A 461,373-nucleotide genomic window follows, 5' to 3' on the forward strand; every position below is an offset into this window, starting at 1 on the left:
CCGGGTGGGGTATAGCAATTCACCCTGCCGGGCCGCGCATTGCTCGCGCCGAACCGCAGCTCCGCCCGCCACACCTCGCCGCCACCGTCGTCGCGCACCCGGACCTGCGCGTTCGCCGGAGTCCGTCCGGCGTCTTCGACATGGAGGTCCACCGGGACCGGCGCACCACCGCGCTGCACGCTGTCGGGCGCGGGACTCACCAGCGCCGTCCGGTCGCGCACGAAGAACTGCCGGTGCGTGCCGGACACATAGCCGACGTCCTCGTTCGCCGCCGTCGCGCGATCATCGGTGATGCCCGCGAAGTCCAACAGCTGGTAACCGGGCCGCGCACCGTCGATGCCGTAGGTGGCGCCCATGTTGTTCACCTCCACCGAGCGGGCGAAGGCGCCGCGACGAAACTCGCTCTGCTGGTTGTGGCCTGCGGCGAACATTCGGACGTCGTACCGGGCGAGCTCGTCCATGGTCGGCTGGATCGCTTCTCCCGCACCGTATTTGGTGAACAGTGACCGGTGGGCGAAGACGAATACCTGTTTACCGACGGCATGGCGTTGCAAATCCTCACGCAGCCAGCGAAGTTGGGGTGCCAGCCCGGAGGTGTCGTAGTTGTTCTCCAACACCACGATATGACGGCCGTTGCGGTCGAAGCTGTACCACTCCGGCCCCATGTTGCGCCGGTAGACCTCCATGCTCGCGGCGTAACCGGTCGCGGTCCCGGTGCTGCCCGCGTCGTGATTGCCCATCACCGGATAGAACGGGCGGCCGAAGCGTCCTTTGGTCAAGCCGCTGCGCAGGATGTCGTAGCTGCCTTGGCGGCGTTCGGGAGCGGTGTAGTCGGTGACGGTGAGGTCGCCGGTCGCGATGGCGACGGTGGCCTCCCGGTTGCGTGCCATCGCCTCGACCTGCCCGGTCCACTGGGCCCGCGTGGCAGCGGCGGAGGCGTCGCTGCGGTTGTCGGTTTCGCTGTCGGACAACATCATCCACGTCTCGCGTGGATCGGCCGCGTGCTTGTCGGGAACCAGGGCGAAGTCGATACCGTCCTGCCGGGGTGTGCCCTCGTCGAGCGCGCGGAAGTAGCGGGGGACCGAATCCTCGCGCAGTGCCGGGGTGTAGCCGTCCGGCGAGACGACCTGGACCAGATCGGTTTCCCGGCGCTTCGGATCTATGCGCAGCCGGTAGTCACCGTCCTTGCCGGTCTTCGCCCAGACGGAGCCGTCGGTGACCGACACATCCGGCAAGCCCGGCTCGCCGCTGTCGCGAACACCATTGCCGTTCTGATCGTTGAAGACCGTGCCGCGCGCCTCGGTCGAGGCGTCTGCCGCCCCGTATGCCGGTCCCGTCGCGGTGATCATTGTGAGGATGATGAACAGACATAGCAGGCATTTCCGCACGGAAATAACGCTAGGGGACCGGTGACGGCGATGCGGCCGTGTCTCGCTACAGTTCGCCCGCTGTACCGCCGATGTTCCCTTCGCGCTGTAGGCAGCGAACAGCCGCCGAGTACGTGCGAGGCAGACTGTTCGGTAATGAAACTGCCTGAACTTCCCGATCTGCCGGTCCGCGGCGCGCTCGACCACATCGTCGCGACGTTGGCCGAGCGCGAGACCGCGGTGCTGGTCGCGCCGCCGGGGACCGGGAAAACGACCTTGGTGCCGTTGGCGTTGGCCGCGGGGACCGGCGGGCGGGTGCTGGTGGCGGAGCCGCGACGGTTGGCGGCTCGGGCCGCGGCGGGGCGGATGGCTGCGTTGCTGGGGGAGTCGGTCGGCGAGACCGTCGGGTACTCGGTCCGCGGGGATCGGCGAGTCGGGAAACAGACCCGCATCGAGGTCGTCACGTCGGGGTTACTGGTGCGACGGTTGCAGGGCGATCCCGAGTTGGCGGGCGTGGACGTTGTTGTCCTCGACGAATGTCATGAACGGCATCTCGACGCGGACCTTCTGCTGGCGTTGCTGCTCGACGCGCGGGCCGGGTTACGGCCGGATCTGCGGGTGCTGGCGACCTCGGCGACCGTTGCGGCGGACCGGCTTTCGGTGCTGCTGGGCGGAGCACCGGTGCTGGAGGTTCAGGGTCGGGCTTATCCGGTTGATCTGACGTATGTTCCGCCGCTACCCCGGGAACGGGTGGAAGCGCAGGTCGCGCGCGCCACCCGGGCTGCGCTCACCGGCACCGAGGGTGACGTGCTCGTCTTCCTGCCCGGTGCCGCCGAAATACGCCGGACGACAGCACTTCTCAGCGACGTGAACGGGGTGGACGTGGTTCCGTTGCACGGCAGGCTTTCCGCCGCCGGGCAGGACACGGCGTTGCGGCCCGGGTCGCGGCGTCGCGTGGTGTTGTCCACGGCCGTAGCGGAGTCCAGTTTGACGGTCCCCGGTGTGCGTGCGGTGGTGGATTCGGGACTGGCTCGGGTGCCACGCATCGATCGCGGACGTGGGCTGTCCGGCCTTGCGACAGTTCGAGTTTCGGCGGCGGTGGCCGAGCAGCGGGCCGGTCGAGCCGGGCGTGAAGCGCCGGGGCGAGTATGGCGATGCTGGCCGGAACACGAACACAGCACGCTGCCCGCCTATCCCGAGCCGGAGATTCGAACGGCGGATCTGACGCGGCTGGCATTGGAGCTGGCCTGCTGGGGCACGGCCGACGGCCACGGCCTCGCCTGGTGGGATGCCCCGCCGCCCGGCGGGTTGGCGGCGGGCCGAGAGGTGTTGCGCGCGTTGGGAGCCGTGGACGACGACGGCGCGGTGACCGACCGTGGGCGGCGCATCGCCCGGATCGGGTTGCATCCCCGGTTGGCGCGGGCGCTGCTCGACGGAGCGCCCGTGGTCGGTGCGCGGGCCGCCGCGGAAGTGGTCACCGTACTCGACGACGACACGCTCATCGCCGGAGTCGATCTGGCCGCCGGTCTGCGGGTGCTGCGCCGCGAGCGACCGGCGCGCTGGCAGCGTGAGGTCGAACGACTGGCCCGCTTGGTCGATGCGTCGGACGGCGCGGACGACCCGGCTTTCCTGGTGGCACTGGCTCATCCGGAGCGCCTGGCGCGCCGCCGCAGTGCGGGATCGGCGAGCTATCTCATGGTCGGCGGTACCGCGGTGACACTGCCGCACGGTTCGGGACTGGGTGATGCGGAGTGGCTGGCGGTCGGTGTCGCGACTCGCGATCCGGGTCGTTCCGACGGCTGGATCCGGTCGGCCGCGGTCGCCGATGAACAACTGGCCCGCCGTGCCGCGTCGAACCTGCTGACGACCGCCGAGGAAGTCGATTGGATAGATGGTGAGGTGGTCGCCCGGCGAATCGAACGACTGGGCGCGATCATGTTGTCGGAGAAACGGATCCGTGATCCCGACCGCGAGTTGCTCAGCGCTGCGGTGCATCGCGGACTGAGCTCGACCGGCCTTGGCCTGCTGCGCTGGGATGCCGACGCCATCGCCCTACGACAACGCCTCGAATTCCTGCACCGCACCCTCGGCACCCCGTGGCCCGCGGTGGACGACGAGTCGCTCCTCACCGCCGCCGACACCTGGCTCGGCCCCGAACTCGCCACCGCCCGCAGCCGCGCCGACCTCGCCCGCATCGACGCAGGCCAAGCCCTGCGCCGCCTACTGCCCTGGCCGGACGCCACCCGCATAGACGAACTGGCACCCGAACGCCTCGCCGTCCCCTCCGGCAGCCGCCCTCGCCTCGACTACTCCACCGACCCGCCGGTCCTCGCGGTCAAGGTGCAGGAAGTCTTCGGCTGGACCGAAGCCCCCCGCCTGGCCGACGGCCGCGTCCCAATCGTGCTACACCTGCTCTCCCCCGCCCAACGCCCAGTCGCCGTCACCGCCGACCTGGCCTCGTTCTGGCACACCGGTTGGCCCCAGGTCCGCGCCGACCTCCGCGGCCGCTACCCCAAACACGCCTGGCCCGAAGACCCCACCACCGTCCCCGCCCACCGCGGCACCGCCCGCAACGCGACCGGCCGACCACGGGGTTGAGCACTCGCCGCGAGCGAGCTCTGTGCTGGCGATGCGGGCCGCCCTCGGAGGTGCTCCCGCGGTCGAATCCTTCGGACTTCGGGCACCACTGAGTCTCGCCGCAGCACAGTAGCTTCCCGCCCAGAGTTGGCTTATCCGCCATCCGACTCGATCAGGTCACGCAGGGTCGCCAGGTCGCGAGACAGGTTGCGCCGCAACATGTATGCGAGCAGGGGCCCGAACGCGCGCTGCATACCGTGTGGCGTGACGCGCAGTTCGAGACGGACCAGGCACAGGTCAGGTGCCAACGGACGCACTGAACGTGCCCCTTCAGCGTCTGCGCCGGACGTGGTGCGCCAGGTCATTCGAACACCGGGATCGACGGTGCGGACCTCACCGTCGTTGTGCCAGGTTCGGCCGGCGAGCCGGAGTTCCTCGGCGGTTCGCGTGCCGGGCGTGGCGATGCCCGGCGGGTCCGCGGTCATCGCGACAACTCCGGTGCGCCAGGCAGTGTCGTTGGTGTAGTCGGCGAGCAACGACCAGACGGTCGAGGCCGGCCGGTCGATCACCGTCTCCGCGCTCAGGTCGAAGGTTTTCATCGCCGCACCGCCAGCGCCGTCAGCATGGCCGGGGTATCGATGTAAGCGTCGTAACCGGCGATCAGTCCGTCGCGCACGTGCCAGACATGGACCTCCGGCAGGTCGAACGCGATGCCATCCGGAATGGTCATGCCGGTGGTGCGGCCGACCTGCACCACGGCGTCACCCGCGGCGAACAGCTGCTCGGAGATCACCGTGCTGTCGATGTGCGCGAGCAGGGTGGTGAAGAACCGCACCGCGCCGGCGTGTCCGTGATGGTGGCCGCCCCATGGCAGTTCATCGGCCTGATTGATGTCGATGTCGGGGGCGAACAAGCGTGGGATCACGCCGAAATCGCGGGTGTCGAAGGCTCGATACACCTGCGCTATGAGGTCGAGGCTGGAAGGCGGCATGGTTGAGGTTCCTTGGTCGCGTCGGCTCGAGTGGCACAGGGGGTGACCGCTCGAATCCACTGTCGCGCCCGGCCGTTTCAATACCGCTACAAAGGAGCACCTGTGGTCAGCGCGTGCCAGCGGACTGTACGAGAGACACCATCTCCGCCCAGGTCATCCGCCTGCCCGCTTCCTCGGCGACACGGCGTTGCTCCTCGTTCAGGGACCGTTCCATCCGGTCGATGAGATCGGGATGAGCGAAGTGCAGATAGCGGCGCGGATCCGCGCCGACCCGTGCGGAGTGATGGAGGGCGGCCGCGCGAAGCTGAACCGCCGACTGAGGCGACGCCAACACCAGCAACGCGTAGGCGCCGGCATGAACGGCACCCAGCGCGTCGGCGATATTCGACTGTGCCGCAAAGACCTTCAGCGCTCGGTCGATGGCGGCGACGGCCGCACGCGCCGCGGCGGTGTCGTCCACCGACGTCAGAATCGACCAGGCCAGTGCGACGTCGGCCATGCCTTGACACCATAGGTGGCCGCATTCCGCACTGAGTTGCCGAGCAGCACGTAAGTAGCCGACACCCTCGATACGATTGCCCGCCAACAACATTGCGATGCCCTGCCCGAACTGAGCGCAGCCGCGGATCCAGTCCGGTGTCGGCAGCCGATCGACTTCGGCGACGAGCCGATCGGCCGCCACCCGCGTCGCCGCCGCGTCACCGAGCGCGCTCACCGCGATAGCCCGATACATCAACCCGTGTAACCACAGCTCCCGCTCGGCATCGGCCTTGCCGAGCAGCTCGAGCGCGGCGTCGGCCCGAGCAACCGCTTCGTGCGGGTCGCCCGCGTGAAAGGACACGATGGACAGTGCGAGCAGCCCACGCACCCGATCCAGGCCTGCGGCGTCCCCGGCCGCGGCGAGCGATTTCAGGATGAAATTGCGTCCCTCTACCAGAACGCCGAGGCTGCTCCACGCGAAGTGCAATGCCGCCGCGGTCCGGAGCGCCGCCACCGGGCAATGCTCGAGGTCGTGTTCGAGTGCGGACTTGATATTGGGCAATTCGGCGGCGAGGGCCCGGTAGGCCGTGCCCGCGTGGTGCCCGGTCAACAACGCGGACTGTTCGGCCACGAATCCGCGCACCCAGCTCGCGTGCGCGGCCCGCGTCGCCTTCGGGTCGGGATCGGTGACCCGGCAGTACCGGCGCATGGTTTCCAGCAGCCGGTAGCGCGGCCCGTCGGGGCCGATATCCGCGGTGATGACCGAGCGGTCGAGCAACGACGCCAGCGTGGCGAGCACCCCGGTATCGGTTTCGATCGGGCGGACGGCTTCGGCGGCCTGCCAGGTGCAGCCGCCCTCGAACGGCCACAGCCGCAACAACATCGCCCGATCGGTCTCCGCGAGATGCTCGACGCTCCAGCCGATCGCGGCTTGCAGGCTGGCATGGCGCGACAGCGATCCGCGCGGAGTCGGTCCGAGCACATCCATGCGGTCGTGGATGTGTGCGGCGATCCCGCGCAGGCCCAGCGTCCGTTCCCGGGCGGCCGCGAGTTCGATCGCCAGCGGCAACCCGTCGACCGTTGTGCAGATCTCCCGCGCGGCCGTCAGATCCGAGTCCTCGGGTTGCCATCCCGGCCGGGCGGCGCGCACCCGATCGAGCAATAACCGGACCGCGGCACCGTCTGTCCCGTCCGCCGCGCGGACCGGCAGCGGCTCCAGCACCAGCACCTGTTCGCCGTCGATGCCGAGGGGTTGTCTGCTGGTCGCCAGGATGCGCAGTTCTGGACAGCTGTTCAGCAACAGGATGGTCAGTTCCGCGACGGGTCCGATGAGGTGTTCGCAGTTGTCGAGCACCAGCAGCCCCGGTCGCAAGGTCAGCGCGCGGCGCACCAGCATGGCCGGGTCTCCGGTGACATGGACCAGACCGAGTGCGGTGGCGACCGCGACAACGACGCCGTCCGGATCGTGCACATCACCCAGCCGCACCAGCCACCGGTCCGTCGTATTCCCTTCCGTGGCACAGTATTCGACGGCCAACCGGGTTTTGCCGATCCCCGCCGATCCGACCAGGCTGACCAGCCGTCCCGTCGACACCAGTGCACGGATCTGTGCCAACTCCGCGCGGCGCCCGACGAACGAGGACAGTGGGCGCGGGATGACCTGCCGCTCCGGCGAGACCGCCACACCTGCCGGAACAGGCGGTGGCGCAGGCGATTCGACCAGCAAGAGCTGTGGGTCGTGATCGAGCATGCGCTGCTCCAGCTTGCGCAAGGCCGGGCCGGGTTCGACGCCGAGCTCGTCGACCAGTAGCTCTCGTACCCGGCGGAGCTCGGCCAGCGCCTGCGCCTGCCGACCGCTGCGGTACAGGCCCAGCGCGAGCAATTCCCACCGCCGTTCCCGAAACGGTGTCGCGGTGACCGCCTCGATCAGATCGGCCACCGCCGCGGCCGTGTGCCCGCCGGCCAGGCGCGCCGCCTGCAGCTCTTCGACCGCGACGTCGCGCAGCTCGACCAGCCGTGCGCGTTCGGCCGAAAGCAATGGGGCGTCATCCAATTCGAGCCACGGCAGGCCTCGCCACAACGCCAGCGCCGCATCGAAGCAGCGCGCTGCGGCCTCGGTCTCCGCCGCTGTGAGCAGCCTTACCCCCTGCGCGACCAGATCCGCGAATCGATTGCTGTCGGTCCACTCCGGCGGCACCGCGAGCTGATAGCCGAACTCACTGCGCCGCAGGCACTCCCGTGCGTCAGGACCGATCGCCGTGCGCAGCCGCGACGCGATCACCCGCATCGTCGCGACGGCCTGCTGCGGTTGCTCCGCCGCCCACACCAGCTCGGCCACTGCCGCATCGGGCACCGGACGCCCCACCGTCGTAGCGAGCGCCGCCAGGAATCGCCGCGGCACCCGGCCACCCAGGTCGACGACGCGGCCGTCCACCTCGACCACCAGCGGCCCGAGCACCCGGACAAACAGCACGTCCCGAGCGTAACCGGCGAGGCTCAGACACGGGCTTTCTCAGAGTTGGCCATCGGCTTCCAGGAGGCGTTTGGGGTGCATGCCGTCGACCTGGCCGATGAATGGTGGATGGATGCTGTAGCCGAGCATGCGGCGGATGTCCTCCGACACGGCGCGCACGGTGTCGCGGGTGATCGACAGTGTGAAGGCCTCTTGGGGGCGCAACCACGGTTCGCAGTATTGGGCGGTGACCGCCAAGCGCGGAAGCTGGGTGCCGTTGGCGCCGCCGCCGTGCCACAGGGTGCCGAGAAAGAACACGCATGAGCCGGCCCGCATCACCACGGGTTCGCGCTCCGACTCCTCGGGCATGCGATGGCCCCAGCGGTGACTGCCCGCAATGACGTCAGTGGCGCCGTTGTCGGCCGTGAAATCATCGATCGCCCAGATCGTCGCCGCGCCCAGCGCGGCACGCGGGCGAGGCAGCGGGTAGAAGCCGTCGTCGGTGTGCAGCATCTGTGCCCGCTCGCCGGGGAGGATGTTGATCACCTGCAGCATCGACAACAGGTAGTTCGGCAGCAGCAGCCGATCGAGCAACGCCAGGATTCGGGGATGGTCCGCGATCCGATCGCAGGTGCGGGTCTTGTTCAACACGCTGTACACCCGCTGGGTGGTCGGTCCCTCGAACCTGTTCCGGCCGCGCCGATCCAGCAGCGGCGCTACCGCTTCGCGGATTTCGTCGAGCTCGGGCGGGGTGAGCAGATCGGGCAGAATCACGTAGCCGTCGCGCTCGACCGCGGCCAGATCCGCATCGACGGTCGACGTGTCGATGTGTAAGCCGCTGCTCGCGGTCCGGCGATAGGTTCCCGCCAAGTCGCCTCCCAAGTCTGCCAACGACGACACTTCGCTGTTCATAGCGGCTCCTCGGGAACATGACTGAATTCGTTGATGATTCGACTGTGGCACGCGCACCGCTTCGTCGCCTACCACTTCGCAGACCCGCTGGCTCCGGACCTGCTAGATCGCATCAGATCCCCGCACAAATCTGGCTCTTGACCGCCGCGGCCCCCGGAATCGTCTGAGTAACAGGAGCGGACACGCGGCTCAGGACCGCTGTCGGGCGTTCGTGTCGGACCTCGGTGCAAGACTCTGGACGTGCGATGGGCGGTGGCGGAGACGGGTGACGGGGGCGCTCGGCTGTGTCCGCTCGATCAGGACGGGCGGCCTGCGGGGCCGGTGGTGCGGGAGGCGTCGCTGGTCGAGGCGGTGCGGGCGCGGCCGGAGGTCGAGCGGTGGGTGTGGCGGTCGACGGCGGAGATTTATCGGTCGTTGCTGGCAGCTGGGGTGCGGGTCGAGCGGTGTTATGACGTGCAGGCGGCGGAGGCGCTGCTGATCGGGCATGAGGAGGGGCAGTCGGGTCAGGCGCGGTCGCTGGCTGCCGCCTGGGCGCGGCTGCACCGGCTGCCGGTTCCGGCGGATGCGCCTGCGCGGGCGGCGGAGACGCAGCCGTCGTTGTTCGAGTCGGGTCCGGTGCCGCTGCCGCCGGGCACGGACGAGTTCACGGCGCTGCTCGAGGTGTATCAGGGGCAGCTCGCCCGGACGGCGAAGACTGAACATCCGGAGCGGATGCGGCTGCTCGTCGCCGCCGAGTCGGCGGGCATGCTGGTGGCCGCGGAGATGTCGCGAGCCGGGATCCCGTGGCGCGCCGACGTGCACCGCGAACTGCTCGACAAGTTGCTGGGGGAGCGCTTTCCCGGCGGGCTGGAACCGCGCCGGATGGCGGAGCTGGCCGACGAGGTGTCGCGGGCCTTCGGGACGGGCGTGCGGGTCCGGCCGGATCTGCCCAACGACATCATCAAAGCCTTCGCCCGCGCCGGAATCTTCTTGTCCTCCACTCGGAAATGGGAGCTCCAGCAGATCGATCACCCGGCGGTGGCGCCGCTGCTGGCCTACAAGTCGCTCTATCGGCTGCACACCGCCAACGGCTGGTCCTGGCTCGAACAGTGGGTGCACGACGGCCGCTTCCGCCCCGAATACCAGCCCGGCGGCACGGTTTCCGGCCGCTGGACCACCAATGGTGGTGGCGCGCTACAGATCCCGAAGGTGATCCGGCAGGCGATCCGCGCCGACCCGGGCTGGACGCTGGTGGTCGCGGACGCCGACCAGATGGAGCCGCGCGTCCTCGCCGCGATCTCGCGCGACCCGGGACTAATGGAGGTCGCCGGTCGCGGCGACGACCTCTACGCCGGCCTGGCGGCCCGGGCCTTCGGCGGCGACCGCGCCCTCGCCAAAATCGCTCTGCTGGGCGCCATTTACGGCCAGACCTCCGGTGACGCGCTCACTCACATGGCCGAACTCCGGCGGCGCTACCCGGCGGCGGTGGCCTATGTCGACGAGGCGGCGCGCGCCGGTGAGGAGGGGCGGCTGGTGCGCACGTGGCTGGGTCGTACCTGCCCGCCGGTGTCCGCCGCCGACCAAGCCGACCTACCGCAGGAGGAGGTCAGGGGCTACGGCAGCACCGCCGCAGCGCGCGCTCGTGGCCGCTTCACTCGCAATTTCGTGGTGCAGGGCAGCGCCGCCGACTGGGCACTGCTGGTGCTGGCGGGCCCGCGGCAGGCCATGACCCAGGCCGGGCGCCGGGCGGAACTGGTCTTCTTCCAGCACGACGAGGTCATCGTGCATTGCCCGGTGGAAGAGTCTGCGACGGTCGCCGCAGCCATCGCCACCGCGGCCGAGAACGCGGGCCGAATCGTCTTCGGGCCGACGCCGGTACGGTTCCCGTTCACGACGGCGGTCGTGGAATGCTACTGGGACGCGAAGTGAAGATATTGCTAACTTGGCCACCGTGGAACTCTTCGCACTTTCTTGGGCGGCGTTGCGCACGGCCGTCGCCGAACTCTCGGATCAGGACTTCGAGCGGCCGTCCGGCTGTACCGGTTGGCTTGTGCGAGACCTGGTGTGCCACTTGATCATCGACGCGCAAGACGTCTTGATCACCCTCGTGACGCCCACGACGGCCGAGCCGACCAGGGACGCGGTGACGTATTGGAAGGTCGTCGAACCACCCACCGGTGACGACCCGCTCGACGCGCTGATCGTCCGGCTGGCCGCCGCATACGAGGACCCCAACCTGCTGAAGTTCCACCTGGACGATGTCGGCTCCGCCGCAGGCCGCGCCGCCGAACTCGCCGATCCCGCCCTCCGCGTCAGCACCCAGGACCAGGTGATCACCGCGGGCGACTATCTCGGCGCGTACGTCATGGAGTGGACGCTGCATCACCTCGACCTGATCGCGCATCTCCCCGACGCCGCCGAACCACCCACCGACAGCCTGGCGCGCGCCCGCGAAATGCTCGAAAAGATTGCCGGCGCACCGTTTCCCGCGTCATGGTCCGACAAGGACGCCCTGCTGATCGGCACCGGACGCCGGACCCCGACCGAAACCGAGCAAGCCGACCTCGGCGCACTGTCCGCGAAACTTCCACTCGCCCTTGGCTGATCGGACTTTCGGTGCGTCGGAGCCGGGCCGCCGGGAAATTCACGTCAGCAGGTGACGCCCTGCGCGTCCGGCGATGCCCGTCGGCATATATCGGTTGTGGCATGCGTGCGAAGTGCCGCAGAATGGGCGGCCAATGCCAGGACCTGCGGAAATCCGGGATCAGTGCGACGCGTACGCCGGAACGAGAATTGGGTGGTTCGTGTTCGATGTGATCATTGCCGGGTGCGGGCCGACCGGTGCGATGCTGGCCGCCGAACTGCGGCTGCACCAGGTACGGGTACTCGTGGTGGAGAAGGAAACCGAGCCCACGTCGTTCGTCCGAATAGTCAGCCTGCACATGCGCAGTCTCGAACTGATGGCGATGCGCGGACTGCTGGATCGGCTACTCGAACGCGGCAGACAGCGCTCGGTCGGCGGAATCTTCGCCGCCATCAATAAACCCGCGCCCGAGGGCCTGGATTCCACGTACGCCTATCTGCTCGGCATCCCGCAGCCGGTCCTCGAACACCAACTCGAAGAACATGCGACCGCACTGGGTGCGCAGGTTCGGCGCGGTGGTGCGGTGGTCGCTTTCGAGCAGGACGACGCGGGCGTGACCGTCGAACTGGCCGACGGCGAGCGCCTCCGGTCGCGTTACCTGGTCGGCTGCGACGGCGCCCGCAGCACGGTGCGCAAACTGCTCGGCGTCTGCTTCCCCGGCGAGCCCGCCCGGAGCGAGACGCTGATGGGTGAGCTGGAAACAGGCGTGCCGCCGGAGGAAATCGCCGCTACGGTGGCCGAAATCCACAAAACCGATAGGCGATTGCTGCTCAGGCCCTTCGGCGAAGGGGTCTATAGCGTGGTCGTCCCCGCCGCGGGGGTAAGCGATCGGACGGAACCGCCCACCCTCGATGATGTCAAACAACAGTTGCGTGCCATCGCCGGAACGGATTTCGGCGTCCATTCCCCGCGCTGGCTGTCCCGCTTCGGCGATGCCACCCGCCTGGCCGAACGTTATCGGGTCGGCCGGGTGCTGCTGGCCGGCGATGCGGCGCACATCCACCCGCCCATCGGCGGCCAGGGGCTCAATCTCGGTCTGCAGGACGCGGTCAATCTCGGCTGGAAACTGGCCGCGCAGATCCGCGGCTGGGCACCGGAAGCGCTGCTGGACACCTATCAGGATGAACGTCATCCGGTCGCCGCAGACGTGCTGGACAACACCCGCGCCCAGACGCAACTGCTGTCCACCGAACCGGGCCCGCAGGCCGTGCGCAGGCTGCTCACCGAACTGATGGACTTCGATGAGGTGCACCGCTACCTGATCGAGAAGATCACCGCGATCGGCCTCCGCTACGACTTCGGCGCGGGCCCCGACCTGCTCGGCCGACGGCTGCGCGATATCGACCTGAAACAGGGCCGCCTCTACGATCGGCTGCGTCGGGGCCGTGGCCTGGTGCTCGACCGCACCGAGCGGCTGACCGTCAACGGCTGGTCGGACCGCGTCGATCTGATCGCGGATCCCGCTGCGGCACTGGATGTTCCAGCCATCCTGCTCCGGCCCGACGGCCACGTCGCCTGGATCGGCGAGCACCAGCCGGACCTGGACGAGCACCTCGCCCGCTGGTTCGGCAAGACCGCCAACTGATTTCACGGGCCGACCATCCGCTGCGACAAGTTGCCGCACTACATTTGCGCAGCGCACCGGTTGCCGGAATCGGCTCTTGCCCTCCGCAACGCCGGTTTACAGTAGATCGACGGTCCAGTACGAGATGTCGGGTGCGTCAGGTAACGCCGGTGGATTCTCGTCGGAATTCGATGGAGGTCTAGCATGGGCGTCGCCGTCAGGGCTGAAGGTTGTACGAAATCATTCGGTGCACAGCGCATTTGGCAGGATGTTTCACTGACGCTGCCGTATGGCGAGGTGAGCGCGCTACTGGGCCCGTCGGGCACCGGTAAGTCCGTTTTTCTGAAATCACTGATCGGCCTGCTGCGCCCGGAACGCGGCGCGATCTTTGTCGGCGACACCGATATCATGCGCTGCACCACCAAGGAGCTCTACGAGATTCGTAAACTCTTCGGCGTGCTGTTCCAGGACGGCGCGCTGTTCGGCTCCATGACCCTCTTCGACAATGTCGCGTTCCCCCTTCGTGAGCACACGAAGAAGTCGGAGTCGCAGATCAAGAACATCGTCATGGAGAAACTCGAGCTGACCGGTCTGCTGGGTGATGAGAACAAGCTGCCCGGCGAGATCTCCGGCGGTATGCGTAAGCGCGCGGGCCTGGCCCGTGCCCTGGTGCTGGACCCGCAGATCATCCTGGTCGACGAGCCGGACTCCGGCCTGGACCCGGTGCGCACCTCGTACCTGAGCCAATTGTTGATCGACATCAACGCGCAGATCGACGCGACGATTCTGATCGTCACGCACAACATCAATCTGGCGCGCACCGTGCCGGACAACATCGGCATGCTGTTCCGCCGCCAGCTGGTCATGTTCGGCCCGCGCGAGGTGTTGCTGACCTCCGACGAGCCGGTGGTCAAGCAGTTCCTCAACGGCCGCATGCAGGGCCCGATCGGCATGTCCGAGGAGAAGGACGAGGCCCAGATGGCGCGCGAGCAAGCGATATTCGACGCCGGGCACCACGACGGCGGCGCGCAGGAGGTCGAGGGCATCATTCCGCAGATGCAGGCGCAACCGGGCATGCCGGTGCGTCAGGCGGTGCTGCGCCGCAAGGAGCGGGTCCGCGAGATCATGCACACCCTGCCGCACGCCGCCCAAGCGGCGATCCGCGAATCGCTCGACCGCAACGACAACTGACCGAGGTCAGCGGCCCGAAAGTCCTTGCCAGATCTGCCGGGACGCCGCCAGCGGGTCTGCCGCCACCATGGGCGGGGTGTCCCAAATTCGCGTCAGTGCCCCGTCAGTAGTGAAGACGGGCCAGCCGGGATCGCCGTTGGTGGCGAACGAGATCCACGAGGACCGCAGCTGCTCGGACAGTCGCAGTAGGCTCTCCGACGGCCGAGCGCCGCCGAGTACGAACGAGGCGAGTGGACTGTCGGTATTGCCGAAGGTTACCGGAATGTCCGCGACATGACAGGCACCGAGCGCGCCGCCCAAAGCCGGGCTGGCCCAAGCGAAGTCGTAGACGTAACTGCGCCCGCCCGCGGCCGTGTGCGCTTCCGCGAGCCAGATCGCGGGCATCCGGAACATGGCGTCGGAATACATGACCACGTAGAGCTCGGCGTCCGTCGAGCCCGGGTACGCCGCGCGATAGGCGGCCGGTGCCGAGGCGGGCAAGCCGAGATGCGCTGCGGTGGTGGACAAGTCGACCGTACGCAGCGGTGTCGGGCGGCGCGCCTTCGGTAGTCCGTGGCTGCGCATGCCGTGGGCGGTTATGCGCGCGAAGGTCGGCAGCGCCTTGAGCATCGCCGACGCGCTGGGTTTGATCAGCCCGCGACTCAACGCGAACAGGGTGAACTCGTCGCGGGTCGAGCCGGTGATCAGGTCGATGTCGCGGGCGACACCGGAGCCGAGCGCGAGCCAGGGTTTGTCCACCACGGTGACGCCGTCGATCACCGGAGTGAACGCGGTGATCGCTTCCGGCGTGGTCCACGCGCCCGGGTCGGCCTCCATCGCGGCGAGCGGCTCGTCCTGCACGGACAGCAGGGCCAGCGGCGGCTGCGTCGCCAGCTCGGCCGGCGCGACCCCGAGGGCGGCGGCGGTGAGCTCGGCGATCCGCTGCGCCTCGTGCTCGGGCAGCAGGCGGGCCGCCGGGCTCTGCACGATGGCGCGCCGGAACAGTCCGCGGGCGGCCGGCGCGGAAAGCAGTGCGGCGATGGACAGTCCGCCGCCGGATTCGCCGAAGAGGGTCACCTTGTCCGGGTCGCCACCGAAGGCGGCGATGTTGTCGTGCACCCAGCGCAGTGCGGCGGTCTGGTCGAGGAAGCCACGATTGGCGGGATGGCCCGGCACGAAGCCGAAGCCTTCGAAGCCGACTCGATAGTTGAACGTCACCAGGACGACGCCGCCGCGGGCCAGCGTCGCGCCGTCGTGCGCCGGGTCGCTGGACGAGCCCGCCTTCCAGCCGCCGCCGTGAATCCACACCAGCACCGGCAGCCGGTCGCCGGTGCCGCCCGGTGTCCAGACGTTCACGCTGAGGCAGTCGAGTCCGTCGGCGGGCCGCCACAGCGGCGGGGTGCCGGGTGTCAGCGGCAACTGCGGCGGCGCGACGCTGTAGTGCAGGGCCGGGCGGATACCGGCCCAGCTTTCGGGCGGGACGGGGGCTTGCATGCGCAGCGGCCCCTCCGGCGCGGCGGCGTACGGGATGCCCTTGAAGACGGAGAGTTCGCCGTCCCGGCGCCCTTCGACGGCACCCGCGGTGGTGGTGACGACAACTCCCACGGAACTCACTCCTGCTCTGCCGGAACGTCATCGGGGTCCGGAATCACGGCGGTGACCTCGATCTCGACCTTGGCGTCCTTTTCGACCAGGCGACTCACTTCCACCGCGGTCATCGCCGCCTGGAAGCTGCCGATGATCTCCCGGAAGGCCACCCCGATCTCGCGATACGCTTGCACGTACGCGTCGACATCGGTGACGTACCAGGTCATTCGCACGATGTGCGCGGGCTGCGCGCCCGCCTCGGCGAGCACCGCCACGACATTGCGCAGCGCTTGGCGCGCCTGGTCGGCGATATCGGGAGACTGGATCACGCCGTCGGCGTCCCAGCCGATCATGCCGGCCACGAACACCAGTTCCCCGCGTGCGGCAACGCCGTTGGCGTACCCGCGCGGACGCGGCCACCCCGGCGGCTGCAATACCCTCATTCGTCGGCTCCCGAATCACTCTGCACCGCAGCAGGTTCCCGCAGCCGAAAGCGCTGTAGCTTGCCGGTCGGTGTGCGCGGCAGGGCATCGACGAACGCGATGGCCCTCGGATACTTGTACGGCGCCACCGCCTGTTTCACGAAATCCTGCAACTCCGCCACCATCCCGTCGTTTGCCTCGACCTCCGCGCGCAACACCACATACGCCTTGACGATCTGACCGCGATCTTCGTCGGGCACGCCGACCACCGCACAATCGACCACCGCGGCATGCCCCGCCAGCGCGTCCTCCACCTCCGGTGCGGCGATGTTGTAGCCGGACGACACGATCATGTCGTCGGAGCGTGCCTGATAGTGGAAGTAGCCGTCGACGTCGACCGAGTAGGCGTCACCGGTGTAGTTCCAGCCGTCGCGCACGTACACGGTCTGCCGGTCGTCGGCGAGGTAACGACAGCCAGTCGGACCGCGCACCGCGAGCAGACCGATCTCGCCGGGGCCCAACGGGTTTCCCGCTTCGTCCACGACGCGCGCCTGATAGCCGGGCACCGGCAGACCGGTCGCGCCGGGCCGGGCATGCGCCTCGTCGGCGGCGATGAAGATGTGCAACATCTCGGTGGCGCCGATGCCGTCGATCAGCTCGAGGCCGGTGGCGGCGCGCCAGCGGGCCCGGGTGCTCGGCGGCAGCGGTTCGCCCGCCGAGACACATTTGCGCAGCGAAGTGCCGCGCAGGTCGTAGCGGGCGAGGATGCGATAGGAGGTCGGCGCGGTGAACAGCACGGTCGCGCCGAACTCGGTGATCGCGTCGAGCAGCAGTGGGGGAGTCGCCTGTGGCAGCAGCACCGCCGAGGCGCCCACCGACATCGGAAACAGCAGCAGCCCGCCCAGGCCGAAGGTGAAGGCCAGTGGCGGGCTGCCGATGAACACGTCGTCGGGCGCCGGGCGCAGGATGTGCTGCGGGAAGCAGTGGCAGATCGCCATGACGTCGCGGTGGAAGTGCATGGTGGCCTTGGGAATTCCGGTGGTGCCGGAGGTGAAGGCGATGAGGCAGACGTCGTCGGCGGCGGTGGCCACCGTGTCGAACCGGCCGTCGTGGCGCGTCATCAGCGCCTCGAGCCCCTCGTCGGAGGTGCTGTGGAAGTAGCGGATCCGGTCGAGCGCCGGGCACGTTGCCGCGACCGCCTCGACCCGGGCGGACAGCGCGACATCGCAGAGCGCGTGCGTGATTCGCGCCTTCTCGACGATCTGGGTGAGCTCCTTGACCCGTAGCAGCGGCATAGCCGTCACGGCGATGCCACCCGCCTTCATGACGGCGAACCAGCAGGCCGCGAGCATGGGCGTGTTCGGGGCATTCAGTAGCACGCGGTTGCCCGGCACCAGGCCCATATCGTGCACCAGCACCGCCGCGATGCGGTTGGCTCGGTCGTTCAGATCGGCGTAGGTCCACCGCGGTCCACCCGGCGCCTGCACGCACAGGCGGTCGCCGTTGCCGTCGGTCAGGTGGCGTTCGAGTAGTTCACTCGCGCAATTGAGTTGGGCCGGGAACTGGAGTTCGGGCAGGTCGAACCGGAGGTCCGGCCACTGGTCGAGCGGGGGCAGGTTGTCACGGGCGAAGGTATCGAGGTGCGCGCTTGTCATGGTCGAACCTTGTGGGAGAGAAGGAAAATCGTGGGTCAGGTGTTCGCGGTGTCCCGCAGGAGTTCACGGGCGATGATCAGCTGCTGCACCTCGGTGGCGCCCTCGTAGATGCGCAGCGCCCGGATGTCGCGGTAAAGCCGCTCGACCGGCCGGTCGCGGACCACCCCGAGGGCGCCCCACATCTGGACGGCGGCGTCGATAACCCGTTGGGCGCCTTCGGTCGCGGCCATCTTCGCCATGGCGGCCTCGCGGGTTACGGGCCGTCCTTGATCGCGCTGCCAGGCCGCGCGGTAGGTGAGCAGGGCGGTCGCGTCGATCGTGGTGGCCATCTGGGCGAGTTCGGCCCGGGTCAGCTGGAAGTCGGCCAGTACGCCGCCGAACATCTGCCGGGAGGTCACGCGGGCGAGTGCCTCGGCCATGGCGTGCCTGGCGAAGCCGACGGCGGCGGCTGCCACGGAGGTCCGGAAGATGTCGAGAGTGCGCATCGCGAGGCCGAATCCCGCGCCCGGTTCGCCCAACAGTCTCGTCGCGGGTATTCGGCAGCCGTCGAAGCGGAGCCGCGCGAGTGGATGCGGGGCGATCACGTCGATCCGTTCGGCGATGTGCAGGCCCGGGTTGTCCGCGTCGACGAGGAACGCCGAGATGCCCCGTGCGCCTTCGTCTTCCCCCGTCCGGGCGAAGACCACGTAGAAGTCCGCGATACCGCCGTTGGAGATCCACGTCTTCTCCCCGTCGATGACGAACTCGTCGCCGTCGGCGCGTGCGGCGCACGACAGCGCGGCGGCGTCGGAGCCCGCGTCGGTCTCCGAGAGCGCGAACGCCGCGATCGCCGTACCGGCGGCCACCCGGGGCAGGTAGTGGCGCTTCTGCTCCTCGGTGCCGGCGAGGCTGATCGCGCCGGAGCCGAGTCCCTGCATGGCGAACGCGAAGTCGGCGAGTGCGTCGTGCTCGGCCAGGATCTCGCGAGCCAGACATACTGCGCGCGTGTCGATCCGGTCGTGACTTCCGCCGAACGCGGTACCGGCGACGGTGTGTCGCAGCCAGCCTGCATCGCCGAGAGCGCGAACCAGCTGACGGCAGCGGTCGTCGAGATCGGCGCCACCGTCCTCGGCCAGCTGATCGGCGGCCCAAGCACGCAGTGTGGCGGCGAGTTTCCGGTGCTCGTCCTCGAAAAAGGGCCAGTCCCAGTGTTCTTCGGGCATCGCTAGTTCCCTTCGAACTTCGGGCGTTGCTTGGCCCGGAACGCGTGGTAGGCGCGCGCGAAATCCTCGGTGAGCATGCACAGGGCCTGCGCCTGCGCCTCGGCTTCGATGGCCTGATCCACCGTCATCGACCACTCCTGGTGCAGCATGGTTTTGGTGATGCCCTGGGCGAAGGTCGGTCCCTCGGCCAGGCGGCGCGCGAGCTGCCCGGCGGCGTCGAGCACCTCGTCCGGTTCCGCGAGCTGGTTGAAGAACCCCCACGCGTACGCCTCGTCGCCGGTCATCGCGCGGCCGGTGTAGAGCAGCTCGGAGGCGCGGCCCTGCCCGATGATCCGCGGCAGCATCGCGCACGCCCCCATATCGCACCCGGCGAGCCCGACCCGGGTGAACAGGAACGCCGTGGTGCTGCGGGCGGTGCCGACGCGCAGATCGGACGCCATCGCCAGGATCGCGCCCGCACCCGCGCAGACACCGTCGACGGCGGCCACGATCGGTTGCGGGCAGGCCCGCATCGCTTTGACCAGGTCGCCGGTCATCCTGGTGAACCTCAGCAGCTCCGGTGCGGGCAGCGCGATCAGCGGGCCGATGATGTCGTGCACATCGCCACCGGAGCAGAAGTTCGCCCCGGCGCCGTGCAGCACGATCACCGTGACATCGTCGGCATAGGCCAAGCGGCGGAACAGATCTCGCAGTTCGGCGTAGGAGTCGAAGGTCAGCGGGTTCTTGCGCTCCGGGCGATCCAGCACGATCGTGCCGACACCCTCGTGCACCTGCCAGCGGAAGTGGGTGCTCGCGTAGTCGGCGAGTGTCGTGCGGTTGGCCGCGCGCAGGGCGGGGTCGAGATTCTGGGTCATCAGCGGTCCCGGTGGTTCGATAGTGGGGCGTGGTTGTCGGCGTGGTCGGCCGTCGCGGCGAGGTGCACGCGCAGCCTGCCGAGCAGGTCGAACAGTGCCTGCTCGTCGCCGCGGCCGAACCCGGCGAACATCTCGGTGAGCCAGCGTTCGTGTTCGGCGGCCATCTCGTCGAAGCGGGCGCGGCCGAGGTCGGTGAGCCGCACCAGCGTCGCGCGCTTGTCGATCGGGTCCGGAATCCGGTCGACCCAGCCCTCGGCGACCAGCTGATCGGTCAGGCCGGTGACATTGCCGCCGGTCACCATCAGATAGCGGGACAGCGCGCTCATCCGCAGGCCGTCGTGGTGCCGGTCGAGCTGGGCCAGGTAGTCGAAACGGGGGAGGGTGGTGGCGAACCGCGTCCGCAGCCGGGTACGGATCTCCTGCTCGATCTCGTTGGTGGTGGCCAGCAGTCGCAGCCATAGCCGCACATCGAGGTGGTCGCCGGATATGGTGCGGGCCTCCATACCGATGCGTTCGTCGCCGAGCTCCGGGTGGGTGGTCACCTCACATCACCTCCCCGCCGCTGACCGAAATCGACTGTCCGGTCAGCGAAGCCGCGCCATCCGAGCACAGCCACGCGACGGTGTCGGCGACCTCGGCCGGCTCGACCAGCCTGCCCTGCGGGTTGTGCCGGGTGAAGGCGGCGCGCGCCGCTTCGGCACTGCGGCCGGTGGTTTCGATCACGTGGGTCACGCTCTCCTGCAACAGGTCGGTGTCGGTGAAGCCGGGGCAGACCGCGTTCACCGTGATCGACGTGCCCGCGAGTTCCAGTGCCAGTGCGCGGGTCAGCCCGATCACGCCGTGCTTGGCCGCCGCGTACGCGGTGACGTACGGGTAGCCGCGCAGGCCCGCGGTGCTGGCGATGTTGACCACCCGGCCCCGCCCGGTCGCGCGCATGTCGGCCACCGCGTTCCTGGTGCAGAGGAAGGTGCCGGTGAGGTTGACGGCGAGCATGCGCTGCCACAGTTCGTCGCTGGTGCGCGCCAACGGTGCGCTGGCCGCCTGACCGGCATTGTTGATCAGGATGTCGACCGCGCCGTGCAGTTCGCGGGCTTGGTCGAACGCGGCGGTGACGGCGGCCGCGTCGGTGACGTCGCACGCGACGGCGAGCGCTTGCGCCGACTTCGGCAGCCCGGCAACGGTTTCGGTGGCGCGCGCCAGATCACGCGCCACCAGGGTGAGGCGGGCGCCGTCGTGCGCGAGCCTGCGCGCGATGGCGGCGCCGATGCCGCGGGAGCCGCCGGTGACGAACGCGTGCCGATCGGCGAGACCGGGCTCGAGCATGCCGGTCATCCTTTCCCGGCCGCCGCGGCGGCCTGCTGGCGCTGGATGTTCGCCTCGAATTGCCGTTTGGCGGCGCCGTACTGCTTGGGCCAGGCGAGCTCGGTGTAGCCGATCCTGGCCGCCTCGGTGAGCGTCCAGGCCGGGTTGGCCAGGTGCGGCCGGGCGATGGCGCACAGGTCGGCGCGGCCGGCGGCCACGATGCTGTTCACGTGGTCGGCCTCGGAGATCGCGCCGACGGCGATGGTGGGGATGCCCGCCTCCTGGCGCACCCGGTCGGCGAACGGTGTCTGCCACATCCGCCCGAAGGTCGGTTGCTCTTGCTTGGTCACCTGGCCGGAGGAACAGTCGATCAGGTCGGCACCCGCCTGTTTGAAGCACCGCGCGATCTCGACGGCGTCGGCCGGAGTGATGCCGCCCTCGGCCCAGTCGTGCGCCGAAATACGCACCGACATCGGCAGTTCCGCCGGCCAGGCGTCGCGCACGGCCTCGAATACTTCCAGCGGATAACGCAGCCGGTTCGCCAGCGACCCGCCGTAGGCATCGGTGCGCTGGTTGGTCAGCGGGGAGATGAAGCTCGACAGCAGATAGCCGTGCGCGCAATGCAATTCGAGCCAGTCGAAGCCCGCCGCGGCGCCGCGGCGGGTGGCGTCGACGAATTGTGCTGTCACCTCGTCCATGTCGGCTCGGGTCATCGCCCGTGACCACTGGCTGATGCCGGGCAGGTATTGCTGCGGCGAGGCCGAGATCAACGGCCAGTTCGGCTCGTCGTCATCGGGGGTGAGCGGTTGGTCGATGCCGTCCCACATGCGGCGGGTGGAACCCTTGGCGCCCGAATGACCGATCTGCAGGCCGATTTTCGCGTCGGAGTTGTCGTGTACCCAGTCGACGATGCGCTGCCAGGCCCGCTGCTGCTCGTCGGTGTACAGGCCTGGGCAGCCGGGCGTGATCCGGCCGGTCGGGCTCACGCAGGTCATCTCGACGAAGACCAGGCCGGCACCGCCTTGCGCGCGGGCGCCGAGGTGCACCAGGTGGAAGTCGCTGGGGACGCCGTCGACGGCGGAGTACTGGGCCATCGGCGAGACGATCACCCGATTCTTCAGCGTCACCGACCGCGCCGTGTACGGCGTGAACATCGGTGGGACGGAAGGCTCTTCGGCGGTGCGCGAGATCCCGGCCCGTGCGTCGAACCAGCGTTCGTAATTCTCCAGCCAGCCCTTGTCACGCAGCCGCAGATTCTCGTGACTGATGCGCTGGCTGCGGGTGAGCATCGAGTACATGAACTGCTCGGGTTCGAGTTGGTCGCAGTAGCGTTCGCCGCACACCTCGAACCACTCCATGGCGTTCCAGGCCGCGTTCTGTAGCCGTAACGCGTCGATCGAGCGGATCTGCTGGTAGTGCTCGAGGACTGCGGGCAGGTCCGCCGGGGTGTCGCCGTGCTCGCCGAGCTGGCGGACCAGTTCGATGGCATCCTCGAGTGCCAGTTTGGTGCCGGAGCCGATGGCGAAGTGGGCGGTGTGTACGGCGTCGCCCATCAGCACCACATGGCTGTTGCCGGTTCGCAGCCACCACTTCTCGCATTTGACCCGCTGGAAGTTCTGCCACCCCGAGCCCGGCAGGTGGCGCGAGTTCGTCATCAGCTTCTCGCCCTGCAGGTTGTCGGCGAACAGCCGCTCGCAGAACGCCACCGACTCGTCCGGGCGGGCCCGGTCCAGGCCGTGCGCTCGCCACACGCGCTCCGGTGCCTCGACGATGAAGGTGCTGGTGTTCTCGTCGAACTTGTAGATGTGCGCCTGGATCCAGCCGTGTTCGGTCTGGACGAAGTCGAAAGTGAAAGCGTCGTACAGCTTCTCGGTGCCCAGCCAGATGTAGCGGTTCGGACGCGTCACGAGGTCGGGTACGAAGATGTCCCGGTGCTCGCCGCGGATCTTCGAGGAGATGCCGTCGGCGGCGACGATCAGGTCGGCGTCGGGGAATTCACTGGCGGAGTTGACCTCTCGGTCGAATTCGAGTTTTACCCCGACCTCCTCGCACCGTGCCTGCAGGATGTTCAGCAGCTTCTTGCGGCCGATGCCGACGAAGCCGTGCCCGCCCGAGCGCAGCACGCGGCCCTTGAACCGTAATTCGATGTCGTCCCAGTGGTTGAACGCCGATTGGATCCGGTCCGCGGTGGCCCGATCCCACACCCGCATGTTCTCCATCGTGGCGTCGGAGAAGACCACACCCCAGCCGAAAGTGTCGTAGGGACGGTTGCGTTCGACCACGGTGACCTCGTGATCGGCGTTGAGCTGCTTCATCAGCAACCCGAAGTACAGGCCGGCGGGTCCGCCGCCGATGCACACGACCTTCATGCGCTCTCCTCAGAAGTCGCGGTAGCCAGTACTTTACAACTAAAGCTTTAGGCATAAAGCTTTTTCACCGGATCTGGGAGCGCCCAGCCGGGACCAGTCGTCTCCGGCGGCGTCATTCGTTGCGCAGGTCGTCCTCCGTGGCGCCTAGGCGCCAGTAGCCGCGAAAGGTCACATCCGCCTTGGGGATCCGTCGTTCGGTGACCAGGTGGCGGCGCAGGGCGCGGACGACGCCGGATTCGCCGGCGATCCACGCGTAGGGCCGCCGGTCCGGAAGCGCGGCGGCGCGGACCGCGTGCACGATGCGGCCACGGTCGCGGTCCTCGTGCACCAGCCAGGTGATCTCGGCGTCCGCCTCGGTGGTCAGTTCGCGGCGATCGGCCTGGTGCGGTACCTCGATCCAGACCTTGGCGACGGTGCCGGCGGGCAGCGATTCCAGGATGCTCGCCGTCGCGGGCAATGCCGTCTCGTCCGCGGCGAGCAGGACCCAGCCGGCCTCGCCGGGCGGGCGGAAGGCGACGCTGCGGTTGTCACTGTCGCATGGTCCGAGGATGGTGACCCGATCGCCCGGCTGGGCCCGCGCCGCCCAGCGTGCGGCCGGTCCACCGTCGGCGTGCGGGACGAAGTCGATGTCCAATTCAGCAGTCTCCGGCCGATGTTCCCGCGCGGTGTAGGCGCGCATCACCGCGCGAACGGCCGGGTCGGCGGCCCGCCATTCGGCGAACCAGTTGTCCCCGGCGTCGACCGGCACCCAGGGCTTGTGCTGGCCGGGGTGGGGCAGGAACAGTGACAGGCTCTGATCCCGGCCGCCGCTGGCGAACCCGGCAAGCGGCGCACCGCCGAATACGATGCGCAGCTGGGACGGGCTGAGCAGTTCGGTCCGCAGGACCGGCACGTTCTCGAAGAAGCGAAAAGGCTGGGCGCGCATGGGGATCCCTGTCAGGTAACTTTGCCGGAGCGACGAACGGCGGCGGCCAGATCCTCGAGCAACGGTGCGATACCGGCGTGAGAGAACCGGAAGATCGGTTGCCAGCCGACGACCTGATCGGCGCGCACTGCGGGCAGACCGCGCCAGACCGGGTTGGCGGCAAGAGCTTCCGGGGACAACGTGCCGGAACGGCGGTCGAGCAGGATCAGGTCGGCCCGGTACTTGTCGGTGTGCTCCCAGCTGAGCTCCTCGAAGAAGCCGTCCGGGGTGACGTTGTCCGGGGTGACCATGTCGACGCCCAGCTCCGCGAAATAGCGCAGGTCGGTGGACATTCGCGGGTCGGAGACGTAAAAGATCCCCTGCGCGGCGGAGGCCGCCATCACGCGCAGGCCGGGTCGCTGCGCGACGGCCTCGCGAATCGCCTGGGAAGCGGCGTCGAATCGGGATCTGGCCTGGGTTGCCTTGGGCGCGTTCAGGTCCGCGCCGAGGGTGCGCGCGAGCTCGGCGTAGCGCGCGATGATCTCCGGCAGTGTCCGGTGTGCGATGCGTACCGTCGCGACATTCGCATTGATCGCCAGGATCTTTTCCTTGCTCTCGTCCGGGATGTACCAGAGCCGGTCGGGCACATACATATCGGTGACGAGCAGGTCCGGTTCGAGCGCCGCGTACTTCTCGACGTTGAACTCGCCCCAGTTGTTGCCGAGCACGGTCAGCTTGCCGAGATCGAGATCGCCCGCCAAGGGCGCCGGTTCCCCTGCTGTCGTGCGTGTTTCACCGAAGACCCCGACGATGCGGTCCTGTAGGCCATAGTCCGCCAGTAGCGCGGCGGAGCCGGCGAACGCGACGATGCGGGACGGGACCTCCTTGGTGTGGATGGTGTTGTTGCGATCGTCGGTGAACGACCAGCCGCCCGGTCCGGTGTACTGCTCGTCGGCGGACCGGCCGGTGCACGCGGTGACCGCGGCGCCGAGCCCGACTGCGCAGGCGGTCGTGAGCAGGCGGCGGCGGGAGATATGGATTGTGTCCATGGCGGCCATTAGAACGACCCATCGTTGATTAGGCAAGCCTTACCTGAATGGGTTTGATCACGGGCGGAGTGCTGGGATGTGCCGATGTCCGGCCAATGCTGTTGCCGCGTAAGACGACCGGGGCACGTCATCCGGGCCTGGTGGACGGCACAGCTGTGGTGCAGACCTCAGCGCCAGCTCGGCAGCCACAGGTGCTGCTGCCAACTCGACAAGGTGATCGGCAGGCCGGTGAGGATCGGGTAGTTCCAGGCGAAGTTCGCGACCACCAACCCCAGATACAGGCAGACCAGCAGCAGGCCGGTGTCGCGGCGTTCGTGGTCATCGGTCACGCGGCCGAGGATCTGCCCGAGCGCCAGAGCCACCAGCATGATCAGGAAGGGGGCCATGGCGGCGGCGTAGAAGTAGTACATCTGCCGGTCGAGCACGGCGAACCAGGGCAGCCAAGCCGCCGCGTAACCGGTGAGGACCGAGAGGTAGCGCCAGTCGCGGCGGGTAACGGACTGCCATAGTGCCCACCCCAGTGCGGGCACCGCCAGCCACCAGATCGCGGGCGTGCCGATCAGCATGATTGCTCGCACGCACTGCGATTGCCCGCATCCGGTGGTCAGTTCGGGCTCGGGGAAGTGGTAGAGCATCGGCCGCAAGCCCATCGGCCACGTCCACGGCTTCGACTCCCACGGATGGTGGTACCCGGCGGAGTTGGTGAGGTGGGTGTGCACGTCGAGCACTGCGGCATGGTGGAACCACAAGGAGCGCAACGCCTCTGGGACGAAGGCGAAGAACCCGCCGTCCGCGACGGCATGTCGGTTCACCCCGGTCTCGCCGGCGAACCATCCCGCGTAGGACGCGAGATACACCCCCAGCGCGACTATGACCAGCGCGAACGCCGCGGGTGCCGCGTCTCGCACCACCGTGCCGAGAAACGGGCGCCGCACCCCGTAGTGCCGTCGCGCGGCGGCATCGAAACCCAGACACAGGATTACGAAGAAGACCAGGAAATACGCGCCGGACCACTTTGTGCCACAGGCCAACCCGAGCAGCACGCCCGCGCCGAACCGCCACCAGCGCACGCCGAGGCGAGGCCCGAACGCGGACAACGCAATCCGGCCCTCGGCATGCGCCAGCCGCGCTCGGACCTCGTCGCGATCGACGATCAAACAGCCGAACGCCCCGGTGACCAGCACCGCCAGGAAGATATCGAGCATGCCGATCCGCGACGAGACGAACGTGACGCCGTCGGCGATCATCAGGATTCCGGCGATGGCGCCGATCAGGGTCGAGCGCGTCAGCCGCCGGACGATCCGAATCACCAACAGCACCAGCAGAGTTCCGGCCACCGCCGCCGAGAACCGCCACCCCAGCGGTGTGTAACCGAACAGCGCCTCGCCGCCGGCGATCAGCAGTTTCCCTACCGGCGGGGGGACAACGACCACATACCCGGGGTTATCTTCGACGCCCATCCCGCTGTGCAGCATCTCCCCGGCCCGCAACGCGGAGTACTTCTCGTCGAAGACCGGCACCCCGGCGTCGGTCGTCGAGCCGAGCCCGGCGAAACGTGTCACCGCTGCGAGCAGCGTCAGCACCGCGGTGACCCACCAACCGCGTTCGGTATCAGCCGAATTGATGGCGACCTTCGGCGCCGACGGACCGACTATCGGACGAGCCGACCACCGCTCGCGCACCGAACCGACCACCACACGACCCTACGCAGTGGTGTTTTCAATAGACCAAATTCGCGCCGAAATCAGGGACAAGCCCGATCACGACCAGCTGACTCCACCGGTCCAAACGGCCGTTGTGCAGCTCCCAGAACCTGCGGCACAACGCGAAATACTCCAGGACAACCAGGCGCTCACCGCGCTCCAGCAGGTCTTTGGCCAAGCTCATGTTCGGACCGAAGGTGTCCATCTGTGGCGAACCGGGACTGTTACCTGCAGCGAGCAGGTGACCCTTGGCGTCGTCGACGCGCCCCTCGCGCAAGGCGATTCGGCCGAGCACCATGTTGGCGTCATGGATGGCGTTGCCGTAATTCCAGCTGTCGCGGAACCCGGGCGCCATCGCCAGCAGCTCCTGCGCGTACTCGCGGGCCGCCTCGATGTCCCCGGCGGTGAAACTGTCTTTGGCCAGATCCGGTAGTAGGTAGAACCGGTCGGACGTGGTTCCGGGCGCCTCCGCGGTCGCGACGCCGGGCAGTGACGGCAAGGTCGCGACGGCTCCGACCACCGCTGCCGCGGCCAGCGCCGTCACCACGAGCCCGGCGACCGCCCGCGGCCGTAGGGATCGGACGGCGTTGTGTTGCTTCGGCTGGACGTCGGACGCGGAATGAGTGGACGGTTGCTCTGTCATCTCGGCCTTACCTGATCAAAGACGGGTGCGCACCGCTCAGTCGGATCGCGGAGCTCCGCTAGAGCATCGCGCGACCTCCACCTGCGCCCATAAGTTTTCGATCATCCGCCGATCACCTGCCTGCGGTGCGAGCCCGGCCCGGATCGCATGATCCCGAGCCGGGCCCGCAACCCGCGTGGGTCAGTTGGCCATGGTGGCGAACATACCCGGCTCGTAGGAGCCACCCTTCTGGTGCACGATCACCGCGAGCCGGTTGGCCGCGTTGATCATGGCCACCAGCGCGACCAGCGCGACGGTCTGGTCGTCGTCGTAGTGCTTGCGCACCTGCGCCCAGGTCTCGTCGGACACACCCTGATGGGCGTCGGCGAGACGGGTGCCCTCCTCGACCAGGGCGAGTGCGGCCTGCTCGGCCTCGGTGAACACGGTGGACTCGCGCCAGGCGGCCACCAGATGCAGCCGGACCGAGGTTTCCCCGGCCGCCGCGGCGTCCTTGGTATGGGCGTCGATGCACCAGCCGCACCCGTTGATCTGGCTCGCGCGCAGCGACACCAGTTCCTGGGTGGACTTCGGCAGCGGCGACTGCTGGATCGTCAGACCGACGTTGGCGAACCGCTTGGCGATCTTGCCGCCGATTTCGGTGCTGAACAGGTCGATACGGGGTTCCATGACTGGGTCCTCACTGGTGGTGTTGAACTGAACGACCATGAGATGCCGAGGGGCCGGTCCGTGTGACAGGCGCGGTGCCGTGACGAGTGACACAAGCGCCAGGTGTCACAAAACCGTCGGGCCCGGTGTCTGGTGCGTGACACAGTCGAGAGTGCAGAGGAGTCATCCATGGCAGGCACGTCGCAGCACCCGCCCGAAGATCGCGGCGAGGTGGGCACCGAGGGCGATCGCCCGGACGCCACCGCCACCTTCGTCGCCCATCGCAATCTGCTGTTCACCGTCGCCTACGAGATGCTCGGTTCGGCCGCCGACGCCGAAGACGTGCTGCAGGAGACCTGGTTGCGGTGGGCCGGGGTCGATCTCGACACGGTGCGGGATCAGCGCGCCTACCTGGTGCGGATCGCCACCCGCCAGGCGCTCGTCCGGCTGCGCACCCTCGTCCGGCGCAAGGAGTCCTACGTCGGGCAATGGCTGCCCGAACCGCTGCTGACCGCGCCCGACGTGGCCGAGGACGTCGAGTTGGCCGAGAGCGTATCGATGGCGATGATGCTGGTGCTGGAGACGCTCGCGCCGACCGAGCGGGCCGTGTTCGTGCTGCGCGAAGTGTTCGATCTGCCGTACGAGGAGATCGCCGAAGCCGTCGACAAGACCCCGGCCGCGGTGCGCCAGATCATCCACCGGGCCCGCGCCCACGTCAGCGCGCGCCGACCACGCGGAGTGGTTTCCCAGGCCGAGACCAAAGGCGCGCTCGATGCGTTCCACCGGGCTGTCGAAACCGGCGATATGCAGGGTCTGCTCGATATTCTCGCGCCGGATGTCGTCTTCTTGGGCGACGGTGGCGGCATCAAGCAGGCCGCGCTGCGACCGGTCATCGGGGCCGCCCGGGTCGCCCGCTTCCTGTCCATCGGCCTGCCGCGGGTACGCGCCACGATGACGATCGAGCCGGTGCAGGTCAACGGTTCCCCGGCGCTGCTGCTCCGGCTCGACGGCGCGGTCGACAGCGTCATCGCGGTGCGCATCGACGACGGGCTCGTCACCGGGCTCTACTCCGTGCGCAACCCGGAGAAGTTCTCGCACATGGAGCGGGAGACGGCGTTGCGCCGCTGAGTCGGATGCCGGTGCGGTGTAAGGGTTTCGTCAACGGCGGTGGTCGAGGTTCGGCGCTCGGGGCATAGTCAGCCGTCGTGACGGATCTTGCCGACCAACTCCGCATTGATATCGGTCGCGTCGCTGCGCGGGAAGATCTCGGTGCGCACCGAAGCAGCTACGCGGCAGCGAAACCCGGTGCGCGACGATACGTCATCGAGGGTGTCGGCACGCTCTGCGCCGGATTACTGGCGGCGATCGGTTGGGTGACCGGTGTGGCGGTCGTGGTCATCGTCGGGGTGACCGGTGTGCTGATGGTCGGTGGCCGCCTGCTGTGGGACCTGCTGTGGTTGGCGTATGTGCACTCGCGGAATCGCCATGTGCGGCTGGATTTGTACGAGCGTGGACTGGTCGTGACGGTCGATGGTGCGGCTCGGTGTGTTCGGTACGACACCACGACGCTCTGGCGCACCATCATCGATCACGCGGATTCTGCTGCGCCGGGCCAAGTCTCGTACGCCTATACCTTGGTCGACACCGCCGGTGTTCCGATTGTGTTGCGGCACGGGATCGCCCAGCCGGAGCAGTGGGGTCCGGAGATCGATCGGGCGATCACCGCCGCGCAGTTGCCGCGGGCCGGTGCGGTGCTGGCGGCGGGCGGGTGCCTCGATTTCGAGTACTTCTGGATGACGGAGGCCGAGATCGGTGCGGGGGAGCGGTCGGAGCCTTGGTCGCGGGTGTCCGGCATCGATGTGCGGCACGGATGGGTCAGCGTTGAAGTCGCACATGGTGGGAAACCACTGGAATCGCTTCCGGTGAGCTTGATTCCGAACTTCACGGTCTTCCGTACATTGGCCGAGCGGATGCGCGCGGAGCATGTGCGCTCGTGTCAATGAAACGTCAAGATCGCACGGATCGGTTGCCGCGCGGTTGTCTGTGCGTCGGCGGTCCGACCGGCGGCGCGGCCGTGGATTCGATGCTCGGATGAGACCTGTTGCACCGCAGCGTATGTCAGAGAACCGTCAAATCCGCGTCGGGGATCTTTTCCAGCGCTGTGCATCGCTGACATCGTCTGAATCCGGTTTTGACGGTGAAGGGATCAGGTGTGGCGGCGAAGGTCGGGGTCGGCCCGGAGCAATTGCGTGGTGCGGCAGGGAAAATGGGCGTGCTGAGCGATCGGATGCAGGGCATTCTCCGTACTTTGGAGTCCGCACTGGCGGCCAAAGGCGCGGCTTGGGGTGGTGACGGTTATGGCAGCACCTTCGCCGACGGGCCGCAAGGCTATGTGGCGGCGTACAAGAACCTGACAGAGGGGATCGGCAATACCGCCGAGACCTTTCGCTCGTATTCCGCCGGACAGTACAAGGCCGCGGATCTGCTGGCTCGGACCGAACAGCGGTCGGCCGGGTCGTTCCGGTAACGCGTGTCCATCACCATTCCCGACGAGCTGGCGTGGCTCGGCTGGATCGCAGGCTCGGACTGGCCCGACGGCGACGAAGACAAGATGTGGGCCATCGCCGACGACTGGCGCAAAGCCGCCGCCGAAATCCGTGAACTGCTACCGGATCTGGCCGCCGCCAAGAAGGCGACCATCGACGCGTACCCCTGGGGCGAGGGCATCGAGGCGATGACCGTCGCATTGAACAAGCTGGACCGCGGCCCGGAATCGCTGGAGCAGCTGGCCGAAACCCTGGACTACGTCGCGGAATCGGCGGACGCGCTGGCCACCGAGATCGAGTACACCAAGATTCTCGTCATCAGCGCTCTCGCCATGCTTGCTGTCGAAATCGCTGCCGCATGGTTCTTTCCGCCGACAGCGCCACTCGTCGAAGCGGCGGCCCTCGCGGCAACCCGCGTGGCGGTGCGGCTGCTCGGTCAGCGGGCGGTCAGTGCGATCGCGCGGTTCGCCGCGAAGACCGGGATCGCTGCGCTCGCCAAGTTCACCGCCAAGCACGTTGTCTTCAGCACCGTGCTCGGTGCTGGGCAGGACGCCGCGATCCAGGCGTACCAGGTCGGTGCCGGACATCGCGACGGGATGGATTGGAATCGGGTCGGCACGACCGCCTACACCGCTGCGGCGGCCGGTGCGGTCGGCGGACCCGCCGGGGGATTGCTCGGCAAAGCGGCGGCGAAAGTTCCACTGCCAGGTGGACATTGGGGCGGTGCGGTCAAAGGTGCGGTCGTCGGTGCGGGATCGGGGATGGTCGGGGCCGTGGGCGCTTGGGGAGTCGGCGGTATCGCGAATGGCTGGACCTGGGATCCTCGACTGCTGACCAGCGGCGCGGCCTATGGGGTGTTGACCGGCGGTAGCAAGGGGTTTCGCCATTCTTCGTTCGGGCGTGGGCCCGGTGCACGGGGTTTCCATGCGGCGGAACCGGGACGAGTCGGCGGCGACGGCAGTTCGGCACCGGTCCGGCCTGACAACTCCGCAGCTGGTGGGCGGAACGGAATGGACAATGGTTCCGCGCCTCGCACCGGAGATCCGGCGAATAGTGGCACACCGAATTCGACTACCCACAGCGAAGGTTCGGGGCAGTCGTCGCACGGGTCTTCTTCGGGGCGGAGTTCGGCCGATGCCGGCACTCGGGTCGGCGATTCTGCGCAGGTCGGATCGGGTACCGACGCACGAAACGGCGGAAGCCGGGCCGGTCTGCCGGAGGGGACTGCGCACCGGGATACGAACGAAGCGGCGCCGGGGCGTGCTGGCGAGTCCGGAATCATCGCCGGGCCGAAGGAAACACCGGCCATGGCCGGTGACGGGCAGATCCGCGATGTCGCACCGGATCATGCGGTGCCGACGAACGGTACGCCGCAGGTCACCGAGCCACCTCAGCCGGTGCAGCCGAGCGGTGACAGCACGAATTCCGCTGCGCCGCACGAGGTTGCCGCGCGGCCGGATGCGGCACACCAGAACGCCGAGCCGGCAGCGGTGCCGGGCACAGGTGCTGAGAACACTGTTGGCGCGCATACATCGCCGGAAGCGGTGCAGCCCCACGGTGAACCGCAACAGCCCCATGGCGCGGATTCGTCGAATCGAACAGCCGAGGGCATGCAAGAGCGCCCGGCAGCATCCGGGCAGCTGTCCACCGGTGGCGACAACACCAACACGAAGCCGTCTCCCGGGACACACGGTGATCCGCAATCGAAACCACTGGCCAAGGCGCCGGAGTCGCCACGTCCTGAATCGGCAGCTTCTCGGGACGAGCAGACACGACGCGCGGGCGAGGAGGCCTTCGCACGTCGAGCGCACGAATTCGCCGAGCGCACCGCCGCTCTCGAAGGCGCGGGATTGCGCCCGAACGAGTTGCTCGTCCAGCGGATGGCGCTGCAGCACCAAGTAAACGAATTCCTCAGGCAGCGCAGCGAATTCCGCGCCGGTTACGACCAGCAGGCGAAACCTGGGCAGACGGAGCCGAATATCGCTGCCGCCCACCGCCCGGTCCCCTCAGCTCAGCCAGTTGTTCGCGCACAGTCGCCGGACGGCCGGTTGCCGACGAACGAACAAGCATCCCAACCGGCATTCGCACCGGACCGCCCGTCGACGCCCGTCAGCGAGCGCGCACCCGAGGAGATTCCGGATACGACTTCCAAGATCCCGTACACCCCAAGGTATTTCGGAGTTCCGCCGATCCCTGTGTATGAGGCACCAGCGCCTCCGCCCGACTTGGTATGGAAGCCAGGACCCGAGCTTGTGCCGGAACCCGTGCCGGAGCCGGAACCCGAGCCCGAGCCGGAACCTGAGCCTGTGCCTGTGCCTGAGCCTGAGCCGGAACCCGAGCCCGAGCCCGAGCCCGAGCCCGAGCCCGAGCCGGAGCCGGAGCCGGAGCCGGAACCGGAACCGGAGCCGGAGCCGGAGCCGGAACCCGAGCCCGAGCCTGAGCCGGAGCCGGAGCCGGAACCCGAGCCCGAGCCTGAGCCGGAACCGGAGCCGGAACCCGAGCCCGAGCCGGAACCGGAGCCGGAACCCGAGCCGGAGCCGGAACCCGAGCCGGAACCCGAGCCCGAGCCGGAGCCGGAACCCGAGCCGGAACCCGAGCCCGAGCCGGAGCCGGAACACGAACCGGAGCCCGAGCCGGAACGACAGGCGGAAAGCGGGGCTGAGAACCGAACATGAGCCCAGTCGGCGGTGGTGTTCAGCAGCTTCCACCCGAGGATTCCGGTCGGACCGACGGGAGCACCTGAATCACCGCCGTCAGCTGGCCCGGTGGCCGGGCGGCTAGGCGGCGCACGGCGTGACTCCGGCACTGAAGTGACATTCACCTCGATGACAGAACTATGCCTCATAGGGACACTGGAGAACGGCGTCGATCGTGAATGACCTGGTCACCGGGGTATGACGCCTATCGAATATTTCAATGTGGAAGGATAGCTCGAACTCATGGCACCGTCGGGGCCAACCATGGACACCGTCAAGATCGCGCTGGAGATGGCGGTACGTGCACCGTCGATCCATAACACCCAACCGTGGCGGTGGCGGATCCGGGATCGGGTGATCGAGCTGTGGGCCGATCCGAAGCGTCATCTGGTGGCGAGTGATCCTCGGCAGGGCAAGCTGGTGGTGAGCTGCGGCGCGGTGCTGCATCATCTGCGCGTCGCCCTGGCGGTTGTCGGCTGGTCCGCCGATGTGACGCAGCTGCCCGACCCGGCGGAACCGGACCATCTGGCGACCATCGAGCTGGCACCGCATCAGCCCACCCAGGCCGACATCGAGCTCGGTGCCGCGGTACTGCAGCGGCACACCGACCGCCGCGGTTACCGCTCGTGGGAGATCCCGGCCGGTCACCTCCGGACCATCTCGACGAGGGCGGCAAAGTTCGGTGCCGTGGTGCGCCACGTCCCGGACGGCCTTCGGCTCCGGTTGGTGCAGCCGTTCCGCAATGCCGTGGCCCGGCACGCGGCGGACCTGGACTATCAGCTCGAACTCGCCGAGTGGAGCGGCGGGCAGCGGACCGAGGACGGCGTGCCCGGTGCGAATGTGCCGCGCCCGCACCAGTGCGACCAGATCCCCGCCCGCGTGTTCGCCGACGCCGACCTGATCGACGGCCTCACCGAGCCGGACGCGGCGGAATGGCTGGTGGTCTGCACCCCGCACGACGACCGCCCGTCCCAGCTGCGCGCCGGCGAGACCACCAGCGCGCTGCTGCTGGAAGCCACCCGCCTCGGACTGTCCAGCTGTCTGCAGACCGAGCCGCTCGGCCTCCCCGAACTACGCGACGACATCCGATCGCAAGTGCTCTACGACTGCGCCTTCCCGCAAACCATGATCCGCATCGGCTGGGTGCCGACCGATTCCGCGCCGCTGCCATCCACCCCGCGCCGGGCAATCGAAGACATGATCGACGTGGATCCGTTGGCCGCCACCACTTTCGGGCGCTGATCGGCCGGCGCGGTGGTGTCGTGCCACGCGCTCGCTAGCTCATCCCACGTCGGCACGCGCGGCGGCGAGGGCGCTGGACAGGACCTCGTGCAGCGGATTGTCTTCCTCGACCTCGGTGAGCGCCTTGCCGAGGACCGCTGCGGCATCATCGGCGCGGCCCATCTCGAGCAGGATCCGGCCGTGCACCAGATCGGCGCGTAGCGCGGGCTCGGTGGCGTCGATGGTGCGGAAGTTGGTCGCAGCGGCCGCGGCACGCAGCACGGCAACGTCCAGGCGGTCGTCGGCGAACAAGATGCGCGCGGCGTTGTAGTCCAGCCGGGCGCGATGCCAGGTGAGCAGGTTCGGATCGGGCTCGACGTCGGCGAAATCGCGCATCGCCTGATCGGCTACCTCGAGCGCGGCCAGCGCGGCGGCCGACTCACCGCTCCAGTGCAGCGACAGCGCAGCGCTGTAGCGGCAGTAGGCAACTCGCAGCGGGTCGTTGTCGAGCACCGCCGCGTCGGCGGCCTGCCGGTAGTGCTCGGCGGCGAGGGCGTCGCGATCGAGATTGTCGAGCAGGTCGGCGGTTTCGGCGAGGATCTCCGCCACGGCGCCGTGTTCGTCTCGGGCACGGTGGAATTCGACGATCTCTTCGTACAGGGCGAGCGCCTGATCCGGCTCGCCGAGCTGGAGATGCAAGCCCGCGAGCAGATAGCGGCACTGATGAGCCGACTCGTCCTGGCCGAGCCCCGCCCAGCTCGCGACGGCCTCCTCGGCGAGGTCGGCGGCGTCGAGCAGTTGCCCGGTCGCCCGGTAGGCGATGGCCAGATCCCACAGGCAGCGAGCGACCTGGGGCAGACCCTCCGTCCGGCCGATAGCGACCGCGGTGAGCAGATCGTTGATGGCCTCGCCCGGCCGGTCCAGGTCGTTGAGCACGGCGCCACGCAGGCCGTGCAGCACCACCCGCAGGTCGGCGGGGGCGTCGGCGGCCAGGCTCGCCAAGGCTTCGTCGGCGGCGGCCAGCGCGGCCTCGGACTCATCGCGGCTGCGCAGCAGCACGCCAAGGCGGAAGGCCGACGGTGCGACCATCCGGGGGATGCCGGCCTCCTTGAAGGCCGCCACGGCCGTGCGTGCGGCGTCGATCGCGTCGTCGAGTTCTTCGGCGCTGTGGATGTGCCGATGCATGCGGTGCACCGCTACATCGCCGATCAGCACCGGGTCGCCGGATTCGGCTGCGGTGGCGGCGGCCTGCGCGAGCAGGGACTCGACCTCGGCCAAGTGCTCGGCCGCGGGCTCTTCGGCCTGCAACAGGCCGCTGGCCAATCGGATAGCGGACCAGACCTGCCCTTCGATGTCGGGGCGCTGGATCAGGTAGGCATGCGAAGCACGCAGCAGCGCCGATCCCTCCTCGACTCGATCATGCGCGCACAGGTACTTGCCGAGGCAACCGAGGGCGACCTGGCGACCGTCTTCATCACCTGCGGCCTCGTATCGCTCGACGGCTTGCCACAGTAGCGATTCGGTGGCCGGGTTGTCGTCGTCCCACGACGCCAGTCGCGCGCGCAGGATAGCGGTGCGCGCGGCGAGCTTCGAGTCGGCGGGCGCCGCAGCGGTAAGCGAGATGAGTTGCTGCACAAGAGGTTCTGCGGCGTCGGCGTCGTATCGGCGCAGCAGGTGCTCGGCCCGTTCGACGAGTTCGTCGGCGGTGAGCGCGGTGACGTCCACCGGAGGGGCCACCTGCTGTGGCGGCGCCGGTACCCGATGGTCGGCCGCGGCGGACAAGGGCAGGTGATCCACCAGCGGCTCGCTCGCCAGCAGCCTTCGCACAGTGGATGTTTGATGCTCGGTACCGTTGCGCTGATCGAACCGGGCGGCGATGTCGAACGCGTGGCGCGCCAGCTCGTCGTGCAGCACCTGCGCGGTGTGCTCGGCCGCAGGCCGGTCCGCGTGCGCCGGGCGCCGGACGATCACCTCGCCGTGGCCGGCGTCGACCACCGTACGCAGCAACAAGGCCGCCGACGCGGCGAACCACATGGCGTCCTTGGGGCTCGGCGCGCGATCCAGCCAGCCGAGATGCCGGTCGAGCAGTTCCAGGCCGCGGGACTGGTTGCCGGTCAGGGCACAGAACTGCAGGTGGTCGCCGATCTCGGCCACATCCTGCGGTCTGGTGCGCAGGATGCGATAGGCCCGGCGGTGCGCGTTGCGCGCCTGCTCGAGTTGTCCGGTGCGCACATACGGCAGCAGCAGAGTGGTGAGGATTCGCTGCGGCTGCTGTTCACAGTTCAGTTCGCCGTCCAGCACCGGCCCGGCGACCGCGATGGCCTCGGCGTCCCGGCCCCGATCGACCAGGTAGTCGGCCTTGTTGGTCGGATCGCAGCCCGCGCAGTCGGAGTTCTCATCCCGTGGCGTCGCACACCATTTCGCGTACCAGTCGTCCGCGGCCGCGAGGTCGCCGACGTGCGCGGCCACCCGGTAGCGGTAGGCGTACACCGCGTGCAAACTCTGGCTCTCGGTGCGGTAGCGGCGTTCCATCTGATCGAGCACGGCCAGCGCCCGATCCTTGGGCACCTCAGGGAATTTCGTCATCGCCGTGATGGCGTGCTTGAAATCCCAGCGCAGCGTCGCCGCCACCCACGGATCATGCGCCGCGGGGTTACGGTCGTAATCGGCCAGGCACCGGGCGAACGGAACGAACAGCTTCGCAGGCTGCATGCCCTGGGTGTACGCGTCGATCAACCGCAGTCGCGCGTAGAAGGCGACTTCGGTGTGTTCCCCGGCCTCCGCGTGCCGCAGAACCTCTTCCAGCAGTGCGTCTTTGCCGTCGCCGAAGGGGAGTTGATCGGCTTGTTCGATCAACTGGTACAGGCTGTCCGCCGACTTGGCCATTACTGTTCTCCCCGCTCGTCGTGTACCGCCCAGTCGAGCAGGCCGACGAAAGATCTGTTGAGCAAGGCCGTGTCCACGGGACGCAGCGGGTGCTGGCCGAGCAGTAGGGCCTGACTGTAGAGCGCCTCGACCGCCATGGTGGCCAGTCGAGGGTCGGATAGCGCAGATATTTTGCGCACCAGCGGGTTTCGATGATTGAGGACCAGTTGCGGCCGATCCGGCCCGAGCCCGGTGTCGAAGGCGCCGAGCACATCCGACCAGAGGTCGTCGGCGATCGCCCGGGTGGCGCGCAGCTCGGCCCGGTGCTGGGTTTCCCGGTCGAGCAGATACAGCGCGGCGAGCGAGGGCGGGTCGAACGTGCGCAGCGTGACCTCGCAGTCCAATCGGTCCAGGGCGCGCTGGGCCGTCACCAGGAAGGGGCGCAGCGCCAACTCGGTCGCCGGATCGATCAGGTCGAAATGCGTTGCCAGCTCGCTGGTTTCGAGGCGCGAGACACGGATCTCGGGATCGATCGCCGGTAGTCGTTCGAGGATCTCGGTGAGGTAGGCGTAGCCGCCGTTCACCAGGCCGATGCCCTGGGCGTTGGCCACGGCGGAGAGCTGCCGGAACTCCTCCACCGAGGGCGTGAAGCGGATGGCGCCGAAGCGGCGCCGGAACTCGGCGAGCGGAATCCGGCCCGCGTTGGTCTCCACCGCGAGCCAGCGATCAACCAGGCGCAGCATGTCATCGTCATGCAGCGCAAGGGCTTTCACGCCGAGGTCATGGATCTGCAGGAACTGCGCGAGTCGGGCCGGGTCCGCCGCGGACAGCTCGATCAGCCAGTCCCTGACCTGATCGCCGAGTGCTTCCCTGGTCGACTCCAGCAGGTCGTCTTCGTACAGGGCTTCCCGGCTGGCGGTCGGGCGCAGCTCGCTCGTGTCGACCACGCAGCGGACGAAGAACGCCCAATCGGGCAGCAGCCCGGTGACATTCTCTGCGATCAGCATGCGCTTGAGGTAGGCCCGATGCCCGGTCTTGGCCGCCGGATTGGCCGCCTGCGGCAGCACGAACGCCACGCCGGTGAGCCCGGCCTCGGCGCTGGACAGGTCGAAACTGGCGAACGGCGTGAAACCGAAGGTGTCCTCGGCGTAGGTAGCCAGCGCCGCTCGACGGTCGCTCGGCGTGGGATATGTTGCCCGCCAAGGTAGGTCGACCGCATTGATGGTCTGTCCGTCGACGGTGACCCGGAACGGCAGCAGGCCGCCGAAGAGCGTGGCCAACTCGAGCACGGTGGTGCTGGTCAGCCACGGTTCCATGCCCTGGCGTGGCGTGAGCGTCACGGTGGTGCCCGGCTCGGGCCGCTGCTCGGCCGCGATCTCGACGCGGTAGCGCCCGTCGGCGTAGCCGGTCCACGCCACGGACGGGCCGCCGCGGGCCGAACGGGTCAGGATCCGCGCCTCGTCGGCGACGAGGAAACAGGAGAGCAGGCCGATGCCGAACTGACCGAGGAACTCGTGCCTGGCGAAGCCGAGGCTGTCGCGCTTGCCGCTGTGGCCGATGGTGGCCAGGAACTCGTGCACCTCGGGCTCGGTCAGCCCGATGCCGTTGTCGTACACGCGGATACTGCCGTCACCCGTGCTGTCCGGGGTTTCGATGCGCACCTCGGCGGGCGCGTCCGCGTCGGTGGCTTGCCGTGCGGTGACGGCGTCGACCGCGTTCTGCAGCAACTCGCGGATGTAGACCCGCGGGCTGCCGTAGAGGTGGTGACTTAGTAGGTCGACTACGCCACGTAAATCGACCCTGAACGCTTGCTCCACCGCTGCCCTCCGACAAACCCACCAGCTAACGGAATCACTCTAGCCATAGGACCGGCCGATGCTTCCCCCTCGATTCTGGGGGCGGCTCAGGGCTGCCGGGCCAGATGGGCTTCGTGTTGCGCGGTCACCTGATGCCACAGCCGGTGGCGTGCGGCGCGGTCGAAGACGGCGGGGGAGATGCCGAATACCTCGTGCAGGGCGGTGAACCAGTCCTCCTGCGTATCGAGAACCGTTGTGCTGGTGTGAGAGTCATCGATTCTGGTGAGGGTGCGGGCGCGCAGGGTGTCGCCACCGCTGGCATGTCGACGCTGCACCACGCACACCCGGACGAAGCCGGATTCCGGTGCGGTGGAAAGATATTGGTGTCGTTCGGCGAAGTCGGACATGGTCGCGGGGGCCGGATCGAAATCCATGCCGACGAAGCTGCCGCGCGGATCATGGTTGAAGCGCCAGCCGCCGGCGACCGCGGTGGACGGGCGCAGGCCGAAGGTGAACGGGCCCTGCGGATAGTCGCCCGCGCGCAGCGGTAGTGGCGAGAACAGGGCGTCACCCAGTCCGGCGTCGACCAGCCAGGTCGTCTCCGGGTCGTCCGGTAGTCCGGAGACGGTGAGTGCCAGATGGTTTCGGCTGATCGTGGCGGGTCCGCCGGAATTCTGCACGCCTGCCCGGTGCAGGGTGACCTGATAGCCGAGGGCCCGCAGTAGCGCGGAGAAGGCGCCGTTGAGGTGGTAGCAGTAGCCGCCGCGGCGCTGCCGGATGATGCGGTCGGCGGAGTCGAGCGGGTCGAGGGTGGTGCTGCGGCCGAGTTGAATCTCCAACGCCTCGTAGGGCACCTGCTGGACGAAGGCCTCATGTAGTCGGGTCAGGGCGGCCACGCTCGGTGGTTCCGCGCCGGGTAGGGCCAAACGCCGGAGGAACTCGGACGCATCGATCTCGCGCATGTCCGAACCCTAGTGTGTTGCCGACGGTGTGCGGTCTGGTCTCGGTGTGCTGCGACAGCCGGGAGTGACCAGGCTCACGATTGAAGTTGGATCTTCTTCATAAGACTGTCTGACCAGCTGATACGGGTCAGCGGCATGGTCGCCCTGCCGGAAAATCCGATGAAACTTGTCGGTATCGACCGGTTTACTGATGCGCGCCGATGAGTTCGAGCACCCGAGTCCGTCTCCATCATTGTGGCGCCGGGGGCTCGAAGCTCCAAGGCCACACGTTGCCCTGCCGATCTCTATGCCCCCGGAGGTATCCGATGCCCGAACCATCCGCTCCCGTCTCGGGAGGACGGACACCGACCGTCATCCGGGTGCTGGTGCTCGCGACCTTCGTGGTGATCCTGAACGAGACCATCATGATCAACGCGATCCCGCGGTTGATGGAGGACCTCGCGGTCACCGAGCGGGCGGCGCAGTGGGTGTCCACCGCGTTCATGCTCACCATGGCGGCCATCATCCCGACCACCGGCTGGTTCCTGCAGCGGGTCACCACCCGGCAGGCCTACGCCGTGGCGATGGGTGTCTTCCTGGCCGGTACCGCGCTGTCGGCCGTGGCGCCGTCGTTCGTGGTGCTGCTGATCGGGCGGATCATCCAGGCCGGCGGCACCGCGGTGATGATGCCGCTGCTGATGACCACGCTGATGACCGTGGTGCCCGAGCGGGATCGCGGCCGGGTGATGGGCAACGTCACCCTCGCCATCTCGGTGGCGCCCGCGATGGGGCCGGTCATTTCCGGGCTGGTGCTCCAGGTCGGTTCCTGGCGTTGGCTTTTCGTGCTGGTGCTGCCGATCACCGGCGTGGTCACCTGGCTCGGATTGCGGCAGCTGGAGAACGTCGGCGAGCCGCAGCCCGGCGGGATCGACTGGTCCAGTGTGCTGCTCGCCGCGCTCGGCTTCGGTGGTCTGGTGTACGGGCTCAGTAAGTTCGAGGCCGACAACCTGGCCAGCCCGGCTCTGATCGTCGCCGCGGGTGTGGCACTCATCGCCACGTTCGTGTTCCGGCAGCTGCGGCTGCAGCGCACCGGTGTTCCGCTGCTCGACCTGCGGGTGCTGCTGGCGGGCACCTACACCAAGGCGCTGGTGCTGATGTCGGTTGCGTTCATGGCGATGCTCGGGTCGATGATCCTGCTGCCGCTGTATCTGCAGAACCTGCGTGGCCTGAGCCCGCTGGCGACCGGCCTGCTGGTGATGCCGGGTGGTCTGGCGATGGGTCTGCTCGGGCCGACCGTCGGCCGCCTGTTCGACAAGTTCGGCGGCCGCTGCCTGGTGATTCCCGGGTCGATCGGCATCGCCGTGGCACTGGCCGGCTTCACCCAGATCTCGATGACCATGCCGTACTGGCAGCTGATCGCACTGCACGTGGTGCTGATGGTGTCGCTGGCCGCGACCTTCACCCCCGTCTTCACCCTCGGCCTCGGCGCGCTCCCGCACCAGCTGTACTCGCACGGCAGCTCCATGCTCGGCACCCTGCAACAGGTCGCCGCCGCCTTCGGCACCGCCATGGTGGTCACCGTCATGTCGGCCCGCAGCACCCAGCTCGTCGAAGACGGCACCGACGCCATCACCGCCCACCTCGACGGCATGCGCCTGGCCTTCCTGGTCTCCGCCGTCCTGGCCCTCGTGGTGATCGTCATGGCAGTCCTGCTGCCCAACCGGGCCGCCGCCCCGGAAGAATCCGACGAGTCCGAAACCGTGGCACCTGAATTGGTCAAGGGCTGACCCTTCACCCTCGAACCCCCGGCCGCACCCGCGCGCCGGGGGTTTCGTGTATTGGTCGACTGATCATGAGGAACTGATGCCGGCGTCGGCCGAGAGGGCTGCACCATCAATTCCTCATGATCGCCTGTAGCAATAGATTTCGCGGCAGAGCGCTTCTCTACCGGGTGGTGGCGTAAGGATCCGCCAACGTCGTCGGAGTGCGTGCGATCTCCAAGGCCGTCTCGGGAAAATTCGCACCAGCGACGTAGAACCTCGCACGGGTGCGTCCGACTGGCTCGAGGATCTGCCTGCGTACGAGTTCGCGTAGATCGCGTTGCGCCTGTTGCAGATTCAGTCCTTCGTTCTGCTCGTAGCGGGTGCGGCGTACGCGACCCGACATCGCGACGTCGTGCAGCGCGGTGATCAGCCGCTCGTCCAAACCGGCGGTGGTCGCGAAATCGGTCAGCGCCTCCCATACTCGGCCGGAACGCACGAACCTCGCGTGAACGGTCTGCGCCTGCTGGTGATAGGCGATCAGGTTGAACCGGATCCATTCCGAGACATCCTGATCCGGGTGGTACTCGCTGCCGCGACGCCCCAGCACCTGGTAGTACTCCCAGGTATTGCCCGGGCGCCCCAGCCACGCCTCGATCGAGGAGAATTCCGGCGCCAGCACGCCTTCGCGCGCGATCATCAACGTTTGCAGCGAGCGTGACATCCGGCCGTTGCCGTCAGCCCATGGATGAATCGACACCAGATGTAGGTGCGCCATCGCGGCGCGAACCAGGGGATGGGATTCGTCGGTGTCAGCAAGCCAATCCACCAGCTCCGCCATCAACGTCGGCACCGCCCCGGCCTCCGGCGCGGTGTAGGCGGCAATGCTCGGATCGCGCACATCGGTGACATAGACCGGACCGCGCCGCCACTGCCCCGCTGGTCGGCGCGCCGCATGCCGGTGTCCCTGCAGCATCCAGTGCAAAGCGTTGAGCAGTCCCTTGCTGTATGAGAAGTCCTGGGCGTCGTGCAATGTCTGGATGTAGGTCATCATTCGCTCGTAAGCCAGTGTCTCCGCCCGGTTCTCCTCCGAGATATCGACATCACGCTCGCCGGCCATCAGATCTTCCACGTCGACCGTGGCGACCTTGAATCCTTCGATGGAGTTCGATGCAGCGACCGCGTCGGCGGTGAGGAACTTCCGCAGTCCTCCCGTCCACGCAGCCGGCGCGTTCTGCAGCTGGTGACGCAGTGCTTCACGCATGCGGTCCACCTCGGACAGCACACGTTCGTCGGCGTCGCTCAATGCGGGTGTCGGAAACAGCACGTGTCAACAATATAGTGACGTAATCATTGCGTCAACGACATCGGGGTATGCCGCGCGGTGGGGCGGCGAAGAGGGGTAGGCATCGGAGATTTCTGTCCATAGCACAGATGTGGAGAGGTCCCGTTATCTGCGTATCGGTCACCGGGCGGTTAGCAGCACATTGTTCGAAGGGGCTCAGCTTTGTATAAGCCGGACTTATCGAGTTATTCAGTACGGCTTAAAAAGTAAATGTCGCTGCGACATTGCTGGGGATCGTTGGTAAGAATGCGTTCCATGGTAGGGACGGCCTCGAGGGAATTGTTGGTGCGGCAGNTTGCAGGCGCGTCAGGTGTTGGGGGATGGGATTGCCAGTGCGTTGTATGTGGGGAATTATCGGCTTGCGTTGCACGGCACCGACTATCTTGCTGCGGATGCGCCGCCTTCGCCGTTTCAGCACTACTGGTCGCTGGGGGTGGAGGAGCAGTTCTACTTGTTGTGGCCGGCGTTGATTATCGGGGTTGCCTGGTTCGTGCGGCGGTGGCGGAGGACCGGGAGTGCTTCGCCGACTCCGTATCTGGTTGTGCTCGGGGTGGTCGCCGCGCTGTCGTTCGTGGTGTCGCTGGACTGGACCAGCACGTTGCCGTCGTGGGCGTTCTTCGCGCTGCCGGCACGGGCGTGGGAGTTGGCGGTGGGTGGCATGGTGGCGTTGTCGGTTCCGGTCTGGCGTCGAATCCCGGCGTCGGTTGCCACTGTCGCCGGGTGGGTGGGGCTGGCGGCGATCGTCGTGAGTTGTACGCAGTTGGACGGGCGGACGCCGTATCCCGGGACCGCTGCGCTGCTGCCCGTGCTAGGTGCGGCCTTGATCGTGGCGGCGGGCTGTGCCGCGCCCCAGCTTGGGGTCGGCCGAGTGTTGTCGACGGCTCCCTTGCGATCGATCGGGCGGCTGTCGTACTCCTGGTATCTCTGGCACTGGCCGGTGTTGCTGCTCGCACCGAAGTTCACCGGTCACCCGCTCGATCTGGTCGGTTCGCTGGGGGCGGTCGCTACCGCGGCTGGTCTGGCCATGCTGACCCTGTGGTTCGTAGAGGATCCCGCCCGCTTCGCGGCGCCGCTACGGCGTTCGGCCGCACTGAGTTTGGCCGGTGGTGGTGTCGTCACTGCGGTCGCCGTTTGCGTTGGCATGGTGCTGCTGGTGCTCGTGCCGGTGCCGGTCGGGCGTGGGGCGGCGGCCGAGGCGTTGACTGTCGTCGCGGCACCGCAGGCACCGCCGTCCGAATCCATCGATCCGCATGATGCGGCGGTGCGACAGCTGACCGCGCAGGTGCAGACCGCCGTCGCGGCCTCGGCCGAATCGCCGTCGGTCCCGTCGAATCTCTCCCCGTCACTCGCCGACGCACCCGCCGACAAGGCCGCCGTATTCGGAAACGGTTGCGTGCGTTCCTGGCTCGACGTCGGGCAGCCCCAATGCGTTGCGGGCGACCTCGGCTCGGCGAACACGGTGGCGCTGGTCGGTGATTCGCATGCGGCGATGTGGAGCCCGGCGTTCGAACAGATTGCCGAGCAACGGCATTGGCGCTTGGAGACGATGAGCAAGGTGACTTGCCCGCTGATGGAACTGCCCATCACCAGTCCCTACCTCGGCCGGGAATACACCGAATGCGTGCAATGGCGGCACCAGGTCCTGGCCCGGCTACAGGCCGAGCATCCACGGCTGATCGTACTGAGCATGTCCCGGCGCTACGGCGGCGACTTCGGTTTCACCACCTACGACCAGGCCTGGATCGACAGCCTGTCCCGCCTGACCACGCAGCTGCGCGCGATCGGCGCGAATGTCCTTGTGCTCGGCCCGATTCCGGACCCGCACAGCACCGTGCCCACCTGCCTGTCCGGCCATCTGGACAACGCGCTGGCCTGCGCACCGAACCGCCCGGTCGCCGTCGATGACGCGGGCACCGCCGCCGACCGAGCCGCGACAACGGCGGGCGACGGCCAGTACGCCGACCTCACCGACCTGTTCTGCACCGCCGATCGTTGCCCGCTCATCACCGGCAACACCCTCATCTACCGCGACGACAACCACCTGACAGTCGCTTACGCCAAAGCGCTCGCCCCGGTCGTCGCCGCACTGGCCGACCGAGCCCTGGCCCGCGGTTGACCCCGCCGCCCCGCGGCTGAACTGCTGGCGCGCGGCTGAACTGCTGGCGCGCGGCCGAACTGCCGGCGCGCGGCCGAACTGCCGGCGCGACGCTGAACTGCTGGCGCGCGGCTGAACCCGCTGGGCACGAACGAAACCGGGCACCGGGTCCGAGCTGACCAAAATCGCAGCGCGCCCCGCGGCGACTGCGCAGGAGACCAGCATTCCTAGGACGCGGCACTCGGCGGAGCGATATTCTCCATCCGCGGAGTACCTTCCAGCCCGGCGTGCGCATGCGGGCCGCCTGCGACGTGGGGGAGGAGGACGGCGGGTGCGAATTCAACCGAGAGAACAGCTGCTGGACGTGTGGCTGCTCGCCGCACGCCGGGATGGTCGGTGCCGGTGCTGGAACGAGCAGAACCCGTGATCGTCTTCGCGATTTCCGACAAGGGTGGTACTGGGCGTTCGGTGACCAGTGCCAATATCGGGTACCGGATGTGTGTGATGGGCAGGAGTGTCGCCTATCTCGACTTCGATTTCGGGTCGCCGACGGCGGGGGCGCTGTTCGAGATCGACAGTGTGGAGAGCGGGGTCGTCGGTGGTACCGGATTGCATTCCTATCTGACCGGCCAGATCGGTGTGCCCACCCGAATCGACGTGCGGGACAAGACCGATCGGCGCGAGTTGCAGCGGATGCGGATGCGTACCGGCAAGCTCGCCTTGTTGCCCGGTGACAGGGGTGGCGCGGAGTTCGCGAAGGTGGGCCATGAGGTGGTCCGGCGCTGTGCGGAGCTGCTGCTCACGGTCGAGCAGGACTTCGATGTCTGTCTCGTCGACGTCAGTGCCGGTCGGTCGGTGGCATTGGAGATCGCGGTGCAGGCCACCGGATTGCGGCAGTTCGCCGCGAAGACGGTGCGCTGGTTGGTCTTTCACCGCTGGACTCGGCAGCACATCGTCGCGGCGGCCGGCTTGGTCCATGGCCCGCACGGTGTGGTGGAGTCCGGGGCGGTCGCCGGACACGATCCTCGCGTATTGCTGGAGAACATTCGTTTCGTGCGCACCGCGGTGCCGCGATTGCACGAGGCGACCGAAGCCTCCGCCTTGCAAGCCGCGTGGCTGCACGAACAGCACGCGCGACTGAAGCGCCTCGCGGCCGAGTACCGGATCGGCGCAAGCGTTCTGCTCGGGGAGACACCGATCGATCCGGTCTTGCAGTGGCGTGAGCAACTGATCCTGGATATCGACGTGATGCAGGGCATCGCCAAGGAGGACACCGTGGAGGCGTTCGGCAGTCTGGCGAACCGCATACTCTCCGAATCGATTTGGCAGCCTATGCAGTAGCCGCGGGCTCGCCGAAATCATCGCGAAAGGTAAGAGCACAGTGGAATACGCCGCCGGATACAGCGAGGGGACCGAGCCGCCGCGGATCGCCGGGGTGCCGCTGTCCCATGTCTCCATCGAGGTGGGCCATCTCCGGATGGAAGACCTCGACAGCGGGGACGACTGGATTCGTGAGCAATTCCGCAAGGTCGTCCCGCTGGTCACGTGGTTCACCGACGCGGCGAAGGCCGAATTCGGACCGCAGGCCCGGGTGAGTACCTGCCTGCTGGTCGATGACTATTTCCGCGCCGACACCGATCCCCGCGACGTTCTCGGCCGACTGCTCGGGTGCGCCGAGGACAAGGGACTCACCATCGACTATCTGGGGCGAGAGGCAGGCTGCGCGGTTGTCCCGGCCACGGGCGAAACCCCCGGAATCGAACTGGCGCAGTCGGTTCGGGCTCGCATCGTGGCCGCGCCGGCTCGGGGCGCGACGGGACGCAGGCCACCGACCGACCAATCCGGCTGGTTGTGCAACGGCACCCGCGCCGCCGACGAACCCACGCAGGCGATGCGCAACGAGCCGTATCAGCCGCCCGAAGAATTCGGCACCCCCGCGCATTCGATCTTTCTCGATGTCGAGCTGTGGCGCGCGGAACCGCGAAAGCAGCAGGGCAGCACCGAGTTACCGATCACCTGGTCGTTGCCGTTTCTCACGTCGATCTGGCAGCTACTGCGACTGGGTCTGCTGCGCTTCCACGGCAGACCGGTGGTCGAACCGCAGCTGTGGGACCGCAGGCAGCCTTGGCCGGCCAGCTGGTCGGAATTGCCTGCCGTGCTCAAACTGAACCCTCGCGCGAAACCGTTTGCCGCATACCGCTCGTTGTCCGTTCTTCCGGTGCGGTACCTGGAGGTCGAGCATGCCGTGCGGCTGATACTCGAGCACATCCGGCTCGATGACGAGGTGGTCGAGCAGCTCGTTCGCCGGGCGGCCCAGGAGCGGGTTACGTTGCCGCCCAGCAGCACCGAACGCCTGAACTATCACTTGGTGGACGGACACTGACGTGCACCAAACGAACGATCCGGCGGACCATCGGCTACCCGTCGTGCTGGGGGAGACACACACGTGCCTGCTGCCGACGGCAAAACCCTTGCGGCGCAGTAATCTGGAACAGCTGCTGGACCTGATGCCGGGCCACCCCGTGCACTGGCGGGAACGCCCGTTGTCTCGTGCGGTCTCGCCGGACCTCGTGACGGGCGTGGATTGCGAGCTGGCCGCCCCCGGACACGCCGCGGTGCGGGCGATCGGCACGGTGGCCAACCATGCTGTCGTACTCGGTGGCCGCGTACTGCAGAGCTCGGCACAGGCGAAAGTCGTTGTTGCAGAACGGCCTGAGCGGCAGGTGTGGTCGCATTACCTCAGCCGGGCCGGGGTGCTGGAGGTACTCACCAAGGTCACCACTGAGACGAGCAGCCGACTGACGAATGGTCTCTTGGCCGACGGGCCACCGACTCCGGGCGTGCTCGATCTCGCGTCGATAGCCCATCGACTACTCGGACGAATCACCATGGACCCGCACCTGGACCAGGGAGCCCCGCTGCGGTCCGGCACCACTCACCTGAGATGGGCAGCGCGCGTGGGTGACGTCGAGCAGGCTCAAGTCGCTTTTCGCGTGCTCAACGACACGGACCGCACCGCCGAGATCACCGTGCGCGGCGCGAACGAACTAGCCGCCGCGCAACAGTTCTGCGAGGACCTCGCTGCCCACGACTGGCTGCTGACGGTCCTCAGGGCAACTCTCGAAAAGTCCGACCTGTTCTATCCCGGGACACCCGAGTCGACCGCGCTGCTGGCTCCGGCACTGCACCACCTCGCCCACCTCTGGGCTCCCGGCGCGCACACCCCCGCCCCGCTGCGCGCCCTGTGGGCTCCACTGGAGGCCGATCCCGGCTTCACCGCCGACCGGCAGATCCTGGTCGACGAACTCCGCAACCGCGTGCTGGTAAGTGCGTTGGACGCGAAGCGGCAGACAACGATCGGCACAGACCTGTGACGCCTCAGCGGTCCGCCCGTTCGAGATCCTTGCGCAGATACTTCGCGGTGACGGACTTCTTGTCCGCGCGCAGTTGCTCCGGGGTGCCTTCGAACAGCACCTTGCCGCCGTGACGTCCCGCGTCCGGTCCGAGGTCGATGACCCAGTCGGCGTACTTGACGACCTCGAGGTCGTGTTCCACCACGATGACCGTGTTTCCTTCGTCGACGAGGCGATCGAAGAGGGTGAGCAGCCGGTCGACGTCGGCCATGTGCAGGCCGGTGGTCGGCTCGTCGAAGACGAATACGGTGCCGGTGTCCTGGAGGCGGTGCGCCAGCTTGAGCCGTTGGCGTTCACCGCCCGACAGGGTCGAGAGTGGTTGCCCCAGTGTCAGATACGCCAGTCCGACCTCCTGGAGCATCGCGAGCTTGGCGGTCACCTTGTCTTCGGTGAAGTACGACAGGCTTTCCTCGACGGTGAGTCCGAGTACCTCGGCGATGTTCTTGCCGCGCAACGTCTTTTCGAGCGCCTCGTCCCGATACCGGCTACCCTCACACACTTCACAGGTCACCGTGACCGGATCCATGTAGGCGAGGTCTGTCTCGATCACGCCGCGCCCCTTGCAGGCCGGGCAGGCGCCGGTCGAGTTGAAGCTGAACAGGCCGGGATCGGCATCGTTGGCTTTGGCGAACAGGCTGCGGACGGTGTCCATGATGTCGACATAGGTCGCCGGCGTCGACCGCGAGGAGATGCCGATGCCCGACTGATCGATCATGACCGCGTCCGGGTGCTGGGCGGCGAAAGCTCCTGAGATGAGCGAACTCTTACCGGAACCTGCCACACCGGTCACCGCGGTGAGTACCCCGGTGGGGATGCGCACGGAGACGTTCTGCAGGTTGTTCAGCGAGGCCTTGCTGATCTCCAGCGAGCCGGTCGGTTCCCGGACCTTGTCTTTCAATCCGGTGTGCTCACGCAGCCGTCGGCCGGTGAGTGTCTTGGCTTTCAGGAGTTGCCGGTAGGTCCCTTCGAACACGATCTCACCGCCGTGCGACCCGGCTCCGGGCCCCATGTCGACGATGCGGTCGGCGACGGCCATGACGTCCGGATTGTGCTCCACCACCAGCACGGTGTTGCCGTTGTCGCGCAACTGCGCGAGAAGTTCGTTGAGCCGGTGCACATCTCGCGGATGCAGGCCGACGCTCGGCTCGTCGAAGATGAAGGTCAGATCGCTCAGGCTGCTGCCGAGATGGCGGACCGTCTTCAGGCGCTGGCCCTCGCCGCCGGACAGCGTGGAGGTCTCGCGGCCGAGGCTGAGATAACCCAGGCCGATCGATTCCAGTCGCGACAGTGCCGTGATGGCCGCCTGCACAACAGGTTTGGCGACCCGATCGTCGATCTTCCCCAGCTCGACGATCAGTTCGCTCACCTCCATGTCCGCATAGTCGGCGATATTCTTGCCGTTGATCTTGGAGGCGAGCGCGGCCTTGTTGAGCCTGCCGCCGCCGCAGACCTCACAGGTGCTGGTCCGCACCACCTGCTCGACGTCCTTGCGCTCCTTGTCTTTCAGCGCATCCAGGCCGTTCTTGAGATAACGGCGATTGAACCGGACGACGATGCCTTCGTATTCGTTGGAGTGCGTCACGTCCTTGCCGGGGCGCCGGACCTTGAATCCTCCACCGTGCAGCAGCTTGTCCCATTCCGCCTCGGTGAACTTCCGCAACGGCTTGTCGGGATCGAACAGGCCGGATTCCGCGTAGGTGATCCACGGATAACCACCGACCGCGAACAGCGGTGACTGGATGGCGCCCTCGTTCAACGACTTCGACTTGTCGAGCAGCAGATCGAGGTCGAGTCGCGCGGTGCGGCCGAGGCCTTCGCACTCGGGGCACATGCCCTGCGGAACATTGAACGAGTACATGGTCGACTCGCCCGCGCTGGGCTTGCCGTGCCGCGAGAACAGCACGCGCAGAATAGGATTGATCTCCGTCATGGTGCCGACGGTCGAGCGGGAACTACCGCCGATCTGGCGCTGGTCGACCACGATCGCGGTGGACAGATGCGACATGGCTTCTGCGTGCGGTCGCTCGTACTTCGGCAGCCGGTTGCGGATGAACCAGGGGAACGTCTCGTTGAGCTGGCGCTGCGATTCGACCGCGATAGTGCCGAACACCAGCGACGACTTGCCGGAACCCGATACGCCGGTGAAGACGGTCAGCCGCCCCTTCGGGATCTCCAGCGACACGTTCTTCAGGTTGTTCTCTCGGACGCCTTGCAGCGTAATGCTGTCGTTCGCTTGCCGTCCGGCTCGATCCGACATCTCCACTCCCCTCAGCGTGCGCAAGTAGTTTCCAAATGGAAACTATACCAGGACGTCGACCTCATAGTCGGCTACCCATTCCGCGAGACGAATCGGTGTCTCGTTGTATAGTCCCCTTTCCTGCATGGACGAGGCAGCCTCGACCGGCGCGTTGAGATGCTGGTCCAGCGCGTCGAGATCGAACAGCGGCAAGGCCGGCGAACTCGGCTCCGCGACGATCTTTCCGAGTATCTGCTTGATCGCCCGGTCGTAACCCGGATCCTGCGTGGAGGGATAAGGAGCTTTGCGCCGCTGCACAATCGACTCCGGCAGCAGATCCGCGGTGGCGGCGCGCAGCAGGCTCTTCTCCCGCCCGTCGAACGTCTTCATCGACCACGGCACATTGAAGACATACTCGACCAGGCGATGGTCGCAGAACGGGACACGCACCTCGATACCGCTGGCCATGCTCAACCGGTCCTTGCGATCCAGCATTACCGGCAGCCATCTCGTGAGATTCAGATAACTCGCGGTCCGCATTCGCCGGTCGTGCCCGGTTTCGCCGGTCAGCTGCGGCACTTCTCGAAGGGCCGTCCGGTACTGGTCGGCGATGTATTCCGGAAGATTCAGCCGCGCCGTCAGATCCGGATGCAAAAACGCGGTGGATTGCTCGGTGATCGACCGCTCACCGAGCGCGTGCCAGGGGAAAGTATCGGCCTGCACGGCCTTCTCGTCGTGGAACCACAGGTAACCGCCGAAGACCTCGTCCGCGGATTCACCGGACAGTGCGACAGTGGATTGCTCCCGTACCGCACGGAACAGCAGGTAGAGCGACGGACCGAGATCGCCGTCACCGAACGGCAGATCCCAGGCGCGGGAGACGGCCGAGCGGATGTTCGGGGCCACCAGATCCGCGTTGTTCAGCAAAATCGTCTGATGGTCGGTGCCGACATGCCGTACCAACTCCGCCGCGAACGGCTGATCGGGCGCTTCGCGCAGCGGCTCCGGCGCGAAATTCTCCACCTGTCCTTCGAAATCCACCGAGAAGCTGCGAATCCGCCCGCCGCCGTCGGCGTCGAGCCTGCGCTGCGCCAGGGCGGTCAATGCACTGGAATCCAAACCGCCGGACAACAGGGTGCACAGCGGAACGTCGGCGACCAGTTGACGAGAAACGATGTCTTCCAGCAACTCGCGCACCGCGCCGACGGTCGCGGGGATGTCGTCGGTGTGCGGCCGGGATTCCAGTTCCCAATACTTCTCCTCGGTCCGCCGGCCATGGCGAACCCGGAGGATATGCCCGGGACGCACCTCGTACATGCCGTCGAGTGGTGTCTGCCCGGGAACCCGGACAAAGGACAACACGTCGCGCAGCCCATCGAGGGTGAGTACCGCCCGGCTTTCCGGATGGGCGAGAATCGCTTTCGGTTCGGACCCGAAGAGCACTCCGGCGGGGGTCGGATAGTAGAACAGCGGCTTGACGCCCAAACGGTCCCGATACAGCAGCAATTCCTCGGCGCGGCTGTCCCAGATCGCGAAGGCGAACATGCCGTTCAGTCGCCGCACGAAATCCGCGCCCCACTCCAGATAGGCGCGTAGGACGACCTCGGTGTCGCTTCGCGTCCTGAAACGGTGGCCGTGCGCCGTGAGTTCGTCGCGAAGTTCGATGAAGTTGTAGACCTCACCGCTGTAGCTGATCGCGGCCAGCGGCGTGCCGCCGGGCAACGTCTCCGGCGTGACCATCGGCTGTCTGCCACCCTCGAGGTCGATCACCGAGAGTCGCCGATGCCCTAGCGCGCAATGCGGATGTAGCCACAGTCCCTCGTCATCGGGACCGCGCAAAGCCATGGTGTCCACCATTTTCTGCAGAACGGGGCGCTCGGCAGTGAGATCACGATCGAAATCCGCCCAACCGGCGATTCCACACATCGTCTTATCCTTTCGCTGTCGTCACGCGAGGGTCGCCCACACGGTCTTCGGTTCGAGATAGGCGTCGAGCCCGGCCCGGCCCATTTCCCGGCCGACGCCGGACGCTTTGACACCGCCGAAGGGCGCGGCCGGATCACCGGGCGCCCAGGTATTCAGATAGACCGAGCCCGCGTGCAGGCGAGCGGCGAGAGTGTGTGCGTCGCTGAGGTTTTGGGTCCAGACCCCGGCCGCGAGCCCGTAGTCGGTGGCATTGGCCGAGTGCACGGCTTCGTCGATGCTGTCGAAGGGGGTCGCGACCAGCACCGGCCCGAAGATCTCCTCGCGGCAGATCCGCATGTCCGGTGTCACATCGGTGAAAAGTGCTGGGCGAATGAAGAATCCGCCCTCCGGCTCCGATGCGGGAACTTCACCGAACGTCAATGTCGCCCCCTCGGTGACCCCGTCGCGGAGGTAGCCACGCACCCGGCGGTACTGCTCGGCCGAAACCACCGGCCCGCACTCGGTGGCCGGATCCAGCGCCGGACCGACCTGCGCGCTCTTCGCCCGCGCCGACAGCCCCTCGATCACCTCGTCGAACACACTCCGGTGCACGTACAGCCTGGATGCGGCGTTGCAGGCCTGGCCGGTATTGAAGTAGATCCCGTTGTAGCTCCCCGCAATAGCGGCTTCGAGGTCGGCGTCCGGCAGGATGATGTTCGGGCTCTTCCCGCCGAGTTCCAATGTCACCCGCTTGAGCTGCGCCCCGGCCTTCGCGCCGATCTCGCGCCCTACCGCGGTGGACCCGGTGAACACGATCTTGTCGACGCCCGGGTGATCCACCAGTGCCGCACCGGTTTCGCCGTCACCGGTCAGCACATTGACCGTGCCCGCCGGGAAACCGGCGGCCTCGATCAACTCGGCCAGGCGCAGCGCGGTCAAGGGCGTCTGTTCCGCGGGTTTGAGCACCACCGTGCAGCCGGCGGCCAGCGCTGCCCCGAGCTTCCACGCCGTCATCAACAGCGAGAAGTTCCAGGGAATGATCTGGGCGCACACCCCGACCGGCTCTTTCCTGGTGTAACACAACGTATTCGGTATCGCGACGGGGATCGTCTCGCCTTCGATGCGCGCGGGCCAGCCGCTGAAGTAGCGGAACTGCGCCGCCGCCGCAGGCACATCCAGCGCACGGGTCATCGTGATGGGCTTGCCCGCATCGAGGGATTCGAGCTCGGCGAGCTCGTCACCATTGCTCTCGATGAGGTCGGCGAGCCGGGACAGCAGCAGGCCGCGGTCGGCCGCCGACAGCCGGCTCCACGGCCCGTCGAGTGCGGCACGGGCCGCGGTCACCGCGGCCGTGACATCGGCAGATCCCGCATGCGCGATCTCCGTGATGTGCTCGCCGGTGGACGGATCGATCGTGCTGAACGTGCGCCCGGTCGCCGCGGTGACGAAGGCGCCGTCGATGTACAGCCGCTGTGCACGGGACAGGAAGTCGCGGGCGGCGTCGCCCACGGTGTTACCTGAGGTATTCACGAGTCCTCCCGGTCCGCATCAGAAGCGGTCGATGACGGTGATGCCGTTGGTGGTGAAATCGCTCATTGCGGACAGCACATCCCCGGCCTGGTCGAGCGAGACGGTGCGCTGCACCAGGGTCTGCGGCGCGAGCTTGCCGGACGCGACGAGCGAGAGCAGCTGCGGGTAACTGGAATGCGGATTGCCGTGCGAGCCGACGATGGTCAGCTCGCCGATGGTGATGGCGTCCACGGGGAGCGCGATTTCGCCGGCATCCGCCGCGCTGGTCAGCCCGACCTGGACGTGGCGACCGCGTTTACGCAGCGAGCGTATGGAATTCACCACCGTCGCCCGAGTGCCCAGTGCGTCGATCGAGACGTGCGCACCGCCGCCGGTGCGATCCTGTACCGCCGCCGGCACGTCCTGCTCGACGCTCGCGTCGATGGTGTGCACCGCACCCTGCTCTTTGGCGAGCGCGAGCTTGCCTGCGTCGATGTCCACCGCGACCACGGAAGCTCCTGCGGCACCGGCGATCTGCACGGCCGCCAAGCCGACACCACCGACACCGTGCACCGCGACCCACTCGCCGGGACGGACCTGCCCCTGCTCGGTGACCGCGTGGAAGGCCGTCATGAAGCGGCAGCCGATAGCGCTGGCCGCGACGGACGGGAGCTCGTCCGGAATGTGCACACAGTTGAAGTCGGCGTTGGGGATTCGCACATACTCGGCGTAACCGCCGTCGCACCAGAAGCCCAGCACCTGCATGTTGTCGCACACATTGGCGTGCCCCGAACGGCAGTACGCGCAAGTGCCGCAGGCCAAGTGGAACGGTGTGGTGACCCGGTCGCCGACCCGCACACCGCGAACGTCGGCGCCGACGGCGCGCACCGTGCCGACTATCTCGTGACCCAGTGTGCGCGGCAACACGACCTGTCCGCCCATCCACCCCCAGTCACCCATCCAGGCGTGCCAGTCGCTGCGGCAGATGCCGGTGGCGAGGACTTCGAGCACCACCCCGTCCGGTTCCGGTGCGGGGTCGGGGATTTCGCGTAGTTCGAGTGGGGCACCGTACTCGACGATCTGTGCCGCTTTCATGGTCGCCCCCTTTCAGGAGATACGGACGGGGAGCGTGTCCAGTCCCCGGGTGATGTTGTTGGGCGTCCGGATGGGGTCGCCGGCGAGCTCGACCGTGGTCGCTCGTTTGGCGAGCGCGACGAACAGCGCGTGCGCCTCCATCGAGGCGAGGGTGCGCCCCGGGCAGTTGTGCACGCCGAAGCCGAAACCGACTGTGTCGGCCGGATTGCGGTCCGCCTGGAACTGGTCCGGGTCGGGGTAGTGGCGTTCGTCCCGATTCGCGGCGGCGTAGGACACGAGGACCCGGGCGCCTTCGGGAATCGTCACGCCCTCGACCTCCCGGTCCGCGGTGGTGACCCGGGAAAAGTGCTGAATCGGCGTCTCCAGCCGGACGCCTTCCAGGAATGCGCCGGGGACGAGCTTCGGGTCCTGCCGCACGGCCGCCCACTGGTCCGGGTGCTGCGCCAGCAGCCAGAGGGTGCTGGCCACCCCGGCGATGGTGGTGTCCAACCCGGCGCAGGCGTACGCGCTCATGGTCATCAGGGCTTCGTTCTCGCTGATCTCGCCGCGATCGGCGGCCTGCCAAACGATTTGGCCGAAGCTGTCGGGCAGCAGTTTGTCCGGCGTCGCGTCGGTGACGAGATACTGCATCAGCGCCTGCACATCGGGGAAGGTCGACAGCTGACGTTCGCCGGGCGGCCCGAAGTAGTTGAAGGCGCCGAGCGCCCAGACCAGAATCTTGTCCCGGTTCTCGTCACGGGGAAAGCCGATGAGATCCATCACGATGTCCACCGGCAGCTTGGCCGCGAAATCGGTGACGCCGTCGAAGGTTTCGCGCTGCATCAGGTCATCGACCAGCTGGTCGGCCAGGTGCTCGATATTGCCCGCGACCTTGCGCACGTACTTGGGGCGCAGCGCGTCGTCGAGAACCTTGCGCACCGCACGGTGTCGCGGCGGGTCCATGGAAAGCAGTGAGCCGTCGGAGAGTTCGTTGGCGGTGGTGTTCATCGCGATGCCCTGGGCGGAGCTGAAACCCTCCCAGTCGACCAGCGCCGCGCGCACCTGGTCGTAACGGAACAGGCCGTACAGGTCGTGTTCGGTCATGTGGACAACGGGACCCAGGTCTCGCAAGGTCCGGTAGCAGGGAGCCGGATCGAGCAATGCTTCGGTCGAGAAGAGATCCAGATCGGTCTCGGCCGCGGTGGTTTCGGTGGTGGTCACGGCTGGTCCTTTCCGGCCAGATCGTAGAAGCACAGCCGGGGACCGGCTTCCGGCCGCGTGTACATCCGGCGACAGGTCAGCTCGGACTTGGCGAACACGTCGAACCAGGCGGCGCGGTCGCGGGGGAGACCCTGCCCGGTCAGCACATGGATGAGGAAGAAGTCGTCGTCGTTTTCCCTGCTGTCGTAACGGATTTCGGGTTCGCCGATCAGCAGGATCTTCAAATCCGGGAACGTGGCCCCGATCTCGTTCAACAGGTCGATGACCGCCTGCTCGCCGTGCCGGAAGTGCTCGTGCAGCGCACTCATCATGCACAGCCCGTCGGCCTCGAAACACTCCTTGGGCCAGGTCTTCGGGGCGAAGGCGTCGCCGACGACGAACTGGACCCGATCCGCGACGCCGGACGTCCGGGCGTGCTCGTTGGCCACCGCCACGGCGTCGGCGTCGATGTCCAAGCCGATACCGGTGAGCGAGGGGTCGCGCAGGCAGGCGTCCACCACCAATTGCCCGCCGCCGCAGCCGATGTCGAGGATGCGCTGCACGTTGCGGCCGCGCATCGCGGTGAGCAGGGTCGGCGTGTGGAAGGCGGAGAACAGGGTGTCGCAGTGCGCGCCGAGCTTTCCGCCGTCGCGGACCACGTCCTTGCCGTAGACGGCTTTACCGGTGAGCAGGTCACCGGTCCGGCTGGTCACCATGCCGTACGCGTCGACGTAGACGCCGAGGCGGGCCAGCGAGACATCGGTGGTGAGGAACTCGCCCAGCCGGGTCAGAAAGTACTCCTCGCCCCGGGTTTCGAGGATGCCGCGATTGACCAGATAGCGCAGGAAGCCGGGTCCCATGTCGGGGTCGATGCCGGCGAGCAGGCCGTCGGCGGGGTTGCGCGGGCCGGAGCGGAGGCGTTCCAGCAGCGGGGTGTCGGCGATCGCCCGTACCGCGTGACAGACGTGCATCGCGCTGATCATCTCGGGCAGGTCGGACAGGGTGAAGGCCTGCCACTCTCGGCGCTGCTGCTCGTCGGTGAGTTCGATGATCTCCGGACGGTGTTCGGTGATCGTCATCGTTGTTCCTTTCGAAGGTGGTGTGGCCGAGCGCTATTCGGCAACCGCGTAGGCGTGCCGGGCGCGCGGGCTGGCGGCCGCTCGGACGAACTCCTGGTCCGCGGTGAACCCGGCCGCGCAGACCCGGCCCAGCGAGTACGCGGGCACGAGTTCCACCTCGTGGCCGCGCTGTGCCAGCTGCTGGACGACGGCCGGATCGCAGGTCTGCTCGGCCACCAGCACACCGGGCCGGTGTGCGTGCGGGGTGAACGACGCAGGCACCTGATCGGTGTGGAAGGCGGTGGTCTCGGTCGCGCTCTGGAAGTCGAGTCCGAAGTCGGCGACGTTGAGGAAGAACTGCAACGTCCACTGGTCCTGCCGGTCACCGCCGGGGGTGCCGAAGGCGACGAACGGGCGGCCGTCGCGCAGCACCACGCTCGGACTGAGGGTGGTGCGCGGTCGTTTGCCGGGCGCCAGCGTGTTCGGGTGGCCCTCGGCGAGGTAGCCACACTGGCCGCGGGTGCCGAGCGGGAAGCCGAGGCTCGCGATCGCGGGTGAACTCTTCAGCCAGCCACCGCTGGGGGTGGCGGCGACCATGTTGCCGTGCCGGTCGACGGCGGTGACGGTGACGGTGTCGCCCTTCGTCGTGGTTTCCTGCAGGATCGTCGGTAATCCGTTGCGCAGCTGCGACATCCACTCGGAGTCGGCTTCCGGATACTCCAGCGCGGCCCGTTCCGGAATGAAGGAGGTGCGGCCACCGGGCGAACCGGGCCGAAGATCCAGTGCGGCCCGCGGGCCGACCAGTTCGCGTCGTTGTTTGGTGTAGTCCTCGTCGAGCAGCCCGGCCAGCGGCACCTCGCTGAAGGCCGGATCGCCGTACCAGGCCTCACGATCGGCCATCGCCAGCTTCGTGCACTCGATCACGGTGTGGATGTAGTCGGCGCTGCCCGGACCCATCTTCGCCAGATCGAATCCGTCGAGCAGCGCGATCTGCTGCAGGAACACCGGCCCCTGCGACCACGGTCCCGGCTTGAAGACCTGGTACGGACCGTAGCCGTGGCTCGGCGCGGTCTCCACGGTCGCCTGCCAGCCGGCGAGATCGTCCACGGTCAGCAGCCCGCGGTGCCGTCGGCCGGTGGCGTCCAGCATCGGCCCGCCGGCCAGGAACTCGGAGATCTCTTCTGCCACAAAGCCTTTGTAGAAGGCATCGTGCGCGGCCTGGTACTGGGCTGCGCGGTCGGCCGACGCGGACTCCGCCGCCTTGATCAGACGCTGATAGGTGTTGGCCAGCGCCGGATTACGGAAGCGGCTGCTCGCGGCGGGGGCCACGCCGCCCTTCAGATACGTCTGGCCCGATCCGGTCCACTCGTCGCGGAACAGCGGAGCGAGCACCTCGATAGCCCGCGCGGTCTCGGGCAACAGCGGAAAACCGTTGTCCGCGTAGCCGATCGCAGGTTGCAGTACGTCGGCCAGGTGCATGGTGCCGAACTCGGCGAGCAGCCGCATCCAGCCGCCGAACGCGCCGGGCACGCAGGCGGGCAGCAGGCCGGAGCCGGGGATGCTGCGCAGCCCGAGCTCGGCGAAGGTGTCGATGCCGATCGCGCGGGGCATCGGCCCCTGGCCGCAGATCGCTTGCACGTCATCGCGTCCGGCCTGGTGCGCCACTACGGACAGGTCGCCGCCGAGGCCGTTGAAGTGTGGTTCCACCACCTGGAGCACGAATCCGGCGGCGGCCGCGGCGTCGAATGCGTTGCCGCCGTTGGCCAGAATGCGCATGCCCGCCGCGGAGGCCAGCCAGTGGGTGCTGGCCACGGCACCGGTCGTCCCGGTCAGCTCGGGCTTGGATGGAGGCATGAGGGTACTCCCTACGATTTCGAATGCGTTGTCGACGGACGAATAAGAAATTCGACGTTCGATCGACTGAAATGTGTTTATTCGTCGTCGAATATGTGCAGACCGCGCGCGAGGAGGCCGCTCGGGTCGTAGCGGGTTTTCGCGGCCCGGAACGCCGTCCATTTGTCGCCGTAATGAGCACGCCAGTCCTGCGCGGTGAAACGCAGCGAGCCGATCGGGTAGAGCACGGCGCCGTATTCCGCCCGCGCGTGCGCGAACATTCGGTCGTTGCGGTCGAGCATTTCCTCGATGAACGCCGGATCGATGCCGGGGGTCTCGGCCACGGTGTTGATGTCGAGGACGAACACCCAGTCGGATCCCTTCGCCTCGGGCACCGGCGGATAGGGCCTGGTCATGTGCGAACGCCGTTGCGGGTAGAGCAAACTGATCCCGAACGGGCCGATATCGCGGGCGCTGAGCTGCGACTGGACCTCGGCGACATAGTCCTCGACCACGGCGCCGGACAACCACACGTCGTACCAGGGCTTGACGAGCCGGTCCCAGTTCACCGTCTCCCGCATGCCGTCGACCAGCGTGTCGATCTTGTAGACGTAGTCCAGGTAGCTGGTGTCGTCGATGAGCGGCGCGATGGTCAGCCCCTCGGCGGCGACCTGGTCGTCGGGCGGGGTAGCCGGGTCGTACAGGACGGTCGCGTACAGCCGGTGGGTCGGCGCGGACTCCGGCGAGTACAGCTCGGCATAGACGTGGTCGATGACCGGTCGTTCGATGAGCGTGCGCACGTCGCGGAAGAAATCGGCGTTGTCGGTGTACTCCAGCACGTAGGTGCGGGCACGTTCGGTCGCGGGCACCAGGTCGAGCACGGCCTTGGTGATGATGCCGCACTGGCCGAGACCGCCGAGCACCGCCTCGAACAGGTCGGGTTTCTGCTCGGCCGAGCAGCGTTCGATCGCGCCGGTCCCGGTGACCACCTCGAGTTCGCGCACGTGATCGACCTGGAGTCCGGTGTTCAGCGCGCCGACCAAGCCGCCGAGGCCACCCACCGAGAGGGTGCCGCCGACCGTCAGCGAGGTGTATCCGGTGACGGCGGGCGGGGTGAGTTTCGGTGTGCGTTCATAGGCGGCGTCGACGAGGTCCTTCCACAGGATTCCCGCGTCGACCTCCGCGACGTCCTGGCCGATGGAGTGGATTCGGTTGAGATACCGGTTCTCGATGACCAGTCCGTCGGACAGGCCCTGGCCGAGGGTGGTGTGCGCCTGGCCGCGCACCGACACGCTGATGTCATGGGCGCGGCAGAAGCGGACCATCGCGGCGATGTCGTCCGCCGAGCGCGGCCGCAGCACCGCAGCGGGCTTGTGGTTGGTGATGTTTCCGAGGTCGGTGGCGACCGCTGCGCGGGACTCGTCATCGACGAGCAGCTCGCCCGCCAGCGCGGGTGCGTCGGCGAACGACGCACTGGCCGCGGTGCCGGTGACCCAGTTGCGCTCGATCGGATCGAAACCGATGACCGCCGATTTCTCGGACAGATCCGCGCGGCTCACCGCTTCGGCTCCCGTCCGGCATGATCGGCTCGGCGATCGAGAAATTCGACGCTCGTCAGCGAGCGTATTGTGCCGGCGCTGATATCAGGCACGGCAAACTCCTTTCGACGCAATGGTGGTGGGCGGTATGCCAGCACGCCGGCTGCGGCCCATTCCAATACGTCGAACATAACCGGACCGCAGGGTCCGGCACATTCATGGAACTTTCAAATTACCGTCAAAACCTCTTGAAGCCGTACATAACTCGCGGGTTCACGAGGAGACCGGCGCGGGCTGTCCGGCCGCGTGGATGGCCTCGGCCACCTTGCCGCAGAGTTCGGCGAACACGGCCTGCTCGTCCGGGGTGAGCACGGACTCGGCGATCCTGGCGTTGTCCCGCCGGCATTCGGCCGCGCGGTCGAGGAATTCGAGCCCGGCCGCGGTGAGCGAGGTCGTCTGTTCGCGCCGGTCGGTGCCGAGCGCCGCCTGCTCCACCAGATCCTGATCCTTCAGTACACGAAGGGCTTTGGACATCGTCGGGCGGGACACGCTCAGCGAATCGCTCAGGGCCGATGGCGTCATCGGGCCGCGCAGCCGCAGCATCTCCAGCACGTCGTACTGCTGCCAGGTCACCCGCTCGGGTGTCGTTCTGGTGCGTCGTGCGACGAGGACGCAGGTCAGGTGGGCCAGCGCGTTCTCGATCCCGGCCTGCCAGTCGAGTACTTCGCTGTGCTGGTCTTCGTCAGGGGGCACTGGTCTCTCCTCACCGGGCACGGATTTGATTTCTGATAGGAAACTAGTTGGCTTGATTTCCGGCTGGAAACTAGTTTACGGTAGTGACACCAACTCGTACTCTGTCACACAGAAGGAGTGGTTATGGGCACCCTTGGCTTGCGCCCTTCGACCGTGGGGTGGTTCGAGATCACCGCCACCGATCCCGCCCGAAGCAAGCAGTTCTACCAGGACATATTCGACTGGCAGCTAACATCTTTCGGCGACGAACCCGACTATTACACGATCACCGCGCCCGGTGCGGTGGCGAGCATGGGCGCGTTGCGCCGTGGCAGCCGCGACGCGCTGTGGATCAGCGTGGTCCAAGAGGATGTCGCGGCGACCATACCGCAGCTGGAATCGTTGGGCGCCAAGGTTATCGAGCCTCCTGCGCGTACCTCTGCAGGTGACATCCATGCAGTGATCGCCGACGTGCAGGGAAATCAGCTGGGTCTGTTCGAACCCGTGGCGCGCAAGGACTCTCGCCCCGCACCGGTGCCGAATGGTACGGCCTGGTTCGAGATCGGGACAACGGATCTCGCCGCGACACGCAAATTCTACGAACAGGCTTTCGGCTGGACCTACGAGCTGGACGAAGCGGCCGAAGGCGCGATCTACTACGCCGTCACGCCCGGCGGGGCCGAGGAGCCGATCGGCGGCACGATGGATGTGTCGGCGCTGCCGAACCCGACCGACTACGCGATTCCCGGACTGCTCGTCACCGACGTCCCCGACCTGCTCGCGCGCTGTGAACAGGCAGGCGGCCAGCGGGTAATGGATCCGTTCTCCGATGCGAAGGGCCTGGTCATCGGCCAGTTCACCGATCCGTTCGGCAACCGGTGGACCGCCTTCGCGCAGCCGTCCGACGACTGAGGATCGAACAAGCCGCCCCGGAGGGGAAGTCATGCCTTTCGCCGTCTATGTGTTGGGCCTGGGTGTTTTCTGCCTCAACACCACCGAAATCATGGTTGCCGGACTGATTCCCGGCATCTCGAGCGACCTCGGCGTGTCCATCGCCGCCGTGGGTTACCTCGTCTCGATCTTCGCCTTCGGCATGGTCGTCGGCGGTCCGATCCTGATCGTCGGCCTCTCGAAGGTGGCGCAGAAAAAGTCGCTCATCTGGCTGCTCGTGGTGTTCGTGCTCGGACAGACGATCGGCGCACTGGCACAGGACTATTGGGTGCTGGTGGTGGCCCGGGTGATCACCGCGCTGGCCGCCTCGGCGTTCTTCGGCGTGGGCGCCGCAGTCTGCGTGCGACTCGTCGGCGCCGAGCGGCGCGGGCGGGCGATGTCGGTGCTGTACGGCGGCATGATGGTCGCCCAGGTGGTCGGCTTGCCGCTGGCCACCTTCATCGAGCAGCACTTCGGGTGGCGGGCCAGTTTCTGGCTGGTCGACCTGCTGGCGGTCGCGTGTATCGCGGCGGTCGTACTGCTGGTGCCGTCCGGCGGCAACGCGCAAACGCTGGACTTCCGGGCCGAGATCCAGGACTTCCGCAACCTGCGACTGTGGGGCGCGTATGCCACCAATGCCCTCGTCATCGGTTCGGTCGTGGCCGGATTCACTTACCTCTCACCGATTTTCACCGATGCCACGCACTTCGCGCCCGCGACGGTGCCGGTGCTGTTCGGCGTGTACGGGATCGCCACGGTGATCGGTAACGCCGTCGTCGGCCGGTTCGCCGACCGCTACACCCGGCCGATCCTGTTCGGTGGTCTCATCGCCTTGATGCTGGTGCTGGCCGCGTTCGCGCTGTGCGTCGAATACAAGGCGCCGACGCTCGTGGCGACCGTGCTGCTCGGCCTGATCGGCCTTCCGCTCAACCCCGCCATGGCGGCCAGGGTGATGTCGGTGTCGAACGAGGGTGCACTGGTCAACACGGTCAACGGCTCCGCCATCAATATCGGCGTGGTGATCGGTCCGTGGCTGGGCGGCATCGGGATCAGTGCCGGGCTCGGCCTCACGGCGCCGTTGTGGATCGGTGCGGGAATGGCCTTGCTCGGTCTGCTCACGCTGATACCCGACCTGATGCAGCGTGCACACGGCTCCGAAGACGTTGTGCTGCAGAAGGTGCCGGCAGCGGAAGCCGGCAAGCGTTCGTAGCGGTTGCCACGTCTGGTTTTCGCATAGCGGGCTGTTCACTACAGCCCGCGCGCTACGCGTGCCTGCGCGCGCTGTCGTATGTCGTTGTGCGCCCAGGTAACCGGGTGAGCGACCCTTAAACCCAAGGTGAGCACATGATTTCGGAAAACAACGACAATTGTTGTCTGACAGCGATTTAAGAGTTTCTTGAAGCCCATTTGATTGCCCGGACGTCGCCGTCGGCCGAGGATGGAAAGTGCTGGGACGAATCCCTCCCGCCTCCTGCGGTGAGGGGCCCACCACGAGCACATTCGCGACGGAAAGGCATCCGATGCACGGGCTTGACATCGCGCCGAGATTTCACCACCTCGCCATCCAGACCGACGACGTGGACTCCACGATCAGGTGGTACCAGGAATTCCTCGGCGCCACCGTGGAATGGTCGCTCGCCGACTTCTCCCCGCTCACCCTCGAGCGACTGCCGGGAATCGAGAAGCTGGCCGAGCTGAAGAAGGGAGACGTCCGGTTCCACGTCTTCGACCGGGCCGGGCACAGCAGGGACACCCCTGACCCGCTCGGCTATCAGTATCAGCATGTCGGGATCACGGTGGACCGGGCGGCGGACCTGGTAGCGCTGCGGGAGCAGTGGCTGAAGGCCAGGGAGTCCACCGACATCCACTGGACCAGGGACGACCCGCCGTCCGACATCGTGACCGACCCGGACGGGATGCAGAGCCTCTACGTCCTGGACCCGAACGGCCTCGAGCTCGAGTTCGTCTATTTTCCGGGAGCGGGATCGTGAGCATCGGCCATAGATACGATTCCGCCGCGTCGGGCAAGCATCGCCCGCCCGCGCTGACGCCGCACCTGCTGTTCATGCCGCCGCTCGGCCACGCCTTCGAAACATGCTCGGACGCAGCCGAAGCCGAGGTCGCCGACCGGGAGCTGCCGGAGTACGACATCTTCGGCACCCGGCCGGTCGAGGAGGAGCGGCTGTTCTGGTACCGCTGGATCGCGGGGCACCAGCTTTCGTTCCTGCTGTGGCGGGCGATGTGCGACGTCGTCTGGCACCACCCCGAGGACGACGGGCCCGACGAACGCGAACTCGACCTCTTGACCACCTGTGTCGACGGGTACAGCGCCATGCTGCTCTACTCGTCCACCGTTCCCCGAGACCACTACCACGCCTACACCCGAGTGCGAATGGCGTTGCAGCACCCGGCTTTCAGCGGCACCTGGGCTCCGGATTACCGGCCGGTCCGCCGCCTGTTCCGCGGCAAGATGCCCTGGCAGGACGACCCGGCGTGCACGGCGCTCGACGAAGCGGTCGCGCGCAACGAGGCCACGCACAGCCATATCGCCGATCATCTTGTGCCGGACGGTCACTCGCTGTTGCAGAAGTCTGCGGGCGCACCGGGGGTGAGTGTGTCGCGGGAGAAGGAAGACCTCTACGACAACTTCTTCCTGACCGTCCGGCGCCCCGTCAGCCACGCCGAATTCGTCGCACAGCTCGACTCCCGCATCGCGGAACTCGCTGCGGATCTGGAGTACAACGGGCTGTATCCCAATGTCGACGGGCGCCACCACCCGGTCGTCGCCAACCAGTCGGGCGGCGTGATGAAGCCACTGGTGACCGGCATTCTCGAGGTGATGGACCGGGCGGCCCGGCTGGTATCGGACATGCGACTCGAGGAGGCGCGCCGATGAAGCACGGCATCGTCCTGTTACCCGAGCACGAGTGGAAGATCGCCGCCGATCGCTGGCGCGCCGCCGAGCAGCTCGGCTACCAGCACGCCTGGACCTACGACCATCTGATGTGGCGCTGGCTCGCCGACCGCCCGTGGTACGGCTCGATCCCGACCCTCACGGCCGCCGCGACCGTCACGAACACCATCGGCCTCGGCGTCCTCGTGGCCACCCCGAACTTCCGGCACCCCGTCGCGCTCGCCAAGGAACTCGTCAGCGTCGACGACATCGCGAGCGGGCGGTTGATCTGCGGACTCGGTTCCGGCGCACCGGGATTCGATGCGAGCGTGCTCGGCGGGCCGGATCTCGGCCCGCGCGAACGCGCCGATCGATTCGAGGCGTTCGTCGAACTGCTGGACGCAGTGCTTGCCCGCGGCTCCGTGACAAAGGTGTCACGCTGGTACACCGCATCGGGCGTGAACTTCCACCCGCGCGCCGGCGAGGCGCCGCGCCTGCCCTTCGCCGTGGCCGCGACCGGGCCGAGGGGCATGGCGCTGGCCGCCGAGTACGCGCGGTATTGGATCACGTCCGGACCACCCAACGACTTTCGCATGCGGCCGTTGCGCGAGGTCGTTCCCCTGTTGCGCGACCAGGTGCGCGGCATCGAGGCCGCGTGCGAGCGGGCCGGCCGGGACCCGGCCGGCCTGGGCAAGCTGTTCGTCGCCGACGCGGCGGCGGGCGGGATCACCAGCTCGCTGGCCGCCTACGAGGACGCCGCGGGCGAGCTCGCCGAGGTCGGCATCACCGATCTCGTCGTGCACTGGCCCCGCCCGGACCAGCCGTACCAGGGCGACGAGCAGGTCATCGTCGATTTCGCCGAGAAGCACCTAGGGGGCGAGTGATGCGAGTGACGACAGTGGACATGTTCGGCGCCGCGGCGGGCCGGGGCAGCACCCTGGACGTGCTCGTCCCGGCGGACCGGTCCGATGAGGACGTAGTCGCAGCGGCCACCGCGCATGCGCGCCACAGCAATTCGACCGAGACGGTCCTGGTCGACGAGTGCTCTCGAGCCCAACGCACGTTCGGCTCGCGAATCTTCAACGCCGACGGGGAAACTCCGTTCGGCACACATTCGCTCGCCGGTGTGGCCGCCTGTCTGGTCCGGACCGGCCATCTCGAACCCGGTGAGGTCGGCCGGACCGCCGAGGTCGGCTGCCAGTGGCTGTGGACCGACGGCCGCGAGGTGCGTGTGCCGTTCGACGGACCCGTTGTGCGCGAAGAGATTCCGCACGACCCGACAGTGTTCGGGTGGCCCGTCGGCACACCGCACGCCGGTGGCGTCGGCCGAGCCTTCAACTTCGTGCGCGTCACCGAGGACCCACGCGCGTTGCCGGTGCCGGATCTCGATCGCATGCGGGAACTGGGGCTCACCGACCTCACGGCCTTCCGCTGGGATCCGGACCGGCACGAGGTGCTCGCCCGCGTCTTCGCCCCGGGGTTCGGCATCCCGGAGGACGCCGGATGTCTGCCCGCCGCAGCCGCTCTCGGGCTCACCGCCCTCGACTTGGCGGGGGACGAGGCACCCGTGACGGTTCGACAGGTAACGGGCAGCGGGAGCGAGTCGGTCTTCGGCTGCACCGGTTCGATCCACGGCGCCACCGCGAGCGTGCGCATCACCGGACAGGTGTGGATCCCGGCGAGTGACGAGAAAGCGAGTGAGTCATGACGATTCGGCCGGAGTCACTGACCGTGCCGAGCACGGGCATGCTCGATGAGGCGCGGCGTCGCGACGATCTCGATCCGCGCACCGGGTACGCACGTGGGTTCGCCACCGACGGCGCTATCCACCTCAACGGAAACTCCCTCGGCCCGCCGCGGGAAAGCCTTGCGGGCGAACTCGACCGCGTAGTGACCGAGCAGTGGGCGCCCCGCCAGGTGCAGGCCTGGTTCCAGGACGGCTGGCTGGAGCTGCCGCGCACCGTCGGCGACAAGCTGGCTCTGCTGCTGGGCGCGGGCCCCGGGCAGCTCATGGTGGCCGGCGAGACGACCTCGACAACACTGTTCAACGCCCTGGTCGCCGCATGCCGCCTGCGGCCGGACCGCCCGGTGCTGCTGATCGAGGCCGAGTCGTTCCCGACCGACCTGTACATCGCCGCTTCGGTGGCCCGCCTGCTGGACCGTGAGCTCGTCGCCGAGTCGCGGACCGGCTTCGACGCCTACCTGCGCGAGCACGGTCAGCAAGTCGCGGCGGCGCTGGCCGCACCCGTGGACTTCCGCACGGGCGAGCGGCGGGAGATCCGGCCGACCACCGCGTTGTGTCACGCGGCAGGCGCGCTGTCGCTATGGGACCTCAGCCATGCGGCGGGGGTACTCCCGGTGGACCTCGACGCGAACGCGGTCGACCTCGCCGTCGGCTGCGGCTATAAGTACCTCGGCGGCGGGCCGGGCGCGCCGGCTTTCCTCTACCTTCCCGTTCGATTCCAGTCGACCGTGGACTTCCCGCTGACGGGGTGGCACGGGCACGCCAGGCCGTTCGAGATGGGTCCGGTCTTCGAGCCGGCCACCGATATCGAACAGGCCCGCACCGGCACACCGCCACTGCTCAGCCTCGCCGCGTTGAACCATGCCCTCGCCCCATTGGTGGAGGTCGGCATCCACGCATTGCATCAGCGCACTCGGGAGCTCAGCGAGTTCTTCCTGGAGTGCCTCGCCGAGCGTGACCCGGAACTGTTGCGCCGCCTCGCATCTCCGCGAGAAGCGGACCGCCGCGGTGGCCATCTCGCGCTTCGGGTGCCCGACGCCGACGCCGTCGAACGTGCGCTCGCCGACCGCGGCGTGCACGTCGACTCGCGACCACCCGATCTGATCCGTTTCGCCTTCGCGCCGCTGTACGTGACGCACGAGCAGGTGTGGCGCGCGGTCGACGCGCTCGGCCGCGCCGTGGAAGGAGTGCGATGACCAGCGCGCCGGAGTATCTCGCCCCCGAGTACGTCACCTACGCGCACATGGACGAGCTGCACGAGTTGCAGCGTCCGCGTAGTGAGGCCCGCGGCGAGCTGAACTTCATCCTGATCAGCCACGTCAAAGAACTGTTGTTCCGCGCGGTGATCGACGATCTCGACACCGCCCGCCGGGCGCTGGAACGCGACGACGTGCCCGAGGCATGTCTGGCGCTGTCCCGGTCGGTCCGCACGCAGCGGGTCCTGGTGGCCTGCTGGGAGTCGATGAACGGCATGTCGGTCGACGAGTTCGTGGCCTTCCGGCACGTGCTCAACGAGGCCTCCGGCACCCAGTCCTTCGCCTACCGTGCCCTGGAGTTCCTGATGGGAAACCGGCCGGAAGGCCAAGTGGCGGCGGCTCTCCGAGATGGCCACCCCATGCTGCGGGCCGAGCTGGGCAAGCCGTCGCTGTACGACACGGTATTGCAACACCTTGCTCGGCAAGGATTTTCGGTTCCGGACGAATGCCTGGCGAAACCGCCTGCCGAGCAGCACGAGTCGAATCCGCTCGTGGAGGACGTGTGGCTCGACATCTACCGGCAGCCGGACCGGTATTCCGGCGCGCACCGGCTCGCGGAGAGCCTGCTGGAGGTCGCCTATCAGTTCTCCCATTGGCGGGCAACGCATCTGCTGGTGGTGGAACGCATGCTCGGCGGCAAGAGCGGGACGGCGGGCACCGACGGTGCACCGTGGCTGCGCGCCATCAACGAACACCGTTTCTTCCCGGAGCTGTGGACATTCCGCACCCGGCTGTAGACGCGGCCTCAGAGAAATCACCGACTGCTGGAGGAACACGATCACGATGACGATGACCGAACCGAAGACCGAGCTGACGAAACCGGTCGACCTCACCTCGCTCGTCCCGGTGTTGTTCGGCTTTGCTGCCTTTCAGCAATTGCGCGCCGCCTCGGAACTGCAACTGTTCGAATACCTCGACCTGAACGGCCCGGCCACCAGCGACGAGGCCGCCGCGGGGCTGGGACTGCCCGTCAAATCGGCGCGCAAGCTGCTGCTCGGCACCACCTCGCTCGGCCTCACCGATCGGGCGGACGACCGGTACGCGCTGAGCGAGATGTTGCGTGCCGCAATGCAAGACGGCACCTGGCCGCTCATCCGCAACATCATCGACTTCCAGCAGCGGCTGTCCTACCTGCCCGCGAAGGAGTACGCCGAGTCGCTGCGCACCGGCAAGAACCTCGGCCTGAAACACCTGCCCGGCACCGGAAACGACCTGTACACCAGGCTCGAGCAGACTCCGGAGCTGGAGAATCTGTTCTTCCGCGGCATGCATTCCTGGTCGGAGCTGTCCAATCCGGTGCTGCTGCACCAGGTGGACTACAGCGGCGTGACGAGGATCCTGGACGTCGGTGGCGGCGACGCGGTCAACGCGATCGCGCTCGCACAGGCCCACCCGCACTTGAAGATCACCGTGTTCGATCTCGAGGGCGCCGTCGAGGTGGCCGGCGACAATATCGCCGCCGCCGGGCTCGGTGATCGCATCGACGTGGTCGCCGGGGACATGTTCGGCGACCCGCTGCCCGGCGGGTACGACGCCGCGCTATTCGCCCACCAGTTCGTGATCTGGTCGCCGGAACAGAATGTGGCGCTGCTCGAACGGGCCTACGCGGCACTGCCGCCGGGCGGGCGGGTCATCGTATTCAACGCGTTCGCCGCCGACGACGGTCGTGGGCCGCTCTACACCGCGCTGGACAACGTGTACTTCACCACGTTGCCGTCGGAGGAGTCGACGATCTATCCGTGGCGTGAGCACGAAGAGTGGCTCGGCACAGCGGGTTTCACCGACATCCTGCGCATTCGTAGCGAGGGTTGGACGCCGCACGGTGTCATCGAAGGGCGCAAGGCCGATGAGTAAGCTCACCCAGTTGGACCGCGAGTATTCGCCCAGCTCGGCCGCCCGTGATCCGGCCGGTACGCTGCGGCGGTACCGGCGGCGCAGCGACACCGCCCGGTCCCGGCTCGACGTGCACATCGCGGTGCCCTACGGTGCCGGCCACGGCGAGCGGTGTCACGTGTTTCCCGCTGTGCCGCAGGGCATTCGAGGACCGGAGACGCCCGCCCTCGTCTTCGTGCACGGCGGCCACTGGCAGGAGTCCGGCATCGATGACGCGTGTTTCGCGGCCCGGCAGGCGGTGCGGCACGGCTGCGCGTATGTCGCCGTGGGATACGGGCTCGCCCCGGACCGCACGGTGCCGGGCATGATCGCCTCGGTGGCGCGGGCCCTGGAGTGGCTCGCGGGCACCGGGCCGCTGCTCGGCATCGACCCGGAGCGGTTGCATGTAGCGGGCAGCAGCGCGGGCGCGCATCTGCTGGCCGCGGCGCTCGCGGGCACCGACGCACCCAGGGTGCGCAGCGCCTGCTTGCTGAGCGGCCTGTACGACCTCACCGAGATTCCGGAGACCTACGTCAACGAGGCCGTCCGGCTGACCCCCGAGACCGCCCGCGCGTGCAGTCCGCTGCGGATGCCCGCCCCGCGGTGCGATTCGATCCTGCTCGCCGCGGGGCAGCACGAAACGCGAACCTATCTCCGGCAACACGAGCAGTACGCCGAACACCTTGCCGCACAGCAGATCCCGGTGGACGCGCAGGTCGTGTCCGGGCGGGACCACTTCGACCTGCCGCTGGACCTGGTCGATCCGTCGACCCCGTTCGGCCGGACCAGCCTGCGGCACCTCGGCCTGGCACCGCGCCGCCGAGGCTCCGCCACCCCGGAAGGAACGGTGACATCAGCGCGATGAAGAACTCACTGACCGCCGCCCCGGTCGAGTCCGTCACGACGGGCCCGGCCGCGACGGCCACCACCGAGACGATCGCCGACGCGTTCGTGCGCACCGCACGCGAGCACGCCGACCGCGAGGCGATATCCGACGGCAGCACGACGCTGACCTACGCCGAACTGGACGCCATCAGCAGCCGCATCGCGCGAGCGCTGCGCGACCGGGGCCTGCCGCCTGGAGCGCGCGTCGGGGTGCATCTCGACCGCAGCCTCGCCACCTATCAGGTGTTCCTCGGCATTCTCAAGGCCGGTCTCGTTGTCGTGCCGTTCAATCCGGTACATCCGGCGGCGCACAAGTCGCGGATGTTCCGTGCCGCCGAGCCCGCCATCACGGTGATCGACGCGGGCGAGACGCCGGACGGATTCCCCGCGGCGGCCTGCCTGCCGGTCACCGAGTTGCTGGCGGCCGCGGCGTCGTTGTCCCCTGAATCGGGGCCGTCCGCGGTGACCGCGGCCGCGCCCGCGTTCATCCTGTTCACCTCGGGCTCGACGGGTGTGCCCAAGGGCGTGGTGATCGCGCATCGCGGCATCGCGCGGGTTTCGCGGCACCTCACCGGATTCACTCCTGGACCGGCGGACCGGTTCCTGCAACTCGCGCAGCCCGCGTTCGCCGCATCGACCACCGACATCTGGACCTGTCTACTGCGTGGTGGCCGGCTCACCGTCGCACCACAGGAGATGCCGCCGCTCGGCGATCTCGCGAGACTCATCGAGCGCGAAGGCATTACGGTGCTCAACCTCTCCGTGGGGTTGTTCAATCTGCTGGTCGAGCACCACTCGAAGAGCCTCGCGCAGGTGCGAACGGTGATCGTCAGCGGCGACTTCCCCTCCGCGTCGCACCTGGAGCGTGCGCTGGCCGTGGTCGACGGTGATGTATTCAATGCCTTTGGCTGCACGGAGAATTCGGCGCTGACCGCGGTGCACAAGATCACCGCGGCGGACCTGTGCGATGCCGAGATCCCGGTCGGCCGGCCGATGCCCACCGTCGAGCTGACGGTGCGGGACGAGGCGCTGGACGAATGCCCGCCCGGCCGGATCGGCGAACTGTGCATCGCGGGTGACGGTGTGGCGTCGGGCTACCTCAACGATCCGGAACTCACCGCGCGCAAGTTCGTTCGGCACGACGGTCAGCGACTGCTGCGGACCGGCGACCTGGCCAAGCTGACCGAGGACGGGGAGATAGTGCTCGCGGGCCGCACCGACCAGATGGTGAAGGTGCGCGGGTTCCGGGTCGAGCCGCGGCATGTCGAGGTGACGGCCGAGGCGTTCCCCGGCGTCGCACAGGCGGTGGCGCAGGCCGTGCCGAGCGGTGGTGCGGCGGGTCAGCTGGCGCTGTGGTGTGTGCCGACGACGGGGCACGAACTGTCCACCGACGAGCTGACGGAGCATCTGCGGAAGTCGTTGCCCGACTACATGGTTCCGTCGACGGTGTTGCTGCTCGACGCGTTTCCGCGCAATACCAACGGCAAGATCGACCGCAAGGAGCTCTCGTCGCGGTTGGTGCCCGCCGAGGACGACGAGTCGACGGTCGAGGAGCGCAAAACCGAGGATCAGCTGGCCGATGTCGTCCGGACGACCTTGCTGAACGCCACCGGCCTGGCCGACATCGATCTGGATGCCGGACTCATCGAAAGCGGTGTCACCTCACTGCAATTGATCGACCTCGGCGCTCGGCTGGAGGAGGTATCGGGGGTCGCACTGGCACCCGACGACATCGTGGGGGTCGGCACCGTGCGCGGTGTCGCCGACCTGATCCGCACCAAACGGGCGCGAGGCTGACATGACGGCTACCGAGCAACACACAGCGAACGGCGCGCAGCACCTGCCCGCGTCCCCGGCCCAGCCCGGTATGTGGTTCGACAGCATCTACGGCGCCGACCCCACGGCGTACAACCAGCCACTGGTGCTGCGGCTGCCCACCCTGCTCGACCATCAAGCCCTCGTCGAGGCGCTGCGGATCGTGCATCGGGACCATTCCGCGCTGCGCACCACCTTCGAGATGACCGCCGACGGCGAGTTGCGGCAGGTGGTGCACGGCGAACTGGCGCCGGACGTCGACGTGCGTGATCACCACAGCGGCGATCCCGAGGACTGGGTGGCCGAGCAACTGGCCGAGGTCGCGGGGGCCGTCTTCGATCTGCGTGGTGGTCCGCTGGCCCGGGTCCGGCACCTCCGGTTCGCCGAGGGCCGGAGCCTGCTGGTGTTCAACATTCACCACACGGTCTTCGACGGCATGTCGTTCAAGCCGTATCTCAGCCAGGTGGAGGCGACCTACACCGCACTGGTGCACGGCGACGAGCCGCCGCAGCGACCGCACCGCCAAGCCGCCGAGGCGTACGAACGCTGGGCAGAGTTGGCCGACAATGCCGACACGCTGCATTACTGGCGGGAGAAGCTGGCGAAAACCCCCGCGGCAGTGCCGTTCGGGCTGCCGGGCACCGGGACGCCACGGCACGTGACCCGGCAGCAGGTGCTCGACGACGAACTCTCGGCGCGGGTGCGCGAGTTCTGTGCCGCGGAGGGCATCACCACCAGCATGTTCTTCGTCGCTCTCTGCTTCGTGCTGCTGCACCGGCAGACCGGGCAGGACGAAGTGCTGCTGGGGATCCCGGTCTCGGTGCGCGGCGCCGGCGACGCCGAGGTGATCGGCCATCTCGCCAATACCGTTGTGCTGCAACACCGCCTCGACCGCGGCGCGACTGCCCGTGACGTATTGCGCAGAGTGAAACGGGAAGTGCTGGAGGCGCTTCGGCACCGGCACGCGCCACTGGAGGCGGTGCTGGGCGAGGTTCGCGCGGCCGGTGGCACGCAGGACGGGGCACTGTTCAACGCGATGGTCACCGTGATGCCCGCCGCGGCCCGCCGCCTGGACCTGCCCGAGTGGGGCGTGCAGACCTGGGAGCACGCGCCAGGAGGCGCCAAATACGACCTGGCGATCCTGGTGGACGAGACGGCGGACCAGTACACCCTGGTCGTCGAGCACGTCACGGCTGCGGCCGACGGTGAAAGCTTCACGGCCTATCTGGCGCAGCGGCTGCACACCTTGGTCGACAGCGTGCTCGCGGAGCCGGACGGGCAGATCAACGAACTGCGCTGGACGAGCGACGCGGAGGAACAAGCGATCACGGGGCTGTGTGCCCGCCGGAAGGATGCGCCCGAGCTCGGCACCGAGTTGACCGCCGATCTGTTCGAGGCGAGCGCCGCGGCGGCCAGTGCGGAACCCGCGGTGATCGCCGACGGCACGGTGACCACGTATGCCGAATTGGCGAGGCGCGCAGACACGGTAGCGGCCACGCTGGCTGATCGGGGAGTCCGGGACGGGCTGCCGGTCGCCGTGCTGATGCGGCCCGGCCTCGAACTGATCGCGACGGTCATCGGCATCCTGCGTGCGGGTGGCAGCTACGTCACCTTGGATGCCGAACCACGGGAGCGGCTGAACTTCGTACTGAACGATTGTGGCGCAACCATTCTGCTGCGTAGTGCCGAGATCGACCTCGCGGATATGTCGTTGCCCGACGGCCTCGAAGTCCTCGAGATATCCGAAACCGCCAGTGGAGCAGCGTCATTCGACGACGCGCGGAAGGTGCCCGAGGACACGGCGTACATCGTGTACACGTCGGGCTCCACCGGACGCCCCAAAGGAGTTCGGCTGCCGGAGGTCACGCTGGCAAACCTGGCGCGCAACCAGGTCATCTTCTCCGGGGACCGCCGGACGCGCACGTTGCAGTACATGCCGCCCGCCTTCGACGTGTTCGCCATCGAGGTGTTCGGAACTCTCTGCGCCGGTGGCACTCTGGTGATTCCACCGGCAGATGCCCGCACCGATTTCGAGGCCTTGGCCGCTTTGCTGGCCGACGAGCGGATCGAGCGGGCCTACCTGCCCTACGTCACGCTCCGCGAGCTGGCCGCCGTGCTTCAATCGTCGCCGGTGGACCTGCCGGATCTGCGCGAGGTGTATGTCACCGGCGAGCGGCTGGTGATCACCGGCGATATGCGGGCGATGTTCCGGCGAAACCCGAACGCGCGGTTGATCAATGCCTACGGACCGTCCGAGGCACATCTGTGCAGTTGGGACGCGCTCCCGGACGATCCCGACGCTTGGCCGACCATTCCGTCGATCGGGCGGGTGGTCGCGGGTGTCGACGCGTATGTGCTCAGCGCCGCCGACGGGACTGCTCGGCGGGCACCGTTCGGCGTCGAGGGCGAACTCTGCGTTGCGGGCCCGGTCGTCTCGCCCGGCTATATCGGCCTGCCGGACAAGACGCGCGAGGCTATGGTCGCCGACCCGTTCGTCCCCGGCCAATTGATGTACCGCACCGGCGATGTGGTGGTGCTGGCCCCGGACGGGTCCCTGCACTACCGCGGCCGCAAGGACGATCAGGTCAAGATCCGCGGCTATCGCGTCGAGCCGGGCGAGATAGAAGCCGCGCTGGAACGGGAATTGGAGGTGGACGCCGCCGCCGTGATCGTGGTGTCCGAAGGTGGTGACCGCGCGCTGCACGCCTTCGTGCAGACCGCTGCAGCGCCGCCGAAGGACTGGCGCACCCGGCTCGGCGCGGTGCTGCCCGGATACATGATCCCGCGGCAGCTCACCCGGATCGACGCCATCCCGGTGACCTCGAACGGGAAGACCGACCGTCGCGCGCTGGCGGCACAATCGATGCCACCGGAGCCCGCCGACGAGGTCGACCAGTCCGACGTCACCTGGACGGACGCGGAGCGCACGATGGCCGCGCTGTGGTCCGAGGTGCTCGGCGACCGGCCCGCGACCCCGGAGGTCGACTTCTTCGCGGTCGGCGGTCACTCGCTGCTGGCCGCCCGGCTGCACCGGCTGGTCAAAAAACGCTTCCGCACCGACGTCGCACTGTCGGTGCTGCTGAGCACGCCGACACCGCGCGGCATGGTGCAGAGCCTCGTCGACGAAACTGCCGCCGCCGCACCGGATCTGGGCGCGGAGGCCCGCCTGCACGACCTCGTGGTGGGGGAGCGGCAGGAGCCGGTCAGCGGCACGGTATTGCTCACCGGCGCAACCGGATTCCTCGGCAGTCATCTGCTCGACGAACTACAGCGGACCGGGCACCGCGTGCACTGCCTGGTCCGGGCCGACAGCGTCGCGGACGGGCGCGAACGCCTGCGCCGGACCTTCCGGAAATTCGCGCTGGACCCGTCCGGGCTCGACGAGGTCGGCATCTGCCTCGGCGATCTCGACCAACCGAAGTTCGGGCTGGGCAACGACTACGAAGCACTGGCCCGCGAGGTGACCGACGTCTACCACGCGGCCGCGCACATCAATTTCGTCGTGCCGTATCACACGGTAAAACGCACGAACGTGGACGGACTTCGGCACCTGCTCGACTTCTGCGGGATCAACCGCACGCCGCTGCGCCTGATCTCCACCATGGGCGTCTTCCCGCCGGACTCCACCGCAGGCCTGGTCGGCGAGGACATGGTGCCGGGCGATCCCGCGTCGCTGGGCATCGGGTACTCGCAGAGCAAGTGGGTCGCCGAGCGGCTCGCGCTGGCGGCGCGCGAGGCCGGGCTGCCGGTCACCGTGCACCGTGTCGGCCGCATCGCCGGACACCGCCGCACCGGCGCGTGCCGGCACGACGACTTCTTCTGGTTGCAGATGAAGGGTTTCGCGCTGCTCGGCTGCTACCCCGAGGACATCGCCGAGGGACCGCCCGTCGACCTGTTGCCGGTGGACTACGTGGCCCGCGCCATCATCCGGCTGTCCGAGGAGAAACCGGACGACGAGAACTGGCATCTCTACCACGCCGACGGACTCGACTGGCCCACCATCATCGACACCATTCGCGCGGAAGGCTATGCGACGGAACCGACTTCGGGATCCACCTGGATGGCGGCGCTGGAACAGCAGGCCGCCGAGACCGACGACCGACGCTGGGGGCTCGGTCCGCTGGTGCCGCTCATGCGGGAGGGCGTGATGCGCCTCGGCGCGCACACCTTCGACAACGAGAAATCCAGGCGGGCGCTTGCCGACGTCGGGTGCCCGTATCCGCAGGTGGATACGGGATGGATTCGCCGGATGTTCGAGTACTTCCGCGCCGTCGGCGCCCTCGCGCCGCCGGACGGGCTGAACCAGGGAGGAACACAATGACTGATCTGGAACTGCGCTCGGTGGTGATCATCGGGGCCGGCCCGGTCGGTTGCGCCTTGGCGACACTGCTGCGCCGCCAAGGTCTGGAGGTAGATCTCTTCGAGCGAGGCACGGAGTCGGCGGGCACCGGGTCCGGGCATTCGTTCAACCTCACGCTCACCTCGCGCGGGCTCGACTGCCTGCCCCGCTCGGTCCGGCGCCGCCTCTACCTACAGGGCTCGGTGCTGGCCAAACGGATCATCCACCATCGCGACGGTGCGATCTCCACGCAGCCGTACGGGACGATGACGCACCACCATCTGCTGTCCATTCCACGCCGGGTGATGCAGGATCTGCTGCGCGATCAGGCACTGCGGGAGGGGGCCCGGATCCATTACGGCCAAGAGTGCGTCGACGTCGACACGGCGCGACCGGCAGCGCTGCTGCGGGATCGGGACGGCTCCTCGGCCTGGGTCACCGGCGATCTGCTGGTCGGCTGCGATGGCGCCAATAGTGTTGTGCGCGAAGCCATTGTCGCCGCGCACCCGCAGGACATGTGGGCGACGCGCGAGACCATCGAGCACGGCTACGCCGAGATCACCATGGACTACGGGGACGCCGACCCGACGGGCATGCACCTGTGGCCGCGCGGCGACCACTTTCTGCAAGCCCAGCCGAACCGGGACCAGACCTTCACCACCAGCCTGTTCAAGCCGATGGCCGGTGACGACCGGCGCAGGCACTTCTCCGGGCTGCCGTCGGCCGACGCGATCAGCTCCTACTGTGCGACAGAGTTTCCCGACGTCTTCGGGCGGATGGCGGCGGTCGGCACGGACTTGGCGAGCCGGAGTCCCGGGCACCTCAGGATCATCAACTGCGCTCCCTATCACCATCGACGCGCGGTGCTGGTCGGTGATGCCGCGCATGCCGTGGTCCCGTTCTTCGGGCAGGGCATCAACTGCAGTTTCGAGGATGCCGCCACACTGGCGGCGCTGCTGGAGAAGTTCCAGGCCGCGGTCCGTTGCGAGGGCGGCACCGTCGCGACCGTCGCCGAGGTGGTCGTCGACGAGTACAGCGATGTGCGGGTGAAGGCGGGGCACGCGCTGGCGGAACTGTCGCTGCGCAACCTCACCGAGTTGTCTGCCCACGTGAACGACCCGATGTTCCTGGCGCGACGTGCGCTGGAACGACGGCTGCACGAGTTGCGTCCCGAGCTGTACACGCCGCTGTACCAGTTGGTGGCGTTCACCCACATGCCCTACGACGCCGCACAGCGGGTGCATGACGAGTCGAGCGCGGTGCTGGACGAGTTGTGCCGCGGGCGCGACCCGCGAACCGAACAGGACGCCATCATCGGCGAATTCGCCGAGGCGTACGGTGGCGCGTTCACCCCGCAGTTCACGCCGCAGAAGAAGCGGACGGGGTAGTGCGGGCAGGCTATCCGGCGGTCCCGCTGGCGCGGGCCGCCGCGACGGCCGGGGCCGACTTGCCGCGTCCTGCTTCATCATTGAAGCGGAACCCGACGCCGTGCACGGTGACGATCCAGTCCGCGGAGCCGAGCTTCTTGCGGACACTGCTCAGGTGCGTGTCGATGGTCCGGCTGGCCAGCGACGTCACTTCGGCGTCCACGTCGTCGTATCCCCAGACCTGTTGCAGCAGTTCGGCTCTGGAGAAGACCCGCTGTGGCTCGGTGGCGAGCAGGCGCAGTAGTTCGAATTCCTTGCGGGTCAGTTCGACCAGCCGGTTGCCGACCCTGACCTCGCGCAGCGCCGAGTCGATCTCCAGTTGGCCGACGATGAGGGCCGGCTGGGACATCATGTGCACCCGGCGCAGCAAGCCGCGTAGCCGGGCCATGAGCTCACGGCTGTGGTACGGCTTCACGATGCAGTCGTCGCACCCCGCTTCCAGGGCGAGGACCTTGTCCAATTCGAACGCGGAGGCGAAAGCGATGATCGGTATGTCGCTGGCTCGCCGAATTTCTCTACACAGGGTCAATCCGTCGAAATCGGTGAAGTCGAGATCGACGAGTACTACGTCGAAGTCAGGGTAAGCCGCCATGGTTTCGGCCCCGGTCGAGGTCGGCTCGGGTTCGAAACCGTGCCGTTTGAGGTCGTTTACCGTATCCTCGATCCCCTCACAATCCGCCACGATCAACAAACGCGGATGAAGCAAAGCGGTCCTCCCTTCCAGCTGGTGCGATTCAGTTGTTTTTCTTGCGCGGTAACAGTGCCGAACAGCTCGACGAGGTCGAGGCGTTGGAAGGCGGCGGAAGTATCAGATGGACGATAATTCGAGCAGAACCCGAATCGACGATTCCAGCGCATAGTTCATCGAGCCGCCATTGGGTTCGAATGCGGTGTGCTCGCCTGCGAAATGTATTCTTCCCTCCGGTGTTCGGGTGTGTGCCATGAGCTCGTGGTGGCCCAGTTCCGGCAGGATGTACGCGCCGGCGATGTACGGCTCGTTGTCCCAGGCTATGGACGCGCCGAGCTCGAAATTCTCGCGTGCCCCCGGCATGATCGGTTCCAGTTCGGTCAAAGCGAAATTGATGCGCTCTTCCTCGCTCATGTCGGCCGCCGCCTGCGCGGGCCAGCCGGTCAGCCAGCACTCCAGGATCTTGCGCGGGCCGGGTAGTCGTGGCGTGCCGTCGCGGACCGTGCCGATCGGCCTATCCGTCGACAGCATCAACCGCTCTTCGGGCCAGAACTTCTTGCGCATCTGCAGGAATATGCGCAGGACCGATGAATACCTGAGGCGGCGGATGGTCGCGTGCTTCGCGGCGGACAGGCCGGCCATCGACAGGTTGATCCGGCGCAGGCTGCTGAACGGTGCGGTGACGATGACGCGGTCGGCGGTCAGCGTCTGCAGCCGGTCCCGATCGAGGAACGTCACCTGCGCTTCTTGCTCGGTCTGCGTGATGCGGACGACCGGTTTCCGGTACAGGACAAGGTCTTTGACCTTGTCCGCCAGTGCTCGGGCGAGCAGGTCGGCGCCGCCCTTGACCTTGAACCACGCGGCGTCGGCGCTGGCGAAGGCGCGGTGGCCCGACTCGTAACGAGCCCACGCCATGGTCGAGGCGGATTCCAGTTCGCCGCCGCGCATCTCCAGGAAGAGTGGTTCGATCAGGCTGATCGCGGCCGCGGAGGCGCCTCGGTCTTCGAGGGTGCGGCGGACCGAAATCTGGTCGAGGGCGAGCAGGTCCGGCGTCGGGGTCCAGGTGGGCGCGGTGAGTTCCGGACCGATGTTCTCGTTGAACTTCGTGACGTAATGCGCGTTCAAGTCGGCGACGGTGAGGTGGCGCTCGTGTGGCTGTAGCCCCAAGCTGTCGGCGTGCTCGGTGAGCTGGTCCGGTCGGATCCGGATGCCGTTGCGCAGATAGCTGAAGTCGGTGTCGACGAGATCGCTCGGCTCGGTCTCCAGCTGCATTTCCCGCAGATAATGCATCGTGTAATGGCATTGCGCGGTCACCGTCATCGCGCCTGCTTCGGTGCGCAGGCCGTCGGCGAATGGGTGACGATAGGTCCAGGTTCGGCCGCCCGGCCGCGCACCGGCTTCCAGCACGGTGACGCGGGTGCCCTGCTTCGCTAATTCGTATGCGGCGGCGAGGCCCGCCAGTCCGGCGCCGACAATGATTGCGGTATCGATGGTATTCTGAGACGGAAGACCGTCATCGAAAGTACTTCTGACGTCGTGTTGAGTTAGCCCCTGCACTGCTTTCCCTCCGGCGAACTGCGCTTGATCTCCCCGGCTCGTCGAAGTTGTTCTGAACCGAAATCATTGACAAATCATCACGCTGACGGAAAATGGAGTCATCGTTCATCTTCAACCATTTTGTATGAAATTATCGTATCAAGCCCCGCAGAGCGGAGCAAACAAGTTTCAGTTGCCCGAATTTAACTGCACATAGGTGTTTCACACCTCTCTGCCTGGATGGTGTTTGCCTGTGTCTGTGTGACCGTTGTCACAGTTCGGTCCTTGTTTGAATCGCATCTAACTCCAGGCGAACTCGGGCTGAGGTAAGCCTTTCTCGGCCCGGTATTTCCTGGTCGCGAGCGGTAGCCGAGTCGTCCTGCTCACTGTTCGGGCCCACGCGAAGAGGACCACAGCTATTCCGCTGCAAGCTATTCGGCGCGGGTTCCGGCCGCGCGCAACGGGTTCGGTGAGACGTCGGTTGCTCGCCGCCTCACTCGACAGATTCCGCCCGCTCGACAACGGCATCCCGATAATGGGCGAGTTCGTGCAATATTTGACGACATGGCTGTCGCGAACTCCGGCGTGCGACCAAAGTGGCGGCGGGAGGGCGTGTTTCGGACTCGCACACGACATCGGCGATAGCCGTCGTTACCGTGAGTTGCCGGAGTTCGGTTGTGCATGGCTGGTATTCATGCCCGACGGTGGCCGCCCAGGCATCGGAGAAGGTGGTTGATTCGAACCCGCCCACCACGGTAGACGCGAGTCGAGTTGTGATGGGCGGCATTTCGAACAGTGTGGGCCTCGCTCGGGCGCGCTGTGCGATGGCGCACCCGAGCGGGTTTCCTGCGCCGACTACACGTTGCGCTGCGCCATGGTGGATTTCATATGGGCCAGGATGCACTGCTCGATGTGGGCGAGCCACTCGTAGCCCTGCAGGGTGCCGGAAACCCATGCGGCCGTGACGGTGGCGAGGTCGTGGGGTTCGGAATCATCGAGGGGCGGCGCCGACCGTGGGGGTGTCCTGGTGGCGATTCTCGGCTTCGGACGCGGAGCCGATTCTGGAAGTGGTTCATCCACAATCGAATCCGGGGCGATGTCCGGTTGGTCTGTCGGTGGCGCCGCGAAGGTGCTGCTGGATTGTCCCGGGGTGCTGATGTCCCGGTTCGCCGTCGGGCCGACGCCGGCGGGGCCGTCCCGGTCGGCGGAGATGAGGGCCGTGAGGAGCGCGGCCGTGGACACCATCGCCAATCGCATCGGAACGTCGGGCTTACGTGGTGCGCGGTGTTTACCCATCGCCTTCTTCCCATCGAAATTCCTTTTGAGTGTGGAAGTTTAAGGCGGGCAACCAATTCCGGCTACCAGTGTAAGTTCTTCTTCACGCATGTTAAGTCGCAATTATCGCGCAATCGAGCTTGTCTTCGATGTCGATTCGACCCGGCGGATTGTTACACCGAACTACCAGCGTTCGGACATCTGCTACGCGGGCCGGACATTTCGCCCAGAAATTCCCTGTCCACCCCGGGAAATAGATAAGGGCAAGGTGGTTATCCACTCCTTGCCCACTTCAATGTATAGCGCACCCGGGGGCTTGCGGCAAGACCCCGGTCGTGCTGCAAGATCGTCACTCATTCGAATGAAGGGGTTGCATGATCGACGTGATCATCGCGGGTGCCGGGCCGACCGGCGTGCTGCTGGCCAGTGAGTTGCGGTTGCAGGGTGTGCGGCCGGTGGTGCTGGAGAAGGACACCGAGCCGACCAAGGTGGTTCGCGCGCTCGGCATGCACGCGCGCAGCATCGAGGTACTCGACCAGCGTGGTGCGCTCGCGCCGTTTCTCGAGCTGGGCCGCAAGCATCCGGTCGGCGGGTTCTTCGCGGGCATCGCCAAGCCGTCGCCCGAGCTGGATACCGCGCACCCGTACGTCCTCAGCATCCCGCAGACCACCACCGAGCGGCTGCTGCTCGAGCGCGCCGGCGAACTCGGCGTCGAGATCCGGCGGGGTTGTGCGGTGGTCGGGCTCAGCCAGGACGAAGACGGGGTGACCGTCGAGCTGGCCGACGGCACGCAGCTGCGCTCGCGCTACCTGGTGGCCTGCGACGGCGGCCGCAGCACGGTGCGCAAACTGCTCGGCGTCGGCTTCCCCGGCGAGCCGACGACGGTCGAGACGCTGGTGGGCGAGGTGGAGCTGACCGCGTCCACGGCGACGATCAACGCTGCGAACGCCGAAGTCCGCAAGACCCAGTTGCGGTTCGGTGCCGCGCCACTCGGCGACGGGGTGTACCGCGTCGTCGCGCCCGCCGACGGCGTGGCGGAGGACCGCACGATCCCACCGACCCTGGACGAACTGAAGCGGCAGCTGCGGGCAACCGCGGGCACCGACTTCGGCGCGCACTCGCCGCGCTGGCTGTCCCGTTTCGGCAACGCGACCCGCCAGGCCGAGCGGTACCGGGTCGACCGGGTGCTGCTGGCAGGCGACGCGGCGCACGTCCATCCGCCGATGGGCGGGCAGGGTCTGAACCTCGGTCTCCAGGACGCGTTCAACCTCGGCTGGAAACTGGCCGCCGAGGTCAACGGCTGGGCGCCGAAGGGGCTGCTGGACAGCTACCAGGCCGAACGGCATCCGGTAGCCGCCGACGTGCTGAACAACACTCGCGCGCAGATGGAGCTGATTTCCCTCGAACCGGGTCCGCAGGCGGTGCGCCGCCTGATCTCGGAACTGATGGACTTCGACGAGGTGAACCGATATTTGATCGAGAAGATCATCGCCATCGGCATCCGCTATGACTTCGGCGAAGGTCATGCGCTGCTGGGTCGGCGGTTGTCGGACATGGAACTGCGGCGGGGACGCCTCTACGAGCAGATGCACCGCGGCCGTGGCCTATTGCTCGACCAGACCGGCCGACTCTCGGTGGCAGGGTGGGCTGACCGGGTCGACCACGTTGTAGACGTCAGTGCCGAACTAGACGTGCCCGCGGTGCTGCTGCGGCCGGATGGTCACGTCGCGTGGGTCGGCGACGACCAGGAGGATCTGCTCGACCAGCTCCCCGTGTGGTTCGGCGCTGCCGTCAGCTGAGCACCCGCTCTCGGTGCGACCGGGCGTCCATCGGTGTGCGCCCGCAGTCCGCGGCGAGCTGGGCAACGATCCGATCGGCCGCGTGGCCATCCCCGAAAGGGTTGCCCGCGTTCGCCATTCGCGTGTACGCCGCGTGATCGTCCAGCAGGTCCGCCGCTGCGGCCACGATGGCGTCGGGGTCGGTGCCCACCAACTTCGCCGCGCCGACCTGCACCGCCTCCGGTCGCTCGGTGGTCGTCCGCAAGACCAGGGTCGGCTTGCCGAGCGACGGTGACTCCTCCTGGATGCCGCCCGAGTCGGTCAATACGAGGTCGCAAGCGGCGAGGGTGGCGGTGAAGTCGAGATAGTCCAGGGGTTCGACCACCCGGATATTGGGGTGACCGGACAGCTCGGGCAGCAATGCCTCGCGCACGGCGGGGCTCTTGTGCAGTGGCAGCAGAATTTCGACATCACCTCGATCGGCGAGCCGCCGCACCGCGCAACCCATCGCGCGCATCGTGTCGCCCTGGTTTTCTCTGCGGTGCAGGGTGAGTAAGACGCGTCGCAGGTCGGTGCCGAATCGGCTGCGCCCCGCGCCCCGGGACCGCACCCACAGCAGATTGTCGATGACGGTGTTGCCGGTCGTGAATACCGTCTGCTCCGGCACGCCTTCGGCCAACAGGTTTTCGGCGGCGCGGGCAGTGGGGGCGAAGTGCCAGCGTGCGACCCGGGGGACGAGTCGGCGGTTGATCTCTTCGGGAAAGGGGTTGTCCGGCCTGCCCGTTCGCAGACCCGCCTCCACGTGGGCGACCGGAACATGCTCGTAGCAGGCGGCCAGCGCGCCGGTCAGTGCAGTCGTCGTATCACCTTGCACCACAACGAGATCGGGTTGCTCTCGGCGGATCACCTCGCCGAGTTCGGCGACCAGCCGGGCGGTCAGGGCGGACAACTGCTGGCGCTCGCGCATCACATCGAGCTCGATGCGGTCGCACACCTCGAACAGATCCAGCATCTGGTGCAGCATCTCGCGGTGCTGGCCGGTGGTCACCACGAGCGGTTCGAAGCGTGGCGAGGCGGTCATGGCCCGGACGACGGGCGCCAGCTTGATCGCCTCGGGCCGGGTCCCGAGAATGAGCATCGCGCGTACCGGGGTGGTGCGCAGGCCGGCGGTCACGCGTCGGCCACACTTGCGGCCTCGGCCGAACGCGAATGCCCGACAAACGGATTCGGCAATGATGTGGCCGCACTGCCGGTCGTGGTGACGGGGGTTTCCGCGACGCGCTCGGTCTTGATCCAGCCGGTGCGCCGGCGGAGTATGCGCCAGGTCGCGCGCCACGCCGCGATGAAGGCGACGTACATCCACACCGGTTGGGCGTGCAGATAGGCGATGGATTTCCATAGCGGCTGATCACCGGTGCGCTGCCAGTACAGCACAGCCCAGATCGCAAAGGGCCCGAAAGTTATTGCGTACAAGCCGATCCCGCTCAGCACCTGCATCCACAGCGGTCCGGTCGCGACGTCGAAGAGTCCAGGGTTGTCCCCGAACGCCAGGCGAAAAAGCAGATACTGCTGAATGACCGACCAGGGCAACGTAATCAGGTACGGCATGAACAGGTATCCGGTGAGCTCGACCCGGACCGTGCGCCGGATCCCAGGGGTGGACCACAGTTCGGGCAGGCGCGCCATGGCGCTCATGTGGCCTTGGAACCAGCGGGTGCGCTGGCGCAGTAGTCGGCGAGCGTCACGCAGGCCCTGCTGGGATACGAAGGCTCCCATGGTGGAAGTGACCGTCCACCCCGCGACCGCCAGGCTGATACCCAGATCCAGATCCTCGGTCAGCGAGTCCGACCACGGCTGCTCCCCGACATCGTCCAGGGCGGACAAGCGGGTGAACTGGCCGTTGCCGCCCATGCTCACGGCCCCCATAGCGACCCGTCCGAACTGACTGAGTGCACTGAGCGCCCAGAATTCGATGTCTTGGAACCGCAGTGCCACGGAGTCGCGGCCGCGAATCCGTACTGCCAGCTGAACGCCGCCGACCTCCGGCTGTTCGAACAGCTCGGTGACGCAGGCGACCGCGCCCGGCGTCATCCGGCCGTCGGCGTCGAGCACGCACACCAGCACCCGTCCAGGTGCCAGGCCCTCGTTCTCGACGCAACGGCGGATGTGGCGCAGGCCCGCGTTGAGAGCGGCGCCCTTCCCGGGTGGAGCCGCAGGCAGCACCCGCCACACGACGGTGACACCCTTGCCCGCTGCTGCGGCGAGGGCGGCGGTGTCGTCATCGCTGCCGTCATCGACAACGATCAGCCGGACGCCGGGCTGTGCGTCGAGCAGACAATGCACGGTGTTCGCGATGACTTTCGCTTCGTTCAAACACGGAATCAACACGAACACGGTCCATCCCGCGGGCACCGCGACGGGTGGACCGTTTTCCAGCGCGAGCTGTCGACGCAGCGATCCATCGGCGCGACGCGCGAACAGGACGCCCATGACGATGAGCGGGCCGTTATAGGCCATGGTGATCACGAATATGATGAGAGCGACGATACGCACAGTGGTATCCAACGAGGTCACAAAAGAACCTTCCGTCAGTCGACAGATCGCTGTTCTCGCGGAAGCGGGATAACTACCGAGCACATAGTTGCGCACCGGCTGTACCTGCGCAAACACCGTGCGCGCGAGTCGCGATACAATCTGAAAAATCGACGTGCCAACAACGTGTGAGCGGTGCTTGAATGGAACGTCGACGCCGGAAATGGATCCGTGTGCTATTAATAATTTGTGGTCGAGAGTTGTGGCGCCGCTTTTACCTCAATCGGCTCGGGTCATGGTCTGACCTACTCGACCAGCTTCTCACTTTTCAGCCAGTCATAGGCGACGTCGGCCGGATCTTCACCATCGATGTCGACGCGACCGTTGAGGTCCTGCATGAGTTCGTCGGTGAGGTGTTCGGAGATCGTCCCGATCAAGGTGCGCAGTGGGGGATAACGGTCGATGACGGCGCCGCGGACGACGGCGGTCCCACTGTAGGGCAGGAAGAACTTCTTGTCGTCTTGCAGGACAGCGAGATCCAGGTTTTTGACTCGGCCGTCGGTGGTGTAGATCATGCCGAAATTGCACGGGGCGCTTTTGGCGGTCGCCGTGTAGACGATGCCGGCGTCCATCCGGGTGACGTTGCCGGACGGTACGCCGTTCGGATCGTTGTACGGGATACCGTATTTGGCCAGCATCGGGATGAAACCATCGGAGCGGCTGAAGAATTCGTCGTCGACGCAGAACGTGCGATCGGGGATCGGGAGCGCGGCGACATCGGACAGCGTTTTCACCTGCAGGCGCTCGGCGGTCGGCGTCGATGCGCCGAAGGCGTAGGTGTCGTTGAAGTTGGCTGGTGGCAACCACTCCAGGTTGTGGTCGCGCTTCTCCAGCTCGTGGACTCGTTGCCAGAGTTGCTGCGGGTCCGCGATCGTCTCGGTCTGGTTGTGGTAGTTGACCCAGCCGGTTCCGGTGTACTCCCACAGCACGTCGGCGTCGCCGTTCAGCTGGGCTTGCCGAGACGATGCCGAACCCGGTGCGCCCGTCAGGTCTTTCCCTTCGGCCCCCGCCGCGGCCAGGTACGTCGCGGTGATCTTGCCGAGCAGTACCCCCTCGGTGAAGCTCTTCGAGGTGACCACGAGCTCCGCGCCGTCCAGCGGCGTTGCGCCGTCCGGCAATTCGGCGTCGTGAAACGTGCCGGACGAGCTCACCAGTCCGCAGCCGGCCAGCGCAGGTATCGCGACGACCAGTGCGGAAAGGAGCGTAACCCATTGGGTGCGTGGTGATTTCATGCCACACCCCGCGGGGTCGCGGCGAGTTCGACGAGTCTGCCCAGCCAGTCGATGATCAATGCCAGCAGCCCGACCAGGATCGCGCCGGAGATGAGCAGCTTGGGCAGGAAAAGCGTGACGCCGGTGGTGATCAGCGTGCCGAGACTGGTCGCACCGATGAACGTGCTCAGCGTCGCGGTGCCGACCAGAATGACCAGCGCGGTGCGTACACCGTTGAGGATCACCGGCACCGCGAGCGGCAGCTCGACCTGGAACAGCGTCCGGGCGCCCGAATAGCCGATACCGCGCGACGCCTCGATCGTGCGGTGATCCACCTGCCGCAGCCCCACGATGGTGTTCTGCAGGATCGGCAGAATCGCGTACACCACGAGACCGACTATCGCCGTACGGAATCCGGTGCCCAGCCAGAAGGTGAACAAGACGAGCAACCCGACCGCGGGCGCCGCCTGACCGATATTGGCGACATTGACGGCGATCGGCTCGAGCCGGCGCAACGCGGGCCGGGTGAGCGCGATGCCCAGCGGAATCGCGACGACCACCACGATCAACGTGGCCACCACCGTCAGCTTGACGTGCTCGAGGATCGTCGTTTGCAGGTTGGCCCACGCCAGCGACGCCTGCTCGGTCGGGGTGAACGTCGTCGATCGATACCAGAGCACGTAGCCGATCCCGATGACCAGGATGACGAGCGGCTCGAACCACACGTCGATCGGTAGGCGGCGCAGCCGATTCATGACTGCTCGGCCGATCCGGGTTCGTCGTCGGCGGCGACCACCGGGGTCGGCGCCGGATCGGTGCCGTCGACGTAGGTCTCGTAGTCCTCTTCTTCGGAGCGCACGTCGGCGAGCTTGGCCTGGATCGTTTCCGTCACCGAGCTGATGCTGAGCGAGCCGACGACCGCGCCCCGGCCGTCGGTGACCAGCGCGGCGCCCTGACTGGCCGCGAGCATGGCGTCGAGCGCGTCGTTGAGGGTGGAGGAGCGGGCTATGACGGGCAGCCGCCGGTCGAGGAAGTCGGAGACCTCCGGTTTGCTGGCCACCTCGGTGAGCGACGGCCACGACCGCGGCCGTCCGGCGTCATCGACCACGACGACCCAGGTGTGTCCGGCGGCCTTCGCGCGTTTGATCACGCTCTGCGCCGATTCGCCGACTCGCACGGTCATCACGTCGTCGTAGGCGACGTCGCGCACCCGCGACACCGTCAGATACGCCAGCTTCGCGCCGGACCCGACGAACTCCTCCACGAACGGAGTGGCCGGATCGGTGAGGATCTCCTCCGGGCGCGCGTACTGCTCGACGTGCCCGCCTTCGGACAGGATGAGCACCTTGTCGCCGAGCTTGGTGGCTTCCTCGAAGTCGTGCGTGACGATCACGATGGTCTTGCCGAGCTCGTGCTGGATCGCGATCAGACTGTCCTGCAAGCGAACCCGGGTGATCGGGTCGACCGCGCCGAACGGCTCGTCCATCAGCAGCACCGGCGGGTCCGCTGCCAGCGCGCGGGCGACACCGACCCGCTGCTGCTGGCCACCGGACATATCCTTGGGCAGCCGGTCGGCGAAGGTCGCGGGGTCCAGACCGACCAGATCGAGCAGGTATTCGGTGCGTTCGGCGATCCGCTTCTTGTCCCACCCGAGCACCCGCGGGATCGCCCCGACATTCTTGGCGACCGTCCAGTGCGGGAACAGGCCGCCGGACTGGATCACATACCCGATCGACTGCCGGAGCTTGTCCGGATCTTCCTTGGTGACATCGCGGTCGCCGATGAAGATCCGGCCCTCGGTCGGCTCGATCAGCCGGTTGATCATCTTCAGCGTGGTCGTCTTGCCGCAGCCGGACGGGCCGACGAAGGCGACGATGTCGCCCGCGTCGATCTCGAGGTCGAGCCGCTCGACCGCCGGTTTGTCCTGGCCGCGATAGCGTTTGACGACCGACTCCAGGTGGATGGACGCGCCGGTCACCTTGCGCTCCGGAGCCTGACTGGTCACCACATCCGTCATGAGAGTCCCTTTGCGATCGTGAGGCGTCCGAGCAGGACGAGGAGCGCGTCGAACACCAACGCGATGAGCACGATGAGAACGGTGCCGGTCAGCGCCATTTCGAGGGCGTTCGCGCCGCCGAGGCGGGAGAGGCCGTTGAAGATCAGCGACCCGAGGCCGGGGCCGAGCACATAGGCGACGATGGCGGCGACACCGACGATCATCTGGGTGGACACCCTGATGCCGGTCAGGATCACCGGCCAGGCCATCGGCAATTCGACCGTCAGCAGAATGCGCCAGCGCGAAAAGCCGATGCCGCGGGCGGATTCGACCACCGAGGCGGGCACGGCGCGCAATCCGACGATCGCGTTGCCGATCACCGGCAAGGCCGCGAAGAACGCCAGCATGATGAACGACGGGACCACACCCAGCCCGAACGGGACCAGCAGCAGCGCGAGCAGCGCAAGCGAGGGAATGGTCAGCGCGACCCGGCTCGATGTCAGGGAGAGCGCGGACAGCAGCGGGAGCCTATATACCGCGACCGCGATGAGAACGGCGACGACCGTGCCGACCAGGACCGTCTGAAACGCCAGGGAGGCATGCTGATAGGTGAGGAACGCCAGGAAATCTCCGCGTCCTCGGAGGTAGTTCCATAAATTCACGCGATTCCCATCGTCAGGCGTAGATCAATCGGTACCTGTAGGCGTGTAGGCGTGGGCCGTCAAAGGTTAATCGATGCCGTGCGTTCGGCTCTGGATGGCGCGCGGCGGATTGTCGATCCGGCTATTCCGGCCGGGGTGACAATTCGTCTTTCGGCCCGCGCTGTGTCGGGTACTGATCAGCCGTAGTCACGCCGCCCGAGTGTGGGAATCGGCGGTCGAGTAGTACTCGGCGTTGCCCGCGATCACGGTGCTCGGCGTGCCGTCGACGCCGACCGGAATGTTGCCTGCCAAGGTGATTCGGGTCAGCCTGCGGTGCTCGCTGCCGTCGTAATCGTCGATGGCGTAGTGCTGGGTGGCGTGGTTGTCCCAGATGGCGACGTCGCCCAGCGACCAGTTCCAGCGGGTGGTGTGCTCCAAACGGGTCACCCGGTCCTGGAACAGCCGGAACAGAGCCTGCGATTCGGCGCTCGGCAGGCCGACGAGCTGTTTCACGAAGCAGCCGAGCAGCAGGGCGCGTTCGCCGGTCTCCGGGTGCACGTGCACCACCGGGTGCTCGGTCTCGAAGTAGGTGGATTCGAACTCGCGCCGGTAGGCCCTGGCGCCCTCGTCCAGACGCTCCTCGAGGTCGGCGGCGTAGTCGTACTGGTTGGTGTGCCGGGCGCGCAGGCCCTCGGCCAGCCGCTTGAGCGGTTCCGGTAGCGAGTTGTACGCGGCGACGGTGGAGGCCCAGGTGGTCGAGCCGCCGTAGCTCGGTAGCGCGACCGCTCGCAGGATCGACGCCTTCGGGACGCGGTCGACGAAGGTGACATCGGTGTGCCAGGTGTTGGAACGACCGTGGCGGGAATCGATGGCCAGGCTTTTCACGCCTGCCGAGGTGACCGTCGGGTGCGGGGTGGTGGGTTTACCGAGCAGTTCGGCGAATTCGTACTGTCCGTCCTCCGTGAGATGCTGCTGGTCGCGGAAGAAGATCACCTTGTGTTCGTGCAGCGCGGCGCGAATGGTGGAGACGGTCGCCGCGTCCAGGTCACCGCCCAGCCTGATCCCGGTGATTTCTGCGCCGATGTGGGCACCGAGCTTGACCACGGAGGTTTCGCTCGCAGGGTAATCGACAGACATACCGGGACCTTTCGCTGCAACCTGACGGTTGGTTCAGACGAAACCATTGCCCGGTTGCTGCGACAAGCATTACGGTCACCCCGATTCGAAAGCTGCGGTGCCGCACAGGTACTTCGGCAAGCACGGCCTACGCCGGCGGCATCATCCGTTCGATTTCGGCGACGATCAGCTCCGGCTCGGTGGCCACCACGTAATGACTGGATTGTTCGGCGATGACATGGCGGCCGTGCGGGGATTGCGCGGCCCGATAGGCATGCGAGGCATTGGCGTCGGCGCGCATCGCGGCGCTCATCCCGTCACCGGCGCGTCCACCGGAGATAGCGGTCACCGGAATCGACCCCAGCTCCGGCGGATTGCCTCGCCAAGTAGCGAGCTCATCGAGATAGGTGGCGGCCTGTTGCCGTTGCGTGCGCAGTACGCCGGGCGTGAAGGCCTCCCGTTCCATATCGCGGCGAACATCGTCCGGAACGACACGCAATTGCCAGGCGAACACCCGCTCCAGCAACCGAAGCCGGGCAAGCACCGTGCCGATGGCGAGCGCGGTCCGCTCGAACCAACGAAACTTGCGACTGAACAGCACCTCGGCGGCCTCATCGGTGGGGTCGACCAGCACCAGACCCGCCACCCGATCGGGCCGCCGCGCAGCAGCGAGCCGCACAATCGGCGCACCGGCACTGTGTCCGACCAGAATGAACGGGCCCGGCTCGAAATGATCGAGCACCTCGTTCAAATCATCGGCCATACGGTCCAACGTGCGTCCCGCCGGATCGAAAGCGCTACGCCCGAGGCCTGATCGGTCATAAACAATCGCCCGCGCAAACCGCGCGACCCCCGGCTGCACCTTTGCCCAGGAGAACCGCGCTGTCCCCGACCCGGCCTCGAAAACAACAGTCGCCGTACCGATGTCGGCTTTCTCCGCCAACACCATCGTGTACAGCCGCCGCCCATCCCGCGTCTCGACCCACTCCGGCGTTCCCTGCGTGTGCTGCTCGATATCCGTCACAATTCCCCCAATTCCCCGCTGCGCCACGAACATCGCGACACCCGTCGACCAGATCATTCCGAACCCGACCCCACCAAGCAAACCGCGCGCCCTGGGACTCTCGTACCTGGGCACGGCGAGTCGCGCACTCGAAGTGCTGATGTGCTTGTTGGATGTCAGGTATGACAGGTCCTCTGTTACGTCTGAGTTCGATTCCTTTGATCGCGGCGGGTGTCGCGATCACTGTCTGCGCGGCCACCGCGCACGCTGAACCATCCTCTGGCGGCGAATGGTCCGCCGCCGACGTGAAGAGCCGAGAGGTAGCGGACGCGGCGGCGTTCGCAGTGGACGAAGTCCAATTCCGGTTCAACACGCAGTACTACGTAAAGCTGATCCGCATCGTCGATGCTCAGAAGCGAGTCGCGGCGGCCGTTGGATACCGGATTGTCTTGGACATAGCCGAAACACTCTGCAGCAAAACCGAAACCGTGGATGCCAACTGCGCAGTCAATCCACAGGGGTGGCAACACCGCTGCATAGCAATTGTCTATACCAAACCGTGGGAACACTTCACAACACTCCAGAAGTTCGATTGCGGCGAGGCCGACCCGGATATGCCCGCAGACGTCAGGTGAGCCGATCCGGTTCGGCTTCCTCGGGGCTCTCGAGCGACCACGTGATCGCCGCTCCGGGGGCTGCGCTGACCTTGTGACCGTTGGTTATGGCCCAAGCTCTGATCACGCTGCTCGCGGCGCGTTCTTCCCAGCTCACGCGCTGCGTCCAGTGGCCATACCGCACACTCTCAGCGCTCATCCTGTGTGCGGTGAGAAGCCGCGAAACGATTCGGCGCCCTCAGGGGTGAGGTGCGCTCGTCGTTGGGCCATGAGGGCTCGCACGCGGAACTCGGCATCGGGTTGCCGGCGGGCCCAGTCATGGGAGTGGGCCGCGGCCTGCGAGGTCTAGCGCACTACGCGGTCCGGTTCGGGTGGGGCGGGCCAGAACTGGAGGAGGTAGCGATCCAGTAATGGCTCGCCATCGAGTCTGAACACTTCTCACACCACCCCCACCAGCGAGAGCCCACCATCGCCCGGCAGCGAGGCCGCACCAGAGTTCCTCTCGCAATGGTCGGTGCCGACCAGCTCGAAGGTGAAGAGGGCGACAGGAGTGTGGTCCGGTCTGGTTCGGGAATGAATCATGCACGGCAGCGTAGAGAAGCCCACTGACACCGAGGCTCCCGAACCTTGATCAATCAGCCAAAGTGGTTGGCGGACCGTCTTTCCAACGCACCACAATGCCGAATACCGGATCTCTCCGGGTGGCTCGTTCGGGTGTCGTTCGTGGTAGAAATACCGCAGCACACCCGAATGAGCGTTTCGGGTGTACTGCCGAGTGTCGGCGCCTGGGACGAACGGCGGGTGTCCACCGCGCGGTCGGTCGGCGAAGATCACTGTGCTTTCGACTTCGGCGTGCCCGGCGCCGGGGTCGATCCATGCTCGGCGCCGGGCGCGCTCACCAGAAGGCCCTGGAAATGGGGTCATCTACCTGCGTAACCCCGCGATCTGCGGCGCCGATTAGAGGTATGTCGGTAGGAACCGACCAGACGGTCAGGGGGAATGCAGATGCGTGTGTTCATTCAGCGAGCGATTGTTCTTGTGGCGGCAGCGGTTACCGTCGCGGCCTGTGGCGGCGGGGGTGATTCGGACCCAACAGCGGCGCCGAAACCGCCCGGCACGACCGTCTCCGGCACAACCGTCCCGGGGACGCCCAGTCCAGGTTCACAAAATCCCGGCACGGTCGCCACCGGCAAGACCGGCCCGACAAATCCCGGTGTGACAACCCCGCAACCGGGAAACAACATCCCTGCCCCGCAGGCGCCCCAGGCGCAAAATCCGCCGCAGCAGGGCGTCGGCACCATCATCATCACCACCGTCACAAAGTCCGGCAGCCGCGTACCTCGGGTGCCGGTCTATATCCGCCAGATGGGGCCGTGCAATCCCTCCATTCCGGGAATTCCGCAGCACGCCAAGGAGATATCCGTCCGGGAAAGCACCACGGACTACGCCGGTGAAGCGGTATTCACCGCGGCGGTCGGCTGCTACGTCGTCGGCATGACCCCGCCGCCCGGCACCTACCCGGCAGTCGACGAATGGCCGAGCCTATCCATCGCGCGGGAAGGCCAAGTAGCCAACGCGGAATTGCGTTTCCACGACGCTGAGCCCGATCCTTGCTCAGCCAAAAAAATCGCTGGCGACCTTGCCGAGCAAGGCGGAATCCCCGCGGGGACACCGTCGGTGCGGGACTGCGACGGGAACTGGGCGGTGATCTCCTGGGATTCGCCCGGCGATACCCAGCGCATCGTGTGGAGCGCCGCGGACCACTGGTCCACGTATCTGGTCTTTCCGCACGATAGGTGCTGGGCGCGGGCCGAGGTCGACGGTGCTCCGGCGCGGTTGAAGCCATACTTCAGCTGCTGAGGCGAATCGACGATCAAGCCGCAGATGGGACGGAGGCATGATGGTGTCGTTAGGGCGGTGGTGGCGCTCCGTGACCTGCTGGCGCGTGTTGACCCTGGTCCTGGTCGCATTACCACAGGTGTTGAGTGCGCATTTCCCGGAGCTGCCGGACAGCGACGCTGGGGCGATCCACAGCGAGGACATCGGAGTGGCCTACCTGTCGTCGCCGCCGCTGCTCGAGCAATGGCTCGAATATGTCGCAGAGTCCGGCCTCGTGGTGCTGCTGCCCGCAGTCGTATTCGTGCTGCCGCGCAGGTATGCCCGGCGCGGAACGCGCTGGGCCGCAGGCATTCTTGCCGTTCTCGGCGCGGCAGATGGATATCTCGGGAAGTCGGCACTCGAGCACAACGCCACGGCAGGATCGGGTGTGCTGCTGTTCATGTCGCCGTTCTATCTGCTGGCGGCGGGCGCGCTCGTGCTCAGTGAACGGCAGCACCGGCCCGAGACGAGTGAACCCGCGACGAGCTAGCGTTGCAATGACACAACACTAGGGCGTGTCTCTCACCGCCTCAGCCGGGCGACCTCGCCCGGCTGAGGCGGTGTCATATCTCCCACACGGGACACCACGCATGCCGACCTCAGAGCGGGCCGACCAGCTCCGAGGACCAACGACACACCCTCAGCGGCAACAGCGTCAGCCGCCGCAACCCGATCAAACCCGGTCACTGAAGTTGGCTCGAGGCAGCGCACAACATGATGAACGACAGGAGCTGTCGGCAGCTGAGTTGTCACGTTTGGTGAACAGCAGCTCGGCGCCTCACGAACGTCCGGTATTGCCGCTGGGCGCGCGGTTCGACCGGCCACGCGGCAGCGCCTGAAGATCAACGGACACCGACGATCTCGATCATCGGCAATGCCCTGTATTGCCGATTATCGTGCGCGGTAAGCGGAGGTGCGGACGGCGGCGAGTTGGGTGGCAAAGGCGACGAGATTGTTTTTGCTGTCCCATATTTCGGCTGTCTCGTGCATCCGATCCGATGTGACGTCGGTTGCTTGCATGGTGACGTGGAGAGGTCCCGGCGCGGGGTGGCGGCGCAGGTAGGCGGTGAAGCTGATGGTGGGCGCCCAGCCGGGCAGGCCCAAGGTCAGCGAGGCTGGGGGTATCGGGTCCAAGGCGATCGGTAGCGCAAACGAGTCCCAGTCGGAGCCGTCGGCCAGCCGTAGCCAGGTCGCGATACGACCCTGCATGGACGGCTCGCCGACGACGAAGCCTAAGGTCGCGGGGTCAAGGCGGTGCTCGACGACATCGAGCAGTGGCACGGGAAACGGTGCCCCCGGCGGATTCGAGGGGGAGTGGAAGCATTCGTGCTCGGCTGGGATCGCTGGGGTCGTCGAGGTTGTCCACCAAGGGGCCGAATCCTCGAGCAGCCCCAGCGTGATCAGAGCTTCGGTGCAGGGCCGGCCGTTCTGTTCCAATCGCGCGCGCAGTTGAGTCGAGGTGCGGCCGGCGCGCAGGACTTCGACGGTGACCGTCGCTGCGCCGGGAGATGGCGGTGCCAGGAACGTGGCACTGATTGCGGTCAGGTGCGGGTGTTCGGAACGGGCCTCGGCCGCGCGGGCCATCACGGTCATCAGGTAGCCGCCGTGCAGCTTGTCGCCCACGGCCCACTGCGGGCTGAGGTCTGCTGCGAAAGCGTTGATGCCACTGGGGGTTACCGCGGTGGCTTCGGTCAATGTCTGCACGGAGCCAAGTTGACACTGTCAGGTTGACGATGTCAATGTGAAGTGTGGCGAGTAGAAGAGTGCGGGCGAATCCGGGTCAGGGTGCGCGGCTCCGGGAAGAGATCTTGGACGCCGCGGAGCAACTCCTCGAGTCGTCCGGGTCCGAAGACGCGCTCACGGTGCGCGCAGTCGCTGCGGCCGCCGGGGTCTCCACTCCATCGGTCTATCTACATTTCGCCGACCGGGAAGCCCTGCTCGAAGCGGTCTGTATCCGGGTCTGGGATGAATTAGAAGATCTGTTCCATCGTTGTCAAGTAACCGACCCCTTTCATTCCCTGGGCCGGTTCGGCCGCGCCTACGTCAAATTCGCACTCGCGCATCCTGTGCAGTACCGAGTCCTGCTGATGCGTAGGTCCAGTTCCGAAAACCGCGCCGCAACAACCTGTTTCCGGTTGATAACCGACGCTATCGCCACCTGTGTCGCCACCGGATCCATGCAAGGCGACCCCGGCACGTTGGCGCTGCAGTTGTGGTCGGCTGCGCATGGCTGCGTGTCGTTGCTCATCACTCAGCCGCACCTGCCTTGGCCCGAGGACCTGGACGCCTTCATCGACGACACAATCCGCATGGCAGGTTTCGGCGTTGCCCTGCAAGCGCGCCTGCCCCAGGTCCGAACCAGCCCCGAACTCACTACAGCTCTGGAGGGGGTGCACGCACCCTGACCCCAAAGCGACTGACGGCCCGAGGGGATCGCAGGCTTCCTTCGGCGACCCAACGCACGCAATGCCGCTGAGCGCTCGTCGCTGCGGGCCGCGGTTACCCGGAACGCACTCAACTGCCGAGAACCGCGCGTCCAATCCGGTACGCGGTTGGACACCAGTCGGGGCGCGACAAAACTCGGGTTCGGGCTGATGCTGCGGTTCTCTACCAACTGGAGCGGTTTCCGCGCGCCCGGGCCGGGGTGTGACTATTCCGACCCGTACTACCGGCGGTGGGCGATGGGTCCGATGAGCAGGGGCTGGTCCAGCATGTCTGCCGTGAACGACACTCCAGTGACCTTCGCCGCCAGGGCGAAGGCTCTCGGCACGCCGGTGCTGCGGCTGATGTCCCAGGCGTCCGAATTGCTCTCGGGTTCATCTTCATCGGCGTCATAAATGTATTCATCGTCGGTCATGTCCAGCTGCATGCCCAGCTCGCGCATGTGGTCGTTGAGCCGGTCGGGGTCGCAACCCCATCGGATATGCGGGTACCACAGTTGGTGGCCGGTCACGATCGTCGCGTCGATCGCGTATGCGAGGCTGTGCTCGGCGTAGTCGTGTCGGGTGATCGCCAGGACCTCACAGTCTCGCGATAGTTCCGCCAGCACATCGCGATCGGTCGCCCACCACCCGTACGGTTCGATGGCCACGCTCCATGCACCGGCCCGAAACACGCCCACGTGACCGCCGCCGTCCCCGCCGCCAGACTTGAACTCGACAATCCTGTCTTTGAGCTCTTCGAAGTCGGACTCCTGGCCGGAGTCGTCGCCTTTGCTGAAGCGGCGCACCACCTCCGACGGGTCCAGGTTCCGAACAAAGGCGATACTGAAGATCACGCCCAGCGGGCCCGCTTGGCTCTCGGATGCGTTGAGCCACTGAAATGGGGCCAGGGGGTCGGTTGTCGTCATGGGGGTCATGGTGGCAGACCCCACCGACACCATTCGGTCGTCTGGATGCCTGATCACTGTCCTCAGCGCGGAATTCCCTTGGCTCCGTTGACATCCGAGCGGCTCGCCGGGCTGATACGCGGGGGTCAGCGGATCACCGGACTTGCTACCACTGGCGACCATTCTTGCCGCGCGGGCGAGGTGGCCCTCGTCACCGAGCACGTCGGATCGACATCCGGGACCGCCCGAAAGCACTGAAATGCCGCATACCGCGCGTTGATAAATCGCCCAGATCCGTTGGTGGACAAGGTGTTCCAACGCGCGGTAATGCCGATGTGCGCATATCACTCAAGCCCGTCGTACAACAATGGGCCAACCAGACTTGTTGGACACCGCGCTTACCGCTCGGCCTGTTGAAATCAGGGGAACAACGCGGCAGTGAAGCATGGGCGTGATCGTTGGCGACACTGCCGATGCCACTTCTCCTCGGCGGCTTGGGTCGGAACGTGTCATTGCTTCCATGGCGCAGCGTCGTGCACGACTGCACCCTTTCGCGTGATCGTCGACCAAGTTTCGCCTTGAATCAGTATGGGATCCAACGGGGTTCGGTCGGTATAGAGATAACCGTCATCGTCGGTGTAGTCGAACACGATTGCTGTCTCGCGCGGCACCCCGTCGGTGTTCGGCTGCACACCATCTTCATCGGGTTGCCCGTCGCTATCAGGCGCGCGGAACAGGTACTCGTTCTTCAGGGTGTAGCCGGGCGGCCAGGCGGCGATCGGCTTCGAGTACCGCCTGCGCAGGTACGGCAGCAAGCTCGGTGTGCCGGCGAGTGTCTTCCCGTGCGTCGGCAACGGAGGGTCGAAGCTCACTCGGACGTTGCGCGCGATCGATGGCCCGACGTTCGTGACTTCGATGCCTGTGGAGCCGTTGCCCGTCAACTTCACAACAGCGACCATCATCGGCCTGGTGGTTTTCTGCGTGGCTCTGCGGCTGTGCCGGAATGTCCGAACTGCGGTGGTACCGGTGACTACCGCCACGGCTCCGCCGGTAGCCGCAGACGCCGCGCCGATGCGTGCAGTCGTCCACCAGTGCAAGAAGTCCAGGAACCATCCCACAGCCGGTCTCGCTTTCGGTCGGCAAACCTTGGCAACGTCTCGCCGTAACCGCGATTGCGGGGCCGCTCGTTACACTGCCGGTGTCCGTGGCTTCCGGACGGCTCCGCCTGCGACGGGCTGTGTTCGTGATCTGCGGTCTTCGGCTCAGAAATTTGTGGACGGACAGCTGAGTTCGGTGTGGCAGGCGCGAGTAGTTCCTCGCCCCACTGTTTGTGAAGATCGTGCGTCAGTCACGACGTCGGCTGCACGAGCTGCGCTACCTCCATCCGGTCGGCGTCGAAGTGTGCGGTGAGTTCCCTGCCGCGGGCGTCGATGACGCTGATCGTGTCTTTTCCCGTGAAAGACACATGCTTCGGACATGGTTCGCTTTCCCGTGGCGTCCACACATCGGTCTGCCTGCTGAACAGGCCGCCGCGCTCCCGCAGCCTGACGGCGCAGAGGGTGTCGATCATGGCGTCCAAGTCGTGCGTGACGGCATCGTAGCGACCATCGGAGCTCACTGCGACGACCACGGGCTTGCTGTCACTCGAGCCCAAGATTGCCCAAATCATCATCAGCGGGAGGACGGGCAGCACCGCCAGCGCCAGGACCGCGGCGGGCACTAGCCAGTCCCGTATGCGCCGCCAACCCATCCTCGGTGCGAGGACAAGCAGCGCCGCCGTCGTGATCCAGCACACCGGTAGAGCCCAGCCGGGGATCTCCTGGAACCGATAGAAGCGGTCCGACTGGTAGATCGCCGGAACCGCCGCGAGGTCGGTCGTCAACAGCGCGGCGACCGCGAGCAGCCAGACGATCCGCCGTAGCCACGGCACCCTCTCCGTCGCGTGCCCCTGTCCATTCGGCGCGGGAATCGTCTCGTCAGTCGTCTGCTTTGCCAACGGTCGGCCTAACTCGTGCATCGGCCTTCGGTTCCAGTAGCCGAACTCACCGCCAGCCTATCGACGTCGTCCGTCGTCCGTCGAACCCGAACTCGTTGAGGCGTCATCTGTTTCGCGATCAGACCCATGCACTAGATTGCCGCATATCATGCGATCGGCGGGCGAGATGCCCCGCAGCTCAGGGCATCCGCTTGTGCCGAGGAACGTGAATCCAGCCGCCGACCACGGAAATGATCTACGAGTGGCCACGGCGGGTCCCTGTTCCATGATCTGCTTCAGAGCAGGCAGGGCCGCGCACGGCCCGGCCTCCGCAGAGAGAGGACCCTGACGAATGGCCAACCCCGAATTCGAGTTCTGTCAAGCGCTGGTGGAGAACATCAGAGACCAGATCACCTCCAACAGCGCTGAGGCAGAGGTCAAGGAACTGATGCTCGGGATCGCCCGCAACCAGGGCAGTTTCAGCGACCAACGCACCGCCTTCGTCAACGAGAACGCCTCCGAGATCTATGCTTTCATCACCGATGGGATGGACACTCAGGCGATCTGCCACGCGCTGGGGGTAGCCCCCTAGCCCCAGGGAACAACGAGCAGCCTCGGTGGATTGTCCGCCGGGCTGCTCGCACTCTTGCGGACAAACCTCAGTTCCGGCCCTCATCGCTCATAAGCCAGCTCCGGTAGCCCGGCCCAGTGCCCCCGAGACGCGCGATGCCAATGCTGGCACGATTGGCCGCGACTGACCAGTGTCTATCCACAGGGCTGATTACATGCAACGGTAGTGAGCGCTCATGCCGCGTTCCGGGTGTTCCGGGACAACCCCGACTTGCCCCGGAAGATCATCGGGGCGAGCTGATCTCCGCTGCGACAGCGAGCATGCAACGATCGCAGCCGCTCCAACTCATGTGTCCGGTCCGATCCGAACCCTTTTGGAGGCAATGTGCGCGTGCTCAGGTCTGTACTGGTTGTCGCTCTCGTAGGGCTTGTCGGTGTTGGCGGCGGGGAGTTTTTCTCGGCTGGTCGAGCCGCGGCGAGTGCTGACCCCGAGGTTCAGCCGGTGAGGGCACCGGGACCGAGCGGACGCGTCGAACCGGTGACCGACGCAACATTCGCCCAGGAGGTGCTCCGGGCAAAAGGTCCGTGCGTCGTCCTGTTCTACGCCGCATGGAATAAGGACAGTAAGCGTTTCAAGCCGGTGTACCAGAACGTCGCCAAGCAGTACGGCGACGAACTGAAGTTCACGGCACTCGACATCGAGCAGAACCCCCGGACCGCGGACAGGTACAGGATCACGGAGATCCCGACGACCATCGTGTTCGACGACGGGCGGGAGGCCAAGACGATTCGAGGTGTGGTCAGCGAAGACGAACTCGTAAAAGCGATCGCGGACGCTCTGTAAGCACACCCGGCCAGCAGTCGGCATGAGCGGATGTTCATGTATCCGCTCATGCCGCTGGTCGCGCGTTGGTCAATCGCCCAGATCGGTTGGCCGACAGTGCCTTTCAACGTACCGAAATGCCGACCAGCGGATACAGGCTGAACTGATGTCTGGCGCACAGGCTGGGCACCCGCCCTTGTCAGGTGGTTCAGTAGGTCGGCCAGTTACCCGGTGTCATCAGTTCGAGGAGGTGTTCGTCGGGATCCCGGAAGTAGATGCTGCGTCCGCCACGTGCCCAGTTGGTCCGGCCTTCGATCGGGATGTCGTGCGCGGTCAGGTGAGTTTCCCACTCGGTCAGTTGGTCCTCGGAGACCGCGAAGCACACATGGAGCCGGCCGCTGCCGTCGTGGGGTGGGATCTCGCCGCTCGGCAAACCCGGTTCGGGCAGCACTTTCGGTTCCAGCGATCCACCGCGGCGGAACAGCAGCAGCACATTGTCGCCCCCGATATCGAACGCGCACAACGGATCCGCGTCGAGAATCGGATTCAGTTGCAGCACATCGGTGTAGAACTTGCGGGCACGACCGAGGTCGTCGACGTACAACGCGGACTCGATGATTCGGTCAAGTTTCGGCACAGTTGGCTTCCTTCCTCGAATACGGTGTCGAAACAATCCTGCAACCTCGAGCCGACTCGAGGTCTAGGGTTGCGTGGATCACAGACACACGGAGCATGGGTAGGAAAGAAGGCTCCAGGTCATCAAGATGGCTGTGCGGCCGGTGATGTCGTTGCCGGCGGCGAAGGAGCCTGAGGTGGGGTAGGCGGGTCCGATGTAGCTGCTATCTCCGGGCTCGACGGCAAATGGTGCCAGGCATGGCTGCACCCGCCGGCGCAGTAGCGTGCACGCCTGCGCTCGTCTGCGACACCCAACAGTGCGATCAGCAAGCGAAAGGCTTTGACGCGCTCGTCTTTTGGCAGGCCGATGATCTTTGTCAGCTGCACGTTCAGGTGCCCGCGCGTGATCAGCACCGCTGGGGTGTGCGTCGGTCGTATGCCTGAACGCCGAATACTCTCCGCTCCGTCATCAATGGTGGCACGCGCCTGAAGGCAGTACTCGGCAGTCTGGCGCAGAACGACGAACTGTTGGTCAGCGTCGAGGCTTTCGAACCACTGCACACCATCCGGCATAGGCCGCAACGCCTGCGCGAGCTCGTTCAGAACGACGTCGCTTTCGTGCATCTCGCCACCACTCCCACGACCGATCTGAACTGCCACCCTGCACGGGTGTCGAAGCCGCGCTCGAAGTTTGACAGGACGGTGCCTACAAAGACATGTTTTATCGCGATCGCCGATCTCGGTGCTGGGCGACGACGACGCAGCCAGCAGACGATCAACGACCCCGCGGCACGGACACTCAGCGGAACAGGCGGAAGAACCCGCGCACCTGCTCGACCAGCGACTCCGGCTGCTCCAGCGCGGCGAAGTGCCCACCATGCGGCAGTTCCTCGAACCAGCGCAGGTCGGTGAACCGCAGCTCGGCCTCCCGCCGCGACGGGCGGGTTATGTCGCGCGGGTAGACCGACAGCCCGGACGGCGCGGTCACCTTGTCCCGGAAGTCGGCGAAGCTTTCCCAGTACAGGCGCGCCGACGACGTGGCCGATGCGGTGAACCAATAGACCGAGATCTCGTCGAGGATCGTCTGCCGCGACAACACGTCCTCGGGATGGCCGTCGTTGTCCGTCCAGGCCCATAACTTCTCGGCGATCCAGGCGGCCTGCCCCGCGGGGGAGTCGGTGAGGCCGTAGCCGAGCGTCTGCGGCCGGGTCGCCTGGATCGCCGAGTATCCCCGGCCGGTGCGCCGGAACTCCTTCTCGGCCTGGAGATTCGCCAGTTCCGCGGACGTCGGGTCGTCGAACGTGCCCGCCGCCACCGACCCCAGGTTCAGATGCACGCCGACGACCCGCTCGGGCGCCACCTCGCCCAGCGCGCCGGACACCGCAGAACCCCAGTCGCCGCCCTGCGCGCCGTACCGCTGATAACCCAGCGACACCATCAACGTGTCCCAGGCGCGCGCGGTGCGAGTGACGCCCCATCCGGTCGTCGGCGGCTTGTCACTCCAGCCGTACCCGGGCAACGACGGCGCGACCACGTGGAACGCGTCCGCCGGGTCACCGCCGTGCGCGCGCGGGTCGGTCAGCGGGCCGAGGACTTCCAGAAACTCGAGCACCGAACCCGGCCACCCGTGCGTGAGCACGAGCGGGAACGCGTCCGGCTCCGGCGAGCGGACGTGCAGGAAGTGGATGCCCAGCCCGTCGATCGTGTCGCGGTATTGCGGGAAGGCGTTGAGCCGCTGGGCGAACCCGAAGTCGTAGTCCTCGGCCCAGCTGCGGCACAGCTCCTGCGCATACGCCAGTGGTAAACCCTGTGACCAGTCGTCCACCGGCTCGCGCTCGGGCCATCGTGTCCGGCGCAATCGGTCACGCAGGTCCGCGATCTCGGCTTCGGTGATGCTGACCTCGAATGGCTCGGCGGACATTGCAAGGCTCCTTACTGGTCGAGGGCAGCCACCTTTCCCGGTCGAGACTCACGGCGAGGCTTCTGGCTGGCGTCACCATGAATGTTAACCGGGCAAGACTCTGATACGTTCGGCGTGTGGACGATGGACTCGGGGATCTGCTGCATCGCGTGGTGTACCTGCTCGGAGAGGCCGCGCGGCGACGCGTGGACGACTCCGAAGCGCTGACGTACAGCCAGATACGCCTGCTCGGGACGTTGGAAGAAATCGAGCCGGTGACCCAGCATCAGCTGGCGCAGGCGCTGGCGGTATCGGACCCGGCGGTGAGCCGGGCTCTGCGCCCGTTGGAAACAGCCGGATTCGTCGCGGTCGAGCCTGACCCCGAGCACGGACGGCGTCGACTGGTCAGCACCACTGAAGCCGGCCGCAACGCCTTCCATAGCAGCGACAGGCCGCTGCAGAACGAGCTGCGCGACGCGCTGCTCGAAGCGGGTTTCCCGTACGAACGCTATCTACGCGACACTGCCACGCTGGCCAAACTGCTTGAGCCACGCCGATAGCTCGATCCAGCAGACCTTCCGCGATGCACATGAGTCTTGACTGGTTAATGTTAACCATGCAACACTCAGGTCCATGAACGAAACGTCTTACCTCGCCCAGTCGGCTTTCCCCCTGGTCTGGATAGTGATCGCGGTGGTCGGTGCACTGATCCGAACCCGGCACAGCCCCTCGCGCGCAGCCGCACTGGAAACCTGGCAGCGGTGGTGGGCCGTGGCCGCACTCGGCTGCGGCAGCCTGTGGATGACGATCGCCTTCCTGACCGTCCCGGACGTGATGGCCACCGCGATCGGCTTCAACCAGAGCCCGTTCCAGTTCGAGATCGCCTTCGCCAACCTCGGACTCGCCGTCCTGGGATTGCGCGCCGCCTCGGCCACCGCCCGCGAACGCATCACCATCGGCCTCGGTGCCGGCATGTTCCTGTGGGGCGCGGCGATCGGCCACCTCTACCAGCGGTTCGCCCACGGCGACCACGCTCCCGGCAACACCGGTGGAGTACTGGTCTACGACCTGCTCCTCCCCGCGGTCATGATCGTCCTCGCGCTCCGGTCGCAACAGCTCTCCATAACCGCGCGGCCCACGTTCGTGCCCGCCTGAGAAACCCACCGGCGCCGTAACCCCAGGAGACTCCCATGCACCATGACGCGACCGGCCAGCGTGCAGGCCTTTCACCGCAGCGAATCGGCGCGTTCGCCGACGCTGTTCTCGCCATTGCGATAACCCTGCTCGTCGTCGAGATCAAGCGGCCGCAGGACGAGGATCTCGTCGATGCCGGCGCCCTAGCCGCATTCCTCTGGCACGAACGGTCTTCTTTTGTGGCGTTCCTGCTCGCGTTCTTCCTGCTGTGGGCGGTGTGGCGCCGCCATCACACGTTGATCGAAGGGGTGGCGCTGCTGGATCGGCGCACTCTCGCATGGCATGCGCCGCTGCTGCTTTTGGTCGCGATCCTGCCCTATTCGACGGCGGTGTTCGGGCACGCTCCGGACAACAAGCTGGCCGTCTGCCTCTTCGCTGTCACGTCGGCGCTGCTCTTCGCCAGTGAGGGGGTGGTGCGGGAGCTGGCCGCGCGACGACCCACCCTGGCCGAACACGTCGTTGCCGCCGATCTCCGTACCAGCGCCGATGCCTCGTCGGCCGTCGCCGCATTCTTCTTCGCCACAGCCGCACTCGCCTGGCTCACTCCGTACGTGTGGTACGCCTGGTTTCTCGCACCATTGTCGGCCGCTTTCGGGGGGCGACTGATCGATCGGGTGCGCGGAGCCTTTCCCGCTAACTGAGTCACCGGCTTGGTGCCGCCTCAGAACAGGCGATCATCCGAAGGCTCCGGCACCTGCGTAGTCCGCATGTGGACGTGCTCCTCATCGCACCCGACGTCCTGGATCGCGTCGATCTGGTCCTGAACCACCTCGGCGCGCGTCACCAACTCGACCCGATCGGGCTCGGTGAGGCTTTCGGCACCGAGCTTCTCGAAAACGCACGAGAGCACTGACCGTAAGTCCTCCAGTTTGCTGTCTGGCTCCACGAGCCTCACCCTACGTCCGAACCTGACGACATCTGCTCTTGCCGCTGTGCGCACTGAGCGAGCGGCCACTCCGCAGCGGCCTGGTGGACCAGAACTGTTGCAGCTCAGGGCGTCCGCAATTGCCGAGTTCGGCGTGTCGTGATTCAGCTGCGTTCGCTGCTTGCTGACTGCCTCGCCGTGGTCCGGGCAGCTTGAACTGCCGCCGGCACTTGCTGGAGGTACCGGCGAAATCCCTCCGCTTCTGGCTCGAATCCCAGCGAGGTGTAGAGCCGGTGTGCGCCGTCGATGGCATGGCGTTTGTGGGAGAGCAACTGCACCTTGTTGCATCCGGCTCCCCGCGCATCATCGAGAAGCCGTCTCATGATCGCGCTGGCGATCCCCTTGCGACGATGTTCGACAGCCACCACGACGGCTTCGATGAATGCGGTCGGCGCGCAGTCGTACGTCACATTCAACATCAGCATCTGGGTTGCTGTCCCCACGGCCTCGCCGTCGACTTCGGCCAGATAGACCGTGAGGTCCTCGGACCGCTGCATACGCGCCCAGGTGCGTAGCTGAAGATCAGTAGCACCACACGAAGCGAGCTGATCGTGGATTGCCAAGATGGACAACAGATCTCCAGGGCCAGCCGCCCGAATCCTCAGATTTCCCATGCCGGCAGTATCACGTGGGTGGACGACCATCTTTGGACTGGCTAGCTCGGCTGTCGACTCATCCGCACCTGGCACCCCCTCTATTGATTCGAGCGGACACCTCGAACATGTGCGATCACGTCCGGTTGGCCGAGCTCTCGCTGATTGATTCGGCCTTTGCCTCGGATCACGCGGTCGGCGGCCAGTCTTTTGCGCAGTGGGTAGGGTGCCGCTGCATCTTCGAAACCTTCTGAAACGCCTCGCCCGGTATCTGTGTACTCGTAGCGGACCGCGTACATCCTTCCCTTGTGGTGCCATTCACTGCGAACCAAGGGGCGCGCGAGGACTCCCTCGAACCATTCTGCCGTTCTGCTCGCCAGGTTCGCTGCGTCGCCCGTGGTTTCGAAGACGAACTCACTCGCCGTCTCTTGGATGGTGAAGTCCTGATTATGAAGTTGACCCCCACGGACCACCGAGCCGTCGAAGTGGGCGCCCACCGTGAGGATCCCCCGGTTGCGCTGCGCGTCACCGATGTCCAGATAAACGATCAGCTGGCTGTTGAAGGTGTGTGCGGATGGCAGCACGACCGTGTCGAGCGGATCGACCTGCCAGGAGCCCGCGCGAACGGCCAGAACATCCACAAACGCGCGTTGCGCGATATCCAGGTCGTCCTCGTCGTACTCGAACCAGGGAATCTCATCCATAACTGCACCGTTCACTCTGGCGACGCCCGTCGACGGCCGCGACAAGTCGGCCGGTGTCCCGGCCGCCATCTACCCGGCGGTGCGGCGGATCACCGGCCGCCTGGCGCGCCGATTCGCTGAGTGGGCCACCGATCACGCGAAAGACTTTGCCTAGCCCTGCTATTCGACTTCGCGTCGAAGCGAGTCGATCATGCCGAGGGCGATCTGGCCGGCTTCGCGGCGCATCTGTTCGTCGGCCGATTCGGCTAGGCTCCAAGCCAATTCGGTGAGCAGTCCGTAGATGGCGCGCACGATCAGGTGCGGCGATCGGGGGCGGAAGACGCCCGCCTGGATCAGCTCGTCGACCAGGTCGCCGATGAGGCCGACCATGTGGCGCTCGTCGAGCTCACGCCAGCGGTCCCAGCCCAGGGCGATCGGGCCTTGCTGCAGCACGATGCGCTGGTAGGCCACGTCGGTGCATTCGTCGAGGAAGACGTTCAAGGCCCGGACCGCGGTGTCCCACGGGTCGCCCGGCGTACCGAGTGTCTTGGTCAACCGCTCGGTCAGTTCCTGTTCGACCTGCTCGAAGACAGCCTCGAACAACCCTTGCTTGCCGTTGAAGTGGTGATATACGGCGCCGCGCGTCAGGCGGGCGGCCCCCGCGATCTCATCGGCGGACAGTTCCGAGTACCGCCGTTCCATGAACAGCCGACGCCCCGCCTCCAACAGCGCGGATCGGGTGGCTTCGGCGTATTCCGCACGTCGTCCCTTGACAGTCACAGCAACAAGACTACATTCACATACGCCGTGTATCTGAGATGTTAGGTGTATGCGAATGTCGGATCGCAAAGATGTGATCGTCGTGGGGGCCGGGGCGGCCGGGCTGACAGCTGCCCGCGCGCTCGCGGCGGCCGGGCTCGACGTCGTGGTGCTGGAAGCTCGGGACCGGGTCGGCGGCCGCACCCGCACTGTCGAAATACCGGGCAGTGCCTCGTCTGTCGAAGTCGGCGGTATGTGGGTCGGACCCGGGCAGGATCGGGTGCTGGCATTGCTGACCGAACTGGAGTTCGCCACCTATCCGACCTACGACCACGGCCTCAAGATCGGCGAATTCGGCGGCCGCGTCACCCGCTACCCGGGGCGGATACCTCGACTGAATCCGTTGGTACTGGCCGATATCGGGATGACCCAGCTGCGCCTGGATCGCGCGGCCCGGCGAATACCCTTGCAGGCACCGTGGACGGCGCCCCAGGCTGGGGAACTCGATGCGCAAACCTTCGATACCTGGTTGCGCAAGCACTCGCACACCGAGACCGGACGCGCCTTTTTCCGGCTGATCACCCAGGCGGTCTGGTGCGCCGAACCGGAGGACATGTCGGCACTGTGGGCGCAGTTCTACATCCACTCGGGTGGCGGCCTCGACTCGTTGATCAACACGACCGGCGGCGCGCAGCAGGACCGGGTCGTCGGCGGCACCCAGCGGCTGTCGATCGCGATGGCCGAGGAATTGGGCGACCGGGTCGTCCTCGGTGCCGCGGCGACACAAATCGACTGGAGCGACAACAAGATTCGGGTCCGGGCCGGGCGGCGGCAATGGACGGCGCGGCACGCGATCATCGCGGTCCCACCGCCGCTGGTGCACCGAATCCGGTTCACGCCGGACCTGCCCGCCGAACGCGCCCAACTGCTGCAACGCCTCCCGATGGGCTGGACGATCAAGGTCAACGCGGTCTATGACGAGCCGTTCTGGCGCGCGAAAGGTCTATCCGGACAAGCCAATAGCGACCGGCGCCCGCTCGGCACAGTCTTCGACGCCGGTCCACCCGGCGGCGACCCCGCGGTCCTGGTCGGCTTCCTCGAGGCCACTCATGCCCAAGCCGCCGCTCGCCTGGCGCCGAAGGAACGCCGCGCCGCGGTACTCGACGACCTGGCAGCATATTTCGGCCCCAAGGCCCGTAATCCGGTCCACTACATCGAACAGGATTGGGCCGCCGAAACTTTCAGCCGCGGCTGCTACGGCGCCTTCGCCACCCCCTCGACCTTGACGCGCTTCGGGCCGGAGTTGCGCCGCCCGACCGGCTCGCTGCACTGGGCCGGCACCGAAACAGCGACCCGCTGGGCCGGATACATCGACGGCGCAATCGAATCCGGTCAACGCGCGTCCCGCGAAATTCTCGCCACCACCCGCTGAATGGACTCACACCGATGACCAGTTTCACCACACGTCCCACCCTGCAGGGCACCTTCGGCATGGTCTCGTCCACGCACTGGCTCGCCTCGGCGGCCGCGATGGCGATCCTCGAGGACGGCGGCAACGCCTTCGACGCCGCGGTAGCTGCGGGCTTCATCCTGCATGTGGTCGAGCCGCACCTGAACGGCCCGGCGGGGGAGGTGCCGATCATCCTCGCACCGGCGGGGCAGACCCCGCGGGTGCTGTGCGGGCAAGGTCCGACACCAGCGGGCGCGACGATCGAGCATTACATCGGTCTGGGCCTCGAGTTGGTGCCCGGAACCGGGCCGTTGGCCGCGGCGGTACCCGGCGCCTTCGACGCCTGGATGCTGCTGTTACGCGACCACGGCACCAAGCGGCTGGCAGAAGTACTGGCACACGCTATCTGGTACGCCGAGCATGGACACCCCGTGCTCGAGGATGTCTCGGTCACCGTGTCCTGGATGCGGGATCTCTTCGAGACCGAGTGGACCACTTCGGCCGCAGTGTATCTACCAGGCGGAAAGCCGCCTGCCCCCGGGCAATTGCTGAAGAACCCGGTATTGGCCCGGACCTGGCGGCGGCTGATCGCCGAAGCCGAGGCTGCGAGCGCGGACCGCGACACGCAGATCGATATCGCCAGGCGCGCATGGCGCCAGGGGTTCATCGCCGAAGCACTTGCCTCCGCAGCGGCACAGCCCACGATGGACACCTCGGGCGAGCGCCACTCAGGCACTTTGACCGGCGACGATCTGGCGAATTACGCTGCGACATACGAGGATCCGGCCACATACACCTGGAACGGCTGGACCATCGCGAAGCCCGGCCTGTGGAGCCAGGGGCCCGTATTTCTGCAGCAGCTCGCCTTGCTACCGGAACGCCTGGACCACGGAACGGCCGACTACTACCACGCGCTGATCGAGGGATCGAAACTCGCGATGGCGGATCGGGAGGCCTGGTACGGGGAGGGCTCCGACATCAGCCTGGAGGCGTTGCTGTCGCCGACATACAACGCGGAGCGACGTGCCTTGATCGGCCCGGAAGCGTCCTATCTGCTGCGGCCCGGCAGCCCGGGCGGTCGACCGCCGCGGGTGAGTAGCCATGCTGATTCCACTGCACCGCAAGGTATTTCGATCAGCATCGGGGAACCTACCGTGGCAGTAACGGGCGCCACCCGCGGCGACACCTGCCATCTCGACATCGTGGATCGCTGGGGCAACATGGTTGCCGCCACGCCCAGCGGAGGCTGGCTGCAGTCGAATCCGGTTGTGCCCGAACTGGGTTTCCCGCTCGGCACCCGGCTGCAGATGGCGTGGCTGGAGCCGGGGCTGCCGAATTCCCTTGCACCGGGCCGCCGCCCACGCACCACGCTCAGCCCGACCCTGGCGTTACGTGACGGCGAGCCCGTCCTGGCGTTCGGCACGCCGGGTGGTGACCAGCAGGATCAGTGGAGCTTGCACTTCTTCCTGGAACTGGTATCGCGCGGCGACGGAAAGGGTTGCGGCCACCTGGATCTCCAGGGAGCGATCGACGCACCGAACTGGCACCAGGACAGCTTTCCCGGCTCGTTCTATCCACGTTCGATGAATCCCGGTGGTGTGACCATGGAGTCGCGCGTCGACCCGGGCGTTCGAGCCGAGCTGCTCCGGCGCGGTCATCGGATCACCGTGGGCGACCCTTGGTCGGAGGGACGTATTTGCGCCGTCGCCCGCGACCCCGAGACGGGCGTGCTGTCGGCGGCGGCCAACCCGCGCGGAATGCAGGGCTATGCCGCCGGACGCTGAAAGACCGAATTCCTTATTTTCCAACCCATTACATGAGAGGTGTTCCATGAAGTTCCCCGTGCGGTGCATGGTCGTCGCGATGCTGGTCGCCGGATGTTCGGTAACAGCCACCGGAATGTCGACGGCGGTGCCGTCGAACGACCCTGGATCCGTCGTTTCGTCCCGGCAGCTGGGCGGTGCCGAGCTGATTCCCGCGTCGGGCAAGGGTTTCCGGCTCGTCTACCGGACTACCGGTCAGAACGGTGAACCACAGGTCAGCGGCGGAAACGTCTATCTTCCCACCGGGACGACGCCGCCCGGTGGTTGGAAGGTGGTGTCGTGGGCGCATGGCACAAGCGGCATGGCGCAAGGGTGCGCGCCCAACCTGATGGGTGGGGTTGCGGATGACCACGATGAGACACCGCAGATGTCTTCGCTCTTGGCCCAGGGTTACGCGGTAGCGGCCACGGATTACATCGGGCTGGGTGCATCGGGGCAGTACGAATACTTGGCAGGGCGCGCCGAAGGGCATGCGGTGCTCGACATTGTCCGGGCCGGTCGAGTCCTCGCCCCCGAACTGTCGGATTCGTATGCGCTGGCCGGGCATTCCATCGGCGGGCACGCGGCGCTGCTCGCGGCGAACCTGTCGTCGAGCTACGCCCCGGAACTCGATTTGCGCGGAACCGCTGCCTTCGCTCCGACCAGTAATTACGAAGATCTGATCACCCTGCTCTCCGGACCCGACCTGGCCGCGCCGCTGCCCGCCGGACTGCAGGTCCGCGTCTTGATGATCATGGCGGGCCTCCAGCACGCACGGCCGGAGCTGGCGGCCACCGATCACCCGAGCGAGCGTGGGAAGCAGGTGCTCGCTCTCGCGGCCGCCGGTGAAGGATGCCTGGAGTCGGCGACTACCGCTGTCAAGGGCCGCCCCGTCGGTGAACTGTTCAGCAAACCCCTGACCGATCCGGCGGTGACCGCCGCGCTCCGCGACTACATGGGTGCACCCACCACCGGCTATCACCGGCCACTGCTGCTGCTACAGGGCGGCGCCGACACGGTGCAGCCGATGCCGACGACGGTGCTACTCCAGCAACAACTCCAGCAGGGCGGTGCCGACAGCCAATTGCGGTTCTACCCATCGGCAACCCACTTCACGCTCTTGCCGCACGCCCGTGCCGACGTGTCCGCGTTCCTGGCTGAAGTCTTGCCGAGTCGCTGATCAGGGCGGAGGTGGGAATCTCGCAGCCGTGCACGCAATTCGCCCTGCACAGTGGCTGCGATACCAGTGGCGAAACCGAAGGTCCTCAGCCTGGCCGGATGCGGTCGGCCGCCGATGCAAGGCGGGTCCGTGCCTGGATCGTGGTCGGGTGCAATCTTGTAGGCTCGGCTGGTGTCCGACAGCGGATTGTGGGAAGTCAGAGCGCTGTTCGAGGCGTTGCTGGACGAGCCTGCGGGGTGGGGTGCCGCGCAGTTCGGGCCGTGGTTCGCCGAGCGTCCGCAGATGATTGCCGAACTCCACGAATACGGTATGCGAGGCGGGCATCGCCTGGAGTTGTCCGCGGAACAGCGGTGGGGCCTGTATGCGGTGAACCGGTTGGTGGACATGCTTCTTGTGCCGCTTCAGCCGCATTATCTGGCGACCGCGTATTCGGGAGCTTCGCAGTCCGCCTGGGCCGAGTTCACCGAATTGGCCGGAGCAACCTCGATCACCGAGGGGGAGTTTCACCCGTTCTTCCACGAAATCGTCGACGTTGTCGTGTCCGACGACCCGCACGAACCGCCCACGATCGTCGACCAATATTGGCCCGGCGCGTTCGTCGGAAACTTGCTGCTGGTCCGTTCCGGTGTCACCGTGCGGGCCGGCTCGGCAGTCCTGGATCAGCAAGCCGCCGCCCGATCCTGCATGTACTTCACCTTCTGGCGCTGCTACCGGGACGTGCAGGACTTATCGCACAACTGGGGCTCGAATTCCCAGTGGCGCACCAGCTTTCGCCGTGACTACTATGTCGGCGGCGAACTGCACTACAACGTCGATGCCCAATGGGAAGACGATCCCAGACCTCCCGACGACGACCTCACCTCGCGAGAACGGCTGGACCTCTTGCGTTTTCGCCATGGTGTGCTGCGCGACCTCGGCGCCGACTGCTGGCCCTACGACGACTATTTCGTCGAACAGTGGCACTGACGGTGGCCGGGATCGAATCGCCGCGGTCCCCGCAGCGCACCGGAGTGTCTGGAAAGCCGGTGGGTGAGCGTTCGGACAGCGGCGGCTGAATCGCCTGTCCGACAGGGCAACTCGATCAGCGGGTCAGCCGAAGGGTTTCTCGCCGACAAATCGGGTCAGCGCGGCCGCGAAGGCACGCGCCTCATCCTCGGGCCAGGCGGCCAGGTGCTGGTCGAGACGGTCGGCGAGGCGCTCGCGCATCACCTCGACCGCCCGCGCACCGCGATCGGTGAGTCCGAGCAGGGTCGCCCGGGCATCGTCGGGATCCGGTGTGCGCCAGACTAATTCGGCCTGTTCCAAGCGCGTCGCATGGCGACTGGTCACCGATCGATCCAGTCCGATTTCGGTGGCGAGTGCGGCCGCGCTGCGCGGTCCCCAGCGGGCCAGCGCGCTGAGCACCGGATAGGTCGTGGTATCCACCGCCGGGTCCAAGCCCGCGGTGAGTTCGGCGTAGATGCCTTCCCTGGTTCGCCTGCGCAGCAATTCCGCGATCGCCTCGGCGACCTGGGCGCCGGTTCCCTGTTCCGCCATGTCACCAACAATAGCGTGCATCGAGCACGCATCTCGGGTACGGTCAGTAGCGTGCACGCTGCACGCAAATAGTTGAAGGAGACAGTGACCATGACCGCCGCCACCACCGACATCACCACCGCACTCAACGACCTGCTGTTCGATCGGCAGATCGATGTCGACACCGCTTTCGCGCGGCACTTCACCGGCGACTACCGCCAGCGAACCGACGGCGTCTGGAGCGACCACGCCGAATTCGTCGAGCACATCACCCATTTGCGCGGTGTGATCGCCGAGGGGCGCGTCGAGGTGCACGACGAACTGATCTGCGGCGACCGCTACGCCGACCGGCATACGGTCCACGTTCGAAAGATCGATGGCGGCGAGGTCGCCTTCGAGGTGCTGGTATTCGCTGAACTCGCCGCCGACGGCCGCTTCCGGCAGATCATCGAGACCACCACCATGCTGTCTGGTGGAGCCGAGGACCGGGGGCTGGGCAGCGCCCGGTGATGGGAACTACCTCGCAGCCGGCGAGATAATCTGCCAGGATCGTTGCGGTCCCGCTTTTCCACACCTGGGCCGATGCCAGCCGACCTCGGCCCTGATATCCGATTATCGAGTGGTAGGAACCGGTCGGCGTCGGCATGATTGAGCAAAAGTTGGCGGTAAGTGTTCGTGGGGGAGGGGATTTTTGATGCCCACGGTGCGGCGGTTCTGGATCGAATTCGAGATGGAGCGTGACTCGGTTTACTGGGGTGCGCTCGTCCAGGGCGTCGGGGTGACCGGCTTCGACGTGCAGGACTGTTTGTCGATGCTGGCAGATGTCCTTCCCGCTGGTAAGGAGTTACCCCCGGTGCGCCGCATCACGGTCGACATCTCACTGGCAGAGCCACTTCCGGTGAACCCGCCCAATCTCGGGGTCCCGGTGTGGCGAGGCGTGTGGTACCCACCCTGGAACCTTTCGATCGGACCGATATGGCGCCCTCGCGGCGTCGACCGGGCGGCCGAACGCCCCGGCATTCCGACGCCTGTCACCGGGACAACTCCGACTTGGTGGGACGAAATCCCGCATATCAAAAGCCTATTGGTGCCGTTGGTCTATATGCACCAACCCAAATTCGATGATCAGAAATGGCAAAGCCTTACCTGGATGGAGCGCCACAGATCGGCCGCGGAGCCGACCTATGGGGCCATGGTGCGCGAAGCCCTCGACTATGTGATCGCGCGGCGCCCGACTCCGAGCGAGTGGTACGACCCGACAGGTGCCTGGTTCCTCGAGCAACAGGAACTGGACGACTATCTGCGGGCCTTCCGCGACTACTTGTTCGGAGATCGCTCGGAGCCGATCTCCCCGCCCCGCAATAAACGGCCTCCGCTCGATGCTGGGGGACAGGAACTCCCGTAACGCCGCCGGGCGGGTCGGCTATTTGTCGAACTCCCGCAAGAACGCCAGCAGCTCACCGCGCCCCATCGACGTGGACCCGTTCTTCGAAACCAGCGCGCGCCGAGCCGATTCGGCTTCCGCGAACGCCTCCTCCAGCGGCACGCCGTTGGCCCGCCGAAGCGCGGTCAACCCGGTCAGGAACGCGACAGTCTCGCCGCCGAAGTAGGGTTCGGACATTCCGCCAAGCCTAGCGGCGGATGCGGGCGTTCGAATCGCCTGGCGCGATTCGGCCGACTGAGCCTAGATTTCGGCCTATGGATGTTCGTTTTCGGCGTGCCGAGGTCGCTGACGCCTCGACGATCGCGGACGTGTGGCTGCGGTCCTTCGCCACGGCGCTGCCGACCGTGCGTCGATCGCACGATGACGACAGCGTCCGCTCCTGGTTCGCCAACGTTGTTGTCCCGCAGTGCGAGACATGGGTGGCGGCGGGTGACGAACAGGTACTGGGGCTACTGGTGCTCACCGACGACGATCCGGAGCAGCTGTACCTGGAACCGTCCTGGCGGGGACGTGGGCTCGGCGACCAGTTCATGGACCTGGCGAAGCGGCGGAGGCCGAATGGTTTGGCGCTGTGGACTTTCCAGGTCAACGAACCGGCGCGCCGGTTCTATATTCGGCACGGGTTTGTCGAGACAGCTCGTACGGACGGCAGGCGCAATGAGGAGCGCGAGCCGGACATTCGCTACATCTGGCGACCGTAGCGGCAGGGGCAAATTCGACTAACCGCACACCGATTATCAGTCACGACGGCGGTCGAAGCAGCGGCGCTACCTGCATCCGGTCGGCGTCGAAGTGTGCCGTGATTTCCCGGCCGCGCGCATCGATGATGCTGATCGTGTCGTTTCCCGGGAAGGACACCTGCGTCGGACATCGCTGACCTTCAGGCGCCGTCCACACACTGGTCTGCCTGCTGAAGAGGCCGCCGCGCTCCCGCAGCCGGACGGCGCACAGGGTGTCGATCATGGCGTTCACGTAGTGGGTGACGGCTTCGTGGCGACCGTCTGCGCTCACCTCGACGGCCACGATCTTCTGTTCATCCGAACCGAAGGCTACGTACAACATCGCCAGCGGTACCAGGGGCACCGCCGCGAGCGCCAGGACGGCGGCGGGCACCAGCCAGGTTCGCCTGCGCCAACCCATACGCGGTGCGCGGACGAACAGCGCTGCCGTCGCGATCCAGCACACCAGCGGAACCCAAACCGGGACTGCCTCAAACCGATAGAAGCGGTTCGACACGTGGATCGCGGGCATTGCCGCCAAGCCCGCCGTCGACAGCGCGGCGACCGTGAGCACCCAGACGATCCGCCATCGGCGCGGCACCCTGTCCGCCACGCCGCCTCGCCGACTCGGCTCAGGAATCGTCGCTTCAGTCGTCTGCTTCGCCAAGGGTCGGCCTACCTCGTGCTCTCGTCTTCGGCTCCAGCAGCCGAACTCATCGCCAGCCTATCGGTGCAGTCCGCCATACTCGATCCCGTTGAGCTGTCATCCGTTTCGTGTTCAGCCCGCCGGACCACATGCCGCGCGCTCCGATTTCTCTGCATCCGCAAGGGCACTCGAGATCTGAAGTTCGCGTACCGCAGTAACCCATGCCCACAACGCGTTGAAGTGCGTTGCCGAAGAGACGGCGACAGTTCGTGGGTCAGCCGCCGAGGTGGTGGTCCCGGGAGGGTGCGTGGACCAGCTCGCTGACGGTTGTGGCGTAGGAGGAGGCGGCTCGGCTGCGGACGGTGGCGCCGGGGTGGCCTGCCGCATCGAGGGGGAGATGGGTAAGTGGGCCGGTGCGGATCCAGCACAGGTGGGGGAGGTGTTGGGGNGGGGGAGCGGCGAGTAGACCTAGTTCATGCAGGATGGGCTCGGAGAGCACTGTCCATAACCAGCTGAGGGTCTCGGTGATCGATTGCTGCGCTGCTGATTGTTGGGCGGACGACAGGCGGGGATCGGTGGAATTTGTTACGGCGGTGCGGAATTGGGCGGTGCGGGCGGTCAGCTCTGTTTCCGATAGGTCGGGGAGTGTGATCGTGCGTAGGGCGGCGTGCTCGATGATCAACGCGTCCGAGCCGAGTCCGCTGACGTTCACGACGATGGTGGGGCTCGTTTTCGGTGCTGCGGAGAGTAATTCAGAGACATCAGGGGGTTTCAGGAAGGTGTGAAGTCCGGGTATCTGACGGATTTCGGCGATCAGTCGATGCCATTCCTGTGCGGCGTGCCGGCGTTGCTCGCCGGTGGGAGCTCCCGGCGACGCCCTGATGAAGAGCTGTGGCGCGGAAAAGCCAGCTGTTTCAGGTTGATTCAGCACGTGGCTGAGTTCGTCGAAGCGTTGGGCCAACCGGGGTTCGCGCTTCGCGAGTTCGATGCTGTGGCGGTGCAGTATGCCGTGGCCGTGCTCCAGTATGCGCAGCGCGTGCTGCGGGTCGGGTGGACCGACTCTGAGCGCGCACGCGGCGGCGTCACGAGTCAGTCCGGTGAAGTCGGCGAGCAGTCGCGCACGGTCGGTCATCGGCAGAGTGCGCGCGGCGAACTGGGGTAACAGATCCACCGCCATGTCGAATGTTTGGTGCACGAGCCTGCTGGTGGCAGCCGAGACGGTAACGCCGGGGACGGTCAATTGACGTGCGGCAGCGACTCGTTCGGGCACCGAGACGGTCGAGTCGCCCGCGATCTGCTGCCATCGGCGTGTGGCATCGTCGGCGGCGGAACCGGTGAGCGTGGTCCGCAGCGAATACGCGGCCGCGACCGTCGCCCGAGCACGCGAATGCAACACGTGACCGGGCGGTGCGGCTGCGGCGGCTCGTTCAGCGAAATGCCTGAGCCGCTTCAGCTCTCGGTGTGCGCGCCGCGGCAGATCGTCGGCCAGCCGGTGTTGCTCCAGTTGATCGTCCGGAATACCCCAGCGGTGCAGGAAGCGGGCACGCTCGACCTCGGCATGAACGAGGCGTCGCTCCGCCGGATGGGCATTCGCCCGCGAGGTGATGCGGGCCCACCGTATCGCGGTGGCAGCCTCCGCGAGATCGGTCGGATCGGACAACTCCCGAAACCGTTGCAGGAGCAGTAACGCCAGGTTGATGTGGTACCGCGCCCACAGCGGATGAGACCTGGCTCGGACACCGTGCGGCAGCTCCGCCACCGCTTGTTTCGCCAGCAGGGTCGCCTCGTCCAATACCGAGGCGTCGGCGTCTCCCCAAATATGCTGTAGCCGTAGCGCATCGGCGAGCGAGGATGCGGCTCCCGGAACCGGCGCCCCGCTGCGTTCGCCGTGCGCGAGCGCTTCTCGAAGTAACTCGACCGATTCCCGCAGTATCGAAGCATCACCGGTCGCGACGGCTTTGCCGAGCAACGCACCGGCCAGTGAGTTGAGCCGAGATCCGCGGAGCTCATGGTCGGCGGGCGTGCCCTGCAGCGCGGCCCGGCCGGCGTGGATGCCGTCGTCGAGGTCGACCGGCTCGCCGGCGCAGCGCCATCGGGACAACAGGGCCCCCGCCAGATTCGCCGAGAGGGCGGGCAGCATCGAATGGCCCGCCGGCGCGTGATCCAAGGCCTGACGGAACAATTCGATCGCATGATCGATATCGTCGCGGGCGCCGAACCGTTCGAATCGCGCCCACTCGGTGAGCCCTAAACCGTTCTCCGCCGCGCTACGGAGTTCGGGCTGCGCCGTCGCACACAGGGGAGTGGCGAACACGTCGGCGGCTCGTTCGAGCAGCTTCAGCCGACCGGTCTGTTCGTATTGCGCGAACAGCTTTGCCGCTTCGGTGATCGCGGAATGCCCGCTCGTATCGCGCATGGGCGCACAGATATGCAGATGGACCTGCGGATCGCCACAGATGAGCGCGTTGAACTCGCTCAGCGCCCGACCGTGCTCGGTGCCGGTGATATTCAGCGGCTCGCCGTCCCAGATCGCCAGCAGCGCATCGAGGTCGGGACCGGGCGGTCCGTTCGCGATCGTGCGCAGTTCGTCACCGAGTTGCCCGGGCGCAAGTTCCATGGCGGTGCGTAAGTTGTCCATGTCCGGTCTGTTCGCGTTGTCGCGCAAGGTCTTTCACCCACTGTCTAGAGGTGCTGTTCGAACCGCGACGGCGGCCCGGGTTCGGCGGTACCTTCAAACGTGATGTCGTTGAGGCTAATTGGCGACAGCAGGTAGCCGAGGCCGATTGGCTACACGCGATTCTTTGGAGGCGCCATGTCGAGCACCGGCGACGGACCGGAACCTCAGGCTTTGCTCGCAACGGTGCCCACCGGACTACTCTTCGTGACACTGGCCGTAGCGGGCACCGCGCTCGGCCACCGCCGCTGGTACGAACTGCCCGTCCTCGTTCGCGAACTGGACACGCTGGCCCGGCATCCCGGCGCGCAGACACCCGGGATCGTGCTGTTGACCGCTGTCGCCGTGCTGGTGGCCGCCATGGGAAGCGGTCTGGTGGTGCAGATGCTCGCCGGAGTGACCCACCAGCTGTGGTCGCAGCTGTGGCCCGCGCCGCTGCGCGGCTTCGGCAGACTGCTCACCCGCTGGCGGGCGCGGCGCTGGATCGCCGCGGGCCGCGCCCTCGACCTGGCCTGGCGCAATACCGCCCGCGGTCAAGCAGGCCAACGCCCGCCGGGTTTCCTCGGCACCGAGGACACCGCGCGCCTGAACGCCTTACGGAACCGGATATCGCTGACCGAACCGCGCCACCCCACCTGGATCGGCGACCGCATCCGCTCCACCGACGACCGCGTGCTGCACCACTACGGTTTGGACCTCGACTCTGCCTGGCCACGGCTGTGGCTCATCGTCCCGAGCGAGACGCGTAGCGAGATCCGTTCCGCGCGGGCCCGCTACGACGCCGCCACTCGCCTTGCGGCATGGTCGATTCCGTACCTGCTGCTCGCCGTGTGGTGGTGGCCGTCGGCCTTGCTCGCGACGACCATCGCGCTGGTAGGTGGCCGCCGCGGCCGCGCCGCCATCGACAGATTCTGCGCACTGGCCGAGTCCGCCGTGGACCTCTACGGCCGGGACCTCTCGGCCGCCCTCGGCCTCCCGGCCGGGGAAGGAGCCGTCCAGCCGGAGACCGGCCAGTTGATCACCGCGCACCTCCGCAAAGGAACCTGACCGACGCCCGCCGGTGTGCCGGAAACTCGGGTGGAGAACTGTTCGGTTGTCCGATAAGGTGCGATGTCGCGGCCACGGGGGTTCTATCGTGCCGCCGATTTCTATTGAGATGTGCCAGTTTCGGGTAGCGCGTGCCCGGGCCGGTTGGGGGAGATTCGCCGCGAATCACCGCACGGACAGGTCGTCGGCTGGCGTACGAGGAGGTACCGATGCCCTACGCGATTCTGGGTCTGCTGACGCTCGCGCTGTGGATCTACTGTCTGATCGACATCATCACCTGCCCCGACGCGGGCATTCGGCACCTGCCCAAACTGGGCTGGCTGATCGTTGTGATCCTGCTGCCCACCGTGGGCGCGCTGCTCTGGTTGTTCGTGGGCCGCCCGCTGCACGAGTCGCGTCCGCGCTCGACGACCGGCTACACCGAGTACGACCGGCCCGGCCGTTATGTCGCGCAGGATCCGGCGGCTGACGAGGCGTTTCTGCAGAAATTGCGGGAGCGGGCCGAACAGCAGCGGGCCGAAGCCCGCCAGCAGGAAGCCGAACGGCAGAACGACGAGGATCGGCGTCGTGAGCAGGGTGAACAGCTCTAGCAGCTATTGATGCGCCATTGACAACCGGCGCGTGAATGCTGAATTCTGGGCGCCGACGTGGCATGGGTCGAACCGGGACTCGCAATACCGCCGCCGTACGTCTTAGGAGAATTATGACCCTGCCGCAGTGGCCGGACCATGACATCACCCAGCTACGCGAGGTCGCCGACAAGATCGCGACGCTCATCCAGCGCAACGCCGAAGGTAGTGGGGGCTTGCCGCGCTTCGTCGATGCCCTGCAGCAGAGCGGGCCGATCGCAGACCTGCTGATCGAGTACTCGGTCCGCTGGTTCAACGACAGCAGAGGCGAGTCGGTCCTGCTCGGGCCGGAGCTGTACTGGGTACTCACCGAGACCGTTTCGCCGGAAGATCGCGGCGGGGAGGGATACGGCCAGCCGGCCACGAACTGCCATCCGGTCACCCGCACCCGGCAGATGCTGCTGATCTGTGTGCTGGAAAAGCTGTCCGCCCGGCCGTGGCATCCCGAGCCGGGCGAGGATTCCGCGGCGGCGATCGTGAAACACCGCTACAGCAACAATGCGGTGCCCTCGCTGCCGACCAGGGTGACGCAGCCTGCGGGTGTCGAAGGCGTGATCACGACCTCGCAATTCACCTAGCGCGCGGCTTACGCGCTCATCGCGCCGATACCGAACTGGCCTCCGTCCGAGGCTTGTCGCGCCGAACACGTCTATGCCCCAAGGGGTTTCGATGGATTCGGCGCCGTACCCGCCCTCGTCCGACCAGGTCGGCGCATGCGCTGGGATTCGATCGAGCCGGTGTCGCTGCCGAATCTGGTTGCCGGCGCCTGAGCAAGAGCACCGAGCCATGGCGGGGGTCTCGACGCCCCGAAAACACCGACCTGGGGCCAGTTGCCGACCCCGATATCCGGCGGGTCCGTCAAAAGATAGATTAATCTGTCGTATCAGCGCGATACCATCAAAAGCAGACGCGGTGAAGTTCACGATGCGACGTTGGATGGTTCCCGTCGGAGGTCTCCCAGTATCGGAGTAGAAGCTTATGGTCGGACAGCCCGGCTGGGTCGGCGTCGAGCCAAGTGTCGCCGACCGTGGTCCGACCGCACTGCGCATCGCGGTCGGCGGCCAGCTGCGCAAGTTGCGTGAGGCTTGCGGCATCACGCCGCAGGTCGCGGGCGAGCACATCCGGGGCTCGTACGCCAAGATCAGCCGGCTCGAACTCGGGCGGACCGGCTTCAAGGAACGCGACATCGTCGATCTGCTGACCCTGTACGGGGTCACCGATCCCGAGAAGCGGGCGACGTTCCTGGATCTGGCCCGCAAGGCCAACGAGCCGGGCTGGTGGCACCGATACAACGATCTGCTGCCGCAATGGTTCGAGACCTACATCGGTCTGGAAGGCGCGGCGCGCACGATCAGAACGTTCGAGGGCCAACTCGTGCCCGGGTTGCTGCAGACCGAGGACTACGCCACCGCCCTCGTCGCGGTGGGCCACGAGAACGCCCAAGCCGCACAGGGTGGCCAGCACCCGAACATCGACGTCAACTCCGCCCGACGGGTGGAACTGCGGACCAAGCGCCAGCGAATCCTGGATTCGGGGAGCGGGCCGATGCTGTGGGCGGTACTGGACGAGGCCGTGCTGCACCGACCGGTCGGCGGGACGAGGGTGCAGCGCGAGCAGATCGAACATCTCGTGGAGATGTCGACCAGGCCCGGTGTGACAATCCAGGTGCTGTCCTATCGGTCCGGCGCGCACGCGGCGGCGGGCAGCTCGTTCACGATGCTGCGCTTCGCCGAGCGCGAACTGCCCGACATCGTCTACCTGGAGCAGCTGACGACCGCGCTCTACCTGGATCGCCGCGAGGACCTCCACTTCTATCGCGAAGTGATGGACCGGCTGGCGGTGCAGGCGGAGACGCCGGAAGAGTCGCGGGAGCTGATGAGTGCCGAGGCCGCGCGGTTGGCATGATCACGCCCTAGCGCAGATTTTATGGCGTCGCGCAGAGTGCGGTGTCGACAACCCGATTGACGTTGCGAGTGGCTTCCCCTGACTCGGGCACCTGGTTGACGGTCACCGTGACCGCGCGCCCGTCGCTGGTGACACCGCCTCGGGTTTCGAAGCCGTCGATGTCGCCGCCGTGGCCCCAACTGTCTGCGCCGCAGGGCAGTTGGCGATACATGAGGCCGAGTCCATAGCCCTGCTTACCCGGAACAGGCAGCGGGACAGTCTGTTTCATTTCGGCGAGCTGAGCGGGGGGCAACAGTTCGCCGTCGAGCAGCGCGACGAAGAACCGGTTGAGGTCCGCGCCGGTTGCGACCATCGCGCCCGCCGCACCGGCGTACGACACGTTCTGGCGGGTGTAATCGACCAGCTCGCCACCCGACTGCAGGTAGCCGACGGGATGGGGACCGCGGATCTCGGTTTCGCCGGGTTCCGGAAAGTAGGTGTCGCGCAGGCCGAGTGGCTCGATGATGCGGTGGGTGATCGCCGCGCCGACCGACTCTCCGGTGATCTTCTCGATGATCATCCCCGCCAGTGCGTAGTTGGTGTTGGAGTACGCCCACTGGGCGCCGGGTTCGAAATCGGCGGGCGCGGTCAGCACGTTGCGGACGATCTCGGCGATATCCTTTGTCCCCCAACGCGCATCCTCGGAGGGCGAGGCGATCTGCCCCGGCTTCGGCGGCGCCCCGAACTCGGCCGCGTACTCCGGCAGACCGCTGGTGTGCTGCAACAGATTTCGGACCGTGATCCGATTCCCGTCGATGCCCGGCCCCTGCACGACGCCCGGGAGATACCGTTCCACCGGCGCGTCCAACTCGACCTTGCCCTCGGCCACCAATTGCAGCACGACCGTCGCCACATAGGTTTTGGTGTTGCTGCCGATCCGCACTCGGGCGTCGTCCTGGAAGGGGGTGCCGTGCGCGAGGTCGCCTGCTCCGGCCGTCCCCGTCCAGACCCCGCTGCGATCGGTGACCACGATCTGCGCCCCGGGCAGGCGGTCTCCGATGATCAACTGTTGCAAGGCTGCGGTGACCTGTGCCCGCTGCCCGGCCTCGGCGGAGGGCTCGGCTCGAACGGTCTCCGTGGCATCGCACGACGTCGCCATGAGGGCGACCAGTGCCCCGGCTACCGCCACGGTGCCGAACGAACGATGACTTACCTTGGTGCGCAAGGTGCTTCCTCTCTGCTGCGGACTCCAGTCACGCTATGAGAGATAGGCAGGTCATCGTCAGCTGGCAGCCCCCCGTCTTCCTGGTAGTGCTGGCACCACCCCGGCGGGGGCGGTACCAGCGGTGGTCAGACCCCGTCCACGGCTAGCGTCCCGAACCGGCTGACGTTCGCGTGGTTGTGTCCGTCGGCGCTGGTGATCACGACCTCGGTGGGGTTGGTGAGGGCGATGGCGCAGTAGTTGTCCCGATCTTGCTGGACGCTGATGGACAACAGGCGGCGGTCGGTGGCCGCCTGCCACTCCTCCATGGCGTCGTACAGTCCGCGCATGGACGGATTTTCGAAGTAGACGAGGTTGCGCTTGTTCGTGTCCGACATGAGACCGCTCTCCGTTCGGGTCGTGGGGCAGGTCGGCGAGGCCGCCCTCATCTATCGTAGACCGCGACGAATAGTGTTCTAATGCAAAATGTTTGGGCTCACGGACCGACCGTGATCGCCGCCGATCCCATGGGATTGGTCATCGCGTAGGTGGCCGACCACACGGCCGACGTCTCCGTCGGGCAGCCGTAGCGACCCCACGGCTGCATCGGCACCGAGACCCGGTCGACCACCAGCGTCGACGGCTCGCCGTTGACCCAGGTCGCAGGCACCGAAGCGGGTGCGTTCGGCGCGATGCCGAGGGAGCACCGCGTCTCGGGCCCGCGCAGCGAGATCGACATGCCACCATCGGGAATCGTCAGGGTCGCGTTGATCGGCGAACCGTGCTGCACCGCGATCGGCCAGGGTCCACCGCTCGTGACGCCGGCGGTGAGGTCGGGCACGTTGGTCGAGCAGTAGGAACCGTCGAACGGCCCGAACGTCAGCACCACCGGTCCGGTGGCACTGTGGTTGTCCGGCGCCATCGGCACGTTGCCGCCCGCGGCGGATTCGCCGCACGTGATGATCAGCTGACCCACCGTGAAGGTCACCGGCCCCTGACTGAGGGCGAAAATGGCATTGTCGGCCGGGGTGACCGTGGTCGACCCCTGCGCCTGCGCGAGACCGCCGCCCAGCGCGACCGCGATCGCCGTACTGCCTGCCGCGGCCACCGCCACCCGCGCGAAGAACCTCTTGTCGAACATCGCACGCTCCTTCGGGCAAACAGCTACGACAGCGGATCCAGCTGCCGAAGTCGACAATATGCCGAAAACCGTTCCAGCGGAATGGACCTCACGGCAACTGGGGATGCCGGTCTCGTTGCCGGGATGACTTTTGTCATGGCCGATCCATGCGGTAACTCATCCGGATTCGATGACTGCGCTTACTACTGACCAGGGCCGGAGTCCGTGATCGTAGAAGCATGAACAGTGCACATCGCAACCCGCTGAACCGCGGCGGTCAACCGATTCACGATGTCATCACCGCACAGGGCCTGCGCCGGACCTACGGGCACGGCAAGGACGCCTTCGAGGCGGTCAAAGGGGTGGACCTGCGAGTCGCCGAGGGGGAGGTGTTCGCCTTGCTCGGCACGAACGGTGCCGGTAAGACGTCGACGCTCGACATGCTGGAGGGGCTTGCCGCGCCATCCGCCGGTGTCGTAGAGGTTTTCGGCCTCGACCCGCGCCGGGACCGCGCGCAGGTCCGCGCACAGGTCGGCATCATGTTGCAGTCCGGTGGGCTGCCCGCTGAGCTGACCGTTCGCGAAACGCTGGAGATGTGGCGCGGGACGTGCACCGACCCGACGACCACCGATATCGTTCTGGCACAGGTGGATCTGGCCGATCGGTCCGGCGTCCGGGTCGGTTCGCTGTCGGGTGGTGAGCAGCGCCGGGTCGATATGGCGTGTGCCCTGGTCGGTCAGCCTCGGCTGCTCTTCCTCGACGAGCCGACCACCGGCCTCGATCCGGAAAGCCGCCGTGGCACTTGGCAATTGCTCGCCGACCTCAAAGCGTCGGGCGTGACCATGGTGCTCACGACGCACTACCTGGATGAGGCGGAGGCGCTGGCCGACCGGATCGCGATCATGCACAAGGGCGAGGTCGCGCGCACCGGCACGCTGCGTGAGATCGTCGACGGTCACCCGGCGCGGATCGTATTCGACCATCCCGGCCTGCCGTTGCCGCAGCTGCGGGACGCGCGGGTCGACGCGCAGGCCCGCGTCACCGTCGACACCTATGACCTGCAAGGGCATTTGTTCGAACTGCTGGGCTGGGCGCGTGAGCACGGTCTGCAACTGGGCGGGCTCGAAGCCCGTGCCGCCTCCCTGGAGTCGGTCTTCCTGGACGTCGCCAACGAGCCGGTCGGCGCACCGACGACCACCCCCGAATTGATCGGAGCCACCCGATGACCACCCTCGTGAAACCAACCACCACCTTTCGCCGCCGACCGCTCGCCGCGCTTGCCAAGGCCGAGTACCTGCAGTTCCGGCGGAACAAGACGCTGGTCTACATGGCGCTGTTCTTTCCGATCGGCATCTCGCTGGCCGCGTACTTCATCGCCACCAAAGACACCGCACCGACGACCGCGACCGCGGCGATGACGTTCGAGCTGATCGCGTTGGTCGCGCTGCTGTTCGTGCAGTACTACTCGGTGTTGTCCATGGTCACCACGCGCCGGAGCGAAGGCGTGTTGAAACGACTGCGCACCGGTGAGGCTGCGGACTGGCAGATTCAGACCGCGCCCACTGTGCCCGGTGCGCTGGTGACGGTTGCCACCGTTCTCGTAGTCGCGGCGGTCGTTTACGGCACGGGTGCGCCCGCTCCCGTCAATCCGTTGGCGATTGCGGTTGCTGTTGTGGGCGGAATCATCCTGTTCTCCCTGCTCGCGCTTGCGACCAGTGCGGTGACCAAAAACGCCGAGGCCGCCCAGATCACCTCACTACCGGTGATGACGGTCGCGATGCTCGGCCTCGCGTCGATCCGGAAGGTGCTGCCCGACCGCTTGGGCGACCTGGCCGACTGGACACCCTTCGCGGCCATCTCCGACCTCGTCTCGCTCGGTGCGTCCGGGCGGCACGCCACCGCCGCCACCACCGACGTGGCGCTCGACTTCGCGGGCACCTTCGCCGAACTCGGCCGCCCGTTTGCCACACTGGCGCTATGGACCGTCCTGGCGTTCGCGCTGACCCGCAAGAGCTTCCGCTGGGACGACCGCGGTTGAGCGGCCTGACCGACTGGTGGCACCGGCTGTCGGGCCCGGCCAAGTTCCGGGTCTACAGCCGGGTCGCGCTGCAACTGGGACTCGCCGCGGTGATCGTCGTCATGGCGGTCACCGCGGGTTTGTCGTGGTCGACGGTCGGGATCGTGGTCGGCGGTATCGCCGCCGTCGTCGCGGTCGAGGTGCAACCCGAGTTCGCCAGGTCGTCGTCGGGTGCGGCGCTACGTCGATGGGCGCTGCCCACCGCCGTGGTGACGCTGGCGGTGGTGTGGCTCGCCGGTGTCGTGGTCGCCAGGCTTGCCACCAGTGCGTCGACCGTCGACCAAGCGCGGCTGACCGGCGTTTACGCGGTGATACTCGCGATGTTCGCCGTGGTGCCGTTCTTCCGGCACAAAGGTTGGGCCATGCTGGGACTCAGCATCGCCACCGGGCTCGGCTTCGGTACGTCGCCGGCGACGGTGCTGAGCACGGTGGCGATCACCTTCGTTTTCGGCGGCTTCGTCCTCGGCACGACGTTGCTCACCCTGTGGGGTCTGCGGGTCGTCGAAGAACTGGACCGTGCGAAAGGGGTCGAAGCCGAATTGCAGGTGGCCGAGGAGCGACTGCGTTTCGCACGGGACCTGCACGACATCGTCGGTCGCGGGTTCTCGGCGATCGCGGTGAAAAGTGAACTGGCAGCGGTGTTGTCGCGGTCCGGGGACGCCGACCGCGCGGCCACCGAGATGGACGAGGTCAAGACGCTCGCCGTCGAATCGATGGGGCAGATGCGCGAACTGGTTCGCGGTTATCGGGGGATCGACCTGATGACCGAGGTCGCGGGGGCGCGCTCGCTGCTGTCGGCGGTGGGGTGCCGGCTCGTTGTCGAGGGCGATCCGGCGAAGGTGCCCGCGCGGTTCCATGAGGTGGCTGCGTGGGTGGTGCGGGAAGGCACCACGAATATCGTCGAACATTCGGCGGCGACCTCGGCGGTTCTCGCCCTCGGTGACGCGGGGATGTCGTTGCGCAACGACTGCCCGCACGGTCCGGCGGGCGAGCGGTCCGGGTTGCGTGGTCTCGCCGAGCGACTCGCGCCCCTTGGTGCGTCCCTCGACGCGCGCGCGTCATCCGACCAGTTCATCCTCGAAATTCATTGGGAGAACAAATGATTCCCGTGTTCCTGGCCGATGACGAAACGCTCATCCGAGCCGCCATGGCGACCATGCTCGACCTCGAAGCCGACCTCGAGGTGGTCGACCACGTCGGCTCCGGCGAGGAACTCGTCGCGGCGTGGCGGCGCCGTATCGACGAGCCGCTCGCGGTGGCCGTCATCGACCTGCAGATGCCCGGGATGGACGGCATCGAAACCGCAGTGGCACTGCAGCAACTCACGCCCGGCGCAGGCACTTTGATCGTCACCAGCCACGGCAGGCCCGGTTATCTCAAACGAGCCCTCGCCGCAGGCGTGCGCGGCTTCCTGCCCAAGACCGCCTCAGCCGCCACCCTCGCCGAAGTGATCCGCACCGTCCACCACGGCGGCCGCTACGTAGACCCCGAACTAGCCGCCGAAGCCATCAGCGCAGGCGACACCGTGCTCACCGCCCGCGAAGCCGACGTCCTCGAATACGCCATCGACGGCGCCTCCGTCGACGACATCGCCAGACGCGCCCACCTCTCACCCGGCACCACCCGCAACTACCTGTCCTCGGCAATGGCGAAGCTGGGTGTCGCGAACCGATACGAGGCAGCGCTCAAAGCCCGTGAGAAGGGCTGGATTTAGCGGGACTGCTACAACAGGTGGTCGGGGGTGATGGGGAGGGTGCGGGGGCGGGTTCCCGTGGCGTGGTGGATGGCGTTTGTTATTGCGGCGGCGGCGCCTACTATGCCGATTTCGCCTGCGCCGCGGGAGCCCATGGGGTTGGTGTGGGGGTCGGGGTCGTCGAGCCAGAGGGCTTCGATGGTGCCTATGTCGGCGTGGGAGCTGACGTGGTAGGTGGCCAGGTCCTGGGTGACGACGTGGCCGTAGCGGGGGTCGCGGACGCTTTCCTCGTGCAAGGCCATGGAGAGGCCCCAGGTCATGCCGCCGATGAGTTGGGAGCGCAGCATGCGGGGGTTGATGGCGCGGCCGATCGAGAAGACGCCGAGCATTCGGGGTACGCGGATTTCGCCGGTGTCCCGGTTCACCCACGTTTCGGCGAATTGGGCGCCGAAGGAGTGCATGGCGAAGTGGTCGGTGTCGGGGTTCTCGGCGGACTCGACGGTGACGTCAGCGCCCGGGGTCGGGGCGATGCCGTGTTTGTCGCGGAATGCTCGGGCGGCGGTGACGATCGCGGTTCCCCACGAGGTGATGCCGGAGGAGCCGCCTGCGACCGACGCGGCGGGCAGGTCGGTGTCGCCGATCTCTAGCCGGATCGCATCGGTGGCACAGCCGAGGGCGTCGGCGGCGATCTGGGTGAGCGAGGTCCAGGTGCCGGTGCCGATGTCGGCGGCGCCGATCTGGACGAGGTAGCTGTGGTCCGCGGTGAACTCGATGCGGGCGGCGTTTCCCGGTGATTCGGTCGCGGGATAGGTGGATGCGGCGACGCCGGTGCCGATAAGCCACTCGCCGCTGCGGCGGACGCCCGGCGCGGGATCGCGTGCGGCCCAATCGAACTCGGCGGCACCACGACGCAGGCATTCGATCAGGTGGCGGCCGGACCACGGTTGGCCCGACTCCGGGTCGGCGTCGGGCTCGTTCCGAATCCGTAGTTCGATCGGGTCGATGGCGCAGGCGACGGCGAGTTCGTCCATCGCGACCTCGGCGGCGAACATGCCGGGCGCCTCACCGGGCGCGCGCATCCAGAAGGGCACCGGCACATCGAGTGCGGCGAGGCGATGGGACGTGCGGCGGTTCGGGACCCGGTACATCATTCGTGACGAGACCGCGGTCTGCTCGGCGAATTCCTTGATGCGGGAGGTCTGTTCGATGACGTCGTGGGCGAGCGCGGTCAGTTTTCCGTTCCTATCAGCGCCGAGCCGGATGCGCTGGATGGTCGGGGTGCGGTAACCGACCAGCGCGAACATCTGCTGCCGGGTGAGCGCCAGCTTGACCGGTCGGCCGCCGCTGCGTTGCGCGGCCAGCAGTGCGAGGACGTTGTGGGCATGCGGGGCGCCTTTGGCGCCGAAGCCGCCGCCGACGTGTGGCGCGATCACGCGCAGTTGGTGCGGCTCCAGTCCGAACAGCGGCGCGAGGGTGGTGCGGACGGTATGCACGCCCTGGGTGGAGTCGTAGAGGGTGACCCGCGGCCCGTCGTCGCCCTCCTGCCAGACGGCGATGCACGCATGCGGTTCCAACGGGTTGTTGTGTTCTATCGGGGTGATGTAGGTCTGGTCGATGGTCACCTCGGCGGCGGCCAGTGCCGCATCGAGGTCGCCGACGTCGGTGTCCGTCGGAAACGACGAGCTGACTTCCTCCGGTGCGTATAGATCGGCGCGGTCGCCGCGGAACTCGACCTCTGCTTGCTGGCGCTGATAAGTCACCTCCACTAAAGAGGCGGCGTGCCTGGCGATTTCGGGCGTCTCGGCGATCACCGCACCGATCAGCTGGCCGCGGAAGTGAACGTCGTTGTCCTGCAGGATGGTCAGTTCACCGTCGGAGGTATCCGCCAGTTTCGGCGCGTCGAAAACGGTGAGCACGGCGACGGCTCCGTCGAGCCGGGTGGCCGCGGAGACATCCATCGCGCTCACTCGGCCGCGCGCGATGGTCGCTTGCACCGGATGGAGATACGTCGGCTGGTCCACCTGATGTTCGAACGCATACGGTGCGGTGCCGGTGACTTTCGCGGGGCCATCGAGGCGAGTGGGCGAGGTGCCCATCGCGGCCGCTTCGATGAGAGTCATCAGCGCACCTGCTCTGCGGTGGTGGGTTCGGTGAGTGACCGCAGCGTCGCGACCAGTGTCCGGCGGGCCAGCTCGACCTTGAATTCGTTGCCTTCCAGAGGTTTTGCCTGCGCCAGTTCGGACTCGGCGGCTGCCTCGAAGGCTTCCTCTGTCGCGGGGGAGCCATGGAGAACCGCCTCGGCTTCGCGGGCTCGCCACGGCTTGTGCGCGACACCGCCGAATGCGACACGTGCAGAGGCGATTTCCCCGTTCCCGGTGTGGGTCAGTTCGGCGGCGACCGATACGAGGGCGAAGGCGTACGAGGCCCGGTCGCGCACCTTCCGGTAGGTCGAACGTGCGCCGGTGGGCGGGGCGGGCAACTCCACTGCGGTGATGAGCTGGCCGTGGGTGAGGACTGTGTCGAGTTCGGGGCGGTCACCGGGCAGTCGATGAAATTCGGTGAGGGGTATCCGCGATTCGCCGTTGCCCCCCTTCACCACCACCTTCGCGTCGAGCGCGGCCATCGCCACCGCCATATCCGAAGGATGAACGGCCACACAGTGTTCCGACGCACCCAGGATCGCGTGGTAGCGGACATAGCCGCCGATCGCGGCGCAACCGGTGCCCGGTTCGCGCTTGTTGCACGGCGTGGTGATGTCTTGGAAATACACGCATCTGGTCCGCTGCAACAGATTTCCGCCGGTGGTCGCTAGATTCCGCAGCTGCCCCGACGCACCCGACAGCAAGGCGCGCGACAGCACGGGGAACCGAGAACGAACCAGCGGGTGCACCGCCAGATCGGTGTTGCGCACACCCGCCCCGATCCGCAGGCCGCCGTCCGGCAGTTCGGTGATCTCGCTCAGCGGCAGTTGCCCGATATCGACCAGCAGCGACGGCGCGGCCACGCCGAGCTTCATATGGTCGACCAGATTCGTGCCACCCGCGAGAAACATCGCCTCCGGCCGATCCGCTACCGCCGCGACCGCGTCCTCGACGGTGCCGGCCCGCCGATATTCGAAGGGGATCATGCCGACGCCGCCTGCCGGATCGCCGCGAGAATATTGGGATACGCGGCGCATCGGCACAGATTCCCGCTCATCCGTTCGCGGATCTCGGTGTCGGTCAGGGCCGGCTCCGTGTCGAGGTCCTCGGTGACGAAGCTGGGTTGCCCGGCCGCTACCTCGTCGAGCATGCCGACCGCCGAACACACTTGGCCGGGCGTGCAATACCCGCACTGGAAGCCGTCCTGCTCGATGAAGGCCTGCTGTACCGGGTGCAGATCATCACCTGTCGCGAGCCCGGCTGCGGTGACGACGGAAGCACCGTCCTGGGCGACCGCGAAGGTCAAGCAGGTGGTGGCGCGGCGACCGTCCAGCAGTACCGTGCACGATCCGCACTGACCGTGATCACACCCCTTCTTCGGTGCGGTCACGCCGAGATTTTCGCGCAACGCGTCCAGCAGGGTGGTGCGGTTGTCGACCCGTAATGCGTGCCGCACACCGTCGACCTCGAGGTGGATCTCCGAATGGCTCCTGGCGGGTTCCATGATCGCGGAATATCCCCGCGGGCACCGCTCAATCAAGCATCGCTATCGCCGAGTTGCCTCCTTCGCCCAACTCAGGGGCGGATAGCGGTGGTCAGCCGGGCCAGCGTCGGTAGCGAGAGGGGTGTGTCCGAGGTCGGTTCGGTCTTGCGGCCCACCGAGTCGAGGTAGTCGGCCAGGGTGATGCCGGTGGCGTACCAGTCGTGCGCGGCGAACCATTGCACGGCGTCGCTGCGCTGCTCGTTGTAGATCAGATGTGCCCAGTCGATCCAGCTGTGCGGGGCGGAGTCGGGATCTTCGAGCAGTGCGGTGTGGGCCTGGTCGGGGAGTGGGTCCAGTTCTTCGATGGCGACGCGGCTGCCGGGAGCGCTGTCTCGGTCGACAGCGGCGAACAGTTGATCGACGGCGGTGGCGGGAAGGTAGGGGAGTAGCCCTTCGGCGAGCCAGGCGGTCGGGGCGGCGGAATCGAAGCCCTTCTCGCGCAATGCTTTCGGCCAGTCCTCGCGCAGATCCACCGCTACCTCGCGGCGGTCGGCGCGGGGCTTGTCGCCGTGGGCGGCCAAGGTCTGCCGCTTGAATTCCAGCACCTGCGGGCGGTCGAGTTCGTAGACGACCGTGCCGTCGGGCCAGGGTAGGCGGTAAGCACGTGCGTCGAGGCCGGCGGCCAGAATGACGATCTGGCGCACGCCCGCGGCGACGGCCGCCGCGAAATAGTCGTCGAAGTATTTGGTGCGCGCGGCCTGGAAGGTTTGGAAGGGCAGGCCGAAGTCGGGGTCCAGGAGCGGATGCTCGGGCGCCTTGCCGTCGAGCAGATCGGCCCACTCCGGTCCCGCGGCGCGCACGAAGACCTCGGCGAGCGGATCGACGGCCAGCGGATCGGGGCCGCGCGCGGCCAGAGCGCGAGCCGCGGCGACGAACAGTGCCGTGGACCCGACGCTGGTGTTGATGTCCCAGGTATCTCCCTCGGTACGCACGATCGCCAACATACCTGCCATCTGGAACTATTGCACCAACTCGTCGGTTTCTTTACGGCCTACAGATAGGCGCATTCGTCGGCCCGCAAATCGAGGTCCCCGAGGGCCAACCGACGGAACTCGGAACGGGAGCGGCCCTGGGTCGGTGGTTCGTCCGATCCCAGGGCCGTGGTGTGGCGTCGGCAATGATCAAGCCGCTACGGCGGTTTCGCGCTGCCGAGTCGCCAGGGTGGGCCAGCGGCGGTGGTCGGCGTCGATGACGTAGGCATGGGTGTGCCGGTAGAAACGATCGTCCACACGGACGGCGTCGGCGAGGCGGGCCGGGTCGATGGTGCCGATTTCGTGCAGGTGGGTCACCACCTCGGGGTCGTGGCGCGGCCACATCCGCAGTGCCACAGTGATTCCCACGCCGGCAAGGGCGGTGAGGGTGACCCACGTGGCGGTGAAACCGGCGGCGGTGGTGAGCCATCCGGCGATCGGGTAGGTGATCAGCCAGGCCAGGTGCGACAGCGAGAACTGGGCCGCGAAGAGCGCGGGCCGGTCGGCGGGTAACGACGAGCGCCGCAGAACCTGGCCGATCGGCGTGAGGATCGCCGCGGTACCCGCACCGATCACTGCCCATACCGCGATCGCGCCGGTCCAGCGCCAGTCACCGCTACCCGCGGTCGACAGCGTGATACCCGACCCGAGGCCGAGCAGCAGCACGGCCGCACCCGCGAGCATGACCGGCCGTGCGCCGATCCGGTCGAGCACGCCGGGCAAGGCCAAGGCAATCACCATGGTGCCCAACCCGTTGGCGGCCAACAGCATCGCCACTCCGGATTGCGTCCCACCGAGAGTGTCGCGGACATAGTTCACTGTGTTGACCATGATCACCGACCCGGCGGCCGCGACCACGAGGTTGAGGCCGAGCAGACCGCGCAACCGGGGCGTCGCGGCGAAGATCCGCATGCCCACCGTGCTGCGCTCCCGGAAGGAGCCCGGCGTTCCGGCGGTCGCGTTCGGGATCCGGGTGGCAAGGACCAGGGTGGCCGAGACGACGAATCCGATTGCCGTGCCCACGAACAGCCAATGGAAGCTGATCACCGCCAGTGCGGCCGCGGCGAGCATCGGGCTCAGCAGTGTTTCCATGGTCGCGGCCGTTTGGGCCGCCGAGAGCGCCCGGGTGTATTCACGCTCGTTGGGCAGAATATCGGGAATGATCGCCTGATAGGTGGGAGTGAAAGCGGCCGAGGCGGTTTGCAACAGGGCGATGAGCAGATAGATCTGCCACACCTGGTCGATGAACGGCAGTGCCAGTACGACTACTGATCGAATCCCATTGAGTGACACCAGAAATAGCCGACGGGGAAAGCGGTCGGCATAAGCGGCCACTACCGGTGCGACGGTGACGTAGACCAGCATCTTGATGGTCAATGCGGTGCCGAGCACGGCCGCCGCGTTACCGCCGGCGAGCTCGTAAGCGAGCAAACCCAATGCGACGGTGGTCAATCCGGTACCGAAGAGCGCGGAGAGCTGAGCGGTGAACAGTTTCAAATAGTCACGGTGCGCGAACAGGGTGGCGCTCATGGACGTGGAACGCATGGAAAACACTTCCTCGAATCAGGTGGGGTGGATCACGGCGGCCGGGACAGCAGCACTCGCACATGACGAGATCCTCTCTTGGGGAAGGGGTTTAGAGGGCGGTCGCGGTGAACGCGGCGGTGCGCACGACATCACCGTGCTTGAAATCCAAGAACAGCCGGTAGGTTCCGGGCCCGGGGACGACGGTGTGGAACGCGACGTCCGGACCGGGCGCGGTAACCCCGTCGCCGGGTTCACCATTCGGGTGTACGTGCACATAGGCGAGATCGCCGGCGCGGATGACCACCAGGTGACCGTAGGCGGCCAAGTAGGGCTGCAAGTCCGTGACCGGCTCACCGTCTTTGCGCACGGTGAGGGTGAGCAGCCGCCCCTCGTCCGGGACCAGTTCGCCGTCGAGGGTCACTTCGTACCCGTCCACCAGCGCGGTGCGCGCGGCCGCCGGGGTCGGGCGCGGCTCGTATATACCTGCGACAGCGAGATCCGCGCCGAGGGTGATGGTCTTGCCGAGCGCTCGTGGTGCGATATCGGTGAAGACGCGATACATGCCTGCGGTGGGGAGATCGAGACGCACGGCCCAGGTCCCGTCTGCAGCGAGTTCGGGATGCACGTGCCAGAAGCCCGTCAGCTCCCGCCGCACCACGATCAGGTGCAGTTGGCGATCGTGGATGGCGGTGTACTCGGTGACCGGCGCGCCATCCGGGCCGAGGATACGGAACCGGAAGTCGATCGCACCGGGTGTGCCGATCGGCTCGAGGAGTTGCAGGGTGTAGCCGTCCTGGGTGATCAGGAGTCCGCCGGGCAGTCCACCGCCGTGCCCGGCGTGGGCTACCGGAGCCCCGTGTCCGGCGTGCTCACCATGCCCAGCGTGGTCGATCGCCCCGTGTCCGGCGTGGGCAACTGGAGCCCCGTGCGCGGCGTGCTGATCGTGTCCTTCGTGCGCGCCGTGGTGATCGGTGTGGGTCGGTGTGGTCATCGTCTCGTCCTCTCGGATCTTGGTCTTGCTACGCAGAAAACATATACCCCTGGGGGGTATAGACACAACATGAAGGAACATGACACACCTCACACATCGCATGGCTGCGTCCCCCACGTGCGAACCCGTTTGTCCCCGAGCCGATAACCGCTGGCTCGCCGGTAATCACCGATGGCGCTGCGGTATCCCGCGACGACGGAGATTGCCGCGCTGCCAGGCATACTCGACCGGCGCCACAGCGGATCCGATGGTAAAACTGCTGCACGCAAAGGAATTCGCTATAAGTCCTGGCTGGTGCTTACTATTGCCAGAGCTGACGGGCCGAAAACCGGCCGACCACGCGGTGTCTCGGACTCGGACGGCGAGGATGGACGCGCCGAGCCGGAGGTGTGCACCGTGCGATCGAACAGTGCTGTAAAGATGAGGATGCCGACGTAGCAGCAGGACGGCGGTGGCGGGTCGGGTCGGTGCTCATGCCGGCCGACGCCCGCACGACAGAAACTGGTGGAGGGCGTTGAGGTGTTGAGGTGTTGACCGCGCGGCTACGTGCTCCGGCCGAGCCGTTGGAGGGGGCGCGTCAGCGAGACCGCCTGTCGTGGTCGACGCTGTCGGCAGCGTTACTGGGCGGTGCGGCACTGCTCGGCTGGCGGGCCAGCGCCTACGGCAACTGGATAGTCGACGACGCGGGCATCACCTTCGCTTATGCGCGCAGCGTCGCCGAGGGCCTCGGCCCGGTGCTGCAGCCCGGCGCACCGTCGGTGGAGGGATTCTCCAATCCCACCTGGCTGCTCGTGCTGGTGGTGGGCAAATGGCTCGGCCTGTTCGACCGGGGCTCGCTCTTCGGCACCCCCGACTATGTCCTCTTTCCGAAGGCGTTCGCCCTGCTCTGCTGCCTGGGGATCCTCGCCGCCTGCTATGTCGCCGCACGCCGGGTCTCGCGATGGCCCGCGGTGATCACCTTCTTGACCGCGGCTGTGCTCGCCGCGATCCCGTCCTTCGTGATCTGGTGCTTCTCCGGCCTGGAGAACTCGCTGTTCGCACTGGCGGTGTGCGTGTTGGCGGTCCACCTGTTCCTGGCGGTGCTCGATGATCGGTTGTGGACGCCCTCGGTGGCGGTGGTAGCCGGCGGGCTGGCCGCGTTCGCCGCGTTGACCCGGCCCGACGGCCTCATCTATCTGGCCGCGTATCCGGCGGTCTCGCTGATCCTGGTACGTCGCGCGACATTGCCCGCCGCCCTCCGATGCGGGTTGTATTCGGCACTCGCGTTCGCGATCCCCTTCGGGGCCTATCTGCTGTGGCGGATTGCCGAATTCGGCAGGCTGGTACCGAACACCGCGGTGGCGAAACATCAGGCGACGCCGACCGTGCACGACCTGACCAGGGCAGGCGACCTGGTGCAATACGCGGGCGCACCCGCGGTGATGGTGGCCATCGGCGTGGTCGGTCTGACCCTCGCGCCGTCGAGCAAATGGCGCGACGGCGCGGTCGCGTTGCTGGCGCCGCTGGCCTTGGCGGTGATCGCCTACTGCGTGCTGCAACCGGACTGGATGGCGCAGTTCCGGTTCGCCACCCCGGTGTGGGCGCTGGGTGCGTTCGTTGTCGTGCTCTCGGCGGGGGAACTGCTGGAACGGTTGCGCAAACGGGGCCGGGTCCTGGTCGTGCTGACGTTGATCGGTGCCATGATCCCGTCCGGCGTCGCGTTCGCCGATGCCGGCGACTCGTACCGCGCCGACGCGGATGTGCCGCTGTGCTGGATCGCCATGCGATTCGGTCGCCTCTTCAACAGCTACGCGGACATCGCAGGCGTGCAGCAGGGCAGCTTGTTCACCCCCGACATGGGCGGCACGTCGCTGACCTCACGCCTGGAACTGATCGACATGGCGGGGCTCGTCGACGCGCGGGTCGCGGACATCTACGCGGGCAACGACTCCACCGACCTCAGCGACTACGTCTTCGAGGAACGCAAACCCACCTTCATCCATTCGCACGGGATCTGGCTACCCAACGAGATCACCTTCGACGCGCGAATCAACCGGGACTACTACCAGATTCACCGCTCCGTCGACCCCAACGTGCCGGATGAGGACTGGATCCGCAAAGACGCGGTCCGCGACGAAGCCAAGTTGCAAGAGCTACGTGAGTACGCGGGCAAGGTCCTGCCGACCCTCTTGGCGGAGTCCCAGCAATCGGGCTGTGGACCGACGCTGCGCCGGGGCCAAACCATCACAAGCTGACCAGTGCTCTGCTCGGTGTCGGTGCGGCGCAACCGTGGCCAGGACTGGATCCAGAGCTGGGCCGTGACTTGCGCAGTCTCGGCATGCATCAATAGTGCATCTTTCAGGTGTGGTCGGGTATCTGGCAAGCATGACGTCGATATCGGATCCAAGGCTGGACGACGGTAACCCGACTGCGGACGCCTACGACGCAGGCACCGTCGCGGCCGTGGGAAAGCTCACCGAAGCGCTGGAAATCGTAGAAGTGGCGCGCGGGCATCTGTACAACTTCCACCGCGAGACCGGAACCGCGGACTTCGCCATCGAGGAAGCCACGGAACTGCTCCGCGCCGCTGGGCACAAAGAATTAGCTGATCAGCTCATGCGAGACCTGGTCGGGCGCAACGTGCTACCGGGTCGCTGGACCTTCCAGGTCGTCGAGGACTACGACGAGACCTACTACCGCTGTGTCCGGGACTGGGAAGAGCGGGCGCGTCGGCTCACCGGTGGACACCGCCACCTGCACGAGGCCGAACTCAAGAGACAGCGCCGCACCGACGGCCGGCGAGCTCACGAGGCCACCCCGGCGGAACGCGCCGAGTAATCGACCGTGTTGCATCGAGTTTGCATCATTACTGCGCTACGATTTGCGAGCATCCGACGGTAGGAGGCTCGGTGATGCCTAGGCAGACCACCGGGGGGAGCGGCGGTGACGTGAGCGCGGTGAGTCGGTGAACAACGACGAGCCGCTGGTCGAGTACACCGTCGGGATGGTGGCCCGCACGCTGGGCGTGCCGGTCGCGACATTGCGCAGCTGGAACCGGCGATATGGTCTGGGCCCGCAGCACCTGCCTGGCCGGCACCGGCACTACACGCAGACCGATCTGGCGGTGACGGCTCGCATGGTCGACCTGGTGCGTGCGGGCGCCAGCCCGGCGAGTGCCGCCGTGGCCGCCCGCGCGGTGGCGGGTCCGGTGCCCGCGCGCGGTGACATCGTGCCGGTGCTGTCGGCGGCCGAGCGGCTCGACCATGCGGAACTGCTCGCCGCGATCACCGCGCACGTCATCCACTACGGCGTCGTCGTGACGTGGAACCAGTTGTGCCGCCCCGCTTTCGGAGAGATCGTGCGCAGGCAGCTCGGTGGCGCCGGACTGGTCGATGTGGAGCACCTGCTGTCCTGGGCGGTGACCACCAGCCTGCACCGGGCGGTGCCGTTGTTGCGCAACTCGGTCGATCGGGCGCCGATCGTGCTCGCCTGCACCGACGGGGAGAGTCATGTGCTCCCGTTGGAAGTGCTGCGTGCCGCGCTGGCCGAAGTCGGGCTGCCCGCGCTGCTGCTCGGCGCGTCCGTGCCCGCCGACGCGTTGGCCGCGGCGCTGGCCAAACATGAGCGCAGGCCGGTGGTGGTGCTGTGGTCGCAGTCGCGGGACACCGCGCATCCGGTTCCGGTGGACCGGTCGCGGGCGGACTGGGTCCTGGCCGGACCGGGGTGGCTGGAGCGGGGGTCGTCCAAAGCAGCGGTTCGGGTCAACACCCTCGAGTCGGCCGTGGACGAAGTGCAACGTGCGGCGGTGTCGGAGCTCCACTGACCTGCGCTTGCGGCGGGTCGCGCGCAGCACGCCGAATATGTGCATCGTTTTTGAATCATTTGCGGGTAGCATTGTGGGTGACCGGACTGACGATGGCGTCGAAGGGTCTGCGATCGGACGTGAGTCCCGGCGCACGGCGACCGTCGCGGCGGTACACGAGATCGAGTGCGGTCGCCTCGGTGCCGGGGTGCCCGCGCGAGGTGCGGACAAACGGTCCGGATGTGCGGTGATGACAGCGAAGGAAGCTCGGCATGGCTCGATATCTCGTGGCGGTGAGTCCCATACCCGGTCATGTGGCGCCCATGCTTGCCGTCGCCGCGAATCTGCGCCGACGCGGCCATGAGGTGCGCATGCTCACCGGCGCGGCCTTCCGCGACCCGATCGCGGCACAGGGTCTGCCCTGCTCGGTGCTCCCGGCCGATGCAGCAGTGATGCGGTCCGGGCCCGCACCCGACGGCACACCGAGCCTGATCCGTCGGTGGCGAACCGGGCGCTCGGAGCTGCGCTCGGGTTTCCTCGACCCGATCGTCGCGCAGTTCCGCGCGTTGACCGCCGAGTTGAGCCGGACAGATTACGACGCGTTGCTCGTTGCGGGGGACACCGCCGACAAGCCGGAAGTCGCGGCGCGGGTGGCGTACACCGGTGCGGGCATCGATCTGGGCACCGCACGGCCGGGCCCCGCCACGGTGGCCGCGGCGGTGGATCGGGTGCTGAGTAGCGGCGAATTCCGCTCCACCGCAACCAGGTTGGGTCAGCACATGGCGAAAGCCGCGCCCTTCGATGTGATCTCGGATGTCCTCGCCGAAGTCGGCGCGGATCGGTCGTTGACCCGGATGTCGGCCTCGCGAAACGGAGAATGCCGGTGAGCGCACTGTCTTTCGACCCCGCCCGGACCTCATCGGCGCCAGGGCTCGCCATGGGGTTCGAGCGCTGGCGGGCCGATACCCGCGCGCTGGTGCTCGACGAACTCACCGAATTCTTGCGGCGGGTGCGGGTGGCCGAACTCCGCGCCACCGGCGTCGACGACGTGCTGGCCCAGTACGCCCTCGGCGGTAAGTGTCTGCGCTCCACCTTCATGTACCTCGGCTGGCTGTGTGCCGCCGAACCCGACCCCGCCGCGCTGCGCGCGTCGGCCAGCCTGGAACTGTTGCACGCCTTCGCATTACTGCAGGACGACGTCATGGACGCCGCCGTCCTGCGGCGCGGATCCGCGGCAGCACACCTGCGCTTGGCCGTGCCGCACCGCGGCGGGCCCGCGGCGCCGCCACGGTTCGGTGAGTCGGCCGCCATCCTGCTCGGCGACATGTGCCTGGTGTGGGCCGAGCAGATGCTGCGCGACAGTGGCGCGGGCACCGATGAACTCGCCCGGTTATGGCCGCGATACGACGCGATGCGGGTCGAGCTGGCGATGGGTCAGCTCGCGGATCTGGCCAACGACGCACGCGAGCGCCCGGCCCTGGACACGGTGCTCGACATCGCCCGCGCGAAATCGGGCAACTACACCGTCCGGCGCCCGCTCGAATTGGGCGCCGCGCTGGCAGGCGCCACCGGGTCGACGCTGAAAGCCCTCGGCCACTACGGAACTCGGATCGGCGAGGCCTTCCAGCTGCGCGACGATCTGCTCGGCATCTTCGGTGCGGCCTCGATCACCGGCAAGCCGCAGGACAGCGATCTCGGCCAGCACAAAGCCACCAGCGTGGTCGTCGCGGCGTTGGACATGGCCGACGCCACCGCGCGACGGGAACTGTGCGAGCTGCTCGATCGGCCCGAACTCGACGCCGCGGCGATCGAGCGCTGCCGGACGTTGATCGCGGCCTCGGGCGCCGCCGAACGCATCGAAGCCATGATCGCCGACCGGGTCACCGATGCGCTGCGTGCGCTGCGGACCGGGGCGCTCGGCCCCGAGCCGCGCCACGCACTGGAACAGATGGCGCTGCTCTGTACGGCACGGCAGTTGTGACGAGAGGAAGCTGATGCGCACAGTCAAGGGACGTACCGACCACGTCGTGGTGGTGGGGGCGGGGCTGGCCGGTCTGTCGACCGCGATACAGCTGGCCGGACGTGGCCGGGCCGTCACGGTGGTCGAACGCGAATCGGTGCCCGGCGGCCGGATGGGGCGGCTCGACCTGCGCGGGTACCACATCGACACCGGCCCAACGGTATTGACGATGCCCGAGCTGATCGACGAGGTCTTCGCCGCGGTCGGCGAGCGGACCGCGGATCGGCTGGATCTGGTGCCGGTCGACCCGGCCTATCATGCGATCTACGCCGACGGGCGCACCCTCGACGTGCACAGCGACGAAGAGCGAATGGTGCAGGCCATCACCGCGTTCGCGGGCGCCGAACAGGCCGCGGGCTACCGCAAGTTACGGGCATGGCTGAGCCGGTTGTATGCCGCGGAGTTCGACGGGTTCATCGCGTCGAACTTCGAATCACCCCTGTCCATGCTCACGCCCGCGCTGGCCAGGCTGGCCGCGCTGGGCGGATTCCGGCACTGGGACGGCAAGGTCGCCGAGTTCATCACCGACCCGGAGTTGCGGCGGGTGTTCACCTTTCAGTCGCTGTACGCCGGAGTCGCGCCGGACCGGGCGTTGGCCGCCTACGCGGTGATCGCCCACATGGACACCATGGCCGGGGTCTATTTCCCGCGCGGCGGCATGCGGGCGGTGCCCGACGCGCTCGCGGCGGCGGCCGAGGCGGCGGGCGTGCGCTTCCGCTACGACGCAACGGTGACCGAGTTGGCGCGCGAAGGCGGCCGGGTAGTCGCGGTACAGACCGATCAAGGCGAGCGGATCGACTGTGACGCAGTGGTATTGACGACCGAACGGCATCGTTCCTACGAACTGCTCGGGCATCGGTCGCGGCGTCCGATCGCCGTCCGGCCCGCGCCGTCCGCGGTGGTGCTCCACGTGGGCTGCGCGCGGGAACCCCGAATTCCCCACCACTGCTTGCTGTTCGGCGCGGCATGGCACGAGGCTTTCCGCGACATCATCAAGGAAGGCCGGGTCATGTCCGATCCATCGCTACTGGTGACGCGGCCGACGGCGGGTGACCCGACCTTGGCGCCGGACGGACGTGATCTGCTCTACATCCTGGCGCCGGTGCCGAACCTCGCGCAGAGCGAGATCGATTGGGCGCAGACCGGACCCCAGTACGCGACCGAGATTCTCGAGCTCGCGCGGCGCAGGCTCGGCGGCACGCTACTGCGCGACGCCGACCTGCTGCGGGTGGTCACCCCGGACGACTGGGCCAGCCAGGACATGCTGGCGGGCAGCCCGTTCGCGCTGGCGCACACCTTCGCCCAGACCGGCCCGTTCCGGCCAACCAACATGATTCGCGGTATCGACAACGCGGTGCTCGCGGGCGGGTCGACGGTGCCGGGCGTCGGTATCCCACCGGTGCTGATCTCCGGACGGCTTGCCGCCGACCGCATCACGGGGGCTGGGCAACGATCCGTTCGCCCCGCCGGTTCGGCGCTGGATCGGACGTCGAAATGACGCGCACCGAGCTGGACGCGGCCGGTATCAGCGACCCCGACCTACGACGGTCCTACCACCTTTGCCGCGAGCTCAACGCCGCCCACGGCAAGACCTTCTTCCTGGCGACCAGGCTGCTCGCACCAGACCAGCGCCCGGCCGTGCACGCGCTCTACGGCTTCGCCCGGCGCGCGGACGACATTCTCGATGAATTCGAGCCGGAGCTGACTCCCGCGGAACGGGCGGCCCGATTGCAGGTCCTCGCTGCACAATTCAGCAATGCCGATGCGGCCGGTGACCCGGTACTCGCCGCGGTGCTGCACACCGCGGACACTTATCGCATATCTCGCCGCTTGTTCGACGCTTTCCTGGAATCCATGCGCATGGACTTGTCGGTCACCGACTATGCGAATCGTGCGGCCCTGGACCGGTACGTCTACGGGTCGGCGGAGGTGATCGGGCTGCAACTGCTGCCGGTGCTCGGCACCACCGAATCGGTGGAGGCCGCCGCTCCGTACGCCGCCGCGCTCGGAAAAGCGTTCCAGCTGACCAACTTTCTGCGTGACGTCGACGAGGACCTGGCACGCAACCGCGTCTACTTGCCCGCCGATGAACTGGCGGCACACGGCGTGGACCGGGAGCTGCTGCTGTGGTGCCGGACGCATCAACGTGTCGACCCGAGGGTGCGTCGCGCGCTGACCGAACAGCATGAAATCACCAGGGGTATATACACTTTCGCGCGCCAAGGCATCGACTTGCTCGCACCGCGCTCGCGCCCCTGCGTGGCAACGGCATTGGTGCTGTACGGGGAGATCCTCGATCGCATCGAAGCCAATGATTTCGAGGTGTTCGGTCGCCGCGCCACCGTCGGTACCGCGCGCCGCATCAGGGTCGGCGCGACGGGTCTGCTGCGCGCGTGGCAGGCGCGCCGGACGGCGGTTCCGAGCAGGTCCGCTCCGCGCTCGCTCGACGCCGTCGATCATCGTGAGCACGGCTGAGGAGGCCTGATGGATCACTGGCACTACCTGCTCGTTCTGCTCGGTTGCCTCGCGGTGACGGCACCGCTGGAGTTTCTCGGCCCGGGGGTATACCGGCGGCCCAGAGTGCTGCTCGGTGCGCTGTGGCCGGCCGCCGCGCTGTTCGTGGTCTGGGATCTGGTGGCGATCGCCGCGGACGTGTGGGGTTACAACGACCGCTATGTGCTCGGCGTGCGGCTGCCCGGGGAAATGCCGCTCGAGGAATTGCTGTTCTTCGTCGTCGTGCCGCTGTGCGGCCTGCTCACCTACGTCGCGGTCGGCACATTGCTCGGCGCGGGGCGGCGGTGGTTCGGCAATGCCGGGAAACCGCTCGGCGACGCGAGAAAGGCAGCGGGACGATGAACTTCACCGGAGTGGGATACACCCTGCCCGCCGTCGCGGCGGTGGTCATCGTGTGCCTGGTCGAGCGAATGGTGTTGCGCACCGGTTTGTTCCGGCGTCCGGCCTACTGGCTGACGATGCTGATCGTGCTGGGTTTCCAGATTTTGGTCGACGGATTTCTCACCAAACTCGACGCACCGATCGTGCTGTACAACCCGGATCACATTCTCGGACTGCGGTTTCCCTGGGATATCCCGGTGGAGGATTTTCTGTTCGGGTTCGCGCTGGTGACCGCCGTCCTGCTGGGCTGGGAGCGCACGCTGCAGTGCCAGGCGAAGGTGCGGCAATGAGCAGCACCGAGTACGGCCGCGATCGGCGGCGCGTGCGCTACCAGGCGACGCCTGGCGTGCGCGACCTCGGCCGGAACGGGCCACGGGTGGTCGTGGTCGGCGCGGGAATCGCGGGCTTGGCGGCCGCGACGGGCCTGGTCGAACGAGGCTGCCAGGTAGAGGTGATCGAGCGAGAGCGCTACCTGGGCGGCCGCGTCGGCGGCTGGACCGAGCAGCTCCCCGACGGCACCCCGGTGGGCATGAACCGCGGCTTCCACGCCTTCTTCGCGCAGTACTACAACTTACGAAAGTTGCTGTCGCGCAGCGATCCTCAGCTTCGGCAACTCCGCAGACTGGAAGACTATCCACTGGTCGACGCGCACGGCCGCCGCGACACCTTCCGAGGCCTGCCTCGCACGCCACCCTGGAACGCGCTGGCCTTCGCGTTGCGCAGCCCCACCTTCCGGCTGCGCGACCTGGTCCGGATGGACCCGCGGGCCGCCGCGCCGTTGGCCGCGGTGTCGGTGCCCGACATCTATCATCGGCTCGATCACCTGGACGCGGAAACCTTCCTGCGCCGCATCAACTTCCCGGAAGCGGCCCGGCATCTGGCGTTCGAGGTGTTCTCGCGCAGCTTCTTCATCGAACCGCGGCGCATGTCCGCCGCCGAGCTGGCCGCCATGTTCCACATCTACTTCCTCGGCTCCAGCGAAGGTCTGGTCTTCGATGTGGCGCGGGACAATTTCGATGTCAGCCTGTGGACGCCGCTCGCGGAATACCTGACCGCACCGGAACGGCCCGGCACTGTTCGATTCCACACCGGGGTGTCCGTCGAGCGGATCGACCGCGCGGGCGACGGATTCCGGGTGGTCGATGACACCGGTGCGGTCCTGACCGCCGACGCGGTCGTGCTCGCCACCGACGCAGGCGGCCTCCAGCGTATCGTCGCCGCGTCACCGGAGCTCGGCGACGACGAATGGCGTTCGCAGATAGCCGGATTGGCGCTCGCCCCGGCTTTCGCGGTGCTCCGGCTGTGGCTGGATCAGCCGGTGCGCACCGACCGGACGTGTTTCCTCGGCACCGGCAACATGGACCCGCTCGACAACATCAGCGTGCTGGATCGCTACGAACGGCAGGCGGCGGACTGGGCCGGGAAAACCGGCGGCAGCGTCGTAGAACTACACGCGTACGCGGTGGCCGAGACGACACCCGCGGCGCAGGCCAAGGTGCGCAAGGAGCTGCTGGCGCGGCTGCATGCCATGTACCCGGAGACCGCCGCCGCGAACATCGTGGGGGAGACGATGCTGTGGCGACAGGATTGCCCGCGCTTCTCGCCCGGCGACTTCGCTACCCGCCCAGGTGTTGTCACGCCGCACCCCCGGTTGGTCCTTGCGGGTGACGGAATCCGAGTCGATCTACCGGTGGCCTTGATGGAACGCGCCGCGACCACCGGGTGGCTGGCGGCCAATTCCCTCCTGCGCCAATGGAATGCGGCGGGACACACACTGGAATCGGTGCCCGCCCAGGGCCGCTCGGCGCTGCTGCGCGCCTTGGCTACTCGCGAAAGGCGGACTCGGTGAAAATCTCACCCTTGCAGCGATTCGCGCCGGAGAAGTGGTCGCGGCAGCGGCCGACCTACCAGGACGCGGACCCCGGCCTGATCTCGGCCGCGCTGCGCTGGTCGCAGCAGCGTCCCTCCGGCAACTGGTATGTCATCGCCGCGAGCCGCGCGATCCGTCGCGATCGTCCCTTCGCCACCCAGGTGGCTGGCCGCGAGATCGTCGCCTGGCGCGATGATTCCGGTGCGCTGCACATCGGCCCCGGTGCCTGCCCGCATCTGGGTGCGCCCTTGGCTTCCGCTGAGGTCGAGAACGACGCGTTGATCTGCCGCTGGCATGGTCTGCGGGTCGGCGCCGGCGACAGCGCCGCGCGCTGGTGCCCGTACCCCGGCTACGACGACGGTGTGCTGGCCTGGGTCCGCCTGGATGTCGTCGGCGGCGAGGAGCCGACCGACGCGCCGGTGCTCGGTGCACGCCCCGCCGACACCACCGTGCATGCGGTGACCAGCCTGGTCGGGGTGTGCGAGCCGCGCGACATCATCGCCAATCGGCTCGACCCCTGGCACGGCGCGTGGTTCCATCCGTACTCGTTCGCGCGCCTCGACGTGACGCGGACACCGCCGCGCGACGGCATCACCGAGGAGAACCACGCATTCCTGCTGACGGTGACCTTCCGGGTGACCCGCAGTCTCGGCGTGCCGGTGGCGGCCGAGTTCCGCTGTCCCGACCCGCGCACCATCACGATGCGGATCCTCGAAGGGGAAGGCGCGGGCAGCGTGGTCGAAACGCACGCCACCCCGATGGGTTCGGGCCCCGACGGCCGGGCGCGCACGGCGGTGATCGAGACGGTGATCGCGAACTCCGACCGTCCGGGCTTTCGGCACGCGCATCGGGCGCTGCCGGTGCTGCGCCCGCTGATGAACCGCGCCGCGACGCGGCTGTGGCGCGACGACCTGGACTACGCCGAACGCCGCTACCAGCTGCGCACCTATCAGAAGTGAGTCGCGCGGCGGCGACTGGGTATGCCGTGCGATGTGTAGGTCGTTGTGGTCCGGGTACTGCCCGAAGGTAAGTGCGATGCACGAATGATGCATTACACCTGTGCTCGTGCAGTCTGTGAGCCGGAAAACCAGGAGGTAGCGATGAGCACCATCACCGAGTCGGTCGACGTCCATGTCCCCATCACTCGTGCGTACAACCAATGGACGCAGTTCGAGTCGTTCCCCGCGTTCATGCAGGGCGTGGAGCAGATTCGCCAGATCGACGACACGCACACCCACTGGGTGACCGAGATCGCCGGTGTGACAAGGGAATTCGACGCCACCATCACCGAGCAGCATCCGGATGAGCGGGTGGCGTGGAAATCCGACAGTGGCCCCGAGCATTCCGGGGTGATCACCTTCCACCGGCTCGACGACAACACCACGCGGGTCACCGCGCAGATGGACATCGACCCCGACGGTTTCGTCGAGCATGCCGCCGACAAACTGGGCCTGCTGAATCACCGGATCAAGGGTGACATGCAGCGATTCAAGCGGTTCATCGAGCAGCGCGGCCAGGAAACCGGGGCTTGGCGCGGGGATGTTGCCCGGCCGGACGCCTGAGCGGCAGCCGCATTCGGCGCAGTGGTGGTGATCACGAAACCACCCCCGCGCCTGCGGTATTCATATCAGCCGAGGGACGGTGCGGGGCAGGCTGTTTCGGCCGTCGGCAGTAGGCGCGGTGAGCACCGACGCGGCAACGACAGGGCCCGCGCCGAGGAGGTTCGTCCGGGTCGCGGCGATCCGAGATTCGATGAGGCGGTTTTCGATTGCTGCCGCCGGGCATTACCGGAACGGTACACCGCCACTCTATCGAAAATGATGCATAAGCGATGCACTATGTCGATAGTTCCAGGCGTAGAAGTACATCCGCCGGGTGATGGTCTCGACCAGGGTGCCGTTCGGGTCGCGCAGTTCGGCCACCCCGACGTTGCGCTCATCCCGAGTGGCGAAGAACGGGGCGCTGTCGGGCCGGATGGTGATCGGATGCTGGCGCCACTGGGTTTCACCGTCGCAGGTCACCGCTGAGGTGGTCAACGAGCCGGTAGCGTTCGGCTGACCGGGCTTGACCGCGGTGAGGCGGACCGTCAATGTCCACCGCTTCTGGCCCTTGGGACACCGCACGTCGACATAGGCATTGGCCGTACCCGCGGACACGTAGATGTCGTCGTGTAGCCAGACCGCCTCGGCTTGCGCCGCGGGCAGCGGCACCGCCCCGAGGAACGCGGCCACCAGTAGCGCGGTCACCGAAGTCATCGCATCAACCCTTCAGAAAAGCTTGCGGCGGAATGTCTTTCAACGGAAAGTGGGGGCGGGCAGCTGCCCGCCCCCACCAGGGTCGTGGTCATCGATCGATGTCAGCGCTCTGCCGCGGGACGTGGCGTCGCGGCGGTGCCGGGCGGGTTGTCGGCGTTGGCATAGGTCTGCATCGAGTCGGCGATCGCACCGGTGTTCACGGTCAACGCCGTGTTGTTGATGTTGGCGGTGGTGTCGCAAGACCGGTGGTAGCAGGGGTCGTACGGACGGCCCGCAGTGCCGCCGAACATCTGCTGCTCCTGACGTGTCTTGATGCCCTCCGCGCCGGTGAACAGGCCACCGACCGCGATTCCGGCCCGCAGGAACGGCCCGTAATCCGAGCGCCCGTCGAGGGGCGTGCGGACGTGGGACAGACCACGGGAATCGAAGTAGCGGTTGAAGTTCTGCTCGATCTGCGCGGATCCGGCCGGCCCGCCGCTGCCGTTGTAGATCTTGTAGGCGAAGTTCGTCGAACCGATCATGTCGAAGTTCAGGTAGAGCCGGAGCTTGCTGCGCTCGGACGCGGGCAGGTTCTGCACGTAGTACTTCGAGCCGATCAAGCCGAGTTCCTCAGCGCCCCACCAGGCGAAGCGGACCTTGTTCTTCGGCTGGAGGGTGGCCATCTGCAGCGCCACCTCGAGCAGCCCCGCGCTGCCGGAACCGTTGTCGTTGATGCCGGCACCGGCACGCACGGAATCCAGATGCGCACCCGCCATCACGACCTTGTTCGCGTCGCCGCCCTTGCTCTCCGCCAGCACATTGTGCGTGGTGGCGGGCAGGCTCTCGGTGTCGGTCTTCAAGCGTACGACCGGCTTCGACGCGGTGGCGAGATCTTTGCCGACGGTGTAGCTCGCGCCGACCACCGGCACCTTGATGCCTTTCTCGTCGAGGGGCTCGGTGAAGGTATCGGTCCGGCCCGCCTGTCCCTCATTGAAGATGATCACGCCGGAAGCGCCTGCGGCCTGGGCATTTCGGGCCTTGTCGGCGAAGGTGCAGGTGCCGCGTTGCAGCAGGGCGATATTGCCGCGGGTGAACTTGGCGAAGTCCGCGGCCTCGCAACCGGAGGTCGAGGTGTCCGGCTGCGCACCGGGCGTCAGCACCAGATCGACACCCTGGACCGGCGCTTTCGTATCACCCGAACCCGAATAGGTCGCCGTGGCGAAGTCGCCGATCTCGCTGCGGTTCGGCGGGGTCGCCTTGTACGTCGTCGGGGCGGCCGGTGCTTCCTTCGCCAGCACCGCCGTCGTCCGTTCCTGGAAGCCTTGGAAGGTGAACGGCTGCAAGGTCACCGTGTAGCCCGCGCGGCGCAGTTCGCCGGCCACGTAGTCGCGGGAGGCGTCGTAGCCCGCGGTGCCCGCGGCGCGGGTGCGGCCGTTGGCGTTGGCGATGCTCTGGAACTTCTCCAAGTGCTGGTTGACGGCGGCCGCTTTGATCTCATCGGCTATTTGCCGTTCGGGCGGCGCGCCCGGCTCGGCATACACCGACCCGGCCATCGCGAGCGATAGCGCGAGCGGCACCGCGGCGGCTACTGCGATAACTTGACCGGCTCTGACTCTGCGAAAGGTGTGGGACATTTCGAATTCCTCCAAACGGACGGATAAATCCCGATGGCCGGAGATTAAGCCTGTCTGTCGGTTCGGTAAAACCCCAGTTGAGAGTGGGGAAGGGGGTTGACTCGGAAGTCGCGCGGCATGGCCTTTCAGCGCTGAATCAGCTACCGGATAATTTCGGAGCCGGCATTGCGTTCCGCATGGGGCGAGCAGTTCCCTTTTGCGGTCGGCTTACGATGGGCGGCATGGTTCCAGGTGATCTCGGCTCCGGTGGCAGAGTGCTGGACCTGCATCGGCTGCAGCAGTTCCTGGCCGTGGCGGAGCTGTCGAGTTTCACGTCCGCGGCGGCGGAGCTGCACATCACCCAGCAGGCGTTGAGCAGTTCGGTACGTCAGCTGGAGAAGCAGTTGCGGGTGGAGCTGTTCGATCGGAGCGGTCGTCAGCTGGTCCTCACCGACGCGGGCGAAGTGTTGCGCGACGGGGCGCGGGCGCTGCTGGCGGCGTCGGATGCGCTGTATCGCCGGACGTACGAGGCGGGTATCGCGGCACCGCCCGCCTTCGTCGTCGGTCATACGCCGGCGATCACCGCGGACGAGGTGTACGACCTGCTCGAGCCGGTGCGGGCGGCACGGCCCGAGGTGTCGGTCACCGTGCGGCAGCTGTTTCCGGATGCCATCGCGGCCGCCCTGCACCAAGGCGCGGTGGACGTGGCATTGCGGCGCGGCGTCGCGAGCCCGGCCGACCTGGCGTCGGCGGTCATCGCCTACCACCCGGTTCGCGTCGCGGTCGCGCGCACGCACCGGCTGGCCGATCGCACGGCCGTCACGGTGCGCGACCTCCAGGACGAGCAGATCGTCATCTGGGCGCCGCCGGGAGCGTCGTACTACACCGACTTCCTCTTGAGTACCTGTCGGCGGGCGGGTTTCGAACCACGGTTCGTCGTCAACCACATCCAGGGCACGCCGCCGGTGACCGCAGTGGTGGGCACGGATCACGTCGCCATCGTCACGGCGCCCGCAGGGCAGGCGCTGGGTGGACGCGTGCAGGTCATCGACCTGAAAGAGGGGCCGGTGGCGCCGACCCAGGCCCTGTGGTTGCCGCACACCACTTCCGGCCTGCGGGACCTGCTGCTCAATACGCGTGCCGACGGCTGACCGCCCGGTGGTCCGGACGGCCAGCCGTCCTTCGGCTACGCGCGAATGGTCATTCGAGAGACCTTGTCGCCGGCCGTGGTGAATACGAACGTGCTCGGTCCGTTGAATCCATTGCCGCCGACCTGCGCATGCACCGTCGTTTCCGCACCGTCGTCGGCGGCATCGTCGACCGCCAAAGTGACCTGCTTGCCGAGGAATTCGCCGTCGCTCCAGCCGCGGATCGCCGCATGGCCGGAGAACTCGCGTCCCCAGTCGTCGACGATACCGTCGGACGTGAAACCATCGAGAAACGCGTCGATGTTGCCGGCGTTGGTCGCATCGATCAGTTGTTCGACGGCCTGCGGGAGTTTGTCGGACACGGTGACTTCCTTCCTTCGGTGTCGCCTCAGCGGGTGGTGTACCCGCCGTTGGCGAGGATGGTTTGCCCGGTGATCCACCAGCCGTCGCCGACCAGGAATTCCACCAGCGGAGCGATATCCTCGATCTTGGTCAGGCTATTGCCGAGGGCCTGCGACTTGTGGAACTCGACGCGCTCCGGCGTTTCCTGGCCGTAGAAGAAGGGGGTGTCCATCGGGCCGGGGGCGACGGTGTTGACCGAGATCAGCCGCGGCGCGAACTCCTTGGCCGCCGCGCGGGTGAAATGCTCCACCGGCGCCTTACCACCCGCATAGGTGGAGTAGCCGTCGGTGAACGCGGCGAGCAACGAGGTGACCACGGTGACGATGCGGCCGTTGTCGTTGAGCCGCTTGCCCGCCTCTTTCAAGAAGAAATAGGCGGACTTGGCGTTGATCGCGAACATCGAGTCGTATTCTTCCTCGGTTGTCTCGATGATCGGCTTGCGCAACACTTTTCCGACGGTGTTCACCGCGATATCCACGCCACCGAATGCGTCCACCGCCACCGCGAACAGCTGCTCGACGTTTCCCGGAATCGTCAGGTCCGCTTGGAATTTCACCGCTTTGGCGCCGGCCGCCTCGATCGCGGCGACGGTCTTGTCGGCATCGGGTTCGGTGCTGTCGCTGTTGAAGTGCACGACGACATTGGCGCCGCGTTCGCCCAGCGTACGGCTGATCAGCCCGCCCAGATTCTTGGCACCTGCCGCCACCACGGCCGACTTACCCTGCAAACTCTGTACCACGATCCTGCTCCGATCTGTTCGAACTTTCAGCGGACACCGGCCACGCTATGGCGAATATCGGCGCATCGGAAACAGTGATTATTGGTGAGTCCACAAATCCTGCTTGTATGGTGCTCCGAGCAGGTCATCACCATTTACCGTACGTAATGCACACCACGACTCGAACATCAGAGATGGAGTAAAAGTGAGCCGTACATCGGTCATCATCATCGTCGGTTTCGTCCTGCTCGCAGTATTCCTGCTGATCGGATCCTGCTTCGGCAGAAAAGGACTGCACCGGGCAGCCGAAGACTTCCTCCTGGTCTGGTTCGCCCTGACCGTCGGCAACATGGCAGTGGGCGTCATCGACGCGGGTTACGGTGTCCTGGAAGAGGTTCCGTTCCTCCTCGTCAATTTCACCCCGCCCGCGGTCGTCGCCGCTGTCGCGTGGTACCGGACGAGGCCGGCTAAGACTCTCGAATCATTGCCCACATAGGAGGTTCGGCTCCTACAGGCAGGACAAAGGTGGCACGCACCGCGAACCCGAACTTCTCGTAGAACCGGATGTTCTCTTCCCGCGTGCAAACCAAGTAGGCGGCTGTGTCCGGCGCGCCCGCGAGACGATCGGCGATGAGCCGAGCCGCATAACCCTGTCCGCGACCGTCGACCGCGCTTCCACCCGCCCTGACGCGAAGCAGTCTGGTGCACCCTCGGCTGGCGAGGTGCGAAGCCGGGCGATATGATCAGCGTGATGATGATTCACTCTGTTCAAAGATCGGGGGTTCCATTCGTCTCAGGTGAGTGCTGATGCTTACTCACGTTGCGAATGAGAACTTTTCCCGCTTGTCCTTCTGGCCGCTCGTGCGTGAATTCGCCGTGCCGCCCTCCATGATCGAGACTGCTACCGCCCGGCGACTGGTCCGGGATTGGGCGGGGGCTTGTGCCGCAGCAGGTTTCGACGTCGATATCGATATGCGGTCGGTGGCGCGTCGCCATGGGTCCGAACTCGCGGGCCGGATTCGGGCCGATCTGCGGTCGCTGGCTCCTGATCTGTTGCGCTGGCATATGCCGAGGATTGCTCCGGACGGGCTGTTGCGGCCGGGGCTGACCATCGCGCTCGCCCGGTACGAGACTGAAATGCGCTGCGGTAGTGCAGGTTTCCTGTATCTCGTGGTTCGTACCGCGCCGGCCTGGGCGGACGCGGGGCAACGGATCAGTCTGGCGTTGTGGGACGGGTCCGCCGCAGGACAACATCCGCATCCTCGGCCCAACCGGCGGTTCCGCTTGGATCTGCACCGCCATCTGTGGGACGCGCGCAGAGTAGGTGAGCTGCGTGTACGGTCCGGAGCCGAGAGTTGCAGCCCTCCGCTGGATCCCGAGTTATGCACTGCGGTAATGGCACTCGACCACTGTGCTGTCGACCGATGGGCGGCCGAGGGAGAGATCCTGTGCCAGGCGGAGGGTCGGCCGACCACAACGTTCGTTGTCCGGTTCGGAGCCAAACAGCGGGTGGTGTTGGATCTACCAGCTGCTGGTGCTGACGGGGCGCGCACACTACGGATCGCGTGGGAGTATCCGATCGGCGGCATATCCGTGCTGCCGGTGCTACCCGACGCGGCGACCTGGGTGCTGCCCGATCTCGCGCTCCTCCGTGCCGGTGCGATAACGGCCGATCGATTGCATCCGTTGGTGGCTTCGGCGCTCGTGCCCAGCTATTCGTCGGCCGACGCGCCGCGGGCTCCCGATCGTACGGGCGAACGCCTCGTCGAGTGCCGAGGCGAACAGCACCGAATCGGGCTGGTCGACGGGGTTTTGGCGGCGCTGGACCATGACCCGGCCGAGATTCGGCGGGAGGAACTGCTGGCCGCGCTGTCCGGCACACCGCTGCCGTGCCTCCAGGCCATCGACACGGCGCATCGACAACCGGATTGGCTCGTCGGCGTCCGTGAACGCCTGGACCATGGCGATATCGCGGGGGCGCTGGCGATAGTCGAGGGACTACTCGGTCCCGAGGCGTTGCTCCGCGACGGCGCTTTGCGCGACGAACTCGAGGCGGCCGCGCGTCGACGGATCACCCACGGGCTGTTCAGGGCGGGCCTGTCCGAACCAGGGATGGGCCGAGTTCCGCCGCAGAGCCGCCGTTCCCGCGACCGTCGCGCGCATCCGCGCAACGCGGCCTCTTACTGACCGGCAACTCCGGTCCCGATTTTGTCGAAGTCGCGCACGCCCGCGCGTCCAACTCTGCCAACCACAAGGTGATTCGCATGCTTACTGCCACCCGCACATCCACCCAACTCGACGTTGCCGATGAGTTGCTGGCCCTGCTTCATGAGGTAACTACCGAACCGCGCCCCGACAAACAACTGGAGGCTCTCGCGCTCGCCGTGGCCGCCGACCTGCCGGTGCTGCTCTGGGGCGAACCGGGGATCGGCAAGACCGCCGCCATCACCCAGCTCGCCGATGACCTCGACCTACCACTGACCACGGTGATCGCGAGTGTGCATGAGCCGTCGGACTTTTCGGGCCTGCCCATCATCGGCGATGATCCCGCGGAGCAGGGTGTCCCGATGGCTCCACCGGACTGGGCGGTGCGGCTCGTCCGGGCCGGGCGCGGGCTGCTGTTCTTGGACGAGTTGTCCACCGCACCGCCCGCTGTGCAAGCCGCCCTGCTCCGGCTGGTACTGGAGCGGCGGATCGGCAACCTGCAGCTCCCGCCGAATGTCCGGATCGTCGCGGCGGCCAACCCGCGATCGTCGGCGGCCGATGGCTGGGAGCTGAGCCCGCCGCTGGCCAACCGGTTCGTGCACCTGCGCTGGACCCACGATCACGACGTCGTTGTGCGCGGCCTGGGTGGAGTCTGGCCGCACGCGACACTGCCACGACTGGCCACGGAAAAGCTCACTGACGCAGTCGCTTTCGCTCGGCGTGCGGTATGTGTGCTGCTCGCCGCTCGGCCCGCGCTGGTGCATCAAATTCCCACCAGTGATACGCGCCGGGGTGGCGCCTGGCCGTCGCCGCGCAGCTGGCAGATGGCAGTGTCGCTGATCGCCTTCGCTACTGCGGCGGGCTCGTCCCGCGACGTGCTCTCCTTGCTGGTCCGTGGCACGGTGGGCGACGGTCCGGGCTTCGAATTGCTGGCCAGCCTGGACCGGATGGACCTGCCGGACCCGGAGATGCTGCTGGCCGACCCGGCGGCCGCCGTCCTGCCCGAGCGCGGGGACCTGCGTCAGGCCGTGCTCGACGGCGTGGTGGCGGCGGTCCGTAAGCGCCCGGAGAAGGCGCGCTGGGACGCGGCCTGGACGCTGCTGGTCCACGCGTTGGAAACCGGAGCGCCGGACCTGATCGTCGTTCCCGCAACAACTCTCGCCACACTGCGCCAGGGCGACTGGGATGTGCCGGTGGCCATCGAGCAGCTCGCCGGGGTGGTCTCGGTGTCCCGTGGCGCGGATCAGGCCGCTGCCCGTCTCGTCGCGAAGGTGAACTGATGGCCGCGAGCACACCGCGGATGTTGGACCGCGACAAGCTTTTTGCCGCCCGGCTGCACGCCGCCCGCGTCCGGCCCTATTTGGCGACCGCGCTGTTTGCTCTGTCCGTCGTAGAGTCGCGCGGCGTACCGACGATGTCCGTCGACCGGCATTGGCGGTGCTACGTTTCGCCGGGATTCGTGGACCGGACACCGGTCGACGAACTGGCCGGCGTGTGGGTGCACGAGGTGTCGCACCTGCTGCGCGACCACCACGGCCGCAGCGACCGATTCGCGCGGCGACACGAATTGTCCGGTCCGGCAGAACGATTGCGCATGAACATCGCCGCGGACTGCGAGATCAACGACGACGTGTTCGGCGACGGGCTCGTTCAGCCGGAGGGGGCGGTCACGCCCGCGTCGTTGGAACTGTCCGCGGGCAAGCTCATGGAGGATTATCTGCTCGAGTTCCGGCTCGGGCCGCTCACGCAGGACATGGCCTGGCTCGACTGTGGCAGTGGCGCAGACGGATTGGACCGCGAGTGGGAGCTGGGGCCGGACGGCGCCGACGGTCTGAGCGAGCAGCAGCGCGACGCGGTGCGGTTCCGGGTGGCGCAGGGCATCGTCGGCCGCCCGGGGGATGCGCCCAAAGGGTGGCAGCGCTGGGCGGAGGAGGCGTTCCATTCGCCCCAGCCGTGGCGTGATCTGCTGGGGGCGGCGCTCCGCTCAGCGGTCGGCGGATCGGGTGCGGGCGAGGACTACACCTACGGCAGGCCCGCTCGGCGCTCGGCCGCCGTGCCCGGCGTCGTGCTGCCGAGCCTGCGGCGCACGCCGCCACGGGTTTCGGTGCTCATCGACACCTCGGGGTCGGTCAGTGACATCGAATTGGGCAGCGCGCTGCTCGAAGTGGCGGCCATCGCGCGTGCCGTGGGCGGGCGGCGCGACCTGATCACCGTGCTGCCGTGCGACGCCGCGGCCAGGATCGTGCACCCGCTCTGTCGGGCCGAGCGGATACCGCTGGTGGGCGGTGGGGGAACGGATCTGCGCACCGGTATCGCCAAAGCTGTTCGCGCCCAACCTTGTCCGGACGTGCTGGTGGTGCTGACCGATGGCCAGACACCCTGGCCGACCAGGCGGCCACCGTGCCGGACGGTGGTCGGTCTGTTCCGTCGCCCGGTTGCCGATACGTGGAGCGAAAACAATCCCGACTACGTTCCGGACGCGCCGCCCGCATGGGCCCGTGTGGTGGATATCGGGTAGGAGACCGGCACTCGATGTGGACGTGGGGCGCCACGCCCAGCAGTAGCTGGATGCTTGCCAATGAGCCGGAAGGTCGTAATATTCTCCTCGGGCACGCTCCTGGGGCTTGTCAGCGCTGTGATCTCGGCGGGTCATCCATTTTCCTCGACGATGGTGGAGAGGTGGCTGCACGATGCGGCTGTTCAGGAGTACGGCATTGCTCGCTGTCGTGGCACTGGCAGTGGTCGGCCCGGCCGGCAGCGCGCAGGCGGACCCGGAGGACTCGGGTCGCCCGGGATTCGTCGAATACCAGGGCTTCCCGGTGTCGTTCTTCGAATACGGACCGGACGGTGACGCCCCGACCGTGATGATGACCGGGGACTGGCCGGGCGACTCCAGCCTGATGGTGCCGATGGCAGAACAGCTGGCCGCGAACGGATTTCATGTGGTCCGCTGGGATATGCACGGGGCGGGCCGCACGAGTCACGACCGCAGGCCGGGCGCCTACTCGATGGAGAATCTGGCGGGGGAGCTGGGCGCGGTGCTGGAGCAGACCGCCCCCGGGCGTCGCGTGCACATCTTCGGTGACGGGTGGGGGCCGTTCATCGGAAGCCAGTACAACACCATGCATCCCGGCCGGATCGCCTCGATGTCGGTGATCGGATTCCCCTCGGCGGATCTGGCGGGAAACGCGTTGCGCCGGGTGCCGCGGGAGAAACCGGAGCTGACCGGTCAGTGGGCCGCGCAAGTCGCGGTGTTGAGTTATCTGGCGGGAATCGAGATTCCGGTGCTGCCGGACGCCGCGGTGCGCACCGGTATTCCGGTTCAGCTACTGGGTGTGATGGCTGCACTGATGGCTCCGGAGATGCCTGGTGGGGGTTTGCACACGAACGTCGACGACGACGCCGACGGGCTGGAGCGATACCGGCAGGCGATGTGGCCGCATCTGACCGAACCGCAGTACGACTACATCGATATTCCGGTCCTGCAGGTCTTCTATCCGACTGACGACTTCCTGGAGACGCCGGTGTTGATCGACGGACTGGAAAGCCGTACGCCGCACCTTGATCTGCGGTACGTGCCCGGTAATCACTTCAGCGTCCTCAGTGGTGACAACGCGCGGCAGATCCTGGCGGCCGCCATGGAATCCATGCGCGCCGCGGACTGACTTCGTCAGTCTCTGGGCGCGTGTGCCGGGCCGGCCGAGACCGGATTCGGTAAGCCGCTGTCGCGCAGGGCATCCCACTACTCCCGATCCCGGGCGTTGACGGGACCGGCCGGGAGTGGTTGTATCTGGCTGTGCCTGAAGGGCTTTCGGCACGGTGCGTGGGTGGGGCGGTGGCCGGGTGATGTCCTTCGGGTGGTAGCCGTCACCAGGGAACGAGGGTCTTGTGAGCACCACTTCCATCGCACGCATCCGCCGCCGCTGGGCGACCACCGTCGCGGTGCTCGTCGCCGCGGCCTCCTGCCTCGCCGGGCAGCAGGCCGGTACCGCGGGCGCCGCACCGGCGATCACCCTGCCACCGGTCAACGCGGGGTTCGATTACCAGATCACCAGCCCGTACGCGCCGCCGCCCGGCGTCACCGTCGTCAGTCGTGACCACAGCGTCGAACCGGCCGGCGGGCTCTACAACATCTGTTACGTCAACGGCTTTCAGGTCCAGCCCGGCGCGGAAAACGAATGGCCGGCCGATCTGCTGCTGCGCGACAAGGACGGCAAGATCGTCTACGACACGCGGTGGAAAGAGGCGCTGCTGGACATCCGCACCGCCGACAAGCGCACCCGCATCGCCGACAAGGTCAACCAGTGGATCGGCGGCTGCGCCGACAAGCGTTTCAACGCCGTCGAAGTCGACAACTACGACAGCTACGACCGCTCCAAGGGACTGCTCGCCCCCGACCAGGCGGTCGCCTTCATCGCCTTGCTCGCCAAGTACTCACACGACCGCGGCCTCGCCATCGGCCAGAAGAACGCCGCCGAACTCCTCGACCAAAGAACCGCTGCCGGACTGGATTTCGCGGTCGCCGAGGAGTGTGGCGAGTTCGAGGAATGCGGTGACTACGCCAGGGCGTACAACAACAATGTCATCGACATCGAGTACACCGAGTCCGGACTGGCGGCCGCGTGCGCCGAGTACGGAAACAAGCTGAGCATCGTGCTCCGTGACGTCGAGGTGTCCACTCCGGGTGAGCCCGATTACGTGCGCAAGACGTGCTGAAACCGGTGCGCTGACCAGCGAAAGCCATAGGGGACAACGCGGTCGGTTATCCTGGGGGAGAGTTAGAGAGGTTTCCCATGCCCTTCAAATACCGTCAACGTAAGTCCTTCGGGCCGTTGAAATTCAACTTCACCCAGTCGGGCCTGTCCTCGTGGGGCATCAAAATCGGCCCGTGGTCATGGAACTCGCGCACCAGGAAGAACAACGTGGACCTGCCGGGCCCCCTGAGCTGGCGCCAGCGCTGAGCCGACCGTTGGTCGGATGATCAGGAGGAACTGGTGTCAGCATCGGCCGAGAGGCCAACTGCACTGGTTCCCCATGATCGCTTGTCCAGCTGTGTATTGGATTGGTGCCAGCCGAAAGTGCTCGGCGACTGGGTCAGGGCCAACGCTGCGGGGGCGGATACACGGCGTTCGCGTCGGCGGGCCACATCCGGACGCGCCACACATCGCCGGGTCTGGTCGAGTCGGGCTGACCGACGAAACGTAGCCCGCGCCCGCTGATTTCGATGTGATAGGTACCGGGAGCGATCGTGACCGGGACGTCGGAAGTACTGGTGGCCGAGGTGATCCACAACTCACCTCGGTCATCGATGGTGGTGGTCTCATCGATGACCACCTGCCAGTCCGCCCGATCCGGATGCTGGGGCCGGTCGAACAGTTCGAGATCGACCCGCATCGCGAAGTTGTACTGATGTGGGCTCAGGACAACGATGTTGCCGCCTGCGGTAATCGCGTACAGCCCGTTATCGCTCGCGCGGTCCACTACCTCGGGGAGCTCCTCGCTGGTGTCCGCGGTGCCGGTCAGATAGAACTGGCCGTCGTCCATCATGACGGTCCGCGTCTCGGCTGATACCGGTGTGTCGGAATATGTTTCGACCATTCTTGAAGGGTACGAGTTCCGTTCGCAGGTGGACCGTCGAAGCGAAGCGAACTAGCGGCAGGGTGGTCGAACAACCAACTGTCCGCATCGGCACAACCATCGGTTGTGTCATTAGGGGCGGCTTCGAAGCCCGGGTTGAGCCTTCTGGCTGGGTTCACGGCTGTAAATGTGCAGGCCCGCAGGAAAGTGGGCAGACCGGGCGTTAGCCGATCGCTTGATAGACGAACAACCGCAACGCTACGATTCCGCAACCAACTGGCGTACAAGGAGACTTCGTGGCGGATCTCGATCTGGCGGCCGTGCGGGCGTTCGTGACCGTCGTCGACGAGGGGCAATTCGGTCATGCGGCGACGATGCTCGGCATTACGCAGCAGGCGGTGTCCAAGCGTATTGCCAAGCTGGAGAGTCAGGTCGGGGTGCGGCTGTTCGATCGCGGTCGGGCGGGGAAGGCGACTGCCGCGGGGTTGACGATGTTGCCGTTCGCTCGGTCGCTGCTGGTGGCCGCGGACGAGACGGTCGCCTCGGTGCGGCAGGAACCGCGACCGTTGCGTCTCGCGATTCTGGGGGAGCGGCAGGTGGCGTCGCGGTCGATCCAGTATTACTTGGATCGGCATCCGGAGTCGGATGTCGAGATCGTGCTGTCCAACGCGTTCGTCACCTCGCGGGACGCCTTGGTGAGTGGGCGTGCGGACGGGGCGTTCGCTCGGCCGCACGGTGGGCCGCGGCCGTTGCCGTCCGGCATCGGTGTCGTGCCGGCGTACGTGGAACCGCTGCACATGCTGGTCGGCCGGGGACATCCGCTGGCCGGTCGTTCGACGGTGTCACTGGCCGATATCGTGCCGCATCCGATCTGGGTGCCCGGCGCTTCGGTGCCCTCGGAGTGGGCCGACTTCTATCGAGAGTTGGCTGAGTTCAGCGGGATTGCGGTGGTCACCGATCCAGGCACCGAAGCAGGCTCCGACGCGAAGAAGCTGGCGGGCTTCGACGCCATGCTCGATCGCATCGCCGGCTCGGAGACGCTGGCGACGTTCAGCGGGGATGGCTTCATCGCTCCCTGGAACCCCAATATTCGACGACTCCCGATCACCGACCCGACCCCGGCGTACCCCCACGCATTGCTCTGGGAGACCACCAATACCCATCCGGGTCTCCCACCCTTCATCGCGCACTTCCGCAGTAGTTGCAACCGAGATATGGCCGCCGACTGCTGGATTCCCGAGGTGGATCGGCCGATCTTCCTGTCGTGAACTGGGGGATCCCGAAGCTACGCCGCCGACGCGGTGATATCGAACAGCGTCAACTCCCGTGCCGCCGCGGCGCGCTGATCCGCCCGCTCGCGCACCGCACACGTCGGACCGATCCCTTGCGACACCGATTCCGGCGACACCAGCCAGCCGTGGCATCGGCGGCAGTGCGCAACTAGTCGTACTTCGGGCTTGTCGTCGGTCGCGGCCATATCGATCTCCTCCGGCCAGGTTGTTCCAGAAGGAAGCCTGACACAGGGGACCGACACATTTTGTGCGGGAAGGCAGGGATCGTTTGTGTCGCAGTGAGTTCAGGGATGGTCAGGACGGTAGAGGTCGGGTTCGAGGTACATGACACCGGCCGCGGGGACGGCGGCGCGGACGCGGGCCTCGGCGGCATCGATGGCGATGGCGACGTCTTCGATGGTCAGGCCGGGCCGGACGGCAATCTTCGCGGCGATGAGCAATTCATCAGGCGCGAGATATTCGGTGCGCAGGTGGATTACGCGGTCGAAGTGGGCGTCGTCGACGAGATTGCTGCGGATGGCGCGATCCTCTTCGGGCGTGGCACCCTCGCCGATGAGCAGACTCTTCATCTCCACGATCAGTACCACGGCGATGACACCGAGCAGGATGCCGATGGCGAGGGTGCCGACGCCGTCCCAGCGTGCGTCGCCGGTGAGCACGGTCAATCCGACACCGGTGAACGCGAAGGCGAGCCCGACCAGCGCCCCGCTGTCCTCCAGCAACACCACCGGCAGCTCGGGATTGCGCGACGTACGGATGAACTGCCACCAACTGCCACGCCCTTTGAGCGGCTGCGATTCGCGCCGCGCGGTGAGCAGACTGAAGGTCTCCAACACCATCGCGATGAGCAGGATGGCGATCGCGACCACCGGCGAGCTGAGCTCCTCGGGACGGCGGATCTTGGTGATGCCCTCATCGATGGCGAACAGGGAACCCATGGTGAACAGCACCAGCGCGACCACGAACGAGTAGAAGTAGCGATTGCGGCCGTAACCGAACTGGTGCACCGCATCCGGCGGATGGGCGGCCCGCCGCTTGCCCAGCAGCAACAGGGCTTCGTTGGCGGTATCGGCCAGCGAATGCATCGCCTCGGCCAGCATCGACGACGAACCCGTCAGCACCGCGCCGACGAACTTCGCGAGCGTGATACCGGCGTTGGCGCCCAGCGCGGCCAGGATTGCTGTGGTACTGCTGCCACCGCTCGACATGGACGCCAACGCTACCGGCGGGACCGCGCCATCCGCGCGCGGACACGGCCTACGTGTTGCTGCCCGTCGGTGCCTGGAAGCCGCCGATCTGCTGTTCGAGCAGTTCGGCCAGCCGCAGCGGCGTGCGGTCCTCGAACATCGGGCCGATGAGTTGCACGCCCACCGGCAAGCCCTCGGGGGACCGGCCTGCCGGGATAGCGGTGGCTGGCAGGCCGGGCATGGTGGCTACGCCGGCCCACACGAGCTGGTCGACGTACGGGTAGCTGACGCCGTCGATATCGATCCGCCGTTCCTCGATACCTCCGTTGTGGTCGTGCGGGAATGCGGGGGTGGGCGTAATCGGACACACCACCGCATCGAACTCGCCGAAGAGCTGCCGCCAGCCCTGGCGGTGCAGTTCGCGACGGTTGTCCGCCTCGATCCACTCGCGGTGGCTGAACACCATGGCGCGGAATCGCGCCGCATCGAGGCTCTCGTCCTGCGCGCTCAGTCCGGCGGCCTGGTGCACCAGCTGCTCATACGCCTCCGCGGTATGGCTCGCAGCGACGTTGGACATCAGCAACTGCATGTAGAGCGTCGCGGCCTCGGTCAGGTCGGGTAGCAGCGGACTGTGCCGTTCGACGCGGGCGCCCGCCTCGATCAGCGCGTCGGCGACTCTTTGCACGCCCGCTCGCACAGCGGAGCTGGTGGGAATGACCGGATGGTCGTCGAGGACCAGCACCCGGAAGTCGCTGAGCCGATCGTGGCGCGCGGGTGGCAGTTTCAAGTCGTAAGCCAGACCGAGTGTCAGCGGGTCCGGTCCGGCCATCACGTCGAGTAGCAGCGTGAGGTCGCGGGCGGTGCGCGCCATCGGGCCGACAACCGCGAGGTCCAGCTCGACCGGCAATGCGGATGCGGGCGGCGCGACCAGGCCGCGGGTCGCGGCCAGCCCGAGGGTCGGTTTGTGTGCGTAGATGCCGCAGAAATGCGCGGGCGTACGCAACGAACCGGCGATGTCCGAGCCGATGGACAGCGCGCCGAAGTCGGACGCCAAGGCCGCCGCGGAGCCGCCGGAGGATCCACCCGACGTGCGAGTGTGATCCCACGGGTTGTTGGTGGTGCCGTAGATCTCGTTGAAGCTCTGGATATCTCGCAACGTGTGCGGCACATTGGTTTTGCCGAGAATCACCGCGCCTGCGGCCCGGAGCCGGGACACCTGTACCGCGTCTTCGGTCGGTCGATAGTTCCGGTGCTCCGGCATGCCCCAGGTGGTGGGCAGGCCGGCCATGTCGTACGACTCCTTGACCGTCACCGGAATACCCAGCAACGGCCGATCCTCGCCGCGGGCGCGCGCCTCGTCGGCCGCGCGGGCGGCTTTCCGCGCCTGATCGAAGTCCGGCACACAGATGGCATTGATCAGCTTGTCGTCGCGTTCGATTCGAGCGATCGCCTCGTCGGTGAGTGCCACCGACGTCACCTCGCCCGCCCGCAACGCCGCCAAAAGTTGTTCAGCCGCAATAAAGTTCCACTCCATGGAGCCGACCATACCGGCCTTTTTCGGGGGCCTGACGTCGCGTAAGTTGTTGACATTTACCGCGAATTCTGGCCGGGTCGCATTTCGACTGGCGAGGCCGCGCATACGTGACATCGCCGATAGCTTGTTACCGCAGGTCACGCCCCATCTTGAAGGGGTTGATTGCAATTGCGCAGGCCATGAAATATGGCTGCGCGCAACGGGATGCATGTCTCAATTCTCGGTATGCTCCGCTGTCACGCTTGTTGTTCGGAGTTCAAAAGAACGAAGGGGTTTCACATCGCGTGGGCATTATCGAAGAAAATGTGCAAATCGCGATGCGTTACCCGACACCGCATTGCGCACAGCCCCGTTGTCCGCGCGCACGATGCCGTCGCCATCAGCGACGGCGGTTGCCTCCTTGGCAGTGCGACCACCCCCTTTGAGGGGTAGCCGGCTAGTGACCTGCATCACTATGGTCCCACTCACCCCGCGTCCCGCGTGGACAGCGCAGGGTGCACGAGATGAGGACCGTATGAAAAGACTGTCGCCAGAACGGACCACGGTGACGACGAGCCGCACCAGTGTGCGGCGGGTGGCCATCGCCAGCTGTATCGGCACGACCATCGAGTTTTATGACTTCTTCATCTATGGGACCGCGGCAGCGCTGGTATTTCCGAAGGTGTTCTTTCCGGCGCTCGGATCGACGGCGGGCACCGTCGCCTCGTTCGCGACTTTCGCCGTCGCCTTCGTCGCACGGCCGGTGGGCGCCATGGTCTTCGGGCATTTCGGGGACCGGATCGGCCGCAAGAAGACCCTCGTCTCGACGCTCTTGCTGATGGGTATCTCCACCTTGCTGATCGGCCTGCTCCCCGGCGCGGCCACCATCGGCGTCGCGGCGCCGCTGATCCTGGTGCTACTGCGCTTCGGTCAAGGCTTCGCCGTCGGCGGCGAGTGGGCCGGCGCCACTTTGCTGACGGCCGAGTACGCACCGCCCGGAAAACGCGGCCTCTATGCCATGTTCCCGCAGATCGGGCCCGCTTTCGCCTTCGCGCTGTCCAGCGCGACCTTCCTGATCACCGGCACGCTGTTCGGTGATACGAACGACGATTTCCTGAACTGGGGCTGGCGGATCCCGTTCGTCTTCTCCATCGTGCTGGTCGGTATCGGGTTGTATGTGCGGCTGGCGATCGACGAGACTCCCGTATTCCGGGCCAACGCGACCCAACGCGCACTCGACCCCGAACCCGCGCGTTTGCCGTTCCTCGAAGCGTGGCGATTCCAGACCAAGGAAATCCTGCTTTCCGCAGGCGCGCTGGCCATTCTGTTCGCCTTCTTCTATATGGGCACCGCATTCCTGACCAGTTACGGCACCAAGACCCTCGGCTTCAGCCGCCCGTTCGTGCTGACCGTCGGTATCGCGGCCGCGGTGGTATTCGGTGCGGCGATCGTCCTTTCGGCCTTGTACTCGGACCGGCTCGGTCGCCGGTTGGTCATCATGGTGTCGTCCGGGCTCGCGGTGGTCTGGTCACTTGCGCTGTTCCCGCTGCTCGACAGCGGTTCTCGTCCCGCCTTCGTGATCAGTGTGCTGACCACCCTGGCGATCTTCGGTGTCGCGTACGGACCGTGCGGGGCGCTGTTGCCGGAGATGTTCCAGACCCGCTATCGGTACACCGGCGCTGGGCTCGGCTACAACTTGGCCGGGGTGCTCGGCGGTGCGATTCCGCCGCTGATCGCCACGCCGCTCGCGTCGGCCTATGGCAGCAATGCGATCGGTTACATGATGGCCGGTCTGGCGCTGGTGAGTTTCTTCTGCACCAAGGCGTTGGTGGAGACCAAAGATCGGGCGTTGTAGTCGGATTTCGACGAAGCGCCGCCGAAGTCGAGGGGTGGCCCGCACCTGACTCACGTCGGGTGCGGGTTTTTCCCTGTGGTCACTTGCTCGAGACGCGCGCTGCGCTGCGCGCGTTAGCCGCGAACGGGCTCCGAGGCGTGGTTCGGGACCTCTCAATGACGGCGAATGGCAGCTTGAATGAGTGTTGCTAGAAGATCGCTGAACTAGTTGGGTAGAGCGCGCCGAGCCTATCGTGGCGACGTCTGTCAAGAGTTTGATTGTCAGTTTTTGGTTACGATAATCCGCGTGGGATTAGTCGTCCACGCGCTGTGAGCTGCGAGGATAGGAAAGCCGTCCGGTTTGCTGGTTGACGCGGTTTGCTCGGCGGCCCGACTCTGATCGCATGAACATCACCAGCAGTTGCAAGCTATTAGCTGTGGTGTGCTTGCCGACCATCGTCTGCTCCGCGTTCGTCTCGGGCCTGGCCGCGGCCGACCCGCCGCCCGCCGGATGTAGCTCCGACTACGCGGTGCCGAACCAGCTCACGATCACCTGTGAACCGGGGGCAGGGGTCGGACAGCACGCGTACATCCGGTGCCGCGATATCGGCGGCGTACTGCACACCCGAATCGGGACCACCGTGGGTGCCAATGGTGGGTGGTCCCGGGCGGTGTGCGCGACCGGTGAATACGGCCCGGTCTGACCCGCCCACTCCTTTTCGTTCAGCGAGCTCGCTCCGAGCTCGGCATGCCCAGGCGCTCTCGGCTGGGTCCTCGCTGCATTCCTGTTCGATCGAAAGGTTCCTCATGTCGGTAACTCACGAGCGTTCCAGGATCACCAAACAAGGCGCAAAGCATCGCAAGGCAGTGAAACGGAATCGTCGTGGCCTTTACGCGGCGGCCGCGTTTGCCTCGTTGGCCACGGTGATGGTGTCGACCGGCCGGGCGGCGGCAGAAGCGCCCGCGTTTCCGCCGATCCCGACCAATCCGGGTGAGTTCGTCCCCGGTTTGAACTCCGCCGTGCCCGGCCTCGGGGACGCGATCGGCGGGGCGATCACCGAGTTCGGCGCATCCGTGCCGGACATCGGTGCCGCCGTGCCCGAACTCGGCAACGTCGCCACCAATTTCGGTCCCGCCGGGCAGGACATGGTGGATCAGGCGCTGAACGCGCTGGACAACGTCACCGCGGGCACTCCGGCCGAAAACGCGGGCAGCATGATTCGCGGATTCACCACACCCCCGGCGCCACCCGCTGCGCAGCCGGGACCTGCCGCCCCGATACCCGGTGCTACTCCTGCGGCTAGCCCGCTCGGCTTCGTTCCCTCGCAGGTCACCGAGATGGCGGCCGTTGCGGAACAGGTGATCAGCACCGGTGTCGATCTCCAGCAGCTGGCCGGTTGGGCCGACAAGACCTTTCCGAGCGGGCCGCTGCGTGGGCCCGTCGAAGACATGCTCGCCTTCGTCAATCAGGCGATCGAACACGCAGGCACGCGCCGGGACCCGATCAGCTCGCCGATCGAGGACCTGATCAACCAGGCACAGACGCTGTTCGACTTCCCGAAGGATGGGCCGAACCCGACCCAGGCGCTGCGCGATCTGCTCACGCCGATGCTCGGACAGACCGTGGGTGGCGCAGATCCCTTGCAAGGCTTGGCCGAAGGGATCAGGCAGCTCATCGCCGATCCGGTCGGCTCGCTGAGTACCGCGCTCGCACCGGTGCTGACGGAGATCCGCAACCTGGTGCTGGACAGCGGGTTGATCAACTCTCGGCGTGAGGCGGCCTTGCCGTTGCTGGCGCTGCCGGTGCTTGCCGCGGTAGTGATCGTCGGTGTTGTTGCTGCGCTGGCGATCGGTGCCGTCGCGCTGTTGGCCGCGCCGCTGATCATCGGCGCTCTGCTGGTCGGCGGCATCGTGCTCGCCGCGGTGGCCTTGCCCGCGCTGATCGTGCTCGGAGTCGTGCTGGCTGTTGTCGCGCTGCCGGTTCTGGTGGTGCTCGGCGGGATCGCGCTCGCTGCCGTGGCGTTGCCTGCGTTGGTCGTGCTCGGTCTGGTCGGCCTCGGCCTTGCCGGAATCGTGACGCTGGGCGCGCTGGGACTTGCCGCCGTGGCGACGGTGGCTGTGCTCGGCTTCGCCGCGCTGGTGGTGGTGCTGACGCTGTGGTGGACCGGGCCGATCGCGTTGATCGCGCTCGCCGCGCTCGCACTCGTCGGCGTCGTGACCCTCGGTGCGTTGATCCTGGCTGCGGTCGTGGCACTGACGGTGTTCGCTGTGGTGGAGACGATCGCGCTGTCCGCGCTCGCGCTGGCCGCATTGATCGTGATCGGTGCGGTCACGTTTACTGCGTTGGCTGCGCTCTTCGCATTGGGGTTGCCTGCGGTGATCGCGCTCGGTGCCATCGCGCTCGGGGTGGCCGCCACGCTCGGGGTGCTAGCGCTGGCCGCGGTGATCGTCTTCGTCGTATTGGGTTGGACGGGGTTGCCCGCGCTGCTCATCATCGGCGCCATCGCTGCGGTCGCGGCGATCGTTGTCGCGGCGGGTGTGGTGGCCGCGCTGACCGTGGTGGCCGCGTTCGTTGTCGCGGCAGTGGTCGCGCTCGCTGCCCTTGCCGTCGGTGGTGTGATCGCCCTTGCGGCACTGGCTTTCGCCGCGCTGGTCGTGATCGCGGTCTTCGGCGGACCCGCGCTGCTCGCGTTCGGCGCAGTCGCCGCGGTAGTCACCTTGGGCGCAGTGGCGGCACTGATCGCGCTCGCAGTCGTCTCGGCGCCGTTCGTACTCGCCGCCCTCGCGATCGCCGCTGTGGTCGCGCTCGCGGTACTGGCACTGCCGGTATTGGGGGTGCTAGCGGCGCTGGCTGTCGCTGCGGTAGGACTCGCGGTGCTTGCCGCGCCGTTCGTATTGGGCGCGCTTGCGGTCGCGGCTGTGGTGCTTGCCGTGCTTGCCGCGCCATTTGTACTGGGTGCGCTGGCGATTGCCGCGCTGGCGCTGCCGGTATTGGGCGCGTTGGCAATAGGCGCTGTTATCGGGACGGTGGCGCTGCTTGCTACCGGTGCGGCTGTGCTTGCCGCGCTGGCGGTGGTTGCGGCGCCGATAGTGCTCGCGGTGCTGGCGGTGGCTGCTGTAGTTGGGATCGGGGCGCTGATTGCCGCAGGCGTGGTTGCGCTGGCCGCGTTGGCGCTCGGCGCGGTCGCGCTGGCATTGGTAGCTGCGCCGGTGCTGCTCGGCCTCGGGGCTGTTGCGCTGGCCACGCTGGCTGTGGTCGCAGTGGTCGTGCTCGGTGCGCTCGGGTTGGGCCTGGCCGGGACGGTGACCCTCGGTGCGCTGGGGCTGGCCGGTGTGGTGACCACCTTGGTGCTGGCTTTCGCCGCAGTGGCTGTGGTGCTGCTGCTCGGTTGGACCGGCGTGCCCGCACTGATCGCGCTCGCGGCGATCGGTCTGGTCGGGGCGGTCGTACTCGGTGCGCTTGCTCTAGCTGCGGTGATCGCGTTGACCGTCTTCGGTGTTGCGAACGCGATCGGGCTGGCCGCGCTGGCCTTGGCCGCCGTGGTCACGGTCGTCGCGGCGACCCTCACCGGATTGGCCGCGCTCGGCGCGATCGCCCTCGGCACCGCCGTCACCCTCGGCGTACTGGCCCTCGGTGCGGTGGCAGTAGTGCTGCTGGCGGGCTGGACCGGAATTCCCGCGCTGGTCGCCCTCGCCGCCATCGCAGTGGTCGCAGCAGTCGTGGTCGCCGCCGCGGTGACCGCTTCGGTGGTCGCCCTCGCCGGACTCGCCGTCGGCACGCTGGTCATCCTGGCCGGCTTGGCCTTCGCCGCGCTCGTAATCACCGCAGTCCTCGGCTCACCCGTCCTGGCCGCGCTCGGCGGTCTGGTCGCCGCGACCGCTCTCGCTGCGCTCGCAGTGCCGATCGTGCTCGGCGGCCTTGCGCTTGCCGCGCTGGCAGTGCCTGTACTGCTTGTGTTGGGCGCGTTGGCTATTGGCGCAGTTATCGGAACAGTCGCATTGCTCGCCACGGGTGCCCTCACCGCCCTCGCCGCGCTCGCCGTGGTTGCGGTGCCGGTGTTGCTCGCTGTGGGTGCTGTTATCGGGACGGGCGCACTGCTGGCGGTCGGCGCGGTCGCGCTGGCGGCTCTGGCGTTGCCGGTGCTGATCGGCCTCGCTGCTCTGGCGTTGCCGGTGCTGGTTGTGTTGGGCGCGTTGGCTATTGGCGCGGCTATCGGGACAGGTGCACTGCTTGTTACGGGTGCTGCCGTTCTGTCGGCGCTGGCTCTGGTAGCGGCACCGGTTGTGCTCGGTGCGCTCGCGGTGGGTGCAGTTATTGGGACGGCCGCACTGCTAGCGGTCGGGGCGGTCGCGCTGGCGGCTCTGGCGTTGCCGGTGCTACTTGTGCTGGGCGCCTTGGCTGTTGGCGCTGCCATCGGGACAGGCGCACTGTTTGCCACAGCTGGGCTCGCTCTCGCCGCCCTCGCTCTAGTTGCCGTGCCGGTGTTGCTCGCAGTAGGTGCGGCTATCGGGACGGGTGCGCTACTGGTGGTCGGCGCGGTCGGCGCGGTCGCGCTGGCGGCTCTGGCGTTGCCGGTGCTGATCGGCCTCGCTGCGTTGGCGTTGCCGGTGCTGGTTGGGTTGGGCGCGTTGGGTATTGGCGCAGTCATCGGAACCGGCGCACTGCTTGCCACCGGTGCTGCCGTTCTGTCGGCGCTCGCTCTGGCGGCGGCGCCGGTTGTGCTCGGTGCGCTCGCCGTGGGTGCCGTTCTCGCGATTGGTGCGCTGCTAGCGGTCGGTGCGGTTGCGCTGGCGGCCTTGTCGTCGCCGGCGCTGATCGGGCTCGCTGCGCTGGCCTTGCCTGTGCTGATTGCGTTGGGCATCGGTGCGGTGATCGGAACACTCGCGTTGCTTGCCACCGGTGCGGCCGCCGCGCTGGGTATTCCGGCAGCGATTGTGTTGGGAGCCTTGGCATTCGGTGCGGTTGCGGCGCTGGCTCTGCCGGGTTTGGTTGCACTCGGTGCTCTAGGTGCGGTCGCAGCCGCTGTGGCTGCCGCGCTGGCCGCGCCCGGGCTGATCGCATTCGGTGCGTTTGCGCTGGCTGTCGCCGTGACGATTGCCGCGCTGGCGGTGGCGACGCCGCTGGTGTTGGGGGCGTTGGCGGTTGGTGCGGTGCTGACGACGGTCGCGCTGCTGACTGCGGGTGCGGTCGCGTTGGCGGCGCTCAGTATTGCGCCTCTGGTGGTCGGTGCCATTGCGCTCGGCGCGGTTGTCGCGTTGCTCGGTGCGGGTGGGTTGCTGGCGCTGGCGCTTGCGGCACTGCCGTTGCTGGCGATCGCCGCTGTGGCGGCTTCGGTGATCGCGGCCGGTGCGGTGGCGGTGGCGGTGGCGGTGATCGGGCTGCCGTTGGTCGCCTTGGGAGTGCCTGCGGCACTGGCGGTTCTGCTGACGCTGGCACTGCTGGCGACGCTGTTGACGATAGCGGTGCCGGTGGGCGCTGCTGCCGCACTCGGCGCGGCCGCGTTGGCGGCGGCGGTGGGCGGTGCGGCGCTGGTCGGCGGGGCGGCACTGCTCGGCGCTCCGCTGCTGCTGGCCGCGACGGCGACACTGCTGCTGGCCGGTGGGTTCTTGCCGATGGTGGTCGTGCTGCCGCTGCTCCTGCTGGCGGTCATCGTGGTGGTGCCGCTGGTCGGACTGTCGATCCCGGATCTGAAGTCCTACCTCATCTCCGCGATCCGGGCCTGGCGCGACCAGAACACCGAGCGCGGGGATTCCGACAGTGGCATGACCCCGACCGGAACCCAGTTCCTCGACGACATCCAGGACACCGCGAGCCTCGAGGATCTGATCGCCTCGTTGCAGAAGGCATTGGCCCCGCAGCCCGCGGCGGCCGAGGCCGAGCTCCCGCTCGTCGGCATCGGCGCGGCGGACGGGCGCACCACCAACCAGGACGACCGTCGTCTGGTCACGGTGTCCGTATGAGCACGAATCGAACCGAAACCCCCTCTCCTACAACGAACTCGGAGTCAATGATGAACCCTGACACGAACAACGCCGAAGCCGACTTCGATACCTCCGACCCAGCCCTGCACCTGGAGTATCTCTACGGCCCCCAGTGGCGTGATGTCGTGCGGATCGTCGAACGCGCCGCCCAGCTCACCCCCGACGAGCTGGCGAAACTCAACGCCAACAAGGACGCCGGGCTCACGGCAGGCCCATCCGCCAACGAGAGCATCGAGCGGCTGCTGGCGAGCTTCCGTACCTCGACCGCCGACACCCAAACCGCGGCGATCGCGGCCGTGACGGCAAAGGAGTTCGGCCGCACGCGTGCCGTTCAGATCGCGGGACTGATTGCCGGACAGTCGATTACCCCGGCCATCTCGGGCGGTGCCGAGGGTTTCGGCGGGCTGCTCGCCTCCCTCGGTGGCGTAGGGGCGCTCAGCACGATCAACCGAGCGGTCACCGCCGCGGTGCTCGGGGACCTGGTCGGCCGCGGCGATTTCACCAGGGACGTCTACAACACCCTGATGGATCCCTGGACCGACGCCATCAGCTGATCCCGACCTGCAAAGGAGATCGATCATGTTCGAGACGAGATCCGCACCGAGCAGCACCGCCCCCTTCGCCGGGCTGCTCGACGCCGCCTCCGCACCGGTCTGCTTCGGCTACTACGAGCAGAACGCCACCGACGACGACACCATCGCGCGCTGTCACGAGCCCCGCGTCGGCCCCGTCGGCTGGTGGAATCGGCACCGGCACGTCGGACTCGGGGTCGGCCTGATGCTGGCCGGCACGCTGGGCTTCGTGCCCGCGGTGCAGAACGCAATCCTCATGGGGCTGTAAAAGTCCCATGATGGGCGCGCGAGGCACACCGTGACTGCATCCACGGTGTGCCTCGTCGTGTCCACCGGCCCGGACCAAACCGGCTGGTACGATCTGGATGCCGCTCGACCGGGTGCGCCCGGTGGCGCCGAAACCGTGCTCGATGGCAAGCAGCCCGAGGACATTCCACTCGGTCGGTCGCAGCACAATCTCGGCTCGGTCCCACACCCCGACACCTCGGTGGAGCACATGCGATTGCCTTGTTCGCTGATCTGCCCACAATTCACAACCCCGCCCCCGCGGCGATAGCCGACCGGTGGACGAGCGCACCGCGCACTCCCGGTCGGCGTCGAGCGGTCCGAGCCGAGCCGAAGGCCGCCGCGTTTTCGCAGCTCGCCTCGGCCAGCTCTTCGCCGCGGCCGGTGCGCCGCCGGTGAAATCGGTGGTCCGTGCCGCGAACGAACAGACCCGCGACGGCGGCCGGGTCACCGCCCAGCGGATCAGCGACTGGCGGCGCGGCACCCGCACGCCCGCCACCTTCGCCTCGATCCAGCCGGTGCTCGAGGTGCTGATCGGGGAGGCGAAGCGCCGCGCCGCCGCCAACCCGCCCGCCGATGCCACCCTGCTGGATCTGGCGCGTTGGCGCGCGGATTGGGAGGCGGCGAAGGTCGAGCCACCGAGCATCGATATCGGTCGCGAGCCCTTCCGCGGGCTACTGGAGTACCGAACCGAGGACAGCGACCTGTTCTTCGGTCGTGAGCAAGCGAAACAGCGGCTGCTGCAATTGATTGCCGATGCGGAATCGAGCGGTGGCCCGGCAATGGCTGTCCTGCTGGGTCTTTCGGGTGTCGGCAAGTCCTCTCTACTCGCCGCCGGCCTACAGGCCACGCCGGGACCGCGAACACCGATCACCATGACACCGGGCGACGATCCGATGGCCGCGCTCGCCGCCGCGCTCGACGCGCGGCCACCCGGTCATTGTCTGCTGGTGGTGGACCGCGGCGAGGAGCTCTTCACCCGATGCGGCAATGACGCTCTGCGGCAACAGTTCCTGACGGTGCTGGTGGCGCTCGCCGCGCCGGATATCGAGCCACAGACCACCGTGGTCATCGCGTTCGACGCCGCACATCTGCCCGAACTGCTGCGATATCCGCTGCTGATGACGGTGCTGCGGGCGCACGCGATGGTGCTCGACCCGATGACACCGGCGGAACTGCGCGAGGCAATCGTCCGGCCGGTCGAAGTCGCCGGTTTGCGTATCGAGGACGGTCTGGTCGACACGCTGCTGCAGGATCTCGACGCCATCGAACCACACAGTTCGGTGCGGCTCGCGTTGTTGTCCTTCGCGCTGGCCGCGACCTGGGCCAATCGGCGTGGCAAAACGCTGACGCTGGAGGCTTATCGCGAAGCGGGCGGGTTGGCCCGCGTGAGCGCGGTCGGCGCCGAGAAGTTCTGGTCCCGGCTGACCGATCGGCAACGCGCCGCCGCCCGGCACGCGTTGGTCGCGCTGACGATCATCGGGCCGACCGCGGCGGTGCGCGACCGGATGCCGGTTGAACTGCTGATCGCGGAGTCCGCCGATCCGGAAGCGACCCGCGCCGTGATCGCACGACTGACTCGCGCGCGAATAATCGTGCAGCGCAACGACGAAGTCGAGATAGTCCATGATCTGCTGCTGACCGGCTGGCCGCGCATGGTCGAATGGTTGTCCGAGGAGAAGGAACTCGCGCCCGTCCGCCAGCGCATCGAATCGGACGCACGCGAATGGGCCCGCCAGGGTCGGCCGGTGTCGCTGCTCTACTCCCGGACCAGACTCGAAGACGCGGCCGCGTGGATGCAGCGCACGGATTCCGCCAATCGGCTCGCGAAGGAGTTCGTCGCCGCGGCTTCGGAACAGCAGCGCACCCGTGCCGTGCGACGGCGGCTGATCTTCGCGGCCGTTGCCGCGTTGAGCATTGTGGCACTGGTGCTTTCGGTGGTCGTGATCACCCAGCGCGCATCGGTCGAGCAGGAGCACAAGGACGTCGTGCTCGGCCAGTTGATCGAGGAGTCGCAACGCATCGACGGGGTGGACCCCGGGCTCTCGACCCAGCTCGCACTGGCCGCATATCGGCTGAGCCCCGACGACCCGGCCGCCCGAGCCCGCTTGCTCGCGATGCAGTTGTTGCCGCTGAATATCGCTTCGGCGGCGGCGCACGACGGACTCGTGCGCGGGCTCGCGTTGAGCCCGAACCGGAAGTTGCTGGCCAGTGCGGGCAGTGATGGTCTCATCCGGTTGTGGGATCTCTCGGATCCGCAGGCGATTACCGCGACCGGGCCGGCGCTGACCGGTCATCGCGGGCATGTCGAGTCGGTGGCGTTCGGTCCGGACGGGCGGATGCTGGTCAGCGCGGGTAGTGATGGCACAGTGCGGCTTTGGGATATCCGCAATCCGGCCGAGGTGGGCAGGTTCGGCGAGTTCGACGCTGGAACGGCCACCACCTCGGTCGCTTTCCTGCCCGGCGGCCGCACTGTGGTCGCCGGGGCCGTCGACGGCACACTGAGCCTCCTGAATGTCGAGACGCCACAAACTATTCGGCGGCTCGGCGCACCGGTTGCCGCGCACGCCAACGGAATACGGTCACTGATGCTCGCGCCGGACGCCCCGGTGCTTGCCACCGCCGGCGAGGACCGCACCGTCCGGCTCTGGTCGATCGACAACCCGGAACAGCCGATACCGCTGGGTGCACCGCTCGACACCGACGGCGCCGTGCAAGCCATTGCCTTCGGCCCGGATGGTCGGCTCGCCGCAGGTACCGGTAATGGGGTGGTCCAGGTCTGGAGCGTGTCCGATCCGGGACTGCCACGGCTGGTGGGCCGGAAACAGACACGTCCGGTTGCTATTGCCTCGCTGCAATTCTGGCAGGACGGGCGACTGCTCGTCACGACGGACGCCGACGGCGCCGTGCGGAACTTGGATACCAGCCGCCCTGACCGAGTGTCCCCGATCGGGCGGGAGCTGAGTGGCAACAGCGGTACGAATCGGTCCTTCGTGATGGTTTCGGACACCCAAATGGTCACCGCAGGCTGGGACGGACGAATCCGGACGTGGCGCCATGCGCGGGGGAATCTCGCCCTCGCCTTCGCGGGTTCACTCAGTTCGGTCAGCTTCGATCGGACGAACAAGGTGCTGGCCAGCGGCCTGCACGACGGACAGATCGCCCTGTGGGACGTCAGCGCTCCGTTCGACACCCGATTGCTGAGCGAACTGCCCGCAGGCGCACGGCCGGATCGGCGCGGAGCCAAAGTCGCTCTGCGGCCGGATGGTTCGCTGCTGGCTACCGCGGGCAGCGGTGCGGTGCGGCTGTGGGATCTCGCCGATCCGACGCGACCGAACCCCATCGGCTCGCTACCCGGCGGCGGCCCGATCGCTTTCGCCCCGAGCGGAGACCGTCTGCTCACCGGAGTCGACCGCCGATCGCTCCAGTTGTGGGACGTGACCGACCGACGCCCGCTCGGGCAACTGTCGACCGGATACGACAGTGTCATCGAACTCGCGGCGTTCGCGCCCGATGGTCGACTGGTCGCGGCGGCCGACGAGGACGCGCGAATTCACCTGTGGGACAACGCCATACCGGGCAAGCCGGTGGCGACACTTCCGGGCAGTCGCGCCGCGATCGTGCGTGCACTGGCCTTTGCCCCGGACGGCAAGACCCTCTTCGGCGCCGACGGCGACGGTATGATCCGCTCCTGGGACATCACCGACCCGGCTCGGATCCGCGAATTGGACGCGATCCGCGCCCACACCGACGCGGTGCGGACGCTCACCATCGATCAATCAGGCACTCGCCTGGCCTCTGGCGGTGACGACGGCGTCGCCCGGCTGTGGAACATCGACGACCCGTCGGACATCGAGCCACTCGGTGACCCGATCGAGGCAAGAATCGGCTCGACGTGGTTCCTGCGCTTCGATCCGCGCGACGAATCCCGCCTGCTCGGCATCGGAGATCAACTGTCCGCCCTGTGGTATTTGGCGCCGGAAGCGGTCGCTGCGGAACTGTGCGACTCCTCCGCTGTGCACGTCGACGAGCGAACCTGGCATGACCTGCTCCCGTCGCTACCCTATGTGCGCCCTTGCTGAAGGCGGAGACCCAGATTCGGGATCTCTTGAACCAACATGGGCGACAGGGGGATTCGTGGTGGGGGAGTGCGGGCAAGTGCTGCCGGCTTACTGCAAAACGGGCGCGCGGTCACGCAGTTTTCGGGCGGCCGCCGACAAGTAGGTGTCCGTCCGCCACACCAGGTTCAAGACGCGCTCGCAGCCGGGGTTGTCGACATCCAGCCACGCCACCGGGTAGCGCGGCGCCGCCTGCCTCGAACCCGCTGGGACAAGCCCGATTCCGAGTCCGGCACTGATCAGATCGCCGGTCGCGCCGGGCTCGTCACCCTCGCAGGAGATCGACGGTTGTAGTCCGGCTTCGGTGAACAAACGGTCGAGCAGGGTCCTTGGCCAGTAGCCGGGGCGGCAGGTGACGAAGTGCTCGTCGGCCAACTCCGCGATGGTGATTCGGTCGCGTGCGGCCAGCGGATGTGCGAGCGGCACGGCCAGTAGTACCTTCTCCCGCCACAATTCGACGGAGCGCAGCTCGGGGCCCTCGAGTGGTTGCGAAGCGAAGCACAGGTCGACCTCGCGATCGGCGAGCTGCCGCTGCATGGTTTCGGCATTCGATTGGAACAGGCGGACGTCGACGCCCGGGTGTTCGGCGCGGAACCGGGCGAGCAATCCGGTGATCGTCAGCAGGGTCTCCGCGGCGACGGTGACGCGACCGTGGTCGAGTCCGGCGGCGTCGGCCAATTCGCTACGCGCGTCGTCGAGTTCGGACAAGGCACGGTCGACCCGGCGCAGGAAGGTCACGCCGAAGGCGTTGAGCCGCACCTGCCGTCCCACGCGGTCGAACAGCGGGACACCGAGCTCCTTCTCCAGCCGCGCGATCGTTCTGCTCACCGAGGGCTGCGCCACCATCAACTCCGCGGCGGCCTGACTGATGTGCTCGCGCCGGGCGACCGCCTGGAAGTAGCGCAGTTGCAGTAGGTCCATCCGGTTCCTCCGTGTGCCGCCCAGCTGATGCCTTCAGGGGCATGAGTTTATGGCAGAACTGGTCTTGGCAGGCATGAGGCATCCCGGCTTAGCGTTCGAACCATGAACTCCTCGCATCCACTCGTCATTGTCGGAGCTGGTCTGGCCGGCGCCACCGCCGCCCAGACGCTGCGCGCGGAAGGCTACGCGGGCCCGCTCGTCGTGATCGGCGACGAGCCGCGCCAACCGTATTGGCGACCACCGCTGTCCAAAGGGCTGCTGGCCGGATACGCCGAACCGGAGCACATCGTCGTGGCACCACCGCAGGATTGGGCGGACAACGACATCGACCTGCGCACCGGAATCTCTGTGCAGGAACTGGATCCCGCCGCGCGGAGGCTGACTCTCGATGACGGTTCGTCCGTGCGCTACGACCAGCTGCTGCTGGCCACCGGCGGCCGAGCCCGGCAGCTTCCGGGAATGGACGGTGCGCGCACGCTGCGCACCCTGCCCGAGGCGCTCGCACTGCGCGCGGAACTGACCCAACAGCGCTCGCTGCTGGTCGTCGGAGCGGGGCTGATCGGGTTGGAGGTGGCGGCCACGGCCCGCTCGCTCGGGTGTGAGGTCACCGTCCTGGAAGTCGCCGGCGCACCACTGGGCCGTGTGGCACCGCCGTGGCTGGGTGGTCTCTTCGCCGCGCTGCATCGACGCAACGGTGTGCGGTTCGGGCTGGGTGTGCGGCTGGAGCGGGTGAGCCGAACCGAGGACGGTGTCGTGGCGGTAGCCGAGGACGGGCGCACCAATTGGTCCGCCGACCTCGCAGTCGCTGCGGTCGGAATTGTGCCCGCGACCGGACTAGCGGAACGTGCCGGACTCGCCGTCAGCGACGGCATCGTCGTCGACGAGTGGTGCCGTACCTCCGCGCCGGGCGTCTTCGCCGCCGGTGACGTCACCACGATCACCCATCCGCTGCTCGGCGGGCTGTACCGGATCGAGCACTACGGCAATGCCCTGGCGCAGGCGACCGCCGCGGCACGGAACATGCTGGGCAACAAGACTTCCTACGCACCGGTTCCCTCGGCGACCTCCGAGCAGTACGGCACTCGACTGGAAATTTGCGGGTGGCCCGACGCCGCCGACGTCTACGGCGAGCGCGGCTGCACGGTCCGTGGTGAACCGGGGGACTTGGATTTCTCCGCGCTGTTCTGGAAAGACGATCGCCTGGTAGCCGCGGTGTGCGTCGGACGGAGCAGTGAATTCGAGCAGTGGCAGCGGATCATTCGCGACCATCCTTACACCGAGGTCGACCGCCTCACCGATCCCGCAGTCGATTTGGCCACGATTGTCGGCTGACCGGCCGCGAGTTCAGAAAGACTGAGCCACAATGCATTTACGCATCGTCACGGTCAACGTTCAGAACAAGGAGGGTGACCCCCGCCGAGCAGCCCTGCTCAACCAGGAGTTGCGTCGCCTGGCCCCCGACCTCGTCGCGCTGTCGGAAGTCGTCGACACCGGGCAGCTCGACGCACTGCTGGACGGCACCGAGTTGCACGGCACCCACCAGGCCGAGGTGCTGGCCTACGCCCCGCCGTTCGTCGACCGTTACGGCGGGACCGCGGTGGCCAGCCGCTGGCCCCACCAGGTCGTGGAAGTGCTCGATCTGCGCCTGGCGGGTGCCGGTGATGTCCCCTGGTGCACGGTGGCGGCCAAAGTCACGTTGCCCGGCGAAGGGGAGGTGCTGTTCGTATCCACCACGGCTGCTTGGCGATTGGATACCGAGGCCGTCCGCGAACAGCAGGCCGTAGCCCTTAGCGATCTCGATGCTCGGCACCGCACCGACCTGCCCACGATCATCGCCGGCGATTTCAACGCCGACCCCGACGCGGCAAGCATCCGCTATCTCACTGGTCGCCAATCGATTTCCGGGCGCAGCGTGCACTACCACGATGCATGGGAGGTGGCCGGTGACGGTCCGGGTCATACCTGGAGCGTCGACAACGCCACCGCCGCAGCACTTTTCGACCAGATCGTGCGACAGCCCGGTCATCGACGTCGGCTCGACTACGTATTCACCGGCTCCTGGCATGCACATCCGAAGGCGCGCTGCGAGATTCGTGCCGCGCAACTCGCTTTCGATCAGCCCACCGGTGGGGTCTGGCCGAGCGACCACTATGGAGTAGTGGTCGACGTCGAGATCGGCAAGGACAAGTCGCTTCGGTGATCGTTCAGGCCGGTAGGTGGTTGGGGGCTGGCGCTTATACACATCTGACGCGGCCGACGAAAGGCAGGGGGGAGAGGGAGGGGGGCGGCGGGGCGGCGAAAAAAAAAAAAGAGAGAGAAAGGAGGAGAGCGGGGGAGGCAANCGGCTTGGGTGTGTAGGTGCAGGTAGTCCGCGCGGGAGAGGTCTATGGCGCCGAGGGACGTGAGATGGGTGGAGGTGACCTGGCAGTCGATGACGGGGAAATCCCAGGCGGCCAGCTGGGTGCAGAGCCAATACAGCGCGATCTTGGAGGTGTCGCGGGCGCGGGAGAACATGGATTCGCCGGCGAAGGAGCGGCCGCGTGCGACGCCGTAGAGGCCGCCGACCAGGTCGCCGTCGCGCCATACCTCGACCGAGTGCGCGTGACCGAGGTGGTGCAGCTGCTGGTAGGCCGCCTGCATGTCGGGGCCGATCCAGGTTCCGGTCTCCTTGTCGCGCGGTTCAGCGCAATTCGACATCACTTCGGCGAAGGCGCGATCCATGGTCACCGCGTAGTCGGTATCGGCGACGGATCGGCGGTAGGACTTGCTCACTCGCAGGTCGGTCGGCACGAGAATGCTGCGCGGGTCCGGGCAATACCAGTGGATCGTTTCGCCGGGGTTGTACCAGGGAAAGATGCCCGCGGAGTAGGCATTCAACAACCGCTCTGGTGACAGATCCCCGCCGAAAGCGACCAGTCCGGACGGATCCGCGAGCTCGACAGGTGGGAACGGTTGATCTGGATCGACCAGGTACATCCGCATCAGGTCAGCAGCGTCGGTCACCGGACAGACATTACCGATCCGAGCTGATACTGACGGACGGCAGCAGCCCAATGGCAATGTGCGCTGAACTGACGATTTGCCACCGCGACCTCGCACCGAGCACCGGCGGTTGGCGGCCAGTAGCTGGAGTGATGGACGTCGGCGACGCTGGATCGGGGCCCTGGACTTCCGCCGCGCGGCGGTGCCATCATGGCCGAGAGGGGCTGTGGAAAGGCTCATCAGAGCGCTGGATCGCCTCTCGATGCAGAGGGGATTCTCATGAAGTATCGGACCGCAAAAATTATGCTAGCCGCGACCCTGACGACCGTCGGGTTGTCTATTTCCCTGGCGCCGCCCGCGTCCGCGGCTCCTCCTGGTTGCCGAGCCTCGCAGTCGGGTAATGGGGCGACGGCCTACTGCTACACGTCTGCTTCAGGCACGCAGTTCCGGGCAGTAGCCCGCTGTCGATACCTCACTCCTTCTGGCAGCTTCGACTACAACGACTTCTACGGCCCTTGGCGGGTCCAGGGTAATCCCCAATCTTCTTATGCGCCTTGTGGCGCTGGGTGGAACTTTGTTGAGCCCAAGGCCCAAACAGAATGATCTTCGCTTGTGAATGTTCGAAGCGGATCCGTTGTGCGCGTTCGATATCGGGCGCCGACAATGTGCCGTCTCCGAGGACCAACTGGCCGAGTGGGTAACTGGCCGACCTGCTGAACCGCCTGGCCGGCGCAAGTATCGGTCAGCCGAGGAAGTCGACCAGCGCCTCGATTACGGCGGCGGGTTGTTCCTCGGGGACGTAGTGGCCGCAGTCGGCGATCTCGACCACGGTGACGTCGGTTCCCTTGGTGGGCATCAGGTTTCGCAGGTATTCGTAGTTGCTCTCGTCGCCGCCGAGGGCAAGGATCGGGGCCGTGAGCGGGCCGTAGCCGCGCTCGTCGGCGATGTCCTGGTTGAAGGTGCGGTACCAGCCGTTCCCGGCGCGGATGGCGTCCGCGGTGGCGTAGGCGTGGGCGTAGACCTGGCGCGAGTGCTCGTCGATGGTGGTCGGGTCCTTGGCCTGGCGGCCGAACAGCCAATCGATCAGCAGCCGGACGCGGCCGTCGGCGAGCAGCAGTTCGGGCAGGCCCTGGACCTGGTTGAACGCGAACCACCATAGGTACGAGCGGTTTCCGGCCTCGATCACCGAATCGACGTGCTGATCCGGCTCTGGAAGCAGCCCGAACTGCGACCAGCCCGCGTCGGGGTGCGGCACGTCGAGTAGCGCGATCTTGTCGGTGGCGTCGGGGTGGTTGGCCGCGTAGGCGTAGGCCACCATCGCACCGATGTCGTGTCCGGCGAAACTCACCGACGCCAATCCCAGGTGCGCGACCAGGCTGCGGAGGTCGGCGGCCATCGTCTTCTTGTCGTAGCCGTCGACCGGCTTGTCCGACCCGCCCATGCCGCGCAGGTCGACCGCGATCACGCGGTACCGGCGTGCCAGCGCGGGCATCACCTTGTTCCACTGCCACCACGTCTGCGGCCAGCCGCCCAGCAAGAGCAGTGGCGCGCCCGTGCCGCCCTCGACGTAGTGCAGCCGGACACCGTTGACCTCGGCGACATGGCTGGTGAACCCGCCCTCCAGCGACGCGGCCAGGGCGGCGTCGGACAACATTTCGGGCGCGGTGGTGCTGGGCATGGTGACTTCCTCACGCATCGTTCGACTGTACGAACATTTCGTACCTTTGATAGTACGAGATGTTCGTACAATCGGAACGGGAAGTCAACCCATCGTACGAAGATCACGTACAGTGGAGGAGTGGTCGACCTGTATCACCCTGAGGCAACCGCGATACGTCTTGTGGACGTGCTCGCCGCGCTCGGTCACCCGGTGCGCATGGAGGCCGTCCATGCCCTGGCCGACGGCGAGGAACGTTTCTGCGGCGAAATCCTGCCCAGCGAACCCAAATCCAGCCTGACCCACCATTGGCGGGCGTTGCGTGAAGCCGGGATAATCCATCAGCGCCGCGTCGGCCGCAAGTTCTACCTCACCCTGCGCCGCGCCGACCTCGACGCACGCTTCCCTGGCCTGCTCGACCTCGCCCTCGCCGAACCCATCGGGTCTCGATAACCATCGCTTCGGTGGCTGGACGGTCGGTACTCGCGGCTCTCGGCACGAGGAATCGGGGTTCGGCCTCAGCTTGCGGCCGCCAGCACCCGCCATCTCTTTTTGGAACGCGAGCGGGCCTGCGGAGTCGCGAATTCGATGCGCCGGCGCGCTTCGTGCGCACTGATCCGCAGTAGATCGGTCAATAGCTCCACGGTGCCCCGGTAGCCGGTGTCCACGGCCAGGCCGCGACGCTCGGCTTCCGCGACGGCCGCGCGCATAGCGGCATCCAGGCGCCTCCGGCGGCGTTCGGTTTCGACGAGGGTGCGCAGCAAGTCGGCATCGGCCAGGTCCGCCCATCCCGGTGTCCGGGCATCCGGCGCCAGCGCGGTCGAATGTATGTTCACGCGAGGCAGCCTACCGCAGAATAGAACATATGTTCGACAATTCGTACTTGCTGGTGTCGGCCAGGGTTGTGCCCGCCTCCGGATCGGCGAGCTCGGCCCGGTCCCCGATTATCGGCGCACTGTTGTGCACCGAAATCGACTGCGGCACAGCAGGTCTATCCGCTCAGAGGGCAGTACCGCCGCTGGCATCGAGGGTTTGACCGGTGATCCACCTGGCGTCGTCGCTGACGAGGTAGGAGACGATGTCGGCAACGTCGGCGGGGCGGCCGACGCGGCCGAGGGCGACGTTGGACGAGGCCTCGCGCTGGCCATCGGGGTTGTCGATGAGCCAGGCGTTCATGTCGGTGAGGACATAACCGGGGGCGACGGCGTTGACGGTGATGCCGCGCGGGCCGAGGGTCTGGGCGAGGACGCGGGTGAAGCTGTCGATGGCGCCTTTGGTCATGGTGTAAGCCAGGATGTCGGGGACCGCCATGCGGGTGACGGCCGAGGACAGATTCACGACGCGGCCGCCGTCTCGGAGCCGGTCGAGTGCGCCTTGCATCAGGAAGAACGGGGCGCGGACATTGGTGGCGAAGAGGATGTCGTATTCCGCCGGCGTCATGGTGTCGACGCCTTTCATGACGGTCATGCCCGCGTTGTTGACCAGGATGTCCAAGCCGGTGGGATCGCCGAGGCCGGCGAAGCCCGCGTCCACGTCATCCAGGAGGGTGGCGAAGTCGGTGGTGCCGAGGTCGCCACGTACCGCGAAAGCTCGGCCACCGTCGGCCTCGATACCGGCGACTACGTCTTTGGCTGCCGCGTCGTTCTGACCGAAATGGACTGCTACCACTGCACCGTCTCGGGCCAATCGTTCAGCGATGGCACGGCCGATGCCCCGGCTCGCACCGGTGACCAGGGCCGTTTTGGTTGTCGGGATGTCGGTTTGGCTCATGAAAGCTATTCAACGGACATGATCATCCGATGTCCGGCTGGATTCGGACATGGCGTTCAGGAGCCACCTAGCCCGTGTACCAACGGGTTTCGGTTCGCTCGTGCTGGTCGAGCTATCGGCCGTCTGTCATGACGGTGCGTCCGGGTGCTCTTGTGTCACCGGCCCGTGCTCGCGAAAGCGATGGGCCGGTGGCGGATTCGGTTCAGGGGTGGGTCAATTCCTGGGCCATGCGGGCGGTGATGGTGACCAGGACTCGGGCTGCGGTGGCCAGGTCTTCGGCGGGGACCGCGCCGTAGGCGGCGGCCACGATCGCGCCGGATTCGGTGCGCACCTTGCCCACCACGGCCTTTCCGGTGTCGGTGGGCTCGAGCAGTCCCTGGGGTGTCGTTGCCAGCAGGCCCTTGGCCAGTAGTGCGTTGGCGGCGGTCTCGACCTCGGTGGTGGCCCACTGGGTCATTGCCGCGATCCGGGCGGTGTGGGCGCTGTGCTCGATCGGCTCGCCGGCAGCAAGGGCTTGGTTGAGCACGATCCACTGCTTCTCATCCAGGGTGGTGCCGGCCAGTGCGCGGGTCAGGACCGCGGTGTGGTGCTTCTCGGCCTGGCCGATGATCGAGGGGTTCAGGGTGGTCGGGGCGGTAGCGGTGCTCATGGCGATCTCCTCGTTCAGGTGGTGCTCGGTGACATGAGTCTGACACTTAGTATCAGAAATGCACAAGTACCAATTTAAACTGAGTGTCTTTCGTGCCTGAGATTCTTCACGGGCTAGGATCGCGATATGGCTTCAGACGACCGCGCCCTGCCACTGCGGGAGCGCAAACGCATCCGCACCCGCCGCGCTCTGGCCGACGCCGCCCTGACCCTGTTCACCGAGAAGGGTTTCGCCGCCACCACCGTGGAGGAACTGGTCGAAGCCGCAGAAGTCTCCCGCAGCACGTTCTTCCGGGCTTTCCCCACCAAAGAAGCCGTAGCCGTCGAAGCCGAAACCGAACTCTGGACCAGCTACCTGCAAACCCTCACCGCCAGTGAGCTCACCGGCCCGATCCTCACCGCCTTGCGCGACATCCTCACCGACGCGGCGACCGCGCTGCCCGACGACTGGGATCAGCGCTACATCGCCACACGCAACCTGATCCTGACCGCCCCCAGCCTGCTCGGACACATCGAGTACGCCCGCTCAGGTGTGGAAACCGAAGTCGCAGCCCACCTTTCGTCCAAACTCGCCCTTCCCCCCGGCGATCTGCGCCCCCGCATCCTCGCCGAACTGACCACTGCAGCCTGGAGCATCGCCGGGCGTAGCTGGGTCGCCGCCGACGGCGCCGGCGGCCGACCCGCACTCATCGCCCGCCTGCACGAAGCCTTCGCCGCCATCCCCGACGCCCTGCAAACAAACGCCCCAACCNATGATGTTTTTTTTTTGAAAAGAAGAAACGGACATACAAAATTGAGTGCGGTCCGGTGGGCTGGGAGATGTATAAAAGGGACAGGGCCGGCCCCGCCGATCGGCCTCGCCTTGATCAGGTGGGTGCGTGGTGGGCTCGGGCGGTTCGGAGTTGTCGCAGCATTTGGTTGATTGCCTTGTTGGTGACGATGTCGGTCGGGCGCCGGCTGCGTTGCTCGGCGACGACGCGGCCGCCGGGTGTCACGAGGAACGCGCCTCCGGATTGTCGGGCAACGGCTTTGGGGGTGCGTTCGATGAGTGAGGTGAGCAGCTCGAGTCCGCTGGCTAGGGAGTGCGGGCGGCCGATCGTGTTGCGGTAGAGCCCGAGTCGCCGGTAGAGGACGCGATCGGTGTCGAGCAGGATCGGGGCGCGGCTACCGGCGCTGGTGTGGAATTGTGCGCCATCACGGGGGGGTCCCCATGCCGATGGTGACCGCTGAGACGCCGGCGGTGGTGAGTGCGTCGAGTGTGGTTGTGAGAGTAGCGATCTGACGATGGGCGGCCTGGTGGGTGAGCTGGGGGAGGAACACGACCAGAGCGGGGGTGTCCTGAAAGAAACTGCCGAGAAGGTGGTGGCGGTGTCGGTGGTCGAGCAGGACTTCGTTGGCGACGACGTCGAATCGGGTCATTTCGTGGCCGCCTTGTCTGCCCAGTTCGCGTTCGGGCCGAGGGTGCCGCCCTTGCCGTGCTGGAGATCGGTGGCCCAGTCCGGATCCAGGGGCAGGCGACCGGTGCCGGGGCTGTGGCGCAGTGCGTTGGCTTTGTAGCCCCAGGCTTCGTAGCCGAAGAAGGGCACGATGGTGCGGTCGAGCGGTTTGGTGCGCGCGATGGCGGCAGAGCGTCGCACGATCGCGTCGGCGGCGGCGAATCGTCGTGGCTGGTCGGGGATTCCGCAGACCGCCCGGGTGCCGGGACGCAGGGTGGAAAATACCGCGGTGCCGACGATTTTGTTGATGCGGGTGGTGCCGACCAGGCCCATGATCGCCGGTGCGGCGGGCGGGTTCATGAAGAACTCGACCAGTTCCTGGGCGGGTTCGGTGTAGGCCATCTTGTGGCGTTCGGCGTCGTCGAGCCAGGCGTAGACGTCTTCGGGGGTGGTCGGGATGACCTGGCGGGGTATGCCGAGCAGTTCGCCCAGAACGTGGTGCTCGCCCCAGAACTCGCGTTCGTCGTCCTCGGTGAAGGTTTCGCCGCTGTATTTGCGGAACGACTCGACCAGGCACGGGAACCCGGCCAGGTAGGTGAACAGCAACGCGTCCGGCAGGTTGGCGCGGTAGGGCTCGCCGGTGGTCGGTACGACACCGTTGACGTGGGAGTGCCGGCGGAACAGATCTCGCCCGGCCTTGAGCGCGGTGGCGGTGTCGCCGTAGATCAGGGCCGTGAACACGCTGTTGCTGCGCCGAACCCGACCGTATATATCGCTCATGTAGGTGCTGTTCTGCCCGACACCGGCCGCGCCGATCGGGTCGAGCATGACCGCCACCGAACCGGCTATGCCCGCGATGGCGAGGACGACCGGATTGGCGTAGACGCGCCAGCTCACCGAGCCGGGGCCGAAGAATCCGTCGTCGTGTCGCGGGGCGTTGGCGAGTTCGAGTGCTTTGCGGCCTTGTTCGCCCTGTAAGCCGACCAGTCTGTCCATGGTGATCCCCTTTGATCCCGCCACATCCATTTGGCATGACGCTGCAATACGAATTACAGCGTAATCTCAAGAGGTGCGGGTGGCAAGGCTCCGTCTGAGACAGGGCGTCTGATGGAATGGCGGAGTGGCCGTTGCAGGAGAGTGGTGATCGCATGCCCAAGGCGTTGACACGTGAGGAGCTGCAGGCCCGCACGCGCGAGCAGATCCTCACCGCGGCGCAGGTCGTATTCCTCACGCGCGGCTACAACGCGACGACCATGGGCCAGATCGCTGCCGAAGCCGGACGCTCGCACGGGTCGATCTACAGCAACTTCGCGGGCAAGGAAGAACTGTGCCTGGAAGTGTTGCGTATCCATTTCGAACAGGTCCTGGCCGACCTGTCGCACGCGGTGCTGGCCATGCGCGGTGTGGACGCGAAGCTGGCGGCCACTCGCGAGCAGTGGAGGCGACTTCTCGAGCAGTCCGAATGGATCAGTCTCGCAGCGGATTTCGTCATGGCGACCCGAAACAACCCCGAGCAGGAACAAGCCAACCGCGCCACCATCGACATGTTCACTGCCGGCCTGCAAGCGCTGCTCTATGCGCAAGCCGCCACCGAGGACATCGTGGTCGATGATCCCGCACTGGTCGAGCAGGCGATAGCTGCCCTGGTCGCCACCGGCGTCGGCTTGGCGGTAGGGCAAGCCTTGGGCGCGGTTCCACGAGAGGTCGCTACGAACGCATTCATCGAAAACCTGAATGTATGGATCCAGCGCACCGAAATTCGCCGGTCCTAGCCGCTCATCGGCGCTATCGGATGTTCACTGGCGACCAGCGGGTACAGCGCTCACTCGAACGGCCGGGCGGCGGCAATTGCGGACGTTCTGCGGGCGCAGGGATATCCGGGACCGGCGCTGCTGCCCGGCGCCGTGCGGGTGCGCTGAAGTAGCCCGGCTGAACCGATTCCCAAGGTGGACGGTACGAAATCCTCGGCTACGGCACTCGCCGCCGGCTGGCATCGATGCCCAGCTCGAGCTAGTCGTCGAGTGCCGCCCCTACGGTGGCGACAATCGTCTGTGTCATGCGGAATGGGTTGGCGGGCTTGTGGATGTCGATCGAGAATCCGCTGTTGGTCAGCAAGTCGACCAAGCCGTTCCCGCACACTTCGCGGGCATGGCGCGGCTCGAGTGCCAGCAGGTATGCGTCCATCAACAAACCAATCGACGCGGGACGGTCCAGGTCGACGATCACGATCCGACCGCCAGGACCGAGTACCCGCGCGGACTCGCGTATTGCGTTGGCGCGCACCGCTGTCGGGACCTCGTGCAGGCCGAACACCGACATGACAGTGTCGAACGAGTTGTCCGGGTAGGGCAATGCGGCGATGTCGCCTTGGACCAGGGTGACATTGGTGATTTCCGCACGGGACAGCTTGCGGCGGCCGACCGCGATCATCTCGGATGAGAGATCCACGCCGACGGCCCGCACCTCGGGGTGCCTGCCGACCAGGAGCCGCGAGGCATATCCGGTCCCGGCGCACAGTTCCAGCACCCGCCCCACGCTGCCCAACTCGGCATGACGGATCAGCTCCTCATGCGGTCGCCCCGGCAGGAGTGGATTGGCAATCTCGAGAATCTCCCCGGCGAGTGCAAACTTCACGCGATTCCCGAAAGCGGACATGGCCATTAGGTTAGGTGACCCTAAGGGGCGCGTCCAGAGGCAGACTCGCCCGGCCTCACGGGAATCGCCATGAGCGCGCACTGCCAGGCGGCCGGGAATCGCTCGGCCCGTAGATCTTCCACACGCCCGCGTCAGCTGCTTTGAAGCGCACGGGTCCCGGCAATGCTGGATGTTCCCAGGCCGATGCTGTTGTGCGGCTCAGCAGAAAATTCGCGGTTGCTCCTGACGTAGCGTCAGGCCATAGCGTCGGCGTTACCGGCGCGAGGTGCGGCGGTGGAAGTGAGATGGAAGCGGATGGACAAGCCGGGAAATGGGCAGGTGTGGAAGGTCGGTGAGCTCGCGACCGAGATCGGATTGACGGTCCGGACGTTGCATCATTACGACCGCATCGGCTTGGTAAGCCCGGCTGGGCGCACCGGTACCGGGCATCGGCTCTATACCGAAGCCGATGTCCAGCACCTGTATCAGGTGGTGGCCTTGCGTCAGCTGGGCCTGGGACTGGACCAGATCGCGAACGTGCTCGCCGGCGCTACGGCAATCACGCAAGTGCTGGCCGCGCACCGCGATTTTCTGGCTGCTCAGGTCGCTGCGACGCAAGCCCTGCACGCCCTGGTGGCCGCGCTTGCGGCAACGGCGCAGAACCGGCCCGACATCTCCGCGCATCGCTTCCTGGAATTGATCAGGAGGACTGTCATGGTCGACGACACGGTCAAGCAATATTTCACGCAAGAGCAATTGGCACAGCTCGCTCACCGTCGGGAGCAATCCGGCGAGCCGCACATCGAGCAGGTCGAAGCAGGATGGGGCGAATTGATCTCGCAGGTCGACGCGGCAATCGAGGCCGGGCTGGACCCGGCCTCTGCGCAGGCTCGGCAGTTGGCCGAGCGGTGGATGCGGTTGCTGGAAGAGTTCCACGGTGGTGATACCGGGCTGCGCGACAGTTTGTACCGTATGCAAGCCGACAACGCAGAACGAATTCAGAACGAGTTCCGCGGCCCGTCACCGGCCCAGATCGATTTCATCAAGGCCGCGAACGCTTCCCGCGGATAGTGACGCCCGGCATGCGCACCGAACCGCTGACTCGTATCGCCGGGGCAGATGTCGGGATCGTGCGCCAACTGCCGCACGGTTGATTAGCTCGATCCGGCGACCCGCCGAATTGATCACGACGAAATCCGTTGGCCTGATGCATGTCAGGCGCCTGTCCTGAGAGTTGTTGTGTAGCAACACAATTCTCTAACCAGCCAGGACACCGTTCACGTCGGGACGTCGCAGCGCCAGGGTGCGTGAATAATCCTCCAAGAAATTCGGAAGCTCTGCAGAGTTCTGCATGTCGATTTATACTCAGGGTTAATAGATTTTTACTCAACAATTATTTCGATAATGGGGGGTTTGCCGTGCATTTACGTATCCGACGGACATCGAAGAGAGCGGCTGCGGTCGTGGCTACGCTCGCGGCTATTGGGGGTTTGACTTTGGCTGGGGCGCCCAACGCGGCTGCCGACGATCGGGCCATATTCGATCTCCCCTTCGGGGCGACCTATTACAGTGGCACGATCGAATTCTACAACCGGTCGGTGATCGTCGCGGGCAGCCTGCGAGGCCTGAGCACCGGTTGTCGCCGGGGAGCGGCTAGCGCGGAAACTGCCGACGGCAGGACTTTGGACTACAACACTACGAGCGCCACGTGCACGGGGCCCGTTCATCGGGAGATCCACCTCTCGGCAGACGTGGTGGGCGGAGCCAGGATAGTCCAGGTCTGGCTCGTGGACGAAGCCAACGGCAACTTCCTTGTGGGCTGCGCGGTCAAGCGCGGAGGGGATCGGTGCATCCGCGTCCCCTAGAGCTCGGTCGGTCGAGGGAGAATCCACGACGAGGCATCCGCCCCGCAGGTTGTGCTCACAGTTCTGCGTGCGTGGTGTGCCCAGCACCAGCGTTGACCGAACCCACTGTCGGAGCGCCCTCGGCGGTTTCTTCGACGGGTGGATAGGCGTCGCGCAGACGGTGCACGGTCGCCGCCACGACGGCACGGACGTCCGTCTCGTGCAGTGGGGCGGAGAGCAGCGCCGCACTGCATGAGAAGCCCTCGACCGGGGTGAACAGCATTAGCGCTTCGCGTTGCAGTAGTCTTCCGCGGACCTCTGCTGGCTGCTTCGGAGCGCGGGCGCGGGATTTGCGGACGTGCTCGCCGGGTGCGGTGGCGCGGTGGTTCAATCGCTCGATGTGTGGTGACGAGATTGTCGGTCAGTGGAGTGTGGAGGCCGGGTATCACAGCTCGATGGAGGATGAGCAGTTCGTCTTCTGGGGTGATGGTGTGGGGTTGGTGGAGTCCACGCGGCCGGGGGCGAGTGAGTGTGTGCTGTTCCGATGGGCGCGTACGGCGATTCGGACGGTGCGGCTAGAACCGCATCGGTGCGTCCGGCGCGACGGCGGTGCGGTGGTGGATGATGATGTGCCCGAGGTGGTCGAGATCGGTTATCGGATCACCCGGGAGCAGCGGCCGTTGATCGGTGAGGTGCTGCCGGTGCTGTATCTGCCCGCCCCGTTCGCGGCGACTCCGGACGGCGGGTACGGGCTGATCACGCGGGAACCGGCGGTGTATTTCACGAAGATGCGGCGGGCGAGTTCGTGAATCGAGGCATCGTCAAAGTCTGTGCGCACCACGCTTACAACCGCATGGCCTGCCGGTCTGAACAGTCTTGAAAGCGGCATGTGAGTGCGTTGGGCGAGGGTGACAGCCTATGCGATCTGAGGCGCCTGGAGCCGTGGTCGACTCTGTGGTACTGCAAGGTTCCGAGTGGATTCCGCACGCGGGCAGCGGTTTCCGGCTCGTCTATCGTATGACCGAACAGAGCGAAGAGCCGGTAATCAGCCTGCGCCGAGGCATGAGAAGCACTATGTCGCAATGAATCTCGCTCGCACAGGGGGCCGGCGCACAGCTCGCCGGCTGCGGAGCGGCCTGCCGACTAGGCTGTGTCATGTGTCAGGCTGTCGCTCGATCCTCCGCGCCGGTATCGCATGAGGGCCGTCGTGTACGACCGCTACGGCGGCCCCGAGGTGCTGTCGATCGCCGATACCCCAACGCCGTCGCCGGCGCCGAAACAGGTGCTGGTCCAGGTGCATGCGACGTCGGTCAACCTCTCCGACTGGGAGACACTGCGGGGGACGCCGCTGTATTCGCGCATCGGCGGGCTCCGGACTCCCGGTCGCCCGGTTCTCGGATCCGATATCGCCGGACGGGTCGAAGCCGTCGGCTCCGAGGTCACCCTGTTCGCGCCCGGTGACGAGGTCTACGGCGACAATCTGATGCTCAAGGGCGGATTCGCTGAATATGCCGTGGCTCCTGAATCGGCGCTGGCCCACAAACCGGCGTCGCTGAGCTTCGCCGAAGCGTCGACCCTGCCCCAAGCGGGGGCGATCGCCCTACAGGGCACCGCCGATATCGCTGCCGGAATGTCGGTGTTGATCAACGGAGCCGGCGGCGGATCCGGAGCGTTCGCGATCCAGTTGGCCAAGAACGCCGGGGCGCACGTGACCGCGGTCGACAACGCCGACAAGCTGGCGTTCATGCGCACGCTCGGCGCCGACGAGGTAATCGACTATCGCGTCGAGAACTTCACCCGAACCGGACCATACCACCGAGTACTCGACCTCGTCGCCCACCGGTCGGTCTTCGCCTACCGCAGGTCGGTCGCCCGCGGCGGCCGGTACCGCTGCGTCGGCGGCACCACCAGCGCGTTGCTGCGGATGACGACGCTCGGCGTGCTCGCCGGATCGGTGACCGGGCGTTCCCTCGGAGTCCTCGCGGTGAAGGAAGGGCCCGAGCACTTCACACCCCTCGCGCAGGCGTGCGTCGCAGGACGGATCGGAATCCACGTCGACCACACCTTCCCGCTCGACGAGACCGCAAAAGCGCTGTCCCACGTGGGTACGGGACGCGCCCTCGGCAAAGTGGTAGTCCAGATCCGCTGATTGCCGGGTGCTTCAGCGATGTCCGGTTCGATCAACTCGTCGGCGCCCGATCTTCGGCGATACCAAACGTTCTGCGGCGCAGTCGATTTCGCCGCGCAGCACGCCCACACCGCCAGGCATATTCGTATCTCCGGAGAACAGAAACCGCAGATCCGGCGGCCCGATCAAGCGACGTACCAGGTTGCGGTGCATACGATTCCAGGCATGAACCCGATGCTCGACTATGCCACCGCCGGGCCACTGACAAACCTGAGCGGGATCGATCCGGCCGTGTTGCGATCAGTCCCTACCGAGGTCGTCGAGATCTGTCAGCTGACCTCGTCGTTGGTTGTCCAGCCACACGATGCTCAGGCCCTGAACCTGTCAGCAGAACGGTTCGGCGAGAACCAGATCCGACCGGTGGACCAGCTGCTCGACGCCCTCCTGGCGTTGGCACCGACGCCGCTCGACGTCGCCCGCGAACCATCCCGACGCGTCATCGGAACATGTCGCCACTTCGCCGTGATCAGTTGTGCGTTGCTGCGGCATCGCCGCATCCCGTCCCGCGTGCGGTGCGGTTTCGCCACTTACTTTCAGCCTGGGCAAGGCGTGGACCATTGGATCACCGAGTACTGGCACGACACTCGGGGCCGCTGGGTACGCATCGACTCCGAGATTCTGGGCCAGGACATCCTGGAACATCCCGAGGACCTCCACGCCGACGAATTCCTCAGCGGCGGCGAAGCCTGGATCGCGTTCCGTGACGGCCGTATCGACGCCGCGACCTTCGGGGTTTATGGCACCGAGAACTGGGGCCCCGCAGAGATCAGGGGCAACGCGATCAAAGACCTCGCCGCGTTGAACAAGGTCGAGATGCTGCCCTGGGATGAGTGGGGCCGGATGACCGCGTCCTACAACGACGAGACGGGATCCGACTACGACGACCTACTCGATACCATCTCCGCGACGTGTATCCGAGATGATCCCGCCGAGCTTGTCGAGTTGTATGCGCACGACGAGTTGCGCGTTCCTGCGGAACTCGTGCCCCGATAGCTGGACTGGCTAACACCTGACCAAAGCGCGCCCAGCGGCAGGTCCGTGCGTTGTAGCGGGGGCGGTGTCATCGATGAACTGATTCAGTCCGCACCCGGCTCTACCGTGCCGTGGATGATGATCTCTGCCTTGGCCACCGCGGCAAGCTCGGCAAACCGCTCGAGCTTGTCCAACGGCAAAAAACCTAGCACCAGGCCATTCTCGCCGGCGAAGACGCCGATCAACGCGGTACCGACCGCACGGCAGTGATCGCCCAACAACCGAAGGTAGGTCTGGCGATCTGCCTCGGTCTTGCACCTGCGGATATCGCCGTCGTACCAGTCCCAGGTCAGCTCTGCCGGACAGGTGGGTAGCAGCGCTAGGCGGCTGCGAATTGACTCGGGGTCAGCGACCATGCGATGGAAGTGGGCCAAGCCGCCGTCGACGCCGTCGTACAACGTCTCGATCAGCGCGTTTTCCGGATCGAACGCTGACCACGACGCATTATCGAGGACGTATTCCAACCTCCTACAAGCCTTCTCCACGTCGGGTGCGATGAGCTCGACAAGGCCGAAAAGCGCTGTCCGTTGCGCCGCATCAACGTGCGCGCTGTGAAACCTGCCAGGGGGCCGGGGCAGGAAGTCGATCACCACTCCATAGCCCCGCTCGTAACTGTCGAGGTCGTCGAGCAGCCAGCTTTCATTGGGCCGGATCCGATGAAACCTGAACGTGCCGCAGGTTTCATTGGTCCCGACGATGCACCGCAGCGGAATCGGCGTACTCAATTCACCGGCCAGTCGCCCGACCTCACGAGCCAAGGCGATCCCTTGTCGGAGCAAGGTCCGCTGCGCGTCGAGGCCGAAGATCGACACCTCGGCATCCCTACTGGCCACGGGCACAAAATCTTCCAGGTGGAAGCTGGTATTACCGCATTCCCACCCGGTGAGATCGAAGTGACGCCCCGGCGCGTCATCAGCGTGCTCGGGAACCGGGGCCCAGCACACCACCTCGCCGCGGCATTCGATCCCGCCGTCCACCCACGTCCGCAAACGAGACGCCAAACCCTCGTCTGGATCCAAGCCACCGAAGCCGTCCCGCAAACCGAGCAACCTCGCCGCTTGATCATCCATCTTCACCGTAAGCACGAACAAAACTATCGCTCGCACCGACACCGAAAGCGCGCGGCCGAGATCATGGTCGACAGCGCGTTGGGAAATACTGGCAGCCAACCATTTTGACCGCTGACCAACGCGCGGGTCGCGGCATGACAGTGCGTTCGAGGGCCAGCGGCATGACAATGCGTTTGGTCTGTCTCCGAGCGTTCACCGCGGTCATCTCCGAGTCTTAGCACCGGACTGAGCATTCTCACGTACCGGTGCCAGGCCGAGGATGTCGGTGAGGTCGCGTAGGCATTCTTCGTAGACCGGTTCGAGGTCGGAGTAGGCGAAGTCGAGCTGGCGCAGGACTTCCATGCACAGCAGGCCATACAGCTTGATCCAGCAGGACAGGAAGACGTGCGCGGCCTCGGGGGGCAACTGGTTGTCGATCGTGGCCGAGTAGGTGATCAGCTGCTGGTAGAGGGAGGGGGGCAGCTCGGAGGGGTCGGGCACCGGGAACGGGCGCGTCTGCCAGAGCTCGATCGTCAGATCCCGTAGTACCCGTTCGAACCGCTGCCCGGCCCGGTGGCGTTCGGAATCCGGTCGTCTGTTCAGTGGAGTGATCGGGGCGGCGAAGATCCAGCCGAACTCGGCCGGGTGGGCAATCGCCCAGGTGCGCATGGCGCGGCAGACCGCCAGTATGCGCTCGCCGACCGGCGCGTCGGCCTGAGCGTCGCGGACCTGTTCCATCGCCGCGGCCAGTTCGTCGAAGAAGCCCGCGGTCACCGCGCCGACCAGCGCTTCGTGACCGGCGTAGTAGTGATAGAGCGACGGACCGCTCATCCCGACCTGCCGGGCAACCGCGTTGATGGTCACCGCCGCCGACCCCTGCTCGACGAGAAGTAGGCGGGCTGCTTCGTGGATTTCCTTCAAGGTGGCCTCACGTAGCCGCTCGCGCCTTCCGCCGGTCTGTGTCGACATCGCCATCCTTCTACTGGTTCGAGGCTTTCGTTGACATCCTAGAGTGTCTATGTTCACCTAGAGCATCTAGATAATCTAGAACCTCTAGGAGAATGACGTGAAGCGTTGGCGGTGGACACTATTGGCGGTTGTGCTGGGCGTGACGGCGGTGTGGTGGCGGCAGTCCAGATCGGCTCGGATGCGCGACGGTCTCGGGTCGGCCTGCGATCGCCGGAGCCGGCGATGAAGGCGCTTGTCGTGGGCGGCGGTATCGGCGGGCTTGCCGCCGCGGTGGCGTTCCACCAGCGTGGCTGGCAAGTGGAGGTGCTCGAACGCGCGTCGGAGATCACCGAAATCGGTGCGGGGCTGTCGATCCAACCCAACGGGCTGCGCGCCCTGGACACGCTCGGCCTGGGTGACATCCTGCGCACCAGCGGACAGACCGGCCCGCTGCAGGGCATCCGAAGCGTTAACGGCGCCTGGTTGATTCGCAACGACACCGAAGAACTCGAGCGGCGCTTCGGCCCGTGGGCGATCATTCACCGGGCCACACTGGTGGACATCCTGCGCGCGGCCCTTCCCGCGCACGCCTTGCGACCGGGAACCGCGGTGCAGCGAGTGCTGCCGGACGGCACAGTCCACTACGAAGGCGGCTCCAGCACAGCGGATCTCGTGATCGGCGCCGACGGGGTGCACAGCGTGACCCGACGCTCGATCTGGCCGTCGGCCGCCGGCCCCCGCTATGTGGGATACACCACCTGGCGCCTGCTCACCGCGCCGCACGCCATCGACACTGCGGGCAGCGTCGAAACCTGGGGTAGGGGAGAACGATTCGGCTACATTCCGATGCCCGACGGCCGCGTCTACTGCTATCTGATGGGTAACGCCCCAGCGGGATCCCGCACCGGCCTGGCTCAGCTTCGCGAGCGGTTCGCACGCTGGCACGACCCCGTCCCAGCCCTACTCGATGCCGCACCCGCGGACGCACTCCTCCAGCACGACACCTTCGAGCTCCCCGATCTGTCCACCTACGTCGCAGGGAAAGTCGCGGTGCTAGGGGACGCCGCGCACGCCATGGCCCCCAACCTCGGACAAGGCGCCTGCCAGGCTATCGAGGACGCTGTCACACTCGCCGCGGCGGTGGACACCCTCGGCGCCGAGGCGGGACTGCGTGAATACGACCGCCTGCGCAGGCCTCGTACCCAGATGATCGCCCAGCTCTCACGCCGGGTCGGTGCACCCGCGCACTGGACCTCACCATTGGCAACCGCGCTACGCGACACCGCGCTGCCGCTCCTGCCCGGCGCACTCCTCGGTCGTTCGATCACACCGGCCTATACCTGGACGCTCTGACCCTGTCCGAAACACGCAACCCACCCCGAGCGACGAAAGGTCCAGCTCTATGTCCATGCCCCGCTTCGTAATCGCCGCTGTCGCGGTGATCACGATGGTCAGTGCCGTACTCGCCGACCTGGTCATCCCAGACCTGGCCGCGCAGCACGCCTTCAACCCGAACTGGCCGCCGCACGCGAAGTTCCACGACGCTCAATACATGGTGATGACGGTGCTCCTCGGCGTCATCGGTCTGACGCTCGCCCTGCGACCCGGCCGGGACCCACGCGGCCGGACGCTGTGTGCCGCAGCAGTTGTGGCCATCCCTTGGCTCGGAATGGCCGGTGCGCTGCTGTTCCCCGATACCGCCACCTACGATCCCGAGTTCGCCGATCAGACCCTTTTCATTCTCGGCCTGCACGGACAAATCTTCCTGGCGCTGATCCTGCTCGCAGCCCTGCTCGGCGCGAGCGCGGCGGCATGGCGGCGTGCGGATTCGGTCCAGTAGTGGCGGGACGCTGTCTGGTCTTGCTCACGGCCATATAATTTGGTTATGCAGCCAAATTCTCGGTCAGGCAACCAGGAATCGCGGACCTTCATCGAGACCGCCCGTCGCGCCCAGATCGTCGGTGCCGCGATCACCGTCCTGGCCGAGCTCGGCTACACCAAGACATCCTTCGCCAAGATCGCCAAGCGCGCCGGTATCAGCGCGGGCTTGATCTCCTACCACTTCCGCAACAAGGAAGAGTTGATGGCCCAGGTTGTCACCGAGGTCAACGCCGAGATGGCACGTGCCATCGAGGACCGCGCAGATGGCGGGGCCGACGCGGTCGCCGTCCTGCGCGCTCTCATCGAGGGTTTCGTGCACTACTGCGCCGCGCACCCCGAGCGGCTCGTCGCCGTCGCCCAGATCGAGGCAGCCGAAGGCTGGGGTACCGAGGAGCGCGAAAGCTCCATCGCCGACTTCGAAAAAGTCCTGCGGGATGGGCAGGCCACCGGTGAGCTCCGCGACTTCCCGACCCGGCTGATGGCGGTGACCCTGCTCGCCGCGCTCGAGGCGGTCCCGACCGAGCTACACACGCGGCCCGCCACCGACCCCGAGGCCCTCGCCGATCATCTCGCCACCACCTTCACCCTCGCCGTTCGCCAGCTCGAAGGAGAGGCCCGATGACCAACCCCTCGCTCGCGCCGGCCCGGCACCGCTGGGTCGCCGTCATTGGATTGATGCTGCTGTCGCCCATCGCCGCCGAGTACCTGATCGGCTATGACAGCGGCATCAACCGCCCGCTCGAACTGCTCGGCGGCCTGTTGATCCTCGGGCCGCTCTACGGGACAGTCGCGGTCCTCATCCGTGAGGTCGCCCGCCGCACCGGGCGTGGCTGGCCGACGATGCTGCTGCTGGCGACCGCATTTGCCCTGGCTCAGGCCGGTTTGATCGACCAGGCGCTGTTCGGTGTGACCTTCGGTCCCGACGACCCCGCCTGGGCGACCGAGCAGCCGACCACGATGATCCCCGTCATCGGCGTCAACGCCGCCGATCTCGTCAACTTCATCTCCGGCCATGTCGTGTGGAGTTTCGCCGCGCCGATCGCCGTCATGGAAGCCTGCGCACCTCACATCGCCACCAGGCCTTGGCTCGGCAAGCCCGGAATCGTCGCGATGGTGGTCCTCTATGGACTGGCCGCCGTGCTGGTCTACATCGACACCACCGACGATTCGCTGGCCACTCCTGCGCGCCTGGTCGGTACGGCGGTTGTCATCGCCGCGCTCGTGACCACCGCGTTCGCCATCCGCCGCCCGTTGCCGGAACCGACCGGCGTCGAAACCGCGCCCCCTTGGTGGGTCGTCGGGGGCCTCGCCCTGGTCGTGTTCACCGGAACCATGCTGCTTCCCACGACCTGGCTGTGGGTGACGGTCTACGCCGCGGCCCTCGCCGTACTCGCGATCCTGCTACTGACCTGGTCGCGCCGCGCGGGGTGGTCACGGGGGCACGTACTGGCCGTGGCCGGTGCCGCGCTGGTCGCGCGCGGTGGATTGTCCTTCCTGGTCGAACCGCTCGGTGGCGTGACCGGCGGCGCCAAGTACCTCTCCAACGCGATGATGCTCGCCGTCGTGCTGGTGCTGATCGGGCTGGGTGCCCGCCGCCTGCGCCGGGCGGAGCCGAACTCCTGCTGATTCGTCGAGCGTTGGCTGATCGCCTTGACGACCTGCTTGGCGACCGAGATCCGGCTCGTCGCAGATCCGCGACTTGCATCCTGATTCACGGCCATGACAAGTGTCCTCGTAGCGATTGCCGCACTCACTCAGGTTGTTCTCAGCGTGCGCTTGGTCCCCGCGGTCGCGGATCCCGCCACAACTCGCAGAGGTGGAAGGGCCCGCCACGTCACCGGCACGTCGCGCATGAGCAAGGCGCAGTCGAGTACCGCGCTGCCTGGTGGAAACCGGTCCCGGTCGTCGAAGACCGTGGACCGAACCGAGCGGACCTCGACCGGCTCGACGCACCATGAGTCTGTGCGGAGTTCGAGCCCATCGAGGTAGCGACCGTCGCGGGTGGCCGAGAAGCCGGCCGAGCCACGCCGAAAGAATTCCGATGCCTGCGCCAAATCGGCGAACAGCTCGCTGCCCTGGAACCGCTCGGCGATTCGCAGGTCCACACTCACCGACATCGTCTCGTCTCGACTGGCGAAGGCGACATGCAGGTCCTTCGCTGTCTCGCGCACATCGAACCGCGCCGAACTGTGCTCGCCCGGAAACAGTCGGCCACCGGCAAGGACATTGATCATCGAACCGCTATCGCGACGCGCGATGTACACACCGGTCGAGCGCCCCTGCGGACCGTCCCACTCAACCGCGATGCGATGCGCCGCGTTCTCGCTGCGCAGCCCGGCCCAGCCGGGTAGCCGACTCGGCCGGAACTGCCCGAGGCGGATCAGGCAGATGCCTGCAACCGCGAAACCGCCGACCAATTGCGGTCGCAGCGGCGGCGGCACCAAGCTCGCGGCGACTTCGGGGGCGACTCGATAGTTCACGAGAAGGCGTCGCTCGACGACGCTGGACATCTGGGGCGGCCTCATCCGGTTTCCCTATTCTTTGTGGTTCGCAGTTTGCGCTGCTTGATGACGACCTGTTCCGGGCAGATCGCGCTCAGAAACCTGCCGATAGACAACGCCAGTCGTTCCTCGACGAGCGAGTAGAAGATGCGATTGGCGGCTCGTCGCTCTCGCACGAGCCCAGCTGACTTGAGTACACCCAGATGCCGGGAGATCGACGGACCACTGATCGGAAACCGCGCGGCGATATCCCCTGCGGTCAGCTCGCCGGAGCGGAGGTCCTCCAGGATCTGCCGACGCGTCGAGTCGGCCAGCGCGCGGAATACTCCGGCTTCCTCTTCAGGACCGAGCTTGGTCATGTTCGCAGTTTAGCACTGTAGCTAAATAGCGAACAGCAAAAGGAGAGTCCGGTCGCCGGACGATACGAGTCACCGGTTGCCTGAGATCGCCTCGAAACCTGCTGGGAGCCATCGGAACCACGGGGGCAGCCCCTATAAATGGGGCTCTGAGCTGTGCGGTCCGACCGGTAGGCTCAGGCGGCCGATAATTTGCTGTGACTCGAAAGGACTCCTGATGCTCCGATCGAGCAAGTCTGTGGCCGTTGCGATTTCCACGATAGGCGCGATGGCGGCCACACTGGTGGTGATCGCGCCCGCCGCGCCTGCCGAGATCACAACTTTCGATGTGACGGCGCCCTGGGACCCGCTGAACTTCGTCGCGGGCTGCACCTACATCGCGCAGGCGACGGCCGAGCCCGGCGCCGACATCAGTTTCTACGACAGCCAAGACGGCGAATTCGATCCGCCGAGCGCGATCAAGGCCAGCGTCGACGGTGGCGTCCTCGCCATGTGGACGCCACACACCGCTGGTCGGCACCTGCTGCACGCTGTGCAGGCCGGCGCTGGTGAGCAGACCATCGAGATCGAGGTCGGTTCCGGCAGCACCGAGGACTGTGCCGGGGTCGGCCTGATGTGGACAGAAGACGAATAGTATTGGTCCCCAATATGTTTCGAACCACGCGGGGGTCATACGCTTCTCTCGCTACCGGCAGCATCGGATGCTCGCCGAACGCGTGAATGCCGGACCGATCGCTTTCATCTCGAGCGGGGGCTCGAGCTCTAGCGGAGTGACACACCATCTGTTCTGGCGACGTTGAAAGCAAACAGCGCGAATGCGCGCCATTCGGCATGATGGTGCGTTCGGTCGGCCGTGACTCGGCCCCATCCGAAGCGACCCGTAAGCGGCCAATTTAGGACGTCGTAACCGGCCGCTACTGCTGTATCCACGGCGTATGAGCTCAATCGTGACAAACGTGGGACACGGGCAAATCTTCGGCTTCCATGAATCTCATGGCAGTGCTCTCCAGCGGTCTGATCCGGCTCAGCAGGGCGGGCTCACTGTGAGCAGCGTCTCCCCACTGCCGATGAGTGGTCGGGTTTGCTCGATTTGCGCTGGGGAAAACACAACAGGGGGATAGACGCTGAAGGAGCAATCTGATGGCTAACTCTGGCGCTGTATACGAAAACGACACGGCTTCGCGTGACCTGGAGTCCGGCGGCTTTTCTTCCGATGCGACGCGGACCTCGAGAAGTCACGCTGGGGAAGGAATACAAGACGGTTACAACATTCCTGGCATCCTGTTGTGGGTGGTGGGTATCGCTGCGCTCGGTGCGACGCTCACCGCGGCAGGATCCGGCTTCCGTGGGTGGGCGACGATCGGCGCGATCGTGTGCGTAGTCAGCCTGCTGGGCGGTTCGGGCTGGCTCCTCCTCGAGCATCGTCGAATCAAGGCCAAGGAAGGACTTTCCCTGACCGACCAAGTGGGGCACTAACACTGCGGACACGAACCGGGCGTGGTGGCCCAGGAACTGTGGCACCTCGACCCCGAATGCGACCAGCCACTGACCGTCTTACGCTGGCACCCCGGAGCGTGCGATGCTCGGGTGGCCGCCCAACATGAGCGCTCATCCTCAGCAGCGGACGTTCCGCGTCACAGTTGATCTCGTCCGGTCGGCCGACCCGTGAGCGGCATTGTGGGATGTTAGTCGTGAGTGCCCCGTCGAGCCGCGCCAGACGCTCCTCTGCCGGAGCGGAGGTGCGGCAGTACGCGACCGCGAGGGCGTGACGTACTGCGGGCGGTTCAGGGTTCTGCGCGCGTTGTGGAAGGCTGGGCGGCGTGGACTGGAGGGTGGTGAGCCCGGAACTCTGGGGGTTTCTCGGATCATTGGAGCGCGGCGAGATTCTTTCCGGCACTGTGACGGCGATCAAGAGTTTCGGTGTCTTCGTGGCGCTGGATGATGGTCCCGAGCATCCGCTCTTCCCGGGCGTTGGGTTCATCACGATTCCGGAGCTGTCCTGGCGTTGGGGTGCAGCGGCTTCCGATGTTGTTGAAGTCGGGCAGCGGGTTTCAGGTGAGTTTCTCGAGTTCGACACTTGGAATGCCGAGGCGAGGTTGTCGCTGCGCGCATTACAGCCCGATCCCTTCCAAGCCTTCGCCGAGGGCGTCGCGGTCGGGGAGGAACTGCACGGACGCGTCACCATGTTGGTGCCGTTCGGCGTCTTTGTCGAAGTGTCGGAAGGGATCGAAGGGCTGGTTCACCTTCGAGATCTCACATCGACGCCTGGGGCGGCTCCAGATGATGGCGTCCAGGTCGGCGACGATGTCGTGGTCGTCGTCACCCGGATCGACCGGGACAGGCGCCGGCTGTATCTCGCGCAGAGTGATTCGGGACCAGATATTTTGGCGGAGCAAGGAACAAGGCACACTTGCATCGAGCGAAGCCTGAAGATGACAGTCAGCAATCGCACATCTCCCGCAAACCATCCACCTGACCATGCTGAGCGGCCATTCACAGTTAAGTATTGGCCCTGTTGATCCGCCGGCTCAGTCCTGCGCCGCGAGTGCCGCGGCGATGTTCCGCGCGGCCGCCGGGAACCCGTTCGGATGCGGGCCGGTGAAGTTCAGGCGCAGGTAAGGCCCTGATGGTTCGGCCGGGAACCATTCGTGACCGGAGGCGACGTACACACCCCGCGCCTCGCAATCGCGGACGAGTCGGTCGGTGTCGGTGTTGTCCGGCAGGCGTGCCCAGAGATGGAGCCCGCCGCGGGGAATGTAATCGACTCGTAGACGAGGGGCGTGCTCGACGAGGCTGTCGACGAGCAGCGCCCGGCGCTCGCGCAGTTGACCGCGCAGCCTGCGCAGGTGGGTCTGCCAGCCGGGGGCGGTGAGGACTTCCAGGGCGGCTTGCTGGAGGAGACCGCTCACGTACATCGACTCGGCGGACTGGTCGGCCAGGATACGATCGCGGGCCGGACCGCGGGCGATGACGGCGCCGACTCGGATGGTCGGTGACAGGCTCTTGGTCAGGGACCGGACGTAGACGACGTGGCCTGCGGTGTCTCGGGTTGCGACCGGCCGAGGGTCGGTGTCGATCCCGAAGTCGTGCGCCCAGTCGTCCTCGACGAGGAACGCGCCGTGCGACCGGACGACCTCCAGCACGGCCTCCGCGCGCTCCGGGGACCATTGTGCCCCAGTGGGATTCGCGTAGTTCGGCTGGACGTAGAAGGCTCTTGCCCCGGTCTCCCGCAAGGACCGGTCCAGCCCGGCCGGATCGGGTCCTTCCACGTCGCTCGGCACCGGAACCAGCCGGACGCCGGACTGGTGCGCCGCGCGGATCGCGCCCCAGTACGTCGGGGACTCGATCAGTAGCGGTTGTCCCGGGGCGACCAGTGCGCGAAAGGTCGAGGTGAGTCCGCTCTGGCTGCCGGGGACGATCACGACGTCGTTCGCCGTGGGGGCGGCGAGGCCGGCGGGTGTCTTGTCGGCCAGCTCGGTCGCGAACCAGGTGCGAAGGTCGTTGAGCCCGGCGGAGTCCGGTCGTGTCGTGGCCATGGATCCGCGCGCCGCTCGCGTCAGGGCGGCCCGAACCAGCCGCTCGGGCAACAGGTCTGCCTCGGGGTAGCCGGAATGGAGCGCTTGCGCGTTGGGCGGCGGGGTGCGCATGGTGCCGCCGACGCTCGGCAGCGTGCGGCGCGGGGTACCCAAAGCCGCTGTCTGCCAACCGAAATCCTGCGGGCGCATGGGACGCGGCGCGCGAACGAAGCTGCCGACCCCGGGGCGGCTCTCGATGAGGCCCTCGGCGGCGAGTGCGCGGACGGCCTTCTGCACGGTGACCGGACTGGCGGCGTACTCCGTCACCAGCTGCCGGGTGGACGGCAGCTGCGCGCCCGGTGCGGCGGTAGCGATCCACGCGCGGATGCCGGTGGCGATTCGACTGCTGCTATCGTTGAACATGTCAGTACAGAGTAGCGCTACTATCGAAGTGCGCGCACCGCTACCGTCCCCGTTGTCCGGTTCCGGCTGGGGACTCATCGGTGTCGCAGCCTTCTCCTTCACGATGCCGCTCACTCGCATCGCGGTCGGCGGACTCTCGCCGCTGTTCATCGGATCCGGCCGCGCGGTGGTCGCTGCCGTGCTGGCGGGTGTGGCCCTGGCGGTCACGCGTCAAGCAACTCCCTCGGGCGCGCAGTGGGTGCGGCTCGCGGTCGTTGCGGCGGGCGTGGTCGTCGGCTTCCCGGTTCTCACCTCGTATGCCCTCACGGTGACACCTGCCAGTCACGGCGCCGTCGTGGTCGGGCTGCTGCCCGCGGCCACCGCGGTGATGGCCGTGCTGCGCACCGGCGAACGTCCGGGGCGCGCGTTCTGGCTGTTCTCCCTCGCGGGTGCGATCGCCGCGGTCGTGTTCGCCCTGGTCGAGGGTGGCGGTTTCGGTGAAGTCCACGGAGCCGACCTGCTGCTGTTCGGCGCGGTGGTCGCGGCTGCCGTGGGGTATGCCGAAGGTGGCCTGCTCGCCCGGGAGATCGGCTCCTGGCAGACCGTGTCGTGGGCGCTGGTGCTCTCCGCGCCGCTGATGCTCACGCTCGCCGGTGTCGCCGTCGCTGACCAGGCGCCCGCGGCAACAGCGGTCGAATGGGCTTGCTTCGTTTACCTTTCGGTCGTCAGCATGTATCTCGGCTTCTTCGCCTGGTACCGCGGGCTGGCGATCGGACCGATGGCGCGGGTCAGTCAGGTGCAGCTGGTTCAGCCGGTCATGAGTATCTGCTGGGCGGCGCTGCTGCTTGGGGAACACATCAGCTGGCTCACGTTCGCGGGTGGGTTGGTGGTCATCGCCTGCGCGGGTGGTGCGGTACGGACCCGGCTCGGTCTCGCCACAACTGTTGCGAAGGATGACGTGGACTGCGTGCGTCGATTGCCGGGAGCGTAAACGACATTCGACTATGGTCGGGAGGGTGTCCAAGACGCACGACTACGCACTGGATGTCACCTGGACCGGTAATACGGGTACGGGGACCAGCGGTTACCGGGACTACGAGCGATCGCACACCATCAGCGCGGACGGCAAACCGATGATCCCCGGCACCGCGGACCCGGCGTTCCGCGGTGTGCCGGAGCGCTGGAATCCGGAGGAGCTGCTGGTGGCTTCGCTGTCGCAGTGCCACATGCTGTGGTACCTCGTATTGTGCGCCAGGGCGGGCATCGTGGTCACCGATTACACCGACCACCCGTCCGGCACCATGGTCGAAAACCCCGACGGCGGCGGCCGATTCTCCGAGGTTGTGCTGCGCCCGCGGGCACGGATCACCGATCTCCAGCACCGTGAGCGCGCGCTGGCCCTGCATGAACGCGCCCACGAGCTCTGCTTCATCGCCAATTCGGTCAACTTCGAACTTTGTTGTGAGCCTGAAGTTCTGGGGACATAAGCGGCGCACGTGGCGGGACAGTAGCGATCTCGCCGAGCGCAAGGATCGAATCGGCGAGGCGGTCGATGACGGCGTCCTGGTGACTGATCACGATGAGGGCCAAGCCGTTTCGGCGCAGCCCGTCGAGCAGTTCGAGCACGAGTTCTTGCGTGCTCGGGTCCAGTGACGAGGTGATCTCGTCGCAGATGAGAATGCGCGGCTCGGCGGCTAGCGCACGGGCTATAGCGACGCGTTGTTGCTGGCCGCCGGACAACTGGGTGGGTCGGCGCAGCGTCAGGTGGTCCTCCAGGCCGACGGCTTCGAGCAGGCGGTAGGTCTGGTCGCGGGCGGCGGGGGAGTCCATGCCGTGGAGTAGACGCAGCGGGCGACCGATCTGGCTGCCGATGCGATAGGACGGGTTGAGCGAGGTCGCGGGGTTCTGGAAGACCAGTTGAATCGCGCGACGATGATCGACGGTTCGCCGATCGACGCTGGGATGCAGTGGGGCGCCGTCGACTTCGACCAGACCGCGAGCGGGCGCGTGCAGGCCGGCCAGCGCTCGGGCGACCGTGGTCTTGCCCGCGCCGGAGCGGCCGGTGATGGCGAGGCACTCGCCGGGGTGCAGCGTGAAGGAGACGCCGTCCACGACCGGGCGGGAGTTGCGGTGTGTCACGGCGAGACCTTCGACCCGGAGCACCGGTGCGGCTTTCGAGCGGAATGTGCGCGAAGGCGTTGGGGCCGTGGGCTTCTGGTCGTGGCACGGTGCTTTCGCGACGACCTTGCCCCGGTCCAGCTCCAGCACCTCGTCGATCAGCGGTGCGATGGTGGGCAGATCGTGGGTGATGACGAGCAGGGTGGTGCTGTCCTTGATCTTCAGCAGCGTCCGCAACAGTTGATCGCGGGTCTGTGCGTCCAACCCGGTGGTGGGCTCGTCCAGCACCACGAGGGCGGGCTTGCCGAGCAGTGCCATCGCGAGCAGGACCCGCTGCTGCTGACCGCCGGAGAGCTCGTGCGGGAAGCGCCGCTGGAACTCGCGATCATCGGGCAGATCCACTTCGCGTAAGGCATGGGCGACCGGGTCGGCATCGAATGTGCCGCGCAAGCGGGAGATTTCGCGCAAGGCAACGCCGATGCGCATGGCCGGATTCAAACCGGTCGACGGGTCCTGCGGCACATAGCCGACAGTGCGACTGGCCCCGCCGAAGCCGACAGTGCCCGAGACCGTCAGCCCCGCGGGCAGCGCGCCGAGTACGGCCAACGCGAACGTGGTCTTACCCGCTCCGGAAGGACCCACCACGGCCAGACTGCACCCCGACGGCAGGCTCAGCGAAATGTCATCCAGGACAACACTTCCCGAAGCATCGCGGACCGTGAGTCCGTCGACCGTCAGACCATCCGCCGTCGAAACCGCCGAAAGCCCTGACGCCGCCGGTCGATTCACCTCGAAGGCCCGGTCGGTGACCATATTGACCGACACCACCAGCACCATGATCAACAGCGCCGGCGCGAGCACCGCCCACGGCTGCACGCCGAAACCCGGCCGATTCTCGGTGATCATCAGCGCCCAGTCGGGGGAGGGCGGGCGAAGTCCGAGACCGAGGAAGCCGCTGACCGCGACCATCGAAATGCTCGCCGACATCCGCACGCCCGCATCGGCCAGCACCACCGATCGCAGATTCGGCAGCACCTCGACCACCGCGAGACGCCACAGCGGTTCACCCCTGGCCCGGGCCGACTCCACGTACCCGGTGGTGGCGAGTTCCAGCACGCAGGTGCGCACGATCCGGATGATCCAGGGCACCGAGGCCAGCGCAGCGGTCAGCACGATCGCGACCGGACCGGCCCCCAGCGCGGTCGCGATCACCGCGAGCAGCAGGAACCACGGCACGACGACGATCGCGTCGACCGGGAGCATGATCCAGCGGTCGAGTGCACGGCGCAGACCCGCGAGCAAACCGAGCCCCAGGCCGAGGGCGTACGCGACGATCAGCACGAGCCCGGCGAGCGACAGCAGCGGCAGGCCGCCATGCAGTACCCGCGACAGCACATCCCGGCCGACCACGTCGGTGCCGAAGAGATGGCGTCCCGTCGGCGGCTGGAACGGTGGCGCGACCACCGCGGTCGGCGCGTACGGCGCGAACACCGGGCCGAGGACTACGAGAAGCAGCACCAGTACGGTGATCAGCAGCCAACCGGAGCGAATCCGGCGTTGCGCCCTCATGCTCGCTCCGTCAGTGCCAGCTGCCGGGCCCGCGGGCTCACCAGCAGGGTCAGCAGATCGGCGATCAGGTAGATCGTGATCCCGACCGCCGCCATCAGTACGGCGGCCGACTGGACGAAGGGAAAGTCGCGAGCGGATATGGCGCGCAACAGTTCCTGTGACAGACCGGGATAGTTGAACAAGGTCTCCACCACCGCGACACCGCCGATCAACCCGACGACCGAACCGGCGAGCGGATAGATCGACGCCGACACCGCATTGGGCGCGACATGCCGCAGCAGTAGCCGCAGCCCGCCGATGCCGTTGAGCCGTGCCGTGCGAATGTAGTTGCCCGCCATGACTTCCGCGGTCTGCGCCCGCACCATGCGCACCGGATGCGGTGCCAGCCCGATCAACAGACAGGTCACCGGCAGCACCAGGATCTCGGGCCGCTGCCACGCGCTAATGCCGGTCGGCAGCAGCGAGACGGCGGGCAACAGGTGCAGCGACAGCGACACCGTCGCCACCAGCAGCACACCGAACACGAAGGACGGCACCGATTCCGCCGCGAGCGCGACCGCACTGATCACCCGATCGGTCCGGGTCCCGGCGCGGGCTCCCGCCACCAGCCCGAGCGCGAGCGCCAGCGGGATCAGCAGCGCGGCGGTGAGCAGCGCGAGGGTGACGCTGTTGGTGGCGCGGCCGAGCAGGACATCGCTCACCGGGCGCCCCGAGATCAGCGAATGGCCGAAATCGCCCTGGAGGAAAGCGAACAGCCACTCGGCGAAGCGCACCGGTGCGGGCCGGTCCAGTCCGAGCTCGGCGCGCAACGCGGTCAACTGCTCGGGCGCGGGGGCGCCGCCGCCGTCGCGCGACAGCAGCACCGTGGCCGCATCCGAGTCCAATGCTTCGAACAACCAGAAAACCACGAGCGCGACGGCGAACAGCACACCGATCCCACCGCCGACTCGCCGTGCGATATAGGCAATCACGACGCTGCTTACGTCGTCAGCCAGGTGGTGGCGTAGTTCGCCCAGTCGTCGGTGCCGGGCACCCCGTTACGCACACCGCGCACGTGGTTCTTCGCCGCGTCGGGACGTTTGGCGAAGCTGTGCAGGATGTACCCGCCCTCGTTCCAGAGTTCTTCGTGCAGTTCGTGATACAGCGTGCGGCGGCGCTGCGGGTCCATCGCGGCGCGGGCCTCGGCGAACTTCGCGTCCCACCCCGGCCGCCGCCAGCCCGTGCCGTTGCTGGGGGAGGTGCTGGTCATGGTCTGGCCGTAGAAGTAATCGAGACTGTAGTTCCACCAACCGATGTGCGACAGCGAGGCTTTACCGCTGACCTGGGAAAAGTAGGTGTCCGCAGGCACCGACTCCAGCCGGATGTTGATTCCGGCGGCCTTCGCGTGCTCGGCGAACAAGGTCGCGGACTCGAGCATGCCCGGCGAACCGTCGGCGGTCGGCAGCGTGACCGTCAGATTCTCTTTGCCCGCCTCCCGCAACAACTCTCGCGCGCGCTGCGGGTCATAAGACCGCTGTGGCAGACCGTCGTGGTAGAAGGGCGCGCCCTTGCCGTAGACGTCGTTGCCGACCTCGGCGTAGCCGTAATACACCGAATCGACCATGGCCTGGCGGTTCACGGCGAGACGCATGGCCTGCCGGACGCGCACGTCGTCGAACGGCGGTGTGTCCACCCGCATCTGGAACGCGCCCATCAGGCCGGCGGGCGGGACCACCACGGTCGTGCCGGGGTCGCGCTCCAGGCTGCGCGCTTGCAGGTACGAGATCTCGTGCACCACATCGGCTTCCCCGGACAGGAAGGCGTTCACTCGCGCCTCGGTCTCCGCGATCTGGATGATCTCCACCTCGTCGAGGTGGGAGCGCCCGTCCCAGTAACGATCATTGCGCCGCAACAGGGTTCGGTCGCCGGGCGACCACCGCTGCAAGGCGAAAGGACCGGTGCCCACCGGCAGCGACGACCCATCGATGGTGCCGGTGCCGTCCTGCACGATGTAGCAGTACCAGCCTGCCAGCACCGAACCGAAGTCGGCCAGCGGCGTTTTCATCGTCACCAGCACACCGAGATCGCCGTCGGCGCGGGTGCGCGACATATCGATGTTGGCGAGATCGCCGGACGACTTCTTGGCGGGGTCGAGCATCCGCTCGAAACTCCACAGCACGTCTCGCGCAGTCAGCGGCGAGCCGTCGCTGAACACCACCCCGCGCCGGAGATTGATCCGCCATTGGCTACCATCGGCGTTGGGCTCCAAAGACTCCGCGAGCCGATAGCGCAACGTCAAATCGTTGTTGTAGGCGACGAGCTTGTCCCACACGTTCTTCGACACCGCGCCACCCGCCGAGCTACCGGCCTCGTGCGGATCGAGCACATCCGCGCTCGCCGACCGCCCCGCGATCACCGACCGCAGGCGTCCGCCCGCGCGCGGTGGCCCATCCGGGGCTGTCGGGCCCCCTTCGGTGCCGCAACCCGCGAGCAGCCCGCCCAGTGCGAGCGCACCCGCGCTCCCGAGCAGAAAGGAACGGCGACCGAGCCCGGGCCGCACCGCTGTGTACTTGTCCATTGCCATCCTCGTGGGTGAGATCCCGATACCACGGCGCAGGTATCCTGGCTCCCGGATCAACGCTCCCCGCCGGTCTTCCAGCCTGGGTAGGCCGTGACCATGAATCGGCGGATCGCTCCTCGGTGACAGTTGCGGGACAGCCCCGGATTCACACCGGTGTTCCCTACGCCGGATTCAGACCATACCGTCTGCTATTCCTCGCGCCTATCACCAGCCGGATCGCCGGTACTCGGTTCACCATCGAGCGGGTGCTCGGCATGGGCCAACGAGCACGGTGGACCCGGCCGGGCAGCTACTCGTGCTCGCGACCCTGGATGATGGGCGGATGCTCCCCACCGACCAGCTGGCCAAGGCAGCGTGTCGCCCAGCGGTGATCGACACGCCCCTCGGCACCGTCGAGTTCTCCGTCACGCTTGCGTCGGACGTGTTATCGGCCGAGTCGAATGCCCTGTGGCGCTTGGCGAACGGCTCATATCTACATCGGTGGCAGCAGCGAACCGCGACGGTGGATCTGCTGATCGGCGGCATCGACGTCAAGCCATGGGACGACGGCCCGCCGGTCCCCGTGTGGGCCGGCATCTGGCAGGTGCAGGCGCGCGCCGCGGTGTCCGGACTGGTCGTCTCGGCCGCGCTGACCGACCTGTCCGCCGATGCGTACGGCGGCCCGGACTCCGGCGAATGCCTCGCGGCGGTAAGTGTCGAGAACGAGCACTTCACGGTGTCGATCGGCGGCCCGGATGCGGAGCTGCTCGCAATGCAGGCCGCGGACGGTCGGCTGATGCCGGTCAGATGGGCGCGTCTGTTGTCGACCGGCCCGGTCGACAGCACCGATTACGGTGTGCGATATGCGGATCCGGCCGGAATCGCGTGGCATCTGCCCGGCTTGGCCGCAGGGGAAGTGGCCCGGCTGTGCATCGCGTCCGCGTGGTGTCCCCGAGACGACGATCGACCAGCAGCCTGGTACGCGGTGGACCTCCCCCTCGACACCGCTTACCACCACCTCGTTACCGACCCGGCCTGACGCCGGGACACGGTAGCCGCGAGGCGAATCCGCTCATGCTCGGCGCAGCTGCTCGACGCGCTGCCTGCGCTCGCGCTCCCGGTGGCTGTAGGCGGCCTTGCGGACGGTGTTGTCGTTCTCCAGCCCGGAACCGACGGCACCGGCGATGATGCCGAGGATGGTGGCCATCAGCGCCATCGCGAGGTAGTCGTGCACCCGCACCGGCCGGTGCAGAACTTCGGCCAGATAGTCGGGCGGCACCACGAGCGCGACAGCGGCCAACGCGAGGATATACAGGGCAGCGGAGAAGGCGGTGGCACCGACCGCGACCGTCGCGAGCGTTCCGGCATTACGCAGCCGCCGGTCCAAATCGTCGGTGGTGCTGGCTGATTCGCATCCTTGCCAGAGTCCGTGCCCGGCGACGATCCAGGCGGTGAGGGTGGTGAGCGCGGCAATGGTCGCGGCGGTGAGCCGCCACGGGCCGAGCGCGGTCGCCAGTTGCCAGATAGTGGAGTAGAGCACCCCGAAGGCGGTGCCTGCCAAGGCCCCGGCCAGTGCGGTGGACAGCCCGACGAACAACTGCCACGGGCGATTCGCGCGAATCATGCCGCCGAGTAAGCGAGGTAACCCAGCTGTGCCGGTATACCGGAGCTGCGCGGTGTCATCGGTTGTGCCTCGATCGACCCGGGTGTGCGGCAGTCGTTTCGCCAAATCGTCTGCCAGCGTGGGGGTTCCCTGCTGCCGAAGCGCCGCGGTGAGGGCGACCGCCAGATCGGCGAGCCGGCGGCGCAGCCGTATGCCGCCCAGCGCGGGCAGCGAGATCAACGCGATGCGGTGGGCAGCGTCGACCTTGGCCATGACCACGCCCTGCTCGTCGTACATCGGCAGATCGGTGAGGCACAGGGCCAGATCCCATTCGGTGTCCCGCACCCGTTCGCGGGCTTTGTCGATGAGATAGTCGTGGTCGGGATACATGGCCTCGAACGGGTCGGCGATCACTTCGACCGTCCAGGAGGTGTCGTTGTCGATGCGACGTGCCAGCTCGTCGGCGAGCAGGTCGCCGAGCCGCCGGGCGAGCCGGGACGGCAGATCGGGATCGGCGAGCAGACCGACCACCACCTGCTTGCTCGCTTCCACCACAGTCAGCGCTCCTTTCCCGTGCGCGGAGGTACTCGGCATCGGCCGCCGCACCGCGCTCAGCCGACGTAACGTCTTGCGGGCGAACGGCGCTGGGACTCCTCCAACAGCACCAGGCCGGCTTCGACGCTCGACGGCACGACCTTTCGTTCGCGCAGCACCCACGGCAGTCCACGCAGGGTGTCCAGGACGGCCGCCAGCGTCGTCCGATCAGTGGGAGCCGACCTGAGCACGACGGCGGACCGTCGGGCCGCGCTGCGCACCGGGCGGCGTAACCACAAGGTCCACAAGGTGTTTCGGATACCGAGTCGGCGACGATGGGTCGAATTCCGGGTCCGCGACGGCTCGTGATGGATCAGCATGTCCGCTTCCCAGACCATCCACCAGCCGTTCGCCGCGAGGTCGAGGGCGAGCAGTTCCTCTTCGCCGCCGAACCACAGTCGTTCGGAGAAGCCGCCGACCTCCTTGAAGGCGGTGACCCGGAAGGCGGACAAGCCCGCCATCACCCCGAGCAGCGCGGGCCCCGGCAGCCAGTCGGGTCCCGAGATCGGTGAATCACGCAGTTCCGGGGTGATCGGATCCTCGCGGAGATCGGGCGCGACCAGACACCGCCCGGTCACCGAACCCAGGCCGGGGTACTGATCGAGCAGATCGGCGGCGCGAGTCAAAGCACCTGGCTGCCACCGGGTGTCGTCGTCGCAGAACGCCACATAGGGGGTGTGCGCCCGCTCGACCGCGATGTTTCTGGCCACCGCCCCCAGATTGTCCGGTGAGCGGATGAGCTCAACCATCGGAAATTTCGCGGCCACCGCATCGGCGGTGCCGTCGCTGGACCCGTTGTCGACGAGGATGATCGGCGCGGCATCGGGTAGCGCGGTCATATGCTCGAGCGTGCCCAGCAGGGTTTCGCGCCGGTCGCGGGTGATGATGACGACCGTCATTCGGTCCGTGGCCATCCGGTCACTTCCTTTCATGGAGAAGTTCGAGCGTCCGTGCGCCGTGTTCCACCTCCGGTGGCAGCCGCCGCCGCTGTGCCAACGCTCGCGGCAGGCGACGAAGGAGACCCGCGACCGCCAGCAACGTGCCGGGATCGCGCGCCGCTCGGTACAGCAACGCACCGGTTTCGGTGACGCACCGCCGCAGCGGCCGCCGCATCCAGACGATCAACGCGTTGTTGCGCTGTTCGATTCGCCTGCGCCACGGCCGCGGCGGTCGCCGGGTGGAGGGGTGGTGATGGGCGCGCACCTGCGGCACATAACAGAGGTGCCAGCCGTCGGCCGCGAGATCTAGCGACAGCAAACGTTCTTCGGCGCCGAAATGCAGCAGTGAACTGAACCCGGCGGCCCGCAGATAGGCCTCCTTCCGGACGATCGCCGCACAGGCCAGGAAGCCGAGCACCAACGGGCCGGGCAAGTGTGGCGGATGGCCGAGCGGGCTGGTAGCCATCAACTCGTTGACCGGATCGTCCCGCTGGGCGGCACCGACGAGCGTGCGTCCCGCGATGAGGCCGAGCCGCGGATGGGCGTCGAGTAGCCGCTCGGCTTCGGGCAGCGCGTCACCGGCCCACCATGAATCGTCGTCACTGAACGCCACGTACGGCGTCCGGGCCGTAGCGACGCCGAGGTTGCGTGCCGCCGCGCCGAGATTGCGCGGCGAGCGGATGACTTCCACGCCAGGGAAACTCGCCGCTACGTCGGCAGTGTGGTCGGTAGAAGCATTGTCTACCAACACGATAGGGGGACGGGGATGCAAGGCGCGCAACTCCGTCAAGGTGCGGAACAACTCGGCGGCACGGTTGCGGGTCGCGATGACCACGGTGGTCTTCGCGGCGGCCGGACTCATATCGACTGTCCCGTGCGCAGCTCATGCAGCAGCTCCTCGGTCAGCGCATCGACGTCGGGGAGGTCGCGTCGCCCGGCCCGGGCCCGCCCGGCCGGCGACAGGCACCAGTGCCACCATTGTTCGAATCCGCCAGGGGCAACGGCTTGTTCGGCGGAAATCAGCGCGGGCCAGTCGAGCGCCTGCGCCTGCGCGCTGACCTTTCCGCCACCGGCAATGGGATCCACCGCGAGGACCGGGACGCCCGCCCGCAGTCCGAGCACCAAGCCGTGCAAGCGTGTGGTGACCACCGCATCGAGGCGAGCGAATATCGAGGCGAGCTGGTCCGGCGTACGGCACAGCCGCCAATCATCGGACGCCAGCCTCGTGTCGAGAGGTATTCGCGCGCAATCGAGTTCGCCCAACCAGCTCGTCAAGGCCTGGTGTACGGACTGATGACGACGGGCTGTCCCGTACTCGGCCTGTCCCGGGGCGAGGATCACACCGACCACCGGAACGTGCACCGTACGCGCCGCGACGGACATGTCCGGTCGCGCGGTGGAGAGTCCATCGCGCGCCAGCACGCGATGGAACCCGGTGACCGCCGCGTCGTCCGGATCGATGACGGAAACGCCGACGGCGATGCGCCGGCAGTTCGCATAACGATGGTGCAGGGTCCGCACCTGCTCCCCGTGCGCGGGTCCGCAGACGAACACGAGATGTGAGTAGCGTCCAGCGTCGGCCTTGTCCAAATGCAAAGCCTCGGAACGGAACACCGGACTCCACGCGCTGTCGTGCGGCACCTCGGCGGCGGCGAGCGCGTCGCACACCCGGCGCATGCTCAACACATCTCCGGCCGTAGCTTCGCCGTGCACAAAACTCGGCCAGCCGGTCACGAGTACCCGCATGGCTCACCTCGGCGCGGGACGCAGGTGCACGACCTTCATCTGACTCATTTCGTCCAATAGTTCTGGACCGTAACCGAATCCGGTTCCACTGGCCCGGCGTGGCTGCGCAGCGCCGCCGGGCGCCCCGCCGAACACCGCGTTGATCTTGACCGTACCCACCGGCAGTGTCCGCCAGGCGTGCTGTGCATTCGCCATGGACGGCGTGAGAACTGTTGCTGCGAGGCCATATTCGTCGTTCGCGGCCTCGGCGATGCCCTGTTCGAAGGTATTCACCACCCGGACCGGCGCGACCGGACCGAACGTTTCCTCACGCATGATTCGCATGCTCGGCTCGCACTCTGCCAGCACCGTAGCCGGATAGTGCGCCCCGGCACCGCCCGGCAGCACGCCGCCGGTCAGTAGTTCGGCCCCGTGCTCGATTGCGTCGCGCACCTGCGCGTGCACGTGTTCGCGATGGCGCCGGTCGACCAGCGGCGCCGCCTTCCATGACTCGGCCGCGGCGACCAGCGCGGCCAGAAAATCGGTGGCCACGTCCCGGTGCACGAAGATCCGCTCGACGGAAACACAGATCTGACCCGAGTTCGCGAACGCACCGAGCGCCGCCTGTTCGGCGGCCCACTCGACGGCCACCCCGGAGTCGACGACGAGTGCGTCGTTGCCGCCGTTCTCCAGCAGGGCCTTGGCGCCCGTCTGCGCAGTGCTTTTCGCGATAGCGCGGCCGGTGGTCGTGCTGCCGACGTGCGCGACGACATGCACGTCCGGGCGAGCGGCGAGCAGTGCGCCGACCTGTCCGTTACCGTGCACCGTTTGCAGGACATTCTCCGGCAGCACGCCGGCGAGCAACTCACCGAGCAGGCGGCCGGTGTGCGGCGCGCGTTCACTGGGTTTGTAGATGACCACATTCCCGGTGGCCAGCGCGGCGCCGAGCAAACCGCAGGACACCGCCACCGGATCGTTCCACGGCGTCAGCGCGACCACGACGCCGCGCGGTTCCCACACCATGAAGTCGGTGGCGTCGAAGTCGCCTTGCAGGCTCTTGCCGCGATGCACCGGGCCCAATTCGGCATACTGCTCCAGCGTCGCGGCACCGGCCAGCACACCTTCCTTGCCCTCCGGCGCAGGGCGACCCGTCTCGGCCTTATTGAGCTCGGCGAGTTCATCGGCGCGTTCGCGCAGCAAGGCGGCGCCGGCGCGCAGTGCGGCGGCCCGTTCACCCGCCGGAGTCCGTGCCCACAGTGGCTGAACATGATTGGCCGTCCGCACGCATTGATCGATCTCCGCGGGATCGGCCATGGGCACCTCGCCGACCGCGGCGCCGGTCGCCGGGTCGAGGATTTCGATCACCCGATGGTCATCGGCAAATGTGACAACGTCAGATCCGCTCATAACGCCGGTGTTGCCGGACATCCATGATCCAAACCGCCGGTGGCGACAACCACGCCGACCGGTGCGTACGGGACATAGCGGATAGCCGAACGGTGGCTGTTGTGCGACTTCTGTTTGAGTCGGCGGCAATCGGCAAGAGCTATGCACATGACGCCGAAAACCGACCAGCTCACGGTGCTGCTATGGCACGTGCACGGCTCATGGACAACGTCGTTCGTGCAAGGCAGGCATCGGTACCTGCTCCCCGTGGTCGACGGTGGCGGGCCGTGGGGTCGCGGGCGGTGTGGCCGCGACTGGCCGTCCGCTCGCGAGGTGCCGGTGCACGAATTGCGCGGAATCGACCCGGATGTCGTTGTTCTGCAACGTCCGGAGGAGCTCGAGCTCGCCGAGCAATGGCTCGGCCGTCGGATCGGTGTCGACATTCCGGCGGTCTATGTCGAACACAACACCCCACGCCCGAGCGCGGCGACCACCACGCACCCACTGGCCGATCGCACCGACATCCCGATCGTGCACGTCACCCACTTCAACGACCTGATGTGGGACAACGGCCGCGCGCCGACCCGCGTCGTGCCGCACGGCATCGTGGATCCCGGCCCCCTGTACACCGGCGAGCTGGCGCACGGTGTCGCGCTGATCAACGAACCGATGCGGCGCGGAAGGATCACCGGCAGTGACCTTTTGCCCGCTTTCGCGATGCGCGGCCCGGTCGATCTGTACGGCATCGGGGCCACCGAGTTCGAAGCGGACAGACCGAGCAAATACCCGATTCAGGGCGTCGGTGACTTGGCGCAATCAGAACTGCACCGGGAAATGGCGCGCAGACGGGTGTACCTGCATACCGCGCGATGGACCTCGCTCGGCTTGTCCCTGCTGGAAGCCATGCACCTGGGCATGCCGGTCGTGGCACTTGCCACCACCGAGGCCGTCGGCGCCGTGCCGCCCGAAGCGGGCTTGCTCTCGACCGATGTCACGTCGCTGACCGCGAAGTTCGACGAATTCCTGCACGAGCCCGACTTGGCGGTGCTCGCGGGCAAATCCGCCCGGCAATTCGCGCTCGAGCATTTCGGCCTCGACCTCTTCCTACGCCGGTGGGACTCCGTGCTCGCCGAGATCACCGAAGCAAGCAGTGTCCCCGAGCGGAAGGCACACTCATGAAGATCGCGATGGTGTCCGAACACGCCAGCCCACTCGCCGCGCTGGGCGGCGTCGACGCCGGCGGACAGAACGTTCATGTCGCCGAGCTGTCGGCGGCGCTGTGCAGGCAGGGGCACGAGGTCACCGTCTATACCCGGCGCGAAGACGACGCCTCGGCGGGGACGGTCACCACCGAGCAGGGATATCGCGTGATCGGCGTTCCAGCCGGGCCCGCGCGACCCTTGCCGAAGGACGAATTGCTGCCGCACATGGGCGAATTCGGGAATTTCCTGGCAACGCAGTGGCGTCACGAGCGCCCCGATGTGGTGCACGCACACTTCTGGATGTCCGGGCTCGCCGCCCTCGCGGCCGCTCGACCCGCCGGAATACCGGTGGTACAGACCTTTCACGCGCTCGGCGTGGTGAAGCGCCGCTACCAGGGCGCGGACGACACCAGCCCGGCCGATCGCATAGAGCTCGAGCAAGGGATTGCCCAGCAGACCGACCGCATCATCGCCACCTGCACCGACGAGGTCTTCGAACTCGCCAGGATGGGCGTACCGCGGGCGCGGACATCGGTGATTCCCTGTGGCGTCGATCTCGCGCAGTTCACCCCCGACGGGCCCTGCGCCGAGAAGTCGGCTGCGCATCGGGTGGTGAGTGTCGGAAGGCTGGTGCCGCGCAAGGGTTTCGACACCGCGATCACTGCGCTCGCCAGCCTGCCGGACACCGAGCTGGTGCTGGTCGGTGGTCCGGACGACCGTGCCGTCGCCGACGATCCGGAGGGCAGGCGACTATTGGCACTGGCCGACGAACTCGGCGTCAGGGACCGGCTGCGCATGGTGGGGCAGGTGCCGAGAACGCAGGTGGCCCCGCTGCTCAGGTCGGCGGACGTGATGGTGTGCACGCCGTGGTACGAGCCGTTCGGCATCACCCCGCTGGAGGCGATGGCGTGCGGTGTTCCCGTGGTCGCCAGTGCGGTGGGCGGGCTCATCGACACCGTCGTCGACGGGGTGACCGGCCGGTTGGTGACTCCTCGGGAACCCGCGAAACTCGCTGCGGCGGTGCGGGATCTGCTGGCCGCGCCCGACGTTCGGCGCCAGTACGGGAACGCCGGGCACGAGCGGGTGCACGCACGCTATTCGTGGAACCGGATCGGCAGGGACACCTTGCGCGAGTACCGGCGGGTGACCGCCGCGGCAACGAGCGGGCGTTCGCTCGACCGCGCCCGCGAGGGACTTTTCACCGGTTCCGGATCTATTGACCGTCGTGTACGGGCTGGCGGCTCGGGGGAGGGGAGATAACGTGTCCACGAAATTCCACCGTGCGTTGGTGACCGGCGGTTGTGGATTCGTCGGATCGCATCTGTGTGAGCAGTTGCTCGCGGCAGGCACGGCAGTGGTCGCACTCGACAATTTCGCTACCTCCGCACCCGACAACGTTTCCCAGCTATTGGACCGTCCCGGGTTCGAGCTCATGCGGCACGACATCACCGAGCCGTTGCCGACGATGGGCGCCTTCGATGTGGTCTTCCATCTCGCCTCCGCCGCGTCGCCGCCGGACTATCTGCGGCTGCCGATCGAAACCTTACGAGCCGGATCGGTCGGGACCGCCAACGCCCTCGAACTGGCCGAGCGGAACCGCGCCCGATTCGTGCTCGCGTCGACCAGTGAGGTCTACGGTGACCCGGCCGTACACCCGCAGACCGAACAGTACTGGGGCCATGTCAATCCGATCGGCCCGCGCAGCGTCTACGACGAGGCGAAACGATATGCCGAGGCGTTGACCATGGCGTTGCGCCGGGAACGGAACGTGGATACCGGAATTGCCCGGATCTTCAATACTTACGGCCCGCGGATGCGCACCGACGACGGTCGCATGGTGCCCACCTTTATCGCGCAGGCCCTGTCGAACACGCCGTTGACCATCGCGGGCACCGGCGAGCAGACCCGATCGCTGTGTTACGTCGAAGACACCGTGCGCGGTCTGCTCGCGCTGGCGTCCGCCGACCATCCGGGGCCGATCAATATCGGCAATCCGCATGAGGTCTCGGTGTGCAGCCTCGCCGAGGAGATCCGTGCGGCGATCGGCAGCAAATCCCCGGTGACCTACATCGACGGCGCGATCGACGACCCCCAGCGACGTTGTCCGGATATTTCGCTGGCTGAGCGCGAATTGGGCTGGCGGCCGGTGGTCGGCCGGGCCGAAGGGCTGCGGCGCACGATCGACTGGTTCGCCGCGCCGGACCGCGACAACACCGCATTGACCAGTGTTGTCGCGGCACGGCTGTTTGACGATGACGTAGCCGGGTAGCGACCAGATGTCATCGGAAAGATCGATAAGACTTCGTATTTCGAGCAGGAAGGCAGCCTGTGCGCATCCTCGGAATCAACGCGGTATTCCACGACCCTGCTGCCGCCGTGATCGTGGACGGCGAAATCGTCGCGGCCGCCGAAGAAGAGCGGTTCACCCGCCGCAAACACGGCAAGCGGCCGGTGCCGTTCTCCACCTGGGAGCTGCCTGAGCAAGCCGCCGCGTGGTGCCTCGAGCGCGCGGGCCTGCGCCCCGATCAGCTCGACGCCGTGGGTTACTCCTACGACCCGGGACTGGTCGATCATTCGCTCGGCGGGCTCGACCAGAAAAGTGAAGCGACCCGAACGGATTACGCGCGCCGGGCACCTGGGTTCCTGGCCGCCGCATTGCCCGGCCTCGATCCCGGGATCGTGCGCTTCGTGCGACATCATCTGGCCCATGCCGCGTCCGCGGCGCTGGCGGCACCCCTGGGTGACTCGGCGGTCCTGGTGGCCGACGGACGCGGTGAAAGCCAGTCCTATCTCGCCGGTGAATACCGCGACGGCAAGTTCGTGGAGCTGGCGGCACAGCAGTTGCCGCACTCGCTCGGGCTGATGTACGAGGATCTCACCGAACATCTCGGCTTCGCCCGGTCCAGTGATGAGTACAAGGTGATGGCCCTCGCCTCGTACGGCACGCCGCGGTTCCTGGATCAGTTCCGCGAATTGGTCTATGCCACCGGTGACGGCGGTTTCCGCACCGAACCCGTGGACTGGGAGTCCTTCGCGCCCAAGGTGACCGGCGGCGAACTGAGTCGCGACCACGCCGATCTGACCGCGAGTGTGCAACGCAGGCTCGAAGATGTGTTGCTGGAGTTGACGTCCTGGCTGCATCAGCAGACCGGGCAGCGGCATCTCACGCTGGCCGGCGGCATCGCGCTCAACTGCGTCGCCAACACTCGCTTGCACGCCGAAGGTCCGTACGACGAGATCTGGGTGCAGCCCGCAGCGGGCGACGCGGGCACCGCGCTGGGTGCCGCGTTGCAATTGGCCGCCGAGTTCGGTGAGCCTGCCGCCCCGATGTGGGGAGCCGACCTCGGTCGCGAGTGGTCGGACGAGGAGCTGGAAACCATGCTGCGCACCGCCAAGGTGCGGTACACGAAATCGGAAGACGTTGCCGCCGCGGTGGCCCAGGCCCTCGCGGAAGACCAAGTCGTGGCCTGGTTCCAAGGCCGGGCCGAGTTCGGCCCGCGTGCGCTCGGACACCGTTCGCTGCTGGCACATCCCGGTCGATCGGCGAATCTGGAACGCCTCAACGATGTGAAGGGGCGCGAACAGTTCCGGCCGGTCGCGCCGATGGTGCTGGCCGAGCGGGCGTCCGAGATCTTCGAACGCGGTCCGTTGCCGAGCCCGTACATGTTGTTCGTCCACGATGTCGTCCCGGCTTGGCGCGACCGCATCCCGGCCGTGACTCATGTGGACGGCACCGCCCGGGTGCAGACCGTCGATGCCGCGGAGAAACCGGTGCTGGCGCGGATGCTGGCCGAATTCGACCGGCGCACAGGGTTGCCCGTGGTGATCAACACCAGTCTCAATACCGCGGGCAGGCCGATGGTCGACTCGCCGCGCGACGCGCTCGAGTGCTTCGGGTCCGCCCCGATCGATCTGCTGGCCATCGGCTCGTTCCTGGTGCGGCGCGCATGAACGAGCTGGTGGACTTCAGCGTCGTCATTCCGACCACCGGCCGGGCGAACCTGCGGGTGTTGCTCGAGTCGCTCGATGCCGCGGCGGGTCCGAAACCGCGGGAAATCGTTGTGGTGGACGATCGGCCGAGCGGCGAAGACCTTTCACTGCCGGACACAGTCCCGCCGGTGCGGCTCGTCCGCTCGGGTGGCCGAGGCCCCGCTGCCGCGCGCAACGCGGGGTGGCGACAGGCCACCGGTACGTGGATCGCCTTCCTCGATGACGATGTGGTCATCGCGCCGGATTGGCCCGCCCGGTTGGCCGACGATCTGCGCGATCTCGATGCGCGCACGGCGGCTTCCACCGCACAGATAGATGTACCTCTGCCTGCGCACCGCAGGCCCACCGACGAGGAACGCGGTGTCGCCGGACTGGCTACCGCGCAATGGATTACCGCCGATATGGCCTACCGCCGATCCGTCCTGGACGAGGTCGGCGGCTTCGATGAACGGTTCCCGCGGGCCTTCCGCGAGGACGCCGATCTGGCGCTGCGCGTCTGCCTCGCCGGGTATCGCATCGCGGACGGGCGCCGGCGCACCTGCCACCCGGTCCGGGAATCCGGGCTGCTGGCCAGTGTGCGCGCGCAACGCGGGAACGCGGACAACGCGTTGATGCGGCGCAAGTACGGCGCTCGCTGGCGGCAGCGCATCGGCGAGAACACCGGGATGCTGCCTCGGCACGCGCTCACCACGGCAGCCGGTGCGGCGGCCCTCGCGCTCGGCGTGGCTGGGCGGACCCGCGCCGCCCTCGCCTGCGCGACGGTGTGGACGGCGTTGACCGGCGATTTCGCCGCACGCCGGATCGCGCCGGGTCCGCGCACGCCCGGCGAGATCGGCCGAATGACGCTGACCAGCGCGCTGATTCCGCCCGCCGCGTGCTGGCATCGACTGCGCGGTGAATGGCGCCATCGGCACGCCACGCACGCCTCGCCGCTGGCCTTGCTCTTCGACCGGGACGACACCCTCATCGTCGATGTGCCGTATAACGCCGATCCCAGCAAGGTTCGGCCGGTGCCGGGCGCGGCCGACGCGCTCCGATCGGTGCGCGCGGCCGGGCTGCGGCTCGGCATCGTGAGCAATCAATCCGGTGTCGGGCGCGGGTTGATCAGTCCGGCGCAACTGGCCGCGGTGAACTCGCGGGTCGAGGAGTTGCTCGGACCGTTCGGCACGTGGCAGGTCTGTGTGCACGCCGAAGACGACGGCTGTGCGTGCCGAAAACCCGCGCCGGGCATGGTGCAACAGGCCGCCGCGCAACTCGGTGTCGATGTCCGCCGATGTGTTCTCATCGGCGATACCGGCGCCGATGTCGCCGCCGCGACCTCGGCGGGCGCCCGCGCGATCCTGGTGCCCACGGCGCGCACCCGGCCCGAAGAGGTGGAGCGCGCACGGCGTGAGGCGACCGTGGCGCGAGATCTGACCGAGGCCGTCCGGTTGGCGATGGCGGGTGTGTCGTGACCCGCCGGGCGCTGGTCGCGCGAATGGACAACGTCGGCGATGTGCTGCTGGCCGGGCCGTGCGTGCGCGCGGTAGCCGCGCACGTCGATTCGGTGACGCTGCTGGCCGGGCCGCGCGGCCGAGCGGCGGCCGAGCTGCTGCCCGGCGTGGACCAGGTCGTGACCTGGTGTGCGCCGTGGATCGACCTGGAGCCACCCGCGATCACGTCGGCGAGTATCGGTGCGTTCGTGGACGAAATACGTTCCCTAGCAATAGATTCGGCTTTGATCCTCACCTCCTTCCATCAGTCGCCGCTGCCGCTGGCCCTGCTGTTCCGGATGGCGGGTGTGCCGTGGATCGGCGCGATCTCGGAGGACTATCCGGGTGCGCTGTTGGATCTGCGCCATCGCGTCGAGGGCGATCCGCCGGAAGCCGAACGCGCGCTGTCGCTCGCCGAGGCCGCCGGTTTCCGGCTGCCGCCCGGCGACGACGGGAAACTCGCTGTGCGCCAACCCCTGCCGGACGTTTCCGGCTGGACCGGCGAACCGGGCTACGTGGTGGTGCATCCGGCCGCCTCGGTACCGGCGCGGCAGCCGTCCGCAGATCGTTCGGCGGCCATCGTCGCCGCCCTGGCACTGGCCGGTCATCGAGTGATCGTGACCGGGGGCATGACCGATCGATCCCTCACCGCCGCCGTCGCCCGGGACTACGCCATCGATCTCGGTGGCGTCACTACGTTGCCCGAACTCGCTGCCGTGCTACGCGATGCCAGCGTAGTGGTGGCGCCCAATACTGGTCCGGCGCATCTGGCCGCGGCCGTACGGACACCGGTGGTTTCCCTCTTCGCACCGGTCGTACCCGCGGCGCGTTGGGCGCCCTACGGAGTGCCGGTGGCCCTGCTCGGTGATCAACACGCCGGCTGCCGCGGCACCCGGGCCCGCGAGTGCCCGGTGGTGGGGCATCCGTGCCTCGAATCCATCACTCCGGAACAAGTCGTCATGGTGGCAGAAGAACTCAGTGCAGGCAGGCCGGGGCGTCTGCGGACAGGAGTATGACGTGATCGAGGAGCATTTCGCGGCACTGCGCACAGCACTGGAACGCAACAGTCGGTTCGCACCGAGTATCCGCAGGTGGGGACACGACCTGGCGGCGGTGTTCGACAATGGTGGCAGGTTGCTGGCCTGCGGCAACGGTGGCAGTGCCGCCGAAGCCCAGCACCTGACCGCAGAACTGGTCGGCCGCTTCCGCAATGAGCGGCGACCACTGTCGGCCATCGCCTTGCACGCCGACACCTCGGCGGGCACCGCCATCGTCAACGACTACGGCGAGACCGAGATGTTCGCGCGTCAGGTTCGCGCGCACGGCAGGCCCCGCGATGTGCTCGTCCTGCTGTCCACCAGCGGCACCAGCCCGAACGTGGTCGCCGCGGCGAAGGCGGCGCACGACATCGGCGTCACCACCTGGGCGATCACCGGTCCTGCGCCCAATCCGCTTGCGTCACTGTGCGATGACGCGCTGGCCGTCGAGGCGCCGAGCACCGCCACCGTGCAGGAGGTGCACCTGGTCTTGGTGCATGCCCTCTGCACAGCGCTCGACGAAGCGCTGGGGGTGCCGACATGAAGCCGCTGGTAGTGGTCGGTGACAGCATCCTGGACGTCGACATCGAAGGTGTCGCCGACCGGCTGTGCCCCGAGGCGCCCGTGCCCGTAGTGGATGTGGAACGCCAATGGCTACGCCCGGGCGGTGCGGGACTGGCCGCCGCGCTGGCCGCGCAGTCGGTCGACGCGGTGTCGCTCATCACCGCGACCGCCGACGATCGCGCGGGCCGCACCCTCGCGCGGCTGCTCGACCGGCATGTGGAAGTCGTGCCGATGATGTTGCGCGGCGAGACGGTTCGCAAGACTCGGGTGCGCGCCGCCGGTCAGTCGCTACTGCGGCTCGACACCGGTGGCGGGACCGCCGATGCCGGTTCGGTGAGCGCGGCGGTCACCAGCACGCTGCGCTCGGCGGGTGCGATCCTCGTCGCGGATTACGGGCGCGGCGTCGCCGCGCACCCGCGGATCCGGCGCCTGCTCACCGAGCTGGCGCGGACCGTGCCGGTGGTGTGGGATCCGCACCCGCGCGGTCCGGCGCCGACGCCGGGTGCGTTGCTGGTCTCGCCGAACCTGAAGGAGGCCCGCCACTTCGCGCCCGGTTATCAGCAACCCGACGAGTTGGCGAAGGTACTGCGGGACGAGTGGGTCGCCGATTCTGTTGCGGTCACCACCGGTTCGGGCGGGGCGGTGCTCGCCAACGGCAAGCGGCTCACCGTGGTGCCCGTGCCCGCCGAGGTGCGGGTCGCGAGCCACATCCACTCGGATACCTGCGGGGCGGGAGACCGATTCGCGTCGGCCGCGGCGGCCGCGCTGCTCGACGGGTCGACGGTGGCGGACGCGGTCTCGCACGCCGTGGAAGTGGCGGCGAGATTCGTCGCGGCCGGCGGCGCGGCGACCATGTCCACCTGCGACCGTCGCCCGGCCACCAGGAAATCCCGTGTGGAGCAGGGTGGTTCGGCGTTCGAGCTGGCGGCACGTATCAAGGCGCAGGGCGGCAGGCTGGTCGCCACCGGCGGTTGTTTCGATCTGCTGCATCCGGGTCATGTGAGCCTGCTGCGCCAAGCGCGCGCCATGGGCGACGCGTTGGTGGTCTGCCTGAATTCCGATGCGTCCGTGCGCAATCTGAAAGGCCCGCAGCGCCCGATCGTCGCCGCCCGGGACCGCGCGCGCCTGCTCACCGAACTCGCCTCGGTGGACGCCGTCGTCGTATTCGACGAATCGACACCGAGCGCCGTGCTGGACCGCCTGCGCCCCGACGTCTGGGTCAAAGGCGGCGACTACACCGGCGCTGAGCTACCCGAAGCCGAGGTCGTGCACGGCTACGGCGGCGAAATAGCGCTGGTCCCCACTGTTCCCGGCTACTCGACCACGCAACTGGTCGCGGCGGCGCGATCGGCCGACTGATACGAAGGAGCGCAATGCGAACCCTTGGCAATATCTTGGTCACCGGCGGAGCCTCCGGGCTGGGTGCTGCGGTGACCACCGCTGTCCGTAAAAACGGGGGCCGTCCCTTGGTGATCGACCGGGTCGAGCCCGAGGAATCCGTCGACTTCGTGCTGGCCGACCTCGCCGACACCGCCGCCGCCGAGCGCGCGGTGCACGAACTCGTCGAGCGCGCGGACGGGCGCATCGACGGCGTCTTCACCGCGGCCGGAACCGATGCCTGCGGCCCGCTGGACAAGGTGCCGACGGCCAAGTGGGAGAACGTGATCCAGGTCAACCTGCTCGGCACGGTCGCGGTCGTCCGCGCCGCGCTGCCGTCGCTGCGGGAGAGCAACGGGACGGTGGTGACCTGTGCGTCCACCCTCGGTATCAAGGCCGTCGGGGACGCGACCGCCTACTGCGCCTCGAAATTCGGCGTCGTCGGGTTCACCAGGGCACTGGCCGCCGAAACCGCGGGCAGCGTCGGGGTGACCCTGCTGATTCCGGGCGGCATGCACACGGCCTTCTTCGACGACCGCGACGAGCAGTACAAGCCGCCGCCCGACGCGAAACTCAACCAGCCCAGCGATGTTGCCGAAACAGTGCTGTTCGCGTTGCGCCAGCCGCCGGGCTGTGAGGTGCGGGAGATGGTCGTCTGCGCGTCGGTCGAGGGATCGTGGCCTTGAGCCGCTCGATTCTCGTGCTTCGCGCGCTCGGACTCGGCGACCTGCTGACCGTCTTGCCCGCGCTGCGCGGGCTACGCAGTGCGTACCCGGACGATCGGATCGTGCTCGCCGCGCCGGAAGGGCTGCGCAGTCTGGTCGATCTCATCGATGCGGTCGACGAACTGCTGCCCACCGCGGGCCTCGGCGCGTTGCGCTGGCACGGCGCACCACCGAGGCTGGCGGTGAACCTGCACGGCTGCGGGCCGGAGAGTATCCGCGATCTGCTGGCGCTGGGCGCGGACGACATACTGTCCCATCGTCATTCGGATTTTCCGGAGCTGCCGGGTCCGGCGTGGCGCGCGGACATGCACGAGGTGGATCGCTGGTGCCGACTGCTCGAGTACGCGGGGATCGACGCCGACCCGGCCGCGTTGCGATTGCCTGAGCCGCGCGAGCCCGCCGCCGAGTCGAACGTGGTGGTGATCCATCCCGGTGCGGCTCACCCCGCCCGACGCTGGCCTGCCGATCATTTCGCGCGCGTGGCACGGGAACTCGGGGCCGACGGCCACCGTGTCGTGGTCACCGGATCGCGCAGCGAAATGCCGTTGGCCGCTGCGGTCGCGGAACAGGCCGGATTGCCGCCTACCGCGGTCTACGCGGGACGTACCGGCCTGACGGAACTCGCCGCGCTGGTGGCGGCGGCGGCCTTGGTCGTGTGCGGCGACACCGGCGTCGGACATCTCGCGACCGCGTTCGGCACACCGTCGGTGCTGGTGTTCGGCCCCACCCCGCCGCGGCACTGGGGGCCGCCCGCCACGGCCGAACAGCATCGCACGCTGTGGGCCGGGCACGTCGGCGATCCGCACGGCGACCGCCCGGACCCGGGGTTGCTCATGGTGCGACCCGAACATGTGCTGACGGCCGCGTCCGGCCTACTGGGAGAGAAGGTGCGCCATGGGTAGTCGTGTCGGCGTGGTCGGTGCCGGTTATGTGGGACTCACCAGCGCCGCTTGCCTCGCTCATCTGGGACATCATGTGGTCTGCCTGGACAATGACGAGCCCAAGGTGGAAGCCCTTCGCGCAGGCACGGTTTCGATCGTCGAGCCAGGCTTGCCGGAACTGGTCCGGGAAGGGCTCGCGGAGAACCGGCTCGTATTCACTGCGGACCCTGCTGAACTCCACGAATGCGAAGTCGTTCTGCTGTGCCTGCCCACCCCCATGGGTGCCGGGGGCACGGCCGACCTCGGCGTGCTCGAGGACGCGCTGCGCACACTGGCCACCGTCCTCGCGCGCGATTGCGTGCTCGTCACCAAATCCACTGTCCCGGTGGGGACGGCGGCGCGGATACCCACGATCGCGGGTCTCGCGAGCACGCCTGTCATCAGCAATCCCGAATTCTTGCGCGAGGGCCACGCCGTCGACGACTTCCTGAACCCGGACCGGGTGCTGGTCGGGGCCGCCGAGCAGGACCGCGAGGCGGCCGACCGGGTCGCCGCGCTCTACGCAGGCACCGGCGCACCGGTCCTGCGCACCGACTCGGCCAGTGCGGAACTCGCCAAGTACGCCAGCAATGCCTTTCTCGCGGTGAAACTTTCGTTCGTGAATACGCTGGCCGAACTCTGCGAACAGGTCGATGCCGACATCACCAAGGTGACCGAGGCGATGGGCATGGACGATCGGATCGGGCCGGCCTTCCTCGCGCCCGGCCCCGGCTGGGGTGGCTCGTGTCTGCCGAAAGATACGCGCGCGCTGTTGCGCGCCGCGGAAGCCTCCGGGGTGGACTTCGCCATGGTCCGGGATGCCTTGCGCACCAACGACCATCAGCACGCCCTGGTAATGCGCAAGATCCGTCGCGCGGTCACGGGCGCGGTCGACGGCTCGCTCTCGGGTACCCGGATCGGGCTCCTCGGGCTGACGTTCAAAGCCGGGACGGGCGACCTACGCGAATCCCCAGCGATCGCGATCGCGCGGCAACTCTCCCGGCACGACGCAACGGTCACCGCTTACGATCCGTGTGTGCCGGAGTCGGGTCACTTGGGACTCGACGGCATCCAAGTAGTGGACGACCCGTACCTGGTGGCCAAGGGCGCTGCCGCGATCGTCATCCTCACCGAGTGGCCCGAGTTCCGTTCGCTGGACTGGGTGAAGCTGGCGACGCACGTCGACCGAGCCGTCATTGTGGACACCCGCAATCTGCTCGATGAGGGGCTACTGAACGGTACCGGGTTTACTTTGCAGAGCATCGGCAAGGCAGCCGGCGGCGGACACACCTGAACGGTGGCAAGGGAGTGCGGTAGGCGAATAGTCGCCTACCGCAACATTGCTCGGGATTTTCAGTAGCTACGAGGAGACAGCTTCGCTGACACCGCTCGGGCCCTCGTAGACCCGATCGGGCATCGACTCCAGCGCATTGAGGATATTTTTGTCGGCACCGTTGTTCTTGGCCGCGGAGACAATGCTGTCGCGGTCGCACGGATAGTCGACGCCGGACAAGTACTTCTGCACCTGAATGGGGTTGACTTGGCTCATGCTGCGTCCCTTCCTCGGATTTCCGTTTCGATGGACGTGATCGCACTACCCGGGGTCCGGCGCGCCAAACCAGAAGTCATCCCCGATGTTTCGCCGCCGAGCCGGACGCCTCGGCGACGGTGTCGGCGGCTCGGCCATCGAAGCCGCTACGCCGCAGCAACACCGGAATGAGCAGGAACAGTGCGATCGCCAGGGCCGCGACGGCCAGCATGGCGCCGCGCAACCCGACGGCGTCGGCCCAGAGTCCGACATAGACCGGCCCGAGCAGGAAGCCGAGGTAGGACACCGTCGTGACGATCGAGGTCGCGCGGCCGCGGCGGGCCTCGTCGACGTTGCGCGAGACCACGGCCAGCAGTGTCGGGAACAGCACCGCGGTCCCGGCCGCGGCCACTGCGAGACCGGCCGCGGCGACGAAAAGTGTTGGCGCCGAGGCGATGAGAACGGTGCCGGCGGCGGTGGCCGCCGCTCCGGCGAGCAGTACGGTGCGGGACATATCGGGCCGCACGCCGCCGACGGCGAACCGCGTCAGCGCCACCGTGCCTGCGAACACGGCGGGCGCGACCGCGCTCGGTCCCGCCCCGGTGTGCAGTTCGGTCTCGGCGAAGACCGCGCTCCAACTCTGGTGCGCGTTCTCGCTGGCGAAGGCTAGTGCCCCGAGTACCCCGATGAGTACGAACGGAGCGATCCGCCATCGGTGGGAGTCGGCGAGATTCGTTGCGCCGCAGTCCTCGTAGCCATCCGGTATGCCGCGTTCCGGCAGCATCAAGAACGTCGCGGCACCGGTCACCATCGAGGCGACAGCCACCGCGACAAAGGGGACCGCGAGCGGGAGTTTCGCGGCGGCAGCCCATCCGGTGGCAAGGCTGCCGAGCACCACCAGGCTGGAGAACGCGCCATGGGCCCGGGTGATGACGGGGCGACCCGCGCTCCGCTCCGCCCGTCCGGCCACCGCGTTGATGGCCACGTCGGCCGCTCCGCTGGTCGCCCCGACGAACGCCAGCCCGATACACAGGCTCACCAGATCCCGGGCGGTCAGCGCCAATCCGGCACCCACGCCACCCAGTGCGCCGATGGCCACCGACGCGACCCGCAATCCCCACCGATCCAATGCTCGACCCGCCAGCAGCATCGCGGGCAGCGCGCCAGCGCCGACGAACAGCAACGCGAACCCGAGCTGCCCTGCGCCGAGGCCGGACTGCTCGGCGACCCGTGGCACGGACGCACCCCAGATTCCCCAGAACGAGCCGAAGGCCGCGAACGCCAGATAGGCCGAGACGATCAGCGGGCGCGGCGAGTCGGCGGGTTGTCGAGCCATATGTGTAACGATACACAATTATGCTGAGCCGATGGTTTCCTCTGCCGGGTCGAAGCGGGTGACGCTCGCGCAGGTGGCCGAGCGGGCCGGCGTGTCGGTCATGACTGCCTCCTATGCCTACAACCGGCCGAGCCGGGTCTCCGAGCAGGCCCGAGCGAAGGTGCTGGCGGCGGCGGACGAACTGGGTTACGCCGGACCCGACCCGAGCGCCCGCTCGCTGCGCCGCGGCCGCACCGGCACCCTCGGCGTGGTGCTCGGCGAGCAGCTGAGCTACGCGTTCGACGATCCGCAGGCGGTGTCGTTCCTGGCCGGGATCGCCGAGGTGTGTGCCGAACGTGGTTACGGCATAACGATTCTGCCGATTACCGGCGCGGCCGACGACCCCCAGCGGATTCAGCGAGCGGCGGTCGACGGATTCATCGTGTGGACCACCGCCGACAACGATCCGATCCTGCCCGCCGTGCAGGCGACCAAGCGTCCCGCGGTGGTGCACGGCGGACCGGCGGTGCCCGGATCAGGTCTGGTCACCATCGACAACCGGGCGGCGGCGCGGGCGGTGGGCGCCGTCGCGTTCGCGGACGCCCAGCGCCCCGCGGTGCTGAGTTTCCCGCTGTCCAGGCAGCGGGTCGCCGCGATCAGGCCTGGCGCCGACATCACGGACGTCGCGTTCCCGGTGACCCGGCAGCGGCTCGAAGGGTATCGGCAGGCGGCCGAGCAGGCCGGAACCGCTTGGGCCGAGGTGACCGTCGCAGTGTGTGCGCGTAACGACGCGGCCGAGGCGGAACGCGTCGCGACCGCACTGCTGACGTCCGCCGAACCGCCCGACGCGATTGCCGCGATGAGCGACGAGCTCGCGGCGGGCGTCGTCCGCGCCGCCCGCGCGCTCGGCCGCACCATCCCCGGCGAACTCGCCGTAACCGGGTGGGACGATGCCGCGGTGGCCGCGCGGCTCGATCTCACCACCGTCGCGCAATCATTGCGCGAACAGGGCGCTTTATGTGCGCACGCCGCGCTCGGGCAGCGGCTCGACTCCCGCGCCGAGCCGTGGTCGATTATTCGGCGCTCCAGCACACGTCACTGACCATTCTTTCGACAAGGCTGCGTGTGGCACGCGTGCGCTCGGCTCGAATTTCATTAGCATTCGAGAGGTCATCGAACGGGCGCAGTGGAAACCGACGCAAAGAAAGGACAGCCATGACGGAGGAATTTCCCCCCGGATATACGGCGCCGGGTCAGTACCCGCCGCCGGTCCCCGGGTCGCATCGGCGGCCCGACGGCAAGGGCCTGGCCATCACCGCGTTGGTGCTGGGTATCCTCGCGCTGCTCACCTTCTGGACGGTGATCGGCGGCATCCTGTTCGGCCTCGCCGGCCTCGTCATCGGCATCATCGCCGCGGCACGGGCTCGTAAAGGCGCCGCCGGTGGTTCCGCGCTGGCGATAACGGGCTTGGTGTTGAGCATAATTGCGTTGGTTGTGACAGCGGTGGCCATCGCGGTCGGCTTCGCGCTTTTCAGTTATACCGGTGGTGACGAGTTCACCGACTGTGTGAACGATGCCGGTAACGACCAGGCGAAAATCGATCAGTGTGAACGGGATTGGCAGCAGACGGTGGAGAACAAATTCAGCGTCACCCTCAGTCCGCAGCCTACCAACTGACGCGTTTGTTGCGCTGATTCGTCGCGCGCCGGAATGGATCTCATCAGGACAGCTTCGCTGAGCAGTGGGTAAGACACCGACTTGCCGATGAGCGCGTGGCGCCGTGCCCGCGCTCCGGCAGGCGGTCCAGCACCGCGTGACTACGACACCGCGGGGCATTGCGCTCGTTCGGCCGGCTGCGTCGAACTTCCATTGTGAATATCTTCATCCATGGGTAATTGTGTGCGGGCCGTACCCGCCGACCAGTCGGCATCGTCAGCCGGAGATATCTATTCGGCGTGCTTACGAATTCGACACTATTCAGGTGCGCAGTAGGGGTCGACGCAAAGGCGGTGGGGGACTATGGTTGTGACCTACCAGCCCCCGTCCCGAATCCGACTCGACGCCGAGAAGTATTGCGGGACACCGAAGTCCGCTGCCTGGTCCCAGCAGTCGACCACCTCTGTGTATTTAGGTGGAGTCATGTCCTCATATGCCGAATATCTGGATCGCCGCATCCCATTGAGCCCCTTACGGATTCGAGCGGTCGGTATGTATTCGGTGTGATTTCCAGGTGCAGCTGAAACATTGTTGCGCACCATCTCGTCGCAACGGGAATTCCCGGTAATTCGACCAGTCTCCGGCCGCGCGTATTGCGCTGCCTGGGTCCACTGGAGAACGACATGGAAGAAAGGAGGTGAACAAAAATGACGAAGATGCCTTACATCGAGCCCCTGGTGATTTGCCTGGGCGCGGTCGAGGACCACACCACGATCCTCTTCCGCGGCGTGCCTGATCTGGTCAGCCACGGCAACCTGATCTAGCCGCACGCAGTGCTGGACCCGTGGTCCCCTCCTTTCGGCACGTGACGGGGAGGGGACCACATTTATCGGCGAATGAGAGGTTCCGCCATCATGGACCATTCCCCACTTACCGTGGACTACCTCGGTTGCGCCGGCCGAGCGACCCTGCCCCGCGCCGGAGCTCCCGTCGACTACGCCGCCGTGCCCTTCACCGCCTTCCCGGCGCGCAGTGTCCCGGAGAGCCCGAATTACTTGCGGCAGTGGACAAGAGCGGGAACGCACCCGACTGTGCGACCCGCGCATACGAGCGATCGAGCCCATCTCGCGCTGGGTGGCACCCTCACCGGATCCCTGGACGATGCCCTCGCCGAACGGATCACCGCTGCACTTACCAGTGGACGCTACGCAGATCTGGCGGAGCTACCAGGTGATCTGGTCGGTTGCGTGGTCACCGACGATCGAGTCTTCCTGTTCCGCAGCCTGTTCACCCGGGACACCCTGTTCTACCAGCAGTCCGGCCACACGCTGGCATGGTCCAGCGATCCCGCCGACCTCGTCCCCGACACCGTCGACCGGCTGGATCGGGAAACCATCTGGCGAATCTGCCGCGGCGACAGCATCTTCGCCTATCCCGAGCTGGGCTTGCTCCGCCCCGGCCACCTGCTGGTGTTCGATGGTGTGTCGGCCGAGGTCGTCCAGTACGACCGGATCACGCCGAAGCCGCTGCCGCGCGGCAGCACCGCGCGGGACTACGCGGAGCGGGCATGGGAACTTCTGCTCGCCGCGACCCGGCCTTACGCGCACGGCGGTCACATCGGACTCCTGCTGAGCGGCGGCATGGATTCTTCCGCCGTCGCCGCCGCGCTGGTGGCCAACGGCGCCGACATCACCGCCTACCACCTGGCCACCGACGATCCGCTCGCCGACGAGTCCGAGTACGCCCGCGAAGTGTGCCGGCACCTGTCCATCCCGTTCGTGCCGATCATGACCGACACCGGTGCCGGGCACGTGAACGAAGACTGGCGGTTCTCCCACCCGTACAACCACACCGGGTTTCGCTGGCTGGAGCAGATTGTGCAGCGGGTCCACCAGGACGGCGTGCAGCTGCTCACCTGGGGTCGGGACGGTGACCTGCTGTTCAGTCCGGCCCCTGACTACGGCGTGTGCGATGTGCTGTGGGGGCGGCTGAGCTTGTCGGAGAAGCGCTTGATGCTGCGCGGCCTAATCTGTTCGCGCTGGACGCTGACGGATCTGCTGAAGAGTGTCCGTCGTTCGTATTCACTGGCGATCGATGCCTCGGCGTTCGGCGACTACACGCGGCACCCCGACTTTCTGGTCCCGATGCCGGGCGTGCGGTTCGAGTTGCCCAACCCGGAATTCGTTCCCGAGGAACAGACCACCGACCTGGCCCTGGCCTGGCCGCACGGCGTCCAGTTCTGCTCCCCGATGGCCGATCGGGCGCTGTACGAGCTGATGACCGGCATGCCGAGGGCATACCGGTGCATCTCCTATGGCGGCCGGAATATCAACAAACCGGTGCAGCGGTTGATGCTCGAAGACCGGCTGCCGCCGATGATTTGGCGCCGGCACGGTCGGCTGTGGTTGGGTTCGCCGCACGAGAACTTCTGCCTGAACCATGCGCAGGCGCTCGCCGGGCTACTCGGGCCCGACTCGCTGCTGGCTCGGCTGAACATCGTCGACCCGGCGCAGGTCGTCGCCGTGCTCGGCCACCCGTTGTCGACCCGCCGCCACGCGCAGAGCCTGATCTGCACGGCCATGACCGAACTATTCCTGCGCAGTCTGGAAAGCCGGACCGCACATCCGGTGAGGAGCTGATCACCATGCCACTGCTGCAACTCGGCGACGACGCCATCCTGGACACCACCGACGGTGTCGGCGTCATCATGGACTCCCGGGCGGGTGTCTACTTCGAACTCAATCCCGTTGCCACGCTGATGGTTCAGGCCGCGATGAGCTGCGAGACCGTCGAGGACGCGGTGCGCGAGCTCGAGCAGCGCATCGATGCGAGCGCGGAGACATTGCGCGCCGGCCTGGGCAAGCTGGTCGACCAGCTCGCCGAGCACCGGCTCCTCGCGCGAACGGATGCCGCGAAATGACCGAGCTGGCACGCCAATTGGAGTCCATGCTGTCCGATATCGACGGTGTGCCGGCACCGCCGCGCCCGTCATATCGGCTTCGTGGTTACGCGGTGCGCAGCACCTGGCGGGCGCTACGGCTGCTCGGCACGCAAGGGTGGGGACCGGCCCACCGCTACCTGCGGGACTTGCGGCCCGGACCGGGCTGGCAGGCGTCCGCCGAACTGGCTCCGGCGCAGGCGATCCGGCTTGTCCGGCGAGAGGTCCTGTTCAGCCAGCTGGTTTTACGAACGTTGCAGCCCAACGGGCTATGCCTGCCCCGTTCCTTCTCACTGGGAACATATCTTTCGGCCATCGGACTACCGGCCGAAGTCATCGTGGCCCGCGAACGAACCTCCACCAACCCCCGCTACTCCTTCCACTCGTGGACGGAGCTGTACGGGGAGGTGCTCAACGACAGTCAAGATGTCACCGTGGGTTTCTCGGTGCTGCAACGAGTTTCGGCGCGGGCGCTCAACGATGGAGGCGTGGTCGCATAGGGCTTCGCCCTGGACTCCGTTACAGTGACCAAGGCCGGTGGCCGGTTCAGGTAGGAGAAAAGGGTGACGGTGTCGATTACGAATCAGCAGGTCAACGAGCATACGTTTCTGCAGATGATGTACGAGGACCCATATTTCCCGGACCACGTCTTGGACAAAGGTACCGATATCCTGCGTCAGCTGTGCGCGCAGATCGAAGCAGAACCGCCTGCCGATCTGACGAAACTGTACGAACTCACCCAGCGCGCCACCGAGGAGTTCAACGTGCTGGAAGCGGAGTTCGAAGCGGCAGACAGTGGAATCGAAACCACTGCCCGCGAGGAGATCTGCGAGGAATTCTGCTTTATCGCCGACGCTTACGGGTTCGAAGACGCGGATCCAGAAGAGCTGACCGCCACTCGCGAGTGGTAACGGGGTGACCGAAGGGCGAGCCTGGACGTCGTGGCAAGCGCGACTGATGCTTCCTCCGTCTTCCGCCGATTGCTTTGGCGCCGAGTCAGTTCCGGGCACCAGGCCCTGGGCTACTGGCACAGTGGTGCGATGACCACGCTGAAGCTCAGCTCCGCAAGTGGGAGCGAGATCGGAAATCGCTACCGGGCCAATTTCGATGTCCTGCATCTGGACCCGGAACCCCTGCTCGCCGTTGTCGCGGACGGCATGGGTGACAGCGAAGGTAGTGCTCTTGCCGGGCGGACCGCAGTGGACACCTTCGTCGAGCACGTGAAAGCCGCGGACGGCAAAGCCTGTCCGGAGGTTCTGCGTGCGGCTGTAGCGGCTGCTCAAAAGCGGGTCGGGGACATCGGTCGGCGGGCCGTCGGGCTGGCCGGCTGCACGCTCACCGCGCTGGTCGGATCGGAGACCGGGTACTGGATCACGCAGATCGGTGACTCCCGGGTCTACCGGCTGAGAGAAGGACTATTGGAGTTGCTCACCACGGACCACACCATGGCCTGGCTGGGCGTGATCCACGGCTGGTACCCCATGGCCTCACCGCAAGCCGCCGCTGCGCGCTACCACCTCACCCGATATGTCGGGCACGGTGCGCACCCGGAGCCGGACGTGCTGAGCGTGGGCGTACGACCCGAGGACCGGTTCCTGTTGTGTAGCGACGGTATCGCCGATCAGGTTGCCTACCAACAGATCCTGGAAATACTGGAGCAGCAGAGCTCACCCGACATGATGGTCCGGCAGCTCCTCTCCGCTGCCGATGCGGGCGGGGGAAACGATAACGCCACGGCCCTCGTCATCCAGGTTCATCGTTAGATCAACCTGAATTCACACTGGTCGGCTGACCATAGGGGAGTTTCACTTCAGGAGTTCTTCGGCGAAGCCATCCGTGGTGGCCGAGGGGGTTCCGGTGGGGTGGTAGCGGCTGGTGGTGCTCATCCAATCGTTGTGGCCTCTCAGCCAGTCGCCGAGTCCGGTTACGTAGCGGATTACGTGCTGCTGCTCCGTCTCTGACAGGTGTAGATCTTCGAAAAGTTGGGGCAGTTCGTCGCGCAGTGCGAGGAAGCGACTGATCTGGCCTTCGACGATCCGTTGGATTTCGTCTATCGCGTCTTGGAGAGAATATCGGTTCTGCTTAACCAGAACGGCCACCATGTTGTAGACCTCTCCACGGGCGTGTTCCTTTTCGTAGGAGTAAACGTCGTTGCAGATGAAGGGCACGTCGCTGGCGATCTGCCGCATCAGTCGTAGGTGGGGGCTGTGGAAGGCGATGACAGGGAGTTGGACGCGATTCAGCCGCTCTATCATGTCGGCGACGACCTCTGTACCCGCGCAACCTCGGCGGATCGTCAGGTAATCGTCGAGGGCGGGGATCTGCTGTTCGTGGCGCCGGATTTGCTCGTGCGGGTAGGCGGCGAAGTAGCGTTCCCAGTCACCAGCAGTGCGGGACACCCATAAGGTTGACATGTTCTGACGACCCCGGCGCACGAGATCTTCGAAAGCGTGAGTTACTGGCGAGTCTGGTTGGGCGGTGGGAGCCTGATGGGCGATAGCAATAAGATTCTTACAAACAGAGCCCGCCTGGCCGATGTCGCGGACTTGCAACGTATCGAACTGGTCGTCGAAGAGGAAAAAGAATGCCAACATATCCGTGGCAAGTGCGAGGTCGTTCGGTGTCGCCTCGGGCCAGCAGTCTGCACCGTGGCGACCTACTTCCCAATCGGTGTACGCGTGTTCAGCTTCCGGACTGGTGACCATCCCGTGGTCGCGAAGCCAAGTCATGTTTTGTTTCTCAGCGTAGGCGCGATGCGGGTTGGACCGGGCGGGGATCGGGATGTCGAAGTGTGGCAGCGTAATCGAGCTGCTGGGCGCGAGCGCGCTGGGACCGGCCTTGAATGGGTTGTCCCTGAAAGGGTCTGGTTGCCGTCGTCTGAGTGCTCGGATGCTTGTCGTGCCCATGCCGGTGGGGCTGGTGGGTATGGCGCCGGTGCGTCGCAGGGTTGATACTTCGGAGAACACAGGGACCTCCAGGGAATGGCTGCCGGCGTGAACCGGAGCGTCGGATACTTGGTATGACCTAGGCATTCAGGTGGTGGCCGGATAGTCGACCTCCTTATGCGCCGCGATATCGAGAATCGTGCCCGTGTCGGTGAATTTGACGCGCGGGCAGCCGTTCGCCTGTCCCGCCGCGCGTTCTGCGGAATCAATGGCATGCCAACCGGTTTCGTCGATGTACTGAGGTCTCCGGGTAGCGAGCAGTTCGGCGAATGCGGTGCGGTTACCAGCGGGTGGCGCTAGTGCGCCGGCGAGAAAATCGGTGACGAGGTGTTCCACGGTTTCTTCGGCGTCGAAACGGTTGGTGCCGATCACGCCTTGTGCGCCCCGTTTGACCCATCCCGTCACATACAGCCCCCGGAGCGGTTGGCGGTTGCTGTCGATGACTCGACCCTGCTCATTGGGTACCACCGCGCGGCGGGTGTCGAAGGGGAGGTCGCGGATGGGTTGTGCGCGATAGCCGACAGATCGGAGAACCAACGATGTCTCGATGCTGCCGGTTCGGCCGGTCGGTTCGGCGACATGTGCGCCGTCTACGAGCCGTATCTCGTTGTGCACGAACTTCACTCGTTCTACTTGACCGTGGCCGTAGTAGGCGACCGGTGACAGTAGGTATCGAAATTCGATGCGCCGGGAGCCGGAGCCGGTCGGCGTGGCCGCGTATTCAGCTGTCAATGCGTATTTGAAGGCGGCGGTAGGGTCGTCGAGGAGGGACCGGCTGATCGGATCGAGCACGAGAGCGCTCTCGTCGATGACGACGTCGACGTTCGGGAGGTAGGCCAACGCGAGGAACTCCGTGGACGTATATGCCGCATGCACCGGAGTCCTACGCCCGAGGAGCACTACCTCACGAATCATGCTGTTACGCAGTGCTTCCAGCGCTGGCGGGGAGATATCGGTGATGGCCAGGTCTGCGGGATCGGCGGTGAGGATGCGCGCCACATCTAAAGCGACATTGCCGTTGCCGATGATGACGGCTCTGTCACCGGTGAGGTCGTATTCGTTGTCGGCGCAGTCGGGGTGGCCGTTGTACCAGGCAACGAACTCAGTGGCGGAGCGGCTACCGGGCAACTCCTCACCGGGCACGCCGGTCCGGTGATCGGTGGCGGTGCCGACGGCGTAGATCACCGCATGGTGGTGGTCGAGCAGTTCGGCCTGCGAGATATGCTCGCCGACAGTCACATTGAAGTACCGCTGCACTCCGGCCGCAGTGTGCGTCGAGTCGAAGACCTCAATGATTCGTTTGGTATCGGGGTGATCGGGAGCTACGCCCGCACGCACTAGCCCACCGGGTGTTGGCAGCTTCTCGATCACATCGATCTCCGCGTCGGCCCGGCGCAGCAGCGCCTCGACCGCATAGGAGGCCGCGGGCCCGGCGCCGACGATCGCCACCCGTAGTTTCCGACCTGTCGCGGGCACGCGACGTACTGCGGGCAACGGACTGGTGATGTCGGGTTGCAGTGGATGCTTGTCGTAGTAGTCGGCATTGATATCGGCGTAACGCCGCAGTGGCGCGATGAGATCGTCTTCGGAGAAGATCGCGTCTACCGGACACGGAGGCACGCAGCTGCCGCAGTCGATGCAGGTCGCAGGGTCGATATGCAGTATCTCCGCGGTCGCGTATTCGGCTTGGTCGGGTGTCGGGCGAATGCAATCGACGGGACACTCGGAAATACAGCTGGCGTCCTTACAACAGCGCTGCGTGATGACGTAGGCCATCTAGTAACCTCCCGCCTGCGGCAACGAAGCTGAGCTGTCGTCTCGTGCGACCAGGGCTTGCGCTTCTTCCAGCAGCGTCTCGACGATGAGATGCTCCGGAACTGTGCGCACGACTCGGCCTTTGACGAAAATCTGGCCCTTCCCGTTGCCGGATGAGACGCCCAGGTCGGCTTCGCGCGCTTCGCCGGGACCGTTGACCACACAACCCATCACCGCAACGCGCAGCGGATGGGGAAACCCCTGGAAGGCGGCTTCGACCCGGTTGGCGAGACGGTGAATATCGACCTGGACGCGACCACAACCGGGACAGGAGACGATTTCGAGTTTCCGAGCCCGCAATCCGAGGGCTTGAAGAATGTGGCAGCCTGCTTTGACCTGCTCGACCGGTGGCGCGGAGATCGACACACGAATGGTGTCCCCGATACCTTCCATGAGCAGGATGCCGAACGCGGCCGCCGACTTGATGGCGCCCTGCAAAGTCGGACCGGCTTCTGTCACGCCGAGATGGATCGGATAGTCGCAGCGTTGGGCGAGTAGCCGATTGGCCGCGACCATGGTCAGCGGATCGTGGTGTTTGACCGCGATTTTCAAGTTGCCGAAGCCGTGTTCCTCGAAAAGTGCCGCCTCGTGCAGCGCCGACTCCACCAAAGCTTCCGGAGTCGCCGCACCGTATTTCTCGAGCACGCGTGGGTCGAGAGATCCCGCGTTGACCCCGACTCTGATCGGCACGCCTGCTGCGTCGGCGGCTCGTGCTATCTCGCCGATCCGATCGTCGAATTGCCTGATGTTGCCGGGATTGACACGGACGGCGGCGCAACCCGCTTCGATTGCGGCGAACACATAACGCGGCTGGAAGTGGATGTCGGCGATGACCGGAATCGGTGACTTGGCGGTGATGGTCGGTAGCGCAGCGGCGTCCTCGGGTGTCGGGACAGCGACCCGGACGATGTCACAACCCGCGGCGGTGATCTGGGCGATCTGCTGCAAGGTGGCGTCGACGTCGCAAGTGCGTGTGGTGGTCATGGTCTGGACCGAGATCGGTGCGCCGCCGCCGACCGCGATGCCGCCGATGTGGAGTTGCCTGCTGCGGCGCCTGCTCCGCGTCTCCGGCAGACCGAGGTCAGTGGCGGTCATCAGGTTGTCCTCCTCGCCGGCCTCGAAGCTGCGCGCGGAGGCGATGAATGGTCGCGACTATGCCGCGTGCCGACAGATCGGCCGCGTCGAGCAGCTCGGATCTGCTTCCGTGCGGAAGGAATTGGGCCGGCAGCCCGAGGTTGTACACCGGGGTGCGGTGGCCGGCGTCGAGGAACGACTGGGCGATCGCGGTCCCCACACCAGACGATCGAGTGTTGTCCTCGACCGTGAGGATCACCTCGTACGGTGCTCCCAGCTCGATGAGCTCTGGCGGCACGGGGACAATCCAGCGAGGATCCGCCACCGTGACATCGATGCCCAGCGTGCTCAACTGACGGCACGCTTCAATGCAGTCGGCACCAAGGGGGCCGACGGCAATCAGCAGGACCTCGGGTCTGTCCGCGCGAGCCAGAATATCTACACACCCGATCCGTTCGGTAGCCGCGATTTCTGCTCCGGCCGCCGCTTTGGGAAAGCGCACCGCCGTCGGCCCGGTGGCGCACGCGACGGCTTCGTTCAACAACTCGCGTAACTGGGTCGCGTCGCGCGGCGCGGCGATACGCATGCCGGGCACGATGCCCAGCACCGAGATATCCCACATCCCATGGTGGCTGGCGCCGTCGGGCCCGGTGACTCCGGCCCGGTCCAGCACAAAGGTGACCGGCAGCCGGTGCAGTGCGACGTCCATCAGGATTTGGTCGAAGGCGCGGTTGAGGAAGGTGGAGTAGATCGTTACGACCGGATGCTTGCCCGCCATGGCCAGCCCGGCGGCGCTGGTGACGGCATGCTGCTCGGCCAGACCCACATCGAAACAGCGGTGTGGGAACCGCTGTGCAAACGACCGCAGTCCGGTCGGGCCTGCCATCGCGGCCGTGATGGCGACGATATCGCTGCGCCGCTCGGCGATCGCGGTGAGTTCGGCGGTGAAGACATCAGTCCATGTGGTTGCGTTGACGCGAGGGCCGGTCGTGTGCAGCTTTTCCTGGTCGCGCACGGCAGGCTCATAACCCTTGCCCTTGACGGTGACCACATGAACCACCGCGGGTCGTGCCAGGCGGCGGGCCGCGTGCAGCGCCGACTCGACGGCGGCGATGTCGTGGCCGTCGACTGGGCCGAGGTAGGCCAGACCGAGTTGTTCGAAGATGTTGCTGGACGGTCGGATTCGTGCCGGATCTGGGTCTGTCACCTCGGTGAGCTGATGGCTCAGCAGCGCCAGGTGCGTGGCGACAGCTCCCGCGGTGGGTGAATAAGAGTAGCCATTATCGTTCAGGACAACGGTCACCGGACGGTCCGGTGCCGCACCGAGATTATTGAGAGCCTCGTAGGCGAGGCCGCCGGTCAGGGCACCATCGCCGACGATCGCGACGACGGCCCGGTCGGCACACTGGTTGAGCTGGTGCGCCTTGGCGATGCCGTCGGCGTAGGCGAGTGCCGTCGAGGCGTGGCTGTTCTCGATGACATCGTGGGGAGACTCCGCACGATTCGGATATCCGGACAGACCGCCGGGTTGTCGCAGCGAATGGGCGAAGGTACGCAGGCGGCCGGTGAGCAGCTTGTGCGGGTATGTCTGGTGGCCTGTGTCGAAAAGCAATGTATCGCGGGGTGATTCGAAGACGCGGTGCAGCGCGATGGTGAGTTCGACGACGCCGAGGTTAGGTCCGAGGTGTCCGCCGAAATCGTTGACAGTGTCGATGATCACCTGGCGGATCTGATCGGCAACCGCGGAAAGCTGTGCAGGCGAAAGCTTTCGAAGTTGCGCTGGGTTCTGTGCTTGTTCGAGGAGTTGGTCGGCTTCCTCGGGTGCGGAAATAGTTGTGCTCATTGTTGTCGCCTTACGTAGGTGGGAGGGGCGAAAGCCACGTCTTCGACGGCGACGGCATGCTCTTGGACGGTGATCGGCCCGTCGGCCCGCAACCTCTCGAGGACGGCTTCGACCAGAGCTGAGGGCGCGGACGCGCCTGCGGAGAGGCCGATCGTGCCGGCCGATTCGAGCCAGGCCGGTTCGATCGCCGCGGCGTCCTCGATCAGATACGCCGGTGTCCCGCATCGTTGCGCCACCTCCACCATGCGCTGGGTATTGGAGGAGTTGGCCGAGCCGACGACCAGTACGACATCGCTACGGCGGGCGACTTCCTCGACCGCGTGCTGGCGGTTGGTGCTGGCGTAGCAGATATCGGCGCTGGCAGGCCCGCGCAAGTGCGGGAACCGTTCGCGCAGTGCCGCCACGGTATCGGCAGTCTCTTCGACCGACAGCGTGGTCTGGGTGAGATAGGAAACGCGGGACTCGTCCGGGATATCGAGGGTGGCCACTTGTGCCGGGGTGTCGACGACCACGGTCGTTTCCGGTGCTTCGCCGAACGTTCCGTCGATCTCTTCGTGTCCGCCGTGTCCGATCAACACGATCGTGTCACCGCGCGCCGCGAAACGCCGGGCTTCGGCATGGACCTTGGTGACCAAGGGACAGCACGCGTCGACAACGATCAGTCCGCGGTGCACGGCCTGTTCGCGAACCTGCGGGGAAACACCGTGCGCCGAGAACACCACCGTGGCCCCGCTCGGCACTTCATCCAGCTCCTCGACGAATACCGCGCCGCGGGCCGCGAGTTCGGCCACCACATGAGTGTTGTGCACGATCTGTTTTCGCACGTAGACCGGCTCCTGCCGATTCGATACGGCCAGTAGGCGTTCGACCGTATCGATCGCGCGATCGACGCCGGCGCAGAACGACCGCGGCGACGCGAGCAGAACCGTTTTCGGCGTGCGCGCTCCTCCACCGAGTGTGGGTTTATGCGCGGCCACCGCTCAGGCCCCTCGGGGCGCGGAGATGTTGACGTTGTCGAGAATGCCGATTGCATCGGGCACCAGGATCGCGACGGAATAATAAGCAGTGACCAAGTATTCGATAATGGCGCGCTGGGTGATTCCCATATAACGGACGTTCAGGCCGGGCTCGTATTCGTCGGGCAGCGCGGTTTTGTAGAGCCCGACCACGCCCTCCTCCCGTTCACCGGTGCGCATAGCGATGATCGAGGTGGTGTGGCGGGGTGAGATCGGGATCTTGGAGCACGGATACAAGGGAGTTCCACGCCACGTCACCACACGGTGACCGTCGATGATCGTCGTTTCCGGAACCAGGCCTCTGCGGTTGCACTCACGGCCGAACGCCGCGATGGCTTTCGGGTGAGCCAGCAGGAGATCGGTCCGGCGGCGCATAGCGAGCAGGTCATCGATGTCGTCGGGGCTCGGTGGGCCCGTTTGCGTCGAGATGCGCTGGTCGTAGTCGGTGTTGTGCAGCAGACCGAAGTCGCGGTTGTTGAGCAACTCCCACTCCTGCTCCTCCCGAATCTCTTCGACTGTCAGTCGCACCTGCTGCTCGACCTGGTTCATGGGCTCGTTGTAGAGGTCGGCGACGCGGGTCTGAATGCGCAGGATGGTTTGGGTCAGGGACAGCTCGTACTCACGCGGCGCGAGGTCGTAGTCGACGAAGGAGGTGGACACCTCGGATTCGCCGTCATGACCTGCGGTCAGCTCGACCACGGCCTCGCCCTTGGCGTTTACCCGCATGGATGAATTGCTGACGAACGCGTCGAGGTGATCGCGCAGGTCCTGATTGTTGTCGACCACCTCGAGAAAGCTCGACCACGGAATGACCATCAGCGTGCCCGCGGAGTCGGCTTTGACGGTGGCGGTCCACAGGGGATCGGATTGCAGGAGAGCCTCGTCGCCCAGCCGGTCGCCATCGGTCAGCACGCCGAGGGTGATCGGTTCGCCGTAACTGCCGGTCGTGCTCCGGACGAGGCGGCCGTGGACGACGATGACCGCCTCCTGGACGGGCTGGCCCTCTTCGAGGATGACCTCGCCCGCCTCGAAACTCCTGGCGGTGCATCTACGCGCGATTTCACGCAATACCTCGATATTCGTGTACCCGCGCAGGGTCGGAACTCCGCACAAGCTCTCGGGGATGAGCTGGATATCGTCGGGGCCGTTGTGGCTGAACGCGATCCGGCCGCTCTGTGTTCGCAGCGACAAACGTCGGTTCACCCGGTAAGCGCCACCGGGTACATCGATCCAGGGCAGTTTACGCAACAGCCACCTCGACGTGATGCCCGCCATCAGGGGCGCAGTCTTGGTGGTGGTGGCGAGGTTTCGAGCAGCGGAGGTGCTCAGCGAGCTGTGCCCATTGCGTGTCGAAGGGGTGACTCGTTCGGCATCGTCGGGCAGGCCGACGGATTCTTCTACAGCGGTCATGACTGGCCTCTTCTGAAGGGGTTTTTGGTGTGACTTCGAATTCGGTGCGCGTGGGTGTTGATCCGATATGTTCAGCTTTCTGCCGGGTGGTCGGGGTCATTTCATCGATCACGGTCCGCCAGCATGCGTGCGAGCGCGACCAGGTCGGATGCGGCTGCGTGGCCGGGCAATGCGGCGATGGCGTCGCGAATGCAGTGGTCGCTGCACTGTTCGGCCCACGCTCTTCCACCAGCCGAATCCACCAACTCCGCGATTCGTACGATTGCTGCGGGCGTCGGACTCGTGCCGGATAGATACAATTCGGCCAATTCCGCCGACGCCGCGTCACCCGAGGACAGCGCGGCGATCACCGGCAATGTCAATTTGCGGCGCGCGAGATCGCCAGTCGGCTTACCGGTGGTACGTGGGTCTCCCCATATTCCCAACAAGTCGTCGACGAATTGAAATGCCAGTCCCAGCTGGCGACCGAATTGATCCATCATCGACACAGTGGGCCGATCGGCACCCGAAGCCACCGCGCCGAGCGCGCAGGCGCAGCCCATTATTGCCCCGGTCTTGTCCATTGCCATGCTCATGTATGCGTCGATGCCGACGTGCTGCCGGTTATCGAACAGGCAGTCCCTGTGCTGCCCGCGGCACATCTCGATGACCGCGGTCTCCAGTGCGGTCACCGCCTGGGTCACGTGCGCCGCGGGCGTTTGATCCGAGATAATTCGCAGGGCAAGGGCGTGGAAGGTGTTGCCCAGCAATATCGCATCGGTGCGCCCCCATACGCGCCACACTGTGGGCCGGCCCCGCCGCATTTCGTCGTCATCCATGATGTCGTCATGGATCAACGTGAAATTGTGGACGAGTTCGACAGCGGCGGCATACACCGTCGCGGTGGGTGGCGCAACACCGAGACTCGCGGCCGCGGCTATCGTCAGTGCCGGCCGCAACGCCTTTCCGGACCCTCCCGTCGTCGGCGCTCCGGACTGATCCCACCATCCGAAGTGATAACCCGCCATCGAACGCAATGGCTCGGGCAAGGTGCTCACTGCGTTACGAAGAATCGGATCGCATGCGTGCTTGGCGTTGGTCAGCAGCTCGGTGGCCCGCCGGTCGGCTACATCGTATATGTGCCTGTTCGCGTTGTCTGCAATAGTCATTTGCGACCTCTTCTCGGCAGCGACGATAGACCGGAATGCAGGCTGTTTCGGATATGAAACAAGACTGCTCCAGTTGCGGTTCTGGGGGCTGATTGTGGAACCTATCGAAAATCGAGCGTAAGGCGCACATCAGTTGCCGGGCAAGGATTTACATAAATCCTCTTCGATATCGCGCGTAACAATTCGATACGTTCGGCTGTGGTTCGGTGATAGTTCAGCATTGATTCGAGATTAATTCTGCGGTTGTCTCAGTCGGCAGCATCGATGATCGTGCGGTCGTGCAATAGCGTGAGCCGGCCGGTCCGAAGTCCGTTCCAGCCGTAGCCGCGGCCGCCGTAGCGGGCGGTTTCCATGCTCCACCGCAGATTGCCCGAGCAAATATGGTGTAGCGCGTCGATGTAGGTCAGCACGTCCGGGTCCGACCGGTACCGTAGGCGCAGCATCGCGGACAGCGCCGCGAGTGCACGATCCGCGTCACGGACCCACTGACTCACGATATCGACCGATTCCTGCAGACTGTGCCGCCTGGTGTCCATCAGTGACGCAAGGACATTGACCAACTCGCCGTCGAAGCACTCTTTACGAAACGAGTACATGTCGTTGACGAGTAGTACGTGATCGATGGCGGCGTATCCCATTCGTACGAGGTCGGGATCGTGTTCCAGATGTGACGTGAGGTCCAAGCCATGGACATATTCCGCGATCACCAGCCCGGGTCGCATGCCGATGCTGACGCGGCGGATTCGCAAGTAGGTATCCACGTCCGGAATGCTGGCGAGGTCACGTAGCTCGTTCTCGGCGACCGCGCTCTCGAACCAGTCCTGCCAGCACAGCCGGTATCGACGAAAGACGGCGGGGGGCATGTGGCGCCGGAGCGTGCCGAAAGCGTCGTGGAAGGCGGGTCCATACGGGTTGTCGGAAGACCCGCCGTCGGCGATGTCATCGAAAAGCGCACGTTGCACCACCGCCAGGTCTTCTACTTGGAACATCAACGACAGCACGCAGGTCGAGTGGACGATGCGATCGGGCATGCCGTGCGGGAATTGCATGGATTCCGAGAGCGGGTAACGACATTCGAAGAAGTTCGACATCTCGTCGGGATCGTTGAAGAACAGGAAGCGGCGAACCCACGCGGCGTTGCGTTCGTAGATGGCGGGATAGTCCGGGTTGATCTTCGACGGTGTACCACAGGCCAGCTGCGACAGATAGCAGGTGGTACCTGGCCCGATCAAGGGATATGGCGCGGAAACACGGAGGCTTCTCGGTCTACGCGCGGCACCATAGGTTGTGGTCACCAGGCCTCCTCGTCGCTAGCACAGCGCAGCGGCAGTGGTCGCGGGATACGTGTCTCCGTGTAGAGGCGTTGAACAACTGAACCGGCAGCGCTGGTATCACCGAGACGTCGAACCTCACCGGCCCAGTTCTGACGCCCGTGCTCGTGTACCGCTTGTGTGAAACGAGACCGTATTTGCTCCGAGGATCCTGCCAGCACTGCATCCAGCAAGGCCTGCTTCGACGGCCGCGGATGCACCGAGTCTCCGCCCGCCTCCCATTTCGACACCATGCGGGTGCTCACGCCCATCCGTCGCGAGAACTCGCGCACGGTCAATCTGCTTGCCTCCCTGAGCATTCGGGTTTCGCTTCCAGACCAACGTCGAATATTCATCAGCACTCCTTCACTTTTGTGAAACCGATCAGCCGCGCACAGCCTCCATGCACGCGGAATCACATCCGCAGAGAAGGTCTTTGGATCCGTTGTGGGAGTTACGATTGAGTCTTTCCCGCACGGTCGTGACGCAGCCCCTAGCTGGGGTGCGCTCGGGTCTCGCGGAGGAGGTCGGGCTTGTATGAGTCGCGGTGCGGTGTTCGAGAATTGCCTGACCGGCGATGCACGGTCGCGACGTCAAGTCCTTTTCAGCCTATCGAGTGGGCCAGAACCGATCTGGACTCGATGTGCACAGCAATGGCCTATCTGTGCACGGTTGCGCGAATCCATTCAGAAAGCACCGGAGTTGCGAATTGGAAGGACGGCGAGTGGCTATCTTGCTCGATACCTTGTCGGTCGAACCGGGCGATCGGGCCGAGGTGATCGCGACGGCTGTGCAGCAGGCGACCGCGCCCGCGCAGATAGTCGTCAGCGATTCGGGACCGGCGGTGAGCGGTCGTATCGAGGCGTGGCAGTTCGGTAGCACCGATCTGCGGCGTATTCAGACGGGCGGATACGTTGTCAGACGTACCGCGCGACTGATCCGTGTCGCACCGGCGCCATGCTTGATGATCTTTGTCTCCTCGGTCTCCACCATACGGTGGAGACAAGGTGACGGTCAGTACGAGATCGAGCCGGGGCAGTTGTACGTTGCCGATCTCAACCAGCCCTTCGAAGGTGACTGGCGTGGCGGTGAAGTCCTGACCATGCAGGTGCCGCTGGAGCTGCTCGGTGTACCTGTGGAGACCATTCGCCGTGCGGTGGGAGCTCTCTCCGTGAGTCCGATGCAGCGTCTGGTCGCCACCCACATTTCGCTCATGGCGAGTACGGCCGACGCTATCGAGGCCGATCCTGCCGCACGGGACTTCGGCGATGCGTGCGTAGACCTGGCGCGTGCGTTGATCAGCTCCGACGCTGTGCGAAAAGGTGACGGCACTGTATTGCCCGCAGAACTGCTGGTATCCCAGATCCGCGACTATGTTCGCAGCCATCTGATCGACCCGGACCTCAGCCCCGCGCGCATCGCGCGCGCACATCACATTTCTGTTCGCTATCTCTACAAGCTCTGTGCCGAAGCGAATTTCAGTCTGCACCAATGGATCATCAGTCAGCGATTGGTGCAGGTGCACCGGGCACTGACGAGTCCCCGGGACAGTCACCGGCCCATCGCGGTGATCGCGCAGCAGTACGGGTTCCGTGACCCGTCGCATTTCTCGCGCAGCTTCCGCTCGGCGTTCGGGATGACGCCGCGCGAGTGGCGGCGCATGGGGCAGGAGGCCATGTTGTAAAGGGCGGCCGTTGACGCGGCAGGGTGCGACCTGAGCCGCAGGACACGCCGTTGTGTCCCGGTGCACGACATTGTGCGCAGCTCAGGGCCTATTCACGAACGGCCCGGACGGGGTCGAGCATCGAATGTTCATCGCCGATAGCAAAGGCGCTGGCTCGGTGCTCAACCGAATATGAGCGTATCGAGGGTGGTAGAGCCGATTTCGGTTCGATGTGCACGTCACTGGCCGATTTGTGCACGATTCTGGCCGAATGGCTTGCGCTCGGCTGTGTTCGGTCGACGAGAAAACTCGGGTGATCGTTCGATGGGCGGTCACCGGGGCGTAACTTGCCGAAGGGGTGCTCGCGGTATGGTGCGGGGGTGGCGGATGGGGGCATCGAGTTCAAGCCGGATGCGGAAGATCCTAAGCGGGTGCGGATGTCGCGGGGGCTGCCCGGTGGGGTTTCGCGGGCGGAGATCAGTTTTCGAGTGGCGGGTGGGTTGCGGGGGACGCGGGCGGCGCGGCGGTCCGAGGCGGAGTTCGTGCACCTGCGGACGGCGGTAGATGGGGGGTATGAGGGGCCGTGGAGTGAGCCGGAGCGGCTGTCGGTGGAGGATGGCAGACGTTATGTCGAACAGGTGGAGCAGCGCATAGCGTTGCAGGAAGCCGAGATTCGGCGGCGTCGCGAGGCTGTTGATTTGATGTGCCAGTGGTGTGAAAGGCAGCGGACCTATATCGGGGTGCTGGGGTTTGTCACCGGGCATGCCGGGTTGTTGACCGATCATCCGAGTGAATTCGGGCAGCAGGTGGTCAAGCAACATGCTTATCGGTGTGATCGGTGCGGGTCGACGATGTTCTTCGCCGATGGGTTCATGGCGCATCCGTTGCCTGGTCGGCCTGCGCCGGAAGATGGGGATCGGCCGTAGACCTGTGTCGTGCAGATGTGACCGCTGTGCCGCGGTCAGGGCTGGTTCGATATCGGGCGGGACGAGTCCTCCGCGCTGACAGTCAAGCAATTCCGTGCCACTGCGGGACACCGAGGTCGGTTGCATCTTGTCGAGCGGGGATGCGTTCGAGGACGCCACCGGCGAAAACGTCGTAGAGCGGGAGCGTTTCGAGGTGGACGTAGCCGATGTGGCAGTCGCAGATGGTGAGTGGGCAGGGGCGGGGAGCCAGGGCGGTGCGGTAGGAGTTGTCGTAGAGGTTTCCCAAGGGGTCGCGGACGAAATGGCAGCGGCGCACGGTGCCGTCGCCGTCGACGGAGATGACGGACGAACCGGTTCGGCAGGCTTGTCCGGCGGACTGGTGGGGGTGGCGGCTGATGGGGAAGAGGGGGTCGAGGGCGGTCCAGGTTTCGGCTTGGGCGTCGGTGTAGGTGTGGCCTTCGGCGGCGTTCACCCAGAGGTAGATGTGGTCGGGGAGGTCTGTTCGTAGCCGTTGTGCGTGCTCCAGATGCTCGGGTACGCCGACTATTCCGACGCTGAAGCGGATACCTGCACTGGCGAGCTGGTGGGTTTTGTCGAGGAAACGGTGGTAGGGGGTTTGGCCGGGGTGGTAGGTGCACCAGAGGGCGAGGGTGTCGGGGTCGGCGTCGGACAACCAGTTCGTGCGACAGCTGAGGTTGGTCTGGATGGCGACGCGGTCGATGTGCGGGGCATGAGACAGCTCGACCAGGGCACGGCGATACCAGGAGCGCACCAGGCCTTCGCCCCACGGGGTGAAGAGGAGGGAGAGCCGGTCGCCGGTCTGCTGGTGCGCCCAGGTGGTGAATCGTTCGAGGCAGGCGCGGTCGGCGCGCAGTTGCGCGGTGCTGTCTCTGCGTTTGGCGAAGGGGCAGTACGGGCAGTCGTAGTCGCAGGATGCGAGTGGGCCGCGGTAGAGGATGGTCAGGTCCACGGCTATCTCAGTTCGTAGGCGGCCATGGCCGCTTGCACTGTGGCAGAGAAGAATTCGGGGCCGATCGCGTCGGAGTAGGCGAGGCCGTCCGGCGTGAGGCGCAGGCAGTCGGGATCGGTGTCGGACAGCCAGCCACGGTCACCCAGCGTCCGCAATTCGGTGGGGAAGTCCTGCCACGGGTCGTTACCGAACTGCAGGCGATAGTCCGCGATCGGGAAGCCGTCGGCTTGCAACAGCGACTGGAGCAGAAATCTGCGCTTCGCTTCGTCCTGATCGATCACTCGCCCATGGACGGCGCGACTGAAATCGGTTGTAGCGGTGTAGGAATCGATGATGGTGCGGACCTCTCGCATGGAGACCGCGTAGTCGAACGAGTAGTGCAGTTCGGAGGTGTAGGAGCGGGCGCCGCAACCGAGTCCGATCATGCCGTCGGTCTGGCAGGCGTAATCGTCGGGTCCCTGTGGCGGGGCGTCGGTGCGGCGGAACATGCGCATGGAGACCTGCGTATAGTCGTGCGCGAGCAGATGATCGCGGCCCTCGGTGTAGCGGCGCAGCCGTTGTTCATCCCAATCCAGCTCTGCGACAGCGGGATCGGCGTGGCGGGCGAGGCCGGTCAGCGGGCGCACGTAGAGCGGATAGAGGTAGATCTCTTCGGGTCGCCAGGCCAGTGCGGCATCGAGAGACAGTCGCCAACTCGCCTCGGTCTGACCGTCGATGCCGTAGATCAGGTCGATATTGAGGACCGGGATGTCGGTGTCCCGGATGCGTGCGAGGGCCGCCTCGACCTCGGCGCGTCGTTGGGGTCGTACGGCGGCGCGGGCCTCCTCGTCGATGAAGCTCTGCACGCCGATGCTCAGCCGGGTTGTCCCTCGCTCGGCGAGTACGGCCAGGCGATCGGCGGTGGCCGTACTCGGCGAGGTCTCGACCGACAGCGGAATGGACCGTAGGTCGGCGCCCATGAGCACCTCGGCGATATCGCACAGCCGCGACAACTCGGCGGCCTCGAGATAGGTCGGCGTGCCGCCGCCGAACGCGGCATTCGCGAAACGCACGGGTTCTCGGTCGCCGAGGGCGGCCCGCACGGCTTGCGCCTGCCGGGTGAGGGCGTCGAGGTATCGGCCGGTGAGCCCGTCCGGCGCCCCGACCCGGGTGAACAGATTGCAGAAGCCGCAGCGCACTTCACAGAACGGGATGTGCAGATACAACGAAAGCGCTTGTCTCGGTTGGTCTGCCCACAGATCGGCGAGTGCGGGACTCGGTGTCAGCGGTCGATACGCGGTCTTGTGCGGATACGCGTACACGTAGTTCTGATAGGGCCGCGGTAGCGCGATGGTCTCGATCATGCGGAAGGCTCCAGGAAGAAATGGCTGTAGGGGACGGTCCATACGGATTCGTGGCCGAGCCGGTGGCCGGTGTAGCCGTCGTCGCCGTAGGCGGTGCCGTGGTCGGAGCAGACGATGGCGAAGCAGCGCCGCCGGGAGCGCATGGCCTCGAACAGTCGGCCGACATGCTCATCGATGTATTGCAGAGCGGCAGCGTGTGTTTCGCGGCTGTCACCGTTTTCGCGGGTGGCTCCCGGCAGATGGAACCAGTTGGGTTGATGGAGCGCGGAAGCGTTGAGGAACAAGAAGAGTCGTTGCTCGGCGGGGAGGTCGGCGACCACTTTCTCAGCGCGGGCTACCTGAGACTCGAACGAACTGGGCGATGCCACCGAAAAGTCCGGCTCCCAGTGACTTTCCGCGAACAGCCCCGGCAGCACGTTGCCGAGGGCGCCTTGTTTGTTGAAGAACCCGACACCGCCGATGCAGGCCGTGTGATAGCCGCGGTCCGCGAGAGCGGTTACCAGGTCGGGGGAGTCGAAGACGAAGGTGCCGTCGGCGGTCGTTTCGCTACCGGCGAAGCGGGCGGCGAAGAGGCGGGGGTGCGGGCCCGGCGCCGCGGGCGTCGGTAGGAATCCGGCGAATATTGCCTGATGGGAGGCGTAGGTGAAATTGCCTGGCGCGTGTCGCCGCTCCCACGTGCCGCCGGGAAGATGGGCGGACAGGTTCGGTAGTTTGCCGGCCGCCGCGAGCTCGACCGCGACGTCGTAGCGAAGCGTATCGAGGGTGAGTAGCAGCAGATCGTCGCGGCCGACGACCTCGTTCATGTCAGGCCGGTGCATACTTCTCCTTCGATGAATCCCGCTGTCGCGCAAGGAAATATGGCGCTGCGCGCAGTTGTGCGGTGTAGGTGTCCAGGCCTGCGGCGGGGCCTTCGGGTAGTCCGGTGAGTCGCGGAAGGAGATCGCCGAACGCATTGACCTCGCCGACCGTGAACCGCCGCCAGCCGATCGAGGGCAGCAGATCGACACCGACGCAGAGCGTTCCGGGAAAGCAGGCGGCGGCCCGCTCGCAGATCGTCAGTGCTTCGTCCCAGTGTTTACCCGCCGCCGCGCGAACGGCGGCGAGGTCACCGCGGGCGCCGCCGAGGTGCAGGTTGGTCATCGGTGCACGGCTCGTGCGCACTACGGCGTGGGTGGCGCGGCCCGCGATAACGAGCACCCGTAGGTCGGCGGTCCGGCCGGCCAGTGCAGCCTTCGGCACCCACTGCTCGATGTGCAGCCCGTCGGGTGCGAGCCGGTCGACGATCGCGGCGATCTCGGATTCGCTGGTGTAGCAACGGATCTTGAGCGAGTTGTGGAGTCGGCCGCCGGACGCGACCTCTACCGAGGTGGTCGCCCGCAGCCGGCCTGTGCTGGTGGATTCGATCGCCAGCACACCCGATGCGGAGGATCCGTGCGCGAGCTTGACGAAGACGCGGTGCAGGCGGGCGTCGCGCATGCGATCTCGCACGTCGGACCAGTCTCTCAGGGGAGCTGCGACACCGGAGGTGGGTGAGCGTGGCACCGGTACGGCCGCGGCGTCGAGGCGGGCATGGCATAGTCGCTTGTCGAACAGCAGTGCCAGTTCCCCCAGATCGTCCAGCCGGATACCGCCGCGCAGCGATCCGACCGCGTCACGGAACCGCGCGTACCACCGTGCCGAACCTTCCACGCGGGTTGGATCTTTCACACCTCGCAGTAGCTCGTCCACCTCGGGGTTCTCCCCAGGCGAATCGAGCCGGACGATCTCGTCGTCGGCGAAGTCGTGCCCGGCGTCGCGCAGTACATCACGCCACTCGACGACCCGCGGCGCGGCCATACCTGCCGCGCGCGCGGTGTCGAGGAACAGGCCGACCCGACGATTCTCGCCGTTGCCGACGACTACCCAGCGTCGCGACTCACTCACCGACCGCGACGAAGCGCCAGACAGTGCCCGCGTCCTCATCTTCGTCGGAGTAGGCGTCGTCGGGATCCAGGTTCAGCTTCACCCCGGCAGGCGCGAGTGCTTCGGTCAGCCGGGTGCGCATCGCCGCGGAGAGGTAGTTGTGGTGCAGGTCCAGGAATTTCAGATGGGTGAGCGGTTGTCCGGTGAGCAGGGCGGCGGCGCCGTCGTCGGTGAGCACGCCCATCGAAACGTCGAGCACATCGAGGCGGGCCACCACCGGCGCCGACGCGAGCGCGGCGCAGACTTCGTCCTGGATCTCGCTGTTGCGCAACGCAAGGTGCTGCAGGCTCGGTAGCCGGGTGCCGGCCAGGATCGGGCCGAGATCGGCGATGCCGGCGTCGCCGCCGTACTCCGAGGTGCCGAGCCATAGATCGAGATGGGTGAGTGCGGGCAGGTCGCTCGCGGCGATCCCGCGCACCACCTCGGCGGGCATACCGCCGGTTTCGACGGTCAGCTTCCGGAGACGCTCGTGGCGGATCGCCGGGAACACCAGTTCCTGGCCGCCGCGTATGCCGAGTTCGGTCAACTCCGGGAAGGCCTCGAGCAGCACCGTCGGCTGCCCCTGGTGGATCCAGGAGATCTCGCACTCCTCACCGACGATGTCGCCGAGGAACAAGGCGCGCAGCGCGGGGAACCGATCCTTGGCGGCGAGCAAGGCCTCGAAGATCTCGTCCGGCTTGGTTTCGTACGCCTCGGTCCAGCAACCCACGATGAGCGCCCGCACTTCGGTGGTGTCCACGGTGTCGAGAAATTCGGCGAAGGCCGCGCCCCAGGATTCTTCCTCTTCGTAGGACGGGACACCGATGCGCCAGGCGACCGAGTCCGTGACCGGGAGCACGACGCCTGCGGACTTTTCCGAGCCTTCCGTATCGGTGGTCGGAAAGTCGTACGCGGGCAAGCCGCCGAACTCTTGCAAATGGTCCCCGACACTCATGCCTGCACCTCGCTGGCGCTCGGCTCCGGCCTGCGCGTCGCGCACTGCGACATGATTCGCTCGCTCATACGTCCCCGCCCCTTCTGTCCTGTTCCGATAGTGATCAGGTGGGTTCTACCAAGCCCCACCGACATCCGGGGCGGCGGGCGGGGTTTGTCGGTGCCCGCCGCTACCGTCCTGGGCACGGCACCGATCTCGGGTCGGCAGTGGGAGGAGAAATCATGTATCGGCAAGGCGACGTCTTGATCGTTCCGTTGACGGAGAGCGCGGTGCCCGAAACGGCCGTGCACGCGGCTTCGGAACCCCGCGACGGCCGCGGGCGATTGGTGCTGGCGCTCGGTGAGGTCACGGGCCACGCGCACGCAATTGCCGGTCCCGGCAGGTTGATTCGCGAGGGAAGTGCGTTCGGGCCGATGCTGCTGCACCTGCCCGAGGGTGGGCGCGTCGTGCACGAAGAACATGCGGCCATCACGCTGCCGAAGGGGTGGTATCGGGTGGTGCGCCAGCGGGAGTACGTGCCGGGGTCGGTACGGATCGTCGCCGACTGAACATCACAGCGTCAGACAATACGAACACAGGAAGAGTGAAGACATGACGGAACGTGATGTGTGGCGGGCGCTTTCGGCGAAGACCGGTGCCGGTGATCGAGCTGCGGCGGAGGCCGGGGTGTGTGCGGCGTACCGGCAGGCGGGACTGGCCGAGCCCGAGCGGATCGTCTGGGTCGGTTCGCCTTTGGCGGCGGTGCGGATGCTGTCGGAGGGCGGGTTGGGGGAGCGCGGTGCCAGTGTGCGCGAAGCGGTGCGTAGCGCGCCGTGGGCGGCCGAACGGGCCCGCGTCCATGCGGAATTGGGGTCGAAAGCGTTCAATGAACACTGGCAGGCCACCGGTGCGGGGCTGTGGGAGCTGACGCAGACCGTGGTCGATCGTGTTCGTGAGGGTGTCATCGAAGCCGCGGCGAGCACGGCCCAGCAGGGTACCCAGATCCGCTTGTTGTTGCTGGATGCCGTACTCGGCCAACATGATTCCGCATGGTTGTGCTCGTTCGACACCGGCGCAGGCTCGCCGTTGAGTGGATTGGCCGCGGTGGCTCGGGAAGCGGGCTGGTGGTGGCCGTACGAGAACATCGCCCTGATCAGCGAACGCCCCACCGCCTTGCACCGCGACGAAGCCGGCCGCCTCGACCGGGGCGACGGCCCCGCGCTGGCCTATACCGACGGCTTCGAGCTACACGCATGGCGCGGCATGTCCGTCAGTGCCGAATTCCTCGACAGCTTGCGGGCACTGACGCCGGAGCAGATCCGCGCGGAAGAGAATGCCGAACTGCGCCGAATCATGCTCGAGTACTACGGCTACGACCGCTACCTCGACGAATCGGGCGCGCAACCGATCCACCGCGACGAAACCGGGGTGCTCTGGCGCATCGAACTCGTCGGCGACGAGGACGTGGTGATGGTCGAAGTCGTCAACTCCACTCCGGAGCCCGACGGCACCCACCGCACCTACTGGCTGCGCGTGCCACCGGCGACGCGCACCGCCCGCGAAGGAGTGGCATGGACCTTCGGACTCGGCGCGGAAATCTACGAGCCCGTCCAGCAAACCTGAGTACTTGTCAGTGTGCCGGGCGGTCAGGTCGCGAGAGGGCGCGCACCCTGACGGGCGAGGCGGGCGTCGATCGACCAGGCTCCGGCGCCGACGATGAGGAGGAAGACGCTGCCGCACAGTTGGGCGAGGTCGGTGCGTGAGTCGTGGATGAAGTCCCACCAGCCGGACTTGCCGCTGAACAGGGGTGCGTCACCCCACAGGATCGGCAGCTTGGTGATCAGCAGGGCGCCGAGCATGTTCACGATCATCGGCACCGCCGCGACGCGGGTGAGGAGCCCGGCCACAATCAAAGCGCCGCAGGCGATTTCGAAGACACCGTCGAGTGGGCCGAAGAAGCCTGGGGCCGGGATACCGGCTTTGTCGAATCGGCCGGTGCCGAGGGTGTCGGGGAAGAGGAACTTCTGGATGCCTTCGAAGAAGAACACCGCGCCTACGTAGAGGCGGATCCAGATCGTCGCGGCCGGCGCGGGGGTGGGGAGCAACCGAGTTCGCCCGGGGGAGGGGGCGGACACGGGGGGCCCCTTTCCGTCAGGTCAATTCTAGGATCCTTTCGTCCGCTGTGGCCGGCACGGCGCGGTATCGGATGAGAACGTCATCGGGCGCACCCTCGGAGATCAGGGTGCCGTCGCGCAGGTAGAGGCAGTGGTCGGCGCGCGCCGCCTCCTCGGCGTCGTGGGTGGCCTGTACGACGGTCACCCCGCTCGCGCTGATCTCCCGTATGGCGCGCGAAATCTCTTGCTGGGAACCGGAATCCAGTCCGGCGGCCGGTTCGTCGAGCAGCAGTACCTCGGCCTCCTGCGCCAGCGCCTGGGCCAACAGGGCACGCTGTCGCTGACCGCCGGACAGGGTGTCGAGTCGGCGGCCCGCGAGGTCGGTGATGTCGAGACGCTCCAGGCAGGTATCGACGAGGGCGCGGTCGGCCCGGGTCAGCCGCCGCCACAGGCCGCGGTGCGCCCAGCGGCCCATCGCCACCGTCTCGCGCACCGTGATCGGCAGTGTCGCGGGCACCACGGTGTGCTGGATCACGAAGGCCGGCCTGCGCTCGGTGGTCCGCTCGACCGTCCCCGCCGACGGGGCGAGCACGTCGGCGAGCACCGCGAGCAGCGTCGATTTACCGGACCCGTTCGGGCCGATGATCGCGGTGACCTGGTCGGCTGGGATCACGCCGCTCACCTGGTGCAGCACCGTGCGACCTGCGTAACCCGCGGACAGGCCGTGCAGGCGCAGCGCGCTCGGGGTCTCCCTGTGCATCATTTCACCTCACTTGTAATGACAATCGTTTTCATTCTACTGTAGGGCGCATGGAGTGGTTGTTCGCCCCGTTCGAGGTGGCTTTCGTGCAACGGGCGCTGTGGGGCGGCCTGCTCGTGTCCTGCATCTGCGCCCTCGCGGGTACGTGGGTCGTGGTGCGCGGCATGGCTTTTCTCGGGGACGCGATGGCGCACGGCATGCTGCCCGGCGTCGCGGTGGCCTCGCTGCTCGGGGGCAATCTGCTGGTCGGCGCCGCGATCAGTTGCGCGGCAATGGCGGTGGGCGTCTCCGCGATCGGCCGCAACAAGCGGTTGTCGGCCGATACCGGCATCGGGTTGCTGTTCGTCGGCATGCTCGCGGCAGGTGTCATCATCGTGTCCCGCTCGCAGTCGTTCGCGGTCGACCTGACCGGGTTCCTGTTCGGCGACGTGCTCGCGGTGCGAGACCGGGATCTGCTGTATCTCGTTGTGGCGCTGGGTATTGCGGTGCTGATCACGGTACTCGGGCATCGCGCGTTCGTGGCATTGACCTTCGACGCGCGCAAAGCGCACACGCTCGGTCTGCGTCCGCAACTCGCGCACGTGGCGCTGGTGGGACTGGTGACGCTGGCGATCGTCGCCTCCTTCCATATTGTCGGTACGCTGCTGGTCTTCGGGCTGCTCATCGCACCGCCCGCGGCCGCGACGTACTGGGCCGATCGGATTCCGATGGTGATGCTGCTCGCCGCGGTGCTCGGCGGTGTGGCCACGACGACCGGGCTGCTGATCTCCTGGCACGCGGGCACGGCCGGCGGCGCGACGATCGCCGCCGTCGCGGTTGCCCTGTTCTTCCTCTCCGCTCTGGCGGCTGCGGCGCGGGACCGGCTGCGTGGCAAGGGAGTTCGCACAGCGGCGGTAGCGGCTAGTGCGCTTGCCGTGGTCCCGCTGGCCGGTTGTGGAACGAGCGCCGAGACTGTCCCGCCCGTCGAAACACCACACGGCTACGTGGCCGGCGCGGAGGAATCCGCCGAGCCGCAATCACGGCTGATCCTCGCCGACCGTGGCGCAGGCGCGATCAAGGTGCTGGATCTGACCACCGAGAAGTCCGTGGACGCGGGCCGGGCCGAGGGCGTGCGCCGCATCGTCGGCGACGGTCGCTACGGCTATGTGAGCGTGGGTAATTCGACGCGCATAGTCGACAGCGGCGGCTGGATGGTCGATCACGGCGATCACGTGCACTACTACCGCGCCCCGATCCGCGAAGTCGGCACCCTCGGCGGGCAGGTGGTGGCTGCGCACAGTGATCCGGTGGTGGCGGCGCTGGTGCTCGAAGACGGCGCCACGGTGCTGCTGGATCGCCCCGCGCTCGATCAGGGTTCGATCGTCGAGCGCGGCCGGATCGCCGGGGGCGCGGCGCTGCCGTATGCCGCGCACCTGCTGGTCGCGACGGGCGACAAGGTCGAGGTGCGTACCCGCGACAACGCCGCGGTGACCACCATCGCCGAACCGTGCCCGGACCCGCGCGGCCGCGCGGTGACCCGCCGTGGCGCCGTATTCGGTTGTGCCGACGGTGCTTTGGTCGTGACGGGGGAGGAGGGCACCTTCACCGGACAGAAGATCCGCTACCCGGCCGAGGTCACCGCCGCCGACCGCGCCGTGGAGTTCACCCACCGCCCCGGCAGCGCGACGCTCACCGCCCGCGCCGGCGAGCAGGGATTCTGGACCCTCGACGTGCGGAAGAAGAATTGGACGCTGGCGCCGGTCGGCCCGGTCGTCGCGGTGAACACCGCAGGAGAGGGGGCGACGCTGCTCGCCCTGACCCGCGACGGTGTGCTGCACAGCTTCGACCCCGGAACTACAAGGGAGACAGCGAAAGTCGTGCTGCTCGAACCGCTCGCGGACGGCGCCGCCGCACCGGCGATCCTGGTCGACTCCCAGCGCGCGTACGTCAACGACGCACCCCGCGGAAAGGTCTACGAGATCGCCTACAACGACAACCTGCGCTTGGCCCGCACCTTCACCGCCGACCTCGCACCGACCCACATGATGGAGACCGGCGAATGAAAACCCTGCTGCGCGTTGTCGCCGCGCTGGCTGTCCTGGCCCCCTTGCTCGTCGCGTGCACTGGAAGCGGCGGTGATCGCACCGGAATCGTGGTCACCACCAACATCCTCGGTGATCTCACCCGTGTCATCGCCGGTGACACCACCGAGGTGACGGTGCTGATGGCCCCCGACGCCGACCCGCACTCGTTCGCGGCCTCGGCGCAGCAGGCCGCGAAACTCGACCGCGCCGCGCTCGTCGTGCACAACGGTTTGGGCCTCGAGGAAGGCGTGGCGCGCCATGTGGCGGCCGCCGAGAGTTCGGGAGTTCCGACGCTCGCGGTCGGTGACCACGTCGACCCGATCAGCTACACCTCCGACGAATCCGCGGGCCGCCCCGATCCGCACTTCTGGACCGACCCCAAGCGGGTGCGGATGGCAGTGGAGACGATCGCCGCCGCGATCATCGAGCACGTCGACGGGATTGATGCCGCGGCGATCCGCGCCAACACCGATCGTTACCTGACCGAGCTCGATCAGCTCGACCACTGGGTCACCGACCAGTTCGCCGGTATTCCCGCAGAACGCCGCAAGCTGGTCACCAACCACCACGTCTTCGGTTATCTCGCACAGCGTTTCGGCTTTCAGGTGATCGGCGCGGTAATGCCGAGCGGCACGGCGCTCGCCTCACCGAGTTCGTCGGACCTCAGCTCGCTGGCCGATGCCATCCGGACCGCCGGCGTCGGCGCGATCTTCATCGATTCGTCCCAGCCCGACAAGCTCGCTCGCGTACTGGCCGAGCAAGTCGGGGTGCGGGTGCAGGTCATCGCACTGCACACCGAGTCGCTGACCGCACCCGGCGGCGGTGCGGCCACCTACCTGGAGATGACGCGCGCGAATACCGCGGCGATCGTGCGCGGTCTCACCGCACCTCCCACCTGATACCCCACGAGAACACGGAGTAAGTACATGCACATGCGGTCCCGAGCCACCAAAGTAGTGGCTCTATCCGGAATCGTCGCCTCGGTTGTCGCCGTAAGCAGCTGCGGCACAGACGATTCCACCGAGTCGGCGGCACCCGCGCACGGTGCCGAGCCGATCGCACTCACCTATGACGGCGGCATCTACGTCTTGGATCCGACCACGCTGGCCAAGACCGGTGAGGTGCAGCTGGAAGGCTTCAACCGGCTCAACCCGGCCGGCGACGACCGGCATCTGATGGTGACGGTCAAGGACGGCTTCAAGGTCTTCGACGCGGCCGCCACGAAGTTCACCGGCACCGAATTCCCTGCCGCCAAGCCCGGTCACGTGGTGCGTCACGCGGGCCGCACGGTGCTGTTCGCCGACGGCACCGGCGAGGTCACCGCCTTCGATTCCGCCGCGCTCGAGTCAGGGAAGAAGCCCGAGACCGAGGTCTACCGCACGCCCACCCCGCATCACGGTGTCGCGGTGCAGCTCGCGAACGGCAACCTGCTGGTCACGCTCGGCACCGAGGAGAAGCGGGTCGGCGCCGTGGTGCTGGACGCGCAGCGCAAGGAGATCGCCCGCAACGAGGACTGCCCCGGCGTGCACGGTGAAGCCGCCGCCAAGGACGAGGCGATCGTCATCGGTTGCCAGACCGGCGTTCTCGTCTACCGCAACGGAGCCATCACCAAGGTCACCAGCCCGACTCCCTACGGCCGCATCGGCAATGCGGCGGGCAGCGATGTCTCGCCGATCGTGCTCGGTGACTACAAGCAGGACAAGGACGCCGAACTCGAACGCCCCCAGCAGATTTCGCTAATCGACACGGTCAGCGGCTCGCTGCGCCTGGTCGACATCGGCACCAGCTACACGTTCCGCTCGCTGGCCCGCGGACCGCAAGGCGAGGCGCTGGTGCTCGGCACCGACGGCCGCCTGCACGTGATCGACCCGGTGGCGGGCACCATCACCCGCTCCATCCCGGTGCTCGCACCGTGGCAGGAACCGCTGAAGTGGCAGGATCCCCGGCCGACCCTGTTCAGTCGCGACGGAATGGCCTACGTGTCCGACCCGGCGACCAAGCAGGTGCATCGCATCGACCTGAGCACCGGCGCGGTGGCCGCGAGCACGACCTTGGCTGCCACGCCGAACGAACTGAGTGGAGTGATCGGACACTGATCGGACGCGATCAGCTTGTTCATGCGGTCACCCGGCTCGAGCTTTCTGTGCAGAGTGCTTCGAGCCGGGACCGCATGACAAGTCAGGCTATTTCGCCGACAGCGAGGACGAGCCACTGAGCAGGCATGTTGCCAAATTGAAGTTGGCCGGATTGCAATCGATCGACTTCGCGGCCGGGTGCGGCTGCGGTTGCGTCGGAGCCGTCGACTCGGCGTAAGCGCTCGCACCCGTGATCGCGGTCATGGTCACGAAAACGGCGCCGACGACGGCGCTGCGCAGTGCGGTTCGAGAGGTGGGCATTCGATCTCCTTCGGTGGATGCTGAATGCCATCAAGTTATCCGGCGCCAGAAGTCGCCCGCACGCCCCGAGTTACGTTGCCCCCCATTACTTTCTCGATGATTCAGCTAAGCTCGTCGGGTGTCCGGACCGACGGAGTCGGACGTGATGTGCACGAGGTGGGCAGTCTGATGACCGCGACGACGAACGACGACGCGTCTCCGGTGCCGGACGACGCGGGCAGCAGTACGGATCGGGCGCGTCGCAGGCAGCGGATCATCTGGATGCTCGCCGTCCTGGCGCTTTTCGCGGTGGGAGTCGCGGCCGGGCCCGCATGGTTTCAGTCATCCCGCTTCTATCGATTCGACTGGGTCCCGGTATGGGCGCCGGCGGCGTGCTGGACGGCCGCGGTGATCCTCCTCGCCGTGTCGAGGTCGGGTCCCCGCCGCAGTCCGGGGCAGCTTGCGGTTGCCGCCACACTGGGGGCGGTGATGGTGCCCGTGTGGGCCGTTTCGATGTTCGTGCACGGGTTCGTCGCCGAGGACAGCAAGGTCGTGGCCGTCGCAGTGAGTCCCGACGGGAGCCACGAAGTCGTCACGGAATCGCACAAGATCTACAACCACCCGCCCGGTTGCCGCGTCGTGCTTCGGGAGCGGGGTGGACTGTTCAGCAGGCAGGCGACTGTCTGGAACGAGGACGAGTGCCCGCAGCGCGTGTCCTTCACCGGTGACACCACGATCAGCCTTATCCAACCGGGCTCCGGGAAGGCCGAGACGACGATCTTCGACCCCGAACAGATGCAGGTAGCCAAGATCTACGGATTCGACTGACCGCTGCGACGTGCCTACGGGGCCGTGATCATCCCCACGTGGCCGGGGTGACAACGCGCGCCCCGGCAGCGGTTCTGCCATCGTGTGGTGATGCGCATGTGGGATCGGTTCGCGACCGCGGTCACCGCCCGTAGGTCATGGTTGCTGCTCGTACTGCTCGCCGTGGTGTCGGCCGGATTGATCGGTGGCATCGGCGGTAACGACGCCGCGGGGGAGGCGCCGAACTCGTTGCCGGGCAGCGCGGAATCGGCGCGGGTCAAAGAGCTGCTCACCCAATTCCCGGATGCGGGTACCGCACCCGCGGTGGTCGTGGTGACCCGCACCGACGGCGCCGAATTGGCCGCCGACGAGGTGGCGGAGCTGCGGGTGCGGCTCGGTGAGCTGGCCATTTCCCCCGATCGGCAGGCCGCGATCGGTCGACTGCCGGTCGACGCGAAGTTGAGCGGGTTCGCTTTGACCGACCGCATCGACGAACTGCGCGAGTCCGTGAAAGCCGGGCAACCGGCGGATCTGAACATTCAGGTGACCGGCGGGCCCGCGTTCGGCGGCGACATCGCCGATTCCTTCGCCGGCGCCAACATCACGCTGCTCGCGGTGACGGCTGCGGTGGTCGCGTTGCTGCTCATCGTGACCTACCGGTCGCCGGTGCTGTGGCTGGTGCCGCTGCTCGTGGTCGGCTCGGCGGATCGGGTCGCGGCCACCGTCGGTACCGGACTGGCCCGGTGGACCGGGCTCGCCTTCGACGGCTCGACTTCCGGCATCACCAGCGTGCTCGTCTTCGGTGCGGGGACGAACTACGCGCTGCTGCTGGTCTCGCGCTACCGCGACGAGCTGCACCGCAATGCCGATCATCGGGCGGCGTTGCGCCACGCGGTCCGGCATGCCGGACCGGCGATCCTGGCGAGCAATGTCACCGTCGTCGCCGCACTCTTGACCCTGCTGCTGGCTTCGCTGCCCAACACTCGCAGTCTCGGTGTGGGTGCCGCCGCCGGGTTGGTGGTGGCTCTGGTGTTCGTTCTGGTGGCGCTGCCCGCCGCGCTGGCCTTGTGCGGGCGCAATGTCTTCTGGCCGTTCGTCCCGCAGGCGGATGATCGGGTGGCGGCGGAGCAGGGGATGTGGCACGCGATCGCCGCGTGGGTCGTGCGCAAGCCGGTGATCGTCGCCTGCGGCACGCTGGTGGTGCTAGGCGGGTTCGCGGCCGGATTGATCGGGACCGACGTGGGGTTGTCACAAACCGATCAGTTCCGGGTCCGCGCCGAATCCGTCGAAGGATTCGACACCCTCGCCGCGCATTTCCCGGCCGGTGCGGCCAACCCGACGATCGTATTGGCGAAGGCCGAGGCGGGGGCCGAGGTCCAGCAGAAGCTGCGTGCCATGCCGGGCGTTACCGAGGTAACGCCGACCGGAACCTCGCCGACCGGGCTGATGCGGTGGTCGGTGGTGCTGAACGCCGAACCCGGCTCCCCGCAAGCCTTCTCGACCATCGAGTCGATTCGGGCCGAGCTGTCGTCGGTTCCCGGGGCACTGGTCGGTGGTGGTGACGCGGAGGGGTTGGACACCAGGACCGCCGCCGAACACGATCAGCGCGTGGTGATTCCGGCGATCCTGGCGGTCGTGTCGGTCATCCTGCTCGCCCTGCTGCGGGCCGTCCCCGCCGCCGTGCTGCTGGTGGGCGTCTCGGTGCTCAGCGCGCTGGCCGCGCTCGGGCTCGGGGCCTGGATCGGCCTGCACCTCTTCGGTTTTCCGGCGTTGGATACCAGTGCGCCGCTGTATGCCTTCCTCTTCCTGGTAGCCCTCGGTATCGACTACACGATCTTCCTGGTGACCCGAGCGCGTGAGGAAACACCCGACCACGGCAGTACCCAGGGCATCGTCCGGGCCGTGTCCGCCACCGGCGCTGTTATCACCAGTGCCGGCATCGTCCTGGCCGCCGTGTTCTGTGTGCTCGGCGTCCTGCCGTTGATCATCCTCACGCAGCTCGGAATCATCGTCGGGCTGGGTATCCTGCTGGATACCTTCCTGGTCCGAACCGTAGTCATCCCAGCGCTTTTCAGCCTTACCGGGCCGAAAATCTGGTGGCCCAACGCGCTTTCGCGCGTCCCGACGCCAGCGGGCACGCAGCAGGTCAGTTCTGCGGACGACCGACGTTCTGCGGGAACTGGCCCCTGACGTTGCCCGGCGGGGTGTAGCGGGCGACTATGTAGGTGCTGGGCTGCGAGAAGATGGTGCCTGCGGGGCAGGAAGCAATGCCCACGGTCAGCTGCGTGCTGGCCTTCCACACCACCTGGGTGAAATGTCCTGTCTCGGGCGAAAAGCCGGGATTGTTGTAGTCGTACTTGCTCGCCTCCGCCATCCAGCTCTTCATCGCGTCTTCGAAACTGCGAGTGCCGGTGCCCGCGTAGAGGTTCTCGCCGTAGCGGCCGCGCGAATCCGAGTGCTGGAACTTGCATGCCGCAGCGTATTGCTGTGTGTCGGAGGACAACCCCGAGTTCCAGGTCATCGGAGGAGCCCCATACTGTGCGCGCGCCGCGTTCGCCACGGAGAGCTTGTGGGCGTCGGAGGTCTCCGCACCGGCTGGTACGGCACCAACGACCGAACCGGCGATGGCGACCAGGGCAGCGGCAATTGCCAAGCGCGACTTGTGCATTCGACTTCCTTCCGATCGGTGGATAGCGGGTCCCACCGTAGGACCGGTCGGTCTGCGCCACAAGAGAATGATCACCAGTGGCGCTCCCCAGTCGGGGTGATGAGCGTTGACCTTGACCTCGGGTCAAGGTCATGCGCGCGAACTCCGGTATGTCAGCGGAAGTTCAGAATGAAGTCGTAGGTCGCCTCCCGCCCGGTGGGCACGGTGCGGACCGTCATCAGCAACCGGCGGTCGAAGATGGAATCGGTGTTGTTTCGTGGCTCGTTGGGGAAATACAGCTGGGTGGTCAGCACCCGCTGGTTCGGCGCCTGCACTTTGACGTGGATGTGGCGGGTGCGGCCCGGATACAGGCCCGGCACGATGGTCGAGAGTTTGAATTGGCCGTTCGCGTCGGTGAATTGATGACCCCGCCACTTGTAGCCCGCATTGTCGTAGGCGCCTGCGTTGTCGGCCTGCCAGAAGTCCAGTAGCGCCTGGGCGACCGGGCGGCAGGAGCGCGTGAACACATAACCGCTGACCGTCAGCCGGGTGCCGGGGGAGCCGGGTATCACCAGATCGTTCCGGAGCGGCGAGTTCGGCTTGAAGTACGGGCCTTCGGTTTGTGAAATTGTGGGTGCGTCCCCGTCGTGGCAGGCCGGGGTGGGTTCGAGGTCGTCCGGTACAGCCTGCTGACCTTCGTCGGCGTTGCCGATGCCGGCCGCGGCACCGGTCAGTGTCGCCGCGGCGGGCACGGCCAGTAAACCTAGTTGCAGCAGACGTTTCCGAGTAATCGCCTGAGGGAGTTCGGTGTCGTCATCTGGCAAATGGTCAGTGCTCATGATTGATCTCCTCGCGGGAGGGTGGGCGGGAGTGTTCAGGTGTCACATCCGGTCGGCAACAGGTCATTGCACTACTCGCAATCCGGGCAGCGGGCTGTTGTGCTGCTCAGTAGCCAAACGCCTTGTCGGCGAAGGTATTTCGAGCTCGAATGTGACAATGACGATAGGTCGCGCACGGCGGGCCGGGCAAGGGGCCGGGTGGTGGAAGAAGTACAACTTTCATTGATATGTAGCCGGGATCGCCAGTGCCTCAAGGAAACTGGTGCGGACCCGCGACTCGCGCCGAAGTGTCCCCAGTGACTCCCCGGTTGTCGAATATCCCTGTCGCGGCCTCGGCGATTCGAATTCTCCGGTTGGTGCAGACTGGGGACATTGTCGAATACCACGTGAGGATGACGGAATGGCTGAGGTAGACGGTCCGCTCGATGCGTTGATCGATACGTATTGTCTGGGATGGAGTGATCCGGATCCGGTGCGGCGGCGGGAATTTCTGGGCGCGGCGTTGGCGGCGGACGCGACGTATACCGATCCGACCGTGCACGCGGTCGGGGTCGAGGAGTTGGCGGCTCATATCGACGGGGTGTTCGCGCAGCAGCCGGGGATGCGGGTGATGCGGGTCAGCCAGATAGACGCGCACCACGAAATGGCTCGGTTCGGCTGGCGGCTGGTGCAGGCGGATGGCACGGCATTGCCGGACGGAGTGGACTTCGTGGAGGTCTCGGCGGAGGGGCGGATCCGCCGGATCGTCGGGTTCTTCGGCGGGTTGCGCAGCATTTAGCGCGAGTGGAGCTGGTTGTCCAGGCTCCGGCTGGATGTTGATCTGAGCTGCGGCGTTCGATGGGTTGAATTTTAGAGTTCGGTAGCCCAAACTTTACCTACCGCTCCATCGATCCACGAAGTAAGGCCCACCTGAATGGACATTCCGACTCGGCGCCGATTCCTGGCCGGCGGGGCTGCTGCCGGTGCGGTAGGTGTGGCTTTAGGGGCAGGTGGGGTCTTGGACTCGGCGCCGGCTCGGGCGCGGGAGCGCGACCGGCCGGCGCACCAGCACGGCGCGGATCAGCACGGCGGGGGAGCGTCCGGGCCCACGTTTCGCAAGGGCAGCGTCGTCGACCACGAGGCGAACGGATTCGATCCGACGGCCATCCTGCGCGACTTCGACTACGGCCGGGTCACCACCCGCCCGGACGGTCGCACGCTGCGGGAATGGGATGTGTACGCCAGCGACGAGGATATCGAGATCGCACCCGGGGTGAGTTTCCCGGCGTGGACGCTCAATTCGCGGATTCCGGGACCGACCCTGCGCTGCCGGGAAGGTGACCTGCTGCGGGTCAATTTCACCAACGGCTCGAAACACCCGCACACGCTGCACTTTCACGGCATCCACCCGGCCGACATGGACGGCATCCCCGGCCTCGGCCGCGGCATCATCAACCCGGGCGAGAGCTTCACCTACGAGTTCGACGCCACCCCGTTCGGGCTGCACCTGTTCCACTGCCACGTCGGGCCGCTGGCCGAGCACATCGCGCGCGGCATGTACGGGACGTTCATCGTCGACCCGCCGCAGCCGCGCCCGGCCGCCGACGAGATGGTGATGGTGCAGCACGGCTACAACACCACCTTCGACGGCGAAGGCAACCAGCTCTACGCGGTGAACGGCATCCCGTTCCACTACATGCACGAGCCGATCCGCGTGAAACGCAATGCGCTGGTGCGCATCTACCTGGTGAACGTGCTGGAGTACGACCCCATCAACAGCTTCCACATCCACGGGAACTTCTTCGACTACTTCCCGACCGGAACACGTTTGCAGCCAACGGAATTCACCGACACCATCGTGCAGGGGCAAGGGCAGCGCGGCATCTGCGAACTGCGGTTCCCGCATCTGGGCCAGTACATGTTCCACGCGCACAAGACCGAGTTCGCCGAGCTCGGCTGGATGGGCATGTTCGAGGTGACGGAGTAGCCATGGTGGACATCGAGCGCACCCGCAGGCCGTGGCTGCTCGGCCTGGTCTCCGTCGCATTGCTGGCGATCGCGTTGGCCGGGTTGGCCGTGCTGGGCGGGCGCAGCCTGCCGGAACGTACCGGGCCGCCGGTGGAGGAGATCGCGGTCGAGCAGACCAGGCTCGAGCCGGGGTCGATCGACTTGACGCTGCGCAATACCGGACCTGATCCGGTATCGGTGGCACAGATCTTCGTCAATGACGCCTACGTCGACTACACCGGCGCGAGCGAGCCCATCGGGCGCTTGGCATCGGCGCGGGTACGGATCGATTATCCCTGGCAGGACGGTCAGCCCTACCTGGTGTCGATGCTGACCTCGACCGGGCTGGTCATCGAGCACGAGATTCCCGCCGCGGTCGAGACGCCTGCGACCAATGCGTCGTTCTTCGGGTTGATGGCCTTGCTCGGGACCTATGTCGGCATCATTCCGGTGGTGCTCGGAATGCTTTTCCTGCCGGTGATGCGGGCAGCCGGTGGCCGGGTCGTGCGGGTATTGCTCGCGGTGACCGTGGGGCTGCTCGCGTTTCTGGCCTGGGAAGGTACCAGCGAAGGCTTCGAGCTGGCGGGTCGATCGGGTGGCGCGTTCGGTGGTACCGCGCTGGTCGTGCTCGGCGCGGTGCTGGCTTTCCTCGGGTTGACCGCGGTGGACCAGTGGCTGCGCAGCCGTCGACAGTCGGCTGCGGTGCAGGGGGCCAGTGGCGTGCGACTGGCGTTGATGATCGCGATCGGTATCGGACTGCACAATCTCGGTGAAGGTCTGGCGATCGGATCTGCCTATGCCGTAGGCGAATTGGCGCTCGGGACGTTTCTGGTGATCGGCTTCGCTATTCAGAACACCACAGAAGGGCTTGCCGTTGTCGCGCCGTTGACCGAGCGGCGGCCGCCACTGCTGATCCTGCTCGGACTCGGTCTGGTGGCGGGGGCTCCTGCCATCATCGGTGCCGTGGTCGGGGCGACGGTCAATAATGCGGAACTGTCCGCGCTGTTGCTCGGGGTGGGTGTCGGCGCGATCGTCCAGGTGATCGTGCAGATCGTGCCGAGTCTGCGGGAACCGGAGGGTAAAGGAATCGCGGTGTCGACGCTCGGCGGTGTTTCGATCGGGCTGCTGGTGATGTATGCGACGGGTTTGTTGGTGACCGCATGATCGACGCACCAGATTCCGGTCGGCCATCCTGCGGCGGCTGCACCCGGCGCAGTGTGCTGGTCGGTGCTGCGGTAGCCGTCGCGGCAACCACTGCGGGGTGCGGGCGAGGCGATGCGGACCCGGCACCGGCGCGGGTACCGCTGGCCGAGGTCCCCGTCGGTGGCGGACGGATCTACCCGCAACAGGATCTGGTCGTCACCCAGCCGGTCGCCGGCGATATCCGAGCCTTCTCGGCCACCTGCCCACACCAGGGTTGCCTGGTCGCCCGCGTCCGCGACGGGGCCATCGAATGCGCCTGTCACGGTAGCGGATTCAGCATCAGCGATGGATCCGCGGTGCGCGGCCCGGCGCGGAAACCGTTGTCCGCGCGCACGTTTGTCATCGAGGCTGCGGAGATCGTCGTCCGGTAGCCGACATGGAAAACCATTGGATCGTTCGATCCGCGCCATGTGAGCATCGCGTATGGCTGTCTACCTCGAGACCGACCGACTGACCCTGCGCCACTTCACCCAGCACGACGCCGAGCTGCTCATCGAGCTCGACAGCGATCCCGACGTGATGCGCTACCTTTCCGGCGGAGTGCCGACGCCGCCGGAGAAGATCCGCAACGAGACGATTCCCCGGCTGCTGGCGCAGTACGAGAAGTGGAACAACACCTACGGCACGATTGCCGCGCACGAGAAGACCACCGAGGAGTTCATCGGCTGGTTCATCCTGCGCCCCGCAGCCGACGGCCCGCTCGACGAGGTCGAACTCGGCTACCGGTTCCGTAAGTCGGTCTGGGGCAAAGGATTCGCGACCGAAGGGTCGACCGCCTTGCTGCGCAAAGCGTTCACCGAACTCGGCGTGCGCATGGTCTGGGCCGAGACGATGTTCGTGAACCGCGGGTCGCGGCATGTCATGGAGAAGCTCGGCATGACGCATGTGAAGACGTACCATCCTGAGCTACCCATGATCGAGGGTTCCGAGCATGGGGAGGTTCGCTATGAGATCACTCGTGCGGAATGGGAAAGCGGTGCTCTGAGGTGAGCCAGGTGGTGTCTGCCATCTTCTGGCCGAGCTCGAGTATTCGTCGCGGCGAGCCTGACCGTTTCATGCCCGACTAGGGTGACTGTATGGAAGACGAAGTGCGGCTGCGGCATTCCTCGTCGTTCGGTGCGGCGGCGCCCGCCTATGCCGAGCATCGGCCGGACTACGCGGCTGACGCGGTGCGCTGGGCGTTGGCGGCCGCGCCGGGGCTGCGGGTGCTGGATCTCGGGGCGGGGACCGGGAAGCTGACTGGCACGCTGGTGGCGTTGGGTGCTGATGTTGTTGCGGTCGAGCCTGATTCGGCGATGTTGGCCGAGTTGCGACGTGTGCTGCCGACTGTTCGTGCCTTGTCGGGTAGTGCGGAGCAGATACCGCTACCGGATGGGTCGGTCGACGCCGTGCTCGCGGGTAATGCCATGCATTGGTTCGATATGGCCGTCGCGGGACCGGAGATAGCCAGAGTGCTTGCGCCCGAGGGTATTCTGGCTGGTTTGTGGAATGTCATGGACGACCGGGTCGACTGGGTGGCTGGGCTCGAGCGGGTCGGCGGGAGTGCGGCAATCGGTCCGCGTGACACGTTCAGCAGCTGGCGTGCCGCGACGGAGCGGTTGTACCTTCCGGCGAGTGGGTTGAATCCTCGGTTCGGGTTGCCGGAGCAGGCCGAGTTCTCGCACGGGCAGCGGCGCACGGCCGACTCTCTCGTCGCGACACTCGGAACCCGCGCGGGCGTGCTGGTTATGCCGGAGCCGGAACGACTGGCCGCGCTCGACCGTATTCGCACTTTTCTGGCGAGCAGATCGGAGACATCGAGCGGGGAGTTCACCCTGCCGTTGCTGACCGGCGTACTGCGTGTTCGGCGCCTATGAGGTACACCGCGCAACGCGGTGAGATGCCCTGCGGGTCAGGACATACGATCTGCCATGGCCGGGATATGTGGGGGAAGAGCCTCTTCGATGAGGTCGGCGGCTCGCATGGTGCCGCCTTCAGCTCGCGCGGCGGCGCGCAACTGTGCTGCGCGGTTGGCCACCTCGGGGTCGGAGATCAAGTCGTGCAGTGCCTCTCGTAGTTTTTCGGCGGTGGCCTCCTGGGTGTCGATGCGGCGGGCCACACCCAGTTCGACGAGTCGGTCTGCGTTGAGGAACTGCTCGGCGGCCTGCGGCACGGCGATCATCGGAACGCCGGCCAACAGGCCTTCGCCGCAGCCGCCCATGCCGGCATGGGTGACGAAGGCGTCGGCCTGTTCCAGGATCGCCCGCTGCGGAACCCAGGAGTGCACTTCGATGTTGGCGGGGATGTCGCCGAGTTCTCGCGGGTCGGTGTGCTTGCCGATCTGTAGCACAACGTGCCAGCCGGGCAGGGCTCCGTACGCTTGCAGGCACTGGCGGTAGAACGCCGGTTGGCGGGTGTAGGCCGAGCCCAGCGAGATCAGCAGGACCTTCTTCGCCGCGGCCGGGCGGACCCAGCTCGTAGTGTCGCCGCGGGTGCCGAAGCAGGGTCCCACGAATGTCACCACCCCGGAATCGACGTCATCGGCGTGCGGGTGCATCGCCCGGGGTATCAGGGCCAGGGCACGGTCGGGCAGGCCGGAGAACGCGTCCACGTCGGTGGTTGCCGCACCGCAATCGGTAAGCCACCGTGCGAATTTCACGCGGTAGGCGTCGGCGCCCGGCAACTGCCACAGGGGTGCCGCCACCTCCTGGTCGTAGCCTTGCCAAGCTACGAACGTGGGCGACAACTGGACTACCGGGCGACCCTGCGCTTCGGCGAGGGCACGCCCGGCGTAGGCGCCGATGTCATACAGGTAGAGGTCCGCTGGGTCGGGGTCGTAGGCCGCGTGTAGTTGCGGGAGCGCTTGCACGGCGTTGTCGAGAAACAGGTTCATCACCGCGACGGGATCGTCGGGCCAGTTGTTGTCGGCGACCGGCAGCGCAGACGTGCACGAAACCAGTTCGGCGCCTGCCCCGGTAATCAAGTCGGCGACGGCCGGGTCGTTGGCGTAGCTCACCCGATGGCCACGGGCAACCAGCTCACGGATGAGCTCCAGGCTCGGCAGGACATGGCTGACTATGGGGATGCCGACCATCGCGATATGGGCTGGGCGAGAGGGCATTTCACTCATTTCAGAATCTCGGCGGCGGCTTCCAGGTCAGTGATGCTGCCGGACATGATGGTCGGCACGTGGTCGGTGAGGTGGTCGAGGGGCCAGTCCCACCAGGCGACCGCCAGCAGGCGGGCGATGTCCTCGTCGTTGTATCGGTTGCGGATGAGGCGGGCTGGGTTGCCACCGACGATGCCGTAGTCGGGTACGTCGCCGACGACCACGGATCCGGTGCTGATGATGGCGCCGTGGCCGATTCGCACGCCGGGCATGACGGTGGCGCCGTTGCCGAACCAGACATCGTTGCCGACGATGGTGTCGCCTCGGCTGGGGAGGCCGGTGAGTAGGTCGAAGTGGTTCGACCATGAGCCGCCCATGGTGGGGAAGGGGAAGGTGGAGGGGCCGTCCATGCGGTGATTGGCGCCGTTCATGATGAAGCGGACGCCGGTGCCGAGGGCGCAGAACTTTCCGATGATCAGTTTCTCGGGTCCGTAGTGGTAGAGCACATTTCGGGTTTCGAAGGTGGTCGGGTCGTCCGGATCGTCGTAGTAGGAGAACTCGCCGACCTCGATGAGCGGTGAGGTGACGAGCGGCTTCAGCAGGACCACGCGTGGCTGGCCTGGCATGGGGTGCAACACCATTGGGTCTGCGGGGACGGGGCTGTCGGGCACGCGAAACTCCTTCGGGGGTATGGGATCAGACGGATACGGACGCGCGCAGGTCGAGCTGAGCACCGCGCCAGCGGGCGCGTAGCCGGCGGTCGTGGCTGACGATCACCAGGGCGCCACGGTATTCGGCCAGCGCGGTTTCCAGCTCTTCGACCAGGCCCGGCGACAGGTGGTTGGTGGGCTCGTCGAGCAGCAGCACATCGACGGACTCGGTGACCAGCCGCGCCAAGGCCAGACGTTGCCGCTGTCCGGTGGACAGATTCTCGACGCGCGTCGTCAGGCGGGCACGGTCGAACAGGCCCAGGGACAGCAATCGTTCGGCGTGCGCGTCGCTCTCGCCGGTGCGACCGCGGGCGAAGGCGGCCAGCAGGGTTTGCCCGGGTTCGGCGGGCGGCGGATCCTGCGTGAGGTAGCCGACCTTGCCGTGGCGAATGATCGTGCCGGTGTCCGGCGCGAGCCGGCCTGCCAGTACCCGCAGCAGCGTGGACTTGCCTGCCCCGTTGGGGCCGGTGATCAGCAGCCGGTCGCCTGCGGTAACCGTGAGACTGGTCCGGTCGAGCCTATCCGTGACAGCGATATCGGTGGCCTCGAGCACGGTGCCGCGCGCACCACCTGCTCGCAGTGTGGGTGCGAACCGAAGCGGTTGTGGTGGCGGCGGAACGGGATCCGCGAGCAGACGGCGCAACCGCTCCTCGGCATTGCGAACCCGGCTGGCCAGTGACTGCTGCACCCGCCCACCGGCCCGGTCGTAGGCCATCTTGTTGTTGTCCTTCATGGCCCGGCCCGGTGCGACATCGCGGGCGGTGGTGGCGGCGAGTTCGCGGAGCCGGTCGGTGTCGGTTTGCCATTGGGTGTACGACTGGACCCATCGCTGGCGCGCCGCCGCCTTCTCGGCCAGGAATCCCGCATAGCCGTTGCCGTAGCGGATGACTCGCCGCCGGTCCGCGTCGACCTCGAGCAGACTGGTCGCAACCCGTTCGAGGAAGGCGCGGTCGTGCGAGACCGTCACCGTGGTGCCGCGGCGGGTGCGCAGATGATCTTCCAGCCAGGTCAGGGCGTCGCCGTCGAGATGGTTGGTGGGTTCGTCCAGCAGCAGAACCTCGGTGCCTGCGGCGAGGATCGCGGCCAGGCGCAGCCGGACCTGCTCGCCGCCGGACAGCTCGCCGACCGTGCGGGTGCGGTCTACCAGGCTCAAACCCAGACCGTGCAACGCGCGTTCCACCCGAGCGTCGGCATCGTAACCGCCGCGTAGCTCGAAAACTGTTGTCAGCTCGCCGTATTCGGCTATCCCTGACTCGTCGCCGTCGGCCATCGCGACCTCGAGCCTGCACATCCGCTGTTCGAGCGCACGGAGCTCGGTCAGTGCCCGATCGATGACCTCCTGCACGGTCGACTTCGGCGGCAGCTGCTCTTCCTGGGCGAGGTAGCCGATGCCGCCGTCGGCGTGCACGACGATCTCGCCGTGATCGGGCTGCTCCCGCCCGGCGAACAGGCGCAGCAGGGTGGTCTTGCCGGATCCGTTCTCGCCGATGATCCCGGTTCGCTCGCCCGCGGCGAGCGAACACGTCACCTCATCGAGAACCGTTGTGCCGTTGAAGGATTTGCTGACCGCTCGCGCGGTGATCTGGGTTCGCATGTGCACTCTCCGAAGCGTTCGAGGACGACACGGTCAGCAGGGACCGCAGGGTCGGGGAAACACTTCGGAAGAACATCGGCACCCTCACTTAATACGACGACTGTCGCACTAAGGTATCGTGAGTGCTCCATCCCGTCAAGCAATCGGACTGCCGACCATGAATTCCGCACCTCCACCGGCCCGTCGCCCGGGTGGGCGAACCGCCCGCATCCGTGACCAAGTGCTCGAAGCGGTCAGCGCGGAGCTGACCGAACATGGTTACGACGCGCTGAGCATCGATGCCATCGCCGCGCGGTCGGGCGTGCATCGCGCGACGGTGTATCGCCGCTGGCACGATGTCGGCGGGCTGCTCGCCGACGTCTTCGATGCGGCGACCCAGCAGCCGTGGGAACCGCGCGACACCGGTTCGCTCCGTGGAGATTTGGCGGCGCTCAACCAGGAGATCCAGGACTCGCTGAGCGAGGAGTCCTCGATCGCGGTGGCGCTGATCGCGGTGTCGTTCCGGTCGGAGGAAGCCGCTCGCGCGCTACGGCGATTGTGGGAGGACCGATATGCGCAGTCCGAGATCATCATTCAGCGCGCGGTGCAGCGCGGCGAACTCGCGCCCGAGGTCGACGCGCGTGCATTGCTGATCGCCGCCACCGCACCGCTCTACCACCAATTGGTGCTGCTGCGCACGCCACCTGATCCGGATTTGCCGGATCGTGCGGCCGTCAGTGCTGCGCTTGCCGCAGCGGCGGGCGCTTTCGCTCCGTGGGCAGACGCATTCACCGCTCCGCGCTCAGCGGGTACCGACTGATCAGGTGTTGACGCCGGCGAGCGCGAAGAATTCCTGGCGCGAACGCGGGTCCTCGCGCAGCGTGCCGAGCAGCGTGGAAGTCACGGTGGCCGACCCGATCGATTGCACCCCGCGCAGGGTCATGCAACTGTGTTCGGCCTGGATGACGACGCCGACCCCGCGCGGCCGCAGGTGTTCGGCGAGCCAATCGGCGATCTGCTTGGTCAGCCGTTCCTGCAACTGCGGCCGGCAAGCGAAATGCTCTGCCACCCTGGCGAGTTTGGACAGTCCGATGATGCGCTCGCCGGGCAGATAGCCGATGTGCGCGGTGCCCACGAATGGCAGCAGATGGTGCTCGCACACCGATCGCAGTGCGACGTTGCGGACCAGGATGAGCTCGTCGTAGTTCTCGTCGTTGGGGAAGGTGGTCAGATCGAAGGCGCGAGGGGTGAACAACTCGGCGTAGCCCTGTGCCATGCGGCGGGGCGTGTCGCGCAGGCTTTCGGAGTCGAGTGCGATCCCGAGGGCTTCGAGAAAGGCGGCCGCCGCGTTTTCGGCCGCCGCCATGTCCCTGCCCGGTGCCTGATGGAGAACACGCAGTGTCGCTTGCGAGCCCATGGAGTTCCTTCCGCGAAAAACTAGGTGCGGTCCACCTGGCGACGCCGGAATGGGCATCGCCAGGTGGACGATGTGATTACTGGAGTACGCAGGGGCGCAACGGGTTCCGGTCAGGCGGCGCTGAGTTTGCCTGCGGGCGCGGTGCGTCGATGCCAGGCCGGGTCGTAGACGAAGGCCAACCGGCCCAAGGTGAGTGCGGCGAGCAGCAGGCCGAAATCGCGCAATGCGACGTCGTAGAAACCCGGGTAGGTCAGCAAGTTGAGCACGATGCCGGCGAGCCAGGCGGCGACCACGAAGGCGGCGTAGCGCGGTTTGACCGCGACGGCCAGGCCTGCGGCGATCTCGATCGCCCCGACGATCCACATCGTCTGCTGTGTGGTGAAGGGGGCGAAGTCGATGATCCACGGCGCCAAGTAGTTCTCCCAGGTGGTGAGCACATTGGTGAACTTGTCGAGGCCGAAGGCGATCGGCAGCACGGTGAAACCGATCCGCAGCAGCAGGAACGCGCCGTACGCGGGTTCGCTGCGCGCGCGTTGCACAGCTTCCCCGAGGTTGCGGGGAGAGGGGAGCGAGGTCGAAGCGTTCATCACGGAAACCCTTCTGTAAGAATAATGATATGTGTTTTTAGAGTCTGCCCTCGACGCTTATTTGTCAATACTGGTTGGTGTTAGAGTTGGGCATGCCTACTCCGCGTTCCGGCGTTCCAGCGGTTCTGGCGGCGCTCAGCAACCTCGACGACCCGGTGCGGCGCAAGCTCTACGAGCATGTGATCGAGAGCGACGCGCCCGTCTCACGCGAGCAGGCTGCTGCGGCCGCCGGAATCGGCCGGACACTGGCGGCCTATCACCTGGACAAACTGGCCGAGGCCGAGCTGGTGACGGTCAGTTACCGGCGCCCGGCCGGTCGTGGCGGGCCCGGTGCGGGGCGGCCGGCGAAGTTCTATGCCCGGGCCACGAAGGAGATTGCGTTCACCGCGCCACCGCGCGACTACGAGCTGCTGGCCCGGTTGATGGTTTCCTCGGTCGAGCAGGACGACAGCGGTGCCGTGCGCACGGCGGTGCACGAGGCCGCACTCGCCGAAGGGAGGCGTGCGGCCGCGGCCAGCGGTGGGGACCTGCTGGCCGCGTTGTGGAGTTGCGGGTACTTGCCCCAGGTCGACGACGCTCGTATCAATCTACGCAACTGCCCTTTTCATCTGGTTGCGCAGGACCATCGGGAGCTGGTGTGCGGGCTGAACTTGCGGTTGATCGAGGGCGCGATCGCCGGGAGTACCCAGCCCGACGCGTGCGCGGAATTGGAGCCGCATCCGGATCGCTGTTGCGTGGTCGTGCACCCGGCCGGTCCTAGGTAACGCGTAGACCCCTCGAATACCGGCCAGGAACTTCTACGCGTCGAGGTGTTCGCAGCGCGGATGCGGGTATGCCGCGAGCTGAGGACGTTCTCGGACCGAGGAGTTCAGATGCGTGTCGTCGTAACGGGTGCCACCGGAAATGTCGGAACGGGCGTGGTCGACGCACTGGCCGCGGATCCGGAAGTCACGTCGATTCTCGGACTCGCGCGCCGCAAGGCAGACCGTGCCGTGCCCAAGACGGAATGGGCCGCGGCCGACGTCCGGACCGACGATCTGGGTGCGCTGTTCCGCGGCGCGGACGCGGTGGTCCATCTCGCCTGGCTGTTCCAGCCGACGCACCAGCCGACGGTGACCTGGGAGACGAATGCCATCGGCAGTTCCCGAGTGCTGGAAGCTGTTGCTGCCGAACGGGTTCCGGCATTGGTGTATGCGTCCTCGGTAGGCGCCTACTCCCCGCGGCGCGACGAACGGCCGGTCACCGAGAGTTGGCCGACCAATGGCTGGCCGTGGGCCGGCTACACGCGCGAAAAGGCCTACGTCGAGCGCCTCCTGGACACCTTCGAACAACAGCACCCACAGTGCCGGGTAGTACGGCTGCGCCCCGCGTTCATTTTCCAGCGTGGCTCCGCAAGCGCGCAACGACGCCTGTTCGCCGGTCCACTACTGCCCAACCGGTTGGTGCGCCCGGACCTGATCCCGGTCCTGCCCGATATCCCGGAACTGCTGTTCCAAGCCGTGCACACCGCCGACGCGGGCGAGGCCTTCCGGCTCGCCGTCACCCGAAAGGTGGCCGGACCCTTCAACATCGCCGCCGACCCGGTACTCGACACCGCACGCCTGAGCGAACTACTCGGCGCACGCCGAGTACGCGTACCCACCCGCCTGCTACGCTCCGGACTCGCGGCCGCCTGGCTCCTCCGCCTGCTCCCCGTGTCACCCCAGCTACTCGACGCGTTTCTGCGAATTCCGGTGCTCGACACCACACGAGCACACACCGAACTCGGATGGCAGCCGCACCACAGCTCCCTGGACGCGGTACGGGAGCTGCTGGAAGGCATCCGCACGTCGGCGGCCATCGACACTCCACCGCTGGCCCGCCACGCAGGTGGCCCGCTGCGTATCGACGAATTCGCTTCCGGCGTAGGCGGTTCGGACCCGGTCGACCGCTCCGCGGCAAACTCGCATCGCTCTTGAACGAGGTCGCGCTGCACCGATCGTATGGAGACCTTTCGCCTGCGACGCATGACGTCGCCGTCATCCCAGGTCGGGATGACGGCGACGAGTGTCGAAGCTATAGGGGTGGAGAGGGATTCAGCTGGTTTTGGCTGCGGCGGTCTCGATGAGGTCGACTACGGCTTGGGGTTGGGAGAGGGCGATGGCGTGGCTGCCGGCGTGCTCGACGACGGTGGCGTTGATGCGGGTGGCCATTTGGCGCTGGCCGTCCGGGGGGATCATGCGGTCGTCTTTCGCTACCAGGGTCCAGCTGGGGAGGGTTTTCCAGGCGGGTTCGGCGGATGGTTCGGTGAAGGAGGCGACGGCGATGGGGCGTTGGCCTGCGGCGAGGACGGCGGCGTCGGTGGCGGGGAGGTCCTGGGCGAAGAATTCGCCGAACTTGTCGGGGGCGATGGTCAGTTCGGGGGCGTTGCCCTTGCCGTCGGGGAGTGGATATTCGTGGGGCACCGAGATTTTGGTGGCGGGGCCGCCGAAGCGTCCGTCGAGCTCGCCGAGGCTCTCGCCGCGATCGGGGGCGAATGCGGCGATGTACACCAGGCCGGCTGCCTTCGGGGATCCGGTGGCGGCATTGGTGATGACCGCGCCGCCGTAGGAGTGGCCGACCACGATGGTCTTGCCGGGCATGCCGTCCAAAACCCCTCGGATATAGGCGGAGTCGTAGGTGAGGCCGCGCAGCGGGACGGCGGCGGTGGTGACCTGGTAGCCGTCGCGTTGCAGCTTTTCGGCGACCTTGGTCCAGCTCGAACCGTCGGCGAACGCGCCGTGTACGAGCAGGACCGAAGGCTTGTCCACCGGCTGCTCGATCGCGGGCTTGTCGGCCTTGGCCGAACACGCGGTGACCGCCATGCTCAGCGCGACGGCCATGCCGATCAGCAGCGTGCGTCCGAGTCGAATTCCTTTGGTACTCATGGTCGATCAGCCTTCCTGGCAAATATGGGGATGGGGGATTGGAGTGAGCATCACAGCGCGGCGAGCGCTTCCGTCCGGTTCACTGTCTTGCCCAGTGCGCCGAACTCATGCAGGTCGCCGAAGACCTCGATGCGGATCGACTGGTCGAGGCCGCCGATGGCGACGGGGTCGAAGCCTGCCGCGGTGATCAGTTCGGCAACGACCTTGCCCGCCGCTTCGTCGTCGGCGGCGTAGAACCCGACGGCGCGATCCGGCGCCCTGCGGGAGGCGGATCCGAGCGTCTCGGCGGAGAGGGTGCCGAACGCTTTGACCAGGTGGGCGTCCGTGGGGACGAGGGCGGCCAGAATCTGCCCGGCGGATTCGTCGGCGGCGATCGTTTTGACGAATCCGCCGTTGCCGTCCGGTGCGATCGGATTGGACGGGTCCACCAGGATTTTTCCGGACAGCCGGTCCCCGTACTCGGCGAGCAGTTGCTTTGTCGTATCGAGCCAGACGGCGAAGATGATCACGTCCGCCCGGTCGACGGCCTGGTCGACGGTGACCGCCGTGGCGCGCTCGCCCAAGGCCTGGGCGAGGGTCTGCGCGTCGGCGAGATCGTTGCCTGCGAGCAGCAGGTCCGCACCGCCCGCGACGAGGTCTGCCGCCAGGCGGCTGCCGATGTTTCCGGTGCCGATAATTGCGGTAGTCATGGAATCTCCTTCTGCGGCTTGGTGTTCGGGGAAGAGGCCGGTTGGCCGGGTCTGAGCCAGCGGCGCAGCACGCGGGTGACCAGCGGCATGGACAGATAGGTCATCAGCACGCTGAACAGTGCGGCGAAGCAGGCAGTCCGCAGCACCAGCGGCAGTGCGGCCAGGTGGGGACCGAGCACCGCGCTGCCGAACAGCGAGATCGGGAAGATCCCGATCGCCGAACTCGCCGCCATCTTCCAGCGCGGCGGGACAGACCCGGCGGGGTTCGCCGCCGCGAACCAGGTCTCCATGCCGGTCAGTTCGCGACGCGCGACCTCGGTGTGCCGGTGTCCCTCGATGTTGTCGAAGAACCCGGCCCGCTGCGGCGAGTCCAGCCACCTCTGCAACGCGTCCTGATTTCGGAAGCGGTGCACGATGATCCACGGACCGCCGTCCACGACCGGGTGGAACAAGCCGCCGCCCAGATAGCCGATCGTGGTGGCGGCGGCCGCCAGAATGCCGCGCGCCCACTCCTGGAACGCCATCTCGTGGCCCGGCTCGACCACCCGCGCCACGATGAGTGCCACGTCCGGTTGTGCTGGACCCGAGGGTATTTCGGTCACGGACGCCGGTCAGGCAGGCGAGGTCGCGTGCACGAAGTGCTTGGTCTCCTGGAACTCCTCCAGCCCCCGCATACCGTTGAGGCGTCCGAGACCGGACTGTTTGAAACCGCCCTCTTCGAACATGTCGTGCACCACGGCCCAGGTGTTGGTCCACACCGTCCCGGCCTTGATCTCCCGCATGACGCGCAGCGGCAGGTCGACGTCCCGCGTCCAGATCGACGCCGCCAGACCGTATTCGGTGGCATTGGCGCGGGTGATCGCCTCGGCCTCGGTGTCGAAGATCTCGAAGGTGGCGACCGGACCGAACACCTCCCGCTGCACGATCGGCGCGTCCAGATCCTGGACCTCGACCAGCGACGGGTGCAGGAACGCGCCGTCGCGTCGGCCCTGCACCAGCACCGTCGCATAGGTTGCGGCGTCCGCGACGACACCCTCGACGCGTTGGGCGTTGCGCTCGTCGATCATCGCGCCCATCTCACTGCTCGGGTCGTCACCGGGCCCGACCTTGACCGCTTGCAGCGCCGCGACCATCCGGCGGCGCAGTTCGTCCGCGATGCCCCGCTGGACCAGGATGCGGCTGCCGGTCATACAGAACTGGCCGGTGAACGTGGTGATGGCCGCGGTGAGCACCGGCACCGCGGCATCGAGATCCGCGTCGTCGAACACGATCATCGGGCTTTTGCCGCCCAGCTCCAGGGACAGCGGCTTCAGCGTCGGAGCGGCGTTCGCCATGATCATTCGGCCGACCATGGTGGAGCCGGTGTAGCTCACGACATCCACCTCCGGAGACGAGACGAGCAGTGGCGCACCGTCATTGCCCGATTCGGTGAAGATGTTCATCACTCCGGACGGCAGGCTGCGGGTCTGGGCAACCAGCTCGGCGAGCAAACCGTTGACCAGGCCGGTCTGGCCCGGCAGCTTCACCACCACGGTGCAGCCTGCGGCCAGCGCCGGCGCGAAAGACCGGACCGCCAGCACGAGCGGCGAGTTCCACGGCGCGATGACACCCGCGACGCCCGCCGCCTCACGCAGCGTCATGGAGTACAGGCCGGGCCGCACTTCGGCCGCGCCGCCGTGGTCGCTCAGGGCCAGGGCCGCGTAGTAACGCAACTTGGGAATGGTGAGGTCGACCTCGAAGGTGGCGTCCCCCAGGATCTTTCCGTTCTCGCGGGCGAGCAGGGTGATGAAATCGTCGCGGCGGGCCTCGAGGTGGTCGGCCATCTCGAACAGTGCCTTGGCCCGCAGGGTGCGGTCGCGGGCCCAGTCGGTGGTCTCGAATGCGCGCCGGGCGGCGGCGATCGCGGCGCGTGCTTCGTCGGCGCCTGCTTCGGCGAAGGTACCGAGAACCTGGCCGGTGGCCGGGTTCAAAGATTCGGTGTGCGTGGCGGAATCGACCCACTGGCCGTCGATGTAGTTGCGGGCGTGTGGAAGACCGGAAATGGTCACGATGATGCAGTTCCTTTGACCGTGCGGAGAGTCGAACAGATTGTCGGAGTTCAGATCTGGCGGGAGATGTGTTCTGCGGCGGCGATGACCGTCAGGTTGGTGGCGGCCGACGGGACATCCGGGAAGATCGACGCGTCGACCACCCGCAGGCCGGGCACGCCGTGCACGGCGCCGAGCCGGTCGGTGACGGCGGCCGGGTCGTCCGGCGCGCCCATCGGGGCGGTCGAGGTGGGGTGATGGTAGGTGTCCAGGGTGGCGAGCATCGAGGCTTCGAGGTCGGCTCGGCTGGTCGCCTGCGGACCGGGATTCAGCTCACGTTCGACGAGGTCGGCCAGCGGTGGGGCGGCACCGAGGCGACGGGCGAGCTCGATGCCCTCGATCAGGCGGCGGCGGTCGCCGGGCTCGGCCAGGAAATTGAGATCGATACGGGGCGCGACCGCCGGGTCCCGGCTGACGAGAGTCAGGGTGCCCTGCGAGTGCGGACGCACCAGGGCGACCGCGAGCACGAAGCCGACACCGGTGGGGCTGCTGGCGTGCTCGAACAGGTGCGTGGCGGTGATATGCAGATCCAGCTCGCCCGCGTCGGCCTGCGAACTCGCGGTCCACACCTTGGCGCCGATCACCGGAGTCTGGACGCCGATGCGCTCCGGATCGGCGGCGTAGGCGTTGTAGTAGAAGGGATGGTCCTGTAACCGCAGCCCGACGGGCAGGTCCGCGACCACCGGAATGCCGAGGGCGGCAAGGTCTGCGGCGGGGCCGATGCCGAGCGCAGCAGGATCGCGGCGCTGCCGTAGGTCCCCGCGCTGAGGATTACCTCCCGCGCAGGAAGCGAGGTGCCATCGGCGAGGACGACACCGGCCGCCTGCCCGTCCGCGAAGCACACACGGTCGACCAGCACGTCGGCGCTGATCGTGAGATTGGCACGGGCGCGTACCGCCTCGGTCAGATACGCCATGCCGGTATTGACCCGAACACCGTCGCGCACATTCATCGGATACGGGCCGACACCCTCGGCCGCCGTGCCGTTGAAGTCGGTGACAGCCGGAAAGCCGTGCGCCAGAGCAGCATCCACGAAGGCGCGCTGCATGGTGCTGAGGTCGTCTCGGGTGAGCTGAGTGATGGGCAGCGGTCCGCTGCGACCGTGCAGTGCGTCCGCACCGGCGCCGGTGGATTCGAGCGCCCGGTACGCGGGCAGCAGGTCCGCGTACGACCAGCCGGTCAGGCCACCCTTCGACCAGCGATCGAAGTCGGAAGCCAAGGCGCGGACGGCGACCGAACCGTTGACCGCCGAGCTGCCGCCGAGCACCTTGCCGCGGTAGGCGGCGACGGCGTGACCGAGGTAGCCGGGCTCGGAGCGATAGTCCCAGTCGTGGCCGGTGTACGCGCCGAGCATTCGGCTGTCGGCGACCTCGGCGGGGTAGGCGTCCGGCGCGTACTGTGGGCCCGCTTCCAGCAGCAGCACGCGGCGATCGGGGTCCGCACTGAGCCGGGCGGCGAGCACGGCTCCGGCCGAACCGCCGCCGACGATGACGGTGCGGTGCGCGGTGGTGTCGTTCATGGCACCGACGCTAGAAGCCCGGCCGCCCTGGGAAATCCGTCATCGAATAGGTCGGTGACGCAGCTCACCGACCTAGGTCGGCCGCGCGGAGATGTCGGTCAGCCGCATGCCGTTCTCGAAATCCACCCTGGCCAGTTCGCCCCGACCGGCAATCCCCAACTTCGGGAAGACGCTGGACAGGTGATGGCCCACGGTACGGGGGCTGATCAGCAGTTGCGCGGCGATCTCCCGATTGGTGAGGCCGTCGGCGGCGAGGCGGGCCACCCGGAGTTCCTGCGGGGTGAGCAGGAGTTCGGTACGGCGCTCGGACGATTCGGTACGGCGCAGTTGCTGACCGGTGAGCTCTTGCTCGGTCAGGCTGCGTGCGAGCAGCGGCGCGGCGCCGAGCCTGCGGAATATCTCGGCTGCTTCGGCCAGCTGCACCCGGGCATCCGTGCGGCGGCGTGCGCGCCGCAGCCACTCCCCATAGAGCAGCCGAGTGCGCGCGTGCGCGAACGGGCGCGCCGTCGCACCCGGCACCGCAAGAGCGCGCAGGAAGAAATCCTCCGCTTCCTCGGTGGCGAGCAAGGCCGCACTGCGGTGCGCGGCGGCCGTGGCCCAGGCCGCGCCGGTGCGTTCGGCCCAGTCCCGCAGCGACCCCAGGGCAGCCGCGGCCAGGTCGGCACGGTCCGCCCGGACCGCGGCCTCGACGGTGTCCTCGACGGCGAGCATGGCGAAGGTCGCATGCGCCGCGTCGTGACCGGGTTCGGTCAGCCGAACCAGGTGTTCCAGGCTTTCGGCCGCCCGCCCGGCGAACAACGCCGCCTGCCCTCGATGCCAGTAGGCGGCGGCGGTCAGCGCGCGCACGCCGCGCGGCACCGACAATTCCAGTGTGCGAGTGGTCAATTCGTTGACCGTCCGCTCGTCGCCGCGCAATGCCGCGAGCCAGGACAGCGAGTTACGGCATTGCGAGGCGGTGTGGTCGGCGCCGATTTCCTCGGCGAGGCGCAGCGTCTCCGCGGCGTCGGCGCTCGCGTCTGTCCATCGGCCCGCCACGATGTCGAGGGTTACCAGCTGTGACGTGGTCAGCACCAGTCCGGTGACCGCGTCGGTCCGGCGTAACCCGTCCATCTTGTGCCGATACGCGTCGCCCAGCCACTGCTCCATGCCCCACACCACGGCCAGCGGTGACGGTGGCATCAGCCGCCAGGAGAGCGCGCCGAGCTGGCCTGCGGTCTCCTCGGTCCAGGGCACCGGTGCCGGTCGCGGTGCGCTGCCCCACCACTGCTCGACCACGGAAAGCAGTGCGCCCTTGGGGAAGTCGGCGTTGACCGCCAAGCCGGTCAGCCGCTGCAACGCCGCGGCTTGGCGCTCGGCGGACCCGCCCGACCAGCCCGCGCGAATCGCCAGGCACGCCAGCTCCACCGCCATGGCCGGGTCGGCCACCGCGACGGAGTCCCGCAGCAACCACCGATTCGCCTGCGCCTGATCGCCACACACGAATTCGATGCCGCCACGCAGTCCGCCACTGAGCCGCGCCACCGTGTCCTCCGGCGCCAGCCGGCCCGCCCGCTCCAGCAGTTCGCGTGCCGGGCCCACTTGCCCTGCCTCCCAAGCGGATCGAGCACCCAGCGCGAGCCGTCGCGCCGCATCCGCAGGCATCGGCGACAGCGCCGCGGCCTGGCGCATCGCCCGCGTCGCCGTCGCGTAGCCGCCGCGCCGCCAGCAGTCGCGCGCATGACGTTCGAGCAGCGCGGCCACCTCCTCGTCCGCCTCGTCGGCGGCCGCCGCCAAGTGCCAGGCCCGCAGTCCCGCGTCGTCCGGGCCGGGCAGCTGGCGGGCCAGCGCGCGATGCGCCGATTGCCGTTGCGTGAAGGGAGCTTCGTCGTAGACGACGGCCGCGAGCAGTGGGGTTCGGAACCGCGTCCGGCCGTCGACGACCGCGAGCAGCCCGGACCGCCGCGCCTCATCCCACGCCGCCGGACCCGCACCTAGCTCGGCCGCCGCCTCGCGGACCGTGCGCGGATCGCCGCGGTTCTCGGCCGCCGCGATCAAGAGCAAAGTCCGCGCAGCCGTCGAGAGCCGGGCAGTACGTGCGCTGAACGCGCGGCGCAGTAGGGGACCGACCGGCGTGTGCTCGCCGCCCTCCTCGGTGACACCGGGGAGCTCGCGCAGCGCCAGCGGGTTTCCCGCGGCCATCCGCACCGTGCGGCGCACCGCGTCCGCATCCGCCCCGCTCACCGCATGCCGCACCAACTCGGCAGCGTCGGTGTCGGCGAGCGGGCCGACCTCGAAGCCGGGCAACAGCTCCCAGGCTCCGCCGTTCGCGGGGTCGTCGTGCCCGGCGAGCAGCATGGCGATCGGTTCGGTGCGCAGTCGTCGCGCGATGAAGGTCAGGCAGGTCGCGGTCGGCTCATCGAGCAGATCCGCATCGTCGACGGTGATCAGCAGTGGCTGTTCGGTAGCGAACTCGGAGAGCAGCGTGAGCGTCGCCGCACCGATCAGAAACCGATCCGCGGCCTCCCCGCTGTGCCCGAGTGCCCCGCGTAAGGCGGCCGCCTGGGGCGGGGGCAGCGCGTCGATCCGATCGATCACCGGCCACAGCAACTCGTGCAGGGCGGCGAAAGCGAGTCCGGACTCCATCCGGGTGCCGCGACAGGTCAGCGTCAGGAACCCGGTCGCGGCGGTGGTCGCGTATTCCAGCAGCGCGGTCTTCCCGATGCCGGGGTCTCCCCAGAACATCAGCGCTGACCCTGTACCCCGCCGCGCGCCGTCGAGGACCCGCTCGACCTCCCCCTTTTCTCGGCGCCGTCCGTACAGAATCATGTCGAAGGGATCGTACGGGACCCTGGACGGTTGCCCATCAGCGCCGTTGATCCGCTTTGCCGCACCGACCGATATGGTGACCGATGCGGGGAGAACGCCTGGAGCATACGGTCGCCACTGTGCCCAACGACCCTCACGATGACGACACGCGTTTCGTCGAACAGCTGGCCGCAGCCACCGGTGCCGACCCCAGACAGCGACTGCTGCACGCCCGCGGTCGCGCGGCTACCGGGGACTTCACCCCCTACCGGCAGGCCGCGCAACTGAGCACGGCTGAGGTGTTCGCCGCGGCTCGAACGCCCTTCACGGCTCGTTTCTCCAGCACGTTGGGCGGCAGCGAAGGGCACGACGGCGACCCGGGGGACCACGGCCTGGCGGTGCGGATCGGCGATCTCGACCTCGTCATGTTCACGTTGCCGGTCTTCTTCGTCCGCAACGGTCCGGACATGATCGCTTTTCTCCGGGCGACCGGGTCCGGCGATCCGGCGGCCGTCATCGAATTCGTGCGCCACCATCCCGAGGCGGCGACCGCGTTGAGCCTGGCCGAACAGGCACTGCCGATCACCGGCTTCACCGGCGTGACGTACCACGCGGTGCACGCCTTCGGCCTGGTCGACGCGGCGGGCGTCACCCGATGGGCGCGGCTGAGCTGGCGGCCACTGCAACCACTTCCGGCGCTGACCGTCGCGTCAGCCCAGGCCCTGCCACGCGACTACCTCGCGACAGAGCTCGCCACCCGCCTTCCCGCCCACTTCGAACTGACCGCCCACCTGCCCGACGCGGACGACGACGTGCACGACCCGACCCAGCTGTGGACCGGTCAGGAATCCATCCCGCTCGGCATGCTCACCCTTACCCGAGCCGAAACCTGTTCGAGCGAGACCGATTTCGATCCGATGCGGTTGCCGGACGGCATGATCGCACCTCGAGACCAATTGTCGAAGGACCGCAGCACGATTTACCGGGCAGCGCGGCGATACCGAGCCGGTCGAGTGCCAGCGGCTGACAAGCCGAGTCCGGTTGTGGAGCTGGGTATTTCACGGAAGCTAGCACACCGGCCCCACCGGGCTCACTCCTCGCCATCGTAGACAACCGCGATACTGTGCATATACAACACGAATTTGCTGATTGTTTACCAAGTCGTGGAAACAGGCCATAGTGGTCGAATGACGACAGTGACGACCGCCTTCGATTCCGCCGCGGCAGGACGAGCAACGCGTCAGCGAGTTTCACGTTCTTCGCTCGGGGTGTGGCAATGTCCGCCCGACCGCGAAGACCCCATCGCCATCCTCGAGGAACAGGTCGCCACGCGACTGCCTGATTTGGTGCCGATTCGTTTTGCCCGCATGGCCGCCGCGCCGTTTCCGTTCCTGCGGGGCGCCGCCGCGATCATGGCTGCGGATCTGGCGTACTCGCCGAATACCGGTCTTACGGTGCAGCTGTGTGGCGACGCCCATGTAGCCAATTTCGAGGTGTATGCCTCCCCGGAACGCACCTTGGTGCTCGACATCACCGATTTCGACGAAACGCTACCCGGCCCCTTCGAATGGGACGTCAAACGCCTCGCGGCCAGCCTCGCGATTTCGGCGCGCGCCAACGGATTCGGCGACGACGAGGCGGAGCGGGTGGCGTTCGCGGCGGGACGTGGTTACCGCGAAACCATGAACCGGATGGCCGAACTCGATGCGCTGACCGTGTGGTATTACCAGGTCGACGCGGAAGAAGTCGCCGCACTCGTGCGAAAACAGAAGCAACGCAAAGAGGTCGAGAGTTCGCTGCGGTCCGCTCGCCACCGCACCAGCCTGCACGCGCTGAACAAGCTCACCGAACCCGACGCCGACGGTATCCCGCGGATCAAACATCAACCGCCGCTGCTGGTGCCGTTCCACGGGGACGAAGACGCCCGCGTCGCGCGTGCCCTCGCCGGCTATCGGAAGACCCTGCCCGAAGATCGTCGAGTGCTGCTCGATCGATACGCCCTGGTCGACGTAGCGCGTAAGGTCGTCGGCGTGGGCAGCGTCGGAACCCGTTGCTACGTAGGGCTCTTCGCCGACACGAGTACCGGAAGCCCGCTGTTTCTTCAGGTCAAGGAGGCGGAGGCGTCGGTCCTGGCCCGGCACCTGTCGGCGAGCAAGTTCAAGCATCAGGGCCATCGGGTCGTGCACGGGCAACAGCTCGCCCAAACCTCCAGCGATATTCTCCTCGGCTGGGCGGGTGATGCCGAGGGCCGGTTCTACTATTGGCGGCAGCTGCGCGATATGAAGGGTTCGCCGGATATCGCCGAGATGTCTCGCGGCATGCTGCGCAAGCACGCCACACTGTGCGGGCATACCCTTGCCCGCTCGCACGCTCGCACCGGCGACCGTGTCGCCATCGCCGCGTACCTCGGCACCGGGGACAGTTTCGATCGAGCGATGGCCGAGTTCGCGCTCGCCTACGCGGACCAGACCGAGGCGGACCATAAGTCGTTGTCGACAGCCATCGAGTCGGGCCGGGTAGCGGCTGCGCCCGCCGCGTACTGAGCGTGCGAGGCGCCTTGGCCGCTCAGCCGAGCGTTCGGTGCGTCGAGCCTGCCTGTCGGGTCTGGACCGTCACTGCACGGGAGACCATCAACAGTGTGCGGGCACCGTCGCGCAGGGTGCGTCCCGCACGGGTGAGCGCGACCCGTCGGGTTGTTCGTTCGAAAAGGGCAACGCCGAGGTCTTTTTCCAGGCGGCGCACCGCCGTGCTGAGTGCCTGCTGGGTGATGTGCAGCTTGCGGGCGGCCCGGGTGAAACTGAGTTGCTCGGCCACTTCGAGAAACTGTGCCAGCCGATACAGATTCAGTGGTCCATCGGCGGTCGATAGCCGGATCGGCTCCATGCCTGGCCTTTCTTCGCATCCGTGGGTGGACGCCCGCTGAGAGCGGGCGTCCACCGGGTTTGCTGTGTGAACGCCATTTACAGTTCGGCGGGAATTCTCTTCGCCGCGGAGCGCACCTGAAAGGCATGGACGATTTCCACGATGCCCATGATGACCAGCCAGCAGCCGACCACGAGTGTGAGCCTCGCGATCGAGTGGATCGGCCAGACGACCAGCGCGATACCGCCGAGCAGCAGCAGCACTCCGTAGAAGACGGCCCAGCCGCGGCCCGGCATCCGGCTGGACGCTTCGGCACCGCCGGCCAGGGCGGCGATGCCGCGGAACATCGCGCTGATGCCGACCCAAAGTGCGAGCAGCACAATAGAACTGCCGATATCGCGTAGGCAGAAGAAGGCCAGGATGAACGACAGGATGCCGCTGATGAGCGACATCGCCCGCCAGCCGCCGCTGACCTGTGGCCCGAAAGCGGCGACCGCTTGGAGAATGCCGGACGCCATGAGATAAGCGCCGAAAAGTATGCCCGCCACCACCAGCGTCGGTCCCGGCCAAACCAGGACGATCGCGCCCGTCGACACCGAGATGATGCCGATGGCCAGCAGCGACTGCCAGGCGCCGCGGGACAGCTGGTATAGCGGCCCATTGGTAACTGTTTGGTTGCTAGTAATCATTGCCGCAGCCTATTTCCGCCACAGCCTGCGGTGTGAGGGCATTTCTGGCCGAAAGGGTGCGTTAACCGGACGCGCCCGCCGAACCCGCACAAGTGTAGCGCCGGGGCCCGAGAAGCTGTTGCCGACAATTAACTGTCACTGTAGGTTGGATCATGTTCTCCGACACGGAGATACCTCGGCAGCGTCGCCGCTAGTGCGGGCATCGGCGAACCATGTTGGCCTGCAAGCTATTTCAGAAGCTTGATGGCACGATACGACCCAGGGGGTTGAGATGAAGCTGCGAACACTCGGCGGGCAGTCATGGTTCGGCTCGGTAGAGCGCGAACCGGAGTCGTGGCGCAGGGAGGCCGCGTGTGCCGAAACCGACCCGGACGCGTTCTTTCCCGAGCGCGGCGGCAACTCGCGCGACGCCAAACGCGTGTGCTCGTCCTGCGAGGTGGTCAGGCAGTGTCTCGACTACGCGTTGGGCCATGATCAGAACTTCGGTGTCTGGGGCGGGATGACACCGCCGGAGCGACACCGTTTCGCGCGTCGCGGGATCTCGGCACGCTCCGGCCGTACGCGCGCGGTCACGAAAACTCAGGCGCCGCCGAAGTAGCTTGGGCGGCAGGCTGCCCGGCCGGTGCTGTCGATCCAGCGTGAAATTTGCCACATGTTTGCTAACGTCGCCGCTTTCTCTCGTACTGTTCCGGCAAGAGACCCGCCGGGATGCGAGAGCGAAGGAGTCGTTCGCTATGGAGTTGCGCGATTCGCGATTCAATGCGGCGACCATTCCGCCGGTGCTGCTCACCCGGCTGTGTGATGTTGCCGCCGAGAGCGGTGTGGACACCGCTTCGTGGTTCGCCGGAACGGGAGTGCTGCCTGAACGTCTGGATCTACCTCAGACGTGGGTGTCCTACCGTCAGGCGACCGCGATCATCCGCCGGGCCGTGCGTGCGCTGCCCGAAGGGCCGATCGGGCTCACCGTGGGAGCTCGCAATGCCGCGGTCGGCTACGGGCTGCTCGGCTTCGCGATGCGGTCCTGCCGGACCGTCGCGGACGCGACAGCCGTGGGATTCCAGCTGCGTCGGTTGATCGATAGCCTGCTGGATATCGAACTGAGCAGCGACGGCGAGTTGAGCACCATCCAGTACTTCGAGCGCATTCCCGATCCGGAATTGGTGCGCTTTCTGTGTGAGCAGGCGATGGCGGCGGCGATGTCGTTCGCGCGCTCGCTGCTCGGCGACGACACCGATCCTGTCCGGATCCGGCTCAGCTACCCGGAACCGGCCTACGCCGCCGACTATCGTCGCTTCTTCCGCTGTCCGATCGAGTTCGACTGTGCTGTCAACGAATTGGTCTTCCCCACGCAGCGGCTGGAAACCCGGCTGCCGACCTACAGCGAAGCCAGTCGCAGCGCAGCGCTGGACGCCTGCCGGCAGCTGGGCGGCGACGACACCCGGCAGGACATCGTGGTGTCGGTCGAGTCGATCCTCGCGGAGAACCTGCGCAGCGCGCTCTCCATGGCTCAGGTCGCTGACCGGCTCTTCGTTACCGAACGCACCCTGCGCAGGCACCTGCACGCCGCCGGTGAAAAGTTCAGCGACATCCGGGACCGAGTTCGGCAGCGGCACGCATTGTTCCTGGTCCGGGAAACCGGCGCGACGATCACCCAGATCGCCGTCCGGACCGGCTACCGCGACGTGCGTGAGTTCCGCAGGGCCTACGTGCGATGGAACGGGGAACCCCCGAGCCGGACCCGCAACGCCAACGGACTGCCGCGTCCTGCGGCGGCGAACCCGAACCTTTTCGCGTCGCAGGCCCGAGCGGCGGGCATCGCGTCATAGCGGCCTTTTGCGCTGAGTTCATATCCGGTCGGAGGGGTTTCACGGTAGCTGAGAATTTCTGGGCTACCCGATGTGGCGGATACCCGACCACAGGTCGCAGTGGTGCTGCCGGGCGAACGAGTCGGCTACGGCAATGTGGTCACTGCTGAGTTCGAGGGTGCTGCCCGCGGTGGTCGGCCACGGGGTGAAGTCCGGTGTCACCGGGTCGCCGGTGTGCGCGAATTGCGCCCAGCTCTGCTGGATTCGCCGAGAGAGCAGGTCAGCGGGCGGTGGCAGGGGGATGGGCACGCCCATCAGCCCGGAGAAGACGTAGGGCACCTCCGCGCCGTGGAAGGCGCCCGGTAGCAACGGATTCCGGCCGAGCGGTGCGTCGTTGAACCGGTACTGCCACACCTGGGCACCGCCTCGACGGGCGGCATCGGTGGTGAACAGGGCTGGGCAGGCGAAGAACCCATCCGTGATCACCCGTTCCTTGGCGGCGGCGGGGGTCGGGAAGCCGGACGGTGGGTAGCGGTCCAGGACCTGAGTGCTGTTGTCGCCGAACAGTTGTCGTGCCCAGCTCTGATATTCGGCTGCGGTAGGGGTGGTTCCGCGCGCGTAGTCGAGCAGTGCGAGGAAGGTGGCGCCTTCGTCGGCGTTGCTGCCGACGATCAAGGGCGTGTCGTGTGCTGCTCCGGCGGCCAGGGCTTGTTCGGGTTCGGTGGTCACCACGACTCCGTCGAGAACCGGACTCCATCCCACCGCCATCGACGTCAATGCCGTGGTGGGGGAGTCGAGTAGCGCGTCGGCGGGCAGTGCGCGCAGGCAGCGCAGCCGGGTGATCGGGTCGGCGCACCCCAGATCGGCGGCATAGTCGGCAGAGCGTTGATAGGCGACGTCCTTGCTGGGCGGCTGCAGCGGACTCCTTGCGCATGAACCGCTTTCGATGATGGCCTTGTCGAAAAGTCCACGGGCCAGCGGGGAAGCGAGCTGGGTGCACACGCTCATGCCGCCGGCGGATTCGCCGAAGATGGTGACGTTGCCCGGATCCCCGCCGAACGCGGTGGCGTTGTCGCGGATCCAGCGCAGCGCGGCCTGCTGGTCGAGGGTGCCGTAGGTGCCTGCGATGCCGCCGGTGCTGTCGGCCAGCTCGGGGAGGGCGAGGAAACCGAAGGGCCCCACGCGGTAATTGGGGATGGCCACGATGACTTTGCCTTCGCGCACCAGCCTGGCGGGGGAGTCGTATTGTGCGTTGGAGCCGAGCACGAAAGCGCCACCGTAGAACCACACCATGACGGGCAGCGCGGTATCGGCGGCGTGCTGGGGCACGTAGACATCGATGCTCAGGCAATCCTCGCTCGACTCCTGCAATGCGACGTCGATCGGTAGCGGGGACGACTGCGGGCATTGCGGGCCGTGCGCGATCGCCGGACGCACCTGCGTCCACGGAACAACGGGCTGCGGCGGTGCGAAGCGGTGCTCGCCGGTGGCCGGGGCCGCGAACGGCACGCCGAGGTAGTGCACGATGCCGTCGGTGTGCCTGCCCTGGATCGGGCCGCCGGTGACGGTCACCGCGGTGTCGGGCGCGGCTGGGGCCGCATCGGCGCGAGGATGTGCGATCGCGGACGCTGCGACGGCGAGGCTGATCAGGACCGCGGCCAAGGACGACCATCGGGTCGTATCGAGCCGGAATATGGCGGTGCGTGCCCGCATGAATGCTCCCACAGGAATTATACTTTTGAAACAAAAGCACTGTAAGGCACTGTGGGCGCCGAGGGAACCACTATCGAGGTTCCAGCAAGGTCATTCGCTCAATACCGAAAGCAACTGCTGTAGCGCGGGCAGCGCGGATTCCAGTCGTTCCCGATCTGCGGCGGGTAGCTTCGCGAGAGATTCACGCAGCATGGCAGCGCTCGCGCGGTCGTATCTGGCCAGCAGTTCCCGTGCCGTCGGCGACGCCACCAGCACCGCAGCCCGTCCATCCGTCGGCGACGGCACCCGCTCGACCAATCCCGCCGCGGTCATCGTCCGGATGAGATTGCTGATCGTCGACTGCGCCACCTTCAGTTCGGCGGCCGCGAGACTCGGCGGCACTCCCTCGGTGCCGACCAGGAGACGAAGCAGTTCGATCTGCGCCTCCGGCAGATCCGGCAACCCTTCCGCGGCTCTGGTCCGGCGCAGCACGGCCCGCCGCAGCGGGCCCAGTAAGGCGCTGAGCTGCGCCTCGACCGAGACGGCCGACGTCGATTCGGTTCGAGCAACAGGGGCGTCCACCCGGCCATTCTGCCTGGTGCGCAGTGTTGGGTCCGCGAACGACGGCGACACTAGCGGTTCGGCCGAGCGGCTCGGATCGTCGGAACCGGCGCATCTGTGGCGGAATTGCTCGCCCGCCGCCATTCACTCGGCGCCATGCCGTAGGCGGCGCGGAAGCGCCGGGCGAAATGTGTCGGGTCTCGGAAGCCGTGGTGGTGGGCGACGGCCGCGATGGAGCGTTGACTCGCGTCGGGGCGCGCCAGGGTATGTCGCGCACACTCGAGGCGCTCGGTGATGATCCACTGTTCGAGGCTGAGTCCGGCGCGCTCGCAGAGCTTGTACAGATAGCGCACCGAGATGTGGTGGGCGCGCGCGATACCGGCCGGGCAGAGGTCCGGATCGAGCAGGTGCCGGCGCACATAGTCGCGAACCTGTTGTACCAGAACATCTTCGGGTAGCGCCGTGCAGTCTTCGCTGCCGCCTGCCGCCGAGCTGAACAAGGCGCGCACCATCTCGATGCACGCGGCACCCAGCTCGGGTGCGGCCGGATCCGCATGCAGGGCTTCGGCCGATTCCCCCATCAGCGCAATCTGTTTCGTGACCAGCGAAGCGAGCGCGCTGTGCCGCACCGTGCCCAGGACGCTGCGGATCAACGCCTTGGGTATCCCCAGCTGATCTTCCGGCAGGAACAGTGCCGTGGTTCCGCCACCGTGCCAGTCGAGCTCGTACGGGAGGTCGAAATCCATGAAGAACAGGTCACCCGGCGCGAGTTCGTGTTGTACATCGCCTTGGGTCAGCCGGGAACAGGCGCTCCGCTGCACCTCGACGGCGACGAGCGAACTCGGCGACACCCGAACTTGTTTCGGCGTTCGGATCAGCTCCAGGTCAGGCATCTGCGCCTGAACCAGGCTGACCTGACCGAACTGCCAAGCATCGAGGTGCGCATGGACCGGGCGGTCCGACGGCTTCAGTACCACGTGTGTCGGCGCCGAGGCCTGCTGCACGGTCGCGACTACCGCCTCCACCCGATCCGAGGGAGCGAGCGCATCGGTGTCCAGCACGACCACCATGTCGATCCTCCTTCGTCACCGCTGAATCGACCTGCGGTGCATCGTCAGCCGAACCAACGTGCACGCTGAGCCGATTGTCCCGCCATCCCCGGCGGTACGGTACGAATCAGGTGAGTTGACTTCGCGCAACGAGCCATCGAGTGCTTGCTTCAACGCCGCGGCAAACGCTCCCGAGCTGGGCCCGGCTCGTGAGCGAGGTCAGCCCACCGTAATCCAGAGATCGTGCCGTCGATCGCACTGTTGCGTCAGGGCGCTATACGCGGCAGCGTGGCCGGCAACTCGCGCCGGCCGGGCACGCCGGAACGCTGACCCGCGCATGCGGCGGATCTGCGGTAGGGCGAGATCTCTGATCGCACAACGAAGTTCGACCGGTGGGTGCAGCGGGAAACCCGTCGGGGCCGGCCTCGGCCGGGATACCCTGGTCGGCATGGGCACCTCGGCTACGGCCCCCTACCCGCCAGTGGCGGTTTTCCGGGGAGTGCGTGACGACGGGAAGATCCCGCAGCTCAACGATCGTGTCCAAGGGGAAGCGCGGCGGACTGCGCTGGCGCTGGCCGAGGTGCCGACGCATGCCGGGCCGATCGAACGCACGTCGGCATTGCAGCGAGTCGTTACTGCCGCCGGTGGGTTGGCAGGCGCACTGTCGACGGAACGTGCAGCGATGGTGGGGGAGGATCTCCCCGCGGAGTCGGTGAGCCAGTCGTTCTTTCGGGTTCGCGAGGTGGACCTGTGCGACCAGCAGGCGGCCCTGCACGGGGTGCTCGTGGTCTATCGCGGTGTGCTCGACCTGTGTCGCGCGCCGCTGTCCGGTGCCGACCTGGCGGTAGAAGTCGCGGCGATGCGTCAGGCCGTACTCGACCTCACCGGCAGCACGGCGGGTGACGAGGCCCGCGACGTGCCGCCCAATGCTGTTGTGCCCGAAGAGGTATCGCTGGAAAGCGAATGGACGGCCCGGTGGCTCGTCGGGCATCAGGTGCACGTTCTGTTCAACATCTGTGCGGCGGTCGCGGTGTCGGACGCGGTATTTCATCTGCGTGACGGAGCGGCCGAGGCCGCGTTGGCGCGACTCGCTCATGCCACCACATTCGTCCGTGGTTTCCCCGCGGCGATGACCCACGCCAGCACGATTCCGGTGGACTACTACATGGAGACCGTGCGGCCCACCATGCAACCACCCGACGTGGCGATCCCGTTGAGCGGGCGACAACATCGCGGCTACAAGACCTTTCGCGGCGCGATGAAGGACCTGCTCAGGGCTGTTCCGGATACCTATGACCACCTGGCCGCCCGCGACCCCGACCTCGCCGCCGCCCGCAGTGCGCTGCTCGAAGCCGACCTGGTGGACAGCGAACGCCATGTCACCCTTGCCTATTCGATGGTGCGGTTGCGCCGCTCCATCGCGCAGCTGCCCACCGGTCCGGACAATGCCGTCGGCGAATTGCGCCTGATGCGGCACCGGCGGGCCGCCCAGTACGCGCCGCTGATCCAGTTCGGCGACCACTACATCGCTGACGCCGTGGCCGCTTTGCGGCGCTAGGCGCACCGGGCAGGAGGGCCTTGATGCACGACGCCACCGACGAAATCCCCGACCTGACCTTGGATCCCGACGAAACCGCCGAGACCGATAAGGTCGCCCGTGCGCTGTGCGGCGGTACCCGCGATCGGGTGGACGCCGACGAATGGGTGGCGCGCGCTCGGGACGCGTGGGACGAACTGCCGCTGTCCCTGCGCCGCAGCGTGCGGCAATTCCGACGGCACTCGGGCTCGCGTGGATCGCTGGTGATCCGCGGCTTACCCGTCGATGCTGCCGGATTGCCCGCGACGCCGTCCGTGCCGGATTCGGTACAGCGCGAAGCTACCGTCGCCGCAACGGTACTCACCATGATCGCCTGCGGGCTGGGCGACCCGGCCGCATACCTGGCCGAGAAATCCGGGGCCCTCGTCCAGGACGTCGTGCCGGTGCCCGGCAAGGAAACCTTCTCGGGCAACGCGGGTTCGGTGTTGCTCACCTTCCACAACGAAAACGCCTTCCACCAACACGAACCCGACTACGTGCTGTTGTTGTGCCTGCGCGCCGACCACGACCGGGTCGCAGGGCTGCGCACGGCCTGCCTCCGCGAAGTGCTACCACTGCTGTCCGCGGTGAGCCGAAAGGTACTGTTCACTCCGGAATTTCGCACCGCACCGCCGCCGTCCTTCGGCGTGGACAACACTGACGTCGCACCCCAGCCCTTACTGTCCGGCGCCCCGGAAGACCCCGATATCCGAATGGCCACCATCGCGACCACCGCATTGACACCACGGGCCGTCACCGCGCTCACCGCCTTCGGCCACGCCTGCAATACCGCCGCCCGCACCACCAGACTCGCCCCCGGCGACCTGGTCATCGTGGACAACCGCGTTACGGTGCACGGCCGCACCGCCTTTCGTCCCCGCTACGACGGCGCCGACCGTTGGTTACAACGCACCTTCGCCATCGCCGACCTCCGCCGCTCCCGCGACCACCGCGCAAACGACGGCTATGTGATCACCCGATGACAGACCGCAGGGTTCGGCCTCACTGGGCTCGACTTGGTTGCGGAATTCATCGCACGTCATGCTGGTGAACGCGGGCAGTAGCAGTTGCCGACCCAACTAGGGGGTCGGCTCTGCTCGACGGATCTGTCAGCTCACACGCCGAGTTCTTTGGACGCCGCCGCGGTGCCTTCTATACGGGCACGAACCTTCGCGAACGCGGTTTCTCGCGACGTAGAGACATCGTCGCCGAACGGTGCGAATCCGCAGTCGTCGCACGTGCCGAGCCGATCCACGGGCAGGTGCCGAGCCGCGTTGAGCACCCGGTCCCGCACCTGCTCCGCCGTCTCGACGGTCGGATCGATCGGATCGATGACACCGACGAAGATTCGGGCCTCCGCCGGCAAGTGTTCGGCGATGACTTGCAATACCCGGTCAGGATCGGGCTCGCTGGCAAGTTGGACGTAGAACTGGCCCGCATGAATGCCGAAGAGTTTCGGCAACAACTCCGCGTAGTCGACGTCGAGGCTGTGGGTCGAATCTTGGTCCCCGCCAGGGCAAGTGTGCACGCCGATCCGCTGCCGCTCATCCGGTGTGAAGCGATCGAGCACGCGATTGTTCAGCGCGACGAACGAGTCGAGCACTCCGCCGGAAGGGTCGAGTTTGAGCGACAGCCGCCCCTCGGTGAAGTCGAGTTGGACCGAGTGCGCACCACCATCGAACGCCCCGCGAATATCGGCTTCCACGTTATCCACGAGATCGTCGAGGAACTGTTCTTGCGAGTACCCGCTGATGCCGTCCGCGGGATACAACAGGCTCATGGCGGAAGCCGCGATCACGGCTTGCTTGACCGGCACCGTCGCATACTTCCGCGCAGCCTGCAGATACTGCGCACTGAACGTCGCATACCGAAACGGCCCTGCGCTCAACGCCGGCAACTGCCGCGTGTGACCGTCCGCGAAGGGGATCACCGCACCATCGGGACTGAGGTTCGTCAATCCGGCCAGCGGATAGCTCACAAAACTGGGCTTACTCTGCTCGCCGTCCGTAACTACCGGCGACCCAACCGATTCCAGACGCGCAATGGTGTCCTGCACCGCAGCGTCATAAAGATCGGCGAGAGCTTCGTCCGCAATACGCCCGGCGGCGTGGTCTTGCATTCCTGCCAATAACGCCGCTGGCCGCGGGATACTTCCAATTGGTTCGGTCGGCAAAGGCATGAGAATTTCCCCTTCCCCACAGCGCCGGACCAGATACGTTGCAGGACCGACGAATTGGACTTCCGCTGACCGCAGAAGGTCGCGCTGCCGATCACGGTAGCACGCCGAAACCGCCCCCCACCGGCGTTCAAACTCATCCGGCCTCGAGCATCCGCGATTCGATATCGGCGGAACAAGGATCGGCCGCCCGCGACGGCAACTCGTCCGGCCGGCAGCCGGTCGCCCAATTCGTCACGCCTGTCCCAGAACCTTGCCTCGGGGGTTCGGCCCATCCGACCGCACAACAGCTAGAGTCGATGCCGTCGGTATATCGATTCCCTGCATGATCGGTCCGAGACCGGGGCGCGCAGTCGTGCGCGACCTACCCGAAATTGCTCGATCCAGTTGTGGGGTTCAGCGTTGGCAACATCGGGCGTAGGGAGTTGTTGATGGTGGCGAGCGGGCAAGCCGAACCACTGTCTGGGCAGAATCGTACGTTACGGTCGATCCTGGCTGAGATCGTTGCGTCAGAGGTCACCAGCAGTGCCTTGACCCTGCACGGCAGTGTCGAGCACTTTGTCGCGGCGGGCTGGAGCGAGCGTGCGGACTTGCTCCGTGCGAACCCGCCGTTGGTCGATGCTGTTGTCGCGAGGATCCTGTGCGACAGGGATCTCGCGGCCGCACTGTATGTGCAACGCGCAGTCGAAGTCGGTGTCGAGCCCGCTGTCGAGGAATGCACGATTCTGGCCGTATTGGACGCGGCCAGACGGTCGAAAACGACGTTCGGGCTCGTTGATACGGTTGTGCGAACTGTCGCCGAGATGCGCGATGGTCGAGCGAGCTGGGTGCTGCCACTGCTTGTGCGTGCGGTCACGGAAGCGGCGACGAGAAGCAGCGACCCGGAACTTCGTCACGCGTTCATATTCGCCACCGCGCGAACCGCAGGTGTGGACGAAGAATGTGTGCGCGCCGTCCTGGAGTTGGCAGAGGGCCGTTGGGAAGCGGCAGGGGTCGGTTTAGTCCGCTTCGAAGGGCACTTGGATGAGATGGCGGCAGCGGCCGAGGTCGCGGAAAACTACTTGAGGACTTTCGGCGTTGTCCTCGACGGGGAGCGCTCGGTCGGCGACACGACGGGGCTGTTCTATGCCGCGCGTGATCGGGGGACGGCGGCGGCCTTGGACGAGCAGCGGCGGGTCGTCCGTGCTCGAATCTTGGCGTCGTCGGAGACGATCGGTCCGGAGTTGTACAGCGAGATCGAAGACCTGCTTACTGATTTGATCAATGGTTACGAAGACGACGGGGCGGTGTGGCTGCTCGGCCCAGCGTTATCGCTCGGCCGGAGGGGGATGCGCGAGATATCCACGGATGATCCGCGGTATCCGGAGGTAGCCTCGGCAGTCAGTTCGGTGATTTCGGACCTGGTGGACCGTGGCGACCTTCCCGCTGATCAGATGGTCGAAGCACTGGCTCTGGCGCGGCAGTCGGTGCAGTTGTGTGACGAGAACGACCCCGCCCGAGCGCGGTTCGAGTCCAACCTCGGATATCGGATCGGAATCGCAGTGGAAACCAACGTGCTCGCAGCTGATTCCCTACGAGAGGCCGTGGATTGGTTGGAGAAGGCGGTATCTCGAACCGAGCCCGACGATCCGAACCTTCCTTGGCGATTGTCGAGATTGAGTTCGCATCTGTGCCAGGCGATCTGGGCGATGGTGCTGCCGGCGGAGATGCTGCCGACCGCAGTCCGTCACGCACGGGCGGCCACCGCGCTGGTCGAGCAGGACGATCCAGATAGGTCAGCGCTGGTAATGCTGGAGTGCAACGCAATTTCGCGTGCGATCGATGCTGGTATGCACGATGCCGCCGAACTGGTCGATGCGATCCGTGCTGCAGAAGCCGCAGTCGCGGCAACTCCGGACTACCACCCCGACAAGATTTCGCAGATGGCCAACCTCGGTGGCTTGATCGCAGAGGGCTGGGCTGCGGGGTGGTGCGATCAGGAGCAGTTGCGCACCGCGCTGTCGTTACAGGAGGCGGCGCTGGCCGGCACCGAGGCTGATAGCCCTTACCGGGCCGCGCGGATGGACAACCTGTCCGTGCGCATCTCGGCAGCTGTGTCCAGCGGCATTATTCCGGCTGCGGAGATGATTCGAGCAGTGGAACTCGGTTACGGTGCGGTGGCCGTGACAAAGGAAGGACACCCCGACCGGGTGGGGTTCCTCGCCAACCTGTCGGCCACGCTGTTCACCGCCGTCCAAGTGGGGATTGTGGAACCGGCTGATCTTTGGGTCGGCGTCGAGCTGGCGCGGCAAGCGCTCGATGGCACGCCGGAATCCTATGCCGCACTTCGTGCGTCCCGAGCCTGCACTCTCGCGAGCTTGCTGGCCGAGCTCGACGAGGGGCAGTACCTGCCCGAGGCCGTCGACCGAGCCGAGGAAGCGGTGCGCCTGTGTGGTGCCGATGATCCGGACCGGGTGCTGTACGTCTCCACACTGAGCAGCATTGTGGTCGACGCTGTACGCGCGGGAGTCTTGGAGAGCGACAGGCTGGTCGAGGCTTTGCGACTGGCTCGTGAAGCGGACTGCCTTACCCCGCGCGGCCATCCTGAACATCACATCAATCGATCCAACCTCGCCGCGGTCATTGCGGAATGCGTAGGTGCCGACGTCGTGCGAGATGTCGACTTCGTTGAAGCGGTGGATCTTTCGATCGAAGTCCTCACGATGGTTCCCACTTCCGACCCGGACCGTGCCCGCTGTGTCACGAATCTCGGGCTGGTTCTCACCGACGCGGTACGTCACCGGACGCTGTCCGAACAAGACGCGGCGCAGAAGATGATCGGATTGATCGATGAGTTCTGGAACTGGGCCAGACACGGCGCACCGAGTCCCCACCAACGCGTACACGTGCTGACTGTCAGCGAGGGCCTGATCGCCACCGCCGTTCCTCTCGTGCTGGCCGGCGCGGGGCCACGCGAGGCGATACGCGCTGCGGAGAGTGTCCGCCACTGCCTTGTCGATGCGCGAAACGCGCCTCTCCTGTCCGACATTCCCGGTCACGAGCAAGCAGTAGCGCAGTATCGACTCGCCGCTGCCGAATATTCCCGCGCACAGCGACATTTCGAGGAAGGCTTCGGCGATGCTCGGGACACGACCAAAGCCGCCGCGAGGCTATCTGCAGCCGTCGAGACGATCCGCAGCATCCCGGAGATGGGCGAGTTCGGCAGCCGACCTCAGATTCAGGACCTGGCCAGAAATTTGAGCCCGGACACGTTGGCAATCTATCTGGTAACGCACGCCCTCGGCGGAACTGCGTTGATCCTCCAGCCGAACGGCGAGGCGGCATCGATCGAACTGCCAGAACTCGATGAAGAGACTGTGATCGAACAGATCGATCACCTCCTCGAAAGCCCGGACAATGCGATCGACACAGCCGAGTGGCTGTGGACTGCGATGGCGACGCCGCTGATCCGAGAACTCGGCACCGACAGCGCATGGGCGATGGTTCCCACCGGGCACACCACCATGTTGCCGCTGCATTCGGCAGGCATGGTGAACGGGCCATGGCTCGATGATCTCGTCGAGATCCGGGCGCTGCCGACACTGCGGCACCTCGCCACAACCGCCGCACCGCAGGCCACGGGGCCACCCACGATCGCGATCAGCGCGGCGCCGGATCTCACGTTCTTGAATGGCGACCGGGAGGTGTTACGTGCCTTTTTCCCGGACGCCGAGGTAACCCCCACGGGCGCAAAGCCGACCACGGTGGACTGGACCCTCACGGCCCTGGCCGAAACACGCTGTGCCGTACTGGGCGGGCACGCGCGTTACGACGTCGAGAACGGCGCGTGCCTGGACCTCGACGACGGAGCGCTCACGGCAGCTCTTCTGGATCGGCTGCCACGCCGTCGACGTGACATCGCAGTCGTGATGGCCTGCTCGTCGGCGCAGGTCTCCACCACATTCATCAACGAAACAGTCGGTCTGCCTTCGGGGTTGCTTCAAGCAGGCTTTCGCGGGGTCTGCGCGAGCATGTGGCCGGTGGACGACCCGGTCGCCTTCGTCACGATCGGACGGTTAGTCCAATTGCACGCGGCCGCCCCCGAATGCGTGACCAGCGCCGAGCTCCGCGAGGTCAGACTATGGTTACGCACGGTCACGACCCGTGAGCTACGCCGATGGTTCGCCGAGCTGAACAACGAGATCGGATTCTCAGACGTCGTCAGCGCCGAATTCGACAATTGGCTGGCCGTGCACGGTCCCCGCGCCCGGCCGATGCGGGATCCCGTGCACTGGGCGGCGTTCGCGTATGTCGGCCGTTGAGAGACGGTCCTCAGCCTAAGGAAATCGGCTGCCTGCCAACTGATCTCGATGCCATCGGCGCTCCGCCGAGGGTGTCGATATAAGATGCCGGTGCGGGCAAAGGGGCGATTGTGGGCGATATGCGAAGTCGTTTCGGGGACGAGGCGGAGCAGCTGATCAGCGATCTCTTGTACACGGAAAAGGCACACTTCGCCTCGGCCGAGTCCGCTCAACGGTTCCACCGTCTTCTCGGTGGCACGGCCGCGGTGGCCGGCGCAGTCGCTGCGGCTGCGGTCGTGGCTGAATGGTCGCCGTCGCTTGCGGCTATCTCGGCACTGACCGCCAGCGCTTCCTCTGCGGTGCTCACGCTGGTGAACCCGCAGGAGTCCGCGCAACAGCATCTGGACACCGGTCGTTCCCTCGCAGCCTTGCGCGTCGAGGTACGTCAAACCCGAGATCTCGATCTGGATCCACGATCCTCGGTGCCGTTGCCCCAGGTGCGGGAGGCGTTGCGGCGCTTCGCCGATCGGAAATCGGAGATAGACCGTGCGGCACCGGGACTACAGGAGCGGCCGTTCCGTCGGGCTCAGGCCAAGGTGGCCCGAGGCGACTTCGAGGTCGAGTAACCGCGCCCTAGGATTGATGTGGGTCCACCCACGCTTCGGGAGACGACAGGAGGGGTGACTTGCCTTCGACCGACTCTGACGTGCACGTGACGTATCCGCAAGACAGTGCGGGTTACCGGCCGACCGACGCGCATCTGGAGTTCCTCGGCGTCTGCGGTGAGCAACTCCGAGAGATGTCGGCGAAGACAGTTCCGCTCGGCATGACACCCGACGACTACAAGAAGTTTGTCGACGAGCTGGTCAAGGCTGCCGCTCTCGACGGCATCACTCAGATCGACGTGCGACTGAAAGGCAGTTCTGGCCAGTTCTACTCCGGTAGGCACAAGCAGATGGCCTATAACCGGGATCAGATCGGGGGATACATCCGGCAGATCAGGGGGGACTATGCGTTGTCCTTCGAATTGGACGCCATCATGGAACAGTTGGTCAGCGTGTGGGATGACCCAGACAACCGGCCCCACGAGCGACCGTTCGACTCCTACTGGCGGCTCGGCATATCCGGACAACCCAGCGACTACGACATCCAGATCTGCAGCAACACGATCGCCGAACGTGCACGTGAACGACTGCCGGAGTTCGGCCTGACCTCTGAGTACGACGACAAAGCCCCGACATATGGGTACATCGATCACAAGCTTGTCGAACGAGCAGCACCACGACTGTTGTTCTGGTCCCGCCGCGAGACCGAACGACTGCGCCGTCCTGTCACAATCGCCGCCTTCCCGTCGGAGGGGCCACACCAGCTGACCGGAGAACACGCCGCATTATCGAATCACCTGCGTTCCCAGGATTGGATCATCTGGCGAAGCGGAACCGATGAGTGAGCCCGCTGTGCCGGTGACCACCCAGTGGACCTACCACCTCAGCCACTGGCCCGGCCGTACCGAGATCGAGGACCTCCAGCGACTCGGATTCACCTTCCCCACCATCGAGGATCAAAACGAGTGGATCATCGGGTTCCTGATCCTCGACGACCGGCTCGAATCCATGGCCATCGTTTATGTCACCCGCAGTACCGCCGACGCAGGTATCGATTTCGAACTCCGTGCAGCGGGTCAACCCCCTGGCCGTGCTGCTGAAATATTCACGGCGATACAGGGATTCGTAACGGCCGACACCGGATTCGAATCGATTGATGAGGAAATCGCGCGGCTATGGCTCCTGACGGACGAACAACTGTTGCAGGAGTTCGGAGCACAACTCGTCCACGGTGCACGAAACGATAGCGGCGGTGAACAGGACCTACGGCGACGTGCGCAGAACTGGTTCGCCACCAACCACTCCGAGCTTCAAGATCTGATCTGCGGCAACCCCGACGTCCGGAGAATCACCGAAAGTCCCGAAGGTGTCGCGCGACTGGCTGGCCTGCTGACCGAATTGCTGGCCGGGCCAACTGTGCACGGTGTCGCCGTCTATCTCCTCCGGCGAGGTCTCGACAAGCTTTGTGCGCCAACCGATAACATCGACCAAGACAGCTAGTTCGGCCACACCCGGCGGCGTCCGAGGACGGTGCGGAGGCTTGGGCGTCGGGGCGCACCGCCATCGACAGGAGCGAACAGGGCGCCGCCCGAAGAGGTTACCCACGCCGCCCGGGTCCGAATCGGGCCGGATCCCATCGCTCGGCTCGCGGTGCGGTGGGATCAGTTGGTGCGGGTGACGTAGTCGGCGGGCAGGTCCGCGGGGGCGCAGGCGATGACGGTGTCGTCGTCGAGGCCGCGGTCTTCGAGGAAAGTGATCCGGGCGGACTCCGCGATCACGTAGATCGGGTAGGTGGGGCCCTGGTCGCGGTACTCGGCCATTTCAGCCAGGTGCTCGTTCTGGAAGCAGACCGTGTGTTCCGGGTGTTGTTTGACCCACTGTGGGAAAAAGATCACGCCGTGGAGTCGGCGCTGGGCGGGCATGATGTTGACGCTGACCGAGGTGCCGGTCGGCTCGGTCCAGGAGAGTTTGTAGTTGTCCGCGTCGAGTCGGGTGAGGTCGACGAACTGCCCTTTGACCCAGCGGCCGCCGACCATGCCGGCATGGATGCGGTAGTCGATCGTGGTGGCGTTGCGGACGTAGAGCTCGTACTGCCAGCCGTTGTCGTAGGTGTAGATGAGGTGCTTGCCGACGATCTGAGATAGGTCCTGCGTGGTGTCTTGCTTTGTGGAAGTCTCCATCGCTGCCTCCTCGGTAGAGATGTGACATTACCACAAGGTAGTTTTGTGCCAAAAGTACTTTATCGGGGCTCGACTAGTAGAGGTTCCGGGCCGGGCAGGGCTGGTCAGTACCGCACGCGGCGGGCAATAGACGCTATGTGCACGGGGCTGATGGTTAGCGCATCCGGTTGTGCGTGCAGACAGTTTTCGTCCGGAGGTGGGCCGAACTCCATGTTGGAGAGTGATAGTTCTCTAATGTGGCGACGTGAGACCGAGCGAAGGGCTGCGACATGTCTGATAGGCGGCTGGACGGCAAGGTGGCGGTGGTGACCGGAGCCGCGTCGGGGATCGGGGCGGCGACGGCTGTCGAATTCGCCCGCCGCGGTGCCACGGTGGCCCTGGCCGACATCGATGAGCTGGGAATGAAGGAGACGGCGGATCGAGTGGCCGGGCTCGGTGCCGAGGTCAGCACGCATCTGGTCGATGTGGGGGACGAGGATTCGATCTATGCCTTCGCCGACGGCGTCGAAAGGCGCTGGGGCAGAGTGAATATCGTGCTGAACAACGCCGGAGTCGCGGTGCTCGGGGATGGCGTCACGATCAGCGACGAGAGTCTGCGCTGGATCGTGGACATCAACTTCTGGGGCGTCGTGCACGGCACCAGGGCGTTCTATCCGATTCTCGAGCGATCCGGCGGCGGCACCATCGCCAATGTGTCGAGCGTGTTCGGGTTGCTCGGCATGCCATGTCAATCCGCTTACAGCGCAACGAAGTTCGCGGTTCGTGGATTCACCGAATCGGTGCGGATGGAACTGCGGCTCGCGGGATCGTCCGTGCGCGTCATGGCGGTGCATCCGGGCGGTATCCGGACCAATATCGCGCGGTCGACCAGGATCGAGGGCACCGGTGTCGCTCGGGCCGGTTCTGCCGCAGCCAATGTCGAGATGTTCGACCGGATAGCGCGCACGACACCGGAGCAGGCGGCGCTGGCGATCGTGGACGGAATCCGGCGCGGCAAGGCGAAAGTGCGGATCGGTGCGGACGCGGTCGCGCTGGACGTGGTCCAGCGACTGTTCCCGGTCGGTTACCAGCGGGTGATGCCTGCGGTGATCAGGCTCGGACTGCGTCGCGCTCGACAGTGAAAAGACCTTCGGCAGAAGAGGAATCATGATTCGTACCGAACGTGACGGCACCGTCGCGACCGTATGGCTGGACAATCCGCCCTACAACTTCCTCACCAGTGACATCATGACCGCTCTCGCGGAGCTGCTCACCGCGCTCGAACGCGAGGACGCCGTCCGCGCGGTAGTGCTCACCAGCGCGGTGGAGGATGTGTTCGTCAGCCACTACGACGTCGCCGAGATCCTGGCCGGCGCCGAGGCATCGCCGGTCACGCTGACCCGGCGCGCCGCCGCCGCGGCTCTGCACACCAGCCGCGCCGCCGATCATGTTCCCGGTGCACAGGCGGCACTGGCCCGGGCCGGTGCGGGTGGCGTCGCCGATCTGCGTCGTTATCACGAGGTGTGCCGCCGAATGCGCGACTCCGACAAGGTATTCGTCGCCGCGCTGAACGGTCGCACGCTCGGTGGCGGCTGTGAGCTGGCGCTGTCCTGCGATATCCGGTTGATGGCCGACGGCCCCTACGAGATCGGTCAACCGGAGATCCTGGTCGGGATCATCCCCGGCGGCGGTGGCACGCAGATGCTTACGCGGGTGCTCGGTGCTGCCCGCGCGCTGGAATTGTGTCTGGAGGGTGCCCCGATCACTCCCGCCCGAGCGCGCGACATCGGCCTCGTGCACCGATTGGTCGCGCCGGCCGACTTGCTGGACGAGGCCCGCAGTACCGCTGCACGGCTTGCCCGCAGGTCACCGGTTGCGGTCAAAGCCCTCAAACGTGCCATCTACGAGGGGGGCTCGGAATCGTTGGAAAAGGGGCTGCATATCGAACGAACCGGATTCCTCGAGACGAGCTCGACCGCTACCGCACAACGCGCGATGGGGAAGTATCTCGAAGAGATCCGCGAGGTCGAGACCAGCGGCCGGGATCTGGCGTCGTTCATCGCTGATCGTTTGCCCCGGTGGGTCGAGGGCGAGGTGGTCGACTTCTGAAGTGGACGACTGCGCCTCTCCCGGCCGGGTGAAGCCCGGCGGGGGAGAGGCGCTGCGTGGCTGGTGCAGTGGTGCTCAGCCGGCGTCTGCCGACTCCAGCAGTCCCGGCACGGTTTTGGTGGTGTTGTGGCGGAAGATGTTGACCGCGCCCACTACCTCGTCGGACTCATCGCGGATCGGGAAGACGTTGACCAGCGCGAGCAGCCGGAAACCATTGGGCTGTTCACAGATGACGTCGGCGTCGCGCACGGTGCCACCGTTGTTGATGACCACCGACGGCGGGGCCGCCTCGTGCGGCATGACCTCACCGGAGGGGTAACGCAGGCGGAACGCGCCGCAGTACTTCTCGCTCTTACCGAGTTCAGGACTGCGCCCCCACGCTCCGATAGCGGTCTTGTTGCAGGCGATCAGCGTGCCGTCCTTCTCCAGGACGTACATGCCGACCTCGATGTCGTCCATCGCGGCCTGGTCGCCGAGCAGGCCTCCGGGCACCAGGTGACCGTTCTCGAGCTTGCCGTGGAACGTGAGATCGTTCAGTTCGCCGGCGGTAATCTTTTGACTGATACTCATTTCGCTTCCCATCACTCGGAATAGAGCGTCCTAGCAGCGTTCGATGAAGAAATCTGGGCGCGTCGCTCAGCCGAGTAGAGGTGACTTCCGCCCCCTTTCACCGCCCGTTAGTATACCGAAATTGCCGTCCGGGCAGTCGGTTTCGCGAGAAGGAAAATGGCCGGAGCAGGGAGTCGATCACGTCCCTCGCAGTGCAGGTCAGCAGTCCGTGACCGTGCGGCAGACCGGTAGCGGTTCGAAAGTGGCCAGGAAAGGCAGCAGACCGCCGAATGTATCGCGGGCGAAGGCGCCGTATTCGCGGTCGGCGTCGTAGCGGTGGCCGACATTGACCGCGCCCGCGAACGACGATTTCACGGTAGGACCGCTCACGTAAGTGGTGCCGTCCTTTTGTTTCTTGACCGGCTCGCTCTGGCTCTGGATCGAAAAGGGCCCTTCCCGGTGCTCCCGTTCGTTGGTGCGCGGGTAGTAGAAGTAGAAGGTTGCCTCGTTCTTGGCCGTATCTACTGCTGTGCACAGTGCTTTGGGGCCGCGGTCGGACTTCAGGTAGGGCGTGGGGCATTGCAGAGGGAACGGCGGGCCGGGTATCTCCACCACGCCCGGTGCGGGCCACGGATCGCCGTCGATAAGGTTGGGGCGCAAGGTATCCCAAGTTACGAAAGCCGCCGCCACGGTCACGGTCGTGCCGAATGCGACCGATGCGAGGTGGCGACGATGGTTCGTCGCGAGCGCGGTGGTCGCGGCGGCGGCGAGGTCACCGCAGGTCTGGTAGCGATCGGCGGGGTCGGCAGCGGACGCCTTGGCGATCACGGCCGCTAGGCGCGGCGGGAGCGATTGGGCGGCAACGGCACCCGGGAGCCGGCCGGTGAGCAGTTCGTGCAACGTGACACCGAGGGCATAGACGTCGGTACGTGAGTCCGTGGCCTCGCCTGCCCACTGTTCCGGTGCGGCGTAGGCCCGGGTGAGCATGGGCGGCCCGGCGGTCTCGGTGGCATCCGCGTCGGTGGTGCGGGCGATACCGAAATCTCCGATTAGGATGCGGTCTTCGGTGCCGAGAAAGATATTGGCGGGCTTGATATCTCGGTGCACAAAGCCTCGCCGATGGGCATGGTCGAGGCCCCTGGCGACCTCGGTCACGATGTGCACCGCGCGGCGCGGGTCCAGTCCGCGCCGATGCCGGCGCAGGTGGCGTGCGAGGTCGCCACCGGGGACGTAATGCATGGAGATCCACAGCAGACCGCTTTCGATGCCGCGGTCGTGAATGCCGACGATATTCGGATGATCCAGCTGCGCAACCAATTCCGCTTCCCGCTCGAACCTGGACCGGAAACGCGGATCGGAACCCAGCTCGGGATCCAGCACCTTCAACGCCACCGACCGCGGTAGCCGCGGGTGGTGTGCCAGGTACACCGTGCCCATACCGCCGGAGCCGAGACGTTCGACGATGAGATGGTCGGCGAAAACCGTACCCCGTAGCAAGGACGGGGCGGCCATACTGCACCTCCTGCACGAGAACGCATCCAGAATACCCGCTGTGTTCCGGCGCCACCGCCTATCCTGGGCAGATGCCCGACGAGACTGTGCCGTCGGTGGAAGTGCGCTTGCTCGGACCCGTACAGCTGCTGGTCGACGGCTCGGCACTGAATATCGGCGGCACCAAGCCTCGGGCGGTGCTGGGGATGCTCGCCGTCAACCGGCGCCGGGTGGTGTCGTCTCATGCGCTGGCCAACGGTATTTGGGACGGCCGTCCGCCGCGCCGGTTCGCCCCGACGCTGCACGTGTTCGTCGCCGATATCCGCAAAGCCCTGCGGACGGCGGGGGCCGACCCGGCCGCGATCCTTCGCACGATCACCCCCGGCTATCAGCTCGAACTCTCCGACAACTGCTGCGACGCAGCGCGTTTCGAATCGAAGCGTGCCGCAGCCACCGCGGCGGCCGCAGCGGGCGATCACGCCGGTGCGCTCGCGCATTTCGACACGGCACTGGCGCAGTGGAGCGGCGACCCGCTCGCCGACCTGCGCGGCCTCGGCTTCGCCGACAACTTCGCGGCCGAGCTGGCCGACCGCCGCCTGAATACGGTGCTGAGCCGGGTCGACGCCGAAATCGCCCTGGGGCGTGCGGCCGAGTCGGTCGGTGCGATGAGCACACTGGCGGCCGGCCATCCGGTCAACGAGGCCGTGTGGCGCAGGCTCGTCACCGCGCTGTACCTCGCCGGCAGGCAAGCCGAGGCGCTCGACGCGTGCCGGCGGCTACGGACGAATCTCGCGGAACTGGAGGGGCTCGATCCCGATCCGGTCACCCTGGCCCTCGAGCAGCAGGTCCGGCGTCAGCAGCCGCTGTTGCCGATAGAGTTACCGCGTGGCAGAACCACCACGGCGGCAACACAATCCGCACCGCGCGCGGTACTGCGTGTGTCGGATGGCCGGACTGTCGAGATCGACAACGGGGTTCGGATCGGCAGGCAACCGGACAACGATCTGGTCCTCGACGACGCACGCGTGAGTCGGCATCACGCGCGGCTTGTCGTTCGTCAGGCCGGGATGCTGCTCGTCGACCTCGGCTCGGCGAACGGAACCTATGTCAACGGCGTGCAAATCGTGACCGGCACCCTGGTCGCCGACGGCGATACGATCCGAATCGGTTCGACGGCAATGAGAATCGAGAGCCTCGACGATGGGTAGCCGACCGGATAGGTGCCTGGGCTGTGGATAGGGCGAATCCCCATGCAAGCAAAGGGATTCGCCCGCTGGCTCATCCGCACTTGTAGGTGCCGTGATAGGCGTCTTGGATACCCCAGGTAACGCGGTCGCGGCCGCCTGCGGGAGTGTGCCGGCAATCCAGGTTGGGTCCTTCCTTGTCGACGAACCAGTTGACGCCGTAGCCGCAGTTGTTCGTGACGTCCAGCTTGTTCTGGCGCCAGTCGGTCGAGTGCCGGACATCGACGCACGCGGGCAGCGGCGTGCGTGCCGCTGCCTCGAACTGTGCCGCGGCCAACGGTTCCGGTGTCGCGGCATACGCGGTGGACGGCGCGATCGCTGCGGCGGCTACCCCGAGGCTCGATACGCCGACGAGCATCCTGCGGCGAGCAGTTGACTTCATGAGAGTTTCCTTTCCTTGCCATCCGAGGTCGATTCCTCGAACGTTTGATCTGCGTAGATCGCGCAGAGGTATTGGTCCCAGTAGCGGCCGGCGTAGTAGACGTGGTCGCGCAGTCGGCCCTCGACCTGGAAGTAGCGGCCCTCGCCGCTGCTCAGCTGCGGCCAGTTGAATCCGGGGACCTCCAGATACAGTTTGCGAAATGGGAAGGTGCGGAACAGATATCGGACGAAGAGCGTGATCACCTCGGCGGCCAGTCCGGTTCCGGCGTACGCCGGCTCGAACACCGCGCCGATGTAGGCGTGACCGCCGTGGCGGTCGGCGCTGTAGGCGACGACGTGCCCGGCGGGTTGGTCGTCGTCGATGCGACGCACGACGTACTGCGTGACCACCTGCGCCCACAGTTCTTCGACAAAACGTTCGGGCGCGGGCGGTGCCCCGCGGTAGCGCCAGCGGAAGCAGTTCTCCGGGCGAACCGCGAGCGCATAGAGGTATTCGGTGTCGCCCGGCTGGAGGGCGTCGAGCCGGAACATCGAGCTCTGCATGACAGGAGCGAGCGGATCGGATTGTGACGGTGGCAGTTCCGGCACCGAGGCCGGGTCTGACGATGCAGTGTTCCCGGACCGGATGGTGAGTTGAACATGTTTGCCCGCAACGGTTTCCGCGAGCGACAGGATATCGCCGACGGTGCCGCGGCGTTCTTGGTCGGTCTGCACGCGCACACCGTGGGAGTCCAGCCACGCCGACAGGGTCATCATGTCGAGGCTGTCCAAACCGAGGTCTTCGATGAGCCGGGCGGTATCGGGAAGGGTCGCGGGATCGTGCTGCAACAGATCCGCGAGCTCGGCGCGCAGCTCTTCTCGGTTCGCCGCCGTGCGCAGGCCGATGCTCGGCATCGTCTCGAAATCCCAGTCAGCACTTGCCATTTCCCACCTTTTTCGGTCGATTCCGAATGGATGAGACAACCGTAGAATCCACTGCTTAGTGGAATCTTCGGAGACGATTAGCGGGTACCGTGCGGCGAGTTGAAAGCCGAGGGGAACGTGGCAGCCTCGCGATGGTTTGCCCTGCGTTCCGCAGCCGCACCCCCGGCAGCCGACACACTCGGGTCGGCTGAGCGTGGAAGTGCAGCAGACGCTCGGGTCGGTGCGGAAGGCGGCAGAATTCGGCTGTACCGATGAATTTCGTGTGTGCGCCTAGTCGATATGGCTGGATACACCGACAGCGGTGTGCCCGCGCTGGGGCGGTTCCGGTGCGGGAGGAGACACATGGAGGTAGTGATGAGCGTCGAGAACCCTGCGCACGAGCACACGATCCGGCCGGGTGAGCAGGTGAGTGGTCCCAAAGTGCTGGTGGCGGGGGCGAGCATCGCGGGGCCCGCGCTGGCCCACTGGTTGCGCCGGTGGGGCGCCGCGGTGACCGTGGTGGAGCGGGCTCCCGCGTTGCGTCCAGGCGGGCAGGCGGTGGATGCGCGCGGGGTGGCCAAGGAGGTCATCCGGCGGATGGGGCTGGACGCGGCGGTGCGCGCGGCCTGCACCGATACCGCCGGCGCGTACACCGTGGACGTGGACGGCAACGTGCTGGAGACCTACCGTGCCGATGACCACGGTGGCGACGGATACATCGCGGAGATCGAGATCCTGCGCGGAGATCTGTCACAAGTGCTCTACGACGACACCCGCGACGGGGTCGAATACATCTTCGGCGACCGCATCGCCGAACTCGCCCAGGACGCAGACGGCGTCGACGTGGTCTTCGAGGGCGGCGACCGGCGACGCTTCGACCTGGTCGTCGGGGCGGACGGACTGCATTCCGCTACCCGAGCGATGGTTTTCGGATCGCACGAGCAGTTCATCCGCCACCTCGGGCACGTGCTGGCCTTCTACAGCGTGCCCAACGAGTTCGAGCTGGACCGCTGGCTGATCGACTATCAGGAGTCCGGGCGCTCCGCCGGCCTGCGGCCCGTCCCGGACGCCACCCAGGCGATGGCCATGTTCTCCTTCCCCGCAGGGGATTTCGATGTCGACTACCGCGACGTCGAAGCCCAGAAGCGCCTGCTGCGTGAGCGAATGGCCGGCTTCGGCTGGTTGACCCAGGACATCCTCGCGCACCTGGACAACACCCCCGACTTCTACCTCGACCAGGTCGCCCAGGTGGTGATGGACCGCTGGTCGAACGGACGGGTGGTGCTGCTCGGGGACGCGGCGTTCAGCCCGTCGCCGCTGTCCGGGGCAGGCACCGGGCTGGCCCTGATCGGCGCCTACCTACTGGCCGGCGAGCTGGCCGCCGCCGGATGGAACCCGGAAACCGGATTCGCCGCCTACGAGAAGCAGATGCGCTCGTTCGTCGAGGCCAACCAGGAAATCGGCCGATTGAGCGCCCGCAGCCGCGAGGTCCCCGGCCCAGACGCCGAGCCGAGCGTCGACTTCTCCAGCGAATGGTTCGCCGAACTGGTCGAGCGTGCGATCAACGGGGTAGAGCTGCCCGACTATGGGTCGACGCTGGATAGCTGAATTAGCCTACGCGCCTTGCGCTTTCAGCAATCGCAAGGCCACCTGGATTTCGAGCAGTTGCTCGGGCTCGCGCCAGTCGTCGCCGAGTAACTGCGTCAGGCGGGTCAATCGCTGGGTCACGGTGTTGACATGCAGATGCAGCAGTTGCGCGGCTTTGGTGCTGTTCTGGCCGGTGGCGCAGAAGACGTCGAGCGTCTGCAAGAGCTCGGCTCCGCGTTCCCGGTCGTAATCCAAGACCGGGCCGAGAACCGAGCGGACGTATCCGGAGATGTTGGGTTCGCCGCTGAACAGCGTGCCGACGAATCCGAGGTCGGCGGCGACGCCTACCGAGCCGATGCGATCGAGCGCGATCAGTGCGCGAGTGCAGCGCGCCGCTTCCTCGAAGCTCGCGGCGACGGTGGTCGGACCCTCGGCTATCGCGGCGCCTGCGGTGACCGGTGCCCGCGTGATGCGGGTCAACTCGCGTGCCGCGTCGCGGGCGATGGTTCTGGCGTCGGTGCCGGGCAGCAGCAGAATCACCGAACGGTGCCGGACCGTGGCCAAACAGCGCAGGCGCCGGGCCAGTGCGGCGATCGCGGCGAAAACCGGCTCCCTGGGCTCGGTTTCGAGCTCGGCGACCACCACGACATGGCAGCTGTCCAGGTCGACCTCGAGCAGGGCCGCCCGACGGCGAAGCAGATCGTGGTCGTGGGTTTGCGCGGCGAGCAGATCGGCGAGCAGTTCACCGCGGACCCGCGCCTCGGCTTCGGCCATGCGGCGGCGGGTGACGAGAACCAGCGCGGCCACCAGGGCGGCACGTTCGAGGATGCGCCGATCGGTGTCGTCGACGGCCGCCGAGCCGAGCAGGACCAAGGTGCCCAGGGATTCGGACTCGGTGATCAGCGGGACCGCGCACAGCCGGTCTTCAACGACGCTGTGCCCCTTGGCATGTGCGCGCCGGGCCAGCGCCTCGACCTGATCGGTCGGGGCCGGCGGATCGGTGTCCGGGGACAGGAGGACCACCTTCCCGGTCACCGCTGCCGCAGTCGCCTCGATGACCGCGGCCACGTCGACGCCCTCGATGACGAGCTTGGTCAGCCTCTCGTGCACCTCGGCGGTGCGCTCCAGTTCGGCGAGGTGGGTTTGGATGGTGGCATTGGCGACCCGCAGGTCCGCCACCGCGGCCTGGGTGGCGGTGAGCAGCCGCGAGTTCTCGATCGCCACGGCGGCGTGCGCGGCCAGCATGACCAGGGCGCCGATATCGCGGCTGCTGAACGGTCGCTGGCTGCGGTGCGCGGCGAGCAGCACGCCGATGATGTCCTGTTTGAGTTTGACCGGAACTCCCAGCAGCGACTCGATCCGCTCGGCCTCGACCGTCGCGTCGATCTCCGGGGTGCGCTCGAGGGTGTCGTCATCGAAATACGAAGAGACACTGTAGGGTTCGCCGGTCCGGGCGACTTTGCCGCCGACTCCGGCGCCGCGGGGCAGCCGCAACTCGTTCAGCAGACCGGAGATGTTCCCGGAGGCGGCCTTGATGAAGCAGTCGCCGCGGGTGCGGTCGCTGAGGCTGATGTAGGCCAGGTCGCAACCCAGTAGCCGGCGCGCCCGGTCGGCGATCGCCTGCAGGATCGAGTCGGGATCGCGCATGGCGGCCAGATCGTTGGCCGTGTCGTTGAGCAGCTGCAACTCGGCTTCGTTGCGCCGATGGTTGAGGAGCTTTTCCCGCAGCCGCATCGCGACGGTGCGTTCGTGTTCGAGTTCGATCATCCGCTCGACCGGCGCGCCCGCCTGCCTGGCCCGTTCCAACGCCGCGTCGTATGCGCTGATATCGGCGTCTTCGAGCAGCAGATCGAGCATCGAACTGCCCTGGATGACCGTCATTGCTCCTCCGAGGGTTACTGCACGGACTAGGTCCGGAGGGTCTTGATCGAACCCTAGATGTCACCGGGTGGCCGGCAGTGCCGATTCACCGGATTCCTCTGCGGATCTGTGGCGCGCACGGGGGCCAGGTGCACGCTCCTCCGCATAGGTGGTGACAGCGCACGCTATCGCCGTCCATTGCGGCGCACAATGTGCAACTAACACACGGAACAGCGAGCGGATATGTCGCCGTTGCGGACGATCGCCAATTTTGCGAGATCCGGACCGCCGCGGGGTGAACTGCACATCGGCGTTGCCGGGATTGTGTCGCCGGTACCCATCGTCACCGCAGCCGGGCGTTCCTATGGTCTAAACCACCTCGGGTGTTCCGCATCACAAACCCGTCGAATCCCGGGGCGACGAGCACACATCTCCCGGGTGCCGTGTTTCGGCGGGGCAGGAGGCAACGATGCTTTTCGAAACCACTGGTTGGGTGCGTCGCGGGTTGGCCGCATTGTCGGTCGCGGCGGTGCTCGGCGCGGGCGGGGCCTTGGCGGCCACCTTGCCCACCGTCCATGCCGCAGCGCCCAACCATGATCCGGTCATCATGATCCCCGGTATGACCGGAGACGTCGGGAACATGGAACCGATGAAGCAGAACCTGCAGTCCAACGGTTGGCCGGCCGACCGGCTGTTCACCTGGACCGACAGCAGCAAGATGACGCAGGATCTCGCGGTCGCGGCCAAAGAACTGGGCGCGAAGGTGAATCAGGTCCGGCAGCAGACCGGCGCGAACAGAGTGGTGCTGGCGACCTGGTCCGCTTCCACCCTCGCCGCGCGTTATTACATCAAGAATCTCGGCGGCGGTGACACCGTCTCGCAGTACATTTCGTTCGCGGGACCGCATCACGGCACTACGTTCAATCACTGCAAGCAGTATGTCTCCTGTCAGCAGTTCGCCGCACCGAATACGCCGTTCTTGACCGCGCTGAACTCCGGCACCGAGGTTCCGCACAACGACAAGGTCGCCTATTTGACACTGCGCTCATCCGGTGATTGGAATGTGGCGCCGACCGATTCGGCGAAACTCGAGGGCGCCGACAATCGGCTGCTGACCAGCCAGACCCATTTCAACATAATCACCGATGCCCAGGCCTTGAAGATCATGCGCGACTTCATCATCGCGCACGAGGACGACAACCCGCCGACCACCACCACGCCGCCCACGTCGACGACGACCCCGCCGACCTCGACGACCACCCCACCGGTTCAGCCCTGCTTCGCGGACTCGAACTACAAGCACGTGCAGGCCGGGCGGGCACATGACAACGGTGGTGGCCGGGCCCTGGCCAACGGGTCCAACCAGGACATGGGACTCAATGTCGTCTCCGGCACGACGAAGTTGCGCAAGACCGGCGACAACTACTACGTGATCGACCCCGCCTGTTCCTGAACCGGCCGATTCTCGAGACCCGTGGGCGATGGCTTCCGGTGCCCGAACGCACCGGAAGCCATCGCCGCTCGGCAGCAACGCATCAATAGGAGTGCAATGAACACCGGGGACAAGTCCGCCCACGAGGTGCTGTGGAACCCGCCACCGGATGCCAGGGCCCGCACCCGGATGGGGGACTTCATGCAATGGGTTGCCCGCGACCGCGAGGCCGACTTCGCCGACTACGCGGAATTGTGGCGCTGGTCGGTCGACGACCTGGCCGGATTCTGGTCCGCGATCTGGAATTACTTCGACGTGCCCGCCTACTCCCAGCCGACCGAGATCCTCGCCGACGCGGACCGGATGCCCGATACCCGCTGGTTTCCCGGCGCCACGCTGAACTATGCGCAGGCGGTGCTGCGTATGCCCGGCCTGGCCGACGGCGATACCGCGGTGATCGCGCACTCGCAGACCCGACGTCCGGTGCACTACACCGCCGCGGAGCTGCGCGAGCAAGTGGCGCGCGCTCGGCAGGGTTTGTTCCGGCTCGGTGTGCGGCGCGGTGATCGGGTCGCGGCGTATATGCCGAACATCCCGGAGACGCTGGTGCTGCTGCTCGCCGCGGCGAGCCTGGGGGCGACTTTCGCTTCCTGCCCACCGGAATTCGGCGTCAGGTCGGTGCTCGACCGCCTCGGTCAAATCGATCCGAAAGTTCTCGTGGTCGTGGATGGCTATCGATACGGCCGGAAATCGATCGATCGCTCGGCGGAGATCCGCGAAATCCGCACTGCGCTGACGGGGCTGGGCCAGCTCGTCGTGCTGCCTTACCTGGATCCGGCAGCCGCGCCGGGGCCGGGGGCGATCAGTTGGGATCAGCTCGTCGCGCACTCCGGCGAGCTGACCTTCGAACCGGTCCCGTTCGAGCATCCGCTGTATGTGCTCTACAGCTCGGGCACCACCGGGCTACCCAAGCCGATTGTGCACGGGCACGGTGGAATTCTGCTGGAGCACATGAAATCGCTTGCCCTGCATCATGATTTGGGTCCGGGTGATCGATTCTTCTGGTTCACCACCACCGGCTGGATGATGTGGAACTATCTCGTGTCCGGACTTGCCGTCGGCAGCGCGGTAGTCATGTACGACGGAGATCCCGCCTACCCGGATCCGACCCGGTTGTGGCAGCTCGCATCGGTAAGCCACACCACCTATCTCGGCACCAGCGCGCCATTTCTGCTGGCGTGCCGCAAAGTCGGCGTCTCGCCGCGTGCTACCGCCGATCTGTCCGCGTTGCGCGGCCTCGGATCCACCGGAGCGCCGCTGCCGGCCGAGGGCTACCGCTGGGTGTACGAGCACGTGGCCCCGGACATCTATTTCGCGTCGATCTCCGGCGGGACGGATCTGTGCACCGCCTTCCTCGGCGGCGCGCCCCTGCTGCCGGTACGGGCTGGGGTCATGGCGTGCCGGGCGCTCGGCGCTGCCGTGCACTCGATCGACGAAGAAGGCTGGCAGACCATCGGCCGGGAGGGCGAACTCGTGATCGGCAAACCGATGCCCTCGATGCCGATCGGGTTCTGGGATGACGCGGACCGGTCTCGCTACCGCAGCGCGTACTTCGCGGCGATCCCTGGTCTTTGGCGCCATGGAGATTGGATAACCATCGCTGCGGACGGCAGCTGCGTGATCGGCGGGCGATCCGATGCCACCCTGAACCGAGGTGGCGTCCGACTGGGCACCGCCGAGTTCTACAGTGCCGTCGAGTCGCTGCCCGAGATTCGGGACAGCCTCGTCATCCACTTGTCCGACAACGACTCCGGGGCCGACGAGCTGCTCTTGTTCGTCGTGCTGGACGATGGCCGTTTCCTCGATGCGCGCCTGCGGGAGCGGATCGCGGCTCGGCTGCGCGATGAGCTGTCGCCGCGGCACGTGCCCGACGAAATCCATTGCGTCCGAGAGGTTCCGCGCACGCTGTCGGGAAAGAAGCTCGAAGTACCGGTGAAACGGATCTTGCGCGGTGAGCTTCCCGAAACAGTCGCTGCCCCAGGTGTCCTGGCCGATCCTGAAGCGCTGGCGCCCTTCATCGAGTTGCACGCGCACCGGAGCGGCGCGTCGGCGGTCGTCGCGGCCATCGACAGTTGACACCTGCCGCCCCCATCGAATCCGTCAGGGGCCGAACCGCTGTGCGCGGACGAACCCAGCAATGCCGAAAGTAGTGAAATGACAAGTAGCAAAATAGATTTCGACCTAGCTCCGGCGAGTGATCCGGTGCCGCAAGGACTCCGGCGGGTCGTTGCCGCGTCCATGGCGGGCACCGTGGTCGAATGGTATGAATTCTTCCTTTACGGCACCGCTGCGACGCTGGTGTTCAACAAGGTGTTCTTCGCCAAGGGCACGAGTGATCTCGACGCCATCCTGGCGGCCTTCGTCACCTATGCCGTCGGTTTCGCCGCGCGTCCGCTGGGTGGGCTGGTATTCGGCCATTTCGGCGACAAGTACGGCCGCAAGAAGCTGTTGCAGCTGAGCCTGGTCCTGGTCGGTGTCGCCACCTTCCTGATGGGCTGCCTGCCGACCTTCGCGCAAGTGGGCTACCTGGCGCCGGCACTGCTGGTGACCCTGCGCTTCCTGCAGGGCTTCGCGGTCGGCGGCGAATGGGGTGGGGCGGTGCTATTGGTCGCCGAGCACAGTCCCAGCCGCAGCCGGGCCTTCTGGTCGTCCTGGCCACAAGCGGCCGTACCCGTCGGCAATCTGCTCGCGACCGTCGTACTGCTGACCTTGACCTCGACCCTCTCGGCCGCGGACTTCCTGGGCTGGGGCTGGCGCGTGGCCTTCTGGCTGTCGGCGGTGGTGGTGCTGATCGGCTACTACGTGCGCACGAAAATCACCGACGCGCCCATTTTCCTTGCCGCGCAACAGATCACCGAACAGGAGAAGGCCGCCTCGTTCAGCGCGCTCGAGGTGTTGCGGCGGTACCCGCGCGGCGTGTTCACCGCCATGGGCCTGCGCCTCGGCGAGAACATTATGTACTACCTGGTGGTCACCTTCTCGATCACCTATTTGAAGGTGCACGTCGGCGCGGACACCAAGGTGATCCTGTGGTGGTTGCTGGCCGCACACGTCGCGCACTTCGTGGCGATTCCTTTCGCCGGACGGCTCAGCGACCGATACGGGCGCAGGCCGGTGTACCTGGTCGGCGCTGTCACCGCGGCGAGCTGGGGCTTCTTCGCCTTCCCGATGATGGACTCCGGACACAACGCGGCGATTGTGGGAGCGATCGTCATCGGCTTGGTGTTCCACGCGTTCATGTATGCCGCGCAGCCCGCGATCATGGCCGAGATGTTCCCGACCCGGATGCGTTATTCCGGTGTGTCTCTTGGCTATCAAGTCACCTCGATCGTCGCCGGTTCGCTCGCGCCGATCATCGCGGTGCGACTGCTCGATGTGTACGGCTCGTCGGTGCCGATCGCGATCTATCTAGCCGCGGCCGCTGCCGTGACGGTGGTCGCCGTGCTCTGTGCCCGCGAAACCAACGGGATCGATCTCGCTGAGGTCGACCGCGCCGACGAACTCACCCGCAACCAAGAAAGAGGAATCCGATGAGGAAATGTGCTGCCAGCTGCACCGTGGTCGCCTGCAACGGACCCGCCCAGGAGACCGCCTTGCCCGCACCGAGCGAACAGTCCACTGCACCACAATGTTTGGCGCGAAGTCTGCGGTCATCGAAACAGATGCGGTCAACATGGCTGCTGAATTCGCTCGCACACTGCGGGTTCCGCTAGAAACCGGGTTGTCGGTGTGTGCAGCACCAGAGCGATCCCGTTGCTGCTCAGGAGCATCCATCGGGGCGGGTTGGTGGGCCTGTCGCAAAGTCCCATCCAGCCCGCGAATGCATCCTGGGCCGGACTTTGCGACAGGTGCTAGACGCTGAGCCAGTACTCGCGGATCTCGTCGAAGTGGGTGTCGGTGAGGCCGGTGCGGGGATTGACCGGGATCAGGTTGGTGGGGGTGTCACCGCGGGAAGCCAGGAACTCGTCGCGGGCCGTGGGGTACATGCCGAAGTCGTCATCGAGCCAGATGAGCGGGCGCTGCGGGGCGTAGGCGGCGACGGCGGGGAACTTCCAGGCGGGGCCGGTGTCGCCGAACCGGATCACCGGTAGGTTGGGCAGGCCGGTGGCGGGGCCGACCATGGTGTTGGCCTGGTGTTCCCAGGTGGTCGCCCAGACGAGTTCGGCGGGGCCGGCTACTTGCAGTAGGGCCGGACCGTGAGTGGGGTTGAGCCACATGCGCAACGGGTGCCGCCTGCTCCAGCCGGAGATCTTGAATTTGTGCTCGCGATAACCCAGTGGGTTGGCGCCGGCTTTGGCCGCGAACGGGGTCAGCGGGCCGTCGATATCGAGGAGCAGAAGCGGCCGCATGATCTCTATCGTGCCAGAACGCGAAATCCTTTGGCGTAGACGTAGTTGCGGGGGGTCGCGGCCCCGAACACCAGGCCTTCGTTTCCGCACCCTGAGCGAGGACCGGTGCCGCCGCCGGAAACGGGGTGTCAGCTACCGCGATTCTTGTTGACTCCCAGGGGATTTCGAGCCGGTGGAGCTGCTGCCCTCGGACAGCCGTACCGCGTCCTCGATTCTGCCTGCCGCTACGAGCTCGCCGAGGAACAGCGCGCGAGCCGCTCGCCGCAGTCCGACGCGGTCGACCTGCTGTGTTTCCTCGGCCAGCGCGTGCATGGCGAATCCGTCGACCAGTGCGACGAATGATTCGGCCGCGCCCTCGGGATCGCTGGCCCCCGCCGCACGGAGCGCGGTGGCCGCGACTCGCTGCAATGCGGCGAGCGCTTCGCCGACCGCTTTGCGCTGCGCCGGGTTGCGGCCGGCATGCAGGAAGGCCTCGAAAATGGCCATGCTCTGCGTTCGATCCGTGGCCGTCGCATCGGCGAACAGCGATGCCATGTCCTCGAATTCGTACTGCTGCGCCGCGAGTGCGTCATTGAGCGATGTCAGGGCCTGCACTCGTTCGGCGGTGAATACCCGCAGCGCTTCCGTCGCGAGGGCATCGATCGACTCGAAGAAGTAGCTGATTGTGGCCAGCGGGACGCCGGCGTGTTCGGTCACCGTGCGATGGGTGACACCCGCCATGCCGCGCTCGGCGGCCACCTCGACCGTTGCGCGCAGCAGTGCGTCGCGGCGGGCTGCCCCCGCGGCTCGATGCTTGCGTGCGCGGGGAGCTGTCGCCTGGCTGGGTTCGGGAGGGTCGGTTGCCGCCATATCGCCGATCTTAGCTGCGACGATGTGCAAAGTCTGGAAGTTCTTCTAGACTTTGCCGCGCATGTCCGGCATGCTGGGTTCAGCGCGGCCAGGCCGCCCGACCGCGACGCATGATCCATGGCCTCGCGGGACTCGAACCCATATTTCGGATTGCGCGGGCACTTACCTCATGCCGCGAAAAGCCGAATGCACATCAGGCGCCGACGCTAGGAGTATCAATGCGGATACATCACCTCAATTGCGGCACATTGCGCCCGCCTTCTCCCCGGCTCGTCAACGGGACCGGATCGCTTTTCGGGCGCGGAACATGCGTCTGCCATTGCCTATTGATCGAAACCGATCGAACGCTGGTGCTGGTCGATACCGGCATCGGGACCCGCGATATTGCGCAACCCGTCAAGAACCTTGGTGCCGAATTCGTGTGGGGCGTGCACCCCAGCTTGGATCCCGCCGAGACCGCGCTCCAGCAGATTCTGCGGCTGGGCTTCTCGGCGGGCGATGTCGGGCATATCGTGCTGACGCACCTCGACATCGACCACACCGGCGGCCTGCCGGACTTCCCGCACGCCGCCGTGCACGTCAACACCGACGAACTCGCGGCTGCTCGTCGACCTCTCACGTTCCTGGAACGTCGACGGTATGCGGGAGCATCCTGGGCGCACGGGCCCAAGTGGGTGGAGCATCAGGCCGAGGGGGCCGAATGGTTCGGCTTCCGTGCCATCCGCGAACTTCCGGGCCTGCCCGCCGAAATCCTGCTCGTTCCGCTCGACGGCCACACCCGCGGCCACACCGGCGTCGCAATAGACACCGGCGCCGACACCGGCCCGCGCTGGTTGCTGCACGCCGGTGATGCCTACGATTACCACGGCCAACTCGACGCGGAACCGACCTGCCCGCTCGGACTGCGAGCATTCCAGTACGCCCTGCAATCCAATAAATCGAGTCGTCTGCACAACCTCGAACGCCTTCGCGAACTCGCACGCTACGGCCAGGCTGATATCTTCTGCGCGCACGACCCCGCTGAATTCGACCGTTACGCACCACAATTGCCGACGCGAAAATCAGCTCCCGTAGCGCAGCTATGAGTATGGACAGCGCGGCTATGAGTAACGAGCTGCCTCCGGCCGAGGCGAGCGCGCCGACTCCGGCCATCGACATGCACGCGCACAGCCCGAGCATCGTGCCCGGCTGGTTGCGCGCCGTGGGCAAAAAGGTGCTGTCGGTCCCCACCGACCCGTTGTCCGACCTGCGGCCCGGCCGCGTCGACTTGGCCGTGATCACCGCCGTCGGCGATCCGATGGGTACCCGGTGGCGGGGTCGCTCCGCGTGGGCCGGCGTCGTCGAGCAGTTGACCGCGGCGCGGACCGAGGCGGCCGCGGCAGGCATCACGGTGGTGACCGATCCCGCATCGATCGCCCGTCCGGGCGGGCCCGCGATCATGCTCGGTGTCGAAGGCGCGGATACCGTCGGAACTGATCCGCAGCGGTTGACCGACCTGCACGAGCTGGGTGTGCGCGTGCTCGGTCTAGTGCACTACGCGGACAACGGGCTCGGCACCATCGGTATGTCCGCGTTCGGTGGCCGGGGTAGCCGGGCGGTCCGGGCCGGCCGGCGATCCGCGGGCCTGAGTCCGCTCGGCAAAGAGGTTGTCGCGCAGATGAACCGGCTCGGCATGCTGATCGATCTCGCGCACGCCGACTTCGCCACCACGATGTCGACGTGCGAACACAGCACGGCGCCGGTGGTCAGCTCGCACACCGCAGCGTCTGCGGTACAGGACTTTCCGCGGTTCATCAGCGATACGGAGGTCCGGGCGATCGCCGCGACCGGCGGGCTGATCGGCCTGTGGCCGGCCCGCCTCGGTAAGCTCACGCTGCGCGACGTCGACGACTTCGCCAGGCATGCAGCACATTTGGCGCAGCTGGTCGGCGCCGAGCACCTCTGTGTCGGTACGGACATGAACGGTGTTACCGGCTATATCGACGGATACGACGGTCCTCGGTGTTTTCCCACGCTCGCCCCGGTGCTGGCAACTGCCGGGTTCGACAGCGCGGAGGTGCACGGCATTCTCGGCGGCAATGCGCTGCGTGTGCTGAAAGCGGCTCTCTCCCAAGAGAACCGAGGTTCCATGCCGTGCGAACCCGGGCGCAGCGTCCGTGATCGTCAGGAATGATGGGGAAGACCGATGTGTTGTAGATCTCGCGGCTGACGAGCGCGTCAGCGCGGGCCGTTGACTGCTCGATCGAGGTCGAAGGTGAGTTGCAGTGCGTCGAGTGCGCTGGCCGGGGTGATCCGGTTGTCGGCTTCGCCGCGCAATACCGCTACGACGTGCTCGATCATGGCGGTGTACTGATCGGCCGGCGGGAGCTCGAGTTCCCGGACGCCATCGCTGCGGTAGGCGGTGACCGACCCGGTGGGTTTGCCGTCGAAACCCATGGTCGAGGTGGCTTCCAGGACGGCCTCGGTGAAGGTCGCGGTGTACCCGCCGCGGGCGCCCCAGGACATCGGCATCAACGAGGACACGGTGTCGCGCACGAAGGCGTCGGCGTATGTCAAAGTGGCCTCGATGCAGGCGCTGTCGGCGTCGCGCGAGACGGTGGCGACCTCGATGTCATCGGGCAGGCCGAGGGTGCGGGCGATGATGTCCATGTCGCTGTGCATGGCCTCTAGCGGCAGTGTGCGCAGGCCGAGGGATGCGCCGGGCCACAGGTGTGCGGTCAGGTTCCACAGCGTCAGCTGTTCGAGCCGGCCGTAGGTGCCTGCTGCTACCGCGTCGACCAGGGCGTTGTTGGCGGGAATGAATCGTTCGAACATGTCCACGAACACGTGTTTGCCGCTGCGCTCGGCGGCGGCGATGACCTGCTGTGCGTCGGCGAGGTTGTCGGCCAGCGGCAGTTCGACCAGGGCGTGTTTTCCCGCGTCCAGCGCCCGCAGCACGTATTCGGCGTGCAGGGGGATGGGCAGGCAGATGTCGACCAGATCGTATGAATTGTCATCGAAGGCGGCATCGATGGTGGTGGCGTGGTCGAATCCGAATTGTGCCGCGGTCTTCGCGGTTTTGTCGGGATCACGGCCGAACATCACCACCTCGACATCGGTGCGTGCGGCGTACACCGCAGCGTGGGCTCGACCGAATCCGGTTCCCAGCAGAGCGATCTTCATCATTTTCTCCTTTCCGAAACAACGAACCGCACGCTACGACGCATATAGGGCGTTCAATGACCTATATGCGTGTCAGGATGAAGTGTGCGTGATCCTTCAGGCAGGTTGTTGCAGCTGTTGTCGCTGCTGCAGTCCCCGCGTGAATGGACCGGGATCGAGCTGGCCGAACGTTTGCAGGTGACCCCGCGGACCATTCGCCGTGACATCGAACGACTACGCGACCTCGGCTATCCGGTGCACGCCACGCAGGGCAACATCGGCGGGTATCGCCTCGTCGCGGGCACGGCCATGCCGCCGCTGGTCCTCGATGACGAGGAAGCCGTCGCCATCGCGCTCGGGCTGCGCACCGCGGCCACCAGCGCCGTCATCGGTATCGAGGACGCGTGCCTGCGGGCGCTGGCGAAACTCGAGCAGGTGCTGCCCAGCCGGTTGCGCCGCCGCGTCACCGACCTCTCACACACCGAGGTGTTGCCGACCCCGACGGGTCCGCCGGTGGATCCGGAAACGCTGGCCGCACTCGCCACCACCTGCCGCACCCACGAAAAGGTCCGCTTCACCTACACCAAACCCGGCGACGAGATCAGCAAGCGCTTCGTCGAACCCCACCGTTTGCTCGCGGCCGGAACCCGTTGGTATCTCATAGCTTTCGACGGCGACCGCGACGACTGGCGCACCTTCCGGCTCGACCGCATCGACGCACTGCACCAGACCGGCGTCCGCGTCCCACCCCGCGACCTGCCCGACGGACTCGACGCCGCCGGCTGGCTGACCCGCTCGCTGCGCCGCGCCGGAACCGTCCAGGCGCGAGTCCTCCTGCACGAACCCCTCGACGTTGCCCAGCGCCGCATCAGCGCCAGACAGGGCGTCCTCGAACCCGCCGAAGCCGACACCTGTGTGCTCACCACCTACCCCGACGCACCACCATTCGTGGCCGCCAACATCGCGCTCCTGCCGATGCGCTACACCCTGCTCACCCCCGGCGAACTCGCCCCACTGCTGCGCGACATCAGCGAACGAGCCGCCGCAGCCATCGCGAACCAACCCTGACCAGCGCTCGCCTGCGCAGTGGACTCAACACGGCGCTCTTTCGTAGCCACCGCCATCGGCTTCTTTTGGTCTTCGGCTCGGGCTGCGGCGGTCGCTGTCGGACCGCAATGAACCATTCCGCCGCGACCTCAGCTGCTCTGAGCGGGGCGATGTTGTCCCGGCGCAGCCCATCCGGCCCGGTCTCGATGCCCGCTTCGGCGAACGGGACACCATCGTCGCCGAGGATGCATGTCGGACTCCAGCCGCCGCGGAGGGAGACGCCGTCATAGTCGACGCGCAGGATGTCACGGATATAGCCGGTGCTGTCGAGGAAGTCGAGGGATGCGATCACCCACAGCGTGCCGTCGTCGTCCGCGTAGTACCACTCCTCGATATCTGGCACCCGGGCTTGCAACGCTGTGAAGAACCTCAGTTCGTCGGGCGTCGGATCCTCAGCTCGCACCATCCCAGTGTGTCCGATTTTTCATCCTTGTGCAGCGGTAGCGAGGCGCGACTCGAGCGTGCACCGGGGTTCGCCCCGGAGGCGGCATGTTCTTGTCGGCGCTGGTCCGGCGGCAGTGGCGAATCAATGAGGCGAAGGCGCTGAGGCACGACCAATCCGGTGGCGGTGGCAACGCGAAGTTCTGTAGACGCCGATTCGGCATGCCTGCGCGACAGGCGTGTCTTCGAGAGGACGTCGGAAGAGATAGCGAACCGTGAACGAGAGGGTTGTGCATGAGATTGCGGCGATCGACGGGAACGGCTGTACCACGGTGGGCGCTCGCGGGGGCACTGGTGGCCGTCGGCTTGATCGGCCCGGGCAGCATCGCTACCGCTGAACCGGTTTCGGCTCAGGTGGTTTCGGTGGCGGATGGGGACGGGCGGCAACAGGATGTCATGGTGCTCTCGCCGGCTATGGGAAGGCCGATCCTGGTGCAGGTTCTTCGTGCCGCCGATACGAGTTCCCCGCGGCCGACGATGTACTTGCTCAACGGCTCGGGTGGTGGTCCGAACGAGAGTGGGTGGGACGCGCAGACCGATGTCGTGGATTTCTTGCGTGACAAAGATGTCAATGTGGTGACGCCGGTCGGCGGTAGCAACTCCTATTACACCGACTGGGTTCGGGCCGATGCCGTTCTGGGCTACAACAAGTGGCAGACCTTCCTCAATGAGGAATTGCCGCCGGTGATCGAGGAATTCTTGGGGGCCAACGCGGATCGCACGCTGGTGGGTGTGTCGATGAGCGGGACCTCGGTGCTGAATCTGGCGATCGCCAAGCCCGGTTTCTGGAAAAGTGTTGCGTCCTATAGCGGTTGCGCGCAGACCTCCGACCCGATCGGTCAGGAGTTCGTCCGGATCACCGTGGAGAACTGGGGTGGTGGGCAGAGTGTGGAGAATATGTGGGGGCCACGCAACGGGCCGCTGTGGCGGGCGAACGATCCGCTGGTCCATGCGGAGCGGTTGCGTGGCACTGCCATCTATCTCAGTACCGGTAGCGGTATTCCCGCCGCACCCCACGACACGCCGAGCGACCCGCGGGTGCGCGACGGTCGGATTCCCCTTCCGGTCCAAATCGCGTTCGGCGGCCCTATCGAAGCGGCTATCCGGTACTGCACGGTGAACCTCGCGAACCGGCTCAATGAACTGAAAATCCCTGTGACGGTGGATGATCGTCCGGTCGGGACTCATTCCTGGGGTTACTGGGAAGACGATCTGAAGCGTTCGTGGCCGTTCCTGGCCGCATCGATCGGCAGCCGAACGAATTGAGCGGCGGTGGGGATTGTCGAGGCAGGATTGTTCGTGATTGTTAGGTCGGCTTTATATTCGTTAAGCGGCTGGAATGCGTTGTGTCACAGGTATTCCCGGCAATGAGCCTGGCGGCCCGCTCGGCTTGTAGCGTCGAGTCCTGAAACGGTGACGATGCGAGCAGATCGGGATAATGGGCGAAGAGCGGGACGGCACCTCTGACAAGAAGGACGGCATCAAACCGTCGCAGGTCACCGCGGCAGCTTTGGCGGCGGTCACTGCGGCTTTTCTGGGATCGACGCTGGGGGTGGCCGGCACCGTGGCGGGTGCCGGGATCGCAAGCGTGGTGTCCACGGTCGGCGGCGAGCTGTACCTGCGCTCGATGCGCAAGACGAAGGAGGCGGCGCAGCGCACCAGGGAGGCGGCGCTGGCGCTGACAGATTCCGGTGCCCGGCAGCAGGCCGGGCCGGTCCCGCAACCGCGGCAGGTGCCCGGACAACGCACGGATAACTACCATCCGCCCGCGCAGGCGTGGCCGGGGCGTAGAAACGACATGCGGCCAGGTGCCGGGTATCAACCTCCGAGGGAGCAGTGGCAGCCCGCGAACAGCAGGATGCCAGGGGCTGGTGCTAGGCGGTCCGTCGGCGAGGAACCCACCGTGGCCCTTCCCCAGCTGAATCTCCGATCGCCCGGTGCCGAATCCGGCGCAGAGCAGGCACGTCGCGGGTATCGCCTGCACTGGCCGCTGATCGTCGGCACCAGCGTGGTCGGGTTCCTCATCGCGATTCTGATGATCACCGGCTTCGAGGGTGTTACCGGGAAGTCGATCTCGGGCGACGAGGTCACCACCGTGGGGCACTTGTGGAGTGGCGGCGGGAGCGACAAGCCCGATGACCCCTCGACGAGCGGAGGCGACGAGACGGTGCAGCCCAGTGAGAGCCGAGTGCCGACGACCACCACCCCGCAGCACGGCACCGAGGGAGGGAAACAGCCCACGACGAGCGGTTCGGCACCGTCGACGAGCGTGCCGAACTCATCGACACCGTCAACGAGTGTGCCCAAGTCATCGACACCGTCGACCGGCGTGCCGGAATCATCGAACCAATCGCGGACCCCGAACTTTCCGTCGAGCAACAACGCCCCGGGCGGTAAGAACCAACGCCCCGGCTCGGATGGGGGCGACGGGGCACCTGGACCGACCAATCGTTAGGCAGCAGCGGGACCGGAAACTCATCGGCGCGTGGCAACGCAGCGTGCGAGCTACGTCAGCCGATCTTGTGCCCGCAGGTCCATTGGATCGTCCCGAGGCGTCGAGTGGTTACGTCACCGAGTCCGAAACCCCGGACACTGTCCGCGATTTCGGTGTCAGCGAAGATACGTGCGCCGCCGACGCCTGGTACGTAACGTCCGATCAGTTCGAGCGGACCGGCACCCACGGTCGGCACCAGCACGGCGAGACGACCGCCGGGTCGTAAGACACGGATCATCTCGGCCAGGGCGGTATCCGGGTCGGGGATGAGCTGTAGCCCGGCCATGCAGGTCACCGCATCGATGGTGTTATCCCGCAACGGGAGTCGCGGGGCATCGGCGCGCAGGAACGCGATGTTGTCGGCGCGGTGCTGCTGGGCGGCGCGGGCGAGCATCGACTCGGCGATGTCGATGCCGATCGAGAGCCCGTCCGGACCAACCGTGTTGGCGAGCGACGCGGTGATTTCGCCTGGGCCGCACGCGATGTCGAGCACCGTCTGCCCCGGCCGCAGGTGCAGTCGTTCGGCGGGGGATTGCAGGAAGCCGACGACGCGCCGGGCGGCCGTGGATGCCTGGTCGTACAACAACGCACCGATGCGTGAGCTCCACAGCGATTGCACGACGCCGGTGTTGACATCTTGCCCGTCGGCGCCAGGTTGTGAGCCGAGTTGATCGAGGTAGCCGTTCGGGGTGGCCGGAGCTGGCGGCGGGTCGATGAGTAGCGGGAGAACGCGTTGCACGGCAGGCGAAATGGTGACGCTCATGCGGTCATCTCCTGTGATAGGACTGCGGATCGTGGCCGTTCGACTGGACACTAAGCCTGGACTGCGCCGGGTGTCCAAGACCTGTTGTGCCATAACCTCATTCGTCTTCAAGCATGAACCGAGGCGGCCGAAACCGGACCCGGTACAGACTCGGCTAAGGCTGGCTGGTCTCGGCCTGATCGAGCGCGCGTTCGGGCGACCATGATCTACCGGCTCCGGCGGTGCGCCGTGGCGCCGAACGGGCTGTCACTTTGTGATGATGGGTTGATGACGCGAAACGATGACGAGCCTGCGGCGGGGGCCGGAGTGGCACGCGAGGTTCGGGTGCTTGCCTTCAATACGTGGCACAGCGGTAGCAAGGTCGCGCACGGCACCCAGCTGATCGCGGATCTCATCATCGAGAACCGGGTTTCGATCGCGCTGCTGTCGGAGGCGACCAACGCCACCACGGATGTCGGGGCCGAATTGGCCCGGCGTGGGTACGACTTCAATGCGGTCAGCTCGCATGACACGGGCATTCTGACGGTGTTTCCGATCGAGGACAGCGCCGACCTGCAGTGGATGGTCAAGGCGCGGTTGAACATCGACGGCACACGGCTCACCGCCTACTCGTCGCATCTGGAGTTTCGCTGGTACGCCACCAACCTGCCCCGCGGCTACGGTCCCGGGGTTCCGGCGCCGGAGGAGTTCGCCGAGTACAACTTCGACAAGCTGCCGGGCGGCCCGGTGACGGACCCGGCCGTGCTCCATCGTGTGAACGCGGCCTCCGGTCGCCCCGACGTCATCAGCGCGTTTCTCGCGGACGCGAAAATCGAGATGGGACAAGGGGCTTCGGTCATCATGGGTGGCGACCTGAACGAGCCGTCCGTGCTGGATTGGACGCCCGCCACCGCGCACATGTTCGACCACAACGGTGTAGTACTGCCGTGGGAGTCCACTCGGCGTCTGCATCAAGCCGGTTTCATCGATGCCTACCGATCGATGTACCCCGACTCGGCCACCCACCCCGGACTCACCTGGCCGTCGGACAACGCCGAGGTGGACGTCGCCGAACTCGCCTGGGCGCCGGAAGCCGACGAACGCGACCGCGTCGACTTCGTCTTCGCCAACGGGGCCGCGCTGACGCTGACCTCCGTCGGCCTCGTCGGCCCCCGCGGCTCCATCGTGCGCGGTACCCGGCAGCAGGAAAACACCCAGGACAATTTCGCCGCGTCGCCACCGCGGTGGTGCAGCGACCACAAAGGCATACTCGCGGTATACGAGCTCGCCGACTAGACCGTGGCCGATCGGTATTTGTCCAGCCCATAGTTTTTGCGTAATTGTTCATCGCATTTCAACCGGCGCTGCCATTAGGCTGTTTCTGTCTTGGTTGTCTATCTGAGGGTGTTGTGATGCGTGGGTATAAATGGTTGGACAAGGAGATGGCGAAGCTGGATCCGTACACCGAGTATCATGAAATTGTCCGGCTTTTCGGGGAGTATCGACTCGGTGAAATGTTCTTGAACATCGGTTATGCGTTGAACTTCATGGACGTGACGATGCCGCCGCACGGCGGGGACGCGCTGGCATTCGGACGGAAATCGATCGATCGGCCGCAGCGACGGTTCGAGGACAGCATGTATTTCTTCTGGACCTGGTACCTCTATCCGCCGAACAGCGCAGAGGTGCGCGAGTCCGTGCGCCGGTTGAACCGGATCCATGCCGCAGTCGCGCGGCATCTACCAGGCGCTTTCGCGCACAACGACGACTATGTGCAGGGGATGTGCCTGCTCGCGGTCGTGCCGCACCGGTTGCAGCGGTATATCGGTCTGCCCGGTTTCGACGAGCGGCTGCGGATCGCCTTTCACCTCTGGGCCCGCGATATCTGTGCGCAGCTCACGTCCGAGGGCGACGTTCCGGTGGTCGACTTTCCGGCGGATTTCGAATCGCTCGCCGATTTCGCGGATGACTACGATGCCCGCGACTGGGACCGTACGGACAATGGCCACAAGGTGAGCGAGGCGTTCATTCAGCAATTCTGCGACCGCTGGTTTCCCGGCCGCTGGCAGCCGATCGGCCGGACCATCATGCTGAGTGTGGTTCCGGTCAATGTCCGGCGCGTGATGCAATTGGACGACCCGCACCCATTCGGCGAACTCGCGGTCAAAATAGGGCTGCGATCCTATTTCTTTGCACAGCGGCTACTGCCGGATCCGCGCACGCCGATTCAGCGGCGACGAATCGGCCGAAAGGACAGCCCGACCTTGCGCAAACTCAAGACCACGGGCGGGCTGTCCATCACCCGCACTAACCGAACGCCACCGGCAGCTGATAAGGACCGCGAAATGTCGGCATGATCGAGCGTTTGACCTTGCCCTCGACCGCGAGTCGAGGGCAAGGGACCCGCTCGAGGAAGGCCTGCACCGAGATGTCGTGCACGAGCTTGCCGAGTTGAGCGCCGAGGCAGTAGTGGATACCGCGGCCGAAGGTGAGATGGGTGACGTCCTCACGGTCCAGGTCGAGCCGGTCCGGATCGATGAACCGGTCCGGATCCCGGTGCGCGGCACCGATCCAGATGAAGATCTCGGCGCCGGCGGGCAGTTCGTGCCCACCGAGTTCCATCGGCTCGATGACGCGGCGTTTGGTCAGCTGGATCGAGGCATCGAAACGCATCAGTTCCGGCGAGAACGCGGGCACCAGTCCGGGTTCGGCGCGCAGCCGCTCGTACAGCTCGGGTGCGCGCAGCAGATGCATGATCGTATTGCCGATCTGGTGCGCGGTGCTGATCTGGCCCGCGGTGAGCAGAAACGCCAGGTTCGCGTGCAGTTCCCGTTCGTCGCTGAACTCGCGGGTGGTGTAGGCGTCGGCGAGGATCTGCATCATGTCGTCGTAGCCCGCGCCGTCGCGGCGCTCATCGATCTGGCCGCGGAAGAACTCCAGGTAGTCGTGCACCCCGCGCAGCAGTTTCGGCTGGGTCTTCTGGGCGACCGGCCCGTCGTCGATGAGCATGCCGAGGCTGAACATCCACGGCAGGTAGTTCTGCTTCTTCGGAATCCCGAGCACTCGGCCGAGACTCGTTGCGGGCATGGCGAATCCGAAGTCCGCCATCGCGTCCAGCTGGCCGCTGCCACCGACGAGCGCGCGGTCGAGCAACCGGTCCGCGGTCTTCATGATCTCTTCCCGCATGCGCTCGACCGGCTTCGGCATGAACGGCCGGTTGAACAGCTTGCGAATCCGGGTGTGTCCGGGCAGCTCGGACACCACGACCTGCTTGTTGAGCGAGGTCATCGCGTCGGTGTGCTCCGGCTCGCTGTCCTCGGGCAGCCTGCTCGGATCCCAATTCGGCCGCTTCGCAGTCAGTCTCGGGTCCATCAACGCGGTCATCGCGGGCTCGTAACCGGTGACCATCCAGCCGCCGTCGTCGCCCATGCGCTCGTCCCAGTACACCGGGTCGACCTCGCGTATCCGCTGGAACAGCGGGTACGGGTCGTCCAGGTACTGCTCGTTGTAGATCTCGTGCATGGTCAGCTCGGCCATGGCTGTCTCCTCGATTTACGGTCGGTGATTCGAGCGGCGCAGATTCAGCGCGACGCGCCCGCTCTGGCGGTCGATCGCGCACCAGGCGCCTGCGGATGGGTCGCCGAGGACGAGATCCGCCCGTCCCGGCTGTTGACCGAGCACGAGCCGGTCGATGCGGAGCACCCCATCGGGGTCGAGCGGTGTCATCCGCAAAATGTTCTCCAGTGCCGAAATCGGCAGCGGCGGTTCGGGAGCGGGCTCGGCCGCCCACACATCGGCGGCCTCGGTGTGCTGCACCGAGGCGGTGAGCGTGCCGCCGGGATGCCGTCGCCACTGCGCCAGGCGCACTATCGCGCCGCGCCAGCGCAGCGGGCCCGGCGGCGCGGGGATCGGTTCGCCCGCCGAGGCCGGGATCGCGAGCGGCGGTGGTTCGCGCGGATCGCCGTAGCGCACGGTCAGCCGGGCGACCGCGGTATCACCCGCGTGCACCGACACCGCGATCGATCGGCCGTCCGCGTCGACCTCGGCGCGGCGCTCGAGCGCTAGCGTGCCGCCGACGAGACGCAGTCCTGCGGGATTCACCGTTATCCCGGTGAGCTCGCGTGGTTGCTCCGGCACCAGCCAGGCACAGCTTCGCAGCACGTTCTCCAACAGGATCGTCACCGGCAGCGCGGGATCGCCGTGGACGAGGAAGTCCGTGGCGATCGGCGTGGTGTCGGCGCTGAAACCGAGCTCGGCGATCAGTGTGGACCCTGGCCGCCACCGCAACGGTTCGCCGCGGTGGAAGATCTTCGGATACACCTCGTCGAAGCCGGGCAGCCCGGGCTCGACCGTGAATTGACCGGCCTGCGCGAGGCTTACCCCCGGGCCGATGGGTCCGAGGAAGGCGGCCTCGCCGACGTGCGGGGCGAGCAGCTCCGCGTTCCAGCGCGCCAAACCCTCGGCCGGGTCCATGGCGGGCATGTACTTCAGCGCGGCGTCCATATTGGACGACACGCTCAGGTCGCGCCAGAGCGGCCAGCAGACCGTGAGGACATCCAGTTCGCTGGTTGCCTTGGCCCACAAGCCGATTCGCGCCAGCGCCTCGTTGGCCGCCGCGTAGTCCAGCTCGCCGACCATGCCGCCGAGCCGTCCGGTCAGCGAACCGGAGGCGCAGAGGAATCTCGGTTTGCGCTCGCGTAGCGCGGTGACCAGTCGCAGAAAACCGGTGACCTTGACCGAGATGCCCGCCAGGAAGTCGATGTCGGACTTCTTCGGCAGCCGCGCGGGCCGGTCGACCCCGGCCAGGTAGACCACGCCCGCCAGTGGCGGCCCGATCTCGTCCAACAGCCGGTCGAGATCGGCTGGATCGGCATGGTCGCAGCGCGAATAGCGCAGTGGCAGACCGGATTCGGCGACCGAGCGCAGATTCGCCTGCAACGCGCGCAGGTTCGCCAGTTTGCCGAGCCGCCCGCGGACCTCGCGACCCCGCCCGGTGCCCGCCGCGGCGCGGAGGTGCTCCTGCCGATACGCCTCGAATCCAGCTTCGTCCAAGCCGAGCCAGTCCTCGGTGCCGACCGGTGGTTGCGCCCGCCCGGTCACCACGACCCGGCAGCCGTGCTCGCGGGCGAGCGCCCGCGCCAGTTCGAATCCGATCCCGGTACCGCCACCGCAGACGAGCACGACATCGTCCTCGGTGAGGGTGACCGTCGGCGCCGCGACCGGCTCGGGCCGCGGCACCAGCATCCGCCGGACACCGTCGCGATAGCCGATCTCGGCGGGGCCGCGCGCATACAGTTCGGCGGCGACGAGATCGGCAAGTTCCGCGAGATCCGGTCGCGCCACGTCGATTACGCGCGCGTTGACGTTCGGGATCTCGCGGGGGAGGGTCTTGGCCAGACCGGCCCAGAGTCCGCCGAGCGGCTGGTAGATCGGGTCGCCGCGGTAGCCGGACTCGCCGTCCAGGTAGGTCACCGCGAGGTAGGCGAGCCTGCGGGCGTCGACCTCCTCGGCCCAGTCCGGGTAGCAGTGCCGCAACAGCGCGAGCGTGCGCGTCACGGCCTTGTCCGCCGCGTGCGGATCGCGGGGGTCGAAACGGTCGGGCAGCGTCAGGTCGACGATCGCGTCCGGCGCACCGGGTTCGCCCGGCCGCCAGCACACGGCGCCACGCCGGGCGAGGGCGACCGAGACCGACTCGGCCGCCGCGTCGGTGCCGTTGCAGACGGCGACCCTGCGCCCGGCGAGACGGTGCGGCGAGTCAAGCACGGGGGCAGGCACATTCACCCAGCGGAAGCGCCGGACCGTCGCCCCGTCATCGAGATCGTGCGTCACGTCCGGACGACCGGTTCCAGCCGCATCCGCACGCCGGGCTGCGGCCGCAGCGATACCAGCCCGGTGGGCAGGACGTGCTCACCCGACGCCAGGCTCAGCCGGTAGCGCTGCGCGACCATCGCGACGGTCAGCTGCAACTCCAAGGTGGCCAGATGACTGCCGATGCACCGGCGTGCACCACCGCCGAAGGGCAGGTACGAGTACCGCTTCGGGCCGGCCCCGGCCGGGCAGAACCGCTCCGGGTCGAACGCCTCCGGCGTGTCCCAGACCGCCGGATTGTGGTGGGCCGCGTACGGCGGGATCAGCACGCTCGTGCCCGCGGGCACGTGGTAGCCGCCGATCTCGTCGTCCGCGATGGCCTCCCTGGGGAACAGCCAGATCGGCGGATTGAGCCGCAGCGACTCGTCCACGACCTGCCGCAGATACGGCAGGTTCGCCAGGTCTTCGACGGTCGGCGTGCGGCCGTCGAGCACGGTGTCCAGTTCGTCGGTCAGCTTGCGCCGCACATCGACGTGCTGGGCGATCGAGTACAGCGTCCACGCCAGGCCGCAGCCGGTGGTCTCGTGCCCGGCCATGAAGTGGGTCTTCAGCTCGGCCCGGATCGCCCGGCGGTCCCACGGTTTGCCGGTATCGGGGTCGCGCGCCGCGAGCAACGCGTTGACCAGGTTGTCGTCGTCGGTGCCCTGCTGCGCGGTGATGACGTCGTCGATGACAGTGTTCAGCACGGCCTGATAACGCTTGAGGTCGCGTTGATAGCGGGTGGGCACCCACTGCGGCAGCATCTGCTCCACCTTGCCGGTGATGATCATCGCCTTGAGCGAGAAGCGCACCGCGGGCACCAGTTCCTCGGCGCGGTCGCGCAGGTCGATACCGAACAGCGCGCGGCTGAGCACACCCATGGACAGCCACATCAGGTCGTCGGTGATATCGATGACCTCACCGCGCTCGGCGGGGCCGGACCAGCGCGCCAGCAGGTCCTCGACGCAGTCGGTGATGATCGGCGCGGCCGCTTCGATCCTGGCGCGCTGAAAGAACGGCTGGCTGAGCTGCTTGCGCTTGCGCCACTCCGCGCCGTCGGTGGTCAGCATGCCCCGGCCCATGAACAGGTTGAAGCCCTGGTAGAAGCGGCCGCGCCGGTAGTTGTCCGGATTGTCTTGCAGCACATGCTTGATCGCACTCGGCTCGGTGAGCTGGTGCACGAGATACGGCCCGAGCTTCACCCGGACGATGCCGCCGTACTTGCCTTGCAGATCGGTGATCAGGCCGAGCGAATTGCTCTTGAACTTGCTCAGCGCGCCCATCAGGTGGTCACCCTCTGGCCCTGGGGCTTGCCGGTCAACCATGCGTTTCTCCCGAAGTGTGGAACGTTCCGTCGGCGGGGTCGACATAACCGAGTACTTTCGCCCCGATGTCCTTGATCTGCGCGACCACGCCGCCGTCCGGTCGGGCGGCCACGAAGCGGTTCGAGGCCGGACCATCCAACGTGAACTCGGCGGGGGTCGCGTACAGCTCGAGCGGGCCCGCTTGGGCCAGTTCGATATCGTTCGCCTGCTGGTACAGATCGATGCGGCGCACCGAGGTGGGCACCGCCACCGGCAGCAGCCCGGCTTTCGTCGGGTGCAGCGCGCCCATCCTGGCCATGCCGTCGAGCAGAAGGCTCGGCATGCGGAACGTCGACCACACCGGATCCGCGTCGCTCAGCTCCGGCCGGAACCTGGCCCGCGCGCCGCGCGGATGGGTGCGGGTGCCGGTGGTGCAGACGAACGGCCCGGACAGGCGCACCGGCGAGCCGGGCAGGTGATAGGGGTCCGGTACGGCGCATTCGGCCGGATCGGCAGTCCAGTCCTGCCAGCGCAGCGCCGTGTTCGCCGTGCGGGCGAGCAGCACGCGACAGGTGAAGTGCGGCTTGTCCTTCGTGAGGACCAACCCGGTCGGCGCGACGATGTCCGAGGTGATGCGCACGTCGATGGTGACCAGGTCCGCGGTCGCGGTAGCGACGCTCGCGTGAATGCGTTTCGGCGGGACCTCGAGATCCGGGCGTACCTGGACGAAGCGCTCGAACACCAGGTCCTCGAAGCCGATCACGACGAGTTCGGGGCGCAGCGACAGGGCGGCTTCCGCGGCGATCTCGGTGACGAAAAGGCCTGGCAGCGTTGCGTGCCCGCGGACCGTGTGGCCGTACAGGTAGCCGTCGGCCTGCTCGGTCATCGCACACTCGTAGACCGCGGTGTCCTCGGTGCGCGACACGGTGTGGCGCAGGTGGTGATCGCGCGTTCGGGCGGCGCCGGTGAAGAACTCGGGGTAGAAGGACGCCACCGTGCGCCGCTCCGCGGCACCGAGATGCACGATGTGCGGCACCCGTTCGGCCGCGTGCAGTTCGCGGACGAAATGGTGAATGCCTTCGGCCACCGCCATATTCGAGTAGGAGTCGGCGCGTTCGTAGTACTTGCTGATGAGATCGCCCGCGCCCATCCCGGTGCCGCTCCACAACGTCCACCCGATGGTCACCTCGTCTCGGCCCTGTACCCGTGCCGCGAATTCGCCTGCAGTGGCGAGGAAATCGTTGCCAGCCGCGTAGTCGCTCTCGCCGCGCTGGCCGAAGAAGCCGAGCAGCGAACCGAAGCTGCACCACAGGCCGACGGGGGTGTGCGCGAGGGCCTTCTTCAGGTTGCGGTGCGAGCGCAGCTTCAGGTCACGCACGGCGCGGAACGCCGCGAAGTCCTTGCGGGGCAACAACGCCGAGTTGTTCTTGCCCGCCGCGTTGATCAGCAGATCGATGCCGGACTCGGTGGCCAGGATCTCGCCGATCGCCCGGCGCACCGAGGTCTCGTCGGTGACATCGCAGGTCAAGTACCGGACCCGGGCGGCGCCGCAGAGCCGCGCCATCGCGTCGATGTTGCCGCGGGCCGCTCGCGCGTCGAGCATGCGGTTGAACTCGCGGTTCAGCGTCGCGACCGGAGTGCCCGGCCGGGTCGCCAGCTGGTCGCGCAGCCAGTGCTTGCGGCCTGCGGCGAACTCGGCGTCGGTCGCGGTGAACGTGTCCGCCGGATAGTCGTCGAGCGGGTTGCTGCCCAGCAGATACAGCTTCGGGCCGAAGTCCGCGGCCAGCGCCTTGACCAACTCCGCGGTGATGCCCCTGGCGCCGCCGACCGCGACGACCACGGAGGACGCGGACAACCGCGGGCCGGTCTCGGCGAGGTCGAGCCGGCGTTCGACGAGGGTGTAGGCGCAGCGGGTGCCCGAACGGTCGAAGACCACCGGCAACACCCGGTTTCGGCGGGTCTCCGCCTCGACGAGCAGTGCCCCTGCTGTCACGTCCTGCGTCGTGGTGACCAGCGCGAACCGCTCCGTGTCCGGTGCTTCCAGATGGGCGGCCTTCATCAGCCCGGTGAACAGTCCGCTGTAGGGGTGCGGTACCTCGCGGTGCAGACCGCCGAGCAGTAGTGCGAACACCGAGGCGTGCTCGGCCCGGCGCAGCACCAGGAACAACAGATCGTGCAACGCCTCCACCGCGGGCGCGCCCTCGGTCAGGCAGCTCGCCACGGGTGCCGACGCGGCCAGATCGACCAGTACCCGAACATCTTTCGGCGTGCGACCGGCGAGCGCGGCGTCCACCGCGTCCTCGGTGGCCGGCGTGCCGCACAGCACGATCGCGTCGTCCGGGAGTGGGCCGAGCGCGGCGACGAGTTCCGGATCGTCGGTGAGCAGGACGACGCCGGCGGGCAGGAAGGGCAGGGCCGGGCGGATCGCCTCGGCCGGTACCGGAACCAACTCGGGGACATGACGTTTCACCTTGCATGCGGCACCGGGGCCATAGGCATCCGGCACGCTGAATCGCTCGGGCAGCGGCGTGGCCTCGGTAGCGGGGATGGTGAGGCCGATCCGGGTCGCCGGGGTATCCGGCTCGCCGTGGCACACCACATCCGCCGAGCCGCTGCCGGTCAGCAGCAGGCGAAGGACCTCCAGCCCGCCCGCGGCACCGAGGTAGCGTGCGGTCGCCGGCGCGGGAACGCCGCATTCGACGTGGGCCGCAGCGGATTTCGCCGTCTTGTCCACGACACCGATCTCGTCCACGATGGCGAGGATCGGCATCCCTGACGCCACCGCGACCTCCTCGGTGGCCAGCGCGAACAAGAACGCGCCGTCGGCGGGGGCCGTGTCCGGCAGCAGCTCGGCGAGCAGCGGCCGCAATTCGGCCAGATCGTTGCCGTTGATACCGCCCGCGAGCGCGACATCGATATCGCCCGCGCGCAGGTACTGGCAGGCCACATCGAAAGCGGACAGCGTGGAGGCCAGGCCCGCGTCCAGGGTGAGGTTCGGCCCGTGCAGGTCGAAGTAGTTCGCCAGCCTGGCCGAGATGATGTTCGGCATGATCCCGGAGAACGAATCCTCGTTGGACGGTGGGACCAGTTGCCGTGCGTGTTCGGACAGGCCGTCGAGCAGCTTCGGCAGCAGGTCGGACTCGGCCAGCCGGGGGTTGCGGTAGAGCGCGCCCGAGATGTCGTCCAAGTAGCAGCGGTTGGCGTACAGCATGCCCGCCCGGGTCGGGCCGAGATTGCCGACGAATACACCGGTCCGGTCCGCGTGGTCCTGCCAGGAGTCGCCGAGCTGCTGACGCAGTTGGTGACCGCACTCCAGGATCATCAGCTGGCAGCGGTCCACGGTCCGCACGGTCGGCGGTGGCAGCCGCACCTTGTCGAAGGTCGGCGTCGGGTACTTCGCGCCGAAGCTGTCGGCCGGGCCGGGGCCGGTGCCGCGCAGCCAGGCCTCGATCGCGGTCCGATCGGCCAGGCCGGGCAGGTGGGCCGCCCAGCCGACGATCGCGATCCGGCCGGCGCGCCGCTTCGACGCGGTCTTCGTCGGGACCGCGGCCGGATGCTGCTCGGACAGCAGCAGATGGGCGTTGGTGCCACCGAAACCGAAGCCGGTAACCGCGACTGTGCGCGGGCGGTCCTGCCGCGCGGGCAGCGCCCGCGCCTCGGTCGGGATGGTCAGCCGGGATCGGTCGGCCGCGAAGTCGACCGGCGGTGCGGTGAAACGGAATTGGGGCGGCACGACGCCGTAGCGCAGGCCGAGGGTGGCCTCGATCAGCGACACCACGCCCGCTGCCCACCCGGTGTGCCCGATCAGCGACTTGTTCGAGGTGACCGGAATCGCCTCGGCGCCATAGCTTTCGTGCAGGGTCTTCAGCTCGGCCGTGTCGCCGGCCGGAGTGCCGGTGGCGTGCGCGATGATCCAGTCCACCGGGATCGGCGGGTCGGTCTCGCGAGCCCGCGCGATCGCCCGGGCTTGGCCCTTGGGGTTCGGCGCGTAGATCGCCTTGCCCTTGCCGTCGGAGGAGGTGCCGGTGCTGCGCAGCACGCCGAGCACGTCGTCGCCGTCCGCGCGGGCCCGGCTCAGTCGCTTGAGCACGACCACGGCCGCGCCGTCGGCGAAGATGACCCCGTCCGCGTCGCGGTCCAGCGAGCGCACCTCGCCCTTCTTGGACAGGCCACGCAGTTTGGAGAACAACACCGTGCCGCGCGGGCCGAGCGCGAAGGCGCCGCCGCAGACCGCGAGGTCGACCGCGCCGTCGAGCAGGGCCTTGGCCCCGATATCCACGGCATAGAGCGAGGACGAGCACGCGGTGTCCACCATCTGCACCGTGGTCGCCGCCGGCAGCACACCATCGATGGCCAGCCTGCCCACCCGATGCGGCAGGAAGCGGGCCACGTTGTCGTCGGCGCCGCGCCGATACCGTTCGCCGAGGGTGGCCGCGACCTCCGCGCGCAGGAAATCCCGTGACGCGGGCGCCAGTTCGGCGAGCACGGTGTTTGCCCGGTGCACGGCGGCCGCGAGCACGCCCGCCTCTTCCAGGTGCTGGTTGCCGTCGGGGGTGTAGCCGATGACGGCGCGGAATCGATCGGCCGACCGGGTGCCGACGCCGCGCATGGCCTGAATCACGCTGTGCCGCAACCAGGATGTGGTGAACTCGTGGTTGCCGACGGGATCGGCGGGATCGAATCCGCCCTCGGTGGGCGCGAATTCGGTGATGAATACGCACCGGTCTTGATACGCCTTGTCCTCCGCGCTGTCGTCGGCGGAGTGGAACGAATCCCGTTCCCAGCGGTCCACCGGCACCGGGACGAACAGGTCGGCGCCGGTATTGCGCAACTCCCAGAACTCTTCCGGACTGTTCGCGCCGGCCACGGCCATACCGATACCGACGATCGCGATCTCGTCGTCTTCGACGGGGATCTCCGGCTCGGTGACCGAGGTCGTGACGACCGGTCGTGCGTCTACCCGCTCGGGCCGTGCGACCGCGGCGCTGGGCACCGGTTCGGTACCCACGGCGGCTTGCCCGGGAACCGTTGTCTCCGAGGCAGGTTCGGCCGGCGCCGACAGCAGCGGCACACCGAGCGAAAGGCCGCCGTCGGCGAGCACGGTCTGCCCGGTGATCCACCGCGCCTGCTCGCTCGCCAGGAAGACCACCAGATCCGCGAATTCCGCTGGGGTGCCGAGCCTTCCGAGTGGCGTCGCCGCACCGATCGCCCGCTGCATCGCCGCCGCCTCCGGGAAGGCGTCGGCTACGTCGCTGACCAGCATCGCGGCCGAGGCGGTGTTGACCCGGATGCCCGCCGTGGCATAACGCGCGGCCAGGTATCGGGTCATCGTCTCCATCGCCGCCTTGGCGGGGGCGCACGCGAGGTAGTTCGCCATCACGAACTGCGAACCACCCAGGGCGGAGATGTTGACGATCGCGCCCCGGCCCTGCCGCCGCATCAACTCCGCGGCGTGCTGCGAACAACGCAGTGCGCCTTTGACATTCGTGTCCCAGCCCAGATCGAGCTGTTCGTCGGTGACCTCGTCGTCCGGCACCAGGGCGCCGGAGGCCGCGTTGTTCACCAGGATGTCCAGCCGGCCGAACCGCTCGTCGATCTCGGCGAACATGCGGGTGACCTGATCGGGCCGCGCCACCGAGCCGCGGATCAACTCGATCCGGCCGAGCGCGCCGAGTTCGCGCGCGGTCTCCTTGGCCGCCTCATGCGAGTGGAAGTAGTTCACGACCACGTCCGCGCCGCGTTCGAGCAGCGCGGTGGTGATGGCCTTGCCGACGCCGTGCGCCCCACCGGTGACCAGTGCCAGCTTGCCGCGTAGCTCAGACATCGACGGATTCCCGGTCCGACAGTCTGGTCATCGTGTACCCGATGACCTTGCCCATCGTGTCGTAGTCGGCCAGCCGGAAACCGTCGGTCCTCGGTTGCAGGCCGTACTGCTCGGACACCCGGTTCAGCAGCTCGATCTGCTTGACCGAGTCGATGCCGAGCTCGGCCTCCAGTTCGACTTCGTCGGTGAACACCTCGATCGGGTATTCCAGCGCCTCGGCGTAGATGGTGCGCAGGGTGCCCGCCACCTCGTCGCGTGCGGGTTCGCCGTGGTCGGCACGCGCGTCGTCGGTGGCGGCTACGCCGTTCCCAGCATGCGCGCCATTGGCGGCGTGCGCACCGTTGGTAGCCGCAACTGGTTGTGGTGCAACAGGTTCCGGCACACTGACCGGATCGCGGTCCGGCAGAACGGCGGTATGCCCGTTCTCGAACGTGCGCCGGACGTGCGCGATGATCTCGGTGCCGTGCAGATCCCAGAAGGTGTCGAAGTCCGGGTGGACGGCGCCCGCACCGAGCAGGCCCACCGCGCGCAGCCGCAGCAGCGCCACTTCGGTCGCGCCGGCGGGCAGTGCGGGCACGGCGGTGTGCGGATCGGTCTCGAGGGTCTTCGCGGTGAACTTACACAGCGTGCCGAGCGCACCGCATTCGACGAAGCCGCGCACCCCCCGCGCGTACAGCGTGCGGACGCCCTCCGCGAAACGCACCGGCGCGACGAGATGGCTTGCCAACAGCTCGGCGATGTCGTCGTCGGCGGTGTAGGACCGGTTCAGGATCGGCGAATACACCTCGGTCTGTGGCGGATTCGCCGGGATGTCGCGGATTCGCGCGGCCAAGCCGAGGCCCGCCGGCCGCAACAGCGGGCTGTGGAACGGGGCGGGCGACTCGAGCCGGACGAAGGAGATCCCGATCGCGGTGGTGAGGCCGCGCAGGGCGTCCATCGCGTCCTGCGGGCCGGACACCACGGTCTGCCGCGCGTGGTTCTCCACGGCGACCGCGAGATCGGCGTTCTCCACCAGCTCGACCAGCGTCCGGGTCTTGTGCGGGTCCGCGCCGACGGCGGCCATATAGCTGTCGGGCAGATCCAGTTCGCCGACTGCCTGCACCCGATGCCAGATGATCCGCGCCCCGTCGGCGACCGAGTACACGCCCGCGCTGACCAAGGCGGCGATCTCGCCGAGGCTGTGTCCCATATGGATACTCGGCCGCAGGCCGGCCGCGTGCAGCACGCGATACACGGCGACCGAGGTCGCGTAGATCGCGAGCTGGGAAACCCACGGCTCGTCGGCCAGCAGCCGGCCGAGCGTCGGCGGCTCCTCCCGCAGGACGGCCGAGGAGAGCGAGCGGCCCACCTCGGCCAGGGGCACTGTGTCGACCTCGGCCAGCACGGCACTCACCTCGGGGTGGCGCTTGGCGGCATTGGCCAGCGCCATCCCGTCGAATCCACCCTGTCCGGGAAAGAGTGCAACGTTTGTCGAAATACGGTTGTCCACCGCTACGTTCTCCCTATTCTCCGAACCCCGGTCCGGATACTTACTGCGAAACGAAATCTGTTGCCACCGTCGGATGACGGGCAGAAAGGCGGGTAGCGCTCAGGCGTTGATCCCGACCAGGTTCACCTGGTGCAGGGCCAGCCATGCGTTCAACCGCACCGGTGGCTCGGTGTAGGCCGAGCGGGCGATCATCGAGTACGGCTCGGTGATCGGTTTGTCCAGATGGGCCCGAACCACTTCGGCATCGAGCAGCGGCAGGATCGGTGAGGCGGGCTCGGCCATGATCTTGCCGAGTTCCTGGTTGATCGCGACGTCGTAGCCGATGTCCTGGGTGGTCGGGTAGGGCGCCTTCTTCCGCTGCGAAATGGAATGCGGTAGAAGGTCTTTCGTGGCGGCGCGGAGCAGGCTCTTCTCCCGGCCGTCGAACGTCTTGAGCGACCACGGCGCGTTGTACACATACTCGACCAGGCGGTGATCGCAGAACGGCACCCGCACCTCCAGCCCGGTCGCCATGCTCATCCGGTCCTTGCGGTCCAGCATCATCGCCAGGAATCGGGTCAGGTGCAGATGGCTGGATATCCGGGTGCGCCGTTCCAGTGCGTCGGCGTCGGGCAGGTGAACCACCTGACGAACGGCGTCGGCGTACTGATCATCGACATAGGTGTCCAGGTCGATCGCCGCCGCGAGGTCGCGGTCGAGGAAGGCCGCGCCGAGTTTCGCCGCGGGCACCGGACTCGGTGTGTGCCAGGGGAACGTCGGCTGCTCCGCCGGGAACCACAGGTAGCCGCCGAAGATCTCGTCGGCGCCCTCACCGGACAGCGCCACCGTCGAGGCCTCGCGGACCCCGCGGAACAACTGGTAGATCGAGGGATCCTGATCGCCGATGCCGTAGGGCAGATCCCAGGCCCGCAGCACCGCGTCCCGGACCGTCGGCTCGACCAGCGTCGCGGTGTCGAGCAGGATCTCCCGGTGGTCGGTGCCGACGTGGCGCGCCAGCTCCAACGCGAACGGGGTGTCCGGCGCCTCGCGCAGCAGCTCGGGCTGGAAGTTCTCGGTATGGCCGACGAAATCGACCGAATAGCTGCGCACCCGGCCTTCGCCGTGTGCGCTCGCCGTGCGCTGGGCCAGTGCGGTGAGCACGCTGGAGTCCAGCCCACCGGAGAGCAGGGTGCACAGCGGCACATCCGAGACCATCTGCTTGGTCACGATGTCCTCGAGCAGTTCGCGGACGTGACCGACGGTGGTCGCCAGATCGTCGGTGTGCGGCCGGGTCTCCAGCTGCCAGTACCGTTCCTCGCGCCGCTGCCCGCGCCGGACCCGCAGGATATGGCCGGGCCGCAGCTCGAAGAGGTTGCGCAGCGGCGTGCGTCCCGGCACCCGGGCCACCGCGAGCGCGTCCCGGAGGCCGTCGGCGTCCATCTCGGCGCGGGCGGCCGGGTTGGCCAGGATGGCCTTCGGCTCCGAACCGAACAGCACCCCGTCCGGCAGCGGGTAGTAGTACAGCGGTTTGATGCCGAGCCGGTCGCGCACCAGGATCAGTTCGTTCACCCGGCTGTCCCAAATGGCAAAGGCGAACATGCCATTGAGCCGATGCGTGAAGTCCGTGCCCCACTGCAGATAGGCGCGCTGCACCACCTCGGTGTCGCTGCGGGTGGCGAACCAGTGGCCGAGTCCGCGCAGTTCCTCGCGCAGCTCGGCGAAGTTGTAGACCTCACCGCTGTAGCTGATGACGAGGAAGGGCTCGCCGTCGTGCGTCGTCTCCGGGGTGCGCATCGGCTGCCTGCCGCCGGCGATATCGATCACCGCCAGCCGCCGATGGCCGAGCGCGACGTGTTCGCGCACCCAGAGCCCCTCGTCATCGGGTCCCCGGAGGGCCATGGTGTCCGTCATCCGTTGTGCGATATGGGTTTGCGTCCGCAGATCCCGGTCGAAGTCGACCCACCCGACGATTCCACACATGGCCATCCCTTTCTGATGTGGCGTCAGCGGCAGCTGCCGCTGCGATCACATGACCTTTTCGGCGCCGCCGTCGATGATGTAGTCCGCGCCGGTGATGAAACCCGCGACGGGCGAACCGAGGAAGGCGACCAGTGCCGCCACCTCTTCCGGCTCGGCCCAGCGGTTGAGCGGAACCTGCGCGAGCATCGGCAGGTTGGGCATGAAGTCCTTGGCCTCCATGTGGAAGGTCGCGCTGAGCCGCGGGCCGTATTCGTCCCACAGCGGCGTGCGAATCAGGCCGGGGGAGACCGCGTTGACCCGAATGCCTTGCGGGCCAAGTTCATTGGCCAGGCTCTTGCTCCACGCGGCCAGTGCGGCCTTCGAGGCGGCGTACCAGTACGGGCCGGTCGAGGGGAAGCGGGCGACCGCGGTCGAGACGTTGACGATCGCCGCGCGCAGGTGGGGCCGCAGCGCGCGGGTGACGTTCAGATTCGCGAACAGGTTGAGCTGGAAGGCTTTCTGCCAGGTCGCGTCGTCGATATCGGCGAAGTTGCCCAGCTGCAGGCCTGCCAGCCCGCCGACGACGTTGACCAGCAGATCGACGCCGTCGAATTCCGCGACGACCGCCTGGCGCAGCTGCTCGACGCCCTCCTCGGTGGTCAGATCGGCCTGGACGGTGATCGCGCCGGTTTCCTTCAGCTTCGAGGTGACGGCGAGGTCGGCACCGAGCACGGTTGCCCCCTCGGCGATCAGTGTCTGAGTGATCGCGCCGCCGATGCCACCGCCGGCGGCCGTGACCACTGCGGTCTTGCCTGCGAGCTGCAGATCCATGCTCTTCTCCTAATTGGTAGTTGACCCGAACAAACCGGATTCGAATAGCCATTACCGGGGGCCTTTCCCGAACCTAGACCGCCGCACACATTCGTCGCGAACTGTCGGTTAATGAGACGCTCATCGGGCCCATTACCAGGTAGTTTGCTGCGGCTATCGGCCGATCGGTAGGCCGGGGGCGCGGGCGCTGAATTGCGGTTGCAGGCGGTCTGGATTTTAGCCGGATAATAGGATCTACTGGTCGCGTCGATATCGAGGCGCTAGGGGACGGAAATTACTGTGACATTCGAAAAGCATGCTTTGCTGGAGTCCAGCGGCGCCACCCGGAAGAGCCCGGGCGAATGGGTTGTGCACGTGCCGCGCACCTGGTGGTCGTGGTCCGGCCCGCTCGGCGGACTGCTCAACGCGCTCGCCGCCCAGGCGGGTGCGGACCTCGTCGACGCGGCGGCGGTGCCGCAGGCCACGCATACCCAATTCCTGCGAAACCCGTGGGACGCACCGATTTTGCTGCTCGCTACGGTGGAGCGAGCCGGCCGGACCGCGGAGTTCGTCACGGTGCGCGGGACGCAGGGCGAGGACACCATCTTCATCTCGACCATCGTGTTCGCGCACCGCACGGGCGCGGCCGGGCAGCAGCGGATCACCGCGCCCTCGGTACCCGCGCCCGAGGATTGCCCGGAGATCCATTTTCCGCCGGAGCTGGTTCCGTTCGGGCAGCAGTTCGAGCTGCGGCAGGCCTGCGGCGCCTTTCCGATGACCGGGTCGTCGACCGCGGAAATGGGTGCGTGGCTGCGCATGCGGCCCGAGGTCGCGGCGGATTCGCTGGTGGCCATCGTGGCCATGGACGCGATGCCGCCCGGGCTCTATCCCACGCTGTCCGAACCTCTCGCGATCGTGTCCACCGAGCTGTCCATCCACCTGCACGGCGATCTGGTGCGCAATCCCATCGACGACTTCGTGCTGGCGGTGCAGCGCAACATCACCAGCGGTGATGGGTGGTGTGTGGACGAGGCGAGCCTGTGGGATCGCGCGGGCGGCCTGGTGGCTTCGTCTCGGCAGTTGCGCCGGATCCTCGACGGCGGAAAGTAGTCCGCTCCTTGCTCCTTACGCGGATTTCTTGTTGAATTCTCCTGAACGTCATAAAGTCCCCCCCCATATGGGGGGATCGGGCAACTGTTCTGTAGGTCCGTAATCTTTAGCCCGACAGCACTTTGTGACATTGCATCGCGTACGATGAATTATCGGGGCGGGTGATATCGACCCCGAGATGCTGCTGCTGGAGATCTGATTCCGCAGTTCAGCAATGGTTTCGGCGCGACATGACATGGCGCTCCGGGATGCCGACGACTTCGTCCGAATTGCCGATAACGCACTGTCGAGCCAAAAGGAACACACCAATATCGGGGGCATGCGCGAGCTGTGAGAACCGTTGACGGGTGATTGATTTGGCTGATAATTTCTGTCATGAAGTTATCTGGGTGATCGTATGTTGTGAGGCCGAGGCCACCAGCTAGATCGTGGCCGAACGCGAGCTCATCGCGCCCCGGTGACGCCCGATGCCCACGACAACGAACCCGGCCTACGTCCGGCTTGTGGTCCGCGCCCGAAAGCTATTGCTGAGCAACAGTCCTTGCTCTGGGCGCCGACACCGAAAACTCCCGGTGGGTGCGGCGGCGATCGCACCACCCACTGGGTGCCGAGATCGCCATGCAGTCCTGCCCGGACGCCGATCCGCTCATTGCGCCGGCGTCGCCGCCCGAGGCTGCGAGTACGCCGACGAGGGGAGTTCATCAGTGCTGGAAATCTGTAGAACCTGTTGCGCCAGAACGGCTTTCGGATTCGGCCGTCGATCTCGGCGCAGTGTTCGTGGTTCGGGTTGACGACGATTCGGAACTGTGTAACATCGTTCTAGAGAGCACTGAACGATACCGACCGGTACTAACAAGACTGAGCGGTATTAACGGAAAGGCTGATTGATCAGCAAACGCTGACTGGCTCACCCGGTCCTGGCCCTGCGGAACGGAGGCCGCTGGTCGGGACATCCGGCAGGGCGCCGTTACCGGTGAATCCTGTTGCGGGAGAGCCGATTCCTCGTGTGGGGGTTCACCATGCTATTTCGAATACTCGGTCCTTTGGAGGTCGTGCACCGCGACCAACAGGTCGCCATCGGTGGCGCCAAACAACGTGCGACGCTTGCCTTCCTGCTGCTGCACGCCAACCGAGTCGTACCGACCAGCAAGCTGCTGGACGCACTGTGGGCCGGATCCGAGCCACCCGCCACCGCCCGCAAGATTCTGCAGAACGCGGTGTCGGGACTGCGCGGCGCGCTGTCGGTGAATGCCGTGCACGTCGGTGCCGGCACCCTTGTCACCAAGCCGCCGGGATACATGGTGCGGGTCGACGACGATCAGATAGACCTGTCTCGTTTCCGCAAACGGGTGCAGGAGGGCCGGACCGAGCTGGCGGCGGGCTCGCCCAAGGCGGCCTCGGTGATTCTCAGTGAGGCACTGTCACTGTGGCGCGGATCGGCGCTGGCCGATCTCGTGGAGATCGGCACGGATTGGCCGGAGTTGACCGCGCTGGAGAACGCCAGGATCGACGCGATGGAGGACTACTTCGCCGCGGAACTGGCCTGCGGTCGACATCAGACGATGCTCGGTGCGCTGGAGAGCATGGTCGAGTCGGAACCGTTGCGCGAGCGACTGTGTGGCCAGCTGATGCTCGCGCTGTACCGCTGCGGCCGGCAGGCCGCCGCGTTGAACACCTACAGCCGGGTGCGGGCCACCCTGGTATCGGATCTCGGCGTGGAGCCCGGCCGGGAACTGCAACTGCTGCAGCACGCAAGCCTGAACCAGGACGCCTCGCTGCACCTGGCCGATATGCCCGCGCCCGACGAATCGATCGTCGTGCAGTGGCCGCGACCGGACGACCGGGCGCAGCCGGACGAGCCGGTCCCGCCGGCCGAGGTGCCGCACGCCGAGCAGCAGCCGATTCGACCGGTGCTGAAACCGCCTGTGGTTAGGGAACTTTCGGCGGTGTGCCGGGAACAGGTCAGCCTGCTGCTGGTGCAGACCGAGCTCGGATTCGACCGGGACGCGGGTGAGCCCGAGGACATCGATCGGATGCGCGACGAAGTGGCGCTGGACATTCGGGGACTCGTGGCGGATTTCGGCGGCGCCGTCGTCACCTCGATGGGCTCGGTCTCGCTGGCCGTATTCGGGCCGGTGGACCAGAACCAGGATCACGCGGAGCGCGCGGTCCGGGTGGCGGACGCGATCCTCGGCCGGCTGTGTGACGTGCCCGTCGTGCGGGTCGCCGTGTCCACCGGCGAGGCCTCCATTCGGTACCGATCCGAGCAGATAGATGTCCCGCAGTCGCCCAACGGGGCGGTGCTGGAACGATGCCAATGGCTTTTGGCCGGTGCGCCTTCCGGTGCGATCCGGGTGTGCGGTGTCACCAGGGACGCGACAGCGGCGCAGGTCGGCTACGACCAGGTCGACGACGGTTCGCGGACCTGGCAGGTCACCTGTGTCCGGGACCCCTCGCGGGCGGCGACCAGCTCGATCGGCGCGCCGGATCGGGAACTGGAATTGGACGTGCTGCACGGCACGCTCGAGCGGGTGCGGCACCGGGCGGTGCCGCATCTGATCACGGTGCTCGGCGAGGCGGGGGTCGGCAAGACGAGGCTGTTGCGTGAGTTCGAGCGACGGGTGCGCGAACAGGATGTCGACCCCCGGTTCGTGGTCTGCGATGCGCCGCGTCTGCCCGCGGTGAACGGGGGTGCGGTGCCCTCGGCGATCGTATCGGCCTGCTGCGGCATCACGCCCGCCGATTCGGCCACGATGGCGGGTGACAAACTCGCCGGATTCCTGCGCAGGCTGCGGGGTTCGGGTGAGGCCACGCGCAGGCTGACGCATGCGCTACGACCGCTCGTCGATTCGCCGCGCCCGCTCGGTACCGTCGAGATGTTCGATCGTCTGCGCAGCTTCTTGCGCACGCTCGCCGAGGATTGTCCACTGGTACTGGTCATCGAGGACCTGCACCGGGCCGACGACGATCTGCTGGATTTCGTGGAGGGCCTCGGCGCCGACCTCGGTGAGGTGCCGGTGCTGGTAATCCTCACCGCGCGTGACGATCTGCTCGGCAGGCGGCCGGGCTGGGGTGGCGGGATGCGCCAGTTCAGCACGATCGCCTTGGATCGGCCGTTGGCGGCGAGCCAGGAGCCCGCCGCCAAGATCCGCTATCTCGATGAGCGGGTGCCGGGCCGACGCAGGGATTCGCTCGTGGCCGGTGTGCGAGCCGGTGCGAGATAGGAGGTATCTCAATGCAAGCCCCGCTTTCCCGGAGTCCAGAACGGCTGCACCGTGATCGCCTCGCGTGGCCAGTCACGTTCCCGTACCAGGTGGTCCCGGACCGCCTGGCAGGTGCGTGCCTCGCCGGCGATGTATGCCGCACCGGGCGTGTCGGGTAGGTTCAGCGTGGTCAGTGCGCTCAGCAGGGTGGGGGACGAGAGCGCGGGGGCGCCCTCGCGGTACACCCGATGCAACCGATGTTCGCCGGGGATGGGCAGTTCGTCCGCCGCCGACTCGCTTTCCAGCAGCCCGTACACCCGCTCCCGTGCGTCGAGCCCGCGGATCATGGCGCCGAACGCGACCGTCGCGGTTTCTTCGCCGATGAACAGATGGTAGGGGGCGTCCCCGGTGACGAAGTCGCCCTGTGGGCCCCAGTACGTCACCTCATCGCCGGGCTTCGCCTCGCGGGCCCAGGCCAGGCCGATGCCTTCGCCGTCGTACAGGTGCGCACGCAGCTCGAAGGTCTTCGCCGTCGGCGCGTAGTCCCAGATGGTGTAGCTGCGCAGCGTCTCGACGGGACGGAAGATGCCGTAGAGGGACAGCGGATCGTTGATCTCGACCCGGACGTGCTGGCCCGCGGTGTAGGGCAGTTTGCCGAGTTCTTCGCTGTGGATCCGGATGGCCTTCATCGTCGGGGTGACGGACTCGACGTGGGTGATGGTCCCCTGTGCCTTGTACTTCGCGAAGAGATATTCCAAGGGTTTCCGTGCTGAGCCGCGCCGGGGGTTTGCCAAGTTTTCCCGCATGTCGTTCTCCCGCACATCGAGGGTCCCTAACTTGAATTATAGTATCTAACTAACCAGACGAAAACTATCGTGTCAACCGCTTCGAGGTCAGGAACAAGCAATGCCCCCACAGACCATGAGCCGCAGGGAGCGGTTCCGCCAGGCCACCCTCGAGGAGATCCGCACGACCGCCAGGAAACTCCTGATCGAGGAGGGTTCCGCCGCGGTCACGGTCAACGCGGTGGCCAGGGAGATGGGCATGAGCGGGCCTGCGCTGTACCGGTATTACCCCAGTCATGAGGCGCTGGTCGAAGCGGTCACCGCGGACTTCTATCAGGAGCTGGTCGCGACCATCGAAGGGGCGCGCGACGACAATATGGACGAGTCGCTCTCGCGCAGGCTGCTCGCGATGAGCCGGGCCATGCGCGGCTGGGCCATCGCGCATCGCGCCGAGTTCGGCTGGATGTTCGCGAGTCCGGCCCCGCCCTCGGGCAGCGCCCCCGACTCGCCGCGGCAGCGGGCCGAGCACGAACTCGAGCAGAGCTTCCTCGAGCAGTTCGTCGAGCTGTGGGAGGAGCGGCGGTTTCCGGTACCCGATATCGACGAGCTGGCGCCGTCGCTGCGCGAGCAGCTGTTCGACTACGCGCCCAAGGTGGGCAGGCGGCTGCCCGCCGAGGCGATCTACGTCTTCCTTTGTATCTGGATCAGGTTGTACGGGCTGTTGTGCATGGAGGTGCTGAACCAGCTGGTGTTCGCCTTCGCCGACGTCGAGCCGGTCTTCGAGGACTGCCTGCGTGAGGTGTTCGGGCAGCTCGGTCTCGAGTACGAACCGCAGTAGCCCGGCCGCCGCTTCGTGGGCCGGTGACCAGGTCGATTCGTGCGGCCGGCGCAGCTATGTCGTTCCGTTAGTGCCTATAACTATTGTTAAATGCTCTATTGACGGCGTTCTGAGTGCTGTGTAATCTCGGGATTACGCGGTCACCGGAATCGCCCACATCGTGCTCGCGTAGCTCACGAGCACTCGGGGACCTGAGCTCGGGCTAGCCGGATAGTCCGAGCTCAGGCCCATTTTTTGCCCCTGGAACATCGGTAGACCCTCTTTCGCCCCATCGGTCGACCACTGCCGGGTAATAGCTTCTAACCGTTGCCAGAAATGCGCGATTACTGCGCCATGACTGGCCTTGCCTAGGCTTTTTCTTGCTCGGAATATGCGAGGCATAACGGTAGAACTCATTATCCTCAGTGGGAGTTCATTCATGAATCGACAGTCGATGGATTGCGATCGGATCGCGGTGGTCGGGATGTCCTGCAGGCTGCCGAAGGCCGCGAGCCCCGACGCCTTCTGGGCGTTGCTGCGCGATGGCGCCAGTGCGTTGGACGAGGCGCCGAAAGGCCGGTGGACGGGAACGTCGACCGAGCCGGGCGTGCGGCGCGGCGGTTTCCTCGACGAGATCGGTCACTTCGACGCCGAGTTCTTCGGCATCTCCCCGCGCGAAGCCGTCTCGATGGACCCGCAGCAGCGCATCGTGCTCGAACTGGCCTGGACCGCGCTCGAAGACGCGCGGATCGTCGCGGACCGACTGCGGGCGCAAGCCACCGGCGTCTTCGTCGGTTCGCTGCGCGACGACTACGCCGGCCTGGTCAACCAGCACGGTGCGGCGGCGATCACCGAACACACCATGACGGGGGTGAACCGGGGCGTCATCGCCAACCGGGTCTCCTACCAGCTCGGGCTGCGCGGACCGAGCCTGACCGTCGACACCGGACAGTCCTCCTCCCTGGTCGCCGTGCACCTCGCGTGCGAGAGCCTGCGCTCCGGCGAATCCACCCTGGCCATCGCGGCCGGCGTCAACCTGAACATCCTCGCGGAGAGCGCGTTGACCGAAGAACGCTTCGGCGGCCTCTCGCCCGACGGCGAGTGCTACACCTTCGACGAACGGGCCAACGGGTTCGTCCGCGGCGAAGGCGCCGTGGTGCTCGTCCTCAAACCGCTCACGGCCGCGCTCGCCGACGGCGACCGGATCCACGGCGTGCTGCTCGGCAGCGCGGTGAACAACGACGGCGCCACCGACGGCCTCACCGTGCCGAGCGCGCAGGCCCAGGAACTGGTGGTGCGCACGGCGCATGAGAACGCGGGCATCGAGCTCGACGCGGTGCAGTACGTCGAACTGCACGGCACCGGCACCCCGGTCGGCGACCCGATCGAGGCGGCGGCCCTCGGCGCCGCGCTCGGCACCCGCCGAACCACGGGCACGCCGCTGCCGGTCGGCTCGGCGAAGACCAATGTCGGCCACCTCGAAGGCGCCGCCGGCATCGTCGGGCTGCTCAAGGTGTTGCTGAGCATGCGGCACCGCAGGCTGCCCGCCAACCGCAACTTCGCCGCGCCGAACCCGCGCATCCCGCTGGCCGAGCTGAACCTGGCCGTGCAGACCGAACTGACGCCGTGGCCCCGGCCGGACCGCCCGCTGGTCGCCGGTGTCAGCTCGTTCGGCATGGGCGGCACCAACTGCCATCTGGTCGTGCAAGACGCGCCGAACGCCACCGCACCGGCAGCGCCCATCGCGGTCGAAGAACCCGCCGCGCTGCCGTGGATCCTGTCCGGCCGGTCCCCGGCCGCGCTGCGCGGACAGGCCCAACGGCTGCTGACCGCGCTCGAAGGCGCCGACGCGGATCCGACCCGGGTGAGCCTGTCCCTGATCGGTGACCGGGCCGTCTTCGAGCATCGCGCCGCCGTCATCGGGGCGGACCGGGCCGAGTTGCTGTCCGGGCTGAGCGCGCTGGCGGGCGGCGATGTGGTGCCCGGCGTGGTGCGCAGCCCCTCGGCCGGCGCGCTGGCCCGCCCCAGGGTGGTGCTGCTGTTCCCCGGCCAGGGCCATCAGTGGGCCGGAATGGCGCTGCGACTGTGGGCGAGCACGCCGGTCTTCGCCGAGTCCATGACCGAATGCGCAAGGGCGCTCGGCGAATTCGTGGACTGGGAACTCGAGGAAGTGCTGCGCGCGACGGACGGCGCCGCGCCGTTGGAGCGGGTCGATGTGGTGCAGCCGGTGTTGTTCGCGGTGATGGTCTCGCTGGCAAAACTGTGGCGCTCCTACGGGGTGGTGCCGGACGCGGTCGTCGGCCACTCGCAAGGGGAGATCGCCGCCGCCTGCGTGGCGGGCGCACTGTCGCTGCGCGACGCCGCCCGCGTGGTCGCGCTGCGCGCCAAGCTGCTCACCGAGCTCGCCGGACAGGGTGGCATGGCGTCGGTGTGGCTGCGCAAAGACGAAGTGGCCGAGCGGATTTCGCCGTGGGCCGGTCGGTTGTCGGTGGCCGCGCTCAACGGTCCGGGTTCGGTCGTGATCGCGGGTGAGGTTGCCGCACTGGAGGAATTCCTGGCCGCGGCCACCGAAGACGAGGTGCAGACCCGCCGGATCGCGGTCGACTACGCCTCGCATTCGGCTCAGGTCGAGCAGATCCGCGAGGAACTGCTCGCAGTGCTCGACGGCATCGAGCCACAGCCGACCGAGATACCGTTCCATTCGACGGTGACCGGAGAGGTCGTGGCCGGTACCGATCTCGACGCCGAGTACTGGTACCGGAACCTGCGCCAGACAGTGCATTTCGAGCAGATCGTCGACAACCTGCTGAGCGACGAGCGCGGCGCGGTGTTCGTCGAGGTGTCGGGTCATCCGATGCTGGCGATCGGTGTCGCGCAGACCGCCGAGGCGCGCGGCGCCGAGGCCGTGGTGGTCGGCTCGCTGCGCCGCGGCGAGGACGATCCCGCACGTTTCCTGTCCGCGGTGGCCACCGCCTATGTGCACGGCGTGGCCGTCGACTGGACGCACGCGTTCCCGGACACCGGGGTGCCCCACGTCGACCTGCCGTCGTATGCGTTCCAGCGCAGGCGTTTCTGGGTCGGCGAGCGGACCCGCGCGGTCACCGCGAACGGTTCCGACTTCGCCCAGCGGCTCGCGGGCGCCGATCCCGCCGCCCGCCGCCAGGCCCTGACGGAGCTGGTGCGCACCCACGCCGCCGCGGTCCTGGAGTACCCGGACACCGCCCAGGTGGCGGACCGAAAGACCTTCAAGGACATCGGTTTCGACTCGCGCAGCTCGGTCGAGCTGCGCAACCGGCTGCACGACGCCACCGGTCTGCGACTACCGACCTCCCTGCTCTTCGATCAGCCGACGCCCGAGGCGCTGGTCCGCTACCTGGACGCCGAACTCGTCGAGCTGCCCGATATCGAGCAGACCCCGGCCCCGATCGCGGGCACCACCGACGAGCCGATCGCGATCGTCGGCATGGCCTGCCGCTACCCCGGCGGGGTCGAATCGCCCGCGGACCTGTGGCGGCTGGTCGCCGAGGGCGGCGATGCCATCTCCGGATTCCCGGTGAACCGGGGCTGGCACGACATCCACCACCCCGATCCGGAGCGTCCGGGCAAGAGCTATGTGTCCCAGGGCGGTTTCCTGCACGAGGCGGACACCTTCGACGCGGCGTTCTTCGGCATCTCCCCGCGCGAAGCGCTGGCCATGGACCCGCAGCAGCGGTTGCTGCTGGAGACGGCCTGGCAGACCCTGGAGGGCGCCGGTCTCGATCCGGAAACGTTGCGCGGCAGCCGAACCGGCGTCTTCATCGGCGCGATGGCTTCGGACTACGGCCCCCGGATGCACGACGCGCCCGAGCACGTCGAGGGGCATCTGCTCACCGGCGGCACGGCCAGCGTCATGTCCGGTCGCATTGCCTATCAGCTCGGCCTGCTCGGGCCCGCGACCACAGTGGACACCGCGTGCTCGTCCTCGGTGGTCGCCTTGCACCTGGCGATCCAGTCGCTGCGTTCGGGCGAGTCCACCATGGCCTTCGCCGGCGGCGTGACGGTGATGTCGACGCCGGGCATCTTCGTCGAGTTCTCCCGGCAGCGCGGCCTGGCCACCGACGGCCGGTGCAAGCCGTTCGCGGCGGCGGCCGACGGCACCTCCTGGGCCGAAGGGGTCGGCCTGCTCCTGGTCGAGCGGCTCTCCGACGCCCAGCGCAACGGGCATCGGATACTCGCCGTCGTGCGCGGCTCCGCGGTGAACTCCGACGGTGCGTCCAACGGGCTCACCGCGCCGAACGGGCCGAGCCAGCAGCGGGTGATCCGCGCCGCGCTGGCCGACGCCGGCCTGACCGCCGCGGACGTGGACGCGGTCGAGGCGCACGGCACCGGCACCACCCTCGGCGACCCGATCGAGGCCGAGGCGATCATGGCCACCTACGGCCGCGCGCACACCGCCGAACGTCCGCTGTACCTCGGTTCGCTCAAGTCGAACATCGGCCACGCGCAGGCGGCGGCCGGGGTCGGCGGGATCATCAAGATGGTCGAGGCCATCCGGCACGGCGTGCTGCCGAAGACGCTGCACGTCGACGAGCCGACGCCGCATGTGGACTGGAGCACGGGCGCGGTCGAACTGCTCACCGAGGCGCGGCCGTGGCCCGCCACCGGCGCGCCCGCACGGGCGGCCGTGTCCTCGTTCGGGATCAGCGGCACCAACGCGCACGTCATCCTGGAACGGTTCGACGCGGAACCGGCGGAGGCGGCCGCCGAGCCGCCGAGCACGTCGATCCCGTGGTCGCTCTCGGCCCGCGACGAGGATGCGCTGCACGCCCAGGCCACTCGGTTGCGCGCGTTCCTCGCCGACCACCCCGCGGCGGCCCCCGCCGATGTCGCCCGAACCCTGCACTCCCGGCACGCTTTCGAGCGGCGCGCGGTGATCACCGGCCGCGACAACGCTGACCTGCTGGCGGGCTTGGACGCGCTGATCCACGGCGCCGAGGCGCCGAACCTGGTGCTGGGCAACGCACGAGGCGTCGGTTCGACCGCGTTCCTGTTCGCGGGCCAGGGCGCTCAGCACGCCGGCATGGGCCGCGAGCTCTACGCCGAGTTCGGTGCGTTCGCCGACGCATTGGACGAGACCTGCCTGGAACTGGATCGCTGGCTGGCGCGGCCGCTGCGCGAGATCATCTTCGCCGACGACGGCACCGAGGACGCCGCGCCGCTGCACCGCACCGAGTACACCCAGCCCGCGCTGTTCGCGTTCGAGGTCGCGCTGTTCCGGCTGCTCGAACAGTTCGGCCTCACCCCGGATCTGCTGGTCGGCCATTCGGTCGGCGAGCTCACCGCGGGTTATGTGAGCGGGTTGTTCTCGCTCGCCGACGCTGCCAAGCTGATCGCCGCGCGCGGCAGGCTGATGCAGGCGGTCCGCTCCGGCGGGGCGATGATCGCGGTCGCCGCGGAAGAACTGGAGATGAGTCGCTCGTTGCTGGGGCACGAGCTCGATATCCGGATCGCCGCGGTCAACGCCCCGGAGTCGGTGGTCATCTCCGGCGACGAAGGCATCGCCGAGTTCATCGCGGCGGGCTGGGCCGCGCAGGGCCGGGTGACCCGCAGGCTGCGGGTGAGCCACGCGTTCCACTCGCCGCACATGGACGAGATCGTCGCCCGGTTCCGCGAGGTCGCCGAGGAGGTCGACTTCCGCACCCCGGCGCTGCCGATCGTGTCCACGCTGACCGGCAAGCTCGCCTCGGTCGACGAGCTGCGCTCGGTGGACTACTGGGCCCGCCAGGTCAGCGGGACCGTGCGTTTCCTCGACGCGATGCGCACCCTCGAAAGTCAGGGCGTCACCCACTATCTCGAGGTCGGCCCGGACGCCACGCTCGCGCCGATGGTGCGCGGCGGGATCGAATCCGCCACCGCGATCATCGCCCCGCTGCGCGCGGGTCGCGCGGAAACCGAGTCGTTCCTCGGCGGGCTCGCCACCGCGTACGCCAGCGGCCTGCCGGTCGATCTCGCGCCGGTGCTGCCCGGCGCCGGGCAGGTGGAGCTGCCCACCTACGCCTTCCACCGCGAACGTTTCTGGCTCGCACCGCGTCCGAAGACCGACGCGCGCGGCCTCGGGCTCGCGGCCGCCGAGCATCCGCTGCTCGCCACGACCGTCGAACTCGCCGAGGCGGGTGGCGCGGTGTACACCGGCAGGCTCTCCCTCGAGGCGATGCCGTGGCTGGCCGATCACGCGATCGACGGCAACGTCCTGGTGCCCGCCACCGCGTTCCTCGATTTGGCGTTGAGCGCGGGGGAGCGGGTCGGCGCGCACCGGGTCGACGACCTCACCCTCACCGCCCCGCTGTTCCTCGCGGGCACCGACGCGGTCTGGATTCAGGTCGCGCTCACCGACGTAGACGCCGGCGGCAGTAGGGCTTTCACCGTGCACTCCCGACTCGACGAAGACGAGTTCGGGTCCTGGACGCGGCACGCCACCGGCGTGCTGACCACGCAGGCTGAGGGGACTCCGGCTGGGTTGACCGACTGGCCACCCGCCGGGGCGGCCGCGGTCGATCTGGACAACGCCTACGCCCGGCTCGCCGAGCTCGGCTACGAGTACGGGCCCGCGTTCCAGGGGCTGCGCGCGGTGTGGCGCCAGGGGGCGGACCTGTTCGCCGAGGTCCGGCTGCCCGAGGAACAGCACAGTGACGCAACACGATTCGGCATCCATCCCGCGCTGTTGGATGCGGTCCTGCACGCCCACGTGCTGACCGCCCCGGCCGAGCCGGGCCACATCCGACTGCCGTTCGGCTGGGCGGGCGCCGTGGCGCACGCGGTCGGGGTGACCGAGGTGCGGGCCAGGATCGCCGCCCTCGGCACGGACCGGATCGCGCTCACCATCGCCGATCGCACCGGCGCCCCGGTCGCGACGATCGAATCGCTGTCGCTGCGCGGGGTGACCAAGGAACAGCTCGCCGAGACCGCGCAGCGGAGCGGCCAACCGCTGCTCGCCATGCACTGGCCGGCCCTCGCCCCGCCGACCGCGCCGAGTCCACCGTGGACCAGGGTGGCCGGCGACGATCTCGCGACCGCGGCGGGCGCCGAATACGCCGTGGTCGACATCCCGGTCGGACCGCACGGCATCGAGGCCGCGCACGCCGCGACCCGGCACGCGCTCGGCCTGGCCCGCGCGTGGCTCGCCGACGACCGTTTCGCCGACTCCCGGCTGGTCTTCGTGACCTCCGGCGCGGTCGCCGCCGGGCCGGGCGAGGACGTGCCCGCGCTGTCCGCCGCTCCGATCTGGGGACTCATCCGATCCGCGCAGACCGAGCACCCCGGCCGCTTCGTGCTGGTGGATCTCGACGATGCGACCGCCGACCACGCGTTGTCCTCGGCGCTCGCCAGCGGCGAGCCGCAGGTCGCCGTGCGCAACGGTGAGCTACGGGTGCCGCGGGCGACCCGGGTGCCCGAGGCGGAACTCGCCGCGGCACCACAGCTCGATCCGGCGGGCACGGTCCTCATCGTCGGCGGAACCAGCGGGCTCGGTGGGCTTTTCGCCCGCCATCTGGTCGGCAGACACGGCGTGCGCAGGCTGCTGCTGTGCAGCCGCCGCGGCGCGCAGACCCCCGGGGTAGACGACCTGGTTACCGAGCTGACCGGACTCGGCGCCGAGGTGACGGTCGCGGCCGTCGACGTCGTGCACCGCGCCGCCCTCGCCGAACTCCTGGCCGGCATCCCGGCCGAGCATCCGCTGACCGCGGTCGTGCACACCGCGGCCGTGCTCGCCGACAGCACGATGTCGGCGCTGACCGACGACGGCATCGACACCGTGTTCCGGCCCAAGGTCGATGCCGCTTGGCATCTGCACGAGCTGACCAAGGACAGCGACCTGGCCGCGTTCATCCTCTTCTCCTCGGTCTCCGGTCTCGTCGGCATGGCGGGCCAGGCCAACTACGCCGCCGCCAACACCTATCTCGACGCGCTCGCCGCACACCGCGTCGCCGCGGGACTGCCCGCGACGGCGCAGGCGTGGGGCCTGTGGGACGGGACGGTCGGTCTCGGCGGCACGCTGCGCGACGGCGACCTCGCCCGCTGGGCGCGCTTCGGCGTCACCCCGCTGACCCCGGACCAGGGCCTGGCGTTGTTCGACTCGGCACTGGGCAGCGCCGTCCCGCTGGTCGTGCCCGCCGCGCTGAATATGGCCGTGCTGCGCGACGGCGAGGAACCGCCGGTCATCTTCCGCGATCTGGTGCCCAAGCGCCGCCGGCGGACGGCCGGGTCGGGCGCGAAGACCGACGATTCGACCGGGACCTGGCTCCGTGAGATCGCCGAGCTGGCCGAGGAAAGCCGTTCCGCGGCCATCTCGGACCTGGTCTGCGCGACCGTCGCGACCGCGCTCGGCTACACCGACCCCAAGGCCATCGAGCCCGATCGCGCGTTCACCGAACTCGGCGTCGACTCGCTGGCCGCGGTCGAACTCCGCAACCAGCTCGGCGCACTGACCGGCCTGCGCTTGCCGAGCACGGTGGTCCTGGATTACCCCTCGGCCCAAGCGCTCACCGCTTTCCTGAGTGAGCGCGTCGCGGCCGAGCAGGCCCCCGCGGCCGATCCGATTCTGACCGGCCTCGACTCGGTGAAGGCGATGATCCAGGCCGCCGGTCCGGACGAACAGATCGTCGCGCGGCTACAGGAACTGCTGGAACTCGCGGGCGGCGGCGCGGACCGCGACGCCGAATCACACGAAGATCTGGCGTCGGCGAGCGACGAGGAACTGTTCGCCTTCATCGACGACGGCCGCGGGTGAACCGCTGTGCCGCAACGGATTATGCGCTCGCATCGCAACTTGACTGAGCACCGGAGGTTGGAAGCACGTGGCTGACGAGAAAGAACTGCGGGAGTACCTGCGCAAGGCCATCGCCGACGCGCGGGACGCGCGCAAACGCGTGCGCGAGATGGAGGATCGGGAGCGCGAGCCGATCGCCATCATCGGCATGGCCTGCCGCTTCCCCGGCGGGGTGCACACGCCCGACGACCTCTGGCGATTGGTGGACGACGGCGTCGACGCCATCTCCGAGTTCCCCACCGACCGCGGCTGGGAAGACCTGGCCGACCTGTTCGACACCGACCCGGACAAGGCGGGCAAGTCCTATGTGCGGCACGGCGGCTTCATCGACGACGTGACCGGCTTCGACCCCGAGTTCTTCGGCATGTCGCCGCGTGAGGCCCTCGCCGCCGACCCGCAGCAGCGCCTGCTGCTGGAGAACACCTGGGAGGCGATGGAGAGCGCGGGGATCGTGCCCGCGAGCCTGCGCGGCACGCGGACCGGCGTATTCGTCGGCCAGATGTACCACGACTACGGTGCACGGCCCGACCTGCCCAAGGAGGGCTTCGAGGCCTACATGACCAGCGGCAGCATGGGCAGCATGGCCGCGGGCCGGGCGGCCTACACCTTCGGCCTGGAGGGCCCGACGGTCGCGGTGGACACCGCGTGCTCGTCCTCGCTGGTCGCCATGCACCTCGCCGCGAACGCGCTGCGCCGGGGCGAATGCGAGCTGGCCTTCGCCGGCGGCATGACGGTGATCTCGACCTCGTTGCCGTTCAAGGAGTTCAGCAGGCAGCGGGCGTTGTCCCCGGACGGTCGCTGCAAGTCGTTCGCGGCCGCCGCGGACGGCACGGCGTGGGCCGAGGGCGTCGGCATCCTGCTGCTGGAGCGGCTGTCCGAGGCCGAGCGCAACGGGCATCGCATCTACGCCGTGCTGCGCGGTTCGGCCGTCAACCAGGACGGCGCCTCGAACGGCCTCACCGCGCCGAACGGTCCCGCGCAGGAGAACGTGATCCGGCAGGCGCTGGCGAGCGCAGGCCTGCAACCGCACGAGGTGGACGCGGTCGAGGCGCACGGCACCGGCACCAAGCTCGGCGACCCGATCGAGGCGCAGGCCATCCTGTCGACCTACGGTCAGGGCCGGGCGGAGGGCCTGCCGCTGTGGCTCGGTTCGATGAAATCCAATATCGGTCACGCCCAAGCCGCCGCCGGCGTCGGTGGCGTGATCAAGATGGTCCAGGCGATCCGGCAGGGCAAGCTGCCGCGCACCCTGCACGTCGACGCGCCGTCGCCGCACGTGGATTGGGAGTCCGGCGCGGTCGAGCTGCTGACCGAGCCGAGGGACTGGCCGCAGACCGGTGCGCCGCGCCGGGCCGCGGTGTCCTCGTTCGGGCTCGGCGGCACGAACGCGCACGTGATCTTGGAGCAGGCGCCGGAGCCCGCGCCGGTCACGGTCGAGCGCACCGCCCCGGCCACCGTGCCGTGGGTGCTGTCCGCGCGGACCGCCGACGGGCTGCGGGATCAGGCGCGCAAGTTGCGGGCCTTCGTCGACGAGCGCGAGCCGGACATCGCCGATGTGGCATGGACTCTCGCGACCGGACGCGCGGTGCTGTCGCACCGGGTCGTGGTGACCGGGCAGGACCGCGACGACTTCCGGCGCGCACTCGGCACCGTCGAGGCCGGGCACCCCGGTCGCGGCGTGGCCTGGGTCGAGAAGTCCCGCACGGGCAGGCTGGCGTTCCTGCTGACCGGTCAGGGCGCCCAGCGACTCGGCATGGGCCGCGAGCTCTACGGTTCGTCGCCGGTGTTCGCGGCCGCGTTGGACGCGGTGAGCGCGCAGCTGGACCGCGCGCTCGAACGTCCTTTGCAGGCAGTGCTTTTCGCGCCGGAGGGTTCCGCGGACTCGGCGCTGCTGGATCAGACCGCGTACGCCCAGGCCGCGTTGTTCGCGGTGGAGACGGCGCTGTTCCGGCTCGTCGAATCCTGGGGTGTGCGACCGGATTTCCTGCTGGGCCACTCGATCGGGGAGGTCACCGCGGCGCATCTGGCCGGTGTGCTGGATCTGCCGGACGCCTGCCGCCTGGTGGCGGCGCGCGGCCGGTTGATGCAGGCGGCGCGCGAGGGTGGCGCCATGGTCGCGATCCAGGCGAGCGAGGACGAGATCAAGGCCTCGCTGGCCGGCGTCGCGGACCGGGTGTCGATCGCGGGTATCAACGGCCCACGGTCCGTGGTGATCTCCGGCGACGAGGACGTCGTCGAGCGGATCGCGGGTGAATGGCGGAACCGGGGGAGCAAGGCCAAACGGCTCACGGTGAGTCATGCGTTCCACTCGCCGCACATGGATGAGGTGCTCGCCGAATTCGAGGCGGTGGCAAAGTCGGTGCGGTTCGGTGCGCCGCGAATTCCGGTCGTGTCCAACGTGACCGGCGGGCTGGCGACCGAGGAGCAGTTGCGTTCGCCGGGGTACTGGGCTCGGCACATCCGCGCGGGCGTCCGGTTCCTCGACGGCGTGCGGACCCTCGAAAACGAAGGTGTCACCGACTATTTGGAACTCGGCCCGGACGGCGTGCTGAGCGCGCTCGTCCCGGGGTGCCTGACCGGTGCGCCGGGGTCGGCGCTGCCGATGTTGCGGGCGAACAGGTCCGAGGACGACACCGTGGCGACGGTCCTCGGGTCCCTGCACGCCAGGGGCAAGGTCGTGGACTGGTCCGCGGTGCTGCCCGGCGCCACCCGGATCGAACTGCCGACCTACGCCTTCCAGCGTCAGCGCTACTGGCTGGAACAGCAGCATCGGCCCGCCGACGCCGTCGGCCTCGGCCTCGCCCAGGCCGGTCATCCGCTGCTCGGCGCGGCCGTGCGGCTCGCGGGCGAGGACGGCGTGCTGTGCACCGGCCGCGTCTCCCTGCACACCCACCCGTGGCTCGCCGACCATGCCATCTGGGGTTCGGTGCTGGTCCCCGGCACCGCGTTGCTCGAGCTCGCGCTCCGTGCGGGCGCCGAGGTCGGCCACACCCGGATCGACGAACTCACGTTGGCCGCACCGCTGGTGCTGCCCGAAACCGGCGGCGTCCAGTTGCAGGTGCGGGTCGGCGCTGCGGACGAGACCGGCGCTCGACCGGTCACCGTGCATTCGCGCTGGGACGATGCCGACGCCGAGTGGAGTCAGCACGCGAGCGGCCTGCTCACCGCGGCAGAGCCGAGCACCGCGGCGGCCGCGGCCGAGTTCCTGACCTGGCCGCCCGCCGACGCCGTCGAGGCCGAACTCGACGACATCTACCCGAGCCTGACCGAGCGCGGTTACGCCTACGGCCCCGCGTTCCAAGGGTTGCGCCGAGCCTGGCGCCGCGGCGACGACATCTTCGCCGAAGTCGCACTGCCCGAGGCGATGCACACCGACACCGACCGGTTCCTGGTCCACCCGGCGCTGCTGGACGCCGCACTGCATCCGCTGCTGCCCGGCGTACTCGGCGACGACGGCGACGCCAGACTGCCCTTCGCCTGGAGCGGCGCGCGACTGCGCGCAGGCAACACCACGGTGCTCCGGGTCCGGCTCACCGTCACCGGCTCCACGCTCGCACTGGTCGCCGCCGACGAGGCGGGAACCATTGTCGCCGAGGTCGATTCGCTCGCGCTGCGGCCACTCAACAGGGACGCGCTGTCCCAGGCGAACGGCATCCTGCGCGACGGTCAGTTCCGGGTGGACTGGACGCCGCTGGACGGCTTCGACGCGGCCGAGACCGGCGACTGGGCCGTGCTCGGCGAGGACCCGCGCCTGCTCAGCAACGGCGCCGTCGTCTACCCCTACGCCGACCTCGCCGCGCTGGCCGCCGCGCTCGACCGAGGCGTGAAAGCGCCTCCCGCGCTGCTGCTTCCGCTCGATCCGCGCGACACCGACGACGTGCCCGCCGCGGTACACGAGGCGTTGCGCGAGACGCTGCGCCTGACCGCGGCCTTCCTCGCCGAGGACCGTTTCGCCGACACCAGGCTGGTCGTGCTGACCACCGGCGCGATCGCCGCGGGCGAGGAGGACGTCACCGATCTCGGCCACGCCGGCGTCTGGGGCATGCTGCGCTCGGCGCAGGCCGAACACCCCGGCCGGATCATCCTGGTAGACGCCGATACCGCCGACACCGTCCTGCCCGCCGGTCTGGCGAGCGGCGCCGAACCGCAGCTCGCGCTGCGCGGCGACGCCCTCCTGGTGCCCCGGCTCGCCCGCGTCACGGCGACCGAGGAACACAAGACGAGCTGGGATCGCGGCACGGTGCTGATCACCGGCGCCACCGGCACACTCGGCGCGGTACTGGCCCGCCACCTCGTCACCGAGCACGGCGCGCGGGACCTGCTGCTGCTGTCCCGCCGCGGCTCGGACGCGCCCGGCGCCGCCGAAATGCGCGCCGAGCTCACCGATCTCGGCGCGACCGTGACCATCGCCGCCTGCGATGTCACCGACCGGGACGCCCTGGCCGGCGTGCTCGCGGCGATCCCGGCCGAGCGGCCGCTGACCGCCGTCGTGCACACCGCCGGTGTGCTCGACGACAGCGTGCTCACCGCACTCACCGAGGATCAGCTCGACCGGGTGCTGCGGCCGAAGGTCGACGCGGCCTGGCACCTGCACGAACTCACCCGCGAGCTGGACCTGTCGGCCTTCGTGCTGTACTCCTCGCTCGCCGGGCTGCTCGGCACGGCGGGCCAGGCCAACTACGCGGCGGGCAACACCTTCCTCGACGCCCTCGCGCAGCACCGTCGCGCGCAGGGCCTGCCCGCGGTGTCGCTGGCCTGGGGCCTGTGGGAGGAGACCAGCGCGATCAGTGGGACGCTCAGCGAGGTCGACCGTAAACGCCTGGCGCGCAGCGGTGTTCTTGCGCTGTCCGCCCGCGACGCGATGACCCTCTTCGACGCCGCACCCGCCTCGGGTGCCGCGGTGCTGGCGATGACCAGACTCGACACGGCCACCCTGCGCACCAGGAGCGAGCAGCCCCCGGTCCTGCTGCGCGGCCTGATCCGGACGAAGCAGCGCACCGCTGAAACCACCAGCGACGCAGGCGGACCCGACCTCGCGACCCGGCTGGCCGGGCTGTCCGAGGACGACCGGAGCCGGACGCTCGTCGAACTCGTCTGCGCCCAGATCGCGTCCGTGCTCGGGCACAGCGACGCGAAGAGCGTCGAACCCGACCGCCCCTTCCAGGAGCTGGGTTTCGACTCGCTGACCGCGGTCGAGCTGCGCAATCAACTCGGCGCCGTCAGTGGGGTGCGGCTGCCGAGCACGGTGGTCTTCGACTATCCGTCGGCCGGCGCGCTGGCCGGCTACCTCGGGGAACAGATTGTGGTCGAGCAGGTTTCGGCCGCCGAGCCGATCCTGGCCGGCCTCGACTCGGTGAAGTCGATGCTGACCGCGATCGACGGGGACGAGAACGCGCTGGAACAGATCACCGCGCGGCTACAGGAACTGTTGGAACTGTCCGGAAAGGGCAGCGGACGGGACGCCGAGCAGAACGAGGACCTGGCGTCCGCGAGCGACGAGGAGCTCTTTGCCTTCGTCGACGGCACCGACTGATCATGGATAGAGGAACTCGTGGCTGACGAGAAGGAACTTCGGGAGTACCTGAGGCGGGCGATCGCGGACGCACGGGAGGCGCGCAAGCGGCTGCACGAAGTGACAGCGAAGGAACGTGAACCGATCGCGATCGTCGGCATGGCGTGCCGGTTCCCCGGCGGGGTCGCCTCCGCCGCGGACCTGTGGCGGGTGGTCGACGACGGCGTCGACGCGATCTCCGAGTTCCCCGCCGACCGGGAGTGGGACCTGGACGATCTCTTCGACGCGGATCCGGACCACACCGGCAAGTCCTACGTCCGGCACGGCGGTTTTCTCGATAGCGCAACGGATTTCGATCCGGCGTTCTTCGGCATGTCACCGCGCGAAGCGTTGACCGCGGACCCGCAGCAGCGGCTGCTGCTGGAAACCACCTGGGAGGCAATGGAAGACGCGGGCGTGCTGCCCGCGACGCTGCGCGGCAGCCGGACCGGGGTGTTCGCCGGACTGATGTACCTCGGCTACGGCACCGGGGTGCTGCACGACATCCCGGACGAGGTCGAGGGCTATCTCACCAGCGGCCTGTCCAGCAGCGTCGCGGCGGGCCGGATCGCCTATACCTTCGGCTTCGAGGGGCCGACGGTCGCGCTCGACACCGCGTGCTCGTCGTCGCTGGTGACCATGCACCTCGCCGCCGCGGCCCTGCGGCGCGGCGAATGCGATCTCGCGTTCGCCGGTGGCGCGAGCGTGATGGCCACCCCGCTGACCTTCGTCGAGTTCTCCCGGCAGCGCGGACTCGCCGCGGACGGCCGGGTCAAGGCCTTCGCCGACGCGGCCGACGGCACCTCCTGGTCCGAGGGCGCGGGAATGCTGCTGCTGGAGCGGCTTTCGGATGCCGAGCGCAACGGGCATCGCATCCTCGCCGTGCTGCGCGGGTCGGCGGTGAACGCCGACGGCGCGTCCAACGGGCTGACCGCGCCGAACGGTCCCGCGCAGGAGCGAGTGATCCGGGACGCGCTGGCCTCGGCCGGCCTGCAACCATCCGAGGTGGACATCGTCGAGGCGCACGGCACCGGCACCCGGCTCGGCGATCCGATCGAGGCGCGGGCGCTGCTCGGGGCCTACGGCAAGGACCGCACGGACCCGCTGTGGCTGGGTTCGCTCAAATCGAACATCGGGCACACCCAGGCCGCGGCGGGCGTGGGCAGCGTCATCAAGATGGTCCAGGCCATGCGCCATGGCCGGATGCCGCGTACGTTGCACGTCGATAAGCCGACCTCCCACGTGGATTGGGCGCCGGGCGCGGTCGAGCTGCTCACCGAGGCGCGGCCGTGGCCGGCCGGGGTTCGGCCCCGGCGGGCGGGTATCTCCGCATTCGGCATCAGCGGTACCAATGCGCACGTCATTCTGGAAGAGGCGCCCGAGCAGGCGGAGCCGGCCGCCTCGGTCGAGCCCGCGGTGGTGCCGTTGGTGGTCTCCGCACGGGATGAGGCCGCGCTGGCCGAGCAGCTCGAGCGGCTCGGTCGTCAGCTGGCGGAGCGGCCCGAGCTCGCGCCCGCGGATGTGGCGTGGACGCTCGCGACCGGCCGGAGCGTCTTGGAGCACAGCGCGGTCGTTGTCGGTACGGACCGGGATGGGCTGTTGGCGGGCTTGGCGAACGCGAGCCGCGTCGATCGGTCCCGGGCGGGCCGGTTGGCGGTGTTGTTGACCGGTCAGGGTGCCCAGCGTCTCGGTATGGGGCGTGAACTCTATGGTTGCGCACCGGTGTTTGCTGCTGCTTTGGACGCGGTGTGTGCGCATTTCGACGGTGAGCTCGAACTTCCGTTGAAGGAGGTGTTGTTCGCGCCGGAGGGTTCGGCGCATTCGGCATTGTTGGATCAGACGGCGTATGCGCAGGCGGGGTTGTTCGCGGTCGAGACGGCGTTGTTCCGGTTGCTCGAATCCTGGGGTGTGACACCGGATTACCTGCTCGGTCATTCGATCGGCGAGGTCACCGCGGCGCACCTGTCCGGGGTTTTGGATCTGGCGGATGCGTGCCGTCTGGTGGCGGCTCGTGGCCGGTTGATGCAGTCCGCCCGCGAGGGTGGCGCGATGGTCGCGATCCAGGCCGGCGAGGCCGAAATCGAAGCCGCGCTCGCGAGTTTCGCCGACCAAGTCGCCATCGCCGGAGTGAACGGCCCCGACTCGGTGGTGATCTCGGGTGACGACCGGGCGGTGGAGCGGATAGCCGCCGACTGGAAAGCCAAGGGCCGCAAGACCAAGCGCCTCACGGTCAGCCACGCGTTCCACTCGCCGCACATGGACGAGGTACTCGCCGAGTTCACGGCGGTAGCCGCGACGATGACGTTCGCCGCCCCACGGATTGCGATCGTGTCGAACGTGACCGGCACGCTGGCGACCGCTGCACAGCTGAGTTCGCCGGAGTACTGGGCCCGGCACATCCGCGCGGCCGTGCGGTTCCTCGACGGCGTGCGAACCCTCGAAAACGAGGGCGTCACCGACTATCTCGAACTCGGTCCGGACGGGGTCCTGACCGCGCTCGTCGCGGGCTGCGTGACCCGCGAGGCCGGGCTGGCACTGCCCGCGCTGCGTGCGGGCAGGCCCGAATCCGACACCATGGCACAGGTTCTCGGCTCCCTGCACGCCAGGGGCAGGGCCGTGGACTGGTCCGCGATCCTGCCCGGCGCCACCCGGGTCGACCTGCCCACCTACGCCTTTCAGCGCCAGCGCTACTGGCTGGGCGGCACCGCGCGGACCACCGACGCCCGCGGACTCGGGCTGCGCACCACCGACCACCCGCTGCTCGGCGCCGTCGTCCCGGTGGCAGGCACCGGCGAACTACTGTTCACCGGGCGCATCTCCGCCGCGGGCCGTTCCTGGCTCGCCGACGGCACCGCCGTGCTCGTCGAACTCGCGCTGCGCGCGGGCGAGGAAGTCGGCTGCGGCACTATCGACCGGCTGGAAACCCCGACGCCGCTGGCGATTCCGGACGACGCCGTCGTCGATCTGCAGATCCGGCTCGGCGAGGCAGACGACGCGGGACACCGCTCCGTCGTGATCCGCTCCCGCCGCGACGACCAGGCCTGGACCCGGCACGCCGAGGGTGTTCTCACCGCGTCGACATCCGCCGCCCCCGTCGACCTGACCGACTGGCCACCGAGCGACGCCGAGCCGATCGAGGTGGACGGCACCCGCGCGGCCTGGCGCCGCGGCGACGAATTCTACGCCGAAGTGGCCCTGCCGGACGGTGTGACCGACGCCGACCGATTCGGGGTACACCCCACCCTGCTCGACCCGATCCTGCGCGCGGCACTGAATCTCGACGGCCGGCGGGAACTGGTCCCCGCCGACTGGTCCTCGGTCGAGTCGTACGCCATCGGCGCCACCGCGCTCCGGCTGCGCCTCACCCTGTCCACCCCGGATACCCTCGCCCTGGTCGCCGCCGACGACACGGGACTGCCCGTGCTGTCCGTCGCCGCGCTCACCGGTCACCCGCTGCCGACCGAAGACACCGAACACACCGAGAGCCAAGGGGATTCGCTGTTCCGCATCGGCTGGCGGCCGCGCACGGTCGCCAAGCCCCGCGCCGTGTCCTGGACGTCGTGGGAGCAGTGCACCGAAGCCGAACCGGCACCGGAAGTCGTCGTACTGGACTGCGGGACCACCGCAGACGGCACCGTGCCCGAGCGGGTCCGCGCCACCGCGGCCAGGGTGCTCGACGTGCTCGGCGCCTGGCAGTCCGGGGACCGCTTCGCGGACTCGACCCTGATCGTGGTGACCCGAAACGCCATGGCCACCACCGACGGCGATCCAGTCGACCTCACTCAGGCGCCGTCCTGGGGCCTGGTGCGGGCCGCCCAAGCCGAGAGCACCGACCGGATCGTGCTGGCCGACGTGGACGGCACCGACCTGGACTCCGTCGTCGCCGCCATGGCCGCCGCGGGCGAACCCGAACTCGCCGTACGCGACGGGGCACTGCTGGTACCCCGGCTGCACACGGTCGAGGCACCCGCCGAGCCCGCGACAGCCGACTGGGGGACGGGCACCACCCTGATCACCGGCGGCACCGGCGGTCTCGGCGCGCTGCTGGCCAGGCACCTGGTCACCGCGCACGGAGCCCGCAGGCTGGTCCTGACCTCACGGCGCGGCCTCGACGCACCCGGCGCCGAACAGCTGCGCACCGAACTGACCGAGCTGGGTGCCGAGATCACCGTCACCGCCTGCGATGTCGCGGACCGGGCCGCCGTTGCCGAACTGCTGCAATCTATTTCGGACGAACACCCGCTGACCGCCGTCGTGCACGCCGCGGGCGTACCCGACCACGGACTCGTCACCGCGCTGACCGAAGATCGGCTGGACCGCGCCCTCGCGCCCAAGGCCGACGCGGCCTGGCACCTGCACGAGCTCACCCGCGACCTCGACCTGACGGCGTTCGTGCTGATCTCCTCGGCCGGCGGACTGCTGCTGTCCGCGGGCCAGGCGGGTTACGCCGCCGCCAACGTCTTCCTGGACGCGCTGGCCGAGCACCGCCGCGCCGAGGGCCGGACCGCGACCGCAATCGCGTTCGGCCTGTGGGACATCGATGCCGGACTCAGCGGCCTGCTCAACGACGCCGAGCTGCAACGCCTACGGCGCCAAGGCTTTCCGGCGTTCTCCGCCGCCGAGGGCATCGCCCTCTTCGACGCCGCCCTCGCCGGTGACCTGCCTACCGTCGTCCCGGTGCGGCTCGACCGTGCTGCGCTGCGGTCCCGGCCCGACGGCGTGCCCGCCCTGCTGCGCGGTCTGGTGCGCACCCGCGCCAGGGCCGCGACGACCACCGCGACTTCCCCGCTGGCCCGGCGGCTGCTCGGCCAGTCCGCCGACGAACGCGGGCGCACCCTGCTCGACCTGGTCTGCGTGCACGTCGCCGCGGTGCTCGGCCACACCGACCCCGCCCAGATCGCGGCCGACCGCGCCTTCGGCGACCTGGGCTTCGACTCGCTGACCGCGGTCGAGCTGCGCAACCGCCTGAGCGCGGCGACCGGGCTGCGACTGACCAGCACCGTGGTCTTCGACTATCCCTCGGCCGAAGTGCTTGCCCGCTACCTCGGCGAGCGGCTCGGCGCGGCCGCGGGCGCGACCCGAACGGATGCTCGCACCGGCACTCATGCCGACGAGCCGATCGCCATCGTCGGCATGGCGTGCCGATTCCCCGGCGGCGTCAACTCGGCCGAGGATCTGTGGCGCCTGCTCGACGACGGCGTCGACGCGATCTCCGAGTTCCCTGCTGACCGCGGCTGGGCGCTGGACGGTCTGTTCGACCCCGATCCGGACAAGGCAGGCAAGTCCTACGTCCGGCACGGCGGATTCCTCGACGACGTCGCCGGATTCGACCCGGACTTCTTCGGCATGGCGCCGCGCGAGGCACTCGCCGCCGACCCGCAGCAGCGGCTGCTGCTGGAAACCACATGGGAGGCAATGGAACACGCGGGCATCCTGCCCGCCACCCTGCGCGGCAGCCGGACCGGCATCTACACCGGCCTGATGTACCTCGGTTACGGACCCGGCATGGTGCCGACCACGCCGGACGGCATCGAGGGCTACCTCACCACGGGCGTGTCCACCAGCGTCGCGGCCGGCCGCCTCGCCTACACCTTCGGCTTCGAGGGACCGACGGTCGCACTCGACACCGCGTGCTCGTCGTCCCTGGTGACCATGCACCTCGCCGCGAACGCGTTGCGGCAGGGTGAATGCGATCTCGCCTTCGCCGGTGGCGCAACGGTATTGGCCACCCCGCTGTCCTTCGTCGGGTTCTCTCGGCAGCGGGTGCTCGCCCCGGACGGCCGGGTCAAGGCCTTCGCCGCGGCCGCCGACGGCACGGCCTGGTCCGAGGGTGTCGGCATGCTGTTGCTGGAGCGGCTCTCCGATGCCCGGCGCAACGGTCACCAGGTGCTCGCCTTGCTGCGCGGCTCAGCGGTGAACTCCGATGGCGCGTCCAACGGGCTCACCGCGCCGAACGGTCCGTCCCAGGAGCGGGTGATCCGCCGGGCGCTCGCCGACGCGGGGCTGAAACCCGCCGAGGTGGATGCCGTCGAGGCGCATGGCACCGGCACCCAGCTCGGCGATCCGATCGAGGCGGGCGCGCTGCTCGCCACCTACGGCCAGGACCGGGATCGGCCACTGCTGCTCGGCTCGCTCAAATCCAATATCGGACATACTCAGCTGGCCGCCGGGGTCGCGGGCGTGATCAAGATGGTCGAGGCGATGCGCCGGGGCAAACTGCCGCGCACCTTGCACGTGGACGCGCCGTCGCCGCATGTGGATTGGGAGTCCGGCGCGGTCGAACTGCTGACCGAGCCGAAGGACTGGCCGGAGACCGGTGCACCGCGCCGGGCCGGCGTGTCCGGCTTCGGGATCAGCGGCACCAACGCCCACGTCATCCTCGAGCAGGCGCCCGCCGAGCCGGCTGTCGCCGCGACCGGTCGGTCCGATCAGGTGGTTCCCTGGGTGCTGTCCGCCAAAACCGCTGCGGCTCTTCAGGATCAGGCTCAGCAGCTCGGCGCGTACCTGAGCGAGCGGCCCGAGCTCGCGCCCGCGGATGTGGCGTGGTCGCTGGCCACCGGCCGGACCGTGCTGCCGCACAGCGCGGTGGTCGTCGGCGCCGACCGGGACGAGCTGATCGCCCGGCTCGCCACCGTCACCGGCACCGAGCGGGACGGCCGCGCAGGCAGGCTCGCCGTGCTCCTGACCGGTCAGGGTGCCCAGCGCCTCGGTATGGGGCGTGAGCTGTATGGATCGTCCCCGGTCTTCGCGGCTGCGCTGAACGCGGTGTGCGTTCACCTGGACAATGAGCTCGAGCGGCCGCTGCAGGAGGTGCTGTTCGCGCCGGAAGGCTCGGCGGACTCGGCACTGCTGGATCAGACGGCGTACGCGCAGGCGGCTTTGTTCGCGGTCGAGACCGCGTTGTTCCGGTTGCTCGAATCCTGGGGTATCACACCGGATTATCTGCTCGGCCATTCGATCGGCGAGGTGACCGCGGCCCATCTGGCGGGTGTGCTCGAGCTACCCGACGCCTGCCGTCTCGTTGCGGCCCGTGGCCGCTTGATGCAGTCCGCCCGCGAGGGTGGCGCGATGATCGCGATCCAGGCCGGTGAAGCCGAGATCCGGGATTCGCTGCCAGCCGGCGTGGCCATCGCGGGCATCAACGGCCCTCGCGCCGTGGTGATCTCCGGTGACGAGGACGCTGTCGAGCGGCTCGCCGCCGCGTGGAAAGGCAAGGGCCGCAAGACGAAACGGCTCTCGGTCAGCCACGCGTTCCATTCGCCGCACATGGACGACGTGCTAGCCGAGTTCGCGGCGGTCGCCGAGACGATGCGCTTCCACGCGCCGCGCATCCCGATCGTCTCGAATATCACCGGAACGCTGGCGACCGGGGACGAATTGCGTTCGCCCGCCTACTGGTCCCGGCACATTCGGGCGGCGGTGCGTTTCCTCGACGGCGTGCGCACCCTCGCCGCCGAAGGCGTCACCGATTACGTCGAACTCGGCCCCGACCCGGTCCTGACCGCACTGATCACCGACTGCCTGCCCGGCACCGGCCCAGGCCTGCTGACGTCGATGCTCCGCGGGGTCAAGCCGGAGAACGAGACCGTCGCCCTGGCCCTCGGTTCCCTGCACGCCAGGGGCTGGGCCGTGGACTGGGCCGCGGTACTGCCCGGCGCAACCCGAGTCGAGCTGCCGCGCTACGCATTCCAGCGCAGGCGCTACTGGCTGGAGAACACCGGCGGGGCCGCCGACCCCGCCGGGCCCGGGCTCGACCACCCGATGCTGTCCACCGCGGTCGCCCTCGCCGGTCGCGACGAGGTGGTGTGCAGCGGCCGGATCTCGCTCGCCGAACACCCGTGGCTCGCCGAACACATCATCCACGGCACCACCGTGCTGTCCAGCACCGTGCTCGTCGAACTGGCGGTCCGGGCGGGCGACGAACTCGGTTGCACCACACTGGAACAGCTCACTATGCGGGCACCGCTGCTGCTGCCCGAGGCGGGCGCGCTGCGGTTCCAGATCCGGATCGGCGAACAGGATCCGGCGGGCGAACGGGCATTGACCGTGCACGCGCGACCGGACGGCGACACCGCCTGGCTGGAATGCGCCGACGGCAGGCTCAGCAACCGCGAGGTCGCCGTCGAGCGGATCGACGGCACACCCGCAGCGGCACGGCTGGCCGAGGAACTACACGCCGACGCGGCCCGCTACCGGTTGCATCCCGCACTGCTCGACCTCGCGCTCGCCGCGCGGCCGATCACGGTGGGCGAGCAGACCATTCGGGTGCCTGCGGTCTGGCGCGGGGTAAGGCTGCACGCGGCCGGCGCGACCTCGGTACACAGCCGGATCGCCGACATCGACGCGCACACCATCGGGCTGGCGCTGGCCGATGAGCAGGGCGAGCCGATCCTCACCGTCGATTCCCTGACCTACCTGGACATTCCGGCCGACCGCTTCCAGCGCGGCGACGACGCCGCGTCGGACGCGCAGCCGACCCGGACGACGCGCCGGACGGCACACACCTCGGTGGCCGCGGCGGAACCGCTGGCCCAGCGGCTCACCGGGCTGAGCGGGGCGGCCGCGCGCCGGCTCGTGCTCGACCTGGTGCGCGCCGAGGTCGCGACGGTGCTCGGCCATCCGGATCCGGGGGCCATCGGCGACCACCGCGAGTTCCAGGAGCTCGGCTTCGACTCCATGGCCGCGGTCGAGCTGCGTAACCGGCTGAACGCCGGGACCGGGCTGACCCTGGCCACCACCCTGGTCTTCGACCACCCGACCCCCGACGCGCTCACCGAACACCTACTCGCACTGGCGAATCCGGCCAACCAGAGCGGATTCGGCCGAGTGCTGGTCGAGCTCGACCGGATCGACGCGTTGCTGGCCACGGTGGCGAACGAGGGCGACGGTCAGGCCGCGGTCCAGCGCAGGCTGCGCACCCTGCTCGCCAGGGTGGGCCGGCCCGAGCGCGACAGCGAGCACGCGGACGCGACCACGGAGATCCAATCGGCCTCGGTGGACGAGATCTTCCACCTGATCGACACCGAACTCGGCCGCTCCGCCAGCTGAACCACAGCGCGCGGCCCGGTCATTGCTAAGGAGATATCGATCCGATGCCCAACGAGTCCAACGAAGAGAAGCTGGTCGAATACCTCAAGTGGGTGACGGCGGACCTGCGGGAGACCCGGGCGCGCCTCGCCGAACTGGAGGCGAGTGAGACCGAACCCGTCGCCATCGTCGGCATGGCCTGTCGTTATCCCGGCGGGGCCGACAATCCGGAGCAGCTGTGGCGGCTGGGGGACGACGGGGTCGACGCCATCGCCGAACCGCCCGGCGATCGCGGCTGGGACATCGAGCGGCTGCGCAAGAAGTGTGCGATCACCGAGGGCGGCTTCCTCGCCGACGCCACCGAGTTCGACGCCGCCTTCTTCGGCATCTCGCCGCGCGAGGCGGTGGCAATGGACCCGCAGCACCGGGTGCTGCTGGAGATCTCCTGGGAACTGTTCGAGCACGCCGGGATCGACGCGAACTCGTTGCGCGGCAGCAAGACCGGCGTCTTCGTCGGCGTGCTGGAGGAGAGCTACCTCGGACTGGCCGCGCCGGAGGAGCTCGAAGGCTATCTGATGACCAGCAAGCTCGGCAGCATCGCGTCCGGGCGCATCGCCTACACCTTCGGCCTGGAGGGGCCGGCGATCTCGCTGGACACCGCGTGCTCGTCCTCGCTGGTGGCGATGCACCTCGCGCTGCGCTCACTGCGTTCCGGCGAGTCCACGCTCGCCCTGGCCGGCGGGGCGATCATCAACGGCGACGCGGGCGGTCTCGTCGACTTCGCCAAACAGGGCGGCCTCGCCGCGGACGGCCGCTGCAAGTCGTTCGCCGCCGCCGCGGACGGGACATCCTGGTCCGAGGGCGCCGGAATGGTATTGCTGGAACGGCTTTCCGACGCGCGCCGCAACGGCCACCGGGTGCTGGCCGTGGTGCGCGGCAGCGCGGTCAACCAGGACGGTGCGTCGAACGGGCTGACCGCGCCGAACGGTCCCGCGCAGGAGCGGGTGATCCGCGACGCGCTCGCCGACTCCGGTCTGCGACCGTGCGACGTAGATGTGGTCGAGGCCCACGGCACCGGCACCAGGCTCGGCGATCCGATCGAGGCGGGCGCGCTGCTCGCCACCTACGGACAGGAGCGGGACCAGCCACTGTGGCTCGGTTCGATGAAGTCCAACATCGGGCACAGCGGACCGGCCGCCGGGGTCGGCGGCGTGATCAAGATGGTCCAGGCGATGCGGCACGGCCGGCTGCCGCGCACGTTGCACGTGGACGAACCGTCGCCGCATATCGACTGGTCCACCGGCGCCGTCGAACTGCTGACCCAGCCGCAGGACTGGCCGGTGGCCGACCGGCCGCGCCGGGCCGGGGTGTCCGGCTTCGGGATCAGCGGCACCAACGCGCACGTCATCCTCGAGCAGGCGCCCGAGGCGGCGGTCGAAACCAGTGCGGGTGTCGCGCTGCCTTCGGTGCCGTGGGTACTGTCCGCGAAGACCGCGGATGGCTTGCGGGCCAAGGCGAATCAGCTGCTCGACTATGCGCGGAACGCGGCCGACTTCGCACCGGCTGACGTGGCACTCTCGCTTGCGACCGGGCGCGCAGTGCTGGACTACAGCGCGGTGGTTGTCGGAACCGAGCGCGCCGATTTCGTTGGCGGCCTGGAGAACCTGGCCGAGGAGGGCGCACCGGCGAGCAACCGGGCGCGCGGCCGGTTGGCGGTGTTGCTGACCGGTCAGGGTGCCCAGCGCCTCGGGATGGGTCGTGAACTCTACGGTTGCGCGCCGGTATTCGCTGCTGCTCTGGATGCGGTATGCGCGCATCTCGACGCTGAGCTCGAACTTCCGTTGAAGGATGTGCTTTTCGCGCCAGAGGGTTCGGCGGACTCGGCATTGCTGGATCAGACGGCGTACGCGCAAGCCGCGCTGTTCGCGGTCGAGACGGCGTTGTTCCGGCTGCTCGAATCCTGGGGTATCACACCGGATTACCTCTTAGGCCATTCGATCGGTGAGGTGACCGCGGCGCACCTGTCCGGGGTGTTGGGCCTCGAGGATGCGTGCCGTCTGGTGGCGGCTCGTGGCCGGTTGATGCAGTCCGCTCGTGAGGGTGGCGCGATGGTCGCGATCCAGGCCGGCGAGGACGAGATTCAGGGTTCGCTGCCTGCAGAAGTGGCGATCGCCGGCATCAACGGCCCACAGGCCGTGGTGATCTCGGGCGAAGAAAACGCCGTCGAGCGCATCGCCGCCGACTGGAAAGCCAAGGGCCGCAAGACCAAGCGCCTCACGGTCAGTCACGCGTTCCATTCGCCGCACATGGACGAGGTACTCGCCGAGTTCAAGGCCGTAGCCGCAACTTTGAAGTTCAGTGCACCCGAAATTCCGATCGTGTCCAACGTGACCGGCACACTGGCCACCGAGGAGCAGTTGCGGTCGCCGGACTACTGGGCCCGGCACATCCGCGCGGCCGTGCGGTTCCTCGACGGCGTGCGAACCCTCGAAAACGAGGGCGTCACCGACTATCTCGAACTCGGTCCGGACGGCGTGCTGACCGCACTCGTCGCCGACTGCGTGGAACGTGACTCCGGCGCCCTCCTGAACATGCTGCGCGCGAACAGATCCGAGTCCGAAACGGTCGCGACCGCCGTCGCGGGCCTGCACACCAGGGGCGTCGCGCTCGACTGGTCCGCCATCCTGCCCGGCGCCGCCCACGTCGAGCTGCCCACCTATCCGTTCCAGCGCAAGCGGTTCTGGCTCGGTCAACAGGCGCGGCCCAGCGACGCCGCCGGACTCGGCCTCGACCAGGCCGACCACCCACTGCTCGGCGCGGCACTGTCCCTCGCGGGCAGCGAGGCGATGCTGTTCACCGGGCACCTCGCCCGATACAGCCACCCGTGGCTCACCGACGGCACCTCGGCGCTCGTGGAGATCGCGATCCGGGCGGGTGACGAACTCGGTTGCACCGCAATCGATCACCTGTACACGCCGATCCCGCTGCAGCTGACCGAGGAGGGTGGACGGCAACTCCAGGTGCACGTCGGCGCGCCGGACGCGGCCAACCGCAGGACCATCACCATCGCCAGCCGCGTCGACGAGATCGACACCGACTGGACCGAACACGCCACCGGCCTGCTCAGCTTCACCGGCCCCGACGGCCGATCCGGCGGCGACGCCGACTGGCCCCCGGCCGGCGCCGAGCAGCTCGAGGCCGGGCTGTGGCGCGCTGGTGACACCCTGCTGACCGAGGCGACGTTGCCCGAGCAGAGCGAAACCGCCCGTCTCGCACTGCATCCCGCCCTGCTCGACGCCGCGCTGCGCCCCGCACTGGACGCGGGGCAGTATGTCGCCGAATGGCACGGGCTCCGGCTGCACGCCACCGGCGCCACCGCGCTGCGCGTTCGGCTGACCGACGGCGCCGCCCTCTCGGTGCGCGCCGAGGATCGCACCGGACACCCGGTCCTCGACATCGATGCGGTGGTCCGCAGGCCGCACCCGGACCGCCCGAATGTGGCCACCGAGGCCCTGTTCGAGGTGGACTGGACACCGATGCTGCCCGCCGCCCGCCCACCGGTGCTGCGTTGGGGCCCCGACGGGGACGCCGTCCGCGTCGACCTGTTCGCACCGGCGGGCGCCGATCCGGCGCAGGCGGCCCACGATCTCAGCCAGCGGGCCCTGCGGATGGTGCGCGAATGGCTGGCCGACGAGGACCGCACCGCCCGGCTCGTCGTGACCACCAGGGGCGCGCTGCAATGCCGCGACGAAGCGGTCACCGATCCCGGCGCCGCCGCGGCCTGGGGTCTGCTGCGGTCCGCCCAGTCCGAAGCCCCCGACCGGATCGTGCTCATCGATCTGGACGCGGCCGAACCGACCGAGGAACTGCTCGCCGCCATCGTGGTCTCCGGCGAAGCCCAGGCGGCGATCCGCGGCGAGGCCGTGCTCGTGCCCCGGCTCAGCCGCTCGAGCGTGCCGCCGGAACTCGGCGAATACCGTTGGAGTACCACCGGAACCGTGCTCATCACCGGCGGCACCGGTTCACTCGGCGCGCTGTTCGCCCGCCACCTCGCCGGCACCCACGGCGTCACCCGGCTCGTGCTCACCAGCAGGCGCGGCCCGGCCGCGCCCGGTGCCGAGCAGCTGCGCGCCGAGCTGCGCGAACTCGGTGCGGAGGCGACCATCGCCGCCTGCGATGTCGCCGACCGCGCCGCACTGGCCGCGCTGTTGGCCGACATCCCCGCCGACCACCCGCTGACCGGGGTGATCCACACCGCGGGTGTCATCGACGACGGCCTGCTCACCGACCTCACCCCCGAACGGCTCGACGCCGTGCTGCGGCCCAAGGTCGATGCCGCCTGGCAACTGCACGACCTCACCAAGGACCACGACCTCACCGCGTTCGTCCTGTTCTCGTCCACCGCAGCGGTTTTCGGTGGCCCCGGCCAGTCGAACTACGCCGCGGCCAACGCGTTCCTCGACGGACTGGCCTGCTACCGCGTGGCGGCCGGGCTGCCGGCGACCTCGGTCGCCTGGGGTCTGTGGCGCCAAGACGGCGGCATCACCGGCCATCTCGACCGAGCTGATCTCGACCGCATCGCCAGGGGCGGCTTCCGGCCGATCGAGCCCGGCCAGGGCACCGCGCTGCTCGACACCGCGCTCGCTCTCGCCCGCACCGAACTCGTCGCCACCCCGTTCGACCTGGCGCTGCTGCGGGCCCGCCCCAGCCAGGCCCCGGTACTGATGCGCAGACTGCTGCGTCTGTCGAACCGGCGGGTGGCCGGCAATACCGACAGCGGTCTCGACTCGCTGACCGCCCGCCTGACCGGACTGGACCAGCGCGACGGCCATCGGCTCGTACTCGACCTGGTGCGCACCGAAGTCGCGGCCGTGCTCGGGCATGCCGATGGCTCCGGCATCGGCGCGGATCAGCCGTTCACCGATCTCGGGTTCGACTCGCTGACCTCCATCGAACTGCGCAACCGGCTCAGCACCGGCACGGGCTGCCGGTTGCCGGGCACGGTCGTTTTCGACCGGCCGACCCCGAACGAACTCGCCGATTTCCTGCGCACCGCGTTGCTGGCGAAGCTGACCGACGCCGAGTCGAGGGAGGTGGTGGACTTCGCCGCCGAGATCGTGCTCGACGAGGACATCCGCGCCGCGGCGACCGTCAGCCGGGTCGCCGTTGCGCCGAATGCCGTGTTACTCACCGGCGCAACGGGATTCGTCGGCGCGTTCCTGCTGCGCGACATCCTGCGCGCCGGCGACGCTCAGGTGTACTGCCTGGTGCGAGCCGAGGACGAGGCCGCCGCGCGGATCCGGCTGCGCGAGAGCCTGCGCTGGTATCGGGTGTGGGACGAGGTGGATCCCGAGCGACTGACGATCGTGGTCGGCGATCTCGCGCGACCCGGATTCGGCCTCACCGAAACGGAGTTCGACGAGCTGGCGCGGACCGTCGACGTCGTCTACCACGCGGGCGCCACCGTCAACTGGCTCTACCCGTACCGGGAACTCAAGCAGGCCAACGTGCTCGGTACCGCCGAGGTGCTGCGCCTGGCGGCCAGGCATCGCACCGTCCCCGTTCACTACGTCTCGACCACCGGTGTGTTCGCCGCCGAAGCGGCGGGGGACCGGCCGCAGCGCGCCGACGACGCGACCGGACCGGGGGAGATCTTGCCGACCGGCTACGTGCAGAGCAAATGGGCGGCCGAACAGATCATCGGCTTGGCCAGAGATCGTGGCGTGCCGGTCTCGGTGTACCGGGTCGACGTGGTCTCCGGCGACCAGCGCAACGGCGCCTGCCAGACCAGCGACTTCGTCTGGCTCAGCCTCAAGGGCCTGGTGCAGGCCGGCGCGGTGCCCGAGCGGCTCGGCGGGCACCTGCATTTCGTGCCGGTCGACTACGTCAGCTCCGCCATCGTCGCGCTGTCCACCAAGGCGGACGCGGCCAACCGCAACTTCCACCTGTACAACCAGGACGATCTGAGCTTCGCCGATTGCGTCGATTACCTGCGCTCGATCGGCTACACCTTCGCGGAACTGCCCTGGGCGGAATGGGGCGAACTGATCAAGCAGGATCGGGCGAACGCCATGCTGCCGCTCTTCGGCGCTTTCGCGGTAATCGCCTCGGGCGACGACGATTCCGATCGGCTGTTCGATACCAGCGAAACGGAGTCCGCCCTCGCGGGCACCGGTATCGCTTGCCCGTCGGTGACGAAGGACCTGTTCGAGAAGTACGTCGATTTCTTCGTCCAGGCGGGCTATTTCCCGCGCGTCACCGACGGCCCCCAGGTTTCCGGGACGCCGACGGGGCGCACCGACGGAGTCAGGAGCTGAGGACACTGTGACCATCCTCGATGACACCCCGCACGGCACCGGCGCGGCCGACCGGCTCGCGGAATTGCACGAATACCGGGCCAAGGCCCGCCAGGGGCCCGATCCGAAGGCCACCGAACGCCAGCACGCCAAGGGCAAGCTCACCGCGCACGAACGCGTCGAACTGCTGCTGGACGCGGGTTCGTTCCAGGAGATCGAGCCGCTGCGCAGGCATCGCGCCACCGGTTTCGGGCTGGAGGATCGCAAACCCTTCTCCGACGGTGTGATCACCGGCTGGGGCACGGTCTACGGCCGCCCGGTGTTCGTCTACGCGCACGACTTCCGGATCTTCGGCGGCGCGCTCGGCGAGGCGCACGCCGCCAAGATCCACAAGGTGATGGATCTCGCGATCCAGGCGGGCGCACCGCTGGTCTCGCTCAATGACGGTGCGGGCGCGCGCATTCAGGAGGGCGTCACGGCGCTGGCCGGCTACGGCGGCATCTTCCGGCGCAATACCCAAGCGTCCGGGGTCATTCCGCAGATCAGCGTGATGCTCGGGCCGTGTGCGGGTGGTGCCGCCTACTCGCCCGCGCTCACCGATTTCGTATTCATGGTGCGCGGCATCTCGCAGATGTTCATCACCGGCCCCGATGTGGTGCAGGCGGTTACCGGCGAGCAGATCAGCCAGGACGGCCTCGGCGGCAGCGACGTGCACGGCACCGATTCCGGGGTGGCGACGTTCGTCTACGACGACGAGCAGAGCTGCCTCGAGGGCGTCCGCTATCTGCTCTCGCTGCTGCCCGCCAACAACCGCGAGCTGCCACCGAGCGCTCCCGTCGCCGACCCGCCGGATCGGCGCACCGAGCAGCTCAACGACCTGGTGCCCGCGGATTCCCGGGTGCCCTACGACATTCGGCACGTCATCGAGCAGATCGTCGACGACGGCGAGTACTTCGAGGTGCATACGGCCTGGGCGCCGAACATCGTCTGCGCGCTGACCAGATTGGCCGGGCAGGTCGTCGGCGTGGTCGGCAACCAGCCCAACGCGATGGTCGGCGCGCTGGACATCCAGGCCAGCGAGAAGGCGGCGCGGTTCGTCCAGTTCTGCGACGCGTTCAACATCCCCATCGTCACCTTGGTCGACGTGCCCGGCTTCCTGCCCGGCGTGGACCAGGAGCACGGCGGGATCATCCGGCACGGCGCGAAACTGCTCTACGCGTACTGCAATGCCACCGTGCCCAGGGTTTCGCTGGTGCTGCGCAAGGCTTATGGCGGCGCCTACATCGTCATGGACTCCCGGTCCATCGGCACCGATCTCGCGCTGGCCTGGCCGACCAACGAGATCGCCGTGATGGGCGCGGAGGCCGCGGCGAACGTCATCTTCCGCAGGCAGATCGCGGCCTCGGACAATCCGGAAGCCACCAGGGCGCGGCTGGTCAAGGAGTACAAGTCCGAGCTGATGCATCCGTACTACGCCGCCGAGCGCGGGCTGGTGGACGACGTGATCGATCCGTCGCAGACCAGGATCGTGCTCATCAGGGCGCTGGCGATGCTGCGCACCAAACACGCGCCGCTGCCGAGCCGCAAACACGGAAATCCGCCGCAATGACGCAGCACCTCGCGCTCCGTATCGAACGAGGATGCCCGGACGACGCCGAAATCGCGGCGCTGACCGTCGTCCTCGTCGCGCTCCAGACTTCGACTGTGCCCCTGGAGATTTCGGATCCCGCGCCGTCGTGGTGGCGGGTCGGCGGCGACGCGCCCGCCGCGGGTTCCTGGTCTGCTCGGCAACCGCCGTCCTGGCAGGCGCAGCACTGAATTTCACACCGATCACGCAGAACCGAGGAAGGGCGGTCATGATGCCGGAAACACTGGAAACTGTGCGCGAATTCGTCGGCACGGAACTGGAAGGCAAGCGGGAATACCTCGATTCGCTGGCCGAGGCGCCGCTGCCGATATACGAGAAGTTCGCCGACACCGGGCTCGCCAACTGGTGGCTGCCCACCGAATACGGCGGCGCCGGACTGAGTCTCACCGACAGCGTGGCCATCACGAACGAACTCGCCTACGGCGACGCGGGCGCGGCCTTCACCTTGTTCATCTCGGTGCTCGGGACCAGCATCGTATCCCTGTACGGCTCGGCCGAACTCAAGGACCGTTACCTCGCGCCGATGGCCAAGCAGGGCAGCTTCTGCGCCACCCTCGGCAGCGAGCGCAACGCGGGCAGCGAGCTCGCCAAGATCGAGACCACCGTCTCGCGCTCCGGTGACGAGCTCGTGCTGACGGGGGAGAAGTACTTCTCCACCAACTCCGGCTTCGCCGATTTCCTCGTCGTCATCGCGCGCTCGGCCGAGGACCCCAGCGACTACTGCGCCGTGCTCGTCCCCGCCGACACCCCCGGCGTGCGAGTGGTGAAGCGCTGGGACATGCTCGGCCTGCGCGCGTCGGGCACCTATCAGATCAGCCTGGACAACTGCCGGGTGCCCGCGGCGAACCAGCTGCGCGGTTCCGGGTTGCGCCTGCTGGAGGTCGGCCTCAACGCGAGCCGCATCCTCATCGCGACCACCGGCCTCGGTATCGCACGGCGGATCCGGGACCTGTGCATGGATTACGCCAAGACCAAGCCGTTCCGGGACTCGACGTTGCTCGCCGCGCCGGTGTTCGCCGCCAAGCTCGGCCAGATGGAGATGCAGATCGACGTGATGAAGAGTCACCTGCACGCGGCGGCCGGGCAGTACGACGCCATCATGAACGGACCGGATCCGGCCGAAACCTTCGCCAGGATCGGCACCTTGAAGTCCGCGGTCACCGCGAAGATGTTCTGCGGCCAGGCGGGCTGGGACATCGCGAGCGTCGGCTCGGAGATGTTCGGCGGTCTCGGCTACACCCACGAGTCGCCGATCGGCAAGCTGCTGCGGGATATGCGCTACGTCTCGATCGTGGAGGGCGGCGACGATGTACTGCGGGATCTGGTCTTCAGTCGCTACGTGGTGCCGGTGTCGCGCCGGTCTTGAGCCCTGCGTGCCTGCTATGCGCCGACCGTGCCGCACCCCGATGGCGGCACGGTCGACGTTTCTCAGCTGTCCTTCGTTTTGAGCCGCAGGTAGGCCAGCGACAGCCCGACACCGATGTAGCAGAGCGCGCACAGCACGCTCTGCAGCAGTGCGTCGGTCGGCATCGGATCGCGCAGCACATCACCGACCGCGTTCCAGGACTCGGTGAGCAGGAACGGATGCAGCCAGTCCAGCGGGGACAGCATGGTCAGCAGGGTGGACAGCGCGGTGCCGCCGAGGACCGCGATGACCACGATCAGCGGGTGGTCGGTGCACGCCGAGATCGCCAGGGCCACCGCTCCGACCGCGAGCAGCTGCAACGTCACCCAGACGACGGCGATCATGATCTGGCCGAGCGCGGCCCAGAAGGTGACACTGCTGCCGGACAGGCTGTATGTCGCGTGCGTTCCGAACATCACCAGACCGGCGGCGAAGCCGGACAGCGCCATCGGCAGGGTCGCGGCCAGCACGACGACGGCGACGCCGGCCGCCTTGACCGCGAGCAGCCTGCCCCGGCTCACCGGCGCGAGCAGCCAGCCGCGCAGCGTGCCGTGCGCCGCCTCGCCCGCCAGCGCGTCCGCGCCCGCCATCGCGGCGGTGAGCGGCATTCCGGTGGTCAGCGCGATGACGATCACGGCGATGGGGAGTGCGAACGCGTTGTCGACAGCGGCGGGCAGCAGACCGGAACCCGGCCCCGCGTGCGGGCTCGTGGACGGTTCGGCGAACAACAGGCTGATCCCGACGGCGATCGGGATGAACGGCAGCACGCCGAGCATCATGAGGTTGCGCGGCCTGCGGAAGATCCAGCGCAGCTCCGCGCGCAGCAGCCTGGTGAACGCCACCGAGCCCCTGGTCGTGGCGGCCGTGGTCGCGGCCGTCATCTCGTAGCTGCCTGATATGGCCTCTGTGTTGATCATGCCGATCGCCCCTCGTCCATCGCGGACCACAGGTCCGTCGGTTCCGCACCCTCGGTCAACCTGGCGAACATCGCGTCGAGCCCGGTGCGGGCGCGGGTGGCCTCGTAGATCGACACCTCACCGCGGACCAGGATGCGCAGCACCGCGGGCGCGTCGGTCGCGCTCAGGTCGATCCGGACACCCTCCGGCACGAGCAGGCTCGGTATCCGGTTCTCCCGCAGCAGCGCAACGGCTTTCGTGCCGTCCGGGGTGGAGACGATGAGCGAGGGACCGCCCGCCTCCAGCAACTCACCCATCTCGCCCTGCGCCACCAGGGTGCCGTTGTGCAACACCGCGACGTGGGTGCAGGTGGCCTCCACCTCGGCGAGCAGATGCGAGGACACCACCACGGTCACGCCCTCGGCGTGCAGCTCCGCGATGATCTTGCGGACCTCCCGGATGCCCGCCGGATCGAGGCCGTTGGTCGGTTCGTCGAGGATCACCAGCCGCCGGGGCGCCAGCAGCGCGGCCGCGAGCCCGAGTCGCTGCTTCATCCCGAGTGAATAGCCGCGGTAGCGCCGATCGGCGGCCTGCTCGAGGCCGACCCGCGCCAGCGCGGCCGTCACCGCGCTGGGGATCTGCGCGGTGGTCAGTCCGGGTTCGGCGGCGCCGAGCCTGCGCAGGTTCTCCCGCCCGGACAAGAACGGGTGAAAGCCCGGCCCCTCGACGAGCGCGCCGACCTCGGGCAGTGCGGCGGACGCGGCCTCGGGCATCCGGTGCCCGAGCAGCTCCACCTCGCCCGAGGTCGGCCTGCCCAGTCCGAGCAGCATGCGCAGGGTGGTCGTCTTACCGGACCCGTTCGGCCCGAGCATGCCGAGCACCGAGCCCTCCGGCACCCGCAGGTCCACCTGGTCCACCGCGACCGTGCCGCGATACACCTTGCGTAAACCGTTGGTACGGGCCGCGAACGGGCCGGTGAGGCCTGCGTTCGGCAGCCGGTCGCCTGCGATGGTCGCGAGCGTCATTTCCCCTCCAGCGCCTCGTAGTCATTGGTGAAATTGGGAATCGAGTCGATGATTTCGGTCATCCAGGGTTCGGCGGGCACCGGGTTCGGGCCGACGATGCGCAGCGAGGACATGACCGTGAGCAGCATGCCGTTGGCGAGGAAGGCGCGAACCTCCGCCGGTGACGAGTTGGTGAGGTCCCTGATGAGTCGATAGATCCGGCCGTAGCGGTCCCGGACCACGGCGCCGATCTCCGGATCGGAACTGGCCGCGAAGCCGTGCAGCAGCATGGCCATCAGTTCCCGCTCGGCCAGCATCATCCGGTCGTAGGCGGGCGCGAGATCGCTGAGTTCGGTGCCGGCGTCGCGGAATATCTGCTCGACCCGGTCCGCCGCCCGCTCGACCCCCGCGATGAAAAGCCGCTGTTTGGAGCCGAAGAGCCTGATCACATAGGGCTGCGAGACGCTGGCCAGCCGCGCGACGTCGTCGGTCGTCGTGCCCGCGTAACCCGCGATCGAGAACGCGCCGATGGCGGCGGTCACCAGCTGTTCGGTGCGCTCGGCGGCGGTCAGCCGTTTGGTCATCGAGCCTCCTGATCGACTCCGTTGACATGTTATCAGTCGATAGCTACTTTACTTAGTTATCAGCGGATCACAACTACGAAAGTTGCTTCATGGCTGCGCTGGAAACCCCCACGAATACGACGCGGACCGACCCGCCCGAAACGGGACACCGCCCGCTCGCCGCCGTCCTCGCCGCGGTCAGCATCCCGCTGTTCATGGTCACGTTGGACAATCTGGTCGTCACGACGGCCCTGCCGGTGATCAAGACCGAGCTGAACGCCTCGCTCGGGGACCTGCAGTGGTTCGTCAACGCCTACACCCTGCCCTTCGCCGCACTGCTGCTCACTGCGTCCTCACTGGGCGACCGGTTCGGCCGAAAGCGCCTCTTCCTGCTCGGCATCGCGGTCTTCACGGTGGCCTCGGCCGCCTGCGGTCTGGCCACCGAGCCGTGGATGCTGATCACCGCGCGAGCGCTCCAGGGCGTGGCCGGCGCGGCCGTGATGCCGCTCTCGCTGACCCTGCTCAGTGACGCCATCCCGGCCAGGCAACGTGACGCCGCGGTGGGCATCTGGGGCGGGCTGAGCGGTCTCGGCATCGCGGTCGGCCCCGTCGTCGGCGGCGCCGTCGCGAACGGCCTGGACTGGACCTGGATCTTCTGGCTGAACGTGCCCGTCGGCCTGCTCGCGCTGCCGCTGGCCGCGTACGTGCTGCGCGAATCACGCGGCGGCGCGGCCAAATTGGACCCGCTCGGCCTGGTACTCGCGACCGCCGCGGTGTTCGCCCTGATCTGGGGCATCATCCACGGCTCGGACCACGGCTGGACGCAGACCACGGTGCTCGTCTCGCTCACCCTCGGCGTGCTGCTGCTGATCGCCTTCGTGCTGGCCGAGAGCCGGGCCGAGGCGCCGATGCTGCCGCTGCGGCTGTTCCGATCGCGCGGTTTCACGGTGGTGAACATCGTCGCGTTCGTCTTCTCCTTCGGCGCGTTCGGCGCGGTGTTCCTGCTGGCCCAGTTCTTCCAGATCGTGCAGGGACTCAGCCCGCTCGACGCGGGGCTGCGGACGCTGCCGTGGACGGCGGCGCCGATGGTGGTCGCGCCGCTGTCCGGATTCCTGGTGAGCAAGTTCGGCTCGCGCATACTGATCGTGACCGGCATGGCGCTGCTCGCGATCGGGCTCGGCTGGATCGCGCTGACCAACAAGGCGGATATCGCATACTCGGCCATGGTCATTCCGTTCGTCCTCGCCGGCCTGGGCACCGGCTTGACGTTCTCACCGATGAGCATGATGGCGCTGGCCAGCGTGCCCGAGGGAGACCAGGGGATCGCCTCCGGTTCCTACAACACCGTGCGCGAGTTCGGTGTCGCTTTCGGTGTCGCCGTGCTGGCTTCGGTGTTCGCTAGCTTCGGCGGTTATGCCTCGTTCGTGGCCGGCCTGGTGCCCGCGGTCGCGGTCGGCGCCGTCGTGGTTGCCGTCGGTTTCGTGCTCGCCCTGTTCCTGCCGAAGGGCCGCAACCCGCACTGACCCGACGCCGATGGGCCTGTTCCCGTTGGGGGACAGGCCCATTGCGCGTTCCCGGCATCGTCGGCGGGAACTTCCCGGCTACGCTGGCGGGATATTGTGGTTGACCCGGAAGATGTTCTTCGGGTCGTGGGTGGTCTTGAGCGCGACGAGCCGCTCGTAGTCGCCCTCGTCGTAGGCCCCGCGGACGCTGTCCGGCCCGATGTCCAGATGACCGAGGAAGTTCAGGAAACTGCGCCCCGGACTCCACGGAGCCATCCGCTTCAGCAGCAGCTCCAGGTTCTCCTCGATCGCCTCCGTGCCCGCCGGGGTACCGACCCCGACGCCGGACAGCACGAACGGCCACTCCCGGTTGCCGACGGCGTTCGGCGGGCCGAGCCGCCGGGCCAGCGCGCCACCGAGGTGCCGGAGTTCCACCAGCAACAGCGGGCTGTCGCTCGCCGGTCCGGCCAGTTCCACCATCGCGTCGACGGCGGCCTCGTCCAGCTCGCGCAGGAACGTTCCGCGGTCCAGCAGATACAGCGGATCGGTCGGGTCCTGGTGGATCGTGTGTACCTGGGTGTAGGGCATCTCCATGACCATGTCGAAGATCGGCGGCGCGCTCTCCCGCAGCGGAGTGAGCAGCCGCGCGCCCTCCTCGGCCGAGCCGAGGTAAGCGACCCGCAGGTGCACGACGAACTGACCGCGCAGCGGCTCCGGCATCGCCGGATCCGGCGGAATCCGCAGCAGCCCCACCGAAGACGACATCTCGTCCGGAATATCGGTCACCCACTGCCGGTACGCGTGCAGCACGTCGGCGGCGTGCGCGCCGGGGAAGAAGATGCCGCCGCCGTAGAGCCGGGACACCTCGACCAGTTCGAATTCCAGCGAGGTGACCACACCGAAATTGCTCTTACCGCCGAGCAGTCCCCAGTAAAGCTCCGGCTCGTCGTCCGGGGTGACCCGGCGGATCGAACCATCCGCGGTCACCACCTCGAGCTCGCGGACCCGATCGGCGGCGAAGCCGAAGGCCCGGCCCAGCGGCCCGGCGCCGCCGCCGAGCGTGTAACCGACCACGCCGACCGTCGGCGAGGAACCATTGAGCGGCGCGAGGCCGTACTGCGAGGCCTCGTTGATCACGCACTCCCAGCGCACCCCGGCCTCGACCCGGGCGGTGCGCTGCTCCCGGTCGATGTGCAGCTCTTGCATCCGGCCGGTGTTGATCAGGATGCCGCCGTCGGCGGCGACCGACGCGGTATGTCCGGTGGCGAGCACCGCCACCGGTATGCCGTGGGTGCCCGCGAACCGCACCACGGCGGCGATATCGGCGGAGCCGGTCACCCCGACCACGAGCGCGGGCCGATGGTCGGCCGCGACATTGAACACCGCGCGTTCGGCGTCGTAGCCCTCTTCTCCCGGCCGGTGCACCGGCCCCTCCAGGTGCGGTCGGACCTCGGCGTCGAACCGCTCGATCCAGTCCAGATCACTCACGTCAGCGAGCCTTTCCTCGTTGGGTACGAATACTCGTCAGCCGAAGAGCCGCTGCTCGTCCTCGGTGCGCAGCACCTCGCAGATATCGCGCAACGCGGTCTCCAGCTGGTCTATCTCGGCGTCGCAGAGCTGGATCGACGGGGTGAACCGCAGCGTGTGCGGTGCGCTACCGGTCGGCAGCACCCGAACTCGGTGCCCGCGCAACAGGTATCCGGCGATGACGTAACCGATCACGCCCGCGTGCGCGAAGCCCGAGATCATCGGTGCGCTCGAACCGGTCAGGTCCTGGAACTCGAGGCCGAGCATCAGCCCCTTGCCCCTGACCTCTTTGACCGTGTTCGGGTTGTCCGCGGCGACCCGGTTCAACATGTCCCGCAGCGCATTGCCGCGCTCCTCGGCGAGCCGGTAGGCCTTACCGTCCTCGGCCTCGAGCAGTTCCAGCACCTTCAGCGCGATGGCGCTGGAGAACCCGTCCTTGGCGAAGGTGGAGCTGTGGATCAGCTCGAACTCCTTGCGGTAGTGCGCGCCGCGCACCAGCATCACCGAGTTCTTGGCGATACCGCCGCCGAGGCTCTTGGCCAAGACGTAGTAGTCGCCGTGCAGACCGACGTGCGAGCTGGCGAAGAACTTGCCGGAACGTCCCATGCCGCACTGGATCTCATCGAGGATCAGCGGGCAGTCCAGGGTGTCGCAGGCCTGCCGGACCGCGGCGGCGAACTCGGCCGTCACCGGCTTGATGCCGCCCTCACCCTGAATGGGCTCGAGCACGAACGCGCAGTAGGCCGGGAAGTCGCGCTCGACGAGGGCGGCCACGCCGTCGGTCAGCACGAGGTCGAGCAGCTGGGCCCGGCCCCGCGCGGCCACCTCGGCCACCGCCGCCGGATCGTTGAAGGGGACGAAGTCGGCGCGGGCGGCCATCGCCTCGAACGGGCCGCGGAAGCTCGCGTTGTGGGTGAGCTGCACGCTGCCGACCAGCTTGCCGTGGAACGCGCCCTCGACCGCGAGGAAACGCGGCGGGGTCGCGCTGGTCTCGGCGTTGCGGCGCTGCACCTCGGCGGCGACCTCCTCGAAACCCTCGATCCCGGTGCCGCTGAGGCCGAGCCGCGCGTAGGCGGCCTCGGCCACCGACGCGTCGCCGTTCTTGATGGCCGCCCGCACCTGCTCGACGTGCGAGCCGATCTCGTCGGTCAGCGCCGAGATCCGGGCGGTGCGGACGAACTCGGCATGCTTGAGCGAGGACTCGATGGCCTCGGCGCCGGTGCTGGCGAAAATCGCGAAATAGGGCTCGGTGCTGCCGGTTTCGCGGTGGATGATCGCGTTGAGCTGGTGCGCTACCCGATTGGCCGCGGCGTGGATGGCGATCGGCACGTACACGGGGGTCTGCGCGTCCAGGGTCGCCTTGGCGTGCGCGATGATCTCCGGGTTGCTGTGCCCGAGCAGCAGCGAGGCGTAGCCACCGACGAAGTCGGCGACCTGGACTTCCTCCTGCTGTGCGTCGAGGTGGTAGAGGCTGTTTCCCTCGGCCCGGACGTACTCGACATCGAGCTTGGCCATCGACAGGACCTCACGCATCTGAGGTTCTGCGAGTTCCAGGCCGTCGACAACGGAATCCATGCCATCTCCTCCAGTACGGCCGGCGGCCGCAATGTCGCGCGCGCCGGAAATTACCCTATGAATTTCCTGACTGTAACGACGGCCGGTAATCAGGCCGGTCAACAATCGGTCATCGCCCGGTAATCGCCATTTCGCACGGTCGGGTTGCCGACCGGTTATCGGTTAATGGGCAGGCCGTTGGACAGCGCGGCTAATTTGGGTTTAGCAGAAATGATCCGGAATTTCCACGAGGAGTTATTCGCGATGAATAGTGGACACGCGGTGGTACTCGGCGCCGGGATCGGAGGCCTGTGTGCCGCCAGGGTCGCCGCCGAACACTATGACCGGGTAACGGTGGTGGATCGAGATGTGCTGTGCGAGACCGCCGAACCGCGCCGCGGCGTGCCACAGGGCGAACACGCGCACGACCTGCTCGCGGGCGGTCAGCAGGCCGTCGAGGAGCTGTTCCCGGGGATCATGGACGAACTCGTCGCGGCCGGCGCGCCGCGCGGCGATCTGTCCCGGAATGTGCGGTGGTTATTCGGCGGCCGCCCCTTCGCCAAGGGCGATTCCGGGTTACCGGTGGTCGCCAGTTCGCGGCCGTTCCGCGAATTCCGTATTCGGGAAAGAGTGCGCGCGTTACCGCAGGTCGAACTGTACACCGGCACGAATATTCTGCGCCTGACCACGAGCACTGATCGGCGCGCGGTGACCGGTGTCCAGGTGCTGCGCGACGGCGTCGAACAAGAACTGGCCGCGGACCTGGTGATCGATACGACCGGCCGCGGCTCGCGCACGCCCGCCTGGCTCGCCGAGCTGGGTTATCCGCGGGTGAAAGAGGAGAAGCACCGCATCGACGTCGGCTACGTGACCTTCTACTGCCGTACTCCCGAGGACGCGCTCGGCGACGACATCGTGATCAATACCGTGGCCGGGCCGGATAATCCGACCGGGGGCAGCCTGCAGCGCGTCGACGGCGGCCGGGTCATCGCCACCGCCTACGGCGTGCTCGGCGGTGCCCCGCCCACCGATTTCGACGGCTTCCGCGAGTTCTGCAAGAAGTTCGCCGCACCGGACATGTACGAGGTGCTCGAGGTATCCGAACCCATCTCCGGCCCGATGCGGTACCGGTATCCGGCGAACCTGCGCAGGCATTACCAGCGGATGACCGACTTCCCCGCCGGACTTCTGGTGCTCGGCGACGCCGTGTGCAGCTTCAATCCCGTGTACGGGCACGGCATGTCGGTCTCCGCGATGGGCGCGCGGGTGTTGCGCAGGCACCTCGGCGCCGGGCGACCGGACGCGGCGGCGTTCTTCGCCGACTTGGCCGCGGAGGTCGTCGACGGGGTCTGGGAGATGGCGATCACCAGCGATCTGAGCCTGCCCGGGGTGCCCGGCGAGCGGCCGGACGAGCTGATGCAGATCATCGAGCACGTCGGGCACCTGCAGGACGCCGCGCACGAGAACGCCGAGGTCGCGATCGCCTGCCTGCGGGTGTTCGGCCTGGTCGACCCGCTGCCGGCGCTCATGGATCCCGCGCTGCTCGCCCATCTGCAGCCCACGTAGAGCCATCCGCCGCGAGAAGGAAAAGCTATGACACTGACAGATATTGATCGATGGACTGTGCGATTCATGCCGATGCCGCAGGCGCCGGTCCGATTGGTGTGTTTTCCGCATGCTGGTGGGGCGGCGAGCTCGTTCTTCACGCTGGCCAAGGCCCTCAGCCCGCGCGTCGAGGTGGTGGCGATCCAGTATCCGGGCAGGCAGAACCGCCGTAACGAGCCGGTGGTCGACTCGATCCACCGGCTCGCCGACTTGCTCGGCCCGGTCCTGGAGTCCTTGCGCGACAAGCCTTTAGCGCTGTTCGGTCACAGCATGGGCGCCGTGGTGGCCTACGAGGTCGCGCAAGCCGGAAACTTCGAGACCACGCGGCTGTTCGCGTCGGCGCGACGCGCACCGTCGACGTTCCGGCGCGGCACTGTGCATCTCGGCCGGGACCGCGACATCATCGACGAAATCCGGCGACTGAACGGCACCGCCGGTCGGGTGCTGGACGACGAAGAGATCCTGCGGTCAGCACTTCCGGTACTGCGTGGCGACTACAAGGCCATCGAGACCTATCGGCCGCGTCCCGGCAGCAGCATCGCCAGTCCCATCACCGCCTTGATCGGCCGGGACGACCCCGAGGTGAGCGTGGCGGAAGCGCGCGCCTGGGCGGCGCACACGACGGCCGAGTTCGACCTGCGGGTCTTCGAGGGCGGACACTTCTACAACGCCGCGAAAACGGTCGAGCTGGCGGACCTGATCGCGGACCAGGTCGGCGACCAGCCGCGGCACGAAATTGCCCGCAGCGCAGCCTTTCTGCCGTGACCGCACGCCGTACCCTCGTTCGAAGCCGGGGCGGGGGAACGGCGCGTCGGTCAGAGGCCGGTGCGCAGTCCGTGGATGAGCAGCTCTACCAGCTGGGCGTAGGTGGCCGCCGGGTCGGGGGTGCGAATGGCGTCGTTGAGCTCGAGCGACACGGCGCCGTGCAGCGCCGACCAGAACTGCTGGGCGCGTTCCACCGCGTCGCCCTCGGTGATCGCGCCGCGGGCGATGGCATAGCCGATATGGGCGACCAGTTCGTCGAACGTGCCGCTGGCGCTTTCCTGAACGGCCTTGTTGGCGAAGTGCTTACCGGCCGAGGGGTGGTGGAACATCATCTGGTAGTGCTGCGGGTGCTCGATGGCGAAGCGGCGGTATCCGATGGCCGACTCGCGCAGCCGGGTGAGCGGTTCGGCATCGGCGGGCGCGTGCACTTCGGCGCGCAGGCGCTGGAAGCCGCGGATGAGCAATTCGCATTCCAGGCCGTCCTTTCCGCTGAATCGGTTGTAGACGCCCATCGGCGCCACGCTGGCCTCGGCGGCGACCGCGCGCACGGTGACGCCGGCCAGACCGTCGCGGATCAGCACCACCTCGGCGGCCTCGATGAGCGCACGCTCGACGTCCTTGCTCGGGGTGCGGGCGCGGTCGGCCATAGCAGTGTGGCTCCTCGGTCGGGGGCGTCTGGACTTGTCAGCGTAACCGTTCGCCTCTGGTTGACGGTTAGACGGCGAATGTTGTAGAACAGTGTTACACAATAATAGCCCATCGTTCTATAGGGGGGCGGCGTGAACGCTCGAATTGCCCAGCGGGCCGGTGCGACAGCGTTTTTCGCGCTGTTCGCCTCGTGGGAACAGCGGAGCGCCACGGTGCGTGCGCGATGAAACTGGACGGCAAGGTCGCACTGGTCACCGGTGGCGCGCGCGGTATCGGCCGCGCGATCTGCCTGGCGCTGGCCGCCGAGGGCGCCGATGTCGCGGTGAATTACCGCAGCAGTGACGCGGCCGCGAAGGAGCTGGTCGCCGAGCTCGTGTCCGGGGGCAGGCGCGCCATCGCCGTGGCGGGTGACGTCGCCGATCCCGAAGCCGCGCACGAGATCACCAAGCGGGCGATCGCCGAGCTCGGCGGCCTGCACATCCTGGTCAACAACGCGGGCATCGCGAACGACAAGCTCATCTTCCACATGACCGCCGACGACTGGCAGTCGGTGATGGCGGTGAACTTCGGCGGCGTATTCAACGGCACCAAGGCGGTGCAGCAGCACTTCATGCGCCAGGGGGAGGGCGCGATCGTCAACATCTCCTCGGTGATGAGCGAGCGCGGCTGGGTCGGCCAGGCCAACTACGCCGCGTCCAAGGGCGCGATCAATGCGTTCACCCGCTGTGCCGCCATCGAATTCGCCCGATTCGGTATCCGAGTCAACGCGGTGCTGCCAGGTTTCACACCGACCGATCTGGTAGCGGAGCTGGTGGACAAGGGGACCAAAGGCATCAAGAAACAGGTTCCGCTGCGCGGGTTCGCCCGCGTCGAGGACATCGCGGGCATGGTCGTCCATCTGGCGGGCCCCGACGCCGCGTACACCACCGGCGCCACCATCTCCGTCGACGGCGGCGCGGGGGCCCAATTGGGTCTGGGCAGGCCCGAATGGTGAGCGGCAGCACGTATTTCCCACTCGACCCGCGCTGAAACCGCGCGGACACAGAGGAGCACGACAATGACGCAGAGTACCGAGATCGATGCCGATATCCGCGAGGCGATGGTCGATATCGTCGCCGGAGTCCTGGAACTCGAGGCCGCGGAGATTTCCTGGAACGGCGACTTCCGCGCGGACTATGACGCGGATTCGCTGCAGGGCATCCAGATCCTGGCCGCGCTGGAACGCCAATTCGGCATCGTCATCAGCCCGGAGCGCCTGCCCGAGATGGTGACCCTCGCCAGTACCTACGCGCTCGTGCTGGAGGCGCTGGCGGAGGCGGGCGGCGGGAACGGTGCCCGGTGAGACGGGTGGTGGTCACCGGGCTCGGCATCGCCAGCAGCATCGGTGTCGGCGCGGCGGAGTTCGCCGAAGCCCTGCGAGCCGGTCGATCCGGCGCGCATCCGATCACCGCCTTCCCGACCGAAGGTTTCGAGCACACCAACGCCTGTGAAGTGCTGGATTACCCAGCCGCGCAATGGATTCGCGAGCTCGACCCGGCGGAGCTGGGCCGGGCCACCCGGTTCGCCGTCGGTTGTGCCCGAATGGCCTTGGAAGACGCCGGAATTGCGGTGGCCGCGGCCCGCCTGCTGCGGTCGATCATCGCCGTCGGCACCACCAACGGCGAGAGCCGGGAGGTGGAAGTCCAGGTCGAGCACCAGCACGCCACCGGCACCGTGGCCATCGACCCCGGGGCCGCCCGCCGGCACCGGTCCAGCCGGATGTCGGTCGATATCGCCAGGGAGCTCGGTTGCACGCTGACCGAGGCGGTGACCATCCCCACCGCCTGCGCGGCGGGCAACTATGCCATCGGTTACGGATTCGAAGCCGTCGCCGCGGGCGATGCGGACCTGGCGCTGTGCGGCGGCGCGGATGCGCTCGGCCGCAACACCTTCGCCGGTTTCTATCGGCTCGGCACGATAGCGCCCGAGCTGTGCCGGCCGTTCGACCGGAACCGCAAGGGCATCCTCACCGGCGAGGGCGGCGCGATCCTGGTGCTGGAAACCCTCGATGCGGCGGTGGCCCGCGGCGCGCACATCTACGCCGAGCTGCTCGGCTACGGATTGTCCTGCGACGCAAGCCATCCGGTCGCACCCGAACGCGACAGCGTCGCCCGATGCATGACCAGGGCCCATGCCCAAGCGGGCATCACCCCGGACCAGGTGGACTTCATCTCCGCGCACGGTACGGGAACCAAAGCGAACGATCTCACCGAGGTGGCCGCCATTCGCCAGGTCTTCGGCGCCGCGCCGCCACCGACGGTCTCGATCAAATCGATGCTCGGGCACGCGATGGGCGCCGCCAGCGCACTGGCCGCGGCGGCCTGCGCGCTGTCGCTGTCCACCGGCTTCATCCCGCCGACGATCAATCACACCGAGCCGGACCCGGAGATCGACATCGATTGCGTCCCCAACACGGCACGCACCGCGGACCTGCGCATCGCCCAGAACAACGCACTCGCCTTCGGCGGCAACAACTCCGTTCTCATCATGGGGAGGCCGCGATGAGAACCCTCATCACCGCCTGGGCCGCGCACTCGCCGCTGGGCCGCGATGCCAACGCCCACATCAACGCGGCGCTCGGAGAGCCGGCGAGCGGTCCACGCCTGGTGCCCGGCTTCGACATCCGGGAAGCGCTGGGACGCAAGAAGACCCAGTCGATGGAGCGGGCCACCGGGCTGGCCGTGGCCGTGGTCGGGCAAGTGCTCGGCAGGCTCGGACTCGGTCCGGACGGACCGTTCTCGGACCCGGAGATCGGCCTGGTGCTCAGCGTCAGCGACAACATGCAGGCGGTCGTCGACTTCGCCGGCGACACCTGGAGTTACCCGAAGCCGTACCAGGTGGACCCCGGCAAGATCCCCGCGGGCCTGATGAACTTCCACGCCGGACAGTGCGCCATCTGGTATCAGCTGAAAGGGCCGAATGCCACGGTCTGCGGCAGCGACGCGGGCATGCTGTCGGCGCTCAACTACGCGCGCCGCCTGCAGCGCGGCGGCCACGCGCGGACCGTGCTCTGCGGCGCGGTCGAGGAGTACAGCCCGGCCCGGGCCGCCTACGAGGCGGCGAGCACCGAACCCGGCGCGCGTCGCCCGGCCGGTGAGGGCTGCGTCGTCTTCGCACTGGAAACGGCCGAGTCGGCGACCGTGGCGGCGTCGGCCCAGCCGCTCGCCGAGGTCCTCGCCGTGGAGTTCGGCGTCTACCTCGACGTCGGTGACGTCCGCTCGGCCCTGTCCGCCTGCATCGGCCGGGCGTTGGACCGCGCCGCGGTCAGCGCTGAGAAGGTACAGGCGGTGGCGCCGTCGCCAAGCATCGGCGCGCGCGGTAGCGCCGAACTGTCGGCGATCGCCGATGTGCTGGGCGAGGTCCGGCTCGCGACGGCCTGGCAGGACGCGCTCGGTGATACGCGGGCGGCCGCCGCAGGCTTCCAGATCTTGGAACTGCTCGTGACCCCCGGCGACCCGGGCCAGGTCGTGCTGGTGACGACCAGCGATGACGAAGGACGGGTCGCGTGCGCAGTGCTGCGAATCTGGTGATCCCGTTCGACTGGCGGTTCACCGAGATCGACCCGGACGCGTTGGCCACCACGGTGGACGCCGAGTCGGCGGTCTTCCTCGGTCACTTTCCCGATCATCCGGTGGTGCCGGGCGTATGCCTGATCGAGCTGGCCGATCGCGCCGCCCGCAACCGCGGTATGGCGGCGTCCGCGCTGGTGCGGATCGCGTCGGCCAAGTTCACCGACGCCGTATTGCCCGCGGATCGGCTGACCGTCCAGTTGTCCCGCGACGGGTCGAAGGTAACCGCCGTCGTGCGCACCGACCGCGGCGAGAACTGCCGGATAGTCCTGGATTACGAGGCGTCATGACGAAACCGATCGACCTGCTCCCGCATCGCTGGCCGCTGCTGCTCCTCGATCGGGTCTCGCATGTGCGGCCCGGCGAGAACCTTCGCGGATACCTGCGCATCAAGCCGGACGACCCCTGGTACGCGGACGAATTTCCGTGCTACCTGGTCCTGGAGTCCTGGCTGCAGGCGGCGGGGGTGCTGGCCCGCTGGGGCGGCGCCGACCCGGACGCCGCACTCCTGGTCGGCCGGCTGCACGACATCCGGCTCATCCGTCCCGCGTTCGCGGGGGAGACCGTGGTGCATCGGGTGGACATCGTGAAGGCCGCCGCCGGTGCGGCCATCTGCGCGGGCGTGAGCACCGTTGCGGGCGAACCGATTCTGGAGATCGGGCAAGTGGTGGTCAGCCTGCGCGGCGGCGCCCGATGACGGCGGCGCCCGCCACCCCCTCGACTACGGATCCTGCTGTCGATTCTTGTGGATTGGACCTACCATGCGCCGTGACCGTTCCCGGTTCGAACTGACCGCAGCCCAGCGCGAACTGCTGCTCGCCCAGGACCTGGATCGCGGCCTGGTCGGCAGCCAGTTCGGCTACGTCGACCTGACGGCCGAGATCGACCTGACGGTCCTCTACGACGCCCTGCGCCAGGTCTGGCGCGAGTCGCGGACCCTGCGCGTGAATGTGCTGCGCGACGGTGATCAGGTCTGGTTCGCGGACCGCGACGGCGACGAATTGGCCATCGGCTACCACGACTTCGCGCAGCACGCCGATGCCGAGCGCGCCGCCGCGGCGTTCATGGCGACCGAGTCGGCCGTGGCTTTCGATCCGGAATGCGATCGGCTGCTGCGGGCGCACGTCCTGCGGCTCGATACCGGTCGGCACTACCTCTACGCCTCCTTCCACCACCTGATCATGGACGGCTTCAGCGTCATGATCTGGGCACAGCGGGTGCTGGACGTCTACGCGGCCATGGTGTCCGGCGCACCGATCCCGCCCAGCGAGTTCGCCGGTCAGCAAGAGATTCTCGAGCACGAGCGCGGTTTCGACGCCGTGCTGCGCAGCAAGTCGCGGGACTACTGGACCGAGTACCTGCCCGACGTGGTCGAGCCGCTGGTGTTGCCGGGCAACGGTGATCCGGCCGCGCCGGGAACCTGGCTTTCCAGGACGGTCGCTATCCCGGCCCATCTGCTGGAACAACTCGCCAAGACGGCGTATGCGCAGCGCTTGGCGCTGCCCTGCCTGCTCGTCGCCACGGGTGCCGCACTGTCCTGGTCGCTGGCGCACCGGAACCGATTCTGTCTCCAGGTGCCGGTCTCGAATCGCCGTGGGGCCGTGAAGAATACGCCCTGCTTGCTGGCCGACTCGGTCCCGGTCTCGGTCGAGCTGAGTTCCGGTGCTTCGCTCGCCACGGTCGCCGCGCAGATCCAAGCGGGTCTCGGTGCCGCGCGCCGTCATTCCCGCTACGGTCTGACGAACATCCGTCGCGATCGCGGTCTGCCCGACAGCGGCCGAAATCCGTTCGGGCCCTCGGTGAATGTCATCTCGTATCCCGACAAGATGCTGCCGTCCGTCGGCTCCGCGGCCCCGCGCATCGGGTCGACCGGCATCGTCGGTGACCTGTCGATCTTCTTCCAGTATCCGTCCGGGCTGTCCGCCGATGGCTTCGTGACCATCGAAGCCAATTCGCGGTACTACACCGGCGACGATCTCGACTTGTTCCTGCATACGATCCTGGCGTACCTGGACCGGGCGGCGGTGGATCCCGCCGCGCCGATCGGTGCGGTGCCGCTGCTCGACGAGGCCGAGCGCGCCCGAATTCTCGGATGGGGCGGTGCGGTACTCGAACACCCCCGCCCCGAGGCGACGCTGCTCGACCTGCTCGAGCGGCAGGCGGCGGCCACCCCGGACGCGGTGGCGCTGGTGTCGGGTCCGGACCAGCTGACCTACCGTGCCGTGCACGGGCGGGCGAACCGGCTGGCCCGTGCGCTGATCGAGCGTGGAGTAGGCCCGGAATCGCTGGTGGCGGTGGCGTTGCCGCGATCGAGCGAGCTGATCATCGTGTTGCTCGCGGTGCTGAAGGCGGGCGGCGCTTATCTGCCGATCGACCCGGCCTACTCGCCGGACCGCATCGGCTTCATGCTGGCCGATGCCGCGCCGGTCCTGGTTATCACCGACAGTGCGCTGGCCGCCACGATCGCGGGCGACGCCGCGCCGCAGGCGCTGATCACCGATGCCGAGGAAACAGCCGGCATGCTTGCGGCACTGCATGATTCGCCGATCAGTGCGACGGACCGTAGAGCTCCGCTGCACCCGTCGCATCCGGCGTACGTCATCTACACGTCCGGGTCTACCGGAACACCCAAGGGTGTCACCGTCACCCATGGCAACGTCGCCGCATTGTTCTCGGCCACCGACCCCTGGTGCGCTTTCGACCACGACGACGTGTGGGCGTGGTGTCACTCGCAGGCCTTCGACTTCTCGGTGTGGGAGATCTGGGGCGCACTCACTCACGGTTGCCGGCTGGTGGTGCTGTCCCGCGAGCACACCAGGTCGCCCGTCGAACTGTGGAAACACCTGATCGCAGCACAGGTCACGATTCTCAACCAGACGCCGTCCGCCTTCTACGCGCTGACCGCCGCCCTGCCCACCGGCGGTCCGGCGGACGTACGGCTGCGTTTGGTCGTCTTCGGCGGCGAAGCCCTCGATCCGACGCGGCTCACCGAATGGCACGCCTTCTGGGCGGATTCGGCTGCTCCGGCGCTGATCAACATGTACGGGATCACCGAGACGACCGTGCACGTCACCCATGTCGAGCTGGCCGCGCGGCACTCGACTTCGACCGCCAGTCCGATCGGTGCTCCGTTGGCGGGCCTGCGGGTGTTCGTGCTGGACGGCTGGTTGCGTCCGGTGCCGGTGGGCGTTGCGGGCGAGTTGTATGTCGCCGGTGCGCAATTGGCGCGCGGATATCTGGGGCGCGCGGGAACGACGGCGTCGCGGTTCGTGGCCGACCCGTTCGGTGCGGCCGGTGCGCGGCTGTATCGCACGGGCGACGTGGTGCGGTGGACCGGCGACGGCGCACTCGAATACCTGGGCCGCGGCGACGACCAGGTCAAGATCCGCGGCTTCCGGGTGGAGCCCGGCGAGGTCGCGGCGGCGCTGGCGACGCATCCCGCGGTGTCGCAGGCGGTGGTGATCGCCAGGGAAAGCGCGACCGACGCCGGGAAACAGCTGATCGGCTACGTCACCATCGACGATTCGGCCCACCGGGCCGGTCCTGCCGAAGCCGATCTGGTCAACCAGTGGCAGCGGGTATACGACGACTTGTACTCGGGCCCGGACAGTTTCGAGTTCGGCGAGGATTTCAGCGGCTGGCACAGCAGCTACACCGGCCTGCCGATCCCGCTCGACGAGATGCGGGAATGGCGCGACGCCACGGTCGACCGGATCCGGGCCCTGCATCCGCAGCGGGTGCTCGAGATCGGCGTCGGATCCGGGTTGCTGCTGTCGCAACTGGCGCCGGACTGCGTGGAGTACTGGGGTGTCGACCTGTCGCGGGCCACCATCGAGGTGCTGCTGTCGCGATTGCGTGCGCTGGACGCGCCGTGGACCGCGCGGGTGCGGTTGGACGCGCGCGCCGCGGACGCGATCGACGACCTGGCCCCGGCCTATTTCGACACCGTCATCGTGAACTCGGTCGTGCAGTACTTCCCGAGTCCCGGCTATCTGCGGCGCGTGATCGACGCCGCCATGGCGCTGCTCGCCCCGGGCGGCGCGCTGTTCCTGGGTGATATTCGGAATCTGACCTTGCTCGAAGAGTTCAGCGGCGAAGTGGCGGCCGCGCGCGGCGGCCGCTGGAGTGAGCAGGAATTGCTGCTGGCCCCAGAATATTTCGTCACGGTGGCCGGTGCGCACGCGGACATCGGGTCGGTCGATGTGCAGCGCAAGCGGGGGCGTGCGGTCAACGAGCTGACCAGGTACCGCTACGACGTGGTGCTGAGAAAGGTTCCCGCACAACCGTTGTCGGTGCGCGACGTGCCGCGGCTCGAGTTCGGTGACCACGGTGCGGATCGGCTGCTGGAGCTGCCGCTGGACGCCCATCGCGGCGGCTGTGTGCGGATCGCCGGTGTGCCACGCGACCGGGAAGGGTTGTCACCCGCGGACTTTCACGTCCTCGGCACTCGGCACGGCTTCGTCGCCGCGGCGACCTGGTCGGCACAGCCCGATTGCATGGAGGTCGTATTCATCGACGAGTCGGTGCTCGGCGACAGACCGCTCACCGACGTGTACCTGCCGGACGGCCCGGTGCGCGAAGCGAGCCGCTACGCCAACGCCCCGGACAACGGGCTGCTCGCCGCCGACCTGCGCCGGCACGTCGCCGACCGGCTGCCGGAGTTCATGGTGCCCGCCGCGGTGCTGATCGTCGATCGTTTTCCGTTGACGCCCAACGGGAAGCTGGACCGGCAGGCCCTGCCGGATCCGCAGTTCGCGACCGCCGGACGTTACCGCGGTCCGCGCGACGAGCGGGAGGAGTTCTTGGCCGGGTTGTTCGCCGAGGTGCTCGGCGTAGGCCGGGTCGGCATCGACGACTCGTTCTTCGAGCTGGGTGGGCATTCGTTGCTGGCTACCCGGTTGGTGAGCCGGATTCGCGCCGAGCTGGGTGTCGAGATACCGATTCGGACGGTGTTCGACAGTGCGACGGTCGCCGGGCTGGCCCCGGAACTCGTTCGGGCACAGTCGGTTCGCGCACGGCTGCGCCGGGCGCAGCGCCCGCGACAGGTGCCGTTGTCGTTCGCGCAGCAGCGACTGTGGTTCATCCACCAGCTCGAGGGACCATCGACCGTCTACAACATCCCGCTGGTACTGCGCTTGTCCGGCGAGGTGGACGCCGCCGCGCTGACGGCCGCGATCGGCGATCTGCTCGCCAGGCACGAAAGCCTGCGCACCGTCCTCACCGAGACCGACGGTGTTGCCGCGCAGCAGGTTCTGGAGGTCGACGCGATCGCCCCGCCGCTGTCGGTGGCCGATATTCCCGCCGATGCGCTGGACGCCACGGTCGCCGAGGCCGTGCGCTACGAGTTCGACCTGTCCGCCGACCTCCCGCTGCGCGCCACGCTGCTGCGCTGCCACGACACCGCCACGTCGTCGGTGCACAGCCAGGTGCTGGTGTTGGTGCTGCATCACATCGCCGGTGACGGCTGGTCGCTGGCGCCGCTGCTGCGCGATCTCGGCACCGCCTACCGGGCCCGGCACAGCGGACACGCACCGGGGTGGCCACCGCTACCCGTGCAATACATCGACTACACGCTGTGGCAGCGCGAATACCTGGGCGACCCCGCCGATCCCGCGAGTATCGCCGCCGCCCAATTCGATTACTGGCGTTCGGAACTGGCCGGTCTACCGGAGTTGACCCAACTGCCCACCGACCGGCCGCGCCCACGGGCGCTGTCCTATCGCGGTGACGCCGTCGAGCTCGTCATCGACGCGCAGGCGCGGCGCCAGGTGGCGGAACTGGCCCGTGCGGCAGGTGCGACGCCGTCGATGGTGCTGCAGGCGGCCTTGGCGGTGTTGCTGTTCAAACTCGGTGCGGGCGAGGACATCTCGATCGGCTCGGCGATCGCGGGCCGGACCGATGACGCGCTCGACGAGCTGGTCGGCTGCTTCATCAACAGCTGGGTCCTGCGGGCCACGGTCGAACCGGCGGCCTCGTTCGACGACGTGCTGAGCCAGGTGCGCGGCAAAGCCCTTGCCGCGTACGCCAATCAAGAGCTGCCCTTCGAGCTGCTGGTCGAGCTGTTGAACCCGGCGCGTTCGGCGGCTCATCACCCGCTGTTCCAGGTCGGCCTCGCCTTCCAGAACAACACCTGGCCGACCCTGGATCTCGGCGGTGCCGCGACGACCCCTGCCTTCGTATCCACCGGCACCTCCCGATTCGACCTGTTCTTCAGCCTCGCCGACACACCGGGCACCGCGGGGTGGACCGGGTTCGTCGAATACGCGACGGACCTGTTCGACCGGGAAACGGTGCAGGCCATGGCGGCACGGTTCGTGCGGGTGCTGGAACTGCTGGCGACCGATCCGGCCGCCCCGGTCGGGTCGGTGGACGCGCTGGACGCGGCCGAGCGGCACCGGGTGCTGCACGCCTGGAACGACACCTCGGTAGCCGAGGACGCCGAGGCCACCTTGGTGCGCCTGCTGGAGGCGCGGGCGCGCGTGTCCGGCGACGCGGTGGCGATGGTGTTCGAGGACGCCGAGCTGTCCTACCGCGAGTTGCATGCTCGCGCGAATGTGCTGGCGCGGGCCTTGGCCGCGCGTGGGGTGGGACCGGATCGTATTGTGGCGGTGGCACTTTCCCGGTCGCCGGAGTTGGTCGTGGCACTGCTGGCGGTGCTCAAAGCCGGTGGTGCGTATCTGCCGGTGGATCCGGGTTATCCGGCGGAGCGGTTGGCGTTCATGCTGGCCGATGCCGCACCGGTCGTGGTGGTGACCGACCACGCCACCGCTGACGTATTGCCCGATACCGTGGTGTCCCGGCTGTTCATGGACGAACCCGACACCTACAACGCTTATGCGGCAGGCGATCTCACCGATGCCGATCGACGTGCGCCGCTGCGGCCGGGCAATCTGGCGTATCTGATCTACACGTCCGGATCCACCGGAACCCCCAAAGGTGTTGCCGTCACCCAGCACAACATCGTGGCGTTCCTGACCAGACCGGACCGGCAGCTCGGTGCGCGGACCACCACGCTGTTCCAGGCGTCCATCGCTTTCGACTCGTCGGGCTTCGAGATGTGGCAGCCGCTGGTACTGGGTGGGCACCTGGTGATCGCGCCCCCCGGTCGCAGCGATGTGGCCGGTCTCAGCAAGTTGATACGCGACCGGCGGGTGACCTCCGCGATCTTCACCCCGCGGTTGTTCGAGGCCCTCGTCGACCACTCCCTCGATACGATCGCGGCACTCGGGCACATCAGGACCGGCGGTGAAGCGGTCGCCGCCGAGGTGTTCGATCGAGCGACCCGCTCGGCCCCGGCGACGACGGTTGTGCAGGTATACGGGCCGACCGAGACCACGGTGTTCTGCACCGAGTACGCGGCGAACAGCGAACGCCGGCTCGACGGCTCGGTGCCGATCGGGGTACCGGTGGCCAATTCGCGCGTGTTCGTACTGGACGGCTGGTTGCGGCCGGTGCCGGTCGGGGTGCCCGGGGCGCTGTATGTGGCCGGCGCGCAGTTGGCGCGGGGGTATCACGGCCGGCCGGGTCTGACGGCGTCGCGGTTCGTCGCCGACCCGTTCGGTGCGCCGGGCGAGCGGTTGTATTGGACCGGTGACGTGGCGCGGTGGACTCGGGCCGGGCTGCTCGAATTCGTGGGCCGGGCCGACGATCAGGTGAAGATCCGTGGGCATCGGGTCGAGCCGGGTGAGGTCGAGGCGGTACTGGCCGCTCATCCCGCGGTGGCACGGGTGCTGGTCGATGCGCGCGAACTGGCCGGCGGCGCTGGCAAGCAGCTGGTGGGTTATGTAGTGCTCGACAGCGCTGTTCGTGACGACGCCATCGACGCGGCAGGTCTGCGGCGGTTCGTGGCGGATCGGTTGCCGGAGTTCATGATTCCCGCCGCGGTGGTGGTCGTAGAGCGGTTCCCGTTGCTGGTCAGCGGGAAGGTGGATCGGCGAGCGCTGCCGGATCCGGAGTTCGTATCGACGGCTGAGTACCGGGCCCCGCGGGACGACCGCGAGCAGCTGCTGGCGCAGTTGTTCGGTGAGGTGCTCGACCTGGCGCGGGTCGGTATCGATGACAACTTCTTCGACCTCGGCGGGCATTCGTTGCTGGCGACCCGGTTGATCAGCCGGGTCCGCGGCGTGCTCGGCGTCGAGGTGCCGATCCGGATGGTGTTCGAGGCGCCCACCGTGGCGGCGCTGGTGACCCGGCTGGACGACGGCGCGCGGGTGCGGCCCGCGCTCGTTTCGCGGCCGCGTCCGGAGCAGGTGCCGTTGTCGTTCGCCCAGCGGCGGTTGTGGTTCCTGTACCGGTACGAGGGGCCGTCGGCGACCTACAACATGCCCATGGGTGTGCGGTTGTCCGGTGCGCTGGATGTGCGCGCGTTGACCGCGGCGGTCCAGGACGTGGTGGCGCGGCACGAGAGTCTGCGCACGGTGTTCACCGAGATCGACGGGGTCCCGGTGCAGCAGGTACTCGATATCGACGCCGCCGCGGTGCCGGTGCTGGTGTCGGAGGTAGCGAGCGGCGAGCTCGGGACGCGGGCGGCCGAGGCGTCGCGATACGGGTTCGACCTGGCCGCCGAGATTCCGGTGCGGGTCACCGTATTCCGCTGCGGGCCTGCGGAATACGTCTTGCTGCTGGTGGTGCACCATATCGCCGGGGACGGCTGGTCGCTGGCGCCGCTGATCCGGGATCTGGTGTGCGCGTACGCCGCTCGGTCGCGGGAGGCAGCGCCGGCGTGGCAACCGTTGCCGGTGCAGTACGTGGATTACACGCTGTGGCAACAAGAGTTGCTCGGCTCGGAGTGCGATCCCGGCAGTCTGCTGTCGCGGCAGCTGGCGTACTGGCGCGGGGAACTGGCGGGAATTCCCGAACAGGTGCAGTTGCCGACCGATCGGCCTCGACCTCGGGTCGCCTCCTACCGTGGCGACACGGTGCCGTTGCGCATCGATGCCTGGACCCGGGGGCTGGTCGAGCAGCTGGCGCGCCGGGAGGACACCACGGTGTCGATGGTGTTGCAGGCCGGGTTGGCGGTGTTGCTGTCGAAGTTGGGTGCGGGGCAGGATATTCCGATCGGCTCGCCGATCGCCGGTCGTACCGATGAGGCGTTGTCGGATCTGGTCGGGTTCTTCGTCAACACCTGGGTACTGCGTACCACCCTGACGCCGACCGCCTCGTTCACCGAGGTCTTGGCTCAGGTGAAACGGAAAGCGCTGGCGGCCTACGAGAATCAAGATTCGCCGTTCGAGTTGCTGGTCGAGCTGTTGAACCCGGTGCGGTCGCCTGCCCATCATCCGCTGTTCCAAGTCGCACTGGCCTTCCAGAACAACGCACTGCCGACCGTTGCTCTCCCCGGCCTCGAGGTCACGCCATTCTTCGTCGCACCGGACACCGCTCGATTCGACCTGGGGTTCACCCTCGGGGCGGACGACCGTGGCGACGCGCTACCGGGTGGAGCCGGGTTCACCGGCGTCGTGGAGTATGCGACGGACCTGTTCGATCGGGGGACCGTCGAGTCGATAGTGGCGCGGTTCGTCCGGTTGCTGCATCTGCTGGTGGCTGACCCCGACCGCACGGTCGGGCCGGTCGAGGTGCTCGACGAGTCCGAGCGCCGACGGATCCTGCACGCCTGGAACGACAATGCGATCGAGCTGGCGGCCGGGGCTACGCTGGTGAGCCTGCTGGAAACCCCGGCGCGCGCCGATGCGGTGGCCGTGGTGTTCGAGGGTGCCGAGCTCACCCACCAAGAGCTGCATGCTCAGGCGAACGTGCTGGCGCGGACGCTGATCGCCCGCGGCGTGGGTCCGGACCGGGTGGTGGCGGTGGCGCTCGCGCGGTCGCCGGAGTTGATTGTCACGTTGCTGGCGGTGCTGAAGGCCGGTGGCGCGTACTTGCCGGTGGATCCGAGCTACCCGTCGCAGCGGTTGGCGTTCATGTTCACCGATGCCGCGCCGGTCGTGGTGGTCACCGACCGTGCGACGGCCGATCTGCTTCCCGATACTCCGGTGCCACGTCTGTTCGTGGACGAACCCGGCACCTACAGTTCCGGCACGGCAACCGATCTCACCGACGCCGATCGGCGGGCGCCGCTGCGCCCCGGGAACTCGGCGTATCTCATGTACACCTCCGGATCCACCGGCACCCCCAAAGGCGTCGTCATCACGCACCGCAATGTGGTGAATCTGTGCCGCCAAGCGTGGTCGTCCGGGTCTGGTGCTCGGACCCTGGTGCATTCGACGGTGGCGTTCGACGGCTCCACCTACGAGATCTGGCCGACCTTGGCCTGCGGTAGCACGTTGGTCCTTGCCGGGCAGCATCGTTCGGACGCCGCGGAGATACTGCGCTTGATCCAGGCCGAGCGCGTGACACGTATGTTCGCGACCCCGGCTCTGCTGCCCTTGCTGGTGGAGTCCGCGCGACCCTTGCGCGGCAACCCCTTTGAAACTGCGCAGCATCTGATCACCGGTGGCGCAGTGCTTTCCGCCGCGGCCGTGCACGCGCTGCGCGCCATCGGCCCGGGTATCGAGGTCGTCAACGGGTACGGGCCGACCGAAACCACGGTCTTCGCGACCTCCGCCGTGGCTTCCGGTGTCGCCCTGCACGAGTCGGTGCCGATCGGCGCGCCACTGGCGAATCTGCGGGCCTACGTGCTGGATTCGGGGTTGTGCCCGGTGCCAGCGGGAGTGGCCGGTGAGTTGTATGTCGCCGGTGCGCAATTGGCGCGCGGGTATCACGATCGACCGGGATTGACGGCGGCGCGGTTCGTGGCCGATCCGTTCGGCACGGCCGGCGAGCGCCTGTATCGCACCGGTGATCTGGCGCGGTGGACATCGTCGGGTGTGCTGGAGTTCGTGGGCCGGGCCGATGATCAGGTGAAGATCCGCGGGCATCGAGTCGAGCCGGGCGAGATCGAAACTGTGCTGCTGTCGCATCCAGGGGTGTCGCAGGCGGTGGTCGATGCCCGTGAGCCGGCCGTCGGCTCGGATAAGCGGCTGGTCGCGTATGTGCTGCTCGACCACGCCGACGGTACGGATCCGGCCGAGCTGCGGCGGTTCGTGGCGGATCGGTTGCCGGAGTTCATGGTTCCGGCCGCGGTGGTGGTCATCGAGCAGCTCCCGTTGACGGCCAGCGGGAAGGTGGATCGGGCGGCACTGCCGGATCCGGAGTTCGTATCCACCGTCGTGTACCGGGCGCCGCGCACCGAACAGGAACACGCCCTGGTGGATCTGTACGCCGAGGTGCTCGGGGTGGCGCGGGTCGGTATCGATGACAACTTCTTCGACCTGGGCGGGCATTCGCTGCTGGCGACTCGACTGGTGAGCCGGGTTCGGGCGGTGCTCGGCGTCGAGGTGCCGATTCGGGTCGTGTTCGAGGCGCCGACACCGGCGGAGCTGACCGGACAGCTCGATCGCGAGGTCCGGCTGCGGCCCGCCGTGGTGGCGGTGCCACGTCCCGAGCGGGTGCCGTTGTCGTTCGCGCAGCAGCGGTTGTGGTTCCTGTATCGGTACGAGGGGCCGTCGGCGACTTACAACATGCCGATGGGTGTGCGGCTGTCGGGCACGGTGGATGTGGCCGCGTTGACCGCCGCGGTCGCGGACTTGGTGGCGCGCCACGAGAGCTTGCGCACGGTGTTCACCGAGATCGACGGTGTGCCGGTGCAGCAGGTGCTCGCGGCCGACCAGGTCGCGGTACCGGTGTCGGTCGACGACATCGATGCGGCGGAGGTGCCGGCGGCGCTGGTGCAGGCGGCGCGGTACGGATTCGACCTGGCCTCGGAGATTCCGGTGCGGGTGCGTGTATTCCGTTGCGCACCCGGAGAATTCGTCATGTCTCTGCTGGTGCACCATATCGCCGGGGACGGCTGGTCGCTGGCGCCGCTGTTCCGGGATCTGGTGACCGCCTACGCCGCTCGATCGCGGGGCTCGGCTCCGGACTGGGCCCCGCTGCCGGTGCAGTACGTGGATTACACGCTGTGGCAACAGCAGCTGCTCGGCGACCGGCAGGATCCGGAGTCGCTGATCTCCCGGCAGTTCGACTACTGGCGTAGCGAATTGGCGGGCTTGCCTGCGGTATTGCGGTTGCCGACGGATCGGCCGCGTCCACCGGTTGCTTCCTATCGCGGCGACATGGTGGCATTGCAGATCGATGCCAGGACTCGCACCCTGGTGGAACGGCTGGCGCGCCGGGAAGACGCCACGCCCTCGATGGTGTTGCAGGCCGCGCTGAGTGTGCTGCTGCACCGGCTCGGCGCAGGCGAGGACATCCCGATCGGCACACCCATCGCCGGTCGCACCGATGCGGCGCTCTCCGATCTGATCGGGTTCTTCGTCAACACCTGGGTGCTGCGCACCGCGGTGACCCCGCACCTGTCTTTCACCGAACTGCTGCATCAGGTTCGGGGAAAGGCGCTGGCGGCCTACGAGAACCAGGATGTGCCGTTCGAGCTGCTGGTGGAGCTGCTGCATCCGGTGCGGTCGCCCGCGCATCATCCGCTGTTCCAGGTGTCGTTCGCCTTCCAGAACAACGAATTGCCGGATCTGCGGGTCTCCGAACCGCGGATCGAGAGTGTCGCGGTCCCGACGGGCACGTCCCGGTTCGACCTGCTGTTCAGTCTCGCGGACGCACCGGGGACCGCCGGGTGGAGCGGGTTCGTCGAGTACGCGAACGACCTGTTCGACCGGGAAACCGTCGAGTCGATGGTGGCCCGATTCGGGCGGGTGCTGGGTCAGCTCGCCGCCGATCCGGCTGTCACGGCCGGGGCGGTGGACGTGCTCGACGCGGCCGAGCGCCGCCGAATCCTGCACGCCTGGAACGACACCGAGGTCGAGGTCGATGCCGCGGCCACGGTGGTCGAGCTGCTGGAGTCTCGGATGCGAGTGTCGCCGGGTGCCGTGGCCGTCGTGTTCGACGGCGTTGAGCTGACCTACGGTGCACTGCACGCTCGAGTCGATGTGCTGGCGCGGGCGTTGATCGCGCGTGGGGTGCGCCCCGACAGCGCTGTCGCGGTGGCGCTGCCACGCTCGGCGGAGTTGATCGTGGCCTTGCTGGCGGTCCTCAAGGCAGGTGGCGCGTATCTGCCGGTGGATCCGAACTATCCGGCGGAGCGGTCGGCGTTCATGTTCGCCGACGCCGCACCGGTGGTGGTGGTGACCGACCACGCCACCGTCGAGCTGTTGCCCGAGACCGCCGTGCCCGCACTGTTCTTGGACGAACCCGACACGTACAACGCCTCCGCGACAGGCGATCTCACCGTTGCCGATCGGCGTGCGCGGCTACGGTCGGCGAACCTGGCCTACCTGATCTACACCTCCGGATCCACCGGGATCCCCAAAGGTGTTGCTGTCACGCACCATAACGTGGTCAGCAGTATCGCTGGCATCGTCGCGGCGATCGGCGAATTGACGTCGTCTCGGGTGCTGGCCAGTACCTCGACCGCCTTCGACGTCTCGGTGCTGGAGATCTTCGCGGTCTTGGCCGGCGGCGGCAGCCTGGAAGTAGTGCGCGACGTTTTGGTGCTGGCCGAGCGGGGCGGGTGGGCAGGCGGCGTCATCAGCACTGTGCCCTCCGCGTTCGTGGAAGTGCTGAACCACACCGACACCACGATCACCGCAGGCACCGTCGTCTTCGCCGGCGAACCGCTGACCGCGCCGGTGGTCGAGCGCACGCGCGCACTGATCCCGGACGTCCGGATCGTCAACGGGTACGGGCCTACCGAAACAACAGTGCTGGCGGCTGTTTTCGGGTTGCCGGACGCGGATGTCCCCGGCGCGGTGCCGATCGGAGCGCCGGTGGGCAACACGCGAGTGTTCGTGCTGGACGGCTTGTTACAGCCGGTACCCGCCGGTGTTCCCGGTGAGTTGTATGTTGCCGGTGCGCAATTGGCGCGCGGGTATCACGATCGGCCGGGGTTGACGGCGACCCGATTCGTCGCCGATCCGTTCGGTGCGACCGGCGAGCGGCTGTATCGAACCGGTGATGTGGTGCGGTGGACTCGCTCCGGTGTGCTCGAGTTCGTCGGCCGGGTCGATGATCAGGTCAAGATTCGCGGTTTCCGGGTGGAGACCGGCGAGGTCGAATCCGTTCTGGTGCAGCATCCTTCGGTGGCACAAGCCGTGGTGGACGCGCGGGAGCTAGGCGGTGGTTTCGGCAAACAACTGGTCGGGTACGTCGTGCTCGACCACACCGGCGACGAGACCGGCGAGGGGGAACTCGTCGAGCAGTGGCGCCGGGTATACGACGACCTGTACGCCGGGGCCGAGCAGGAGACCGCCGCGGCAACCGTGGTGGAGTTCGGTGCGGACTTCGGCGGGTGGAACAGTAGCTATTCCGGGTTACCGATCGCGCTCGAGCAGATGCGTGAATGGCGTTCGACGACGGTCGACCGGATCCGGCAGCTGGGGATCGGGCGGGTGCTCGAGATCGGTGTCGGATCCGGGCTGTTGCTGTCGCACTTGGCGCCGGATAGCCAGGAGTACTGGGCGACCGATCTGTCGGGCGCGACGGTGCGGGCGCTGGACCGGCAATTGCGCGAGTCGGGGCAACCGTGGCGGGCGCGGGTCGTGCTGAGCGCTCGCGCCGCCGACGATGTCACGGGACTGCCCGAAGGCCACTTCGACACCATCGTCCTCAACTCTGTCGTCCAGTACTTCCCGGGGCCGGAGTATCTGCGCCGCGTCATCGAGCAGGTGTTGCCGCTGTTGGCGCCCGGCGGAGCCGTTTTCGTCGGTGACGTCCGTAATCTGACGATGCTCGAGGAATTCACCATCGCAGTGCAACTCGCGCAGGGCGGTGGCGACGACCCCGCCGCCGTCCGTGCACGGGTGCGCAGAGCCATCTCCGCCGAGCAGGAACTGCTGCTCGCCCCGGAGTACTTCCACGCGCTGGCCGAGGGACTCCCCGAAATCGGCGCGGTCGCTGTGGAACTCAAACGCGGACTCGCCGTCAACGAGTTGACCCGCTACCGCTACGACGTCGTGCTGCGCCGAAGTCCAGCCCCGGCAGTCTCGTTCGCCGACGCCCCGAGCGTCCGGTACACCGACCTCGACGCTGTCGAACACCGACTGCGGACCGAACCCGTCGACCGCCTTCGCGTCATCGGCATTCCGCACGCCGGGCTGGTGGCAGAAGTCAGTGCCGCGCAACGGATTCGAGCCGGTCAGCCGGTGCCTGCGGGGCACGGCCTGCCCGGTCGCGAAAGGCCGGCGGACGCCATGCTGCCCGAAGACCTGTACCGGCTGGGTGCTCGGCTGGGTTTACGCACCGCGGTGACCTGGTCTGCGGACCGGGCCGACGGTATGGAGGTGGTGTTCGCCGATCCCTCGATCATGCACGGCAAACACCTGACCGACGTCTATCGGGCAACGGCGGTGCCGGATGCCGGCCGATACGCCAACAATCCGCGGGCCGGTCTGCTGATCGCCGATGTTCGCCGGTTCGTGGGGGATCGGTTGCCGGAGTTCATGGTTCCGGCGGTGGTAGTGCTGCTGGACGCGGTGCCGTTGACCGCGAGCGGCAAGCTGGATCGGCGGGCGCTGCCGGATCCGGAATTCGTATCGACGGCCGAGTATCGGGCCCCGCGCGACGAACGCGAACAGGCGCTGGCGCAGCTGTTCGCCGAGGTGCTAGGCCTCGCGCAGGTGGGCATCGATGACAACTTCTTCGATCTGGGCGGGCATTCGCTGCTGGCGACCCGATTGGTCAGCCGGATCCGGACGGTACTCGGGGTCGAGGTGCCGATTCGGCAGCTCTTCGAGGTTCCCACGGTCGCCGCACTGGTGCCGCGGCTCGACGATGGTGCGCCCGTACGTCCCGCGGTGGTGGCGGTGCGGCGGCCCGCACAGGTGCCGTTGTCGTTCGCGCAGCAGCGGTTGTGGTTCCTGCATCAGCTGGAGGGGCGGTCGGCGACCTACAACATGCCGAGCGCACTGCGGTTGACCGGTGTACTGGATGTGCCGGCGTTGCGGGCCGCGGTGGCCGACGTGGTCGCGCGGCACGAGGCGTTGCGCACGGTGTTCCCGGACGTGGCCGGTGTGCCGGTCCAGCAGATCGTGCCGATCGAGGACATCGTGGTGCCGGTGTCGGTCGAGCACATCGACGCGGCGGATCTGCGGGCGGCGCTGGTGCGGGCTGCGGGGTACGGGTTCGATCTGGCCGGTGAGATCCCCGTGCGGATCACCGTGTTCCATTGTGCGACCGACGAATTCGTGGTTCTGCTGTTGGTGCACCACATCGCTGGGGACGGCTGGTCGCTCGCGCCGCTGACGCGGGATCTGGTCACGGCGTACACCGCTCGGTCGCGGGGCGCGGCGCCCGGCTGGCAGCCGTTGCCGGTGCAATACGCGGATTACGCGTTGTGGCAGCACGGCCTGCTGGGGTCGGCGTCTGATCCGGACAGCCTCTTGTCGCGGCAATCGGCGTACTGGCGCGTGGAGCTGGCGGGCATTCCCGAACAGGTGCAGCTGCCGACCGACCGGCCCCGGCCGCGTATCGCCTCCTACCGTGGTGACACGGTCCCGCTGTCGATCGACGCCCGGACCCGGATGCTGGTCGAGCAGCTGGCTCGCCGGCACGGCGCGACGGTGTCGATGGTGCTGCAAGCCGGCTTGAGCGTGCTGCTGCATCGGCTCGGTGCGGGCGAGGACATCCCGATCGGCACACCCATCGCCGGTCGTACCGATGCGGCGCTGTCCGATCTGATCGGGTTCTTCGTCAACACCTGGGTGCTGCGCACCACCGTCACCCCGCGACTGTCGTTCGCCGAACTGGTCGAGCAGGTCCGCGGAAAGGCGTTGCACGCCTACGAGAACCAGGACGTACCGTTCGAGCTGCTCGTGGAGTTGCTGAACCCGGTCCGGTCACCCGCGCATCATCCGCTGTTCCAGGTCTCGCTCGGCTTCCAGAACAACGAGTTGCCGGAGCTGCGGTTGCCGCACGCGCGGGTCGAAGGGATCGAGATCCCCACCGGCACAGCCCGCTTCGACCTGTTCTTCAACATCTCGGACGCACCCGGCGCTCCCGGGTGGGCCGGGTTCGTCGAGTACGCCACCGATCTGTTCGATCGGGACACCATCGAAGCGATGGTGGCGCGGTTCGTGCGAGTGCTGGATCTGCTGGCGACCGATCCGGACACGGCGGTCTGGTCGGTGGATGTGCTGACTGCGTCCGAGCGGTCGCTGGTGTTGCAGGCTCGGCCCGACGCCGCGGTCGAGGTCGACGCCGGGGCCACGCTGGTGGATCTGCTGGAGACGCGGATGCGCGAGTCGGGCGATGCGGTGGCGGTGGTGTGCGAGGAGATCGAGCTGACCTACCGCGAGCTGCATGGCCGGGCGAACAGGTTGGCGCGTGCTTTGATCGCGCAGGGCGTGGCTCCCGACAGTGTCGTAGCGGTCGCTCTCGCGCGCTCGGCAGATTTGATCGTCGCGCTGCTGGCGGTGCTGAAAGCCGGTGGTGCGTACTTGCCGGTGGATCCGGGCTATCCGTCGGATCGGCTGGCGTTCATGCTCGCCGACGCCGCACCGGTGGCGGTGGTGACCGACCGCGCCACCGTGCAGCTGTTGCCCGCCACGGCGGCGCCGAGCCTGATCCTGGACGAGACCTATAACGCCTACGCGGCAGAGGATCCGACTGACACCGATCGCAGTGCCCCGCTGCGGCCGGAGAATCTGGCGTATCTGATCTACACCTCCGGGTCCACCGGGGTTCCCAAAGGTGTTGCCGTTACGCACCATAACGTGGTCAGCAGTATCGCCGGGATGGCGGCTCTGCTGGGCGCGGGCAGCGCGTCCCGCGTATTGGCCAGTACCTCGGCGGCTTTCGACGTATCGGTACTGGAGATCTTCGCCGTCTTGGCCAGTGGCGGCAGCGTGGAGGTGGTCCGCGACGTCCTGGTGCTCGCTGAGCGGGGTTCGTGGACGGGCGGCGTAATCAGTACGGTGCCTTCGGCATTCGTCGAGGTGCTGAATCTGGCTGAGGTGAAGATTGCCGCTGATGTCGTGGTGTTCGCCGGGGAGCCGCTGACTCGCTCGGTAGCGGAACGCACCCGTGCGCTCATCCCTGACGTGCAGATCATCAACGGTTACGGACCGACCGAGGCAACGGTTCTGGCGGCGGCGTTCCCGGTAGCGCAAGGCGAGGGTGCGGTACCGATCGGCGAGCCGGTCGGCAATACACGACTTTTCGTGCTGGACGGGTGGTTGCAGCCGGTGCCGATAGGTGTTCCGGGTGAGTTGTACGTGGCCGGTTCGCAATTGGCGCGCGGCTATCACGATCGTGCCGCGCTGACGGCCGCGCGATTCGTCGCCGATCCGTTCGGTGCGACCGGTGCCCGGCTGTATCGCACGGGGGATCTGGTGCGGTGGACGCGCGCCGGTGTGCTCGAGTTCCTCGGCCGAGTCGATGATCAGGTGAAGATCCGCGGGCATCGCGTCGAACCGGGTGAGATCGAAACCATACTGCTGCAACATCCTTCGGTGTCGCACGCGGTGGTCGATGCCCGCGAGCCTGCCGGTGATTCCGGTAAGCAGCTGGTCGGGTACGTGGTGCTCGACGGTGCCGGGGACGCGGTGGACGCGGTCGGGCTACGCCGGTTCGTGGCGGATCGGTTGCCGGAGTTCATGGTTCCGGCGGCCGTGCTGATCCTGGACGCGGTGCCGCTGACGGCGAACGGCAAGCTGGATCGGCGCGCGCTGCCGGAGCCGGAGTTCGTGTCCGCCGTGGCCTATCGGGCGCCGCGGGACGAGCGCGAGCACGTCTTGGCCGGTCTGTTCGCCGAGGTGCTCGGCCGGAAACAGGTCGGCATCGACGACAACTTCTTCGATCTCGGCGGGCATTCGCTGCTGGCGACCCGATTGGTCAGCCGGATCCGGCTCGCGCTCGCGGTGGACGTGCCGATCCGGCAGCTGTTCGCGGCGCCCAGCGTCGCCGAACTAGCGGTCAGGTGCGCGGAGCTGACGACATCCCGGCGCCCGGCGCTACGCAAGATGAACCGAGAGGCCTTCTGATGATCCCGTTGTCGTTCGCGCAGCAGCGCCTGTGGTTCCTGCACCGGTACGAAGGGCCATCGGCCACCTACAACATGCCGATGAGTGTGCGACTGACGGGCGTGGTGGACGTGGCCGCGTTGCGCGCGGCGGTCGAGGACGTCGTGGCCAGGCACGAAAGCCTGCGCACCGTGTTCGCCGAGATCGACGGCGTGCCAGGTCAGCGGGTGCTCGACCTCGACGAGGTGGCGCTGCCGGTGTCGATCGACGACCTCGACGCGTCGGACGTGCCTGCGGCGCTGCTGCGGGCCGCACAGTACGGATTCGAGCTGACCTCGGAGATTCCGTTGCGGGTCAACGTGTTCCGCAGCGGACCCGACGAGTGCGTAGTGCTACTGGTGGTGCACCACATCGCCGGGGACGGGTGGTCGCTGGCGCCGCTGATGCGTGATCTGTCCCAGGCGTACGCGGCCCGGTCGGCGGGCCGGGCTCCGGGGTGGGAGCCGCTGCCGGTGCAGTACGTGGATTACACGTTGTGGCAGCGCGAGTTGCTGGGGGATCGCGAGGATCCCGAGTCGTTGATCTCCCGGCAGCTCGACTACTGGCGGACGGAATTGGCGGGCTTGCCTGCGGTCCTGCCGCTGCCGACGGATCGGCCGCGCCCGCCGGTGGCGTCCTATCGCGGCGACGTGGTGCCGTTGGAGATCGACGCGCGCACGCGCGGCGCGGTGGAGCGGCTGGCGCGCCGGGCCGGGACCACCGTCTCGATGGTGTTGCAGGCCGGGTTGGCGGTGTTGCTGTCGAAATCCGGTGCCGGACAGGATATTGCGATCGGCACACCCATCGCCGGTCGTACCGAGGAGGCCCTGTCCGATCTGGTCGGGTTCTTCGTCAACACCTGGGTACTGCGGGCCACGGTCACGCCGGCCATGTCGGGCACCGAACTGCTCGAACAGGTTCGGGAAAAGGCCTTGGCGGCCTATGAGAATCAGGACGCGCCGTTCGAGTTACTGGTGGAGTTGTTGCATCCGGTGCGGTCGCCCGGGCATCATCCACTGTTCCAGGTGTCCTTGGCCTTTCAGAACACCGAGCTACCGGACCTGCGGTTGGCGCAAGCGCGGATCGAGAGTGTCCCGGTCGCGACGGGGACGTCGCGGTTCGACCTGTTCTTCAGCATCGCCGACGACGCCGGTTCCGACAGTGGATGGCGCGGGTTCATCGAGTACGCCACCGATCTATTCGATCGGGCGACCATCGAAGTGCTGGCGGCGCGATTCGTCCGGGTACTGGCACAGCTTGCCGCTGATCCCGCGGTGACCGTCGGGTCTGTCGAGCTGCTGGACGCGGCGGAGCGGCAACGGATCGTGCGGGTCTGGAACGACACGGCCGTCGCGGTGCCGCACCAGACGGTGCCGGAGTTGTTCGGAGATCAGGCCGTTCGAACACCGGACGCGGTCGCCGTGGTGTGCGGTGCGCAGCAATTGACCTATCGGGAACTCGACGTCCGGGCCAACCATCTTGCCCACGAGCTGATCTGGCGTGGCGTAGGGCCGGACCGCGTGGTCGCGGTGGCGTTACCGCGATCGGTGGAGTTGGTGGTGGCGTTGCTGGCGGTCTCGAAAGCCGGTGGCGCGTATCTGCCGTTGGACGCGGAGTATCCGGTCGAACGGCTCGAGTTCATGCTCGCCGACGCGGCACCGGTCGTGCTGATCACCGATGCGGCCTCGGCGGAAACTCTGCCCGACAGCGGGATTCCCCGGCTGTTCATCGATCGATCCGCGATCAGCCGCACCGACACCGGCCGGCCCGGCATCGCCGGCACGTTGCACGGCCACAACCTGGCCTACCTGATCTACACCTCCGGCTCCACCGGCCTCCCGAAAGGCGTTGCCACCACCCACCGCAATGTGGTGAACCTGGTGCGCCAAGCGTGGTCGATCGGGCCCGACGACCGGACCTTGGTGCACTCGTCGATAGCGTTCGACGGCTCCACCTACGAGATCTGGCCGACCTTGGCCGGAGGCGGCACGCTGGTGCTGGCCGAGCAGCAGCGTTCGGATATCGGGGAGATGGCGCGGCTGATCCAGGCCCATCGCGTGACGCGGATGTTCACCACCCCGGCGCTGCTGCCCGCACTGGTGGAGTACGCGCAGCCGTTGCGGGACAACCCTTTCGCGCCGCTGCGACAGCTGATCGCGGGCGGGTCGGTGCTTTCCGCCGCGGTGGTCCGCGCTGTGCATGCCATCCATCCGGACGTCGAGGTGGTCAACGGGTATGGGCCGACGGAGACGACGGTGTTCGCCACGCTGTGCGTCGCGTCGCACGGCCAGGCCGGTGAGTCGGTGCCGATCGGTGCGCCGTTGTCGAATGTGCGGGCCTACGTGCTGGATTCGGGGCTGTCGCCGGTGCCGATCGGGGTGGCCGGCGAGTTGTATGTGGGTGGTGCGCAACTGGCGCGGGGGTATCACGGCCGGGCCGGATCGACGGCAGCGCGGTTCGTCGCCGATCCCTTCGGCGCGGACGGCGAAAGGTTGTATCGGACCGGCGATGTGGTGCGCTGGACCGCGTCGGGGGAGTTGGTTTTCGTCGGTCGGGTCGATGATCAGGTGAAGATTCGTGGGTTCCGGGTCGAGCCCGGTGAGATCGAATCGGTCCTGGCATCGCATCCGCTGGTGTCGCAGGCGGTGGTGGTCGCGCGTGCCGCGGGGGAGCGGGGTCAACAGCTGGTGGGCTATGTAGTGCCCACCGACTCCGCCGATTCCGGAACCGGCGAGGAAGAGCTGGTCGAGCAGTGGCGTCGGGTCTATGCGGACTTGTACGGGGGTGCCGAGTACGCCGAGTCCGCGCAGCAAGCCGGTTTCGGTGCGGACTTCAGCGGTTGGAACAGCAGCTATTCGGGGTCCGCGATCGCGATCGAGCAGATGCGGGAGTGGCGGTCCGCGGTGGTGCGGCGCGTCCAGGGGCTGGGTCTCGGACGGGTGCTCGAGATCGGCGTCGGCTCGGGGCTGTTGCTCGCGCAACTGGCACCGGAAGCTAAGGAGTACTGGGCCACCGACTTCGCACCGGCCACGATCGCGGAACTAGCTCGCGGACTGGCGGATTCGGCAGCCGACTGGGTCGATCGTGTCTCGCTGAGCGTCCAGGGCGCCGACGATGTCACCGGGCTGCCCGAGAGCTACTTCGATACGATCGTGGTGAACTCGGTGGTGCAGTACTTCCCGAGTGAAGCCTATCTGCGACGGGTCATCGAGCACGCGATGCGGTTGCTTGCCCCCGGCGGCGCATTGTTCTTCGGCGACATCAGGAATCTCGCCCTGCTCACGGAGTTCGCCACGGAGGTGGCGATCACCCGCGGCGGTAGCGATACCGCCGCCGGTGTGCAGGAACGAGCACGCCGCAGCATCTCCGCCGAGCAAGAGCTGCTGGTGGCACCGGAGTACTTCGCGGCGCTGAGCCACGTCCTCGACGAGATCGCGGTAGTGGATGTCGAACTCAAGCGGGGGTTCGCGGTCAACGAGTTGACCCGATACCGCTATGACGTCGTACTCCGGAAAACCCCGGTGCAGGCCTTGTCGGTGGCGGACGCACCACGCATGCGCTTCGCCGACCGTGCCGCGCTGGAATCCGTGCTGCAGGCGCACCGCGGTGGCCGGGTGCGGATCACCGACATCCCGCACGCCGGGTTGGTCGACGCGGTAGCGGCCACCCGCCGCATTCGAGCGGGCAGGCCGGTGGCCGGCCGGGAAGGTCTGCTCGGCATCGAGACGATACTGCCCGCAACCGCGGATCGGGCCGGTCTGCTGCCCGAGGATCTGCATATTTTGGGCAGGCGGCTGGGGTTCACCACCGCGGTCACCTGGTCGGCGCAATCGGACTGTGTAGAAGCGATATTCGTCGATGCCTCGATCGTCGACGGTGAACACCTCACCGACGTGTTCACCGCGCCGGACTCGCCGGCCGACCCGGCGCGGTACACCAGCAAACCGCACCTCGGCCTGCTGACCGCCGGTCTGCGGCGGTTCGTGGCAGACCGGCTGCCGGAGTTCATGATTCCGGCCGCGGTGGTGGTATTGGACGCGATGCCGTTGACGGTGAACGGGAAGGTGGATCGGGCGGCACTGCCGGATCCGGAGTTCGGGTCCGAGGCCGCGTACCGGGCGCCGCGCAGCGAACGAGAACAGGCGCTGGCGGGCTTGTTCGCCGAGGTGCTCGGGGTGGCGCGGGTCGGTATCGATGACAACTTCTTCGATCTCGGCGGGCATTCGCTGCTGGCGACCCGATTGGTGAGCCGGGTTCGGGCCGTGCTCGGCGTCGAGCTGCCGATTCGGGTGGTGTTCGAGGCGCCCACGCCCGCGGCGCTGGCCGAACAGCTCGACGGCGGTGCCAGAGTGCGGCCCGCGGTGCTTGCGGTGCGGCGGCCGGAGCAGGTGCCGTTGTCGTTCGCGCAGCGGCGGTTGTGGTTCCTGCACCGCTACGAGGGTCCGTCGGCGACCTACAACATCCCGATCGCGCTACGGATGACCGGTGCGTTGCATGTGCCGGCGTTGCGGGCCGCGGTGGCCGACGTGGTCGGTCGGCACGAGGCGTTGCGCACGGTGTTCCCGGACGTGGCCGGGGTACCGGTGCAGCGGGTGCTCGATGTCGATGCCGCTGTGGTGCCCGTAGTGGTGTCGGAGGTGGCGGACGCCGAACTCGCAGCGAGAGCGGGCGAGGCGGCACGGTACGGGTTCGACCTGGCTGCCGAGATTCCGCTGCGGGTGAGTGTGTTCCGTTGTGCACCTAGAGAATTCGTGCTGCTGCTCGTGGTGCACCATATCGCCGGGGACGGGTGGTCGTTGGCACCGTTGTTCCAGGATCTGGTGACCGCGTACACCGCTCGGTCACAGGGGTCGGCCCCGGACTGGGCGCCGTTGCCGGTGCAGTACGTGGACTACACGCTGTGGCAGCACGAGTTGCTGGGGGATCGGCAAGATCCGGAGTCGTTGATCTCGCGGCAGTTCGACTACTGGCGTAACGAGTTGGCCGGGCTGCCCGCGGTGCTGCGATTGCCGACCGATCGGCCGCGTCCGCCGGTCGCCACCTATCGCGGCGACGCCGTTCCGCTGGAGATCGACGCGCGAACTCGCACACTGGTGGAACGGCTGGCGCGTCGAGAAGACACCACGGTCTCGATGGTGTTGCAGGCGGCGTTGGCGGTGCTGTTGTCGAAGTTGGGTGCGGGGCAGGACATTCCGATCGGTTCGCCGATTGCCGGGCGTACCGACGAGGCCCTGTCCGATCTGGTCGGGTTCTTCGTCAACACCTGGGTACTGCGCACGACGGTGCTGCCGACCGCGTCGTTCGCCGAGCTGCTGGCTCAGGTGAAACAGAAAGCCTTGGCGGCCTACGAGAATCAGGACGCGCCGTTCGAGCTGCTGGTCGAGTTGCTGCATCCGGTGCGGTCGCCCGCGCACCATCCGCTGTTCCAGGTGTCGCTGGCCTTGCAGAACAATGAGCTGCCTGATCTGGGATTCCTGGGCGCACGGATCGAGCCCGTCGCGCTCGGCACGGGCACCGCGCGATTCGACCTGTTCTTCAACATCGTCGATACCCCGGCCGGGTCGGGCAGCGGGTGGGGCGGTTTCGTCGAATATGCGACGGACTTGTTCGACCGGGAAACCATCGACGCGATGGTGGCACGGTTCGTGCGGGTGCTGGGTCAGCTCGCCGCCGACCCGGCAAGCACGGTCGGATCCGTCGAGATCCTCGATGAAGCCGAGCGCCAGCAGATTCTGCACGCCTGGAACGACACCGAAGCCCCGGTCGCGCACACGACAGTTCCCGAACTGTTCCGGTCCCAGGTGGCACGAACGCCGGACGCGGTCGCCGTGGTGTCCGGCGCGGTGACATTGACCTACCGGGAACTCGATGCCTGGGCCGGTAGTCTGGCCCACGAACTGATCGGGCGTGGTGTGCGTCCCGACGGTGTCGTCGCGGTAGCGCTGCCGCGGTCGGCGGAGTTGATCGTGGCATTGCTGGCGGTGTTGCAGGCCGGTGGCGCCTATTTGCCGCTGGACCCGGAGTATCCGGTCGAACGACTGGAGTTCATGCTCGCCGATGCCGCGCCCGTTGTGCTGGTCACCGACGAGCCCACCGCAAAAGTTCTGCCCGGCAACGGAACTGAGCGGCTACTCATGAGTCGTTGCGAGACTGGCGGCGGCCGACCCGAGGTCACCGGATTGCACGGCGACAACCTCGCCTACCTGATCTACACCTCCGGCTCCACCGGCATCCCCAAAGGCGTGACGATCACCCACCGCAACATGGTCAACCACGTCGGTGCGGCAGTGACCCGTCTCGGCACCGACGGACTGTCCCGGGTATTGGCAAGTACCTCTACGGCATTCGACGTCTCCGTCGTCGAGATCTTCGCGCCACTGTGCGCAGGCGGGACCGTCGACGTGGTCCGTGACGTCCTGGTGCTCGCCGAGCAGGACAACTGGTCCGGCAGCATGATCAGCACGGTGCCTTCGGCCTTCGCGGAAGTACTGAACCACTCCGACACCACCATCGACGCCGGCACCATCATCTTCGCCGGCGAGCCACTGACCGCATCCATGGTCGAACGCACCCGCGCTCGCATCCCGGGCGTCGAGGTCGTCAACGGATACGGGCCGACGGAGACAACCGTGTTCGCGGCCATGGCCGTGGCATCCGCCGCCTCGGTGGGCGCAGCGATGCCGATCGGCGCGCCGCTGCCGAATCTGCGCGCCTACGTACTGGATTCGGGGCTGTCGCCGGTTCCGGTCGGGGTAGCCGGTGAGTTGTATGTGGGCGGTGCGCAATTGGCGCGCGGGTATCACGGCCGCCCGGGTTTGACGGCGGCCCGGTTTGTCGCCGATCCGTTCGGTTCGATGGGTGAACGGCTGTATCGCACAGGCGATCTGGTGCGGTGGGCCCGCGCAGGTGTGCTCGAGTTCGTCGGTCGCGCCGATGACCAGGTGAAGATCCGTGGATTCCGCGTCGAGCCGGGCGAGATCGAATCAGTGCTGGTGTCGCATCCGTTGGTCGCGCAGGCGGTAGTGGTCGCGCGTGAAGCGGGGGAGTTGGGCAAGCAGCTGGTCGGTTACGTCGTGCCCGCCGAGTCCGCCTCCGCCGCAGGCGGTTCCACCTCCGATGCGGAGGTCGGCCACGGTGAGGGAGAGCTGGTCGAGCAGTGGCGCCGGGTGTACGAGGACCTGTACTCCGGTGCCGAGTCCGGGCAGCAGGCCGACTTCGGCGCGGACTTCAGCGGCTGGAACAGCAGCTATTCCGGGTCCGCTATCGCGATCGAGCAGATGCGGGAATGGCGAGCACACACGGTGCGGCGGATCCGGGAGCTCGGCGGGGGACGGGTGCTCGAGATCGGTGTCGGATCGGGCTTGCTGCTGGCGGAGCTGGCACCGGAGTGCAAGCAGTACTGGGCTACGGACTTCTCTGCCGCGACGATCGCGGAACTGGAACGGAGACTTCGAGATTCAGGTGCCGAGTGGATTGATCGGGTCTCTTTGCGTGTGCAAGGCGCTGATGATGTCACCGGGCTGGTCGAGGGCTCCTTCGACACGGTGGTGGTGAACTCGGTGGTGCAGTACTTCCCGAGCGAGAAGTATCTGCGGCGGGTCATCGGGCACGCCTTGCGGTTGCTGGCGCCCGGTGGGGCTTTGTTCCTCGGCGACATCAGGAATCTCGCGCTCATCGAGCAGTTCGCCACCGGAGTGGCGATCGCGCGCGGCAGTGCCGGCGACGACCCCGGCACGATGCGGGAACGAGTGCGCCGCAGCATATCTGCCGAACAGGAGCTCCTGGTGGCTCCCGAATACTTCGCTGCGCTGGCCGGTCGCGACGACGAGATCGCGGTGGTGAACGTCGAGCTCAAACGGGGATCGGCAGTCAATGAGCTGACGCGGTACCGCTACGACGTCGTGCTCCGGAAAGCCCCGGCGCAGGCGATATCCGTGGCAGCAGCGCCGCACGTCGAGTTCCGCGACCGCCATTCGCTGGAAGCGGTACTGCAAACCCATCGCGGCGGCTCGGTCCGGATCACCGATATCCCGCACGCGGGACTGGTCGACGACGTCGCTGCCGCACGCTGCCTCCTGGCGGGCGAGCACGTCACCGGCGAGACCGGCCTGCTCGGCACCGAAGCGATACTGCCCGAACGGTCCGGCGCAGCACTGCTTCCGGAGGACCTGCACGTGCTGGGCGAGCGGCTGGGATTCACCACCGCGGTCACCTGGTCGGCGCGACCGGACCGCATGGACGCGGTATTCCTCGACCCCGCGATCACCGATGGCGCACACCTCACCGAGGTATTCACTGCGCAGATCCCGTCATCCGATCCGTCGCGATACACCAACAACCCATCCAGCGGGCTCTTGGTCGCGGGCGTGCGTGCGTTCCTGCTGTCGCGGTTGCCGGAGTTCATGGTCCCGGCGGCGGTGCTGGTGCTGGAGCAGTTCCCGTTGACCGCCAACGGAAAGCTGGATCGAGCGGCGCTGCCCGATCCGGAATTCGTCGCCACCGCCGACTACCAGGCCCCGCGCACCGAACGGGAGCAGACGCTGACCGCGCTGTACGTCGAGGTGCTCGGGCTGGCCCGGGTCGGCATCGACGACAACTTCTTCGCCCTGGGCGGGCATTCGCTGCTGGTGACCCGGCTGGTCAGCCGGATCCGGGCGGTCCTCGGCGTCGAGGTGCCGATCCAGGTGGTGTTCACCGCACCGACACCGGCCGAGCTGGCCGGACAACTCGACAACGAGCTGACCGCCTACCACTTCGATCCGGTGCTGATATTGAAGAGTTCCGGCTCGCGGAAACCGATCTGGTGCGCACCCCCGGGCGGCGGACATGGCTGGGGCTACCGGAAATTGGGCAGGCACCTACCCGACCGCCCCGTGTACGCCCTGCAATCGCGCGGCTTCGACGGCGAGCCGATGGCGCAGTCGTTCGAGGAAATGGTGCACGATTACGTCGAGCAGATCCTGCTCGTGCAGGGTGCCGGGCCATTCCACCTGCTCGGCTGGTCCCACGGCGGTGCGGTGGCGCACGCCGTGGCGGCCGAACTTTCCCGTCGCGGCTTCGAGGTCGGCTTCCTCGGCCTGTTGGACCCCCAACCCGCGCAAGCCTCGGACGCACCCCCGGAAATCGACCAGGACGAGATGAAAGAAGCGTTCACCAGCTGGATGTCGGATCGGCTCGGCGATCAACTGGCAGAGTCGCAGGTAGCCGACCTGACCGAGCGACTATCCAGAATGATCACCAACAATATCGAGCTGTATTACCGATACGACTCACCGTTCTTCGCCGGCGACGCCACGATATTCTGCGCGACCGTCGACGCCGACGGGAATTCCATTGCGGCGGCAACAGATCGACTGACGCAGCTGTGGCGGCCACACCTCGGCGGCGTCATCCAGACATTCGAAGTCGCTCACCCCCACGCCGACTTCGACCGCGACGAACCGATGGCCTCGATCGGCCGCACGATGCAGTCCCTCCTCGAATCCGCCGAGTAGGCCCGGCGCTGCATACAGGATCGGCATCATCCCGCGTTTCCTGGAGTAGAGCGGCCGGGCGCAGGCTCAGTGTCTGCTATCGGGCTCGGCTAGCGCGGCTCGGGTTGCCTCGGTACGGATTTCGGGCTTGTCGGTGAATGTGCAGGCGCCGCTGGGGCGGAATGGCTCGGCTAGTTGAGCGAGATAGGCGTCGGGGTAGTTCGGTTTGGCGGCCATGCCGAGGTCGTCGCTGGTGAACCGGCGCTGTGGATCGAAGGAGAAGGTGCCGAGCAGGTGATCCCAGATCAAGGTGAACAAGCCGAAATTCACGTCGCCGATCCCGGCCCATTTGAGGTGGTGGAAACGGTGTCCCTCGTTGAGGGCGAGCACGTAGCGCAGCGGGCCGACCCGGTAGTCGGCGTTGGAGTGCTGCAACAGCAACTGCACCGCGATCAATACCGCCAATACCTCGGCCACCACGGCGGGCATACCGAGCAGCAGCAGCGGCAGCGTGCCCGCCAGCAACTCGACACCACCGTGCAGCGGATGCTTCATGAGGCCGTTGAAGCCGTAGAAGCGACGCACGCTGTGATGGACGGCGTGAAACCGCCACAGCACGCCGATCTTGTGACTTGCGTAGTGCACCAACGTGATTCCCATGTCGGTAACCAGCACCGCCAGCAGCACCTGCGCCGGGAGCGGCCAGGAATCGGGCCAGAACGACTGCAACGGCGACAGCGCCGCCGCGATCGGCACCACCAACACCGTGAGCAACAACCCGCCCTCGTTGATCACGCCGTGCACGGCGTCACGTCCGGCGTCGTTGTGTGAGGTGTTCCAGTCTCCGGCATAAGGGATGATCCGTTCGACCACGAAGGACAAGCCGATCCCGACCAGTACGAGCAGCAGTAGCCACAGCGGGGCCGCCGGCGTGCGGGCCAGCGCGATCGCGGTGCCGCCGATCCCCAGCATCATCAACGGCACGTACCCATAGCGGGCGAGCCGCCGGCCGAGCGTTTCGGTGGGTGCAGTAATTGTGTTCACGGCACCGAGTTTGGCCGCCGATGCCGGGGTAGAGCTTGAACGATTCGGCTGGACCGGGTTCGCCTCACCCGGCTCCGAGGTGGATGTTTCTGGTCAGCGCGGATGGCGGCAAACCGAAGGTCTCGCGGCAGGTGCGGGTCAGGTGCGCGCTGTCGGAAAAGCCTGCGGCGTGCGCGGCGGCGGTGAGGTCGTCACCGGCGGCAACCCGGGCGATCGCAGTCGAAATCCGTGTCCACAACACGTATCGACGTAACGGCAGCCCGACTTGAGCACTGAACAAGTGCGTCAACCGCGTCGTGGACAGACCTACCCGCCGTGCGACATCGCTGGTGCGGACCGGGCCGTGCGAAAGCATTCCGGGGATCACGTCGAGGGCGGCAGTGACGGACTGATGGCGCGCGAGTGGGGCGAGATCGGGTGTCAACCCGGCGAGTAGCTCGGTGATGTAGTCACTCAGCAACCGATCCGGGCGCAAGATTTCAGCGCTCAGCGGCGGGCCTGCTGTCCAGCCGTAAGTTCGGCAACGCCGCTCGGCAGTGCGGCCCGCCGCGGATTCGGGTTCGAGGAAGACCGCGATGCCGAACTCGGTACCGTGCTCGATCCGGTGCGCCGCATCCGCCGCCACGATCACCTGCCGGCCACAGTGCGAGCGCCCCGACTCGTCGGCGACCACCATCTCGGTCTGCGAGAGCATCACCTGCACAGCGTGATGCGCGTGCGTGCCGGTCGGGCCGATCGATCCGGAGAACGCCAGCAGTCCCGGGCGGATCAGCGCATCACCATGCCAGATGGTCTCGCTCACGCCCTGCCACCCCCATCGATGCGATGCCACGATCGGCAACGGCACCGACTGATCACCATCGGAAGATGATAGCCATCGGCCGACGGGTCCGACTGACGCGCTCACCAGGCGGAGTTGAACCGCTACCCGCAGTTCCGCACGGAGATGGACGGGCAAACCATCCATTTCCGACTGATCCCGCGCCCACGGCGGGCGACCCGGAACGGCTCGCGTGGGCCTGCGGAAGATCAACAGGTAGCGGCCATCTCAGTGCTGGTAACGAGCTGACATGCCGGTGAGCGCGTGGTTACGCTGCGCTACCGGTCGTCCCGACCGAACATGTTGTGCGCGAAGGGTTTACAGATAGATGGTTTGCAGGTCGAAGTAGCCTTCGACAGCTTCGGGTCCGAGTTCGCGGCCGATGCCGCTGGCCTTGATGCCGCCGAAGGGTGCGGCGGGGTCGGGGAGGTAGCGGTTGATGCCGATGGTTCCGGTTTCGATGCGCTCGGCGAAAGCCCTTGCGCGAGTGGGGTCTTGAGACCAGACGGTGCCGCCCAAGCCGAAGTCCGAGTCGTTGGCGAGGGCGACGGCTTGTTCCTCGTCGTCGTAGGAGATGACGGCCAGGACCGGGCCGAAGACTTCCTCGCGGGCGAGTTCTTGGTTGTTGTCGACGCCGGCGAAGACGGCGGGGGAGACGAACCAGCCTTCGCGGTCGGGGCGAGTGCCGCCGACGACAAGTTTGGCTCCGTCGGCGCTGCCTCGCTCGATGTAGCCCTCGACGCGTTCGCGCTGGCGGCTGCTCACCATGGGCCCGATCATCGTGGCCGGATCGAGCGGATCACCGACGACGGCTTGCTGCGCCAGCCCGGCCAGGGTGTCCACGACTTCCTCGTAGCGGCTGCGCGGCGCCAGCACTCGGGTGCTGAGGTAACAAGTCTGGCCGTTGTTGAAAAGAGTTGCGCCGAAAAGGCTTTCGATCGAGTTCGCGATATCGCCGTCATCGAGCACGATCGCGGCCGACTTGCCGCCGAGTTCCAGGGAGACCGGGCGCAGCAGCTGTCCGCAGACTTGCGCGATCGATCGTCCCGCCGCGGTGGAGCCGGTGAACGCGACGCGGTTGATGCCGGGGTGCGCGACGAGATGCTCACCGATATCGCGACCACCGGGGACGATGTTCACCACACCTGCGGGAATCTCCGCCTCGACGAGGCATTCGGCCAGAATGATCGAGTCCAGCACGGTTTCCGGCGAAGGCTTGAGCACCACGGTGTTCCCGGCGGCGATGGCCGGGGCGATTTTGGTCATCGCGAGGGCCTGTGGGAAGTTCCACGGCACGATCGCGGCGACCACGCCCATCGGCTTGCGCACCACTTCGAACTCTCCGCCCAGCATGCCCGGGCGTCGAGTGACCTGAGGCAGGGCTTCGACGGTGTCGGCGTACATGCGCAGCAGGATCGGGGGAAACCCCGCCTCCAGTGCGGAGGACATGGAGATCGGCATCCCGTTCTGCTTCGAGACGGTTTCCGCGATCTCGGCGCCGCGGCGCTCCATGACGTCGGCCAACCGGCGCATGGCCGCTGCCCGTGCGGCATGGGTCCAGGTGGCCCAGCCGGTCGGGTCGGTGAAAGCGGTTCGCGCCGACTGCACCGCGCGGTCGACGTCGGCGCGGGTGGCCGACGGGACACTGCCCAGGTAGGCCTCGGTGCTGGGGTTCACCACCTCGATGCGGGCCTCGCCACTGCCGGTGACCCACTGCCCGCCGATGAACAAGCCGTCGTGTTCGGTACCGCTCATGAGATTCTCCTTGCTGCTGCGCTGGATACGCCGCTGATCGTGGCGCACGGAGCCCGGATCGCACTGTTGCAAAGTTGGACACAGTGGCACCCGGGCCGAGGGTTAGGCTCAGCGCACATGCCGGTCTCCGCCGTGGCTACCAGCCCGTGAACCGATACGGGACGAACAAGGAGGTTCGCCGATGGGCACCGCCCCCACGCCATCGCGGCCGGTGATCGCGCAATCCTGGCAGCGCGCTGCCCTCAGTGGACTTGATCCCGCGGTGTCGGTCGAGGACTACGACATCGGCGAATCCGACGGGCAGAGCTCATTGATGCGCGCGGCGACACCGGTGCTCGACGAGGCCGCGAGCCTGCTGCAGGACACCGGATTCGTCGTCGTGCTGGCGGACCGGGACGCTCGCCTGGTCGATCTGCGTTTCGGTGACCGCGCGCTGAGCTCACGGCTGGAACGCATCGGCGTGGTGCGTGGGCGGGTGTTCGCCGAGGAGACCACGGGCACCAATTCGATCGCGACGACCCTGGAAGTGGGTCACGGTGTGGCGGTGCACGGTGAAGAGCATTTCATCGACGCGCTCAAGCAATTCAGTTGTTATGGCCATCCTGTTTTCCATCCGGTGACCCGCCGGCTCGAAGGCGTCCTCGATATCACCTGCCTCACAGTCGACGAAAGCCCTTTGCTGGCACCATTCTTGGTGCGTACCGCACGCCAGATCGAACACCGTCTGCTGGCCGGGGCAAAGGCCGCCGAACAACGAATATTCGCCGCGTTCCAGGCGACTTTGCTGCGCGATAGGACAGCACCGGTTGTCGCGCTGAGCGGCGATGTCTTCCTCGCCAACGCCGCGGCCGTCGAATTACTCGATGCTGCCGACCACGCGGTGCTGCGCAGTATCGCGGTCGACGCTCCGGCCACCCATCGGCTGCGTCTCACCTCGGGCCAGCGGGTACGGATCTCGATCGAACGACTCTCGGAGGGTGCCGTGCTGGTGTTCGAGCGAGAAGCGGCGAACACCATGGTGGCGGCCAAACCCGCTCCGCAGGCGATCACGGTGGTGAGCGGGGAGCCGGGTAGCGGGCACACCAGCGCTGTTCGCGAATCGGCCGGGGCCGCTGAGATCGAATGGTTCGACGCCAGCGACGCCATCGGCCTCGGTGAGCAACCCTGGCTCGATCAACTTACACGTGCGTTGATGACTGCCGCGGTTGTCGCGATCGAGGCCATCGAGCTGTTACCGCAGCCGGTAGCACGTCGGGTGACCCGTGCGCTCGCATGCGCGCGGGCTCGGGTCGTGCTCACCAGCGCGCCGCTCACCGAACTAGAAGGCGAACACGCACGTTTGGTAGCCCAGTGCGTCGAAAGAATCGGGTTGGTCCCGCTGTGCAAACGGCGCGAGGAGATCCCGTCGCTGATCCTGTCGATGCTCGCCGAGCTCGGCGCACCACGCGAACTGCGATTCACTCCCAGCGCCCTGGAAGCGCTTGCGGGACAGCCATGGCCGGGAAATCTGCGTGAGCTGCACGCCGTGGTCCGGCAGATAGTGCAGACCCGCACGGTCGGCGACGTGACGGTGCACGACCTGCCCGAGGCTTATCGCGGGCAGGCCCGGTCGCGGCTGCTGACACCTATCGAGCAGGCCGAGCACGACGCGATCATCGACGCGCTACGTACCTCCGGCGGAAACAAACTCGAAGCCGCGCACCGGCTCGGGATCAGCCGGACAACGCTCTACCGGGCGATCGCCCGCTACGGCATCATCGCCCCACTGTCCAGAAATGGCACGGCCCACGCTCGATAGTCGGCAAGCCATTCTCTGTCGAAGATTGTTCCGTCAATGAATTCCGCCGTGTCCAGAAATGGAACACCACGATCGCCGATATCGGTGACATAGTTCACTCGCCGACCGGAACGGGCCACAGCGCTTCGCCTTTCGCCCCTTCTCCGTAATGCCAACTGACTGAAGGACATTGACGCATGTACCGATTGACTGTGCTGTACCCGCCACCAGTGGACCACGCCCACTTCCGTGACTACTACGTGTCGACGCATCTGCCGTTGGCCGCGAAATTGCCGGGGCTGCGCGCAATGCGGCACAGCCTCGACGTGTCCGCGGTAGCAGGCGAGAGTCCGTTCTTCGCGATGTGGGAGGGCGAGTTCGACTCGGTCGCCGACATGGCGGCGGCGTTGGCCTCCGAGCAGGGCCAGGCGGTGGTGGCCGATGTCCCCAATTACGCCACCGGCGGCGCGCAGATCATTCACTACTCGCCGATCCGGGGCTCCTGAACCCGCATAGACGTGCACGCCGATCGCCATGAGCCGGTCGGTCGTCCGCACTTGGCACGACCTCGTCACCGACGACGATGAACGAAAGGCTCGACAGTGTCGAAACGGTTTACTGACCCCTTACCGGGCCAGATGCAGCGCCGCAGATTCTTTCAGGGCGCTGGTGCGCTCGCCGCCGGGGCGGGCGTGGTGTGGTTGTCCGCGACCGGCAGCGCGGCAGCAACGCCACCCGCACAACCGGGTTCGACCGGCCGGCGGGTAGCGGTGTTCGGCGGCGGCCCGGCTGGAATGTCGGCGGCACTGGAACTTGCCGAGCGCGGTTTCGAGGTCGACCTGTACGAACGTCACCAGGTGTTGGGCGGCAGAGTCCGCCGCTGGGGTATCCCGGGTACCGGTACCGGGGGGCGTGCCGACCTGCCTGCCGAAGTCGGGCCGCATGGATTCTGGGGTGCGTATCAGAATCTCGGCGAAAGTATGGGCCGGATCCCGATCGGGGGTGGGCGCACAATTCTCGACAACCTGTTGCAGGAAGGCGAGTTGCTTCGTTTTGTCGACCTCGCCAATGCACAAACGCAGATGAACGCGGCCAATTTGCTTCCTACTGTGACGGGGATCGTCAACGATCTCGCCGGCATCACTGCCGCGGATGCGGCCCTGGTCACCAGTAAGATCGCCGCGCTACTGGCTTCTGGCCCCAAGAGGAAGTGGGGCCAGCTCGAATACATGTCCTTGGGCCAATTCATGTGTGCCGACAGGTTTTCGCCGAATACGCGCGGTGCCCTGCACCAGCTGACCTCGGCCAACACCGAACCGCTCGGACGGATGAATGCGCGTGCGGCCACTCTGGGCATGCTGCACCGGTGGTTCGCGAATCTGATCCAGGTTCCCTACGGGCCCGGGATGAAGAATCGAGCGACCTTCGTGAATGGGCCGTTCAACGAGACCCTGTGGGCCCCATGGGCGCAACATCTCGAAACGCTGGGCGCACGGATCCACACGTCGCATCGCATGACCGGATTGTCGATGAGCGGCGGGCAGATCACAGGTGCGACGGTGCTGAACGCGAGCGGCAATGCCACGGCCGTCGCGGCCGACTGGTACGTGCTCGCCATGCCGTTCGACAAGGTCCCGGAGGTGCTGAACCCGGCCATCGTCGCCGCCGATCCCGCGCTCGGGCGGATCGCGAACCTGGAAGGTTCCTGGCTCGGTGGACCGCAGATCTATCTGAAGAAAAAGCACCCGAAATTGATTCAGGGGATGATCGACATCGCGGGACCGTGGTGTCTTGTCGCCGGAAATTACACAAACCAAATATGGAACCGCGACTTCCCCAACCAGTACGGCGACGGCACAGTCGTCGAATACCTGACGGTGGACATGGCGATCTGGGACGCTCCGGGCATCCTGTACGGCAAACCCGCTATCGAATGCACCATCGAAGAGTGTTTCGAGGAGATCCGTGCCCAGTTCCGCCAGGCCTTGGGTGACGACACCATTCTGCTCGACGAAGACATCCACACCTGGACGTTCAATCCGGCAATCACCCGCCAGGGCGGCCGACTCGTCAACGACGAGCCGGAATGGGGAACCACCCCGGGATGCTGGGCGGACCAGCCCGAAGACGTCACCACCAATATCTCCAACCTGCTCCTCGCCTCGCCGTACGTGCGCACCGATACCTGGGTAGACGACATGGACGCGGCCAACTCCGTAGGCAAACGCGCGGCCAACGCCATTCTCGGCGCGTCCGGAGTTTCCGCGCCGCCGGCACCGGTGCGCTCGGTGTACGAACTCATCGAACCGATCTACCGGCCGCTGTGGGACGAGGACGACCGCCGCTACGCCGCGGGCCTGCCCAACGTATTCGACGTCATCGCGCCCATCGCACCCTGAACCGGCGGTAGCCGGGACCAACCGCCGTCCAGGACCGGACTGCTTGCACGACACAAGGATTGAGCATCTCGATGTATCTGACTCAAGGGCTGCACCGTGCCCTGCAACAGTTTCCGGACGCGCCGGCCACCATCTGCGGTGAGCGTCGCCGCACCGCTCGTGAGGTAGCCGACCGGGTGGCGCGGCTGGCGGCCGCATTGCAGTCTCTCGAGGTCGAGGCGGGTGACCGGGTGGCGATGCTGGCGCTGAACTCCGACCGCTATCACGAGTACCTGTTGGCGGTGCCGTGGGCGGACGCGGTCCTCAACCCGATCAACATCCGGTGGAGTTTTGCCGAAATCGGTTATGCCCTAAAGGATTCGGGAACGTCAGTGTTGCTGGTCGACGACATGTTCATCGCGATGGTGCCCATGTTGAGAAAAGAGTGTCCCGGCCTGCGGGCCGTGATCCATGTCGGCGACGGCCAGGCGCCGGTCGGGACGGTGGATTACGAGGGGCTGATCGCCGAGAGCGCTCCGATCGAAGATGCCCGCCGTGGCGGAGATTCGCTTGCCGGACTGTTCTATACCGGCGGAACCACGGGCACACCCAAGGGCGTAATGCTCTCGCACGCCAATCTGTTGGCCTCCACCTTCGGCGCCGTCGCCAGCGGCCACCTCTTCGGGAGCGGGGCGCGGTACCTGCATGCCGCGCCGATGTTTCACATAGCCGACCTGATTGGCTGGAGCGCCACCGAAATTCTCGGCGGCACACACGTTTTCGTTCCGTCGTTCAGTACTGAGGCGGTGCTGGCAGCCATTGCCGAACACCACGTGACCCATACCTTGCTCGTCCCCACGATGATTCAACTTCTGCTCGGACATCCTGGACTGGACACCTATGACTTGAAGAGTTTGCGAGGAGTCCTCTACGGCGCATCCAGCATCCCGCAGGCGACCCTCGAGCAGGCGATGCAAGCGATGCCCGACGCTTCGTTCACCCAGCTCTACGGGATGACCGAACTCTCTCCGGTCGCCACCATGCTGAGCCCCGCCGAGCATTACGACCCCGCACTGCTTCGTTGTGCCGGTCGCGCGGCTCCCCATGCTGAAGTGCGGGTGGTCGATCCGGATGATGCGGAGTGCCCGCGCGGCGCCGTCGGAGAGGTCGTCGCCCGCGGACCCCAGGTCATGCTCGGCTACTGGAACAAGCCCGAGGAAACCGCGACCGCCCTGCGTGGCGGCTGGATGCATACCGGCGACGGCGGTTATATGAACGACGACGGTTATGTCTTCATCGTCGACCGGCTCAAGGACATGATCATCACCGGCGGCGAGAACGTGTATTCCGCGGAGGTCGAAAACGCTATTGCGCAGCACCCTGCGGTCGCCGCCTGCGCCGTCATCGGCGTTCCCGATCCGCAGTGGGGTGAGCGGGTGCACGCGGTCGTCGTCACCAAATCCGACATCGAAACCACCGCCGAGGCCATCCGCGCGCACACTAAGACCCTCATCGCCGGGTACAAAGCGCCGCGAACGGTCGAATTCACTGACGCACTACCCATCTCCGGAGCCGGGAAGATCCTCAAACATCAACTGCGCGAACAGCACTCGAACCAGCGTGGCTAATCCGAAAGACAGTGGTGATGACAATGTGGAATCCACCGGCCTCCGGCTCCGGCATAGCGCGCCGCCGATTCATCCAGGGCACGGCCGCAGCGGCGGGACTGGCGGCATTGAGCGTCAGCGGCAAAGCCGTCGCCCCCGCGCGGGCGGCCCCTGCCGGACAAGGTGATACCAACCGCCGCGTAGCGGTGTTCGGTGGTGGCACCGGTGGGCTGACGGTCGCACATGAACTGGTTAAACGCGGCTTCTCGGTCGATGTGTATGAACGCCACGAGGTCCTGGGCGGGCGGGCCCGCAGCTGGGGCCAACCGAACACCGGTACCGGCGGTCGAAAAGATCTCTCCATCGAGTTCGGTCCCCATGTCCTGCTGGGTTCCTACCAGAATCTCGGCGAGACGCTGCTGGAGATCCCCACGCCCGCGGGTTCCGTTCTGGACCAGGCCATTCCACTGAGCTCGGTGGGTGGCGGGGGCCGAATACCGCTGCTGGCGGACATACCGAGGCTCGATGCGGCGAGCGTGACGCACAATATCGTCCGTGTTGTGGAGGCTCTGCTGCCGGGCCTGTCGCCGGCCGAGCTGCCAATGGTCACCAGCAAGCTTGTCGCCATGTTCGCGAGCGGGCGGAAACGTCAGTTCGGCGAGTTCGACCGCACCAGGATATTGGACTATCTGGGTCGCCCGGGATTCGCGACCGCACAGGTGATTCGAACATTGACGACGCTGAACCCGAGTGCGATCACCGATGATATGAGTGTGCGCGGCTTCAACGCGGCGCTGCAGAATTGCGATCTCGACATCTTCACTCGGGGTATGGGCCCAGGTTTCCGTGACTTCGGATACTTCATCGACGGCGGGATGGACGAGGGTTGGTTCGACCCGTGGGCCGGGCACCTACGCAATCAAGGGGTCGGGATCCATGTCGGCCACGCCGTGACGGGCCTCAGCTGCGCGGGTGGGCGCATCGTCGGCGCGACCGTCCGGACGCCCGGCGGGACCCAAATGCCGGTGCAGGCCGATTGGTTCGTGATTGCCGCCACCGCCGACAAGGCCGCGGCATTGATGAATCCGGCTATCGTGGCCGCTGACCCCGCACTGGGCAGGATTGCCGAGCTGGCGCCGAGTTGGTTGGGCGGCATGCAGATTTTCCTCCGGCGACGGCAGAACCTCGGCGTCATCGCCGCCACCGCCGCGGGACCCTGGCTGAACCTGATGGTCGACGACACCGCGCTCTGGACGGACTACCACTCGAGATACGGTGACGGCAGTGTCGCTCAGCATCTTTCGATCGACGTCGGCGCATGGGAGACACCGGGCATCCTGTTCGGAAAGACAGCGAACTGGTGCACGGCCCGCGAAAGATTCGAGGAAGTGCGCGCGCAGCTGCGTCACGAACTCCGCGACAACACGCTCTTCGCTGACGAGGACATCCATTCCATTATTCACAACCCCTCGGTGTTCGAGCCGGGTGCGGAACCGTGCGTCCACGACGAATCGGGTATCGGTCAGGACATAAACAACTGGGTGAACCGCCCAGAAGTGACCACGGGCATCCCGAATCTGTTCTTCGGTTCGGCCTTCGCGAAGACCTACGGCCAAATCGACAGTACCGACTGTGCGAACGAGGCAGGCAGACGAGCCGCCAACGCCATTCTGCTCGCCGCCGGTTCGAACGAGCCGCTCACTCCGGTATCGGGAGCGGAGCCGCCGCCGATGCTGAAGGCGCTCTGGGAGGAAGACGACCGACGCTACGACGCCGGGTTACCCAACGTGCTCGATGTGGTGGGCCGGTGACGCACATTTCCCGAAGGCGGCTTCTCCAGGCGGCGAGTGTTGCTGGGGCCGCGGCCGTCTCGCTCGGCGCACTGAAGTCGGCACCAACAGCGCACGCGGCACCGCGGCAGGCCGGCCCCGGGCGTCGGCGGGTCGCGGTCTTCGGCGCCGGCCCCGGCGGGCTGTCCGCCGCTTTCGAGCTGTCCAGCCGAGGATTCGACGTCGATGTCTACGAGCGTCATCCGATGGTAGGTGGCAAAGCGCGAAGCTACGTTGTGCCCGGCACCGGTTCGGGTGGGCGCGAAGACCTTCCGGCCGAGTTCGGGTGGCACGGGATGTGGGGGACGTATCAGCATTTCCCGGAGACCTTGTCCAGGGTGCCGACGCCCCGGGGAACCGCTAACGACAACCTGATCCTGCTACCGGCAGGAACGCCTGGAGTTTATGGCAGCCTGGCGGAGTCCTTCTTCAGAATGGGACCCGGCGGGCTGACCACGCCGCAAATCCTCGCCGACGAGATCGGCCGGTTCCTGGGCGTCGCCAGAAATGTGAAGCCACAGGACATTCCGGTGATTGCGAGCAAAGTCGCCGCGCTCGCAACGTCCGGTCGTAGTCGGCAGTTCGGTCAGTTGGAGCACATCACCCTGAACGACTACATCGGGCCGGGAATGCCCGAAGGCGTCAATGATCTGATGCGGGCGATCAACAGCCAGGTCACCATGCCCGACCGGCTCAACGCGCGCAATGCCGCGACCGGAAACATTCACCTGTTCTCCGGCTATCTGGGCACCAAGGGGCTGGGCAGGGGAGCCCGCGACGTGCTCGGAATGGCTGACGGTCCGATCAACAGCTGTGTGTTCGACCCCATGAAATGGGCAGCCGAACGTAACGGTGCCCGATTCCATATGAATCACCGCCTCACCGCCCTGCAGACCAGCGGCGGCGAGATCTCCGGCGCGACCGTGGTGGCGCACGACGGTCGGTCGATCGCCGTGGATGCCGATTGGTACGTGCTCGCGGTGCCGTTCGACAAGGCAGCCGACCTGATGAGTCCGCAGATCCTCGCCCTCGACCCTTCGCTGGAGGGCATCAAAACGATGACGCAGTACGAGAATTGGCTCGGGTGCATGCAGCTCTACACGAAGGAGCGATTCGAGGGCGCTCCGCTGGGCGGGACAAACGAATGGGGGCTGCTCTGGGCGGCGTACTCGCAAATGTGGAGTGGCCCGAAGTTCAAGGACAGATTCGGCGACGGCAACGTCACCGACTATCTGACCACCGATTGCGTCGACTGGCATCGTCCGGGGCTGCTGTATGGGAAGCCGGCAAACCTGCACAGCAAGGAGGAGTACATCGAAGAGGTATTCCACCAGTTCAAAAAGTACGGGAACTTCCCGCTCGAGCAGGCGGACCTCGCGGCGCTCGAACTCAACCCGGCCTTCTACTGGAAGGACGGGAAGATGCACAACGACGAGCCCGATTTCGCGAACTATCCGGGTTGCTGGGCCGCGCAGCCCGAAGCTGTGACCAAGGTGCCGAACCTGTTCCTCGCCTCGGCGTATGTGCGGAGCATCGCCGGGGTCGAGTCGATGGAGGCCGCGAACGAGGCCGCGCGACAGTCCGTCAACGCGATCATCGACCGCTCGGGCGTCGACGCCGATAAGTGCTGGCTGGACAGCGTCGATCCACCGCCCGCCCTCGCGGCGCTCTGGCAGGACGACGACAACCGATACAACGCGGGCCTGCCGAACCGATTCGATGTGGTCGCGCCGTATCTCGGCGGGAAAACCGATCCCACACCATGGCCCGGCTACTAGATCAGAGCGCCGCCGAGAGTGGTCGCCGACCTCAGGACTGGTCGAGGTGATCTCTCAGATCCAGATGCCGCAGCAGGTCCTCGGCGCGGCGCGACCACTTCGAGCATGGCATCGGCCGTGGCGAGTAGTGAGACAGTGATCGTCTCGTCGGCGGTCGCTCCCGTGGTCGCGTACTTCAGGGCCTGAGGGAGGCCGTCGACGGGATGGTAAGGCGGCGTGCGGTTTTGCATACGCCGACGATATGGTCGGGGTTTTAACATCCGCTATATGGGTGTACCGATCAACGAGGACAAGCTCTTCAGAATCCGCTGCCACAAGCTCGGTCCTCCCGCAGGTGATGGCCCGAATTCCGATGCTGCGCTGTGGATTCCGGTGATGCACCGATCATCCGCCACACCGATTCCCTCCTACGCCGCCCGAGCCTGCCGTGCGGCCCAACCGAAGGAATACCGTTGAACAGAACCAAACTTGCTGTCCTCTTCGCCGCGCTCCTGGCATCGGCGTCGGCACCGGCACATGCCGAACCCGCGACACCCGGAGCGCTGGAAGCTGGATTTCCCCACGTGTTCAGGCTCTTCCAGCTCAGCGACCCAGCCCACCCGGCCTGCGTCTACTACAACGAAGTCGCCGTCGGCCGCGGCGAGGCAGTGGACGCCGCCAACTGCAGACCCGACACACGCCATTGGTTCCGGCGAAATACCGAGCCCGACTTCGTTCTCTTCCACCTCGACGACTTCCCCGGCAAGTGCCTCATCGGCGATACCTCCACCTCGCCAGGTGTAGTGCTCGTCGGGTCCTGTGACGACCCGCGCGCGGGCTGGGTCGGCGGCGGGTCCATCAACCCGCCCCGATGGGCGCTCGCGCCGAGTTCAGCGCCGAAGATGTATTTGCGCGACAACGGGATAGCCCTGGTCCTGCAGAACACCGCCAACCCGCTCCAGACCCCGGGCTACTACTGGAATCCCCAATAAACCAAGCTTCTCAGCAAACAAACCAGCCTGCGGTCCCGATGCTCGACAGGCGCGCCCGCGAAGGTACTGGATTGCCGCGACCCGCGCGGTCCAAACGATCAGCGCGGGTCTGCGGCTGATCCACGGGCCGAACGACTCCCGACCGTCGACGAGGCGCGCACATGCCGAAGAGCGTGCGAGGTTCGACCACGATGTCCATATCGGGCTTCCTCTCCAAGTCGTCCCAGGTGCAGACGTGCCCGGTCCTGTTGGCCCTTTCCGTGTTCGGCCTTCTCGAAGCGCCTGCACGCGTAACCTCTGAATGCGACGAATGGGGAAGAAGGCGACTCTTCTTACTGCATTCGAGTGCATGAAGGACCGAACCAGACAACTGGCCGGTGATCATCTTGAGGCTGAACTCCGTATACGAGAAAAGGACCTCTACATGCGCTTTCGTCATGCAACCGCACCCATAGCCAGAATCAGCCTGGCGGTCGGCACCGCCGTAGTGCTGGTCACCGGCCTGGCCACCAACGCGCAGGCTGCCACGGGGACGATCCAGTACTTCGATGTCAACGGGCAGGAATTCCGGATCACAAACCCGCCGGACAACGTCTGTCTCACCATGCAGGTCCGGGCGGACCAGATTAACAACGAAACGAACAAGACGGTGAACGTCTACCTCGGCACGGCCTGCAACACCTTCGTCACGAGCTTGGATCCGGGCCGTGGAGTGTCCCATGTCGGAGGCCCCCAGTCAGTCAGGGTCATCGGCTGAGCAGGCGACAATACCGGCTCTCGGACCCCTGGGCGGATAGCCGCCGTCCAGGGCTCCGTGTCGGCCGGTCTCCCTCGATACCGGGCGTCTTGGCTTAGCCGCCGGGACGACATCCGCGCATCAGCGTAAGGCGTTGTGCGTCAAATCCATCCAGGCTGACTTCAGCAAGCGCGAGTGAGCGATAATACCGCCTATCGCGCGATCCGAAGCGGCTACGCGGCGCTCGCGAGATCGACGGGCCGAGATCATCTCGCGAGAAATGCGCCCCCGTTGGCTAAGTAGTTGCCAGCCTCAGTGCAGAAGTAACCCCTCGCAGACCTTGTGGTCTGAGTGCCCGGTGATCAACAACTCAGCGACCCGATCGCCGGATTGGTCCAAGAATTCAGCGGCCTCGGCACGCATGGACTCTGGAAGATCCTCGAGTATCGCTGGCCCCGCTGAGTGCTCGGCCGGCGGTGAGATCCGCTGTGGCGCAGGACATCCGCCCATCACGCGGCGACCACCGTGGACTCGAACATCCCGTACCCACTGGCGTTCACGAACGATGTCGAGTGCCCGGGTGCCTGGGTCATTGTTCTGCGTCGCGGACCAATAGCGCGATCTGTACTCGATTAGCGACCCCCAGCTTGGTGAACAGATTTCCGGTGTGCGCCTTGACGGTGGCGACGGTGACCTGTAACCGCGCCGCTATATCCGGGTTGCCCAGCCCGTCCGCGATGGCTCGCGCGGTGTCGAGCTCGCGTTCCGACAGGGCAGCCAGTCGTTTCCGCGCGGCGTCGCGGGAGGCGCTGCGGGCTTCGGCGGAACCCGGCCCGGTGGCCGCGGCGATCACCCGGGCCGTGACCGTGGGGGACAGCACGGGGTGGCCGGCCGCGACAGTGCGTACCGCGTCGGCGATCCGGGCGGGGGGAGTGTCCTTGAGAACGAAGCCGAGCGCTCCGGCGCGAAGGGCAGCAAGTACCAGCTCGTCGGAGTCGAAGGTGGTCAGCATGAGTACCGCCGGCGCGGACGGTACGGTGCGGAGATACCGGGTGGTGTCGACGCCGTCGCGGCCGGGCATCCGCACATCCATCAGCACGACGTCCGGCCGCTGTTCGTCCACTACTTTGATCGCGGTGTCCCCGTCGGCGGCCTCCGCGACGACGGTCAGATCCGGCTCGCCGTCGATGACGAGTCGCAGCGCCATCCGCACCAGCTGGTCGTCGTCCACGATGACAACGCGAACCAGGGCCTGTTCACTGTGCACTCATGCTCGTTTCTCGAGGTCGTGCTCCGGCCAGGGAAGTTGCGCCGTGAGAACGTAGCCGTTGTCGGCTGTGCGATGGTGGTCGAGTGTTCCGCCGGCGAGGGTGATTCGTTCGGCGAGACCGAGGAGCCCGAACCCCGAGGCCGGTGGCTTGGCGACGGCGGTGGCGGCCGCCGAATTACGGACGCTGACGTTCAGTTCGCTGCCGGGCGTGCCGTCTACGGTGATGTGGACCGCCGCGGCCGGGGCATGTTTCGCGGCGTTGGTCAGCCCTTCCTGAACTACCCGATAACCGGTCCGTCCCAGGGTCTCGGGTGGGGTAGCGGTCACCGTGGTGTCGAGCGTGACGTCCAGGCCCGAGGACCGGGCGTCGGCCACCAGCTCCGAGAGCCGGTCCAGCGTGGGTTGCGGTGGTTCGGGGCGATCGGGGTCGGCGCGCAGGACGCCGAGCACGTCGCGCAGTTCTTCCAGCGCTTGGCGGGAGCCCTCGGCGATCCCGCGGATCAGCGTGCGCTTGTCCGCGGCCGAGAGGTCCTCGCGGTGATCCAGGACGCCGGCTTGCATGGCGACCAGCGTGATCCGGTGCGCGAGCACATCGTGCATTTCGCGGGCGATCCGGTTGCGTTCGGTGGCCTGTGCCTGGGCTGCCCGGGCGGATTGTTCGCGTTCCGCGCTGTCGGCGCGGTCCCGCAGCGATCGCAGTTCGGCGCGACGGGCGTCGATGGCCACACCGGTTGCCACCGCGATCCCCGCGCTCAGTACCGGCAGCGCGAGTTGTAGCCAGATCGCGGCGGGCGGCGTGGCGATCGGGTAGAGGTCTTCGCTGAACTGCGCTGCGCTCACATAGGCCACGACGACCACTGCGATCTCGACCGGACGGCGGCGCGTGGACAGCGAACACAGTGCCAGCAACGCGGCACCGGTGGCGAGCGTCGACGCGGCCGAAGCGATCACGACCGCCAGGGCGACGGTGAACGGGAACCGCCGCCGCCACAGCAGCGCCGTCAGGCAGCCGAGTGCGATCAGCGGATCACCGGTGACGAACCAGGAACACGTATCGGCCACGCAGCCCGCCGGCAGCGCCGTGGCGAGGGCGAGCCAGAAGGCTACGCCGAGTACAGCGGCCGCCGTCAGCCGCCAGGTCTGCTGCCATGCCCCGAGTCGTGCGGGGCTGTCGGTGTCCACCCGGCCATTATCGCGACACCGACCGGCCGTAAGCAGCAGCCCAGCGGCTGAGGTGTGCTCGACCCAGGTCTAATCGCCGCCTTCGACTTTCGTCGTACACGGTTGCCGCCGCCGGACCGATGTGCCGGCGGAGCGGGCTCGACAGACTCGTTCGGGTACCAGCCGGACACGAGCCCTTGCGAACGGTGTGCTCGTGGTAGGCGCCATTTCGTCGGGGAGTAGCAGCATATGAATAGACAACGGAGCCTGCGCCTGCTGGCCGTGCTCGGTCTCACCGGAGCGCTGGTCGGTGCGCTCGTCGTTGCCGCAGAGTCGGACGACGATCCCGCAGCGCAGGTGCGGTGGGGCGCCTGCCCGGAAGGGGTCGAGGATCCCGCGGCCGGGCCGGCCCAGTTGCAGTGCGCCACCGTGCCGGTGCCCTTGAATTACCGCGAGCCCGAGGGCGCGCAGATCGAGATCGTGATCTCCCGGCTGGCGAGTAAGAATCCGGACAAGCGTCGCGGAGTGTTGATGCTCAACCCCGGCGGTCCGGGTGGTTCGGGGCTGGACCAGCCCAAGTTCCTGGCTGCGCACGGACTGCCCGCCGATGTGCTGGACAGCTATGACGTGATCGGTATGGATACCCGCGGGGTAGGGCATTCGGCGCCGGTGAGCTGCGGGTTCACCGATGATCAGGCGTACTTCGGCAATATCCCGCCGTATGCGGTGGACGATGCGGCGGTCACCGAGCGGGCCACGGTCGCCCAGGGGGTCGCCGAGCAGTGCGCGGCCAACGACCACGAGGGCCGGTTGCGGTATGTGTCGACGGCGAATATGGCTCGTGACCTCGACCGGATCCGGGCGGCGCTGGGCGAGGACAAGGCCAACTTCCTCGGCTACTCCTACGGCACCGCGCTGGGCGCCGCCTACGCCTCGATGTTCCCGCAGCAGGCCGACCGCATCGTGCTCGACAGCAATATCGGCGACACCTACCTCGACCAGGACGGGATGCGCCGGTACGGCCTCGGAATGGAACAGACGTTCGCCGACTTCGCGGAATGGGCCGCCGTCCGCCACGACACCTACGGTCTGGGCCGGACAGCGGACGAGGTGCGGCACACGTACTCGACCCTCGCTGAGCGGCTCGACGCGAATCCGGTGGACGGGATGGACGGCAGCCTCTTCCGGTTCGGCACCTTCTTCACGCTCTATCGCCCGGCGTTGTACGCGTCGGCGGCCGAGAGCTGGAAATCGCTACTCGAAACCGGGCGTCCCGGGCCTGCGGGCGGCCGCCCGCCGGGTACCGGTGCGCCTTCGCCGAGCGATAATGCCTGGTCGGTCTTTCTGGCCGTGACCTGCAATGATGTCGAATGGCCCGAGGACATCCAGACCTACCACCGTGCCGTCGCCGAGGACCGGGAACGGTACCCGCTCTACGGCGCGGCCGCCGCGAACGTCATGCCCTGCGCCTACTGGAAGCTCGGGCCGTCCGAGCCGCCGGTGCGGATCGACAACACCGGCCCGGCCGATGTGCTGATCGTGCAGAACCAGCGCGACCCGGTCACCCCGCTCCGCGGCGGCGAGCTGCTCGACGAGAAGTTCGGTCAGCGGTCCCGATTGGTCACTGTCGACGGAAGTGGGCACGGGGTCTATGTTCTCGGCGCCAACCCCTGCGCGTCCGACGTCGTCACCAGGTATCTGGTGGACGGCACCATGCCCGAGCACGACATGACCTGTCCGGCGGGCTAGCCCGTGCCGGTGGTGGAGGCCCGCGATCGCGATCACCTCCACCACCGCCGCGATCGCGTTCCTCAACGCCCTTGCGGCTGTCATTGAGCCGGGAGACCTGGATCGCGAACTCGCAGTTGGAAAGCCGACACCTTGGTCCTACCAGGCCCGATCGCCACACACGACTGCGTCGGCACCGCCGTCGATGAAGATGATTTGGGCGGTGACGTGGGTGTTCTCGGGAGAGGTGAGCCATGACAACAGCGGCGCGATCTGCTGAGGACTGGCATGACCGTTCAGTGGCATCGGGACACTGCCGTCGATCTGGGCTTTGCCTTCGGGGGTGTCGAGCATGTCCTGAATGAACGGGGTGACCGTGGTGCCTGGTGCGATCGCGTTGAGAGCTATGCCGGCGCCGGCCCATTGCTCGGTGATCGCGTGTCTGCGGACCCAGCAGTTGAGTGCGTACTTCGCCGAGGAGTAGGGGTCGTACGGTGGTCGCGTTGTGCGATTGCTTCTTCGGCGACCTTGGTTGCCTTGCTCTCGTCACCAGCGAGTGCGGCCTCGACCAGCCGGGGGTTGGAAGGCAGGAGCGCTGCGAATGAGGAGACCACGGCCGCGCGTGGGTCGGTGCCCGCGGCGAGCAGTGGTCGCAATCCCTCCAGCGTGGCGACCGCACCGAAGTAGTTGACCTTCAATGTGACTGGGTCCAGCAGACCCACCCCGGCGCAGGCGATGACAGCGTCGAGTCGCCCGTGGGCGAGGTCGCGGGTTTGGGCGACCAATTCCGCCCGGCCCTCGTCGGCAGCGAGATCGACGGTGATGTCGGCTCGATGTCGGTCGACACCGATCACGTGCGCTCCTCGATCACGGAGGTAATCGACTGTCGCGGCGCCGATTCCGGAGGCACTGCCGGTGACGAGGTAGGTGCGGGTCATCTGCTTCCTTTCATAGAGACTGCCGGGCAAAGGCTTTCGCCGAGCAGGCCGATCTGGGTTGGGGGGACATGCGGTGTCTGCGGCAGTGCTGGGTAAAGGTTCGCCCCGTGTGCACGACATCGGAGTCGGATCATTTGCCGAGCGTGGCCAGTACGCTGCGCGCTTGGTGATCTGCGCCGAGCTGGTTGGGGTGGAACGGCACTGCGGGCCCCGGCGGGGTGTGCGACATCGGGATCAGTCCTTCGACCCAGCGAGTCCCGGGCGGCTGGCACCCGTCGTGCCCGTCGCTGGTGGCGTAGGTGTTGACGAGTTCGACGCCGGTGGCCGCGGCGGCGCGCGCGAGCATCGCGTTGAGTTCGATCATCTTGTGACCGATCCATGCGGCATCGGTGTCGGAGATCGGGATGCTGGCGAAACATCCACGCTCGCCGACAGATTTGAAGTAGTCCAGCACCAGGATGCGGGCGTGTGGTGCGCGGGCTTTGATCCCGTTGAGCACCGCGACCACCGCCGGCTCGGCGGCACGAATACTGGCCGACATGGCGTCGACCCCGCCGGGTACCCAGGTGGTTTGACATGGCGATACCACTGGATTCGTGGTGAGGCAGGTGGTTACGGCGTCGGCCAGGCCCGCGTCGTTTCCACCGATCCCTATGGTGACGAGATCAGTTGTGGGCGTGAGCCGGTCGAACTGCGGTGCGTTGGTCGAGACCGGCAGTCGCTGCGGCGCGGTCATGTCCACCGTTGTGGCCGCGCCACAGGTGGCATCTCGAAAGACGGCGACCTCGAGCGCGGCCGCGACCTGCTTGGGATAGTTGGCTGCGCTCTGGCCGCACCCGAGGGGTACGTGCTGGGTCGAGATGTTCGACAACGTCGAGTCGGCGGCCCAGGAATCACCGAGTGCGACGTACTCGTGATGGGCCGGGGCGGCAGTGGCGCTGGGTGCGAGCAGAACTGCCCCGGCCAGGCTCGCGCAGGCACCGGCCGCAGTGCGAAACAGGGTTGGCATGGCTTCTCCACAGAGTGTTGATCTGAACGCGTATTCAGCAGGGGCCAGCGCCTTTTCGGCGGGCCGCTGAGTGCGGGTGGCTCAGTTGATGCCGGGGAAAAGGAACCCTTGCGGCATGCACGGCACGGGCGTGGCGTGCTCGGGGTCCAAGGCGTTGAGGACGAATCGCCAGGCTCGTTCGTTGAAGTTGATGCTGATGTGATCGCTGAAGTCGTCGGCGCAGCTGTCTTGGAGCACGATGTTGGAGACGTTGGGTCCGTCGAGGAATTGGTTGGTGTAGGGGGTGACGACCTCGTCGTACCGGCTGACCAGATTGGTGTAGGTGACGCCGGGGCGAGTGTCGCCTTGCCCGAAGGTCTGCTTGATCAGATCCGAGCCGATCATCTGCTGGGTCAGCACGGGCAGGAGCGCTTCGAGCACGGAGTAGACGGCGCCGCCGAGCGGGGGAAAGGACTTACGCAGGAAGACCTGACCGTTGGCGGTGGTGCCATGGTTGCTGGGTGCGAGCCCGACCAGTTTGTCGACATAGCGGTCACCACCGGCGATGTTGATGTAGTAGTTCGGCAGCACCCCACCACCCTGCGAGGATCCCACCAAGTCGACCTTGTCGGCTCCGGTGAGGGCACGGACCTTGTCGACCTGGGCGGCGAGCTCGCGGGCGCTGGCGCGGATATCGGTGACCGCTTGGACGGGGATTTCCGATATCCACTTCGGGTTGCCGTAGTTGAAGGTGAACACGCAATAGCCGTTGTTCCGCAGAAACGGCGCGCCGAGCCGCCAATTCGCCGCCTGATTGACACCGGTGCCGTTGATGAGGATCACCGGGCGCGGATGCTCGGGAGTGAGTACGCAATTCGGGTCGTTCGCGCCGGGGGGTACCAGTTCGGGCAAGAAGAAAGGAATGATGGCGGTGCCCAGGTCGAAGGTCACCGGGAACTGGCCACCGTGGATCACCGGTTCGGCCGAGGCCGTCGCGCCTCCGCTCGCCGCGCCGCACGCCAGCACCGCCACGCCCAGCCACGCGCCGAACCGGCCCCATCGCGTGCGGGAGAACAACTTTCGACGATGCCGATCTGTTGCTGGCGATGTCGAGACAGGTCTGACAGAACGGTTCATCGTCGATTCCTCTTGAGCGTTCGGAGCGGGGAGATGCGAGACGACCGGCACACCGGGAGTCGGTAGTGACGCCGATCACTCCGCGAACGATACACTAGTGTATCGCTACTGTTCAAGAGGTTTGATACAGAAGTGAATCCTTAAAGAGGGATGGCTGCACGCCGATCCACAACGCTTGCGTCGCACGCAGTGACGTCGGCTCTTAGCAGGAGATATGCGGCCGCGGTACGGGATTGGGAGTGGCGGGCGCGGCTCAGCTCGCGGTCGCGGCGGCTTCGTCGGCGGGCACGCTGTAGGACAGGACAACACGCACGATCAAGTCGACCCGCAACTCCTGGACAGCGACATTGTCAGGCTCCATCAAGCATTGGGTCGCGGTGCCCTCGTGCACAGCGGCCAACGCCATGCCCAGCGCTTGCGGGTCGGTCACTACCCGTCCGGCACGAGCAAGAAGGGTCTCCAGGACCGGAGCGAATGTCGCGCTGATCGCTCGCATTTGCTCGGCGATGACCACGCGCAGTTCAGGGTTGCGCACAGCATGCGCGCTGAACTCGTAATAGATGCGAAACCACTTGTCGTCCAAGGGTGTTGCGTTCAGCATGTGCTCGACGACCTGGCGGACCTCGCGGATATCGGTCGCCGGTTCCTCTTCGAAGGCCGCGCGCGTAACCTCGATCACCCGTGTCGCCTCGCGCGCCAACATCGCCAGGAACAACTCATCCATCGAGGTGAAGTTCGAATAGAACGCTCCCCGCGTATAACCGGCGCGCTCACACACGTGCTCGGGGCGCGCTCGACCGAAACCCATCTCCGCGATCACCTCGAAGGCGGCGTCGAGTAACCGCTGACGCGTCTCGGGCCTGCCCCGCGTATCCCGGCGACTGGATCCCGCCGGCTTCCTCGACGCAGTGCGACCACCAGCGTGGCCAGCAGAAGTGGACGCCACGAACGATCGCTCCTTTCGTGCGAGAGGCTGGACTCCAAACCGTATCAAAACGCCCGGCCAGCAGCAGAGTCTTCGCTATGCGGCCGACCGGTGTGTGAGTCCACGCAGATCGGCGATCCCCTCGTGCATTCGGCACTGCCGCCATGGTGCCAGGCCTGGTCAGTATTCACCCAGGGCCGTGAACTGCCTGCCTGTCTGTCGGTGTCGAATAATGTTGCGGTCGAATTGATTCGGCGATCTGCCCCGAAAAATGGGGGCCTGGCGGCTGGGTGACATCATCTCGAGCATGGTCAATCGCAGACTTCCCGTGCTCGCGCTTTTCGCGTTGTCCGCCGCCGCAGTGGTGCTCCCGTCGAACACCGCCGCCGCCGTCCCCGGCCTCGACGCACCGGTGATCGAAGAGACCTTCTCGGTACCGGGCACCGTCTCGGCCAAGTTCCGCAACCCGAATACCGAAGGGGTGTGCTGGATTTTCAACAACAAGACCGGCGAGATCTTCGGCGGCAACAACCCCACCTCCTTCGCCATCCCGGACGGCAAAATGGTCCAGACCTCGCTGGGCAACCTCCCGGCGGGCGAAGAAATCCACGTGCGCGGCGCCTGCGCCTACGAGCGCCCCATCGGCAGCCACGACAACGTGACCGTCACCGATGTCATCGTCGTCAAGGTCGTCGACAAGCCGAGCACCGGCAGTTTCGGCTGAATCGCCCGAACCCGCGGACGACACGACTCGACGTCATTGCCCTTTCGCGACCGCGCGCTCGATCGCGATCAGTGCGGCGAGCTGTTGTGGCGTCAGTCGCGCGGTGAAACGGTCGCGCACCGAGGAGTTGTACGTGGGTGCTGCTGTTTCGACGGTTTCCCGGCCCGACGTGGTGAGTAAAACGTCGTCTCCGCGCCCGTCCCGCTCACAGGGTTCGCGCGTGATCAGCCCTCGCTGTTCCATGCGCCCGAGCTGTCGGGACAACCGGCTGTGTGCCCAGCTCAGATGCGCCGCCAGCCCCCGCACCCGGATGCACGCGTCCGGACTCTCCAGTTCGGTCAGCGCGGCGAGAACGTCGTAGTCCGGCATCGACAGTCCGCACTCTCGTTCGAGATCTCGGGCGATCTCGGCGTCGACGCGTTCGTGGAGCCGTCGATAGGCGAGCCAGGCCGCGCGAGCTTGGCCCTCGGTCCTCGAATCCGGATCCCGGTGCATATCCACGAGTTTAACCAATCTTGTTTACATGTAACAGAGACCTCGCTATGGTGATCGTTACATGTAACGAACTTGGGATGAGGTTATGGGTACCAACGAGCACACCATCGCGGTGAACGGCGTCGACCTGTGCGTGCAGGGTTTCGGAAATCCGGCCGATCCGGCCGTGCTGCTGCTGCACGGCGCCGGGGAATCGATGCTGGCGTGGGATGTCGAATTCGTCCAGCGGTTCGCGGCGGACAGACGCTACGTCGTCCGATACGACAGCCGTGACGCGGGCCGGTCGACCACCTACCCCGTCGGCGCTCCGACATATGGGCTGCGCGATTTGGTTGCGGATGCGGCCGGGCTGATTACCGTCCTCGGGCTGGGCAAGGCACATCTGGTCGGCATGTCGCAGGGGTCGGCCGTCGCTCAACTACTGGCGCTGGACCATCCCGAACTGGTCGCCTCGCTGGCCGTCGCCTCCGGCACGCCGGGTGGGCCGGGCCACGTGCAGTCCGACTTGCCGGGGATGACACCGGAGCTGGCGGCATACTTCGATGCCGAAGCCCCGACCCCGGACTGGCACGACCGGAACGCCGTGGTGGAGTACCTGGCCGAGTCGATGCGTCCGTTTGCCGCCGCCACCCGGCCGTTCGACCTCGAGACGCAGCGGGAGCAGGCTCGGCGAGTCGTGGACCGTGCGAACAATATCGGCGCGCAACTGACCAACCCGTACCTGCTCGACCCGGGCGCGCCCTGGCGGAATCGGCTGGGGCAGATAGCAGTGCCGGCCCTGGTGCTGCACGGCACCGAAGATCCGCTCTTCCCGATCGGACACGGCCAGGCGCTGGCCGCCGAAATCACCGGCTCGCGCTTCGTAGCACTGGAACAGACCGGTCACGAGGTCTTCCCGCCGCACACCTGGGATGTGGTCGTTCCCGAACTGCTGGCCCACACCGCCTGACCTCCGAGAATGCAGAGAAGGACAGCTGTTTCATGATCGCGATCGCGCTAGCCCTCGGGGCAGCGTTCGGCTGGGGTACCTCGGACTTCCTCGGGGGATTGAAAAGCCGTACTCTGCCGCTACTTTCAGTGCTGCTCATCTCGCAGTCCACCGCGCTGGTGCTGGTGACGGTCTTCACGCTCGTCCGCGGTGGCGGCCTGCCCGAACCCGCCTCGCTCGGTTATGCCGCGCTGGCGGGTCTCGCCGAAACCGCCGCGGTTGCCGCGCTGTATCGCGGGTTGGCGGTCGGCAGCATCAGCATTGTCGCGGCGGTTGCCTCGACCGCGCCGGGGGTGCCGTTGCTGGGCGGGTTGCTGTTCGGCGAGGTGCCGGGAGCACTTCAATTGGCCGGTCTCGCAGTGGCTCTCGTCGGTTTGGTGGTTGCGTCGTATCAGTCCGAGCAGGGCGGCAAGGCTGGTCAGCTGCTGCCGAGCATCGGCTTCGGCCTGCTCGCCGCGGTCGGCTTCGGGACGTTCTTCCTGGCCATGGACACCGCGAGCACGGGTGATATCGGCTGGGCACTGCTGACCGCGCGGCTCACCGCCGTCGGACTGATCGGCGCTGTCATTCTCGTAGGGCGGCAGCGAGTCTCGGTGCCGCCCAAGGACATCCCCTCGATAGCACTCATCGGTGTGCTGATCGTCACCGCCGACGCCCTCTACGCGACCGCCTCGACCCTCGGCATGGTCGGCATCGTCGCCGTACTAGGAGCCTTGCACACCCTCGTCACCATCGCGCTGGCTCGAATCTTCTTGAACGAGAGGCTCGGTCGCCCGCAACAGGTGGGTGTCGGGGCGGCGCTGGTCGGCGTGCTCGCAATCGCGACAGGTTGACGCGCACGCGGGCACGCAGGTCACCCGCAGCTCATCAGCCCGCGATGTTCAGCGTGCGTGAACGAAGAGACGTAGCTGGGTACGTGCCGGTTGGTCCAAGGTACCTGGGGTCCGGTTGAGACGGCTACTCGTCTGGGATAGGCGCGGATCTGTCAAGACCGACTGATATCGCTGCAGGATCATGAGCCGTCCAGCAACACTTGGGTATGGAGCTCTTGGTGTTGGTGGTCCCTGTCGGCCTGGTCGGCTTGGGATTCCTCGCGATCTCCATCAGCGTCCTCAAGGAGGACCGCGCTAGAAACCGTTGGCATAAGGAGCATTCCGCGGGGCAGCAAAAGGAGCAAAGCGAAGGTTCGGCACAGGAGCAGCGGTTTTTCGACGAGCTCCAAAGGAAGTACCCGAACCTTCCCCCGCCACGGCGACGGCGCTCACGCCCGCCGAGCCTGTACGGGGCTGCCGATGTCCCGTATCTGATCATCCGGCAGATCAGGAACCGCTGGTAAGCCCCTTACCGGCTGCAAATCACAGAAGCCGGTCGGTGATCAGGACCTCGGTCGCGCCGAGGACGCGTCCGTTGGCCTGGACCTCGATGCGGTGCGGGCCGGGGTGAATGGTGCGGATCGAGACGCATTCGAACCGGTGCCGGCGTGCGAAGCGGACGGCCTGGCCTGCGGGGAGGTCCCGGGCGGTCAGCTTGAACACCTTGCCCGCTTTGGGGCCGCGAACCCCTTGGTAGTGGACTACGTAGTCGATCGCCGCTCTCGTCGCGTCGGTGGCGTGCAGCGTGAAAGTGACTGTGGTCGCCTCCCCGATGGAGATGGTGGCGGGCGAGCAGGTGAGGTCGGTGATCTCGATCGCAGCATGGTGATCGAACCCGAGAACCGCGAGCGCCTCCGGGTGTCCTCGCTTGACGAGTGTCCGCAGGCCGTGGCGGACGACGAAATCGCCCTGTGTGCTGCCGTGGGACCATCGCCGGGCGGTGTCGAGGACGAGGTCGGGGTGGTCCTTGCTGATGTCGTTGAGGTGGTTCGCCACGGAACGGCGTACGTAGCGGGACTCGTCGTTGGCGAGGGGTTCCAGGAGCGCCAGCGTGGGAGCGGGGTCGGCGACGAACCGGGAGAGCTGTGACGCCCAGGGCAGCCGCGGGCGCGTGCCCTCCGAGACGAGCCGCCGAACGTGTTCGTCCGGGTCGGTGGTCCATGCCCTGAGTTGGTCCATCGTGATCTCGTAGTGGGCTTCGAGGAACGGGCGGATAGCGAACTCGGCGGTGTAGCGGGAAGTGAGCGCCGCCAGCAGTGGCAGCGCGACGTCGGGCCGGTCCAGCATCGCCGAGGCGACGTAGGCGTTGACGGGCATCGAAGCCCACCCCGTGAGCCCGCCGCTGTCGAGGGCACCACGGATCACCCGGTCGGCTTCCTCGGGCGACGTCGGCATCGTCGCCGCGAGGGCACGGGCGATCCAGTCGACACGGGCCTTCAGCTCCAGGTCACCGAGACCGGTGCCCGCGAGCTGCTCGAACGCCGTCCGGTCGAACGAGGCCGAGGCACCCGCGAGGTCACCTGCGAGACGCCTGATGAGCTCCGGCGACAGTTCATCTTTGAAATCGGCCATCTCAACGCCCGCCCACGGTCACGTCGAGGACCGCTCGCCCCGTACAGCTCTCGGCCGGCGCCAGGAGGGCCTCGATGCGCTCCCGATGTTCGTTCGGGAACGGTGTGAATCTCGACCTGGACATCATGATTGCGAGTCTGCCACCGACCACCGACACACCGCCGGTACCTCAGGAGCTCTGAAATGATGTCACCCGTCTCGCGTACCTTGCCGGGCATGAACGATACCGATGCATCAGATCTGGAGGCCGAGGTCGTCGCCGCGAACCAGTTGCTGGCGACGTGGTTCGGAACCGACGCAGACCCGGAGATCCTCGATCGCGTCGCCGCGACCCAGGCCGAGACGTTCTCGATGCTCAGCATCGACGGCGTCCCGGTCAGCAAAGCCGAGCTGCTGGCCGAACTGGGGCGGAGACGCAATACCCAACCCGGCCTCGAGATCGAGATCTCCGACTTCGCGGTGCTGCTCGCCGAGGGCGACATCAGGGTGATCCGCTGCCGGGAGCGTCATCTGCTCGACGGCAAGCGCAGCGATCGCTGGACCACCGCAGTACTGACCACCCAGCCGACGACACCCCGATTCCGCTGGCAGGCACTACACGAGTCCGCGGCCGGCTGAACCAACCCTGCCGAGCACGGCCACCAGCGACCCAAGCGAGGACTGAACGCGCCAACATGCCGTTCGGATCAGCGGGAGTGGCGTAGGTCATCGGTACAGCGGCCGATGTCGATGAGCTGGAAAACCCGCTGCAGGGCGGTTCGACCGGCGGCGATCTGTTCGGTGGCCCTGTGCTGCAGCGGGTTACGCAGGTTCGGTGCTGCTGTCCATTGTTCCTGGACGGCGCGGGCCAACTGCTGCTCGAGCTCTGGAGCGTCGAGGTGGACGATGCGCAGGCCGGTGCCGAACATGTCGGCCAGGCCGTGGAATTTGTCGTCGTAATATTGCGACGAGGAGAGGCCGATCGCCGGAATGCCTTGGGACAGAGCGAATACCGCTAGGTGGTAGGTGCTGGTTACGAGGATGCGGCACCGGGCGAGCTGACGGGCGACGTCGTGCGGTGTGCCGCTGCGGCCGACGGCGCGACGGGTGTGTGGGGCGCCTACGAGCAGGGGCTGGGTGGCGCGGCGGTCTTCGGAGTCGTATTCGGAGATGATCAGCGGTGCCAGTGGCGCATCGAATTGCCTGGCGCACGTGCGCAATACCATACCGAGGACGGCTTGGGTCTGCGCGCTGATCTTCGAGTAGTCCGCTACCCGGAGGCTCAGCCCGATATCGGTGCCGATATCGGGGCGGCGCAGCTGGTGACCGAATTCGACTGCGTCGTCACCGGTTACCAGGATTCGTTCGGGGGATACGCCGAGGTCGGCGAGTAGTCCTGGTCCGCGCCTGCCTTCACGCAGTGCGATGACATCGACATCCGGTAGCACGGCGGCGGCTCGTTCCAGGAGCCGGGGGTTCCGCATGGGGCCGATGCCCTGGCCGATCATCGCGGTCGGAATACCCAGCGCGACAGCGTGTTCCAGCAAGGTGAGGGTGCGATGCGCCTGATGCAGGTCGATGTCGGTCAGATACCCGCCGCCCTGGGCGATCACCAGGCTCGCCGCCGCGACGGCCGCAGGCACCTGCGGTCGATCGAAGTCCGCCG

Annotated in this window: 368 protein-coding genes, 4 pseudogenes and 1 riboswitch (2 of these 373 cut by a window edge); of the genes and pseudogenes, 195 read left to right on the forward strand and 177 right to left on the reverse strand. The window is 67.1% G+C overall.

The annotated features are described in order from the left end of the window. Positions 1-1,349: the beginning of an outer membrane protein assembly factor BamB family protein gene (locus DBO33_RS15600; RefSeq protein ID WP_107660302.1), read on the reverse strand. The gene continues 1,420 nt to the left of window position 1, outside the view; only the first 1,349 of its 2,769 coding nucleotides appear in the window; it begins with the start codon at positions 1,347-1,349; its stop codon lies off the left edge, out of view. A gap of 174 nt (positions 1,350-1,523) precedes the next feature. Between DBO33_RS15600 and hrpB the strand changes: the two genes are divergently transcribed. Further along, on the forward strand, positions 1,524-3,965 hold the full coding sequence (hrpB, locus tag DBO33_RS15605; protein ID WP_199856648.1) for an ATP-dependent helicase HrpB: 2,442 nt from the start codon (positions 1,524-1,526) through the stop codon (positions 3,963-3,965). A 131-nt stretch (positions 3,966-4,096) separates the two neighbouring features. Here hrpB and DBO33_RS15610 read toward each other — a convergent pair whose 3' ends face one another. The 4 genes from DBO33_RS15610 to DBO33_RS15625 all read right to left on the reverse strand — a co-directional run bounded on the left by DBO33_RS15610 (position 4,097) and on the right by DBO33_RS15625 (position 8,779). Further along, complete coding sequence (locus DBO33_RS15610) at positions 4,097-4,543, reverse strand: SRPBCC family protein (RefSeq protein WP_107655683.1); 447 nt, start codon at positions 4,541-4,543, stop codon at positions 4,097-4,099. Further along, the gene (locus tag DBO33_RS15615; protein ID WP_107655684.1) at positions 4,540-4,935 is read right to left on the reverse strand and encodes a nuclear transport factor 2 family protein; all 396 of its coding nucleotides are present in this window, start codon (positions 4,933-4,935) and stop codon (positions 4,540-4,542) included. Before DBO33_RS15615 ends, DBO33_RS15610 begins: the two co-directional genes overlap by 4 nt. A gap of 106 nt (positions 4,936-5,041) precedes the next feature. Next, entirely contained in the window at positions 5,042-7,888 is a 2,847-nt protein-coding gene (locus DBO33_RS15620) for an AfsR/SARP family transcriptional regulator (RefSeq protein WP_107655685.1), read from the reverse strand. Between the two features lie 39 nt (positions 7,889-7,927). Further along, a complete protein-coding gene (locus DBO33_RS15625; protein WP_107655686.1) occupies positions 7,928-8,779 on the reverse strand; it encodes a phytanoyl-CoA dioxygenase family protein in 852 nt (283 codons plus the stop codon). A 240-nt stretch (positions 8,780-9,019) separates the two neighbouring features. On the opposite strand from DBO33_RS15625, the gene DBO33_RS15630 reads away from it, so the two are divergent. The 4 genes from DBO33_RS15630 (at position 9,020) to DBO33_RS15645 (ending at position 14,157) form a co-directional block, all read left to right on the forward strand. Then, the gene (locus DBO33_RS15630; RefSeq protein WP_107655687.1) at positions 9,020-10,687 is read left to right on the forward strand and encodes a bifunctional 3'-5' exonuclease/DNA polymerase; all 1,668 of its coding nucleotides are present in this window, start codon (positions 9,020-9,022) and stop codon (positions 10,685-10,687) included. A gap of 22 nt (positions 10,688-10,709) precedes the next feature. Beyond that, positions 10,710-11,363 (forward strand): maleylpyruvate isomerase N-terminal domain-containing protein, encoded by a 654-nt coding sequence (locus DBO33_RS15635; protein WP_107660304.1) that lies wholly within the window; start codon positions 10,710-10,712, stop codon positions 11,361-11,363. Between the two features lie 199 nt (positions 11,364-11,562). Next, positions 11,563-12,987, forward strand: a complete 1,425-nt coding sequence (gene rox / locus DBO33_RS15640) for a rifampin monooxygenase (RefSeq protein WP_199856649.1) — start codon at positions 11,563-11,565, stop codon at positions 12,985-12,987. Positions 12,988-13,170: 183 nt separating this feature from the next. Then, the gene (locus DBO33_RS15645; RefSeq protein ID WP_107655689.1) at positions 13,171-14,157 is read left to right on the forward strand and encodes an ABC transporter ATP-binding protein; all 987 of its coding nucleotides are present in this window, start codon (positions 13,171-13,173) and stop codon (positions 14,155-14,157) included. 6 nt (positions 14,158-14,163) lie between these two features. On the opposite strand, the gene DBO33_RS15650 is transcribed toward DBO33_RS15645, so the two are convergent. From DBO33_RS15650 to DBO33_RS15710, 13 genes are all read right to left on the reverse strand, one after another. Continuing rightward, positions 14,164-15,741: a carboxylesterase/lipase family protein gene (locus DBO33_RS15650; protein ID WP_159080286.1), complete on the reverse strand. Its 1,578-nt coding sequence runs from the start codon at positions 15,739-15,741 to the stop codon at positions 14,164-14,166. A gap of 5 nt (positions 15,742-15,746) precedes the next feature. Then, entirely contained in the window at positions 15,747-16,166 is a 420-nt protein-coding gene (locus DBO33_RS15655) for a RidA family protein (RefSeq protein ID WP_107655691.1), read from the reverse strand. Then, a complete protein-coding gene (locus tag DBO33_RS15660; protein WP_107655692.1) occupies positions 16,163-17,800 on the reverse strand; it encodes an AMP-binding protein in 1,638 nt (545 codons plus the stop codon). Before DBO33_RS15660 ends, DBO33_RS15655 begins: the two co-directional genes overlap by 4 nt. 35 nt (positions 17,801-17,835) lie before the next feature. Further along, positions 17,836-19,002, reverse strand: coding sequence for an acyl-CoA dehydrogenase family protein (locus DBO33_RS15665; protein ID WP_107655693.1), 1,167 nt, complete (start codon positions 19,000-19,002; stop codon positions 17,836-17,838). Positions 19,003-19,004: 2 nt separating this feature from the next. Then, complete coding sequence (locus DBO33_RS15670) at positions 19,005-19,856, reverse strand: enoyl-CoA hydratase family protein (protein WP_107655694.1); 852 nt, start codon at positions 19,854-19,856, stop codon at positions 19,005-19,007. After that, a complete protein-coding gene (locus DBO33_RS15675) occupies positions 19,856-20,398 on the reverse strand; it encodes a MarR family winged helix-turn-helix transcriptional regulator (RefSeq protein WP_234390856.1) in 543 nt (180 codons plus the stop codon). Before DBO33_RS15675 ends, DBO33_RS15670 begins: the two co-directional genes overlap by 1 nt. 1 nt (position 20,399) lies before the next feature. Next, positions 20,400-21,179 carry an SDR family NAD(P)-dependent oxidoreductase gene (locus DBO33_RS15680; RefSeq protein ID WP_107660306.1) on the reverse strand — a complete coding sequence of 260 codons (780 nt, stop codon included), beginning with the start codon at positions 21,177-21,179 and terminating at the stop codon, positions 20,400-20,402. 5 nt (positions 21,180-21,184) lie between these two features. Next, the gene (locus DBO33_RS15685; RefSeq protein WP_107655695.1) at positions 21,185-23,527 is read right to left on the reverse strand and encodes a bifunctional salicylyl-CoA 5-hydroxylase/oxidoreductase; all 2,343 of its coding nucleotides are present in this window, start codon (positions 23,525-23,527) and stop codon (positions 21,185-21,187) included. A 112-nt stretch (positions 23,528-23,639) separates the two neighbouring features. Then, on the reverse strand, positions 23,640-24,452 hold the full coding sequence (locus DBO33_RS15690) for a siderophore-interacting protein (protein WP_107655696.1): 813 nt from the start codon (positions 24,450-24,452) through the stop codon (positions 23,640-23,642). A gap of 11 nt (positions 24,453-24,463) precedes the next feature. Further along, positions 24,464-25,480 carry an ABC transporter substrate-binding protein gene (locus DBO33_RS15695; protein WP_234390857.1) on the reverse strand — a complete coding sequence of 339 codons (1,017 nt, stop codon included), beginning with the start codon at positions 25,478-25,480 and terminating at the stop codon, positions 24,464-24,466. 167 nt (positions 25,481-25,647) lie between these two features. Continuing rightward, positions 25,648-27,177: a dolichyl-phosphate-mannose--protein mannosyltransferase gene (locus tag DBO33_RS15700; RefSeq protein ID WP_407670513.1), complete on the reverse strand. Its 1,530-nt coding sequence runs from the start codon at positions 27,175-27,177 to the stop codon at positions 25,648-25,650. A gap of 22 nt (positions 27,178-27,199) precedes the next feature. Then, positions 27,200-27,826 (reverse strand): tetratricopeptide repeat protein, encoded by a 627-nt coding sequence (locus DBO33_RS15705; RefSeq protein ID WP_107655698.1) that lies wholly within the window; start codon positions 27,824-27,826, stop codon positions 27,200-27,202. Positions 27,827-28,006: 180 nt separating this feature from the next. Continuing rightward, positions 28,007-28,492 (reverse strand): carboxymuconolactone decarboxylase family protein, encoded by a 486-nt coding sequence (locus DBO33_RS15710; protein ID WP_107660308.1) that lies wholly within the window; start codon positions 28,490-28,492, stop codon positions 28,007-28,009. Between the two features lie 168 nt (positions 28,493-28,660). Between DBO33_RS15710 and DBO33_RS15715 the strand changes: the two genes are divergently transcribed. From DBO33_RS15715 to DBO33_RS15735, 5 genes are all read left to right on the forward strand, one after another. Further along, the gene (locus tag DBO33_RS15715; protein ID WP_107655699.1) at positions 28,661-29,599 is read left to right on the forward strand and encodes an RNA polymerase sigma-70 factor; all 939 of its coding nucleotides are present in this window, start codon (positions 28,661-28,663) and stop codon (positions 29,597-29,599) included. A 77-nt stretch (positions 29,600-29,676) separates the two neighbouring features. Further along, positions 29,677-30,474: a DUF6585 family protein gene (locus tag DBO33_RS15720; protein ID WP_107655700.1), complete on the forward strand. Its 798-nt coding sequence runs from the start codon at positions 29,677-29,679 to the stop codon at positions 30,472-30,474. 209 nt (positions 30,475-30,683) lie between these two features. Continuing rightward, entirely contained in the window at positions 30,684-30,998 is a 315-nt protein-coding gene (locus DBO33_RS15725) for a WXG100 family type VII secretion target (RefSeq protein ID WP_107655701.1), read from the forward strand. A 3-nt stretch (positions 30,999-31,001) separates the two neighbouring features. After that, positions 31,002-33,692, forward strand: a complete 2,691-nt coding sequence (locus DBO33_RS43570) for a WXG100-like domain-containing protein (protein ID WP_199856650.1) — start codon at positions 31,002-31,004, stop codon at positions 33,690-33,692. A 264-nt stretch (positions 33,693-33,956) separates the two neighbouring features. Continuing rightward, positions 33,957-34,955 (forward strand): Acg family FMN-binding oxidoreductase, encoded by a 999-nt coding sequence (locus DBO33_RS15735; RefSeq protein WP_107655702.1) that lies wholly within the window; start codon positions 33,957-33,959, stop codon positions 34,953-34,955. Positions 34,956-34,994: 39 nt separating this feature from the next. Here the strand turns inward: DBO33_RS15735 and DBO33_RS15740 are convergent, their stop codons facing one another. From DBO33_RS15740 to DBO33_RS15750, 3 genes are all read right to left on the reverse strand, one after another. Next, complete coding sequence (locus DBO33_RS15740; RefSeq protein ID WP_107655703.1) at positions 34,995-37,820, reverse strand: tetratricopeptide repeat protein; 2,826 nt, start codon at positions 37,818-37,820, stop codon at positions 34,995-34,997. Then, the gene (locus tag DBO33_RS15745; protein ID WP_107655704.1) at positions 37,820-39,616 is read right to left on the reverse strand and encodes an HSP90 family protein; all 1,797 of its coding nucleotides are present in this window, start codon (positions 39,614-39,616) and stop codon (positions 37,820-37,822) included. The genes DBO33_RS15740 and DBO33_RS15745 overlap by 1 nt, the downstream gene beginning before the upstream one ends. An 86-nt stretch (positions 39,617-39,702) precedes the next feature. Further along, complete coding sequence (locus DBO33_RS15750) at positions 39,703-40,557, reverse strand: arylamine N-acetyltransferase family protein (RefSeq protein ID WP_107655705.1); 855 nt, start codon at positions 40,555-40,557, stop codon at positions 39,703-39,705. A gap of 305 nt (positions 40,558-40,862) precedes the next feature. On the opposite strand from DBO33_RS15750, the gene DBO33_RS15755 reads away from it, so the two are divergent. Next, complete coding sequence (locus DBO33_RS15755) at positions 40,863-42,323, forward strand: MDR family MFS transporter (RefSeq protein ID WP_107655706.1); 1,461 nt, start codon at positions 40,863-40,865, stop codon at positions 42,321-42,323. Positions 42,324-42,480: 157 nt separating this feature from the next. On the opposite strand, the gene DBO33_RS15760 is transcribed toward DBO33_RS15755, so the two are convergent. Continuing rightward, the gene (locus DBO33_RS15760) at positions 42,481-43,623 is read right to left on the reverse strand and encodes a Fic family protein (protein WP_107655707.1); all 1,143 of its coding nucleotides are present in this window, start codon (positions 43,621-43,623) and stop codon (positions 42,481-42,483) included. Between the two features lie 313 nt (positions 43,624-43,936). On the opposite strand from DBO33_RS15760, the pseudogene DBO33_RS15765 reads away from it, so the two are divergent. From DBO33_RS15765 to DBO33_RS15780, 4 genes and pseudogenes are all read left to right on the forward strand, one after another. Next, positions 43,937-45,757, forward strand: a pseudogene (locus DBO33_RS15765) (acyltransferase family protein); the annotation flags it as partial. A gap of 381 nt (positions 45,758-46,138) precedes the next feature. Beyond that, positions 46,139-47,077, forward strand: a complete 939-nt coding sequence (locus DBO33_RS15770) for an SCO2523 family variant P-loop protein (RefSeq protein WP_234390858.1) — start codon at positions 46,139-46,141, stop codon at positions 47,075-47,077. A 40-nt stretch (positions 47,078-47,117) separates the two neighbouring features. After that, positions 47,118-48,119, forward strand: coding sequence for an SCO2522 family protein (locus DBO33_RS15775; RefSeq protein WP_107655710.1), 1,002 nt, complete (start codon positions 47,118-47,120; stop codon positions 48,117-48,119). A 1-nt stretch (position 48,120) separates the two neighbouring features. Then, the gene (locus tag DBO33_RS15780) at positions 48,121-49,110 is read left to right on the forward strand and encodes an SCO2521 family protein (RefSeq protein ID WP_107655711.1); all 990 of its coding nucleotides are present in this window, start codon (positions 48,121-48,123) and stop codon (positions 49,108-49,110) included. A gap of 4 nt (positions 49,111-49,114) precedes the next feature. Here DBO33_RS15780 and DBO33_RS15785 read toward each other — a convergent pair whose 3' ends face one another. The 10 genes from DBO33_RS15785 to DBO33_RS15825 form a co-directional block, all read right to left on the reverse strand. Beyond that, the gene (locus DBO33_RS15785) at positions 49,115-51,406 is read right to left on the reverse strand and encodes an ATP-binding cassette domain-containing protein (protein ID WP_107660309.1); all 2,292 of its coding nucleotides are present in this window, start codon (positions 51,404-51,406) and stop codon (positions 49,115-49,117) included. A 42-nt stretch (positions 51,407-51,448) separates the two neighbouring features. Next, complete coding sequence (gene asnB, locus DBO33_RS15790; protein ID WP_107655712.1) at positions 51,449-53,311, reverse strand: asparagine synthase (glutamine-hydrolyzing); 1,863 nt, start codon at positions 53,309-53,311, stop codon at positions 51,449-51,451. Positions 53,312-53,332: 21 nt separating this feature from the next. Then, positions 53,333-54,820 (reverse strand): aldehyde dehydrogenase family protein, encoded by a 1,488-nt coding sequence (locus DBO33_RS15795; RefSeq protein ID WP_107655713.1) that lies wholly within the window; start codon positions 54,818-54,820, stop codon positions 53,333-53,335. Between the two features lie 18 nt (positions 54,821-54,838). Then, positions 54,839-55,894, reverse strand: coding sequence for a zinc-dependent alcohol dehydrogenase family protein (locus DBO33_RS15800; RefSeq protein ID WP_107655714.1), 1,056 nt, complete (start codon positions 55,892-55,894; stop codon positions 54,839-54,841). 12 nt (positions 55,895-55,906) lie between these two features. Further along, positions 55,907-57,094, reverse strand: coding sequence for a cytochrome P450 (locus tag DBO33_RS15805; protein WP_107655715.1), 1,188 nt, complete (start codon positions 57,092-57,094; stop codon positions 55,907-55,909). Continuing rightward, entirely contained in the window at positions 57,091-58,152 is a 1,062-nt protein-coding gene (locus DBO33_RS15810; RefSeq protein ID WP_107655716.1) for a methyltransferase domain-containing protein, read from the reverse strand. Before DBO33_RS15810 ends, DBO33_RS15805 begins: the two co-directional genes overlap by 4 nt. A gap of 33 nt (positions 58,153-58,185) precedes the next feature. Continuing rightward, positions 58,186-59,985, reverse strand: a complete 1,800-nt coding sequence (locus tag DBO33_RS15815; protein WP_107655717.1) for a gamma-glutamyltransferase family protein — start codon at positions 59,983-59,985, stop codon at positions 58,186-58,188. Positions 59,986-60,062: 77 nt separating this feature from the next. Further along, positions 60,063-61,523 carry an FAD-binding protein gene (locus DBO33_RS15820; RefSeq protein ID WP_107655718.1) on the reverse strand — a complete coding sequence of 487 codons (1,461 nt, stop codon included), beginning with the start codon at positions 61,521-61,523 and terminating at the stop codon, positions 60,063-60,065. Continuing rightward, entirely contained in the window at positions 61,520-61,693 is a 174-nt protein-coding gene (locus tag DBO33_RS42815; protein ID WP_159080287.1) for a hypothetical protein, read from the reverse strand. The genes DBO33_RS15820 and DBO33_RS42815 overlap by 4 nt, the downstream gene beginning before the upstream one ends. Before the next feature lie 82 nt (positions 61,694-61,775). Next, entirely contained in the window at positions 61,776-62,255 is a 480-nt protein-coding gene (locus DBO33_RS15825) for a MarR family winged helix-turn-helix transcriptional regulator (RefSeq protein WP_107655719.1), read from the reverse strand. Positions 62,256-62,378: 123 nt separating this feature from the next. On the opposite strand from DBO33_RS15825, the gene DBO33_RS15830 reads away from it, so the two are divergent. From DBO33_RS15830 to DBO33_RS15890, 13 genes are all read left to right on the forward strand, one after another. After that, on the forward strand, positions 62,379-63,146 hold the full coding sequence (locus DBO33_RS15830; RefSeq protein WP_107655720.1) for a VOC family protein: 768 nt from the start codon (positions 62,379-62,381) through the stop codon (positions 63,144-63,146). A 31-nt stretch (positions 63,147-63,177) separates the two neighbouring features. Then, positions 63,178-64,374 carry an MFS transporter gene (locus DBO33_RS15835; RefSeq protein ID WP_107655721.1) on the forward strand — a complete coding sequence of 399 codons (1,197 nt, stop codon included), beginning with the start codon at positions 63,178-63,180 and terminating at the stop codon, positions 64,372-64,374. 310 nt (positions 64,375-64,684) lie between these two features. Beyond that, complete coding sequence (locus DBO33_RS15840; protein ID WP_107655722.1) at positions 64,685-65,155, forward strand: VOC family protein; 471 nt, start codon at positions 64,685-64,687, stop codon at positions 65,153-65,155. Beyond that, positions 65,152-66,060, forward strand: a complete 909-nt coding sequence (locus tag DBO33_RS15845) for an L-tyrosine 3-hydroxylase (RefSeq protein WP_234390859.1) — start codon at positions 65,152-65,154, stop codon at positions 66,058-66,060. Before DBO33_RS15840 ends, DBO33_RS15845 begins: the two co-directional genes overlap by 4 nt. After that, on the forward strand, positions 66,057-66,941 hold the full coding sequence (locus DBO33_RS15850) for an LLM class flavin-dependent oxidoreductase (RefSeq protein ID WP_107655723.1): 885 nt from the start codon (positions 66,057-66,059) through the stop codon (positions 66,939-66,941). The genes DBO33_RS15845 and DBO33_RS15850 overlap by 4 nt, the downstream gene beginning before the upstream one ends. Next, on the forward strand, positions 66,941-67,765 hold the full coding sequence (locus tag DBO33_RS15855; RefSeq protein ID WP_234390860.1) for a PhzF family phenazine biosynthesis protein: 825 nt from the start codon (positions 66,941-66,943) through the stop codon (positions 67,763-67,765). Before DBO33_RS15850 ends, DBO33_RS15855 begins: the two co-directional genes overlap by 1 nt. Further along, a complete protein-coding gene (locus DBO33_RS15860; RefSeq protein ID WP_234390861.1) occupies positions 67,762-68,997 on the forward strand; it encodes an aminotransferase class V-fold PLP-dependent enzyme in 1,236 nt (411 codons plus the stop codon). Before DBO33_RS15855 ends, DBO33_RS15860 begins: the two co-directional genes overlap by 4 nt. Further along, positions 68,994-69,794 carry a tryptophan 2,3-dioxygenase gene (locus tag DBO33_RS15865; protein ID WP_107655725.1) on the forward strand — a complete coding sequence of 267 codons (801 nt, stop codon included), beginning with the start codon at positions 68,994-68,996 and terminating at the stop codon, positions 69,792-69,794. The genes DBO33_RS15860 and DBO33_RS15865 overlap by 4 nt, the downstream gene beginning before the upstream one ends. 46 nt (positions 69,795-69,840) lie before the next feature. Further along, positions 69,841-70,911: a methyltransferase gene (locus tag DBO33_RS15870; protein ID WP_325050715.1), complete on the forward strand. Its 1,071-nt coding sequence runs from the start codon at positions 69,841-69,843 to the stop codon at positions 70,909-70,911. Continuing rightward, complete coding sequence (locus DBO33_RS15875; RefSeq protein WP_107655726.1) at positions 70,904-71,794, forward strand: alpha/beta hydrolase; 891 nt, start codon at positions 70,904-70,906, stop codon at positions 71,792-71,794. Before DBO33_RS15870 ends, DBO33_RS15875 begins: the two co-directional genes overlap by 8 nt. Continuing rightward, entirely contained in the window at positions 71,791-73,611 is a 1,821-nt protein-coding gene (locus tag DBO33_RS15880; protein WP_107655727.1) for a non-ribosomal peptide synthetase, read from the forward strand. Before DBO33_RS15875 ends, DBO33_RS15880 begins: the two co-directional genes overlap by 4 nt. Position 73,612: 1 nt before the next feature. Then, positions 73,613-77,950 (forward strand): non-ribosomal peptide synthetase family protein, encoded by a 4,338-nt coding sequence (locus DBO33_RS15885; RefSeq protein ID WP_107655728.1) that lies wholly within the window; start codon positions 73,613-73,615, stop codon positions 77,948-77,950. Then, positions 77,947-79,356: an FAD-dependent oxidoreductase gene (locus DBO33_RS15890; protein WP_107655729.1), complete on the forward strand. Its 1,410-nt coding sequence runs from the start codon at positions 77,947-77,949 to the stop codon at positions 79,354-79,356. Before DBO33_RS15885 ends, DBO33_RS15890 begins: the two co-directional genes overlap by 4 nt. 10 nt (positions 79,357-79,366) lie before the next feature. Here DBO33_RS15890 and DBO33_RS15895 read toward each other — a convergent pair whose 3' ends face one another. From DBO33_RS15895 to DBO33_RS15905, 3 genes are all read right to left on the reverse strand, one after another. Further along, positions 79,367-80,077, reverse strand: a complete 711-nt coding sequence (locus DBO33_RS15895) for a response regulator transcription factor (protein ID WP_325050801.1) — start codon at positions 80,075-80,077, stop codon at positions 79,367-79,369. Between the two features lie 126 nt (positions 80,078-80,203). Next, positions 80,204-81,640 carry a flavin monoamine oxidase family protein gene (locus DBO33_RS15900; protein WP_107655730.1) on the reverse strand — a complete coding sequence of 479 codons (1,437 nt, stop codon included), beginning with the start codon at positions 81,638-81,640 and terminating at the stop codon, positions 80,204-80,206. Positions 81,641-82,474: 834 nt separating this feature from the next. Further along, positions 82,475-82,915 (reverse strand): hypothetical protein, encoded by a 441-nt coding sequence (locus DBO33_RS15905; RefSeq protein WP_107655731.1) that lies wholly within the window; start codon positions 82,913-82,915, stop codon positions 82,475-82,477. Between the two features lie 353 nt (positions 82,916-83,268). Here DBO33_RS15905 and rox (DBO33_RS15910) point away from each other — a divergent pair, with 353 nt between their 5' ends. Continuing rightward, the gene (rox, locus tag DBO33_RS15910; RefSeq protein ID WP_107655732.1) at positions 83,269-84,693 is read left to right on the forward strand and encodes a rifampin monooxygenase; all 1,425 of its coding nucleotides are present in this window, start codon (positions 83,269-83,271) and stop codon (positions 84,691-84,693) included. Here the strand turns inward: rox (DBO33_RS15910) and wecB are convergent. The 8 genes from wecB to DBO33_RS15950 form a co-directional block, all read right to left on the reverse strand. Then, a complete protein-coding gene (wecB, locus tag DBO33_RS15915) occupies positions 84,686-85,846 on the reverse strand; it encodes a non-hydrolyzing UDP-N-acetylglucosamine 2-epimerase (RefSeq protein ID WP_234390863.1) in 1,161 nt (386 codons plus the stop codon). The genes rox (DBO33_RS15910) and wecB overlap by 8 nt on opposite strands. Continuing rightward, positions 85,843-87,246, reverse strand: a complete 1,404-nt coding sequence (locus DBO33_RS15920) for a glycosyltransferase family 2 protein (RefSeq protein ID WP_107655733.1) — start codon at positions 87,244-87,246, stop codon at positions 85,843-85,845. Before DBO33_RS15920 ends, wecB begins: the two co-directional genes overlap by 4 nt. Positions 87,247-87,509: 263 nt before the next feature. Further along, entirely contained in the window at positions 87,510-88,496 is a 987-nt protein-coding gene (locus tag DBO33_RS15925; protein WP_107655734.1) for a glycine betaine ABC transporter substrate-binding protein, read from the reverse strand. Beyond that, positions 88,493-89,230, reverse strand: coding sequence for an ABC transporter permease (locus DBO33_RS15930; RefSeq protein WP_107655735.1), 738 nt, complete (start codon positions 89,228-89,230; stop codon positions 88,493-88,495). Before DBO33_RS15930 ends, DBO33_RS15925 begins: the two co-directional genes overlap by 4 nt. Further along, the gene (locus DBO33_RS15935; RefSeq protein WP_107655736.1) at positions 89,227-90,492 is read right to left on the reverse strand and encodes an ATP-binding cassette domain-containing protein; all 1,266 of its coding nucleotides are present in this window, start codon (positions 90,490-90,492) and stop codon (positions 89,227-89,229) included. The genes DBO33_RS15930 and DBO33_RS15935 overlap by 4 nt, the downstream gene beginning before the upstream one ends. Next, positions 90,489-91,133, reverse strand: coding sequence for an ABC transporter permease (locus DBO33_RS15940; protein WP_107655737.1), 645 nt, complete (start codon positions 91,131-91,133; stop codon positions 90,489-90,491). The genes DBO33_RS15935 and DBO33_RS15940 overlap by 4 nt, the downstream gene beginning before the upstream one ends. 186 nt (positions 91,134-91,319) lie before the next feature. Next, complete coding sequence (locus tag DBO33_RS15945) at positions 91,320-92,249, reverse strand: TauD/TfdA dioxygenase family protein (RefSeq protein ID WP_107655738.1); 930 nt, start codon at positions 92,247-92,249, stop codon at positions 91,320-91,322. 127 nt (positions 92,250-92,376) lie between these two features. Further along, positions 92,377-93,252: an alpha/beta fold hydrolase gene (locus tag DBO33_RS15950; RefSeq protein ID WP_199856651.1), complete on the reverse strand. Its 876-nt coding sequence runs from the start codon at positions 93,250-93,252 to the stop codon at positions 92,377-92,379. A 161-nt stretch (positions 93,253-93,413) separates the two neighbouring features. On the opposite strand from DBO33_RS15950, the gene DBO33_RS15955 reads away from it, so the two are divergent. Next, entirely contained in the window at positions 93,414-93,866 is a 453-nt protein-coding gene (locus tag DBO33_RS15955; protein ID WP_159080288.1) for a cystatin family protein, read from the forward strand. Between the two features lie 417 nt (positions 93,867-94,283). On the opposite strand, the gene DBO33_RS42820 is transcribed toward DBO33_RS15955, so the two are convergent. Beyond that, a complete protein-coding gene (locus DBO33_RS42820; protein ID WP_159080289.1) occupies positions 94,284-94,427 on the reverse strand; it encodes a hypothetical protein in 144 nt (47 codons plus the stop codon). 633 nt (positions 94,428-95,060) lie between these two features. On the opposite strand from DBO33_RS42820, the gene DBO33_RS15965 reads away from it, so the two are divergent. Together DBO33_RS15965 and DBO33_RS15970 are read left to right on the forward strand one after the other, a co-directional pair. Beyond that, complete coding sequence (locus tag DBO33_RS15965) at positions 95,061-95,705, forward strand: hypothetical protein (RefSeq protein WP_159080290.1); 645 nt, start codon at positions 95,061-95,063, stop codon at positions 95,703-95,705. A 70-nt stretch (positions 95,706-95,775) separates the two neighbouring features. Beyond that, a complete protein-coding gene (locus DBO33_RS15970) occupies positions 95,776-96,213 on the forward strand; it encodes a hypothetical protein (RefSeq protein WP_234390864.1) in 438 nt (145 codons plus the stop codon). Between the two features lie 401 nt (positions 96,214-96,614). Here the strand turns inward: DBO33_RS15970 and DBO33_RS15975 are convergent, their stop codons facing one another. Next, on the reverse strand, positions 96,615-97,427 hold the full coding sequence (locus tag DBO33_RS15975) for a thioesterase family protein (protein WP_107655743.1): 813 nt from the start codon (positions 97,425-97,427) through the stop codon (positions 96,615-96,617). A gap of 44 nt (positions 97,428-97,471) precedes the next feature. Here DBO33_RS15975 and DBO33_RS15980 point away from each other — a divergent pair, with 44 nt between their 5' ends. After that, complete coding sequence (locus tag DBO33_RS15980; RefSeq protein WP_107655744.1) at positions 97,472-98,128, forward strand: TetR/AcrR family transcriptional regulator; 657 nt, start codon at positions 97,472-97,474, stop codon at positions 98,126-98,128. Positions 98,129-98,388: 260 nt separating this feature from the next. Here DBO33_RS15980 and DBO33_RS15985 read toward each other — a convergent pair whose 3' ends face one another. From DBO33_RS15985 to DBO33_RS15995, 3 genes are all read right to left on the reverse strand, one after another. Next, positions 98,389-99,072: a DUF6461 domain-containing protein gene (locus tag DBO33_RS15985; RefSeq protein WP_107655745.1), complete on the reverse strand. Its 684-nt coding sequence runs from the start codon at positions 99,070-99,072 to the stop codon at positions 98,389-98,391. A 488-nt stretch (positions 99,073-99,560) separates the two neighbouring features. After that, a complete protein-coding gene (locus tag DBO33_RS15990) occupies positions 99,561-99,992 on the reverse strand; it encodes a COG1361 family protein (protein WP_159080292.1) in 432 nt (143 codons plus the stop codon). Between the two features lie 407 nt (positions 99,993-100,399). Then, positions 100,400-101,047, reverse strand: a complete 648-nt coding sequence (locus DBO33_RS15995; protein WP_159080293.1) for a hypothetical protein — start codon at positions 101,045-101,047, stop codon at positions 100,400-100,402. Between the two features lie 331 nt (positions 101,048-101,378). Between DBO33_RS15995 and DBO33_RS16000 the strand changes: the two genes are divergently transcribed. Together DBO33_RS16000 and DBO33_RS16005 are read left to right on the forward strand one after the other, a co-directional pair. Continuing rightward, positions 101,379-101,618, forward strand: a complete 240-nt coding sequence (locus tag DBO33_RS16000) for a saposin domain-containing protein (RefSeq protein WP_107655748.1) — start codon at positions 101,379-101,381, stop codon at positions 101,616-101,618. Between the two features lie 363 nt (positions 101,619-101,981). Continuing rightward, positions 101,982-102,440: a thioredoxin family protein gene (locus DBO33_RS16005; protein WP_159080294.1), complete on the forward strand. Its 459-nt coding sequence runs from the start codon at positions 101,982-101,984 to the stop codon at positions 102,438-102,440. A gap of 187 nt (positions 102,441-102,627) precedes the next feature. Here DBO33_RS16005 and DBO33_RS16010 read toward each other — a convergent pair whose 3' ends face one another. The 3 genes from DBO33_RS16010 to DBO33_RS16020 all read right to left on the reverse strand — a co-directional run bounded on the left by DBO33_RS16010 (position 102,628) and on the right by DBO33_RS16020 (position 104,955). Then, entirely contained in the window at positions 102,628-103,056 is a 429-nt protein-coding gene (locus DBO33_RS16010; RefSeq protein WP_107655750.1) for a VOC family protein, read from the reverse strand. Between the two features lie 122 nt (positions 103,057-103,178). Further along, positions 103,179-103,658 carry a DUF5958 family protein gene (locus tag DBO33_RS16015; RefSeq protein WP_199856652.1) on the reverse strand — a complete coding sequence of 160 codons (480 nt, stop codon included), beginning with the start codon at positions 103,656-103,658 and terminating at the stop codon, positions 103,179-103,181. Between the two features lie 175 nt (positions 103,659-103,833). After that, the gene (locus tag DBO33_RS16020) at positions 103,834-104,955 is read right to left on the reverse strand and encodes an epoxide hydrolase family protein (protein WP_107655751.1); all 1,122 of its coding nucleotides are present in this window, start codon (positions 104,953-104,955) and stop codon (positions 103,834-103,836) included. 116 nt (positions 104,956-105,071) lie between these two features. On the opposite strand from DBO33_RS16020, the gene DBO33_RS16025 reads away from it, so the two are divergent. The 3 genes from DBO33_RS16025 (at position 105,072) to DBO33_RS16035 (ending at position 106,769) form a co-directional block, all read left to right on the forward strand. Continuing rightward, a complete protein-coding gene (locus tag DBO33_RS16025; RefSeq protein WP_107655752.1) occupies positions 105,072-105,494 on the forward strand; it encodes a MarR family winged helix-turn-helix transcriptional regulator in 423 nt (140 codons plus the stop codon). A 73-nt stretch (positions 105,495-105,567) separates the two neighbouring features. Further along, on the forward strand, positions 105,568-106,089 hold the full coding sequence (locus DBO33_RS16030) for a DUF6790 family protein (protein WP_107655753.1): 522 nt from the start codon (positions 105,568-105,570) through the stop codon (positions 106,087-106,089). A 35-nt stretch (positions 106,090-106,124) separates the two neighbouring features. After that, positions 106,125-106,769: a TMEM175 family protein gene (locus tag DBO33_RS16035; RefSeq protein WP_107655754.1), complete on the forward strand. Its 645-nt coding sequence runs from the start codon at positions 106,125-106,127 to the stop codon at positions 106,767-106,769. A 20-nt stretch (positions 106,770-106,789) separates the two neighbouring features. Here DBO33_RS16035 and DBO33_RS16040 read toward each other — a convergent pair whose 3' ends face one another. The 4 genes from DBO33_RS16040 to DBO33_RS16055 all read right to left on the reverse strand — a co-directional run bounded on the left by DBO33_RS16040 (position 106,790) and on the right by DBO33_RS16055 (position 109,109). Then, complete coding sequence (locus DBO33_RS16040) at positions 106,790-107,014, reverse strand: hypothetical protein (RefSeq protein WP_159080295.1); 225 nt, start codon at positions 107,012-107,014, stop codon at positions 106,790-106,792. Between the two features lie 143 nt (positions 107,015-107,157). After that, positions 107,158-107,625, reverse strand: a complete 468-nt coding sequence (locus tag DBO33_RS16045; RefSeq protein ID WP_159080296.1) for a GNAT family N-acetyltransferase — start codon at positions 107,623-107,625, stop codon at positions 107,158-107,160. 122 nt (positions 107,626-107,747) lie between these two features. Beyond that, positions 107,748-108,350, reverse strand: coding sequence for a hypothetical protein (locus DBO33_RS16050; protein WP_107655757.1), 603 nt, complete (start codon positions 108,348-108,350; stop codon positions 107,748-107,750). A 159-nt stretch (positions 108,351-108,509) separates the two neighbouring features. Next, positions 108,510-109,109, reverse strand: a complete 600-nt coding sequence (locus DBO33_RS16055; protein ID WP_234390865.1) for a TetR/AcrR family transcriptional regulator — start codon at positions 109,107-109,109, stop codon at positions 108,510-108,512. Positions 109,110-109,164: 55 nt separating this feature from the next. On the opposite strand from DBO33_RS16055, the gene DBO33_RS16060 reads away from it, so the two are divergent. From DBO33_RS16060 to DBO33_RS16075, 4 genes are all read left to right on the forward strand, one after another. Next, positions 109,165-110,520, forward strand: coding sequence for a flavin monoamine oxidase family protein (locus tag DBO33_RS16060; protein ID WP_234390866.1), 1,356 nt, complete (start codon positions 109,165-109,167; stop codon positions 110,518-110,520). A gap of 14 nt (positions 110,521-110,534) precedes the next feature. Further along, a complete protein-coding gene (locus DBO33_RS16065) occupies positions 110,535-112,322 on the forward strand; it encodes a gamma-glutamyltransferase family protein (RefSeq protein WP_107655760.1) in 1,788 nt (595 codons plus the stop codon). 46 nt (positions 112,323-112,368) lie between these two features. After that, positions 112,369-113,520, forward strand: coding sequence for an alpha/beta fold hydrolase (locus DBO33_RS16070; protein WP_234390867.1), 1,152 nt, complete (start codon positions 112,369-112,371; stop codon positions 113,518-113,520). Between the two features lie 171 nt (positions 113,521-113,691). After that, a complete protein-coding gene (locus DBO33_RS16075) occupies positions 113,692-114,486 on the forward strand; it encodes a hypothetical protein (RefSeq protein ID WP_107655761.1) in 795 nt (264 codons plus the stop codon). Positions 114,487-114,609: 123 nt separating this feature from the next. Here the strand turns inward: DBO33_RS16075 and DBO33_RS16080 are convergent, their stop codons facing one another. Then, the gene (locus DBO33_RS16080; RefSeq protein WP_107655762.1) at positions 114,610-115,056 is read right to left on the reverse strand and encodes a MarR family winged helix-turn-helix transcriptional regulator; all 447 of its coding nucleotides are present in this window, start codon (positions 115,054-115,056) and stop codon (positions 114,610-114,612) included. A 90-nt stretch (positions 115,057-115,146) separates the two neighbouring features. Here DBO33_RS16080 and DBO33_RS16085 point away from each other — a divergent pair, with 90 nt between their 5' ends. Both DBO33_RS16085 and DBO33_RS16090 read left to right on the forward strand, forming a co-directional pair. Next, the gene (locus tag DBO33_RS16085) at positions 115,147-115,545 is read left to right on the forward strand and encodes a nuclear transport factor 2 family protein (protein WP_107655763.1); all 399 of its coding nucleotides are present in this window, start codon (positions 115,147-115,149) and stop codon (positions 115,543-115,545) included. 184 nt (positions 115,546-115,729) lie between these two features. Then, positions 115,730-116,440, forward strand: coding sequence for a hypothetical protein (locus DBO33_RS16090; RefSeq protein ID WP_107655764.1), 711 nt, complete (start codon positions 115,730-115,732; stop codon positions 116,438-116,440). 18 nt (positions 116,441-116,458) lie between these two features. Here the strand turns inward: DBO33_RS16090 and DBO33_RS16095 are convergent, their stop codons facing one another. Beyond that, a complete protein-coding gene (locus DBO33_RS16095) occupies positions 116,459-116,656 on the reverse strand; it encodes a hypothetical protein (RefSeq protein WP_107655765.1) in 198 nt (65 codons plus the stop codon). 77 nt (positions 116,657-116,733) lie between these two features. Between DBO33_RS16095 and DBO33_RS16100 the strand changes: the two genes are divergently transcribed. After that, positions 116,734-117,180: a GNAT family N-acetyltransferase gene (locus tag DBO33_RS16100; protein ID WP_107655766.1), complete on the forward strand. Its 447-nt coding sequence runs from the start codon at positions 116,734-116,736 to the stop codon at positions 117,178-117,180. A 40-nt stretch (positions 117,181-117,220) separates the two neighbouring features. Here the strand turns inward: DBO33_RS16100 and DBO33_RS16105 are convergent, their stop codons facing one another. Next, positions 117,221-117,811, reverse strand: a complete 591-nt coding sequence (locus tag DBO33_RS16105) for a hypothetical protein (protein WP_107655767.1) — start codon at positions 117,809-117,811, stop codon at positions 117,221-117,223. Positions 117,812-120,656: 2,845 nt separating this feature from the next. Between DBO33_RS16105 and DBO33_RS16115 the strand changes: the two genes are divergently transcribed. From DBO33_RS16115 to DBO33_RS16130, 4 genes are all read left to right on the forward strand, one after another. Beyond that, positions 120,657-121,565: a hypothetical protein gene (locus DBO33_RS16115; protein WP_107655769.1), complete on the forward strand. Its 909-nt coding sequence runs from the start codon at positions 120,657-120,659 to the stop codon at positions 121,563-121,565. 209 nt (positions 121,566-121,774) lie between these two features. After that, positions 121,775-122,155 (forward strand): PLD nuclease N-terminal domain-containing protein, encoded by a 381-nt coding sequence (locus DBO33_RS16120; protein WP_107655770.1) that lies wholly within the window; start codon positions 121,775-121,777, stop codon positions 122,153-122,155. Between the two features lie 113 nt (positions 122,156-122,268). Further along, entirely contained in the window at positions 122,269-122,772 is a 504-nt protein-coding gene (locus tag DBO33_RS16125; protein WP_107655771.1) for a hypothetical protein, read from the forward strand. A 400-nt stretch (positions 122,773-123,172) separates the two neighbouring features. Then, on the forward strand, positions 123,173-124,099 hold the full coding sequence (locus DBO33_RS16130; protein ID WP_107655772.1) for a helix-turn-helix domain-containing protein: 927 nt from the start codon (positions 123,173-123,175) through the stop codon (positions 124,097-124,099). Positions 124,100-124,118: 19 nt separating this feature from the next. On the opposite strand, the gene DBO33_RS16135 is transcribed toward DBO33_RS16130, so the two are convergent. The 3 genes from DBO33_RS16135 to DBO33_RS16145 form a co-directional block, all read right to left on the reverse strand. Next, entirely contained in the window at positions 124,119-125,303 is a 1,185-nt protein-coding gene (locus DBO33_RS16135) for a serine hydrolase domain-containing protein (protein WP_234390868.1), read from the reverse strand. A 125-nt stretch (positions 125,304-125,428) separates the two neighbouring features. Continuing rightward, positions 125,429-125,677 carry a hypothetical protein gene (locus DBO33_RS16140; protein ID WP_107655773.1) on the reverse strand — a complete coding sequence of 83 codons (249 nt, stop codon included), beginning with the start codon at positions 125,675-125,677 and terminating at the stop codon, positions 125,429-125,431. 98 nt (positions 125,678-125,775) lie between these two features. After that, positions 125,776-126,420: a hypothetical protein gene (locus DBO33_RS16145; RefSeq protein ID WP_107655774.1), complete on the reverse strand. Its 645-nt coding sequence runs from the start codon at positions 126,418-126,420 to the stop codon at positions 125,776-125,778. Between the two features lie 218 nt (positions 126,421-126,638). On the opposite strand from DBO33_RS16145, the gene DBO33_RS16150 reads away from it, so the two are divergent. The 4 genes from DBO33_RS16150 to DBO33_RS16165 are packed head-to-tail and all read left to right on the forward strand — an operon-like array spanning position 126,639 to position 130,190. Continuing rightward, positions 126,639-127,625, forward strand: coding sequence for an ABC transporter ATP-binding protein (locus tag DBO33_RS16150; protein WP_199856654.1), 987 nt, complete (start codon positions 126,639-126,641; stop codon positions 127,623-127,625). Continuing rightward, entirely contained in the window at positions 127,622-128,437 is an 816-nt protein-coding gene (locus DBO33_RS16155; RefSeq protein ID WP_107655775.1) for an ABC transporter permease, read from the forward strand. Before DBO33_RS16150 ends, DBO33_RS16155 begins: the two co-directional genes overlap by 4 nt. Further along, positions 128,434-129,579 carry a sensor histidine kinase gene (locus DBO33_RS16160; protein ID WP_234390869.1) on the forward strand — a complete coding sequence of 382 codons (1,146 nt, stop codon included), beginning with the start codon at positions 128,434-128,436 and terminating at the stop codon, positions 129,577-129,579. Before DBO33_RS16155 ends, DBO33_RS16160 begins: the two co-directional genes overlap by 4 nt. Then, entirely contained in the window at positions 129,576-130,190 is a 615-nt protein-coding gene (locus DBO33_RS16165; RefSeq protein WP_107655776.1) for a response regulator transcription factor, read from the forward strand. Before DBO33_RS16160 ends, DBO33_RS16165 begins: the two co-directional genes overlap by 4 nt. An 8-nt stretch (positions 130,191-130,198) precedes the next feature. Here the strand turns inward: DBO33_RS16165 and DBO33_RS16170 are convergent, their stop codons facing one another. From DBO33_RS16170 to DBO33_RS16195, 6 genes are all read right to left on the reverse strand, one after another. After that, positions 130,199-132,289, reverse strand: a complete 2,091-nt coding sequence (locus DBO33_RS16170) for a xanthine dehydrogenase family protein molybdopterin-binding subunit (protein ID WP_107655777.1) — start codon at positions 132,287-132,289, stop codon at positions 130,199-130,201. Next, entirely contained in the window at positions 132,289-133,296 is a 1,008-nt protein-coding gene (locus tag DBO33_RS16175) for an FAD binding domain-containing protein (protein ID WP_107655778.1), read from the reverse strand. The genes DBO33_RS16170 and DBO33_RS16175 overlap by 1 nt, the downstream gene beginning before the upstream one ends. Next, a complete protein-coding gene (locus tag DBO33_RS16180) occupies positions 133,293-133,814 on the reverse strand; it encodes a 2Fe-2S iron-sulfur cluster-binding protein (protein WP_107655779.1) in 522 nt (173 codons plus the stop codon). Before DBO33_RS16180 ends, DBO33_RS16175 begins: the two co-directional genes overlap by 4 nt. Positions 133,815-133,885: 71 nt before the next feature. Continuing rightward, positions 133,886-134,785, reverse strand: coding sequence for an SAM-dependent methyltransferase (locus tag DBO33_RS16185; RefSeq protein ID WP_107660320.1), 900 nt, complete (start codon positions 134,783-134,785; stop codon positions 133,886-133,888). A gap of 189 nt (positions 134,786-134,974) precedes the next feature. Beyond that, complete coding sequence (locus DBO33_RS16190) at positions 134,975-136,354, reverse strand: MFS transporter (RefSeq protein ID WP_107655780.1); 1,380 nt, start codon at positions 136,352-136,354, stop codon at positions 134,975-134,977. 106 nt (positions 136,355-136,460) lie between these two features. Further along, positions 136,461-137,342 (reverse strand): hypothetical protein, encoded by an 882-nt coding sequence (locus DBO33_RS16195; RefSeq protein ID WP_234390870.1) that lies wholly within the window; start codon positions 137,340-137,342, stop codon positions 136,461-136,463. Between the two features lie 527 nt (positions 137,343-137,869). On the opposite strand from DBO33_RS16195, the gene DBO33_RS16200 reads away from it, so the two are divergent. The 12 genes from DBO33_RS16200 to DBO33_RS16260 all read left to right on the forward strand — a co-directional run bounded on the left by DBO33_RS16200 (position 137,870) and on the right by DBO33_RS16260 (position 149,470). Next, positions 137,870-139,576: a hypothetical protein gene (locus tag DBO33_RS16200; protein WP_234390871.1), complete on the forward strand. Its 1,707-nt coding sequence runs from the start codon at positions 137,870-137,872 to the stop codon at positions 139,574-139,576. 130 nt (positions 139,577-139,706) lie between these two features. Further along, positions 139,707-140,159 carry a hypothetical protein gene (locus tag DBO33_RS16205; RefSeq protein WP_199856656.1) on the forward strand — a complete coding sequence of 151 codons (453 nt, stop codon included), beginning with the start codon at positions 139,707-139,709 and terminating at the stop codon, positions 140,157-140,159. A gap of 127 nt (positions 140,160-140,286) precedes the next feature. After that, positions 140,287-141,144, forward strand: coding sequence for a MerR family transcriptional regulator (locus tag DBO33_RS16210; protein WP_234390872.1), 858 nt, complete (start codon positions 140,287-140,289; stop codon positions 141,142-141,144). 251 nt (positions 141,145-141,395) lie between these two features. Then, positions 141,396-142,010 (forward strand): glycosyltransferase, encoded by a 615-nt coding sequence (locus DBO33_RS16220; protein ID WP_107655782.1) that lies wholly within the window; start codon positions 141,396-141,398, stop codon positions 142,008-142,010. Then, positions 142,001-143,104, forward strand: coding sequence for a polyprenyl synthetase family protein (locus DBO33_RS16225; protein ID WP_107655783.1), 1,104 nt, complete (start codon positions 142,001-142,003; stop codon positions 143,102-143,104). Before DBO33_RS16220 ends, DBO33_RS16225 begins: the two co-directional genes overlap by 10 nt. 13 nt (positions 143,105-143,117) lie before the next feature. Then, positions 143,118-144,641 (forward strand): phytoene desaturase family protein, encoded by a 1,524-nt coding sequence (crtI, locus tag DBO33_RS16230; protein WP_107655784.1) that lies wholly within the window; start codon positions 143,118-143,120, stop codon positions 144,639-144,641. Next, positions 144,638-145,618 carry a phytoene/squalene synthase family protein gene (locus DBO33_RS16235; protein ID WP_107655785.1) on the forward strand — a complete coding sequence of 327 codons (981 nt, stop codon included), beginning with the start codon at positions 144,638-144,640 and terminating at the stop codon, positions 145,616-145,618. Before crtI ends, DBO33_RS16235 begins: the two co-directional genes overlap by 4 nt. 9 nt (positions 145,619-145,627) lie before the next feature. Further along, complete coding sequence (locus DBO33_RS16240; protein WP_107655786.1) at positions 145,628-145,999, forward strand: lycopene cyclase domain-containing protein; 372 nt, start codon at positions 145,628-145,630, stop codon at positions 145,997-145,999. Further along, positions 145,996-146,328: a lycopene cyclase domain-containing protein gene (locus DBO33_RS16245; protein ID WP_107655787.1), complete on the forward strand. Its 333-nt coding sequence runs from the start codon at positions 145,996-145,998 to the stop codon at positions 146,326-146,328. Before DBO33_RS16240 ends, DBO33_RS16245 begins: the two co-directional genes overlap by 4 nt. Further along, complete coding sequence (locus DBO33_RS16250) at positions 146,325-147,887, forward strand: NAD(P)/FAD-dependent oxidoreductase (RefSeq protein ID WP_107655788.1); 1,563 nt, start codon at positions 146,325-146,327, stop codon at positions 147,885-147,887. Before DBO33_RS16245 ends, DBO33_RS16250 begins: the two co-directional genes overlap by 4 nt. Then, on the forward strand, positions 147,884-148,867 hold the full coding sequence (locus tag DBO33_RS16255) for a DUF5914 domain-containing protein (protein ID WP_234390873.1): 984 nt from the start codon (positions 147,884-147,886) through the stop codon (positions 148,865-148,867). Before DBO33_RS16250 ends, DBO33_RS16255 begins: the two co-directional genes overlap by 4 nt. A 141-nt stretch (positions 148,868-149,008) precedes the next feature. Continuing rightward, positions 149,009-149,470 carry an SRPBCC family protein gene (locus DBO33_RS16260; RefSeq protein ID WP_107655790.1) on the forward strand — a complete coding sequence of 154 codons (462 nt, stop codon included), beginning with the start codon at positions 149,009-149,011 and terminating at the stop codon, positions 149,468-149,470. A 246-nt stretch (positions 149,471-149,716) separates the two neighbouring features. Here DBO33_RS16260 and DBO33_RS16265 read toward each other — a convergent pair whose 3' ends face one another. Next, positions 149,717-150,163, reverse strand: a complete 447-nt coding sequence (locus DBO33_RS16265) for a hypothetical protein (protein WP_107655791.1) — start codon at positions 150,161-150,163, stop codon at positions 149,717-149,719. Positions 150,164-150,264: 101 nt separating this feature from the next. After that, positions 150,265-151,776: a M28 family metallopeptidase gene (locus DBO33_RS16270; protein ID WP_107655792.1), complete on the reverse strand. Its 1,512-nt coding sequence runs from the start codon at positions 151,774-151,776 to the stop codon at positions 150,265-150,267. Between the two features lie 221 nt (positions 151,777-151,997). Here DBO33_RS16270 and DBO33_RS16275 point away from each other — a divergent pair, with 221 nt between their 5' ends. Next, positions 151,998-152,906, forward strand: a complete 909-nt coding sequence (locus tag DBO33_RS16275) for a LysR family transcriptional regulator (protein ID WP_107655793.1) — start codon at positions 151,998-152,000, stop codon at positions 152,904-152,906. 35 nt (positions 152,907-152,941) lie between these two features. Here the strand turns inward: DBO33_RS16275 and DBO33_RS16280 are convergent, their stop codons facing one another. Both DBO33_RS16280 and DBO33_RS16285 read right to left on the reverse strand, forming a co-directional pair. Further along, positions 152,942-153,265, reverse strand: coding sequence for a nuclear transport factor 2 family protein (locus tag DBO33_RS16280; RefSeq protein ID WP_107655794.1), 324 nt, complete (start codon positions 153,263-153,265; stop codon positions 152,942-152,944). Between the two features lie 26 nt (positions 153,266-153,291). Beyond that, positions 153,292-154,044: an SDR family oxidoreductase gene (locus DBO33_RS16285; protein ID WP_107655795.1), complete on the reverse strand. Its 753-nt coding sequence runs from the start codon at positions 154,042-154,044 to the stop codon at positions 153,292-153,294. A gap of 184 nt (positions 154,045-154,228) precedes the next feature. Between DBO33_RS16285 and DBO33_RS16290 the strand changes: the two genes are divergently transcribed. The 7 genes from DBO33_RS16290 (at position 154,229) to DBO33_RS16320 (ending at position 161,189) form a co-directional block, all read left to right on the forward strand. Next, positions 154,229-154,519, forward strand: a complete 291-nt coding sequence (locus tag DBO33_RS16290; RefSeq protein ID WP_107655796.1) for a hypothetical protein — start codon at positions 154,229-154,231, stop codon at positions 154,517-154,519. A gap of 311 nt (positions 154,520-154,830) precedes the next feature. Further along, positions 154,831-156,210, forward strand: a complete 1,380-nt coding sequence (locus DBO33_RS16295; protein ID WP_107660325.1) for a hypothetical protein — start codon at positions 154,831-154,833, stop codon at positions 156,208-156,210. 77 nt (positions 156,211-156,287) lie between these two features. After that, on the forward strand, positions 156,288-157,508 hold the full coding sequence (locus tag DBO33_RS16300) for an AAA family ATPase (protein WP_107660326.1): 1,221 nt from the start codon (positions 156,288-156,290) through the stop codon (positions 157,506-157,508). Continuing rightward, entirely contained in the window at positions 157,508-158,746 is a 1,239-nt protein-coding gene (locus DBO33_RS16305) for a vWA domain-containing protein (protein ID WP_107655797.1), read from the forward strand. The genes DBO33_RS16300 and DBO33_RS16305 overlap by 1 nt, the downstream gene beginning before the upstream one ends. Before the next feature lie 172 nt (positions 158,747-158,918). Continuing rightward, entirely contained in the window at positions 158,919-159,893 is a 975-nt protein-coding gene (locus DBO33_RS16310; protein ID WP_107655798.1) for an alpha/beta fold hydrolase, read from the forward strand. 223 nt (positions 159,894-160,116) lie between these two features. After that, a complete protein-coding gene (locus DBO33_RS16315) occupies positions 160,117-160,944 on the forward strand; it encodes an endo alpha-1,4 polygalactosaminidase (RefSeq protein WP_234390874.1) in 828 nt (275 codons plus the stop codon). Between the two features lie 77 nt (positions 160,945-161,021). Continuing rightward, entirely contained in the window at positions 161,022-161,189 is a 168-nt protein-coding gene (locus DBO33_RS16320) for a DUF4236 domain-containing protein (RefSeq protein WP_107655799.1), read from the forward strand. 133 nt (positions 161,190-161,322) lie between these two features. Here DBO33_RS16320 and DBO33_RS16325 read toward each other — a convergent pair whose 3' ends face one another. After that, on the reverse strand, positions 161,323-161,826 hold the full coding sequence (locus DBO33_RS16325) for a hypothetical protein (RefSeq protein WP_107655800.1): 504 nt from the start codon (positions 161,824-161,826) through the stop codon (positions 161,323-161,325). A gap of 275 nt (positions 161,827-162,101) precedes the next feature. Here DBO33_RS16325 and DBO33_RS16330 point away from each other — a divergent pair, with 275 nt between their 5' ends. Continuing rightward, positions 162,102-163,073, forward strand: coding sequence for a LysR family transcriptional regulator (locus DBO33_RS16330; protein WP_107655801.1), 972 nt, complete (start codon positions 162,102-162,104; stop codon positions 163,071-163,073). Between the two features lie 17 nt (positions 163,074-163,090). On the opposite strand, the gene DBO33_RS16335 is transcribed toward DBO33_RS16330, so the two are convergent. From DBO33_RS16335 to DBO33_RS16345, 3 genes are all read right to left on the reverse strand, one after another. After that, a complete protein-coding gene (locus DBO33_RS16335) occupies positions 163,091-163,282 on the reverse strand; it encodes a DUF6011 domain-containing protein (protein ID WP_107655802.1) in 192 nt (63 codons plus the stop codon). A 99-nt stretch (positions 163,283-163,381) separates the two neighbouring features. Then, positions 163,382-164,305: a cation diffusion facilitator family transporter gene (locus DBO33_RS16340; RefSeq protein ID WP_107655803.1), complete on the reverse strand. Its 924-nt coding sequence runs from the start codon at positions 164,303-164,305 to the stop codon at positions 163,382-163,384. 49 nt (positions 164,306-164,354) lie between these two features. Next, on the reverse strand, positions 164,355-165,818 hold the full coding sequence (locus DBO33_RS16345) for an amidase (RefSeq protein ID WP_107660328.1): 1,464 nt from the start codon (positions 165,816-165,818) through the stop codon (positions 164,355-164,357). Between the two features lie 514 nt (positions 165,819-166,332). Between DBO33_RS16345 and DBO33_RS16350 the strand changes: the two genes are divergently transcribed. From DBO33_RS16350 to DBO33_RS16380, 6 genes are all read left to right on the forward strand, one after another. Beyond that, a complete protein-coding gene (locus tag DBO33_RS16350; RefSeq protein ID WP_107655804.1) occupies positions 166,333-167,652 on the forward strand; it encodes an MFS transporter in 1,320 nt (439 codons plus the stop codon). 382 nt (positions 167,653-168,034) lie between these two features. Beyond that, the gene (locus tag DBO33_RS16355; RefSeq protein WP_159080298.1) at positions 168,035-168,334 is read left to right on the forward strand and encodes a hypothetical protein; all 300 of its coding nucleotides are present in this window, start codon (positions 168,035-168,037) and stop codon (positions 168,332-168,334) included. Positions 168,335-168,437: 103 nt separating this feature from the next. Beyond that, complete coding sequence (locus DBO33_RS16360) at positions 168,438-173,591, forward strand: hypothetical protein (protein ID WP_107655806.1); 5,154 nt, start codon at positions 168,438-168,440, stop codon at positions 173,589-173,591. A gap of 50 nt (positions 173,592-173,641) precedes the next feature. Beyond that, positions 173,642-174,166 (forward strand): hypothetical protein, encoded by a 525-nt coding sequence (locus DBO33_RS16365; RefSeq protein ID WP_159080299.1) that lies wholly within the window; start codon positions 173,642-173,644, stop codon positions 174,164-174,166. Positions 174,167-174,191: 25 nt separating this feature from the next. Beyond that, positions 174,192-174,452 carry a hypothetical protein gene (locus DBO33_RS16370; protein WP_107655808.1) on the forward strand — a complete coding sequence of 87 codons (261 nt, stop codon included), beginning with the start codon at positions 174,192-174,194 and terminating at the stop codon, positions 174,450-174,452. A 295-nt stretch (positions 174,453-174,747) separates the two neighbouring features. Beyond that, complete coding sequence (locus tag DBO33_RS16380; protein WP_107655810.1) at positions 174,748-178,551, forward strand: nSTAND1 domain-containing NTPase; 3,804 nt, start codon at positions 174,748-174,750, stop codon at positions 178,549-178,551. An 87-nt stretch (positions 178,552-178,638) separates the two neighbouring features. Here the strand turns inward: DBO33_RS16380 and DBO33_RS16385 are convergent, their stop codons facing one another. Beyond that, on the reverse strand, positions 178,639-179,508 hold the full coding sequence (locus tag DBO33_RS16385; RefSeq protein ID WP_107655811.1) for a LysR family transcriptional regulator: 870 nt from the start codon (positions 179,506-179,508) through the stop codon (positions 178,639-178,641). Positions 179,509-179,610: 102 nt separating this feature from the next. Between DBO33_RS16385 and DBO33_RS16390 the strand changes: the two genes are divergently transcribed. Together DBO33_RS16390 and DBO33_RS16395 are read left to right on the forward strand one after the other, a co-directional pair. Further along, positions 179,611-180,840 (forward strand): NAD(P)/FAD-dependent oxidoreductase, encoded by a 1,230-nt coding sequence (locus tag DBO33_RS16390; RefSeq protein WP_107655812.1) that lies wholly within the window; start codon positions 179,611-179,613, stop codon positions 180,838-180,840. 31 nt (positions 180,841-180,871) lie between these two features. Then, positions 180,872-181,708 (forward strand): endonuclease/exonuclease/phosphatase family protein, encoded by an 837-nt coding sequence (locus tag DBO33_RS16395; RefSeq protein ID WP_107655813.1) that lies wholly within the window; start codon positions 180,872-180,874, stop codon positions 181,706-181,708. Here the strand turns inward: DBO33_RS16395 and aat are convergent. Beyond that, positions 181,657-182,730 carry a leucyl/phenylalanyl-tRNA--protein transferase gene (gene aat, locus DBO33_RS16400; protein ID WP_456093879.1) on the reverse strand — a complete coding sequence of 358 codons (1,074 nt, stop codon included), beginning with the start codon at positions 182,728-182,730 and terminating at the stop codon, positions 181,657-181,659. The two genes, DBO33_RS16395 and aat, sit on opposite strands and share 52 nt — an antisense overlap. A gap of 502 nt (positions 182,731-183,232) precedes the next feature. Beyond that, positions 183,233-184,186: an alpha/beta fold hydrolase gene (locus DBO33_RS16405; RefSeq protein ID WP_107655814.1), complete on the reverse strand. Its 954-nt coding sequence runs from the start codon at positions 184,184-184,186 to the stop codon at positions 183,233-183,235. A 102-nt stretch (positions 184,187-184,288) separates the two neighbouring features. On the opposite strand from DBO33_RS16405, the gene DBO33_RS43980 reads away from it, so the two are divergent. Further along, entirely contained in the window at positions 184,289-184,600 is a 312-nt protein-coding gene (locus DBO33_RS43980; RefSeq protein ID WP_234390876.1) for an ArsR/SmtB family transcription factor, read from the forward strand. A 65-nt stretch (positions 184,601-184,665) separates the two neighbouring features. Here DBO33_RS43980 and DBO33_RS16415 read toward each other — a convergent pair whose 3' ends face one another. From DBO33_RS16415 to DBO33_RS16425, 3 genes are all read right to left on the reverse strand, one after another. After that, a complete protein-coding gene (locus DBO33_RS16415) occupies positions 184,666-184,983 on the reverse strand; it encodes a DUF222 domain-containing protein (protein ID WP_234390877.1) in 318 nt (105 codons plus the stop codon). Between the two features lie 163 nt (positions 184,984-185,146). Beyond that, positions 185,147-185,917, reverse strand: coding sequence for an SDR family oxidoreductase (locus tag DBO33_RS16420; RefSeq protein WP_107655816.1), 771 nt, complete (start codon positions 185,915-185,917; stop codon positions 185,147-185,149). Between the two features lie 202 nt (positions 185,918-186,119). Continuing rightward, positions 186,120-186,566, reverse strand: coding sequence for a hypothetical protein (locus tag DBO33_RS16425; RefSeq protein WP_107655817.1), 447 nt, complete (start codon positions 186,564-186,566; stop codon positions 186,120-186,122). Positions 186,567-186,692: 126 nt separating this feature from the next. Here DBO33_RS16425 and DBO33_RS16430 point away from each other — a divergent pair, with 126 nt between their 5' ends. Further along, the gene (locus DBO33_RS16430) at positions 186,693-187,487 is read left to right on the forward strand and encodes a TetR/AcrR family transcriptional regulator (protein ID WP_107655818.1); all 795 of its coding nucleotides are present in this window, start codon (positions 186,693-186,695) and stop codon (positions 187,485-187,487) included. Here the strand turns inward: DBO33_RS16430 and DBO33_RS44685 are convergent. Genes DBO33_RS44685 through DBO33_RS16440 form a run of 3 tightly spaced genes read right to left on the reverse strand, consistent with a single transcriptional unit; the run spans position 187,432 to position 188,997 of the window. Further along, positions 187,432-187,851: an AhpC/TSA family protein gene (locus tag DBO33_RS44685; RefSeq protein WP_407670612.1), complete on the reverse strand. Its 420-nt coding sequence runs from the start codon at positions 187,849-187,851 to the stop codon at positions 187,432-187,434. The two genes, DBO33_RS16430 and DBO33_RS44685, sit on opposite strands and share 56 nt — an antisense overlap. Continuing rightward, positions 187,760-187,984, reverse strand: coding sequence for a hypothetical protein (locus DBO33_RS16435; protein WP_107655819.1), 225 nt, complete (start codon positions 187,982-187,984; stop codon positions 187,760-187,762). Before DBO33_RS16435 ends, DBO33_RS44685 begins: the two co-directional genes overlap by 92 nt. Further along, entirely contained in the window at positions 187,981-188,997 is a 1,017-nt protein-coding gene (locus tag DBO33_RS16440; protein ID WP_159080300.1) for an oxygenase MpaB family protein, read from the reverse strand. Before DBO33_RS16440 ends, DBO33_RS16435 begins: the two co-directional genes overlap by 4 nt. A gap of 152 nt (positions 188,998-189,149) precedes the next feature. Here DBO33_RS16440 and DBO33_RS16445 point away from each other — a divergent pair, with 152 nt between their 5' ends. After that, positions 189,150-189,773 carry a TetR/AcrR family transcriptional regulator gene (locus tag DBO33_RS16445; RefSeq protein WP_159080301.1) on the forward strand — a complete coding sequence of 208 codons (624 nt, stop codon included), beginning with the start codon at positions 189,150-189,152 and terminating at the stop codon, positions 189,771-189,773. 238 nt (positions 189,774-190,011) lie between these two features. On the opposite strand, the gene DBO33_RS16450 is transcribed toward DBO33_RS16445, so the two are convergent. Beyond that, a complete protein-coding gene (locus tag DBO33_RS16450) occupies positions 190,012-190,656 on the reverse strand; it encodes a class I SAM-dependent methyltransferase (RefSeq protein ID WP_159080302.1) in 645 nt (214 codons plus the stop codon). 294 nt (positions 190,657-190,950) lie between these two features. Here DBO33_RS16450 and DBO33_RS16455 point away from each other — a divergent pair, with 294 nt between their 5' ends. Continuing rightward, a complete protein-coding gene (locus tag DBO33_RS16455; protein ID WP_107655823.1) occupies positions 190,951-191,706 on the forward strand; it encodes a MerR family transcriptional regulator in 756 nt (251 codons plus the stop codon). Positions 191,707-192,555: 849 nt separating this feature from the next. On the opposite strand, the gene DBO33_RS16465 is transcribed toward DBO33_RS16455, so the two are convergent. Then, a complete protein-coding gene (locus DBO33_RS16465; protein WP_107655825.1) occupies positions 192,556-192,762 on the reverse strand; it encodes a hypothetical protein in 207 nt (68 codons plus the stop codon). Between the two features lie 115 nt (positions 192,763-192,877). On the opposite strand from DBO33_RS16465, the gene DBO33_RS16470 reads away from it, so the two are divergent. From DBO33_RS16470 to DBO33_RS16480, 3 genes are all read left to right on the forward strand, one after another. Continuing rightward, positions 192,878-193,288, forward strand: a complete 411-nt coding sequence (locus DBO33_RS16470) for a hypothetical protein (RefSeq protein ID WP_159080303.1) — start codon at positions 192,878-192,880, stop codon at positions 193,286-193,288. A gap of 386 nt (positions 193,289-193,674) precedes the next feature. Then, complete coding sequence (locus tag DBO33_RS16475; protein ID WP_107655827.1) at positions 193,675-194,628, forward strand: NAD(P)-dependent alcohol dehydrogenase; 954 nt, start codon at positions 193,675-193,677, stop codon at positions 194,626-194,628. A gap of 204 nt (positions 194,629-194,832) precedes the next feature. Then, positions 194,833-195,660 carry a transglutaminase-like domain-containing protein gene (locus DBO33_RS16480; RefSeq protein WP_107660330.1) on the forward strand — a complete coding sequence of 276 codons (828 nt, stop codon included), beginning with the start codon at positions 194,833-194,835 and terminating at the stop codon, positions 195,658-195,660. A gap of 83 nt (positions 195,661-195,743) precedes the next feature. Here the strand turns inward: DBO33_RS16480 and DBO33_RS16485 are convergent, their stop codons facing one another. Then, positions 195,744-196,784 (reverse strand): hypothetical protein, encoded by a 1,041-nt coding sequence (locus DBO33_RS16485; RefSeq protein WP_159080304.1) that lies wholly within the window; start codon positions 196,782-196,784, stop codon positions 195,744-195,746. Positions 196,785-196,970: 186 nt separating this feature from the next. Beyond that, positions 196,971-197,717 (reverse strand): TetR/AcrR family transcriptional regulator, encoded by a 747-nt coding sequence (locus DBO33_RS16490; RefSeq protein ID WP_107660331.1) that lies wholly within the window; start codon positions 197,715-197,717, stop codon positions 196,971-196,973. A gap of 222 nt (positions 197,718-197,939) precedes the next feature. On the opposite strand from DBO33_RS16490, the gene DBO33_RS16495 reads away from it, so the two are divergent. The 4 genes from DBO33_RS16495 to DBO33_RS16510 are packed head-to-tail and all read left to right on the forward strand — an operon-like array spanning position 197,940 to position 201,203. Continuing rightward, positions 197,940-199,049, forward strand: a complete 1,110-nt coding sequence (locus DBO33_RS16495) for an FAD-dependent monooxygenase (RefSeq protein ID WP_107660332.1) — start codon at positions 197,940-197,942, stop codon at positions 199,047-199,049. Positions 199,050-199,098: 49 nt separating this feature from the next. Further along, positions 199,099-199,536 carry a DUF6640 family protein gene (locus tag DBO33_RS16500; RefSeq protein ID WP_107655829.1) on the forward strand — a complete coding sequence of 146 codons (438 nt, stop codon included), beginning with the start codon at positions 199,099-199,101 and terminating at the stop codon, positions 199,534-199,536. A 45-nt stretch (positions 199,537-199,581) separates the two neighbouring features. Continuing rightward, positions 199,582-200,199: a TetR/AcrR family transcriptional regulator gene (locus tag DBO33_RS16505; RefSeq protein ID WP_107655830.1), complete on the forward strand. Its 618-nt coding sequence runs from the start codon at positions 199,582-199,584 to the stop codon at positions 200,197-200,199. Next, a complete protein-coding gene (locus DBO33_RS16510; protein ID WP_107655831.1) occupies positions 200,196-201,203 on the forward strand; it encodes a hypothetical protein in 1,008 nt (335 codons plus the stop codon). The genes DBO33_RS16505 and DBO33_RS16510 overlap by 4 nt, the downstream gene beginning before the upstream one ends. 128 nt (positions 201,204-201,331) lie before the next feature. On the opposite strand, the gene DBO33_RS16515 is transcribed toward DBO33_RS16510, so the two are convergent. Further along, positions 201,332-202,102 carry a DUF2071 domain-containing protein gene (locus DBO33_RS16515; protein ID WP_107655832.1) on the reverse strand — a complete coding sequence of 257 codons (771 nt, stop codon included), beginning with the start codon at positions 202,100-202,102 and terminating at the stop codon, positions 201,332-201,334. Further along, on the reverse strand, positions 202,099-202,437 hold the full coding sequence (locus tag DBO33_RS16520; RefSeq protein WP_107655833.1) for a metalloregulator ArsR/SmtB family transcription factor: 339 nt from the start codon (positions 202,435-202,437) through the stop codon (positions 202,099-202,101). Before DBO33_RS16520 ends, DBO33_RS16515 begins: the two co-directional genes overlap by 4 nt. Positions 202,438-202,702: 265 nt before the next feature. Here DBO33_RS16520 and DBO33_RS16525 point away from each other — a divergent pair, with 265 nt between their 5' ends. The 3 genes from DBO33_RS16525 (at position 202,703) to DBO33_RS16535 (ending at position 204,953) form a co-directional block, all read left to right on the forward strand. After that, positions 202,703-203,068: a hypothetical protein gene (locus DBO33_RS16525; protein WP_107655834.1), complete on the forward strand. Its 366-nt coding sequence runs from the start codon at positions 202,703-202,705 to the stop codon at positions 203,066-203,068. A gap of 656 nt (positions 203,069-203,724) precedes the next feature. Then, entirely contained in the window at positions 203,725-203,910 is a 186-nt protein-coding gene (locus tag DBO33_RS44690) for a hypothetical protein (RefSeq protein WP_407670514.1), read from the forward strand. A 359-nt stretch (positions 203,911-204,269) separates the two neighbouring features. Beyond that, positions 204,270-204,953, forward strand: a complete 684-nt coding sequence (locus DBO33_RS16535; RefSeq protein ID WP_199856659.1) for a S1 RNA-binding domain-containing protein — start codon at positions 204,270-204,272, stop codon at positions 204,951-204,953. 9 nt (positions 204,954-204,962) lie between these two features. Here DBO33_RS16535 and DBO33_RS16540 read toward each other — a convergent pair whose 3' ends face one another. Continuing rightward, complete coding sequence (locus DBO33_RS16540; RefSeq protein WP_107655836.1) at positions 204,963-206,372, reverse strand: aminotransferase-like domain-containing protein; 1,410 nt, start codon at positions 206,370-206,372, stop codon at positions 204,963-204,965. Between DBO33_RS16540 and DBO33_RS16545 the strand changes: the two genes are divergently transcribed. Both DBO33_RS16545 and DBO33_RS16550 read left to right on the forward strand, forming a co-directional pair. Then, a complete protein-coding gene (locus DBO33_RS16545) occupies positions 206,371-207,342 on the forward strand; it encodes a DMT family transporter (protein WP_107655837.1) in 972 nt (323 codons plus the stop codon). The genes DBO33_RS16540 and DBO33_RS16545 overlap by 2 nt on opposite strands. A 13-nt stretch (positions 207,343-207,355) precedes the next feature. After that, positions 207,356-207,838, forward strand: coding sequence for an OsmC family protein (locus DBO33_RS16550; protein WP_107655838.1), 483 nt, complete (start codon positions 207,356-207,358; stop codon positions 207,836-207,838). On the opposite strand, the gene DBO33_RS16555 is transcribed toward DBO33_RS16550, so the two are convergent. From DBO33_RS16555 to DBO33_RS16565, 3 genes are read right to left on the reverse strand one after another with little or no spacing between them, the layout of a single operon-like run. Continuing rightward, on the reverse strand, positions 207,795-210,038 hold the full coding sequence (locus DBO33_RS16555; protein WP_107655839.1) for an ABC transporter ATP-binding protein/permease: 2,244 nt from the start codon (positions 210,036-210,038) through the stop codon (positions 207,795-207,797). The genes DBO33_RS16550 and DBO33_RS16555 overlap by 44 nt on opposite strands. Next, a complete protein-coding gene (locus DBO33_RS16560) occupies positions 210,035-211,009 on the reverse strand; it encodes an ABC transporter permease (protein ID WP_234390878.1) in 975 nt (324 codons plus the stop codon). Before DBO33_RS16560 ends, DBO33_RS16555 begins: the two co-directional genes overlap by 4 nt. A gap of 8 nt (positions 211,010-211,017) precedes the next feature. Next, positions 211,018-212,595, reverse strand: a complete 1,578-nt coding sequence (locus DBO33_RS16565) for an ABC transporter substrate-binding protein (RefSeq protein ID WP_107655840.1) — start codon at positions 212,593-212,595, stop codon at positions 211,018-211,020. 15 nt (positions 212,596-212,610) lie between these two features. Then, positions 212,611-212,794: riboswitch (cobalamin riboswitch) on the reverse strand. Between the two features lie 75 nt (positions 212,795-212,869). Here DBO33_RS16565 and DBO33_RS16570 point away from each other — a divergent pair. After that, positions 212,870-213,616: a hypothetical protein gene (locus tag DBO33_RS16570; protein WP_107655841.1), complete on the forward strand. Its 747-nt coding sequence runs from the start codon at positions 212,870-212,872 to the stop codon at positions 213,614-213,616. Positions 213,617-213,649: 33 nt separating this feature from the next. Here DBO33_RS16570 and DBO33_RS16575 read toward each other — a convergent pair whose 3' ends face one another. Genes DBO33_RS16575 through DBO33_RS16595 form a run of 5 tightly spaced genes read right to left on the reverse strand, consistent with a single transcriptional unit; the run spans position 213,650 to position 218,844 of the window. After that, positions 213,650-214,735, reverse strand: coding sequence for a hypothetical protein (locus DBO33_RS16575; protein WP_107655842.1), 1,086 nt, complete (start codon positions 214,733-214,735; stop codon positions 213,650-213,652). A 56-nt stretch (positions 214,736-214,791) separates the two neighbouring features. Next, positions 214,792-215,688: a glycosyltransferase family 2 protein gene (locus tag DBO33_RS16580; protein WP_107655843.1), complete on the reverse strand. Its 897-nt coding sequence runs from the start codon at positions 215,686-215,688 to the stop codon at positions 214,792-214,794. A gap of 4 nt (positions 215,689-215,692) precedes the next feature. Next, positions 215,693-216,574 (reverse strand): glycosyltransferase family 2 protein, encoded by an 882-nt coding sequence (locus tag DBO33_RS16585; RefSeq protein ID WP_107655844.1) that lies wholly within the window; start codon positions 216,572-216,574, stop codon positions 215,693-215,695. Next, positions 216,571-217,458 carry a polysaccharide pyruvyl transferase family protein gene (locus tag DBO33_RS16590; protein WP_107655845.1) on the reverse strand — a complete coding sequence of 296 codons (888 nt, stop codon included), beginning with the start codon at positions 217,456-217,458 and terminating at the stop codon, positions 216,571-216,573. Before DBO33_RS16590 ends, DBO33_RS16585 begins: the two co-directional genes overlap by 4 nt. 3 nt (positions 217,459-217,461) lie before the next feature. Next, positions 217,462-218,844, reverse strand: coding sequence for an aldehyde dehydrogenase family protein (locus tag DBO33_RS16595; protein WP_107660335.1), 1,383 nt, complete (start codon positions 218,842-218,844; stop codon positions 217,462-217,464). A 147-nt stretch (positions 218,845-218,991) separates the two neighbouring features. On the opposite strand from DBO33_RS16595, the gene DBO33_RS16600 reads away from it, so the two are divergent. Genes DBO33_RS16600 through DBO33_RS16650 form a run of 11 tightly spaced genes read left to right on the forward strand, consistent with a single transcriptional unit; the run spans position 218,992 to position 231,404 of the window. Beyond that, a complete protein-coding gene (locus tag DBO33_RS16600; RefSeq protein WP_107655846.1) occupies positions 218,992-220,002 on the forward strand; it encodes a glycosyltransferase in 1,011 nt (336 codons plus the stop codon). Next, positions 219,999-221,285, forward strand: a complete 1,287-nt coding sequence (locus DBO33_RS16605; RefSeq protein WP_107655847.1) for a glycosyltransferase — start codon at positions 219,999-220,001, stop codon at positions 221,283-221,285. Before DBO33_RS16600 ends, DBO33_RS16605 begins: the two co-directional genes overlap by 4 nt. A 1-nt stretch (position 221,286) precedes the next feature. Continuing rightward, positions 221,287-222,294 carry a UDP-glucuronic acid decarboxylase family protein gene (locus DBO33_RS16610; RefSeq protein ID WP_107655848.1) on the forward strand — a complete coding sequence of 336 codons (1,008 nt, stop codon included), beginning with the start codon at positions 221,287-221,289 and terminating at the stop codon, positions 222,292-222,294. Between the two features lie 59 nt (positions 222,295-222,353). Continuing rightward, on the forward strand, positions 222,354-223,976 hold the full coding sequence (locus DBO33_RS16615) for a carbamoyltransferase family protein (protein WP_107655849.1): 1,623 nt from the start codon (positions 222,354-222,356) through the stop codon (positions 223,974-223,976). Beyond that, positions 223,973-225,469: an HAD-IIIA family hydrolase gene (locus tag DBO33_RS16620; protein ID WP_107655850.1), complete on the forward strand. Its 1,497-nt coding sequence runs from the start codon at positions 223,973-223,975 to the stop codon at positions 225,467-225,469. Before DBO33_RS16615 ends, DBO33_RS16620 begins: the two co-directional genes overlap by 4 nt. A gap of 23 nt (positions 225,470-225,492) precedes the next feature. Next, positions 225,493-226,503 (forward strand): glycosyltransferase family 9 protein, encoded by a 1,011-nt coding sequence (locus DBO33_RS16625; protein ID WP_199856973.1) that lies wholly within the window; start codon positions 225,493-225,495, stop codon positions 226,501-226,503. Between the two features lies 1 nt (position 226,504). Continuing rightward, positions 226,505-227,068 (forward strand): D-sedoheptulose-7-phosphate isomerase, encoded by a 564-nt coding sequence (locus DBO33_RS16630; RefSeq protein WP_199856661.1) that lies wholly within the window; start codon positions 226,505-226,507, stop codon positions 227,066-227,068. Then, positions 227,065-228,447, forward strand: a complete 1,383-nt coding sequence (gene rfaE2, locus DBO33_RS16635; RefSeq protein WP_107655852.1) for a D-glycero-beta-D-manno-heptose 1-phosphate adenylyltransferase — start codon at positions 227,065-227,067, stop codon at positions 228,445-228,447. Before DBO33_RS16630 ends, rfaE2 begins: the two co-directional genes overlap by 4 nt. Positions 228,448-228,461: 14 nt before the next feature. Continuing rightward, the gene (locus tag DBO33_RS16640) at positions 228,462-229,151 is read left to right on the forward strand and encodes an SDR family oxidoreductase (protein ID WP_107655853.1); all 690 of its coding nucleotides are present in this window, start codon (positions 228,462-228,464) and stop codon (positions 229,149-229,151) included. Beyond that, entirely contained in the window at positions 229,148-230,092 is a 945-nt protein-coding gene (locus DBO33_RS16645) for a glycosyltransferase family 9 protein (protein ID WP_234390879.1), read from the forward strand. The genes DBO33_RS16640 and DBO33_RS16645 overlap by 4 nt, the downstream gene beginning before the upstream one ends. Further along, entirely contained in the window at positions 230,085-231,404 is a 1,320-nt protein-coding gene (locus DBO33_RS16650; protein ID WP_107655855.1) for a UDP-glucose dehydrogenase family protein, read from the forward strand. Before DBO33_RS16645 ends, DBO33_RS16650 begins: the two co-directional genes overlap by 8 nt. A gap of 66 nt (positions 231,405-231,470) precedes the next feature. On the opposite strand, the gene DBO33_RS16655 is transcribed toward DBO33_RS16650, so the two are convergent. Then, the gene (locus tag DBO33_RS16655) at positions 231,471-231,659 is read right to left on the reverse strand and encodes a DUF2795 domain-containing protein (protein ID WP_107655856.1); all 189 of its coding nucleotides are present in this window, start codon (positions 231,657-231,659) and stop codon (positions 231,471-231,473) included. A gap of 76 nt (positions 231,660-231,735) precedes the next feature. Continuing rightward, positions 231,736-232,974, reverse strand: a complete 1,239-nt coding sequence (locus DBO33_RS16660; protein ID WP_107655857.1) for an MFS transporter — start codon at positions 232,972-232,974, stop codon at positions 231,736-231,738. Between the two features lie 31 nt (positions 232,975-233,005). On the opposite strand from DBO33_RS16660, the gene DBO33_RS16665 reads away from it, so the two are divergent. The 7 genes from DBO33_RS16665 (at position 233,006) to DBO33_RS16695 (ending at position 239,310) form a co-directional block, all read left to right on the forward strand. After that, positions 233,006-234,055 (forward strand): LacI family DNA-binding transcriptional regulator, encoded by a 1,050-nt coding sequence (locus DBO33_RS16665; protein WP_107655858.1) that lies wholly within the window; start codon positions 233,006-233,008, stop codon positions 234,053-234,055. Between the two features lie 113 nt (positions 234,056-234,168). Continuing rightward, the gene (locus DBO33_RS16670) at positions 234,169-234,630 is read left to right on the forward strand and encodes a DUF4190 domain-containing protein (protein WP_107655859.1); all 462 of its coding nucleotides are present in this window, start codon (positions 234,169-234,171) and stop codon (positions 234,628-234,630) included. 893 nt (positions 234,631-235,523) lie between these two features. Further along, complete coding sequence (locus DBO33_RS16675; protein ID WP_159080305.1) at positions 235,524-237,248, forward strand: asparagine synthase-related protein; 1,725 nt, start codon at positions 235,524-235,526, stop codon at positions 237,246-237,248. A gap of 5 nt (positions 237,249-237,253) precedes the next feature. Beyond that, entirely contained in the window at positions 237,254-237,529 is a 276-nt protein-coding gene (locus tag DBO33_RS16680; RefSeq protein ID WP_107655861.1) for a PqqD family protein, read from the forward strand. Beyond that, positions 237,526-238,047: a lasso peptide biosynthesis protein gene (locus DBO33_RS16685; protein WP_107655862.1), complete on the forward strand. Its 522-nt coding sequence runs from the start codon at positions 237,526-237,528 to the stop codon at positions 238,045-238,047. Before DBO33_RS16680 ends, DBO33_RS16685 begins: the two co-directional genes overlap by 4 nt. A 63-nt stretch (positions 238,048-238,110) precedes the next feature. After that, a complete protein-coding gene (locus DBO33_RS16690) occupies positions 238,111-238,458 on the forward strand; it encodes a DUF5713 family protein (RefSeq protein ID WP_234390880.1) in 348 nt (115 codons plus the stop codon). A 129-nt stretch (positions 238,459-238,587) separates the two neighbouring features. Then, the gene (locus DBO33_RS16695) at positions 238,588-239,310 is read left to right on the forward strand and encodes a PP2C family protein-serine/threonine phosphatase (RefSeq protein ID WP_107655863.1); all 723 of its coding nucleotides are present in this window, start codon (positions 238,588-238,590) and stop codon (positions 239,308-239,310) included. Between the two features lie 42 nt (positions 239,311-239,352). Here DBO33_RS16695 and DBO33_RS16700 read toward each other — a convergent pair whose 3' ends face one another. The 9 genes from DBO33_RS16700 to DBO33_RS44695 form a co-directional block, all read right to left on the reverse strand. Then, positions 239,353-240,513 (reverse strand): terpene synthase family protein, encoded by a 1,161-nt coding sequence (locus DBO33_RS16700; protein ID WP_159080306.1) that lies wholly within the window; start codon positions 240,511-240,513, stop codon positions 239,353-239,355. Positions 240,514-240,579: 66 nt separating this feature from the next. Next, complete coding sequence (locus DBO33_RS16705; RefSeq protein WP_107655865.1) at positions 240,580-242,268, reverse strand: FAD-dependent oxidoreductase; 1,689 nt, start codon at positions 242,266-242,268, stop codon at positions 240,580-240,582. Further along, a complete protein-coding gene (gene ispG, locus DBO33_RS16710; protein ID WP_107655866.1) occupies positions 242,269-243,402 on the reverse strand; it encodes a flavodoxin-dependent (E)-4-hydroxy-3-methylbut-2-enyl-diphosphate synthase in 1,134 nt (377 codons plus the stop codon). Further along, positions 243,389-245,224 (reverse strand): 1-deoxy-D-xylulose-5-phosphate synthase, encoded by a 1,836-nt coding sequence (locus DBO33_RS16715; RefSeq protein WP_107655867.1) that lies wholly within the window; start codon positions 245,222-245,224, stop codon positions 243,389-243,391. The genes ispG and DBO33_RS16715 overlap by 14 nt, the downstream gene beginning before the upstream one ends. Beyond that, the gene (gene ispH, locus DBO33_RS16720; RefSeq protein ID WP_107655868.1) at positions 245,221-246,201 is read right to left on the reverse strand and encodes a 4-hydroxy-3-methylbut-2-enyl diphosphate reductase; all 981 of its coding nucleotides are present in this window, start codon (positions 246,199-246,201) and stop codon (positions 245,221-245,223) included. Before ispH ends, DBO33_RS16715 begins: the two co-directional genes overlap by 4 nt. 3 nt (positions 246,202-246,204) lie before the next feature. After that, positions 246,205-247,650, reverse strand: a complete 1,446-nt coding sequence (locus DBO33_RS16725; RefSeq protein ID WP_107655869.1) for a family 2B encapsulin nanocompartment shell protein — start codon at positions 247,648-247,650, stop codon at positions 246,205-246,207. Between the two features lie 101 nt (positions 247,651-247,751). Next, positions 247,752-248,798: a polyprenyl synthetase family protein gene (locus DBO33_RS16730; RefSeq protein WP_107655870.1), complete on the reverse strand. Its 1,047-nt coding sequence runs from the start codon at positions 248,796-248,798 to the stop codon at positions 247,752-247,754. Between the two features lie 248 nt (positions 248,799-249,046). Next, positions 249,047-250,093 (reverse strand): terpene synthase family protein, encoded by a 1,047-nt coding sequence (locus DBO33_RS16735; RefSeq protein ID WP_159080307.1) that lies wholly within the window; start codon positions 250,091-250,093, stop codon positions 249,047-249,049. Then, positions 250,090-250,464, reverse strand: a complete 375-nt coding sequence (locus DBO33_RS44695; protein ID WP_159080308.1) for a helix-turn-helix domain-containing protein — start codon at positions 250,462-250,464, stop codon at positions 250,090-250,092. Before DBO33_RS44695 ends, DBO33_RS16735 begins: the two co-directional genes overlap by 4 nt. A 221-nt stretch (positions 250,465-250,685) precedes the next feature. Between DBO33_RS44695 and DBO33_RS16745 the strand changes: the two genes are divergently transcribed. Together DBO33_RS16745 and DBO33_RS16750 are read left to right on the forward strand one after the other, a co-directional pair. Continuing rightward, complete coding sequence (locus tag DBO33_RS16745) at positions 250,686-251,792, forward strand: AraC family transcriptional regulator (RefSeq protein ID WP_107655873.1); 1,107 nt, start codon at positions 250,686-250,688, stop codon at positions 251,790-251,792. A 521-nt stretch (positions 251,793-252,313) separates the two neighbouring features. After that, a complete protein-coding gene (locus DBO33_RS16750; protein ID WP_159080309.1) occupies positions 252,314-252,697 on the forward strand; it encodes a hypothetical protein in 384 nt (127 codons plus the stop codon). Positions 252,698-252,779: 82 nt separating this feature from the next. On the opposite strand, the gene DBO33_RS16755 is transcribed toward DBO33_RS16750, so the two are convergent. Genes DBO33_RS16755 through DBO33_RS16775 form a run of 5 tightly spaced genes read right to left on the reverse strand, consistent with a single transcriptional unit; the run spans position 252,780 to position 257,906 of the window. Beyond that, complete coding sequence (locus tag DBO33_RS16755) at positions 252,780-253,667, reverse strand: STM4011 family radical SAM protein (protein WP_107655875.1); 888 nt, start codon at positions 253,665-253,667, stop codon at positions 252,780-252,782. A gap of 2 nt (positions 253,668-253,669) precedes the next feature. Next, complete coding sequence (locus DBO33_RS16760; protein ID WP_107655876.1) at positions 253,670-255,010, reverse strand: STM4012 family radical SAM protein; 1,341 nt, start codon at positions 255,008-255,010, stop codon at positions 253,670-253,672. Continuing rightward, the gene (locus DBO33_RS16765; RefSeq protein WP_234390881.1) at positions 255,007-255,828 is read right to left on the reverse strand and encodes an STM4013/SEN3800 family hydrolase; all 822 of its coding nucleotides are present in this window, start codon (positions 255,826-255,828) and stop codon (positions 255,007-255,009) included. The genes DBO33_RS16760 and DBO33_RS16765 overlap by 4 nt, the downstream gene beginning before the upstream one ends. Further along, the gene (locus DBO33_RS16770; protein WP_234390882.1) at positions 255,815-256,933 is read right to left on the reverse strand and encodes an STM4014 family protein; all 1,119 of its coding nucleotides are present in this window, start codon (positions 256,931-256,933) and stop codon (positions 255,815-255,817) included. The genes DBO33_RS16765 and DBO33_RS16770 overlap by 14 nt, the downstream gene beginning before the upstream one ends. Then, positions 256,926-257,906, reverse strand: a complete 981-nt coding sequence (locus DBO33_RS16775; RefSeq protein WP_107655879.1) for an STM4015 family protein — start codon at positions 257,904-257,906, stop codon at positions 256,926-256,928. The genes DBO33_RS16770 and DBO33_RS16775 overlap by 8 nt, the downstream gene beginning before the upstream one ends. 221 nt (positions 257,907-258,127) lie before the next feature. On the opposite strand from DBO33_RS16775, the gene DBO33_RS16780 reads away from it, so the two are divergent. Together DBO33_RS16780 and DBO33_RS16785 are read left to right on the forward strand one after the other, a co-directional pair. Beyond that, complete coding sequence (locus tag DBO33_RS16780) at positions 258,128-258,454, forward strand: hypothetical protein (RefSeq protein ID WP_107655880.1); 327 nt, start codon at positions 258,128-258,130, stop codon at positions 258,452-258,454. Between the two features lie 43 nt (positions 258,455-258,497). Continuing rightward, the gene (locus DBO33_RS16785; protein WP_107655881.1) at positions 258,498-259,508 is read left to right on the forward strand and encodes a DUF6745 domain-containing protein; all 1,011 of its coding nucleotides are present in this window, start codon (positions 258,498-258,500) and stop codon (positions 259,506-259,508) included. Between the two features lie 23 nt (positions 259,509-259,531). Here DBO33_RS16785 and DBO33_RS16790 read toward each other — a convergent pair whose 3' ends face one another. Further along, complete coding sequence (locus DBO33_RS16790) at positions 259,532-260,020, reverse strand: DoxX family protein (protein WP_107655882.1); 489 nt, start codon at positions 260,018-260,020, stop codon at positions 259,532-259,534. Positions 260,021-260,036: 16 nt separating this feature from the next. Then, a complete protein-coding gene (aztA, locus tag DBO33_RS16795) occupies positions 260,037-260,759 on the reverse strand; it encodes a zinc ABC transporter ATP-binding protein AztA (RefSeq protein WP_199856662.1) in 723 nt (240 codons plus the stop codon). A 50-nt stretch (positions 260,760-260,809) separates the two neighbouring features. Between aztA and aztB the strand changes: the two genes are divergently transcribed. Genes aztB through aztD form a run of 3 tightly spaced genes read left to right on the forward strand, consistent with a single transcriptional unit; the run spans position 260,810 to position 264,918 of the window. Then, positions 260,810-262,801, forward strand: a complete 1,992-nt coding sequence (gene aztB, locus DBO33_RS16800; RefSeq protein WP_107655884.1) for a zinc ABC transporter permease AztB — start codon at positions 260,810-260,812, stop codon at positions 262,799-262,801. Beyond that, on the forward strand, positions 262,798-263,721 hold the full coding sequence (gene aztC, locus DBO33_RS16805; protein WP_107655885.1) for a zinc ABC transporter substrate-binding protein AztC: 924 nt from the start codon (positions 262,798-262,800) through the stop codon (positions 263,719-263,721). Before aztB ends, aztC begins: the two co-directional genes overlap by 4 nt. 27 nt (positions 263,722-263,748) lie before the next feature. After that, positions 263,749-264,918 carry a zinc metallochaperone AztD gene (gene aztD, locus DBO33_RS16810; protein ID WP_107655886.1) on the forward strand — a complete coding sequence of 390 codons (1,170 nt, stop codon included), beginning with the start codon at positions 263,749-263,751 and terminating at the stop codon, positions 264,916-264,918. Positions 264,919-265,005: 87 nt separating this feature from the next. On the opposite strand, the gene DBO33_RS16815 is transcribed toward aztD, so the two are convergent. Beyond that, the gene (locus tag DBO33_RS16815) at positions 265,006-265,218 is read right to left on the reverse strand and encodes a hypothetical protein (RefSeq protein WP_107655887.1); all 213 of its coding nucleotides are present in this window, start codon (positions 265,216-265,218) and stop codon (positions 265,006-265,008) included. A gap of 168 nt (positions 265,219-265,386) precedes the next feature. On the opposite strand from DBO33_RS16815, the gene DBO33_RS16820 reads away from it, so the two are divergent. Beyond that, the gene (locus DBO33_RS16820) at positions 265,387-266,025 is read left to right on the forward strand and encodes a hypothetical protein (protein WP_159080310.1); all 639 of its coding nucleotides are present in this window, start codon (positions 265,387-265,389) and stop codon (positions 266,023-266,025) included. 90 nt (positions 266,026-266,115) lie between these two features. Next, positions 266,116-268,194 carry an MMPL family transporter gene (locus DBO33_RS16825; protein WP_107655889.1) on the forward strand — a complete coding sequence of 693 codons (2,079 nt, stop codon included), beginning with the start codon at positions 266,116-266,118 and terminating at the stop codon, positions 268,192-268,194. On the opposite strand, the gene DBO33_RS16830 is transcribed toward DBO33_RS16825, so the two are convergent. Beyond that, positions 268,151-268,672, reverse strand: a complete 522-nt coding sequence (locus DBO33_RS16830; protein WP_107655890.1) for a CAP family protein — start codon at positions 268,670-268,672, stop codon at positions 268,151-268,153. The two genes, DBO33_RS16825 and DBO33_RS16830, sit on opposite strands and share 44 nt — an antisense overlap. 152 nt (positions 268,673-268,824) lie before the next feature. Further along, a complete protein-coding gene (locus DBO33_RS16835; protein WP_107655891.1) occupies positions 268,825-269,490 on the reverse strand; it encodes a dioxygenase family protein in 666 nt (221 codons plus the stop codon). A 400-nt stretch (positions 269,491-269,890) separates the two neighbouring features. On the opposite strand from DBO33_RS16835, the gene DBO33_RS16840 reads away from it, so the two are divergent. The 6 genes from DBO33_RS16840 (at position 269,891) to DBO33_RS16865 (ending at position 274,535) form a co-directional block, all read left to right on the forward strand. Continuing rightward, positions 269,891-270,268 (forward strand): nuclear transport factor 2 family protein, encoded by a 378-nt coding sequence (locus DBO33_RS16840; RefSeq protein WP_107655892.1) that lies wholly within the window; start codon positions 269,891-269,893, stop codon positions 270,266-270,268. Between the two features lie 135 nt (positions 270,269-270,403). Then, positions 270,404-271,456 carry a multicopper oxidase domain-containing protein gene (locus DBO33_RS16845; RefSeq protein WP_107655893.1) on the forward strand — a complete coding sequence of 351 codons (1,053 nt, stop codon included), beginning with the start codon at positions 270,404-270,406 and terminating at the stop codon, positions 271,454-271,456. Positions 271,457-271,458: 2 nt separating this feature from the next. Then, on the forward strand, positions 271,459-272,640 hold the full coding sequence (locus DBO33_RS16850) for a ZIP family metal transporter (protein ID WP_107655894.1): 1,182 nt from the start codon (positions 271,459-271,461) through the stop codon (positions 272,638-272,640). Beyond that, the gene (locus tag DBO33_RS16855) at positions 272,637-273,050 is read left to right on the forward strand and encodes a Rieske (2Fe-2S) protein (protein WP_107655895.1); all 414 of its coding nucleotides are present in this window, start codon (positions 272,637-272,639) and stop codon (positions 273,048-273,050) included. The genes DBO33_RS16850 and DBO33_RS16855 overlap by 4 nt, the downstream gene beginning before the upstream one ends. Positions 273,051-273,102: 52 nt before the next feature. Next, a complete protein-coding gene (locus DBO33_RS16860; protein ID WP_107655896.1) occupies positions 273,103-273,669 on the forward strand; it encodes a GNAT family N-acetyltransferase in 567 nt (188 codons plus the stop codon). An 86-nt stretch (positions 273,670-273,755) separates the two neighbouring features. Beyond that, positions 273,756-274,535 carry a class I SAM-dependent methyltransferase gene (locus tag DBO33_RS16865; RefSeq protein ID WP_107655897.1) on the forward strand — a complete coding sequence of 260 codons (780 nt, stop codon included), beginning with the start codon at positions 273,756-273,758 and terminating at the stop codon, positions 274,533-274,535. 35 nt (positions 274,536-274,570) lie between these two features. Here DBO33_RS16865 and DBO33_RS16870 read toward each other — a convergent pair whose 3' ends face one another. The 3 genes from DBO33_RS16870 to abc-f are packed head-to-tail and all read right to left on the reverse strand — an operon-like array spanning position 274,571 to position 278,071. Further along, the gene (locus DBO33_RS16870) at positions 274,571-275,779 is read right to left on the reverse strand and encodes a macrolide family glycosyltransferase (RefSeq protein WP_199856663.1); all 1,209 of its coding nucleotides are present in this window, start codon (positions 275,777-275,779) and stop codon (positions 274,571-274,573) included. A gap of 5 nt (positions 275,780-275,784) precedes the next feature. Then, positions 275,785-276,408 (reverse strand): CatB-related O-acetyltransferase, encoded by a 624-nt coding sequence (locus tag DBO33_RS16875; protein WP_107655899.1) that lies wholly within the window; start codon positions 276,406-276,408, stop codon positions 275,785-275,787. A 55-nt stretch (positions 276,409-276,463) separates the two neighbouring features. Further along, positions 276,464-278,071, reverse strand: a complete 1,608-nt coding sequence (abc-f, locus tag DBO33_RS16880; RefSeq protein WP_107655900.1) for a ribosomal protection-like ABC-F family protein — start codon at positions 278,069-278,071, stop codon at positions 276,464-276,466. Positions 278,072-278,228: 157 nt separating this feature from the next. Here abc-f and DBO33_RS16885 point away from each other — a divergent pair, with 157 nt between their 5' ends. Continuing rightward, entirely contained in the window at positions 278,229-278,870 is a 642-nt protein-coding gene (locus DBO33_RS16885) for a TetR/AcrR family transcriptional regulator (protein ID WP_107655901.1), read from the forward strand. Here the strand turns inward: DBO33_RS16885 and folE are convergent, their stop codons facing one another. Next, positions 278,871-279,467 (reverse strand): GTP cyclohydrolase I FolE, encoded by a 597-nt coding sequence (gene folE / locus DBO33_RS16890; protein ID WP_107655902.1) that lies wholly within the window; start codon positions 279,465-279,467, stop codon positions 278,871-278,873. Positions 279,468-279,577: 110 nt separating this feature from the next. After that, positions 279,578-280,054: a DoxX family protein gene (locus DBO33_RS16895; RefSeq protein ID WP_107655903.1), complete on the reverse strand. Its 477-nt coding sequence runs from the start codon at positions 280,052-280,054 to the stop codon at positions 279,578-279,580. 92 nt (positions 280,055-280,146) lie between these two features. Here DBO33_RS16895 and DBO33_RS16900 point away from each other — a divergent pair, with 92 nt between their 5' ends. Then, positions 280,147-280,818 (forward strand): helix-turn-helix transcriptional regulator, encoded by a 672-nt coding sequence (locus DBO33_RS16900; protein WP_107660338.1) that lies wholly within the window; start codon positions 280,147-280,149, stop codon positions 280,816-280,818. A gap of 108 nt (positions 280,819-280,926) precedes the next feature. Next, a complete protein-coding gene (locus DBO33_RS16905; RefSeq protein WP_107655904.1) occupies positions 280,927-282,012 on the forward strand; it encodes an NAD-dependent epimerase/dehydratase family protein in 1,086 nt (361 codons plus the stop codon). A 117-nt stretch (positions 282,013-282,129) separates the two neighbouring features. On the opposite strand, the gene DBO33_RS16910 is transcribed toward DBO33_RS16905, so the two are convergent. The 7 genes from DBO33_RS16910 to DBO33_RS16935 form a co-directional block, all read right to left on the reverse strand. Next, positions 282,130-282,960 carry an alpha/beta fold hydrolase gene (locus DBO33_RS16910; protein WP_234390883.1) on the reverse strand — a complete coding sequence of 277 codons (831 nt, stop codon included), beginning with the start codon at positions 282,958-282,960 and terminating at the stop codon, positions 282,130-282,132. A 50-nt stretch (positions 282,961-283,010) separates the two neighbouring features. Then, positions 283,011-283,649, reverse strand: coding sequence for an NADPH-dependent F420 reductase (locus tag DBO33_RS16915; RefSeq protein ID WP_107655905.1), 639 nt, complete (start codon positions 283,647-283,649; stop codon positions 283,011-283,013). Then, positions 283,646-284,215 (reverse strand): antibiotic biosynthesis monooxygenase, encoded by a 570-nt coding sequence (locus DBO33_RS16920; protein WP_199856664.1) that lies wholly within the window; start codon positions 284,213-284,215, stop codon positions 283,646-283,648. The genes DBO33_RS16915 and DBO33_RS16920 overlap by 4 nt, the downstream gene beginning before the upstream one ends. 45 nt (positions 284,216-284,260) lie before the next feature. Next, positions 284,261-285,697, reverse strand: coding sequence for an aldehyde dehydrogenase family protein (locus tag DBO33_RS16925; RefSeq protein WP_234390884.1), 1,437 nt, complete (start codon positions 285,695-285,697; stop codon positions 284,261-284,263). Between the two features lie 50 nt (positions 285,698-285,747). Then, the gene (locus DBO33_RS43575; protein ID WP_199856665.1) at positions 285,748-286,419 is read right to left on the reverse strand and encodes a GMC oxidoreductase; all 672 of its coding nucleotides are present in this window, start codon (positions 286,417-286,419) and stop codon (positions 285,748-285,750) included. Beyond that, positions 286,317-287,255 carry a GMC family oxidoreductase gene (locus DBO33_RS43580; RefSeq protein WP_199856666.1) on the reverse strand — a complete coding sequence of 313 codons (939 nt, stop codon included), beginning with the start codon at positions 287,253-287,255 and terminating at the stop codon, positions 286,317-286,319. The genes DBO33_RS43575 and DBO33_RS43580 overlap by 103 nt, the downstream gene beginning before the upstream one ends. Positions 287,256-287,327: 72 nt before the next feature. Further along, on the reverse strand, positions 287,328-290,060 hold the full coding sequence (locus DBO33_RS16935) for a helix-turn-helix transcriptional regulator (protein ID WP_107655906.1): 2,733 nt from the start codon (positions 290,058-290,060) through the stop codon (positions 287,328-287,330). Between the two features lie 119 nt (positions 290,061-290,179). Between DBO33_RS16935 and DBO33_RS16940 the strand changes: the two genes are divergently transcribed. Together DBO33_RS16940 and DBO33_RS16945 are read left to right on the forward strand one after the other, a co-directional pair. Then, positions 290,180-291,148, forward strand: a complete 969-nt coding sequence (locus tag DBO33_RS16940; protein ID WP_159080311.1) for a catalase — start codon at positions 290,180-290,182, stop codon at positions 291,146-291,148. A 78-nt stretch (positions 291,149-291,226) separates the two neighbouring features. Beyond that, positions 291,227-292,582, forward strand: a complete 1,356-nt coding sequence (locus tag DBO33_RS16945; protein ID WP_199856667.1) for a DUF2252 domain-containing protein — start codon at positions 291,227-291,229, stop codon at positions 292,580-292,582. 22 nt (positions 292,583-292,604) lie between these two features. Here DBO33_RS16945 and DBO33_RS43985 read toward each other — a convergent pair whose 3' ends face one another. Both DBO33_RS43985 and DBO33_RS16955 read right to left on the reverse strand, forming a co-directional pair. Then, positions 292,605-292,922, reverse strand: coding sequence for a LysR family transcriptional regulator (locus DBO33_RS43985; RefSeq protein WP_107655909.1), 318 nt, complete (start codon positions 292,920-292,922; stop codon positions 292,605-292,607). A 77-nt stretch (positions 292,923-292,999) separates the two neighbouring features. Beyond that, a complete protein-coding gene (locus DBO33_RS16955) occupies positions 293,000-293,590 on the reverse strand; it encodes an HdeD family acid-resistance protein (protein ID WP_107655910.1) in 591 nt (196 codons plus the stop codon). A 271-nt stretch (positions 293,591-293,861) separates the two neighbouring features. Between DBO33_RS16955 and DBO33_RS16960 the strand changes: the two genes are divergently transcribed. Together DBO33_RS16960 and DBO33_RS16965 are read left to right on the forward strand one after the other, a co-directional pair. Next, positions 293,862-294,188, forward strand: a complete 327-nt coding sequence (locus DBO33_RS16960; protein ID WP_107655911.1) for a WhiB family transcriptional regulator — start codon at positions 293,862-293,864, stop codon at positions 294,186-294,188. Positions 294,189-294,324: 136 nt separating this feature from the next. After that, entirely contained in the window at positions 294,325-295,416 is a 1,092-nt protein-coding gene (locus tag DBO33_RS16965) for an AraC family transcriptional regulator (RefSeq protein ID WP_107655912.1), read from the forward strand. A 63-nt stretch (positions 295,417-295,479) separates the two neighbouring features. On the opposite strand, the gene DBO33_RS16970 is transcribed toward DBO33_RS16965, so the two are convergent. The 3 genes from DBO33_RS16970 to DBO33_RS16980 form a co-directional block, all read right to left on the reverse strand. After that, positions 295,480-297,108, reverse strand: coding sequence for a carboxylesterase/lipase family protein (locus DBO33_RS16970; protein ID WP_107655913.1), 1,629 nt, complete (start codon positions 297,106-297,108; stop codon positions 295,480-295,482). 90 nt (positions 297,109-297,198) lie between these two features. Then, complete coding sequence (locus DBO33_RS16975; RefSeq protein WP_199856668.1) at positions 297,199-297,669, reverse strand: MarR family winged helix-turn-helix transcriptional regulator; 471 nt, start codon at positions 297,667-297,669, stop codon at positions 297,199-297,201. Positions 297,670-297,719: 50 nt separating this feature from the next. Continuing rightward, on the reverse strand, positions 297,720-298,718 hold the full coding sequence (locus tag DBO33_RS16980; RefSeq protein ID WP_107655915.1) for a helix-turn-helix domain-containing protein: 999 nt from the start codon (positions 298,716-298,718) through the stop codon (positions 297,720-297,722). Positions 298,719-299,145: 427 nt separating this feature from the next. Between DBO33_RS16980 and DBO33_RS16985 the strand changes: the two genes are divergently transcribed. Further along, positions 299,146-300,255 carry a hypothetical protein gene (locus DBO33_RS16985; RefSeq protein ID WP_107655916.1) on the forward strand — a complete coding sequence of 370 codons (1,110 nt, stop codon included), beginning with the start codon at positions 299,146-299,148 and terminating at the stop codon, positions 300,253-300,255. Between the two features lie 23 nt (positions 300,256-300,278). Then, entirely contained in the window at positions 300,279-301,256 is a 978-nt protein-coding gene (locus DBO33_RS16990) for a TauD/TfdA family dioxygenase (RefSeq protein WP_107655917.1), read from the forward strand. 131 nt (positions 301,257-301,387) lie between these two features. Here the strand turns inward: DBO33_RS16990 and DBO33_RS16995 are convergent, their stop codons facing one another. Further along, positions 301,388-302,452, reverse strand: coding sequence for a cobalamin-independent methionine synthase II family protein (locus DBO33_RS16995; protein ID WP_107655918.1), 1,065 nt, complete (start codon positions 302,450-302,452; stop codon positions 301,388-301,390). A gap of 506 nt (positions 302,453-302,958) precedes the next feature. Next, a complete protein-coding gene (locus DBO33_RS42825) occupies positions 302,959-303,345 on the reverse strand; it encodes a hypothetical protein (protein ID WP_159080312.1) in 387 nt (128 codons plus the stop codon). Positions 303,346-303,510: 165 nt separating this feature from the next. Between DBO33_RS42825 and DBO33_RS17000 the strand changes: the two genes are divergently transcribed. The 4 genes from DBO33_RS17000 to DBO33_RS17015 all read left to right on the forward strand — a co-directional run bounded on the left by DBO33_RS17000 (position 303,511) and on the right by DBO33_RS17015 (position 308,834). Beyond that, positions 303,511-306,750 (forward strand): CHAT domain-containing protein, encoded by a 3,240-nt coding sequence (locus DBO33_RS17000; RefSeq protein WP_159080313.1) that lies wholly within the window; start codon positions 303,511-303,513, stop codon positions 306,748-306,750. Between the two features lie 119 nt (positions 306,751-306,869). Continuing rightward, entirely contained in the window at positions 306,870-307,355 is a 486-nt protein-coding gene (locus DBO33_RS17005) for an SLATT domain-containing protein (protein WP_159080314.1), read from the forward strand. Positions 307,356-307,555: 200 nt separating this feature from the next. Then, positions 307,556-308,179: a hypothetical protein gene (locus tag DBO33_RS17010; protein WP_159080315.1), complete on the forward strand. Its 624-nt coding sequence runs from the start codon at positions 307,556-307,558 to the stop codon at positions 308,177-308,179. Beyond that, positions 308,172-308,834, forward strand: coding sequence for a hypothetical protein (locus DBO33_RS17015; protein ID WP_159080316.1), 663 nt, complete (start codon positions 308,172-308,174; stop codon positions 308,832-308,834). The genes DBO33_RS17010 and DBO33_RS17015 overlap by 8 nt, the downstream gene beginning before the upstream one ends. Positions 308,835-308,995: 161 nt before the next feature. Here the strand turns inward: DBO33_RS17015 and DBO33_RS17020 are convergent, their stop codons facing one another. Then, positions 308,996-309,514, reverse strand: a complete 519-nt coding sequence (locus tag DBO33_RS17020; protein WP_107655923.1) for a phenolic acid decarboxylase — start codon at positions 309,512-309,514, stop codon at positions 308,996-308,998. Between the two features lie 269 nt (positions 309,515-309,783). On the opposite strand from DBO33_RS17020, the gene DBO33_RS17025 reads away from it, so the two are divergent. Then, positions 309,784-310,635, forward strand: coding sequence for an SDR family NAD(P)-dependent oxidoreductase (locus DBO33_RS17025; RefSeq protein WP_107655924.1), 852 nt, complete (start codon positions 309,784-309,786; stop codon positions 310,633-310,635). A 25-nt stretch (positions 310,636-310,660) separates the two neighbouring features. Beyond that, entirely contained in the window at positions 310,661-311,602 is a 942-nt protein-coding gene (locus DBO33_RS17030) for an enoyl-CoA hydratase/isomerase family protein (RefSeq protein WP_107655925.1), read from the forward strand. A 75-nt stretch (positions 311,603-311,677) separates the two neighbouring features. Here the strand turns inward: DBO33_RS17030 and DBO33_RS17035 are convergent, their stop codons facing one another. After that, complete coding sequence (locus DBO33_RS17035; RefSeq protein WP_107660342.1) at positions 311,678-312,172, reverse strand: PAS domain-containing protein; 495 nt, start codon at positions 312,170-312,172, stop codon at positions 311,678-311,680. Positions 312,173-312,370: 198 nt separating this feature from the next. After that, positions 312,371-313,663 (reverse strand): serine/threonine-protein kinase, encoded by a 1,293-nt coding sequence (locus DBO33_RS17040; RefSeq protein ID WP_107655926.1) that lies wholly within the window; start codon positions 313,661-313,663, stop codon positions 312,371-312,373. Between the two features lie 71 nt (positions 313,664-313,734). Here DBO33_RS17040 and DBO33_RS17045 point away from each other — a divergent pair, with 71 nt between their 5' ends. Further along, positions 313,735-314,850 carry a BTAD domain-containing putative transcriptional regulator gene (locus DBO33_RS17045; RefSeq protein WP_107655927.1) on the forward strand — a complete coding sequence of 372 codons (1,116 nt, stop codon included), beginning with the start codon at positions 313,735-313,737 and terminating at the stop codon, positions 314,848-314,850. 70 nt (positions 314,851-314,920) lie between these two features. On the opposite strand, the gene DBO33_RS17050 is transcribed toward DBO33_RS17045, so the two are convergent. Together DBO33_RS17050 and DBO33_RS17055 are read right to left on the reverse strand one after the other, a co-directional pair. Next, positions 314,921-315,268: a hypothetical protein gene (locus tag DBO33_RS17050; RefSeq protein WP_107655928.1), complete on the reverse strand. Its 348-nt coding sequence runs from the start codon at positions 315,266-315,268 to the stop codon at positions 314,921-314,923. Beyond that, entirely contained in the window at positions 315,265-316,191 is a 927-nt protein-coding gene (locus tag DBO33_RS17055) for a GNAT family N-acetyltransferase (protein WP_107655929.1), read from the reverse strand. The genes DBO33_RS17050 and DBO33_RS17055 overlap by 4 nt, the downstream gene beginning before the upstream one ends. 354 nt (positions 316,192-316,545) lie before the next feature. On the opposite strand from DBO33_RS17055, the gene DBO33_RS17060 reads away from it, so the two are divergent. Beyond that, positions 316,546-317,778 (forward strand): FAD-dependent monooxygenase, encoded by a 1,233-nt coding sequence (locus DBO33_RS17060; RefSeq protein ID WP_234390885.1) that lies wholly within the window; start codon positions 316,546-316,548, stop codon positions 317,776-317,778. Between the two features lie 6 nt (positions 317,779-317,784). Here DBO33_RS17060 and DBO33_RS17065 read toward each other — a convergent pair whose 3' ends face one another. Further along, the gene (locus tag DBO33_RS17065; RefSeq protein WP_107655930.1) at positions 317,785-319,638 is read right to left on the reverse strand and encodes a helix-turn-helix domain-containing protein; all 1,854 of its coding nucleotides are present in this window, start codon (positions 319,636-319,638) and stop codon (positions 317,785-317,787) included. 448 nt (positions 319,639-320,086) lie between these two features. Here DBO33_RS17065 and DBO33_RS17070 point away from each other — a divergent pair, with 448 nt between their 5' ends. The 3 genes from DBO33_RS17070 to DBO33_RS17080 all read left to right on the forward strand — a co-directional run bounded on the left by DBO33_RS17070 (position 320,087) and on the right by DBO33_RS17080 (position 324,643). Then, positions 320,087-321,070, forward strand: a complete 984-nt coding sequence (locus DBO33_RS17070; RefSeq protein ID WP_159080317.1) for an esterase/lipase family protein — start codon at positions 320,087-320,089, stop codon at positions 321,068-321,070. A 96-nt stretch (positions 321,071-321,166) separates the two neighbouring features. Continuing rightward, positions 321,167-323,185 (forward strand): acetoacetate--CoA ligase, encoded by a 2,019-nt coding sequence (locus DBO33_RS17075; RefSeq protein WP_107655932.1) that lies wholly within the window; start codon positions 321,167-321,169, stop codon positions 323,183-323,185. Positions 323,186-323,263: 78 nt separating this feature from the next. Next, positions 323,264-324,643, forward strand: coding sequence for an MFS transporter (locus DBO33_RS17080; protein WP_107655933.1), 1,380 nt, complete (start codon positions 323,264-323,266; stop codon positions 324,641-324,643). 317 nt (positions 324,644-324,960) lie between these two features. On the opposite strand, the gene DBO33_RS17085 is transcribed toward DBO33_RS17080, so the two are convergent. Both DBO33_RS17085 and DBO33_RS17090 read right to left on the reverse strand, forming a co-directional pair. Then, a complete protein-coding gene (locus DBO33_RS17085) occupies positions 324,961-325,458 on the reverse strand; it encodes an HAD domain-containing protein (protein WP_107655934.1) in 498 nt (165 codons plus the stop codon). A 132-nt stretch (positions 325,459-325,590) separates the two neighbouring features. Beyond that, complete coding sequence (locus tag DBO33_RS17090; protein ID WP_107655935.1) at positions 325,591-326,307, reverse strand: TetR/AcrR family transcriptional regulator; 717 nt, start codon at positions 326,305-326,307, stop codon at positions 325,591-325,593. 218 nt (positions 326,308-326,525) lie between these two features. On the opposite strand from DBO33_RS17090, the gene DBO33_RS17095 reads away from it, so the two are divergent. Together DBO33_RS17095 and DBO33_RS17100 are read left to right on the forward strand one after the other, a co-directional pair. Beyond that, entirely contained in the window at positions 326,526-327,392 is an 867-nt protein-coding gene (locus tag DBO33_RS17095; RefSeq protein WP_107655936.1) for an MBL fold metallo-hydrolase, read from the forward strand. 17 nt (positions 327,393-327,409) lie between these two features. Next, positions 327,410-328,480: a dipeptidase gene (locus DBO33_RS17100; protein WP_107660344.1), complete on the forward strand. Its 1,071-nt coding sequence runs from the start codon at positions 327,410-327,412 to the stop codon at positions 328,478-328,480. A 44-nt stretch (positions 328,481-328,524) separates the two neighbouring features. On the opposite strand, the gene DBO33_RS17105 is transcribed toward DBO33_RS17100, so the two are convergent. Then, the gene (locus DBO33_RS17105; protein ID WP_107655937.1) at positions 328,525-329,469 is read right to left on the reverse strand and encodes a Gfo/Idh/MocA family protein; all 945 of its coding nucleotides are present in this window, start codon (positions 329,467-329,469) and stop codon (positions 328,525-328,527) included. A gap of 84 nt (positions 329,470-329,553) precedes the next feature. On the opposite strand from DBO33_RS17105, the gene DBO33_RS17110 reads away from it, so the two are divergent. After that, complete coding sequence (locus tag DBO33_RS17110) at positions 329,554-330,516, forward strand: helix-turn-helix transcriptional regulator (protein WP_107655938.1); 963 nt, start codon at positions 329,554-329,556, stop codon at positions 330,514-330,516. Here DBO33_RS17110 and DBO33_RS43585 read toward each other — a convergent pair. Next, a complete protein-coding gene (locus tag DBO33_RS43585) occupies positions 330,476-330,958 on the reverse strand; it encodes a hypothetical protein (RefSeq protein ID WP_199856669.1) in 483 nt (160 codons plus the stop codon). The two genes, DBO33_RS17110 and DBO33_RS43585, sit on opposite strands and share 41 nt — an antisense overlap. A 272-nt stretch (positions 330,959-331,230) precedes the next feature. Between DBO33_RS43585 and DBO33_RS17120 the strand changes: the two genes are divergently transcribed. Continuing rightward, positions 331,231-332,262, forward strand: coding sequence for an alpha/beta hydrolase (locus DBO33_RS17120; RefSeq protein WP_107655939.1), 1,032 nt, complete (start codon positions 331,231-331,233; stop codon positions 332,260-332,262). 172 nt (positions 332,263-332,434) lie between these two features. Then, on the forward strand, positions 332,435-333,451 hold the full coding sequence (locus DBO33_RS43590) for a hypothetical protein (RefSeq protein WP_199856670.1): 1,017 nt from the start codon (positions 332,435-332,437) through the stop codon (positions 333,449-333,451). A gap of 55 nt (positions 333,452-333,506) precedes the next feature. Here DBO33_RS43590 and DBO33_RS17130 read toward each other — a convergent pair whose 3' ends face one another. After that, the gene (locus DBO33_RS17130; RefSeq protein ID WP_107655940.1) at positions 333,507-334,253 is read right to left on the reverse strand and encodes a methyltransferase domain-containing protein; all 747 of its coding nucleotides are present in this window, start codon (positions 334,251-334,253) and stop codon (positions 333,507-333,509) included. A 267-nt stretch (positions 334,254-334,520) separates the two neighbouring features. Here DBO33_RS17130 and DBO33_RS17135 point away from each other — a divergent pair, with 267 nt between their 5' ends. Continuing rightward, entirely contained in the window at positions 334,521-335,528 is a 1,008-nt protein-coding gene (locus DBO33_RS17135) for an endonuclease/exonuclease/phosphatase family protein (RefSeq protein ID WP_234390888.1), read from the forward strand. A gap of 44 nt (positions 335,529-335,572) precedes the next feature. Next, positions 335,573-336,589 carry an oxygenase MpaB family protein gene (locus tag DBO33_RS17140; protein ID WP_159080319.1) on the forward strand — a complete coding sequence of 339 codons (1,017 nt, stop codon included), beginning with the start codon at positions 335,573-335,575 and terminating at the stop codon, positions 336,587-336,589. On the opposite strand, the gene DBO33_RS17145 is transcribed toward DBO33_RS17140, so the two are convergent. The 7 genes from DBO33_RS17145 to DBO33_RS17175 all read right to left on the reverse strand — a co-directional run bounded on the left by DBO33_RS17145 (position 336,540) and on the right by DBO33_RS17175 (position 351,465). Beyond that, positions 336,540-337,769 carry a cytochrome P450 gene (locus DBO33_RS17145; protein ID WP_107655943.1) on the reverse strand — a complete coding sequence of 410 codons (1,230 nt, stop codon included), beginning with the start codon at positions 337,767-337,769 and terminating at the stop codon, positions 336,540-336,542. The two genes, DBO33_RS17140 and DBO33_RS17145, sit on opposite strands and share 50 nt — an antisense overlap. Before the next feature lie 15 nt (positions 337,770-337,784). After that, positions 337,785-340,061 carry a KR domain-containing protein gene (locus DBO33_RS17150; RefSeq protein ID WP_107655944.1) on the reverse strand — a complete coding sequence of 759 codons (2,277 nt, stop codon included), beginning with the start codon at positions 340,059-340,061 and terminating at the stop codon, positions 337,785-337,787. Next, positions 340,058-341,404: a cytochrome P450 gene (locus tag DBO33_RS17155; RefSeq protein ID WP_159080320.1), complete on the reverse strand. Its 1,347-nt coding sequence runs from the start codon at positions 341,402-341,404 to the stop codon at positions 340,058-340,060. Before DBO33_RS17155 ends, DBO33_RS17150 begins: the two co-directional genes overlap by 4 nt. Further along, positions 341,397-347,207 carry an SDR family oxidoreductase gene (locus DBO33_RS17160; protein ID WP_107655946.1) on the reverse strand — a complete coding sequence of 1,937 codons (5,811 nt, stop codon included), beginning with the start codon at positions 347,205-347,207 and terminating at the stop codon, positions 341,397-341,399. Before DBO33_RS17160 ends, DBO33_RS17155 begins: the two co-directional genes overlap by 8 nt. Then, complete coding sequence (locus DBO33_RS17165) at positions 347,200-348,696, reverse strand: acyltransferase domain-containing protein (RefSeq protein ID WP_159080321.1); 1,497 nt, start codon at positions 348,694-348,696, stop codon at positions 347,200-347,202. Before DBO33_RS17165 ends, DBO33_RS17160 begins: the two co-directional genes overlap by 8 nt. Positions 348,697-348,795: 99 nt before the next feature. Next, positions 348,796-350,661 (reverse strand): asparagine synthase (glutamine-hydrolyzing), encoded by a 1,866-nt coding sequence (asnB, locus tag DBO33_RS17170; protein ID WP_325050716.1) that lies wholly within the window; start codon positions 350,659-350,661, stop codon positions 348,796-348,798. 39 nt (positions 350,662-350,700) lie between these two features. Next, a complete protein-coding gene (locus DBO33_RS17175; protein WP_107655948.1) occupies positions 350,701-351,465 on the reverse strand; it encodes an SDR family oxidoreductase in 765 nt (254 codons plus the stop codon). 279 nt (positions 351,466-351,744) lie between these two features. Here DBO33_RS17175 and DBO33_RS17180 point away from each other — a divergent pair, with 279 nt between their 5' ends. Then, the gene (locus tag DBO33_RS17180) at positions 351,745-352,554 is read left to right on the forward strand and encodes an acyl-CoA thioesterase (protein ID WP_159080322.1); all 810 of its coding nucleotides are present in this window, start codon (positions 351,745-351,747) and stop codon (positions 352,552-352,554) included. 1,052 nt (positions 352,555-353,606) lie between these two features. Next, entirely contained in the window at positions 353,607-355,778 is a 2,172-nt protein-coding gene (locus tag DBO33_RS17185; RefSeq protein WP_234391368.1) for a BTAD domain-containing putative transcriptional regulator, read from the forward strand. A gap of 8 nt (positions 355,779-355,786) precedes the next feature. On the opposite strand, the gene DBO33_RS17190 is transcribed toward DBO33_RS17185, so the two are convergent. Next, entirely contained in the window at positions 355,787-356,515 is a 729-nt protein-coding gene (locus tag DBO33_RS17190; protein ID WP_199856671.1) for a siderophore-interacting protein, read from the reverse strand. A 148-nt stretch (positions 356,516-356,663) separates the two neighbouring features. On the opposite strand from DBO33_RS17190, the gene DBO33_RS17195 reads away from it, so the two are divergent. From DBO33_RS17195 to DBO33_RS17280, 8 genes and pseudogenes are all read left to right on the forward strand, one after another. Further along, complete coding sequence (locus DBO33_RS17195; RefSeq protein WP_107655951.1) at positions 356,664-357,380, forward strand: TetR/AcrR family transcriptional regulator; 717 nt, start codon at positions 356,664-356,666, stop codon at positions 357,378-357,380. A gap of 418 nt (positions 357,381-357,798) precedes the next feature. Then, on the forward strand, positions 357,799-366,123 hold the full coding sequence (locus DBO33_RS17200) for a type I polyketide synthase (protein ID WP_159080324.1): 8,325 nt from the start codon (positions 357,799-357,801) through the stop codon (positions 366,121-366,123). A gap of 82 nt (positions 366,124-366,205) precedes the next feature. Next, positions 366,206-371,695: pseudogene (locus DBO33_RS17205) on the forward strand (type I polyketide synthase); the annotation flags it as partial. An 18-nt stretch (positions 371,696-371,713) separates the two neighbouring features. Beyond that, positions 371,714-380,761 carry a type I polyketide synthase gene (locus DBO33_RS42830; RefSeq protein ID WP_159080325.1) on the forward strand — a complete coding sequence of 3,016 codons (9,048 nt, stop codon included), beginning with the start codon at positions 371,714-371,716 and terminating at the stop codon, positions 380,759-380,761. Between the two features lie 44 nt (positions 380,762-380,805). Then, positions 380,806-387,057, forward strand: coding sequence for a type I polyketide synthase (locus DBO33_RS17265; RefSeq protein WP_107655954.1), 6,252 nt, complete (start codon positions 380,806-380,808; stop codon positions 387,055-387,057). 7 nt (positions 387,058-387,064) lie between these two features. Then, positions 387,065-388,645 (forward strand): acyl-CoA carboxylase subunit beta, encoded by a 1,581-nt coding sequence (locus tag DBO33_RS17270; protein ID WP_107655955.1) that lies wholly within the window; start codon positions 387,065-387,067, stop codon positions 388,643-388,645. Further along, positions 388,642-388,854 (forward strand): acyl-CoA carboxylase subunit epsilon, encoded by a 213-nt coding sequence (locus DBO33_RS17275; protein ID WP_107655956.1) that lies wholly within the window; start codon positions 388,642-388,644, stop codon positions 388,852-388,854. Before DBO33_RS17270 ends, DBO33_RS17275 begins: the two co-directional genes overlap by 4 nt. 38 nt (positions 388,855-388,892) lie before the next feature. Further along, the gene (locus tag DBO33_RS17280; RefSeq protein ID WP_107655957.1) at positions 388,893-390,050 is read left to right on the forward strand and encodes an acyl-CoA dehydrogenase family protein; all 1,158 of its coding nucleotides are present in this window, start codon (positions 388,893-388,895) and stop codon (positions 390,048-390,050) included. Positions 390,051-390,112: 62 nt separating this feature from the next. Here the strand turns inward: DBO33_RS17280 and DBO33_RS17285 are convergent, their stop codons facing one another. The 3 genes from DBO33_RS17285 to DBO33_RS17295 are packed head-to-tail and all read right to left on the reverse strand — an operon-like array spanning position 390,113 to position 392,573. Then, the gene (locus DBO33_RS17285) at positions 390,113-391,006 is read right to left on the reverse strand and encodes an ABC transporter permease subunit (protein WP_234390889.1); all 894 of its coding nucleotides are present in this window, start codon (positions 391,004-391,006) and stop codon (positions 390,113-390,115) included. Then, positions 391,003-392,010, reverse strand: coding sequence for an ABC transporter ATP-binding protein (locus tag DBO33_RS17290; protein WP_107655958.1), 1,008 nt, complete (start codon positions 392,008-392,010; stop codon positions 391,003-391,005). Before DBO33_RS17290 ends, DBO33_RS17285 begins: the two co-directional genes overlap by 4 nt. Then, positions 392,007-392,573 (reverse strand): TetR/AcrR family transcriptional regulator, encoded by a 567-nt coding sequence (locus DBO33_RS17295; RefSeq protein WP_107655959.1) that lies wholly within the window; start codon positions 392,571-392,573, stop codon positions 392,007-392,009. Before DBO33_RS17295 ends, DBO33_RS17290 begins: the two co-directional genes overlap by 4 nt. 89 nt (positions 392,574-392,662) lie before the next feature. Here DBO33_RS17295 and DBO33_RS17300 point away from each other — a divergent pair, with 89 nt between their 5' ends. Further along, a complete protein-coding gene (locus tag DBO33_RS17300) occupies positions 392,663-394,075 on the forward strand; it encodes an MFS transporter (protein ID WP_107655960.1) in 1,413 nt (470 codons plus the stop codon). 78 nt (positions 394,076-394,153) lie between these two features. On the opposite strand, the gene DBO33_RS17305 is transcribed toward DBO33_RS17300, so the two are convergent. Further along, positions 394,154-395,542 carry an FAD-binding oxidoreductase gene (locus DBO33_RS17305; RefSeq protein WP_107655961.1) on the reverse strand — a complete coding sequence of 463 codons (1,389 nt, stop codon included), beginning with the start codon at positions 395,540-395,542 and terminating at the stop codon, positions 394,154-394,156. 36 nt (positions 395,543-395,578) lie between these two features. Then, the gene (locus tag DBO33_RS17310) at positions 395,579-397,156 is read right to left on the reverse strand and encodes an aspartate aminotransferase family protein (RefSeq protein ID WP_199856672.1); all 1,578 of its coding nucleotides are present in this window, start codon (positions 397,154-397,156) and stop codon (positions 395,579-395,581) included. A gap of 243 nt (positions 397,157-397,399) precedes the next feature. Here DBO33_RS17310 and DBO33_RS17315 point away from each other — a divergent pair, with 243 nt between their 5' ends. Further along, positions 397,400-398,701, forward strand: a complete 1,302-nt coding sequence (locus DBO33_RS17315; RefSeq protein ID WP_107660349.1) for an FAD-dependent oxidoreductase — start codon at positions 397,400-397,402, stop codon at positions 398,699-398,701. Positions 398,702-398,728: 27 nt separating this feature from the next. After that, positions 398,729-399,505 carry a thioesterase II family protein gene (locus DBO33_RS17320; RefSeq protein WP_107655962.1) on the forward strand — a complete coding sequence of 259 codons (777 nt, stop codon included), beginning with the start codon at positions 398,729-398,731 and terminating at the stop codon, positions 399,503-399,505. Positions 399,506-399,555: 50 nt separating this feature from the next. Here the strand turns inward: DBO33_RS17320 and DBO33_RS17325 are convergent, their stop codons facing one another. Beyond that, positions 399,556-400,152 (reverse strand): TetR/AcrR family transcriptional regulator, encoded by a 597-nt coding sequence (locus DBO33_RS17325; protein ID WP_107655963.1) that lies wholly within the window; start codon positions 400,150-400,152, stop codon positions 399,556-399,558. Between the two features lie 224 nt (positions 400,153-400,376). Between DBO33_RS17325 and DBO33_RS17330 the strand changes: the two genes are divergently transcribed. The 8 genes from DBO33_RS17330 (at position 400,377) to DBO33_RS17365 (ending at position 432,256) form a co-directional block, all read left to right on the forward strand. Further along, entirely contained in the window at positions 400,377-401,147 is a 771-nt protein-coding gene (locus DBO33_RS17330; RefSeq protein ID WP_107655964.1) for a 3-oxoacyl-ACP reductase family protein, read from the forward strand. 63 nt (positions 401,148-401,210) lie between these two features. Then, positions 401,211-401,495: an acyl carrier protein gene (locus tag DBO33_RS17335; RefSeq protein ID WP_107655965.1), complete on the forward strand. Its 285-nt coding sequence runs from the start codon at positions 401,211-401,213 to the stop codon at positions 401,493-401,495. Further along, positions 401,492-402,697: a beta-ketoacyl-[acyl-carrier-protein] synthase family protein gene (locus DBO33_RS17340; RefSeq protein ID WP_199856673.1), complete on the forward strand. Its 1,206-nt coding sequence runs from the start codon at positions 401,492-401,494 to the stop codon at positions 402,695-402,697. The genes DBO33_RS17335 and DBO33_RS17340 overlap by 4 nt, the downstream gene beginning before the upstream one ends. Beyond that, on the forward strand, positions 402,694-403,722 hold the full coding sequence (locus DBO33_RS17345; RefSeq protein ID WP_107655967.1) for a beta-ketoacyl synthase N-terminal-like domain-containing protein: 1,029 nt from the start codon (positions 402,694-402,696) through the stop codon (positions 403,720-403,722). The genes DBO33_RS17340 and DBO33_RS17345 overlap by 4 nt, the downstream gene beginning before the upstream one ends. Further along, entirely contained in the window at positions 403,698-404,051 is a 354-nt protein-coding gene (locus DBO33_RS17350; RefSeq protein WP_107655968.1) for a hotdog family protein, read from the forward strand. The genes DBO33_RS17345 and DBO33_RS17350 overlap by 25 nt, the downstream gene beginning before the upstream one ends. Beyond that, positions 404,048-404,458 (forward strand): 3-hydroxyacyl-ACP dehydratase FabZ family protein, encoded by a 411-nt coding sequence (locus tag DBO33_RS17355; RefSeq protein WP_107655969.1) that lies wholly within the window; start codon positions 404,048-404,050, stop codon positions 404,456-404,458. The genes DBO33_RS17350 and DBO33_RS17355 overlap by 4 nt, the downstream gene beginning before the upstream one ends. A 64-nt stretch (positions 404,459-404,522) precedes the next feature. Beyond that, positions 404,523-422,744, forward strand: coding sequence for a non-ribosomal peptide synthetase (locus DBO33_RS17360; RefSeq protein ID WP_107655970.1), 18,222 nt, complete (start codon positions 404,523-404,525; stop codon positions 422,742-422,744). Further along, positions 422,744-432,256 carry a non-ribosomal peptide synthetase gene (locus tag DBO33_RS17365; RefSeq protein ID WP_107655971.1) on the forward strand — a complete coding sequence of 3,171 codons (9,513 nt, stop codon included), beginning with the start codon at positions 422,744-422,746 and terminating at the stop codon, positions 432,254-432,256. The genes DBO33_RS17360 and DBO33_RS17365 overlap by 1 nt, the downstream gene beginning before the upstream one ends. 66 nt (positions 432,257-432,322) lie before the next feature. Here the strand turns inward: DBO33_RS17365 and DBO33_RS17370 are convergent, their stop codons facing one another. Then, positions 432,323-433,210, reverse strand: a complete 888-nt coding sequence (locus tag DBO33_RS17370) for a sterol desaturase family protein (protein WP_107660350.1) — start codon at positions 433,208-433,210, stop codon at positions 432,323-432,325. A gap of 133 nt (positions 433,211-433,343) precedes the next feature. Beyond that, the gene (locus tag DBO33_RS17375) at positions 433,344-434,081 is read right to left on the reverse strand and encodes a helix-turn-helix transcriptional regulator (protein WP_234390890.1); all 738 of its coding nucleotides are present in this window, start codon (positions 434,079-434,081) and stop codon (positions 433,344-433,346) included. A 108-nt stretch (positions 434,082-434,189) separates the two neighbouring features. On the opposite strand from DBO33_RS17375, the pseudogene DBO33_RS44700 reads away from it, so the two are divergent. Further along, positions 434,190-434,348: pseudogene (locus DBO33_RS44700) on the forward strand (hypothetical protein); the annotation flags it as partial. Positions 434,349-434,417: 69 nt separating this feature from the next. On the opposite strand, the gene DBO33_RS17380 reads toward DBO33_RS44700, so the two are convergent. Beyond that, the gene (locus DBO33_RS17380) at positions 434,418-435,854 is read right to left on the reverse strand and encodes an aldehyde dehydrogenase (protein ID WP_107660352.1); all 1,437 of its coding nucleotides are present in this window, start codon (positions 435,852-435,854) and stop codon (positions 434,418-434,420) included. 181 nt (positions 435,855-436,035) lie between these two features. Between DBO33_RS17380 and DBO33_RS17385 the strand changes: the two genes are divergently transcribed. The 9 genes from DBO33_RS17385 to DBO33_RS17420 all read left to right on the forward strand — a co-directional run bounded on the left by DBO33_RS17385 (position 436,036) and on the right by DBO33_RS17420 (position 446,951). Then, positions 436,036-437,652: a sigma-54-dependent Fis family transcriptional regulator gene (locus DBO33_RS17385; protein ID WP_107655972.1), complete on the forward strand. Its 1,617-nt coding sequence runs from the start codon at positions 436,036-436,038 to the stop codon at positions 437,650-437,652. A gap of 176 nt (positions 437,653-437,828) precedes the next feature. After that, positions 437,829-438,137, forward strand: coding sequence for an EthD family reductase (locus DBO33_RS17390; RefSeq protein ID WP_107655973.1), 309 nt, complete (start codon positions 437,829-437,831; stop codon positions 438,135-438,137). 288 nt (positions 438,138-438,425) lie between these two features. Further along, entirely contained in the window at positions 438,426-440,030 is a 1,605-nt protein-coding gene (locus tag DBO33_RS17395; RefSeq protein ID WP_234391369.1) for an FAD-dependent oxidoreductase, read from the forward strand. A 71-nt stretch (positions 440,031-440,101) separates the two neighbouring features. Beyond that, positions 440,102-441,637 (forward strand): acyl-CoA synthetase, encoded by a 1,536-nt coding sequence (locus DBO33_RS17400; RefSeq protein ID WP_107655975.1) that lies wholly within the window; start codon positions 440,102-440,104, stop codon positions 441,635-441,637. 23 nt (positions 441,638-441,660) lie between these two features. Then, positions 441,661-443,427, forward strand: a complete 1,767-nt coding sequence (locus DBO33_RS17405) for an FAD-dependent oxidoreductase (RefSeq protein ID WP_159080327.1) — start codon at positions 441,661-441,663, stop codon at positions 443,425-443,427. Beyond that, positions 443,424-445,223 carry an FAD-dependent oxidoreductase gene (locus DBO33_RS17410; protein ID WP_159080328.1) on the forward strand — a complete coding sequence of 600 codons (1,800 nt, stop codon included), beginning with the start codon at positions 443,424-443,426 and terminating at the stop codon, positions 445,221-445,223. Before DBO33_RS17405 ends, DBO33_RS17410 begins: the two co-directional genes overlap by 4 nt. 267 nt (positions 445,224-445,490) lie before the next feature. After that, positions 445,491-445,679, forward strand: a complete 189-nt coding sequence (locus DBO33_RS42835; RefSeq protein WP_159080329.1) for a hypothetical protein — start codon at positions 445,491-445,493, stop codon at positions 445,677-445,679. Then, complete coding sequence (locus tag DBO33_RS17415) at positions 445,676-446,194, forward strand: hypothetical protein (RefSeq protein WP_159080330.1); 519 nt, start codon at positions 445,676-445,678, stop codon at positions 446,192-446,194. Before DBO33_RS42835 ends, DBO33_RS17415 begins: the two co-directional genes overlap by 4 nt. Before the next feature lie 349 nt (positions 446,195-446,543). Continuing rightward, positions 446,544-446,951 (forward strand): hypothetical protein, encoded by a 408-nt coding sequence (locus tag DBO33_RS17420; RefSeq protein WP_159080331.1) that lies wholly within the window; start codon positions 446,544-446,546, stop codon positions 446,949-446,951. A 568-nt stretch (positions 446,952-447,519) separates the two neighbouring features. Here the strand turns inward: DBO33_RS17420 and DBO33_RS17425 are convergent. Then, on the reverse strand, positions 447,520-448,197 hold the full coding sequence (locus DBO33_RS17425) for a response regulator (RefSeq protein WP_107655979.1): 678 nt from the start codon (positions 448,195-448,197) through the stop codon (positions 447,520-447,522). After that, the gene (locus DBO33_RS17430; protein ID WP_107655980.1) at positions 448,198-449,382 is read right to left on the reverse strand and encodes a sensor histidine kinase; all 1,185 of its coding nucleotides are present in this window, start codon (positions 449,380-449,382) and stop codon (positions 448,198-448,200) included. Between the two features lie 228 nt (positions 449,383-449,610). Between DBO33_RS17430 and DBO33_RS17435 the strand changes: the two genes are divergently transcribed. Continuing rightward, entirely contained in the window at positions 449,611-451,110 is a 1,500-nt protein-coding gene (locus DBO33_RS17435) for an alpha/beta hydrolase (protein WP_199856675.1), read from the forward strand. Positions 451,111-451,248: 138 nt separating this feature from the next. Here the strand turns inward: DBO33_RS17435 and DBO33_RS43990 are convergent. The 5 genes and pseudogenes from DBO33_RS43990 to DBO33_RS17455 all read right to left on the reverse strand — a co-directional run. Next, positions 451,249-451,533 (reverse strand): annotated as a pseudogene (locus DBO33_RS43990) (SDR family oxidoreductase); the annotation flags it as partial. Beyond that, on the reverse strand, positions 451,494-452,147 hold the full coding sequence (locus DBO33_RS17440; protein WP_325050717.1) for an SDR family NAD(P)-dependent oxidoreductase: 654 nt from the start codon (positions 452,145-452,147) through the stop codon (positions 451,494-451,496). The pseudogene DBO33_RS43990 and the gene DBO33_RS17440, both read right to left, overlap by 40 nt. A gap of 10 nt (positions 452,148-452,157) precedes the next feature. Next, positions 452,158-453,036 (reverse strand): SGNH/GDSL hydrolase family protein, encoded by an 879-nt coding sequence (locus DBO33_RS17445; protein ID WP_107655981.1) that lies wholly within the window; start codon positions 453,034-453,036, stop codon positions 452,158-452,160. Positions 453,037-453,117: 81 nt separating this feature from the next. Further along, a complete protein-coding gene (locus DBO33_RS17450; protein WP_234390892.1) occupies positions 453,118-454,092 on the reverse strand; it encodes an esterase/lipase family protein in 975 nt (324 codons plus the stop codon). Positions 454,093-454,405: 313 nt separating this feature from the next. Beyond that, a complete protein-coding gene (locus tag DBO33_RS17455; RefSeq protein ID WP_407670613.1) occupies positions 454,406-454,972 on the reverse strand; it encodes a TetR/AcrR family transcriptional regulator in 567 nt (188 codons plus the stop codon). 412 nt (positions 454,973-455,384) lie between these two features. On the opposite strand from DBO33_RS17455, the gene DBO33_RS17460 reads away from it, so the two are divergent. Continuing rightward, positions 455,385-455,801, forward strand: a complete 417-nt coding sequence (locus tag DBO33_RS17460; protein ID WP_159080332.1) for a hypothetical protein — start codon at positions 455,385-455,387, stop codon at positions 455,799-455,801. 33 nt (positions 455,802-455,834) lie between these two features. On the opposite strand, the gene DBO33_RS17465 is transcribed toward DBO33_RS17460, so the two are convergent. Further along, the gene (locus DBO33_RS17465) at positions 455,835-456,296 is read right to left on the reverse strand and encodes a MarR family winged helix-turn-helix transcriptional regulator (RefSeq protein WP_107655984.1); all 462 of its coding nucleotides are present in this window, start codon (positions 456,294-456,296) and stop codon (positions 455,835-455,837) included. A gap of 85 nt (positions 456,297-456,381) precedes the next feature. Here DBO33_RS17465 and DBO33_RS17470 point away from each other — a divergent pair, with 85 nt between their 5' ends. Beyond that, positions 456,382-457,245 (forward strand): alpha/beta fold hydrolase, encoded by an 864-nt coding sequence (locus DBO33_RS17470; RefSeq protein ID WP_107655985.1) that lies wholly within the window; start codon positions 456,382-456,384, stop codon positions 457,243-457,245. A gap of 32 nt (positions 457,246-457,277) precedes the next feature. Then, positions 457,278-458,117 (forward strand): DMT family transporter, encoded by an 840-nt coding sequence (locus DBO33_RS17475; protein WP_107655986.1) that lies wholly within the window; start codon positions 457,278-457,280, stop codon positions 458,115-458,117. A gap of 522 nt (positions 458,118-458,639) precedes the next feature. Here the strand turns inward: DBO33_RS17475 and DBO33_RS17485 are convergent. Then, positions 458,640-459,728, reverse strand: coding sequence for a DNA alkylation repair protein (locus tag DBO33_RS17485; RefSeq protein WP_107655988.1), 1,089 nt, complete (start codon positions 459,726-459,728; stop codon positions 458,640-458,642). 216 nt (positions 459,729-459,944) lie between these two features. Between DBO33_RS17485 and DBO33_RS17490 the strand changes: the two genes are divergently transcribed. Further along, positions 459,945-460,346, forward strand: a complete 402-nt coding sequence (locus tag DBO33_RS17490) for a hypothetical protein (protein WP_159080333.1) — start codon at positions 459,945-459,947, stop codon at positions 460,344-460,346. Positions 460,347-460,414: 68 nt separating this feature from the next. Here the strand turns inward: DBO33_RS17490 and DBO33_RS17495 are convergent, their stop codons facing one another. Further along, a protein-coding gene (locus tag DBO33_RS17495) for a polysaccharide pyruvyl transferase family protein (RefSeq protein WP_234390893.1) crosses the window boundary here: on the reverse strand, positions 460,415-461,373 show its 3' portion. The gene runs 376 nt beyond the window's last position; only the last 959 of its 1,335 coding nucleotides appear in the window; its start codon lies off the right edge, out of view; its stop codon occupies positions 460,415-460,417.

The sequence above is a fragment of the Nocardia suismassiliense genome, assembly GCF_900269665.1.
GTDB lineage: Bacteria > Actinomycetota > Actinomycetes > Mycobacteriales > Mycobacteriaceae > Nocardia > Nocardia suismassiliense.

What these genes read in the sequence shown, in the direction of transcription:
- hrpB (WP_199856648.1), top strand. Translation starts at nt 1,524, where the DNA reads ATGAAACTGCCTGAACTTCCCGATCTGCCGGTCCGCGGCGCGCTCGAC.
- DBO33_RS15610 (WP_107655683.1), bottom strand. Translation starts at nt 4,543, where the DNA reads ATGAAAACCTTCGACCTGAGCGCGGAGACGGTGATCGACCGGCCGGCC.
- DBO33_RS15615 (WP_107655684.1), bottom strand. Translation starts at nt 4,935, where the DNA reads ATGCCGCCTTCCAGCCTCGACCTCATAGCGCAGGTGTATCGAGCCTTC.
- DBO33_RS15625 (WP_107655686.1), bottom strand. Translation starts at nt 8,779, where the DNA reads ATGAACAGCGAAGTGTCGTCGTTGGCAGACTTGGGAGGCGACTTGGCG.
- DBO33_RS15645 (WP_107655689.1), top strand. Translation starts at nt 13,171, where the DNA reads ATGGGCGTCGCCGTCAGGGCTGAAGGTTGTACGAAATCATTCGGTGCA.
- DBO33_RS15655 (WP_107655691.1), bottom strand. Translation starts at nt 16,166, where the DNA reads ATGAGGGTATTGCAGCCGCCGGGGTGGCCGCGTCCGCGCGGGTACGCC.
- DBO33_RS15660 (WP_107655692.1), bottom strand. Translation starts at nt 17,800, where the DNA reads ATGACAAGCGCGCACCTCGATACCTTCGCCCGTGACAACCTGCCCCCG.
- DBO33_RS15665 (WP_107655693.1), bottom strand. Translation starts at nt 19,002, where the DNA reads ATGCCCGAAGAACACTGGGACTGGCCCTTTTTCGAGGACGAGCACCGG.
- DBO33_RS15670 (WP_107655694.1), bottom strand. Translation starts at nt 19,856, where the DNA reads ATGACCCAGAATCTCGACCCCGCCCTGCGCGCGGCCAACCGCACGACA.
- DBO33_RS15680 (WP_107660306.1), bottom strand. Translation starts at nt 21,179, where the DNA reads ATGCTCGAGCCCGGTCTCGCCGATCGGCACGCGTTCGTCACCGGCGGC.
- DBO33_RS15685 (WP_107655695.1), bottom strand. Translation starts at nt 23,527, where the DNA reads ATGAAGGTCGTGTGCATCGGCGGCGGACCCGCCGGCCTGTACTTCGGG.
- DBO33_RS15690 (WP_107655696.1), bottom strand. Translation starts at nt 24,452, where the DNA reads ATGCGCGCCCAGCCTTTTCGCTTCTTCGAGAACGTGCCGGTCCTGCGG.
- DBO33_RS15695 (WP_234390857.1), bottom strand. Translation starts at nt 25,480, where the DNA reads ATGGACACAATCCATATCTCCCGCCGCCGCCTGCTCACGACCGCCTGC.
- DBO33_RS15705 (WP_107655698.1), bottom strand. Translation starts at nt 27,826, where the DNA reads ATGACAGAGCAACCGTCCACTCATTCCGCGTCCGACGTCCAGCCGAAG.
- DBO33_RS15710 (WP_107660308.1), bottom strand. Translation starts at nt 28,492, where the DNA reads ATGGAACCCCGTATCGACCTGTTCAGCACCGAAATCGGCGGCAAGATC.
- DBO33_RS15715 (WP_107655699.1), top strand. Translation starts at nt 28,661, where the DNA reads ATGGCAGGCACGTCGCAGCACCCGCCCGAAGATCGCGGCGAGGTGGGC.
- DBO33_RS15735 (WP_107655702.1), top strand. Translation starts at nt 33,957, where the DNA reads ATGGCACCGTCGGGGCCAACCATGGACACCGTCAAGATCGCGCTGGAG.
- DBO33_RS15740 (WP_107655703.1), bottom strand. Translation starts at nt 37,820, where the DNA reads ATGGCCAAGTCGGCGGACAGCCTGTACCAGTTGATCGAACAAGCCGAT.
- DBO33_RS15750 (WP_107655705.1), bottom strand. Translation starts at nt 40,557, where the DNA reads ATGCGCGAGATCGATGCGTCCGAGTTCCTCCGGCGTTTGGCCCTACCC.
- DBO33_RS15755 (WP_107655706.1), top strand. Translation starts at nt 40,863, where the DNA reads ATGCCCGAACCATCCGCTCCCGTCTCGGGAGGACGGACACCGACCGTC.
- DBO33_RS15785 (WP_107660309.1), bottom strand. Translation starts at nt 51,406, where the DNA reads ATGTCGGATCGAGCCGGACGGCAAGCGAACGACAGCATTACGCTGCAA.
- asnB (WP_107655712.1), bottom strand. Translation starts at nt 53,311, where the DNA reads ATGTGTGGAATCGCCGGTTGGGCGGATTTCGATCGTGATCTCACTGCC.
- DBO33_RS15800 (WP_107655714.1), bottom strand. Translation starts at nt 55,894, where the DNA reads ATGAAAGCGGCACAGATCGTCGAGTACGGTGCCCCACTCGAACTACGC.
- DBO33_RS15810 (WP_107655716.1), bottom strand. Translation starts at nt 58,152, where the DNA reads ATGACGATCACCGAACACCGTCCGGAGATCATCGAACTCACCGACGAG.
- DBO33_RS15815 (WP_107655717.1), bottom strand. Translation starts at nt 59,985, where the DNA reads ATGCCTCCATCCAAGCCCGAGCTGACCGGGACGACCGGTGCCGTGGCC.
- DBO33_RS42815 (WP_159080287.1), bottom strand. Translation starts at nt 61,693, where the DNA reads ATGTTCGACGTATTGGAATGGGCCGCAGCCGGCGTGCTGGCATACCGC.
- DBO33_RS15830 (WP_107655720.1), top strand. Translation starts at nt 62,379, where the DNA reads ATGGGCACCCTTGGCTTGCGCCCTTCGACCGTGGGGTGGTTCGAGATC.
- DBO33_RS15835 (WP_107655721.1), top strand. Translation starts at nt 63,178, where the DNA reads ATGCCTTTCGCCGTCTATGTGTTGGGCCTGGGTGTTTTCTGCCTCAAC.
- DBO33_RS15840 (WP_107655722.1), top strand. Translation starts at nt 64,685, where the DNA reads ATGCACGGGCTTGACATCGCGCCGAGATTTCACCACCTCGCCATCCAG.
- DBO33_RS15850 (WP_107655723.1), top strand. Translation starts at nt 66,057, where the DNA reads ATGAAGCACGGCATCGTCCTGTTACCCGAGCACGAGTGGAAGATCGCC.
- DBO33_RS15855 (WP_234390860.1), top strand. Translation starts at nt 66,941, where the DNA reads ATGCGAGTGACGACAGTGGACATGTTCGGCGCCGCGGCGGGCCGGGGC.
- DBO33_RS15860 (WP_234390861.1), top strand. Translation starts at nt 67,762, where the DNA reads ATGACGATTCGGCCGGAGTCACTGACCGTGCCGAGCACGGGCATGCTC.
- DBO33_RS15865 (WP_107655725.1), top strand. Translation starts at nt 68,994, where the DNA reads ATGACCAGCGCGCCGGAGTATCTCGCCCCCGAGTACGTCACCTACGCG.
- DBO33_RS15870 (WP_325050715.1), top strand. Translation starts at nt 69,841, where the DNA reads ATGACGATGACCGAACCGAAGACCGAGCTGACGAAACCGGTCGACCTC.
- DBO33_RS15875 (WP_107655726.1), top strand. Translation starts at nt 70,904, where the DNA reads ATGAGTAAGCTCACCCAGTTGGACCGCGAGTATTCGCCCAGCTCGGCC.
- DBO33_RS15880 (WP_107655727.1), top strand. Translation starts at nt 71,791, where the DNA reads ATGAAGAACTCACTGACCGCCGCCCCGGTCGAGTCCGTCACGACGGGC.
- DBO33_RS15885 (WP_107655728.1), top strand. Translation starts at nt 73,613, where the DNA reads ATGACGGCTACCGAGCAACACACAGCGAACGGCGCGCAGCACCTGCCC.
- DBO33_RS15890 (WP_107655729.1), top strand. Translation starts at nt 77,947, where the DNA reads ATGACTGATCTGGAACTGCGCTCGGTGGTGATCATCGGGGCCGGCCCG.
- DBO33_RS15905 (WP_107655731.1), bottom strand. Translation starts at nt 82,915, where the DNA reads ATGGGTAAACACCGCGCACCACGTAAGCCCGACGTTCCGATGCGATTG.
- rox (WP_107655732.1), top strand. Translation starts at nt 83,269, where the DNA reads ATGATCGACGTGATCATCGCGGGTGCCGGGCCGACCGGCGTGCTGCTG.
- DBO33_RS15925 (WP_107655734.1), bottom strand. Translation starts at nt 88,496, where the DNA reads ATGAAATCACCACGCACCCAATGGGTTACGCTCCTTTCCGCACTGGTC.
- DBO33_RS15930 (WP_107655735.1), bottom strand. Translation starts at nt 89,230, where the DNA reads ATGAATCGGCTGCGCCGCCTACCGATCGACGTGTGGTTCGAGCCGCTC.
- DBO33_RS15935 (WP_107655736.1), bottom strand. Translation starts at nt 90,492, where the DNA reads ATGACGGATGTGGTGACCAGTCAGGCTCCGGAGCGCAAGGTGACCGGC.
- DBO33_RS15945 (WP_107655738.1), bottom strand. Translation starts at nt 92,249, where the DNA reads ATGTCTGTCGATTACCCTGCGAGCGAAACCTCCGTGGTCAAGCTCGGT.
- DBO33_RS15955 (WP_159080288.1), top strand. Translation starts at nt 93,414, where the DNA reads ATGACAGGTCCTCTGTTACGTCTGAGTTCGATTCCTTTGATCGCGGCG.
- DBO33_RS42820 (WP_159080289.1), bottom strand. Translation starts at nt 94,427, where the DNA reads ATGATTCATTCCCGAACCAGACCGGACCACACTCCTGTCGCCCTCTTC.
- DBO33_RS15985 (WP_107655745.1), bottom strand. Translation starts at nt 99,072, where the DNA reads ATGACGACAACCGACCCCCTGGCCCCATTTCAGTGGCTCAACGCATCC.
- DBO33_RS16000 (WP_107655748.1), top strand. Translation starts at nt 101,379, where the DNA reads ATGGCCAACCCCGAATTCGAGTTCTGTCAAGCGCTGGTGGAGAACATC.
- DBO33_RS16015 (WP_199856652.1), bottom strand. Translation starts at nt 103,658, where the DNA reads ATGCACGAAAGCGACGTCGTTCTGAACGAGCTCGCGCAGGCGTTGCGG.
- DBO33_RS16020 (WP_107655751.1), bottom strand. Translation starts at nt 104,955, where the DNA reads ATGTCCGCCGAGCCATTCGAGGTCAGCATCACCGAAGCCGAGATCGCG.
- DBO33_RS16030 (WP_107655753.1), top strand. Translation starts at nt 105,568, where the DNA reads ATGAACGAAACGTCTTACCTCGCCCAGTCGGCTTTCCCCCTGGTCTGG.
- DBO33_RS16035 (WP_107655754.1), top strand. Translation starts at nt 106,125, where the DNA reads ATGCACCATGACGCGACCGGCCAGCGTGCAGGCCTTTCACCGCAGCGA.
- DBO33_RS16050 (WP_107655757.1), bottom strand. Translation starts at nt 108,350, where the DNA reads ATGGATGAGATTCCCTGGTTCGAGTACGACGAGGACGACCTGGATATC.
- DBO33_RS16060 (WP_234390866.1), top strand. Translation starts at nt 109,165, where the DNA reads ATGTCGGATCGCAAAGATGTGATCGTCGTGGGGGCCGGGGCGGCCGGG.
- DBO33_RS16065 (WP_107655760.1), top strand. Translation starts at nt 110,535, where the DNA reads ATGACCAGTTTCACCACACGTCCCACCCTGCAGGGCACCTTCGGCATG.
- DBO33_RS16070 (WP_234390867.1), top strand. Translation starts at nt 112,369, where the DNA reads ATGAAGTTCCCCGTGCGGTGCATGGTCGTCGCGATGCTGGTCGCCGGA.
- DBO33_RS16080 (WP_107655762.1), bottom strand. Translation starts at nt 115,056, where the DNA reads ATGGCGGAACAGGGAACCGGCGCCCAGGTCGCCGAGGCGATCGCGGAA.
- DBO33_RS16085 (WP_107655763.1), top strand. Translation starts at nt 115,147, where the DNA reads ATGACCGCCGCCACCACCGACATCACCACCGCACTCAACGACCTGCTG.
- DBO33_RS16090 (WP_107655764.1), top strand. Translation starts at nt 115,730, where the DNA reads ATGCCCACGGTGCGGCGGTTCTGGATCGAATTCGAGATGGAGCGTGAC.
- DBO33_RS16095 (WP_107655765.1), bottom strand. Translation starts at nt 116,656, where the DNA reads ATGTCCGAACCCTACTTCGGCGGCGAGACTGTCGCGTTCCTGACCGGG.
- DBO33_RS16100 (WP_107655766.1), top strand. Translation starts at nt 116,734, where the DNA reads ATGGATGTTCGTTTTCGGCGTGCCGAGGTCGCTGACGCCTCGACGATC.
- DBO33_RS16115 (WP_107655769.1), top strand. Translation starts at nt 120,657, where the DNA reads ATGTCGAGCACCGGCGACGGACCGGAACCTCAGGCTTTGCTCGCAACG.
- DBO33_RS16120 (WP_107655770.1), top strand. Translation starts at nt 121,775, where the DNA reads ATGCCCTACGCGATTCTGGGTCTGCTGACGCTCGCGCTGTGGATCTAC.
- DBO33_RS16125 (WP_107655771.1), top strand. Translation starts at nt 122,269, where the DNA reads ATGACCCTGCCGCAGTGGCCGGACCATGACATCACCCAGCTACGCGAG.
- DBO33_RS16130 (WP_107655772.1), top strand. Translation starts at nt 123,173, where the DNA reads ATGGTCGGACAGCCCGGCTGGGTCGGCGTCGAGCCAAGTGTCGCCGAC.
- DBO33_RS16140 (WP_107655773.1), bottom strand. Translation starts at nt 125,677, where the DNA reads ATGTCGGACACGAACAAGCGCAACCTCGTCTACTTCGAAAATCCGTCC.
- DBO33_RS16145 (WP_107655774.1), bottom strand. Translation starts at nt 126,420, where the DNA reads ATGTTCGACAAGAGGTTCTTCGCGCGGGTGGCGGTGGCCGCGGCAGGC.
- DBO33_RS16150 (WP_199856654.1), top strand. Translation starts at nt 126,639, where the DNA reads ATGAACAGTGCACATCGCAACCCGCTGAACCGCGGCGGTCAACCGATT.
- DBO33_RS16155 (WP_107655775.1), top strand. Translation starts at nt 127,622, where the DNA reads ATGACCACCCTCGTGAAACCAACCACCACCTTTCGCCGCCGACCGCTC.
- DBO33_RS16165 (WP_107655776.1), top strand. Translation starts at nt 129,576, where the DNA reads ATGATTCCCGTGTTCCTGGCCGATGACGAAACGCTCATCCGAGCCGCC.
- DBO33_RS16170 (WP_107655777.1), bottom strand. Translation starts at nt 132,289, where the DNA reads ATGACTCTCATCGAAGCGGCCGCGATGGGCACCTCGCCCACTCGCCTC.
- DBO33_RS16175 (WP_107655778.1), bottom strand. Translation starts at nt 133,296, where the DNA reads ATGATCCCCTTCGAATATCGGCGGGCCGGCACCGTCGAGGACGCGGTC.
- DBO33_RS16180 (WP_107655779.1), bottom strand. Translation starts at nt 133,814, where the DNA reads ATGGAACCCGCCAGGAGCCATTCGGAGATCCACCTCGAGGTCGACGGT.
- DBO33_RS16190 (WP_107655780.1), bottom strand. Translation starts at nt 136,354, where the DNA reads ATGAGCGCCACCCTGTTCGCGCACCGTGACTATTTGAAACTGTTCACC.
- DBO33_RS16195 (WP_234390870.1), bottom strand. Translation starts at nt 137,342, where the DNA reads ATGACCACACCGACCCACACCGATCACCACGGCGCGCACGAAGGACAC.
- DBO33_RS16205 (WP_199856656.1), top strand. Translation starts at nt 139,707, where the DNA reads ATGACGTCGATATCGGATCCAAGGCTGGACGACGGTAACCCGACTGCG.
- DBO33_RS16220 (WP_107655782.1), top strand. Translation starts at nt 141,396, where the DNA reads ATGGCTCGATATCTCGTGGCGGTGAGTCCCATACCCGGTCATGTGGCG.
- DBO33_RS16225 (WP_107655783.1), top strand. Translation starts at nt 142,001, where the DNA reads ATGCCGGTGAGCGCACTGTCTTTCGACCCCGCCCGGACCTCATCGGCG.
- crtI (WP_107655784.1), top strand. Translation starts at nt 143,118, where the DNA reads ATGCGCACAGTCAAGGGACGTACCGACCACGTCGTGGTGGTGGGGGCG.
- DBO33_RS16235 (WP_107655785.1), top strand. Translation starts at nt 144,638, where the DNA reads ATGACGCGCACCGAGCTGGACGCGGCCGGTATCAGCGACCCCGACCTA.
- DBO33_RS16240 (WP_107655786.1), top strand. Translation starts at nt 145,628, where the DNA reads ATGGATCACTGGCACTACCTGCTCGTTCTGCTCGGTTGCCTCGCGGTG.
- DBO33_RS16245 (WP_107655787.1), top strand. Translation starts at nt 145,996, where the DNA reads ATGAACTTCACCGGAGTGGGATACACCCTGCCCGCCGTCGCGGCGGTG.
- DBO33_RS16250 (WP_107655788.1), top strand. Translation starts at nt 146,325, where the DNA reads ATGAGCAGCACCGAGTACGGCCGCGATCGGCGGCGCGTGCGCTACCAG.
- DBO33_RS16260 (WP_107655790.1), top strand. Translation starts at nt 149,009, where the DNA reads ATGAGCACCATCACCGAGTCGGTCGACGTCCATGTCCCCATCACTCGT.
- DBO33_RS16265 (WP_107655791.1), bottom strand. Translation starts at nt 150,163, where the DNA reads ATGACTTCGGTGACCGCGCTACTGGTGGCCGCGTTCCTCGGGGCGGTG.
- DBO33_RS16270 (WP_107655792.1), bottom strand. Translation starts at nt 151,776, where the DNA reads ATGTCCCACACCTTTCGCAGAGTCAGAGCCGGTCAAGTTATCGCAGTA.
- DBO33_RS16275 (WP_107655793.1), top strand. Translation starts at nt 151,998, where the DNA reads ATGGTTCCAGGTGATCTCGGCTCCGGTGGCAGAGTGCTGGACCTGCAT.
- DBO33_RS16295 (WP_107660325.1), top strand. Translation starts at nt 154,831, where the DNA reads ATGCTTACTCACGTTGCGAATGAGAACTTTTCCCGCTTGTCCTTCTGG.
- DBO33_RS16300 (WP_107660326.1), top strand. Translation starts at nt 156,288, where the DNA reads ATGCTTACTGCCACCCGCACATCCACCCAACTCGACGTTGCCGATGAG.
- DBO33_RS16305 (WP_107655797.1), top strand. Translation starts at nt 157,508, where the DNA reads ATGGCCGCGAGCACACCGCGGATGTTGGACCGCGACAAGCTTTTTGCC.
- DBO33_RS16310 (WP_107655798.1), top strand. Translation starts at nt 158,919, where the DNA reads ATGCGGCTGTTCAGGAGTACGGCATTGCTCGCTGTCGTGGCACTGGCA.
- DBO33_RS16320 (WP_107655799.1), top strand. Translation starts at nt 161,022, where the DNA reads ATGCCCTTCAAATACCGTCAACGTAAGTCCTTCGGGCCGTTGAAATTC.
- DBO33_RS16325 (WP_107655800.1), bottom strand. Translation starts at nt 161,826, where the DNA reads ATGGTCGAAACATATTCCGACACACCGGTATCAGCCGAGACGCGGACC.
- DBO33_RS16335 (WP_107655802.1), bottom strand. Translation starts at nt 163,282, where the DNA reads ATGGCCGCGACCGACGACAAGCCCGAAGTACGACTAGTTGCGCACTGC.
- DBO33_RS16340 (WP_107655803.1), bottom strand. Translation starts at nt 164,305, where the DNA reads ATGTCGAGCGGTGGCAGCAGTACCACAGCAATCCTGGCCGCGCTGGGC.
- DBO33_RS16345 (WP_107660328.1), bottom strand. Translation starts at nt 165,818, where the DNA reads ATGGAGTGGAACTTTATTGCGGCTGAACAACTTTTGGCGGCGTTGCGG.
- DBO33_RS16350 (WP_107655804.1), top strand. Translation starts at nt 166,333, where the DNA reads ATGAAAAGACTGTCGCCAGAACGGACCACGGTGACGACGAGCCGCACC.
- DBO33_RS16355 (WP_159080298.1), top strand. Translation starts at nt 168,035, where the DNA reads ATGAACATCACCAGCAGTTGCAAGCTATTAGCTGTGGTGTGCTTGCCG.
- DBO33_RS16360 (WP_107655806.1), top strand. Translation starts at nt 168,438, where the DNA reads ATGTCGGTAACTCACGAGCGTTCCAGGATCACCAAACAAGGCGCAAAG.
- DBO33_RS16365 (WP_159080299.1), top strand. Translation starts at nt 173,642, where the DNA reads ATGAACCCTGACACGAACAACGCCGAAGCCGACTTCGATACCTCCGAC.
- DBO33_RS16370 (WP_107655808.1), top strand. Translation starts at nt 174,192, where the DNA reads ATGTTCGAGACGAGATCCGCACCGAGCAGCACCGCCCCCTTCGCCGGG.
- DBO33_RS16385 (WP_107655811.1), bottom strand. Translation starts at nt 179,508, where the DNA reads ATGGACCTACTGCAACTGCGCTACTTCCAGGCGGTCGCCCGGCGCGAG.
- DBO33_RS16390 (WP_107655812.1), top strand. Translation starts at nt 179,611, where the DNA reads ATGAACTCCTCGCATCCACTCGTCATTGTCGGAGCTGGTCTGGCCGGC.
- DBO33_RS16395 (WP_107655813.1), top strand. Translation starts at nt 180,872, where the DNA reads ATGCATTTACGCATCGTCACGGTCAACGTTCAGAACAAGGAGGGTGAC.
- DBO33_RS16405 (WP_107655814.1), bottom strand. Translation starts at nt 184,186, where the DNA reads ATGCGTGAGGAAGTCACCATGCCCAGCACCACCGCGCCCGAAATGTTG.
- DBO33_RS16420 (WP_107655816.1), bottom strand. Translation starts at nt 185,917, where the DNA reads ATGAGCCAAACCGACATCCCGACAACCAAAACGGCCCTGGTCACCGGT.
- DBO33_RS16425 (WP_107655817.1), bottom strand. Translation starts at nt 186,566, where the DNA reads ATGAGCACCGCTACCGCCCCGACCACCCTGAACCCCTCGATCATCGGC.
- DBO33_RS16435 (WP_107655819.1), bottom strand. Translation starts at nt 187,984, where the DNA reads ATGACCCGATTCGACGTCGTCGCCAACGAAGTCCTGCTCGACCACCGA.
- DBO33_RS16440 (WP_159080300.1), bottom strand. Translation starts at nt 188,997, where the DNA reads ATGGACAGACTGGTCGGCTTACAGGGCGAACAAGGCCGCAAAGCACTC.
- DBO33_RS16445 (WP_159080301.1), top strand. Translation starts at nt 189,150, where the DNA reads ATGCCCAAGGCGTTGACACGTGAGGAGCTGCAGGCCCGCACGCGCGAG.
- DBO33_RS16450 (WP_159080302.1), bottom strand. Translation starts at nt 190,656, where the DNA reads ATGTCCGCTTTCGGGAATCGCGTGAAGTTTGCACTCGCCGGGGAGATT.
- DBO33_RS16455 (WP_107655823.1), top strand. Translation starts at nt 190,951, where the DNA reads ATGGACAAGCCGGGAAATGGGCAGGTGTGGAAGGTCGGTGAGCTCGCG.
- DBO33_RS16465 (WP_107655825.1), bottom strand. Translation starts at nt 192,762, where the DNA reads ATGCTGTTCACCCCGGTCGAGGGCTTCTCATGCAGTGCGGCGCTGCTC.
- DBO33_RS16470 (WP_159080303.1), top strand. Translation starts at nt 192,878, where the DNA reads ATGTGTGGTGACGAGATTGTCGGTCAGTGGAGTGTGGAGGCCGGGTAT.
- DBO33_RS16475 (WP_107655827.1), top strand. Translation starts at nt 193,675, where the DNA reads ATGAGGGCCGTCGTGTACGACCGCTACGGCGGCCCCGAGGTGCTGTCG.
- DBO33_RS16480 (WP_107660330.1), top strand. Translation starts at nt 194,833, where the DNA reads ATGAACCCGATGCTCGACTATGCCACCGCCGGGCCACTGACAAACCTG.
- DBO33_RS16490 (WP_107660331.1), bottom strand. Translation starts at nt 197,717, where the DNA reads ATGTCGACACAGACCGGCGGAAGGCGCGAGCGGCTACGTGAGGCCACC.
- DBO33_RS16495 (WP_107660332.1), top strand. Translation starts at nt 197,940, where the DNA reads ATGAAGGCGCTTGTCGTGGGCGGCGGTATCGGCGGGCTTGCCGCCGCG.
- DBO33_RS16500 (WP_107655829.1), top strand. Translation starts at nt 199,099, where the DNA reads ATGTCCATGCCCCGCTTCGTAATCGCCGCTGTCGCGGTGATCACGATG.
- DBO33_RS16505 (WP_107655830.1), top strand. Translation starts at nt 199,582, where the DNA reads ATGCAGCCAAATTCTCGGTCAGGCAACCAGGAATCGCGGACCTTCATC.
- DBO33_RS16510 (WP_107655831.1), top strand. Translation starts at nt 200,196, where the DNA reads ATGACCAACCCCTCGCTCGCGCCGGCCCGGCACCGCTGGGTCGCCGTC.
- DBO33_RS16515 (WP_107655832.1), bottom strand. Translation starts at nt 202,102, where the DNA reads ATGAGGCCGCCCCAGATGTCCAGCGTCGTCGAGCGACGCCTTCTCGTG.
- DBO33_RS16520 (WP_107655833.1), bottom strand. Translation starts at nt 202,437, where the DNA reads ATGACCAAGCTCGGTCCTGAAGAGGAAGCCGGAGTATTCCGCGCGCTG.
- DBO33_RS16525 (WP_107655834.1), top strand. Translation starts at nt 202,703, where the DNA reads ATGGCGGCCACACTGGTGGTGATCGCGCCCGCCGCGCCTGCCGAGATC.
- DBO33_RS16545 (WP_107655837.1), top strand. Translation starts at nt 206,371, where the DNA reads ATGTCAGTACAGAGTAGCGCTACTATCGAAGTGCGCGCACCGCTACCG.
- DBO33_RS16540 (WP_107655836.1), bottom strand. Translation starts at nt 206,372, where the DNA reads ATGTTCAACGATAGCAGCAGTCGAATCGCCACCGGCATCCGCGCGTGG.
- DBO33_RS16550 (WP_107655838.1), top strand. Translation starts at nt 207,356, where the DNA reads ATGGTCGGGAGGGTGTCCAAGACGCACGACTACGCACTGGATGTCACC.
- DBO33_RS16555 (WP_107655839.1), bottom strand. Translation starts at nt 210,038, where the DNA reads ATGAGGGCGCAACGCCGGATTCGCTCCGGTTGGCTGCTGATCACCGTA.
- DBO33_RS16565 (WP_107655840.1), bottom strand. Translation starts at nt 212,595, where the DNA reads ATGGACAAGTACACAGCGGTGCGGCCCGGGCTCGGTCGCCGTTCCTTT.
- DBO33_RS16580 (WP_107655843.1), bottom strand. Translation starts at nt 215,688, where the DNA reads ATGGCCACGGACCGAATGACGGTCGTCATCATCACCCGCGACCGGCGC.
- DBO33_RS16585 (WP_107655844.1), bottom strand. Translation starts at nt 216,574, where the DNA reads ATGAGTCCGGCCGCCGCGAAGACCACCGTGGTCATCGCGACCCGCAAC.
- DBO33_RS16590 (WP_107655845.1), bottom strand. Translation starts at nt 217,458, where the DNA reads ATGCGGGTACTCGTGACCGGCTGGCCGAGTTTTGTGCACGGCGAAGCT.
- DBO33_RS16595 (WP_107660335.1), bottom strand. Translation starts at nt 218,844, where the DNA reads ATGAGCGGATCTGACGTTGTCACATTTGCCGATGACCATCGGGTGATC.
- DBO33_RS16600 (WP_107655846.1), top strand. Translation starts at nt 218,992, where the DNA reads ATGACGCCGAAAACCGACCAGCTCACGGTGCTGCTATGGCACGTGCAC.
- DBO33_RS16605 (WP_107655847.1), top strand. Translation starts at nt 219,999, where the DNA reads ATGAAGATCGCGATGGTGTCCGAACACGCCAGCCCACTCGCCGCGCTG.
- DBO33_RS16620 (WP_107655850.1), top strand. Translation starts at nt 223,973, where the DNA reads ATGAACGAGCTGGTGGACTTCAGCGTCGTCATTCCGACCACCGGCCGG.
- DBO33_RS16625 (WP_199856973.1), top strand. Translation starts at nt 225,493, where the DNA reads ATGGACAACGTCGGCGATGTGCTGCTGGCCGGGCCGTGCGTGCGCGCG.
- rfaE2 (WP_107655852.1), top strand. Translation starts at nt 227,065, where the DNA reads ATGAAGCCGCTGGTAGTGGTCGGTGACAGCATCCTGGACGTCGACATC.
- DBO33_RS16640 (WP_107655853.1), top strand. Translation starts at nt 228,462, where the DNA reads ATGCGAACCCTTGGCAATATCTTGGTCACCGGCGGAGCCTCCGGGCTG.
- DBO33_RS16650 (WP_107655855.1), top strand. Translation starts at nt 230,085, where the DNA reads ATGGGTAGTCGTGTCGGCGTGGTCGGTGCCGGTTATGTGGGACTCACC.
- DBO33_RS16655 (WP_107655856.1), bottom strand. Translation starts at nt 231,659, where the DNA reads ATGAGCCAAGTCAACCCCATTCAGGTGCAGAAGTACTTGTCCGGCGTC.
- DBO33_RS16660 (WP_107655857.1), bottom strand. Translation starts at nt 232,974, where the DNA reads ATGGCTCGACAACCCGCCGACTCGCCGCGCCCGCTGATCGTCTCGGCC.
- DBO33_RS16665 (WP_107655858.1), top strand. Translation starts at nt 233,006, where the DNA reads ATGGTTTCCTCTGCCGGGTCGAAGCGGGTGACGCTCGCGCAGGTGGCC.
- DBO33_RS16670 (WP_107655859.1), top strand. Translation starts at nt 234,169, where the DNA reads ATGACGGAGGAATTTCCCCCCGGATATACGGCGCCGGGTCAGTACCCG.
- DBO33_RS16675 (WP_159080305.1), top strand. Translation starts at nt 235,524, where the DNA reads ATGGACCATTCCCCACTTACCGTGGACTACCTCGGTTGCGCCGGCCGA.
- DBO33_RS16680 (WP_107655861.1), top strand. Translation starts at nt 237,254, where the DNA reads ATGCCACTGCTGCAACTCGGCGACGACGCCATCCTGGACACCACCGAC.
- DBO33_RS16685 (WP_107655862.1), top strand. Translation starts at nt 237,526, where the DNA reads ATGACCGAGCTGGCACGCCAATTGGAGTCCATGCTGTCCGATATCGAC.
- DBO33_RS16695 (WP_107655863.1), top strand. Translation starts at nt 238,588, where the DNA reads ATGACCACGCTGAAGCTCAGCTCCGCAAGTGGGAGCGAGATCGGAAAT.
- DBO33_RS16705 (WP_107655865.1), bottom strand. Translation starts at nt 242,268, where the DNA reads ATGGCCTACGTCATCACGCAGCGCTGTTGTAAGGACGCCAGCTGTATT.
- ispG (WP_107655866.1), bottom strand. Translation starts at nt 243,402, where the DNA reads ATGACCGCCACTGACCTCGGTCTGCCGGAGACGCGGAGCAGGCGCCGC.
- DBO33_RS16715 (WP_107655867.1), bottom strand. Translation starts at nt 245,224, where the DNA reads ATGAGCACAACTATTTCCGCACCCGAGGAAGCCGACCAACTCCTCGAA.
- DBO33_RS16725 (WP_107655869.1), bottom strand. Translation starts at nt 247,650, where the DNA reads ATGACCGCTGTAGAAGAATCCGTCGGCCTGCCCGACGATGCCGAACGA.
- DBO33_RS16730 (WP_107655870.1), bottom strand. Translation starts at nt 248,798, where the DNA reads ATGACTATTGCAGACAACGCGAACAGGCACATATACGATGTAGCCGAC.
- DBO33_RS44695 (WP_159080308.1), bottom strand. Translation starts at nt 250,464, where the DNA reads ATGAATATTCGACGTTGGTCTGGAAGCGAAACCCGAATGCTCAGGGAG.
- DBO33_RS16745 (WP_107655873.1), top strand. Translation starts at nt 250,686, where the DNA reads ATGCACGGTCGCGACGTCAAGTCCTTTTCAGCCTATCGAGTGGGCCAG.
- DBO33_RS16760 (WP_107655876.1), bottom strand. Translation starts at nt 255,010, where the DNA reads ATGATCGAGACCATCGCGCTACCGCGGCCCTATCAGAACTACGTGTAC.
- DBO33_RS16765 (WP_234390881.1), bottom strand. Translation starts at nt 255,828, where the DNA reads ATGCACCGGCCTGACATGAACGAGGTCGTCGGCCGCGACGATCTGCTG.
- DBO33_RS16775 (WP_107655879.1), bottom strand. Translation starts at nt 257,906, where the DNA reads ATGAGTGTCGGGGACCATTTGCAAGAGTTCGGCGGCTTGCCCGCGTAC.
- DBO33_RS16780 (WP_107655880.1), top strand. Translation starts at nt 258,128, where the DNA reads ATGTATCGGCAAGGCGACGTCTTGATCGTTCCGTTGACGGAGAGCGCG.
- DBO33_RS16785 (WP_107655881.1), top strand. Translation starts at nt 258,498, where the DNA reads ATGACGGAACGTGATGTGTGGCGGGCGCTTTCGGCGAAGACCGGTGCC.
- aztA (WP_199856662.1), bottom strand. Translation starts at nt 260,759, where the DNA reads ATGCACAGGGAGACCCCGAGCGCGCTGCGCCTGCACGGCCTGTCCGCG.
- aztB (WP_107655884.1), top strand. Translation starts at nt 260,810, where the DNA reads ATGGAGTGGTTGTTCGCCCCGTTCGAGGTGGCTTTCGTGCAACGGGCG.
- aztC (WP_107655885.1), top strand. Translation starts at nt 262,798, where the DNA reads ATGAAAACCCTGCTGCGCGTTGTCGCCGCGCTGGCTGTCCTGGCCCCC.
- aztD (WP_107655886.1), top strand. Translation starts at nt 263,749, where the DNA reads ATGCACATGCGGTCCCGAGCCACCAAAGTAGTGGCTCTATCCGGAATC.
- DBO33_RS16815 (WP_107655887.1), bottom strand. Translation starts at nt 265,218, where the DNA reads ATGCCCACCTCTCGAACCGCACTGCGCAGCGCCGTCGTCGGCGCCGTT.
- DBO33_RS16820 (WP_159080310.1), top strand. Translation starts at nt 265,387, where the DNA reads ATGACCGCGACGACGAACGACGACGCGTCTCCGGTGCCGGACGACGCG.
- DBO33_RS16825 (WP_107655889.1), top strand. Translation starts at nt 266,116, where the DNA reads ATGCGCATGTGGGATCGGTTCGCGACCGCGGTCACCGCCCGTAGGTCA.
- DBO33_RS16830 (WP_107655890.1), bottom strand. Translation starts at nt 268,672, where the DNA reads ATGCACAAGTCGCGCTTGGCAATTGCCGCTGCCCTGGTCGCCATCGCC.
- DBO33_RS16835 (WP_107655891.1), bottom strand. Translation starts at nt 269,490, where the DNA reads ATGAGCACTGACCATTTGCCAGATGACGACACCGAACTCCCTCAGGCG.
- DBO33_RS16840 (WP_107655892.1), top strand. Translation starts at nt 269,891, where the DNA reads ATGGCTGAGGTAGACGGTCCGCTCGATGCGTTGATCGATACGTATTGT.
- DBO33_RS16845 (WP_107655893.1), top strand. Translation starts at nt 270,404, where the DNA reads ATGGACATTCCGACTCGGCGCCGATTCCTGGCCGGCGGGGCTGCTGCC.
- DBO33_RS16850 (WP_107655894.1), top strand. Translation starts at nt 271,459, where the DNA reads ATGGTGGACATCGAGCGCACCCGCAGGCCGTGGCTGCTCGGCCTGGTC.
- DBO33_RS16855 (WP_107655895.1), top strand. Translation starts at nt 272,637, where the DNA reads ATGATCGACGCACCAGATTCCGGTCGGCCATCCTGCGGCGGCTGCACC.
- DBO33_RS16860 (WP_107655896.1), top strand. Translation starts at nt 273,103, where the DNA reads ATGGCTGTCTACCTCGAGACCGACCGACTGACCCTGCGCCACTTCACC.
- DBO33_RS16865 (WP_107655897.1), top strand. Translation starts at nt 273,756, where the DNA reads ATGGAAGACGAAGTGCGGCTGCGGCATTCCTCGTCGTTCGGTGCGGCG.
- DBO33_RS16870 (WP_199856663.1), bottom strand. Translation starts at nt 275,779, where the DNA reads ATGCCCTCTCGCCCAGCCCATATCGCGATGGTCGGCATCCCCATAGTC.
- DBO33_RS16875 (WP_107655899.1), bottom strand. Translation starts at nt 276,408, where the DNA reads ATGGTGTTGCACCCCATGCCAGGCCAGCCACGCGTGGTCCTGCTGAAG.
- abc-f (WP_107655900.1), bottom strand. Translation starts at nt 278,071, where the DNA reads ATGCGAACCCAGATCACCGCGCGAGCGGTCAGCAAATCCTTCAACGGC.
- DBO33_RS16885 (WP_107655901.1), top strand. Translation starts at nt 278,229, where the DNA reads ATGAATTCCGCACCTCCACCGGCCCGTCGCCCGGGTGGGCGAACCGCC.
- folE (WP_107655902.1), bottom strand. Translation starts at nt 279,467, where the DNA reads ATGGGCTCGCAAGCGACACTGCGTGTTCTCCATCAGGCACCGGGCAGG.
- DBO33_RS16895 (WP_107655903.1), bottom strand. Translation starts at nt 280,054, where the DNA reads ATGAACGCTTCGACCTCGCTCCCCTCTCCCCGCAACCTCGGGGAAGCT.
- DBO33_RS16900 (WP_107660338.1), top strand. Translation starts at nt 280,147, where the DNA reads ATGCCTACTCCGCGTTCCGGCGTTCCAGCGGTTCTGGCGGCGCTCAGC.
- DBO33_RS16905 (WP_107655904.1), top strand. Translation starts at nt 280,927, where the DNA reads ATGCGTGTCGTCGTAACGGGTGCCACCGGAAATGTCGGAACGGGCGTG.
- DBO33_RS16910 (WP_234390883.1), bottom strand. Translation starts at nt 282,960, where the DNA reads ATGAGTACCAAAGGAATTCGACTCGGACGCACGCTGCTGATCGGCATG.
- DBO33_RS16915 (WP_107655905.1), bottom strand. Translation starts at nt 283,649, where the DNA reads ATGACTACCGCAATTATCGGCACCGGAAACATCGGCAGCCGCCTGGCG.
- DBO33_RS43580 (WP_199856666.1), bottom strand. Translation starts at nt 287,255, where the DNA reads ATGAACGACACCACCGCGCACCGCACCGTCATCGTCGGCGGCGGTTCG.
- DBO33_RS16935 (WP_107655906.1), bottom strand. Translation starts at nt 290,060, where the DNA reads ATGATTCTGTACGGACGGCGCCGAGAAAAGGGGGAGGTCGAGCGGGTC.
- DBO33_RS16945 (WP_199856667.1), top strand. Translation starts at nt 291,227, where the DNA reads ATGACGACAGTGACGACCGCCTTCGATTCCGCCGCGGCAGGACGAGCA.
- DBO33_RS43985 (WP_107655909.1), bottom strand. Translation starts at nt 292,922, where the DNA reads ATGGAGCCGATCCGGCTATCGACCGCCGATGGACCACTGAATCTGTAT.
- DBO33_RS16955 (WP_107655910.1), bottom strand. Translation starts at nt 293,590, where the DNA reads ATGATTACTAGCAACCAAACAGTTACCAATGGGCCGCTATACCAGCTG.
- DBO33_RS16960 (WP_107655911.1), top strand. Translation starts at nt 293,862, where the DNA reads ATGAAGCTGCGAACACTCGGCGGGCAGTCATGGTTCGGCTCGGTAGAG.
- DBO33_RS16965 (WP_107655912.1), top strand. Translation starts at nt 294,325, where the DNA reads ATGGAGTTGCGCGATTCGCGATTCAATGCGGCGACCATTCCGCCGGTG.
- DBO33_RS16970 (WP_107655913.1), bottom strand. Translation starts at nt 297,108, where the DNA reads ATGCGGGCACGCACCGCCATATTCCGGCTCGATACGACCCGATGGTCG.
- DBO33_RS16980 (WP_107655915.1), bottom strand. Translation starts at nt 298,718, where the DNA reads ATGGTGGTCGTGCTGGACACCGATGCGCTCGCTCCCTCGGATCGGGTG.
- DBO33_RS16985 (WP_107655916.1), top strand. Translation starts at nt 299,146, where the DNA reads ATGGGCACCTCGGCTACGGCCCCCTACCCGCCAGTGGCGGTTTTCCGG.
- DBO33_RS16990 (WP_107655917.1), top strand. Translation starts at nt 300,279, where the DNA reads ATGCACGACGCCACCGACGAAATCCCCGACCTGACCTTGGATCCCGAC.
- DBO33_RS16995 (WP_107655918.1), bottom strand. Translation starts at nt 302,452, where the DNA reads ATGCCTTTGCCGACCGAACCAATTGGAAGTATCCCGCGGCCAGCGGCG.
- DBO33_RS17005 (WP_159080314.1), top strand. Translation starts at nt 306,870, where the DNA reads ATGCGAAGTCGTTTCGGGGACGAGGCGGAGCAGCTGATCAGCGATCTC.
- DBO33_RS17010 (WP_159080315.1), top strand. Translation starts at nt 307,556, where the DNA reads ATGACACCCGACGACTACAAGAAGTTTGTCGACGAGCTGGTCAAGGCT.
- DBO33_RS17015 (WP_159080316.1), top strand. Translation starts at nt 308,172, where the DNA reads ATGAGTGAGCCCGCTGTGCCGGTGACCACCCAGTGGACCTACCACCTC.
- DBO33_RS17020 (WP_107655923.1), bottom strand. Translation starts at nt 309,514, where the DNA reads ATGGAGACTTCCACAAAGCAAGACACCACGCAGGACCTATCTCAGATC.
- DBO33_RS17025 (WP_107655924.1), top strand. Translation starts at nt 309,784, where the DNA reads ATGTCTGATAGGCGGCTGGACGGCAAGGTGGCGGTGGTGACCGGAGCC.
- DBO33_RS17030 (WP_107655925.1), top strand. Translation starts at nt 310,661, where the DNA reads ATGATTCGTACCGAACGTGACGGCACCGTCGCGACCGTATGGCTGGAC.
- DBO33_RS17035 (WP_107660342.1), bottom strand. Translation starts at nt 312,172, where the DNA reads ATGAGTATCAGTCAAAAGATTACCGCCGGCGAACTGAACGATCTCACG.
- DBO33_RS17040 (WP_107655926.1), bottom strand. Translation starts at nt 313,663, where the DNA reads ATGGCCGCCCCGTCCTTGCTACGGGGTACGGTTTTCGCCGACCATCTC.
- DBO33_RS17045 (WP_107655927.1), top strand. Translation starts at nt 313,735, where the DNA reads ATGCCCGACGAGACTGTGCCGTCGGTGGAAGTGCGCTTGCTCGGACCC.
- DBO33_RS17050 (WP_107655928.1), bottom strand. Translation starts at nt 315,268, where the DNA reads ATGAAGTCAACTGCTCGCCGCAGGATGCTCGTCGGCGTATCGAGCCTC.
- DBO33_RS17055 (WP_107655929.1), bottom strand. Translation starts at nt 316,191, where the DNA reads ATGGCAAGTGCTGACTGGGATTTCGAGACGATGCCGAGCATCGGCCTG.
- DBO33_RS17060 (WP_234390885.1), top strand. Translation starts at nt 316,546, where the DNA reads ATGAGCGTCGAGAACCCTGCGCACGAGCACACGATCCGGCCGGGTGAG.
- DBO33_RS17065 (WP_107655930.1), bottom strand. Translation starts at nt 319,638, where the DNA reads ATGACGGTCATCCAGGGCAGTTCGATGCTCGATCTGCTGCTCGAAGAC.
- DBO33_RS17070 (WP_159080317.1), top strand. Translation starts at nt 320,087, where the DNA reads ATGCTTTTCGAAACCACTGGTTGGGTGCGTCGCGGGTTGGCCGCATTG.
- DBO33_RS17075 (WP_107655932.1), top strand. Translation starts at nt 321,167, where the DNA reads ATGAACACCGGGGACAAGTCCGCCCACGAGGTGCTGTGGAACCCGCCA.
- DBO33_RS17080 (WP_107655933.1), top strand. Translation starts at nt 323,264, where the DNA reads ATGACAAGTAGCAAAATAGATTTCGACCTAGCTCCGGCGAGTGATCCG.
- DBO33_RS17085 (WP_107655934.1), bottom strand. Translation starts at nt 325,458, where the DNA reads ATGCGGCCGCTTCTGCTCCTCGATATCGACGGCCCGCTGACCCCGTTC.
- DBO33_RS17090 (WP_107655935.1), bottom strand. Translation starts at nt 326,307, where the DNA reads ATGGCGGCAACCGACCCTCCCGAACCCAGCCAGGCGACAGCTCCCCGC.
- DBO33_RS17095 (WP_107655936.1), top strand. Translation starts at nt 326,526, where the DNA reads ATGCGGATACATCACCTCAATTGCGGCACATTGCGCCCGCCTTCTCCC.
- DBO33_RS17100 (WP_107660344.1), top strand. Translation starts at nt 327,410, where the DNA reads ATGAGTAACGAGCTGCCTCCGGCCGAGGCGAGCGCGCCGACTCCGGCC.
- DBO33_RS17105 (WP_107655937.1), bottom strand. Translation starts at nt 329,469, where the DNA reads ATGAAGATCGCTCTGCTGGGAACCGGATTCGGTCGAGCCCACGCTGCG.
- DBO33_RS17120 (WP_107655939.1), top strand. Translation starts at nt 331,231, where the DNA reads ATGAGATTGCGGCGATCGACGGGAACGGCTGTACCACGGTGGGCGCTC.
- DBO33_RS43590 (WP_199856670.1), top strand. Translation starts at nt 332,435, where the DNA reads ATGGGCGAAGAGCGGGACGGCACCTCTGACAAGAAGGACGGCATCAAA.
- DBO33_RS17130 (WP_107655940.1), bottom strand. Translation starts at nt 334,253, where the DNA reads ATGAGCGTCACCATTTCGCCTGCCGTGCAACGCGTTCTCCCGCTACTC.
- DBO33_RS17135 (WP_234390888.1), top strand. Translation starts at nt 334,521, where the DNA reads ATGACGCGAAACGATGACGAGCCTGCGGCGGGGGCCGGAGTGGCACGC.
- DBO33_RS17145 (WP_107655943.1), bottom strand. Translation starts at nt 337,769, where the DNA reads ATGGCCGAGCTGACCATGCACGAGATCTACAACGAGCAGTACCTGGAC.
- DBO33_RS17155 (WP_159080320.1), bottom strand. Translation starts at nt 341,404, where the DNA reads ATGGTTGACCGGCAAGCCCCAGGGCCAGAGGGTGACCACCTGATGGGC.
- DBO33_RS17160 (WP_107655946.1), bottom strand. Translation starts at nt 347,207, where the DNA reads ATGTCTGAGCTACGCGGCAAGCTGGCACTGGTCACCGGTGGGGCGCAC.
- asnB (WP_325050716.1), bottom strand. Translation starts at nt 350,661, where the DNA reads ATGGCCATGTGTGGAATCGTCGGGTGGGTCGACTTCGACCGGGATCTG.
- DBO33_RS17175 (WP_107655948.1), bottom strand. Translation starts at nt 351,465, where the DNA reads ATGGATCTGCAGCTCGCAGGCAAGACCGCAGTGGTCACGGCCGCCGGC.
- DBO33_RS17195 (WP_107655951.1), top strand. Translation starts at nt 356,664, where the DNA reads ATGCCCCCACAGACCATGAGCCGCAGGGAGCGGTTCCGCCAGGCCACC.
- DBO33_RS17200 (WP_159080324.1), top strand. Translation starts at nt 357,799, where the DNA reads ATGAATCGACAGTCGATGGATTGCGATCGGATCGCGGTGGTCGGGATG.
- DBO33_RS17265 (WP_107655954.1), top strand. Translation starts at nt 380,806, where the DNA reads ATGCCCAACGAGTCCAACGAAGAGAAGCTGGTCGAATACCTCAAGTGG.
- DBO33_RS17275 (WP_107655956.1), top strand. Translation starts at nt 388,642, where the DNA reads ATGACGCAGCACCTCGCGCTCCGTATCGAACGAGGATGCCCGGACGAC.
- DBO33_RS17280 (WP_107655957.1), top strand. Translation starts at nt 388,893, where the DNA reads ATGATGCCGGAAACACTGGAAACTGTGCGCGAATTCGTCGGCACGGAA.
- DBO33_RS17285 (WP_234390889.1), bottom strand. Translation starts at nt 391,006, where the DNA reads ATGATCAACACAGAGGCCATATCAGGCAGCTACGAGATGACGGCCGCG.
- DBO33_RS17290 (WP_107655958.1), bottom strand. Translation starts at nt 392,010, where the DNA reads ATGACGCTCGCGACCATCGCAGGCGACCGGCTGCCGAACGCAGGCCTC.
- DBO33_RS17295 (WP_107655959.1), bottom strand. Translation starts at nt 392,573, where the DNA reads ATGACCAAACGGCTGACCGCCGCCGAGCGCACCGAACAGCTGGTGACC.
- DBO33_RS17300 (WP_107655960.1), top strand. Translation starts at nt 392,663, where the DNA reads ATGGCTGCGCTGGAAACCCCCACGAATACGACGCGGACCGACCCGCCC.
- DBO33_RS17310 (WP_199856672.1), bottom strand. Translation starts at nt 397,156, where the DNA reads ATGGATTCCGTTGTCGACGGCCTGGAACTCGCAGAACCTCAGATGCGT.
- DBO33_RS17315 (WP_107660349.1), top strand. Translation starts at nt 397,400, where the DNA reads ATGAATAGTGGACACGCGGTGGTACTCGGCGCCGGGATCGGAGGCCTG.
- DBO33_RS17320 (WP_107655962.1), top strand. Translation starts at nt 398,729, where the DNA reads ATGACACTGACAGATATTGATCGATGGACTGTGCGATTCATGCCGATG.
- DBO33_RS17325 (WP_107655963.1), bottom strand. Translation starts at nt 400,152, where the DNA reads ATGGCCGACCGCGCCCGCACCCCGAGCAAGGACGTCGAGCGTGCGCTC.
- DBO33_RS17330 (WP_107655964.1), top strand. Translation starts at nt 400,377, where the DNA reads ATGAAACTGGACGGCAAGGTCGCACTGGTCACCGGTGGCGCGCGCGGT.
- DBO33_RS17335 (WP_107655965.1), top strand. Translation starts at nt 401,211, where the DNA reads ATGACGCAGAGTACCGAGATCGATGCCGATATCCGCGAGGCGATGGTC.
- DBO33_RS17345 (WP_107655967.1), top strand. Translation starts at nt 402,694, where the DNA reads ATGAGAACCCTCATCACCGCCTGGGCCGCGCACTCGCCGCTGGGCCGC.
- DBO33_RS17355 (WP_107655969.1), top strand. Translation starts at nt 404,048, where the DNA reads ATGACGAAACCGATCGACCTGCTCCCGCATCGCTGGCCGCTGCTGCTC.
- DBO33_RS17360 (WP_107655970.1), top strand. Translation starts at nt 404,523, where the DNA reads ATGCGCCGTGACCGTTCCCGGTTCGAACTGACCGCAGCCCAGCGCGAA.
- DBO33_RS17365 (WP_107655971.1), top strand. Translation starts at nt 422,744, where the DNA reads ATGATCCCGTTGTCGTTCGCGCAGCAGCGCCTGTGGTTCCTGCACCGG.
- DBO33_RS17370 (WP_107660350.1), bottom strand. Translation starts at nt 433,210, where the DNA reads ATGATGCTGGGGATCGGCGGCACCGCGATCGCGCTGGCCCGCACGCCG.
- DBO33_RS17380 (WP_107660352.1), bottom strand. Translation starts at nt 435,854, where the DNA reads ATGAGCGGTACCGAACACGACGGCTTGTTCATCGGCGGGCAGTGGGTC.
- DBO33_RS17385 (WP_107655972.1), top strand. Translation starts at nt 436,036, where the DNA reads ATGGGCACCGCCCCCACGCCATCGCGGCCGGTGATCGCGCAATCCTGG.
- DBO33_RS17390 (WP_107655973.1), top strand. Translation starts at nt 437,829, where the DNA reads ATGTACCGATTGACTGTGCTGTACCCGCCACCAGTGGACCACGCCCAC.
- DBO33_RS17395 (WP_234391369.1), top strand. Translation starts at nt 438,426, where the DNA reads ATGTCGGCGGCACTGGAACTTGCCGAGCGCGGTTTCGAGGTCGACCTG.
- DBO33_RS17400 (WP_107655975.1), top strand. Translation starts at nt 440,102, where the DNA reads ATGTATCTGACTCAAGGGCTGCACCGTGCCCTGCAACAGTTTCCGGAC.
- DBO33_RS17405 (WP_159080327.1), top strand. Translation starts at nt 441,661, where the DNA reads ATGTGGAATCCACCGGCCTCCGGCTCCGGCATAGCGCGCCGCCGATTC.
- DBO33_RS42835 (WP_159080329.1), top strand. Translation starts at nt 445,491, where the DNA reads ATGGGTGTACCGATCAACGAGGACAAGCTCTTCAGAATCCGCTGCCAC.
- DBO33_RS17420 (WP_159080331.1), top strand. Translation starts at nt 446,544, where the DNA reads ATGAAGGACCGAACCAGACAACTGGCCGGTGATCATCTTGAGGCTGAA.
- DBO33_RS17435 (WP_199856675.1), top strand. Translation starts at nt 449,611, where the DNA reads ATGAATAGACAACGGAGCCTGCGCCTGCTGGCCGTGCTCGGTCTCACC.
- DBO33_RS17440 (WP_325050717.1), bottom strand. Translation starts at nt 452,147, where the DNA reads ATGTCGTGCACACGGGGCGAACCTTTACCCAGCACTGCCGCAGACACC.
- DBO33_RS17445 (WP_107655981.1), bottom strand. Translation starts at nt 453,036, where the DNA reads ATGCCAACCCTGTTTCGCACTGCGGCCGGTGCCTGCGCGAGCCTGGCC.
- DBO33_RS17460 (WP_159080332.1), top strand. Translation starts at nt 455,385, where the DNA reads ATGGTCAATCGCAGACTTCCCGTGCTCGCGCTTTTCGCGTTGTCCGCC.
- DBO33_RS17465 (WP_107655984.1), bottom strand. Translation starts at nt 456,296, where the DNA reads ATGCACCGGGATCCGGATTCGAGGACCGAGGGCCAAGCTCGCGCGGCC.
- DBO33_RS17470 (WP_107655985.1), top strand. Translation starts at nt 456,382, where the DNA reads ATGGGTACCAACGAGCACACCATCGCGGTGAACGGCGTCGACCTGTGC.
- DBO33_RS17475 (WP_107655986.1), top strand. Translation starts at nt 457,278, where the DNA reads ATGATCGCGATCGCGCTAGCCCTCGGGGCAGCGTTCGGCTGGGGTACC.
- DBO33_RS17485 (WP_107655988.1), bottom strand. Translation starts at nt 459,728, where the DNA reads ATGGCCGATTTCAAAGATGAACTGTCGCCGGAGCTCATCAGGCGTCTC.
- DBO33_RS17490 (WP_159080333.1), top strand. Translation starts at nt 459,945, where the DNA reads ATGAACGATACCGATGCATCAGATCTGGAGGCCGAGGTCGTCGCCGCG.